Genomic DNA, 461,373 nt, shown 5'->3' on the forward strand with positions numbered 1-461,373 from the left:
CTCTTCTAAACTCCCGTCTTTACTGGCCTATAAAGGTAGTAGAGACTTACTCCAGGAGGCTTGCTGTTTTGCTTTCTCCCCGAAGCGGATGCGCATTTTAGGGAAATGAGCGCTCACGTCAACACTTATTTTAAAAAAAGTGTCATATTCGTTTTGAACGCTCAAAATACCAACTATTTCCAGTATTTCAGCTTATTCCTTAACCTGAACTTGCGCCACAGGTTAAGCGGCTTAGCTTTTATCTTACCTTTATAGTTACTATTAAAGTCATCGACAGCATCTAAAATACGTTCGCAATTACGTCCATCTCTATAAGCTTCATGATAATGGGCAAAGTCATTAACCTCTTTCATTAATGATGCCGGTTGCATTAATGCAGTTTCAATTGCGTTTTCTACTTCGCTTACTTCTGTGACATTAAGTAAATGTTGTCCAGGGTTAGTATTGCGATACGTAACAACAGGTTTGTTCATCATCATAAACTCTAAAATTATAGAGCTGCTGTCACACAACATGACATCTGATTGCTGAAAGTCTTCAAGACGCACATTATCGACAAAGGTAACGTTACTATTTTCATCTGCTATTGCACGATATCTATTTAATAGTGCTTGATCGTTGAGTTTAGGATGAAATGTTAAACGCCAATTCCATTTTTTTACTTTCACTAACCTACTTATTGTGTCGACAAGTACAGGAGCAGAGGTAATGCCTTTTGAAAATGTGGTGGCGTAGAGAATAGTGGGAACATCGTTTTCATTCTTATATGAAGAAAAGTAGTCATCCACTTTCGCCCAACCTGTTTGGTACACTTTAAAAAACTGATGCTTTGCCTCAAGCTGCTTAAAATACTCTGTGCTACTTGGCCCCTGAGTACAGTACATATCAAACCACCCGCGAATAGAGAAATGATCGTCTGTAGCGCTACTCTTCTCCCCTCGCTTGCCAATCGGATAACCGTGAAATACTGATACCTTTATTCCTGGCAAAAAGTGATAGATGATATTTCCACACGCAAATATGGCTAAGGGGTTATATTCAATAACATCATTAATAGTATGAAGGCGAATTTCATCAGGCTTCAATAGATCGGGACATTCTCCTTCCAAAAACCACGCTACTTCGTCACCTCTAGCCCTAATGGCCTCTTGTAGTGGTCTATAAATAGGATACGCATAGGAAAGAGCAGTGAAAAATACATAGCGCTTGGGCATTACAACGTCTCGATAAATTCTATTAGCAAACTACATTATCATTTTTCTCTTTGTGATTTACTACCCTCCTTTTCGCGTGTTGCAACTCATTATAGTTACCTGTTGCTAAGAGCATTACAGATAGGCTCTGTAACCACCCTACTAGTACCAAGTCATCTGTATTGCTGTTAGAGTTTGCGTAATTCACTTTCTGCGCAATTTATATGAGTGTGTAATGCATAAAACGATTGATAGTTTTAAAGGTGTTTCTCCTACGTTAGGAAAGAATGTCTATGTTGATGGCTCGGCAAGAATCGTCGGTGATGTAGTTTTAGAAGATGATGCGAGTATTTGGCCGCTGGTTGCAGCTCGTGGCGACGTGAACAAAATTCGTATTGGTGCCCGTTCTAATATTCAAGATGGCAGTGTTTTACACGTTACCCGTAAATCTGAGAAAAACCCCAACGGCTTCCCACTTATTATTGGTGAGGACGTTACCGTTGGGCATAAGTGTATGCTGCACGGCTGCCAGTTGGGTAATCGAATTCTCGTTGGCATGGGCGCTATTGTAATGGATGGTGTTGTTGTTGAAGACGATGTGTTTATTGGTGCAGGTACATTAGTACCGCCGAACAAAAGGTTAGAAAGCGGATTTCTTTACGTGGGAAACCCCATGCAAAAGAAAAGACCACTCAACGACGCTGAAATGGCATTCCTGAAACAGTCTGCCGTTAACTATGTTGTATTGAAAGATGAGTACCTTGAAGAAGCGAACTAGTGTCGCTTCTCACCTTGCTCAACGATAGCCCTGACACGTTTTACAATATCTGAAGTATCGGGGCGCTTTTGTGTCCATATGTAGAAAGCTTCAGCCGCTTGCTCAACCAGCATCCCTAACCCATCGATTTGTGTCTTAACACCAAGTTCGGCCGCATCTCTCATAAAGCGCGTGGGTGAGTTTTTATAAACCATGTCGTACACCACTTCACAGTTTTGTAAAACACCATCATTTAAACGGCACGGCAATTCATTGCTTAAACTGGCGGCAGTTGAATTAATAATAATATGAGGCGCAACATCTGCGATATCTTCAAGCGCAGCCACCTGCACTTTAGCGTTTGAAGCGGCACCTGCCACTTCCTCTGCTTTCGCTTTGGTTCTATTGGTGATGGTTAAAGAGGCGGCCCCTGCTTTTAATAACGGGGAGATTACGCCACGGGCTGCGCCGCCGGCACCAATAAGCAACACGCGCTTACCCTTAATTTCCACACCGCTGTTAAGCAAGTCGTTTACCAGCCCTACACCATCAGTGTTGAATCCCCATATTTCACCGCTGTCACCATTCATTAGCGTATTAACAGCTTGTGCATCTTTGGCTGCTTGGTCATCTACCTTTGCCAAGTTGAATGCATCAAGCTTAAAAGGCATGGTGACGTTACAACCTACCGCGCCTTCCTGAGCTAAAAACGCGTTGGCGGCATCTACAAAACCGTCTACTGGCGCAAGTATCTTTTCATAAGAAATCTTTTCTCCCACTTGTTCAGCAAACATTTGATGGATAGTTGGTGATAAACTCTGTGCAATAGGATTTCCGAATACAGCGAATTTTTTCATGGGAATACGAGACTTATTTAATATAAAGAAGAAAAGCGATAATCGTGCTTCGCAGAGTACACCATATGAACGTATAGGTGGAGAGGAGAAAGTACGGGAATTAGCAAATACGTTTTACGACATAATGGAAACCGATCCACTCGCCAATGAACTGCTAGCTATTCACCCCCAGCCATTAGACAGAATTCGCCACGTGTTCTTTCTATATTTAAGTTTATGGCTTGGTGGTCCTGATGATTATCAGCAGCAGTATGGCCACCCGCGTCTGCGTGCACGCCACCTACCTTATACCGTAACACCAGAGTTAAAAGCGCAGTGGATGTATTGCATGCGAAAAGCCATGTTTAAAACGGTTGAAGATATCGCCTTAGCTCAACAGTTGATAGACGCACTTGATCAACTCGCCAATCACATGGTGAATACAAAATAAAAAAGCGCGTTGAAAGGATTAACCTTTTAACGCGCAACTCCCCTGTTACTGTCTACGCTCTTTATGGCGCATAAAGTAGTGCAATTGTGAAAGCCTAATAGTTAATAAGGCGTGAAACTAAGAATTAGAATGTGTAACCCACCGATAAGGTATACACCCAAGGATCTATTTCAATATCACTTACCTTTCCAGCAGCATCACCCACTTTGAAGGTTGCTTCGGTATCTATATCAATGAATCGAACCGATGCATTGACATGCCATTTGGTATCAATTTGGTAATCCATTCCCACCTGTGCCGATAAGCCAAATGAATTATCAAGCGATAGGTCGCTTAAGCCAGCTGTTTCATTCGCACCTGTAAACTCTTCATCAAAGATAAAGGTATAGTTGATACCTGCACCAATGTACGGCTGAAACGCAGAGCTGGCATCATTAAAATAGTAGTTCGCAGTAAGCGTTGGAGGTAGGTGCGTTACCTCACCAAGCTGGTTGCCTGTACCTAACGGGTCAGCAACAGAAAAATTAACGTCGTGCTTAAAGGGTGTTGCGGCAAGCAGCTCGATATTAATGTTGTCAGTAATAAAGTACGCTACATTTAAACCTAGTTGAGTATCGTTATCGATATTAAGGGCCACGCCAAGATCAGTTCCACCCGCGACGATGTTAGAAGTCGATTCGTCAGGAGCAACTGTAGTAACACCTCCACGAACAATCCAGTCGCCCTGTTGATGAGCGCTAGCTAAAGGTGAAAGTGCAGCAAGTGTAAGGCAAAGTGCAGATAAAGTGTGTTTGCGCATGATGTGTCTCTTTTGTTTTTAACTAAGATGGCGTTACTTTACGCCTGTGGTTAAGAGAAACATTGATCCAGCGCAAGCTTGATAACTCACTGAAACACTGATGATATTCAACCTTGATGTAGATCAAAAAAACGCCGCATTAACGTTAATACGGCGTTTTTTAGTCATTAAAGATTCGTGCTGTTATAGGCAGTAAACTTTAGAATCTTAACGCTGCCTAGTTGAAAAATCATCACCAATCGGTGGGTTTTAACCAATCTGTAAGCTTAGCTTCGGCGCTCCCTGGGGTAGGTGTATAACAATACTCCCAGCGGGCAAGTGGCGGCATTGACATTAAAATGGACTCCGTACGACCGCCAGTTTGCAACCCAAATAAAGTGCCGCGATCAAATACTAGATTAAATTCAACGTAGCGGCCTCGCCGATAAAGTTGAAAATCACGCTCTCTTTCGCCAAAATCGGTTTGCTTACGACGCTCTACAATAGGAACGTAAGCATCGATAAAGCCATTGCCAACGGCCTGCATAAACGCAAATGACTGTTCAAAGCCCCATTCATTAAGGTCGTCAAAAAACAAGCCACCCACGCCGCGAGTTTCATGGCGATGCTTTAAATAAAAGTAGTCGTCGCACCACTTTTTGTACTTAGGGTAGACATCATCGCCAAATGGTTTGCACAACTTCTTCGCAGTGTCATGCCAATGCAAAACGTCATTTTTAAACGGATAAAAAGGCGTCAAGTCGAAGCCGCCGCCAAACCACCAAATAGGTGCTTCGCCCTCTTTTTCTGCAATAAAAAAGCGAACATTAGCATGAGATGTTGGGATATACGGGTTATGTGGATGAATAACGAGTGATACCCCCATGGCCTGAAAGTTTCTTCCTGCTAATTCAGGTCGATTAGCCGTTGCTGATGCAGGCATTTGACTGCCAAACACATGGGAAAAGTTAACGCCGCCTTGTTCAATCACCGCACCATTTTTTAATACTCGAGAACGGCCACCGCCACCTTCTTCACGCTGCCAGCTATCTTCAACAAACTGACCTTTTCCGTCGGCGAGCTCGAGGGTTTGGCAGATTGTGTCCTGCAGCCCTAGTAGATAGCTTTTTACTTGCTCTATTACTTCAGCGGCATTTTTACCGTCCAGTAATTCTGCTGATGTCATGCTCTTATTACCTCTGCTGTGTCACCATCGCGAATGATACTGGGTTTAGTTGCACCGCCTACTGCACCATCAACGTAGAAAACGGAATCAGCGAATACGGCTTTTGCCTCTTCAGTAGTGGTAGCCGGCGGTTGGCCGGTTAAGTTAGCGCTGGTAGAAACTAATGGTTTTCCTAGTTTATTACACAAGTCCACTACCACAGGGTGATTAGTAACGCGCACCGCTATTTTACTGTGCTTTCCCGTTAACCACGCAGGTGCCGACGCCGATTTGGGCAACAACCAGGTGTTAGGCCCTGGCCAACTTGAAAAAATATCGGTGCGTCTGTCAGGGCGAATGGCGTTGTCGTTAACATAAGGCAGTAGCTGGCTGTAATTCGCAGCGATTAAGATCACGCCTTTTTCCACAGGCCGCTGTTTTATCTCTAACAGCGCATTTACTGCGACTTCATTATCTGGGTCGCATCCAATGCCCATTACCGCTTCGGTTGGATAAACGATTAAACTTCCCGCTTGAAATGCGGCAACAACAGGGTCTACTTCAGTTGAATTAGCCTCAACGGGGGTAAACGTATCTACGTTCCCATTTTGGGTATCAGACATGGTTTTAATCTCTACGTATAGTTCTTCGTTTAGTTGTTCGTATAATTACTTTTTAAAGCCACAACTAGGCTGAGGACACTGTAGCTGCCCCTTTTTATCTATCAATACTCCCCAACCGCAGTCTGGGCAGCTTTCATTTACTGGCGTGAAATTTAGCACATATCGACATTGTGGATAATGGTTGCACGCAAAAAACTGTTTGCCGTATTTGTTAGTACGCGAGATCAGATGCCCTTTCTTACATTTTGGGCAATCCACTAAAGTATCTTCTTTTTCTTTAATGGGCTCTATGTGATGACATGATGGAAAATTAGTACAGCCGATAAACATGCCAAACCGACCCTTCTTTATGGCTAAGTCGGATGCGCACTCAGGGCAGGCTACACCTTCCAAGGTTTTAAGTATAGTGGTTTGCTTATCGTGAAGTGGCTTACTGAAACTACATTCAGGATAGCCTGTACACCCGATAAAAGGGCCCGATTTACTGTTCTTAATATGAAGAGGTTTACCGCACTCAGGGCAATCTCCGAAATTATCATCAAGAGCATGCTCGTGAGCAGAAAAAAGTGAATGGTCTATTTTAGACATGTATTGGACGTTAAGGCCTTAAACGCGCCGTAATTTCACAGCGCATTTTTAAGTAAAGATTTAAATGCCAGTGGCTACAACTGCATTAATGCAGAACACCATCTGGCTCTTCGAACAAAAGATCTTCCATTTGTGCGTAGGCTTTCTCTTTGCCAGGTACGTTGAATAGTACCATTAGCACAACCCACTTCAGGTCTTCCAAGCAAAATTCACTAGAATCAATTTCCATAACGCGATCTATCACCATTTCACGTGTAGACGCATCTAATACATTGACCTGTTCTAAGAACATCAGGAAGCCGCGACACTCTACATCTAGACGCATTTGTTCTTCGTGGGTGTAAATACGGCTTAAGCTAGTGCTAATACCTTTACAAAAATACGGTTTGATGTCCGTCTCTTGAAGTGCCGCTAACTTTTCTAACCATGCGAGGGCTTTATAAATCTCATCGTGATGAAATCCTGCGCGCACAAGCTCTTCCGTTAACTCGTCTTGGTCAACACGAATTTCCGTTTCACTGTGAATGAAGTTTTCAAACAGATACATGAGGATATCGAACATATTATTTTCCCCTCAATTTAACGTAACCGCCAGGGACAGCGGCTACCAAACCACGCAACTCATATTCTAATAATGACGCCATTGCTTGCGATACAGATAAGGCATTGCGCTGGGCTATGACATCAATAGCGGTGATGTCATAATCCACACTAGCTAATAATTTATCGGTTGCCAAGCTATTCGCTGTACTTTTTTCGTTTTGCTCGTCAACATTCAAGCCCAACTGTGCAGACTGAACCCCAACTTCATTTAGAATATCGTTTGTATTAGTTACTAACTTTGCGCCCTGTTGGATTAACCAGTGGCAACCTTCAGAGTACGCATGAAGGATATTGCCTGGCACAGCGAATACTTCTCGCCCCATATCTGCGGCCAAATTCGCAGTTATCAAGGTGCCACTCTTAATTTTTGCCTCTACTACTAGTGTTCCTAGCGATAACGCTGCGATAATTCGGTTTCGCCTGGGAAAATGCCAAGGCTTGGGGCCTTGTCCCGGAAAGAATTCTGTAACGGTAACTCCTCCATCGTTATTGATTGATTCATAAAGCTTACTGTTTTTGGCGGGATATACCTTTTCAGGCCCCGTTCCCATTACTGCAATAGTTCCCGTAGTGCCAGACAATGCACCCTGGTGTGCGGCGCTATCAATGCCCATTGCGAGGCCGCTCGTCACTACGATACCGTTATTGGATAACTCCAAAGCGATATCGCTTGCGATACGCTTGCCCTGGTGGCTGGCCCTTCTGGCTCCAACTATAGCAATTTGCTGTTTTTGAAATAGCGCTTTATCTCCGGTGGCAAACAATACTAATGGCGGGCTGTCTAGTTGCCTAAGTAATTCAGGGTAGTAAGATGATGACAGCGGCACGATATGTCTATTATCACTCGCTTGCAGCCAATTTGTGGCTGCATCAACGAGAGATGGCGATATGTTCTTAGTCAGTTGTTTGATATCGTCAGGCAGTGATAGCCCATTTCTGGCCAATTCGACAGAAGAAAGTTGATACTGTTCAAGAGCCTTTAACCAGAGTTTAGGCGATACAGACTGAGCGGAAGCCAGCGTAATCCATGCTAATGCTTCGCTGTCTAACTGAGAAGATTGTAGGGACATTATCGCTCCTAATGCGAGCGACAATGAACCATGCAGCGCTTAAGGCTTTGCGACAATGAAGCCGCGCTTTATCCCTTTGTTCGCTCGCGTTATTAATCCGTAACTTGCCGCATTGAATGTTTTAAACACAACCACTTCACCCACTTTGAGCGCTGGTTGCGATACCGTTTCGATAAACCACTCGCCACTAGTACTAGCGCCGGGCTCATCGACATAGCGCGGGCTTTCTTCTTCAATAATGGCAGGACCTTGAGAATAGAGCCCCAGCACGGTACCTGGCGCAACGTCTATACTTCCTAAATCAAGGATGACAACGTCGTACTTGCCAAGTAAATCATGATCGTGCAGATCTCCGACAACAGCACCTCTTTGTAAAGTCGCGGGCACAAGCTCAAAATCTTCAGGATGAGAGAAACCGCCAGCCATAAGTTTATCGCCGCGCTTTGCTTCTTGATTCGCATCATCGATGAAAAGCAACATCGTATTACTTGCTTCATCTTTTTCCACTAACGACGCCGTTGAGACATGTGTGACCTGAATGCCAAGAATTTCTCCATCAAGATTGGTAATAGTAGCGTGCTTTCTTACCACTCTATACTGATCGTCAGTACTGAACTGTTGCTGGCTTAGAACAAAGTCGTCAGAGGCAAATCTTACGTTTCCATCCTGATTACCCAACAATCTCGGTAGCGAGGCGTAACTCTCTTCGTTCAGCAACATATGTTGTCTTATGAAAGGCGAGACAGATGTCCACGGCAACACATCGACAGGTTTTGTCTTTACTCGCTTATCGGTAGAAGGAGTCAGCTTGTAGGAGGGCTTGTCGCGCTTTACGCTCAATACAGGCTGTCCATCGACATACCCAACAACAATGACATCGCCGGGATAAATAAGGTGTGGATTATCAATTTGTGTATTTGTGCGCCATAATTCTGGCCACAGCCAAGGCTCATTGAGAAAAACGTTAGCGATTGCCCATAGCGTGTCTCCACGCTTAACCGTGTAAGTATCTGGTGCGCTCTCTTTTAGTTGCAGCGCGAAGGCAGGCAAGGAAAGCAGTATACCTAAGATAAACAATGCTGCACGACGTGCGTAAATTAATCGCTTTTTCAAATTAACCACCTGCAAATTATTCACTGTCACTTGTTGTTGTTTTTTCAGACAATAGCACTATATCGGCATAACTAGGTATTCTAATAGGGTTCCGGTAAAAAACTGCACGAAACAACCCGATATACGTTAGAATAGTAACTTAATAAGCACTGTAAAGTGTGCTGGCAATTAGATCGTATATGAATTTATACAGCGAAAAGGTGAAGTAAGCGAGAAATGGCAATTTTAGACGTATTAAGTTTTCCTGATGAACGTCTTCGCACGGTAGCTAAGCCGGTTGAAGAAGTTAACGATGAAATTAAACAATTGGTATCGGACATGTTCGAAACCATGAAAGACGAGAACGGTATTGGCCTTGCTGCAACGCAAGTTAACCGCCACGTTCAAGTTGTTGTAATGGACGTATCGGAAGATCAAAACGAGCCACGCGTATTTATTAACCCTGAAATTATTCGCAAAGAAGGCTCAACAATTAGCGAAGAAGGCTGTTTGTCTGTACCAGGCAACTACGCCAAAGTTGAGCGCGCCGAAGCAATTACAGTAAAAGCGCTAGATCAAAACGGCGAAAGCTTTGAGTTGGATGCAGAAGGTTTGTTAGCGATTTGTATTCAGCACGAGCTGGATCATCTAAAAGGTAAATTGTTTATTGATTACCTTTCACCGCTTAAGCGCCAACGCATTCGTAAAAAGCTTGAAAAAGAAGCGCGTCTTGCGGCAAAAGCCTAAGGAATAACGTGACAACTCCATTGAAAGTGATTTTTGCCGGTACTCCGGATTTTGCAGCTAAACATCTATCAGCGTTGATAGAGAGTGAGCACGAGGTCATTGCTGTTTACACACAGCCTGATAGACCCGCCGGACGAGGTAAAAAGCTCACCGCCAGTCCGGTTAAAGTATTAGCAGAAGAAAACGCCATTCCCGTATACCAGCCACAATCGCTAAAGGCGAAAGAAGCCCAGGAAGAATTAGCGTCGCTTAATGCCGATTTAATGGTGGTGGTTGCTTATGGGCTGATACTGCCTACCGCAGTATTAAATGCACCTAAGCTAGGGTGCATTAACGTGCACGGTTCTATACTGCCCAAATGGCGAGGCGCCGCACCAATCCAGCGTTCAATCTGGGCGGGTGACGCAGAGACTGGCGTAACCATAATGCAAATGGACGAAGGTTTAGATACGGGTGACATGCTGCACATAGCAACATTACCTATTACATCTGAAGATACCAGCGCCACCTTATATGAAAAGCTTGCAGAGCTAGGACCACAAGCGTTGGTTGAGGTCGTTAGTGAATTTGATCGTTACACGCCCACCAAACAAGACGACACTCAAGCGACCTACGCGAAAAAGCTATCAAAAGAAGAAGCCCTTATTAATTGGGCAGACGATGCGAAGCAAATTGAACGAAATATCCGCGCCTTCAACCCTTGGCCTGTAGCGTGGATGCAGGTTGAAGAGCAGAATGTAAAGGTATGGTCTGCCAGCGTAGTTCCGTTAAATAAAAATGCTAAGCCCGGTACGGTAATCAGTGCCAATAAAGAAGGCATTACTATCGCTACAGGACGCGATGCGCTTTGCATTACATCACTTCAAATTTCTGGCAAAAAGGCGCTTCCAGCGTCAGACGTTATCAATGCTCGCCAAACGTGGTTTGAAGTGGGTCGTTGTCTGACACAAGCGGACTAAACGTGAAACCATTACCCCTTCCCAAACAAAAGAACCTGCGAGCAGATTGCGCGTGGGTCATCTACCAAATTTTAGAACAAGGCAAGTCATCTCGAGAATGCCTAGAACGCGTTCAGCGCAGACACAACGCTAGAGATAACGCATGGCTTCAAGAGATGTCGTTAGGGGTTATGCGTCGCCTGCCCCTTTTACAACACTGGCTACGCTCTCTGTTGGATAGACCTCTAAAAGGCAACAAGAAGGTCATAGAACATCTTATTCTTCTTGGTTTGTACCAGCTTAATTTTTCCCGCGTTAGCAACCACGCAGCCGTTGGCGAAACCGTCGCCGCAGCGTCTTATTTAAATGCCGCAGGGTTAAAAGGGTTAGTTAATGCGGTACTGCGTAACTTTCAGCGAGAGAACCTTGCGGACAAACGTGTAGACGATGCCATCATAAACAGCGGTTTACCGAAGTGGTTGTTCAAGGCAATAGAAGATGCTTATGGCGCCGATGCAGAGCAAGTACGTAGTGAAACTAACGCTATGGCGCCCATTTGGCTTCGTGTGAATAAGCTGCAAACATCCTTAGCAGCATTTACTCAAGCGTTAAATAAAGCAGGGGTTGAATATACCCTTAGCGAAAACCATGCTGATGCCGTAATTCTGACTAAGCGAGAAGACATTACTGCCCTGCCTGGTTTTGAAAAAGGTCACTTTGCGGTACAAGATGGGGCAGCGCAATTAGCTGCGCACTACCTACAGCCTCAAGCGAATGAACGCATTCTAGACTGTTGCGCCGCGCCGGGCGGAAAAACAGGACACATTGTTGAGTCTGCACCTGATACACAGTACGTATTAGCGCTTGATGCTGATGCTACACGCCTAAAACGGGTAGAAGAAAACATGACTCGCCTTAAGCACTCTGTCGATATTAAGCAGGGTGATGCTGCTAATCCTGATACCTGGTGGGACGGAAAGCCCTTCGACAGAATATTACTGGATGCCCCCTGCTCTGCTACCGGCGTGATTCGACGTCACCCAGATATTCGCTGGCTTCGAAAAGCCAACGACATTGATAATTTAGCAAAGCTTCAACGCAGTATATTAGACACGCTTTGGGGCGTATTAAAGCCCGGAGGCACGCTACTCTATGCAACCTGTTCTATTTTACCGAAAGAGAACATGGCGCAAATACAGCAGTTTTTAGCCGACACGCCAGATGCCACATTATCGCCCATACTAAAAACCGAAACCGTCGAAAAACCTGGACGTCAGATAACACCAGGGGAGCAACAAATGGATGGTTTCTATTATGCGAGGCTGGTAAAGTCAGCAGAATGAGTTCAATAGTTGTGCAACGTCACACAGTTAAGACTTGCACGAATATGAAGGCAAAATAATAACGATGAAGATCATCATTTTAGGGGCCGGCCAAGTAGGCGGAACACTTGCTGAAAACTTAGTGGGTGAGAATAACGAAATAACGGTTATTGACTCTGACCCCACTATATTGCGCGCACTTCAAGACCGCCTTGATTTACAAGTAGTAACGGGCGTGGGGTCACACCCTGACGTGTTGCGTAAGGCCGGTGCGGAAGATGCCGATATGCTGATTGCCGTAACCAATAGTGATGAAAGCAATATGTTGGCCTGTCAGGTGGCCTACAGCCTATTTAAAACACCCACTAAAATCGCTCGCGTGCGCTCTGAACAATACATCATTTACCAAGAGCAGCTATATAAGCAGCAAGACATTCCCGTTGACCACATTATCGCTCCTGAGCAGTTGGTAACTAAGGCCATCAAACGTCTTATCGACTACCCGGGCGCACTGCAAGTTGTAGAGTTTGCCGAAGGTAAAGCCAGTCTTGTGGCGGTTAAAGCCTATTATGGCGGTTTATTAGTAGGGCACGCGTTATCTGCGCTTAAAGACCACATGCCTAACGTTGAAACTCGGGTTGCTGCCATTTACCGACGCGGCCGCCCTATTCGACCATTAGGTACAACGGTTATTGAGGCCGATGATGAAGTATTCTTTATTGCCGCTACCAAGCACATTCGTGCAGTAATGAGTGAGCTTCAAAAACTCGAATCAAGCTACAAACGAATTATGATAGCCGGTGGTGGCTTGATTGGTGCAGGCCTAGCGAAAAAGTTAGAGCACAATCATAACGTTAAGCTTATTGAATACAGTCCAGAAAGGGCCAAATATTTATCTGCGAACTTAGATAAAACCATTGTATTCAGCGGCGACGCGTCTGATCCTGAATTGCTAAGTGAAGAAAACATTGAGCAAGTCGACGCTTTCATAGCCGTTACCAACGACGATGAAGCAAATATCATGTCAGCCATGCTGGCAAAGCGCATGGGTGCGCAGAAAGCCATGGTGCTTATTCAGCGAAGTGCTTATGTGGACTTGGTGCAAGGCGGTGAGATAGACATCGCATTTTCACCTCAACAAGCCACTATCTCGGCGCTACTGACTCACGTACGCCGCGGTGACATTGTAAACGTGTATTCGTTGCGAAGAGGTGCTGCCGAGGCTATTGAAGCGATAGCGCACGGCGATGAAAATACATCGAAAGTGGTTGGCAAACAGATTGGCGATATTAAATTACCTCCAGGCACAACAATAGGCGCAATTGTTCGTGACGAACAGGTGATTATTGCCCACAGCGATACCAAGATTGAAGCAAACGACCATGTCATTTTGTTCTTGGTTGATAAGAAGTACATCAACGATGTGGAAAAGCTGTTCCAGCCCAGCGCATTTTTCTTTGGTTAACAAAATGACTATGCGCTACCAAATCATAGAGTTATAATTTAATCTTTCAAACGCTAAATAGCAGCGCAAATTCGTGTGCTAAAAAATAGACAATATTTGGATTTTCGCCTACCAATTCGCCGCTTTTTGGTACATACTAAATCTATCTAATACGTTAAAGGAATGACGGACATGCCTAGATATCGCTCTTCACAACCTTCCTTACGAACACAAATAATCGATTCCCGAAATATACTTTTGGCTGCGTTTTGTGTTGTGTTCTCAACACATGCTTTCTCTCAATCCTCTGAAGAGGACGAACTTGCGAAACTGCAGGCTCAGCTGAACGCTGAAGTTATGTCTAAACCTTTCCTTGCGGAAAAGCCGGAAGAAGTCGATGCATATATAAAGAGCATGCTAGAAAAAGGGGAGAAGCCCCAAGAATATCAAGGAACTAACTGGCGCCCTGGTTATACTTGCCGCGATTTACTTCGCTACAATTGGCGCGAGTACCGCAACTGTCGATATTACTACCGTTATTACGGACGTTACTACTAATTTTAACAAGTACACTCTTTTTATAAGGAATTACCATGAACATATGGACTAACAATCTAAAAGCTGTTGTTCTCACTATTACCCTATTAGCCCTTAGTGGATGCGCCGCGGTGCATACCTCAATTGCGAAGAAGGATTTGGACGTACAAACCAAACTGAGCACGTCTGTTTTTGTTGATCCTGTACCACCAGAAAAACGCAAAATTTACCTAGAAGTGCGTTCTGCAGTGATGGAATTTGATAGAAACGCTTTTAGAACTGCGCTAAACAACCAAATATCGAGCAGTGGCAATGGCTATACCTTTGTAGACTCTCCTGATGACGCACAGTACACCATGAGCGTTTTCGTACGTAACCTTGAAAAAGCATCCCCTTCAGCCGCTGAAAACTACCTTTCATCAGGGTTTCAAGGCGTGACGATAGGTTCAGCGGCGGCTTACGCTGGAGGCGGCGGATATCGTGAAGCCGCAGCTGGCGGTATTATTGGCGGATTGGTATCTACTGCTGCAAATGCAATGGTTAAAGATGTAACCTATCTCTTAGTAGCAGATATCCAAATTAAAGAACGAGCCAAAAAAGGGGTAATCGTTCGTAAGGATTCGAAAATTAATACAAAGATTTCAGATGATGGAGCGTCAACACAAACTTCATCTGAAGTATCAAATCAGAAAGAATATCGCACGCGTGTAGTAACTACAGCAAATAAAGCTAACCTTGAATTAGAAGAAGCGCAGCCTTTGATGTTTGATAAAACAGCTTACGCAATGGCATCGTTTTTCTAACACTGTGTATACTAGTAGCCACGTTCCGTGGCTACTAAACTTCATAACTTTCAGATAATTCACACTCGCTCGCTATCACATTCACCGCGATTTAGCTTCGCCAAAAAGTGGGCGAGAACAGCACCAGTAATGAAAACACTTCAAGACGACCAAACACCATAGCGATAACAAGTATCCATTTGCCCGCATCTGTAACATCAGCATAGTTTGCAGCTACGCTTCCCAAGCCAGGGCCTAAGTTATTCAGCATGGCCGCAGTAGCGGTAAAGGCACTTAGGTTGTCTAACCCTGTAGCGATAAGGCCTATCATAATAATGACAAACACTACGGCGTAAGCCGAAAAGAAGCCCCATACGGCTTCTACCACTCTGTCGGGCATGGCACGGTCGCCAAACTTTACGCTGTATACCGCTTTCGGATGGATAAGCCTATCAACTTCACGTTTGCCCTGTAAAAATAATAAGCACACGCGCACTACTTTTAAGCCACCACCCGTGGAACTCGCGCACCCTCCAATAAAGCTTGAGAAAATAAGCATAATTGGAAGAAATGTAGGCCATACAGAAAAATCGGTGGTAGCAAACCCTGCTGTGGTGCTAATGGAAACAGCTTGAATCATTGCTTGATCCAGTGCCTGCTCTGCAGAGCTATAGTAGCCTGATAATGTAAGTACTAAGAAACAAATCCCGATGAGTGAGGCTTGAATGATAAAGAACGCCTTGAACTCGGGATCGTTAAAATAGCCTTTAACCGAACGAGAGCTCACCGCCGCATAGTGTAATGAGAAGTTTAACGCTGCAATAAGCAAAAACACGGTACACACCACGTTTACCATAGGACTATTAAAATAGCCTAAGCTGGCGTCGTGGTTTGAAAAGCCGCCAATAGCAACCGTTGAAAAAGAATGGCAAATAGCATCAAAAACATTCATTCCCGCAAGCCAGTATGCACCGGCACATGCAATGGTTATGGATAGGTAGATGTACCACAAATGCTTTGCCGTATCGGCAATACGCGGAGTCATTTTATTGTCTTTAACTGGGCCAGGCGTTTCTGCACGATAAAGCTGCATGCCCCCTACTCCAAGGATAGGTAAAATGGCAACCGCGAGTACGATGATACCCATGCCGCCCAACCACTGAAGCTGTTGACGATAAAACTGTACAGAATGAGGAAGAAAATCTATCCCCTCGATAACCGTAGCCCCAGTTGTAGTTAGGCCAGAAAATGACTCAAAGAAAGCGTCGGTCACCGTCATGCTTGGTTGCTCTAACAAGATAAGTGGAATTGCCCCCACGCTTGCTAGTACTGACCAAAACAGCGCAACAATCAGAAACCCTTCTCGTGCTCTTAAGTCATTTTTCTGCTGACGGTTGGGGTACCACAATGCCATACCGCCGATAACACAAAATATAAATGCAAGGATAAAAGGCAGGCCACTGCCATCTTGATAAATCAACGACACGATAGCAGGAGGGATCATGGTTACGCTAAAAAGCGCAATTAATAACCCAAGTATTCGTATGATGGCACGGTAGTGCATTGTTTGTTATGCCTTTATTTTTATAGTGCGCATAAGGACTACTGAGCCCTAGTTACAATGTGCTTTTTGATATGGTTTCAAAAAGCGAATCTATCTACGTGAAACAAGGTAGATGAAACCCTATACGTTACACATAGGGTTTTGATTATAGGACTATAATCAACAAGGGGAAACCTTTGTCTCCCCACTACATTAGGCTAATTACACATAAAGGCACCTGATCTTTTCACTAGGAAAAAACCAACCACTTTTATTTTTTAGTTTTCTATTTCATAGCAAGCACGGTTTTAACCATCTTAGTAATACTCGCATTGGCTTCACTAATGCTTTGCGCCAACATGTAAGCAGGCGTAGTTACCAGCTTTGCGTCATTATCAACAACCACCTCATCAACCGGGCACTCTACATGGGTTGCCCCTAAAGCATTTAATCCACCAGCCGTGGCTTCGTCATTGCCAATAGTCAGTTTAGTTTTGTTGCCATACACTTTTGCGGCTAGCGCAGGTGCAATACACGCATACGCTGCGGGCTTTTTAGCTTGTGCAAAGGCTTTGCACACTGTCAGCACCTCTTCGTTAAAGGTACAATTTTCACCGTCTACAGCAAACGTGCATAGGTTCTTCGCAGCGCCAAAGCCACCAGGTAAAATAAGTGTGTCAAAAGCAGTTACGTCGCACTCAGTCACGGGTTTTATATCACCTCGGGCAATACGGGCCGATTCTACTAACACATTTCGGGTTTCAACTTCTGATACCTCACCGGTTAAGTGATTGACTACATGCAGTTGGTTTACATCTGGAGCAAAACACTGGTAAGACGCACCTTCTTGCTCAATGGCTAAAAGTGTCAATACCGCTTCGTGTAACTCAGCCCCGTCAAACACACCACTACCACTTAAAATAACGGCTACTTGTTTCATGTTGTCCTCCTAGACGCTATGCCATCTACTTATTCAAAATTTGGCTATTAAACACACAACTGTTCAAAAAAAGTTCTTAATAATACGTGTATACATTGTTAATGGTTATGCTACATTACTTGACCAACTTGGTTAAACCAAAAATAAACGTACACCAAGTTATCCACATAAAATGGAATGGTAAGTAGCAGGTACGCTGTTTTCACACCTAAGTCTCATTCCCTTATTTTTCTTGATTTGAAAGGTGACCTTTAACTTGACAAAGATCATCCGGATCACTGTGCCCAAAATTTTAGATCACAAAGTTATCCACAGGCGAAATGCGATCCGCTATCGACCTTAATGTTCCTTCACGATATGGCGATCTGCCCTAGCCTGTGGCATCCTTGCGCTCATATTCTCTATTGGAAAATCGCCATCTATGCCTGATTCTAAAAAGCCTCCATTTATTCTTGTCGATGGATCGTCATATCTTTTTCGTGCCTTTCACGGTTTACCACCATTAACCAACTCAAAAGGCCAAGACACCGGTGCTATTTATGGTGTTGTGAACATGCTTAAAAGCTTGATCAAACAATACAACCCCACACATATGGCGGTGATTTTTGATGCTAAAGGCAAGACCTTTCGCGATGACATCTATAAAGAGTACAAAGCGAACCGTCCTCCGATGCCGGATGAGCTAAGAAGCCAAATCGAACCGTTGCACGCCATCATTAAGGCAATGGGTTTACCTGTTATTGTTGAATCGGGTGTAGAAGCTGATGACGTGATTGGCACGTTAGCCAAACACGCCACAGAAAAAGGTATTGATACCCTTATCAGCACCGGCGATAAAGACATGGCGCAGCTGGTAAATGAACATGTCACCTTAATCAACACCATGACAAACCAACTGATGGATGTCGAAGGTGTAAATACGAAGTTTGGTATTCCACCAGAGCTTGTGATCGACTTCCTTGCGCTTAAGGGCGATAAAGTCGATAACATTCCAGGTGTACCTGGTGTAGGTGATAAAAGTGCTCAAGCCTTGTTAAACGGTATTGGCGGTATCGACGACATATATAAGAACCTGGATAAAATTGCAGATCTGTCGTTTAGAGGCAGTAAGTCGATGGCGGCTAAAATGCAGGAATACGAAGAGCAAGCTCGGCTTTCTTATACCCTAGCTACTATCAGTATCGATCTTGACCTTGACTACGACGTTGAGACGTTAATGCCGTGTCAGGCCGATAACGAACAACTTCGCGATCTGTTTGCCGAATACGAGTTCAAACGCTGGCACGCGGAAGTAAGCGCGCTTGTAGCCGGCGGAGATACCTCTAGTGCCAACGCAAACGCCAACGAGGAAAAGAGCGATAGCGCAGAAGAGAGCGAACAAAGTGAATCGGTAGAGATAGATAAGTCGAAGTATGAGACCGTACTTGATGAGGCGCGTTTTAACACTTGGGTAGCGAAGCTAGAAAAAGCCGAACTAATCGCTTTTGATACCGAGACAACCAGCCTTAACTACATGGATGCGGAGTTAGTTGGTGTTTCATTTTGTATAGAGGAAGGTGAAGCAGCTTATGTGCCTGTTGCTCACGACTACCCCGATGCACCCGCTCAGCTATCACGAGAATTTGTATTAGACGCATTAAAGTCTATTTTAGAATCGGACACCGTGATCAAAGTAGGTCAACACATAAAATACGACAAAAATGTGTTAGCGAACTATGACATTACCTTAAACGGCATCGGCTTTGACACCATGCTTGAAAGCTATGTACTAAACAGTACTGCGCAGCGCCATGATATGGACTCACTTGCCCTAGCCTACCTTGGTCATAAAACTATTCACTTTGAGGAGATTGCAGGTAAAGGTGCAAAACAGTTAACGTTTAATCAAATAAGTCTTGAAGAAGCTGGCCCGTACGCTGCGGAAGATGCTGATATCACGCTTCGCTTACACAACGCCATTTGGACTAAGTTAAAAGATATTCCTGAGCTTAAAAACCTACTAATAGATGTTGAAGTCCCCCTAGCCTGTGTACTTTCTCGTATGGAACAGGAAGGTGTATTGATAGACAGCCAAAGGCTGCGTCAGCAAAGCCAGGATCTTGCCACCCGGATTGCCGAGCTTGAAAGTGAAGTACATGAGGAAGCTGGCGAGCCATTCAACTTAGGTTCTACTAAGCAGCTTCAACATGTCTTGTTCGAAAAAATGTCGCTACCGATCATCAAGAAAACGCCTAAAGGGGCGCCGTCTACTTCTGAGGACGTACTGCAAGAACTTGCGCTTGAGTACTTGTTGCCGAAGAAGATCATGGAATACCGTGGCCTAACCAAGCTAAAGAATACCTACACGGATAAACTTCCTAAGATGATCAATCATCGTACGGGTCGAGTGCATACTTCTTATCACCAAGCAGTAACGGCAACAGGACGACTCTCTTCCACCGATCCTAACTTACAGAACATCCCTATCCGAAATGAGGAAGGTCGCCGCGTACGTCAGGCATTTGTACCAAGAGAAGGAAATAAGTTCGTCGCAGCCGACTACTCACAAATTGAGCTGCGCATTATGGCGCACCTTTCTGGCGATAAAGGTCTGTTAGATGCCTTTGCGCATGGTAAAGATATTCATAAAGCAACCGCAGCGGAAGTTTTTGGTGTGCCACTTGATGAAGTAACCACTGAACAGCGTCGCAGTGCAAAAGCGATTAACTTTGGTCTTATCTACGGCATGAGTGCATTTGGATTGTCAAAGCAACTTAATATTCCGCGTAACGAAGCACAAAAATATATGGACCTTTACTTTGAACGCTACCCAGGCGTACTTGAGTACATGGATTCAACGCGTGAGAGCGCGAAAGAAAAAGGTTATGTTGAAACCGTATTTGGTCGCAGACTTTATTTGCCTGACATTAAAGCCAGCAATGGTGCACGTAGAAAAGGCGCAGAGCGCGCAGCGATAAATGCGCCGATGCAAGGCACGGCGGCAGACATTATTAAGATGGCGATGATTAAAGTTGACGATTGGATAAGAAAAAATGCGTCTGATGATGTGACCATGATGATGCAAGTACACGATGAATTGGTTTTTGAGATAAAAGAAGACAAAGTGGAAACCTATGTCTCTACTATTACTGCTCTTATGGAAAGCGCAGCTACGCTAAATGTTCCGCTGGTTGTTGAGGCAGGTGTGGGCGAAAACTGGGATGAAGCGCACTAGTTTGGTAATTAGATTACAGTTTTTACATTAAAAGGCGCGTTATATTCATTAAATTTGGTAATTTAATTACATAACACCCTTGCCTTTTCTGTGCTTTGTTGTAATATTACACATGTAGGGTACAGAGGTGAGAAAGCTGTTTTCAAACCTTTGCTTTAACCCCGACAGTTTTGTCGGGGTTTTTTTATATATGCAGAAAATAAATAAGCCATAAATATCATAAACTTAGAAAATAAAGCGAATTTTATTTTAATTTTTCTGAACTTCTCTATTTATCACGACTCTATATCTACGGTTTTTATGTGTTTTCTCTCAGTTTACGCCTCGCTCTATGCGGGGCGTTCTTTTTTCTAACACCCCATCATACCTATTCATTGGGCACGTCAGATCAGCAAAAACGGTAAGGGTAAATTGCGCTACTGTACTTCGCTATCAGACTCTTCTGTTTCGTCTTGTTTATCTAAGCCAAACCACGTATCCAAGATACGCTCTAACTCAGGCAAACCATGCTTATTTAATGACGAAAAGGTTTGTACCGTTACATCGCCCATAAATGCCATCGCCGCTTCACGGGCCATTAACAACTGCGCCTTGCGCTTACCGCTTTTCAATTTGTCGGCCTTGGTCAAAAGAGCCAGTACCGGTATATTCGACGCTACTGCCCAGTGAATAAGATCTTGGTCTAAATCTTTAAAAGGATGACGAATATCCATTAATACCACTAAGCCTTTAAGTGATTTACGCTTTTGCAGATACTCACCAAGTGACGCTTGCCACTTCTTTTTCATAGCGACAGGTACTTTTGCAAAACCATATCCAGGCAAATCAACCAAGCGTAAGTCTTCTTCTAATTCAAAGACATTAATCAATTGGGTGCGTCCGGGCGTTTTACTTGTTCTAGCTAAGTTTTTCTGGCGAGTTAACGTGTTAAGTGCACTCGATTTACCTGCATTTGAGCGACCAGCAAAGGCAACTTCAATTCCGGTATCATTTTTTAAATGACGAATGTCTGGTGCACTCGTAAAGAATTTTGCTTTGGTGTAATACGACATCTAGACTTACCTCCACATGCGTCTCAACCTTCGGTTTACAGTTTTTTAATGAATAAACCAACTAAAAACCATAGTTTTATCATGGAATAGGTTTTTCTGACGCGTTAAATGTGTAAAATACGCATGATATCACGTATATCACGCGAGCCGTTGGATCCATTTAAGAGATTTATTATGAAAAAACTGTGTTTGTTGGTATGTATGTCTTTAGGTTTAAGCGCAACTGCTATAGCAGAAGGCGACGCCGAGGCAGGTAAAGCGAAATCTGCAGTATGTGCAGCCTGTCATGGCCCTGATGGTAATAGCATGATTGACATGAACCCAAAGATTGCTGGCCAGCATGAGAAGTACATCGTTAAGCAATTAACCGAATTTAAACTTGCCTCTCAAACAGGTGGCGAGGAAGGTCGTAACAATGCTGTGATGAACGGCATGGCTGCCCCACTTTCTGAGCAAGACATGAAAGACTTAGCCGCGTATTTCTCAAGCCAAGAGCCGAAAGCGGGTGAAACACCAGAGCAATACGTTGAAGCTGGCCGTGCATTGTACCAAGGTGGAGACGAGTCTCGAGGCGTAACAGCATGTATTGCTTGTCACGGGCCTAAGGGTAACGGTATGGGCTTAGCAGGTTTCCCTGACATCAGCGGTCAACATGCAACTTACACTGCCGCTCAATTGAAAGCATTCCGTTCAGGGCAGCGTCACAATGATATGAACGGCATGATGCGTGATATTGCGATGAAATTAACCGACGAAGATATTGAGATTTTATCTAACTATATCGCGGGCTTACACTAAGCATTACCGTTTCTGCACGTTGTTGTTAAAAATTTGTTACCGGAAAAGTTGTATTTTGAAATTATTCGTGTAATCTAACGGCGTAGTTTGTAGGTGCCTTTGAAAAGCTACAAGCTAAATAACAAGAATAATAATAAAAATGCAGCATGGAAGACGGGATAAAGAGCCACGAGGGCCAAAAACAACAATACAGCTCTGCTAACAATAAAAATAAGGGGAGCACGGCTAGGGAAGCAAAATACACATAGAGGTGTATAACGGGAGAGGTGTCATCTGACACTCATACAATGTAAGGTGATGGTGAGAACCATCACCTTTTTCTTTTTTAGCCTCTTTATTATTGTTCACTTTCCTATGTTTTGTCCTTTATGCCAAAGTGTTAACGCATCATCTCATTATCATTCAGATAAAAAGCGCGATTACCTTCAATGTAATCATTGCAAACTGGTTTATATATCTCCTGAATTTTTGCCATCAAAAGAAGTAGAAAAACAAGAATATGATCTTCATGAAAACAGTTTCGAAGACAAGGGTTATCGAAAGTTTTTAAGAAAGGTTTTAACACCACTTACACCTTTTATAGAAAGTGCGAAAGACAGTGAGCTTGCCGGTTTGGATTTTGGCTGTGGTCCAGCGCCAGTTTTAGCCAGTATGCTAGAAGAAGAAGGCGTTAGGATGAATATTTACGATCCCTTCTATGCAAACAACTTATCGGTACTTGAGCAAACCTATGACGTAGTGACATGTACAGAGGCTATCGAACACTTTCACGTCCCTCATGAGGAGTGGGCGCTATTTAACAAACTCGTAGTTTCTGGTGGCGTTCTTGCCATCATGACCAAGCGCGTACTTGATAAAGCCAGGTTCGCAAATTGGCACTATAAAAACGATATCACCCACGTCAGTTTTTTCAGCGAAGCAACCTTTCATTACTTGGCACAAAGAGATGGCTATGAGGTCAGTTTCCCTGCCAACGATGTCGTTCTTATGAAAAAGCGCTAAAACAGATTTCCGTAAAACTTTATTTTTCGTCTATTGATTTTGCTCCGCATAACCAAAGATCAATACGTAGACACTAATTCGCGCTATAATAGCGTTGTTTTTTCACTCTCTTTGTTATTTGGAAATTATGGCACGTTCAAAGAAATCACGTAAAGTCGGCCTAATAGGCGTTCGTAAAGATCCTGACTTTAAACCAAGCGAAAACCGTAAATCAGACTCACCTCGCCCTAAAAAGCATAAAGGTAAGCCCGCCGGTAGTCGCCACAATGTTGAACAGAAAAAAGTCACGGGCAAAAAGAGTGCTGAAAATAAAGATCCGCGCCACGGCAGTAAAAAGCCTATTCAACTTGTGAAAGCAGTGACGCCTACACCAGCTCAAAAGAAGAAGTACGCGACACCAGCGCAAGAATTAGCTGCACTCGAGGCAGACCAACGCTTATCTGATTTACTCGATAAGCTTGACGATGACAAGCCGCTTACCCGTGAGCAACAAACTTATGTAGATGAAAAGATGGCTCGACATCGCATTCTTTGTGACCTGCTGGGAATAGTAGAAGAAGATGATGAAGACGACGATATGGATCCGTTTAATGATTTAGACGCTATCAATATCGACGACTTTAAGCATTAATAAAAACGGGAAAGAGTCATGCTTTGGGCAGTACTTTCAGGCATCGCGCTACTCATCATTGTTGGTCTTGGTTTTTACGCAGGCAAACTGCTGTTTATGTTAAAGCAGCAAAAGGAACGACAAGAAGCAGCGAGGCAATCACGCATTGCGACTATTACCGACAGTATTATAGTGATAGCAAAAGCTATGGAGCAGCAGCAATGTGATTTATCAGAAGGTGTTATTCGCATCGTCAACTTGTTGAATGCGCTTCCGCTGAACACGCCTCCTGATTTTAAAGCGCAGTACCCCCACGTTCATGCGCTTTTTACCGAGGTAAGTGGTTTCGCTATTCTAGAAGCAAGGCAACAGCTACCAAAAAGTGAGCGAAGAAAGCAAGATATAGCCCGTGAGCAAATTGAATCGGAATACGAATCTAAGGTATTGGACGAATTACCACCGCTGAAAGCGTATTGCCAGACACTCGTAGCCACTAAATAACGAGTAAGCGCAACGCTGATTTGAAAGATAAAAACTGACGCAATCAGTATCGAAAATGGCCGAGTACAGTATGTAGTCGGCCATTTTTTTAGCACAGTTATGACTGTGTCACTTTATCGCGAGTTCGCAGGTACGCTCGTAGCAATGACACCCTACTTCGTGGTCATTGACCATACCTACAGCTTGCATAAAAGCGTAGCAAATCGTTTCACCTACAAAATTAAATCCGTGCTTTTTAAGTGCTTTTGACATTGCTTTTGACACATCGTTTGATGTGGGTGCTTGCCTGAATTCATCCCACGCATTAATGACCGTACGTCCATCTGTAAATTGCCAAATGAACTCACTGAATGGCCGCGAGGCTTCGATATCTAAAAAACCTTTGGCATTTTTGATAATCGACTCTATTTTCAGTTTGTTTCTGATTATGCCACTATCCTGCATAAGCCTGTCGACATCAGTGGGGCCCATCTTCGAAATTTTTTCAGGGTCGAACTGGTAGAATGCCTGTTCAAAATTCTGCTGTTTTTTCAAAATCGTCAGCCAAGATAAGCCGGCTTGCTGACCGTCAAGGCACAATTTAGCAAACAATGCGCGACTATCTAGCTCGGGTACACCCCATTCGTTATCATGATAAGCCAAATAAATAGGGTCGCTGCTCACCCAACCACAGCGATGCAAAGGCGTATTTTTTTCTATTTTTGTTTGATTGGGCATGGCTTAAGATTAAATCCTTGTTGTGAAGTGGCATATTGGCCTTATTCGTGACGTTTTTTCACCTTTTACACCTACATACTATGCCTTACAAATTGTATACTATCCCACCTTTATTTTAAGTCAGATAACTAATAAGCAGCGGATGTATGCAGAAATACGATATTAAGACCTTTCAAGGGTTGATCCTTGCGCTTCAAGATTATTGGGCGCGCCAGGGCTGCGTTATTATTCAGCCTCTGGATATGGAAGTGGGTGCAGGTACTTTTCACCCTATGACGTTCCTACGTTCTTTAGGTCCAGAGCCAATGAGTAGCGCCTATGTTCAACCGTGCCGTAGACCAACTGATGGTCGTTACGGTGAGAACCCAAACCGCTTACAACATTACTATCAGTTCCAAGTAATGCTGAAGCCTTCACCTGATAATATTCAGGAATTGTATTTGGGCTCTTTGAAAGAGTTAGGTTTCGATCCGCTGGTTCATGACATTCGCTTCGTAGAAGACAACTGGGAATCACCAACGCTTGGAGCGTGGGGTCTAGGTTGGGAAGTGTGGCTAAACGGTATGGAAGTAACACAGTTTACCTACTTCCAGCAGGTAGGTGGTCTAGAGTGTAAGCCTGTAACCGGCGAAATTACTTACGGCTTAGAGCGACTCGCCATGTACGTTCAAGGCGTAGATAGTATATACGACCTGGTTTGGACTGACGGGCCTATGGGTAAAGTCACCTATGGCGATGTGTTCCATCAAAACGAAGTGGAACAATCGACGTATAACTTCGAACACGCCAACGTTGAAGCCTTGTTTAGAACCTTTGACGAATGTGAAGCAGAAAGCCAAAAGCTTATCGAAAATAACCTTCCGCTTCCTGCTTATGAGCAGGTGATGAAGGCATCTCACGCTTTTAATTTACTTGATGCACGTCACGCTATTTCAGTGACCGAACGCCAGCGCTATATTCTTCGCGTTCGAACGCTAGCCAAAGCATGTGCAGAAAGCTACTACCAAGCACGTGAAGCACTAGGCTTCCCACTATGTAACAAGGAGGCATAAGCGTGCGTACAGAAAATTGTTTAGTTGAATTAGGTACTGAAGAACTCCCACCAAAAGCGCTTAAGTCTTTGGGTGAAGCCTTCGCCACGCAGTTCGAAGCTGCGCTTACGCAAGCTGACTTAAGCTTTGACTCAGTTAGCTGGTTTGCAGCCCCTCGCCGCTTAGCCGTTTATGTTTCAGGCCTAGCTGAAGGCCAGGCTGACAAAGTGGTAGAGAAACGCGGCCCAGCGGTATCAGCCGCATTTGACGCTGACGGTAACCCCACTAAAGCTGCGCAAGGTTGGGCTCGCGGTAACGGCATTGACGTTGCTAACGCAGAGCGCCTTGTAACTGACAAAGGTGAATGGTTGCTGCATAAAGCCCACGTCCCAGGTCAATCAGTTGCAGAGCTACTAGAAGGCCTGATTAACCAAGCGGTAAGTAAACTACCTATTCCAAAGCCAATGCGTTGGGGTAATTACAATACTCAGTTTATACGCCCTGTTCACACCCTTTGCGTACTTTACGGAAGCGAAGTGGTTAATGTTTCAGTATTGGGCCTAACAAGCGGCCGCGTTGTTCAAGGTCACCGGTTCCACGGCGAAGGTCGCTTTGAACTTGATCATGCTGACAATTACGCCTCTGCCTTAGAGCAACAATATGTGCTGGCAGATTTTGAGGCGCGTAAAGATAAAGTGCGTCAACAACTTGAAGACGCAGCGCAAAACTTGTCGCTTAAGCCAGATTATAACGAAGACTTACTTGAAGAAATAGCGTCACTTGTAGAATGGCCGGTTGTACTTCAAGCAGGGTTTGATAAGGCTTTCTTAGCAGTACCGAAAGAAGCCCTTATTTACACCATGAAAGACGACCAAAAATATGTGCCGCTACTAGATAGCAACGGAGCACTTTCAAACACCTTCTTGTTCGTAACGAATATCGAAAGTCGCGATGCGTCTCAAGTTATTTCTGGTAACGAAAAGGTTATCCGCCCTCGCCTGGCAGACGCCGAGTTCTTCTTTAACAGCGATAAAAAGACAACATTAGAAAGCCGCCTTGAAAGCTTAGAAACCGTGTTGTTCCAAAAACAGCTTGGTACGCTAAAAGAAAAGTCTGAGCGTATATCTGCTCTATCGGCGTTTATCGCTTCGCAAATAGATGCAAATGAAACACAAGCAGCACGTGCAGGTCTTCTAGCTAAAGCAGACTTAATGTCGAACATGGTTATGGAGTTCCCGGACGTTCAGGGCGTTATGGGTAAATACTATGCGCTAAATGACGGTGAAGATGCACCTGTTGCTGAAGCACTGTATGAACAATACATGCCGCGTTTTGCTGGCGATGCACTTCCTAGTTCAGGCGTTAGTGCTTCGGTCGCGCTTGCTGACAAACTAGATACCCTAGTGGGTATTTTTGGTATTGGCCAGTTACCTAAGGGTGATAAAGACCCGTTTGCACTTCGTCGTGCAGCTATCGGTGTTTTACGTATTGTTACTGAGCTGTCATTGCCGTTAGACCTTGAAACACTAGTGAGCAAAGCTATCAATGTATATGGTGATAAGTTAACAAATGCTGAAACGCAATCTCAGGTTGTTGATTTTGTATTAGGTCGATTCACTGCACTTCTACAAGATCAAGCGATTGCCATTGACGTTATTCAAGCCGTTGCCGCTCGTCGTCCAACTAAACCAGCCGACTATTTAGCGCGAGTTCATGCGGTAGATAAGTTCAGAGCATTGGAAGAAGCCGAAGCGCTAGCCGCCGCTAACAAGCGTGTTGCAAACATCCTTGCTAAGCAGAACGTTGAAGTAACAGACACAGTGAATATTGATGAGTCACTTTTAGCCGAAGTAGCTGAAAAAGCGCTTTACGTTGAGCTGAAAGCCGCACAGAAAGAAGTTGATATTGCTGTTCCTTCACAGGACTACACGCGTATTCTTACCGCGCTTGCAACTTTACGTAATGTAATCGATAACTTCTTCGATAACGTAATGGTTATGGCTGATGAAGAAGCGGTTAAAAATAACCGACTTGCTTTGCTGTCGCTTTTAAGGCAACTTTTTCTTACTACCGCGGATATATCTATTCTCGCGAAGTCGTAGGCTAGTAAAGTTAATTCGGTTTTAGGCCGTTAGAAACAAAAAAGCCCAGCTTTAACGTTGGGCTTTTTCATAAATGGAGACGCTGTGAAAAAGTTACTAACTATTACTTCTATGTGCATAGCAATTTCAGCATGCTCTAGCAGTGGAAGCTTTAAGGTTCCTGAAATAGCACCGGACGTGCCTCGCATTCAATTCGAAAACATGTTCCTTAGAGGCGTATTTAACTGGTGGGAAGCTGACCCCAGTTACAGGTTCAAACGTTCAAATTCAGGCTGGACAGTTGATGTTGAACTCATTGCCGACGGACAACCCTATGACTTTAGGTTATCTGACGCAAAATGGACGCCTTCACAAAGCTGTGGCGGCAAATATAAAGGTCAGCCTGTAATGTTAGGCTCCACTGTTTATTTAGTCTGTGAGCAGGGCTCAGAGAACTTGCAATTCACCCCCTCCTCAACAGGCACCTATCGCTTTACTGCAACAGCAGCAAGTGCAGGGGAAGTCGCCCTGGTTGTTTCTAAAATTTAGACTTGAATGCCGTGTAGTAGTAGCGGCATTCACTAATCCTTTTTTCATTGTAAAGACTCTTGCCTCATATTCAATGCCAATAAAAAGTTCTCTGTTTTATACGAGTAATTCACATGAGCTCAGGCACAAAAAAAGCGACCATTGGGCCGCTTTTTTCAAATAGCTAAAAGCTCTACACGTCTAAGTTTTCCACTTTAAGCGCGTTGGCTTCGATGAATTCTCTGCGTGGCTCAACTTGGTCTCCCATCAATGTGGTGAACAGCTGATCACAACCAATAGCGTCTTCAATGGTTACTTGAAGCATACGACGGCTCTCTGGGTCCATGGTGGTTTCCCAGAGTTGCTCAGGGTTCATCTCACCTAGCCCTTTATAGCGCTGAATGTATTGACCACGTTTAGCTTCATTCATTAACCACTCTAGGGCTTCTTTGAATGACTCAACTGGCTGTTTACGCTCTCCACGCTGAATGTAGGCGTCTTTGCCCATCATGTCGTTAATGGCAAGGTTAAGCTCTTTAAGACGCTGGTATTCAGACGACTCAATGAATTCGTGATCGATAATGTACTCATAATCGATACCGTGCATACGCATAATAATCGTGATGTAGTACTCGCTTAACTCTGCATCATTACGAATTTCATAGCGGTATGTAGCACCATCATTTTCGCGCTCTGTAAGCTGCTCTACGAAGTGTTTCGCTACGTGCTCTAGGGCAGCTTCATCTTTAAGGTCTTCAAGGTTTAGCGTAGGCGTGTAAAGCATTCTGTAGAGGATAGATGCAGGCATAAGACGTTTCATACGTGCAATCATCTTCTCTACCGATTGGTACTGCTTAACAAGGTTTTCTAGGCCTACACCACTAATACCTGGGTCTTCATCGCTGGTGTGCAAAGACGCACCGTCAATTGCAATTGATGTTAGGTAGTTAGTTAGCGCATCGTCATCTTTAAGATACTGCTCTTGTTTACCCTTCTTCACTTTGTATAGCGGTGGCTGTGCAATATATACATATCCACGCTCAATGATTTCAGGCATTTGACGATAGAAAAATGTGAGTAGAAGCGTACGAATGTGAGAACCATCTACGTCAGCATCGGTCATGATAATAATGCTGTGATAGCGTAATTTTTCAGGATCATACTCGTCACGACCGATACCACAACCTAGTGCCGTGATAAGCGTCGCAACTTCCTGAGAAGAAAGCATCTTATCAAAACGCGCTTTCTCAACATTTAGGATTTTACCTTTAAGCGGCAGAATAGCTTGGTTTTTACGGTTACGACCCTGCTTAGCTGAACCGCCCGCAGAGTCACCCTCCACTATGTATAATTCACTAAGTGCAGGATCTTTTTCCTGACAGTCAGCTAGCTTACCTGGCAGACCAGCCAAGTCGAGCGCACCTTTACGGCGTGTCATTTCACGGGCCTTTCGTGCAGCTTCACGAGCACGAGCAGCATCAATAATCTTACCCGCAATGATTTTACTCTCTGCAGGGTTTTCTAATAAGAAATCCGCTAGCTTTTCATTCATTGCCGATTCAACAGCTGGACGAACTTCAGAAGATACAAGCTTATCTTTAGTCTGTGAGCTGAATTTTGGATCTGGTACTTTAACGGAAATAACCGCGGTTAGACCTTCACGCGCGTCGTCACCACTGGCATTCGTTTTAGCCTTTTTATTCAGGCCTTCCTTTTCCATGTAGTTATTCAATGTACGCGTCAACGCTCCTCGGAAGCCGGCCAAGTGAGTACCACCATCGCGCTGAGGAATGTTGTTGGTGAAACAGAACACGTTCTCTTGGAAACTATCGTTCCACTGCATCGCTACTTCTACTGCAATACCGTCTTCTTGCTCACTGCTGAAATGAAACACTTTCTGGTGAACAGGTGTTTTCTTTTCATTTAGGTACTCAACGAACGCTTTGATACCACCTTCGTACATGAAGTGGTCTTCTTTTCCATCTCGTTCGTCTTTCAAGCGAATCGACACACCAGAGTTCAAAAATGATAGTTCACGAAGACGTTTAGCAAGAATATCGTAGTGGTAAAGCGTATCTGTAAAGGTGTCTGAACTTGGCCAGAAACGGATCATAGTTCCCGTTTTATCTGTATCGCCTGTTACCGCTAGCGGCGCCTGTGGAACACCATGATGATATTCTTGTTCATGCGCTTTACCACCGCGACGAATACGAAGCTTCAGTCGGCTTGAAAGTGCGTTTACTACTGATACACCTACACCGTGCAACCCGCCCGATACTTTATAAGAGTTATCGTCGAACTTACCGCCGGCGTGAAGAACTGTCATGATAACTTCAGCTGCAGATACGCCCTCTTCTGGGTGCAATTCAGTTGGTATACCACGTCCATCGTCAGACACAGATACTGAGCCATCGCTGTGAATGAGCACAGTAATCTCAGAACAATGTCCAGCCAGTGCTTCATCGATAGAGTTATCGACCACCTCGAAAACCATGTGGTGTAACCCGGTACCATCATCAGTATCACCGATATACATACCAGGACGCTTTCTTACGGCATCTAATCCTTTAAGTACTTTAATACTGGACGAGTCGTAGTTGTTCTCTGCTGACATACTAGCTTTTACTCCTCTTTCACGCTTCCATGTTCCACGTGAAACATTTTCTTTTCGTTGTATTTTTGTATAAAAGCGAGTTGCGTGGATTCTATTGCAGTAACGAAAACCTGCGTATCCATTTTGAGCAACCCATCAATAAACTGTTCTCTTTTATCGGCATCTAGTTCGGCGCCAACATCATCAAGTAAAAATATACTTTTGCGCTGAGTCGCCGTGTTAAATAGCTTAGTCTGTGACATTTGAAGCGCTGCCACAGCCATTCTAAGCTGCCCTCTCGATAAAAGCTCCTGGGCATTTACGCCATTCACTTTAAGCCGTAAATCGGCTTTATGGGGCCCAGAAGAGGTATGTCCTATTTTACCATCATACTCACGTTTTTTAACTAGGCTTTCTGATAAACCGACATCTTTTTCCCATCCTTTATAATAACTTAATTCCACATCGAAGTTAGGAAGAAATTCTTGCGCGTATTGTTTAAAAATAGGTGTAAGATTATCTACATAGCTTTGACGGGTGGCCGTTAAAGACTCACCCAATTCAGCAAACTGAGATTCCCAATATTGATTTTGTGGCGCGCTTAAATTTGCCTGTTGTTTCAGCAGCGCATTTCTGTGTTTAAGAAACTTTCCATATTGATTTGTAAGTACTTGAAACTGATGTTCCACGTGAAACAATCCCCAATCACAAAATCTACGACGCTCTGATGGCGAACCAATTATAAGGTCAGTACTTTGCGGCGTGAAAAGTTGAAGTGGTACAAGACTAACTAAATCTGATAACTTATTTGAATGCTCACCATTAATACTACAGGTAAACGTCTCGTTACGACTTCGTTGAAAACCTAGCTTTAGTTCGTCCCCTTCTTCAGTTTTGCATGACGCAAAAACACTGAAGCTGGCTTTCTCATTTTGAATAACCGAACCGTGTTTATTCGTTCTAAAGGACCGTCCAAAACCAAGGTAGTAAAGTGCTTCAATTAACGAGGATTTGCCACTCCCGTTCACGCCTTTAATGATGGTTAAAGCTGGTGAAGGAGAAAGTGATACGGAAGTAAGATTACGAAACTGTGTAATCTGGACGCGGTCCAGTTTCATGAGGTCACACTGATGAAAAAAAGAAGCGGGGAGTATCAGCACTCATCGCTTCTTTAATTGATAATTGGAATAACAAAATAACGTGGGTTATGCGAAACGCAGCAAGCACTTAATGTAGTAAAAACTACAGCCGCATCGGCATAATTACGTACAAGGCGGCGTCATCGGTATCATCTTCGATAAGCGCACTAGCGTTTGAGTCTGACAGGCTCACTTTAACACCATCAGACCCTAACGCATTTAATACGTCAATCAGATAGGCAACGTTAAAGCCAATTTCTAAATCGTCACCTTGATATTGAACATCAACGATTTCTTCTGCTTCTTCTTGCTCTGGGTTGTTAGCCGTTATTTTAAGCTCGCCAGAAGACAAGTTTAATCGTACGCCTCTAAACTTTTTGTTAGATAGAATGGCCGCACGTGAAAACGCTTCTTTTAGTACCGCTTTACTCGCAATAATTTCCTTGTCGCCATTTTGAGGTAAAACACGGCGATAATCAGGAAATCTGCCATCTACTAACTTCGAGGTGAAAATGAAATCGTTTGAAAATATACGAAGGTGGTTTGCGCCAATTTGCACCTTAAGAGACTTATCGTCTTCACTAATAAGACGAGATATTTCTAACACGCCTTTACGAGGAATAATCACCTGACGATTTGGCAAAACGGTCTCATAATTTAAGCGACAAAGTGCAAGGCGGTGACCGTCTGTTGCAACGGTACGAATGATATTCTCTTCCGTTTCAAGGGACATACCATTTAAGTAATAACGCACGTCTTGCTGAGCCATCGAGAAGCTAGTTGCATCGATAAGACGTTTTAAATCACTGCACGATAATTCAAATTCTACTTCGCCTTCCCAGTCTTCTAAATTGGGGTAGTCGTTGGCAGATAAAGTAGAAAGCGTATAACGACCTCGACCGGCACGAATGAGTGCTTTGCTGCCGTCTAACGAGAAATGAATATCTGTTCCTTCAGAAATACCGCGAATAATATCAAACAGTTTTTTAGCAGGAACTGTAATCTCACCTTCGGTGAATTCACCCTCTAATTTCACGCTAGAAATTAGTTCTACCTCTAAATCTGTACCAGTAAGCCAAAGTGCGTCCTCACTTACTTTAATGAGGACATTGGAAAGAATTGGCAGTGTGTGTCTACGCTCTACAGCACCAGATACCAACTGTAGGGGTTGTAAAAATTGTTCGCGGCTTATAGTAAATTTCATCGCAGTGCTATCTCGCCTCTAAGGTCGTGGTGTTAGGAAGATAAAGTCCTAATGAGGTTCTTATAGTCCTCTTTTATATCATGACTTTCTTCTCTTAGCTGCTCTATTTTTCTACATGCGTGTAAAACCGTAGTATGGTCTCGTCCACCAAATGCGTTTCCTAATTCAGGTAAACTGTGGTTGGTAAGTTCTTTGGCCAGCGCCATCGCTACTTGGCGAGGGCGCGCCACACTACGGCTACGTCGTTTAGACAAAATATCAGCTACTTTTATCTTATAATAATCTGCGACGGTTTTCTGAATATTATCAACGGTTACTAATTTTTCTTGAAGCGCAAGAAGGTCTCTAAGCGCTTCGCGAACGAAATCAATAGTGATAGGGCGACCGGTAAAGTTTGCGTTAGCAATAACACGGTTAAGTGCACCCTCGAGCTCACGTACGTTTGAACGCAAGCGCTTGGCAATAAAGAACGCCACTTCATTTGGTAAGTGAATCCGGTTTTCTGCCGCTTTGCGCATCAAAATAGCCACTCGGGTTTCAAGCTCGGGCGGCTCAATAGCGATGGTTAAACCCCAACCGAAGCGCGACTTTAATCGATCCTCTACTCCATCAATCTCTTTAGGATATCTATCAGAAGTAAGGATGATTTGTTGGTTACCTTCGAGGAGCGCATTGAATGTATGGAAAAACTCTTCTTGTGAGCGCTCTTTATTGGCAAAGAATTGAATATCATCGATAAGTAACGCATCAACACTGCGATAGAAGCGCTTAAAGTCCTCTATGGCATTATTTTGTAATGCTTTAACCATATCCTGTACAAAGCGCTCAGAATGCATGTATACAATTTTGGCGTCGCCGTTATTTGCTACGATGCCATTACCCACAGCATGTAATAAGTGAGTTTTACCTAAGCCCGTTCCGCCATAAATAAATAATGGGTTGTAAGAACCGCCTGGATTATTTGCAACTTGAGTCGCTGCTGCACGTGCTAGCTGGTTAGATTTACCTTCAACGAAGTTATCGAACTGATAAGTTGGATTGATATTGCTTTTATGCTTCATCGCTTCAGGGATCGGGATCACTTTAGGCGGTGTAGACGATCGTGGTGCTTGATCTGCGTATCCATTATATCCATTACGGTCGTGGTTTTGCGCACCGCGATCATTTAGATCCGTACTCTGAGTGTATGACGGTGCTTTTGAAAATGCATTGTTTTGTTCTTGATCACCCGCTTGGCTTGCCGTTGATGGCATACCGCTATTCGACATTGGTGAATAAGAGGATGTGTGCTGGCCACTGCTGCCACTGTGGACAGAATGATCACTAGTATTATAGTTCTGATACCCTTGACCGCTCGCAGGCGCACTACGTTTGCTTGGTTGATTATTATTAGGCGAACTTGAAGCAGGCGAAGATCCACTGGTACTTACAGGCTGACCACGGCTTACGCTGTGGCGATTCATCACTTCTAAACGCAATTGTGGTGCGTCACTTCCGGCAAATTCTTTTAATAGTGTAGTAATATTATTCAGGTACTTGTCTCTCACCCAATCAAGTACAAAACGATTGGGAGCATAAAGTGCAACCACGCCTTCTTGTTCTTCACAAACAAGCGGTCGTATCCACATACTAAACTGCTGCGTTGGTAATTCTTGACGCAATCTTTCAAGGCATTGGTTCCACAAGGACATGGTACGTAGTTAGCTCCCGTAACTCGCTAGAAAAACCAACTCCTGAAAAGCCAAGCATAAAGAAAGCAGGCACTAAAAAGCGCCATTAGAAGAAAATAGCGTTGGAAGTGTTGGGTAGCAGCGAGAAATTAAGTTATCGTTTTAATCGCTGTGGATTATCTTACGTTATCAACACAATGTAAATGGCGATCCCGATCGATCTTTTCGATCAAAACAACAAGCAACTGATTATTATGATTTTTTCTTTTAGATCAAATCAAACTATAACGAGAAAAATTCATTCTAAATTTGTGCTAAAAAACCGTTAGATCACCTTGCTTTTTATATCCATCTCTGTGTTTTTCACAACGCACTGTGGATAACCTAACCAAATTTAACGCGTTATTCACAGACTATTTGTACGAAAACTGCGTTATCGATTAAGCTATCGATTAGAAAATGCAAAAATTGTTCACTTATTCATCCGAAAAGCGAGAATATGCATTGACAGCACGCCCCGAGATCTCTAGAATTCAGCGTCCTTTTTCGATGGGCTTTTCTGGTGAAAACACCGCATTGTTCTGGCAACAGTATAATGTGTTACCAAAAACGCCTATGTTTAACTAAATATAAGTGAGACTTTGGTCATGAAAAGAACATTTCAACCGAGCAATCTAAAGCGCAAGCGTTCTCACGGTTTTCGTGCTCGTATGGCGACTAAAAATGGTCGTAAAGTACTAGCAGCTCGCCGTGCAAAAGGCCGCGCTCGTCTTTCAGCTTAATTGAAAGACGCCAAAGTGGGCGAGAATAATTTTTCTAGGGAGTTACGTTTGTTAACTCCCACCCACTTTACTTATGTGTTTGATAACGCAACCCCAGCTGTATCTCCCTCTTTTACTGTTCTAGCCAGAAAAAATACACTTTCAACTCCTCGTTTAGGCATTACGCTTGCGAAAAAACGTATCCGTAAAGCGCACGATAGAAATCGTTTGAAGCGATTAGTCAGAGAAAGTTTTAGGCATAAACAGCACAACTTACCCAATGTCGATATCATCGTTATTGGCAAGTCTGGCGCTGACAACCTTAGCAACCAAGAAGTTTTCGCTACATTGGACAAGCTATGGAAAAAATTAAACAAGCGTTGCGGCAACTCTTAATTGTAGTGCCTTTGGCCTTGATAAAATTTTATCAGTGGTTCATTTCCCCTATGTTAGGGCAACGATGTCGTTTCCATCCTTCTTGTTCTTGGTATGCTATAGACGCATTAAAAACGCACGGATTAGTAAAAGGCGGTTGGTTATCTATTAAACGCATATTAAAATGCCACCCTTTGCATGCCGGCGGATATGATCCAGTGCCGGAAAAACAACAAGATAAACACTCAAAATAAAGAGACCTCTATGGAATCGCAACGTAGTTTTCTGATAATCGGCCTTGCGCTAGTTAGCTTTTTGCTTTGGCAATCATGGCAAAAAGATTATGGGCCACAGCCAGTTGTGCCTGTTGAGCAACAAAAAACGCAAGAGACAACACAAGGCGTACCGTCATTTAATGAAAATGGCAGCGAAGATGTACCAAGTAGTGATAGCGTTCCTGCTGCACAACCTATCGCAGCGGCGCAAAGCTCAAACCGCATTATTGAAGTAAAAACCGATACGCTTGATTTACGCATCGATTTGCTTGGCGGCGATGTAGTATCAGCAGACTTACTTAAGTTTCCGGTAGAGCAAGGTTCGGATATTCCTTACAGCCTACTTCGCTCTGGCAACGGTCTTTATGTAGCGCAAAGTGGCCTAATCGGTGCTCAAGGGCCTGATGCCAGCAGCAGTGGCCGCCCGGTGTATAATGCACAAAGTGACTATTATGAGATGACTGGCGACACCCTTGTTATTCCTCTTACATGGAAAAACAACCAAGGCTTGTCAGTTACCAAAACCTTCACTTTCACTAAAGGTCAGTACGACGTAAACGTGAGCTATAGCGTTGAAAATGGTACCGGCAATGCGGCAACGATTCAGCCGTATGCACAGCTTAAACAAGTGATGGAGTTTGAAGACGACAGCAACATGTTTATGCCAACATACCGTGGTGCTGCTTATTCAACGGAAGACGACCGTTATCAAAAGTACTCGTTTGACGAGATTGAAGATGACAACCTTCGCGAAACCACAAAAGCGGGTTGGGTTGGCATGCTTGAACATTACTTTGTGTCAGCATGGGTACCTTCACAAGAGCAAACTAATACGCTTTATTCTCGTAATTTGAAAAATCAGTACGCAGTAATCGGTGTATTATCACCTTCTGAAAGCGTTGCCCCTGGTGAAACTAAAACTATTGCGTCTACCCTTTACATGGGCCCGAAAGACCAAGATAAGCTTGCCAAGATTGCTCGCGGTTTAGATCTGACTGTTGATTACGGCATTCTATTTTGGATTTCACAACCGCTGTTTGCCCTGCTTACGTTCCTGCATAGCTTGGTTAATAACTGGGGTGTGGCAATTATCCTTATCACTATTGTAGTGAAAGGCGCAATGTACTGGCTAACCAAGAAGCAATACGAGTCAATGGCACGTATGCGCAACTTAGCACCTAAGATGCAGCAGCTTAAAGACCGCTTTGGCGATGACAGACAGAAGATGTCACAAGCCATGATGGAGCTTTACCGCAAAGAAAAAGTAAATCCAATGGGCGGTTGCTTACCCCTTCTTCTGCAAATGCCAATCTTCCTTGCGCTTTATTGGGTACTGATGGAAAGTGTTGAACTACGCCATGCAGACTTCGTGCTTTGGATCACTGACCTTTCTACAAAAGACCCGTACTTTGTATTGCCAATTCTAACTGGCGCAAGTATGTACCTATTGCAAAAACTTCAGCCAACCACCATTACAGATCCAATGCAGCAGAAAATCATGCAATGGATGCCGGTAGCGATGAGCGTATTCTTCCTGTGGTTCCCTGCAGGTCTGGTACTATACTGGCTAGTTAGTAACGTGATTACCTTGGTTCAAGCCAAAATGATTTATGCTTCAATGGAGAAGCGGGGCATCAGCAGTAAATAACACGCTGATCAATGAATTATACAGCCCGCCTTTGCGGGCTGTTTTGTCTTAAGAGGAATAACCTGTGCCATCATTTGATATTGTTTCTGAAATCAACATGGAAGAAGTACGCAACGCCACTGAAAACGCAAGCCGTGAGCTATCTACGCGTTTCGACTTTCGCGGTATTGACGCGAGCTTTGAGTACAAAGAAAAAACCGTGGTCATGAAGGCCGAAGCTGAATTCCAACTTCAGCAAATGGAAAGCATGTTTAGAACGGCGATGTCTAAACGCAACGTCGACACCTCATCTATGGATGTTAAACCCTACGATGCCCACGGTAGAACTTACCGTCAGACCATTACCTTTAAAGAAGGTATTGAACAGCCGATGGCGAAGAAGATTGTGAAGCTGGTGAAAGACGCCAAAATCAAGGTGCAAACGGCTATTCAAGGCGAAGAGCTTCGCGTAACCGGTAAAAAGCGTGATGATTTGCAGCAAGTGATTTCGCTGGTTAAAGAGTCGAACTTAGGCCAACCTTTCCAATTTAAGAACTTCCGCGACTAATTATGGAATCACTCACCCTTTCTACCGACACTATTACCGCACAAGCGACAGCGCCCGGTCGTGGCGGAGTAGGTATTGTACGTGTTTCAGGTCCTAAGGCTAAAGCCATCGCAGAGGCGTTAGTACCAAGCGCACTAACACCACGTCTTGCGACCTATACGCCGTTTGTTGATGCTAACAACAGCGTAATAGACCAGGGCATAGCACTGTTTTTTAAAGGGCCTAACTCATTTACCGGTGAAGATGTACTTGAACTGCAAGGCCATGGCGGTCAAGTTGTCATGGACATGCTGATTGATGCCGTGCTTGCAACGGGCCATGCCCGGCTTGCCAATCCAGGTGAATTCAGTGAACAAGCCTTTTTAAATGATAAATTAGACCTTGCACAAGCAGAGGCGATTGCCGACTTGATTGATGCAAGCTCTAAACAGGCAGCCAAAAGTGCGTTGCGTTCGCTACAGGGTGAGTTTTCTACACAAATTCAAACGCTATCAGACCAAATCGTGCACCTTCGTATGTACGTAGAGGCGGCCATCGATTTTCCTGAAGAAGAAATTGATTTCTTATCTGATGGAAAAGTATCAGGTGACTTAAGCGCAATTATGCAAAGCTTAACCAAAGTGCGCGAACAGGCTAAACAAGGCACCTTGTTACGCGAAGGTATGCAGGTAGTGATTGCGGGGCGCCCTAACGCCGGTAAATCGAGCTTATTAAATGCCCTGGCAGGACGTGATAGCGCCATTGTTACTGATATCGCTGGTACCACACGAGACGTACTTAAAGAGCATATTCACATTGATGGTATGCCGGTGCACATTATCGACACAGCAGGACTTCGAGAAAGCCCAGATAAAGTGGAACAAATTGGTATTGAGCGGGCGTGGCAAGCCATTAATGAAGCTGACCACGTATTATTCGTTGTAGACTCTACCGCAACGGCTGTTATCGACCCTTATGAAATATGGCCAGAATTTATGGCCCGATTGCCACAAGGCATCCCCGTTACCGTAGTTCGCAACAAGGCCGACCTTAGTACCTTAGATATTGGACAAAGCACAGTTGCCACCGAGCAAGGTGATATCTCAGTTATCAATCTATCAGCCAAAGAAGGTAGCGGCGTCGACACGCTAAAAGCACATCTGGCCAAAACCATGGGCTTTGACACTACAACGGAAGGTCAATTTATTGCGCGAAGACGACACATAGACGCACTCGACCAAGCCTACAGTTATGTAAGCACTGGCGAACAACAACTGCATGACGCTATGGCGGGCGAGTTACTCGCTGAAGAATTGCGCTTGGCTCACCAGGCACTATGTGAGATAACCGGTGAATTCACGTCAGACGATCTACTTGGTAAGATTTTTTCATCGTTCTGTATTGGTAAGTAGCGCAACCAATAAAGTTACAAGTAAGATGGTGAATAACGTAACGGATAAGCCGCACTTACGTTAAGACGACAATCGTAAATAGAGAAGCAACCTAATAATGAGCAAGCATTTTGAAATCATCGTTGGCACCATGTTAGGTGCCGCAGAATATGTGGCTGATGCCATTGCAGAAAAACTTGATGCGAGCGGGCACACCCACACTATTCACGCAGAACCAAATTTAGATGAGATTAAAACAGAATCAACGTGGATAGTGTGTACATCAACACACGGTGCTGGCGAATTACCAGACAACATCCAGCCGTTCGCAAAACAGCTAGAGGGCGCGGATTTAAGCGCAGTAAATGCCTACGTTATTGGGCTAGGTGACACCAGTTACGACACCTTTTGTTTCGGCGCAAAAGAAATGGAAAAACACATTAAAAATGCAGGTGGCACGTTAATTACCGACGCGCTATACATAGATGTGCTAGAACACCCTATCCCTGAAGATGCCGCCGTGGAATGGTTTGACGAAAAGCTGGCCAATGCTTAACAAGCGTTTTTACGTGGAACCAATGCGATGAACAGCAACCTTACCCAAGCTGAACTGGCGGCGTTGCAATCTCCCCTCTCTAACGATTGCCGGGTACTGTATTTACTTGGCCTTCGAACAGGTGCAAATGCGGCAACGACATCGTCCGCCCCTATTGATTATAAGCAATTATTAAATTTGCTAAACGGCGACAGCAAAGACGAACCTTATCAACGCGGTCGTCAAATCAATAGCTTGGTTAAGCAGCTTGAACAAGTGGGTTTGGTTGCCCTGCCCCTTGAACTTGATCTTGAGCACACAATCAACGGGAAAACCCTACTTCTTCCGCTTCTAAGCGAGCCGCAGTCAGACTTCGACCAACTGCATGCCCGTCACAGTGCCATGACCCCTAATTGGACGCCCAATAAAGCGTTGTTTGAAGAAATGGCCTCGCTACTTGGTATTATCGATAAAACATTTGATGACAACGAGGTGGGTGAATTCATTGCCTATTGGTTAGGAAGACCTAGTTCAGTGTTTAGCGAATTCCAATGGACACAAAAGTTTGCCAACAATATCAAGCGCAAGCGTCTCGCTTCAGGCTACGCCCCAACAAAGGTGGTGGGAACGCAACAAGTGAAAGTTGCAGCCGGCATAGAAGCAGATGATAATGCTAGAAAGCTGGTGGAAAAGTATGCCGCAACTAAGAAGAGTTAATTCGTTATGGATCGTATAACCGACAAAATTGCTAATTTAGCGAGAGCGCTCAACAAAGACGTCGATCCCAATCGTGAATACATCGACTATAAAACGCTTCGTAAGCAGTACGAGGCGAAAGCGAACGAAGAAGTATCACAACTACAGCAGCGAAGTAAAAAAGCGCGTGTAGAGGCTATTCATGGCCGTTCTGATCTGAATCCCAAATGGACCTTCGCCAACTTAGTTGAAGACAGTGACGATGTGATTGAAGCCGTATCGATAGCTCAGTCTTTTATTGCTGCCCATGACGACCCTGCATGGCGTCAAAGCGGCTCGCATATGATGCTGTTTTACGGCGATTACGGACGTGGTAAATCACATATCGCCGGCGCCATAGCCCATCAACTTATAGAGCAGTACGAAATTTCAGTGCTTTATCGTCAACTGTCAACACTGCTTGAAATGCGCAATTTCTCGTTTGATTTTGGGGCTTCAGACAACGCGGGACAGCGCTTTAGGGAGATCAATCAGGAACTGCTAGACGTTGATCTGCTTATTCTTGATGAGGTGTGTGTAAACGAAAGCGTGTTAAAGAAAAATGCGCAGAGCTGGTTTGGTAATCTGCTAAGACAGCGCTTAGTAAACAAGAAAAACTGTATTTTGATCACCAATCACAATTTAGCCGAACTTGAAAATGCCCTTGGCCCTTACTGTTTTGAGTCGATTAAAGAATACGATACCTATAAGGTTAGGTTTCAAGGCCCAAGCCGCCGTGAAGGCTTAACCATTGAACAAGAAGACATGCAAGGCTCTGTTTCACAGCCACGCTATCAACCCAACCAGGTGCGCTAAGAGCACCTGGTTTCCTATCTCTCTCAAAACCTTGCCCTTACTCTGCTAGGTCTTTTCCTTCATTAAACCTTATTGCATGTTCCTGTTGTGCCAGGTAATAGCGAATCACTTGGCCTATTGATCACGCTTTTACCAAAACAATACGGTTTTAATTCATAGATACACTCAACGATCTCCTTCAGTTAAACAAATAACCATTCTTTCAGACCCACTTCTTCCTTATAAAAGTGACTGTATTTTGGTCAGCTCCTATGTTTTTCTCCTGAGAAATGGGCTGTTTTGAAAAAATAATCTTGTCGTTCATAAAAGCCTGCACATTTTTTGGAGATGTTGATAAATGCGATCGGGCGATCTAATCACAGCTTTTGGAAAAGATCTCCTCCACAATGAGATCACGCTATAACGCACGTAACTACACGATCTTTTGATCGCGATACATAAATAGCAAACATTTTATCCCCAGTTGGATCACATCTTGATCACCCCTGTGGATAGGATCCTACAAACCACTGTGCATAAGCTTTGATCGAAAAAAGAATAACTTTTCAAACGATTCGGGGTGTGGATAAAAAGGCCATTTATACACAAGTTTGAGGTAGGGTTATGGATCGGGGTTTCCCAATGTTATTGATCGCGTAACTTGATGATCTTTATGTGCTTTGATCGGTTACCCACAGATTTTGATGATCCTAATAAAAGTAAAAATAAACAGATCTAAAATAGATCTTAAGATCTTATAATTCGATCACACCTTTACAAAAACAGCTTTTGAGGAAAATTTAATCATTTTCTTTATCTAATAAGTCAGATAAAATACGCGCCCTTTTTTCAGCAGTCTCTGCATGAGAAAAAATTAGTTTTTAATCGGCTTATCGTAAGTTAATAGTGAGGTTTAACCATGTTTTATGCTGAAGCATTTGATGTCATCGTTGTAGGTGGTGGACATGCAGGTACAGAAGCAGCACTTTCAGCTGCTCGCATGGGTGCAAATACGCTTTTGCTTACTCACAATATTGAAACGATAGGCCAAATGTCGTGTAACCCGGCTATTGGCGGGATAGGTAAAGGTCATCTTGTAAAAGAGATCGATGCGTTAGGTGGTGCAATGGCACTGGCTATCGACAAAGGCGGTATTCAGTTTAGAACCTTGAACTCTTCTAAAGGCCCAGCGGTGCGTGCAACACGTGCGCAAGCTGACCGTACGCTTTACAAAAACGCCATTCGCGACATTGTTGAAAATCAAGAAAACCTAACCTTGTTTCAACAAAGCGTTGACGATCTGATTGTTGAAAACGATCAGGTATGCGGCGTTGTTACGCAAATGGGCTTGAAGTTTAAAGCCAAGTCAGTGGTACTGACGGTGGGGACTTTCCTTGGCGGCACCATACACATTGGGCTTGAAAACTATCGCGGCGGTCGTGCCGGCGATCCACCGTCTATCGCACTTGCAGATAGATTACGTGCCCTTCCGTTTCGTGTTGACCGTTTAAAAACTGGGACACCAGCAAGACTTGATGCTCGCTCGTTAGATTTTTCTGTAATGCAGCCTCAACCTGGTGATAATCCTACGCCGGTATTCTCGTTCATGGGTGACAGAACCATGCACCCTACACAGATCCCGTGCTATATCACCCACACTAACGAAAAAACCCACGACATCATTCGCGGGGGCTTAGATCGCTCGCCCATGTTTACGGGTGTTATCGAAGGTATTGGACCACGCTATTGCCCAAGTATCGAAGATAAGATCACCCGTTTTGCAGACAAGACATCGCATCAAATTTTTGTTGAGCCAGAAGGCTTAAACAGCATTGAAGTTTATCCGAATGGTATCTCGACCAGTTTACCATTTGACGTACAGATGAACCTTGTCCGTTCAATCAAAGGTTTTGAAAATGCACACATTGTTCGCCCGGGTTATGCCATTGAATACGATTTCTTTGACCCACGTGATCTGAAACAGACGCTGGAAACTAAATTTATTCGAGGTTTGTTCTTTGCCGGCCAGATTAACGGTACCACTGGCTATGAAGAAGCGGGTGCGCAAGGGTTGGTAGCAGGTGCGAACGCAGCGCTACAGGTTCAAGAAAAAGACCCCATGATTTTACGCCGCGATCAAGCATACATGGGCGTACTTATCGACGACTTAGCTACCATGGGTACGAAAGAGCCGTACCGCATGTTCACCAGCCGTGCTGAATACAGACTACTGCTTCGTGAAGACAATGCCGATAGCCGTCTAACCGCAATGGGTCGAGAGATTGGTCTTGTTGATGATGCGCGCTGGGCGAAATTTAACGATAAGATGGAAGCGGTAGAAAGTGAGCTACAGCGTTTACGCGGTCAGTGGATCCACCCTGATCACGCGGCAACGCCGGAACTCAATACTATGCTGAAAAATCCGGTGAGTCGTGAACATTCTCTTGAAGAGCTGATCCGTCGACCTGAAATGACGTACGGTCAGTTAATGGAAATTGAAAGTGTTGGCCCAGGTCTTGAAGATCCTATTGCAGCAGAGCAAGTTGAAATTCAAATTAAGTACGCTGGCTACATTGCCCGTCAAATGGATGAAATAGCGAAAACGCAGCGACACGAAAATACATTGTTGCCGGTTGATATGGATTTCAGCAAGATTTCTGGCCTGTCGAACGAGGTTGTAGCTAAGTTAACCGAAGCCAGACCGGAAACTATCGGTAAAGCATCGCGTATTTCTGGGATTACCCCTGCGGCTATTTCTTTGCTGCTGGTTTACCTTAAAAAACACGGCATGTTGCGTAAGCAAGAGAAAATTAGTGCGTAAAACACGCGCTCAACTCAACACATTATTCGCAGCGCTTAGTTTTTCCTGTTTATTCGCGTATTATGATAATCGCAGTTGCCTAAACTATGCGTAAACTAGAAAAACTCGGCGCTTTTCACACCGTCCCATTACACCAATTTACGTTCGTTGTGCAGCTTTGATTAGTTCAGGTGCATTCTTCAACCGCATTTGTATCGAACATGAAGAGCTGTGTTAACAAACGGCTGTAAATATGTGGTAAATCACGACTCGCCACTTTGGTATATGTTAAGGACTGTGTAAAGCAAAAGACTTCAACGCGAACAGACAGATTTTTCGATGACTATACAGCAAGAATTACACACCATTTTGGTGTCTGGACTCGATGCCCTTTCACTAGATTTAAGTGATAAGCAACAGCAGCAGTTAGTTGACTATGTGCTGCTTATAGACAAATGGAATAAGGCGTACAACCTGACTTCTGTGCGCGATCCTAAGCAAATGATGGTGAAACACATTCTAGATTCGCTGGCGATTGTGCCCTTTCTTGATGGTGACAATATTATCGATGTCGGTACGGGCCCTGGCCTTCCGGGTATGCCGTTAGCTATCGCGTTTCCAGATAAATCTTTTACACTGCTTGACTCATTGGGCAAGCGTGTACGATTTATGACGCAATGTGTGCACACGCTTGGATTAACTAACGTTACTCCTGTGCAAAGCCGCGTTGAAGAACACAATAGCGATACGCCGTACGATATTGTGCTAAGCCGAGCCTTCGCTTCACTAAAAGATATGTTGCACTGGTGTCAGCATCTGGTAGATTCAGAAGGTCAGTTTTTGGCGCTCAAAGGTCAGTTTCCTCAAGATGAGATAGACGAAGTGAGTGATCACTTTCATGTGAGCAAAACGGAGAACCTCACTGTGCCAAATTTGGTAGGCGAACGACATCTGGTTTGGCTAAAAAAGAAATAGCCGAAAAATAGAAATAGACGAGAACAGGATCTAACGTGGCTAAGGTAATCGCGATCGCGAATCAAAAAGGTGGTGTTGGAAAGACAACCACCGCAGTTAACGTGGCAGCGTCAATGGCAGCAACCAAACGCAAGGTGTTGCTGATTGATCTCGATCCACAAGGTAATGCGACCATGGGAAGCGGCGTTGATAAATACGACGTTGAGTCTACAGCATTTGAATTGTTGATTGAAGATAAACCCATCAATGACGTAATCGTTAAAGCGACAAGCGGCAAGTACGATCTCATCGCAGCGAACGGTGACGTGACCGCAGCAGAAATTAAGCTGATGGAAATGTTTGCCCGTGAAGTAAGGCTTCGCAACGCGCTGAAGCCCGTTATGGATTACTACGATTTTGTCTTTATCGACTGCCCGCCTTCACTCAACCAGCTAACCGTGAACGCCTTAGCGGCTGCCGACTCGGTAATGGTCCCTATGCAGTGCGAATATTACGCGCTAGAAGGCCTCACTGCCCTTATGGATACCATTCAAAAATTGGCATCCGTAGTGAATCCAGAATTGAAGATTGAAGGCGTATTGCGTACTATGTACGACCCGCGTAACCGCCTTGCCAACGACGTTTCAGAACAGTTGAAGCGTCATTTTGGTGAACAAGTTTATCGCACGGTTATTCCGCGCAACGTTCGTCTTGCTGAAGCGCCAAGCTTCGGTACGCCAGCGATGTACTATGATAAGTCATCGACAGGTGCTAAAGCCTACTTGGCACTGGCGGGTGAAATACTGCGTCGTAGGGACAAAACAACGCCTGCACAGGCAAAAGCAAGTTAAACGACAATAAGCTGAACACTATCAGCACATGCCATAGAGGACACTATGTCAGCACGTAAAAGAGGCCTTGGCCGCGGTTTAGATGCGCTACTCGCAACCAGCCAATCATCTGCTCAAAAAGAACAAGATGCCGCCGAGGTAAATTCAACCAACGGTGAGTTAAGCAAGCTCCCTATTGAATACTTAGTGCCGGGCAAGTATCAGCCTCGTAAAGACATGTCACCTGAGGCATTAGAAGAATTGGCATCGTCCATTCGCGCTCAAGGTATCATTCAGCCTATCGTAGTCAGAAAAGTCGACGAACACCGCTATGAAATCATCGCCGGTGAGCGTCGTTGGCGAGCTTCACAACTGGCACAGCTAGACGAAGTGCCTTGTTTGGTTAAGAATGTGCCTGACGAAGCCGCGGTTGCCATTGCCCTTATTGAAAATATTCAGCGTGAAGATTTAAACGCAATGGAAGAGGCGCAAGCCCTTGACCGTTTAATGAACGAATTCGCGCTTACCCATCAAGAAGTGGCCGAAGCGGTGGGCAAATCACGCACAACGGTGACAAATTTACTTCGTCTTAATAATTTGAATGACGATGTGAAATTGTTAGTCGAACATGGCGATATTGAAATGGGTCACGCTAGAGCGCTTTTAGCACTAGAAGGTGAAACCCAGTCGGAAACCGCGCAAGTAGTATCGGGTAAAGGTCTTACCGTGCGCGATACTGAAAAGCTTGTTAAAAAGCTTTTGGAGCCAGCTAAACCTAAGCCTGAGAAGAAAGTTGATCCCGATGTGCAAAACCTTATGACACGACTTTCAGAAAATTTAGGCACGCCGGTGAGTATTGACCACAATGCCAAAGGCAAAGGCAAGCTGACGATTAGCTTTAGCGACCTTGAACAATTAGATGGAATTATCTCAAAAATTCAATAGGTTATAGCAATAAGAATTAAGATGGTTCCTTTGCCAACCCGCAATTGATACGCTGTCCGGTGCGAACGCCGGACACTCTCCTTTCCGGTTATAGCAATAGAAAATTTTCAGAATAACTTTCAAAATGCGTTGTACTGTTGAAAATTGTCGGTAAAACAGTATACTTCTGACGCTTTTTGTAAGACGTGAACAAGCTGCGAGTAAAAGTGACGAACAAGTTAGCAAAACGCGGGGTTGACCTCGCCAAAAAAGGGCTACTTTTTCAGGCAATCACAGCCTTATTCGTTACCGCTTTCGCAGGCGCCGCAGGGGGAAGTCATTCCGCTATATCGGCAGCGGCAGGCGCTTTAATTAGCATATTGCCCACAATCGTTTTTAGCGCTTTCGCATTTCGGTATGCCGGTGCTAGTAAAAACGAGATTGTTGCACGGAGTTTTAGCCAAGGCTCAAAATTGAAGCTGGCACTGACAATCATTTTATTTGTAATTGCTTTTAAAGGCTTAAACGCCGCGCCATTAGAAATTTTCATGGCATTTGTGATTACAACCGCTAGCCACGGGCTAGCCATGTTTCATTACGGCACGAAACAATAAAGCCAACGCAGGGCGTTGCGAGAACGAAAAAACGTAATCGATCGATTGAAGCATAAGAACCAGTCACCAAATTTTTACACTTTACAACTTGGGTTAAACAATGGCATCTGAATATACTACCTCAGAATACATCAAGCACCACTTGACCAATGCCACCATGTGCTCAACTGACAACGGAATCGCGTTTAACAAAGCGTGTTCTGATGCTGGTTTTTGGGCATGGCATGTTGATACATTGGCATGGTCTATTGGTCTTGGTTTACTTTTCCTAATTATCTTTAGAAGCGTCGCTTCAAAAGCGACGACGGGCGTACCGGGCAAAATGCAGGCGTTTGTAGAGCTTGTCGTTGAGTTTGTTGATGACAACGTGAAAAGCACTTTCCACGGTAAGAGCGCACTTATTGCGCCATTAGCACTGACTATCTTCGTATGGGTATTGCTAATGAACCTTATGGATCTTGTGCCAGTTGATCTTATTCCGTGGGTGTCTGGGCTTATCGGCCAAGCTGCTTTTGGCATGGATCCACACGACGTTTACAACAAGGCAGTTCCAACCACTGACCTTAACTTGACGTTCGCACTGGCGTCAGGCGTATTCATCCTTATTCTTTTCTATTCAATCAAGATGAAAGGCATCGGTGGTTTTGCGAAAGAACTTACTATGCAGCCTTTCGGTCACCCTATCTTTATTCCGGTGAACTTTATTCTTGAAACCGTTACTTTGCTTGCGCGTCCGCTTTCACTAGCGCTGCGTTTGTTCGGTAACTTGTATGCCAGTGAGCTAATCTTCATTTTGATTGCTACAATTGGTTACTTCCAGCTACCACTGCACTTTATGTGGGCTGTGTTCCATATTCTTGTACTTCCGCTTCAGGCGTTTATTTTCATGATGCTAACCATCGTGTACTTAAGCCTGGCGTGTGAAGAACACTAAGCATTAACGGGTGTCGGTTACCTGGAAATTCGGCATCGTTTTTACAGAGTTTGACTTTTAAACATTAACTTTAAATTTAACTTAAATCGGAGACGTAAATGTTATACATCGCTGTTGCACTACTGATTGGTCTTGGCGCCCTTGGTACCGCTATTGGTTTCGGTCTACTAGGTGGTAAATTCCTTGAATCTGCTGCTCGTCAACCAGAACTAGCACCTCAACTACAAGTTAAGATGTTCATCGTAGCGGGTCTTATCGACGCCATTGCGATGATCGGTGTTGGTATCGCTCTATACCTATTGTTCGCTGTTGGTGCCTAATATTACTAAACACTTTTTTAGCGAACTTTAAGAGGAGGGGCGATTGTGAATTTTAACGCCACTTTTATCGGTCAATTAATCGCCTTCGCTGTGTTCGTGGTGTTCTGCATGAAATATGTATGGCCTCCACTAATGGCAGCGATTGAAGAACGTCAGAAGAAAATCGCCGATGGGCTTGAAGCTTCTGAACGTGCAGAGAAAGACCTAGAGCTTGCTCAAGCGAAAGCTACTGAGCAATTGAAAGATGCGAAAGCGCAAGCAGCTGAAATTATCGAGCAGGCCAAAAAGCGCGCCAACCAACTGGTTGACGAAGAAACGCAAAAAGGCCATGCGGAACGCGAAAAGATTATCGCTTCTGGTTATGCCGAGATTGAAGCTGAACGCAATCGTGCCAAAGAAGATTTGCGCAAGCAGGTTTCTGCACTTGCAGTAGCTGGCGCACAGCAAATCTTACAACGTGAAATCGATGCAAACGCACAAAACGACATTGTTGAAAAACTTGTCGCTGAGCTTTAATAGGGAGATGAGCCATGTCTGAATTGACAACCGTTGCTCGTCCTTATGCTAAAGCTGCTTTCGATTTTGCTGTCGAGAAAGACGCCGTTGCAAAATGGCAAGAAATGCTAGCCTTCGCAGGCGCTGTAGCAGCGAACGATGACATGCACCAGCTTTTGTCTGGTGCGGTTGCCGCTGATACGCTTGCCGACATTTTCAACAATGTTTGTGGTGAGCAACTCGACGAACACGGTCAAAACCTGGTTAAGGTTTTGGCTGAGAATAAACGTTTAGCCGCGTTGCCTGAAATTTCTACTTTGTTTGATGCATTTAAAGCAGATTACGACAAAGAAATAGAAGTGGACGTAACCTCAGCAACTACGCTGACCGATGCACAACAAAATGAGTTGATCGCATCTTTGGAAAAACGTTTGGCACGTAAAGTGAAGCTTAATTGTAACGTGGACCCTGCCCTGATCGCTGGAATGGTAATTAATGCCGGCGATACAGTTATTGATGGTTCCGTAAAGTCGAAATTGAACCGTCTAGCAGACGCGTTGCAAGCATAACGGGGATAAGAGCATGCAACTTAATTCCACTGAAATTGCTGAACTGATCAAGAAAAGAATTGAACAGTTCAATGTAAGCAGTGAAGCACGTAATGAAGGTACTATCGTCGCAGTAACTGACGGTATTATCCGCATTCATGGCCTTGCCGATGTAATGCAAGGTGAAATGATCGAGCTTCCTGGAAGCCGTTACGCAATTGCACTAAACCTTGAGCGAGACTCTGTAGGTGCAGTTGTTATGGGTCCTTATGCGGACCTTAAAGAAGGCGATAAAGTACAATCTACTGGTCGTATTCTTGAAGTACCAGTAGGTAACGCACTACTAGGTCGTGTTGTAAACACACTAGGTGAGCCTATCGATGGCAAAGGCGCAATCGACGCAGCTGGTTTCGAACCAGTTGAAAAAATTGCACCTGGCGTAATCGAGCGTCAATCGGTAGACCAGCCAGTACAAACTGGTTATAAGTCAGTTGATGCCATGATCCCAGTAGGTCGTGGTCAGCGTGAGCTTATCATCGGTGACCGTCAATGTGGTAAAACAGCAATGGCTGTTGACGCTATCATCAACCAAAAAGGTACAGGCATTAAGTGTGTGTACGTAGCAGTTGGTCAGAAAGCATCTACTATCGCTAACGTAGTACGTAAACTAGAAGAGCACGGTGCACTTGACCACACTATCGTGGTTGCAGCATCTGCATCTGAGTCTGCAGCGCTTCAATACCTAGCGCCTTACTCTGGTTGTACTATGGGTGAATTCTTCCGTGACCGCGGTGAAGACGCGCTAATCGTATATGATGATTTGTCTAAGCAAGCTGTTGCTTACCGTCAAATCTCACTACTACTTAAGCGTCCACCAGGCCGTGAAGCTTACCCAGGTGACGTATTCTACCTTCACTCACGTCTACTAGAACGTGCTGCACGTGTAAACGAGCAATACGTTGAGCGTTACACAAACGGTGAAGTGAAAGGTAAGACGGGTTCATTGACTGCGCTTCCAATTATCGAAACGCAAGCTGGTGACGTATCTGCATTCGTACCAACTAACGTAATCTCAATTACCGACGGTCAGATCTTCCTAGAAACTGACTTGTTTAACGCAGGTATCCGTCCGGCGGTTAACGCTGGTATCTCGGTATCTCGTGTTGGTGGTGCTGCACAGACTAAAATCATCAAGAAGTTGGGTGGCGGTATCCGTCTAGCCCTAGCTCAGTATCGTGAACTTGCGGCGTTCTCGCAGTTTGCTTCTGACCTTGATGATGCGACTCGTGAGCAACTTGAGCACGGTGAGCGCGTAACTGAGCTAATGAAGCAGAAACAGTACGCTCCACTATCAATTGCAAACATGGGTGTATCTCTGTTCGCGGTAGAAAAAGGTTTCCTTAAGGGTATCGAGCTTAACAAAATCCTAGATTTTGAAGCCGCTCTTCACTCTTACATGAACAGCGAACACGCTGACCTTATGAAGACTATCAACGAATCAGGTAACTACAACGACGAGATTGCCTCTAAGTTGAACGACGCTTTAACAAACTTTAAAGCGACACAAACTTGGTAATCAATGGTGCTGGTGTTTAACCACCAGCGCAATTCGTTGAGTAATCGGAGAGATAGTCATGGCCAGCGGTAAAGAAATAAAAGGTAAGATTGGGAGTATCAAAAATACTCAGAAGATTACCAGTGCGATGGAAATGGTTGCTGCGTCTAAAATGAAAAAGGCGCAGGAACGCATGGCTTCTGGCCGTCCATATGCACAAAATATGCTTAAAGTGATTGGTCACATTGCAAACGGTAACCTTGAATATCGCCATCCTTATTTGGAAGAGCGTGAAATCAAGCGCGTCGGTTACATTGTGATTTCCACTGACCGAGGCTTATGTGGTGGCTTGAACACCAATGAATTTAAGCTCGTCACTCAAGACGTCAAAAAATGGCGTGAACAGGGTGTAGAAGTGGATTTCGCTGCATTAGGTTCTAAAGCGTGCAGTTTCTTCAACCGCTTTGGTGGCAAGTTGCTTGCTGCTGAATCAGGTTTAGGTGACAAGCCGTCTGTGAGCGATGTAGTGGGTGTTGTGCGCGTTATGCTTAAAGCGTACGACGAAGGACAAATTGACCGAGTATTCTTGGTATTCAATGACTTCGTTAACACCATGACACAGAAACCTGTGATCAATCAGTTATTGCCTTTGCCAAAGTCAGAAGACGAAGAATATCAACATCGTTGGGACTACATCTACGAGCCAGATCCAAAAGAAATTTTGGAAGCACTAATGGTTCGTTACATTGAGTCTCAGGTGTATCAGGGTGTTGTAGAAAACGCGGCGTCAGAACAAGCTGCGCGAATGGTTGCCATGAAGGCAGCAACCGACAACGCCGGTAACCTCATTGATGAGTTACAACTGGTATATAACAAAGCGCGTCAGGCTGCAATCACACAAGAAATCAGTGAGATTGTTAGCGGTGCCGCAGCGGTGTAGGCAAAGGTTTAAAAGAGATAACGAGGACAAATTATGAGTCAAGGTAAGGTCGTCCAAATCATTGGCGCCGTTGTGGATATTGAGTTTCCACAAGATGCGGTACCAAGAGTTTATGACGCACTACAAGTTACCGAAGGTGACTTGTCAGGTTTAACCCTGGAAGTGCAACAGCAATTAGGTGGTGGTGTTGTTCGTGGCATCGCACTAGGTACTACTGATGGACTTAAACGTGGTCTTGCAGTAGAAAATACCGGTAACCCAATCATGGTTCCAGTTGGTACTAAGACACTTGGTCGTATCATGGACGTGTTGGGTAACCCAATCGACGAAGCGGGCCCTATTGGTGAAGAAGAGCGTATGTCTATTCACCGTGAAGCGCCTAGCTACGAAGAACAGTCTAGCTCGGTAGAACTACTAGAAACTGGTATCAAAGTAATCGACTTGGTTTGCCCATTTGCTAAAGGTGGTAAAGTTGGTCTATTCGGTGGTGCGGGTGTAGGTAAAACCGTAAACATGATGGAACTTATCCGTAACATCGCAATCGAGCACAGCGGTTTCTCAGTATTCGCTGGTGTTGGTGAGCGTACGCGTGAGGGTAATGACTTCTATCACGAAATGAACGATTCAAACGTACTTGATAAAGTATCGCTTGTATACGGTCAGATGAACGAGCCACCGGGTAACCGTCTACGTGTTGCACTTACCGGTCTAACAATGGCTGAGAAGTTCCGTGACGAAGGCCGTGACGTTCTATTCTTCGTAGATAACATCTATCGTTATACCCTAGCAGGTACTGAAGTATCAGCACTTCTAGGTCGTATGCCATCTGCGGTAGGTTACCAGCCTACTCTTGCAGAAGAGATGGGTGTTCTTCAGGAACGTATTACGTCAACGAAGACAGGTTCAATCACTTCAATCCAAGCGGTATACGTACCTGCGGATGACTTGACTGACCCATCTCCAGCGACAACCTTTGCTCACTTGGATGCAACGGTAGTACTTTCTCGTGATATCGCGTCTCTAGGTATCTACCCTGCGGTAGACCCACTAGATTCAACGTCTCGTCAGCTAGACCCTCTAGTAATTGGTCAAGAGCACTATGACGTAGCACGTGGCGTACAGACTGTTCTACAGCGCTATAAAGAGCTGAAAGACATCATCGCGATCCTAGGTATGGACGAACTATCTGAAGAAGACAAGCAAGTGGTATCACGTGCTCGTAAGATTCAGCGTTTCCTATCTCAGCCGTTCTTCGTAGCAGAAGTATTTACTGGTGCACCTGGTAAATATGTATCGCTAAAAGACACAATCAGTGGCTTTAAAGGCATTCTAGACGGTGAGTATGATCACCTTCCAGAGCAAGCCTTCTACATGGTTGGTTCTATCGAAGAAGCGCTAGAGAAAGCCAAGAAAGCATAATGACGCGGCTAGCAATAGCTAGCCTAGCATCATGCTAACGTACCTAATCAGGAGGTTCACATGGCAATGACAGTACATTTGGACGTAGTAAGCGCCGAGAAAGCGATTTTCTCAGGTCGCGTTGAAACGATTCAGGTGACAGGTAGCGAAGGTGAGCTGGGTATTCACCCAGGGCACGCGCCACTTATCTCTGCTATTAAACCTGGTATGGTGCGTTTGGTTAAACAGCACGGTGAAGAAGAAGTAATTTACGTTGCTGGTGGTGTACTAGAAGTACAGCCCGGCAACGTTACCGTACTGGCTGATACCGCGGTTCGAGCTGAAGATCTTGACGAGCAGGCAGCAGAAGAAGCCAAACGACGTGCAGAAGAGCACATCGCCAACCCAGGCGCTGACTTTAATTATGCAGAAGCAGCTCACGAGCTTGCAGAAGCTATTGCTCAACTTCGTCTTATTCAGAAGTTACGCAAGTAAAAAGCACAGCTTTGAAAAAACCCGCCATTTGGCGGGTTTTTTGTTTCCGAACGAAAAGTAGTCGTTCACGTTCTATCGCGTTTATTTTTATTGCTATCCCACTACACAAAGCTTATCGTTAGACCCGTTTTTAAGCCATTTAATTTAAAACGCAATAGGTGCTAGATACAGCACTTCCTTTTCCTGCAACGAATTAATAGAAATGAAGTTTAACCCGTATTCCAACATGCACAAAGGTGCCTCTATTGGACTTTTTCCTCTGTTAACAACATTGATTCTACTTTCAATACATTACTATACAGGGGCGTTAGATTGGCCTGAAGCGGAAAATGTCAGGGCACAGCGCGACTTCAATTCCGCAATTGGTATGTCGCTTATTACAGGATACTTTTGGTTTGCGCTTCGTTTAATGCATCAAAACGTGGCCAGCACGCTTATTTCTTTACTCGTAAAAACGAATCAGCTTAGCCAGTTTTCGGCGCACAGACGTGAACTTGCCATTGAATTTAGACATCATATTTTTAATGCAATTATCATTTCAATCATGATCACTATTGTGTATTGCATCTTCGAGGGATTGATCGCAATAAAACAAGAAATACATGTTTTATTCTTAACCGCCACAGCAGTCCCCTTTTGGTTTTTAGCGGTGTTATTTTTATTTCAGATATCGTCTAACATTAAATATCTCAGCGCTAAAGTTTTACCCCAAGCTGGTAGCAATATAGACCGACTTAATTCCATAATGGCTATCTTAAAACTTGGAACAACGAATAGCATATTGGCCTCGGGCTCACTCGCTATCTTTCCCCTCTTTTGGTTGAAAAAAGATATTCCTTCTATCGATATTTGGGTAGTGACCTTTTTCACCGGTATCGTTTGTGTTTATTTATTTTGGCCAGTGATAAAACTCAAAAGTATGCTCGATAAAGAGCAGAAAGCGGCTGTTTTAAATCTTGAGGAAAATATAGAAGACGGAATTAAGCGATGTGCAAAGCACAAAGAGTTCTCTGCTGCTGCGTCTATTGAGGAACTAGAGAGCGAAAAAGAACGCGTTTTAAAAATGGGGGCACGGGCTTTTGCTCCAAGAGACAAAGCTAGAGTGGCTGCGTGTATTGCGTTAATACCAATTTCTTGGGTATTGCTATTCATTGTTGAATGGTTAATCCAACTTCCTCGCTATCATTAACCTATTAAACGCCGTTATTCTTTACCGCTCCCAACTCGATATTATTAATTGTCGTACTCACCTTGCGTTGCTATGGTAAACCCTCTTAGGTCATTGAGATTTCATTGTGCGAATATACGGCGATACACGTTCTGGAAATTGTTACAAGCTTCAGTTGCTCCTTTCCTTATTGGGTAAGACTTGTGAATGGGTAGATGTTGACATAATGAAAGGGGAAACTCGTGCTCCCTCTTTTCTTGAAAAATCTCCAAACGGAAAAATTCCGCTGCTTGAATTAGATGATGGTAGGGTGTTATCAGAATCGAATGCCATCATGCACTACCTTGCGGCTAACACCCCTTTGGTACCCTCTTCGCCCTATAGTTTTGCACAGCTTTTACAATGGCAGTTTTTTGAGCAATACAGCCACGAGCCTTATATCGCTGTGGCTCGTTATATCAATATTTATTTGGGGCTTCCCGACGACAGGAAAGCGGAGTACGAATCTAAACAAGCTGGTGGGTATCGCGCACTGGCTGTAATGGAGCAACAACTTAAAACTACGCCGTTTTTACTTGGTGATGCTTTAACTCTTGCGGACATTTCACTGTTTGCCTATACCCACGTTGCCTACGAGGGCGGGTTTGACCTTTCAGCCTATCCTGCCATTCGAAATTGGATAAGTTTAGTTAAAGATCAGAAGGGCTTTATTCCCATGAACGTGTAATACGTTTTATGTTGAGTTTAACGCTATAACTGTCTTCTGTGTGAAGTAGGGCCTTGCCACTTGTCTTGCAAGGCTTTCTGGGCTTTGTGAAGCCCTGATACATCAACCTGTTCTATGCACTGTATTGCATAAGCGGTTGCTTCGAGTGTAGAGAGTGCACTGCTTATAGTTGTGTGGCGAATAGTGTAGTTAGAAGGCGGTGCAGAAGCGAAGTGAAACACTTGTAATTTTGCTAGCCATGGATTCTGTTTTACTAAGCCAAATGCTTGTTTCCAACTTCCATCTATAAGAACTAACGTTCTGACTTCAGTACGAGTGATGGTGTTTACATTTTCTATCGGTACACTATGTTCACTTGGGTAAATAAGCACTGAATGTCGAGGGGAGCACTGTTCTGATAGAGATTGCATTGCATCAACATTGTTAGCAAGAATGATGCGCGTCGATGGAATACACAAAGAAACTAAACGCGCCGTGTTTTTAGCATGAAGCCCTTCCTTCTCGTGTTGAATTATCACAATCTCTAATGACGTATGTACTGTGCTAATGTGAAAGCAAATACACGTTTTTTGAGGATATCCACAATGTTCACAATAAAGGCGCATAACCTATTTTTTATTCTCTAGTTAAACGTTAATAATGCTTATTAACTTAGTAATTTAATACATAGGATAATATACAACATGCCAAATAAAGCAGTACAATCTCGTGTAGAGAAAACGCTTTCCTTAGTGCCCGAGGGACAGGTAATAAGTTACGCTTTGCTTGCTGACCTGTGCGGATTACCCGGCAGAGCAAGAATGATGGGAAAGTGTTTAAGAGAGATTAGTGCTGACTGCCACTGGCATCGTGTCCTACGTTCCGATGGTAAAATTGCTTTTCCTGTTGGCTCTGACAAAGCGGATGAGCAGCGAGAGCGATTAACCGTAGAAGGTGTGGTCGTTAAACACTACCGAGTGAATATGACGAAGTTTGGTTGGAAGCCAGATTTACACACTATACTTGCAGAGTTAAAGTACTGAGCTCTCATTTACATAAATAAGAGTAGTTAGCAAATATACGGCGTTTATTATAGTGCAGTGCATTTAAGATGATAAAAAAGATTAGTATTGATCAGTTAGTGCCAGGCATGTTTGTTCATCAAATACTAGAGCAAAAAGGTTCTTTGACGGTTACGAGCCAGGGACGCGTTACGTCTGGTGATATAGTTAAAACGCTCAAAAAGCGAGGTGTGAAAACACTCGCTATTGATACAGATAAAGCGTTTAACGTGGCACAACCCAGCTCATCAGTCACTGTTGAAAAGCACCAAAACTCACCTTCTAATCACCCAGTCAAATCAAAAAAAGATTCACTCGAAAACGAGTTAGCAAGAGCGGCGAAGCTTCACGAGCAGGGAAAAGCAATTCAAGAGCTTTTACTTGCCAGTGTACAAAAAGAGATGCCTTTTGACGCAAGTATCCCCAAAGCATTCTCTAACAAGTTAGTAGAGTCGGTAGATAGAAACCCCGATGCATTACTTTGTTTAACGAAAATCAGAGAAAAAGACGACTACTTACTTGAGCATTCGCTTAATGTCGCAATTCTACTTGCTAATTTTGGCAACTATTTGGGCATGTCAGAAGAAGAGGTGCAAGACCTCTCCTATGCTGGCTTTTTACATGACTTGGGCAAAATTAAGATTCCAGATGAAATTCTTCATAAACCAGGACGCCTTACAGATAGCGAAATGGAGATCATGAAAGGTCATGTAAAGCACGGGGTGGACTATTTAAAAAATACGGATATTGCGCCCCCTCTGATACAAGCGATCAGTGAGCACCATGAGCGATTAGACGGGCTAGGCTATCCTGCAGGGACCAAAGGTAAGAATATTAGCCAAGCGGGAAGAATGCTTGCCATTGCAGATATGTATGACGCACTCACAGCCGACCGAGTGTATAAGGCAGGTATGTCTAGCCAAAAAGCATTTTCTATTTTGATGAGTGATGCGCCAACGCGTCTTGACCAGTCGCTTGTTCAACAGTTTATAAAGTGTTTAGGCGTTTATCCGGTAGGAAGTCTAGTGCTATTGTCAAACGATAAGCTGGCCATGGTGCTTGAACAGAGAAACAATCCACTTACGCCACTCGTAAAAGTTTTTTATTCAGTTCGCAGCAACCACCATCTCACGCCGAAAGACATTGACCTGTCATTGGATAAAACAATCAGTATCAACAAAGCCGTTATAGCGTCTGACTATAAGATTGACGTGAATGCATTTTTTGAACGTTCAGTTTCAATAGGCTAAGGCGTTACTTTTTAGCAACACAGTGTAGTATTTACACTGTGTAACAACGTTATTTTCTCCTTTTTCCGACGTTCATTTAGCTGGCGTTCAGGTTTGTTCTTATACAATCCTCAATAAATAAAGTGCTGCAGAGCCCTTAGCTGCTGCTCTTTATAAAAACTCAAATAGAATGGGAGCTCGTAATAACTAGCTATTCGTTGTTGCTCCCATATTGAATATTTGTCAGTGGAACGCTAATTGCTACCACTGTAGTTGTTTAATGCGAAATTAACACTGAGCTCATTGAGGATAGCAAAGGATGATTGCAACTCTTCAATGCTGAGCTTTTAACTGGATTAAGAGGAAGTTATGAAAAAGACTCTTGCTGTAAGTTTGATTGCTGCGTCACTAACGGTAGCAGGTTGTGCAACAGATCCTAACAATACGCAAAAAGGTGCCGCTATAGGTGCAGTAGTAGGCGCATTGCTGGGAAAAGCCACAGGTGACAACGACAAAAGTCGATATGCGTGGGGCGCTGCGGTAGGAGCAATCGCAGGTGGTGCGATAGGCAATTACATGGACAAACAGGAAGAAGAGCTTCGAAATGAGCTTTCTGATACTGGCGTTCAGGTTGTGCGTGAGGGCGATAATCTACGATTAATCATGCCTGGTGACATTACCTTTGCTACTGACAGTTCTAGTATTAGCCCAAATTTCAATCCGGTCCTTCAAGATGTTGCTAAAGTCGTAAACAACTACGAAAAAACGGTATTAATGATCAAAGGTCATACAGATGACACCGGTTCAGAGCAGTACAATCAGTCTTTGTCTGAACGCCGTGCAGGAGCGGTTAAAAATTTACTGATTAACTATTCTGTTAATCCAACGCGTATCACTACAGTAGGTATGGGAGAATATGCACCTAAAGTACCTAACAACAGTGCGGCAAATCGCTCAATGAACCGTCGTGTAGAAATGGAAATTCAGCCACTTACACAGTCTAATACCTAAAGGTAATTAAGACCTATAATATATACAAAGGCCCCGTCGTTTCGGGGCCTTTTTTATTGCATGGTCTTAATTTGCTGTGCAACGCTATCTGCAATTGCGTTGGGAATAGGTATAGTTAAGTGATATTGAGTGACTTTCCATGTCCCTTTTTCTTTGATTAACACACCTGTGCCTCGTGTTTCGCCCAAGCTTTCGTTATCAAGGAGTTCATCAAACCACGCTACGTCGTGACTAGAAGAAAAATAAACATGGCGGTCTCGCGGCTGGTATGTCCATCCTCTGCCTTTGTCAAAATGAGGTTTAGCGTATGCTTGAAACGCCTCTTTGGTCCATACTTCCGATGCGTCAGTGCCAATGAAAATCGCGCTGTCGTGATACAAGCTAAAATACTTATCAAAGTTCGCAATAGATGCGTTGTGATGCAAGGCATTAAGCGTCTGATTAACTGAATTACGGTCGTCGTTAGCGAAGGCTGTCGTTGCGACGGCCAGCACTATTAAACCTAAAAGTAGATATTTCATTGTGACCCCGTTTTTCTTTTAGTATTACTAATTATGCTGTTGATCGCATCATTAGTATATCGGAAGCAAATGATTGTCACCATTCACTGTAATGTTATAGCATTAGTTTACTCATTTTACTGTCGATGTTGTAACTGGCTAAAAAGGCTTAGCATTTTAAATCGACGTTGTGTTGGCAATTAATATTTCCTTTAAAGTAGTAGCTTAAATGTCTTCCAGTATTCAACGAAACCGTATTCGAAGCATCGACATGATGCGTGGGTTAGTCATGCTCATTATGCTTATCGACCACGTGCGAGAACGCTTTTTTCTCCACTTGCAGGTATCTGATCCGATGGATATTGACACGACATCACCTGCTTTGTTCTACACTCGCTTAGCCGCTCATTATTGTGCACCAACTTTCGTATTTCTAACGGGTTTATCAGCGTGGCTCTATGCCAATCCAATGGATTCAACGAAAAAACCTAAACCGAGACGAAACATTAGAGAGTTCTTAATAAAGCGCGGACTGTTTATTTTGTTCTTGGAAGTTACTTTTATTACGTTTAGCTGGGGTGCGAGTTTCCATATCCTTTACCTCCAAGTGATGTGGGCCATTGGTATTAGTATGATTGCTCTTGCATTGTTGAGTTACCTTCCACGATACCTACTGTTATTTTTAGGTCTCGTGATTGTATTCGGACATAATGCACTTACATCAATTAGTTATGTTCCACATGAAACAGGTTATACGCTATGGACGATGCTGCATGATAGAGGATACATATATCAGTCAGCCGCCCTCAATATTAAAGTGAGTTATCCTGTACTTCCTTGGATAGGGGTAATACTGCTGGGCTATACCTGTGGCCCGCTTTATAGCCAAGGTATTGATAAAGCACTGCGCGGTCGGTGGCTATTTGGTTTATTTGCCGTTTCGCTAGGCCTATTTTTACTGCTTCGCGGTTTTAATATTTACGGTGAAACGTTGCCTTGGGAATCACAGCAAGGTGCAGTCGAAACATTGATGTCGCTACTCAATTTGACAAAGTACCCCCCTTCTTTGGCATTCTTACTCTTCACCTTAGCCGGAATGTTTTTACTCCTTTTCGCTTTCGAGCGAGTTGAGGATAAACGGCTTTCGTTTTTAGATACATTCGGGTCTGTACCGATGTTCTTTTACATCCTTCATTTGTATGTGTTACTTGCAATGTACGGTTCTGCACTCGCGATTTGGGGCGCAAACAAAGGAAAATACGTGGGCGTGGATCATATTTATCAAATATGGTTAATTGCTGTAGGTCTTGGTTTGTTGCTCTATATCCCTGTTAAATGGTTTAGCGCTTATAAATCTAAACACCGCTCGCCTTGGCTTAAGTATTTATGAACCTCATTTAGTCAGCGCATTATGAGTTCTTCAGTAAATGGCGTCACATGAGAGTGTAGTAGGAATCGCCCGGCATTTATGTGCGTGTGGGCGTCCTATTGTTTGTTTGAGTACTAACCTTCGTGCTTTATTGTGGATTCCCGAACAACCAAGGAAGGCTCGAAATAGTGTTGAACATCATTAGCCTGACCATAAACTTTATTTAAAATGTACTTCGCTGACATTTCGGCCATTTGCGCAATCGGGTTAATGACTGTGGTAAGACGAGGAAAGACATGGTGTGCAAATACTACGTCATCGAAGCCGACAATGGATAAGTCGTGGGGAAGGCTCATGCCTAAATCTCTTGCGCAACTTATAGCACCCGATGCCATCCAGTCGTTGGCACACACCAACGCTGTAAAAGGGACATCGCGAGCCATGAGCTCTAGTAAACCTATTTTTCCATCTTCTTCAGAATAGTCGCCGTTAAATACTAGCTCAGGGTTCAAGGGTAACCCTGCTTCAGCCAAGGCGCGTTTATGTCCCTCTAAGCGAAAGTTAGCGTCGCATTTGTCATTAGGGCCAGAGATATATGCAATGTCTTTATGACCTAGCTCAAGTAAATGGCGGGTGGCTAGATACCCACCTTTCTCGTTATCCAGGCTAATACATGCATCAGGGAGTGCTTCTACCTGTCTATTAATCAACGCTACGGGAAGTTTTGATTGATTAAGTTCCAACAAATAATCGTCCGATAGTGCTTCGGCATGCATAATAAGTGCATCACAGTTCCGACTAATAAGAAATTCCACGGCATCTTTTTCTGTTTCAAGGCAGTTTCTTCCTACCGAAATAATGACGTGTTTATCGGCTGAGCGCAGGGTCGACTCTACTGCCTGCATCAGGTCGCCAAAGAATGGGGCGTTTAGTTCAGGTACAAGTACCCCGATACTGTCAGTGCGGTTATTTGCCAGAGAGCGTGCAACAGAGTTTGGGCGGTAATTCAATTCTTTAACCGCTTTCTCTACGCGCTCTTTCAACACTTTATTTACCGAAGCCTTACCATTTAAAACCCGGGATACCGTGGATAAAGAAACACCTGCACGTTCGGCAACTTGATAAATGGTGGGCACGTGATAAGACCTCGTTTTTCTAAAACAATCACTCTAACTATGGGTATTATGCCGATATCGGCGATTGTTCGCTACGTCGAGTAAGCAAAGCTTGCGTAACTTCTCTTTGTTTATCGTCATTTAGCGGATATAGGCAGATTAACGCCGCCCCCGCAAAGCCGAATAGTGAAGGTATCCAACTCATCAACGACTTCATCCCGGGAAGGGTTTGATTAATTGTATTAATATCAAGCCCATTGTAGCCATAGCTTCCTAAAACCAGTAATACAAGCGCTCCTGCGAAGCCTCCCCCGGTTTTTTGAACAAAAGAGCCTGCAGAGTAAACAAGACCTGTGGCTCTTCGGCCCGTTTGATACTCGCTGTAGTCTGCTGAGTCTCCGAGCATAGAAAAAAACAAGGTAGGCAATATAGCTGCAAAGAACTCTGCACTGCACCCTAAGATGAATATACCGTTTACGTTGCCCTGAGGCACAAAGTAAATACACGAGGTCAGTACGCTACTTGCCAAAAGAGCGATGATAAAAAGCGTCTTGCGGCCAAACATCGCGGCTAATTTCGACGTCGCCAATGCACCAAAAATCGATACTATCAATAGACCAGTGAAAAAATAACCAGTGAGTAGCTCATTGCCCATGTAGTATTTAAAATAATAGGCAATAACACCGTATTTGATGCCGTTAAACATCATGGTTAAAAATCCTATTCCCAATAAAATGAGCCAAGGTTTGTTGGAAAGCAGGTCGATTATATCCTGCTGAGAACGTGTGTTTTTAAACTCCGGACGGCGAATGAGTCGTTTAATAGCGAAAGCGGTAAGTGCCATAGCAGCAATAAAAAACGCGCCTGTAATTATATCTCGATAATAGAAAAAGGCAGTGATCGCTGACAAAGGAAGTAAAATTAACGGTAGTTGCTTCGCTAAGTCGATAAGTTCAGATGCTAATGCGCGAGGAGTGCACGATATTTGGCCAGCAGTTTCAATTTGAGATAATTCAGATTGGGAAGCAGAGGGTTGAGTAACCTGTTGTAATGTAACACGCTCTTTTGTAGTAAAGACCGTAACGCACATTAATATGACAAGTAATGTGGCGAACAACCACATGGTATATTGATACCCTACAGCGTTGTTCCCTTGGCCGAACAAGTCTACCAGCATGGGCAAGCATCCCATGACAAGAAGTCCACCAAAGAACGCCCCAGCGAAGCGAAAACCAGATAAACTTGTGCGCTCTCTATCGTCACTGGTCATCACCCCCATTAACGCTGAATACGGCACATTGTTGACCGTGTACGCTAACGTTAGCCCGATATAAGTTAAATAGGCATAAACAAGTTTGCCAGTATACGAGAGGTCTGGTGTTGTAAAACAAAGGATCATGAAGAGGCCAAGAAATGGCGTAGAGCCTAATATCCAGGGGCGAAATTTTCCCATTTTGGTTTGAGTTCTGTCAGCAATCATTCCCATAATGATGTCGGTTATACCGTCAGAAAGACGAACGACAAGAAATAGCATCGCAGCTGCAGCGGCCGTAATACCAAACGTATCGGTATAAAACACCGCCAAATATGCTAGTGCGCCCCGCCATACCAAATTGGCCGCAGCGTCGCCCATGCCATAACCCACTTTTTCCTTTAATGTCAGCTTATGGTTCATTGCTATGTCCACTGTTGTTATTTTCGACTTGCTATAAAAGTTTTATAAGCTTTGGCGCTAAGTTTAAGCGTTCGTTTCTGTGTTTCAAAATCCACAAAAACGAGTCCAAATCGCTTTTCATATCCTTCTGCCCACTCAAAATTATCTAAGAGGCTCCAAGCGAAGTAACCACTCACTTCAACACCTTCAAGCACCGCGTTGTGTACCATGTTTAAATGGGCATTGTAGTAATCAACCCGTTCTACATCATTAACATTGCCATCTTGGAGTTCGTCAGCCATTGCAGCACCATTTTCAGTAATAAAGATGGGTGGTAGCGTGTATCGTTCGTTTAATGAAGTAAGCAAATCATAAAGCGCTTTTGGATAGATTTCCCAACCAATATCGGTCAATGGACCTTGATGAGGATGCTCGAAATACAGTGCGTCTTTCTCTTTGGGCGCACTGTAATGTAATCGCGTGTAGAAATTTACACCTAAAAAATCGAGGGGCTGACAGATAGTCTCCATATCGCCATCTTCAATAGGTGGCCTATCCGCTTCGTCTATATCAAATAATACTTCGGGATAGCTCCCCTCCATTACCGGCTGCATATACCATTGATTGATATACTCGTCTGCTTTACGGGTGGCAAACACATCTTCCGCTTTTTGTGTGACGGAATAACATGGCGTAAAATTCAATACTATGCCTGCTTCACTGTTGGGAACATTTTTTCTTAGTACCTGCATGCCTAAGCCGTGTGCTAACAAAATATGGTGAGCAGCAGTTCTTCCATATTTCCTGCCTGTTCTGCCGGGGGCATGTACACCTATTTCATAGCCTAAATAAGCACTGCAAAAAGGTTCATTGAACGTCGCATAGGAAAAAACGGATTCGCCGAGCGCTTTCGTTATCTTGTCGACATAATCTTTAAATGCAAAAGCGGTTTGTCTATAGAGCCACCCGCCCTTATCTTCTAAGTGCTGCGGGAGATCCCAGTGATAAAGAGTTACGAATGGCTTAATCCCTTTTTCGTTTAAGGCATCAATTAGTGTCTTATAGAAGGTTATACCCTTATGGTTGAGCTCACCCTCTTTAGTGATAACGCGCGGCCAAGAAATAGAAAAGCGGTAAGCGTCTACATCTAAGTCTAATAGTATATCGAAGTCTTCTTTCCACCGAGCGATGTGATCGCAGGCGATATTGCCGTTTGAGTTGTCAGCGATGGCTGAAGGCCGTTCGCAAAATCTATCCCAGATACATTCTAGTCGGCTATCCACATCCCCTTCTATCTGAAAACTTGACGTAGCAGTTCCATAAAGAAAGGATTTTTTTAGCAAGGGACTGTCTGCGGGAAGTGAAATGCTGTTCATAAGTAGATAACCTTTTTCCTTGCTGAACAAAATTTAAACATATGCCAGCGGTACAATGAGTCTGAAATAATACAGCGTTTTTATAGCACAAATAAGAAACAATGAGAAAGCGCTTTCTAAAAAATGTGTCATTTTTACGTTAACAGGATATTAGGTTTATGGTCCTTCCTAAAATTAATATTAGATTTTTTGTTCTATTTTTAAGTCTGTATTGTATTGATATATATAATTATATTGGTTTTTTTAGAAGAGTGTTGTTGTCATCTAAAGTTTTTAATGTGAAATAATTGTAAAAAATATATTGATCTGTAACTTTTGTTGAATTAACCTTCGGAAAGCGCTTTCTTAGTGCGGGGTTGTTATTCTTTTTATGAGAAAGCCCTTTCTGCTAAAGCGCAGGTTTAACACAAAATACATAACAGAGAAGAGAGAGCGACCGTGACACACAAAACACCGCACAAAAGTAAAATCGCAACAAGCTTGTCGTTAATACTGGGAACCGCATTAAGCAGTGGCGTTTTGTCACCGGTCGCGGCGCAAGAAGAAAATGAAATTGAAGTAATTCAGGTATCTGGCATACGAAGTAGTGTTCAAGAGTCTATGGGAATAAAGCGTGACTCTGCTGGTGTTGTGGATGCTATTTCGGCAGAAGATATTGGTAAATTTCCTGATACTAACTTAGCTGAGTCATTACAGCGTATAACCGGTATTTCTATTAGTCGTAATAACGGCGAGGGTAGCCAAGTTACTGCGCGTGGCTTTGGACCTGACTTCAATATGGTTACCCTAAATGGCAGAACCATGCCGGGTTCAGCGCTACCAGGGGGAGGCGGTACACCAAATTCGCGCGCCTTTGACTTCTCTGATCTCGCTTCTGAAAGTGTAAGAGCTGTTGAAGTGTATAAAACTGGCAGGGCGAGTATTGCAACCGGTGGTATAGGTGCAACTGTTAATATCCGAACCGCACGACCATTTGATGCAGCTAACAATGGAATTACCGCAAGCGTGGGTGCGAAAGCTCTGCACGACACAACTAATCGTGTAGGTGATGACGTTACCCCTGAAGTGTCTGGTTTTATAAATTACCTTAATGACGACAACACATTTGGTGTGACATTTACAGGTTCGTTCCAACAGCGCGACAGTGCTGCGCAAGGAGCATTTGTAAACCAGTGGAGAGTTAACCCCTTTAATGGAACCATCCCTCAATCTCCTGATCCCGCCAATCCAGACAGTGGAGCCCCTGTTGTTTTAAATAACAAGCCAGAAATGGGACAACTGTTCGCAATACCTTCGGACCTTCGTTATTACATGGCTGACCGAGAGCGTGAAAGAACCAACGCTCAGCTAACGTTACAGTTTGCACCAACTGAAAAAATGACGGCTACGCTGGATTACACCTATTCAAAACAGGACTTATACGAGGCACGAGCCGAGCAATCTATTTGGATGGATGATAGATACTTTACCGAACTAACCTTCGATGATGAAACGGTAAAAACGCCAATATTAATAACTCAAGAACGCCGAGACTTACTTCCTCGTGATTTAGGTCTAGCGCTTCAAGAGCTAAATCAAGTTAACGAAAATAAGTCAGTCGGCCTAAATCTTGAGTATTTCGTTAATGACGAGCTAACCCTAGTCTTTGACCTTCATAATTCGTCAGCCGAAGGACGACCTGATGCCCCTTACGGAACATGGACAAACCTAGGTTTAGGTGCAAACGTGGTGAAAGGGCAAGGCGTTGATTTTAGAGGTGATTTTCCGATTATGTTTGTCGACTTCGACGATGCAGCGCGCGACAACTTAAATGGAAGTGGCGCATTAGATCAAGATGATGTGGGTACATCAATCTTAGACATGAACTTCTCGTCGCAGGACACCGAGATTACACAAGCTCGTCTTGATGGTACTTACGTCATGGATACTGGAAGCATAAACTTCGGTATAGAGTCACGATCAATGGAGAGCACATCGCTTCAGTCGTTAACGCGTCACACTATGGGTAACTGGGGAATAGAAAACCCAGGTGAGCTTCCTGCTGGCTCTTTAACTCCGCTCGATTTAGTAAACGAATTTGATGACTTCAATACCGATGGAATGTTTTCTCAGGGCTTCACGGGGAGCGTAGCAGAAATCGGTGCATTTGCAGCTCAAGAGTATGGCTTTGACTTGGTCGCTAATAATCCGTTTGCAACAAACAGAACCATTGAAGAAGATATTACCGCTGTTTATTTTGAACTAGATTTGTCGGGCGAGTTAAATGGGATGGAATATAACCTTTTAACCGGTGTCCGCTATGAAAATACAGATGTTACGTCAATTGCAAACATTAGCTTGCCAAGCGGTATTGCATGGGAGGGTAATAATGATTTTAACGTACGTTTCGGTAGTGCAATGGAAGACGTTGAAGTGGAAGCTAGCTATGACCATGTGCTTCCTGCGTTAGACTTCGATATTGAAGTGGTTGAAAATGTCATTGCCCGTTTCTCTTACAGTAAAACCATCGCACGACCCACTTACAACAATTTAAGTGCCGCCGCTTCAGTGTCACCACAAAGTGGACCTACCTTACTTACCGACAGTATTACAGCAACGGCGAGCTCCGGTAATCCATCTTTGATTCCGCTTGAGTCTGATAACTTAGATTTATCTATTGAGTACTATTTTGATGAGACAAGCTATGTGTCTGTGGGCTTTTATGACAAGCGAGTGAAGAATTTCATTGGTAATGAGCAGGTTGAAGAGAACGTGTTTGGATTAAGAGATGTGACAAATGGTCCTCGCGCGCAAGCAGCGCGAGCAGAGCTAGAAGCGCGTGGAATTCCGGTAAACGATACATCTTTGTTTAATATGGTTGCTGCTATGGAAAATGGTATTGAATATGACTCATTAACCGATGAACAATTTGAGCAACAATTCGATATTTTACCTAACAGCGATGATCCATTGATAACCTTTATAAATTCGAAACCGGTTAATAACAAAGCTGCCAATATTTACGGCTTTGAACTGGCTGCACAACATTTCTTCGGCGATAGTGGTTTTGGTGTGTTAGCAAACTATACGTCTGTTAAAGGTGATATAGGCTTTGATAACGAAGCTGCCCCGTCCATTACTCAATTCGCGCTAGTAGGTCTAAGTGATACTGCAAACCTTGTATTTATGTACGAGAAAGATGCACTACAAGCACGCATCGCTTATAACTGGCGTGATAAGTTTTTGGACACGACTTCCCAATACATCAACGAACCGGGTTATACCGAAGCGTATTCACAGATAGATTTAAGTATCTCATACGATGTCACTGAAGATTTAACAGTGGCCTTTGAAGGTATCAACATCACCGAAGAGAATATTCGCCGACATGGACGCACCAGCGCAATGCTTTGGAACTTAGATGAGTTTGGCGCTAGATACGCGCTAAGTGCTAGATATACATTTTAAACATTGGGGTGTGTTTGCCCGCTACAGCGCTTAGGGTTGCGCTATAGCGGGCTTTTTTGTCATAGTGCTGTTTGAATAGTAAACAGAACATTGATTGAATATGTTTGCAGACGTGTATCGGGAATATCGTGGTTCTTAACGTATGAGTGATAACAAAAGTCATGGCTGTATACGTCGGGTCGTCATTGTTGGTGGTGGTACCGCAGGGTGGCTTACTGCTGGAGTGCTTGCCGCAAAACTGAGCTTGAATCATACCGTTACCTTGATAGAGTCGCCCAACATTCCTTCTATTGGTGTAGGCGAAGGCTCCTGGCCCTCACTGCGTGATACCCTTCTTGATATTGGCATTAGTGAAACAGAATTCATAACACTATGTCAGGGGGCTTTCAAACAAGGCTCTAGCTTCGTGAACTGGCGCAAAAACGGGCACTGTTATCATCATCCATTTACCATACCAACAGGCTACAATGAGCTAGATACTTATACATGTTGGAAAGCTATAACACCGAACACGCCATACGAAGATGCGTTTTCGTTACAAGCAGCAATGTGCGCTGAAGGCATGGCGCCTAAACAAATAGCTACACCAGACTACGCCCATGTGCTCAATTACGGTTATCACTTTGACGCCACAAAGCTCGCCGATTTGTTAAAACAACATTGCGTAGACAAGCTAAACGTTGATCACGTAATAGGTCATATTGCGTCAGTTAATGCATCTTCAAGCGGCGATATTGAGAAGGTGGTAACAGAGAGCGGGCAAGAAATAGCTGGTGATCTGTTTATTGATTGTTCAGGAAGCAGTGGGTTGCTTATTGATAAACATTTCAGTGTTCCGTGGATACCGGTTAAGCATACTATGCTTAATGATCGCGCCGTAGCGCTTCAAGTGCCCTATTCAAATGACGACACTGAAATTAAAAGTACCACAGTGGCAACTGCACAAACCTGCGGGTGGACGTGGGATATTGCGTTGCAGCACCGCCGCGGTGTTGGTCTTGTTTATTCGTCTCAATTTGCCAATAAAGCGCACGCAAATCAGGTGCTTATTGACTATGTCAGTAAACGTTACCCTCGTATCCAAGATGAACAGCTTTCGTTTCGTATGCTATCTTTCGAGCCTGGCTACAGAGCACAGTTTTGGGTTAAAAACTGTTTAAGCTTAGGTATGTCTTCGGGCTTTGTTGAACCGCTAGAAGCGTCAGCCATCGCTATGGTTGAGCTTGGCTTGCGTATGCTCTGTGAAGCCTTTCCGCAAAATAAAACACATATGGAAATAGTCAGTAAGCGCTACAACTCGCGCTTTGAGTATCGCTGGCAGCGAGTTATCGACTTTCTAAAATTACATTATGTTTTAAGCGATAGAGAAGAGGCGTATTGGTTAGCGCAAAGAGACAGACCGTCTATACCCGACTCCCTAGCTGAGTTGCTTGAACTGTGGAAGTACCAAAGCCCTTCGCGCTTAGATCTTATCGAGAACGAAGAGGTATTCCCCTCTGCTAGCTATCAGTATGTGCTGTATGGAATGGGTTTTTCTTCTTCTGCCTCGCCATTACGGTTAAGTGAAAATCATAAGCGTAAAGCCCTGCACATTTACGAAACGTTACAGCAGAAAAAAAGCGCTTATTTGCAGGGATTGCCGTCTAATAGAGTTTTGCTTAATGATATTGCAAAGCGCTACGCCAAAGAAAAACAACATGTTCTCTCGCATGCTCAAGGCCTAAAAGATGAACACGCTTTAGCCTTGAGTGATACTGACATAAATAACTATAACGCTTTAGATAAAAAGGACACCTCTTATGACCGTATCGGGTTTAGATAGCAATAGTAGTCAAACGCCCGTTAAGAACGTTGTCATTGCTGGTGGCGGTACTGCGGGATGGATGGCGGCCACAGCGCTGTCACGACTTTTGGGTCAGTCGATTAACGTTACGCTAGTCGAGTCGAAAGATATTGGTATTGTAGGTGTGGGCGAGGCCACTATTCCACCGATAAGAACATTTCACAAGCTACTGGGCATCGACGAAAAAGCATTTATGTGCGCTACACAAGCCACGTTCAAACTGGGTATTGAGTTTGAAAATTGGCGTGAACAAGGACACAGCTATATTCATTCTTTTGGTATTACCGGAAGAGAATGCTGGGCTGGTGAGTTTCATCATTTTTGGCTACGGGCTAAAGAGTACGGTTTTGGTGGTGAATTTGGTGATTATTGCCCTGAACTTATTGCCGCTAAGCAGAACAAGTTCGCCACATCAGAAGCTATGCCGCTTAACTTTGCTTATCACTTTGATGCCGTTGCCTACGGTCGATTTTTGAAGTCTTTAGCGTGCGATGCCGGGGTAACACATAAGGAAGGAGACATAGAAGAGGTCTTAGTATGCCCGCAATCAGGCAATATTCAGTCACTTCGATTGGCAAGCGATGAAGTCATAGATGGCGACTTTTTCATAGACTGCACGGGCTTTAAAGGGCTGCTTATTGAACAAGCGCTTCACACCGGCTACGACGATTGGCAACACTATCTATTTTGCGATAGTGCGGTAGCCATGCAAACTGAGCTTACTGCCCCACCCGTGCCATACACCAAAAGCGTGGCCCATAAAGCGGGTTGGCGCTGGCAGATACCACTTCAAGAGCGAATGGGCAATGGATTGGTATTTTGTAGCCGCTTTATGAGCGATGAAGACGCCATCAATACACTTAAATCGCAGGTGACAGGCATACCAATTAACAAACCTAGAGTCATTCACTTTACGCCCGGAAAACGCAGGCGAGGCTGGAATAAAAACTGCGTAGCGCTAGGGCTATCCAGCGGCTTTATCGAGCCATTAGAATCAACCAGCATCCATCTAATCATGACTGGCCTCGTACGCTTGATGCGCCTGTTCCCTTTTGAAGGCATCACCCAAAGCGCAATCGACGAATACAATAATAAGTTTGATAGCGAAATGTTGGCCATACTCGATTTCATTGTTATGCATTACAAGGTGACACAGCGTGAGGACAGCCCTTTTTGGCAGCAATGCCAACGCATGGAGATTCCGCCGTCACTTAAGCATAAATTAGCTTTATTTGCCGAATCTGGACGTGTGTTTTTAGATGACGGAGATATTTTCCGTGTCGATTCCTGGGCACAAGTATTGATGGGCCAAGGCATGACTCCAAGGCAGTATCATCGCGTTGCCGATGAAATGAGTGAACAGTCACTTAAGCAGTTTATGGCAGGTTTAAAGCAACAGGTGGATAACCACGTAGCTAAACTCCCCTCGCACGAGGCATTTTTAGCACAGTATTTAGGGTGAAGTTGAGTGAACAGTACTTACTGGAAACGAACCCAGTCTTTGCGGCTGATAGCACGTTCAAAGTAACGCTAGTTGTTCGAAAAATAGGAACTATGAAGCGCCCCGTATAAGCAACAAACCCTGCTAGAAAGCTGGGTTTGGTGTTATTTATGGAGTGAAGTTGAACCTGAACCTACTTTTAATTATTCAATATTCTGGATCTGTTTATCGTTTTAAATTTAAAAATTTCATCTATATCAGTGGCTTAAGCATGTTTTTGGTGCGTCTTAAAACCCTCTTACTCACCAGTGTACTCACCATAAAGAAATCGAAAAAAATTTATGAAAAAAATTAAAAAAATGCTCAATTTCTAACTGGGAAAGTTGGGATATGGGAAACATAACTAACTATCTACGTCAGTACAAACACAAAATGGTGAGTGCAAAGAGACATTCACAGACAACAAGCAATCATCACGAGTGACCCAGAATTGCAACTTACTGCCTGCTTTTACCAGGTAACATTTATCGGTAGCCCGAACGTGTTTAAGAGTGGTACGTTTAATAGGTTTTGCCGACCTTGCTATATCAGCAAATTCTACTTTTTTAGCCCTGTTTATAAAGTCCATAGATTTCATAGAAGCCCCTTTCGCTATGAGGTTGGTAAGTTTTAGGCGCTTGCCGCCTAAAGGCGCGCCATACCTCATGGCCAACATGGACTACGTAGAGAAAAGCCAGTCAAGCTAGAAATCGCCCGAAGGGTTGCGAAGCAAGGGGGCCCCGCTTGCGGGGTTCCGATTTATGGCTTTACAGGATTTGAACGAAGTGGTTTAGGGCTTAATGTGTAATTTTGTCATTTTAACTTAAAAAATTGCTTCTTAAATGTTGAGTGTTATTCTGGTGGAAGTAAACATATTTGTTTGGAGCAAACAGTGATCAAGTGTCACCTCGCAAGACTAATGGGCGAGCACAAAATGCGAATAGCAGACGTTGCCAGAGAGACAGGGTTGAGTAGAAATACCATTACTCTGCTTTACCGTGAAACAGCACAAAAAGTAGATCTTGAAGCAATAGATAAACTCTGCATTTTGTTCAATTGTGAGATAAGCGAACTATTTGAGCAAACAACACATGATGATCAAACAGGACACTAGCAGTAAATGACCCTGATAAAACTAAAGGACCTCGAAGCACATTTATGGCATGCGGCACATATCATTACCGGGCCCATCGATGCTTCTGATTACAAAACATATATTTTCCCTATTTTATTTTTCAAACGTATATGTGATGTGTACGACGAAGAATTTCAGGAAGCGATGGAACAAGTAGGTGATGAAGAGCTTGCTAAAGGTGAAATGTTTCACCGAGTTCAGATCCCTGAAAACTGTCATTGGCGCCATGTTTTCAATCGAACCAAAGATGTAGGGCAATCACTCAAAGAAGCCTTCAGAGGTATAGAGTTAGCAAACCCTAAACTGCACGGTATATTTGGTGATGCAAGCTGGACCAATAAAGAACGGCTATCCGATGAACTTCTGGTGAACTTGTTAAATCACTTCAACAAGGTAAACCTTGGTGTTGCTTCAGTGCGTGATGACGATATGGGGCGCGCATACGAGTACCTAATCAAACGTTTCGCTGATAAAGCCAATAAAAAAGCCGGTGAATTCTATACGCCTCGAACCATTGTTCGCTTAATGGTTAACATTCTAGACCCGCAAGCGGGTGAAAGCGTTTACGATCCTGCGTGCGGTACAGGTGGTATGTTGCTAGAAACCATCCACCATGTTCAAGAAAACGGCGGTGATCCACGCTTACTTAAAATCAAAGGCCAAGAAAAGAACCTAACCACCGAAGCCATTGCTCGTATGAACCTCTTTCTTCATGGCCAGGAAGATTTCGACATAATACGCGGAGATACACTTCGAGAACCCAAGTTCATACAAAATGACCGCCTTGAAACGTTTGATTGCGTTATTGCAAACCCGCCGTTCAGCTTAAAAGAATGGGGTTATGATCTTTGGGCTAACGATCCTTATGGCCGAAAGCAGTATGGTTTAGCACCTAAAACAAACGGTGACTTTGCTTGGGTTCAACATATGTTCGCCTCACTGAACGAGCAAGGGCGTATGGCAGTGGTATTGCCCCATGGCGTTTTATTTAGGGGCGGTGCGGAAGGCAAGATCCGTACACAGCTTTTAAAAGAAAACCGCATCGAAGCAATCATAGGTGTAGCGTCAAACCTATTTTATGGCACAGGTATTCCTGCCTGCATTTTAGTGCTGCGCAAATCGCGTCCGGCCAGTCATCAAGATCACGTACTCATCATCAATGCGGAAGAAATTTTCACCAAGGGGCGTGCGCAGAATACCCTTTCAAATGACCAAGCGGACGAGATCTATAAGATCTATCAACATCAGGAGTCCGAAGGCCCCGCTGCAAATGAAATTGAAGGTGTTGCGCGTTGGGTTGCGTTAACTGAGATTGAAGAAAACGACTTCAACCTCAATATTGCTCGATATGTTCAAAAGCCCCTCGAGGAAGAGACCATAACCGTTGAAGAGGCATTAGCTGATTTTCGTAGCAATCTGACTGCGCTGGAAAAAGCAGAAGACGAATTTGAAGCCCTACTGATAAAAGAAGGGTTTGAACTGTGAGTACAATGAACAAGAAAAAGTTAGAGGATTTACTCTGGGGCGCCGCCGAGTTTTTGCGTGGCCAAATCGACGCCTCAGACTACAAGCAGTACATATTTCCGCTGCTGTTCTATAAGCGCCTGTCGGATGTGTATTTGGAAGAATACACCGAAGCCTTGGAGTTCCATGAAGGCGATGCCGAATACGCTGCAATGCCCATGTTCCACCGTTTTGATATTCCCAAGGAAGCCCGCTGGGAAAAAGTGCGCCACACTAGCAAAAACATTGGTGAAGCCATTCAAAACGCACTGCGCTTAATTGAGGCCAACAACCCGCGCTTACATGGGGTGTTTGGTGATGCTCAGTGGACCAACAAAGAGCGCCTGCCGGATCATCTGCTATCTGATCTGATTGAGCACTTCAGTAAAATTCCGCTAGGGATTAAGTCGGTTGCTCAGGATGATCTGGGTGAGGCTTACGAATACCTGATTAAAAAGTTTGCTGATGACTCCGGCCACACTGCTGCTGAGTTTTATACCAACCGTACCGTCGTGCATCTAATGACGCGCATCATGGGCTTAAAACCCGGTGAAACGGCTTACGACCCCACCTGTGGAACCGGCGGTATGTTGCTTAACGCAGTAATGGACTTGCGTTCGCAGGGAGAGCCTTCAGCGGATCAACAGCAATGGCGAACTGTGCATCTCTATGGCCAAGAATTGAACCTGCTTACTTCTGCGATAGCGCGGATGAATATGTTCCTGCATGACATTGAAGAGTTCGATGTGCTGCGCGGCGATACCTTGGCTGAACCCAAGTTTATTGAAAACGACCAGCTCAAGCAGTTCGATGTAATATTCGCCAACCCGCCTTACTCCATCAAAAAGTGGAACCGCGATAAGTTCGCCGCCGACCCTTATGGCCGCAACCTATACGGCGTACCACCGCAAGGTTGTGCCGATTATGCGTTTTACACTCATATCATCAAAAGTCTGAAACCCGACACGGGCCGCGCCGCTATGCTCTGGCCACACGGCGTTTTGTTTCGCGATTCCGAGCAAAGCATCCGCAAACAAGTGATTGAGTCGGACATTATCGAAGCGGTGATTGGCCTTGGGCCAAACCTGTTTTACAACTCGCCGATGGAATCCTGCGTGGTGGTGCTCAACTGCAATAAGCCTGTTGAGCGCAAAAACAAGGTACTATTTATCAATGGCGTGGAACACGTTACCCGCGAACGCGCCCATAGTCGCCTGTCTGATGAGAATTTAACCGTGCTTTGCCAGGCGTACTTTGCTCCTGAAAAGCAGAGCGACATTACCGCCTTGGTGGACATCGACACCCTTAAAGAGAACCTCTACAACCTGTCGATTCCGCTTTATGTGCAAGCACCAAACAACGGCGAAGTGCACGATATTGAGCATGCTATCGAGGCATGGAAGGTTAGCCGGGTGCAATTGAAAAAGCAGACCAATAAGTTATTTAAAAGCTTAAAAGAGCTTGGGTTTAAAGTTAGCGGTGAGGAAGTGCAGCAATGAGTGATAAACAAACCGTTAAATTTGGTGATATTTGCCACGAAGTAAAGCTCACCTCCAAAGACCCCATTGCTGATGGTTATGAGCGCTACATTGGCTTGGAACACTTGGATTCTGGCTCACTCAAGATTAAACGCTGGGGAATAATTTCCGAAGACAACCCAAGCTTTACCCGAGTGTTTAAAAAAGGGCACATTCTCTTTGGTAAGCGCCGCCCTTACCTAAGAAAGGCTGCAATTGCTGAGTTCGACGGAATCTGCTCCGGTGATATCCTCGTCTTGGATGTCAAAAACAATTCCATTCCGAAAGACGTCTTTTATTACTTAGCTAGTTCTGAGGTTGTTTGGAACGAGGCAATAAGGTCTTCTTCGGGTTCTCTTTCACCAAGAACCAAGTTCAAATCATTGAAGCAAATTGAATTTAATCTTCCAGAGAATGGCAAATTAGTTTCTTGTAGAGATTTTATTCAGCAAGTAAAACATGTGATATCTAAATCCAGACTTTTATCTTCTTCCGGAAAGGATGCGGCCAATTCAAGTATTCGGTGCTTATTGAGATATGGGTATATAGAAGATACGAACTTAGCAAATTTCGATAAATTAGGTGCAATTCCATCTCATTGGGAATTGAAGCCGCTAGACAGCTTATCAAAAAAACATGAGCCAGCAATTAGGACTGGGCCATTCGGTTCAGCTTTAAAAGCTGATCATTGGTGTCAGGAAGGTAGACCAGTGATTACAATTGGCTGTTTAGGGGAATATGGGTACGATCACTCTGAAGAATTGTATATAGAAGAAGATTATGCACTTCAACTCCAACAATACTCAGTAAAAAAAGGAGATATTGTATTTTCTAGAGTCGCGGACATAGGGCGGTCAATATTAATTGGTGATGACATGTGTTCAGCCATAATATCTTCAAATTTAATGAAGATTTCACTGGACGAATCAAAAGCCGACCCAAGATTTTACTTTTACTCAATTAAATATTCACCGATAGTTTTGCACCAAATAAAGCGCTTTACTAATTCCGGTGGTAGGTTGCTGGTAACATCTAGGGATTTAAGAAAGATAAAATTTCCTACGCCATCACTGAACGAACAAGTTTCAATAGCTGACGCTATAGAAAAATTATTGGAAGTCACTGAAAGAATAGGTAGCTCTGTTGAACGGCAAGAATTAGTGATTTCAGGTTATGTAAATAGTATTTTTTCTTAATAGGGCTTTTATGTTTAATGAACAAACCGTCACAGAAAATGGAATTATCGACCGCTTAAAGGGTTTGAGCGGGGTAAAGTGGACTTACTGCCACGGTGAGAGCCTGCCCAAACAAGCGCAGGATATCTTCGTTGATGAATGGCTCAAAGACGCTTTGTGTTCGTTGAACCCCGATATCGCCAAACAGCCGGACTACGCCGATGAAGTAATTTACAAGCTTCGCGGCGTGGTGCTAGAAGCCCGCCATACCGGCTTAGTAAAAGCCAATGAGAACTTTCATGAATGGTTAATGGCCGAGAAAACTTTGCCTTTTGGTGAGAATGGCGACCACATCACCATCAATCTGATCGATTTCGATAACCTCGATAACAACCACTTTGTTGTGTCGCAACAGGTGCACTATATCGCGGCGACCGAAGTCTATTTTGATATTGTGCTCTATGTAAACGGTATACCCTTGGTAGTGGGCGAAGTGAAAACTGCTACCCGCCCGAGTGTGACCTGGCAAGACGGTGCTGCCGATTTTATGGGCGGGAAAAAGCACTATTGGAAAAACGTTGAACCCTTCTTTGTGCCTAACCTGCTGTGTTTTGCCAGTGAAGGCAAAACCTTTGCCTATGGCGCCATCAATGCACGGGTAAAAGATTGGGGCCCTTGGCACAATACCGACCTGCGCGAAGACATTTTGCCCGGCTTGGCATCGGTGTTAGATAGCTGCGAGGGCTTGTTAAACCCACAAACCTTATTGCAGTTACTGGAATCTTTCGCGCTGTTTTCAACCGTTAAAACCGGTAAAAACACGCCACCCAAGCGCATTAAAATTCTACCGCGTTACCCGCAGTTTGAAGCGGCCAAGCAAATAGTAGAGCGTGTGCGCAAAGGCTACCCGAAAAAAGGCCTCATCTGGCATTTCCAAGGCTCGGGTAAATCGTTGTTGATGCTCTACGCCGCCAAGATGCTGCGCAGTGATAATGCCCTGAAAAACCCCACCGTATTGATTGTGGTAGATCGCCGCGACTTGGATAGCCAAATCAACGAAACCTTTGGTGGCGCGGACGTTAAAAACCTCATCAAGGTACAAAGCTGCAAAAAGCTCGGCCAACATATCGAGCAAGACAGCCGTGGCATATTAATTACCACCATCTTTAAGTTTAAAGATGTCGAGATTATTGAGGGCAACCCCAACGGCCTTAACAACCGCGACAACATTATCGTGTTGGTGGACGAAGCCCACCGCACCCAAGAGGGCGGCTTGGGCGAGAAAATGCGCTGGGCCCTGCCACAAGCGCACTTTTATGGTTTAACCGGTACACCGATTTCCGGTATCGACCGCAACACCTTCAAGTTATTTGGCGCCGAAGAAGACCCCGGCCGCTACATGAATCGCTACAGCTACAAGCAGTCGATCCGCGATGGCGCCACGAACCCGGTGAAGTTTGAGCCACGCTTGGCCGAGCTGCGAGTAGATCGCGATGCCATCAACCAAGAGTTTGAGCAACTCGCCAAAGACAATAATCTCGACGACGAAGAAAAGGCAGCGCTTTCAAAACGCGCGGGCAAGTTGGCGGTGATGCTAAAAGCGCCCAAACGCATGGCCGCAGTCAGTGCTGATATTGCCGAACATTTTACCAGCCATGTTAAGCCGAAAAAAATGAAAGGCATGGTGGTGGTTTATGACCGTGATGCATGTGTACAGATGTATTACTTGCTGGGCGATAAGCTAGGCTTTGATGCTGTTGAAGTGGTGATGAACGTTGACCAAGCTCCTATCATTGACGACAAAGGTAAGAAAAACAAAGACTGGGCTAAGTGGGAAAGCGATAAGGACATTCCAGTTAAGGAAGAGGACTTCAAACGTTGGCAAACAATCGATGCAGAAGAACAAACTCAGAAAGATCTTATCGAAGGCTACAAGGACTCACAGAACCCGTTACAGCTTATTATTGTTACCGCGAAATTGCTTACAGGTTTTGATGCGCCGATTTGTTATTGCATGTATTTAGATAAGCCGTTAAGAGACCATACGCTCCTTCAAGCCATGTGTCGCACCAACCGCTTATATGAGACTGACGATACACGCAAAAATATGGGCTTGATCATTGATTACCTCGGCGTGTTTGAAAATCTGCGTACCGCGCTTGCTTATAATCCAGATGAGATCGAAGGTGTTGTTGAAGGCATTGAAGCTTTCAAGGCGTTGTTACCGACACAACTGGATAAGTGCTTGTCTTTCTTCCCCGGTGTAGATAGAACCCTTGAAGGGTTTGAAGGTGTGATGGCGGCACAAGAGTGCTTGCCGACCAATGAAAAGCGAGACGAGTTTGCCGCAAGCTTTGGTGTACTTACAAAGCTATGGTCAGCCATTAATCCAGACCCATTTTTAAATCCATATCGACAAGACTACAAATGGCTTGCGCAAATCTATGAGTCGGTCCGCCCTGTCGGTCAAACTGGCGCGTTAGTTTGGGCTGCTCTGGGTCCTGAAACCATCAAGATGATTCACGAGAATACAGACATAAACCGTATTAGGGATGATATTGATGAGCTCATTATGGATGAACATGCGATTTTCACTCTAACGGAAAAAGAGCAAGAGCAAAGAGCTAAGCGTCTTGAAATCGATCTTATGGGCCGACTGCGTGGCAGCGGCGAGCCGAAGTTTGTGGAGCTAGGCGAGCGTTTAGAAAAGCTGCGACAAGATTACGAAGCTGGGGTAATCAAGGCTATTGACTGGTTGAAAGCGCTGTTAGACGCCGCAAAGGACACTGTGCAAGCTGAACGCGAAACTGGTGAGAAAGTAGTTACCGAAGAGGATAATGTTCAGGCCCTTACCAAACTGTTCATGGAAACTCGTCCAAATAGCACTCCTCAAGTTATCCAGGATGTGGTGGAGCAAATCGACAAGATTGTTAAAGCTAAGCGCTTTGACGGTTGGCAAAACTCCAACAGTGGCCCACGAGAAATACAAAAAGCATTGTTGGTAACTCTGGCCCAGTTTGGTCTTGGTAAAGATCGAGAGTTATTTGACAAGGCTTATGGATATATAGAAGAGCATTATTGATGAAATTAGTTGGTGAAGCTCTTAGCAAGCTGGCTTTAGAAAAGCATCCGATAGCTGATAGAAATCTGTATGGAAGAAGTGCGTTCAATCGCTTTTATTATGCTGCGTTTCTGATAACAAGGGAAATGCTGGCGTTCTTAGACCCGAAATGGAAATCTACGCCTCATAAAGAAATTCCCAACCGCCTTAGAGATACCATCAGACAGCGACTTAAGAAGTCGGTAGAGCATTTTCACAGGCAGGGCATCATTACATTGGCGGAAAAAAGTCGCTTGATTAACCGATTAAACGAAGCTACTGAAGAGTTAGCAGAAATGCTGGAAAGAGCTTATGACGCGAGGGTTATAGCTGATTATAAGCCTGAAAAGTTAATATGTATCGATAGTAACAAGGTTATAAGTCTTCAGGCTCATAAGTTAGACAGTGCGAGATCATGGCCAGATAGAGCAGCTGCATATTGTAAAACGATTATAAGTGTATGGAAGGAGGCAGGACTTGCTTAGTATTGATGATATTAGCGAATATCCAGAAAAGCTTTCAAAGTATTTTGTCGTAGACATACAAGTCAGAGCTAATGACGACTCCATTGTCCTATATATCCCCAAAGACAAACTAAGCGATGACTCAAAAGTAGGTCACGTGACGCGTCGTCAAATCAAGCAGTTATGTAACCGATTATCAAATAAATACAATGTTGACGTCCAAACAGTCTATTTAAAATCAAGAAAGAGTGAAGAGCTTGAAGCTGGAATAGTTCAACTGATCAACTCCCGGTTTGAAAATTCTGTAGAGCAGCTTTACTTGTCTTATGGGACTGAAAATCTAATTAGTATTTGGCTACAGCCAACTAAGCGTGGAGAGCTTAAAAAACAAGAGATAACAGAGGTGGTTGATCAAATGCTCGTCTTGTCAGGTTTGCGGCTTAATGCGATTCATTGGATTAACAGTGAACCCATGCTCCCTTCAAATATCTTGTTACTTAAGACTATTAAAGAGCGTCAGCCGATTAAAGCAGATGATTTAGCCGAAACATTTAATCACGAATACCCTGATACAACGGCAAGTTGGGTTAGTAAAAGCCTAGACAAATTAATCAAAAAGGGGGTTGTTGTTCGAGAGCACCCTGATGGCACATATGTGCTCACTATGATGGGCCTAAATGTAGTCCCATCGATTAAATCTAGAAATGGAACAGATATTATAAGAGTACTTGAATTAGGACGAAAAAAATGGTGATATTTGTAGACGGAGCGGCGGAGAATTGTCGCGAGGGTGTGCATCATGCCCGTTTGCGAAGGCTAGACACAGAAACACCGATGGACAAACGTCCATCCGTGCTTCGCCCGGCTGGACGTTTGTCCATCGTTGTAAATTTTTTGAAAAGTATAGTGTCATGAATGCCGCGCCGCTCCTAGTTTCTTTTAACTCCTTAAGCAAATTTCTAGATGCTCTGCCAGAAAAGCATGGTGATAATTATCGCGAGCAAATAGAAAGCTTAGTTGATATGTCACTTCCCCCCGTAACCTCAGAAACGTGTTTGGCTGTGCTATTTGGTTACTCTCTTGATTTCGTTTACGCCTTATCTAAAAAGCAGCATAAGTTTTATAGAAGCTTTAAAATTCAACAAGGTAAGAAAGTTCGAGTGATCCACTCGCCTAGAGTTGCGCTAAAAGTGGTGCAAAAGTGGTTAGGAACACACCTAAGTAATGCAGTTTCATTTGAATCTCATGTGTGCGGGTTCGTGAAAGGTAAATCGTTCGCGGATGCTGCTAAAATTCATCAAGGTGCTAAATGGGTCTACTCTGTGGATATTGAAGACTTTTTTCCTTCTATTTCAATCCTTCAAGCATCTAACGCTTTGGAAAGCTTGGGATACTCAAAAGATGCCGCAAAACTACTAGCGGATATTAGCTCACTTAACTTTAAATTAGCGCAGGGATCGCCTGCTAGCCCCGTTCTATCGAATATTGTTATGAAGGACATTGATATGCGATTGAAAGAACTAGCAAACCAATATGATTTGCAAGTTTCTCGCTACGCAGATGATATCGTTTTCTCAGGAAAGGGCGTATTTCAGGAGGAGCTTCCAGCTGAACTAGAAGCTATCTTCGAAGCAACAACATTTTCACTAAACAAGAATAAAACCTACTTTGCAGATTCTGAAAAGGGTCAGCGACTGAAAATACATGGTTTGTTAGTTAAAGAAGATAAAATCACTCTAACTAAAGGTTATAGAAATAAGATCCGAGCATTTCGGCACATGATCGAGCAAGGCAAAGTTTCTGAAGACGACCTACCAAGGTTAGAGGGACATCTGAGATTCGCTGAGTTTATCGAGAGTAAGAATGAACGCTCATAATGAGACAGTTTTTATTTGAAAAAGCAGCACACACCAATTCTTAAGAAAAACAGCCCAATATAATGGGCTGCGCGTGTAGGAACTACACGACTATCCTCGAAGACTACAAACGATAAACCCTAACGTCTGATGGATTACACGCCTCCAGGGTCGCACCCTGATGCACCATAGCCCTGTCTCATGCACCCAGGTGTGGGCCGTTACTATCGATAACGAATCGCGGTGTGTGCTGCCAATTACAAAGATAAACCGTTTCCCAAAATAATGTTCGGAAAAACCCAGGTTAGATTGCCGGGGTTTTATTTGAAGGCGGATTGGCGACGAGTCGTCCCTACTCGAAAGAAGTAGGGACGACTCGCAGAGTCGCCCGTCGAGGCCACTGCTCATGATGCCTCGACACCCAATCCGCCTTGAAAAATTACAGGGCCAGAAGAGGGATGGAGATTTGAGCGTGCCAAAAAGGTGTTGCAATCTCTGATCACTGTGATAATTTTATTTATGAACTAGCTCGAAATGAGCATCAAGAAAAAGGGCGTATCTACTGCCCGCAACACGTTCCTGAGGAGCTGCATTCGCAGCATTATGGGTCACATGACCACCCCACTATAAACAACACAAATATAAACCACAGTAGTTCGCGCTGTATTTCAACAGAAATCACACGGCTCAGCTTTGTTGCTTTAGACCAGTTAGCCTTTATGTCTTATGACAATATGCTCGGTTACGTACCGTTCATATAGCTTTAAAACTTACCTATTTTGGCATTTCGCCCCCTGGTCTTCGGTTTGGTGTTTTTCTCAATACTTTCAAAAATTAGTTTTTAAATTTATGAGGAACATGAAATGAGCCAATTAGGATATCGTCTTCACCAAATGGTAAACGACACACACCGCGAAAGTAGCTTTAGCACTAGAGCTACCCGAAGCAAAGTTTTAAACCTTGCTGCAAAGCAGCTACTCAAACATGGTTATAGATTAAAAGACCCGACCGGCCTTAAAACCAAGCATATCAATCATCTTGTTACACGTTGGCAAGATGAAGGTTTAGCAGCAAAAACAATAAAAAACAGAATGGCCGCATTGCGTTGGATTGCCGAAAAAATAGGTAAACCTAATATCTGTTCACGTAGCAATGATGATTACGGTATTCCAAGAGTTCGCAACAACCCCATTGGCAAGTCAAAAACGTTAGACATGGATAAGAATGCCAAGATCAAGAGTGACTTAATCAAACTTTCACTGCGTTTGCAGCAAGAATTTGGGCTTAGAAAAGAGGAGTGTATGAAATTCAGCTTATCCTACGCTTTGATAAACGCTAACACTCTACAAATTAAAGGCTCATGGGCCAAAGGTGGCAAATACCGCAAAATTCCGATTTTAAAAGAATCTCAACAACAGCTTATTCGTGATATTGCCGCTGTTACTAAAGGCGCACTTATCGAACCTGACAAAAACTATAAGTCACAAATGGAACAGTACGACCGCGAAACAATTCGAGTTGGATTAAATAAAAATCACGGACTGCGTCATCATTACGCAAGGGAGCGATATCTAGAGCTTACAGGTTGGAAATGCCCTGCCGATGGTGGCCCGCATAGAAGAGAGCTCTCGCCAACCGATTATGAGCACGATACCAAAGTCCGTGAACAAATTAGCCAAGAATTAGGCCACGAACGATTGAAGATTACCTATGCGTACTTGGGCAGTTAAAATTAGGCATGCCTAATTTTATCCGCTTACTGACCAATCCAATATCTTTTCAGCCAACTCGTCTTCAATGCAGTACAAGAAGGCAGTTGGCACCTTTAGAACACCGCTCAACGCGACTACAGTTTTGAAATCTGGAGTGTGAACGCCACGTTCATATTGGTTCATACGAGCAGACGCAACAAATTTATCCATCCCCGCCATTATTCCTAACTGCTTTTGGGACAGACCGAGTCTTGTTCTTGCTTGCTTTAGCCGTGTTGGAAACGGCGAACCATCATTAGTTTTCAATTGGTGTAAGACATCTGCTCTTGAAAACTAAGATTTTCTTAGCTTTAATTGAATCTAGATACTAAGGAATGCTTAGCTATAGATTAGGCATGCCTAATTTTTTAGAGGATATGACTATGCTTGAAACTTTCGTGTGTGTGTCGGTAGTGGTTATCTACTTTTTGATTAGTATATTTACCGCTGATGATCAATCATCTACGGAAAATGAACAACTCGATAAGCTTGATGATGGTATGGGTAATGTTTTCGCTGATGGCGAACATATGACTCGTCAAGAGGCTGAGGATGCTCAGGCACGAGGCGAGTTATACGACACTTATTACTAGAGCTAATACATAGGCCAATTTGGGGGCAGATTTTATGAACGAAGAAAAATTGATTAATAACTCTGAGCTACGGCCATTTTTACCCGCGTTTGCTGAGATTAAACATCGACTGTGTGGTATTGAAGTTGAATGTGAGCCACTAGGCTTTTCTTTTGATAAGGATGTTCAGACTGAAGAGGAGATATTATTCACTTTAATATCCCAAAAGGCGTTTGCGTTCGATGTCACCAACGAAAAAGGAGCTGTCTGGGATGTAAGACTGGAGCCCTTTTCAAAGTTTAAAGCGCGCAGCACCAAAATAACATTCCCGTTTACCGGCTATAATCCTAATAAGCGACAGCAAATCAGTAATTGGGTTATCGAGTTGTGTAACTGGGAAGGTAACGTATTTACCGGTATTACCAGGCATTAAAATTAATAGGAACTGCTATGACAACATATGAATGGTTTCAAATGTGGGTGTTAATGGTGCTGGCTATTCGCGCTACTCGCCACTACGATAAATTAAAACACGATCTATTTAAAGCAATTAAAGAAGGGAAAATATAGTGATGGCCCCGTTGCTTACAGGATGCGCCATGGTTCTGGCGTTGGTGATACTTTTGGCTTTGCTATTTCATTTTAATCGCGACAACATCAATAAATTCGACTGATAACCCACTCTTTTGAGCGAAGGAGTTAGGCATGCCTAATTCTTGGCGCCCAAAAACAGCTGTTTTCTTATACTTTACGTGAAAATCAAACCCCTGAAGTGGGTAAATTTCAGCGTATTTTCCAAGCTTAGAAAAAACCCTCCTAAAGTCACCCTAGTTTTTCGCGCTCACTCTGAAGGACTTTATGGCAGCCTGTTCTAAACAATTTCACACGCTCATATAGCGTTTCGAATTATAAGGAACAGCACCAATGCTAAAAGCAAAACCTGACGGGATTTACGCCCTTAACAAAGATGGTGAAGAGAGAAAGATTTCCGGTCCGATAGAAGTGAAGGCTATTGTCTCTTCGCACGATAAGCGAGATGATTTTGGCCGACTTTTAGAGTGGAAAAACTACTTTGGCTTACCGATTCGTGAAGTACTACCAATGGGAGAAGTTGATGACAACTTCGCAAAGAAATTTAAAAAGAGGCTGCTTAGGTCAGGTTTTCAACTGTCGCCAGGAAAATACTCGTGGGAATCTCTTTTAGCCTACCTAATCGAAACCCCATGTAATAAGCATGCATACAGCGCGAGACAAAGTGGCTGGGTGGACGGTCAATTCGTGACACCAGACTGGAGTATTGGCCGATATGAGACACCGGCAGTTTATGTTGGTGATTTTGCTGGTGACAGCTTAGTTGAATCCGGCTCATTGTTGGACTGGCAACAAAATATTGGAAAGTATTGCCGAGGTAATCCAATCATGATTCTTGCAGTATGTACTGCACTTGCGGCCCCTATTATTGGATGGACTGATTTGGAAAGCTTTGGAATACAAATCGTCGGCAGCTCAAAATCAGGCAAGTCTACAGTGATGAAAGTGGCTGCTAGTATCTATTCAGATCAAACCTACTGGGAGACTTGGAGCTCCACATCTAACGGTATTGAATCTATCGCTCGTGCGCGAAATAACATGTTGCTTTGCCTTGATGAATTTAAGCAATGTCCCGCACAGGATATAGGCCAGTTAATTTATCACTTGTGCAATGGCGTATCAAAACTAAGAAGCCAGCAAGATGGTGCACTGGATAAGCGTTACCGTTGGCGAACAATATTTCTCAGTACCGGCGAGCTTACCCTTGAAGAGCTTTTGTTTGGCATTAATCAAAGTGTTAGTGCAGGGCAATCAGTCCGGTTGATAGAGGTTCCAGTATTTAGCAAATATGATGCTTTTGAAAATACTCATGGATTTACTTCAGCTAAAGAGTTTGCTGAGTATTTATCATCCTGCGTAGGTAAGTACCATGGCACTTTCATTAAATCGTGGGTGGAAGCTCTCTCAAAACTTGATTGCCCCAATAATGAGGTTATTAAAGAGTACAAAGATATTCGGGAGCAGTGGCCGTGGCCAAAAAACATTGAGAGTCAAGCTAATAACGTTTTAGATAAGTTTGCTCTGCTGGCGGCCGCGGGGGAAATTGCCATTAATTTAGGGTTGTTGCCATGGCACTTGGGTGAAGCTAAAGATGCATTAGAACAAGTAGCAACAATTTGGCTAGATGACCGGAATAGCACCGAAAACTCAGAAAGTAAGAAAATTATTAAGAAGCTTATCAAGCTAATCAATAAGTGGCGGCATAGCCTGAGTCCTCGGGGAGAATCACATAACGGGAGCATAGGATTCTTCGAATCAGAGCCGGACCTGGCTTGGTACATCCCTCAGCAGTTATTCAAATCGGAAGTTATTGAATCTGTTGCTCATGAATACAGTCAAACAGTCCATTACATGCTTCAAAAAGGTTGGGCCATTTCCAATGAAGGCACGCGCCGTACATTTAAAATAGGAGGAGAGCGATTTATTAAGCTTTTTCCTGAGAGAATCTGTCGCGAATGCGGTGAAAGTGTGGATCTATCCCACTTTTATCCAAATGATAACTCTTTGAATAGTAATACTAATCCCACTTTCCCAGCTTCCCAGAGCGAGAATTACTAATGCTTACTGATCAACTATTTGACGAAATAAAATGCGTTATTGAAAGCCAACTTTGCAAAGTAGCGCTCAACAGCAAAGAGTTTCTTACATTTGACGAGTGTGTCCAGTACACAGCACTGAGCCCGAATTTCTTGCGTCAACAAGTTAGAGAAGGGTTGCCCTACTACAAGCTTGGAGGCCGGCGAACCTTTTTCAAGAGAACAGAAGTTGATACTTGGATACTAAAGAATCGCGTGGAATTGGGAGACGAACATGAATAACGAGCTATTTGAAAAACGAGCGGGAATTTTAAAGCTTTATGGCGAAGAAGAGCGGCTGATAAGCGAGACTGAACGCTGCCGCAGAACCGGCATTAGCCGCACTACTTGGTGGCGCATGCAAAAGGCGGGAGAAACCCCGCCAGCTTCTAGTGTTGGCAAGGGGAAAGCTCGCTGGTTGCTGTCTGATATTTTGCTTTGGATGTGTCGAAATGAGTAGACACTTTAGTAACTTAAACTCATGATATGTCTGATATTTATTTTTATACTTTTGGTGAATAAATGATAATAAAGAAAGTTTGTTTAGGGCTTTTAGGCTTGTTTATGGTTTCTTTTGCGGTCGTTATGACAATCTTATTTCTTAATGATTATAGCTTAATTTTGCTCTCCGAAGATGTGGCTGAGTTTTTCAAAACCTTTCAAGTGTTGTTTACTTCAATAGCTGTTTTGTTTGCACTCATTTATTGGGTTCTTGCGTTTATAAATGATGGTTTTACTGAGTATAGACTTCACGATATAGCTGGAGTCATTGGTAGCGCTATGTTTATGGCTGCGTTTTTAGGCATGATTTGGAGTGTAGATTTGTCATACCTTTTTATCTTAGGGGGTGTGTTTTGCTTATACTGTGTACTGATACCACTAGTTACAAGCTTTTCAGGGAAGTTTTCAAATGAAAAGTGGGAACCAGCACTAATTTGGGCTGTTATATTTTCAGTGTCAATATATGGGATGAGTACATTTTCAAATATTATAATTAATGAAATATTTGGAGTGGATGCTGTTTATTTTAGCCAGACAAAACCAATTGCAATGCTCCTTGCAGCTACACCGATAACTGCATTAATCTCTTTTTCGTGCCTCATTTTTACAATTTTACCTTTTTTTACTAAAAGCAAAAAGTTTGACTTTTACACAGCAAATGGCTTTTTTGCCAGTTATGCAATATTAGTTCTTAGCTTGGCCTATGGAGGAAATATTGCTGGTGTTCTTGAAAAAACAGCTGTTATGGTGGATTTTAATAGTAATCATCCATGTAAAGTAGATGATGATATCGAAGGCGTTATATTTTTAGATCCAGCATTAAAAAATGTATTGGTCTACAACCCTAGTGCGGAGAAAAAGTATATAGTTCAGCCTTGTAATGCTAACTACAATCCCCTCTCTGAAAACACTGACCGTGAGGTTGAGGAAGGATAATGCTTCCTCAAGTTTTACGGGTAAAATGTGAGTTAGGCTAGCCTCTTCACTACTGAAGAAGAGGCTGTAAAGCGACGGATACTGCTTCGTGAACCTCCCGTCTTTTATAAAAATAGTCCCCTTGATCATAAATCTCAGCCATATTGTCTATCTTATGATTTAAACAGCGCTCTAGAACATCCCTGTCGAAGCCTAGCTGGCCAGCGATGGTTCTAAAAGTTCTCCTGAAATCATGAATAGTAAAATGCTCTAATTGCCCCATACGATTTGGAGGCGGAGCTTTTTTGCTGCTGTCTATTCCAAAAAGGCTGTTCACTGCACGATTTACAGTGTCGTTTCCCATATGAGGTACTTTGCTTTTGCGTCTTGCTGGGAATACATACTCAGAACTATGAGATCTGACTTTCAACTCTTCAAGCCAGCTTATAGCCTGTGGAGGAAGTGGTATACTGATATCGCTTTCCGTTTTTGTGCGCGCTTTTGGTAAGTGCCACACTGCATTACCTAAATCGAACTCCTTCCAAGGCGCTTGAATTAACTCTGACTTTCTAACGCCTAAGGTAATAAGTAGACAGCAAACTAAGTAATTATCTCGCGTGAAAGAATCCAAATTTTCCCTGAATACCGAAAAGGCGTGTTCAATTTCTTCAATGCTCAAAAACCTTTTTCTTGGCTTTTCATCCCCCCCCGCATCCTTACAGGAAAAAGCTGAAGCCGGGTTATTTGATGTAATACCAAGTTGGATAGCATGTTTAAAAAGTTGATTAAGTAAGCCCAGCACATCATTTGATACTGTTGGTCGACCACTGTTTGTGATGGTGTCTAAGATATTTCGAACATGAATTGCAGTCACTTGTTCAACCTTTAAGTGGCCAATATGGGACGAAACGTTTTTTCCATACTTGCTTTTTGGTATATCTGGGTGCTTATTACGCTTTAATATCTTGTGTTGATACATATCCTTAAATAATAGATCAAATGTCATTCCGTCATAATTTTCAATTGAAGCAATAGAAAGAGGGTCGATGCCATCTCGAATTAATGCCCGAATTTTCTCTGCTTCACCACGAGCTTCAGCCAGTGTAAGTTGTCCGAATTTACCCAGCGACTTTTCCCTTCTCTTTTCGTTGAAGGTATATCTCAGGGACCAGTATGGTTCTCCACGCTTCGGCACGACGAAGGACAATCCATTGCCATCAGACGTTTTTTTAGGTTCACCTTTAGCAAGTATGTTGACTTGTTTAACTGTTAAATTTGGCATTTTTTTCACCCCTTGTACTCACCAGTAGTTTGAGACTAGCAGTGAAAAATACTCACCACAATACTCACCAATTGGACGAAACAGAATGAAAAAATACGGAACGATAAAAAACAAAACCCCGCTATAAAGCGAGGTTTTTCATGTGGTTATGAATATATTTGAGCGCTAGTGAGCTTTACTCAATATTCTGGATCTGCTCGCGCATTTGCTCAATTAATACCTTAAGTTCAACGGCCGATTGTGTGATGTCGGTGCTAATAGATTTTGAACCTAACGTGTTCGATTCGCGGTTAAACTCCTGCATCATAAAATCTAGACGGCGGCCCACTGCTCCGCCCTTTTTAAGGATATTGCGGGTTTCCTTAACGTGAGCTTTAAGGCGATCTAACTCTTCTGCCACATCTACTTTTTGCGCCAGCATGATCATTTCTTGTTCAAAACGGCCTGCATCAAGTTCTACCTTTGCCTCTTCAAAGCGGGTTTGCACTTTCTCTCGCTGCCACACCATGATTTCAGGCATACGTGCAGCCACTTTTTCAGCTTCCACTTCAATAGCGTCAAGGCGCTGTGTAATCATTCCTTTAAGTGCTTCCCCTTCGGTAGCGCGAGCATTGATAAAGTCGTTTAACGCTTGGTCGAAGGCCGCCATGACGTCAGCATGGATGGTATCCATATCGGCTTCTTCCGCTGCAATTACGCCAGGCCAGCGCAAAACGTCTAGTGGGTTAACCCCCGTGGATTGGCCATGCGATTGCACCCAGTCGGCGGCATGAAGTACTTGTTTAGCTAATTCTTCGTTTAAGCTTAGCTTAGTTACAGCAGCATCGTTAGCGGTAAAACGTAGCGCACATTCAACCTTACCTCGGGCTAGCTTCTTACGGAATCGCTCACGTAGAACTGGTTCTAATGAGCGAAACTGTTCCGGTAAGCGAAAGTAGGTCTCTAAAAAGCGTTGGTTAACCGAGCGTATTTCCCATACGGCTGAGCCCCACTCTTTTTTAGTTTCTACGCGCGCAAACGCTGTCATGCTGTAAATCATAAATATCCTTTAAATTTAACTGAAAGCCTGCAAAAACAACCCGAACGTCGTGTTGTATACGTGAATATCTAAGGCAGGTTTTTTGTAATTTGTATATTAGCGCACATTTACGCAATTCAATAAATAAACATGTAAAGTTCGTTTTTAACGACTGTGGGTATTGCGTTATACTTAGGCGCAATTTCGTAGCTATATTGACTTTATAGGTTTGAATCGCGAGTTGGGCTTTATATATATGTATCGCCTAATGAACCTGTAAAACGCTACCCTTTTTTAAGCACTTACGTTGTGGAGAACACTATGCGTCCAAGCGGCAGAACCGCCAGTCAAATTCGCCCTGTTACTATTACTCGTCAATACACTTGTCACGCAGAAGGCTCTGTTCTTGTAGAGTTTGGTAACACTAAGGTGTTGTGTAATGCGACGGTAGAAGAAGGTGTGCCACGCTTTATGAAGGGCCAAGGAAAGGGCTGGATTACGGCTGAGTACAGCATGCTTCCTCGTGCTACACACACGAGAAGTGGCCGCGAAGCGGCGCGCGGTAAACAAGGCGGCCGTACGCTAGAAATTCAGCGTCTAATTGCACGTTCATTGCGCGCAGCGGTCGATTTAAAGCTACTAGGTGAAAACACCATTACGTTAGACTGCGATGTAATACAGGCTGATGGCGGAACGCGCACAGCGTCAATCACCGGTGCGTGTGTTGCCCTTGTTGATGCACTTACTTACATGCGTGCAAAAGGCATTATCAAAACTAACCCGCTTAAACACATGATCGCTGCCCTTTCAGTGGGCATTTATGAAGGTACGCCAATTGCTGATCTTGAGTACACTGAAGATTCTGAGGCCGAGACAGACATGAACATCGTAATGACCGAAACCGGCAAGTTGATTGAAGTTCAGGGTACTGCAGAAGGCGAACCGTTCTCGTTCGAAGAGCTTGACGAGATGCTGAAAATTGGTAAGCACGGTTTACGTGAATTATTCGACGTTCAAAAAGCGGCGCTTGCGTAATCGAGTTATCAAAGCGAATTTAGCGCCTACGGATAAGTTAGTAATAAAGAGGTCATCATGAAAGCGTTTCAGCGTGATTTTATCGAGTTTGCCATTGAGCGTGGCGTACTGAAATTTGGCGAGTTTACTTTAAAGTCAGGCCGCGTTAGCCCGTATTTTTTCAATGCAGGTTTGTTTAATCGCGGTGGCGATTTAGCTAAGTTGGGGCGTTTTTACGCTGATGCGCTAATGGATGCAGGCGTAGAGTTCGACGTTCTATTCGGTCCAGCTTACAAAGGCATTCCGATTGCAACCACTACCGCCGTCGCGTTGGCCGATAGCCACAACCTTGATGTGCCTTATTGCTTTAATCGCAAAGAAGCTAAAACCCACGGTGAGGGCGGTAATCTGGTTGGCAGCCCACTAGAAGGCAAAGTTATGCTGGTGGATGACGTTATTACTGCTGGCACGGCTATTCGCGAATCGATGACGTTAATTGAGCAGCAGCAGGCAAGTTTGTCTGGCGTATTGATCGCGTTGGACAGACAAGAACGCGGTAATGGCGAACTGTCAGCCATTCAAGAAGTCGAACGCGATTTTGGCACTCAGGTTATCTCTATTGTGTCGCTTGCCGATGTGGTGGCTTATCTTACCGAGAAAGGTGGATTTGAAAGCGAGATCAGCGCCATTAACACTTACCGTGAAAACTATGGCATCTGATTTTGAGAGCGCATTTAGCGCAGCAAGCCAGCATTTAGATGCGTTAGGGCTGCGTTGCCCAGAGCCAGTAATGATGGTGCGTTTGAATATTAGAAAGCTGGCCGATGGGGAAACGCTATCGATCACGGCTGATGACCCTTCAACGGCCAGAGATATTCCTAGCTTTTGCCGCTTTATGGACCATACGCTGATTGCGTCTCAAACCGAGACCATGCCTTATCAGTACGTTATTAGAAAAGGGCGCGATTAAGCGCCTTTTTTATCATTCAAGCCCAGACTTGTGAGATCATCAGTTTACTTTTTCTATTCCACTTTTCTGTATTTCGCTTCAAGCGCACAATAAAGACCAAACATAATAAAACCAGCGCCCACAGCGGCAATAAGGTAAGGACCAAAGGGTTGCTTCATGAGGGTTTCAAGCGCTTTTTGTAATCCACCTGCCTGTGATGGGTTGCTTAACAGGGCGGCGAGAATAAAAAAGCTTCCTACCAGAGAATATACGACCCCTCTTGCGGTATATCCAAGACGGCCAGTGACTTTTACACTTTTACTCACACGATGACTGAGAGAGGGAAGCGAAAATTTCTTTAAAAAGTCTGCGGTATAAGCGTGTTTGAACTGCACCATCGCAAATATGATGATGCAAAACCCAATAACGGCCACAAGCAGCAACCCCCACTCATATTGCATTAGAAACTCGCTCACTTTTTTCCCGCTCTCTTGTGAGGACGAACTACTTTTCACCTCTAGTAAGGTTTTAGCTCCTGCGTAAGCGGCAACAAAATAAAAAGCGCCCGAGATAAAAAAGAACAGCTTATTGATTACATGAACAAGCATACTGTCATCGTGAGCTTTGTCGGTAATGAAAATTTGCAGCCAGCGCCAGAAGGCGTAACAGGCTAAGCCAAGCACCAAAACTGAGAGAAAAATTTGCCCTAAAGGCTGTTGTTTCAGTGTAAGAAAGACATGGGATTGGGAGGCTTTTTCACGACTTAATACCGTGAATACTGAAGTTAAAATAAAAGCACCAAGCATAACGTACATGACAGTTTTGGCGCTATACCCTGCTCTGACAGTGAATTTTTTCCATTTAAACGAAGGATCCATGGTGTCCTCTCATAGCTTGATTGCAAAATAAAAACGCGTAGATTAGTTAATTTGCTATCAAGTTATGTTCCGTTTCGAGCATGCCGAACGCTTTTTAGTTCCAAACTAGCGGTCAGAACTGTCAACAACTGCTCTTAAAAGCAATTTTTGAAGCGTGCGTTTGCTGTGAGCACAGGTACAGTGAATATCTGTCATGTGGAGCACTTCACCATTAAGCATTTTTTGAAGTACAGAGGCTCTAACGTTTAATGAGACAAAGCCGTCTTCGTTTGAAATTTGTTTCGACGCCATAGCTATCTCCTTTATTTAAAGTATTTAATGCACGGCCACAGAAGCAAGTCGTTTACTTGCTTGGGGTACGTAGGCTTGCTCAAGGGTGTGCTGAATGGTTGATATCAGCCTGCATACAGAAGGATTAGTGGCATGTAGAGGCAATATGGCAATGAGTTGTTGCTGGCATTCTTGCAAAATAGCACGAGATTCTCGTTTTCTCTGCTCTTGTGCAAGTAAGGAAGATAAGTACATTCCCATGGTAGAAAATGCGAGCACATCTTCTTGCACTATACTGACCTTTTGCAAAGATGTTGGCTGAAGCGTATTCAAGATAATCTTGGCGGCTTCAAAAGTTTGATAACCTAACTCTCTGGCGTGATCCAATTTACCTTGTTGATGGGCCTGCTGAGTCTGCGCTTGCATAGCATAGCGATGCTGCCTCGCATTTGAAGGGTTTAGCTGTAGCCACTTCTTATAAACTGGACATAATCGCTGAACATTCATAAAAGCACCTCCTGTTTTTTATTACATTAGTGCAAATAAGAATCATTATCAAATGTAAAGTTAAAAAAATCTATTGTTTAGTTTGATAATTACGCTTCAGTGATCAGACTATATCGCTTATCTCAAACTTTACATGCCCTGAAACAGATTAGCATGTACGTTTACTGGCTTATTAAATTTGAAAGCCACCACAAGAGAACGACCGCTACTGTGACAGCAAAAACCGCTTTCATTTTATAGCGCTTAATTAACTGCTCTGCCTTGTCTCCTGCATAATAGACGACAGCTGCAAGCCCAAAATAACGAATTGAACGTGCAATAATAGTGGCTAAAAGAAAAAGCGGCAGCGAGTATTGGGTTGCACCAGCGGCAAGCATTGCAACCTGAAAAGGAATGGGGGCAATACCTAAGGTCATGACAAACCAAAAACCTTGGTTTTGCATCTGTTGTTTAACGCTGTCGAACTGATCCTGACTGAAAAAGGTATCAATAACCCACTGACCAACGAGGTCGAAAAGATAATAACCAAGGGCATAGCCGAAGATTGCGCCAATCACGCAGCCCAAGGTGGCCATTAATGCAATTTGCCAAAGCGATTCCCGTCTTGCTTGCATCAGTGGCACCATTACGGCTTCTAGTGGTATGGGAACAATGGTTGATTCTAAAAATGACGCAAGAGTGATGCCCTTTAACATATGCTTAGAATCGACAAGCTTTTTGGTTTTGTGCTTAACTTTTTTACCTAGTTCCATGTAATCCCTACCACTTTATTTTCTTTACTGCTTGTAAACGACGCCGTCCTTCATCACAAAGGACACGCTTTCCATAAGCGATATGTCGTCTAGCGGATTGCCTTGAACCGCAACAATATCAGCTAATTTTCCTTCTTCTAACGTGCCAAGAATATCGCTAATACCTAGTAAATTCGCGCTATTAACGGTAGCACTTAATAGAGCGTCAGCCGGCTTCATACCCGCTTCAACCATTAATGAAAATTCCTGTGCGTTGTCACCGTGGGCTGATACGCCACTGTCTGTACCAAAAGCAATTTTTACGCCTGCTTTATGCGCTTGTTCAAAGGTATTTTGAATAAGCGGGCCGATAGCGGCAGCTTTCGGGCGTACTAACTCTGGAAAGAAGCCATCAATTTTGGCTTTGTCTGCTACAAACTTTCCTGCCAATATTGTTGGCACATAGTAGGTGCCATGCTTCTTCATTAATTTGCGGATTTCGTCATCCATAAAAGTGCCGTGCTCTATAGAATCCACTCCGGCTTCAATAGCGCGCTTCATGCCTTCTTTCCCATGCGCATGCACAGCTACTGTCATACCGTAGTCTTTTGCTGTTTCAACAATTGCTTCTAATTCATCGGTCATGAACTGTGGGTTTTGACCGCTTTTAGCAACGCTTAAGACGCCGCCAGTTGCAGTGATTTTGATTAAGTCCGCACCGTCTTGATAGCGTGTCCTTACTGCTTCACGCGCTTCAGTTTCGCCGTTAACTACCCCTTGCTTAGGTCCTACATCAGGGCGAAGTAAATGAGATAAGCCGTTGCTTGGGTCGGCGTGTCCACCAGTAGTGGCAATAGACTTAGCAACGGTGTAAATGCGCGGGCCTGTTGCATAGCCTTTACTTATTGCGTTTCTTAGCGCAACGGTTTCGTTGTAGCCATCCCCTAAATTGCGAACCGTGGTGAAGCCTGAGTCTAGTGTAATGTTCGCGTAGTTCGCCGCTCGTAATGCATAGTCGGCTTCGTTAAGTGAAAAGCGCTCCAGATACGTCTGTGGTCCACCATGCTGAGACGACAAGTGAACATGCATGTCCATAAGGCCTGGCATAACGGTTGAATTCTTCAGATCAAAGACTGTGTCGCCCTCTTGCGCTTCTGCAAACCCTTTTTTGACGGCCTTGATCTTGTTGTTTTCAACAACAATAGTCACATTTTCCTGAAGGGATTTTGATGTGCCAGTAAATGCTTTTCCTGCATGTATCAGGGTGTCGGCTAATGTGGAGAGCGGCGTTGAGAGTATAGCGCTGGCAATAGCCAACGTAATTAGAGGTTTTTTCATGATATAGGTCTTCTTGTTGATTGTTTTATAGACTATATCGAATGTAATGTAGTCAGAGGTATAACGCAAAACAAAGCGCTGTTAATGGTGCTTTATTAAAGATGAATCACGTTTTGATAAGTTCGAAGAAGCAGAAGCAACTAAGCAGATTAATTACTCACTTCACCTAAAACGAAGGTTACACCGTTTGATTGAATACTAAAATGTGTGCCGGATTCGTTCGGTATCTCGTCAGCCTGTTCAAGCAATTGATAATAGACATTTTGATGCAATCTTGCCCACAAGTTTCTGCGAACGCATAGGTAGGGAATGGGCGTTGCCTCTGGGTCTTGTATGGCTTTTGGCGGAACCCGAAGTTCGAGTTGATCAGAATGTTGTAATCGCACGGTGTCGCCTGTTTGTGTGGAAAACACAAAGGTAGGTTCACTCTCTGATTCGTTCTCTTCCTTTTGCCATTGGGTAACAAGAAATGGTGTGTCTTCAACGGTAATGCCTACTTTCTCAACAGGCGTAACTAAGAAGTACTTATTGCCCTCCCGTTTTAGCACTGAGGCAAAAAGCTGAACTAAGCTTGCGCGTCCAATAGGGCTGCCCTCGTAAAACCATCTGCCGTCAAGTGCTATAGTAAGGTTAATGTCACCACAGAAATCAGGGTTCCATTGTTCAACAGGAGGCAAAGCACGCGTTTTTGACGAAGTGCCCTTGAGCTGCTGCTGAAATCTAGTTAGATCCACGTTCTTCGACCAACGCTTTTAATTCGCGTAGCTTCGCCTTAATACGACGCATATTATCCGGGCCTGTACGAAGTAGCTGCTTTTGTGGCTCGTTTAAACTCTCAAGGCGTTCATCGGCATATTTGTATGCTACCGAGTCAGTGTAAACCTCAACAGGAACGGGAACTTCAGGGGTATCAAGAAGTTGATCAATGGCTTCCAACAGTACGCCGTTGAAGTCTTGGTCTGGGTTCCCGATTTCAGCATACTTCGTCTGAATGTCGTCTTTATAAATGCCGTAGATGTTCAGAAGTGCTTCGTTGTCAAAAGACTCCAGCATATCAACATATGGGGTATAACGCTTATAACTTGCAGCATCTATCCACTGCTTACCTGCCTGAGAATAAACGCGGAAGTTCTGTTCAGGTGGCGTTAACAGCTGGTGGTTAGGTGCCATCTCATCATTCGCTAAGTTAGCCACCGACACCACAAAGCGTTGAATTAGGCCTTCGTTAACTAGCATGCGGTTAACAGTGTCTTCACTCGCTGAGGAACTCTCTATAAGTGACGCTTTCACTGCGGGATCGCTGGTATCAAGAGGCTCAGGCTCTAATGTCTCTGGAAGTGGCTCAACCTCGTCTTTTTCTTCAAGCTCCACCGTAGGTGCTGGCTGTGTGGGCTCGAATACTTCAGGCTCCTGTGGGGCCGTAACTTCAGGCTCAGTTACCTCGGGCTCGGGAGTCGCTACAGGCTCAGGCTCGTCCTTACTGGGCCAAAACACTACAGCCAGAATGACAACAAGAAGGATGCCTACAACGATAAAATGTGGGGCTAACGATTTCTTTTCCGACGATTCGCTCATAATGACTCCGCTACAAAACTATCCTTTTGGTAATACTACCAGAGATAACACCCAAATTTAGAAAATCAATCAAGAGAAATGTTCCCTTTGATTGTAAATTCCTTATTTTGGACATTTTTTAACGTAAAAAAGTCACTTTCTGATTTGTTTTTATTCAATTTTAGTGTGAATCCCTTGTTTTTTGTTAACGTTCACATTCGATGTCATGTAAATTCAAAAATAATTTTAAAACAAATGTTTAACAAATTGGGTTTGTGTACTAATGTGTTGATTAGTCATTGAAAAGCAAATGCTAGTTCGTTGTTATTCATAATAATTAATGAATATTTCGAGCCTCACGACCCCGTTTCAACTAGAATGTGCCCTTATAGGATAATTAGCGTGAGTAAGTTTAGACAGTATCACCCCAAATTACACCGAGCAGTAAAACGCTACAGTGTTATGCAGCATCTAATCATGCTGGGAGTAATGCTTTATCTCCTTCTAAATATCAATAACTTGTCAACCAAGCATCAGGTCATTGCTGTGGCGACTGTCATTGTTATGAGTATACAAAATGGCTTTATACTGTCTAAAGCGAAAATCGCTTTAGCTGTTGAAGGCCCTAGGTTGCTGGTATTTCCATTACTATGGATCGCTTCTGGAATGGGAACAGCGGCAATTCTATACAGCGCCTGCTCTCTTGCATCCTTGCTGGTGTTGGCAAATGCGGTACGGTTTAAAAACCACCGACCTCCGCTAGATCTATCTAATGAACCTGAGCACCTTGCCTAACGTATATATTCTGCTTTTTCGCCCTAAATTACGTCATTTAATAAAAAATATAGGGCGTGCAAGGTGCATACTTGATTCATGAGGTAAAAAATGCAGAAGTTTTATTTTCGGGATATTGAAGATAAGCCTACAACGATAGATTACTTAGAAGTTCAGTCTTATGAGATGAATGTATATTTAGTTTATCTCACGATCGGTAATCGCAGTGGTATGCTTTACGATAATGAAGACAAGCCTATGCGTTTTTTTAGTGCTGGCCACATTCGTGAAGCTTTTTCGCATTGCAACGTTCAACAGGCAGTAATGAAGCACGATACGCCTTACGATGAAATGATTGGAAACCCACCAAAAAGCAAAGAGCAAATGGCGTTACCTTTTAGTATGGATTTGCCTTACTAAGGGTGGTTAGTTACTACTGGCTTTTTTTGAAGTGGGCTTACCATGCCCTATAGCGTTGCCACTGCAGAGTATAGTAAATGTCGATAAAAATAGCCGCGTTATAAGCATACTACTATTCGTTTAAACACGATCGAATGCAGGTTAGCGTGTAAGCCATTTGCCTGCCGCCTTTCGCATATCTACTCTAGCTTTCAACCGTTTAGCCAACAGAAACAGGCCTCCTAGCTTTCTGTGTATGAACAAGGCATCTACCGGCGGTGTGTGCCAAAAATTGTGCTCCATAGTTAGCGCCATCCCCTTATCGTGAAGCCTTGAAATAAGGTCGCTTTGCCCAAAGTCATAAACGCCTTCGCTGCGAATGGCTTCACACGCCTCCATACCAATGTTTACGACGGCGTCGATTTGCGATTGAGAGTGGCTTTCATCTACTAGCCCAATGCTAAACGCGGCTTGTTGCATCATCGTTTTGTTATTGGTTGCCGCGCTGTTTAATAATGCTTGGTACTGCGCTGAAATAGTGTTGGGCACTTCCCGTGTAGCGCCAAAATCTAACAACACAATTTCTTTTGTTTCAGGTTTAAATTGATAGTTAGCTAAGTTAGGGTCGCTCTGCAGCAGTTTAAAATGAAAAATCTCATTAAAAAATAAAGTCATTAACGCAGTCATTACGGCGTCTCTAACTTCCTGCGACTGGTCTAATAGCGCATCTAAACTTTGTGCTTCTATGAAGTCCATCGCTAGCACTGTACTTGTGGTAAGGGGCGCATAGGTTTGCGGAATGACAAACACCCTCTTTCCTGCAATTTGGATATCAGTACTTTCAACCAACGTGCGATAGCGATTGAGCATGTTAGCCTCGCGCACGTAATCGGCTTCTTGATGAAGCTGTGCTTTAGCCTCTTGTAAAAGCGGGTTGATATCTAGTGACTTTGGCACCAAGCCAGTAAGTTTGATAAGTGTAGCGACATTGTCTACGTCACTATCTATGCTTTTTTTTACGCCGGGATACTGCACTTTTACTGCTAACATTTGGCCGTCCATCGTAATGATTTTATGCACCTGACCAATAGAAGCGGCGGCAATTGGGGCGAAGGAAAAATAGAGCAAATCGTCTTGCCATTTTTCGCCCCAAGATTGGCTAAGCGTGGTTATTAGCTGGTCTTTTGGCATAGGATCAGCATCGTCCCGCAAACGCCCTAAAATGACGGCAAGCTCTTCAGGGAGAAAATCTCCCGCATCCATTGAAATAAGCTGTCCGAGTTTCATGGCTGCGCCACGCATACTGGCAAGTTGATCTGCAATATTGGTAATGTTCTTTGGTGTTAAAAGCAAAGAGGACAAGACGGGCTTTTCACCTTTTAGCAGTTGCCCCGCACCTTGCGTCACTACATTTCCTGCAATTTTTCCCGCCAAGGAGCCTAAGCTCCCTATACGTGATAAGCGCGACGACGGCACCGCTTTGCTAGAACGCTGTGGTGATTCAACTGATTTGTTGGGCTTCTCTGCCATAGACTCACTCTACTTTATTGAAGATGGAGGGAAATGTTTTGTTAGCAAACGCTTAAACAATAACCTAAAAAGTTATGTGGTGGCTTGTTAATTATACTTTCAGGCAGGGCATCTGGATCGGCTATACATGCAAAGTAACTTGTTTTTCATCAGGAAGGTTTAACTAAAGAATGCGCATTAAATCAGACCCTTATTTAATCAGAACTGATTTAAGAGGGGTGTTGATACTGCAATTTACGAACACTGAAAAGAAATGGTTAAATCCCAGTGATCTCGGCGCTTTCTTTACCGATTTTTAAATAAGTATGTTGTTAAGCCATCTATGCAACTTAACTGGGTAAAATAATAGGCTCAATCTATAACAGTTGTGAAATAAATTGAATCACTAACCCAGCTACGCTTCCATAAGCAAATCCTGCCCAGCCACTTGCCGCTCTGTAAAGCCAAAGCGCAGCACCAAAGAATCCACACCAAAGCATGGCAGAATAGGTGGAAACAAGGCCGCCGCCCATCCCCGTATCTGGCAAAAACAGCATAACAACAAAGGTTAGCGCCATAGCGCCACTTAACAGCACCCACATGATATTTTTCTTGTCAGCGAACGCATTGTTTTGCTTGATGTCCGATACATCGGCGTTTTGCGATTGGTCTGCATTCTCCGCTTGTTCAGCGCGCTGAGCTGCGTTTCTCGCACGTATTTTTCGTTCGCTACGCTCGCTTCTTGACAGGGGTTTCTTGACCTGTGAAGGCAACGGTGATGCAGTGCTATGAGTCATGATGTACCTCATTAACTAGGTTTAGTAACTGTTTATCCATAGTTAAGGTAGAGCATGCATGCCAAGATGACTATACGACTTCGGTCTCACACGCCGCAACAAAGACATGTTTTAAGTGTTCGGTTACTATATTTGGATACAGCATTCTAGAAAGGGGGCAGTAGTTGAGGTGGTTATCTGTTATTTTCAGGGCCACGTGAAGCACGTAAACAAAAAAGCCCACCCGCATTCACTGTCTTTTCACAAGGAATGCGGGTGGGCTTTCGTAAACGTATACTGCTAGGTATTAGTGATGGTCGGTATTTTGGCTTTTAAAGCTTACTTCCAGCAAATTTACGCTATCAGCAAAGGTCAGAGTTTTAATATCGCCCTTACCTTCCACGTTCAATGTATTCACTTGTTTTGGCCACAAGTCGCGCAATGCATCATGGCGAATTTTAATGCCTTCAAGTACGGGCGGTTCAGCTGTTTCTTGATAAACCCAAAAGTGCTTACCTTCAACTTCAAAACCCACATCAGCAAGCTTTAATGATTCGCCTTCCGCATTTAAAATTGCAAAGTGATGGGCGACGTAATCAGCGAATTGTTGCTGCGTTTCTACGTCGTCCATAATATCTGCGTGCTTATCGAACAACGCTTTAACCGCGTGCTCAGCATCGTGCAAATTAAAGCGGTGCATCACTTCAATATTTTCAGTTCTAGGATTGAACAGTACTGTGGTAATTGCAGCTTTTATTTGATGCGCTTGGGCGGTAGTGCTGTACGACATTACGCTACCTAATAGCGCAGCCGTAATTGCGAATGCAAGCAGAGCATAAGCGCTCTGCCGCAAGCGAGCCAAAGACAACTTATTCGTCATCTTTGTCCTCGTCGTCGGTTTTCAGCTCGGTCTTTGAATCGTGCATAAGGTCGCGGTACTCGTAAGTATTACGCGGCTTATTCTTATACGCTTCAATACGCGAAGGAATGATACGACGTGGGTAGTGGTTATTTTCCACGTCTACGTCTGCAGTTTCCCAATGCGGGTCAACCGTTACGCTAACCAGCTCTTTGTCTTTGTCGGTAACAATAAGCTTGCTTACTGCCTTAGGTGTACGACGCCAGATTTCCGCAGGAATACGCATTTCTTCTTTCGTGCCGTCTTCAAACGTTAGTTCAAGAATGATTGGCATCACCAACCCACCCTTGTTTCTGAAATCTAGCACGTAGTAGTTTTTGTCTTCTTTTACCGCACGCTCAAACGCTTTGCGCTCCCAAGGCTCAAGATCTTTCAAGAACTTCTTGTACTTGTTACGCTCTTTGTTAGTAACGGTGTATCGATCGTTTTCGTCGTAGAAGTCACTGATATCTTCAAAGCGATCTACCCAAAGCTTTTTACCTTCTTCTTTATTGCGAAGGTCGGTAAGTGACTTCGGTTTTTCCATTTCTGCTTCGCGCTCGCGAGCAAAATCGATATCTGGATCTTCAGTGTCTAAACGCAGCTTGTATACGCTGTCTAGGCTAATATCCACATGGTCTGTGGTGTAAAACCAACCACGCCAGAACCAGTCTAGATCAACGCCTGACGCTTCTTCCATAGTACGGAAGAAATCTGATGGTGTAGGACGTTTAAACATCCAACGCTGCGCGTACTCTTTAAACGCGAAATCAAACAGCTCACGGCCAAGAATAGTTTCGCGAAGAATATTTAGCGCTACCGCAGGCTTGGTGTAAGCATTTGGACCAAGGCGAAGTACTGAGTCAGACTGGGTCATAATTGGCACCTGTGTCTGAGACTTCATGTAGCCTGTGATATCACGTGGCTCTACGCCCCATGGAATGGTTGGGTCCCACTCGCGACCAGCAACGCCGTCTAAGAAGCTGTTAAGACCCTCATCCATCCACGTCCACTGGCGCTCGTCTGAGTTTACCGTCATTGGGAAATAGATATGACCGACTTCGTGAATAACCACGCCAATAAGGAAGCGCTTCTCAGCAAGCGAGTACGTGCGAGAACCATCGTCACGAAGCTCTGTACGTGGGCCGTTAAAGGTGATCATGGGGTATTCCATGCCGCCAACCGGGCCATTTACTGATTGGGCTACCGGATATGGGTAATCAAAGCTAAAACGGCTGTAAACATCCATGGTGTGGATGATTGATTCTGTAGAATACTTCTGCCAAAGCTCACCACCTTCTTTCGGGTAGAAAGACATGGCCATTACCAATGGCTGAGTATCACCGCCTTGCTGATAACCACGCGCATCCCACGCAAATTTACGTGAAGATGCCCAAGCAAAATCACGAACGTTTTCTGCCTTAAAGGTCCAGGTTTTAAGCTCAGTTGTACCCTCTTTCTCATTTTCAATCGCTTCTTCTGGTGAAACGATGAATACGATGCGGTCAGCTTTTTCTGCCTTTTTTAAACGATCGCGCTGTGTTTTCGTTAACACTTCTTTCGGGTTTTGAAGTACACCCGTTGACGATACGATGTGGTCAGCCGGAACCGTAATATCTACTTCGTAGTTACCGAATTCTAGCGTGAACTCGCCACGGCCAATAAATTCTTTATTGGTCCATGCTTCGTAATCGGTGTAGGCAGCTAGGCGTGGGAACCACTGTGCTAGCAAGAAGATGTCGTTACCACCTTCGCGCTCGTCATCTGGGAAGTGCTCATAACCCGCACGTGCTGAAACAGCGTCTTCTTCTACAATGTTAAACGCAAAATCGATATCGAACGTTACTTTGCTGCCTGGCTTTAGCGGTTGAGCCAAGTCAACACGCATTAACGTGCCAACCACAGTATGACGTAAGTCATTGCCCGCTTTGTCTTCAACACGAGAAATGGTGTACCCCAGTTCGTTGTCGTCAACAAACTGCTGACGGCGCAATGCTCCCATGCTTAGCTTAGCTGGCGTATCGCCGCTAGCAGCTTGCGTACCTGGCCCACGGTTGCCGATACCGCCGAACGTGGTAGTAAGCGCAGACATTGAATCGTCGCGGAATTTGTTTTGGTCAAGCTGGATCCACAAGTACTTAAGCGTATCTGGCGCGTTGTTGTGGTAGGTAATTGTTTCGCTTGCTTCAATGCGGCGTTTGTCTTCAAGTAGCTTTACGTCAATATCGTAATCTACTTGCTGTTGCCAGTATTGATGACCCGGCTCACCGGCGGCGTTGCGGTAAACGTTTGGAGTAGGAAGAACTTCGTCTAGCTGACGGAATTTATCTTCGAAATCGCCTTTAGTTTGTTTAATAGCGGCGGCACTTGGAAGAGAAATCAGCATAGACAACACTGGCGCTAGCCAGAAAAAGTGTCGTTTTGCGGTGCTCATGCAGTTTCCTTGCAACTTGTAAGTTAGAATTGTTATAAGATAACACCGCCTAGTATATAAGTATGACAGTCACAATCCAATTTTTTGACCGTAAACTAACCATGTTTTAACGCAAAAAAACTGTAACAGATCGTTTTGTTTCGTGCTTCAACTGTCGTATTCTTAAACTCTTGTTTTCTTTTTTCTTCTCCCTATGAACCGTTTTAGTTGGAAACGTGCCGTTATAAAAGTTGGTAGTGCGCTTATAGCCCCTGAAGGCAATGAATGTAGTGGACGTTATTTACTGTCTCTCGCTCGATTTATTACTGCTAGTCGCGACGCTGGTAAAGAAATTATTCTCGTTTCCTCTGGCAGTGTTGCCGCGGGCCGCAGCAAAGTAAAGGTTCGCCACAACGCGTCTATTGCCGAGAAGCAGGCCATGGCTGCAATTGGCCAAAATTTAATGATGGCTAATTGGCAGCGCTTTTTTGACTTTCCCTGTGCACAAGTATTGCTGACGGCGGATGATCTGCGCGATAGAACCCGCTACGTAAATATTAAAAACACCTTGCGCGAAATTTTGAATCACAACGCCTTACCTATTGTGAATGAAAACGACACGGTAGCCGTTAACGAACTCAAAGTCGGCGATAACGATAACTTGGGTGCCTACACCGCCCTGGTCGCCCAAGCAGACACCCTTATTATCTGCTCAGATATCGATGGCTTATTCACCTCAGACCCAAGAAAAGATGCCACAGCCACGCTTATTCCACAGGTAGATAAGATAGACAGCACCATTTATGGCCTCGCTGGTGGCGCTGGGACAGCGGTAGGGACAGGCGGCATGCGCACAAAAATTGAAGCGGCAGACAAGTGCACCAGTAGCGGTATTCAAACCCTTATTGTTAACGGACGAAAAGGCGAAACTTTTGATGCTTTGCTTGAAGGGAGCGTGCCGGGGACTTTATTCAATGCTAGCAGTACGCCAGCCAGCGCGCGCAGATTGTGGCTTACTCATACGCTTAAAACCGCCGGGAAAATTGAAATTGATAGCGGTGCAAAGGACGCCTTGGTGCGAAAAGGCGCATCATTACTACCATCGGGTATTGTTGATGTTACCGGTCTGTTTGAACAAGGCGATGCAGTTGAAGTGGTTTGCCAAGGGGAAATTATCGCTAAAGGGCTTTGCTTGTATAACGCAAAAGACTTAATGCTTATAAAAGGGAAAAAGTCGAAAGAAATAGCCAGTGTGTTAGGTTATGAGACAACGGATGTTGCTGTTCACCGTGACGATATGGTGCTTTATTCATAGTGCTACTTTAGAGAATCGTTGAAGTTGAATACTGCGCATTAAATATAAATTGGCGTTAGTCGTTCGTTGATTTTCGTTATTTGCTACAGCAACAAAGCGCCACATTTATTAGCCAAGGAATGATCATGACTGATATTACCCCGACACTTGCCGATTACCCCTATAAAGTCACAATCGCCACACGTTGGCAAGACAATGATGCGTATGGTCATATCAACAATGTTGTGTACTATGGTTTCTTTGATACCGCGGTAAACCGCTTTTTAATTGAAGAAGGTGGATTAGATATACACAACGGGCAAACCGTGGCGTATGTGGTAAGCAGTCAGTGTCAGTATATTGCTCCGGCAGCCTACCCTGAAGACATATTCGTGGGTTTGCGCGTTATCAAAATAGGCCGAAGTTCGGTGACCTATGGGCTGTCAGTTTATGCCGGAGAGAACAAGCGACGCGTGGCCCATGGCCAATTTGTGCATGTGTTTGTAGATAGAAAAACCGACAAGGCAATTCCTATTCCTGTTAATGTGAAAACAGCGTTAGAGTCGATTGTGGAAGTGATATAGAGCATGGCAAAAATGGCGAAACACAACGCATCACTAGAAACCAGCAACGGCAAACAAAAGCAGGTTGTCTTTTTAGACGCCGAAACCATGGATTTGCCCAGTCTTGATACCTCTTCACTAGATAACTTACAAACTAATTTTGACGTCGAGATTACGCTTCATCAACAAACCCAAGCCGAAGACGTTGCCGAGCGCATTCAAGCTGCCGATGCTGTGCTGGTGAACAAAGTTGTGCTAAAAGCCAAAGATCTACGGCAGGCAAAACAGCTTCGCTATATTGGGCTAACGGCGACCGGTATGAACAATATCGACCGTGATTACTGCGAACAGGCCGGTATCACCGTTCAAAATGTAGAGGGCTACGGCACTAACAGCGTTGCTCAACATACGTTGACCTTGGCGTTGAATTTGGCCACCAATTTTGTGACGTATCAGCGCGATATGCGCAATCAAGCATGGTCTAGTTCTTCTCATTTCTGCTTACTCAATCATCCCGTGGTGGAATTGACGGGTAAGCATGCGGTAATTGTTGGGCATGGCGAGCTTGGCAAGCGTGTAGAGGCATTGTTTAAGGCTATGGGTATGCAGGTGAGTATCGCTGCTCGCCCAGGTAAACAAGACGACCCTCGTCCCAGTCTTGCATCGCTTTTACCTGATGCTGACGTAATAAGCCTACATTGCCCACTTACGGAAGCCACTAATAAACTTATTAATGCCCGTATGCTATCGCTGATGAAGCCAACTGCATTCCTAATTAACACCGCTCGTGGCGGATTAATTGATGAAGAGGCGCTTTACCACGCGCTTGAAAACAACAAAATTGGTGGCGCGGGATTAGATGTACTAAGCGTCGAGCCCCCGCCTGTTGATCATATATTGCTTAAAGAGGCGTTACCTAACTTGCTGGTAACGCCGCATAATGCGTGGATTGGTAATGGCGCTAGGCAAAAACTGCTCGATAGCGCTATCGACCATTTATCTGCCCACTTATCTTCTTGTTTATCAGCTCCCCAGGGCTAGAGCACCGCTATGAATAACGCAACCTTATTTGCTCTGTGCTGCCTGATTTGGGGCTCAACCTGGATAGCCATCACTTACCAAATAGGGCATACCTCTGAAACCTTTGCCATTGCGCTGCGTTATTTATTGGCGTCGGCTTGTTTAGGAATTTACTGTGTTATTAGGCGTTTGCCGCTCAAGCTACCGGTACATGTTCATGTGAAAATGGCCGCAGTCGGTCTCTTTTTATACAGCTTAAATTACACGCTGCTGTATATGGCGCAAGCGCACATAATTAGCGCGCTGTTAGCCCTTATGAGTTCTTGTATTATCTACATTAATGTTGTGCTTCGGCGATGGTGGCTGAAAGAGCCTATAAGAAAAGAAGTGGTTGTAGGTGCTACATTTGGCTTGCTGGGCATTGTGTGTTTGTTTGTGCCGGAGTTTTCCAAAGTCTCCATGGATGCGGCGCTTGCTACCGGCCTCGCCATTGCGTTCGTCAGCTTTTTCTGCGCCTCAACAGGTAACGTTATCTCCGAGCGTATCTTGACCTCGGGTACGCCTGTTATCCAAATGAACTTCTATGCAATGAGTTACGCCATGGTGCTGCTTTTCATCACTTCAATGGTTATGCCCGGTGAATTAAGAATACCCAGCCACATTGAGTTTTATCTATCACTCGTTTATTTGGCAATTTTTGGGTCTGTGTTTGCGTTCGGCGCATACATGAAACTGTTAAAGCAAATGGGCGCTGACAAAGCCGCGTATGTGGTCCTGGTATACCCCATGGTGGCACTGGTTATTTCCACTTTTTTCGAAGGCTACACCTGGAGTGTGTTATCTGTGGTTGGGGTGGTAATAGTGCTGGTAGGCAACGCCATTGCAATGGGGAAAGTGCCCCGCTTTGTGCGCCGCCCATCGGTGTCGGGCTAGGCCCCGATAAAACGATTCATTTGAGTGCGTTGATTTTCTTATTCAGTTCATAAGCAGGTTCGGTAACAATGGTTTCGAGGGTTTCGATTCGGGCCATCAAAGCTTCAATCTGCGCATCTTTTTCCTCTAAACGCAGCTGCTGTTTATCGGTAACACTTTTTATAAAAGGGTTGCTGCACTCGCCGTTCATCCAGTCGTTTAATCGCCATTGAAATTTTGCGTCGAGATAGCTTGCCAAAAGTACAAGCGACGTAATGCTGCCTATTAACAAAATTAAACTTAACGTAGACATAGTGTTTTCCTAATCCAAATTTCAAGGTTAAAAGCTTTAAAGGGGCATGACCTAAAAGCGCGTTATCGCACTTACTGTTTTAACTAGTCATGCGCTGCTTAAAAAAATTACAGCATTGACCAAAAAAAGTTTGTAATAAAAACTCGCGGGGGCAGACTGATAGAAGTAACACAATAAAATAACAACAGTTTTTGTGATTAGGGATGTGACGTTGGGGCAGGGTTTTGAAGATGTTTTTGCGCAATACGGGGCAATACTGAGCCGTGTAGCCAACAGCTATGAAGCAAACGAAGCGATGCAGCAAGAATTATTGCAAGAAATAGCTATTGCTGTTTGGCAGGGGCTGTCTCGCTTTAAGGGCGATAGCAGCGTGAAAACCTATATTTTGAAGATAGCTCATAACCGCGCAGTTACTCACGTAGCAAATCAAGTGAAGCGTCTCGATACCCATCAATATGATCACAATGATCTAGGCTCTGACGGGTTCGCGAGTAATACCCACTCACCAGAGGAAATGTCTAGTCAACACCAGTCATTAGAACGCTTACTACGTGCGGTAAGGACGCTTCCATTGCAGTCAAGACAAGTGCTAACGCTTTCCCTTGAAGGCTTAAGTTACGATGAAATTGCAGACGTATGTGGTCTGACGAAAAACCATGTTGGTGTGATATTAAAACGCGCCAAGCAAAGTATCATGCAGGAGCTACCGCATGCATAATTCAGATAAAGAGAATCAAACGATCCCGCCGGTATCAATAGACGATGAGCAAAATGATGGCCTTTCTGCGCTATGGCAAGCTCAGCCAGTTACGACTATCAACCTATCGGAAGTAAAAGCCAGCCTAAACAGTGAACGAACCAAGCAGCGTTGGTATATGGTATTGGATTTATTAATGATTGCTCCCGGTGTTTATGTCTTCTTAAAATATTGGGACAACATGTCAAATATCGCGCAAATTCTAATTTTGTTTATCTTAATCTCGTCTCTTCCTTTCCTTGCTTACCAACTTTGGCTCAGAAGCGAAGCTGCATTTTATAAAAATACACAAACTGCAGATCATCTCGCAAAACTCACTACGCAAATTAAGAATAAGGTCAGAATCGCTTATATGACCAAACACTCAACGTGGGTAGGCATGATTTTTGGAATAGGTCTGGCGTTGGAGCGGCATTTTTTTGGTGACCTTGCATCAGAAAAATTAGCGAGAATGGTTGTTGTAATATCTTTAATGAGCATTGTGATGCTAGTGTGGTATGTGTGGGCGAGCAAAAGACAAAAGCGTTTTGAGCGTCAACTCGAAACGCTTGAGAAGATGGCGCAGCATTAGTAGGTAAGAACGGTGAAAAATGCGATGTGCTACTTGGGGGCGCGCTCCCGAACCTTACACTTTTAGTGCTAGCGCAGGACCAAGCCTGGTAGTTTGTTTTGTGTGAAAATAGGACCTTCACACAATGATTTTCTATCTCCAAGGTCAGTAGACTAATACGAAGAATTAGCGCACATTGGGGCTATTCTTAGGTCAAGAAACCATTGCCAGCAGCTCACGCTCAAGTCTTTAAACCACACCGGCCCGATCAATTGGGTGAGGGACATTATTCAGAAGTAGTAGCACTTGCAGTTGGTCTAGGTGTTAGCGTGGTTGCGACTGGACCGGTAAGCGGTATTGTCATCTCGTTTGCAGCAACGACCATCACTGAATGGGCAGTTGAAGAAGCCATCGAAATTGTTGGCGAAGCATATGGCATTGTGATGTGTGAATACGAAAATAATGTGCCGGATTGGCGCGATGTTATCTGTTCTAGACTAGTCATGGAGCAAGAGTTCTGCTCGGAGCGATAGTTGTTTATCTTTGGCTTTAATCGTTGCTTTCTACGCATGAATGATGCGTAGAAAGCTTTCAAGTTAGGATTCTGCTCCTTTTGAGGGCGATGTCGATAGAGAGAGTAACAATGAAGAAAGTCGTTCTTAGGCGCACATTGATAAACTGGAAGCTCGTAATGTTGCTGTTGACTTCCATTGCAGGTGTTGTTTTTTATGCGTTATCTAACCAAATACCTGAAGATTTGAAATTTAAAGCCTGGGCCGTTATCTGGGCAACGCCATTGATTTGGCTTTATATTATTTCTGAAGTTTATAGCGTATTGAAATGTCCTCGAGACGTCTCCGTTGATACGGAAAAAGATATTCTCTTTCTGGGCGATGATGTCACACTTTCTCAGTCTGATATTGGCTTTGGTTTGGTAAAGCGTGCGCTAGGTAATTATTCGTTATACATCGAAGCTACATCCGGCGAAAAGTATAACTTAAAGCCCTACTATGTAGCCGAGAACAAGTCCGAAGGGCTTGTCACTACTTTTAAGCCTTTTGGAAAAATTAGGGTAGTCACTTCGTAGATCGTATGGCGCTCCTGTAGAAGAATAAAAACATCTAAGCCGAGTATTTTCATGAACCGATTTTTTATCTTTGCCTTTGTCATCTTTGCAGCAACGGCTGGTATTTTTTATATTGCAGGTGAACAATCCTCATATGTTGAACTGGAAGACGCCCTTGCAAAGGGAGAGCTTGCAGAAATTAAGCGTGTATTTTCAAAATATGAGGCGCTTAGTCGTTGCGACGAGTGCCGCGTGCGCCTTGGTTATCATCCAGCTCTTGCTCTGCGCTTTCACCACCATCGTTAGAGTCACTGTCGTCTTCATCATTATCTTTACGGGTTCTGTTATCGCCCAAGAAAAACTCATAATAAAGGTCTAACGCGAACTCAGATTGGTCTTCCAGCGTGGTTTGAATGGCTTCTAAATATAAACTAGGTAGAAGCTGATATTTTACCGCCAAGTCAGGCGGTAGTTGTCTGCGTCGTAGCGTGCTATTGGCGTCGTTGTTACTTAGTCCAACATCCACATTGTACTCTACAGATAACCTCTCATTAATCTGCCCTCTTACCGACAGTAAATCTTCGTTAGTGCTTAAACTAAAATCATCTATTCCCAATGCGCTTCCCACTTGTCCTGTCAGGGTTTTGGTGTTGGATAAACCAAAACCTACCAGTAGCGCAGCATAGTTTGGATCTTGTGTGCCCGAGTTCGGTCCTGAACCAGTTAGTAGGTATGACAATACACCCTGCTGATCCATTGCAGGCTCAGAGAACAGGTTAATACTTGGCGAGTCAGCCGCGCCATCAATACGGATGCCCGCAATAACGTCGTCATCGGTTTTAGCTGGGTCGCGGATGGCTTCAACCAGCAACAAAGGTTGGTCAATAGGGCCGTTAAATTGCACTTCACCGGTTTGAATGATTAACTGTTGTCCGTAAGCATTGTAACGGCCATTTAAAATTTGAAGGTCGCCATAACCCACAAGTGCAGGTTGTGTGTTCACGCGAATGCCACCATATAAACTTGCGGTAAGACCAAACGCCTCAAGTTTTACTTCTTCGGTTTTGTTTTTGTCGATATTCACTAATACTGAAGCGTGGACAATATCTAGGGGTTCCTCTCTTTCTGGTTCTCCACGCAGGTGTACATCTTTTGACGGTGAAACAGCGCTTTCAGGTAGCGACTCTATTTCAATTCTCGCCCACGGGATATTCACCTCGCCATTCACGTCTACTTTTTCTTTTGTCGCGGCGATATCGATATTGGGTGAAACCTTAAGCCGGATATTTGGCTGACGTATTTCGAAACCGTTCCCTTTTAAATTGAATGTCGCACTGGGGTCGGATGACCAGTCTAACTCGCCTTTTAACGCCCCTTTTCCTCCACCCAGCAAGAAGGTGCCGTCTAGCGCAGCCGTTTGACCATTAAGTGACACTTTTTGATCCCAATCAGCCAGTGTCACAGGCGTATCTTGAATATCAATAGCGCCATTTGAAACCGTCAACTCACCGTTAAGTGTAGGGTCGTCAATGTAGCCACTTAACGTTACGTTCCCGTTTAACTTTCCTGTAAGTGTTCTGATAGCGGGGGAAAGGGGTTTGAATGGTGCAACATTCAGCCCTTGCATCTCTAACTTTCCGTCAAGTGGTACACGCGTTTCAAAAGGACGGGTATCCAATGTTAAGGTTGCATCTCCCATATCTTCACTAGAAATTAGCGAAGTCGACGTTAACTGCCCCTGCTTTATCTTTCCTTTGGTTTCTATGGAATTGATGGTAAGCGTTAGCGGCCGCGTTTCGCCTAGTTGCCATGGGGCTGAGCTCATAGACGCAGTGAACGAGGCATCGATGGGGTCATTAGCCGAGTAGCTGCCTTTTGTTTTTATAGAAAGCGTTGCCTGGGAAGGGCTTGAAACAACAGTGGGCGCTAACTCATTCGCCCATAAACCAATGGGCAGCGATGTTGCGCTTATATCCCAGCTCGCCTTGTTTTCTTGATAGTTTACATTTGAAATACACAGCTCACCTTCTTTTCGAGAGGTCCAACAGTGCTGACCTATTTTAGCTGTTACAGGCGTGGTTCCTATGTCTACGCTAAACGGGCTTGATAGTGTCCATTGCATATTAGCTAGCTTCAATGCGGTATCGCTAATTTCTCCTACCCAATGATTATTCGTCCAAGCGCCTTTTAGCGATAGCCCAATATTGTTGTTAGGCACAGCTAGGTCGATATCTGCGGTATGATCGCGATAAGTTCCTGCAACTTTAACCTCCCCGTTTAACGGCCCTTGCTGCGCGGCAGAGGCATTTAAACTCGGTGATACTGCGATGTTAGATAGGGTAAGTGTGCCGTTAGCACTTGGATTTTGCCAAGGTCCGGTGGCTGTGATATTGCCGCTCACTGCACCTGTCACTTCTGGGTAAAGGCTTGAAACGGCATTAATGTTTATCGCAATATTTGCATTTAAATGCCGTTTATTCAGTACTTGAGCTATGGCGCGTACGGCGTTTCTTTCCTGCTCGTGCTCTTGAATAATATTAATGTTAGTAACAAATAAATCACTGGGGCCGGCATAAACCGCATTTCCCTTTACTTGAAGCGGTTTGCCCTGAAGTACACCCGAGACAGTCATATCCCTTAAGCTCATATGTAATCCACCGCGCTCAGAGTATTGCAAGATACTGTCAATTTCCCCATTAATTTTTTCAGGCGCATAAGTGCTGAACTGTCGCCCTGACACGTTCTTAAGCGTTGTTTTACCTTCCCACGCGATACTTTCATTTAAATAAAGGGTGCCCGTGTTGGTTAAGCTCCCTTCCAATGCGTTAATATTGGCTTGATTCACAAAAATGTTGTTCTTTTTCAGAACCACATCTAACGATACCGGTACATTACCAATATCAGGCAATGTTGCGGCTCCAGCTCCTTTAAGCTCGTAATCACCCATGGTGCCGGAAAGCGTTAGCTGTCCTTCTTTGAGCGTAGTGTTTTCCATTGTTGGTATAGCTTGTTCTTGCCAGCTCGCTGTGAATTCTATGGGAAGGTTACTGTCTAAAATGTTGGCCTTTAGATTAGCGTTCGCGGTGACTGCGCCTTTGGCAATCACTGACAGCGTTAAATCGTCCAACGCCCCTTCGGCCGCTATATCCAGTTCTTGTGTAGCGTCGCCAAGCTTCGTTTTAGCGGCAATAGCCACATTTAATGGGAAGTTTCCGTCAAGTGTTGCGCTCGCTTTTCCTTTCACCTCACCTTGTTCATGTACAACGGTCATTTCTTCAATAGCGACATCGCTGCCCTTAAAGTGAGCCTCTAACAGCGAGATGAGTGAAATGTGCTGTTTGCTCTCCCCTTGAATTATGTGCAGATCTTCGACTAAAAAAGTACCAAGAGACAAAGGAATAGGCGTAGCTATATTTGGTAGTACGGGGACGTCGTAGCTTAGCGAGTATGATGTAGGCAATGCGCTATCAGCACTTGTCGCTTGTTCTTCGGATGCTTGCTTTTCCTTTGGTACGGGATTTAGAGCAGGCTGCTCAATCTTAGTTTCCGGTGCATTGGTCATGGCTACCGTCAAAGAGCTAGCAGCTTTTTCTTGGTGTTGCAGAGCAATGCGAACACCTTTCGCGGCTATGCTGTCGAGTATAAGCGCGCTATCTCCTTCAAAATCGGTCAGCTCTAGTTCATCAATTTCTACTGTTGTCGTAAGTAGAGCAAGTTTGATATTCGTTAGCGCTAAATACCCAACATCAATAGGCAGCGGTAATTCAATCTGGCTATCTGTAGGTGTGTCATCGGAAGATTCGGGCGCGCTTGAAAGTTGTGTTAGCGTGGCGTTTTCAAGCGTTACTTCGTTCACGCATACTCTGGGTTCAAACAAACAACGCCAAGTAATGTCAATGTAAGCGTATTGTGCATTGACTTTCCATTGCGGATTTTCCCACTCCGCGTTGTGCACTTCTAAGGTGTCAGCAAACCCGCCGTCGATGCTATCAATAGAGAGGTTTTCAACAAACGTGTTGGCCAATAGCTTAACGGTAGGGCCGCCTAAGGGACTTATCAAAACAGCGTATAAGGCGACCAGAACAAAAATCGGTGAGAGTAGAATAGCCGAAAGCGTGCGTTTTCTCATAGCTCAGGCCCCAACAATATATGTAACTGCCACGTATTCTCATCTGGTGCGAAGCCTCTTGCTACATAAAGTCGCACGGGACCAATTGGCGAAAGCCAATGAACGCCAGGCCCAACGCTATATGTCAGCGTTGTGCTGGTATCGTTAGTTGCCGTGCCTGCATCAACAAACGCAGCCACTCGCCAGTTATCTGCCACTTGGTAGGCATACTCTATACTTGATGTTGCAAGGTACTTTCCTCCAATAGAGTCAACGATGAGTTCTCCTGTTTCTGGATCAATCACTTCAGCTGTCGGGGATATTTCTCGATAGTCGAAACCGCGAACACTTTTGTCGCCACCAGCATAGAAGCGCAGTGATGTGGGAACTTCGTCGAAACTATTGGTTTTAATAACTCCCGCTTCACCACGTATGGTTATTCTGTGCGCCTCGTTAAAAGTTCGGATAAGCGTAGCTTCAACAACGGCTTTGGCAAAATCGATATCAGAACCAAAACCTTCTTTACCTATTTGGGTGAGCACTTGAAGGTAAGTACCATTATTGATGTTGAGATCACTGTCTTTATAGCGATAGGTGAGCGAGTACCCAGGTAACACTAAAGACGTGGTATTCGAGCTCAACTCTCCCTGATCATAAGTTTCACGCAGATAGGTAACCGAGCCATCGTGTTGCCATGGTGAATTGTCATGTTGCCAATAACGGTGTGCAGACAAAGAGAGAGTTTCACTTTCAAAGGAGGTGTTGCTGTATTCTATAAATTGGTAACCCGCTTCTATACTGGCGTAATCCCGCGTTATGTTTCTCATCGGTATGCGGTAGTCTGCGGTTACCGATTGCTCAGGCGCTGAAATAAAAATATCAGATGAAACAGAGTGTCCTTTACTGTTAACCCAGGGGCGTTCCCATCCTAAGCGAACCCGTGGACCCGTGTCAGTAGCTGCGCCAACAGAAACATTAAATGCGTCGGTGGGTCTGTGAAGTAACGATACCTCAACCGGCACCAGCAAACCATCAGCCTCACTTACAACCGGGCGAGCAATAACGCGGGTAAAATACCCAGATTGATTGAGGCTTCTGTTGAAGTCGGCAAGTGTTGCTGAAGAGTACGCATCACCTGTTTTAAAAGGCTTTAGTCGCTCAATGATGGCTTTCGCTTTGTCATCGCCAATAAATTTTAGCTCTCCAAATTGGTACTGAGGCCCGCTTTGTGCAATCAAAAGCACGTTCGCTTGTTTTTCATCACGCACTAAGTCGAGGCGAGTCGCTTGCCAAAAGTAATCAAAGTATCCATTGGAGAGTGCATAATTGAACATGGATGACTTGAACGACTCGTAAATGGTTTGGTTTAGCACGTCGCCTTCTTTGAGCTTTAACGAATTAAAACGCTCCCTGAAAGCTCTGTCTTCACGTCCGGCCCCTATAATTTCGCGAGTAACCTTATTGATGGTAAGTGGTTTATTCAACGCGATATTTACGGTGATCTTGTCACCTTCTTCAATACTCACCCTGGTTTCGCTGTTGTAATAACCATAGGGTTGCACAGCCGTCGCCACTGTTTCACCTACTTCATCTTGCCAGTAGGGATCAGTGAGCAGCGCTTTTTCTACATCGAGACTATTCAAATGCAGGCGAATATTATTACGCAGTTTGTCGTCTTCTACGCCTTGAATGTTATAGGAAATAGGCGCTTGGGCGTGCGAAAATGCAAAAAAAGCACACGCTAGCGTGCACACTACGCCGTCGACCAAAACACGGGGGGCTTTGGTGATTATGAACATAAATTGTCGGAAAAGATGGTCTTGCAAACTGGCAAGCCCGCTCCAAATCGAAGGCATGAAAAGGCTAAATCCTTAAGGTAACGCTGGGCTTAGAAGCTTACCACTTGGGGGTAAAGTCCATAATATGTCTGTGGTTAATGATATCACATTTGCAATTTGTATCTGCAAACTACGACGAGAGATCAAATAATTGCGCTGACGTCGGTAAATAAAGCGCACTCAATGTATTTTCCTAATTAGAATATTCTTTTGCAGAGCGCATATGACACATCCACACTAGCATTGCTTTGTTTTTGTACATTTGAGGAATGAGTAAGTATACTCTGCGTAACTTAACTTCGAGTTTTTTGCCTAAGTTAAGTTCCAGTAACAATAAAAAACAACAAAGGAATGTTATGTTTGCTAAAAAGGCTTTCTTGCCTATCTCACTGCTTACTTTGCTGCTGGTGGCTTGCTCTTTCTCCACACTTGGCTCAGATCAAGCTGAAGCAAAACCTGATTACGAAAAGTTCAGTTCTTTGCCAACCTATTGGACACCGTCGCTGTCACCAGATGGCTCAAAAATCGCTTTTGTTCAAAACGTTCAACAAGACGAAGCGTTCGCCATTCTCGCCACTTACGACTTAAAAAAGGGTGAAAAGCATTACCTACTGCGATCGGACAATGAACGCGTAAAAATCAACTGGTACAATTGGGTAAACAATGAGCGGCTAGTGGTTAGCGCTCGTTACGAAACCCGCCGTGGCACCACGAAAGTTCACGACACACGGTTGCTAAGTATTAAGTTTGACGGTGAAGACGGTGCATTCAACTTGGTTGAATGGGAGAAAATAAAGCGTCGAGCAGGTAATCCGAACCATATTCCTCAATTTCACGATGACGTTATCGACTGGCTGCCTGACGATCCAGAACATATTCTAATTGCCTTAGACGCTGAAGTGTTGGGGCTTCCGTCGGTTTACAAAATCAATGTTAATGATGGTGGCGTAAGTCGCATTATTCGCGGGAAAAAACGCATTAGAGATTGGATGACGGACCAGCAAAATAACGTTCGTATAGGTATTTCGCTTGATTACGATACAGGGGAGCGAGAAGTCTTTTTAAAGGAAAGGGATGGCTGGCGCACCTTATTTGCTTACAACGCTATGTCTGATAAGGGTGAATACCCGGTTGGCTTTGCAAAAGACCCTAGTATACTATATTTCAAGGGCTACAAAGGCGACTACCGCGCGCTGTATACCTTAAATCTAACTACTAATGAGCGAACTGAGGTGTACGCTGATGAGGGGTATGATGTAGATGGTAGCCTTATCTATTCACCGGTTACGCGCGATGCAATAGGCGTCCGTCATGACGAACGGTACTATTGGGATGAACGCTATGTCGCTCTTCAAAATGGTATCGATGCAGGACTTCCTGATTACGAGAATACTTTGGTGAGCTTTAGCGACGATGAGCAAACTTATATTATTTATTCTGAGTCCGACACCTTACCAGGGACTTATTTTCTGGGTGACCGAAAAGAAGGGACATTAGTGATGCTATTTGAGCAATATGCTCAAATAGATCCGACAAAATTATCTGAACATACGCTAATCGAATACGAAGCCAGAGACGGTATCAAGATCGAAGCGTATTTGACTTTACCAAAAGGTGAAGGCCCATTTCCAACCATTATTCATCCCCACGGTGGCCCTGGAGCAAGAGATTTCGGTGGTTTTGACTATTGGACCGCATATTTTACGTCAAAGGGCTACGCGGTACTAAGGCCTAACTTTAGAGGTTCCAGAGGGTATGGATACAGCTTTGCGCAAAGCCAAATGAAAGGTTGGGGCTTGGCTATGCAAGATGATATCACTGACGCGGCTAACTGGATGGTAGAGCAGGGGCATGCTGAGCAAGACAACATGTGTATTGTAGGCGCAAGTTATGGTGGTTACGCCGCCCTGATGGCAACTGTCAAAACCCCGGATCTGTTTAGGTGTGCGGTGAGCTTTGCTGGCGTAAGCTCACTTAAACATGTCATTATTCATTCTCGACGTTTCCTGAACAACGAATTTGTGAAAAACCAAATTGGAGATGATTATGATGACCTTGAAGCGCGTTCGCCTTACTACAATGCGAAAGGGATAAAAACGCCAATTTTGCTGGTTCACGGAGAGGAAGATAGAGTTGTCCCTCCACTTCATAGTCGCTACATGGCTGACGAGTTAGATGATTACGACAAGGTTTACAAGTATGTAGAGCTTGAAAGTGGCGATCACAATTTGTCTATTCAGCGAAATCGTCATATTTTCTTCAAGGAAATGGATGCATTTTTAGACCAACACCTTAGGCCTGGTAGTAAAGGGAGTGCTGCAACGGCAAATATTTCAGCTTCCGAGTAACCCCCGTTAAACGCGCCAGTATTTACGACAAGATTTTTCCTGGCTGGCGGCTTTTCAACCACGTTTCAGGTATACTACATAAGGCGTGTTAATTTCGCGCCTTTTTAATTCCCCCACTTTATTTCATATTCGAGATTTTATGCCCCAGACTTCTAATGGCGTATCTGAGGATACTGCAGTTGTGCAAAAGCCAGCGCTTGGCCTTGTTGAATTTGTTGCGCTAATGGCCACGATGACATCGCTTGTTGCGCTGAGCATCGACGCGATGTTGCCCGCGTTGATTCAAATTGGCGAGTCGCTACAGGTCGCTGAAGCGCATCAGACCCACTTAATTGTTACTGTATTCTTTCTAGGTATGGCTTTCGGGCAAATGTTCTTTGGGCCTTTTTCAGATAGCCGTGGCCGTCGTTTAACTATATTAGTAGGCTTGTGTATTTTCGCCTTAGGCACGTTTGTTTGCATGATAGCGAACAACTTGGAAACCATGCTGGTGGGACGGGTTATTCAGGCGTTCGGCGTATCAGGTCCTCGCATAGCCTCAATGGCAATTATTCGCGACCTATACGTAGGCGATGCCATGGCAAAAGTCATGTCGTTTATCATGATGGTGTTTATTCTTGTACCTATGTTGGCGCCTATTATTGGCCAAACGGTGATGGAGTTGACGTCATGGTTTCATATTTTCACTCTGTTTCTCATCGTGGCTACTATGGCTGGAATCTGGTTTTTCTCTCGCCAGGGAGAAACCTTGCCACGAGCGAAGCGCAGAAAATTCTCGCGAGCGCATTTTTTTAAATCATCAAAGTTTATTCTGACCCATCCGGAAGTGATGGGTTATACCTTTGCGATGGGCTGTATTTTCGGAGCGTTTTTGGCGTATTTAAGCGCGTCACAAACTATATTTACTGTGTTTTACAATGTTGGTGAATGGTTCCCATATATCTTCGCTACCCTCGCCTTTTCTATCGGCCTTGCTTCTTACTTTAACGGTAAAATGGTGATGCGCTTCGGCATGCGCAAACTTTGTCGATTTGCGCTTAAAGGCGTAAATGGATTTGCGGTGGTGTATTTGGCACTGTTATTTGTCTACGATGGTTTACCGCCTTTAATCCCTACTGTGGCCGTTATGTTTGTTGGCTTTTTCTTCGTGGGCATACTGTTTGGTAACTTAAACGCTATGGCAATGCAACCGCTGGGCGACATGGCAGGTTTAGGTGCCGCAATTATTGGCTGCTTTTCAAGCTTGTTCTCGGTGCCCGTTGCTCTCATTGTAGATAGTTTTTTAAATGGGAACTTGATGCCAATAGGTTGGGGGTTTCTTATCTTTTTTGCGCTGGCTTACGTGTCAGTTCGCTTCGCTGAACGCGTTCGTGAAAGTGTGATATAGATAATGTTATATAGGTTTGCAAAAGCAATTTTGGTGTGGCTATGGACTCGGGTAAGAGCAACGCTCTGTTATTCATAGTCATAAAAAAGCCCGACCAAAATGGTCGGGCAAGAGGGCTTAGTTAAGCACCTAACGACAGAAACTGTCCTATCCTATGATGGCTTTCATGTCAGTCATGTAGCCACGCAGGGTCTTACCTACCGATTCCACACCGTGTGAGCGGATAGCTTCGTTAATTTCAACAAGGCGTTTGTTCTCTACTTGATTAGAAGCAGAAGCCAAACCCTTACCGATAACGCTGGTATCAATAGTAGGCATAAATTTCTCACGCAAAATTGGAATTGCTGCATTGGCAAATAAGTAGTTTCCGTATTCTGCTGTGTCTGAAATAACCACGTTCATTTCATACAAACGCTTACGAGCGATTGTGTTAGAAATAAGCGGTGTTTCATGTAGTGATTCATAGTAAGCAGACTCAGGTAGAATACCGGCTTCAACCATTACGTCGAACGCAACTTCAACACCACACTTGATCATGGCAACCAGTAAGATGCCGTGGTCAAAGAATTCTTGTTCACTGATTTCACCTTCATAAGCCGGTGCGTTTTCAAACGCGGTTTCACCGGTTTCTTCACGCCACTTAAGCAGGTTCGCATCGCCATTCGCCCAGTCTTCCATCATGGTGCGAGAGAACTCTCCGCTAATGATGTCGTCTTGGTGCTTTTCAAATAGCGGACGCAGTAAATCAGTTAACTGCTCAGAAAGCTCAAACGCTTTCACTTTCGCTGGGTTAGACAGGCGGTCCATCATATTAGTAACTCCGCCAATCTTAAGTGCTTCAGTAATCGCTTCTAGACCGTACTGAATAAGCGCACCTGCGTAGCCTGGGTCGATGCCATCATCAACCATCTTTTCAAACGCAAGTACTGCTGCAACTTGCTGCATACCACATAAAATGGTTTGCTCGCCCATAAGGTCAGATTTAACTTCAGCCACAAATGATGACTCAAGTACACCTGCGCGGTCACCGCCCGTTGCACTTGCAAGTGCTTTAGCCTGATCCCAACCTTTATCTTCAGGGTCGTTTTCTGGGTGCACGGCAATAAGTGTTGGTACACCAAAACCACGCTTATATTCTTCTCTTACTTCAGAGCCTGGGCTTTTCGGCGCACACATAATTACCGTGATATCGCTACGAATTTGCTGGCCTTCTTCAACAATGTTGAAACCGTGAGAGTACCCTAATGTTGCACCTTCTTTCATAAGCGGCATAACGGCTTCTACTACGCTAGCGTGTTGCTTATCAGGTGTTAGGTTATAAACTACATCCGCTTCTGGGATAAGTTGTTGGTATGTACCAACGGTAAATCCGTTACTGGTTGCGCGTTTGTAAGAGTCGCGTTGCTCATCAATGGCCGCTTGACGCAGCGCATAAGAAACATCTAACCCTGAGTCACGCATATTCAAGCCTTGGTTAAGGCCCTGCGCGCCGCAGCCTACAATGACAATTTTCTTGCCTTTTAAGAACTGACAACCGTCAGCGAATTCATCGCGTGCCATGAAACGGCAGCGGCCCAGCTGATCTAACTGCTGGCGAAGTGACAGGGTGTTGAAATAATTAGCCATAAAAATTTCCGAACAACATTCATTTTTGTCAATATCAAACACCGACCTTGGCGTTGACAGACCTCGTCTATGACGACTTGGTATTGAGACTAAAAGATTTCTTTTGTTTTGGAAAATGATATATTTGCAAGATAATATTGCAAAAAGTGAAACGCATATGGATTTTCGTAGTCTTCAACTTTTTAACCACTTGGCTACCAGCCTACACTTCGGCGTCACCGCCGAGGCCATGTATGTGTCGCCATCTACGTTAAGCCGCGTTATTCAGCGTCTTGAGGATGAGCTAGGCTGTACGCTATTCAAACGTGATAACCGCAAAGTGGCGCTAACCCACAGCGGACACAAGTTGCTGTCGTTTTCCAAGCAAGCGCTGAAAGACTGGCAGCAGTTAAAGGTCGACTTAAAAGAAGATAATGACGCATTGCAGGGGGAGCTCAGCGTATTTTGTTCGGTTACCGCTAGCCAAAGCCATTTACCCGCTATGCTTAGACAGTTCAGACAACAACATCCAGGCGTTGATATACGCTTGATTACCGGCGACCCTGCTCTTGCGATAGAAAAAGTTAAAGGCAAGCAGTGCGACTTGTCTATTGCTATTTATACTCCCGATATGCCGACAGATTTGCATTTCACAGCGCTTGATAACGTGCCTTTGGTACTTATTGCGCCAAGAGAATGGCGACTCACTCAACTAAGTCAGTTAGACTGGACCAAACACCAAGTGATCATGCCTGAAACTGGCCCAACCCGTCGTACTGCCTATCACTGGTTTGCTGAACATGGTATTCGCCCAAATGTGTATGCCTATGTAGGGGGAAACGAAGCCATTGTGAGTATGGTGGCACTTGAATGTGGGGTTGGCTTTGTACCCAAAGTGGTGCTTGATCATTCCAGTATGGCCAGTGTGGTAACTCAAATACCCGTTGATGATATCGAGCCTTACGCCCTCGGTTTGTGCTGCCTGCAAGACAAGCAAAACGATCCGCTTATCAACGCCTTTATGCAGCTTAATTCGCAAACCCGTGCGTAAGCTTAAGGGATGATCGGTACTCAACTCGCACTCAACTGCTTTATAAGATTATCAAGGGCGCGATAGCCTAATGCTTCAGCAATGTGCGCCCGAGATACAGCGTTTTCTTCTTCAAGATCGGCAATGGTTCTTGCTACTTTCAACGTGCGATGAAACACTCGCATAGACAAATTAAGCTGTTTAGCAGCGCCTTGCAGAAACTGTAAATCAACTTCATTAAGCAAGCATATATCGGCAAGCTCGCCAGCGTGCAGTGCACCATTTGGTTTGCCTTGTCGAAGCCCTTGTCTGTGACGCGCGGCAATCACTCGCTCTCGCGTGTCGTGTAACGAGTCGTCAGGTTTATTGGCACGCTCTGGCAAGTCATAGTCCGGTAGCCGAGGTACCTCAACTTGTATATCTATTCTATCAAGCAGTGGGCCCGATAAACGGTTCAAGTAATTCAGCTGCTGCTGTGGTGTCAGTCGATTATCATCAATATCACCCGTCGGGCTTGGGTTCATTGCTGCCACCAATTGAAAATTTGCGGGATAGGTTGCGCTTCCTGAAGCACGCGACAAATGCACGTCGCCGGTTTCAAGAGGCTCGCGCAATACATCCAGTGCTTTTCGTCCAAATTCAGGGAGTTCATCTAAAAACAAAATACCGTTATGAGCTAGCGATATTTCACCTGGTACAGGGTTGGAGCCGCCACCAGTAAGTGCGACGGCAGAACTTGTGTGGTGGGGTGAGCGCAGGTGACGGGTTAGAAATCGTTCTGCGCGTAGTTTCTCACCTTTTACCGAGTGAATGGCGGCAACTTCCAGCGCTTCTTTCTCACTCATATCAGGTAATAACGAGAGCATGCGGCTGGCGAGTAAGCTCTTACCTGTACCAGGAGGGCCCACCATCAGCACATTATGTCGATTGGAGGAATCCTTGCAAAAAGCCGAGTAAGATTCATTTGATTTGTTGTGTTTAAGCGATGATTATAGCGTCATGACATTAGGAAAGGACGTCCACTTTGAAAAATTATTTAACGATACAAAATGCACTAATACTCCTCATAATCGTTAGTCCACCATCGATACTTTTTTACATTTACTCCTCGAGGTTTTCGGGAGGCATTAGTGAGAATCATCAAGCCTTTGGAGAGTTTGGAAGCTTTGTCGGAGGCACTATGGGCGCGGCCTTTACGTTCGTAACTTTACTGTTACTCATTATTGGTCAACAAAAACAGAGCCGTGACGCCGCTGAACAAGCTAGACTGAATCGTCAGAACCTTGAACTAATGCAGACACAAATCGACTCAGAGGGGGAGAGGCTAGAGGCTGAGATTGAGGCTAGAGAGCGCGATCATATTCAAGCTTTGACTACCAGATCGCTTGATAATCTTCTGGTCTTAGAAGCAAAGATGCTCTTGAAGTGCGATAGCTTTGAGATGTCTGTAGCCGACACAAGACTTACATCTCATCTCAATCTCCGATTACTTTCCTATAAAATGGAAGGAAGAGTGAAGCAAAGTGGCAGTGCTGAGTGGGTGTTGAAGAACGCATGGTATCTGGCGTTTCAACAATACTTTTTGTTTGCAAGTTCAAAAGTCATGAAGAAGTTTGAAGTATACACGTTGGACTATCATATCGAGTTTTCCATAGCCACCCTACTTCATGCACGCCGCCTGTATCTTATTAACCAGACAGAGTTTATCCACTTCATCGACCGCTTGAATGATGTAGTAGATTCGATTGGTCGAACCCACTTTTCGACCCACTATGGAGTGTGGCTCACACATATATCTGAGGTGCGCGTCCAAGGAATCGGAACCACGTTCGACGACTGGCAGGGTGAAGATTATTGAGGGGTTCGCGACGGTATACCTAGGGTGAACTAAAGGCGCGAACTGAAAAACGGTTCGTATAGGGTTGACTATCCATGAACTTAAAGATAGGATTCGAGGCTCTAGACCCTGTATGAACCATTCAAGGAGAATCAATGACCGCTCACCGATATGGCTATGCGAGAGTTTCAACCCTCGACCAATCCACCAGCATTCAACGAGAGGCTCTCGAAGCGGCTGGTTGTGACCGTGTGTATGAAGAGCAAGTCTCAGGAACAAAGCGAGAAGGCCGTGAGGAGCTCTCACGAGTTCTTGAGGTGCTTCGCAAAGGCGACACACTGGTCGTAACGCGAATTGACCGTCTCGCTCGTTCAATGAAAGACCTCCAGGACATCGTCCACGACTTGAAGCAACGTGGGATTCATCTCGAAGCGACGGAGCAACCCATCGATACTAGCAGCGCCGCTGGAAAGGCGTTTCTCGACATGCTCGGCGTCTTCGCAGAGTTTGAGACGAACCTCCGCAAAGAGCGCCAACTCGAAGGCATCGCGAAGGCTAAAGCTAAAGGCGTCTACAAGGGAGGAGCTCCCCTTTCAGACGAAAAGAAAGCGCTTGTGCGTCGACTTTACGAAGAGGGAGTGAAACCAGCCGACATCGTCCGTCAAAGTGGTGTCGGAAAGACCTCCGTTTTTAAAATCATCAAAGAGTTGAGAACTCAATAATTGACCCCACTTCAGCCAATCCAAAGGCATGAGAAGCAGTAAAAAAGGACAAGACATGCAAACTGAAATTACACTTAAAGTTAACAACGACACACTCCAGGCTCTTCGTGGTCTAGCCGACATGGTTGAGGACGGTACTTCCCCTGGTGAGTTCTTCGCGGCGCTATACGGTGAGGAAGCTGACGCCGTCCATCAATTGGTCTCGAGTGCGACACAATCGCTGTCTCGATAAGTTCGTTCTGAGTGTCTTTTTATTTAAGTGAATCTATAAGACACCCTTGAGGCCTCGCTCGATTCGTCTTGAGGTCTCGTAGTTCGTGCCCTAGAGGGTCGTTTAGATCCTCTCTTTTTATTTTTTTATTTCGTTAAGCCCACTAATGCCAAGACTGAAGAAAATCCTCCTCTCGAATATCCTCCCTTTAGAAGAGCTCAATCCTCGCGACCCTAGAGCAGCCCCCTCGAAAGCGAAAGGAGACGCTCTGGTGAAGCTCAACGAGGAGTTACGAGAGACGCTTATCTACGAGGCCAAACAAGACGCTTCAGAGCCAGCTCAAGGGCTAGCTATGGGAAACAATATCCCCCCTCTCGTTGTGTGCAAACCGCCTGTTGACTTACCTGAGCACTATCGAAGCGACATTACTTCAGAAACCTACGTTCTCGTCGACGGATATCAGCGCTACGAGGCCATACGAGACGCTTTCGGCCTTGGTATCAGGGTTAGCATTAAAATCGTTGAGACGCCTTCGCTGGTGGCTCTCATGCGCGAGGCTATGGAGCTGAACTCTAGACCTCAAATGCCACTGACGAAGGGGGAGAAGCTATCTCATGTTTTCAGGCTTTTATTGCTAGACGGTATTGAGGACGGAACAGCCTGGAGGAAGCAGTTCGAAGGGATAGCATCACGATCGACTCTCTCTGAATACAAGAAGCTCGCAACGTTTGCCCGAGACGCGGCGAACCTTCACGACTTGCCTTTTGATGAAGCTCGCGAGGCGCTAAGAGAAGCCGTGAGAGAAGGGATTGGAGAGTACGTGACGCCTAGATTCGACTCGAAAGGATTCCCCACAAAGAGCACAATTTCAGCGTGGAGAGAAGTGGTAGAAACGGGAGAGGTCTCGAAGTGGTGGGCTATAAAGCAAGCGGAGAGAGAGAAGTCTGAAGCCAAGAAGCGAGAGGCCGCTCGGAGCCTTTCAGCAATGCTCGCAGAATTCGCCCCAGGGGAACGTTTAGAGGTGCTTCGACGCTTGGAGGCTGAGGCGAAAGAAGAGCAACGAGACGCTCCACGCGACGCAGAGCTGAGTGCGCTCACTCGAGACCTGAAGGGCTCCTCAAGCATTTCTCAAGTCCCCCCTTTGGCTGACCTGGAGGACGAGGACTTTTAGCCCCCCTCCCCGTTGTGCTTCCCCTTGTGCAATGAGTTCTCGCCCAGCTTCTTGCTCCTCGAGCTCCCTCCAGCGTCTAACGACGGCATAACGACGAGCCGTGTCGTATTTCGTGACGAGAGTCATCGTCAGGTCGCGGTCGAGACGGTACTGTTTGCGCTCCTCGCCCTTTGCGTCTTGATAGTTGTCTAAAAAATCAACCGGCTGAACTTTCAGCTCGTTGAACATCTTCTCGCAATCGGCGAGGACGTTTTTGTGTAGCTTTCCCGTCAGCTCCGCGATCTCTCGGCTGGTCATTGAGTATTTAAGATTCATTCGTGTGTTCTCCTTCTAGAATTTGACGCTCTGTCGCTAGGGCTCGATTGAAAGCGAGGTCGGTTTGAGATACCCCCTCCCTGTTGTACTTCCCCCCACGGTGTATTGAGTTCTCTCCGGCATCGAGCGACGAGACGTGTCGTATTTCGTGACGAGAGTCATCGTCAGGTCACGGTCGAGTCGATACTGCTTACGCTCTTCGCCCTTTGCGTCCTTATAGGTGTCTAAAAAATCCCCCGGCTCAATTTTGAGCGCGGCGAACATGGTCTCGACGTCTCGGACGACGTTTCCGTGACGCTTCCCCGTTAGCTCGAATTCAAGACCGGAGCTCTGAAACGCGTTCTGAGGAGACTTCTCGCTTTATCCTTGCGTATGCTTGCCTTGACGCCCTAAACGCCCTCTCCGTGGCTCTCTGTGAGAAATTAAGGTACTTTCCAGGCTTTACACTGAGGGTGATTCTGAGCGCGTCGTTTCATTTGTGGGAGGGGAATAAAAGGCACCCCCCTATAACTATTACTATCGACAAACCCTTTAATGATGGTGGTTAGAGGTGAAGTCGAATATAAAAAGATGTGGTGTCTACCTATCGTCTCCCCAGTTCTGTCTCAAGCCTTTCAACCGTTGCTCATATCCTTTCATCTCGACTTTGAAGTAGTCTCCGCGTTTGTCGTTAGACCAATACCACCAGCCCTTGTCGAAGTCCCTGGTAAAAGACTCTCCTCCGTCCTGGTAAGCGATGTCTATCGAGTCGCTCCCAATCGTGAGGCTTAGACCTGAGTCTCGAATTCTCCTCGCGAGCTCCTCTCGTCCGCTTGGTGTCTTCGACTCTTCAACTAGAACCCTAAAATCGATAGGAGTCTCCGATTCAGTCTCGTTCAGTTGCTCCCTGAGCTTGTTTTCTTCTTCCTGGAGAGCTGTGTACTTCTGGAGAAATACCCCCGTAGCGCCTTTCTGAGCGAATAATTCGGACAGTGTCTCTTGTTGCCTCTGATTCTCCTCAAGCCTCGCTTCGAGAACTTCGACATCAACTTTCAGGGCACGTCGGTTGAGAAGCTCCACGTCGTTATTGTGAAGCCAATACAACACGAGAGCTTCAATTTGAATGTACTGCATGTACGGTAGGTCGCAACCATGACCGTCCGCTCGAGCTCGACACGCTAAGTATTGACCCCCACGAGAGCCTGTTCCTTTGTCGAAAAACCGCATTCTCGCCCCACACTTCCCACACGTCGCTAGACCGCTGAAGAGGTTTCCGGTCTTTCCCTTGCGAGTCGCATTGCTGCCAGCTCCAGCCTTAGCTTTGTGTCGAACACTCCAATAGGTGTCCTCATCGATGATCGCTGGATAGTAATTCTTTATCAGGTCTCCAATGGGCTTTCTAATTCCACCGATTTTAGTGTGGGGCTGATAATGTCCAATTACGTTCTGTGTCTCCACAAGGCGTCTGAGCGACGTTCTCGCCCACTTTCTCCCTGTGGGTGAAGGAATGCCACGTTCGTTTAATTGTCTGATGGTAGCAGTGCTCCCAAAGCCCTTCGACATGATACGAAAAGCCTCTCGCACTGCCTCCGCTCTGTCCTCCATGACAACCATCTCGCCGCCCTCCACTTTTATCCATGAGGGAACCATAGGCGAAAGGATGTGACCCTCTCGAGCTTCCTCCTTCTTCCTAGCCCATACAGCGGAGAGTCGTTTGCTCTTCATGGCGCTCTCTTCGTGGGCTCTCGACATAACGACGAGACTGCTCATTAATTTAACCATATCGAAGCTGTTCTCGATGTATGTTTGGTTGTCCGAGAGAGTGACAATCGTGAGACCCTTGTCCTCCACCAGCTCCATTAGCAGTCGAATCGCTTTATTCACAGGGAGTCGAGACAGCCTGTCCAGGCTCTCAATAATGAGGGTCGTTCCTCTAGGTATTCGCCCGTCGTCAACGTCACGAATGAGATTGGAGAGAGCGCCTGTCTCCACGTTTGCTCCTTTGAAAGCAGAGACGCCCGAGTCGACGACGGTAGTGTCTAGTTCCAGACCATTTAGCTTACAGTAGTTTTCAGCCGCTTCGAGTTGCCTCCTGTAGCTGTCCCCTTTCGCTTGTTCCTTGCTAGAATACCGAACGTAACTGATCGCCTTTGGCATGTCCTGTTTGCTCCTCTCGTTTGTCGCTGAGGGGGAGAATATAACTGAAAGTATCCAACTGTCCAACTGTCAGTAAGTTATGTGAGCCACTTGCTGCAATAATCAAAGCGCGTTTGGCCTGTTCTTGACCGATAATGTCATCCCACCCTGAAGGCGGTTTGTTTAGTGTATGCGAAGTAAACGGCTGGCCTTTTGCGAGTTTTTTGTTGCCAGTTAGGTGTTCATAAACAGACAGTAAATCGAAAGCGGGATAACGCGTCGCATGAGAAACCAATGCAGCCTCTACGTCATTATCACCTGGATACACCAACGCAATGTCTTCGTTTGCGGCTGTCATCACCACAGGAATAAGCCCGTTTACTGGCTTAATTTCACCGTTTAATGCAAGCTCGCCCACAAATGCAATGTTCATCAGGCTTATGTCTGATATGTAGCCCGATGCTGCCAAAATGCCTATTGCAATGGGAAGGTCGAACCTACCGCCAAACTTTGGAATATCAGCAGGCGCTAAATTGACCGTTATTCGTTTTGCAGGAAACTCGAAACCACTGTTAATAAGGGCGCTGCGTACTCGCTCTCGCGCTTCTTTGACGCTGGTTTCTGCCATACCGACCAGTTGAAAAGCAGGTAAACCATTAGCTAAGTGAATTTCTACGCTTACCTCTGGGGCTGACACGCCCTGCCCTGCAAAGGTTTTAACCACTGCCATTCCCATATTCGAAACAACCCCTTTCCTTGCTTATTCACTATTCGTGGTTTTGAAACGCAAATGCCTCGGCGCGACCAAAAATTGCTAGCCACCGCATTAGGCGGAAACTCTAGCGAGAATAGAGTGGGGATGTAACTGTACTAACGATGGGATTTACTTAACATGTACGCCAAGCTTGGTCACTGATAACTTCGCTTAGCGCACATAGACTAGCGCTAGTGATGGTCCGTGTAGAACACGGGCAGCTGCCAATGCCAGCGCATTGCGCCAAGCCTAAACAGTACTGTAGTGACAAGGGCTGCAATACCACACCACTGTGTAGCGAGTTCCATTTGCATGCCTATTCCATAAACCACGCCCCCTGCAATACAGGTCATTGCATAGAGCTCGCCGTTTAGTACCAACGGTACCTCTCGGCAAATAACGTCCCGCAGCAGACCACCAAACACGCCTGTAATGGTGCCCATGGCAATCGCCACGGCCATTCCTGTGTCGTTGGCTAAAGCTTTTTCTATGCCAACGACGTTAAATAGCGCCAGCCCAAAAGCGTCGGCGATTAATAAGTAGTGAAAGGGAAAGCGCGGGCTTACTCGCAGCCAAATTATAGGGATAAAAGCGGCAATGAGCGTAGTGTATAAATAATCGGTATCGGCAATCCAGAAGACCGGGACATCTAACATGACATCACGTAGTGTTCCACCACCAATGGCGGTAGCACTAGCGAGCACGACCACGCCAAAACCATCCATACGCTTTTGATAGGCCATAAGGGTGCCGGAAATTGCGCATACCGCAACCCCTGCAAGGTTTAACCAATGAAACCAATCAAACATCTTCTTGTACCCTTTTATTACCCTTAAAACTCGCCATTTCTACCGCAAAATACTTGATCAAGCCTTATGTTTCATGCTATTTCTTTGCCTGATATCGAACTAGGGCTTTCGTGAACATAGTTCTCGATATTACGTTGTGAGGTAAAGCCATAACCTCTAACGAACAACATCTCATTATTACAATACCAATGGATATAAGTATTGTAAGTCAAATATATCATATAAAACAAAGCGCTACTGAAGTGTTAGTGGTGAGGCTTTGTTGCTCCTCGCTTTGAACTACCTTTGATGATGTGATACATCATCACTATGACATGCAATTTTGAGTAAAACAGCGCGTATTGGAAGTTGAGCCAAAGCACTACTGGTTTACCACTGTTTTTAAGTTTCACAAAAAAGGTCTAGCGCTTAAACCTAGTACCTTAAATTAACGGGAAGGATTTATGCCCAAGTTACGTTCAGCAACTACCACCCAAGGTAGAAATATGGCGGGAGCTCGCGCGTTATGGCGAGCAACTGGAATGAAAGACTCTGATTTCGGCAAGCCTATTATTGCTATTGCGAACTCTTTTACGCAGTTCGTACCTGGGCATGTTCACCTAAAAGATCTCGGCCAGTTGGTGGCGCGCAGCGTTGAAGAAGCGGGTGGTGTAGCGAAAGAGTTCAACACTATCGCGGTGGATGATGGTATCGCTATGGGGCATAGCGGCATGCTGTACAGCCTACCTTCTCGAGAGATCATTGCTGACGCAGTGGAATATATGGTAAACGCACACTGTGCCGATGCCATCGTTTGTATTTCTAACTGCGACAAGATCACGCCGGGGATGTTAATGGCGTCTATGCGCTTAAACGTGCCGGTAATTTTTGTGTCTGGCGGCCCAATGGAAGCGGGTAAAACTAAGCTTTCAGACCAGCTTATTAAACTAGACTTGGTTGACGCCATGGTAGCGGCTGCTGACGACAAAGTCAGCGATGCTGATACTGACGAAATTGAGCGTTCAGCCTGCCCTACCTGTGGCTCATGCTCAGGTATGTTCACCGCGAACTCCATGAACTGCTTAACCGAAGCGTTGGGTTTATCCTTGCCGGGTAACGGCTCCATGCTGGCTACTCACGCCGACCGTGAGGGGTTGTTTAAGCAAGCCGGTAAGCAAATTGTTGAGCTGTGTAAGCGTTACTACGGCGATGATGATGAAAGCGTTCTACCACGCAATATTGCCAATTTTAAGGCTTTCGAAAACGCCATGAGCTTGGATATTGCTATGGGTGGGTCGACCAATACCATTTTGCATTTGTTAGCGGCGGCAATGGAAGGCGAAGTGCCTTTTACCATGGCAGATATCGACCGATTGTCTCGCAAAGTTCCTCATCTATGCAAAGTGGCACCTTCAACACCCAAATACCACATGGAAGACGTACACCGAGCGGGTGGCGTTTTGGGTATTTTGAGCGAGCTAAATAAGGCTGGCTTGTTGAACACCGATGTAAATCATGTTTTAGGAAAACCGCTTACCGACGTTATCAGCGAGTGGGACATCACTAACCCAGAGAACAAAGACGCAATAACCTTCTATCGCGCGGGCCCTGCGGGTATTCGCACTACTAAAGCCTTTAGCCAAGATTGTCGCTGGGATGAAGCCGATGACGACCGCGAAAACGGTTGTATTCGCTCGATCGAGAATGCGTTCAGTCAAGAAGGCGGTCTTGCCGTGCTTTATGGTAACTTGGCAGAAGATGGCTGCATTGTTAAAACCGCTGGTGTGGATGAGTCTATTTTAAAATTCAACGGTACAGCTCGTATTTACGAAAGCCAAGACGATGCAGTAGCAGGTATCTTGGGCGATGAAGTAAAAGCTGGTGATGTAGTCTTTATCCGCTACGAAGGCCCTCGTGGCGGCCCTGGCATGCAAGAAATGCTGTATCCAACGTCTTACTTGAAATCTAAAGGGTTAGGCAAGCACTGCGCCTTGGTAACAGACGGGCGTTTTAGTGGCGGCACTAGCGGCTTGTCTATTGGCCACTGCTCACCAGAAGCCGCTAGCGGCGGCGGCATTGGCCTAGTAGAAGACGGGGATAAAATTGAAATAGATATCCCCAGTAGAAGTATCAATATTGCTATTAGCGATGAAGAACTAGCAGAACGTCGCGCGAAAATGGAAGCCAGTGACAAGCCTTGGAAACCGAAAGATCGCGTACGTGAAGTTTCCACGTCACTTAAAACCTTTGCGGCGTTAGCAACCAGTGCCGACAAAGGTGCAGTACGTGATGTGACTAAGCTGGAAAATTTGTAATGACAGCTGAACATGTAAGCGATCACGAGTACTTAAAAAAGATCTTGCTTGCCCCGGTTTACGATGTTGCGGTGGCGAGTGAGTTGTCTTATATGTCGTTGCTTTCGGCAGAACTTGGTAATGAAATTTTTCTTAAACGGGAAGATCAGCAGCCGGTTAAAAGCTTCAAGTTGCGCGGTGCTTATAACCGCATTTGCTCGCTTAGCGACGAGCAATTACGAGCTGGCGTGATTGGCGCATCGGCGGGTAATCACGCGCAAGGCTTAGCGTACAGTGCAAAAATGAAGGGTATTCAGGCGACCATCGTTATGCCTGAAACCACGCCTGATATCAAAGTAGACGCAGTACGCCGCTTTGGCGGTGATAACGTGAATGTGGTATTGCATGGCACCAGCTTTGATCAGGCAAGTAACCACGCCAAAGCATTGTGTGAAGCCCATGGCTATACCTTCGTTCCTCCGTTTGACGACCCCGATGTGATTGCTGGGCAAGGTACGGTTGCAAGAGAGCTACTAGAGCAAAACCCACACCTTGATATTTTATTTATTGCTGTGGGCGGCGGTGGCCTGGCCGCGGGGATTGCGGTTTACCTAAAGCAGTTAAAGCCAAGCATAAAAATTGTTGCGGTAGAGTCGGAAGAGTCGGCCTGTTTCATTAAAGCAAAGGCGCAAGGCGCGCCTACTGAGCTTGAAAGCGTCGGCATTTTTGCTGATGGCGTTGCCGTTAAAGTGATGGGGCAGGAAACTTTCCGTCTGTGTAATCGTTTAATTGATGAAACCATGACCGTTACTAACGATGAAATTTGCGGGGCGATTAAAGATATCTTTGATGATACCCGTGTCATTGCTGAGCCAGCGGGCGCATTGTCGGTGGCGGCAATTCGCAAATACGCTAAGCAGCACGACCTCAAAGGTAAGAAGTTAGGCGGTATTCTGTGTGGCGCAAACATCAATTTTCACACCTTGCGGTACGTGTCTGAACGCTGTGAATTAGGCGAACAGAAAGAAGCGGTTTTTGCGGTTAAAATTCCTGAAACTAAAGGTGCATTTAAACAGTTTTGTGAGTGCGTTGGGGCAAAAGCGATCACCGAGTTTAATTATCGCTATGCCAGTGAGAGTGAAGCACATATTTTCGTGGGCGTTAAACTTAAAGGTGGTCAACAAGAGTTCGCTGCACTGCAAAGCGACCTTGAAAGCAAAGGGTATGACTGCGTTAACTTAACCGATAACGAGTTAGCGAAGCTTCACGTGCGCCATATGGTGGGGGGACGCCCGCCTACCATCTTAAACGAGCAAGTGTTTAGTTTCGAATTCCCAGAGCGCCCGGGTGCGCTATTGAACTTCTTAAATACGTTAGGTGAACAGTGGAACATTACGCTGTTTCACTATCGTAACCACGGCGCAGCAGAAGGTTTGGTATTGGCAGGGTTTGATATCGCACCAGAAAGTCGAGACGACTTTAATCAGCATGTTGCCGAGTTAGGTTATAAGGTTGAAGAAGTAACAGACAACCCAGCGTATCGCTTTTTCTTGTCGCAACCAGCGTAGCACGTTATGGGAAAAGCTAATCAAGCGTTGAAAACTATACAATTAAAAGCTTGCCATGGTTTATTGACCCGTTTTCGCTTTGTACTGCTTCACGTTAAGCTTAGGTTTACCGAGGAGCGTTACAAAGCGGCACTATTTAGCATGCATTGGCCTAGCGTTCATTAAGCGTTGTTGTAAGTACTTCAAAAGAAGCCAAGCGAGTAAATGGGCACGTAACAAAAAACCCATGCAGAATCATGGGTTTTTCAAATACTAGAGAAAATTCGCTGCCCGCGACAATACACCTAACTGGCAGTATTAAGAGCAACATTCTCCAAATGCTGAATCATCTCAGGCCATATCAGGGCCATTACGTCAGCGCGCAACGCTTCGCATTCTTCTGAGTATTTTAAGCTACCATCTTTTTCAGAATCTAACCAATGGTTGTCTTTCAATGCACTGATAAAGCTAGACAGTACGTTTTTGTCGTAAAATTCTGGGGAACTAAGCCCGTAAAGGGCCGATAAGCGCTCTGCGACTTGTTTGCTCTCTCGCTCTAATGCGCTGCGGCTTATCACTTTCTCTTTGTCTAAAATGGTCAGTACTACCGCATAACGCTGTAATGTTTCTTGCATACAGCGGCTTAACAGCCATGCAGAATGGAACTGCTTACAGTGCGCATCTGGTGGTAGAAGTTCACCGTCTTTTTGGCGTAATAGACCTTTGTCTAGCATCGCATTGATTAATGCATCAGTATGTGCCAGCGCTTCGTCTTGAGTTAGGTGTAAGAACAGCTCTTTTTGCAGCAAGGGATAAAGTGCTGCAATAAGCTGAAAAATATTGTTCTTGGTGGTGCCTTTTTTAGCGAAAATAGAGGCCATGATAAGACCAGGAATGGCAAACAAGTGCAAAATGTTGTTGCGATAATAGGTCAGGTAAACCGCTGATTTAGGCTGAGGACTGATCAAGCGGCCATAATCATCCTCTTTTACCTCAAAGCGACCGAGTTTCAGTGTATCGCGTAGCAAGTCTTCTGCCGACACGTCTGGAATGGTGGCATCATCACTAAATGGCACCGCCTTAAATAACTCCATGAAATCGCCCATGGCTTGATTAAGTTCGGTTTCGCTCATGGTCTGTCTTTTAGACGACAATAGGCACAACGAGGCCAAAGCCATACCGTTAAGCGCTGCCGCACGGTTAATACGCGTCATAACATTGTTAGCCAATTCATTAACGGCAGGCGTTAACCAAGCGGGTTTTTTCTCTGGCTCGGCGTCGCGACAATCTCGCCAATTTGGCACGTGACTTTCAAGGAATTGATTAAGTGCAATGGGTTCTCCAAAGTTTACGTAACCGTGACCATAATTCTTGAGTTTGCGAATAGCTGAAAACACTTGGAGGTTAGATTCTTTTTTCTTCTTAGAGCCCTTGAGTTCGTTCAAATAGCTCTTCACTTCCATTACGTTCTCATAGCCGATGTAAACAGGCACAATGCTAACGGGGCGATTAACGCCTTTAAGCATAGCCTGAATAGTCATAGCCAACATACCGGTTTTAGGCGGTATTAAACGGCCAGTACGGCTACGGCCACCTTCAGGGTAGTATTTTACCGAATAACCCTTGTTAAACAGCAGTTCCAAGTATTCCCTGAAAACAGCGGTGTATAGCTTATTACCCGCAAAACTTCGGCGCAGGAAGAACGCACCTCCACGGCGGAATACTTTGCCTACAGGCCAAAAGTTAAGATTGATACCCGCTGCAATATGCGGCGTCACCATACCTTCGTGATAAATCACGTAGGTCAATAACAAGTAGTCCATGTGACTGCGATGGCACGGTACATAAATGATTTCATGACCATTGGCAGCCAGCTCGCGTATGCGGTCGGCGTGGCCTACACTAATGCCGTTATAGATTTTGTTCCAAATACGCGTCAGCAGTCTGTCGCCAAAGCGGATAAGACCCTCACGATAATCTGCAGCGATTTCTGTGATATAACTCTGCGCCGTTTCCTTTGCTTTTTCATGAGAAACTTTTTTGCTCCTCGACTCTTCAGCTATGGCTCGACGCACTGCATCTGAGCCCAGAACGCTATTATTAAGTTCTTGACGCTCTAGCAATGTTGGGCCCGTCATACTCTGACGCTTACGCTGAAAGTGAGTACTTGCTACTCGTACAAGCTTATGCGCAATGCTTTGATCGCTACCATGCTGATTTGACATCGCGCGTGCTGATACCGCTTTAGAATAATTGATAAAGTTATCACGCCCTAAAAAAAGCACGATAAAAAGTTTACGCAGCCAACTTGGAGCGGCTTTATCAGCAATTAAATCGCTTAACCCTGGGTTACCACGCCCTGGAGCTCGGCCCCACGTCACGTAAACCGGAACCACCTGTAGATCGAGGTTTTCATGATCTCTATGCAAGTGAAAAAGGTCAGTGAAGACCTCTTCAATTCCCGTATCTTTGGCTGATGAGCGAAAAAGAGGCTGGGTTTTACGTAAAAACAGCGTCGAAGAGTATTCTCGCCCTGCCAGTGTGAGCGTATCTGTTGGACTTGGTAAACCTAGTGCCTCAGTCGACATTCTCAATGCAAGCTGATCTGTCACAGAGTTTGCGGGAAGTAAATAAACAATAGGTTTGTTTTTATCTATCCCTAATTCGGTTTCAACGTTAACTGGAATACTGTGTGCTTTGACCAGTAACTTAACAGGATAATGAAATACCGACAGAAGGGCTTTTCGCATCCACGACATGAATTATGTAATCCTATGAATAAAAAACGGGGGAAGTGTAACACAATCGCATCACAATCTCGCGACAAGCCAATATCGTCGCTTTTCATGCTGTACTGACTCCATGCTGAGCTGGAAGTTCAAGAATATCAGTGTCTCTTCTTCAGGTTAGTGTTGGTTAGACGAGAGCTTGTCTAAACGATTGGTAATGCGACATTAGCATTATTCATATTGCGATAAGCGAAGTCAGTTACTACTTTTATAAAAGTTAACAGTTGTGGGCAAGTAGCAGTGGATGATAAAAATCGCCTAAAGATAATTGACGAGTTTATACTCAACAATGAGGTACCATTAGATCTCAACGACCTTATGGTCTTGTTAGCAGGCGCATACAAAATGCCTATTGCCCTAATTGGCATTGTGGGGGAATTTGATGAAGTATTTAAAGCGCGATTTGGAACATCACTTAATAAAGTAAGCAGAGAGCATGGGTTCTGTGGTCATGTTGTGCAAGAGCGTAAACAATTCGTCATTAACAATGCCCGTGAAGACGCCAGATTTCTAAATAATCCACTGGTGACAGGTGAACCACACATCTGCTTTTATGCAGGAACACCAATTGAAATTAATGGTCAGGTTATCGGTGCTGTATGTTTAATCGATACTGTCCCCCGAGAAATCGATGAACAATTTCTAGAAGTCCTGAATAGAATTGGCGCGCTTGTCAGCCAACACATTTCTCTCTCAAAGGAGCATGAAGTACTAAAGCGTGAGCATGGCTTAATTGAAAAATCTCCTATTGTGCTGGCGACATGGCGAAATACAACGTCGCTAAAATTGGTTCATATCTCTAAAAACAGCGAGCGTGTTCTGGGTATAGCAGCGCATGATTTACTTAGCGGCACTGTAGAATTTAGCGACGTATTAACAGAAGACGCTGAGAGCGATTTTACATTTGCCATGCAGGCGCACATGGAAGGCGTAGAAACCCATACCTGTAGGCTTCAAATAGCAACGCCCACGCGGACCATTTGGGTAAGTATGATCTCTACTGCCAGTTTCCGAGAAGACGGTATGCTCTACTCGGTTCAAGCGTTTTTATTTGACACTAGCGACCAGAAATATGTGGAGGACAAACTTAATAAAACAAACCAGCGCATGCGGCTCTTATTGGAGGCCTCTGAATTGGGTACGTGGGATTGGAACTTGGCCGCTGATGTAAACCAAGTCAATAAACGTTGGTGTGACATCGTCGGTCTTGAATATGAGTACTATGACACCAGCTCTCGCTTTTTCAGACAGTTAATTCACCCTGCGGACTATGTAAAAGTAGAAAAGCAATTAAATGAGCACATTACTGGTAAGAGCAAAGTTTTTAATACGACTTTTCGCATGAAACATACTAACGGCTCATGGGTGTGGGTTGAAAGTTATGGAAAAACCGTCGAATCTGACAGTATGGGTAAGGCTATTCGACTTGCCGGCATTCATCGCGACATTACGCAAAGAATGGAAAGCGAACTTCATGAGAGAAAGAAAACCCAGCTTCTACAGTTTATTAACAAAACCCGCGCTTCCTACCTCCAAAATAATGATCTAACCATGGCCTGCCAAACCGTATTGTCCGAGCTTATTGATATTTCAGATAGTCAGTTTGCGTTTGTAGGGCAAATGAAAGCTGAAGGTAATGCATCGAGGCTGTTTATTCACGCGATTTCGGAAATAGTGTGGGACACCAGCAGCTTCACGCAATATAACGAGTACAAAAAGCGAAACTTGTATTTCGATAGCTTTGATAACCTTTTCGGTACCACAATTTTAACCGGTGAAGTTACGATAAGTAATACTTCAGGGAGTCATCCAAACTCAAAAGGAGTGCCGAAAGGCCATCCTCGCATTAGTCGATTTTTAGGGCTGCCGATTAAGGTCAAAGATAGAGTGGTGGGCATGATTGGTTTAGCCAATAAATTTGAGCCCTACACCATTGAGGATGCAAAGTTTTTACAGCCTCTATTAGATGCACTAGCGGGGCTTTTCTATGCAGTAGAACTAGAGGATGCACGCGCAATAGCTGAAGAGAAGTTGCGAAAGCTGGCCATGACTGATTCGCTGACGGGGCTGTTTAATCGGCGAGCATTTGTTGATAAATGTCATCAGCTTTCTACACAAAGTAATAGAGTAAGCGTAGCAGTAATCGATATAGACCACTTTAAGGAAGTTAATGACACTTATGGACATGATGCAGGAGACCAAGCATTAATTTCAGTAGCCCACCTCATAGAAGAATATTATGTGGAGCCAGATATTGTTTCTCGTCTTGGGGGCGAAGAGTTTGCGATAGTGGCAATTTCCGACAACAAAAAAGACGAAGAAAGACGCTTTAACAAACTTCGAGAGGCTGTTGAAAAAACAGAAGTAAAATACAAAACAGACACGATATCCGTAACGATAAGCATCGGAGCAGTCTTTGCTGAGGACAGTTTGAACGTTGACTTTAGTGGATTGCTTTCCAAGGCCGATAAACTGCTATATACGGCGAAAAAGAATGGTCGAAATCAAGTTATTCTAGAGTGACGAGCGCTTAAGGTTGCTATCCCAGCACCAAGTTTTGCCGCTGATTCATATGCTTCTTTTGTGTGCTCTGGGAACTGTAGCGACGCACCACGGTGCCCAATTGAAAAATCTGTTCTATAAAAAGGGCCTTCACTACATTGTTGTAGTGCACTTTTCAGCTCTCCATCATCTATGTCTTCTGCGAGAAAAGAGGGGCGCGCGCCTATCTGTAAATTCGCGGCCTGTCCTGCGGGTACCTGAACAATTACAGGCACTTCAACTGTTTCAACTACGGTTACTGTGTTTTCGACAACCACCTGCTTCTCTACCTCGACCACTTCTACCGAGTCGTCATCACACGCTGGTAACAATAGAGCGCCGACAAATATTGGGAATATTTTTTTAGTTAATATCATAAATTTTGCATTGTAATTAATGAATTAAGGTTTACCTGTAGGGTAATTAACATCAGCCCAAAATTACGCTAAGCGTTGTGCATGTCGGTTTCGTGATAATGGTGTTACGAATTTGCTACATTCCTAATCAAAAATAAAGCGTGTCAAAACCACCCAACGCTTCTCTCTCAAGGTTTACTACTTGTTATTTGTTTTTAGGTGTATATACTTACAGGAACTGTATGAACAGACAGGTCTTTTATGCGCCCACTCACAGCTCGACAAACTGAAGTTTTAGAACTTATCAAAACAACCATGCAAGAAACGGGAATGCCGCCTACTCGCGCAGAAATTGCGCGTCAGCTTGGTTTTCGCTCTGCCAATGCTGCAGAAGAACATTTGAAAGCATTGGCGCGTAAAGGCGTAATTGAAATTTTGCCGGGTACCTCACGGGGTATTAAACTGAATATCCCCCTTGATAACGACATTCCAGAAGAAGAAGGTCTGCCGTTAATTGGACGTGTAGCAGCGGGTGAGCCAATTTTGGCACAGGAGCACGTAGAGTCGCACTATAAGGTTGACCCTGCTCTGTTCCAACCTCAAGCTGACTTCTTGCTGCGTGTTAACGGCATGAGTATGAAAGATATTGGTATTTTAGATGGTGATCTTCTTGCTGTGCATCGGACCACAGATGTGCACAATGGCCAAGTCGTTGTGGCGCGCGTGGACGAAGACGTTACGGTAAAGCGTTTAGAGAAACGCGGTCGCGAAGTATTACTTCATGCCGAAAACGAAGAATTTGCACCTATAAGGGTTGACCTTGCCAACGAGCCTTTTGCTATTGAAGGTATAGCAGTCGGTGTTATAAGAAACGCAGACTGGATGTAAGGTTTTAGCTACTTCAACGAAAAGCGGCACACTAGCCGCTTTTTTTATGCCTTTTGTTCCTATATTTCTGTCGGTTTTATTAAGTTAGGGTCGCTTATTGAGTTTTCTAACCTTGAAACACAGAATAAACACTACGTGACATATCAAGGTTATTCTGGCTGTGAATGAACGACTGTATACGCATTTATTATTTTAAGGTTTGTTTGAAAATAATTATTGCTAGCGTGTTAGTCGTTGATTTTACATTCAAATGAGTGCGCGTAATTCCTAGCGTGTTGTTCAAAATGTGCGTTTGATTTTACCCATTCCCAACATGTGTCTCACTCCACATCTATTCAAAACGTAACGTATGGCTGCCATATGAAATGATTAAAAATTGAACGCTTCGTTAAATTTTTAACAGAAAAGACTAGACGGCACGGCATTATTGCGCAATTCTTATACAAAGATTAACAAAATAATAACAATGACCCTAAATTTGTTTTACAAGTTGAAGTGGTGGGTCAATCGTTCGCAAACCATTTGGTAGGACATCGCGCAAACTTATCAGCGTTTTGGCCTAGCCATTACGGAGGTGCTGAGTGAAACAATTAACGACCGTCTTCGCAAAATGGTGTTTGAGTATACCATTTTTGCTAATTTCTCCTTTGCTTTTCGCGCAAGAAGCCAGTGAAGAAGCTTCTTCACTTAACTTAAGACGCGGTGCTACTGACATCAGTGGGCAGGTTTACGATCTTCATATGCTGATGTTCTTTATATGCGTTGGCATCGCCGTTGTAGTATTTGGGGTTATGTTCGCCTCAATGTATTTGCACAGAAAGTCTCGCGGCGCGAAGCCAGCCAATTTTCACGAGAACGTGAAAGTAGAAATTGCTTGGACCGTTATTCCTTTTCTTATCCTTATCTTTATGGCTGTGCCAGCAGCGAACACCCTTATCGCGATGGAAGATACGTCTGAGCCTGACATGACTGTGTTAGTCACGGGCTCTCAGTGGAAATGGCACTATAAGTATATGGATAGCGACGTAGAGTTTTATTCTTTGCTCGCCACTCAACGCGAGCAAATTGAGAACAAATTCCAAAAAACAGACAACTACTTACTGGAAGTTGACCGCCCATTAGTCATTCCTACAGGTAAAAAAGTACGTTTTCTTATTACCTCTGACGACGTTATCCACTCTTGGTGGGTTCCTGACTTTGCCGTGAAAAAAGATGCGAACCCCGGTTTTATTAACGAGTCTTGGGCCAAGGTGAATGAACCTGGTATTTATCGCGGGCAGTGCGCAGAGCTTTGTGGCAAAGACCATGGCTATATGCCAGTTGTGGTGATTGCCAAAGAGCCCGCTGAGTTTGACAAGTGGATGGGCGAACAAGAAGAAATTGTTCGTAAAGCAAAAGAAGAAGAGCAGCGTCTGCTTTCTATGAATATGTCTATGGATGAACTCATGAAAGTTGGCGAGCGTGTTTACAACACAACGTGTGCAGCGTGCCATATGCCTAATGGCGAAGGTCTACCTGGCGTATTCCCAGCCCTAAAAGGTAGCAAAATGGCATTGGAAGACCAGCAAGGCCACATTGATATTGTACTTCACGGTAAGGCGGGTACGGCAATGCAGGCGTTTAGCAAAATGCTTAGTCTTAAAGAAATTGCTGCGGTTGTCACTTACGAGCGCAACGCCTGGGGCAACAACACTGGCGATATGGTTCAAGCGAAAGATGTCAACGCAGTGGCAAACGGAAATTAGGAGCAGACAATGAGCAAAGCAACTGAAGTTATATCGACAGATACCTCTGCGCCTCACCGTGCTCAAGTACATGGCGGTCACGTGCATGATGATCATGAACACCACGACCATATTCCTAAAGGCATAACGCGCTGGTTGTTTACCACTAACCATAAAGACATAGGCACACTGTATCTGTGGTTTGCTTTCATAATGTTTTTGGTTGGCGGTGCAATGGCCATGGTGATCCGGGCGGAACTATTCCAACCTGGCTTACAGATAGTAGATCCAAACTTCTTTAACCAAATGACCACAGTACACGGGCTTATCATGGTATTTGGCGCAGTAATGCCCGCCTTTACTGGGCTTGCGAACTGGCTAATTCCAATGATGATTGGCGCGCCCGACATGGCGTTGCCGCGCATGAACAACTGGAGCTTCTGGATTTTACCCGGCGCTTTTTTGATTCTGCTTAGCTCGCTCTTTATGGAAGGTGGCGGCCCAGCTTTCGGTTGGACTTTCTACGCGCCACTTTCAACAACCTATAGCGGCGATTCGACTGCATTATTCGTATTCTCCGTTCACATAATGGGTATTTCATCCATCATGGGGGCAATCAACGTAATTGTGACCATCTTTAACATGCGTGCGCCAGGCATGACCTGGATGAAAATGCCACTGTTTGTTTGGACGTGGCTTATCACAGCATTTTTACTTATTGCTGTTATGCCGGTGCTCGCGGGTGCGGTCACCATGGTGTTAACCGACAAGTTCTTTGGTACAAGCTTTTTTGATGCTGCTGGTGGCGGCGATCCTGTTATGTTCCAGCATATTTTCTGGTTCTTCGGTCACCCTGAAGTATACATTATGATCTTGCCCGCTTTTGGCATTATCTCGCAAATTGTACCTACCTTTTCTAGAAAACAACTTTTTGGTTACGCGTCTATGGTTTACGCTACGGCGTCGATTGCGCTGCTCTCTTTTGTCGTGTGGGCTCACCACATGTTCACTACGGGCATGCCGGTGTACATGGAAATGTTTTTCATGTTTGCCACCATGCTTATCTCGGTGCCGACTGGGGTAAAAGTGTTTAACTGGGTAGCGACCATGTGGCGCGGTTCACTAAGCTTTGAAATGCCAATGATGTTCGCTATTGCCTTCATTGTACTGTTCACTATTGGTGGGTTGTCGGGGCTAATGTTGGCGATCACCCCTGTAGACTTCCAATATCACGATACGTATTTCGTTGTAGCGCATTTCCACTATGTTCTGGTAACAGGCGCAGTCTTTTCTATTATGGCGGCCGTGTATTACTGGCTGCCTAAATGGACAGGAAAAATGTACGACACAACCCTAGCGAAATGGCATTTCTGGTGCTCCTTAGTGTCGGTTAATGTTTTGTTTTTCCCCATGCACTTTGTTGGTTTGGCTGGTATGCCGCGCCGTATTCCTGACTACGCGTTGCAGTTCGCTGATTTCAATAAGTGGATAAGCCTAGGTGGGTTTGCATTCGGTTTATCTCAGCTCATCTTTCTTGCCTTGCTTATTAAAGCGTGCAAAAAGCAAGGTGAGCCGGTATCAGCACAAGTTTGGGATGGCGCAGAAGGATTGGAATGGGAAATTCCATCACCCGCCCCTTATCACACGTTTGAAACGCCACCTGTCGTTAAATAACGGTAAGTGGAGTTGTGGATAGATCAGTCCTGTCAATCGGCAGAAACCGGTGGGAATGACATTCACACGTTGCAGGTGGTGAGGGATATAAGCGGCTAAACAAGTGTTTACCAACCTTCATCTTTGGATTTACCCGGAGGTCACGTGATGTCACAGCAAAGCGCAAACAACAAGATGGTTATTAAACTTGTTGCTATTGTCATTGGCATGTTTGGCTTCGGCTTTGCCCTTGTTCCCTTGTACGACGTATTTTGCGACGTTACAGGGATTAACGGAAAAACCGAAGGCACGGCAGCGGTTTACCAATCCGTTGAGATTGATGAGTCGCGCGAAGTGACGGTTGAGTTTATTACTCGCACAAATACCGGTATGCCCTGGGAGTTTCGGGCTGAAACGAAGCGCGTGAAAGTACACCCAGGCGAACTCAATACGGTCTCTTTTTATGTGCGAAACCCTGCATCAAGCAATATCGTCGCACAGGCCATTCCCTCTGTATCTCCCGGAACGGCAGCACTCTACCTGAACAAGACTGAATGCTTTTGCTTTAATCAGCAGCCATTGGATGCCGGTAGTGAAGCCTACATGCCCATGCAGTTTTACGTCGACCCTCAGCTACCTGAAGAAATTACGTTTTTTACCTTGCAGTACACACTCTATGACGTCACAGCGCGAGCTAGTGACCTAACGACAACACCGAATCCCTTTATGGCCTCAACACCATCAGCTGGCGAATAGGCCGAAGGGGTAAGGAGAAGAAAATGCAACCCGAAGTACAGAATCACGAATACCAAAAATATTATGTACCCGCACAAAGTCCATGGCCTATTGTTGGGGCTGTAGCACTTTTTCTTATCGCCGTTGGTGCAGGCAATTTTGTAGTGCAAGCAACCAAAGGTGAATCCGGCTACGGAGGTCATATCCTTTTAGCAGGTATAGCGGTGTTGCTGGTGATGCTTGTAGGCTGGTTTAAAAACCAGATAGATGAGTCTATGGCCGGGCTTTATAGCGATCAGCTGGGACGTTCATATCGCCAAGGTATGAGCTGGTTTATCTTTTCAGAGGTAATGTTTTTCGCCGCGTTTTTCGGTGCGCTGTACTACGCAAGATTTATTTCCGTTCCATGGCTTGGCGGTGCATCGAACAACGCTATGACCAATGAAGTCTTGTGGCCGACCTTTGAAGCTATGTGGCCGCTGGTGTCAACGCCAGGGGGGATTACCACACAAGAAATGAGTGCCGCGGGTTTGCCCACAATCAATACGGTTATCTTGCTTATTTCATCTATTACGCTGCATTTCGCCCATGTGGGATTAGAGCAAAATAAGCGCAAGCAATTAACCCTTATGCTGGGTATCACTATTTTACTTGGGTGTGGATTCCTATTTTTACAGGTAGAAGAGTACATCCACGCTTATCGCGACCTTGGACTAACGCTCCAGTCGGGTATTTACGGCAACACCTTCTTTATGCTGACGGGGTTTCACGGCATGCATGTGACCCTTGGCACCATCATTTTGATTGTGCTGTTTTTCAGAGTATTGAAAGGACATTTCACGCCTGAAAACCATTTCGCGTTTCAGGCGGGAAGCTGGTATTGGCACTTTGTGGATGTAGTGTGGGTCATGCTCTACATTTTTGTTTACGTGCTTTAAGGGTAGCCCCAAACTCAATAAGGCCTTGGGTTTGGGGTAATTAAGCCAGTACCAATAGCGATAAGAATAATAATAACAATGACGGCAGAAGTGAGCACACGTCGACCAATGTACTTACTCATAGGACCCTTAGACGTGTCGTTTTTCATCATTATTCGCATTGCCATGAACAGATTAACAATCATGTACAGCACTAAAACCACAAGGACTATTTTTATCAACATACTCACCTCTGTTTTTATTCTAATTTTGCATGGTGCGGAATAATCATGTTTTCTCGCACTCGCCACGTTATTCCTTGGTTACTCACAGGTTTTAGTGTGGCGATTATGTGCGGTTTAGGGTACTGGCAACTTGATCGCATGGTCCAAAAGCAACAACGCTTAGCTAGCATAGCGCAAAAGCAAAACAATGGAACCTTGAGTTTAGAAGCGGCGCTGTCTCATGATGATCCTCGGGATATTAACGTGTCGTTCAGTGGTTCGTTAGATGCTAATCACGTATTGCTCTTGGACAACCAGATTTACAAGCAACGTGTGGGTTTTGACGTGATTGCGCCTGTATATACAAATTCGGGTTGGCTCTTAGTTAACTTCGGCTGGGTACCGGCGCCAGACTTGACGCGCACCTTGCCCGATATACGTTTTGTCGGCGAAATGCGCGAGTTTACCGGTGTTATTAGCGTCCCGGGTCACAACCCCTTAGTGAAAGAAACCAACATGGCTTTGTCGCAAAGCCCCGCGCTTGTACAACACATAGAATTCCCTGCACTAAGCAGCGCCTTAGAGCGCAAGCTTTTACCCTTTATTCTTCACCTTACCACGCCTGACCCTGCGTTTATTCGCGAACATCAGGCCGTTGTGATGTCTCCCGAAAAGCACCTTGGTTACGCAGTTCAATGGTTTGGTCTAGCCATTGCCGCTGCGGCCATTGGCGGCTTTGCTATTAGTAAGAAAGGACGTAGTTATGAGTAATGCTGCTTCGAAAAAAACATTAATTATTATGGTAGCCGTGTTTGTTTTGCCTGTTGTATTGGCAAAGCTTGCACTAGACAACAACTGGTTTACCAAAGGCGCGACTAATAAAGGTCAATTGCTCACGCCGACCATTGACATGAGTGCACTTTTAGAAAGCGCGGAACCAAAATGGCGTTTATTGTATGTGATGCCAAGTGAATGTGACGCAGTATGCGAGAACGCGCTTTTTAGCATTAACCAAGTATGGCTTGCGCTTGGTAAAGAAACAGCCCGTGCCCAAGCCGTAGTTGTTACGACAGCTTCAAGCGACCAAACTGCGATAGCCGCACTAGAAGACTACCCTTTTGTCGAAACCTTACCCGTTACTTCACCAACCGCGCTTGCCTCTAGCAGTGTTTATATTGTTGATACTCAAAATAACGCCATGCTCTTTTACGACATTAAAGACGATAGAAAAGACGCCGTGATGGAAAGTCGCAACATGCTGGCAGATATGAGAAAGCTCTTAAAGCTATCGCGTATAGGATAACGACCATGAAAAAATTAACCCTATTCAGTATTTTTCTGGCGGCGGTCGTTATTATTCTCGGTGCCTATACGCGTTTGACCGACGCTGGGCTAGGATGCCCCGACTGGCCCGGATGCTACGGTAACTTAACTGTGCCTTTAAGTGAGGAAAAGGTAGCACAAGCTAACGCTGCCTTTCCTGAACGTCCAGTTGAAGCATTTAAAGCGTGGAATGAAATGATTCACCGCTATTTCGCGGGAACGCTGGGTTTATGCGTGCTGGCTATTGCCATCGTTGCAGTTAGACAGCGCGAGAAAGGTACACCGCTTAAGTTACCGTTATTACTGTTAGGGCTCATTATTTTCCAGGCAGCTCTTGGTATGTGGACCGTTACACTCAATCTGCTTCCCGTTGTTGTTATGGGGCATTTGCTGGGCGGCTTCTCCGTGATCTCCTGCCTGTTTATTCTCTACCTACGTTTGCGCTACACCGCAGGCGATGCACCGAAAACTAAACAAGCGCCTATGGCGTCAGTTATTCGTGATCAGGGCATTACCGGTTTACCTCAAGCTAAGGTATTTCAGCGAAACCTAAGATTTTTCGCTTTTATTGGGCTTGGTGTGCTTGTTACACAGATTGCACTTGGCGGGTGGACTTCCGCTAATTATGCTGCGCTGGCCTGTACGGAAATGCCGGTTTGTGAAAGTGGTTGGCAAGAACGAATCGATGTTGCAGGCGCATTCAGTGTGCCTGACGCAGACAACTATGAATTTGGTGCTCACGATTACGGCGAACGAGTTACCATGCACATAGTACATAGGTTCGGCGCGGTCATCACGTTTTTGTACTTACTAGCACTAGGTATAAGTGTGTTGGTAAGCCGCCACACCACAAGTAAACAGAAATATGTGGGTGCGTTTATGTTGGTAGCATTGTGCACGCAAGTGGCATTAGGGCTTAGCAACATTATCTTTATGCTGCCACTTACAGTCGCTGTAATGCATAACGCGGTAGCCGCTGTGTTACTTCTTTCCCTACTCAATCTCATTTTTACTGTATTTCTAGCACTAGAAAACGACAACGCTATCGGTATAGAAAAACGAAATACAGTTTCATTCTCAGGTTCTAAACCACTGCAGGGGGCAGGTGCATTCAGCATCCACGAAGCGCCTTTGCACGACCATTTTAACGCGTCAACGTCTTCTCATATTCTCCCTAAAGCTCCAGGAGGTTTCCATGGCTAAATCGGTCTCTTTACATGCGCGTACTTCACGTCAGCACAATGTAGTCACGTGGCGAGATTACTATGAAATGACTAAGCCTAATGTCGTCATGTTGTTGCTGTTAACTGCGTTAGTAGGAATGTGTTTAGCTACGCCTACGTGGGTAAACGCAACCGTTCTTATTTGTGGCTTATTGGGTATTGGTATGTTGTCTGCGTCTGCCGCCGTTATTAATCACGTTGTCGACCATAAAATAGATAGTGTGATGGCACGCACATTTAATCGACCCGTTGCAAAAGGCAAGGTCAGCGTGAACAACGCGCTGTGGTTTGCTGGCATATTAGGGCTTGTTGGGTTTGTAGTACTTGCCCTTTTTGTGAATATGCTTACTGCATGGTTAACACTAGCTAGCTTGGTGGGATATGCGTTTATCTACACCATGTATCTAAAACGTGCGACACCGCAAAATATCGTGATTGGTGGTTTAGCAGGGGCTGCACCGCCGCTTTTGGGGTGGACAGCGGTAACTGGGGACATTCATGCTCATGCTCTGTTGTTAGTGCTGATTATCTTTACGTGGACGCCACCCCATTTTTGGGCGCTTGCTATTCATAGGGAAAAAGATTACGCCAAAGCGAAAGTGCCTATGCTGCCAGTAACCCATGGCGTGACATTTACCAAAACGTCAGTGTTGCTGTATACGGTGTTGCTGGGACTGGTGTGTTTGCTTCCCTATCTTACTGGCATGAGCGATCTTATTTATCTGATTGGTTCAAGCGTGCTTAATATCGGGTTTTTATATTATGCATTGAAGTTAAAATTTGATGCAGAGCCTCAAACTGCAATGAAAACTTTTAGGTTTTCAATTATTCATCTCATGGTATTGTTTGTTGTATTACTCTTAGATCACTATATACCACTGAGTTTATGAATCAACGAACTGTCGTCGGCCTTGTTGCATTTTTAGCATTATGCGCGGGCATTGTAGGGGCGTTGTATATTGCGCCCCCTAGTGTTGAAAGCCAGCCTGAATACTTTCAGTCTTACCCTGAACCGAGAGCCATATCACCGTTTTCGCTGACATCTCACAAGGGTGAAGTGTTCGATAATTCGTCGCTTGAAGGGCAGTGGAGCCTGATATTTGTGGGCTACACGTTTTGCCCCGATATCTGCCCGACGACTATGGCTGAACTGAACGGTATATATCCTGAACTAACAGCATTAAATAGTGTCCAACCTATTCGAGTTGTGTTTGTGTCCGTTGACCCAAATCGCGATTCAACGGAAAGACTTTCAGAGTATGTGAGCTATTTTAATGAGGAGTTTATTGCCGTTACCGGAGAGCACAAGGCACTTTTCCCGTTTGTGCGTAATTTAGGGATGATGTATGCCATTGCAGAAAGTACCGATAACCCCAACTATTTAGTTGATCACAGTGCATCTGTCGTACTTGTCGACCCTGAAGCTAGGGTGATAGGAAGATTCAAACCAAAAAGAGAGCCAGGAAAGCTATCGATAAGTGATTCCCAGCAAATATTGGCAGATATGCCAGTAATAATCTCGAAGCAGTAATATGGAAATTAAAATAAGGCAAGGTGTGGCATCTGATGCTGCGCAAGCTGCACCGTTAATATTAAATGCGGCGCAATCATTGTTAACGTCTATTTTTGGACACAATAAAAATAAAACGGCCGAAGGCTACCTTTATCATGCTTGGGGTTTGGGCGACGGTCAATATGGAGCCAACAACCATTGGGTGGCTAGTTCCGGTAATGAAGTACTTGGCGTCGTAACCTCTTGGCACAGCAAACTAGGTGCAGCGTTTGATAGAGCAACCCTGGACAGTATTACCTCGTACTTTACCCTCGACGAAGCGATAACGGTGCTCATGCGTAATCAGACGGTGGCTATAAATCTTACACCACCCACCAGTATTGAGCTTATGGTTGGACATCTTTCAGTTAAAGAAAGCGCCCGACGTGCTGGAGCAGGCTCAAAGTTGATCAATGCCATGCAGTCGCGAGCGGAAAAGCTCAAGAAACGTAAACTTGTGCTTGATGTTGAAGTGTCGAACGTGCCGGCTATTCGTTTCTATCAACATCATGACTTTGTGGAAGAGTCAATCAATAAAGACTTTATTCGCTTTGTGCGGCCAGTTTAGGTAAACGTTTTCTTATATAAGAGCAACTCCAGTAATTTGTGCGCTTACTTTGCCTAAGAACTGTCTTTTCAGCGTGTTTTAATCGGGGTAATTTCCGTCTTCATCCGCCACAAAAAAGGGCGTTGAGTACCAATAATAACGCCCTACTTGGGTTTTGGATGGGGCGGTACAATTTACCCGTGAGCGCCCTACCGGAAGGGTTTCATTAAGGGTAAAGGTAAGCACATTTTCTTTGGTGCCAGTCTCGATGGAGTCGCCGCCGAAAAAACAGTTCACTTGTGAAAGACGAACATCGTCACTGTCTATCGTTAAACTAATTGGCGATGACAGGTTTCGCGCTGTCATACGAGGGTCTTTATGTGAACTTTGCGTCACTGGCATGGCAAGGCTATTTAGCTTGGTTTTTAACGTCGCCAAATTGGCGTAAGGGCCTGCCGCAGGGAAACGCGGAAGCGCTTGCATGTCGCTAGTTGGGCCCACAGCCCCGGAATGCTGGCCAAATCCAATGTAACCTTCAGCTTTTAGCTTATTAGTGAGCGCGGTATTGTATTCCCCAAACGGATACGCTAAATATTTAAGGCTGATTCCCAGCTTTTCTTCAATCTTCTTTTCAGCACTTTCTACGTTCTGCCAAACTTTCTCCAGCCATGCGCGCTCGCCCTTGGTTTGCTCATCGTTTAGCATGTGCAGATGGTCTAGCGTGTGATTGGCAAAAACGACGCCATTGTTATGCATAGCGATGACTTGCTCCCATGTTAGCTGCTTAGGACCTACGCCAATTTCATCAGGGTTGATAAACACCGTATACGGGAAACCTAGATCAGCCAGTATTGGGTGAGCATTGTCTAAAATGTTTGCGTAGCCATCGTCAAACGTTATCGCAACCGCATTTTCTGGTAAGGTTGTGTTGTATTTTATTGCTTCCACAATGTCCTGAAGCGAGACAACAGTGTGGTGTGCGTCCAAGTATTCCATATGCGATTTAAAGACTTCAGGCGAAATACTGGTACTGGCTGGTGTTGAAGACGACACATGGTGATAAAGCAATATGGCGGCGTTAGGCGTGGAGCTCACACTAGAGTCGATGTTACTACCACTTTGTTCCTTTTTAGTGGAAGTCGCATCAGCAACAGGGTTTGCATCTAAGCTTGAAGCAATGCTAGGCGAGACCAATAAAACATTGAACATTCCCGCAAGCATTGAAGATAAGACCTTCAAACGCGTGCGACTCGTCGTTCTATTTTGAATTACATTGTTGGTTTTCATATCATCATCCACTGAGTGCCTAATCAAATTCAATAGCATGGTAAACTCCAAATAACGCGACTTGGCTAATCTTATATTTGGTCGCGCAGGTACGCTTTTACTTATGCAGTTGCCTAGGTTGATAGTATATAGCGAAATAACCCCCTACTGAGATCATTTATGTCCCCTGCCCAACTAACTCAGCGCTCCTTTTTAGACGACCATTCCCGTCTGTTGGCGTTAGCGCTTCCCATGATCTTAGCGAATATTACTACGCCTTTATTAGGTTTGGTGGATACCGCGGTTTTGGGACACATGTCGTTACCAGCCATGCTTGCAGGGGCTTCGGTGGGCGCTCTTATCTTAACGCAAATATACTGGGTGTGCGGGTTTCTTCGCATGTCATCAACAGGCTTGAGTGCACAAGCTAAAGGCTCACCGAACAATACCTTAGCGTCAGCAAAAGTGCTGTGGCAGACGGTGGCAGTTGCCTTGGTCTTGGGAGGTTCGGTACTTGCTCTCCAATGTCCTATCTTGTCTATAGGCTTAGCGTTAACTCAGCCAAACAGTGAAGTTGCCCTGCATCTTCAACACTATTTTTCGACGCGGGTATGGGGCGCACCAGCTGCCATGCTTAACCTGGCATTGGTTGGATGGTTAGTAGGGCAGCAAAAAACGCGCAGCGTCATGGCTATTCAAATTGTGGGAAATTTATTGAATGCGGGACTCGATGTAGTGTTTGTTTTCGGGCTTGGTTTGTCTGTGGCTGGCGTGGCACTGGCCAGTGTTATCGCTGAATATACTATGGCTATAATGGCGCTAGTGGTGGCGTTTAAGCGCGTTGGCGGTGTCGCGGTGAGTACATCATGGTTTAACCGAGCAGCTCGGAAGGTACTGATGAAGCTTAACGGTGACATGCTATTACGTAACTTAGCACTACAGGGCTGCTTAGCCTTTCTCACCATTCAAGGTGCCCGTTACGGCGAAACGTCGGCGGCCGTCAATGCTATACTCATGCAGTTCTTTGTGCTGATTGCTCTGGGCCTAGATGGTATTGCTTACGGTGTTGAAGCGTTGGTCGGCGAAGCGAAAGGCGCATCTGACAGCAATGAAATTAAACGACGTACGTACCAAGGGCTAGTATGGTCAAGTATTTTTGCCCTAATTTATAGCTTGATATTTTTCACTGGCGGTGAAGCCATTATTGCGCTGCTCACCGAACATGATGACATTGTAAAAGCAGCGTTATCCTACCTTGGTTTAATGGTATTACTACCTCTATTAGCGCACTGGTGTTTTTTATACGACGGCGTATTTGTGGGCCTCACTCGAGCAAGCGCCATGAGAAACACCATGATAATAAGTGCGTCAAGTGTGTATTTCCCCGTTTGGTACCTTACGCAAGACCAAGGTAACGTCAGCCTGTGGTATGCCCTACTCGCTTTTTTACTCGCTCGAGGCGTGACATTGGCTTGGTGCTTTCATCGATTAAATAAACGCGGTGAACTAGCCGAATCGCAAAGCTAGTGCTTTTAGAGCATATCGTTGACCTTATTTAGGGGAGGACGTGCTGAGCACGCTGTTTCTCTCAGTCTTCCTGATGCATTATTCCGCTTTATTTTTGCTTAGTTTTTTTTGCACAATGATAATAGTGTGGAGCTCGGGGTACTGATCAAATTCAACGTGGCGAATAAATCCGCCTGCTTCCATCAATATTTCCAAATATCGATGTAGCCCCAGCGAGGCGTAGTAGACTTCTGGGCCCATCACTTCGTTTGTGTGTTGACCGCTCTCACCTGTACCTCCGCAACTAAAAAGCAACACGCCGTCATCGTCTAAGTGATTCACTAGCTTTTTAAGCAACGGCGCTTGCTGAGTTAGGGGAATATGCCAAAAGCTATCCCAAGCGCTAATAAACGAGTACTGTCTAGGTAATGTGAATGTACACACGTCGGCGCAATAGAAGGTGTGGGCGGGTAATTGGGTTGTCGCAATGGCGAGCATTTCTTTAGATACATCAATGCCTTCGTAAGTTAGCCCTGCGCTTTCGATAATAGGAACAAAACGGTTTGTGCATCCGCAGCCTATGTCTAGTGCGTAACCTCGTTTATTTGGTCCATCTTTAAGCGCTTCGATAGGCAATGCATCGGGCTCTTGTGATAGGGTGTCCTGTAAAAATGACAGTGCTTTTTGATAGGCGGTTATGCCATTTTTCTGATTAAATTCAGGGCGAGTCCAACGGTGTGTAATGGTGTCGTAAGCCTTACCCGTTTCTTCAGGCGTCATAATCCCTCTGTTAGCTGAGCTTATACTGGTTCAAGATTACTTCATCTAGCAACAATGTATAGTGCAAAGAAGAGAACAGGTGAAACCCGTTTAGGATATTGAGCGGCCAGACAGTAACGCCTTTATTTTTTCGCTTGGTTAGGGCTTATAGGTAGACTTAAATTGGTATTAATTAAAGCGCTAAGGGCCAAATAGACAGCTAGAAGCGAATAGCCTGCAAAAAGAGCGTAGGCACTTGAGCAGGCCAAATATCAGCTATTTTCTAACAATGTGCGTGGCACAGAGTTTGTTACCGGCGGGGTCTCGCAGATAAGCAAGATACAATTGGCGTTCGCCATTGCCTCGAATACCCGGTGGGTCCTCGCACGGCACGCCCCCATTTTCGCTTCCTACTTTATGCCACTCATCTACCAGTTCTGTTGTGCGGGCAGCAAGGCCTAGTGTGGTGCCATTACCATGTGTGGCAGCCTCACCATTTATTGGTTTTGTTAGCGCTAAAATGCCTTTGGGCGTGTAGTAAAATACGCGTCCGTATTCATCAAAAACGCCTGGCTCGTATCCTAATACTCCTAAAATCGCATCGTAAAATTTCTTTGATGCTTCTAAGTCGTTCGCGCCTAACATTACGTGGCTAAACATAGTCGTGTCCTCTGAAAATAGTAGGGCCAATTCCCTTTTATCCAAGTTAGGTTATCGGTGTTTTGCTATTTACCCGTTGCTAATACTTTAGGGAGCTAAAGCAAAATCCACCGCTGCTGAAGCATGGATAGCGGTAGTATCGTATAACCTAATTTTGGTGTGCTGTTGCTGCACTAATAACGCAATTTCTGTGCAGCCTAAGATAATGCCTTCAGCGCCTTCGACCGCCAGCGCGTTAATTATTTCAATATACGCGTTACGAGATTCAACACAAATCACACCCTTGCATAATTGTTCATAAATAATGTTATGGACTGTGTCTCGTTGTTGGGCATTCGGCGTGACAACCTCAATACCGAAAACCTCCTCAATACGTGATGTATAAAAGGTTTGCTCCATGGTGAAACGGGTGCCTAGTAGTCCAACTTTCTTAACTGAATTTTGCTGTAGCAAACGACCCGTGGCATCGGCAATGTGAATAAGGGGGATAGTAATATTTTGTTCTATCTTAGCCGCTACTTTGTGCATGGTATTGGTACAAATTAATATGGCTTTTGCACCCGCCGTTTCTAAGTGCTTCGCCTCACGGATCAGTATGTCGGCAGTTTTATCCCACTCGCCTTTGTGTTGAAGCTGCTCTATATGGGCAAAGTCAACGCTGCTTATCATTAGCGGCGCGCTGTGAAGGCCGCCAAGCCGTGCATTAACGTCACGGTTTATTGCTTGGTAATAACTTACCGTTGATTCCCAACTCATGCCGCCGAGCAAGCCTAGCTTTTTTATAGCACTTTCCACAGTTCACCTTTTTTACGTACTTAGTATAACCTCCAATCTACCTACAAAATGTATTCAAAACTAGCCGCAGGGTCAATGAGATAGAAGACACAAGAAACCCAAATGTAACGGCGTTATATTTGGTTGAGTGTAAATAAAAAGTTCGGAATATTTAATCTTTGAAGGAGAAAAGTTGCTGAGATAAAGGGGGAAACTGGATTGCTACAATTTAGGCGGTGGCTTTTTATTTTTTATAAACGAGAAGCGCTGAACGAAAATGCCGAAGTAACCCAACATGGCAATAGCAAAGCCGATAAATAAAATGAGGAGGCTTAGATAATGAAGCGTGACATGGAGTTCGCTTAAGGTAAACAATAGCAAGACGCCAGCAACGAAAATGGATAAGCCTATTTTGAATCGTCGCCAGCTTTTGTGAATATCTTGCTTTAGCATAAAGAAGTATCGATTTACGTACTTAAGAGAGTACAGTATTGCTCTTAATAGTAAGAGTGCTCTCCTGCTTGGTGTTCAGTTGCATCGCGCACGCCTTTAAGCTCGCCAGCGAATTGCTCCACCATCTGTTTCTCTATACCTTCTTTAAGCGTGACATCTACCATCGAGCAACCATTACAACCGCCGCCGAACTGCAGAATAGCGTAACCGTCGTCAGTCAGCTCTGTCAGTACAACATTGCCACCGTGGCTCGCTAGTTGAGGGTTAATTTCCGACTCTATCATGTAGTTGATCCGTTCAATCAATGGTGCGTCGTCAGACACTTTACGCGCTTTAGCGTTAGGGGCTTTAAGGGTTAATTGCGAGCCCATTTGATCGGTAACGTAATCAATTTCCGCTTCCTCTAAATAAGGCGCGCTCTCTTCATCAATGACCGCATCAAAACCAGTAAATGGTAAACGGGTGTCCGTTTCTTCAACCGCGTCAGGTGGGCAATAGGACACGCCACACTCAGCCGACGAAGTGCCTGGATTTACGACGAATACACGAATATTCGTGCCAGACTCTTGTTTACTCAACAGTTTTACGAAGTGAGCCTGGGCTTCTTCTGATATAGTTATCATCAGCAAGTCCTACATATTTTGAAATTTGGATTATTGTATCAAATTTACCTGAGTAAAACAGTCAGGTATTAATTAAATAAATTATTCCAGTGAATCGAATTTGTTGAGAAATGCGCACGGCGCCATCAAACTCAACTATAACAACAAGACGGGAAACGCTATGTTTGCGAAATTGCATTACTCCGCCAAAAAGAATCCATTCTCACTCGTTTCATTAATAACCCTTGGTACTATCGCCTTCGGGGCAACAGCAAGTCATCAAGCATTAGCACAACCCACCTCCGCTTCAACTGTTACTATTGCGCCTGATGTAGGCGGGCAGCCGGTAACCGCATACTTACCTGACACGGTATCCTATAACTCAGCTATTCCCACGCCTGAATCAGTGCTTGGCGCCAACATTGGTGAGTGGCATGTACGTCACGACCAAGTAGTCAATTACATGAAGCTACTTGCCGAGAAGTCCGACCGTATCACCATTGAAGAAACCGGCCGTACTCACGAAAATCGCCCGCTTCTGTTAATGACAATCACTGCGCCTTCAAATAGAAATAATATTGAGGCTTGGAGGCAGCAACACATTGATGCTATGGAAACCGGTAAGAAAGTAGGAAGCGATGCCCCCCTCGTCTTTTACATGGGCTACAGCATTCACGGTAACGAACCTTCCGGTACCAACGCTTCCCTTGCATTGGCTTACTATTTAGCCGCCGCTGAAGGTGAAGAAATTAATGCCTTGTTGAACAGTAATATTGTGCTGTTTGACCCGTCTTTCAACCCCGACGGGCTATCCCGTTTCGCTCAGTGGGCAAATTTGCACAAAGGAAAGCAGCTGGTTTCAGACAGTCGGCATCGCGAACACGACGAGGGGTGGCCGTCTGGCCGTACAAACCATTACTGGTTCGATTTAAATAGAGACTGGCTGTTGCTAGCGCACCCAGAGTCACAGGCGCGTATTAAGCAGTTTCACAAATGGCGACCTCACATACTGACCGATTTTCATGAAATGGGAACAGACAGTACTTATTTTTTCCAGCCTGGCGTGCGCTCGCGGAAAAATCCATTAACGCCAGATGAGAACGTCACATTAACCGAAGCGCTTGCGAAATATCATGCTGCTGCGTTTGATGAGCAAGGGGAATTGTACTTTACCCAAGAGGCGTTTGACGACTTCTACGCAGGGAAAGGGTCTACCTACCCAGACTTACACGGCAGTGTGGGTATTCTTTTTGAGCAAGCCAGTTCACGGGGGCACCTTCAAGACTCTATTAATGGCAAGCTTGCTTTTAAAGATACTATAGCAAACCAAATTACCACGTCTCTCAGTACCTTTAGAGGCGCATTGGCAAATAAGGCCGCTATCCTTGACTACCAATCGGGATTTGTGAAGAGCACGCAATCTTTAGCTAAAGATGATGCACAAGCTGGGTTCGTAGTGAGTGCATCGAATGATACAGCGCGTTTCAATGCCTTTGTTGCATTGCTTGAACAGCACCATATTGAATACGACGTGTTAATGAAAGATTTCGAGGCAAGCAAAATTCGCTATGGCGCTGGTAAGGCGATTTATATTCCTTCGAATCAACCTCAATACCGTTTAGTAAAGTCAATTTTCTCTACGCAAACATCATTTGAAAACAACACATTTTACGATGTATCAACGTGGAATTTGGCTTTGGCTTTTAACTTAGATTACGCACCTTTAGATAAAGGCGACGCGCGGAACCTAAAACTTAGTGGTAACACCTCACTTGCACAAACAACGCTTAATGACATTCACCCAGAGGCTTACGCGTATGCGTTTTCATGGCAACATTATTATGCACCCGCCATGCTGCAAACACTATTGGAAGCCGGTGTAAAGGTAAGAAGTAGTGAAGAAGCGTTTTCAGCTACTAAATACGATGGCAAAAACGTTGAGCTTCAGCCTGGAAGCATTGTTGTTCCGAAAGGCTTGGGTCAGCCTGAAAACTTGGCGACCATTTTACGCGATGCTCAACAGCAACTTCAGGTACCTGTGTTTAGCTTGCGTAGTGGATTAACGCCAACGGGGCACGACCTAGGTAGTCGAAGCATGGCCCCCGTTACCCTGCCGCAAGTGTTGATTGTGGGAGGCGAAGGTACTAGCGAGTACGAAGTCGGGGAAATGTGGCATTACTTCGATACAAAGGTAGGGTTGCCTGCCAGTATTGTTGAACAGCAACATCTAATAAGGGCGATTAATGATCCGACTATCGATTACACACACCTTCTGTTTCCTAGTGGTCGCTATAGTTTTACGGAAAGCGACAGAGCAAAAATTGAAGACTGGGTGAAAGCCGGTGGCGTGATCGTGGGCCAGAAATCCGCACTGCGTTACTTTGCTAAGCATAAATGGATAGATGTTGAAATAACGAGTAAAGAAAGCATTGATAACGCGTTCGATGAAAGCAATCTTAGCTACAAAGATGGCGCATCGTTATACGCCAGAAAGCTGGTAGCAGGCGCTGTGTTTGAAGCCAATATCGACAAGACTCATCCATTATTCTACGGCTATGACGACGACTCCCTGCCCATGTTTAAAACCTACAATATGATCGTGGAGGCGAGCAGCTCACCTTTTATTACGCCAGCACGCTATACCGATGAGCCGCTTATGGCAGGTTTTAGCGACAAAGCAATGGTAGCGCTAATTGCTGAATCAACTGCTGTGACCACGCGAAAAATGGGCCGTGGCGTTGTTATTGGCTTTACCGACAACACGCAGTTCAGAGGGTATTGGTACGGCACGAACAAGATGCTTGCCAATGCGATCTACCAGTCGCACCTTATTCGCTAAATAAGCGTGAAGGGCGCGGCGAATGTCGTGCCCTTCAGTATCATCCCTTCTAAGCCCTAGGTTTTCTGATACAGGCTACTATTCGGCGGCGGAGTAAACGTCGCTACCCACACTTGAATGCGTAATTTTGGATAGCGCTCTTTTAGCCTTTTACTCAATGTATTTACGGTCACACCGGTGGTGAGCACGTCATCGACAACGGCAACGGTGAAGTTGTTGCCATCTTTATTACTTTGCGCTGCTGTTATTTCGTCATCAATACATCGCGTCGATAGTTTAAATACACGGTTTGCGTTTTCGGCTCTCGCCATTTTGGATAAGTGATGCTGGACACTAAAGCCTTGTCGCTTGGCCCACGACTGGTTAATGGGTATACCTAGCTCGTTGCTTATGCTTTCGCACAGAAGCGTAGCTTGGTTGTAGTGCCGCGTTGCAAGTCGCCATGCACTAATTGGAATTGGAAGCAGTACGTTGGGCACGGATAATGTGCACTGTCGCCTTTTATGGACAAACCAGTTACTTAATACTTTTCCTGCGGTGAGGGAGTGCGTAAACTTTAGCTGGTGAACCAACGATGACATTGGCCACGTGTGAAGTCCCAAAACGCTTAGTGTGTCGTAATGGCTATGCTTGACGTGGCCTGCCACAGGGCCGTATTGGAGTAGATTGCTTCCGTGTAATGTATCATCGAAAAAAAATATGTCATCTTCACACCAGTGACATACTGGCGTAGGACTTGCCTGATAACATAGCAAGCATGAAAGGTTCATAGTGTTGATTCCATCAACTTCCTTGAATTGTCGAGTGTCGACCTGTTTTCATTATTCCGTGTTGCTTTAAAAACACGTGACTGCCTAAGGAGGTGTAAATGGAAAGTTTGCATACAAATGGCGAGCTTGTCACCCGTACTCAAGGTACAGGCGTAGATGTGGTATTTCTTCATGGATGGGGTATGAACAGCGGAGCGTTCACTTCCTTTATGCCATACCTTAGCGATAATTTTCGTGTTACCACCATTGATCTTCCTGGATTTGGAGAAAATGCGACATTTGTCCCGTCACCGTACAATACGGAAACATTGGCACAATCTATTGTCAGTCAATTGCCTGATAAGTGCGTGTTGGTAGGGTGGTCACTAGGCGGACTAGTCGCGCAAAAAATAGCGCTGCTCGCACCAGAGAAACTTATGGGACTGGTAACTATAGCTTCAACACCTCGCTTTATAGCCGGGCCTTGTTGGCCAGGAATTGCTGCCGATTTACTTTCAATGTTTGAAACTCAGCTTGAAAAGAATTATCAAAAAACACTGGAGCGTTTTTTGGCAATTCAAGCTATGGGCAGCGAAACAGCAAAGCAGGACATCAAGGCGATTAGAGAGCAAGTGACTCAGTTTCCTGACCCTGCAGAGGAAGCGCTCAAGAAAGGTTTACGTATATTATCTTCCGAAGACATGCGTCAAGAGGTGGGGCATATTACTACGCCAACATTGCGATTATACGGTAGGTTAGACAGTTTAGTTCCCACCAGCGGAATAGATAGGATTTGTGAGCTGCACCCGCAAGCTGATACTGTTGTTCTGCCCCATGCCTCGCACGCGCCGTTTATCTCACACCCTCAGCAAACCGCTGACATTTTATTTCGTTTTGCCGCTAGCGTTTATCAGCAAAAAGCGTCTTAATTCGGCGCTTATTATTAACCTTAACAATAGGGACGTCGCTGGTTTGAAGCTTTTTGTCTGTAAAAGTTAAATAAAAACCTCCTGCTTACAAGAAGTTAACGGCAGGGGGCAATACATGTCTTTTCATTTATGCAAAAGTGATTAATAATTAAGCATGAGAGATTAGGGGTGGTGTATGACAAGTATTGATGGTTTAGGTGCAGGCTCTGCATTTGCAGCAGCTCAATATGGTTTACAAACTGCAAGTGATGGTGTTGCGCAGGCAGCATCAAACATCGCCCAGCGAACGGCTGAAGATGCGATGGCGCCCGCTCAACCAATTGAGGCCAATGCATACACTGCTAATACTTCGTCTGATTTATCTTCTGCCACCACGCGTCTAACCGACGATTTAATCGCACTTAATGTGAACGAGCGCAACGCCCAAGCCTCAGCCAAAGTGTTAGGCGTTGCTGACGAGATGCTCGGCACTATTATTGACGTACTGGCGTAGGTGGAACAGTTACGGTGAACATTGTTACACCAATCCTCAACGCCATAGCTTATCCCACGGCGAATATAAATACTGAATCTGCACGCAGAGATAACGCGCAGCGGGAAACTATTCCTCAAGCCTCAGATTCTCAGCAAGGGGCTTCTCAGAAAGGTTTAGGTTCTGACGCTGAAAAGGCGAAAAGTCCTGGACAGCCGCCTTCACCGGTTACCTATGAACGCCCTCAGGTGCAAACTGATCCTCAAGCCGGTTTCCAAGATGTATCTGGGCAAGATAAAGACAATGCGCAGGATGAAAGTGCAGGGAAAGAGGACGCGCAAGATAGGCAACAAGAGCAACAACAAAGACAAGATGCTGCTGAAATTGAACAATTAAAAGCCCGAGATCAGGAAGTGAGGGTTCACGAACAGGCGCATGCATCAACGGGTGGTCAATACGCCGGTGCGCCGCAATATGAATACACCACAGGGCCTGATAATAAACGCTATGTCACTGATGGCGAGGTGTCCATTGATGTTTCAGAAGAAAGAACGCCTGAAGCGACGCTGAAAAAGATGGAGCAGGTGCGCGCAGCCGCTCTTGCACCAGCTGAACCTTCATCGCAAGACTTAAAAGTGGCCGCTGAGGCAACGCAAAAAGCCACGGAGGCCCGAAGCGAGGTTGTTAAAAGTCAAACCGAAACTGTTTCGACAGAGTCTACCTCAACTCAAGGCAGTGTTAATGATACTGCCGACCCACAAGAAGGTGGCACTGTTGCGGGCACGGGTGTAAACCCACAATCTGTAACAAGAGTAGACATAGCCACAAATTCAGTAGCGGATATGGTATTAGATACGCAGCCTTCATTTGAAGACGCGCCTTCAGCGCAAGGCCTCAAGGCGAGCGAATCTGAATTTATGCAGGCACGAATGGGCCGCATTCAAAATACTTATTTGCAAGCTTACACACCATCTAGAGAAGGCTTATCGCTTCAAGCTTAATATTTAAAGCAGCCTTAATTTTGATATCCAAGCTGATTTAATTTGAACCTGTCATAGCTGTTAGACTTCGCTTTTATTCAGACCACAGCGTTTGCTCATCATCATGCTCTTTTACTCGCGTACAAGGGGCACATCGACGCTATTTTTCATCGATTTAGCCCACCTAGAGAATGGGCTAAATTGCGAGAGAAAACTCATACTTACCTAGAGGCTTTTGAAAGCCACTAGACACTAGTAATTTAAAATTGCTTTTGTAAACGGGTATTTAGGTAAACCGCCCGTTATGCCTGAAAGTACAGAGTTCATGGTGTGCACATCATTATCGAAGCCACCGTGAGAAGTGGCTGCGGTGACATCCCCCTCTTTGCCCTCACTGTATTTAAACGTCACATTGGAAAGCGGCTGATTAAACAATTCCATGCCTAATAAGGGCGTTTCTGGCTTAGATTCAAATGCGTTTGATACCAAATAAAGCAGCGATTTTTGATAAATGCGCGCCACATGATCATCTTTTTCCAATGCTTCAGACAAGTTATAAATTGTGGTCAACTCAATCTTTTTCGCCTCTATTAGCTTTAAGAGTTCTTCGTTAAATAAAGCGTAGCTAATGGCTGGTGCCAACAAGTGTAGGCTCTTAACTTTTATTTTTTCATCAATTTTAGACAGCCTGGATAGACTATGCGCATGAAATATAGAGCCTGCCGAATGGCCCACGACGTGCAGTTCAATATTTGAATTGTCATTCAAATACGCGGCTAATCGCGTTAAAAAGTACGTACCATCGGACGTGGTACGGGTAAAAGGTGTACAGGCATCTGATTTCATTTCACGCCACAATGCGCCGCCTACTTTACGTGTCGCCCATTCCAGAATACGGTCAGTATAGTCGGTGAAGGCCCCAACTTTGGCGCTAATTTCCTCACTTTTGAAGCCCAAAATGTCCTTCAGCTCTTCTAGCATGCCTGTGTCATACATGAAATGAATGGGGTAAACGTCGTTCTTCAAAAACGTGTCTTTCATGGCGGCAATGCGTTTAGCCGAAGCTTTTATACTATTTAAGCCTCCGTGTGCATACAGCATTACATGACGATGGTTACTTTCTGAAAGCTTCTCAATAATGGTATCTACGTGGTTTTTGTTGCTCCAATATTTACTTCTCGTATCAAACCGCCCATCATCAAAATGAACAAAGTGGTCTTGAATACTCACACGTGGCGTGGAGCGAGAAAATAACCCCTGTGCAATAGAGCGGGTTGCCTGATGGTAAGTTCCTGTACCTGAAATAGGAAGCGCAAGCTGAACAACCCATGCATCCATAACGTTTAGCGCCCAGTCATCGTAGCGCCAAAGTGCCAGCCCTGACTTTTTCCAATCCACGCCCCAAGAATTTTGGATCCAAAAGCCTTCGTCGTTGTAGCCAACAATAGCAAATGCATGACCGCCCATAGGCTCAGGCCTTAGGTCTATTTCATCGCCTTCACGGTCTTTCCAGCCTTCGTGAATTCTCGCAGACACAAAAATAACGCCCACTTCATTAAGCGCAGCGTGAAAATCGCTGATTTCCCGTTCAATGCGATAATAAGCCCCCAATCGGTGATTGCTGGCATTATTTGCAATGGCTAGGGTCATTTCAAATTCATTGCTGCGCTTTATATCTTCAGTTAGTGAGTAGTTACATACTCCGCTGTTATACCAGCCCTTAATTGCACCGCGGCAACTTGAGCCTTCATAAGCTTCACCTAACCACTCATCATGACGTTTGGCCATAGCATAAAGCATCCACGGACTGACGGTATGTTTTCGGCCCTGCTGACGGTAAATGAAATTAATGGTAGCGGCCAGTGCGAAGCCCGTACAGGCACCATCTTTCCCTTGATCTAGGATAACCAAGTTGCCCGGTGGATCGATAAAAGGCTTAAGTGGAGTGAGATTGGGTTGGTAATAACGATCCCGAAGGTCGGGATAGTCGGCGCTGACATTCAGCATATTCTTTGAAACCGGTAAGTTCATAACATCACCCTCTGATTAGGGCAGATGAACTTTGCTGTACAAGCAGGTAAAACGCTCGTACATCAAAGGTCGATAGCCCTTTGCTCATTATGGTTGTCCGAAAGTGCTGCCTAGAAAAAGGCTGTGGTCAAATGAGCAACATTACCTTCGTTAAACGTTAAGGCACTTAGAAGATGTCAACGGCCTCAGTAAACGCCAACAACATACGAACTTCGGTTTCGGTGTGACCCACACCTTTTCATTGTTTCGGTATTTTATATAGTAGTGCGCTTGATTGAAGCGTATTTGTGCACACGAATTTCTATGCGCCTGTTCTAATGTAGCAAAAACCACAGGCTAATGGGAAGCGTCATACAAAAAGGACCTGTCAGTGACAGGCCCTTTATAAGTAACGGTAAGTTATGGTGAATCGCTACCATTTACTTTTTCGCTTTAGCGAATGCGTCGGCAAAGGCGTTACCCATAGCGCTATTTTGAGGTTGGCTATTGCGATTGCCGCCCCCCTGATTCGAACGCGGGGTTGCTTTTGCGTTAGCACGCCCAGCCCCTTTATTTTGTGGTTTACCTGCAGCTGGCTTTCCGCCTGCATTATTGCTTTGACTCGGTGTGTCCTCTAAGCGCATGGTGAAGGAAATACGCTTGCGCGGTACGTCTACTTCAAGCACCTTTACTTTCACAATATCGCCCGCTTTAACCACCTCGCGAGGGTCTGAGATAAACTTGTTCGTTAGTGCAGAAATATGCACCAACCCATCTTGATGTACGCCCACATCAACAAACGCGCCAAAATTCGCCACGTTGCTCACTACGCCCTCTAGGATCATACCCGGCTTAAGGTCGTTAATGGTTTCAACGCCTTCTTTAAACGCAGCAGTTTTAAACTCTGGGCGAGGGTCGCGGCCTGGTTTATCTAGCTCTTTTAGAATGTCTTTAACGGTGGGAAGACCGAACGCGTCGCTGGTAAATGTATCTGGCGATAAGCTTTTTAATAGCTCGGTATTGCCTATGATGTCGTTAACCGCAACAGCGGTAGTATCAACAATCTTATCAACCACAGGGTAGGCTTCAGGATGAACCGCAGAGGCATCAAGAGGGTTTGTACCGTTAACAATGCGAAGGAAGCCTGCCGCTTGTTCAAACGCTTTAGGCCCTAACCGTTCTACTTTCAGTAGTGCTTTACGGTCTGGGAAAGCACCATTAGTGTCTCTGAAATTAACAATGTTATGCGCTAGGGTTTTATTTAAGCCTGATACGTAGCTCAATAACGCGGGCGATGCCGTGTTTAAGTCAACCCCTACAGCGTTTACACAGTCTTCAATAACACGGTCTAGCGACTTGCCCAACTGGCTTTGGCTTACATCGTGCTGATATTGGCCAACACCAATGGCTTTAGGCTCAATTTTAACCAGCTCTGCCAGTGGGTCTTGCAGGCGTCGAGCGATAGACACTGCACCGCGAATTGACACATCGAGGTCAGGTAACTCCTTTGAAGCAAGCTCAGAGGCTGAATACACCGATGCGCCCGCTTCACTGACCATAATTTTCTGCGCAGTAAGCTCACTATTGTTCTTGAGCATTTCGCCAACCAATTTGTCAGTTTCGCGCGAACCTGTACCGTTGCCAATGCTGATCAAATCTACCTTGTATTGCTTACACAACGTGGTGAGCGTACGAATAGATTTATCCCATTGATTTTGTGGCGCATGCGGGAATATGGTGTTGGTTGCGACCACTTTACCTGTGCTGTCTACTACCGCTACCTTAACGCCGGTTCTCAAACCAGGATCTAGGCCCATCGTCGTTTTCGCACCTGCAGGCGCAGCCATTAAGAGGTCGTTTAAGTTTTTAGCAAACACCTCAATGGCTTCATCTTCTGCGCGCTCACGAAGTGCGCTGAATAGCTCAGTTTCCATGTGTAAACCAATTTTGATTTTCCACGTCCACTGTACAACCTGAGCCAGGAAGTCATCTGCGCCACGGCCTCGGTGCATAATATCGTAGTGGCTGGCAATAATATGTTCGCAATGCGACGGGCCGTTGTCTTCTGACTGCGGATCGGCATCTAGTTGAATGTGAAGCATGCCTTCGTTGCGACCTCTGAACATTGCCAACGCGCGGTGAGACGGCACGTTCTTGTACTTCTCACTGTGTTCAAAATAGTCTTTATATTTGGCGGCTTCTTGTTCTTTGCCTGGCACTAAGGTGCTTTTTACGTAGGCGTTTTCCGTTAGGTACTTGCGTACTTTTGCTAATAGCGCAGCGTCTTCGGCGAAGCGCTCCATTAAAATATAACGGGCCCCTTCTAACGCTGCTTTGGTATCAGCAATGCCACTATCGGCATTCACATATTCGCTTGCTGCACTTTCAGCATCGGTGTCAGGGTGAGTAAACAAGGTATCAGCTAAAGGTTCTAGGCCGGCTTCAATAGCAATCTGGCCTTTTGTGCGTCGACGAGGCTTGTAGGGTAAGTACAAGTCTTCAAGTGTCGTTTTACTGTCAGCGCTGGTGATACTGCTTTTAAGCTCGTCAGTTAGTTTGCCTTGTTCCTCAATAGATTTAAGAATAACATCGCGGCGTTCTTCAAGCTCTCGCAAGTAGGTTAAACGCTGTTCTAAGGTACGCAGCTGCGTGTCATCAAGGCCTTGTGTCACTTCCTTTCTGTAGCGCGCGATAAAAGGCACGGTAGACCCCTCATCAAGAAGTTTCACTGCGGCAGTTACTTGCGAAGGTTGAACGCTAAGTTCATCTGCAATTTTATTGATAATCATAAGTCGCTCTAAGATACTAATAATTCGCGTCAGGCAATGGCGAATAAACGGTGTGTGAAAGGTTTATATACACAGCGCCGGTAATGAAAACAGAAGCGGTGAGTATATCACCGCGGTGTAAGGGAAGTCGTCTGATCATTGTGTTACAAATGGTCGATTAAACGAGACATATTCGTGCTCACAGTTTGTCTGTAGCGTCGTACCAAATACGATTTATCCACCACTCTTTTGTGCCCGCTTCGGTTCTTACAACAAACTCGTCGTCTTCTTCTTTGCCAAGCAGTGCTCGGGCCATAGGAGAGTCGATAGAAATATAATCCTTTTTGCCGAAAATTTCGTCGTAACCCACAAGTCTAAGTTCCATGACTTTGCCCGCGTCATTTTCAATTTCAACCCAGGCACCAAAGAAGACTTTCCCCTCTTGTTGTGAATCGTAGTCCACAACCTTTAGGTTTTCCAAGCACTTGCGAAGATAACGCACGCGGCGATCAATTTCGCGTAGCTTCTTTTTGTTGTATTGATAGTCGGCATTCTCGCTTCTGTCGCCAAGGCTTGCTGCCCAAGTGACCTTACGAGTAATTTCAGGCCGTTCTTCGCGCCACAAGAAATCCAGTTCTTGTTTCAGCTTTAAATAGCCCTTTCGAGTGATAAGCGGTGTTTTCACAATGTCCTATAAATAATCCAACCAATTCCCTTACTTTATGTGGGTAATAAGGCAAAACGCAATCTTTCTGTATGTCAAAAAGTGACAAAAGAGACAGATTGAATAATTATTGAACATAAACCTTTCGTTCAGTGTCGTAGTATAAATAACAGTCAAACTATTAGGGAAAATGAATGCGTAATAGGATACCAATGTTGAACCGCAAACGGTCGGAGAGCCATCCGTTCCAAACCAGCGGTACTATCATCGGTTTTATGCTGTTTTTGAGCGGCGCGCTGTTATTGTTGTATGCTTTGCTTGATACCGTTGTACGCTTAAATAGCATGCAAACCGTGATATATATCTTTTTAGGTTGTGCCATGTACAAGGTGGGACAGTCGCTATTAAACCATTTTGCAGCGTTCAAGGTGCGTACGGAAAGACGGCGCGTACCTCAGCGTTAAAACCTTTCGTTTTAAGCATTAAATTTTAAGGCGAAAAAGTTCCAAAAAGACCGTATTCGGGTCGTGAAATTTTGTCACTTTAGACTATGCTTAACAATGTAATTCGAGGCACCAAGCATATTGAATAACCCACTTTACTATTTGGGTACGCGCGTGGTGAAAATCCACTAGCTCGTAGGGAAAAGGTAAGCAAGGATCACGCTGACTCACTAAAACAAAAAAGCCGACGCTATGCGTCGGCTTTCTCTTTTTCTTAAAGCACTAACTTATTCCGCTGGCGCTTCTGCTTCAGGCTTAACGACTTCGAGTAACTCAACGTCAAAGATAAGTGTCGAGTTTGGTGTGATTGCGCCCGTAGAGCGCGCACCATAAGCAAGCTCAGATGGAATGTGGAAGCGGTATTTTGCACCTTCCTTCATCAACTGAACGCCTTCAGTCCAACCAGAAATAACGCGATTAAGTGGAAACTCTGCTGGCTCGCCACGCTTGTAAGATGAGTCGAACTCTGTTCCATCTAGTAAGGTGCCACGGTAGTGAACTTTTACAATGTCTGTCGCTTCTGGGCTTGCGCCCTCGCCTTCTTCAAGCACTTCGTACTGAAGACCAGACTCTGTCGTTACTACGCCTTCTTTCTTCCCGTTTTCTTCTAGGTAAGCAAGACCTGCTTCAATATTTTTCTCAGCAGCTTGTTCAGCCATTTCTTGCTGTTTAGCGCGCAATACTTCTTCGCCTTCTTGAGCGATTTGCTGAATTTGCTCTGGCGTGAACTTAAGGGTGTCGTTTAGGCCGTCTTTAAAACCTTGTTGTAGCGCATCTTGGTCTAGGGTTAAACCTAGCTGCGCTTGCTGCTCTGCACGGTTGCTAACAAATAAACCCATGCTTGCGCCCATGGCATAAGCTTGCTTTTGTGTATCTGTCATTTCTTCTGCTGAAACTGCAGTTGTTTTTGCACTGTCAGCGCTTGTAGAAGCGGCCTCATCAGATGTATTTGGCTGGCAAGCGAAAAGGCCTAGCGCAGCGATAGTCGATAAGGCAACGAGCGACTTCTGCATAAAAACGTCTCCATTAATTATTATCATCATGCGTCTATGTCTATACTGCTGCATCTAAGGCAGTGTGCACGATAGTTAAAGATGCGTGATCCGTGCTATGTTAAACCTAGCGTTTACAAAGCGAAACCCATTCGATTATGTTTAGGCCTCAAATGTTCCATAGAATAGTGTTACTCATCGTACTTATAGGTAATTCCATGGGATGCTCCGTCCCTGATACTACGCCAATACAGCAGTGGCGTCATGTAGAAGAAGGTGCATATGCGGCAGATATTTCTACTGACGGCACACTAGCGGTGGTGTCTGGCGTGAATAACGGGGTGAACGTGTGGAGGTTAGGCCAAAATGAGCCGCTTTACCACTGGAGCCACCAAGGAGAAGGGGATAACCTTGTTATGTCAGTGCACATTAGTGCCGACAAACGCTACGTTGTTACCGCTGACCGAGAGGCTTTTGCGCTATGGAGTATGGAAACTGGCGAGCCTGAAGGTTTTTGGCGCATTGACGAGTCATCAATTAGAGATGTAGTGGTTACCGATAACGGCAACGGCATATTGGTGGCACGCTCAAATGGCACAGTAATGTACTTTGAACCTCGTACCTCTCGTCGATTGGAATTTTTAGGGCATCAGGAAAAGGTTAACTCCATTGATATTTCTCCTAACGGTAAGTTCGCATTGACGGGCGGCAACGACTACATTGCGTATTTATGGAGCACTGACACTGGGCAAATAATTCATACTTTCACCCATCCCACGCGAGTAACAAAAGTAGCGCTTGATGATGAAGGCCGCTTTGCTTTTACTGCCGACAGCCAGAGCAAGTCGCAAGTGTGGAATGTGCAAACTGGGCAGCCTGTGGCATCCCTCAAATATGCAGCGCGCCAGAAAATCTTCACAGACGTTGAGTTTTCCAAAGACGGCCAGTTTTTACTAACGGGTTCCCCGGCTCGAAAAGTTTACCTATGGGATTTGAAAACCGGCGAACAAGTGCAATCCATACAGGTTGCTTCACGAGAGTCAATTTCACCGCCGACCGCAGTTGTGTATGGCGTCGCCTTCCTCCCCAATGATAATATATTGTCTATAAGCAGTAGTGGCCTTGCCGAAGAATGGCAACGAAAGAGATAGAGAACTTACATGACAGACAAAAGCGCTGAGCATTTACAACAGCAAATAGATAGCGCCAATAGCTATATTGAAGAGCTTCAAACCAAGGTAGCGTTTCAAGAACACACCATTGAGGCGCTAAACGACGCGCTTTCTTCACAGCAAAAGCAGCTTGACGATTTAGCTTTTAAAGTACGCCACGTAATTGACCGCGTGAAGTCTATCGAGCCGTCTAACATTGCTAAGCAGTCAGAAGAAACCCCGCCTCCGCATTACTAGAACAATTGTAGCGCAGTAGCAATTGCAATGCGGTATTTATATTTGGAACACGTCCATTGGCGATGACACTTATTGCGGGGCGCTCACCGTGAGAAGAGGCCTGTGAAGACATCAAGGGCGCTTCGTTGATGTACAGTAGTGTTTAACCAAACATCATGCTAGTTCATCTTGTTATGAGATAGGCGAAGTCTTCATTTAGCCAGAATGTACATTTGAATTACACTTGTCCCCTGATACAAAGGCTTCAGTAAAGAGAAGCCTTTTTTACTATTTAAGAGAGTGAGTTATGAGCGATTTTGATATGGATGCGTTTAATAGCATCGATTTTGACTCTGTTGAGCAGTCAGTAGCAGAGAAACAGGCTGAAAAAGACAAGCAAGAGAGTCAAGAGATTGAAGGTATGCGCGATGGCGCCAATGATTGTGGCGATAGCTGTACTATTTAAGCGCGCTCAGCGGCGAGGGCTCTTAACTAGCAGAGCCTTCAGATGCTTCCAACTTGTCCAGCTCAAGTCTATCTAACTCTATGCTTTCCTCCACATTGCCGTTAAAAGCCTCAATAAACGCATTTTTTAAAATAGCGGTAAATGCCTCCCACGTATGGGTGTCTGGACTTGATAAGTCGCCTTCAATAGGAATACGTGTGGCTATCTGGTCTTCGCTTTGGTTTTCAAACAGTTCGGTGACAAACGCGGAAATCGCTTCAACGCTGCCTTCAACGAAACCGTCGCCGTCACGCTCAATATCGCCCTTCCAAGAAAATACTTCCACATTATGCAAAATGGGTTTGATATAGCCTTTTACTTGGCCTTCGTTAGACGCGACCTCGGCAGCAAGCGTGAGGGTGCCAGCTTCCAGATCAAACGGTGCATAGGTATCGAGTAGGTTTTTAAAGTTCACTAGCCCAACGTTGTCAGCTTGAATATCTACGTCAAATGTGGGGGCTGTTGTTGCGGGGTTGAGTTTGGCGTTTAGTGAAATAGTACCTCGCTGCGCCGTTTGTCCTCTAGCTTTAGCCGTCGCTACGCGAGAGTCCGACAAATTATCGCTATTCACCAAGTTATTCACTTCAAGCTGAATATCATGAAGCGCAATGTCGATAACCGGAGAAGTATCGGGGTTGTGGAAAGCGACTTTCCCTTGGTTGATAGTTAGCTTGTCGATGCGCAAAGGGAATAGTTGGTCAGCGATAGACAGCCAATTCTCATTCTTACCTGACTGGCTTTTCTCTTCCGTATTCCCGTCAACAAAATTAATCTCTGGGGAGTTAACGACTACGTTACCTACCGCAGCGCCCTTGAATAGTTGTGACCATGAAAGCGTAAACTCCACATAGTCTGCTTTGAATAGTGGCCTATCTACTTGTCCGTTCGCTTTATAGAGCAATACATATTCTAAGCTGTATGCACCACGCCATAGCATTAAATCTACGTCGCCCACGCGGCCATCGTACTCGTTTGACTGACTCAACGTTGTGTTGATGTATGACGCTGCGGCGTAAGGCAGATATAGTCTTATGGCGATAAGCGTAAACAACAAGGCTACAAGGACATAGCAGACACGTTTTTTAGCATGTTTCATATTTCACTCCTTTACGTAGGAAATACAAAAATTATGCCTGAGTAACCTTTTTCATTAGGTCACGAGGATATCCAGTGTCGGCGTGGTATGAAGAGAAGTTTGCAAAAAGCCTGAGCACAACGTTGTAAGGTATTACACAGGCTGGACGGTAAGATTTACTGAAACGTGGGTAGGAATGCTAGTGCGGTTTAAAGATACCAATCACATTTTCGTTTGAGCGCGTGGCGGCACTGACTTTTTCGTCAGTTTGTGTTTCGTTGTATCCGCACGCAACGCACTCCAACTTTTCTACGTTATTTTCAAAATATAACGAAATTGTATCTAGCTCTTGGCATTTTGGGCACGTAGCCCCTGCAACAAAGCGGCGTTTTACACGTTTTGACATACATACACCTTAGGAGAATTTCGCAATTATTATACCTTGAAATGGTAAGTGTTGATCAGCTTTTACCTTAAGTTTTTGATATTATACGCGCCCTAGTTTGTTCCATCACAGGTTACTCATGATAAAGCTTTCAAATGTATCGCTACTTCGCGGTCGCAAAATGCTGCTAGAAGAGGCGTCGGCGCAAGTTTTTCCAGGCCACAAAGTAGCGCTGATTGGCAGTAACGGCTGCGGAAAGTCCACGCTTTTTGCACTGCTGAGAAGTGAGTTAAGTGTCGATGCTGGTGACTGCAGCGTACCAAGTGATTGGCGAATTGTCAGCGTGGCACAGGAAACGCCAGCAATCGACCGGACTGCGATAGACTATGTGGTGGACGGTGACAAACATTTACGTAATCTACAGGCGCAATTAGAAGCCGCTGAAGAAAGTGGTGATGGCGTTAAAATAGGCCAAATTCACGGGCAGCTCGAGCAAGCTGGAGCATACGACGTGGAAGCGCGCGCAGCGACCATTCTGTCGGGTCTTGGGTTTACCAATGTGCAGTTAAGCGCGCCAGTTAGCGATTTTTCAGGTGGCTGGCGTATGCGCCTAAACCTAGCTCAAGCGCTGCTTTGTCCTTCAGACTTACTGCTGCTTGATGAGCCCACTAACCACTTAGACTTAGACGCCGTTATTTGGCTAGAGAAATGGCTTCAGCGCTATGCGGGAACGCTGTTGCTGATTTCTCACGATAAAGCCTTTATCGACAACACGGTTGCGCAAATTATCAGTGTTGAGCAACAGAAGCTTATCACCTACACCGGTAACTACTCGTCTTACGAAACTCAGCGTGCTGAACGTATTCGCTTGCAAAACATTGAATATGAAAAGCAGCAGCAAAAAGTAGCGCACCTCAATTCGTTTATTACCCGGTTTAAAGCCAAAGCGAGTAAAGCTAAGCAAGCGCAAAGTCGTATTAAGCAGTTGGAGAGAATGGAAACCTTGTTGCCAGCTCATATGGCAAGCCCATTTAGCTTTTCCTTTGCGCCGCCGTCGGCACTGCCCAACCCGCTTGTGCAAATGGAAAAGATACAGCTGGGTTACGACGATCATATTGTGCTGCAACAGGTGAAACTCAATTTAGTACCTGGCAGCAGAATAGGTCTTCTAGGAAGAAACGGGCAGGGTAAATCTACGCTAATCAAATTATTGGCGGGTGTGCACGCGCCAAAGCAAGGTTTTTTTAATACGGCTAAAGGTCTTAAGATTGGTTACTTTGCTCAACATCAGTTAGAAACATTAGATGCTAACGCTACCCCGCTTCTTCATTTGCAGCGCATTGACGAAAAAGCCACCGAACAGCAGCTTCGCGACTATCTGGGCGGTTTTGGATTTAATGGCGACGAAGCGTTGGCGCCCGTGGCACCCATGTCGGGCGGTGAAAAGGCGCGCTTAGTATTGGCATTAATTGTTTATCAGAAGCCTAACTTATTGCTGCTGGATGAGCCTACCAACCACTTAGATTTAGAAATGCGCCATGCGCTGAATATAGCGCTTCAAGGTTTTGAAGGCGCCATGGTACTGGTATCCCACGACCGCTTCTTACTTTCCTCAGTATGTGAAGACTTTTATTTGGTAGACAGCGGTGAAGTTGAGCCATTTAAAGGCGACTTAGACGATTATCGCGACTGGATTTTAAAACAGCAGGCTGCGGAAAAAGCCAAGGCCAACAGCGACGCCAAAAACGAAGAGCATCAAGAGGTTGGCGGGCAAAGCAAGCCGGAACGCAAATTAGATCGTAAAGAAGAAAAGCGCCGTGAAGCGGAGTTTAGGCAAAGGGTTGCGCCGCTTAAAAAAGCCATTGAAAAACACGAAAAAGCCATGGAAAAATGTGGTGCTGCTTTGGCTGAGGTGGAAGCTTCACTTGCCGATACTTCGCTTTACAGCGAAGACAAAAAAGCGGAGCTTATGGGCTTACTCGACAAGCAAACCCAGCTGAAGCAACAGCTTGAAGAAGAAGAGATGGCATGGCTAGATGCCCAAGAGCAAATTGAGCTAAAACGAGAAGAGTATGACAATGCCAACGCCTAATATCGAAAATAGCGCGTTTTGGGAATATAGCGTTTCTCGCTATACCAAAGGCGATATGGCCGCCCTTGCACTTCTGCTGCAAGACAACCACAAGGTGAATGTAAACGTTCTCTTGCTGATTTGCTGGTGTTTAGAGAATAATGTCGTCATTAATCTGCCACAGCTTAAGGCAGTGATAGTGGCTTCAAAAGCAACCGAAGAAAAGTTAACGCAGCATCGTGCTCAGCGGAGGGCTGCTAGCCCCGAAAAAGGCGGCGATCAATCAGGTTATAACGCACTCAAAGCGCAAGAGTTAGCGCTTGAAAGACAACAGCAGCAGGATATTGTTGCGTCTTTTAATGAGCAGGCGGTTACACACTTGGGTCAGCAAACACCGTCAACGAACATATTTAACGCGTCTATCGCTGCGTTTATCAATGCATACGGGCTGCGAGACAACAACGAGGCACGCCAGCTAGTGAGCTTTGTTGTTAAACAATTATCGTAAAAACACAATAAGAAAATACAATGAGTAAATCAGCGCTATCGCACGGAAAGATAATAAAAAGTAGCTTTAAGGTGCCGGGATGGGCGAAGAACCGTCATGTGCAAACCATATGGCCGCGTTTTATTCAAAAGCGTTTACCACTGTCTTACGACATGGAGCGTCTTACATTACCGGACGACGACTTCGTAGATGTGGCGTGGGGACCAAAACCGCGGGAAACATCAGGCATTGTTGTGATGTTTCATGGGTTGGAGGGTAGCATTAAGTCACATTATGCAAACGATATGATGGCCCAGTTGTCAGTGAATGGTTGGCAGGTGGTAATGATGCACTATCGCGGCTGTAGCGGCGTACCGAATTTAAAAGCGCGGGCTTACCACAGTGGTGAAACAGAAGACCCCAGCTTTTTCTTGGAATGGCTTCACGATAAATTTCCACGAATTCCTAAAGTGGCCATCGGCTTTTCCCTTGGCGGCAACATGCTATTGAAACTGTTGGGTGAAAACCCTGCGCAAAAGTGGCTTAAGGCAGCGATTGCCATTTCTTCACCACTTAAACTTTCTGAATGTGCAAAATCAATTAATCAGGGGTTTTCGCGGGTATATCAAAAGTATTTACTTACTAGCATGAAAGATACCTTGCGAAAGAAGATGGAATACATTGATTACCGCAAGCTTATTCAGCTTACAAAAAGTGATGTGGAAGGCATTTCTAGCTTTACCCAATTTGATGAAAAGATCACGGCTCCGCTTCACGGTTTTGCAGACGCGCAAGACTACTATGAAAAGTGCAGCGCATATCACTTTCTAAGCGCCATCCACTGCCCTACACTGGTATTGCACAGCATAGATGATCCCTTTATGAACCACTTAATTGTGCCCAAAGAAGAAGAGCTAGCGCGCAACGTAACCGTAGAGTTAAGTGAACGAGGCGGTCACGTTGGTTTCATGCAAGGTTCTATATTAAATCCAAAAGTATGGCTGCACGAACGGGTGAAGCGTTTTGTAAGTGACGTCTTACCGGTAGATACAACCTGTGGTTATGTCAGTCGTTAACAGCGCGATGATATTGGCGTCGTTTAAATTTTATGAAACGTTTTTTTCAGGAGTGTGAATGATAATTCCTATTGACGCGCTAGAAGCCGATACGCTTTATAGCTTGGCCGAATCTTTTGTATTGCGCGAAGGCACCGACTATGGCGCGGAGGAAGTTGAGTTAGAAGTAAAAGTTAAGCAGGTGCTAGACAGGTTAAAGTCAGGCGAAGCAGTACTGGTCTACTCAGAGCTTCATGAAAGTGTAGATATAAAAAGAAAAGAAGATGTTGAGCCTAGCGACGCAGCTGAATAGATAGCGAAGCGGAAGAATGACCGCCTCCTTGAAAAACAGGCATAAAAAAGCCGGGTCGAGCAACCCGGCTACCTACCTGAGGAGAGGAAGGCTTAAAACGCGTAACGCGCAGTTACCTGCATAATGTCCAAATCATCAATGATTCTGTAGTTTGCGCCTACAGCCCACTGAGGCGTGATGTAGTAGTTAGCGCCTACTCTGAACGTCGCTTCGCCGTTGTCTACATCGTAGTAACCCACTTCACCTGCCAACTCAACTTGTTCTGTAATCATTGAGCGAAGCCCTGCATTAATGCTGTAACCTGTTTCGTCATCTACGTCGCCGTCAATGCGTTCTATGTTGGCACCAAAATACGCGTCTGTCGTAGCGTTAACAGGTAAACGGTATCCCGCACCGAGAGTCAGCATATCAAAGTCGAAGTTACCTTCTTCAAAGAAGCTATACTCGCCGTTTAAGTACCAGTTGCTGTTCAATAGGTATTTACCGTTAACTGTTAAACCATCTGGCTCGAAAGACTCATTGTCATCAAAGTCCATTTTGGTGTAACCACCTTCTACGTAACGCCAGTCCGGCTTGTCGGCCATCGCGGTAAGAGGAAACGTTGCCGCAGTGAGTGCTGCTGCAATAAGTGTGATTGATTTACGCATGTGATAACTCCTTAGTATGTGTAGTAACCCGCCTTGTACAACGAAAGCGTTATTGTTTTTCAAAAACGTTCTAGTTTTTTCACAATGCTTCTAGATAGTTTGCAAAACGCGCTGCAAGTCAGTGCTTTACGACGCACTGTAAAAGGTTACGTAGTTGATGAACACAAAGCTGCATTTGCCTTCATGCCATCTTTATTATTTCTGTTAAGAAATAGTGTCCGATAAATTTATCAACATAATGAATAGCAAAGCGTTTGCCAACTTCTAGAAATGTGAATAAGAATGTGAAGCTTAAGCTATCTATCTAACTAATTTATAAAGATAAAATCATTACAGGAAAAGCAAGCGGGTGATGTTCAGGTAAGTAAATTTGCATGGTGGACCTAAAAATCAGACATGTTGGCACGTGTACCTGTCTCTAAAAAACAACAGTTAACCTTTTGTCTAACTCATCGGACAAATTTACAACAGAGTAATTATGAATTAATTTTGATGAGATAGAGTTTAAAGCACTGAAAATAAAGTTAATTTTTAAAAAGGATAGTCGTTTTTTTAGTGTTGGAACAGCTTTTGCTGAAGTCACTATGAGTTATCCAACGTTCACTTAAGCCACTAGGCAAGGAATTCGGTTTTCACGATACCGGTGAATAAAGAAAGGAATAGAGCGCCTTTCTCGCATGGTTTCAATCAGTACTTTTTTTAAATGTACATCTTCAAGTAACAGAATCTCTGTTTACCGCAATATGTAGCTAAGGAATAAAAACGATTGATAGCCATCCGGATAACCATTGTTTTCATAAGGAGAGGACAAATGGCTGAGCCAGTTTCAATTTTCAGTAAAGTTTTACAAATGGATGCACACCAGCGCAGCAAGCTGTCGAGCATTCTTTTAGCGATGACAAGTGTTATCGCATTATTTTCGTTTCAACAAGCCGGAGCGGTAGAGGTTAACAACAGCAATCAGCCTCAAAAGACATCACCTGTTCTGCAGTCAATTATTGACGCTGCACGCAAATCAGCGAAACAAAGTTATGAGCAAGATGATCACGGATTAAACAGCAAGCTTAAAGAAATTGACTACACCACATATCGTTCAATTCGCTTTAAGCCCGAGCAGAGTTTATGGCATGGCGAAAATGACTACGAACTGCAATTTTTTCATCCGGGTTTTTTATACGAATACCCTGTCACTATTCACACCATTGGAGAAAGCAATAAGCCTCAGCGCTTAGCGTTTAACAGTGACATGTTTAACTACGATGGGTCCGCATCGAGTTTGGCAGGGTTGACGGACGACAAGTCAGGGTTTGCTGGATTTCGCGTTCATTACCCTATTAAGAACGACGAGTACAAAGACGAATTTGCTGTATTTTTGGGTGCCTCGTATTTTCGTCTTGTAGGTAAGAATCAAGTTTATGGCATCTCTGCACGTGGTCTTGCTATTGATACGGCTTTAGCGGAAGGCGAAGAGTTCCCCCATTTCACGGAGTTCTGGGTTATTGAACCAAGCGAAGGTAAGCCCATCACCATTTATGCACGTCTCGAAAGCCCATCTGTTGCGGGCGCTTACAAATTTGTTATACAGCCTGATATTGATACCAGCGTTAAGGTAGAGAGCTGGTTATTTGCCAGAGACGACGTGAGCAAGCTAGGCATTGCCCCATTTACCAGCATGTTCTTGTATGGCGAGAACACAGAAAAGCGCCATGACGACTATCGCCCAGAGGTGCATGATAGTGATGGTGTACTCATGGTAACTCACGCTGGAGAAGAGATTTGGCGTCCACTGACTAATCCTACTCGCCTTCAAGTAACGTCACTTAGCGACGCAAACCCTAAAGGATTCGGCATGCTTCAGCGCGACGGCGAATGGGATAATTACCTCGACGCAGAGGCCAATTACCATATACGCCCAGGGCTATGGGTGACGCCAGAAGCAGGTTTTGAGAAAGGCCGGTTGGAAGTGGTAGAAATTCCGACTAAATCTGAAATTCACGACAATATCGTGGCATTTTGGACGCCTGAAAAACCATTCAATTCGGGCGAGTCACTGTATTTCGCTTACGAGCTTAAAACCGTAGAACAAAACCCTTTTGTCAGTGAGCTGGCATCAGTTGTACGTACCCGCCAAGGCAAGGCTGTCTTGCCGGGTGACGAGTTTAAAAATGACAGTCTGAATACGACACGACAGTTCAGCGTGGACTTCAGTGCACCATCTGCCACTAAGTTTGATAACGAGTCGATGAAGCTTGTAGTGCAAGGCACTAACGGTTCGATTTCTCAGAAACGCCTTTATCCTGTTGCTGACGGACAAGAGTGGCGTGCCACCTTCTTTGTTAAGCCGAAAGAAAAGCAAACGGTAGATATGCGCGCTTATATTGAAAAAGACGGTAAACGTGTGAGTGAGGTGTGGAATTATGTCTATCAATCAAAATAATCGCACGAGTACATCGGTATCGAACGAGGCAAAAGCCGTGCCTCAGGTTAAAAGTGATAGCACTGCATGTGCTTCACACTTCATCTTAAAAGGAGAGCATATGCGTTTGTTTATCATGGCAATGCTAGTGATTCCAAGCACGGCACTGGCCGGTTGGACTTTGTACGAGATCTTTTTACCTAACGGTCTTACGAACTTAGAAATTGCGCAGTTAGGTTTAGGGTTAACGCTATTTGCTTGGCTGTGCATGGCGTTTTGGACAGGCATTATCGGTTTCTTTCTGCAGCTTTTTAATATCGATCCGTTGAGCTTGCGTAGAAATCAAACGCCTCCTGATACTTCGGTGCCATTAACGCAAAAGCACGCTGTAGTTATGCCGGTTTATAACGAAGATACCCGCCGTATTATGGTGGGGTTTGAAGCCTGTATTCGCGAATTGATGGAAAGTGACAACAGTTCTAAATTCGATTTTTTCATGCTTAGCGATACACGCGATATGGAAAAAGCGGATGCAGAGCTACGTGCCTTTTCCCGTTTGAAGAAGCGTTTAGGCGCGTTCTCTAGCCAAGTGTTTTACCGTCGTCGCGAACAAAACCTGCATAGGAAAGTGGGTAACCTCAAAGAATTTTGCGAACGCTGGGGGGCAAACTATGAGTCGATGATTGTATTAGATGCTGACAGTGTGATGAGCGGTGAGCGCATGCAAGACTTGGCCTGTCGTATTGAACAAAACCCTGATACGGCATTAGTACAGACTATTCCAATGCCGGTGCGTCAAAACACTTTCTTTGGTCGTTTTGTGCAGTTTGCCGCTCACCTGTATAGCCCAATGCTCGCAACGGGGTTATCGTTTTGGCAAACAGACAGTGCGAACTATTGGGGGCACAATGCCATTATCCGTATTGCCCCATTTATGCAGCATTGCGGGCTACCTACTCTAGAAGGACGCGCACCTTTTGGTGGTGAAATTCTAAGTCACGACTTTGTTGAGGCTGCGCTACTGCGCCGTGCTGGCTGGCAGGCGTACTTACTTACCGACACTACGGGTAGCTATGAAGAAGTGCCAAGTAACATTGTTGACTACGCTATTCGCGATCGTCGTTGGGTGCAGGGCAACATACAGCATTTAGGGCTATTGAACGTGAAAGGTCTTAAAATGGCAAACCGCCTGCACTTCTTATTTGGTGCGTTCGCGTACATCTCTTCACTCATTCTGTTTTGCATGTTGGCGCTAGGTACAGCAGATGCGTTAATTCGCGCCACATCAGTGCCGGAGTTCTTCGTTTCCGAATACCAGCTGTTCCCTAGTTGGCAGGTAGCGCGTCAAGACATGATGATGGTAACCATGTGGGGCACGGCGGCTTTACTATTTTTACCTAAAATTTTAGGTATTACCTTGGCGTTAATAAAACGCCGAGACGAGTTTGGTGGCGCGTGGTCTTTGCTTAAAGGGTCGGTAATTGAGCTGGCTATGGCCGTGCTTATTGCGCCGTTAATGATGTTCTATCACAGTTATTTTGTAATTAGTGTTTTTGTCGGTCACTCGGTTAAATGGGAAGCGCAAGAGCGTGAAGGGCGCAAGGTGCCGTGGAAAGTTGCCATTAAGCACACGCAAATTATGAGTTGTTTAGCGGTAGCGTGGGGCGTCACCACCTTCTACTTCACTCCGTCGCTATTTATGTGGTTGTTACCTGTATTGGTAGGCATGGTGTTAGCGGCGCCGGTTATCCGCTTAACAAGCAGCGATAAACTGGGCATAGCCATGCGTAAGTGGGGCGTGTTTGTCATTGACCAGGAAGTAAACGAATGCAAAGCGCTCAAGCGTTTACGCGTTGCGATGGGGTATTTCGCTATCTCACAACACAAGGCAGAAGTGCCTGCGCTTCCTGATAACGCGTGGCAGAGCATGCCGGAGCAAGTGTTAAGTCAAAAGCCATTGCCTATGCGTCACAGGCTTCCTAACAGCGCATAATGGACTCACAGTAGATATCAAAACAAAAAAACCGCACATATGTGCGGTTTTTTATTGCGTTTATCGACGTGCCACCTAGTTTTTATCGATAGGCGGTAGTAATAACACTGTTTTATTGCGTAAACGTAACTGAAAACGTCACGGGTACTGTTGTTGTTATGCTGTTAAGCCCTGCAATTTTTTGAAGTGCAGCCACGCCTTCAGCAAGCCCAAAAGACTCTGCTTTAATCAACGTTGGTGACGTGGTTGATACGGTAAGTGTATCGTCGTCTACTTTACTTGCTTTAACAGAAAATGACGTAGGAACAGCTTTACCGTGCAACATCAAAATACCGTCTACCTTACCGTTGACAACTTGGCCCGATTTCAGGTTCATCATCGACTCAGGCAAGTTGGCTTCAAATGTCGCTTGTGCAAACTTGGTCACGTTGAACAGCATCTCTTGCATTCGCTTGTTGCGAATATCAATAGCTGTATTCACTGACGATAAGTCCACCGCCACGTTAAGTTTGCCACCGTCAGACAGCGTACCATCAAAGCTATCAAACTTATGTACTTCGGTGACTTGTGCATTCTTCGTCGATAAGAAGTGTAGTGCACTTGTTTTGCCGTCTATTGACCAATCGGCTGCGGCAGGAAATGCTAGCCCACATGCGAGCAATGCTGCAGACAACGTGCGAATACGTGTAGTCATCATAGGTTACTCCTTTTACTTTTTGGTTCCATCTGGCTTGATTTAACCACTACCAGAGTAATGTGGCCCAGCAACATTACTACGCTATTATACGTAGGTTAACACGCTGCGCTAAGTAAATTATTACGCGCTAGTGCTGATGTGGGTTTACGAAGTCATCATACTGAACTACATCTTGCCATGGCACCCTTTGATCGCCCATTACCACAAAATCTGGGTTCTCTAGCGAATGACGCTGATTGTAGGTGAGGGGTTCGAAGTTAGCCGCGGCAATGCTCCCGCCAGCTTCAGAGACAATACATTGCGATGCGCCAGTGTCCCATTCGCCGGTAATACCGATGCGCATAAACACATCAGCTTTGCCTTCGGCAATAAAGCAGGCTTTTAGTGAACAACTTCCCAGTGGAAGGGTTTGGTATACGCGCTTAGCGCACATTCTGCTGAGTACTTTTTCTCTCGACTGACGCCGGCTTATTGCAATCATCACCACGCTATTTTTAGGGTCGTCTAGCTTGCGTACGTTGATTGGATGGTCGCCATCAGGTGATGACTTAAACGCACCTTTGCCTTTCTGGGCGTAATATAACGACTGTCCAGGAGGCCAAAAGATAACGCCTATCGTTGGCTCATTGTTCTCTATTAACGCAATGTTTACTGCAAAATCCCCGCTTCTGGCGATGAACTCTTGGGTGCCGTCGATGGGATCGATTAACCAGTATCGAGGCCAATGCTTTCGCTCTTCTAAACTTGCGTGTTTATTTTCCTCTGAGAGGATTGGGATATCAGGCGTCGCGGCTTGTAAGCGCTTGTTAATGATATCGTTTGCCAAGTAATCTGCGCTGGTAACGGGAGACTCATCGTCTTTTTGATAAGCGTCAAACTCCCCTTTATCGTACACTTCTAATACGGCTTCACCGGCTTCAATGGCAATTTCTTTCGCAAGTTCTAGTAGGTCGGCATGGGCGTCGTCGGGCATTGTTTATTGTTCCTTAAACCACTTTTGAGCTAAAAACAGCGCGGCTATACAGCGTGCTTCTACAAAGTCTTCTCGTGCAAGTAAAGCATCTGCTTCATCTAAAGGCCAGTGGATCACCTCGAGAGGCTCTGGTTCATCGCCTTCAAGCTGCTTTGGATACAAGTCGCGGGCCAAAACAATGGTCATATTGGCATTAAAAAAGGTGGGTGCCATGCTGACCTTATGAAGCTCCACAAGATCGTTGGCCGCGAAGCCAGCCTCTTCTTGTAGTTCGCGATTCGCAGCTTCAATGGCAGTTTCGCCAGGGTCTATTAAACCTTTTGGAAAACCTAGTTGATACGAATGTGTACCGGCTGCATATTCGCGAATTAATACCATGGTGTTTTCATCAAGCATGGGCACTATCATCACTGCACCCCTGTTTCCACCGGCCATCCGTTCGAATTCACGGGTGGCGCCGTTTGAAAACTCAAGGTCTAAGCGTTCTACCCTAAAGAGTTTGCTTTGCGCAACAATTTCACGAGAATGAATGTGTGGTAACGGTTTGTTCGGATCAATTTTTGGCATGTCTATCGCTACAACTTTGTTATCATACTTGTATACAATTTCTTAGCTTACTTCATTATAAGGAAAATCGCTTGCCCTTTCTGCCCTGGAATGAAATAGAGACTGTACTGTTAGATATGGATGGCACTTTGCTGGACCTTCATTATGACAACCAGTTCTGGCTACATCATTTGCCTAAACGTTTAGCACAAATAAGAGGAATTTCAGAGGCGCAGAGTCAACGTGAAATGACTGCGCGATATGAGTCAGTATTCGGGCAAATTCAATGGTATTGCTTAGATTACTGGGCTGAATCTCTTGAAATGGATTTAGAAAATGAGTTTATGCCGCTGAAGCGAGAGCTGGCGCATTTGCTTGCCCTTCGTGACGATACCATACCCTTCCTTGATGCGCTTCATAACTCAGGCAGGCAGGTGGTATTAGTGACCAATGCGCACCCAAATAGTTTGGCGCTTAAGATAGAACATACCCAACTCGATGCACATATCGACAACCTTATATCGACCCATGAGTTTGGCGTTACTAAAGAGTCTCAGCTTTTGTGGGAAAAATTGCAGGCACGAGTCAAGTTCGATGCCCATCGTACCTTATTTGTCGATGACTCATTGCCAATTTTACATGCGGCAAAAACCTACGGTATTAAACATTTACTCGCTGTCGATAATCCCGATAGTACCTTGCCAAATCGCAATATTAGTGAGTTTCCTGCGGTACGCGATTACCGTTTAATGCTAGAAGACATTAAGCAGAACCCTGTTGGTACTGTTTAAAAGGACGTTTTTGAAGGACAAATGCAGATGGTATCTGACACAATTTTTGTAGGCTCGCTGAATCCGGTAAAAATAAATGCTGCACTCAATACACTTTCCGACACACTAGAGCATGATTTCGACGCTCAGGGCATGGCCGTGCCGAGCGGTGTGCCAGACCAGCCAATGAATGAAGATGAAACGCGGTTGGGCGCTATTAATCGCGTGAAGGCCATGCTGGCTCATCATCAAGGTGGACTCACAGATGCGTGGTATGTAGCAATTGAAGGTGGCGTAGATGTATTTGAAGATGGCCCCGCAACCTTCGCCTATGTGGCCATATATCACGAGGGTCATTGGTCGGTAACACGAAGCGCAAGTTTGCCTCTACCAGTGAGCGTATATCAAGCGCTGCAGCGCGGTGAGGAGCTTGGGCCGGTTATGGACAGACTCTTTGATACAGTAAATATAAAGCAAAAGGGGGGCGCTATTGGGTTACTTACTTTAAATCACGCTTCGCGACAAAGTGTTTATGAAGTGGCGCTGACGTTGGCCATGGCGAAGTTCCATTTCCCTGATCTATACACTGACTAGGTTGATCACCCTGTGATAATCCAAAAGGCGCGTTAATCTGGTCTTCACACTGATATTCAAACGTGTATTCTCGCTCAGCAAATTTATAAAGCGACCTCAATGGTCGCCCTGAAATCTTTACTGCGATAGGTAATCTTTTCTGGATCTATTCAAAAGTTTTCCATCACTCCTGCTGCGATTCATATCTATGCTATTGAAAATAAGCAGAAAAATTTTTTCTGACACCTTGGCGTTGTAGTTGCAATTCCTTCTAACCAAACGGAATAAGGAGAGTGACAATGAGTGAGACAATCAATACCTACAACCCTGCTACAGGTGAAAAGATCGATCATTATCATTTGATGTCAGCCGGGGACGCTGAACAAGCGGTTACCCGTTCACAAGAAGCTTATTTGAACTGGCGTCGTACGTCATTTGAAACCCGCGCAGATTTATTTAATAACCTTGCGAATTTAATGGAAGAGCGAATTGACGATCTCGCCAGCTTGATGACTCGTGAAATGGGAAAGGTTACCGCGCAAGGCAAACAAGAAGTACAGTTATGCGCTGAAATATGCCGCTATACGGCCGAGCACGGCGCTTCAATTTTAGAGGACGAGCATCGTATTTTCGAAGGTGGCCGAGCGATTATCACCTATCAGCCAATTGGCGTTATCCTTGGTATACAGCCTTGGAACTTTCCCCTATATCAAGTTATTCGTTATAGTGCTTCTAATATAATGGCGGGTAACACCACTGTACTGAAACACGCTAAAAATGTTTTTGGTATGGCGCAAGCTATCCAGCAAATGTATGAAGACGCTGGTTTTCCCAAGAACGTATACCAATCGCTGCTAATTGACGGCGGCACGGCAAGCGACTTAATTAAGCACAAGTATGTGCGCGGCGTCACCTTTACAGGAAGCGACGAAGTAGGTAAGCAAGTTGCGAAGGAAGCTGCAAGTTTATCGAAGAAAACCGTGATGGAGCTTGGCAGTAATGACGCTTTCTTGGTGTTAGAAGATGCGGATATCGACCATGCCGTAGAAATGTGTATCCAAGGTCGTGTCATCAATAACGGTGAAACCTGCGTGGCGGCAAAACGCTTCGTTATTGTAGACAGTGTTTATGACGAATTTAGAGACAAGTTCGTGGCGCAGTGTAAGAAGCTTAAAGTGGGTGATCCTACGAACGAAAATACGGATTTAGGCCCAATGGCCAGAGAAGATTTGCGAGATGAACTTCATGAGCAAGTCAAAAAGTCGCTGGAAAACGGTGCTACGCTATCACTTGGTGGAGAAATTCCAGACTCTGATGGCTATTTTTACCCAATTACGGTGCTGGAAGATGTATCGCCAGGTATGCCCGCTTATGATGACGAGCTATTTGGACCGGTTGCGTCGCTCATTCGCGTGCGCGACGACAAACAAGCTATGGAAGTAGCAAATGATTCACGTTATGGCTTGGGAGGCGGTATCTTCAGTACGGATACCGACAAAGCAATAGCATTGGCGAAAGACGAATTTGATACCGGTATGGTTAATATCAATGGGTACTCTTTGGCACAACCAAACTTACCTTTTGGTGGCGTGAAAGACAGCGGTTATGGCCGTGAGCACGGCGGATACGGTATGCGTGAATTCGTCAATATCAAAACTATCATGGTCGCTGAGAAGTCGGCAGAGTAGTGCGCCTCTGGTAGAAGCAATGAGAAGAAAGGCGGGCTTAGGTTCGCCTTTTTTGTTTTACCGTACTTTTTACCGTATTCCCAATTCATTAAGATAGGTTACAGCAAAGCCCATATGATTAACGTGCCATTTGATTAAAAACAGTCAGGCGAAAAAACAGTACGCAGTCGACTACGCTGAATAGTTTTGTCCGGGCAAACGGTCTTTTAATCACCTATCTGTGTATTAATTACCAAGGAATAATATAAGGCGATGGTTATGACGGTTATAAATAAACAGTTAAGCAATGCAAGGTCAGGCATTGGGTTTACAAGGCAGAACAAACAGCGCAGTATAATACAAACTGCGTTTTTTTGCGCTATGACAACCACTGCTATTCTATCGTTCTCGGCTTTAGCGCAGCCATTGTCTCAACCACCACTTACAGCAAAAAATGCTGACCAAAGCTCCAGTTCCATGGCTTGTCATAACGTTTCAGTGCAAATATTGGGGTCCGGTGGGCCCGAACTGGATGATGGAAGAACATCGAGTGCCTATGTGGTATGGGTCGATGACAAGGCTCGCGTGTTGGTAGACGCAGGAAGCGGCAGCAGCGTTCAGTTTGGCGCTGCGGGGGCGACGTTTGAATCGCTAGACGCTATCTTGCTTTCCCACTTACACACCGATCATTCCACTGATTTACCAAGCTTTGTGAAAGGTGGGTACTTCACTGAGCGTAAGAAGAATCTTCAGATTATGGGGCCCGATGGTAACGACACTATGCCGTCTACACGTGCTTATGTGTCATCGTTAATCGGCAAAGATGGCGCGTTTAAATATTTATCTTCTTACACTGTAGAAGGTCAGGACGAATATGCTGTATCCGTAAAGAACATCAGCACTGCTACTTTTGACAAACCTTTTGAATACCGTATAAGCGACCAAGTAGAGGTAGAAGCGATGGCGGTACACCATGGGCCTATTCCAACACTGGCTTGGAAAGTAAAAGCCAATGGATGCGAAACAGTTTTCTCTGGTGATACTAATGACAAACTGGGCTATATTGCTCGTTTTGCGAAAAACGCAGACCTTTTAGTGCTACACAACGCCATTGGTGATGACGCGGGACAGGTTGCTAAGAACTTGCATATGACACCCGCTCAGATTATCGACATTGCCGCCCAGTCCAGCGCTAAGCGAATAGTGTTGTCTCATATTATGAAACGTAGCGAACCGGGTCTAGATGCACTTACTGAGGCGATTACTGTCGTAGCTGAGGGACGAGTATATGCCGCTGAAGACTTAATGAACATTACCCTTTCTGAACAGGAGTAAGGTGAGCGTAAACCGTTTGCTATACACGGTTTACGCTTTTATAGCGTTTCTCTGACTATTATTGAGGGGCAAAAGGCAATGGAATAGGCGTGCCGTTTACGCTGGCTTTGCCATCTTTAAGCTCTAGCTTTGTTTCGTAACCTTTCTCTGTTTCTTTTATCAAGCCTTGCTGAGCAAATGTACTTAACATCATAGGCGTTTGTTGTTCTACAGCGGCTTGAAGCTCTTCTGGTGTCATGTTTTGCGCTTGAGGCGTCGCCATTAACTGACTCATCATATAGCCTGATGCCATGTTTTGTGCAAAGGCTTTGTCGGCGGTTATCTGTGCATCAGCCAACAAATGTGTAACCCAATAGGCGACGTCTTCCATCGTACTTGGAAGCGCGTTTATACCTACTAATTTCGTGTTTGCATGAGCATTGAACGAGCCTTCAGGTAAGGTTGCTTTCAGCTTTGTTATGTTAAGTTCAGGTTCTGCTTTTAGCTGGCTAAGCAGGTTCGCCTCAATAAATTCCATCATTTTGGCGGGCACTTCTTCAGCGGGTGTCAACAGTGAAGTGTTGCTAAAGTCTTGATAAGCATTGATAAATTTTATATCCAAGTTGTTTATAGCAACGCCTAGTACCATGTTTGTCGCTTCGAATTCGGGGCCAACAAGGTTATCAATTGCATACTCAACATAGATATTGGCGGTGTTGGTACCTTCGTTGACGTCAGTATCTGTTATAAGAGCAATGTTCTCCATCTGCACGGTTTCACCGACACTAACACCAGTAATTTTCATACTTTCTACAAGTGCCTTAACTTCCGATTCAAATACGTCGCCTTTGACGGCCGCTAGCAAATTTCCTTCATAGCTCAAATCCATGGACAAATTTTTCATTTCCATGGAAAATTCATCTGCACTTATGCTTAGCGATTCGCCCGAAGACGTATACAAAGTGTGGTCACCATCAGGCTCAGCTTCACCCGTATAACCAGAGAAAAGCAGCGTGAACCCCTCTTCTTCGGACGTTGCACTAAGCGCTGGAATAACATCTGCGTAATTTAGTCCACCGAACAAACCAACCACGCCTTCGTTGCGATAAATTGGCTGTTGCCCGTCCCACTGAACGTATTCTCTTAACTCATCTCCATCAATAGACACCGTATAGTGAACGCGGCCTAACCCTAAGCCATCGCCAAAGTACACCGGTCCGTGATGAGCTACTAGCGTAGCGGTTACGCCAGGGTTTTCTTCCATTGGTATGTCAGCGGGGTCAAAATTCTGTGCATTGATTAGCGCTTGAAAATCGACAGCAAGTTTGATTTCCGCCGTGGTAGAAAACCAGCCTTTGTCATACGAAAGTACCTCGGCCGAATAAACGGCTTGCTGGTTAATTTCGCTTACCGCTGCATTAACATTTTCGTGAACGCTAGTACCAATAAAATAAGGAGTAACGCCAAGTGCAACCAGAGTCACGCCCGCGCCAGTTAGAAGAGGTTTGTTCATTAATACAATCCCTTGTTAAAAAGTGTTTCCAGTTCCTTTGGCCACAAAGGTCGCGTACGTTTGTGGCCCAGAAATTCCGTGCATAGTTTGCGCTATGCGTTAGAGCTTAATAGCAATGTAACCGTTGCTATCCGGTGTTCCAAATAGACGTGCAGCCTGATGAACCTCTTGAGGTAAGCTGTCGTCAGGCTTAAATTTACCACTTACACGAATATTTTTCATCGTAGTAGGGATAACCGCATCCATCGACAAGCTTAGTAAGTTAGGCTCACTTACCAGTATGCCTATATCATCGCCATCACAACGCAGCTTCGCGGAATAAGTACCAAAATCGATAGGACCTTGGGTGCCCGCTACTGTCGCATTTAACCAGTCTCCGGTGCCGTTTAGCGATTGACACGCAGGCCCATATTTTAATTCACTGAGCGACACTTTGAAACGCCCTCCAGCATTTACTGGCAGCGGAAGGCGAACTTGTGCTAGCACTCGGTCTACCGGTAAGTACAGCGTGAAGTTTTCGGTATTTACGCTGTTTTGGCTGAAAAGCTCCGTGGCAATAGGCCCTTCAAATGCAATGTCGTTTTTATCGCGAATATTGCCTGCTTTAAGGTCTAATTTAATTTTACCTATCAACATATGTAAAGGACTTAGCTCCCACTTTACGTTGTTAATGGGCAGACCATTAACCATCACGGTTTGCGCCTTACCTGATAAAAACGTACCGCTAACACCACTAACGGCCACATTGCTAGGTAACGCCACGCGGCCAATGACATGAACAGCAGGCATGTAAGCAATGGCAAACAATAAGAAGGCAATAATGCCGCCTATAATCCAACTAACTTTCAACTTCATGCTTTACCTAATTGTAATCGACGAATTTTAATGTAGCCTGGTGCATCGGCCTCGGCAATATCCGCTTGAAGAATAATCACGCCCATATTTTCCATGGTTTTGAGCCAGTCTAAAACACTATTAAACGGTGCCTGATCTACCCACACTTGAAGCTCGTCGCCCTGTGGCTGCATACGAGAAATAGCAATATCGTGCTGAGCCGTGGTGCGGTTTACCACTTGTGGTAACGAACCAGAAAATACACGCTTTCCACCGCTGATGCGGCGTAATTGCTGCGCTCTTGCTGCACTGTCTTTTACCCAAACCAACAACGATTGCTGGTTGTCGAGAAGCTGTCTTTGTTTATCTAAAGCAGCATTAAGTGGCGACCATACCGCAAAATAAAATAGCGCTATGATTAACAGTACAGCTGAAACCAGTACTAACTTTTGTTCGCGCTCTGTCAGCGCTTTGTACTTTTCTATAAGTGCACTCATGAGGTACTCCTTACTGATACTGTACCCACAACACCGTTGTCACGATTATTTATGGCCCCTTGTTCGACCACGAAGCCTACGTTTTCTGCTGTACGTTTAAACTGCTCTAGCGCTTCAAAGTTTTTACCTTGCGCCTGAATGCGAATCTCTGTGCGGCTAGCATCGAAACGCAATGTTTGCGGCTTTACATCAGTGGCTGAAAAAGCTGGAGCGAGTTGGTCTAGCATAATCAGCATAGAGGCACTGCCACCGCCTTGTTCTAGCTTGGCAAGCTCGCTTTGTAGCTTTAATCGCACGTTGCGATAGGTACCGATATTGGGGAAACCGGTTTTAACAGCGGTATTTATTTCTGCGCTTAACGCCTGATTTTGGGCTTTAAGCTGGTAAAGAGAAACCCCTTTGTCGATAAGGCTGGAGCATAGCGCTAACACTGCTAAAACCGCAGCAATACGCCACTGATTCAAAACGCCGCTGCGCTTGCGCTTTACCTTGTAATCGCCTTGGCACAGGTTAAAGCTGCTTTGCATCGCCTCTTTTACCAATACTTGCATAGGTAGCTCTATAGGTGCCTGCGCTTCCTCAATATTTGGCAAAGTGCTTAAATCGATACCCGCATAATTGGTAATAGTGATCGGATTTTCTTGTTGCGCAGTGAAATGGACGAGGGTTGGCAGTAACCACGACAATTCGCCCTGCACGCCTTTGAAAGCATCTTGTCGAACGAGTAGCTGTTCACCTAATGTAAGCACCGACCAACCGTTTTCGGTTACGGGTACTGCCAGTACATCAGGAATAATGGTGTCGCAGAATAACCCAGCTTCGCGTAACCATGATTGCCATAGTTCCATTCTTTCATGGCTAACTACTGCAACGGCCTGTTCATCGCCTCGCTTAGGGCCAATAGCAAAAAACTGTTGGCTAATGTCGGTGGCAAGCTCGTCTTCTAACATAAACGGAATTGCCGAAATGATTTTGCGGCCAGCTTTAGGCGGCAGCTCAACCCATTTGAGTAAAATTTCGCTACTAGGTGCTAACGCTATAACACTGCGTTGGCCCGCTCGTTCGGTAAGCGAAGATAAGGTTTCTGCATTCGGCAGCTCGCCCGATGCAATAATTTCATCTTCGGTTCGCGAATAAACGAGCCAGCTAATTGGATCTGTGTGGTTGGCGCCTAAGCGCACCAAGAGTTGTTCCATCAATAGGTTCCCCCAAACTCGCGGTTCACAACACTGACACCGTTATCGGCATCAACGTGAAACACGGTGGAAAGCTTAAAGGTTGCTTTGTTGTATTGTGTTTTTGTATGCAACATAAAATATTCAGTTTTAACCGAAAACCAATCTTGTCGAGAGCTTGTTAAATTAAGCCCTTGAATAGAGGGTAAGCTTAAAAATGCGTTGATCTCGTCCCAGCCTTTTGGCGGTCGAGCGCTAATCAAACTTGCGGCCTGCTGAATGTCTAAACCCGTTAGGCCTGCAAGTAATGGTGCGTCTTCTTTTTCTAATGTGTTGACATTAATTTTCAACTCATTGAAATTCGGGATCACACAAACTAAAGGTAGTAATGCGTCTAGCCACTGTGGTGATACACCGTTAATAATACGCAATTCACTTTTTGATGCTAGTGGTCCATTAGCCGCAAGGTAAGGAAACTCTCTGGACTCGTATTCACTGTCTTCTGCGCCGTAAGGCCGCATTCTGTCATCTTCGTCTATCCAGTCGGCTAAACTGTCTCGTAATGTATCTGCGGTGTAGTTGTCTAGCCCGTCAACGCTAAGTGATAGCAACATCGTGTGAAAAGCATCCATGGCTTCAGTAGTGTTACTCGCCCCATTGTTGCCACCGCTGTTACTGCCTGAGTCTCCTGCACTGCCAGTCGTAATCGCGTTTAAATTAAAACACGATTGCAAATCTTCTAAGTTAGCGGTCAAGCCACCGTTTTCTAAAGGATAGCTGAACTCTTGTGCCCAAGGCTGATCAATAGAGATAACTTCCGGGCTTTCCTCTATCAAAGACTGGATGGATTTACGTGCAAAGGCCTCTGCTCCCATGGCGTACCAATAGGCTTGATTATTGTCTTTAAGGTTCATGGTGCGTTGCACCTGCAGCTGTAAGCGTGTGCCCATTTCGGTAGCCAGCACGGTAACCAGAGCTACTATCATTAGTACAATCATTAACGCCACGCCCTGCTGCTTAGCGGGTGATGTAATGCTCTTGCGCTGCATATTTTGAATTATCATGACGATTCACCCGTAGTTAAGGTGAATTCTCTGCGAATTTTTCCGAAGTCTTTACTGACAAACTCAATGGCCACCGCGCGAGGAAGTACTTCGCCCTTGTAACTCTCATTCCAAGATAGGTCTTCGTTTTCATCCAACGAACTACTATTAGCGGTGGCTAGAAATTCAATTTTTAAGCTTTCTATATCCTCTAGCAGTACACGTACTTTGGGCTCGTAGCCAATGACATTATCCACATAGTTGCTGTATAGGCGCTCTAGCTTGTTCTCACGTAATCGATAAGCAACAAATTGTAATGTACTTCTTGGCAGCATCAGCTGAGGGTTGTGCCATCCTCCGCGCACAAAGCCAATGCCGTCATCATCGCTGTCATCGGTTTCACCACCTGACATAACCACGTTTTGCTTTTCACCGTTAACTCTTGCTGCACGAGGCACTGCTTGTTGAAGGTCTCGCTCAATGGTGATCATGGCACGCTGCAATAATTGCAATTTGGCAAAACGCTCTTCAGAAATATCATTGCTGTCGATAACTGTGGTAAGTAAGCCTGTTGATGCCAGCCCGATAAGAGTGAATATAGCCATAGCAATCAGTATTTCTAAGAGCGTAAATCCGCGCTGCATACTAATTGCCCGCCGTTGGTTTAGCCACAAAAGTGGTAACTGATGTGACAGAATTGCTGTAGTTTTCGTCTTCACCCACCGAAATGGTAACTGCTCGCAAGTCATTGTCGTTGGTTTTAGTGACCGTTTGCTGCCAGTACCACGTGCGATCGGCCATCTCCATGGTGCCCTTTAAATTGTTCTTAGGCGGCCACGTGGTATCTAATTGAAGCTGGTTTAAGCGATTGCTGGCCACCCAATTGGCAAAGGTGACAGATTCTATTTGACCAACACTTGATAAGTGATCACCTGCGGCTTTAAGTACCGCTATTCCGGTTAGTGCAAAAATGAGCAGGGCTACCATGACCTCCAGTAGTGTTAAGCCTTTCTGTTGGCGTGGTGTGGTAGATGTGATGCTTCTTTTGGATACAACAAAAGCAGACCAACTCATAGTGGTCGCTCCAGAGGCCCTTCAAGCACTAACGGCGGAATGTCTTGGTTTTGAAGGCTAAAGTAAACGGGGTCGTCGCCGTCATCTCCTTCGTAATTAAACGACAAGGTAAAAGGCGTAATGTCTCCGCTTGACATAATGAGCACTTGAGGCGGCGGCAGCTTTTTGTCTTCTTCGTTGCCTATTTCAACCCCTTCATCCGAAACACTTAAATTCTCGTCGAATAGCTGCCTATCAAAGAGTCTATCTTCAGCATCCCATGGTAAGTCTTCTAAGTTTAAGGTGAAGGTAAAAGGCTCTGGTAACGTGTAAGGCTCATAGGTTTTTTCGCCTTCAACACGCTGCCACTTATCTTCGTCGTCTAAGTAGACAAAATAGTATTCATTTCTATCAGCTTCAAACCGAATGCCGAGCTGTTGTTGGTTTAACACCGCAAAGTCGCTGGCCATATCAACAATTACCTGCAGGCGTTGAGCTTGGGTTTTTAGCAGGTCAGATTTACTCGCACCGAATGCGTTAAACATAACGTAACCCGCCGCCAATCCCATCAGCAGCAGTACCAGCATGACTTCTAATAGGGTAAAGCCCGCTTTATTGAACGATGTACTGCCGCGATTGTGCATAAAAGTTAGTTCAGGTATTCGTTAATGTTCCAGTTACCAATGTCATCATCAGTACCGGGTTCGCCGTCTGGACCATTAGAGAAAATATCCACCACGCCTAGTTCTCCCGGGCTAATTAGCGCATAAGGGTTGCCCCACGGGTCTTCAGGCAAGCGCTTGATAAAGCCACCTTCTGGATAGTTACGTGGAATAGGATCAATAGTTGGGGCAGTAACGAGCGCATCTAGCCCTTGCTCTGTGGTTGGGAAACGATTATTGCGTAGCTTGTACATTTCCAGAGCACTTTCCATTTGCTGGATATCTACCGCCGCCTTTTTAAGCTGCGCTTCTTCTTGGTTGCCCAAAATTTGCGGTGCCACCATAGAGGCCATAATACCGATGATTAGAAGTACGACCATGACTTCAATCAAACTGAAACCAGAACTGCGATTAAGTGTTTTCATTAAATATTCACCATGTTGTTCAATGCTAAAATTGGTTGCAATATTGCCATAACGATAAACAGAACAATGCCCGCCATCGATACAATAAGTAAGGGTTCAAATACCTTAAGTGAGACACCAATAAGCGCTTCAAATTCCCTATCTTGATTATCTGCGGCGCGAGCTAGCATTTGTTGTAGCTCTCCCGACTTTTCACCTGACGCAATCATATGCATCATCATTGGTGGAAACATTTTTGTGTTATCCAGCGCTGCCCGCAAGCTGCTGCCTTCTTTAACGTTAATGGCTGCATCCGCCACTTGGTTTTTAATATGCTGATTTTCTAGCACATCACCAGAGATGCGCATAGCTTCAAGTAGTGGAACCGCACTGGCGCTCAAAATACTTAAGGTTCGCGCAAAACGCGCAGTATTAAGGCCACGAGACACTCGGCCAATGAGAGGCAGAGTTAAGAGCGCTCTATGATAGCGCAGCTTCATGTGCTTCTGCTGCAGCACACGCTGGATAACCACAATGAGCACGCCAATGGCAATAAGCATAAACAAGCCATAATTTTGCAGCCACGTACTTACAGATATAAGGAATTGTGTTATGCCCGGCAGGTCTTGCCCCATGTGGTCGAATTGCCCAACGATTTTCGGCACCACCACGGTCAATAACAACAGTACAATACCCATTGCAAAAAACAGCATTAACGATGGGTATATCATCGCTTGTGTAATTTGGCTGCGCGTTTGCTGTCTGCGTTCTGTGTAGTCGGCTAGCCGATTAAGCACGGTATCAAGGTGACCTGATTTCTCCCCTGCTGCAACCATTGCGCGGTATAGCTCATCAAATACACTAGGAAATTGTCCCAACGCATCAGCAAGCCCATGGCCTTCTACGACTTTACTGCGTACCGCCATCATCATGTTTTTCTGACGGGGTTTTTCACATTGCTCGGCTACGGCAAGTAACGCCTCTTCTACAGGAAGGGCTGATTCGACGAGTGTAGCCAGCTGGCGTGTAAGTAGCGCCAAATCTGATGCCGAAATACGTGGTTTAAACAAAGCAAGAGAAAAGCCTTTGCTTTCGTTTTGCGCGCGCTCTGCGACTTGCTCCACTTCTAGAGGAATTAAGCCCTTCTCACGCAGCTGCTGGCGAACCTGACGGGCATTATCGCCTTCAAGTACTCCATTTGTATTTTTACCGCGGGCATTAACCGCTTTATAAGCGAATGCCGCCATTTAGTCTTCCCTCGTTACTCGAAGCACTTCTTCAAGAGAGGTTTTACCCGCTAAAACCTTGCTGCAGCCGTCTTCACGGATACTTGGAGTAGATTTTCTGATATAGCGTTCTATAGTCTGTTCGCCCACGCCTTCGTGCATCATTTCACGCACTTTTTCATCAACCAACAATAGTTCGTGAATACCGGTACGGCCTCGGTAGCCAGTTTGATTACACGCGGCGCAGCCATGAGGTTTGTAGATGGTGGTGTCGCTTGTGGCGTTCTTCCCTAGTATTTCCAGCTCAGAGGCGTCAGGCGTATGTGGCTTTTTGCAATCTGAGCACAGAGTACGAACGAGTCGCTGTGACAGCACAGCCAATAAGCTGGATGATAGCAAGAAGGGCTCAATACCCATGTCTTCTAAACGGGTTATTGCGCCCGCTGCCGTATTGGTATGCAGCGTAGAAAGTACCAAGTGACCAGTTAAACTGGCTTGAACGGCAATTTGCGCGGTTTCTATATCACGAATTTCACCGACCATGACCACATCGGGGTCTTGACGCAAAATAGCGCGAAGACCTCTGGCAAAAGTCATATCCACACGGGGGTTAACCTGTGTTTGACCGATGCCCGGAAGATCAAATTCAATGGGGTCTTCAACGGTAAGAATATTTCTGTCTCGTGAGTTTATCTCGGTCAAGCCTGCATACAACGTGGTACTTTTGCCCGAGCCCGTTGGGCCGGTAACCAATATAATGCCGTGAGGCTTTCGAATAAGAGATGAAAAGTGGTTACGGTTTTGCAGCGTCATGCCTAAATCTTCTAGATTTAAGCGCGCATTGTTTTTATCCAGTAGACGTAGTACCACACGCTCGCCGTGGCTTGAAGGCATAGTAGAAACACGAACATCTACTGCTCGCCCAGCTATACGCAATGTAATGCGGCCATCCTGAGGCACGCGTTTTTCGGCGATGTCTAATTTCGCCATAACTTTAATACGCGATACCAGCATGGAAGAAAGCTTGCGATTCGGGCGCAAAATTTCGCGTAATACACCATCTACGCGAAAGCGAACCACAAGCTGGTTTTCAAAGGTTTCAATATGAATATCTGATGCGCCTTCTTTAATCGCTTCGCCCAGCATAGCGTTGATAAGCTTAATAATGGGCGCATCGTCTTCACTGTCTAACAGGTCTTCAGTGTCCGGCAAATCTTCGGCAAGGGCGAACAAGTCGCTTTCATTGCCAAGGTCTTCCATTAGCTGTTTAGCCGCTGAGCTATCTCGCTGGAACGCACTGGTAAGCAGACTTTCAAATTCGTTCGCGGGAATCGTTTTCGGTAAAAACGGTTCGCCATAAAAGCGCCGAACTTCGGCGAATACATCGAATGGCGTATTTTCTGTAAAATACAGTACAGCTGGCGTCTCGTTGGTTTCAAGCAACACTTGGTTGCGCTTTGCAAAACTAAACGAAAGCTGCCTTGGACCGGCCTCCTCTTCAGGCAAACCGGCGTCTTCACCCATGGCTTCCAAGGCTTCTTCCTGTGCTTCCAGTGCTTGGGTAATTTGTTCGTCCTGCCCCGCCATGTTAGTCGTTACCTTCTTCTAGCTTTTGCTTTTCTTTTTCAGAAAGGTACTCTTCAAACGAAGGAGGTAAGGCTAATGCATCGTTCCATTCAGGCATGCTTGGCGTTTCAGCTGATGGCATGAGAGACACACCTTCTTGCTGACGCTTAAGCTGAAGTGCGCGAATATAGTTATATTTCCGGTGGCTGATTGCGTTCATAGTGGCGCCGTCACGGACAATCGTCGGCTTCAAAAATACCATCAGGTTACGCTTGCGCTTGCTGGTCGATGTCGATTTGAACAAATGACCGAGTATAGGAATGTCGCCCAGTAACGGTACTTTAGATTCACTTTCTTGTACGTCTTCATCAATAAGGCCGCCAAGAACGATCGTGCCGCCATCATCCACAATGACTGTAGTTTTAATTTCACGCTTGTTAATCGAAATATCTACTGATGTGGCACCACTTACGCTAGACACTTCTTGTTCGATAAGAAGCTGTACCGCATCGCCTTCGTTGATCTGAGGCGTAACTTTAAGCTTGATACCCACTTCTTGGCGATCAACCGTTTGGAAAGGGTTGGAGTTATTCGCGCCGGTAGTTGTACCTGTAATAATCGGTACCTCTTGACCTACAATGAAAAACGCTTCTTCGTTATCCATGGTAGTTAGATGAGGCGTGGCAAGAATGTTTGAGTTGGTATCTGTGCTTACCGCTTGTACCACAGCGCCCCAACCATTTTCGATAACGCCAGCAATGAGGCCATTAGCGCCGCCTAAAAGGTTCGCTAGTGCGGTGTAATCGCCTTCATCGGTGGTGTTAACTGTGACCACTTCGCCATCATCTGTTACATAGGCTTCGGTATCGGTATCGTCTTCTGCTTGTTTAAGGGCTACCGCCAATGATCCAACAGGTACAACACCGTTATTGAACTGTGTACCGCCGCCGGCTTCAGAGGCCCACTGTACACCCAAAGTAGTGCCGTCGCCTTCAAATACTTCAACGATAATGGCTTCAACTTGTACTTGCGCACGGCGAATATCAAGCTGACGTACCACTTCTTCTAATGAGCGCATCATGTCTGGCTCTGCGGTAATAACGATGGCGTTAGAATCTTCATGTGCATCAATGCTGATTTCACGGTTTGAACCCGCTCGTCGCGATGTAGTGCCACCACCTTGTTCTTCCGCTTGAATGCTGGCAGAAACGCCTTGCAGAACTTTAACGAGGTCTTCAGCCTTCGCATAGTTAAGAAACAACACGCGAGTATTACCGTTTGATTCAAGCTCTTGGTCCATACGCTGAATAAGATTAATAAGGCGTTGTCGCGCTTTGATGTCGCCGCTCACTATGACAGAGTTAGTTCTGTCGTCAGCCACTACGCGGGGCTCAGATTTAGCCCCTGTATTTGCTTTGCCTTGAGATTTATTAATGCTATCGATGATTCGCACCATTTCAGACGCTGAAGCATAGCGAAGTTTAACAATTTCAACTTCTTCATCACCAGCGCGATCCACGCGCTCGATAATTTCGACCAGACGGTTAACTACCGCTGCTCGGCCGGTTAGCATCATTACGTTTGAGGGATCGTGGCTAACCACGTTGCCACCGCCGGCTTGGTCGTTTAACTGGCGCAGAATAGGCGCTAGTTCGCGCACTGGCACGTTGTAAACAGGCACAACGCGAGTGATCATCTCATCGCCGTCGCGATTAGCGCCCTCTACAACTGGAATGTTGGATGTTTTCGCATCTTTCGAGCGAACCACTTTTAAAATACCACTAGGCATTTCTACAACAGCAAAGTCATATACTTGCAGTACATTTAGGAAAAACTGGTAATACTGGTCTTCATTGAGCATGTCGTAACTGCGTACGCTTATTTTTCCGCGCACGTTGGGGTCGACAATAATGGTGCGCTCAAGGTTTTTACCAACAATATTAATAAACTCGTTGATGTCGGTATCTTTGAAATTAGGCATGTACTCAGCGGCCGTCACCGAGAAACACAGAAGTGCTGTACACATGGCTGTGCTCAAGCGAGATAATAGTTTTTGGCTAGTGCGCCTTTTCATTCTAACGTCCTTCATTTCCTAACTTGTCGATGACCGATTTGCTTTAGTTGTTCTTCTGCTTACCTAGCGACGAAATAGCGCTGTATCCGCTGCTGTCACGATTCAGGTAAATCTAGGTAAAGCGTGGTTAAGCTGCCATCTCGAATAATCGTTAATTCTATTGTTTGTGCATTGCGTAGCTCAGAAAGTGCCTCTTGCGATTGCTGCAAGTCGGTAAGATCTAACCCGTTAATCTGTGTGATGACGTCACCAGCCTGAAGCCCTGCCGATCTAAATAATTCAGGTTCTTTGCCAGGACTTACTTGATAACCAATAAGCTGGCCTTCGTCGGTTTTTGGCGAAATTGAAATAAAGTCTGTGAAGTTGGCGGGACGTTCCCGCAGCGCTGCGGTTGCTTCTAGCGCTTCTTCACTGAGCTCTACTGCATCCTCTTCCTGTGGTTCAGGTTGGTTTCTTGCTTGCATTTCACGGCGACGATTGGCTTCATCGTAATCAATACCGTCAAGCATTAGGGTTTCGTTTCTTACCCCGTTTTTAATAATAACGCGATCGTTGTACACTTTTTGCAACGTAGCATTGGTGCCTTCAATCTTCTCACCTAAACCATATACCGCTTGGCTGCCGCGATTTTCAATAATAGCGGTGCCTGCTTCCTGCTCTGAACTGGCTACAACGCCGGTCAGGGTTAAATTTAATCGTGTCTCCGGCGCGTCAGTAACCTCAGCTACCGGTTCAGAGGGTTTAGCCGCTGCATTACCAAACAAATTCAGCTGTTGTATTTTGGCGATGTTGACCCCATTTTGGCCTGACGACGAAGAAATAAGCGGAGCTCGGCTTGCTGTGGGTGTCGCAGATAGTTGAGGTTCGGGTATAATTCGCCACATAAATTTGGCAGCAAATGCAATTAAATACAGGCTGAGCACAACCACTACGATGGTATGTAGCTGTTTTTGATGCTGGTTCAGATAAACAACCAGAGATTGTGGGTTGGGTTTATTGAATGTCATGCTGCCACTGATGGTACTGCTTTATTATAATATAGTGAATGTTTGGTTAACCGCGCTTTAGCAAACCCATAATAGCCTAGTAAAGGAGAGGGTCACAACACTAAAGCCACACCATTACGAAAATATTACATGAGCCAATTGAATAGCAACAATACAACACAAAATGTCAGGCTGGACAAGTGGCTATGGGCTGCAAGGTTTTTTAAGACTCGCGCAATAGCTAGAGACATGGTGCAGTCGGGAAAAGTTCATTACAACGGGCAACGCGCCAAACCTGGCAAACATGTAGAACTTGGTGCCATGATTAACGTTCCCTCAGGATGGGATAATCGTGAAATTAAAGTGCTAGGCTTAAGTGACAAGCGTTTGAGCGCCCCTTTGGCGCAGGCGCTTTTCGAAGAGACGGTTGAAAGTGTAACAAAACGTGAAGAGAACCAAATAGCGCGCAAGATGAACGCATTTCACAGCCCTAAACCAGATCACAGACCTGATAAAAAGCAGCGACGACAAATTATTAAATTTAAGCAGCAATGATGAGCTGCTCAACAGGATTAGTTATGAGCGATTTTGATAAATTACACCGCTTCTTATTTACCCAAGCTAACGTTCGTGGCGAATTAGTTCGTCTTGACGAGAGTTTAAAACAAATTGTGCACAGCTATGAATACCCTGTGCAAATTCAATCATTGCTAAGTGAAATGGCGGCAGCGACGTCATTATTAACGGCAACGCTTAAATTTAAAGGTGAAATTTCACTTCAAATTCAAAGCAAAGGCCCAGTGAGTTACGCGGTGTTAAATGCCACTCATGAACAAACGCTTCGCGGAGTAGCGCGCTGGGATGAAACATTAGAAACGTTACCTGAAACGTTTTCGGAGTTATTATCTCAGGCAGTATTGGTAATTACCATCACACCAGATGAAGGCGAACGTTATCAGGGCGTTGTAGCATTAGATAAACCTTCTCTTGCTGAGTGTATTGAGGGCTACTTTGCTCAGTCAGAGCAGCTAGCCACTAGCGTGCACCTAATGACAGATATGAGCGACCCTAAAAACGCCAAAGCATCGGGTGTGTTACTTCAGGTATTACCTACTGATGCCAGCGCTACCGATGTGTCGCAAGCTAATGAATTTGCACATATCTCTAAGCTTACTCAAACCTTAACCAAAGAAGAGATGTTTTCTTTGCCAGTTGAAGACATTCTATATCGTCTTTACCACCAAGAAGACGTGGAAGTGTATCCCGCTAAGGACGTAACGTTTGCTTGTTCATGTTCAAAGGAGCGCAGCGCAGAAGCCCTTCGTCACGTCGAGAAGTCTGAACTTCACGCAATTATTGCGGAAGAAGGCGCAATTAAAATGAACTGTCAGTACTGCCATACCGAGTATCGTTTCGATAGTATCGACGTAGAAGCCATTCACAGTGGCAACTTCGACGTACCGTCCTCTAATCAGTAAGTGGATGTTTACTATTGTATTAAAGCACCTTCTCCAAGGTGCTTTTTCGTTTCAGAATTTCTCACAGCATATATCAATTCATTTGCTAAACACTTCACTTGTGGTTAAAAATCGCTCAGTTGTAAGTGTTTAACTTTTCTCTACAGTCTCACTTTCCTTTTTTTTATGTTCCAGTGAAAGCTTTCAGTCGCCGGTTCAAGAAAAATTGTCATTTTTTATTTTGAAATTCATCGATCAATATAGGTTTTCTACGCTCTATTTTTGCATTTATATCCAAGGAAAAGGCTTTCCTTGTAATTAATTTACAATATTTATGAAATTAACACATGATAAATAGTGAGTATGTGTTTTATAAATGCGCGCTAGGGCTTGTTTACATTACACTCGAAGAGGTGATACTTTTTTGAAAGTGCTTTTGAAAAATTACATATAGGGTAACAGCCATGACCGCAGCAGCCTCAATTCAAACGGATTTGAAAGTAACGCCACTCACCGACCTGCCAAATGCAGAACTTATCGAGCGCGCCGTATTACGCGGCGAAGGTATATTAGACAAGAACGGCGCGCTTGTCGTTGAGACTGGAAAACGAACAGGTCGCTCTCCAAATGATAGATTTATCGTTAAAGAGCCTTCAACAGAAAATGACATCGATTGGGGCAAGGTGAACAAGCCTTTTGATTCCGATAAGTTCGATGCACTGTGGGAACGTGTTGAAGCTTACTTGTCTACCCAAGAACACTTTCTTTCACACCTTCAAGTGGGCTCAGACCCTGAACATGCTTTGTCGCTTGAAGTAAGAACGCAAACTGCGTGGCAGCACGTTTTTGCCCGTAACCTATTTATTATTCCTGAACAATGGAATGTTAAAGGCGACCAGCCTTGGCAAATCTTAAACGTACCCGGTTTCACTTGTGACACAGAACGTGACGGCACAAACAGCGATGGCACAGTTATCATTAACTTCGCTAAAAAGCGTGTGTTGATTGCAGGTATGCGTTACGCGGGTGAAATGAAAAAAGCCATGTTCTCAGTGCAAAACTTCCTGCTTCCAGCAAAAGACGTGCTACCTATGCACTGTTCAGCCAATGTGGGCGAAGAAGGTGATGTGACGCTGTTCTTTGGTCTTTCTGGTACGGGTAAAACCACGTTATCAGCCGATCCTAAGCGCTTCTTGATTGGTGACGACGAGCACGGCTGGGCACCAGGTAGCGTGTTTAATATAGAAGGTGGTTGCTACGCTAAATGTATCGATCTTTCTCAAAAGAACGAGCCAGTCATTTGGAATGCAATAAAGTTTGGTACGATCTTAGAAAACGTAGTGCTAGATGAAACGCGCACGCCAGACTATACCGATACATCGTTAACCCAAAACTCGCGTGCGGCTTACCCGCTTTCACACATTGAAAAGCGCGTTGCTGAAAATCGAGGCGGCGAACCTCGCTCGGTCGTATTTTTGACCTGTGACGTAAGTGGCGTGTTGCCCCCTGTTTCAGTGTTAAGTGAAGAAGCTGCGGCGTATCACTTCCTAAGTGGTTACACAGCGAAAGTCGGCTCTACTGAAATTGGTTCTACTAGCGATATTGAATCTACTTTCTCAACCTGTTTCGGTGCACCTTTCTTTCCTCGTCCAGCAGGTGTGTACGCAGAGCTTCTAATTAAGCGCGTTAAAGCGTTCGGTGCTAAGGTTTACTTGGTTAACACCGGTTGGACAGGCGGCCCTTACGGCACCGGTAGTCGCTTTGATATCCCTACTACGCGCGCCATTATCGATGCGATTGTGTCAGGTAGTTTGGCTGATATTGAAACCCAGCACATTGATGCGCTAAATCTTGATGTTCCGGTTGCCGTTGAAGGCGTAGACAGTAATTTGCTTGTGCCTCAAAACACGTGGGCCGACAAAGAAAAGTACAACGAATACGCCGCTAACTTAGTAAACGACTTTAAACAGAACTTTGAAAAATACGACGTTAGCGACGCTATCATTAAAGCCGGACCGGGTAACTAATACCCCGTTCGTCCCTTCCCAACGTTCATCACTTTAAACGTGATTGATGTTTTGCCCGCACCGTGTTGCGGGCTTTTTTATCCCTTAAGAATAATATCCGTCTGCTATTAACATTTTTCACACAATGAATACGTATGTTTATTTAAGTCAATACTGCCTGCCGTTATCATTTACTTAACATAATTAGGTTTTCAGTGTGTACCGGGGCTGTATAAAGCTGAAACAATAAGAAAGGTTCTAGCATGACGAATAGGCAAAAGCGTTTTACTCTACCAGCCACTTTATTATCCGCTTTGGCACTGACCTCAGGCACTGCATTTGCCGATATTGAAAAGTTCGCACTACAAGGCAACGTGCTTCACATTGATACCGACACCAACGACTTCACGGTGACAGCGATTGGAAACAATAGCTTTCAGGTTACTTTCCTAACTGATGACAGCGGTAAACCTTATGTTAACTTGCCGTCTATGGCATTACCTGACGGCGTTGCTTTCAACAAGCTCGACTTAGGTGTGTCAGAAACGCCAAACTCCATCACGCTTACTCACAAGGATATTTCAGCAAGCATTGATAAGCAAAGTCATCTAATAAGCTATGCGCTAAATGGCGAAGTTGTTGCTAAAGAGCGCGGTGGACTCTCTATAACCGACGAAAGTGTGAGCCTGTCGTTTACGCTAGATCAGAACGAAAAACTCTACGGCGGTGGTCAGCGCGTTTTAGGTATGGATCGTCGTAGTCATAGCATGCCGCTATACAACAAAGCACACTATGGATATACCACATCGTCAAACCAGATGTATTTTGGGCTGTCGGCTGTGATGTCCTCGAAGCACTACAGCGTGCTTTTCGATAATACCGCGTCGGGTAATCTTGATATGGGCAGCAGTGCAGCCGACGAGTTGCTGTTTTCTGCCAAAGGCGGGCGTGCTAGCTACATCATGGTGTTGGGTGAAAACCTAGACGATACGGTAACGAATACCGTAGCAGTAACGGGAAAACAGCCGCTTCCACCGCGTTGGTTGTTAGGTAATTTTGCGTCACGATTTGGCTATAAATCGCAAAATGAGGTGATGGATGTTGTCGATGCCTTTAATACGCAAGATATTCCCGTTGATGCCGTAGTGCTCGATTTATATTGGTTTGGCAAAGACATTAAAGGACATATGGGGAACTTAAGTTGGGACACCACCGCCTTCCCAGAGCCGGAGAAAATGATTACCACGCTGCGTGAGCAAGACGTTAAAACTGTGCTTATTACCGAACCGTTTATTCTTACGACCTCAAAGCAATGGGAAAGCGCCGTTGCCAATAATGCGCTTGCTCAAAACGATAATGGTGCGCCGTATACTTTCGATTTCTATTTTGGCAATACTGGTCTTGTCGATGTGTTCAGTGAAGCGGGCCAAGATTGGTTTTGGCAATATTATGAAAAACTTGCTGCACAGGGCGTTGCGGGTTGGTGGGGCGACTTGGGCGAGCCTGAAGTACACCCTGATGATATTCAGCACATTTGGCAGTCTACAAAAGTAAACGGAGCAGAAGTGCACAATGCCTATGGTCATCAGTGGGCGAAAACCGTGTATAACAACTTAACTGAATTGCAACCCGACACGCGGCCATTCGTGCTGATGCGCTCAGGCTTCTTGGGAAGCCAGCGTTACGGCATGGTACCTTGGACAGGGGACGTAAGCCGAAGCTGGGGCGGGCTTAAACCTCAGGTAGAACTCGCACTTCAGATGAGCGTTTTCGGGTTAGCCTATACGCACTCTGATTTGGGAGGCTTTGCAGGTGGCGAAACCTTTGATGCTGAGCTTTATACAAGATGGCTTCAGTTCGGTACTTTTTCACCGGTATTTAGGCCTCACGCTCAAGATAATATTGCGCCAGAACCTGTTTTTCACGCCGACCCCGTAAAGTCGATTGCGCGGAAGTTTATCCAGCTTCGCTACGATATGCTGCCCTATAACTATTCATTGGCTTTCGAAAACGCACTTTACGGTACGCCATTAATGCGACCGTTAGCGATGGCGTATGGTGAAAGCGATTGGTTTGAAAATGCAGACAGCTATCTGTGGGGCGACGGGCTGTTAGTTTCGCCTGTAACTAGCGCAAACCAAACGGTGTGGCCAACTGCGCTGCCTAAAGGTGTATGGTTTGACTTCTTTTCTGATACTCGATATCAAGGCGGTCAAACGGTAGATTACCTGTTAACCCAAGAAAATTTCCCTGTATGGGTTAAAGCAGGCAGCTTTATGCCTATGTCAAAAGAACTTGATCGCACTGAGCAGTTCAATGCTCGCGAGCTAGAAATACATTACTGGCATGACAGCTCTGTAGCTTCGTCTTCTTACACCTATTATGAAGATGACGGTAAGAATCCAGCGTCTGTCAAAAAAGGCTTGTACACCAAATTACTGCTTAGCGCGTCTGTTGACGATAAGGCCGCGTTAACTCTGACTCTTGATAGCGAAGGCAGCTATATTGGTATGCCGAAGCGGCGCAACATTAACTACGTGGTGCATGGTTTCAAAGAAAAGCCAAAGAGCGTTGCAATTGATGGCCATGTCGTACCTGTACAGTGGAACGAAAAAGGGAAAACGCTTTCACTTGCAATTTCTTGCGATTATCAGCAATCTGTAAAGGTAGTGATTATGTGATAATTAAGGGCTCTGTTCTTATTGCACAGTAAAGGTCAGCGCCCTCAAAAGGTTCACTTTGTGGTCAAGGAGCATAACTACGCTGTGCCCTCACGCCTAAATCGGATGTCTTTCTATTGATATCAGCCTTGGAGCTTAAATGAGCCGTCTTCCTGCCACCATCGTTATTTTTGCTGGTTTTTTCCTTATTGGTAAGTTATTCCTCTTGTGGGGAATATTGCTGCCAGATGTTGCTGCAGACCTGCAAATGTCTGAAGTAGTGAGCGGCGCACTATTCTCGCTCTTCTCGGTAGGCATGATGTTAGGCGCTGTGATTGGTGGTAAATACGCCAGTCGCTTCGAGTATATGCCACTGCTCGCTACATTGTTCAGTATGAACACTGGTCTCCTGCTTTTGGTTTCCCTACTATCATCTTGGCAATGGTTTTTAGTGTTAGCTGTGTTAATTGGAGTAGTGAGCTCAACAATTTTTACGATTGGGCATACGCTGATTGCGCGAATGTACGTAGAAAAGCGTTTTACTATGATGGGCTTAATGGACTTTATGTTCAGCTTAGGCACATTTGCTGCTTCATTTTTTGTAACGCTGTTATATCTTGTTGAGCACAACTGGCGATTGCCCATTCAAGTGGTAGCTGGCGTTATGATAGTGCTTTCGTGCTATACATTTATTGCGGCACGGTCACAGGCGAAAGTGCTTAAGGGCCAACCCAAAGCGTCTAAAAAGACGTTGGCATTTGGCGTTATCATAAAGCAGCCCGTTTTCATATTTCTAACGTTGCTTACCTTTGGCTATGGTGCTGTGGAGTTTGGTAACGCGAACTGGTTCGTGAGCTATGCGCAAAACGGGTTAGGCTTTAGTGGCGAGCAATCGAGAAATCTATTAGCGTGTTTTACCGCCGGTATGGTCATTAGTCGTCTGACCTTCCCCTTTTTACTGCGGTTTGTATCCGTTCACCGCATGATTGTCATTATGGCGACAGCATCGCTAACGGGCGTTTTCGCACTGAAACTAATGCCGTCTTTTTATGGCATTGGTGCGGGTAATTTGCTGCTTGGTTTAGGTTTGGGTGGCCTTTTCCCACTTGCATTGTCATCAGCGATGAATATCGACAGTGACAACGGCCCGGTACTTTCCGGGATTTCAATTATAGGTAATTCTACGGGGGTACAAGTGGCTTCTTTTTCTACCGGGCTTTGGGCCAATTTTGTCCCTCTTACCACAGCGTTTTGGGTGATCCCACTAGGTGGATGTGTACTGTGGCTGGCTTCGTATGGTTACAGCAGAAAAATTAAGTACCACCGAAGTTAAGGCTGTAAAATTATGAGCTGAGTTTTTCAGTAATTCCCTTGCGGTTTAGATACTTCAGATCTTTTAGGTGGGAACGGAATACGCACACGCGCCTAATTCAAATAACTAGAGTTGGCTGCGTTTAATCTTTTTGGTGTAGGTGGGGCAGATAAGGTAAATAAAACTCTGCGACTAAGCCTTGTTGAGGGTGATTTCTCAATGCCACTTCTCCGTCATGAGCTTCTATAATACGCCTTATTATGGCAAGGCCTAGGCCTGAGCCTGAAGAATTACGGGCTTTATCACCTTGCGCAAACGGCATAAATACACTGTCGAGTTCATCTTCAGGTATGCCGGGGCCAAAATCACGTACTTTGCAATATACGCGCTTTTCATGGCGATTGTAAAAGCTGCTAATCGCAATATCGTCCGAACCGTATTTGAAGGCGTTTTCGATGAGGTTATCGATCACTCGCTTCATTGCAATTCGCCGTAGTGACAAGGGAGGAATGGCATTGAGCTTAAGTTCGATATGGTGCTTATCATCTAAGTGTCTGGCTTGTACAAGCTCTGCAATAATTGCATTCAAATCAGTTTCTTGAGTAACTTCTTCGGTGTCGTAGCGGGCATAGTCAATGAACTGGTCGATAATGGCATTCATATCTTCTATATCGTTTACAATACCGTCTTTTATCCAGTCTTGATCTTCTGGCAGCATTTCCGAGGCAAGGCGAATACGGGTAAGCGGCGTGCGCAAGTCGTGGGAGATGCCTGCTGTCATGATATTTCGATCATTTTCAAGCTGCTTTATACCTTGATTCATGCGGTTAAACGCGCGAGTAACCTGAATCATTTCGGTGCTGCCTTGTTCGCGAAGCGGCGCTGGGTGTTCGCCCTTGCCAACGGCTATTGCGGCCTTTTGTAAGGCTGACAATGGGCGTGTCATACGTCTTACAAACAACCAACCACCCGCCACACTCAATATACCAATTACCATTAAGTACATAGTAAGGGGCGAAATATTCGCTTCGTTTAGCCCTGAAATCGGAATAGAAATCCATGTATCTGGGTAGCGATTAAGGGATATCCAAACAATATAAGGCGCATTTTCGTCACTGGCTTGCGTGGTAGTGCTAATGCGCACGTCAGCAAGCTGCCTGAGCTGCTCGCTAACCTGGGAGGAAATATAGCTGTAGTATACGGCGTTTTCTAATCCATTTTGTTTCGCAACGCTTTCGTCAAAGATTTGCACCTGAGTTTTCTGAAAATAGCGGTCGCGGGTTTCTTGGTTAGTGACCAACAAGTCGTTGGCTAATACAGACTTAACTTGCGTCGCCAACAAACTGTTAATTTGTTGGTAGCTGGGCTGAATAAAGTAGTAGGTAACAGAAATGTACGACACAATTTGGTTAATAAGCAGCAACACGCCAATAAGCATGACGGTTTGACCAAACGCACTTTTAGGAATTAAACGCATAAAACGCCATTGCTTTGTATCATGGATCAGTTGCTGCTATGGCAGAATGTAAACGCATAATATGGTGCCATTATTATATATGCTTCCGTAGCAAATTGGCCGTATCGGTGATACCCATAAAGATCACCGATGCTAAGCTTGTTCGCCATCGGGCACGAATACATAGCCCAACCCCCATACGGTTTGAATATAGCGAGGGTTGGCAGGGTCTTCTTCAAGCATTCTTCTTAAGCGCGAAACCTGAACGTCAATACTGCGCTCTAGGGCGCTGTAGTCACGGCCTCGCGCCAAGTTCATGAGTTTATCTCGTGACAAAGGTTCACGTGGATGGGTAACCAGAGATTTCAATACCGCAAACTCACCGCTAGTCAGGGTTAGTGGCGTATCACCAGCCGTCATTTCACGGGTGGCGAGATTCAGTTTGTAATTGCCAAATTCAACAATTTGCACGTCTTTAGATGGCGCGCCTGGTGCCTCACTGCTGCGTCTGCGCAATACAGCTTTAGCGCGTGCAAGAAGCTCTCGTGGGTTAAACGGCTTAGGCAAATAATCGTCTGCACCCATTTCAAGGCCAATAATACGGTCAACTTCATCGCCCTTCGCAGTAAGCATAATAATGGGCATGTCATTTTCTTGCTGGCGTAAACGGCGGCAAATAGACAAGCCGTCTTCACCTGGTAGCATAAGATCTAAAACCATGAGATGAAAGTTCTCGCGCTCAAGCAGTCTATCCATTTGGTCTGCGTTAGCCGCACTACGAACTTGATAGCCTTGCTCGAGCAAATAGCGCTCTAACAGGCTGCGCAGACGCATGTCATCGTCAACAACGAGAATTTTAGAGGTTTCCTGACCCATACTCATACCTTTCGTTTACTTTTGTTTCACTATAACTACAAGATGTTAAATACAAAAGCGAGAAAAGCGTAAAAGGCAGGGGATGTTTGTTACAAATAGTGTCTAGGCGTGTTGAACTTGGATGTAAAGAAAGCGCCAGCAAGATCCAGCAAAGGCCCAGCAGGCTCTAGTGTGGAGGAAGTCATTAAGATTTTTCCCCACTGAACTTTTAGTGAACTACGTATTGGTTAGAAGCTTTATAACGTTGGCGCTGTAATAATACTCTGGCAGTTCAAGGTGTAATCCTTAAGGGGCGCTAGTCAAAGATGACGACATTTAGCGCTTTAGTGGGCGCCGACCCGTTAAGGGTTTCTAAATATAACTGTGTTATCGCATCAGTCCCGCAGTGCGACTGCTCATAAAACTGATCGCTCACTTTCTCTGCGAAGCGTTTCCATGCACTGGCGTATTTTGCTAAGAATGCCTCGTGCCCCCATTCATGTTGGCGCAGTTTAACGCGAGCTGGTGCGAAAAATATCTCTGCATTGAGAAGTTTTGGGTTGGGCTTCTCTTGGGCTTTCCAATCTGTCGCTCCTATTAGTGTGACGTCGCCTAAGCTGTCGCCAAGCTGCTTGATAAGGTTATTAATCAGTGTCCCGTTGGCGGCGAAATCGAGCAGCCAGTAGCGCGCATCGCTACTTAGTGCTGAAAGTTCGTCATAGCTATATACTTCATCGTAACAGTCAGACGCTTTTACCATATCCACATTGTGTTTCGAAGTTAATCCAGCCACCTTATAGCTTGCGCCTCGTGACGCTTTTTGGTCTTTAAGCAGTTGCGCCGTACCCAACGCGGTTTTACTAGAAGCGCTCGATAATAGTAAGGTTTCGTCGCTTGCTTTCTCTGCCACATAATCATCAAGCACAAACGAGGTCATGTACAGGGGTCTGAAATTAAGCTGCCATGCTTCGCGGTCTTTGTTGTAGCCTGGGTCAGCAGCACAGCGCAGGTATTGGTCGTAAACTGGGCTAATGCTTTTACGTTTTTCGTGTAAGTCTGAAAATCCGTGTGGTGCAACTTTTCCAGCTTTTATCACCCAATGGCTAGCCATCGGCAGGTAGCCGAACACCTTTTCACCTACTTTGATATCGCTATGACAAGACGCCTTAACACTAGCAAAGCCCCAAACAGGCACAATACCGAAGCCAGCTTCGAAGGTAGGGAAAAAGCCCCAATAGCCCATTTTAAAGCCCAGCGCAGCATACGTGATGTTGTTGGCAGAAAAGCCAAAGCTGTCCGTTTCAAGCAATACTTCGTCTTGCTGTAAGTCGCTGGTGTTCATATCGTGGGTAACAACTTTAGTGTTGGCAAGGTTTTGCTGGTCTACCCAAATTTGTTGGCTTTTAATTGTGGTCATAACAGGGGCCTGCTGTGTCAAAAACTAAATCAAGAAACTATCAGAATAGAACCTAGATTGACGCAGGGCATTCACCATTGCGACTTACTGTTTTAAATATATGCCTATAGAAGCGATGTATAATAGGCTTACTCGTCGCTGCTTAGCCAATCCATCTGGTGACCGGCTCTGCGCTTCTTATTCAAAATGTCTTCAAGGAGAGGGGTTAAAATGAGTTCCATGGCTAAACCCATTTTACCGCCGGGCACAACCAAGGTATTGATGCGAGACATGAACGCGCCATCAATCATTTGAAGCAAATAAGGATAATCGACAGTTTTCATTTCCCGTCTAAAACGCACCACTACGAAGCTTTCATCTTGGGTTGGAATTTCCCGCGCGCTGAACGGGTTCGAGGTATCAACGGTTGGTACCCGCTGAAAGTTAACGTGGGTGCGAGAAAACTGTGGCGTGATATAGTGGAAATAGTCGTCTAGACCACGCACAATACTGCTCATTACCGCTTCTCGAGAATGACCGCGATCAGTGGTGTCGCGCACAATTTTTTGGATCCACTCTAAGTTTACAATTGGCACCATGCCAACCAATAAGTCTACGTGCTTCGCGACATCATTTTCTTCAGTTTTGACGCCACCATGTAAACCCTCATAAAACAGTAAGTCAGTGTTTTGAGGTAAATCTTGCCATGGTGTAAAGGTGCCCGGCATCTGGTTAAACGGAACGGCTTCATCAAAGGTGTGAAGGTATTGCCTAAACTGTCCAGTGCCTGAGCTACCGTATTCTTTAAACAGCGTTTCCAGTAACTCAAAGTCGTTGGCTTTAGGACCAAAATAGCTGATATGTCTGCCTTGCTCCTGAGCTTTACGAATTTCTACTTCCATTTCTGGTCGGGTAAAACGATGGAAACTATCACCGCCAACTACTGCAGCATTAACATTCAAGTTCCTAAAAATATGGCGAATAGCATTGGTCGTGGTAGTAGTACCCGCGCCGGAAGAACCTGTTATAGCAATAATAGGGTGTTTGACAGACATAGGAATTCTTTTTGGAAATGACGGGTACTAGTTATAAGCTGATGCGCGATAAGAATCAAGGGGGCGACTACGCGCATATCATCTTATTTCGGCTGTGAATTTGCGCGTGGGCCTGCGTGTAATTACCTTTTACGTCCATTGTGATGGTGCTGTAATAAGCGCATAATTAGCTTTGCTTCTTCTTCATCTAAATCAAGCAATGCACGAACGCGTTCTATATGGTGGATATCATGCTCGCTTAGTTTTCCGTCGTCTAATACACTTTGGACGGTATCTTTAAACCGGTCGCGTTTGAGCTGCATCTGAGTAGTATAGCTTGATGATAAAATGCCCGCCGGCAAGGCATAAAAGCATATACCCATAATCGTTATAAGCCCACCAAATATCTTGCCTAGTGCTGTAACGGGTACGGCGTCACCATAGCCTACCGTTGTAAGTGTGACTAGTGCCCACCAGAGAGACGCGGGAATGCTGCTGAAAACGTTGGGTTGTGCCGTGTGTTCAATATAGTAAATACATGTGGCGGCGATAACCGTGAACAATAAAAGTACGCTGATAGCAGCAGTAAGGCTATGCGACTCGTTGCGCAAAACGGTGACAAGCGTTTGCATTGAACGTGAATAGCGACCAATCTTTAAAATTCGTAGTACCCTGAATACCCTTAATATGCGTAAATCAAACGCCACGAAAACGCTTAAGTAAAATGGCAGGATTGCCAGTAAGTCGACCATCGCCATGGGGCTCTTTAGATAGGCCCAGCGTTTTTGCCACGGTGTTGTTGCTTCGAGGGCTGGACGGTTGGGTGCTGATGCGCTGCTATACACCCGAAGAATGTATTCGATAGTGAATATAAGTACAGAAACCACCTCAATAACATGCAGTTCCTGGTGCAAAATGGCAGGAAGACCTGGCACGGTTTCTAGCATCATGGCTCCAATATTCACAATAATGAGCACGATGAGCAATACATCAAATAACTTGCTCAACTTTTTGTACTCATGAGCTTCGCTTGCGGGAGCAAGAATGTGGTAGCACGCGTTTCTAAATGACATAGCCAAAATTTTAATAGAAGGGTTAGTCTTGTTATAACAATAAAGGTGCTAAATTGATAATGCTTCCGGTGAGGCGAGTATTTGTACGCTGTATTTCTGACGCGATAGAGCGCAAAACATGTTAATTTAAAATTCAAATAAGTAAACTAAGAGCGTATTTAATTGAAAAATACTAATTCCCTAGTATCAGCATTTACCTCAGCATTGCTTGTCGCTACGTTTGCTTCCTCAGCATGTGCGAAGCCGGACAGCGTGATGTTTACCAAAAAAACTCCCGTTATAGATGGCATAGCAAACGATGCGGCATGGAAAGAGGGCGATTGGCACGAAATGACGTCGCTGATGTGGGGCACCAGGCCTGAGTCCACCGATTTTTCTGGTCGATATAAACTTCGATGGAACAAGGATGCGCTGTATCTGTTGGCTGAAATACAAGACGACCACCTTTCGGATACCTATGCTAATCCGCTTGAACGTTATTGGGATGATGACTGTTTAGAAATTTTCATTGATGCGGATGCCTCTGGTGGCGATCACCTTAATAACTACAATGCGTTTGCCTATCACTTGGCGCTAGATAATCAGGTTGTTGATATAGGTCCGAATGAAGCGGGAGAGGCGGTACCACAACTCTACAATGATCACGTAGAAAACAAATGGCAGCGAGATATATCGGCGCCTCATAAGATTCATTGGGAAGCGGTGGTTCACGTGTTTGACGACAATTATCAGCATGGAAAAGATAATTTGCCAGTGACCTTACAAGAAGGCATGACGTTGGGTTTTATGCTTGCCTATTGCGATGCCGATGGCGGCGACAGAGAGCACTTTTTAGGTTCTCATGAGATTACACCAGTGAATGGTGATAAAAATTTAGGGTATAAGAATGCGTCGGTATTTGGAAAAATTGTGTTGGCAAAGTGACGGCAGTTAAGTATTAGTGACGATGCGCTAGGATCTGGATTTCGGTAAGCCGAATATTGCAAAAAATATAGCATCAAAAAACGCGGCGTCATGCCGCGTTTTTAATACTTCGCACAATTATGTTTTGGTTACTTTGCTTCAGCTTCTCGAGCAATAGCACGATGCGCAATATCAGTACGGTAGTACACATCTTTAAACTGAATGGTTTTTAGCAGCTCGTACGCTTTTTGCTGAGCTTCGGTAACATTGTTACCCAAAGCAGTAGCACAAAGCACGCGGCCTCCTGCGGTTACCACTTCGCCATCTTGAAGGGCGGTACCTGCGTGGAAAACTTTTCCATCTAACTTCGCAGCGTTTTTGAAACCGGTTATTACGTCGCCCTTGCCGTAGCTGCCCGGATAGCCGCCTGCTGCAAGCACAACACCTACCGATGCGCGCTCATCAAACTCAATCGTTTTGCCTGCAAGTTCGCCTTTGCACGCTGCTTGGCAAAGCGGTACTAAGTCAGATTTTAAGCGAAGCATGATTGGCTGGGTTTCTGGGTCGCCAAAGCGGCAGTTGTACTCAATTACCTTTGGTGTACCGTCGGCCATAATCATTAGGCCCGCATATAAAAAGCCAACGTAGTCGTTACCTTCAACAGCCATGCCATTAACCGTTGGCATGATCACTTCCTGCATAATACGGTCGTGAATGTTTGGCGTTACAACCGGAGCAGGAGAATAAGCACCCATACCACCTGTGTTTGGCCCTTTATCGCCGTCAGCTGCACGCTTGTGGTCTTGGCTGGTGGCAAAAGGTAGTACGTTTTTACCGTCTACCATCACAATAAACGACGCTTCTTCACCGTCTAAGAACTCTTCAATAACCACGCGGCTGCCCGCTTCACCAAAAGCGTTACCTGCTAGCATGTCGCGAATAGCCTCTTCAGCCTCTTCAAGGGTCATCGCAACAATAACACCTTTGCCGGCAGCAAGACCGTCAGCCTTTACTACAATCGGCGCGCCTTTCTCACGCACATAGGCAATGGCGGGCTCAATGTCTGTGAAGTTTTGATACTCAGCCGTCGGAATATTGTGTCGAGCCAAAAAGTCTTTGGTAAAAGCTTTAGAGCCTTCAAGCTGCGCGGCAGCTTGAGTAGGACCAAAAATCATTAAACCTGCGTTAGTGAACGCATCTACCACACCTGCAACTAGCGGCGCTTCTGGGCCTACAATAGTAAGGGCAACATCGTTACCTTGAGCAAAAGAAACCAAGCCAGCAATGTCGTTGACATCAATAGCCACGTTCTCAAGCTTAGGCTCTGTAGCAGTTCCAGCATTACCCGGCGCTACAAATACTGTTGAAACATCAGAAGACTGCGCTGCTTTAAACGCTAGCGCGTGTTCGCGGCCACCGCCGCCAATTACAAGTACGTTCATTAACTGTTCCGTTTTGAGTGTTTAATATTATGATTTTGGTTTGGTGAATTTTAGCGTCATGCGATTGCTCTCGCCAATCGCCATGTACTTTTCACGGTCTTGGTCGTCTAGCGCCAAGCGAGGAGGTAGCGTCCACACACCTTTCGGGTGATCTGCGCTATCCATTGGGTTTGCGTTTACATCGCTACTTGCTTCAAGGACAAAACCTGCTTTTTCTGCGGCAGCTACAACGTAAGAACGCTTCATGTAGCCACTTTTCTTCATCGCTTCATCATCTGCACTTTCAGGTAGCTCATGTTCCACTACGCCCAGTACGCCGCCTGGCTTAAGTGCTTTAAAGAAAGCGCCAAACGCATTGTCGATGCCTTCGTCACCATGACGCATATACCAGTTGTGTACGTTGCGAAAAGTTAGCACCATATCAGCACTGCCCGCTTCGCTAATATCTAACGCTTTGATTGGGTCGAATGCAGTAAGTTCTGCACCATCATACTTCATGCCCGGCTTCATTTTCTCTTTAAAGCCTTCTACCGACTTTTTGTAGTAGCCACTGGTTTCATCGTCAACATAGAAGTGAGCTGCAACGTATTTTCCGTTTTCTTTTACAATAGAATAAAGGATGTCGGCATACCAGCCGCCGCCTGGCGAGATTTCTACCACAGTCATGTCTGGCTGTAGGCCAAAAAAGCGTAATGTTTGTTGAGGGTTGCGATACTCGTCGCGAACTTTGGCTTTATCAGAGCGGATATCGCTCATCGCGGCGTCAGAAATAGCATCGGCACTGGCATAGGTTGCTGTTACACCTAGCGTTGCGGCTAACACAAGTTGGGCTAACTTTTTCATTTTTATTTCCTTTTTCTGTCGAGGGTAGGTAATTATCTATGCGGACTGGTAAAACATAACATTTATCAGTAACACTATTACTACAAATTACCACAAGTCAGATCAAGCCTATCAGCTAACCCTTATTCGCACTTACGCCTTAGCATAATAATTCGTAATTTTATCGCTTCGTCATAGCGTGGGTATCGCTATGCAAAAGAAGGTAAATACGTGCTCGAGAAAAGGGGTGAAGAAAAAAGGCAAACACGCAGCAAAGTAACAAAATGCCACTTTACTGCGTACTTAACTTAGGTGTTATTATTCCTCACTAAGCCTGCACTAAAAGTTGTTGTGTATCTAATTAATAGTGACAGAAGTTATTAGTGACGGAAGTGACGCATGCCCGTGAACACCATGGCAATGCCGTGTTCGTCAGCAGCGTCAATCACTTCTTGGTCGCGCATTGAGCCGCCTGGCTGAATTACTGCTTTAATACCAGCTTCAGCCGCTGCGTCAATGCCGTCGCGGAATGGGAAGAAAGCGTCAGACGCCATGACAGAGCCTGCCACTTCAAGGTTCTCATCAGCTGCTTTGATACCTGCAATTTTTGCAGAGTAAACACGGCTCATTTGGCCTGCGCCCACACCTACTGTCATGCCGTCTTTGCAGTAAACAATCGCGTTAGACTTCACGTATTTTGCTACCTTCCAGCAGAACATAAGGTCGCGCAACTCTTCTTCGCTTGGCTTACGTTTAGTCACAACTTCTAGGTCTTCCATTTCAACCATGCCGAAATCGCGCTCTTGCACTAATAAACCGCCGTTGACACGTTTAAAGTCGTAACCTTCAGTTAGCTGGCCAGCCCAATCGCCACAAGCTAGAAGACGTACATTCTTCTTCGCACTAACGACTTCTTTCGCTTCATCACTTACTGTCGGCGCAATAATCACTTCCACAAATTGACGGTCGACAATCGCTTGCGCTGTTTTCGCATCAAGTTCGCGGTTAAACGCAATAATGCCGCCAAACGCAGACGTTGGGTCAGTTTTAAACGCGCGATCGTATGCGCTTAAAATATCGTCGCCAATTGCAACGCCGCATGGGTTAGCGTGCTTAACGATTACACATGCTGGTTCATCAAGTTCTTTTACGCATTCGAGCGCTGCATCGGTATCAGCAATGTTGTTGAATGACAGCTCTTTACCTTGAAGCTGAGTAGCGGTAGCCACAGACGCTTCTTGAATGTTGTTTTCTACATAGAAGGCCGCTTCTTGATGGCTATTTTCGCCATAGCGAAGGTCTTGCTTCTTAGTAAGCTGCATATTGTAGGTGCGTGGAAATTCGCTGTGCTGGTGGTCACAATCTGCTTCACAACCTGTGCTGTCTAAACGGGCACCAAAGTAGTTTGCAATCATGCCATCGTATTCAGCTGTGTGCTCAAACGCTTTTATAGCTAGATCGAAGCGCGTGTTATACGTCAATGAACCGTTGTTGTCGTTCATTTCTGCAAGTACGCGAGAGTAGTCAGACGCGTTCACAACAATAGTTACATCTTTATGGTTTTTCGCAGCAGCGCGTACCATAGTTGGGCCACCGATATCAATATTTTCAATCGCATCTTCTAGCGTGCAATCTTCGTTTGCCACGGTTGCAGCGAACGGATAAAGGTTAACCACCACAAGATCGATAGGCGCAATGCTATGCTCTTCCATTACCGCTTCATCGGTACCGCGACGACCAAGGATACCGCCATGAATTTTAGGGTGAAGAGTTTTAACACGACCTGCCATAATTTCTGGGTGACCTGTGTGATCAGAGACTTCTTTCACAGGTAAGCCAGCGTCAGACAGTAGTTTAGCAGTACCGCCCGTCGACAGAAGTTCTACGCCAGCGTTATGCAGCGCTGTCGCGAAATCGAGGATACCGGTTTTATCAGAGACACTTAGGAGAGCACGTTTAATTGGTTTTGGTGTTTGCATAAATGTTAAGTTTCTAATGTTGTAGTGTTGAAACAAAAAGAGCACCGATTGGTGCTCTTTGGTGGGCAAAGCCCTTGGAATCTTAGTTCATGCCGTATTGCTTAAGCTTCTTGCGAAGTGTGCCACGGTTGATGCCCATCATGATGGCAGCGCGGGTTTGATTGCCGCGTGTGTAAGTCATGACTTCTTCTAGCAGCGGTGCTTCTACTTCAGCCAGTACCATTTCGTACAGGTTATCGATGTTTGCGTTATCCAATTGCTTAAGGTACTTGTTAACCGCTTGCTTTACAGAGTCACGCAGTGGCTTTTGAGCTTGCGTTTGTGAAGGCGTCGTTACTGTAGTAGTAAAAGGTGAAGTCACGTTTTGATCGAACATAATACTGTGTTGCTCTTAAGTTAGTCATCACTATGCTGCGGGAGAAATCTGTCGGGTTTCTCGAGTCTGCAGCGCTTGAAAATATGCATTTAGTGCATCGAGTTGCTCATTCGCATCATCGATAGCGTTAAACGTTTTACGAAACTGACGATCCGTATCGTGCTCCGCGAGATACCAGCCCACGTGCTTACGGGCAATTCTCACACCGGCTATGTCGCCATAAAAGTCCTGCACATTGGCTACATGCTCGCGCAAGAGTTCATATAACTCTGACAGTGGTGGTGAAGGTAGGTTCTCGCCCGTTTCAAGATAATGTTGGATCTGTTTAAAAATCCAAGGCTTACCTTGCGCGCCGCGACCTATCATTACGCCATCTGCACCGGTGTAATTCAGCACCTCTTGTGCTTTCTCTGGAGAAGTAATATCACCATTTGCAATAACAGGAATTGAAATTGCCGCCTTAATTTGGCGTATGGTGCTGTATTCAGCTTCTCCTTTATACATACAAGCTCGCGTTCTGCCATGAACAGCAAGCGACTGTATGCCGTTTTGCTCTGCAATGCGGGCAATCTCTACCCCATTGCGATTTTCTGGGTTCCAGCCGGTGCGAATTTTCAGTGTTACGGGTACATCAACAGCATTAACTACTGCTTTAATAATCGCTTCCACTGTGTCTGGGTATTGAAGCAGCGCAGAACCTGCTAGCTTCTTATTAACCTTTTTAGCAGGACAACCCATGTTGATGTCGATGATTTGCGCACCATTCTCAACGTTAAATTGCGCTGCCTGAGCCATAAGCTCAGGGTCGGCCCCAGCTATCTGTACAGAGCGAATGCCTTCTTCACCCTCATGATTCATACGCGCTTGGGATTTAGCTGTGTTCCAAACCTTCGGATTACTCGAAAGCATTTCTGAAACAACAAGCCCTGCTCCTAAGCGCTTACAAAGTTGGCGAAACGGTCTATCTGTTACGCCAGCCATGGGGGCCAACATCAAATTGTTTTCTAACTCGTAAGGTCCAATTCGCATTGTAAAATGTATAGCTCGCCATCTAAAACTGCACAGAAAATATACACCCGGCTAAAACGGGGCGCTAAGTGTACGTGTTTTCGCAAGGCTTGAAAAGGCTAAAAATCACACAAAATTTCACTTCGTGGTCTTGACAGTGAAAAAAATCTGTCACATTAGTAAGCTAACGATGATTTTTAGACTAAGTATTGTACGAAAGTCTTACAGCCCCCGATTTGAAAGGGCTGTAATGTGAAAAAAATTAACAATTGGTTAGGCTGTAGCGTTCTTAGTCGTATAAATTTTCGTCGCAATTTTGAGGCGGTTTACCGAAAACACACTATGCTAGCTAGGCGTAAATTTCACCGATTAGTGGGTTTATCGCTTAAACTTAGCGTTTTTTACCCGACACTCTCGCCCATTCGCCATCTATAGCGCTGGCTTCAAGCGTGATATCGCGTGTATAGGCTTCTTCAATTCGCGTAACTTGTTCAGCTAATATGCCAGAAAGGACTAATAGACCGTCTTTTTTGCAATAGTTAGTAATAACGCTTTGAAGTTCGAGTAATGGGCCTGACAAGATATTTGCCATCACCACATCAGCTTCAAGCTCAGGTTGATCTTCAGGAAGGTACACATCCAAGCGGTCCTCAACGCCATTGCGGCGTGCATTTTCTTTTGTCGCTTGAAGGGCCTGTGGATCAATATCAATACCAATTACGCGTTCGGCACCCAATTTCAACGCTGCTAGCGCCAAAATGCCAGAGCCGCAGCCAAAATCAACAACGGTTTTATCCGTCATATCTATGCCGTCTAGCCAGCGCAAACAAAGTGCAGTCGTCGGGTGAGTTCCAGTGCCAAAGGCAAGGCCTGGATCAAGCATCACGTTAACGGCGTTAGGGTCAGGGACATCACGCCAACTTGGGCATATCCACAACCGCTCGCCAAACTGCATAGGATGGAAGTTGTCCATCCATTCACGCTCCCAATCTTTATCCTCAAGTGGCTCTAGCTTGTATTTAAAGTCTGGGCCAAGTACTTTAGCCTTACCTAGGCGCTGAAGAATTCCTTTCATATCGGCATCGGCCTCAAATAAGCCCACTACTTGTGTATCGGGCCACAATAATACTTCACCCGGTTTGGGTTCGTACATTGGGGTGTCTTTCGCGTCGACATAGGTAACCGCCTGCGAGCCATTTGCAGTTAGCATGTCGCCTATTGAATCTGCGTGTTCAGAAGAGGTATTAATTCGAAGTTGTAGCCAAGCCATAGTTATTGTTCATTCAAACCTTTATACACCATTGTACCTTTGCTTGGCAGTAAACAAAATGCAGACGAGCGAAAAGCGTTAAGTAAATCCAAACGATAAATCCATAAAATCATGGGCAGATCCATCGCAGCTACTCAATTGCTTAAGATAGGCCAGAGAAAAAACTAATCTTTTGTCGAGTGGTGAAATTCTAATATAAGTTTATATTTTGTGATGGGAAGGGTTAATTTATAGACATGGTTCATGTGTTGTATGCGCGTACTTTTATCTGTTGTTTGCTTATTGTGCTTTACCATATCGCTTAGCGCAAAAGAGCTAGATGTGGTCGTGGGCTGGAATAAACCGCCCTATGTTATCTCTCAAGATCACACGGGTTTCGAAGTTGAGTTGGTGCGAGCAATCCTTGCTGAAATGGGATATGGACTTTCGCCTATTTATGTTCCCTTTGGTCGTACGGCACGACTGCTTAAAGATGACACCGTTGATATTGGCCTTACTCTTAACCGTGCGCACTCGATTGACCGAAGCATTCTCTCCGATCCATATATTGTCTATCAGAACGTTGTGGTAACTCGCGCTGATAGAGGGCTATTTATAGAGAGTATTGACGACCTGAAAGGCAAAAGTGTTATTGCTTTTCAAACTGCTCAGTCGGTTTTAGGTGAGGAGTTCGGTCAAGCACTGGCGTCGCAAACTACCTACATTGAAGCGGCACGACAGGACCGTCAAGTGGACATGCTAATGCGTGGTAGTGTGGATGCTGCCATTCTAGATAGAAATATTTTCAATTACTTCAAGTCTTCAAATAGTGCTTATGCTGAAGATAAAGTCGTCTTCCATGAGCTATTTTCCATTTTACCATACAGTGCTGCTATTCCCGATCCCGAACTTAGAGCCAAGTTTAACGCCACGCTTCGGCTCTTTATTGAAGATGGCCGATATCAATTGTTGCTAGATAAATATGCTCTCGAAAATCTCCTCTACAAGCTTCCCGCAGCGGATATTTCCAAGTAGTCCTGAAGTTTAATGTCTAGACAATGAACCATTTCTGATTCAACGTATAAGAAACTAACGTTATAGGTGTTTATTACCTTCTATTGCAGTTCCGAACTGCATAATAAAAGGGAGTAACAGACACCAGACTTATGCAGTAAGGAAAGGTTTATGTTGAAACAGGGTTTTTTACTGGCTGTTGTCGTACTATGCACGGCATGCGCGTCTAAAGCAGCTCATACTGATAATATCGAGCAATGGATGGATAAGCCTGCCTACATTCAAGCGCGAGCTATTGCTAATGGTGACACTACATCTGCTGAGCTTGTCAGAGGTTATCTTGCGCGAATTAAACAGCTAGATGAAAGGGTGAATAGTGTCTTAGCTTTAAACCCCAATGCGCTGGCCGAAGCGAAAGCCATCGATAAAAAAGTAGCAGGCGGCGCAGTGCTTGGCCCATTGGCGGGCATTCCTGTATTGTTAAAAGACAATATTGAAAGTGCAGAGATGCCTACAACCGCAGGCTCTATGGCGCTTATTACTAACGAAACCGGTCGAGACGCACCTATCGTAGAAAAACTGAAAGCGGCTGGTGCAATCATATTAGGCAAAACCAATTTGTCTGAATGGGCAAACTTTCGCTCTGAATCTTCTATCAGCGGTTGGAGTGCAGTAGGGGGCTTAACCCGTAATCCCCATATGCTATCAAGAAGTGCCTGTGGCTCATCTTCTGGTTCGGGCGCAGCGATGTCACTTAGATTAGCATCACTCGCCGTTGGCACTGAAACTAATGGCTCTATTATTTGTCCGGCATCCATCAATGGTGTCGTAGGCTTTAAGCCAACCGTTGGCTTACTTTCTAGGACACACATAGTGCCTATTTCTTTCAGTCAGGACACCGCGGGGCCAATGACCTCTAATGTTCAGGACGCATGGTTAATGACGGCAATTATGGCAGGCTCAGATGCTAGCGATAACACAACCCAAAATGCGGATTCTCATCGGCCAACTATGCCTACATCTTCGATGCTTGCTACAGATTTAAAAGGTAAGCGAATTGGTGTGGTCCGGTACCGCCAAGGCGATAATCCCCATGTACTGGCCGTATATGAAAAAGCGTTGAACCAGCTAAAAGCCTCTGGTGCAACGTTGGTGGACATTAGTGATTTTTCTCAGCCAGATTCATTTTGGGCCGACTCTTACAATGTGTTGCTAAGCGAATTTCGTTACAGCATCAACGAATATTTGTTGGGGTCACCGGCAGAGATCCCTGCAAGAAGCTTATCTGAGCTCATTGTATTCAATAAGAAAACAGAGCGAGAGCTTGCGTTATTTAACCAAGATATTTTTGAAAAGTCGTTAGCTTCGGTGTCTATTGATAGTGAAGAGTATCAAAGCGCACTTCATCTTATACAAGATACAGCGGGCAGAAATGGTATTGACGCATTGTTAGCAAAGCACAACGTCGATGTATTGGTCACACCTTCTAACAGCCCTTCGTTTTTAATCGACGGTGTGTATGGCGATCACTCCCCTGTTGGTTTTATCGGTATCGGGTATTTGGCCGCGATTGCAGGATATCCGCATCTAACAGTGCCCGCTGGACAAGTGAAAGACCTTCCGGTGGGAATTAGCTTCATTGGCGGTAAATGGCAAGACGAAGATGTGCTGAAAATAGGTAAAGTCTTTGAAGCTAAACATGGTTTTTTCATTAAGCCAGGTCTTTTACCGACCCGTTTTGACAACCCAGTGTTAAAAGGCATCGAAGAAGGTCTTGAAAATAGTCGTTAGTGGCAAATAGAGACACAACTATATTTTGCTCCAACCAAAACAAAAAAAGCCCTTGGTTAAACTCAAGGGCTTTAAACGTTATTCATTTCTCACAATGCGTGTTCCAGAACTTACATTTCTTGGTATCAGAACAAACGATGATGCATACCCACTAGGTTAGCCAGGCTTTTTAACCCACGCGCTGCACCAGCCATCAGCGTTAACCAGCTTATTAGGGAAAATGTTACAAGGGCGATATTGTTCGCCATCGGCTCCTTGCACGTACATGCAGTTTGCACACTTTGCACCTTCAACCGTTGAAGCCGGTGTGTAGTTTAATGCTTTTGCAGTTGGGTCGTCAGCGCTCAATTGTTCTTGAGCTTGTGCACGTAACGCTACACCACCTAATGTAAGACCGATAACTGTAGTGCCCGACAGTTTTAAAAAATCACGGCGATTTACAGATTTCATAACATTCTCCTTAAGAGATAGAAACGATAATGATTCTTTTTTATTCAGTACCTTAAACGCAAAAACCTGCCCAAAAGAGGCAGGTTTTGTGTAATGTTTAAATACTATCTCTTTTTGAAAAAAGATCGAACGAAATGTCGCATTTACGCTTGATCCAGATTAAATAAATTTCAGAAGTGATAACACTTAGCAATACGTTTAAGACCGATTTACTCATCTTAAGTTCACTTTTTAGTTAGGTCTTCATCAGGTTTAGCATAAGCAAATCGTGCAATGCGTGTCGTGCTATGATAGCTATCTAAACCGGAAATACAGGCAGTGTTCGCTTTTTCTATATCGGCGTATCCGTCTTCATCAATAATGCTTTCTGGCATATGAAGCTCTTGGATTTCTCCAATAACCATTTCGGTTTCGTTAAGCAATTTTAAATGTTGCGCCACCTTTAAGCCCATCTTAATTTCACTTTCTTTGACAAAAGGTGCACTAAAAGAACTAGTAAACTGCGGTGTTAAGCCCACTGCTTCAAATTCACTTTCATCGGGGGCATAGCGAGCTGATGTTTGGTGTGCCTTGTCGACCCAGTTAGTTGACACGTGATTTAGTGTATAAAAGCCCTGTTGTTTTATATTGCTTAACGTGTCTCGTGTAACGGTATGTGGGCGCATGATCATGCCTATAAGCGGCGGGTTCGCGCCCACATGAACAACCGAACTCACAACGGCTAAATTATTAGTATTACCGTTTGTAGTACCCACCACTGTCGCCGATTTAAACCCAGACAAACTGTTGATTAGGTTGGCGCGGTATCGCTGAGCAAGCTCATCAATATCGCTGCATGTAAACTGCTTAGTCATTTTCACGTTCTGCCTCTATCTGGATGTCGTCACCATTCTGATAAGCGGCAAGTTCTATGGGCTGGCAACACACTTGGCAGTCGAGTACCTGTACTTGACCAATATCGTTAATTTCATCTATTTCTACATCATTGGGAGCCATACAATAGGGACACGAAAAGTCCATGGAACGGGTTAAGCTCATATTTAATCGCCTTGTTAATCACTAAACGGTTTTATTACGTAATGCTTAGAAGAGTGGATTTTCTTTATAAGAGCATAGTGGTTTGTGTGAAAGTAGCGCGCCGACAGTAGCGGTGTCGTCCAGTTACCGTTGAATATGAAATTTAAACCGTTGGCTTCAATAGCGGCCGGTAAGGCAAATAAATTAAGGTGACGATGTGGCAAATAAAGTAGGAAAATGTCCGTGTTGTAACAGAGAGACGCGTCTTACTTATCACCACCTTATTCCCAAAAAAATGCATCGGCGCTCCTATTTCAAAAAGCACTTCAGCAAAGCCGAACTGCAGGGCGGTATTTATATTTGCAGACAATGTCACAGCGGAATACATCGATTTTATGACGAGATGACATTGGCCAAGCACTACTTCAATTTACAGCGTTTACTAGATGACGAGCAGCTTTCAACGTTCTTTCAGTGGGTGTCTAAACAGAGAGTACGTGTTTAATAAATGGCTTGGTCTAATAACGGCCAGTAGACTTTAAATACATTCGATATAGATTTAATTTGATTAATTTGTCTGTATAAATATACACTATTGGTGTTTTCATAGCCAAAGATACCCCATGCAAAAAGATTTACCGCCACGTTATTACCTCACACATTTTCACGAGTTCCTTAAGTTTTTCGAAGGTGCTAACAGCATGCTTTTAAGTGATGAGGCAGCCGATTTTGTTGAGCGCTTTAACGCATTAGACGATGACAAAAAATGTATTGTAGTGCGCGCTGCAAATCGCAAGTATGCGGTGATTGACAGAACACAGTTTAACTACGGCGAAATAAACGAACCGCAAGCACAAATAGATTGGCTCATAGATAGCGGGTGGTTTGGCGACCTTTGTCACGCCGGGCTTAATGACATCGCTGGCGTTCTAACCAAAGACGCTTTGTTGGCGCTTCTTGCTGAATACGGCAGTACGCAGGGATTAGCGTCTCTCACTAAGCCCAAACTCGTGACGTTACTTAATGAACATATAGGTGCTAGAGGTTGGCCAGAGAGCTTTTCGCTAAACAACTATTTAGTGTGTTTATTTGATAATGCGCTTCGCTATTTGCTGTTTATCTATTTCGGTAATACCAAAAGCCGTCTGAATCAGTTTTCTATGCGCGATCTCGGTGTAATGAGAACCCGCTCCGATTCGGTAACCGATATTGCGCGCTTTGAAAGTAAAAGCGATGCGCAAGCAGCTTGGTTTTATGCTAACCACTATAGCCAGCTAGCCTTTTATAACAATGATATGTTACTTGCCTTAGCGGAAGGTGATTTCCCTGCTACAGAAGGTGTGTCAGCCAGTTTCTATCGCGACCAGTTGCTTTACGCGCTAGGGCTTAAAGTGCTGGCTTTCGATAGGGCTAAAGGGTTAGACATTTTAAAACTAGCGCAAAGCGATAAAGCGAAAGAAAAGTGGCTAAGAGAGAGCTATAAAGACGGACAAGAAGATGACGTCAAACAAGCTCTTGAGGGCATTATTGATAATCCTCAATCTGATACGCTATTGGCGTTCGCCGAAGATTTTTATGCCCGTAAGTACCATAAAAAGCGTACCAGTACCGTTACTGATATGCTACGAAATGCTAGCCGGTCGTTAGATATTGATGTAAGCCAAAATCAACAGGTAGAACGGGGTGTATTGGCCCATTATGCAAGGCAAGGTGTAGAGGGCTGGCGTACAGAAAATCGGTTATGGTGCAGCTTGTTCGGCCTCACTTTTTGGAAGCAACTCTACGAAGAAGATATGCTGGTTACGGAGTTTGATCGCAGGCCATTATCGCTTAAGCAAAATAACTTCTACGCTAAGTTTGAGCACAGTATTGAGGCATTGTTACAAGCACTTGATAGCAAAGAGAAACTGCGTTTTCACATCCATAAAATGGCCACAATGCACTATGGTAAAGTGAACAGCCTGTTTATGTGGTCTAGCCATTTGCTTACGCCTATAGAGGCCCTGATTGAGAATGGTTCACTAGACAGTATCTATACTTTACTTCGCATGATGTGTAGAGACTTTGAAAGCCTTCGAGATGGCTTCCCCGATATTATGGTGTTTGATGGTGCGCTTCGCTTTGAAGAAATTAAAGCGCCTGGCGATCAGCTTCGCCGTAACCAATTAGTTTCAATTCAGCGTTTGCAGCAAGCCGGCTTTGATGTTGCGGTAACAACAGTAAAGTGGATACGCGACCCTGCACAGCCTTATGTTGTGGTAGATATAGAGACCACAGGGGGCAACAATAACTATAACCGCATTACCGAGATAGGTATGGTGAAACTTGTTGGCGGTAAAGAGGTAGATAGGTTTCAAACCTTAATGAACCCGCAGCGTAGAATTCCTAGCAATATAACCCGCCTTACCGGTATTTCGGACGAGATGGTAGCAGACGCGCCGCTGTTTGCCGAAGTCGCTGAGCAGGTGGCACGCTTTACCGAAGATGCCGTATTTGTTGCGCATAACGTGAACTTTGATTATGGATTCATTAAACAAGAGTTTGCGCGGTTAGAGCAGCACTTTAGGCGACCAAAAATGTGCACAGTTCGCGAAATGCGCCGCACTTATCCCGGGTTGCCGTCGTACTCTTTGGCTAATTTAACTAAACATTTTCACATAGAAATGGAACGGCATCACCGAGCGCTAAGCGACGCCAAGGCTGCTGCCGAACTGTTAAAACTAGCATTTGAGAAAGACGATGAATTAAAGGGCCTGTCGGCGAATGAATAACGTTGTTATTGTAAATTTTAGCATGCGGATACTGAACAAAATGTGCGTAAGCTCTGTATTGAGTTGAGTTACAACGAGCATATTGAGATGTAAGACATGGCATTAACCGAAGAACAAGAATCACGAATTATTGAAATGGCGTGGGAAGACCGCACGCCATTTGAAGCCATTGAGCGTTTATACGGGCTTCCGGAAAAAGACGTAATAAAGCTCATGCGTAAAAATCTCAAACAAAAAACCTTTAAAAACTGGCGAGAACGGGTGTCGGGCAGAAAGACCAAACATGCGAGTTTGCGCCCTGAAGGTGTAGATAGGGGTTATTGTCCATCGCAATACAAATACAAGAGCGCCAACAAGTAGTGTTGAATAAGTATCTGTTTGACGTTACCGCTCTGACAACGTGAATTAGCCTATATTACTTCTTTGGCGGGGTAATGGTGGTTATGGGTAAAAGAAACGCGGTTAACTGCTGGCGTAATGGCGTTGGAAAGATAACCGTATTTTCTGATTGCAAAATACTTTTAGCGTGATGAACTTGGCGTAACAGGTTGTGGTAGGTGTCATTGTTTTGCTGTATTGCCTCTACCTTACTCATCATTAATTCAATAAACTCGGCGGGGGTTAAGTCTTCGTGTTGCCTTATCTCAAAAGCTAGTGCCTTAAGCACATAGGCTTCCCACTCTTTTCTGTAACTCTCCTGTAATCGTTCGGGATAAAGCGCTAGGTCTGCTATATCTTGCGCTAGGTCTACAATATCGAGGGGATCATCAAAAAGAACGCGAAATGCGAGAAGCACATCGTCAGAGAGGCGAGAAATGGGAAGTTTTTCTTTGAACTGAGCGTAGCGGCTTGGCACAAGAACACCTTCAAATTACGAATATTAAAGTTAAACAATAAGAGCTTACGCACTTAATTATACTAAAGTCTAATGAACTCTACCTTAAGTTTAAAGTTCAAGAGATTAAAAATACGTAATCTGCGGTAACTGAACTCACAAAGGCGACAAGCCGTAACTTATTATGCACTGTTAAAGTGTGTACGCGTTCTTGCTGTTTGGCCCATCGTTTGATGGGCCTTTTTTATGTGGTGTAGGCGCTTTGTTTCATTCAACTATCGAAGGAGAGTTTTACTCCTGCCAGTAATCGACTGACACTATCTACCACATCAGCTCTTATAAACCATTCAACATCATGTTTCTCGGATAGCACGCCACTAAATTCCAGAGAGCCGCCGTGACCTGTTCCTAGAAAGTCTTCAATTAATTCAGCGCGCTCACCAAAACTACTGTCTATATAGGAATAGTAAGCAAAATATTCGATAGGATATGATGTGTTAAAAGCGCTTGCAGCGAATTCGCCGCTGGTGCCCACTACAACTTTCGCAGCACTTTCATCAATACGCTGCACTAATTCAATGAACGCGGTATCTTGTTCATTAATACGTAATCGATATTCTGCCCGGGCAAACGTACCGTTCAGCATTCTTTCAAAACTGGCTTCGTAGCTATGTCGTTGTCCCATCTTGGCCGAATATTCAATTTCGAAATACGCATCCTCCTCGCCAATATTAAAGGCTTCAGATGCTTCAGCATTTGCAAGTTGACCAACGACTATTTCAATGGCGGTGTCGTTTTGCAATTGATTCACGTGACGTACCCCCGTTATCCAACCATCTTTCGACAAGCCGGTGGAAGAAACACGCCCTTTATAAGTTGGAATAACGCCTAACTCAGTTTTCCCCGAATCGGTTTCATGCCTTAAGTACAGTCGCCGTGCGTAAAGATAATCAGTGTTGTCGCTGCCGAATGTATTGTGGCTTGATGAAAAGTCATCGCCAGTCACCACAAAGCTGTTTACTGACCACGCAGAAGTGATGGCAAGAGAGGGATAGTAACGCAGTCGATATTGTTCGCGGCTTGGGCGGTTGGAACGATTATCGTAACGAACCTGAATATCTAGCTTCTGTGAGAAGGTGGGCGCTATTTGTTCTGCCAGCGCGTTAGTTCCTGCAATGGCTATCAGCGGTAAAATAAACAAAAAAGGATTTCGCACCTGTTTAACCCTAAACAACATGATTAAGTAGTTTATACATTAATTAGCGCAACATATAACGGCTTAAGAAAAAAATACAAAAAAAAGCCGGCAGGGATGCCGGCAATAAGTGGAGTGGGACTCCAATGAGGGTAAACACACAAAAGCATTAAAACTCAGGGAGATGTCTTAAAACTTGTATGCAGTATAGAACCAGTTTCTAAATAGGAAAATCGTTAAAAATTGATTGTAGTAATCGGAAAATTAGAATGTGCTGAATAGCAAATAGCAAATAGCAAATAGCAAATAGCAAATAGCAAATAGCAAATAGCAAATAGCAAATAGCAAATAGCAAATAGCAAATAGCGAAGGAAGAAAATTGGGCTACACAAAAATACAGCGTGTAGCCCAAAGGGGGATTAAGCTAAACCTAGCTTCTTCTCTAAATAGTGAATGTTGGTTCCACCTGCGAAGAAGTTTTCATCGGCCATAATGGCGCGTTGAAGTGGGATATTCGTTTTAATACCCTCAACCACAATCTCTTCAAGAGCATGGCGCATACGAGCAATCGCTTCGTCGCGGCTTTCACCATAGGTGATAAGCTTACCAATCATTGAATCATAGTAAGGGGGCACGTGGTAACCTGCGTAAATATGCGACTCCCAACGAATACCTAAACCACCTGGCGCATGGAACATGTCGATAGGGCCAGGGCTAGGAATAAAGGTTTGTGGATCTTCTGCGTTAATTCGACATTCAATAGCGTGGCCACGAATTTGAATTTGTGACTGGTCAATAGACAATGGTTGACCGGCTGCAATGCGAAGTTGCTCTTTAATAAGGTCAACGCCTGTGATCATTTCAGATACTGGGTGCTCTACCTGAATACGGGTATTCATTTCAATGAAATAGAATTCACCGTTTTCATATAGGAACTCGAATGTACCTGCGCCACGGTAGCCAATTTCAATACAGGCTCTGCGGCAGCGATCGCCAATCTTTGTACGCATTTGCTCAGAAATTCCCGGTGCAGGCGCTTCTTCAACCACTTTTTGGTGGCGACGCTGCATTGAACAGTCGCGCTCACCTAAGTGAATAGCGTTACCTTGGCCATCGGCTAATACCTGAATTTCAACGTGACGTGGGTTTTCAAGGAATTTTTCCATGTAAACCGTTGAGTTACCGAATGCTGCGCCAGCTTCCGCTTGCGTGGTTTCAATGGCTTTAATCAACTCAGCTTCGCTGCGCACTACGCGCATACCACGGCCACCGCCGCCGCCTGCAGCTTTAACGATGATTGGGTAACCAATGCGCTTTGCAATGGCTTTGTTGCGCTCTACGTCGTCAGTGAGCGGGCCGTCAGAGCCAGGTACACACGGTACGCCTGCTTTTTTCATGGCGTTGATAGCAGAAACTTTGTCACCCATAAGGTTGATAGTTTCAGCTTTAGGGCCAATGAAAATAAAGCCGCTCTTCTCTACCGCTTCAGCAAAGTCTGCGTTTTCCGCTAGGAAACCGTAACCTGGGTGAATAGCGATTGAATTTGTGACCTCGGCCGCAGCGATGATGCGAGGAATGTTCAGGTAGCTTTCGGTTGCCGATGCTTTACCAATACAAATTGATTCGTCAGCCAGCAACACGTGCTTCAAGTTTTTATCCGCAGTAGAATGCACAGCTACGGTTTTGATGCCTAGTTCTTTACAGGCTCTCAAAATACGCAGGGCAATCTCACCACGGTTAGCAATAAGTACTTTATCTAGCATAGTTAAGCACTCGCTTATTCGATGATGAACATTGGCTGATCGAATTCTACAGGGTCTTGGTTCTCAACCAAGATTGCCTTAACCACACCTGCTTTATCTGCTTCAATTTGGTTCATCATCTTCATCGCTTCAACGATACAAAGCGTGTCGCCAACTTTCACTTGCTGACCCACTTCTGCAAATGCTTTTGCCGTTGGTGAAGATGCACGGTAGAACGTACCTACCATTGGAGACTTAACAACGTGACCGTCTGGCTGAGCTGGCTCTACTGATGCTTCAGAAGCAGTGGTAGCTGCCGCCGCTGGAGCAGGTGCCATTTGCGGTGCAGATGGTGCTGCAAAGCTGTAGTTCATTGGGGCTTGAACACCTGTTGGGCCACGGTGAATGCGCACAGACTCTTCGCCTTCAGTGATCTCTAGCTCGGCAATGCCAGATTCTTCCACTAGTTCGATGAGTTTTTTAATCTTTCTAATATCCATGTTCTGTCTCTGCTCTATTTTGGCGATTTCGGTAAATTGATTGCTGCAGTTAACGCGAGCGAATAGCCCATGGCACCAAGGCCAACAATGACGCCAGCTGCAACATCAGAAAAATAAGAATGGTGACGAAACGATTCACGGGCGTGAACGTTCGACAAATGCACTTCAATAAACGGGATATTGACACTTAATAGTGCATCGCGAAGGGCGACACTGGTGTGCGTGAAGGCAGCAGGATTAATGATAATGGCATCAACAGTTCCCATCGCAGCGTGCACGCGGTCGATCAGCTCAAACTCAGCGTTTGACTGAAAATGCGTTAAGGTCACGTTGCTTGACGCGGCCTGCGCCTGCAAATCATCTACGATGTCTTGCAAGGTTTGTGTGCCGTATTTGTCCGGTTCTCTTTGGCCTAACATATTCAAATTAGGGCCGTTCAATAACAAAATATTCATCTAGTTTGCTGCTATCTTCGGGAAAATGTCACGGTTATTGCCATTTCAACAAACTTTTGTGACAGTTGCACGAAAAAAAGCCAATTTATTTGCTCGTTTATTATGTTAGTTGCTGATTATAGTGATAGATAAAGTTTTCGCAGCAAAATACTGGTCTAATCAGGTGTTTTCGGCGCAAAGTTTATTGGAGAGTTGGCTTGTTTGCTGCCTGTGAAACCGCAGCATGCTGCGCTCTCAGAAGGCGTTAGTTAAGGTTAAGCTGGCGGTTTTACCGAAAGTACCGGTGATGTTCCGCTATAAATTCTAAGGCAAGGCTTTAGTTGATGAGCTTTTTAAAGAAAACGGCACACTTACGTATTTACCATGGAATTTGGCGACATATATGCCAAAGTGAAGGTGGGGTAAGGAAGAAAACCCCGTATTGCCGGTATAACCGATAAGCTGCCCGCGTTCCACGGCTTGCCCTCTTGTCACTGTAACGCCTTTATATTTTAGGTGGTAGTATTCACCGGTGGTACCGTCGCTATGAAGAATAACCACATAGTTAGCGTGTTTAGCAAACTCCGGCGTTGGCCCGCCTTTCGTGCCGTCATTTTTCGTGTCGATCACTACGCCTTTTCGCGCGGCTAAAATAGGCGTACCGACAGGCGCGGCAAAATCGAGAGCATACCTTGACGCACCAAAATGACTGAAGTTGCCGTCAAAGCCTTGAACAATGCGGTATTCGCCAGCTGGCTGGAGCGGTGACAGATACGTATAGGTGTTATCGTGTATCGCATCTACGCGCCCTACCGTCCATTTAACGCGCATAGACGTCCAGAATGCATCGGCATTTTCTACCACGCCAAGGGGCACTTGGTCATTGGTATCTAAAAACGCGTTAACGTGGGATTTTGATTTAAGCTCACCCTTGCCAGTGGGGATATCCTGCAAAACAGTGGAATACAGGGTTAGCGCTACGGGCAATGCTACTTTTCTTTGTACTGAGACTAAATATAGAGAAGAAGACGAAGGCGTAAGCGCAAAACAAAAGCGTTTGTTATCAAAACAGCCTGTGGCTTTTGCTGTTACCGAAAGGAAAAAAGTGAGCGAAATAGACAAGAAGGCCAGCATTGAATCCAACCTTCTTTTCTGAACCCCGCTCCTACTCGAAATAAAGAAAGCAGTGCCTCGCACCGCTTGCCATATTAGAAGAGGAAAGGCCTTGGATCGAAACACCCTAGTCCAAGCGACCACTTTGACCGTCATTAGTGTTAGACCCATCGTTAAGCCATTCGTTAACGTGACTGGCAAAGGCGTCTGCTTTCATAAATCCGGTGACACGGGCTTTGGTTAGCTCGTCGCCGTTTTTGTCAAAGAACAAAATCGTCGGCAGGCCTAGCACGGTGAAGGTGTCAAAAATCTCCTGGCGCTCTGGCGTATTATCGGTAAGATCCATTTGCATCCATATCGTATTGCTAAGCGCAGATACGACTTTTTTGTCTGGGAAGGTGTACTTCTCAAACTCTTTACACGCTACACACCAGTCAGCGTACAAATCTACCATTACGGTTTTACCTTGTGCATTAGCACCCGATATCTTATCGCGTAAATCTGCTAAGTTTCGGGCAACAACAAAGTCTGGGTGCCCCTCTTGAGTGCTGTCAGCATGTTCGCCCCAAAGACCAGTGTTTAGCCCTGCTTGATAAGTAAGACCGGCACTACCCATAATGCCTATTGCAACCAAAACAGCACGTACAAGCTTCATCAGTGAGTTTTTACTTGCGCGGTTAAGTACCCAGTAATACCCGAATAAGCCAAAGCCAAGCAAAGCCCATAGGAAAGCAGTGGCAGGGCTATTATATAAACGCTCTATAAACACAATGGCCACGGCAAGCATCATAAAGCCGAATGTCACTTTAACCACATTCATCCAATTACCTGCTTTAGGAAGCAGTTTTCCACCTGTCATGCCGAATAAAATAAGCGGTACACCCATACCTATGCTTAACAAGTAAAGCGAAACAAAGCCCAGTGTCATATCGCCAGTTTGAGCAATGAATAGCAATATGCCGGTTAGCGGCGCAGTAGTGCAGGGCGATGCGATAAGACCCGACAAAACACCCATCACAAACACGCCTGCGAAACTGCCGGGTGTCTGGTTGTTGCTCATGTGAGTGAGCTTTTCTTGATACTTTGCTGGCAGCTGAATTTCAAAACCACCAAAAAGTGCAACGGCTAGCGCCACAAATAGCACAATGAATACGCCCAGCACCACGGGGTGTTGTAGCGCAGCCTGAAACTGCGCCCCTGCCACAGCGACAACCAACCCAAGCAACGAGTATGTAATCGCCATACCTTGTACATAAACGAAGGTTAGCCAGAATGAATGCGATGCGGTTTTAGGTTTGCCCTGACCGATAACAATGCCCGACACAATGGGATACATAGGAAATACACAAGGCGTGAAGGCTAAGCCTACACCTAGTGCAAAAAATAGAGCCAAAGTGAGAGCAAGGTTATCTTTATCGATTAGCCTTTGCGCTAAATCGAACTGCTCGCTTTGTGAAGAGATCGCTGCGTTATTTGATTCTGAGGCCGTATCTGTATCAACAACTGTACGGCTTCCTACTTCATTTAAATACACGACTTTCACCGTGGGTGGGTAGCAAAGCCCTGCGTCTGCACAGCCTTGATAGCGAATTTTTACGACACCGTCACCGCCCGCCGATTCAATAGGCAACGTAATAGATACGCTGTTGTAAAATACTTCAGACTCACCAAAAAACTCATCTTCGATCATTACGCCGGTTGGGTACACAGGCTCGCCGACTTCAGATTCTTTAGTAACAAACTTGAATTGTTTTAGGTACAAATAATAGCCATCGGCAATATCAAAGCTTAAGGTAAGTACATCGTTTTTTTGATTGAAATCGAACGCAAACGCTTGGTCTACATCTAAAAACTGAGGCTCATCTGCAAAAGGGTCGTCAAAGGCATTGGGCACCTGTGCAATTGCGAACGCGCTTAATAGTGACATTAAACAAAACGCTGAAAGAACATAAGCAGTAAAGCGATGGAACAGCGAAGCTGATGTAGTGCCGAATGAAAAAGAAGGTAAAGTCATAAAGTTACGGTTCATTATATCTATTTTGCGTTGTCGTTATTTTTATTAGGAATTACGTTTTAACTAGCGCTGTAGCGTGGTTTGTAACCACTGACCGTAAGCGCTGCTAGCCTCAGCATTAAGTTCTAGCCATTCAGGGACATCGTACGGATGCAACTCGCTTACTCTATCAAAGGCCTGTAATACATTTTGTGTATTCGTTTTAATGAGTAGCTGGCATTCCGTGTCGGTCTCTATTTTACCCTGCCATTCATATACAGACTCTATACTTTTGATGACATTCACGCAGGCGGCAAGCTTTTCTTCAACAAGCGAGGTGGCAATCAACTCCGCTGTCTTTTCATCGGGCGTGGTACACAATACAAGCTTTATTGTCATAAACGTTTCCTACTTTTTCGCGCCTGTTACTTTGCTAATGAGTCGATGGGTAATAGACCCGAAACACTACTTTATTCTTTCATAGCTAACGTATATCTCGGTTGTTATCGGTCGCTTTACGTGGCTATTTAAGCGAAAGGATGGGCACATTTTCTTGTTATTACGTACAAAGACCTTATAACAGGTTATGAATACATGAAAGAGGAAGCATTTTGCGGGTTTTATTTGTTCTGTTTGCCCTATTACCTATTTTAGAAATTGCGTTGCTAATAAATGTAGGCAACGTAATTGGTGGCTGGAATACCGTTGGCTTGGTTATTCTTTCTGCCTTTATTGGTGCTTATTTTGTTAAGCGTGAAGGCGTAAGTACGCTGCAAACGGCACAAGAAAAAATGCAGCGAAATGAAGTGCCGGGTAAAGAGTTGGTTGAAGGCCTAATGCTAGTAGTTGCGGGTATCTTACTTGTGACGCCAGGCTTTATTACCGATATCTTCGGTTTCCTTTTAGCAATGCCGGGCTCACGTCACTTCTTTGTCGCTCAGGTCAGTAAGCACATGAAAATGCGTGTTGTTATGTCCGGTGCGGGAGCTGGTGGTGCGGGGCCAAGTGCAGGTGGATTCAATACAAACGGGCAACAAAGCCCATTTGGCAGCGATCCCTTCGGCAATAGCGATTCGCCATTTAATACATCAGCGAAGAACAAAGACGATGTGATTGAAGGTGAATACACGGACAATACACAAAACGACGAAGACAAGCGTTTGAAGTAACTGCTATTTCAAAATTAGAAGTCAGTATTTTTGCTTCATGAGAAACCGTTAGTCATGCGTAAAAGTTGGTAGACCAAGACATACGAGTAGTAGCTTATGGACGCGAAATGTTTACAGACAGCTCGCACTCAAAACTGACGATGCTTATTTTATGCCTATCTCATTGCAGCGCTCGTTCGATGTGTATATTTGTTTAAAGGTTTTATTGGATTCACCATAATTGATTGCGATATGGCGTTTCCGGTATTGTTCAGACTAACTCACTCCCAATGAAAACGTTGTTTTGTCGTGGAACGAAATTGATTTACCGACTATCAAGACCTTTTATAAATTAAGGCATAGCATGCAATAAATAGGAAAAGTAAACAGAGTCCAATTACATTGTTAAAGCCATAAGTCACGTAATAGAGAGCTGCGCCACCGTTTGTCACTATAATCAATGCCAACAATATTTCTTTCTTTTTCATATACTACCTCGCTTTGATACAGCGGGCCTGGCAGCCCGCTTGAATAGAAAACTTTAGTGCATTTCGAACATGGCGTAGACTCCGCCGACTGTGCCGATCATTCCACCAATCATTCCTCCAACAAGCGCGCCTGCTGGCCCTCCGAACGAACCAATTCCCGCGCCAATGCCAAAGCCAGTTCCAAAACCACCTACACCGGCTATGGCGACACCACCTACATCAACGCCGCCATCAACGTTTTTAATCTCGTTATTCGAAAGTGTTTTCATGTTTGTTCCCCATTAACGCAAATAGTAGTAAGCAACACCAGCCGCCGCACCGACAAGCACACCGGCACCACCGCCAATAGCTCCCCATCGGGCACCATTAGCTGCAGCCATGAGAGCGCCTCCCCATCCAAGAGACGCTCCTGCACTACCTCCTGCTAGACCACCACCAATGCCCCAGCCTAAGGCATCTCCACCGTTTACTGCTGTGACTTGTGAATAATTTAGTTCTTTCATAATTTTCCTTATTACTATTAATAATTTAATCGTCAGCCGCATCCGCCAATGAAAAGGCCGACGGTTAGGAAATTACGATAAAAATTGAAAAAGTCAAAAGTGACTCGTGGAATTGCAAGTCTTATTAAATCAATGTCTTATGTTGTTTTGTTATTTTGTAGTAAGGTTTTTTAAGGAAAAAATATGAAATTGTAACGATGTATTTTCAATGCAAGGTTGAAATAACCTTATGCACGGTAATACCAATAGTAAGCTTTAATAAATGAAAGCTAGCTACTCCCTCAGGTTGTACAAATGGGTTATCAGCTAGAAAAGTTTGCCAAAGAAATTGAGGGCGTCAAAGAGCACTTGGTTTGGAGCGCTGCTGCATTGGCAATACGCCTTAGCTAGTAATTACACGGTGCAAGCGACTCATGTTTACGGTCACTGCATATCATTCGCAATCATTCATTCTGCAGCGGCCTTTTAAGTTTGATTTTCTACGCTAGATTTTAACCAACTGAAATAAATACAAGCTGTAATTTTTTCGAAACGCCTTAGAGGTTTATTCACTCATCCCTCTTGAGTCTACGTAATTGGAAACTCGTTATTTTCTGATTGGTAACGGACCGCCACGTATTCAAAAACTACGATTTTTAGAAAAAAACCAATTTTTTTACATTTTTTTGTTTAAAAACCCTTGAAGTTATCTGGGTACTACCCCATCTATCCGTGCAGAAACGATTTTAACTGCTCAGCAATGAGCAACCCAGGCACACAACATTCAGACAATCTGAATGTTGGTAATCACATAAACTTGAATAGTGGAATTTTCAGGAGACTTGAAAATGGCAATTCGTCCTTTACACGACCGCGTAATCCTTAAGCGCGCAGAGCAAGAAAGCAAATCTGCAGGCGGTATCGTTCTGACTGGTTCTGCAGCAGAAAAATCTACACGCGGCGAAGTAATCGCAGTAGGTAACGGTCGCATTCTTGAGAACGGCGAAGTTAAAGCGCTAGACGTTAAAGTTGGCGACACCGTTATTTTCAACGACGGTTACGGCGTTAAAACAGAAAAGCTGGATGGTGAAGAAGTACTAATCCTAAGTGAAAGCGACATTCTAGCGATTGTTGAGTAATTACAACTAACGTTAAAACGAATTTTAGAGGAATTTAATCATGGCAGCTAAAGAAGTACGTTTTGGTGATGACGCTCGCAGCAAAATGCTAAAAGGCGTAAACACACTAGCTAACGCAGTTAAAGTAACACTAGGTCCAAAAGGCCGTAACGTTGTTCTAGACAAGTCTTTCGGTGCACCTACTATCACCAAAGATGGTGTGTCTGTAGCGAAAGAAATCGAGCTTGAAGATAAGTTTGAGAACATGGGCGCGCAGATGGTAAAAGAAGTTGCGTCTAAAGCGAACGACGAAGCGGGTGACGGTACTACTACTGCTACTGTACTTGCTCAAGCTATTGTTACTGAAGGTCTTAAGAGCGTTGCAGCGGGCATGAACCCAATGGATCTTAAGCGTGGTATCGACAAAGCTGTTGCGGCAGCAGTTGAAGAGCTTAAAGCTCTGTCTACTGACTGTGCAGACAGCAAGTCTATCGCTCAAGTAGGTACTATCTCTGCAAACTCTGATTCAGAAGTTGGCGATATCATTGCTCAAGCAATGGAAAAAGTAGGTAAAGAAGGTGTTATCACTGTAGAAGAAGGTCAGGCACTTCAAAACGAACTAGACGTTGTTGAAGGTATGCAGTTCGACCGCGGTTACCTATCTCCATACTTCATCAACAACCAAGAAAACGGTACTGTTGAACTAGACAACCCGTTCATCCTATTGGTTGACAAGAAGATTTCTAACATCCGCGAACTACTTCCTACCCTTGAAGGCGTAGCGAAAGCTGGTAAGCCGCTTATGATCATCGCTGAAGATGTTGAAGGCGAAGCGCTTGCTACACTAGTAGTTAACAACATGCGCGGTATTGTTAAAGTTGCAGCGGTTAAAGCACCAGGTTTCGGTGACCGTCGTAAAGCAATGCTTCAAGACATCGCTATCCTAACTGGTGGTACAGTAATCTCTGAAGAAATTGGTCTAGACCTTGAAAAAGTTCAGCTTGAAGACCTAGGTACTGCTAAGCGCGTAGTTATCAACAAAGACAACACAACTGTTGTTGACGGTAACGGCGACCAAGAAGCGATTGAAGGCCGTTGTGCTCAAATCAAAGGTCAAATTGAAGAGTCTTCTTCAGACTACGACAAAGAGAAGCTTCAAGAGCGTCTTGCTAAGCTTTCAGGCGGTGTTGCAGTAATTAAAGTTGGTGCAGCCACTGAAGTTGAAATGAAAGAGAAGAAAGACCGCGTAGAAGATGCACTGCACGCAACGCGCGCAGCGGTAGAAGAAGGTGTGGTACCTGGTGGTGGTGTAGCACTAGTTCGCGCAGCAGCTAAGCTTGCTGACCTAACTGGCGACAACGAAGACCAAACAGTAGGTATTAAGCTTGCACTACGTGCAATGGAAGCGCCTCTACGTCAAATCTCTATCAACTCAGGTGCTGAAGCATCAGTAGTTGTTAATGAAGTGAAGAACGGCGAAGGTAACTACGGTTACAACGCAGGTAACGACACTTACGGCGACATGCTAGAGATGGGTATTCTTGACCCAACTAAAGTAACGCGCTCTGCACTTCAGTTCGCTTCATCAATTGCTTCACTAATGATCACGACTGAAGCAATGGTAGCTGAACTACCTAAAGACGAAGCAGCGCCTGCAATGCCTGATATGGGCGGCATGGGCGGTATGGGCGGCATGATGTAATCAGCCTCCTATGATTTCATAGAAACTCATAATGTTTCAAAAACCCCGTAAAGCATTGTTTTACGGGGTTTTTTTCTTTGTATGTAGCTGTTCAGCTTGTTTCACAATAGTTCACGAAGTTTCAATTTTTTTGGGGTATAAAGTGGGGTATCGCCATTTGCGTAATGTTATTTTTTAGTATTAAATGAGATGAATACCCCACATTTGATACCCCTAAAAGGACTGCATTATGAGTTTAACCTCCCTCGAAGTGAAAACTATTTCGTGTCCTGCTGATAAAAAAACAAATCAAGAAGTTTGATGGTAATAGTTTGTTTTTATTGATAAAAAGCAATGGATCTAAATTATGGAGAATGCGCTTTAAGTTATCAGGAACATATAAAGAACTGGCTTTAGGTCAATACCCCACGATACCCCTAGTTGAAGCAAGAAAACTGGCAGAGGAAGCAAGGGTTTCTCTGATTCAGGGGATTAATCCAATCGAAGAAAGAAGAGAAAGAAAACGAAGCCACTCCGCAATTGATAGGCAGTTTCAAAACGTAGCGTTGAAATGGTGGGAACAACAAAAAGACTCTTGGTCTGCCGACTATCAAGCTCGTGTAAAACGCTTTATAACCAAAGACTGTAAGTCATTAAGTAAGTTCCCCATCGAACAAATAGATGCTGGACACATTACCGAGGTTATGTTGTCTATAGAGGCGTCAGGAACTCCAAAAAAACCTTGACACTGACAATCATTAATCGGATCTTTGGGTATGCTTTGGCTCATAGGTTGACCAGATATAATCCTGCTCAAGGTCTACCGCTCAAAGACATTATCAAACCACTGCCAAAAGTACGCTCACATTCAGCCATTATTAAAGCGAGTGAACTTGGAAAACCCATTTATGATATTGATACAACTCCCACTGGAAGCTTCTGCACAGTAGAAGCGTTAAAGCTTATCCTAAGAGTCTTTCTCAGGCCCAATGAAATACGTAACCTGAAATGGGAGTATGTTGATTTTGAGGAAAAACTGATACGTATTCCAGCTACAGAAATGAAAAAGGATCGTGATCATCTAGTACCACTTTCGAAGCAAGTTATTAAACAATTAAAATATATACAGAATTACACCAGTTACTCTATATATGTTTTTTCTAGCCAACGAGATAGTCATAAACCTATGAGTAAGAACGTGATGACCAATCGTCTACGTGATTTGGGATATGCCGCTGATGTAATGTCTGCTCACGGGTTTAGAAGTACTGCTTCAACGATACTACACGAACAAGGCTGGAATCATGACGCGATAGAAGCACAGCTCGCTCACTTGACGGGAACGAGTACATCAAGGGCATACAACAGGTTTATTTATTTGCCTGAGCGTAAAAAGATGATGCAACAATGGAGCAATTATTTAGAACAACTTTCCAGTAAAAAAATTTAGAAAGCTTGTTTTTAAGTGTTTATTTTTCAAATTCTTATGGTTTTTTAGATGAATTTATTTTGTTTCAAATCCCACTGTTTTGCTAACTCTTTACAAAATTAAAAAAAGTCGTATAAATTAATGTTGAGTTAATAGGTACTGAGTATAATTGATAGGCCTTAGACGTCGCGCATTTATATATTTACTAACCCCGAATTCGATCACGATTTACTTCTCTACTGATGGTGCTGTGGCTCACGTTCAGACGCTTTCCGATCTTCCGATAACTGAAACCCTCGCGTAAGTAGGCCTCGATCTGGTATCGTTGTCCCTCGATCAACTGCTTGTAACTCATGGTAACTACTCTTGTTTTTTTGGCGATTACAGAGTACCACCAACGGGCAGTTGATCTCTCCTCACCGTTTAACCATGAGTGGTGCACTTATTATCTGAATTCGGGAGTTTTCTCTTTGCACATAAGAATGAGCGAACAGCAATCACTTCAAAGAGAAAATGAATACTGGCCGAAATTATTTCAGGATAAAAATGGAAACGGTTTCAATGCTGTCTGATTAAGTCGACAGCAGCAGATGAACATTAAAACAAGATAAAATCGTTTTATGAGCTTGCGTAACTGATTTTAATTAAGCCTATATTGACAGTTTCACTCTTAAAAATTATTGTAAATAGTTTTTATACGAATTTACTTATCATTAACTAACCTTGGTTTTATGAAATGAGAAAAATTTTAATACTTATGATATCAATCATCAGTTTTTCGACTAGCGCCGAAGGCTTTCGCTGTGGGGTAAGACTTGTTGAGCTTAAAGACTCTTTAGGAGTAGTAAAAGAAAAATGTGGTTCTCCCAAATACGATGTTGACATGGGAAGTGTTGTAGTAGATGGGCAGTATGTAAATTTAAAGCGTTTGACTTATGACCTGGGAAAAGGAAAATTCTTGAGAATCCTCGACTTTCATAATGGAATTCTAGAAAAAATATCTGACGGCCCAAGGAGCGAATAAATAATCTATTTTCTACTTATTTATCTTTACAAAAACAATTTTCAATACTAGTTGTTATGAGGGTGCATATTAACAGGGAGAACTTATATGCTAAATTTAGATGCCCTTTCTACACATTCTTTAAGTGTTAACCCCTCTAACAAAATAAAATTTAGACTACCTTTTTTTAGTATAGTAGCTCTGTTCTCGATGAGCCCTTTGGCTAATGAAAGTAACACTAATTATATACTTACACCTTCTGGCGTATCTAGCACGGAAAACCCAGTTAACTCAATAGACGGCGTAATTAGCGAGCCTGATGTAAATAGTTTTGAGGTAACGAAATTTGGGGTCATAGATAAGTTAGAAAAAAGTGAGCCTATTCTGAGTGCTTTTGAAAGTGCAAAAAATAGTAAAAAAGATGAAGACGCAGAAATATCATCCTATAGCAACACTCTTATAGAAGATTTTAATGGAGATGGGTGTAATGATACTGCTACCGTCTTTTCAAATAAGATCACAATATTTCATCCATGCACTAATAGAAGTAAAGACTATAAATTTTCAAAAGATATAGCGGTAAATGGCGTTTACGATACAGACGGTGAACCAGGTGTCGAAATTGGAGTCGTCAATGCACCCTATTTCGATATTATCGATGACGAAGATCAGAGACACAGTAGTTATTTAATAGGAACTGACTGGGCAATCAATGGCCACTATGATGCAGATGGTGTCCCAGGTGTAGAAATAGGGATAGTTAATGCTCCGCATTTTAAGATAGTAAACGACACTGATAGACAAGTTCACTCATATGTTATGGGAACCGATTGGGCAATCAACGGCCATTATGACGCAGATGGTGAGCCAGGGGTAGAGATTGGAGTCGTTCACCAACAACATTTAGTATTTATTAGAGATCGTGAGAGAACTAAAACCTCATTTTATATGGGACCCAGAAGTTGGTTTATCAATGGAAATTACGACACTGACGGAGATCCTGGTGTAGAACTTGGTATAGTGCGACATGAACATTTTAATATCTATGATTTAAGAGATTACTCAGACAGAGGTTATAGGATTAGGGGGGCTTGGCACATCGATGGGCCTCAAGACCTCGATTCAGAACCAGGAAAAGAGATCGTGATAAATAACTACGGTTACAGTCAATACGTTTATATTTACGATAAAACTTTCCAGATTCGCTACAAAAAATACTAGGTATCATCTGAGTGAGTTAGTCACTTTCCTCTTCTAAAATTATAGTTTGTTTTATATTCAGGAGATAAACTTGCTCACCCTTTAAGCTCTGCATTTATCTTATGAATTTGATAAAACCTGGTTGTTCCTCTCAGTGCGAAGAACAATCATAAAAGATCTTTAACAGAAAAAACGTTGGACTGATTCAAAAGAAAATCTGTCTAGTAAAGACTGGTCGATTCATTCTGTGCTAATAGCACGTTTGTCTAAATTATCCATTAACGAAAAGATGTTACGTCGTCGCCAAAAGCCGCCGTAATTGAAACGTGCCCCACCAGCAGCATACTGTGATTGGTGCTGTGTTACATAGTGTCTGAAGTCGTTGAATACCCTTTGCTGATATTCGAAAAGTGGGTGTTGCGATTGCTCACACACTGCCATACCTATAGATTTACCCGCGCATATACCGTGAATAACTGATTTGGTTATTCCAGCAGATGATATTGAGTCATAACTAGAAGCAGCATCACCTACAGCCAACCAATTCGGACCGACCACATTAGACAAAATGTCAGACTTACATGGCCTAATGCATAGGTTGTCGGGAAGTGAGACTTCTGTGTCAAATTGAGTGATGCATTGTTTATGAAACCATTCACTATTTCTCAAATGCTTAAACCAGTTTTTAGGTGAAGACATCTGCTTACTTTTGATTTCCTGTGTATCTGTGCAGAAACTTATAAGTGCTTTATTTTGGGGCAGCTGCGTTCCGTACCACCAGCCATTTTCAGCACTGCTAACAATCGTATGTGCCGCTTTTGCTTTTGCACCGTTCAATGCAAAAAAAGCACATAACGACATCACCTTATCAAGTGTGTTCTGTGCAATGTTAAGCTTATTAACAATGGTTCGGTTGTAGCCCGTGGCGTCTACAACAAAATCGCAGTGCATGTTAACGAGGGATTTTTCACGGTTGATTAATAGCCGATAACCGCTACGCTCTTTATTCATGTTACAGACGCGTGAATTCGATAAAACGTGAACTCCATGAGTAATGCAAGCGTGTAATAGCTGTTGATTAAAGGTGTTTCTATTTAAATGAAAGCCTCTTCCAACAGGGGTGAATAAAAAGTCATTGTAGCCGGGAGCATCATTTTGCCATACGGAAATACTGCCTGGGCATGGTAAGTGATTGCGTTCATCAAGTATGTGTTCAACATTAATTTCACGAAGATATTGGTTAAGTATAGGGGGAACGGTTTCTCCTATAGCTGGGCCTGATTTTACCGGCGCGTTGCATAGCGTAATTTTAAGATTAAGCTCAAGATCGATACTTATTGTCCGTAATGATAAGGCAGTGGCGCACCCGGCAGGGCCGCCACCAACGATAACAACGCTATGACATTTAGGTTTACTTTTCACTTTGGATTAAAAATGCTTAGCATTTTTATGGGCCACAATTAGTTGGTGGCTCATAACCTTCTTCAACCGCTGTCGGCCAAGGCTCTACAGTATCACCGTGTTTGGCGAACTGACTTTCAACCTCAATGAATTTATCACTTCCATAATTCGTATTATGCTCTGAGTCATGTACTTGAAGGCCCTGAATAACAAATCCAACCTTGTGCCAATTTTCTACAAATTCAAAATAGCACTGAAATCTACCCTGCTGCTGTGGATAAGGTGTTTGCGTACCGTCGCCCCTTACACTAAACAAGGTATTTCCAATACTCCATGTATTGGTATTAGAGTCATACTTACACGCTTCTTTCGGGTAAACGGAAACAGGCCGTTGCGCTGGCCACGACCAATACAGCGTATTGTTTTCGGGGGGATTTGGATCTGGAGTGTGGGTAGCGCAACTATTGTAATCGGTATGCCATGGTTGCGACATGAATTTACATAAATCTCCAGGTTCTACTTTAGATGTGCGCAAAGGCACATAACCTACCCCAAGAAAGTGCCCGTCGTTTGCCGTTATGGAGCTATAGTCCAGTGGCTGCATATTAATGCGAAAAGGCCCCGTTTCGCCTTGCCAGTCCTGAACGTATAAATTGACGTCACGCACTATGAACGTCAAATCTATTCCAGGAGAGTATCTTCCTCCAAGACAATTTTCCAATACCATTCTGTCCATATACTCACCCTTGCCAAGAGGTGGGTAGGCTTCGACTGACTTACCTTCATACCATTGGTTCATTAGAAAGTACTGCGTCTCGGTGACAGATAAAAAACTCTTCATAGCATCACCTAGGGCTAAAGGCATTTTTCCTGGTACACCGTCTTCATTACTTGGCGCATCTTTTGTTCCTGGCGGAGAGGGTTTACGGATCAACTGCTGGAAAGAAGGCAATTTTTCCTTAGGGTTGTCCGTAGGTTTGATTTGTGCAACAAAGTCGTGCCCGTTTACCCCTTTATTGGGAAGCGCAGTATTCCATCTTTGCAGAAAAGCACCATGAAACACGGGTAAGACATCGCCATTAAAAGAAGCGTTATAAGTGTCTTGATACCCGTTAGAAAAGAGTTCTGGTAACAATCCTAAATGTTGAACCCATGTGTCGTACACGTCATCCCAAGTAGATACAACATTGCGAGTTTGCGGAGCATAACCGGGATCTGTGCAGACTACCCAGCCATGAACAGCTTGCTCTGTACTGCCGTCCTCAAAAATTATGGTAGCACATACAGGGCCATCAGACGTGTCATCAAACCAAAAGTCATTATCAATGGCATCGTCTAATTTAGGGGGGACCCCGTTTTGCATCATTGCGCTGGCTTTTCCGTACCCTCCAGTAACAATCAACCTACCCGTGTCTTTTTCAATTAACATTTCACCCAGGCTTGTTATGGTGCCTAAAGGGTTAAACATTTTGAAATGGTTGTCTGGAAAACTAATGGGGTAGTCAGGCTGGTCGTAAATGACTCCGTTCTGTGCCACATAACTCGCGGCAGTTGACTGATTAAAGTGCTGTACGTCATCGGCACTGCTTGAAACGACAGACATTGCTCTAGGACCTGCATCCATAACCAAGGTATTAAGCCTGTTCTCTGACGCCAAATCACTGCCAAATTCTGGCGTATTATTACGAACAGGCGGGGTATTGCCATTTTCGTAAGCTACGATACCCTCTTCATCACCGCCTTCGGAAGTAATGGAGTAGTTATTGTTCTTTTTATTGGCTAGATGTACTTGCCATACGATGTCTTTAATCCTTTTTCCTCCAACGATATCTCCCGGTTTTACTTCACTACCAAGGTCTTTAGCCGGATACACTTCCTGTGGTTGATCGTAGGCAAATAGCCTAAATCGCGCAGCCTGACGCTTAACCTTTCCATCGGCGTCACGAAAATCACTGTCATCAATGGGCGTATTGTCCGTATTAGGTTTTACGGGAAGGCCACCAAACAATCCCGATTCTTTATCTATTAATTCGCCTGCTGCAGTTTCAGGTGCTAAATAGTATTCGCTGCTATTACCTACACGGGCAAAGTTAATGGATGGGTGAACTCGAAAGTAACTCATTGCTTTTCTCCTGTGTTTTTAAGGTATGCCTGAATAGCGTCTATTTCTTGAGACCAGAAATAGATATTTTGAAAGGCGTGGCTGATGTTTAAATTTGTAGCCGGAAGAGGGTCCAGGCTCATTTTAGGAGGAAATTCCTGTTCGGTATTGTGACACCGAAAGCAATTATTCATTACAGATGCGTGTTGCGTAAAGGTTTCAATGGTGCTGTTTGATAAACTCAACGAGCCGGTTAGTAAGTCGTTATTCGAAAGTGAGAGGCCTGGCGATAGGTTATTTTCTTTATTAAACCAGATAGCGCCAATTTCGTCATAATTCACCCATAAATCGCTGGAGCCCAAACTGCCTTGCACACTTTCATTTAAACTCTGAATATTATCTGTATTGCCTTGGTTCACATTGGGCGCATTTCCAAACGGGTAGCGGCGGCAAACCTGAGTAATCGGAGTGAATGTTTGGGTAGCTTCGTCAAGTACTAAACCGTCTTTCGCCGGATTAATATTGCAGTCCTTCAATGCTGTATTGGCAGTATAGAACGTATAGTTTTTACTTGATACGGGCTCATCCATTTTGGTGTTAGGTGGAACGTCTGGGGCGTTTTCGTTGTGTTCGAACGTCGCCCAAATCATTTCTGGGTGCCCCTTTACTATTCCTCCTATATGAAAGCCTACTAGTGCAACTCTTGCTGAATAGGTTTCGGATAGGCTTACCTGAATACCATTGGGAGTATTCACCAATTTATTGAGTTCAGCATTCATTACAAAGATGTTTGTTGGATTTTCTCCTTCGGCCAGAACACGCCATGATGCTTTAAGTTCTAATGCTCCAGCGTTACCGTATATGGGAAAATCTGTATTGGGCGCATCTCTCCCCATGGCTTGAACATTAAGTGGCTTAGTGTAGTCGTCAGACGGCGAATACTTGCCATCGGCGTTAATGCCTTTAATGAAATCAGCGAACGTTGGATTGACGTACTGAGAGTAGTATACGGCTTTGCCGTTGTGATCGATGAGGAGCCCGTCGGTGCCAGCTTGCAGAAATTCATCAAATGACAGAGGGTTTCCGTGTTTGGTGCGTCTTGGCATCATCCCTCGTCCCTCTAAGCCAATTAATGATTGAGGTGATTCAAAAGATAAAAACCTTGGCTGACCATTCCATTCCTGTGTTAACCATAAAAACATTTGCCAGGACCATTGATGAAATACGCAATTACTTATGCTTCTGAATGCTGCATCGTTGGGCCGTGGAGTTTGACTGTGTGGAAACCATGAGGACTGAGCTTCACAGTTTTGTGTTTGACTATTTGCCTGACCTATAAAAGCAATAAATATTGCTAAAATGACAACCGGTAGGAGTATTCGAATGTTTCGTTTACGACTATTTGGTATGTATCGCATTTCCTTTCCCCGATTCATTTCTGAATTAAGTAATATTTGACAGAAACTTATATCGAACGAAGGGAAAACGCCCACGACCAACCTCGGCTAAGCGCTTGGACAACTTCCCTGACGTCCTCGACCTTAAGTATTGGACATTATTTCTTTTACGCAAATATTTTCTATATTCAGGCGTTGGTATTGGCAAATGAACTTTGCACAATCACCAAAATTTCACGGTTTTAGTAGAGCGTAGGAGTACCTCTCGCTTTCGTTATTCATGCGCTTTAATTGAAGACAAAGGCGCTGCTCGTCGCGTTGCGCCTTTGTCAGTATTGTGAAACGTCTTGAGGTTTAGTTTAACGGAGGAATGTCATCGGCATTCTGGTTAATTTTACCTACGCCCGAATAGTTGATAACTCGCTGCTTAACCACTTCGGCATCATCTAGTACGTAGTCGTACGGCACTTCGTAGCTGGATGTTGGCGTGGCGTCAGGTCCTGCAACAACGTCACCATCAGCAGGCGTTGTCCAGGTTACGCCTTCGCCAAACAGGTTGCCTGACGTGTTCCAGTATCCAATAACGTCTGAGTAGAAAGAAACAATTGGATTTTGCGTGTTCTCAAACACATTGTTTTCTACCTGTAGCTCTGCACCAATTCTTGAATTGATTGCCGTAGAGGATATCTGATTGTAGTAGTTGTTATACAAGTGTCCGTGACCGTAGCGGAATAACGGCAAACGTGACTCGATATTTTCAAACCGATTGTGGTGGAAGGTAATTAAACGCTCGGTATTGTCACTGTCTACATCATTCTCAGTGTGGCCGTGTAACGAGGCTTTCCAGTGATCATGAAGATAGTTGTAAGAGATAGTGATGTTTTTCGCACCGCGTTTACTATCTACTAATCCGTCGTAAAAATCCTTGTCCACAGACAATGTACTGTAAAGCTCATTGTGATCAATCCAAATGTTGCTGGTGGTAGAGCCGTCGTTATCACCTTCAATAGAGATAGCGTCTTTTCCATCAGTAAGCACGTGGTGGATTTTCAGGTTTTGAATGACCACGTTATTTGCACGTCTAATTAAGATGCCAATGCCGTCGAGTTCGCCCCTGTCTGCAACCCCGATAATTGACACATCGTTCATGTCTTTTATTTCAATCGGTGAGCCCGTACCGCCATTGTTTGCGTCGGTAATGGTGCCATCTACATAAACTGTTACTGGGGTGTTGCTGTTCGCTGCGCTGTTTAGTACCGCCTGCAGATCAGCACCGTTATCTACGGTTACTACCGTACCGCCAGCACCGCCGGTTAATGCATAGTTGTATTGCGCAAAACCGTATGCATCAAGCGTTGGAGCAGGTGCTACATTCGGTAAGTTAGGCTCGCTTGGCACCCAGCCTTCGCCGTTATTAAAGTGAGAGAATATCGCCGTTCTGCTGGTAAGTTCGGTCACTTCGCTGTCGGTAAGAATGTGAGTAAACTGACGGCTTGAAAGATCAAGCGGGTTACCCTGCATATTCATGCTGCCGTACTCACGCCACCCTGCTGCTGCGGTTGCAGGGCTAGGGTTTGGTGCAGGTTGGTCGCGTACTCCTTCGCCCGCCCAGCCGATTGTGGCAATGTGAGTGTCGAAACGGTTGTTAATAAGCGTAATATTGTCGAAGTAGCTCGCGCTGCCGCCACTTCTTGCAATATATGTAGAGTCGTCGAGTACACCGTTACCAATAGGACCTGGGCCATTGGTGAAGCTGCTGTTTAAGAAGATAAACCCTTTATAAGAAATATCAGGTACGCGAGCTTGTAGAATGTAGCCGCCCGCCGTGTCTTCGTCAGGGTTGCCATTTTTAGAGTCGCCAATGGTGCGAATTTCGCTGTTTTCAAATAATGCGGTATTTACGTAACCCCAAATGAAATCAACATTGCCAGCAATCAATGAGTTGTAGAACCAACTGAAGCCTTTTAATAGCAGCGTGTCTTGTTCACTCACAAAGTTCATATCAACGGCAGTTAGACGGCCTGAATCACTGTTAAAGTAAATCGTTTCAGCTTGGTTAGAGTAGTCGTTGCTTCTGATGTGTGAGTTTTTCAAAGTGAAGTTCGTTAGCGTCAGGTTATCTACGCCTTCCACTAAAAATACGCTTCTTCCGCCAGATGGCGTGCCTGGGGCAGGTGCTTCGCTCTTGCCGCTACCGCTGTTAAAGCTTTCAAAGTTATCGTAGTACACCACGGTATTGTCTCGGCTCTCGCCTTGCAGCGTGACATTGTTATTACCGCGAAGGAACAGCATTTCTTGATATTCGCCGTCACGAATCGTAATGCGAGATGGCGTATCGCTACTTACGTTTTGCATCACGTAGTTAAGCGCACCTTGCACCGTGCGGAAATCCGCTTCGCCGTCATCATCTACGGTAACATTCGAGCCAGAAGGTGCGGCGGCTCTTGTCGTAAAGTGCCAGTTCGCACTTTTGCCAATACCACTAAAGCTTTCACCGTTTAACGTGGCGCCGGTTACCGCGCCATCACTAATGGCTACGTAATATGACTGACCATATTGAAGGGCGTTTGTATGAGGCTTAATCACCAATGTGTTGCCTACAACTGATGCTGGGCGGTAAGCCACTTTGCGCTGTCTGTCTTGGCCTTCAAAGCCAATAAAGTCTTCATCAGCTGCAATATTGATAACGTCTACCAGGGTGTCGTCTGCCGCATTGTAAATGCGCACTTCACCGCTACTTCCTAAGGTGGGTTCGCTGTCGAAGGTTAACGAGAGTAGGGTATCGATATACGCATTGTTATTGCCCGAATACGGTGTGGTATCTGGGAATAAGTCGCCATAGGTGGCGGTAGGCATGGTAAAGCCTTCGCCAACATTAACGGCAATGTGTTTACTTAACGTAGGGTCAGAGCCAGAGGTAAAAGTTACCATTGCGCTGCCGGCAGCGCGAGGGGTAATGGTAACTTGTGGGCCTTGCTGCTCTACGCTGACCACACTCGCATCACTGCTGGTTACGGTAAATGTGTCTTCAGTTAAACCGTCGTTTTGTACTGCGGTAACGTAAACGAACAACGGATCGCTACTGGTGGTGGTCTCCCACTCTGTTTCTTTGAAATCCAGAGTAAGTTGAACAGGTTTCACAGCGGGATCACCCACTTTTAAGTCGTCCAGCTCGAACGAACGGTTATTAGTGAAAAGGCCAATAAGTCCCGCAGCGCTATAGGTTGTATCTTCTGCTGTACCCATGTTCTCGCCGTCTAAATAAACGGTGAGTTTCTCGTTTTCCATTTCAAAACGTACGCGATACCACGTGCCGTCTGTACCGTCTTTTTCGCCCAGTACAATAGGTGACTTAGCCTGGACAGGGCGAGAAATACTACCTTCGGTACTTACCGCTACTTCCACTTGTGTACTGCTTGACGAGTTTTGTACATTCAAACCTCCGCCGTACCAGTTTCCAGCGCTATCATAACGACCTAGAAGGAAGATCTGTTTGTTTCGCGTGGTGCTGTTTTGTCTTGGACGAATGCGCGCTTCAACAAAGTAATTTCCATTTTCTGGCAGGTTGCTAAGTGCCGACTCTTTAACCAAGAAAATTTCGCCACCTTCACCGCCAGCGGTGTAGCGCATCACTTTGTTGCCGTCATCTTCTACAACATCAAACGTGCCTTGTGGGCCGTTTGAGCCTGCGTCGTCTGAAATAAGCGTGAAGTTATCTAAAGAGCCCGATGCAAAGTCGTCACAGAAGTAAAGCTGTGGTTCATTTTCACAGCTAAACTTGCTGTCATCTGGCGCTTCACCCACATACGATATAACAAAGTTATCGATAACCACTTTGCCGCCACTTTCAGTACGAAGCTGTAGGAACGAGGTGGGTGTACCAATAAATCCATCGATAGTTAGGCGTTGTCCTGGCACAAGGTTATTAACCAGTTCGCTGTAGAATTTAGAGTCGCCACCATGTATCGATTTGCTGCTACTGCTAGTGTTGTTATCTACATATATCTGGAAGTTATTGTCGCCTTCACTGTCTTCAACGGCAATGATATCCATACTAATGGTATATTCACGGCTTAAATCTAATATACCTGTGGTTACAGTGTCATCAGCGGTTGTGTCTGTATCAGGGGTACTGTTGCCCATGGTAAAGCGAGCACTGTTGATGGCTAGTTGGCCTTCGGAGATCACTAAACCTGAACCGCCGCCCGTTACGCTATAAAACGGCGTGGCACCGCCATCAGTTGATTTGTATTCAGGGCTGAAGAAGGTGTCAGCGTCTGTTTCAAACGTTTCCTCTAATAGGGTGTTTTCATCAATATATTCAATGCGAATATTGTCGATGACCACAATAGAGCCACTTTCCGTTCTAAATTGAAGGTACGAGTTAGGCGTTGCTATCTGGCCTTCTACCGTCATGGTGGTTCCCGGTACTAAATCGAGCACAGGCTCATTAAAGAAACGGGAATCTGAACCTAGGTGTGAGTTAGCACTGCCAGATGTATTGTTATCCACATAAATCTGAAATTTGTTGTCGCCTTCGGAATCTTCAGCAGAAATTACATCAAAGGTAACCTTGTAAGGACGGCTCAAATCCAGCGCACCGGTTGATGATATATCGTCAGATGAGCTTTGGGTATCAGACTCAGTATTACCTAGAGTAAAGCGTCCGCCGTCAAGCTGAATACCAGTGTCAATTTGCGTTACCGAACCACCGGTAATAGTAAACATGGCAACTTGCTCACCGGCTGCATTTTCAACAGCGGCAAAGTTTGTCGAGAAAATATCCTCGCTTTCGCCTGCAAAGGTATAGGAAAGTGGCAATGGTACACTTGGAATGACTTCGGGCTCTTCAGGCTCGGTAGGCTCAGGCTCAACCGGAGGCACTGGGTCAACTGCGTCAGCTACCGTCTCAATTTTTAAGTTATCGATAGTGATAGTGGCACTCGAATCTGTGCGCAATTGGAAGAAACTATTAGTTACCGAGCTATCGAGAATTTTCGCGTCAGGTGCATTAGGATCGCCGCCACCAATATCGTCACCCGGCTCATAGGTATAGGTGAAGCGCGTGCCGGGTACCATTGTGCCGTCCGCTAACCCTATGCTCACGAACTTAGAAGCAGCACCATGTACTGAGTTATCTTGCCCTGTGGTGTTGTTATCTACATAAAGGCTGAACGTACCGCCGCCATTATGAGAAATAACGTCGAAGCCAATGGTAAAACCTTCGCTAAGATTATAAATACCCATGCCTACCGTATCTGATGCCGACGTATTGGCACCTGGGTTGGCCGCAGCGTTACCAATGCTGAATCGATGGCCTTCAAGGGTAAGCTGACCTGTGGTAGCGTCGACTAGCGGACTGCCACCCGTAACATAATAAAGCGCACCAGCGTCTGGCTCTTCACTTAAACGCTTGTACGACGATGAGAAAAACGTATCGGTGTCGGTGTCGAAGTTTTCTTCAAGCGCCGCCTGGATAGAATTCGCCGCTTCTTCTAACTTTGCCAGTTCAACATCAGCTTGTTCCTGGGTAAATGCAAACAGGTAGTTCTGTGGATCTTCGTTGGCAAGGCAATTTTCAACATGCAGCACTAACGGCATAGACTGAGCGTGATCTGGAGATACCACACACAAACTGTATACCTCGTTAACCGTGTTGAAAGCACGGGAAATAAGATACTCAGTTTGCTCACCGTAGCTAAGGGCAATAACTTTTCGTCCAAAAGAGAATTCATAGTTACCCGTTGTGCTTTCCTCACCGTGCACTCTTACAAAAGTACCTGACAAATTCGTTTCATCGTCAGGCGTAAAGGTGTAAGTGGCTTGCGATACACTTCTGCCTTCCAATGTCGGTGCGTAAATGTCACCGGTGAAGCGGGTCACATCAAAGGTGTTAGGGAAGAGCGTACCTAATTCGGCTTCAAGATAATTCACGAAATGGCTGATAGCTTGGGCTTTATCAACAAGCGTAGCACTGGCTCCGCCAGCAGAACTAAGCCAAACCTCTACATCGGCTGCAAAAGCAGCATCAGATTGATTAAAGAAGTCTTCAATGGTCTGCCCTTCGTCGAGCGTTGCTACCGCTACGTCGCCAGCACTGGCGCTTAGCGTTATACCGTTACTTGGGTCGCCATCGGTATCAAGAGATTGTAAAAGTCGAAGGGTGTTTACGACCGACTGGTTAAAAGGGTTGTCGGTTGCGAACAGATCAAGAGGAGAGATAACACTCGATGCCGGTGTTTCTGGAAACGCCAGCTGACCTATGCTGAAAGCGAGCTGTTCGCCTCTGAAGTAAGAGTATTCACCCTGCGCATTGGTGGTGCCGTTTTCCACAGAAGCAGAAGAATAATTGATTCCCTCTACGGGGCTATCAACAAATACGCCAGTCAATGCTGGATCGGGGGGGAGGGTTACGTTGGTAGAGCTTTTCTCGCCGCAGGCAGTAACGAGAATAACACCACCCATCAGGGCAGCAATTTTCGTGAGTTTCATGGTACTCAATCTCCATATTTTACTGGGCGTACTACCGCACTACATGTCCGCTCCAGCTTTATTATGTGGAAAGGCCGGGTTTCCCCGGCGCAGACAATTAGTAGAATTTAATGTTTACACCCAGCTGATAGCTGCGGCCGTACTCTTCTTTCTGGTACAGAATATTGCCGCCGCTTAATGCGTTACCTTGGAAGTAGCGAAGGTCAGACTCCTCGGTAAGGTTAATGGCGTCAAAGTACAGTTGAGCATACTCAGTAATGTCGTACTGAAGCTTAAAGTCTAAGCTTTTAACCGAATCTTGATATTGGTCGCCCCAAATCTTGCAGCCTTTCGGGTCGTTAAGATCTGCAGTAATTGGGCAAGAGCCAATTTGTTCAAGAACTTCAGAACGCACGTTACCAATTAAGCGAGCTGAGAACGTTTCGCTCTCCCAACCAAATACAAGGTTGAAGGTGGTATCAGCTTGATCAGGCAGTGCTACCTTGCCTTGACGAATACTGCTATCCAGCGAAGCCTCACTATCTAGGATGGTGGCATTACTTTGAATGAATAGACCATTTTCAAAGTACTGGTTGTAGCTAAGCTCTAACCCGATAACCGAGGCTTTGTTGCCGTTAACGGTAATGTTTATCTCGTTGAGATATAAGTCTTGCGGAATAACAAACTCAGTCACTTGGTTTACCGGAAGCGTAAGCGGCAGGTCGTTAAGCGCCATGCCAATTCCGTTTACATCCACAATAAAGTTGTCGATGTCTTTGTAGAACACTGCCGCTTCCATAAAGAGATTTTCGCTTGGATACCAGCCAATAGACGCATCGTAGTTAATAGATGTCATTGCAACGAGGTTAGGATTACCCACATCTAGTGCATTATCAGAACCCAACACGTACTGGCTTAGCTGTTGAAGCGATGCGCCACCTTGACTGTCATCACAATCGTCCGAACCTGGAGGACAAAGCTCGATATCGCTGTCAAACACAGCAAATGCACGGGCTTGTTTAAACGACGGGCGGGTAAAGCTTGTCCATGCTGCGGCACGTACAAGGAAGTGTTCGCTCGGCTCCCATTTAATGTGTGCACTAGGGAAAAACTCACTGTATTTAATAGACGCTTCTGGTAGCGGGATAGCAATATCCAATGCACCAGCGCCTGCGCCATTAAACTCAAAGTCATCGTTTTCTAACGACAGAAAGCCGGTGGACGAGAACTCGGTTTGGGTCCAACGAACGCCAGTTGTAAGTGTGGCATCTGCGCCCAATGGCAACTCTGCCATGGCGTATACAGCCTGCGTATCTTCGGTGATACTGTAGTCGCCCTTAGTACTTTCAATCGATACTTCGCCATTTGTGGCAGGCTCAACCGTTTGACGAGTGGCATCAACAATTTGATCGACAACTGCGCGACTTTCAAACGGCAACTGGAATGCGCTGTTTGAAGGTATTCGGGTGTCATAGTCGGCAAGGGTAGAGTTTACTGCGGCAATACATGCGTCGTCGCTACAGTCACCAGCAGAAGGGTCGAAACTCCAGCGGTCCTTGTCACGCACGTGATCGCGCTCACTCACCTGTACACCAAATTTAATGGTGTTTAACCAGTCATTAAAAATGTCGGTTCGCAAGTTAAGGTTTACTGTCTTAATTTCATCAATTCGTGTTCCGCCCTCTAAAAACAGGTTATCGAATTGATAATTTGAAAGGTCAGAACCATCGCCACTACCCGACGTTCCAAAAATACTGTTTTCCGGGTCGTAGGTTAGACCTGCGATTTCGGCAGCTTCTTGTGGGCTTAAAATGCGGGCGTTAATGTTGTCGCGACCGCCTTGACCATAAACAATCAGGTCTCGTTCACGAAACTGAACGCGGCGGTCACCGGTGGAGTCTTCTTCTGAGCGAGATTGAGCATATTCGTAGTCAAAGACGAAACGTTCAGCAATACGGTTTTCGCCCCCTAAGCTGAACGTTATGGTTTTGTTCTTACTTTCTTGCAGGAAGTGCTGGTGGAATACGTCTATATCGCTAAGAATAAACTCTTTCGTAGCGCCGTTTACATAAACGATTTCGTCGTTTCCGACAGAGCCAGCATCTTGAAAATCGTAAAATTCACGCTGTGCGCGATCGTCATCTTCAAACTGTGTGAACGTGCCTTTGGCGTAGTAATAGGCGTCGGCAGAGGGCTTATACTCTAAATTTATCGCAGCGGCCTGGCGGGTTCTTCCAGCAATCTCACGACGAACTTCTAACTGAGAAGGCGCAAGAATTTCGTCACCCTGTGCAATTTCTTCTTCTGTTTTACCCAAGTCGGCGGTGTAAAACTTCATTTCGTTGGTGCTGTGGTGGCGCGTTTCGTCTATCTGGGTTTTGCGGTCTTCGTGAGATATGGCAAAGCCAATACCAAAAGTGTTATCAAAGAAAAACTGAGTGCCGTCTAAGCTAAATTTCGGAGAGTGCTTTTCGCGCGCTTCTGAATATGCGTCTTGAACACGCATTTTTAAGGTGTTTTTGCCACGATCAAACGCCGAAATTGCTTTTACGTTAACTGTGCCGCCAATGGAATTCAGGTTTTGGTCTGGGGTGAGGGTTTTCAGAACCTCAATCGTTCCGAGCAGGTCAGCAGGAAGTGCGTCTAATCCCACTTTCCGTTCTTCGCCTGCACCAGACATTTGTGCGCCGTTCATATTTATGGATACGAAGCCGGGCCCTAAGCCTCGCACGGTGACAAACTTACCTTCGCCCTCTGAGCGCTGAAGCGTTACGCCTGGCAATCTTCGAAGCGACTCCGCCACGTTTTGGTCAACAAAGTTGCCTAAGTCATCCGTAGAAATAACCGAGCTAAAGCCGCTTTTCATACGCTCTAAGTCACGCGCTTTGAGGTCTGCTTGTTTAACACCCTTTACTTCAACTACTTCAATTTCGCTTGGGGTCTCATTTGTTTCTGTTCGCTCGGTGTTTTCCTGTTCTGGTGCAGTACTTTGCGCCATGGCGGAAAACGCCGTGGACACGGCTAGAGCGAGGGCTGTCCATTGAAACACTCTCATGTTTTGAACTCCTAAATTCCAAAATCGACATAGCTGTTATACTTGTATTTTGCTATGCCACCGGTGGCATTATTGATCTTGTTAAATAGGAATGCATTAGTATTTAACGTTTATTTCACAAATTATTAATATATGAATATTTAATGTTCACAGTCTGGGAATTCCTGCGAGTACCCGCCATGAGTTTTCTTCATGAAAAGTAAGGGAGGGCGTAGTGTTAGCGGTAAAGTAGCTACTGTAAGCTGACCAGTCAACCACATCTAATTCACTATCAATTATTCCATTTTTGCTTATATACTGATTATCTTGGATTTGCTTAAGTATGCGCGAATCTACAGGGTCTAGCGCTTTACCTGTTCGGGTAAGATTAGCACCCACGTCTTGGTCTTCGATCAAGCGTGTCCATGTTTCCTGCGCAGTAAGTTGGGCATCGCCTAGCTTATCTATTTCACTTTGATAAAAGGGCTTATATGAGAGGGAGCGAGCACGTACAGCTTTTTCTTTTTCTGAGCCAGCTTTGGCACTTTTAACATCTATACCTTTACTATTGTCTGAAGACATATCGCTATAGCCCTTCATTACGTTCTCAGCAACATATAGTCGAGTGAGTGATTCTTTGTCGTCCCATAATTGGAAAAACCATATTTTGTTTGTTGCGGGCCCAGGCGCGTAAACATTCCCCACCAGATTCGCAATGCCGTTTTCGCCGCCATAGGCTGAGTTTTTTTGCCAGTTAGCAATGACATTATTTCGAATATCAACGAATTCTTGCTGTTGGGGGTAAGGCGGGTTCAGTCGCCATCCATTAATGCGCGGGTTTCTACTGGTATGATTGACTAAAATATTACGCAAAAAGCTGGCTTTGCTGCCGCCCCAAATGCCACCATAACCGTGGCTGCCTTTATGGTGGCCAGCGTTGTTTAAACTCTCTGAAAGAATACTGTTTTGTAGTGTAAAGCGTTGGTTATTGTAGAAAGAACCTACTTCGTCTTTTGACCAACTTAGCGAGCAGTGGTCTATGATGACATCGGCAGTATTTCTGACGGTCACTGCATCGCCTTCTTCACTGTCTTTCCCCGGCCTAAAACGCATGTGCCGAATAATGACCTGATTAGCTTCAACGCTTGTTGATGCGCCAGAAATTAAAATACCGTGGGGGGATGTTTGTCCTGCAATAGTAACGTTACCATGTTTTATTTCTAAGTCTTTTTCTAAAACGATAACGCCAGACACATTAAAGACAATCAGTCTTGGATAGTCTTGTGCAATTGCCCATCGCAATGTTCCCTTTTGTGGACTTTTAGCATTGTCCGACAAAGAGGTAACAACTAACACTTTTCCTCTGTTTCCACCTTGCGTGTATTTTCCGAACCCCAGCGCGCCTTCAAACGCTAACGTCTGTGCGTGACAGTTAGACAAAGCAAGAAACCAGACAAAAGCGACGATAAGTTGAATTGGATTATGTTTCATTACTGCATGTCCTGCTCGTAAGGTTGAGCATTGATAGTTGGTAGGCGGGCTATGTCTTTCAGTTTTTTACTCCATGCTTGGAGTGCCCTAACGTCGTGGACCATACCCTCTAGTTCTATTGCTAAAATTGATACGAGCTCTCCATCTCGCATGAAGATCGGCACGGCAACCAGCGTCACGTTGCGCTGTGAGAAGTGGCTGACAGCATAGCCTCTGGTACAGGTTGTTGCCCGTAATTTCGCAGCTTGTTGTTCATCAAAATTAGTGGGGTGATTGCTGTCGTTCATGTTTTGATATTTAGGATGGTATGCCAGCATGACGTGACCCGCTGCAGATTCAAATAAGGGCAGTTTTGTTCCTGGTCTTATTGTTGTTATTTGCTTTTCTTTGGCGTCTAAAACATCAATAACAAACGCGCAATAGTCGCCTAATGTGCAGATGATTGCGCTAGCATGGTTGTCAGCAATAAGTTTTGAAAGCTCGGGCGCAGCTATTCTTTGAACGTATCGGCTGCGTGAGTTTGTTGCGCTAATTTCGTAAATACGCGTGCCATAAAAGTATTTTGTGCCACGCTTTTCTACTACACGTGCACTGGTTAACGTTCTAAGCAATCTAAAAACGGACGTGCGGGGGAGGTTGAGCGTTGACTCGATTTCAGAGGCACTTAAACCTGAGCGAGACTCGGCGATGGCTTGACATAACTGCAGCGCCTGCATAACACTTGGAATTACATACCTTTCCATCTTTTCGCGGTCCCGAAATCAAGATAATACTGCCAGATATTAACACGAATTAAACAAAATGCTACCGGTGGCATTTCAGAGTTTTGATGATTTTTAAATCAATCACATTGAGAAAAGAACGAAGAAAGTAGCGCATCTCATCGCATCAATAGAAGATTAACGCTTTATCACGTGTAGCAATCAAGGAGCATAGATTTATAGTTTGGCATAAATTTGTAATCAGGCCTTACCGAGCGCTTTTGGCCCCCTGTACAAGCGAATAATGGTAAAGCTATTAACTGCCAGCAACGTAGCTTCAAGCAAGGTGCCGCCAATAGAGCCCACAATAATATTGTTGGTTAGCCAACATATGGCGCCACATAAAAACGCTAAACGCATGCGAATTCCCGATAAACAGAACAGGGCGTAGGTGCCAATACAGGTGCCTAAAATAGGAAATAAGTCGTACCAAACTTCGGCCAAATACAGCCCAGCTGCTAGCGATATCAATATAAACAGGTAGGCAACACTGCGGGAGCGGGTTTTAATTGATATGCCCGTTCTTACTACGGAAAGTAAAGCACTTAAGCATGCGGTAACGGCTCCGAGTAAGGCAAAATGCAGGGCGTGATTTAAATTCATCGCCACCATCATTACTCGCAGGTGCTGATCATCACGCTGATAAAAGCACAAAATGCCAAGCGCAAAACTTAGCATTCCTATCGCTTGGGCCAAATTGAATTCAGGTAGCATCAACATCTTATTCGCGCTAGTCGGTTATTTATAGTTCGTAAAATAAACATCTATCTCTAACTGGATTACTTTAGTTTTGCTTCACGTTTGAGAAGCAAATAAGACAAATTTCTGAATCCTATGGCCATTAACAGGATTGGGAGAAGCATAACAATACTCCCTCCTCCTGTTTTACTCGCTTTTGTGTCACCGTTATTTGTACTACCTCCGCCCTGAACATCGGAAATAGAAATCCGTAAAGCACTAGAGTTCGAAGCGAGTCCATCGGAAACAGTAAAATTTATGTCTGCTTGGTTTTGAGTAAGTGAAGCTGGAATATCGAGATAATAAACTGGCTGTGCAATGCTAATATTCTCGTCGATAGATAACTCATCGCTTTGAACCTTCAAGTAGAGCTTATCTTTATTAACATCATTGACAGTGTAGTTAATAGTTAATCTACTGCCCTTTGAGGCTGTGAGAGTGGTATTTGATAAACTGATAGTCGGCGCAACGTTCACGGGCAGTACTTTAACGCTCAGCTGTTTTCTAACTGTCTTTTCATGGTCACTGGCGATAAACCCAAAGCTTATAAATTGGGCAGTGTCCACTTTTGGCACCGTGAAACTGAAGCCATTGTTCTGTGTTTCGGTTGCTACATCTGGACCCATAAATTGGCGATAATTAACGCTAGAAGAACTGCTACCATTCAATAGTTCCCATGATACAAAAAGCCTGTCTCCAGCATTCGCTTGAGGGCTTGATATCGCTAAATCTAAGGATAGGTTTTTTGATGTCTTTTCTTCAGGCAGCAGGTATTGGTCTGCAGGTTTTCCGATGCTGTTAAAGTTAAATGCTCCTTGTTGATAGTCGGGATTTTCAAGAGGCAGAGAGGCATTCGAAGATACTAAGTACTCAGATAAAATACCGTCTAATGCTATTAGTTTATCTGGTCTCTCTTTCGCTAAATTACGCATTTCTTCTGCATCACTTGAAACATGATAGAGGGCGTACCTATGCGCTTCCTCTGCACCGTAATAAAATGTCTTTATCAGCTTCCAACCGTCATATAAGACCGTCGCCGAAGGGGGCAACCAATCGGGAACGCGGGGCATTGTGGGATAATAAGTGAAAATAGGTCTAGGCGATAAGGTGTCACCACGCAATAGTGGGCGAATATCTTCACCATCTACAATATGTCCTTTCGGCATTTCTGCGTTTAATCCACTCAACAAAGTAGGATAAAAGTCAGCAGATTGTATCGGTTCATCGGATAAGGTGTTTGACTGAGTCAGGCCTGGCCATATTATGAATGTAGGTACGCGACTGCCACCATCGTATTGCGTAGCCTTGCCGCTGCGAAGAGGAAAGTTACTTGTTGGGTGAATCTCGCCCAGTACATCATACATATTTCCTCCGTTATCCGAAGTAAATACGATAATAGTATCATCTTCTATTCCAGCCTCTTCTAACGCGTCATATAAAATAGCGATAGCATCGTCGAAGTGTTTTACCATTCCAGCGTAAGTGGCACTTCGTTGGCTGTTGAAAGGAGAGCGCTTGTCAATGAAATGGTTTACAACATCTTGCTTGGCGTTGAAGGGAGCATGGACCGAAAATGGCCAGAAATTTACATAAAAAGCACCTTGACTGTGATTGTTTAAAATCCACTTTTTTGCCTCTTTAGCTAAACGGATATCTATATGTTCTTCTTCTATTTCGGGTATTAAATTTGGAGCGAAAGACCAAGGTGCAAGATAACCTCCGTAAGGGCCAGAACCACTGAAGTGCGGAATGTCGATATCGAAGCCGTGTTCGAGAGGGCTATATGGTGAAGAGCCCAAATGCCATTTTCCAAAATGAGCCGTGTGATAACCCTTATTCTTTAAAATTTTGGCCAGCGTGGGAAGTGAAGTGTCGAGACGAGTGGCTGTTAGGGGAGCGGTTGATAATTGATTTCTGGGGGCGCTGCTACGTTCAGATGAAGTAAGCCTAACGGTGGGTGCCTCAATATTCGGATTTAAAATACCATGTCGTGCTGGTGTCTGGCCTGTGAGAATAGAAGCTCGAGTCGGGGAACATAATGGACTATTACTAAATGCTTGAGTAAATGTCATTCCTTTTTGCGCTAGAGCATCTATATTCGGTGTTTCGTAGAACTTATTATGTTGATAGATTGACGTGTCGTTCCATCCCAAGTCGTCAGCGAGGATAAAAATCACATTTTTTGGCTGGTCAGCCATCGCCGTAAATGTGAGATGAAAAAAACAAAGAAATACGACAAGCTGGCGCATACCACTCCGTTGATATAATAATGTTGAAACACCCAAGATGAGCAGCATTATACGGTATACTGCAATGATTCATACTTCAATATTGGTAGGCACATGGCGACGGCATCCGCACTTCACATTTTGGTCAAAACAGAGAAAGAAGCGCTTTCTATTTTAGAGCAGCTTAAGAAAGGTAAGGACTTTGCAACGTTGGCGAAGCGTCATTCTAAATGCCCCTCGGGCAAGCGAGGTGGTGATTTGGGAGAATTTCGCCGCGGCCAAATGGTAAAAGCTTTCGACGATGTGGTCTTTAAGAGAGACGTGCTCAAAGTACACGGGCCGGTGAAAACCCGTTTTGGCTACCATCTTATTAAAACGCTCTACCGAAGTAATTAATATCGCAGCCACTAAAGCCGAAGTAGCAACAACGAAGCAAGCCTGGCGCTTCCAACAAGCGTTTAAAGTCTGCCTCGGCTCGTGAATCTGTCAATTACCCGGCTCCCATTTTTCACCGCATACTGAATTTTGGGTAAAGACGGCGTAAGGGCTGTTGGTGTCGTGAAGTGAACTGCGCAGCGCTGCGCCGTGATCTACCGAGATAAAAGGTGTGTCAGAGGCTTTGCTTTGTTCATCCAGCATAAAGTAGTCGCTGGTATAACTGGTCAACATCATGCGCTTATCATGTCCTATATCGCTTAAACGCACGCGAGTTATGGCTTTAAATTTGGCGTCGGGGTTAGAAAGGCCTACGATTTTCTTAAAAAAGTAGCCTTTGTCAGACTGCAACTGGGAAAAACCATTTAACGTGTTTATTAAGGCTTTTAAACCTATTGCTTCGCGCTGCAGCATAAAGTCGTGATGAATGGCGTTACCGTCCTTTCTAATACTGGCTTGCGAGGGCGTTTTTCCGGCGGTATAGGCCTGCTCTGCTTCCAATGACGAAAGATGTGATTGCCCTTCCTCTGCATAGTGAACCAGTGCGCTTGTGTTCATGTTTACGTAGTAGTCGCTGATCCCTGCTGGTACCACTTCAAATAGCATAACATCTGGGGTTACGGCACCTCGCGCTTCGGGCGTTTGAGGGCCTTTGGGTACGCACTTTTCAGAAATGAAATAATAATATTGGCCTGCTTCGATAGCGAAAGCTGTATTAGAAATCACTGTACAGGTGGCCAGAAGTAGTAGCCTGGAAGTGAGCTGCTTAATTGCCGTTAAAGCACTGCCTATTTGCATATCAAAGAAGCCTTATTGTTTGATGCATTTATATAATACCAACGCATGCGGACTGGTATAAGGCGTCATTGTAAGGGGTAGTGGGTAAAAGCGCGAGTTAAGCTTTAGAACGCGCTACGCCTTGGGTGTAAGCATCTCGTATTAGTATGCGGCCACACGCATTGTACAAGCGCTTAGTATTTACGTTCCTTGTGTGTTCTTCTCCAGTGTTTCTATTTCTTTCCATAGCTTTTCTGATTGTGCGGTGAGCGATGAATACGTTTTTATGTCACCATTTCTCTGCGCGTGCATGGCTTTTTCAAGAAGGGCGTCATATTGCTTTCGCATCTTTTGGGTTGGATTGCTTTTAAAAAGTCCAAACATAGTGAAAATCCTAAAAAGAGAGATAGCGAGAAAACGTTTGAACAGGAACTTTCGATCACGCATTTTCGTGAACAAACTTTCATAAACATTCATGGGAAAATTCGTAGGTGTATTAGCAGGCCATTTGCTAAGAAATGCATGACCTGCTCTGTAGTCAGATTAGAACTGATAAGTTACGTAGGCACTAACACTGCTGCCTGGCTCTGAGTAGCGCTGGTATCCATTGCCACTCACGCCGCCAAAGAAACCTCCTGTACCGTTTCTAACGCTATTAAGCACTTCCCAGCGGTAATATTCTTTGTCAGTAAGGTTGTAAATTGCTGTGGTGAAACGCAGGTTTTCAGTGATGTCGTAGAAGGCCAGCAAATCAAATACCGCATAGCCAGAGGGATAGTAAGAGGGGCCTTCTCCATTATTTAATTCGGTAAAGCTTTTTTGAGTGCTTTCCTCTACGCCTTTACTCAATATTGCGACGAGCTCTACGCCCCAATCACCAATATCTGATACGTAGCCTAGCCCAATGGTTGCGTTATCTGGCGATACGGTTTCTAAGTCGTCGCCCGCATTGTTAAAAGCAGAAGCGGTGTCGTAGGTACCGTCTAGCGCTGTGTAAGCAAAGCGGCCCGCGATGTTATCTGTAAAATTGTAATCAGCGGTAACTTCGAACCCATCAACGGTCAGTTCGCCCGTATTTTGTGGCTGCGTGAATACATCATCAGTGCTAACTACCGTTTCACAACCTGAACGACCGCATTGAAGTGAAGTTACTTCAGTGCCATAAGGAGTTGAATACGTTTCGTCTTGGATCATATTAGTGTATTCAGTTCTAAACACCGACACGCTGACATTCCCGTTCTCGAAATCACCAATGTAGGTGAGTTCAAAGTTAGTCGATTCTTGAGCATCGAGTTCACTGTTGGCAATACGGTCTAGGTCAATAAACGTGTTACCGGTTACGATGTCGGTGACCTCATCACCTGAGTTTGTGCCAAAATATAAACTTTGGAGCGTGGGCGCTTGGTAACCCTGAGCAATACGAGCGTTAATAGAATGACCTTTCACGAATTCGTAGGTAGCACCAATTTCTCCCACCACCGCACTAAATTCGCTGTCTGTGATGCTTAATCCTGTCGGATCTGAAAACGTGCTATCTATAGTGGGCGTATATTCTGTTGAATCGTATCGAAGCCCAAGGTTTACGCTGAATTGTTCACTAAGTTCAACCGTGTCAGCCAGGTAGGCTGTAATTAACGTTTTTTCGGTTTCTGGAACAAAGCTTTGGTCGCGAATAGGGTAGCCGTCTAATATAGCCGAGTCCGCGGTTTGTCCAGCGAACCTGCGGTCGAACATTACCGCTTTTGCATCCACTTGTTGATAACTTAAGCCATAAATAATCTCATGGTTAAATTTTCCGGTGATTGATTTGGCTAAATCAACATTGAAGCTTAATGAGTCTTGGCTGAAGTTACGGTCTTCGCTGCGCAGTATAGCGTCGCCATCTGCACTACCGTAAAGGAAACTGGTTACGCCCGAAGAAAATAACTCTTGATAGTTCAATGTCACGTCTATGCTATCAGCAAACGCCAGTCCTAGGTTTTCGTTGTTAAAGAAAAGCCCAATTCGCTCGCGGTTATTTTCATCCGCTGAGGTAAAGCCAAAATAAGAATCATGTTGACGAGAAAGAGGGGTGCCGTTCGTTTCCCTATCAGTCTTTTCGTAAACAAAGCCTAGTTGCTGGTGCTCGGAAAAGTTATAAGCAAGTTTAAGTAAAACGGCATCAACTTGATTATCCATGGGGTCAGCCTGACCACGTGCTGAGCCAGCGATATTCTCGCCATGGCTGTGGGACTTTGTTTCGCTACTGTCGCGCATTGTGTATTGCAATAGCGAGTCGAAGTTACCCGTTCTGTTGGCGACGGTGCCGTGTACTAGCCATTCGTCAGAACGCGCATCAAAACCGCTTTTCAATTTAACGCCTGTAGCATCACCTGTGGCAGGTAAAAAGTCGCTCGCTTCATTGGTTACGTAGGTGACTGAGCCAGCAAGTGAGCCTGGTCCTTGCGCGACAGCGCTTGGGCCTTTAGTGATGTTGACGGCTTTTACGTGTTCTAATTCAATTTCGCCGCGGCTCGAACCATACATACCATAAGCGGCGAATGAGCTTGGATTTAGCGTTTCGCCTTGGCCGACGCCATCTACGGTTACTGCTACGGCGTCTCCTTCCAAGCCGCGAATGTTGAAGCCATCGTTACCGAAACGGTTACCCGTATCATTAGTTTGGACCCCTGGGATATAGCGAGCGGTATCTTCAATATTGGTAATTGAGCGCTTTGACAGAGTTTGTGCATCCAGCACGGTTTCGACAGTCGTTGTCAGGGTTTCTTCACTTTTTGCCTTTGTTACGGCCAATTCTGATTGTTGAGCGAGGGCAGGAAGTGTTAGCGCACAGCCAAGCGAAATAGCTACCGTTGAGCGTTTAAATTTCATCGTTTTTTTCCAATTTTTAATAAAAGTGCAAATAATTAGTATTTCGTATCAACGCTAAGCCTCCTGTTTGCGTCGGTTGATATCATTTTTATTTTTCTTTAATCGCGCCTGTCAAAGCGATTTCTTGACACTTCGTGCGTCAAAAATCGATCGTAATACTATTGATAACAATTATCATTTGCAATAGTATGATTTCACTTTTACACAACTAGAAAATAAAAAACCATGAAAAAACACACGCTCATCAGTTTACCCTTGCTTATTGCAAGCTGCTTCAGTGGCGCTGCTCTAGCCCACGTGGCTTACCTAAAACCGCTTCAGTTTGAACCGGTTAGAGGCGGTAAAGTCACGCTGGATGCATCTTTTGCAGAACAATTTTTCGTACCAGAAGCGGCAATTACGAATGCATCGTTTGAAGTGGTAACCCCTAGCGGCAAGCTAGTGAGTGTGGAGAAGGTTGTGGATCTTTCTACCCGTAATGTTCTTGAGCACACTTTAGAGGAAGAGGGGACTTATCAGTTTTCAACGGGTAAACGCTTGGGCGCAATTTTTCGCGTGTATGAAAAGGACGGTGAGCGAGGCTCTATGCGAGGTAACGAAAAGCCTCTACCTGAAGGTGCGGTGTTAAAAGAGCACTTTCAGTCGGTAACGTTTGCAACGACATACGTAACGAAGAAAGGGCCAAGTCAACAGGCGTTAGCGCCAAGAAACGACGGCTTAGAGATCGTGGCAGTTAATCACCCTAACAGTTTGTTTGCCAACGAGAGTTTTTATTTCAAAGTTCTGTTTAACGGTAAGCCTGTAACCGATCATGAAGTCTCGGTGTACCAAGGAAAAGATCAGTTCGCCGAAGAATCTGATGTAGAAAAATTAACGACAAATGCCAAAGGGCAAGCGTCATTTACTCCTTCAGCACAAGATGTCTATTTGATGCAAGTAAGACTGCGTACCGACGCGCCTGAGGGTGCAGACGTGCCCACTTATAGCTACACCACCACACTATCATTCGAAGCCTATTAATCATTGAGGGTACAAGGAGATAATTATGTTTAAAACAGTAAGTTTAGCCGTTGTATCTGCGCTTTGTATTAGCGCTTCGGCAGTAGCTGCACCACATAGCGCCAGCGGCATTATATTGACCTATGACTTAAACAAAGACGAGTCACTCCCGTTAGAAGAGTTCGTTGATGCAAGACGCGCTCGCTTCAATGCTTCTGATTCCAATAAAGACGGTGTGCTTGATGAAAGCGAATACGTTTATGAGTGGGAAGGCAAAGTAGAGAAACGGTTAGCTGAAGACAGAAAAGCATCGGTAAAACAAACTCACATACGTTTCCATGCTGTTGACAGCAACGATGACGAGTTTATTACTATTGATGAAGTAAACGCGGTGGGAGAGCGAAGTTTCTCACGTATGGACAGTGATAATGATGGTGTAGTTGCACTGGACGACCCTGAACCAGCGCCCCGTCGTTCGGCGTCACAGAAAAAAGACGACAAACCTGAACTAGTACAGCGCCCTATGTTGCGTATGCCGACCAGCCACAATATTGAAGGCTTTGTTACCTTGTACGACCAAAACGGTGACGGAAAGGTAGCAAAAGCTGAGTTTCACGCCGTTCGCAAAGCGCAATTCCAGCGTACAGACGAAAACAGTGATGACAAGCTTACAGAGCAAGAATATGTACTTGAGTTTGAAGACAGACTGGATGCACAGATTGAGAAAACCCATGAAGGGCAAATTAAACAAACTTACGTTCGCTTTGAAGTTCTAGATTCAGACGAGAATGGCAAAATGACATTCTCAGAGTACATGGTGTCTGGGTTTAATGCCTTTCATCGCTACGACACGAATGGTGATGGCTACTTAACGTTAGCTGATCCAGCGCCTGCGCCACGTCAGCAGGAGCAAAGTGACACCACCACTGCACAAGTCAGCGAATAATGGTGGCTCGGATCCTTATAGGGTTAACGGTATGCATCGCTAGCCATTTTGTGAACGCGAACTCTTACGTCTTTCCAGCTCCAGCAGGCGGTGCTAACCCTGTCGTAACGTTACATGATGAACAGTCACTTAGTGGTCTTCAGCGTAAAAATATTGAAGTACTCATTAAAGATACATATCACACCCTAGATAGTGCCAATAAAACAAGTGCTCTAAGCCTGATAAATGAAAGCTATGAAGGCAAGCTGCCTGCATGGCTTTACAATGCAATTCAGCGTTGTGAGAAGTGGTTTAAAAAGACTGAGGGCAACATAAGTTGTCGTAATGGTGCGTTGTACAATTATTGGGGTGAGTACGTGCGCGGCACGCATGATTTATCTCGACGTGAAGTTCGTCGGCTTGCCCGTGCAGCACGTATTGCTGAAGTGAAGTTTACAGATAATTTTGGCATTAAATTTTCACCGCCTCTTCAGTGGGATTTATCTGAATATGCTGCTTCTCTTGCCATTGAACGGGTTGTGGATTATTTGACCTCGCTCAATTTCACTTCATTTCACATTAGTGCACAAGGACTAGAGACTCACGTGTCTAATGAAGGTATCAGTTGGCACGGTGATATTGCCCAAGAGCCTGCGGTACAGAAAAACGGCACTATTGCGTATATACAACCATGGCAACGTCCAGTGATATCTAACGGAAAGATAGCGTCTGTCGAAAAAGGTGTACTGAGTCAAAGTGATGGTTGGCCAAGTGCTAAATTTCAAGCAGTTTCGGTGGCACCCAATGCGTTTGATGCAATGTTGATCGCACACTTTGCTGTATCTAAACCTGCGCAGCATGCTTTGGATTTAGTAAATACAAATGCTTTAACCGCGTTAAAGTTAATCGACGAGAATGGCAGAGTATTTACCAGTGACTCTTATACATCTCATACGTCACAGTTGTCCAAAGATGACCCCTACCTTATGAGTGTTGATATTGTTCTACCTTTATTTAATATTGCTGATTATCGTGGGCCTTATGTCAGTGTCTGGATAAGTGATGAGAAAAACCACCTCATCAAAAGTTTAGCACTTCGAGGTACGAGCGAGCGATGGTTAAGCGAGCTTCGAACTTGGTGGCGTAGAGTGGGTCGACAAAATGAAGGCTTAGTGGATGGCTTTGCGGGCGCTACGAAGAAAAATGCCCCTTTACATATTGAATGGGACGGGCTTGACGATTTTGGTAAAAACAGCAACGCACAGTCACTAATACTTCATATTGAAGTGGCTAGAGAGCACGGCGGTCGAAGCTATGAAAAAATTCCATTTACCTTTGATAGCCTGACTTCACCAATAACCGTAACGGGCGCGGATGAAATCGCGTCTATTACACTTTCACTGATGAATTAGGCGTCAATCTTAAAATTGCAGTAACGTAACGAGCACTACCAAAGGCAGCTATCGCAAGTCGCTATCTTAAGTTTAAAATGTCCGTACTCTTTGTTGTGTCACCTTGATGTAGAACCACTATACCTGCGGTAACACGCCGCGATTACGAACATTTTAAGTCTCGCCGAGAGAGTAATTATCTATGCGGACTGGTATTAAACGTGATACTGGCGTTTACGGTTAGCCTGCCTTCTTTCAACCTAACAAAATCCGTAATATCGGTAGGTAAACAGCCGCTGTGCAGCAAGTTGACTGGATATAACTCGGCGCAATTAATACACAATATCTCTTCAGCATCACCATCACTTTCCACCTTTACTCGTGTGCAAAAAATATACAATTTTAGATGTATTCATATAATAAATGTAATTTCATATCTATCATTTATCGTATGTATGCCATCTCTATATAAATATTAGTTATGACTCGTAAGTAAATGATACTAGTGCTGTATGCCCATATAGCGTAGCTTTGCCGCTGTTTCGCTTTAAAAATAAGCAAATTGAAGGAAGCTTTTCGCAGCAAAATAAATATAGAAATTGCCTGTTCTATTTTTAATTTCGCTAGAGAATGCTAGGCATAAGTGAATAAAATGGCTTAGTACTGTTTAAAGGGTGTCATTCTCGGACAGCCGGAATGTGAGGAGAAGCGTGTGAAAATCATAATATTAAATGAATCAAAAGCGCCAGATCCGCTAAATAATGTGGAGAAGCGATGTGCAGCTACGCCCAGTAGTGCACAGCGTCTGGTGAAAAAAGGGGCGACCTTACTGCTAGAAGCGGGTGCGGGCGTATATTCAGGATATTCAGATAAAGAATACGAAGATGTAGGCGTTACTGTCATCGATGATGTGAATGATGCATTATCAACTGCAGATATGCTGGTGGCGGTGAACAAGCCCACCGATGCACAGTTGGCGTTGATGAAAAAAGGGGCCATTGTGGTAGGCCATCTCGACCCTTTCTTTCAGCAACCGCTTATTGAATCTATTGCAGAAAAAGGGCTAACCGCTATTTCTGTCGAGATGATCCCCCGTTCTTCTCGTGCACAAAAAATGGACGCACTGAGCTCACAAGCCAGCCTTGCTGGCTACGTGATGGTGATGCAGGCGGCCAATACACTACCATCAATATTACCTATGATGATGACACCGTCAGGAACAATAAAACCAGCGAAGGTATTTATTATAGGAGCTGGCGTAGCGGGTCTTCAGGCTATAGCAACGGCGAAACGCTTAGGGGCGAACGTGCTTGCATATGACACCCGCCCTGTGGTGGCAGAACAAGTAGAGTCATTGGGTGGCAAGTTCCTTAAAATCGACATTGGGGAAACAGGGCAAACGAAGGACGGTTACGCGAAAGAACTAACCGACGAACAAAAAGCGAAGCAGCAAGAAGCTCAGCGCGACGCGATTGCCGACTCTGATATCGTTATTACCACCGCTCAGCTATTTGGTCGAAAACCGCCTGTGCTGATATCAAAAGACACGTTAGCACTCATGAAGCCGGGAAGTGTAGTGGTTGATATGGCTGCAACATCGGGTGGGAATGTTGAAGGCTCGGTTGCTGGCGAGACAATCGAAGTTAACGGTGTAAAGGTGATCGGTAACGGTAACTGGAGTCAGTTTGTTGCTAGAGCCGCCACCGACATGTACGCCAATAACATCTACAACCTTGTCGATGAATTCTTCAACGATGAAACCAAAACCTTTGGACTGAATTTAGAAGACGACATTCTGGCCGGCTGTGTTATTACTCACGATGGTACCATTACCAACGACATGCTTAACAACGCATACAAAGGAGCCTAATCATGGAAATCATTTACCTACTTTTCATCGTACTACTGGCTGCTTTTTTGGGTTTCGAGTTAATTCGAAAAGTACCGTCTACCTTACATACGCCGTTAATGTCTGGCTCTAATGCGATATCGGGTATCACTCTAGTGGGCGCTTTGGTTGCCTCGGGGAGCGATAACAACTTGCTAACGACCATACTTGGTACCGCTGCGGTGGCGCTGGCCAGTATCAACGTGGTGGGCGGTTATCTTGTTACCGATCGCATGCTTGGCATGTTCAAGAAAAAAGATAAATAAGGAGTACGCAAGTGAATGATATCGTAACCGTAATAAACCTTGCGTACGTAGTTGCTGCGGCGCTATTTATACTTGGCCTTAAATTACTCAGTCACCCAGATACCGCTAAAAAAGGTAACTTCATTTCTGCCATTGGTATGTTGGTTGCTATCGTCGTCACCCTGCTTGATCAGCAAATTATTAGTTATCATTATATTCTGTTGGGTTTTGTTATTGGCGGTGCCTTTGGCGCTTGGAAAGCCAGGACCGTTGAAATGACAGCAATGCCTGAAATGGTGTCGCTATTTAATGGTTTTGGTGGTGCAGCGTCATTGCTTTTGGGTTGGGCAACATTAGCAGGTATGAGCCTAATTACGCTTAAAACCGAGAGTGCGTTTACTTTTATTTCCCTGTTTTTCACTATTTTAGTGGGAGGCATTACGTTCTCTGGCTCGGTGGTCGCATGGGGTAAACTGTCGGGCAAAATGAGCTCTAAAGCCGTTATTTTTACAGGGCTTCGCGAGCTAAGCATCTTGCACTTAATTGGCATGGTAGTGATTGGTTATTTCTTTACTACTGACCCAAGTAACCCACTTTGGATTTACTGCGCCATTGCGTTGTCACTAAGCTTCGGCTTGTGGGCCACTATTTCCATTGGTGGTGCAGATATGCCGGTAGTTATCGCACTTTTAAACAGCTACTCAGGTGTAGCTGCTTCGGCGGCGGGTCTAGCAACGGGTAACACAATATTGATTGTTACCGGCTTATTAGTGGGTGCTTCAGGTTTAATTCTTACCAATATTATGTGTAAAGCCATGAACCGTTCACTGATGAACGTGTTGTTATCTGGCTTTTCTACGCCAGTGGAAGCTGGCGAAAAAATAGAAGGTGAGATTAAAGTGCTGTCAGCGCAAGATGCATTTTATGTATTAGAAGCAGCGCAAGCAGTACTGGTAGTGCCTGGCTATGGTATGGCGGTTGCTCAGGCGCAGCACGCGGTACGTGAGCTTCAGTCGCTTTTAGAAGAAAATGGCTGTACGGTAGATTACGCCATTCACGCTGTAGCAGGGCGTATGCCGGGTCACATGAACGTGCTGTTGGCAGAGGCTGACGTGCCTTATGATCAACTCTACGAGATGGATGATGTTAATCCGCGTATGGAAAATTATGACGTGGTTATTGTTATCGGTGCGAACGATGTGGTAAACCCAGCAGCCAAAGAGATGAAAGGTAGCCCCATTTACGGTATGCCAGTTATCGAAGCGCATCGTGCGAAAACGGTCTTTGTACTTAAGCGCTCTGCGAATGCCGGATTTGCTGGTGTCGACAATCCGCTATTTTTCAAAGACAACACGCGTATGGTACTGGGGGACGCAAAAGACACCATCAACAGTATTATTCGAGAGTTCGGGGACGATTAATACTCATATACCTATCTTCTGAAGGCCTGCTTAAACACAGGCCTTTTTTCGTTGGGTATTAAACTTAATTCCAATGTGCTCGACACGAGTTGTCGTTGAAGCTATACAGTTTTAGTATGTGAATGCTAATTATTCATATGGTCGCATAGAGATGTACGAGTAAATGTTTACAACCCCTTTTTATATTGAGCCATTTAGAAACTGTATTTTGGTTAGGCTTCGCGGCAAGTGGGATATGTCCACGAATATTCAGTATCTTGCTAAGCTCTCCGAGTGCATGAAAACCCGAAAAGCCAGACCGTTTCACCTATTCGTAGACATGCGCAGTTGGCAAATCCCTAATTCCCACAACTTCAATCAAATAAAGGCGCCTATTGAGCTAGATAGACGAAGCCAGCTAAGCGAAACATGGTTGGAAGATGAAGCAACTGATGCTGATCACATTGCCAAGAAGGTTTTTACCTCGCCAACAACTAAACTGGGATTTGAACTTGAACGTACTCAAAACATCTCAGAGTTTATAACGCACTGTGAAGAAAAAGCAGATAAGGTGGTTGTAGATTATATTCGAACATGGATAGGTTAAAAAAACTGTCGTTCGATAAACAAAATTAGTCGCGACAATAGATATTTTATATCGCAACAGCTATCGCGTTCAGTCTCGCGTTGTCTATAATACGCTGCTTATTTTCGCACTTTCTATGCTAGGTATTGGCCTAGCCCACTTACACATAGGTGAATAAATTGTCAGATTGGAGCATCGATGAAGCGGAGCGCGTCTACGGCGTGTCTCAATGGGGAGGTGGCTATTTTCAAATTGGTGAAAACGGCAACGTTCATATTACCCCTGTTCCTGAAGATCCTAGCATTCGAATCGATTTCAATTCGGTAATTGAAGATATCCGCAAAGAAGGTGTGCAGTTTCCTGTCGTTGTGCGCTTTCATGATATTTTGCGCTCGCAGGTTGCAGGCTTGAACAAGGCATTTAGAAGCTCCATCGAAGAAGCAGAATACCAAGGTCAGTACCAAGGTGTTTATCCGGTGAAAGTAAATCAAATGCGCGAAGTAGTGGAAGAAATTGTCGATGCGGGCAAGCCTTTTAACTACGGTTTAGAAGCGGGTTCAAAAGCCGAGCTTCTTACTGTTCTTGCCATGAATACCAACGAAGAATCGCTGACTATTTTGAATGGTTATAAAGACGATGAAGTTATGCGTCTTGCGCTGTTGGGCAGAAAGCTGGGTCGCCGAGTTGTCGTAGTGGTAGAAAAATACACCGAGCTTCTCCTTCTGGTAAAAATAGCCAAAGAGCTGGAAATCGACCCTATAATCGGTGTGCGCTCGAAAATGACTGTGAAAGGTCGTGGTAAATGGGAAAGCTCTGGCGGTGAACGTGCGAAATTCGGTTTGACCATTACCGAAATCATTAACGCAGCCCGCTATCTTGAAGAGCAAGGTATGGCGCATTGCTTGAAGCTACTTCATTTCCACATTGGTAGTCAGTTAACCGACATTCGCGCAGTCAAAGAAGCGGTAACCGAAGGTGCACGTATTTATGCTGACCTGCACAAAATGGGCTTTGAGCTTGATTATGTTGATGTAGGCGGTGGTCTTGGCATCGACTACGACGGCAGTAATTCAACGAATGAGTCATCGCGTAACTACAGCATGCAAGAGTACGTAGCAGACGTTGTCTATGGTATGAAGGAAATGTGTGACCTTGAAGGCGTCCCACATCCGCATCTGGTTAGTGAAAGCGGACGTGCAATCACTGCACATCACAGCTGCGTTATTACCGAAATCGTGGGCGAAATTAAGTCGAACGCATCACAAATGGATACATCTGCGCAAGCGGGTGAACACTTTTTCTTAAAGAATATGCGTGAACTTGCAGATACGTTCGATGAACAGACGAATATGCACGAAATATACAACGATGCATCTCAGTACAAAGAGCAGGCGTTAGACGCATTTAAACTACGCGTGTTGTCACTTGAAGAGCTGGGCAAAATCGAAACGCTGTATTGGCAAATTATGGGCCGCTTACAGCAGTGGTATCGAAATGAAGAATATGTGCCAGAAGAGCTACAAGAACTAGATTATAGTTTGTCTTCTCAGTATCTTTGTAACTTCTCTGTATTCCAATCGGCCGCTGATACTTGGGCAATCGACCAGCTGTTGCCGGTAGTGCCTCTTATTCGTATGAATGAAGAACCAACGGTGAATTGCTCGTTAGTGGATATTACCTGTGACAGCGACGGTAAAATCGATCAATTCACTATTGGTCGTGAAATTACAGACGTATTGCCGATGCATCCACTGAAGAAAGACGAGCCTTACTACATTGGATTGTTCTTAACGGGGGCTTATCAAGACGTTATGGGCGACATGCACAACCTGTTTGGTCGTTTAAATGAAGTGCATATTTATAGCTATGATGACGATCCTGAAGACTTTTACATCGAAGAAGTGGTCAAAGGCTCATCGGTAGAAGATGTACTTAACGTTATGCAATACAACCCACGTGCAATGGCATCAGATGTTAAGCGCATGATAGACAAGCAAGTGTGGGACGGTAAATTAAACCCTCGTGAAGGGGTTCGATGGACCGATTTTTATGAAAATTGTTTGGCAGGGTATACGTACTTAAAACAGTAATGTTTTTCATTTACCGAAATTAACGTACAGCCGATGCTGATATTACTTATCTGCGTCGGCTTGTTTTAAGTAACGCTTCCAAAGTTCGGCCGTTGTTGAATTAATCATATTCGACTCTGCATTCATTAGCATGACATAGCCAACTTTTCGTTCAGGCAAAAATGCCACGTCGGCACGATATCCTTTTACCCATCCCCCGTGATAATTAAGCTGCTCGCCATTTAAATCATAAATACGCCAACCTAAACCATAGTGAGCATCGTTGATCAAGCCACGCCAACTTCTGCGATAGGTCTCACGCTTTGTTTTCACTCGCTCTGTAGTGACATAGCCCACAATTTCATCGGATATGACGGTAGGAAATTCACCAAGTAATGCCTGCAAGTAAATCGTCATATCTGAAATACTTGCGTTGACTCCCGCAGCTGGTGAGAACCGGTAATAGTTGCTTTCTACCTTTCCCTCGCGCCACTTATTTCTGGCAATCGCAATATGAGGCTTAGCCCAAGACTCCGATGCGAGCAAACCGCTCTTTCCAACGCTGGCTGTTTTCATGCCTAAAGGTGAAAATAGATTTGCCTGAAGTTGTCGCGAATACGAGGTATTGTTGTTGCTAAAGTAGTACTCCAACGCGCCAAAGAGCGCATTTTGATACGTGTAGCATTCGCCTGGCACACACAGAGGGTCCAGCTCGCCAAGGGATTTAAGTACGCGCTCTAAAGAATAGTCTGCCTCAATAAGGTTGTCGTAAGCGTTGGGCATAAAGCCACTGGACTGGCCCACGATATGTTGCAGTTGCAGCGCATTCATTCCTTTGCCTTTAAAAGGAATGTCGGGTAGTAAGGTCGTTATCGGTGTTTCCCAGCTAAGCTGGTTTTTTTCTACAAGTTTAGCTGACAGTAACGCAGTGAAGGTTTTTGACACCGAAGCCAGCCTGAATACAGTGTTCTTTGTAACTTTTTCTCCGCCACGTTTACGAGTGTTCCCATATACGTAAACTCTTGGCGCTTTGCCCTGTTCATAAAACACAAACGCATAACCAGGTACGTTGTATTTTGTCGCTTCTTTTTGAACGTAATTTGCGTAGTCATCAAGCCAATCCGCAGAAGCTTTTTGTGTAATAACCACTAGCATTGCTATCAGCCAAATTTTAGACAGGCGCAGCTTGGTGTTGCGCAAAGAGTTCAGCATACAGTCAGCTCGTTAAGCCCGTGGTTCAACAATACGTCCATCAGGCGTTCATTATTATTATCGCATTATTATGCGTTTAGCTGTTCCAATGATCAAATGTCGCAAATTATGCTCACTACTTCTTCAATTGTGCTCTCTATTTTAACGAGACTGGGTTATTCTCAAATATACAATGCTATGGCCGGCGGGTCTTTATAGACATGTTTATCGTTATTCAGTTCTGATTTTGTCGCACTAAATGGGTTAATGCACGATACACTGGGTATAAACAAAACGGCAGATGGGAAGTGCATTCTTATGCCAGACAGACTTTTAGTATCAGACACAGAGTTTTCAAAAGACTCGACGCTCACTGTGTCGGGCTTTTCGAAGGCAAGGCTTAGCAGAGATCCGCGTTTTGACGGACGATTTTTCGTGGCGGTAAAAACAACCGGTATTTTTTGCAGGCCAATCTGTCCAGCGCGAATCCCTAAAGAAGAGAATGTGACTTACTTCCAACACGCCACACAGGCTATGGCACAAGGCTATCGCCCCTGTTTTCGCTGCAGGCCAGACAGTGCTCCCCGCTCTGCAGCGTGGCAAGGCGTGGGGGCGACAATAAATCGAGCGTTGTCGCTGTTATCTGTTATACCCATAGAGCGCGTAGCTGATATTGCCACTCGTTTGGGCATTAGCGAACGCTACTTAAATAAGTTGGTGATTAATGCTGTGGGAATATCACCCAAACAGTTTCAAAATATGCAACGCGCCTTGTTTGCCAAGCAGCTTATTCAGCAAACCCATTTGTCTATGACAGATGTCGCAATTACAGCTGGCTATCAATCTCTACGGCAGCTACAGAGAACTATAGAGCAATATTGCGCAACCTCTCCTACGCAGCTTAGAAAAAAAGAAAAGGTTCAACAAAAGGCAATCTCTTTATTTCTTTCCTATCGACCCCCGTATAGCTGGCCCTATGTGCGAGATTTCCTAGCAACCCGCGCGATTGAAGGAATGGAGCGAGTAACTGAAGAAAGCTATGAGCGCTACTTTTCATATAAAGGAAGTTCAGGTTTTTTCAAAGCTACGCACGACGGTGCGCGCAATGGTTTTACGCTTCTCATTGAAATGCCTGATTTATGCAGTCTCCATTCAACCATTGAAAATATAAAACAGGTACTGGATCTTCACGCAGACCCGCTATTAATTGAACAAAGCTTAGTGCAGTCTGGACTGCTGCCAGAGCAGATAACACCTGGTCTGCGTCTTCCTAGCGCATGGGGCGTATTTGAAAGCGGCTGTCGGGCTATTGTAGGCCAGCAAGTTAGTGTAGAAGCGGCCATTAGTCAGGTGACGCTGCTGGTACATCAGTTGGGCGAGAAGGTGTTTGAAGCGTTTTCTTCGAACAGTTTTGAATTCACATCGGGTGAGTGCTATCGATTTCCTAATCCTGAAGATGTCGCCGACAGCAACCTCGATTTTTTACGCATGCCGCAGGCCAGAAAAGAGGCAGTTCGTAGTTTCGCACAACTCTTTGTGGGCGATAGAATACCAACACATAACGATATTCTTGCTATTAAAGGCGTGGGCCCGTGGACCCTCGATTATTTGAAAATGCGCGGAGAGAGAAACCCTGACGTTTACCTTGGCGGTGACTTGATCGTTCGTAAAATGGCAAAACTATACCCTGTTGAACCGGAAAAAGCAGCGCCGTGGCGCAGTTACTTGACCCTCCAATTGTGGCAACTGAGCAACCAGCAGAGTGAAGCGTAACTATGATATATACAGGTTTTGTAAAAAGCACACAGGGGCTTGTTAAAGTAGAGGCCACCGAGACCGGAATAACCTCCATTGCGTTTGTAAGCGCGGCTGGGTCGGAAAAAATACCTTACGCGAAACAGACCGAAGTAGAGAAAGTCTTTGCACACCAAAGCGAGATAGAAAGAAGTTACAAAGATCATGTCATTCTGAATGGTGATGATATTCAAGAGTGTAACAATGCAATCACTGATGAAGCGTGTAGACAGCTTATGGCATATTTCGATGGAAAACTTTGTGAGTTTGATCTGCCGCTTGCTCTTAAGGGGACAGCATTTCAACATCAAGTGTGGGGAGCTTTGCAACAAGTGAAATATGGTGAGACGGCGAGTTATTTAGATATTGCAAACGCCATTGGTAACTCAAATGCCGTGCGCGCCGTGGGCATGGCAAATGGACGTAATCCTATTGCTATTGTGGTGCCTTGCCATCGTATAATTGGCAGCAATAAAACCCTAACGGGCTACGCGGGTGGTTTATCCCGAAAGCAGTATTTACTCAATTTAGAAGGGGCTCAAGGAGTACTTTGGTAACAAGAGAATGGTAATAAAAGACATTATCTCACTGCTGGTGTTAGCAGGTATTTGGGGGGGATCATTTATTTTTATGCGTGTTGCGGCCCCAGAGTTTGGCATATACGTACTCGTTGCCATTCGTACGGTACTGGCTACGGCAGTATTGTTACCTTTGTTGTTAATAAGCGGGTCGGTAAAAGACATAAAGCGCCACTGGCTGGCTATTGCTTTGGTGGGCATGGCTAATACAGCTGTTCCTTTCGTACTGTTTAATTACAGCAGCCTTCATTTAGAGGCTGGGGTCAATGCCATTTTAAATGCCACCGCGCCTATGTTTGGCGCTATCGTCGCGTGGCTGTGGTTGGGCGATAAGCTAACAAAGCCTGCGGTTGCTGGGCTGTTTATCGGTTTCGTGGGCGTGACTGTTATTAGTCAGCAAAAGCTCGGCGAGGGCGAAATTAGTTTTCTCCCTATTTTGACTGCGTTATTGGCCACCACCGGTTATGGAATTGCGGCGTGCATGATGAAAAAATGGCTACAAGGGGTTAAACCTTTAGCTGTTGCTACAGGTAGTCAGGCCATGGCCAGCGTAATGTTAGCACCGTTTGCACTTGCGACCTTGCCAGAAACAATGCCAAGCGTGAATGCATGGATAAATGCGGTGGCATTGGCCGTAGGTGGCACGGGAATAGCGTACATCTTGTATTTTAAACTAATTGCAGACATCGGCCCAGCAAGAGCTATTACCGTTGCTTACTTAGTACCACTATTTGGCATAATTTGGGGCGTACTTTTCTTGCAAGAGCATTTATCAATTCAAACCATAGTGGGTGGTTTGATGATTTTGTTTGGTGTGGCACTAACCACTGGCGTTCTCAAACGAAAACGCCTTAAGGTTAAACCTGCCTAAGAAGTGGCGGGTTTACGCTAGTCTATTAGCTGCATTCTTACTAAATTGCTGCCGTCGCGCTTGGCTTGATAAAGTGCATCTTCCGCGTGCGCCGTTACCTCGTGCATAGCACGCGGCGACGCCGTGTACGATATACCAATAGAGGCAGTAACAAGCAGTTCTGGTAATTCGTGTAGCGGCTGTAAGGTAGCGATGCCGTGGCGAAGGTTTTGTGCCATATCAAATGCTACATGTGGGCCGGTATGCGGCAATAAAATGATAAGTTCTGCGCTGCTCCATCGTCCCAGTACATCTTGCTCACGCAAGTGCTCAGCTAAGTAGGCCACAACTTTATCTAATAAGTCATCGCCGGTATTTCTGCCGTGTGCGTCTATAATATCAGAAAACTCATCAATGCTAATCAGCATTACGCTTAGTGACTTATGTTCAGCCAGAAGCGTTTTATAGATAAGCTGCAAATTTTCTTTTTCAGGTAGACGGTTGGTATGGCGAACAACTAAATCTGGCTGCATATCTTTTCTAAAGTAGTACAACAGGTTGTAAATAAGTAAGAAAAGTGAGAATACAACAACCAGCAGCGTTACTACGCTAAAAATAAACGCTTGAGAAATTTCTGCTTGGCGGTCTTCGAGTGGGCTTAAAAGAAACACGGTCCAACCAAATTGATTCAGCTTAACTTCGGCAATAAGGAAATCTTTTTGATCAATAGTGACCAGCTTATTATTCAACGCTTGTTCGCTTTGAATTGTTATCGGGAGACTGGCGTACCAAGGCAGTTCAGATAAGTTAGTAAAGTCAGAATAAGAGGCGATAAGGCTTGGGTCTGAAGACAACATGATGTCGCCTTTGCCGTCTACAAATAAAAAGTCATAGCCGTATTCTTGCTTATAGGTATCAAACACTTCAATAAAGCTACGCAGGCTTTTTCCTACGCCAAAAAAACCTAAAAAGCGGCCGTCTTCATCGTGAATTTTAATATCGATATAAAAGTGAGTGTCTTCCCATTTACCAATATCGGCAACGGCATCAACGGGATAATCGCGATATTTGAAGTACCAACTGACTTCACCTTCAATGAGGTTAATAATGCTGCCATCAGAATTATATTGTTTTCTGTCAGCTTCACTAGCAATGAAAAAAGATAACCCGAATTCATTTTCAAGGCGATCCAATGTCTTGAAAACTGCCTCTTGGTCAATGGCCTCCCCATTCATTAAGTCTACTAATTCAGTAGAGTGGCCTAGGGCTTCAGAAATATGTAGTGGCTTTAGAAGTTGCTCGACAATAAGTGATATAGCGGGCGACAATGATTGTTGCTGCGCACGACTTTGTTCGGCAACGATTTTTGAAATACTGAAGTGTACCAGCGTGACAATAGCGATAACCACTACTGCAAATAACACCAAAATACTTCGATGTAGTGTACGAAATGTGTTCACAGACTGCGCATGCTCCCTTGCCTTACTGAACCTAATTTAGATTACGATTATACCTTTTGCAATAATGAACTACTAGGCAGTTTCTCTTAAGTTAGACTAAATGACGAAGAGCAAAGCATAATAAAAAGTCGTCCGGTCAGAGCTCGAAATGAATCTGTCGCTGACATATTGTCGGGCCTTGGTTAAACTATATCTCGTTTTTTCATTCTCTTTGCGAAATAAAGGAATTATATGGCTTTCTCAGTGGTTGTATTAGCAGCGGGTAAAGGTACGCGTATGAAGTCGTCGTTGCCAAAGGTATTGCACAAAGTAGGTGGTGTGCCGATGGTACAGCGCATTATCAATACTGTTAAATCACTGGGTGCGGATAATATTCATTTGGTTTACGGTCATGGCGGTGACCAGCTAAAGGCGATGGTCGTTGAAGATAACGTAAATTGGTGTCTCCAGGCCGAACAGTTAGGTACAGGTCACGCCGTACAGCAAGCGGCTCCTCATATTGAAGAAAATGAAGACGTACTCGTCCTTGTAGGCGACGCTCCCCTTATTCGGGAAGAGACGCTCAGTGCGTTAAAGGCGGTTAAAGAAAACTGTGACTTAGCATTACTTACTGTAAACCTAAACGACCCAACAGGCATGGGCCGTATTATTCGTGAGAATAACAATATTACCGCAATAGTTGAGCATAAAGACGCCACCGATGTTCAGCGTGAAATCAAAGAAATTAATACCGGCATGATGATGATGTCTGGCGCTGATCTTAAGCGCTGGTTGGGCAAATTAAGCAACGATAACGCACAAGGTGAGTACTACCTAACTGATGTTATTGCGATGGCTGCGGCCGAAGGCAAACGAATACAGTCTGCGCAGCCACAGTCGGCAGTAGAAGTAGAAGGTGTGAACAATCGCTTGCAGTTAGCGAACCTTGAACGTGCGCTTCAGCGTCGCCATGCCGAGGAGCTTATGGCCAACGGCGTGACCTTGCTAGATCCCGCTCGTTTTGATTTACGCGGCCAGCTTGAAACCGGTAGCGACGTAATTATCGACGTTAATGTGATTGTTGAAGGTAAGGTGACACTTGGTAGCAATGTCACCATTGGCGCGAACTGTATCTTGCGCAACTGTACTATTGCTGACGGTGCGGTAATTGAAGCGAACTCTATTGTCGAAGAGGCCAGTGTAGGTGAATCGTGCACAGTTGGGCCTTACGCGAGACTGCGTCCAGGCGCAGTAATGCAAAAAAATGCCAGAGTGGGCAACTTCGTAGAAATGAAAAAGGCGATTTTGGGGGAGGGTGCCAAGGCGAATCACTTAACTTATCTAGGCGATGCAGAGGTTGGTGCTAAGGCAAACATTGGAGCAGGCACCATTACCTGTAACTATGACGGTGTGAATAAGTCAAAAACCGTCATTGGCGAAAATGCATTTATTGGCTCAAACTCATCGCTTGTCGCACCGGTAAATATTGGCAAAGGCGCGACGGTGGGCGCTGGTTCGGTGATCACGTCAACAGTAGATGAAAACGCGCTAGCCGTTGCCCGCGGTAAACAGCGCAACATCCCCAATTGGCCGCGCCCGACTAAAAAATAGAGAGGTTTTCTCATCATAGGTCGCTTACGAATTAGGGCTGGCAAACACGAGTGGTCATTTGCTAGCTCTTTATCTTTCTTCGCCTCATGAAAATATTACCCAGCCAAATTAAAGAATCAAAATAGACGGCTAAAATTAGCCTATAAAACTAACGCCTGTCGTTATGGTGTAAATGCAACTAATCCTGACACTCCGTCTATTTCACATTTTTCTAATAATGAACTCTCTACGCTTTCCACAATTCATCATTACTGATAGTGTGTATTTACTTACATATGAATTCTGGTTTAACAAGGATATGCAATGATATCTACACTTTTGGTTGGCTTTGGATTCTCAGCCACAACTTTTCATTTACCGTTTCTAAAATATCTACCGCAGTTCTCTGTCGATGTGGTTATCTCTTCAAAACCCGACACGGTTAAAACAGTCTTGCCTAATGTAGACGTGTATAGCTCATTAGAAGAAGCGCTTAAAATTCACGATGTAGATTTAGTGGTTATTACCACGCCGAACCATCTCCATGCGCCACAGGCGAAACTGGCACTAGAGCACAGTTGTCATGTATTAGTAGAAAAGCCATTTACATTGGATAGTGAAGAAGCCGAGGCGCTAGTAGACCTTGCAAAAGCTCAAAATAAACAGCTTTGTGTTTATCATAACAGGCGCTTTGATGGCGATTTTCTTACTATTAGGCAATTAATTAACGAAGGAAGGCTTGGCGATATTAAACGTTTAGAAAGCCGCTTCGATAGATTTCGCCCAGTACCACGGGACAGGTGGCGTGAAAATGCAGGACCTGGCAGCGGTATCTTCTGGGATTTAGGCCCCCATTTAATCGACCAATCGCTACAGCTTTTCGGCGAGCCGGAATACGTGTCGGCAGACATACAAACCTTGCGCGAAAACGGACAATCAGATGATATTTTCGATGTTACGCTTCATTATAGTGACAAGGTTGTGAATTTAGGCAGCTCGCCCTTCCAAGCCAGTGCGACACAGCGTTTCGACCTGCAAGGCACTAAAGGCAGTTTTAGAAAGTTCTATCTAGATCCTCAAGAAGATCAACTGCGTGCAGAGGTATCCTTTGATGATGAACACTGGGCGATTACAAAAGATAACGAGCATGGCGTGCTAGCTGTGGCAAATGAAAGCGGCCAGCTAATTGATGAGACAATTACAACATTGAAAGGTGAGTATCTTACATTTTTCAATCGCCTTGCTCACGCTATTGAAGACGGTAAATTCTCGCCAGCAGACGCGAGTACCGTCGTACCTGTTATCAAAGTGATTGAGCTGGCGATAAAAGCGAGTGCTGAAAAGACATCGTTGGCGTTTAATTAAACAATTACCTTGATCAACGTTTCAATTTAACTTACGATTTCTTTCATTTTAAAACTTATGGTCTTTCATTTTGAAAGTTATGGGTGTGTTTGTGAACGCCTTTTCTACGCATTTCGTGTTTTGTTCACAATTTGGGCAATGTTAATGAAAGGGCGTACTTAGTCACCTAGGAGAGCATGAGGTTATATTGAAAAGTAGTAAATCAGTTGAACAGCGACGCCAGCAAATAGTGGCGTGGGTAAAAGAACACGGCCAATCACAAGTTGAAGATTTGGCTGTGCGTTTTGCTACGTCTGAAGTCACTATTCGAAAAGATCTTGCCGCCCTTTCGCAGCAAGGTTTGCTTATCCGCCAGTTTGGTGGCGCAGTGCCTGTTCCACCATCAACGGACGCAAATGCTGGATCATCCCAATTTATTACCCGCGACGCTTTCACGAATTTGACTGTTAGCCCGGCGGTCAATGCCATAGGTCAATGCGCAGCAAGTTTGGTTAAATCAGGCAGCAAGATAGTTATCGATTGCGGGTCTACAACCGCATCCATTTTGCCCCATTTATCACATATCGATGATTTAGTGGTAATGACGAATACGCTATCGACCGCTAACTACCTTACCCAAAGCGACAAAGAGCCAACGGTGTTAATGGCAGGTGGTACATGGGATACGCAGTCTCAGTCGTTTCAGGGGGCCATGGCTGAACGGTTAGTTAGTGCCTATAGTTTTGACATTGGGTTTATTGGTGCCGCCGGCATAGACGTAAACAGAGGCACTACCACCTTTAACGAGCTTATTGGGGTAACCCGCGCCATGGCCGCGGCGGCCAGTAAGGTGGTTATAGTAGCCAGCTCAAAGAAGTTAACGCATAAAATGCCTAACCTAGAGCTGAGCTGGAAAAACATTTCTGTTTTGATCACTGATGAAGAAATTAGTGAACAAGACAAACTTAATATTGAAAATCAGGGCGTGACAGTACTTATTGCGACGCCGAGTGGAGAATAATTATGTGTGGAATTGTTGGCGCTGTTGCTGAACGTAACGTGGTAGAAATTCTTCTAGAAGGTTTAAAAAGGCTCGAATATCGCGGCTATGATTCAGCCGGCGTTGCGCTATTGCAAAACGACGGCACGCTTACGCGTATTCGCAGAACCGGTAAAGTTCAAGCGCTGGCTGATGCGGTAGCAGAAGGAGAAGCTCTCGGTACAACAGGTATTGCCCACACCCGTTGGGCAACGCACGGTGGGGTGACTGAAGCGAATGCACACCCTCACTTCTCAACTGACCGTGTTGCTGTAGTGCACAACGGTATTATTGAAAACTATGTAAGTTTAAAAGCGAAGCTAAAAGGACAAGGCTACACCTTTACCAGCGACACTGACACGGAAACCATTGCACACACCGTACACGAAGAGCTGAAGGCAGGTAAGACATTACTGGATGCGGTGCAAAGTGCGGTGAAGACCTTTCACGGTGCGTATGGCACTGTCATCATGGACAAAGAAGATCCCAGTCGCGTGGTAGTTGCGCGCTCAGGCAGCCCTCTTGTTATTGGTTTGGGGCTTGGCGAAAACTTTATCGCGTCAGACCAAATGGCACTGTTACCAGTAACTCGCCGCTTTATCTTTTTAGAAGAAGGCGATGTGGCAGAGATTACCCGTCGTGAAGTTAAAATTTTCGATAAAGACGGAAACGCCATTGAGCGCGAAGTGATTGAGTCGAATATCGAACACGATGCAGGTGACAAAGCGGGTTACCGCCATTACATGCTTAAAGAAATTCACGAGCAGCCAACGGTTGTACGTAATGCGCTTAAAGATCGTATTGATGAAAATGGTCTTACCGCTGATGTATTTGGCCAAGGGGCTGACGACATATTCAAAAAAGTACAGCATGTGCAAATTATTGCTTGCGGTACTAGCTACCACGCAGGTATGACGGCGCGCTACTGGCTAGAGCAGTATGCAAATGTGTCGTGTAATGTAGAAATTGCATCAGAATTCCGTTATCGCAAATCGGTGGTTCATCCAAATAGCTTGTTGATTACCATCTCTCAATCGGGCGAGACGGCCGACACGCTGGCCGCACTGCGCTTGGCAAAAGAACTGGGCTATATGTCTAGTTTGACTATCTGTAACGTTCAGGGCTCGTCATTGGTGCGAGAATCTGACCTGGCGTTTATGACCCGTGCTGGCGCGGAAATTGGGGTAGCGTCTACCAAAGCTTTCACTACTCAGCTCACTGCGTTCTTAATGCTCACCCTGGCGCTGGGTAAAGAAAACGGCATGACAGACGCTGACAGCAAGGCGATTGTCTCTGCGCTTCACAGCCTGCCAGCGAAACTTGAAGAGACCTTAGCGATAACTGGCGGTATTGAAGATTTAGCGGAAGAATTTGCCGATAAAAACCACAGCTTGTTCCTAGGTCGTGGCGATCAATACCCCATCGCTATGGAAGGCGCGCTAAAACTTAAAGAGATTTCTTACATTCACGCCGAAGCGTATGCGTCTGGTGAATTGAAACACGGCCCACTTGCGCTTATTGATGACGAAATGCCCGTTATTGTGGTTGCACCGAATAACGAACTCCTTGAGAAATTAAAATCGAACGTTGAGGAAGTACGTGCCCGTGGCGGCATCATGTATGTATTTGCCGATAAAGATGCTGCGTTTTCAGGGGATGAAACCATGCGTGTTATCGATGTGCCGCATTGCGACGAACCAATTGCCCCTATTATTTATACCCTGCCGCTACAGCTATTGAGCTACTACGTAGCGTTAATAAAAGGTACGGACGTTGACCAGCCACGTAACTTGGCGAAGTCGGTGACGGTGGAATAAGACTCACTTCATCGATAAACCCTCCTGTTAGAGCATATTATATTTGGTACTAGGCATATTATATTTGGTGCTAGACATATTATATTTGGCAACAAATAAAAATTCAGCATTAAATTAGGTAATAAAAGTAGATTAGTTTATGCTCTATGTCATAGATGGCATAGGGCGTAGGCGATGAAGAAACTGCAATGGCTGACAAAAGAAGAAATCGATAAGCGCTTCGCAAGCGGCAGAGGAATGGGCCGTAAAAGCGAATATCAGCCATGGATTTACATTCAAGAAATATCCAGTGATGGCACGAGTTATCGTGCCTTATCTCACCGCACCGGCAGAGTAGTTCACTTGCTTTCCAAGCTAGAATACCTTGCTTTTTCACTCTACGACTGGAATGAGTCAATTTATGACATTCGAGAGCAGTATCCGTTTGCTCTAGAAACCACTCTGGAAGTAGCCGATAAAGCGGGCATAAAACATCCGCAAAAAGGCAATAAATATCACGTATTCACCACTGATTTGTTATTAGACTTTGATGGGTTAGAGAGCAATCAAATCGCGATTCAGGTCAAATACAATGATGAGCTGATGGATAAAAATGTTATTGCTAAGCTCGAAATAGAAAGGCGAAGTTGTCTGGCCAAAGGAATGCAGTGGAAGTTAATTACTGAACTCGACATACCTCATGTTCAACAAGCCAATATTGACTGGATACTAGGAGGAAAGGACCTTCACATTGGCGAATCTATTCAAATGCAAGTTTATGATCTTTGGGAAGAGATAAAGCGCTTCCCTGACATTAAGCTCGCTAAAGCTTGCTCAGATTATGATAAGCGTCATGGGCTTCCGTCAGGGGAAGCATTAAAGCTAGCTCGAAACGCCTTCAGCTACCGATTGCTGGCGTTTGATATCCATAAGCCCTATCAATACCTTATCTGCTCTGACATCCATAGCGTGACCTTCGGGTTCGATAGCGGAGATTTATATGCTGTTGGTTAATAGCGTAGTTGAAGATAACGGTCAATTTTATAGGGTGTTAGCCATCACACCGAATCACGCTATTTGGATTGATATATATAAACGACTTGCTGATCCTATCGAATTTGACATAAGCGCAATAGCCGAAGCTATTCAAAACAAATACGCACGAGTCGTCAATGATCCGTTCATTGATGAAACACTAAAACACCCCACCGAAGCTCAAAAAAACCGGCTAGAAGCGAACTGGTTAGTTATGCAAAAAGTTGCTGATAATCCTTATCGGCTCTTCAAGCATGGATGGCTTCGACTCTACGAGGAAGTTATCGATCAGAATCATCCTGAGTTTTCTAAAAAACACTTTTACAAGCTCCTGCGTCAATTTTTACAGCGTGGCCAGAACAAAAATGCCCTAAGACCTGATTTCCACAAGCAGGGTGCGCCAAAGCAACCGAGAAACATTGCTAATAAAAAAGTAGGCAGACCGCGTATCACGACTGTTGGCACAGGCATCCCAATTACGGATGAGATTAAACAATTGTTTAGGGAGGCCATTGATAAGTATTATTTGAATTCCATGAGAATGCCGTGGACAAAAGTTCATGACCTAATGCTACTTAAATTTAGGAAGCAATATCCCACTATTGCACGTCAAGATTCACCAACTGTTACGCAGCTAAAACACTTGTTTAATATGGAATACAAGGCCATTAAAACCGCACAAGCACGTAACACAGCAATAGCGTTCGAAAAGGACGTAAGACAACTTACCAGTACTGCAACGGCTCAAGTGTTAGGACCCGGAGACAGGTTTGAGTTTGACGCCACCATTATTGATCTTTATTTGGTCAGTGAAAAAGACCCATCAAAAATTATTGGTCGACCCACGCTTCTTATTGTAATCGATGTTTTTTCTCGTTTAACGGCAGGTTTCTACCTAACTTTTGAACCACCATCCTATGTTTTAGCCATGATGTCATTGGCAAACTGTTTAGAAAATAAAGTAGACGTTTGTAGGCGTTTAGGCATTTCAATCGAGTTTGAAGATTGGCCAGCGCTAGGTCTTCCAACGGCAGTATTAGCGGATAAAGGAGAGCTTCTTACCCACCAAGCAGATTCTTTAGTCAACGTGTTTAACACCCGTATAGAAAACGCAAAAGCTCGCCGCGGTGACGCTAAAGGCATTGTTGAACAGAGATTTAGAACCTTACAGGCTGAATTTAAGCCTTATGCCCCCGGCGTTGTGACAACAGAAACAGTTAAAAAAAGAGGGGGTAAGGATTATCGCTTAGATGCAAAACTATCTCTGCGACAAATGGAAGAGATAATTGCCTTACTTATATATAAGCATAATTTAAAAGGAATGAAAAAATATGATGCTGATGAAGGAATTCCCGAAGACCTGCCCTACACCCCAAAGGACTTGTGGAAATGGGGAATAATGAATAGGTCTGGTGCCTTAAAATCATATGACGTGGAAAAGTTTAAGGTACTAACTTTACCGAGAAATACCGCGACGGTTTCAAATGAAGGCATAAAGTATCAGTCTCTGACTTATAGTTGTTCAGAAGCATTCGAAAAAGGATGGTTTATTCGAGACAAGCACCGAACCAGACCACAGAAAGTCGAAATAGGATTTGACCCAAGGAGCACGAATAAAATTTATGTGTTCCCTCTGGGACAGACGTCTCAGTATTGGATCGCGCAGTTGACCGACCGAAGCCGTGCGTATAAAGATATGACGTTTTATGAAGCCAAGCTTTCTATGCAAGTAAGTAAACTAGCGAATAGTGAGGCTGCCAATGCCAATAAAGACAAACAGCTCTCTGCTGACGAAGAAATTCAAAAGCGCATGGAGTCAGCAGAAAAGCGTGCCAAAACTGGCAGTAAATCTGCGTCGAATAGTGCTCGTATTAAATCTATAAAAACTAATAAAAAGGAAGCTATAGCTCAAGAGCGCAAGGAACGTGCTGTCGGCAGCAACCCTGATAATGACCCTAAAACACCACCAAATAATGTTCAACCGATGAAAAGACAGGAAGATTTCTCTCACCCTGATATTCCAGATGATATTTATGGAGACGAAGATTGAAAACGCCTTATGTAGCGGTTACAGCAAATTATATTGATCCGGGGCTAGAAGAGTATCGTGGCAATCCGCTTATTGAAGCCTTGCCTAGGATTTACGAGGACGATCTTGTATTAGCAAAGACATTGGCATCCCGCCCAACACATAGTGAGGGTGACTTAAAGCTACATCCTAAATTGCGAATGCACGCGTTAGGGCGATTACTTGATGGTGACTTTTTTCATCCATTGCCAAACCACCTAAACCTCGAAAAAAAGTTGTCCCTGATGATTCGTAGCGGCTACGTTAAACGAAACCCTGCAAAACATTACGACAAACAATTGATGCAAGAAAACTATTTAAAATCTCAAGGAAAAGAAGAGAGAATTCAAGTATTCCCGACCACAGATCGATCAGTTCAGAGTACGACGTTAATTGGGTGCTCTGGCAGTGGCAAAACTACGGCGGTAAGGAAAGTTTTATCAACATACCCTCAATTAATTGAGCACCCTGACTACAATATGCATCAACAACTTGTCTACGTGGTTGTTGAATGTCCCTATAACGGCGATTTAGCGAGTCTATGTAAGAATTTCTTTCACTCGATTGACGAGGTGCTCAATACTAAGTATCACCGACGCTATGGTTATGAGATTCGAGTAGGCGAAAAAACTTTATTGCAAGCAATGAAACAGATAGTGATAGACCATTCGCTGGGTTTACTTGTGATAGACGAAATTCAGCACCTGCAAGATACCAAAGACAAACGTGATGAACTGTTAAAGTTTTTTACTGAATTGACTAATACCATCGGTGTTCCAGTACTTATCGTCGGAACCCCAAAAGCCTCGGGTATTTCGAAGGATTTGCGTGGCGCTAGGAGGGAAATTGGTTTTGGTAGTATGAACTGGGGAATATCCAAAACTGAAAGCGATATGAAGCAATGGCGGAGTTTTGCTATGCGACTATGGCGTTTTCAATGGGTTAAGAAGCGAACCCAAACGCCGGATAGCGATCTGCTTGAACACTTATTCGTACTGTCGCAGGGCATTATTGACATCACACTTAAGCTGTTTGTGATTGCACAGATAAGAGCAATTGTTACAAAAGCTGAAGAAATCACTATTCCATTGCTTGATACCGTTTATGCGGAAGAAATGAAAAGCGTACACCCTATGCTAGACGCTTTACGCTCTGGTAACGAGAAGGAAATCCTGAAGTATTCTGACCTTTTGATACCTACGGTTGATATTGAGGATGTTGTGAAAAACATGCCGCAATATGTTGAGGAACTTGATATCTCAGAGCAGAGGGAGCCTGAAGAAAATGGGCTGAAATCATTATTAGAGTTTTTCAAACTCGACTACAAGGAGCATGTCAGTGAAATTGCGCTTTTAAAAGATGAGTACCCGGACATCGACAATGTCAGCCTTGTAAGAAAGTTAATTGCTGAAGTTGATGCAAGCAAAGTAAGTTTAAAATCGGTTCAGAAAAAAGAGCAAAAACCAAAAACCAACGTCGTCCCATACGGGAAATGGTCGAAGCTTGATCATGACGATCTACGATATATTCGTTCCCAGTCCAATACTGAGTCCGAGATGCACTCGAATCTGGTCAAGGCTGGCTTAATAGCTGCTGTGGATTAGCTTTATTTGCATGAGGTTGATTTTGGTTGTGAGAGCTACCTGTATTTGAAACATCTGGCTGGCTTTGTCATTTATACTATGACAGGACTTTTCTTTCTCATGAATCAACACTATCTTTTATGTTGAAGTTATTTGGTAAGGCAAGAGAATTGGCGTATGAGCTTCTGGCAACTCTCGAAATTAGTCGGCTTTTAGCTTCTTATTCAAAGGAGGTTTCATGGATAAACTTGATGTTCTTCGACTTGCTGAAAGGGTCGCCCAAGAATCGGCATCGGGTTCTATTGCGGCTGAACTTTTGAGTAATGGAAATGATTTGTATGAGCCTAGTCAGACAAGTAAGAAACTCAGGCGAATTACACCCAATGGTGAAATCTCCGAAGGCTATCTTAAGGAAAATCGATTCGTCGTAGAAAAGATCTTTACCGTTTAACGCGATAGTTGATTTTTTGCGCAAATGGCTAACACTCTCCTCAGAGGTACTAGTGTGATCAGGAAGGGAAATTATCGGTCTAATTACCGAGCGACTTTGTCGCATGAAACTTAGCAGTTACTGTTATTATCCGCCATGAATCTATGAAAACTTGCTTTAAAGTATGACTTAATGCCACTTTTTGCTTAATGAAGATAGACTCAGACTATGCGGGGCAATTAATGTACACAATAAGTAAACTTGCGAAAGAAGCAAATGTAGGTGTAGAAACCATTCGTTTCTATGAAAGGAAGGCCTTATTGGAACAACCGATAAAACCATTGCAAGGATACAGGCAATATACACAGCAGGCACTTACCAGAGTGTTATTTATAAAGCGTGCTCAGTATTTAGGTTTTACATTGGCTGAAATATCATCACTATTAGTCTTGAGTACCAGCAGCTGTGACGACGTCCAGTCCCTCGCTGAGCATAAACTGGATATTATTGAAGATAAGTTAAAAGACTTAAGTCGTCTTAAAGGCAGCCTTGAATCCCTCGTATCAGACTGTAAAAACAACCCGAAAAACAAAATCTGCCCCATCATTCAGTCACTCCAGCCGTAAAATAACACTAACACTTGACTCCGTACCTAGATACGGAGTGTATGCTTCAGATTGTTTAAAAAATTACGTCATAATATGGTAAAAAGTAGTCAACTATCTATCTTAGGCGGTCTTGTTGCCGCCATCGGTGCTAGTGCATGTTGTGCTGGGCCGCTGGTGCTTCTTTTAATGGGTATTAGCGGAACGTGGATCAGCCATCTAACGCTTTTAGACCCTTATCGCCCTATTTTTATTTTTGCCGTAATAGTTTTATTTGGATTGGCAGGGTGGCAAATCCATCGGCCCGTAAACGACTGTGCAAAAAGTGAGTCATGTTCAATCTCTAAAGTAAGAGCGCGAAGAAAAGTAATTTTCTGGTCTACCGCGCTGTTGGCGTTTCTTTTTGTCACCAGTAATTACTGGATTATATGGCTAGTATAGCTACTATCACCTTAATTTTATCGGAGAAAAAATGAAGAAAATTTTTATCACATCACTGTTGTTAATAAGCAGCACTGCAACATTCGCGAAAGATGTAACACTTACTTTAGAAGTGCCTTCAATGGATTGTGCTACATGCCCGATAACAGTAAAAAAAGCGCTTGAGCGTGTTGAAGGTGTAATGAAAGTGGATGTTACATTCGAAAATAAACTTGCTGTTGTAAAATTTGACGATGAAGTAACTAACCCGGATGTACTAACGAAAGCGACAGAGAATGCTGGTTTCCCTTCACGAATAAAATCGTAACTTATTTTCGAATTGTTCTCTTTAACTTACATGTGGAGCACTGCGCTTTGGCGAAAATAGAGCTTTTATCGGCAATTACATGTCCTCAATGCAATCATAGCCAGCAAGAGGAAATGCCAACCACTGCATGTCAATTTTTCTATGAATGCACTCACTGCAAAACAGTGTTGAAACCTCTTAGCGGAGACTGCTGCGTTTACTGCTCATATGGAACAGTTAAATGCCCCCCAATTCAAGAGGGTAGCGGTTGTTGCGGTTAGCAGATTAGCTGGGACTCATTATCCGTATTAGAAGAACACGCCTCTGCAATGCTATCTAACTGATGCAATACCCCGCACTCCTTAACCTTCTTATTATGATCACAAGCAGAACGAATGGAGACCAGTGTTCCTTGTAGTGCTTTTAATTCAGCTATCCGATGTTCGATATCGTCAACATGCTTATCTATTGTAGTATTAACGTTTTCGCAGCTATTCTCTGGGTTTGCTCGGGTTTCCAGTACTAATTTAATTTCCTCGATTGTCATATCTAATGCGCGACATTGCTTTATAAACAATAACTGCTTCAGTGCATCTTCAGAGTAGCTTCGATAATTCGATGCCGTTCGCTCAGGTGCAGCCAATAGTGATTTACGCTCATAAAAACGAATTGTCTGAATACTTAACCCTGTCTTAGCTGCCAGAAGCCCAATTTTCATTTTAACTTGCCTAAAGCTTGACTCTATACCAAGTATAGAGTTTACACTCGCATTATAGGTGAGTAAAGCGAGTGTTTTTATGAGTGGTTGTGGGTGCGAAATTGAGATAAAAGACCAAGAACAAAAGGCAGTTCTCTACTGGCTATTGGGCATCAATGCTGTGATGTTTATCATTGAAATGAGTGTAGGGTTACTCGCTGACTCAACAGCACTTATTGCAGACTCCCTTGATATGTTGGCTGACGCAGTCGTTTACGGTGTTGGTATATATGCAGTAGGGAAAACAATTGTTCACAAAGCCAATGCTGCAAAGGTAAGTGGATATTTTCAATTGGCATTAGGCCTATTAATTTTGTTTGACATAGCTCGTCGCGCAACCTTTGGAAGTGGGCCTGAATCTATGCTTATGATGGGCATGGGCGGTGTTGCACTTATCGCTAACGTTATATGTTTGGCGATAATCAGAAAACAAAAAAATGGCGAGGTGCATATGCGAGCAAGTTGGATATTCTCGGCAAACGACGTCATTGCAAACATAGGAGTGATATTGGCGGGTGTGATGGTTTATCTATTCGATACTCGTTGGCCTGATTTGGTCATAGGTTTTATTGTGTCTATCGTTGTGTTACGAGGCGCAGTCTTAATTCTAAAAGACGCCAGACAGGAATTCCGTGAAAACAGCTCGACGAATGGAGAGATCGTATGAATTTCACTCAAGCAGCAAAACCTTACATACTTCAAAAACTGAGCGCCGCGCATCAATCCCTTTCGAACAATGACAATAAAGCAGGATTTAAGGCCTTAGAGGATGCTCATGTCATCGGTCAGCACTCAACATACCACCACACACGAGTGCATTATGAAATGCTTAAATTTGGAATAGAACGCCGCGACCTTAAAGAGATATTTGGACAAATTTTTAGAATGCTAGGTGCGCTGACTAAAACTCCAATTGGCTTATTGCCTGAGGGCAATACTGGTGGGGCAAACGTGAGTCCATTCAAGTCAATGTCTATTTCACCCGAAAACAAAGCCATATTGGAAAAAATTAGAAATGCACAGTCATAACCATTCACACTCGCAAGAGAATTCAACCGACGCGTCTAAACGTATTGGATGGGCGTTTTTCTTAAATGTGGTGTTCACTGTTATTGAATTCATTGGTGGATGGCTTACCAACAGCACCGCTATTATGGCTGACGCAGTGCACGATTTGGGTGATAGTCTTTCCATTGGTACAGCGTGGGGATTAAACAAGCTTAGCGATAAAGATTCTAATCAAACATTCTCATACGGCTACAAAAGATTTTCCTTACTCGGTGCATTGATTAACGGTATTGTGCTGACGGTAGGCTCCATTTGGATATTGCTTGAAGCGATACCTCGTTTGGCTGAGCCTGAAATGCCCCAAGTTGAAGGGATGGTTTTATTGTCTATCTTTGGGATGGCAGTAAACGGCTTTGCGGCTTATAAACTGAGTGAGGGAGACTCATTAAATGAGCGAGTCCTCAACTGGCATTTGCTGGAAGATGTGCTTGGTTGGGTAGCAGTATTTATCGTGTCCATCGTCTTAATGTTTAAGCCTTGGCCTATTTTAGATCCAATCTTATCCATTGGCTTTACTTTGTTCATCCTTTTCAATGTGTTCCGCAATCTCAAAGAAACCCTAATGCTGTTTTTGCAAGCAACGCCCGATGAAGAACAGCTTTCAAAGATTCGAAGCGATTTACTGGCAAACGATAAGGTAAGTGATCTTCATCATTTTCATATTTGGTCTCTAGACGGTGAGCGTAACGTAATGACGGTCCATCTTGTTCTTGATGAAGATGTCAGTCTTGAGCACCTCCAATCACTCAAAGAAAACATACACAGTTCGTTAGAAAAGTATAAATTTGAACATACGACAGTTGAGCTGGAGTTTGCTAATGAACAATGTCGTGACGAAGTGAATTAGGCTTGGTAACCTTTCATACATGAAAAATCTAAAACGCATAAGTTACATCGTGATCTCGCTGATACTCTTTCAGTCGTTTTCTGCTGTGGCGAATTCGTTAGATTTTCATGCAATAGACATTCAGCACTTGCAACACGAGCATAAGCATTCTGAGCACGAGCAAGTGCAGTCTGAGCTGTCTGCCAATGAAACCAGTGATAAAGTAAGTACAGAGCACCACAATCCTGCTGATTGTCACCATTGCGGCCACTGCCATGGCACACATGCACAATGGGTCAGTCAGAGTCATATCAACAGTCTGAAAACAGTGGTTTCAGTCCACAATTTCAACTATTTAGATGCGGTAATTGACGCACCTATTAACCGCTTACTTCGCCCCCCCAAAATTACTTCCTAGTACGTTTTTTCGATAGCACCGCGCTGATAACACTCGCGATGCTAAATATTGATAAATTATTAGGATATTCCAATGAAAATGTTTCCTATTTTCGGGCATGCATCTGCCATTGTGTGCAGTTGCATACTGGGCTTATTACTCAGTCCACCGACCGCTCATGCGGCGAAAACCAACAGATTTGTAGACAAAAGTGTCCAAGCGCCCATACGAGAAACGCTGACTCTTGAGGACGCTATTAGACTAACACTTGCCAATAATCCAAGTCTGTATGAGTTTAAATTTAAACAACGTGTTATAGACGGAGAGTCAAAAACGGCGGCGCTTAAACCCGCATTGAATGCAGGGGTTGAATTAGAGAACTTTTTGGGAACTGGCGAGGTATCAGGTCTCAAAGAGCTTGAAGTTACCTTGACATTATCATCAGTGTTACAGCTCAATGATAAGCCAGCAGCAAGGTTGAATGTACTCTCTGAACGAAGAATACAGCAAGATGTTGAAAAGCGAATACTCACCTTAGATATCCTCGGTGAGCTTAATCGTCGTTACATCAAAGTACTCGTATTGCAGGCGAACTTAGACGTCATAAAAGATGCAGAGGCACTTGCACTTTATACATTGAATGCCGTAACGAAACGCGTTGAAGCAGGCGCGTCCCCCTTGTTAGAACAAAAACGTGCCCAAGCTGCGCTGGCCCAAGCAAAGCTCGATGTTAATCTAGCTCAACAGGACCTAACGTTTGCCTTGCGCAGTTTATCCATCATGTGGGGGGAGCAGGTACCGAGCTTTAAGCGTGTGGAAGGCGATCTTTTTGCTTTTAATAAGATTGAGTCGTTTGATGCGCTGGCAGTCGCAATCCAAAATAGCCCTCACATTGACCTATACGCTAAACAAAGCCGTGTGCAAGCGGCGCAGCTTCGTTTAGTGCAAGCGAATAACCGCGCTGATATTGAGTGGTCAGCGGGGCTTCGCAGAATGCAAGGTATTGATGAAACAGCACTGGTTGCCGGAGTAAGCGTTCCATTGTTTCAAAAAGAACGAAACCTTGGTGAATATGAAGCAAACAGGGCACGTCTTGACGCAATAGAGCAGCAAAGACAAAGCAACGTTCGAAGCCTATTACATTCAGTTAATCAAGCGTTAGGCGAACATACACGAGCATTGCTAGAGATTGACACACTTCAGCGCAAGGTGATTCCTCCGTTAAAGGGCGCGTTAGATTTAGTCGAGAACGCCTATTTGGAGGGCCGTTTCAGCTACTTGGAATGGGTAACTACTCGACAAGAATTTCTGACAACCCGGCTGACATTAATAGAGGCAGCGTCTCAAGTTCACTTAAGCAAAACAGAAATTGAAACACTCACAGGTCTCGCGCTGACGAATGAGCACAATGATGACTCATTTCACCCAAGTCACAAAAGCAATTGGCAGCAGTCATCTAACATTTCGATAAGAAGTCATGATTATGAATAAATTCACAATACAAAAAGTACTTATTTCTATCTTCACCCTTAGCCTTTATAGCCTAACCGCAATCGCAGGAGGTAAACACAGTGATGTAAGTTCCAGCGATCAAGACAATCACGCAGGTGAAGTCGTAAGAATGAGCAATGAAACAGCAATTCAGAATGGTATTTCTGCAACTCCCGTGCTCGCACGCGATATTGCGTTAACGAGTACGCTTTATGGGCGAATTAGTGCAGACCCCGCTTCATTAAGTCATATAAGAGCACGGTTTGACGGTGTTATTAAAGATGTAAAAGTCAACATTGGCGATTCCGTTAAGAAAGGTGATATTTTAGCGGTTGTTGAGTCCAATGAGAGTTTAAAAAGTTATTCCATCACGTCACCTTTTGATGGCAATGTGATTGCGCGACATGCGAATAATGGTGAGTTATCAAACGGGCAAGTACTTTTTTCGTTAGCTAACTATAAAAACGTATGGGCACAGCTGACCGTTTTTTCACAAATGCTTAGCAGCATCAAGGTTGGACAGTCAGTTGAACTAAGCCACGCAGGTTTCAACCAAACCTCCAAGATTGCATATATTACGCCTTCAGCTGATGGCAATCCACACTCTCTTGCCAATGTAGCTGTCGATAATAGTACTGGATATTGGCCACTCGGTACGCTGGTCAAAGCACAAGTTACGACGTCAACTAAGTCAGTAAGTCATTCGGTTCCTCTATCTTCTGTGCAAGAGTATGAAGCCAAACAAGTTGTTTTTGTGGTTGAGGGTGATGAGTATGCGCCCAGAGCGGTAGAGCTTGGTGTCTCAGATGGTCACTATATCGAGGTTATCAGTGGCCTTGAAGCAGGCGAACGCGTCGTGGCTTCCAATAGCTACATAATTAAAGCAGATTTGGAAAAATCGGAGGCAGGCCATGATCATTAATGCCTCACTACAACTGATATTTCCCTGTCAAATGGCGTGTAGTTCTAAGGGAGGTTTAAGATGCTAGTTTCCATTATTCGTACAGCAATCGAAAAGCGCGGTATTTTTCTGATGCTTTCCTTTTTGGTGATTGGATTAGGCCTATTCAGTTATCAAAAGCTGCCTATTGATGCCGTACCCGATATCACCAACGTTCAGGTACAAATCAACACACAAGCAGAAGGTTATTCACCGCTTGAAACTGAACAACGTATCACCTTTTTGGTAGAAAACGCTTTGGCAGGATTACCAAACTTGGACTACACACGTTCACTATCGCGCTATGGCTTATCACAAGTGACGGCCGTTTTTGAAGAAGGCACGGATCTCTATTTTGCCAGAAACCTCATAAACGAACGGCTAGGCATTATCAAAAGCCAATTGCCCGATGGTATTGAGCCTAAGATGGGGCCGATTGCCACAGGTTTGGGTGAAATTTACATGTACACGCTTAGCGCGAAGCCCGGCACAGTAACTGTCGATGGCAGAAAATTTGATGCAATGGCGCTTCGAGAGTTACACGATTGGGTGGTGAAACCTCAACTGGCCTTGGTGAAAGGGGTAACAGAGGTTAATGCTATTGGGGGGTTTACCAAACAGTATCATGTGAAGCCTAATCCTCAACTTATGCTTAATTACGGCGTTAGTACTGACGATTTATTGCGGGCATTAAATCGAAATAACGCTAATCAGGGCGCTGGGTACATTGAACGCAACGGCCAGCAAATACTAGTACGTTCACAAGCGAGACTTTCGAGCGTTGAGGACATCGGTAACGTGGTGGTAACGCTTACAAACCGATCTCCCGTCACGGTAAGTGACATTGCAGAGGTCGCCATCGGTAAGGAGCTTAGAACGGGCGCTGCAACACGAGAAGGTCAAGAGACGGTGTTGGGCACAGCTATGATGCTAATAGGCGAAAATAGCCGAGCTGTTGCGCTAGACGTGGCTGATAAAGTGGATGAAATCCAAGCAAGCCTGCCAGAGGGCGTAATTATCCAAAGTGTATACGATCGCACTACGCTCGTGGATAAAGCCATCAATACAGTACAAAAAAACCTTGTTGAAGGCGCACTACTCGTTATTGTTGTCTTATTTTTATTGCTGGGCAATATACGGGCAGCAATTATCACCGCCGCTGTCATCCCACTTGCCATGCTTGCCACAATAATAGGCATGGTACAAACGGGCGTTAGCGCGAACCTAATGAGCTTAGGTGCGTTAGACTTTGGACTGATTGTTGACGGAGCGGTTATTATCGTCGAGAACTGTATTAGGCGATTAAGTGAATCGCAGCGGCGAACGGGTGCAATACTGCCTCTTAAAGAACGGCTGGAAGTCGTATTTGAGGCAACGAATGAGGTGATACGCCCAAGTCTATTTGGCGTGATGATAATCACGATTGTGTACATTCCTATCTTTAGCTTAACAGGTGTCGAAGGGAAGATGTTTCACCCAATGGCGGCTACCGTAATATTGGCATTGCTAGCGGCAATGGTATTTTCAATCACCATTGTGCCCGCAGCTGTTGCTATGTTTATGTCAGGCAAAGTCAGTGAAAAAGCGAGTCCAATAATCACTGGGGCTAAATCAGTTTACCGCCCTGTACTGGAGTGGGCATTAAAATTACGATGGTTGGTAGTAGGTGCAGCAACATTACTCGTAGTTATCAGTGTTTGGTTTGGGATGCGCCTAGGTTCTGAATTTGTGCCGCAACTAGATGAGGGTGACATAGCCCTTCATGCAATGAGAGTGCCCGGCACAGGAATTGAACAAGCTGTCGATATGCAAAAACGGCTTGAACAGGTCATTATGCAATACCCACAGGTAAACACCGTATTTGCTAAAACGGGTACTGCTGAGGTGGCTACTGATGCTATGCCACCCAACGTCACTGACACTTTTGTAATGCTAAAACCAATTGATGAATGGCCAAACCCTGCATTATCGAAAACGGAATTTGTCGAGCAATTGGAGAGGGATCTTCAAAATGTACCCGGCAATAACTATGAGTTTACGCAACCTATACAGATGCGCTTTAACGAATTAATTAGTGGCGTTAGGGCAGATTTAGGGATCAAGATATATGGTGATGATCTGGATAAGCTGCGGGATTCAGCTGGTGATGTTTTATCCGTATTACAAGATATTCCGGGCGCTGCTGATGCACGAGTAGAACAAGTAGATGAGATCCCCATCTTCACGGTGAACCCGAAGCCTTATGCGCTGGCGCGTTACAACTTAGACGTAACTGACTTGCAAACGTGGTTAAGTGCATCAGTTGGCGGCAAAGAAGCTGGTTTGGTATTTGAAGGCGACAGACGCTTTGAGATTGTTGTTCGTTATCCTGAAGAGATTCGCAATGATTTAGAAGCGCTGGGAAATATACCCATCATGACCAATGATGGTGAGTATGTGCCAATCGCCGAGGTGGCTGAGCTTGAATATACCAATATACCCAGTCAAATAAGTCGAGAAAACGCAAAACGCCGTATCGTCGTCACAGCAAATGTGAGAGATCGTGATTTAGGCTCTTTTGTCAATGATGCTAAAGAGCAAATCGCAGCCAATGTGGCACTGCCGAGTGGTTATTGGATAAGTTATGGTGGAACGTTTGAGCAATTGGAAAGTGCAAGTCAACGACTGAGCTTGGTTGTGCCCGCAACGCTTTTCCTGATCCTTGCATTACTTGTGATTGCATTTGGCTCAGTCAAAGACGCCTTGATAATTTTCACAGGCGTCCCTTTGGCATTAACTGGCGGCATCTTTGCTCTTTGGATCAGAGATATGCCTCTTTCAATATCGGCAGGGATTGGTTTTATCGCGCTCTCTGGTATTGCTGTATTGAATGGTCTGGTAATGCTGTCTTTTATCAGGCAGAGGATGGAAGAGACTGGCGAGTTGGTAAACTCGATTATTGATGGTGCAATGACTCGCTTGCGGCCAGTGCTGATGACAGCGTTAGTGGCGAGTCTTGGTTTCGTGCCCATGGCGCTTAACGTAGGTACTGGCGCAGAGGTGCAGCGACCTCTGGCAACGGTGGTCATTGGTGGGATCATATCCTCTACCTTGTTAACTCTGGTTGTACTACCTGTACTCTATAGACTCGTTCACAGCAAAACTGCGATCTAATGTTAAGGGCTTTCTGATTAATGACGAAAGCCCTTATTTCGAATTATCCAGAACGGCGAAACTAGAATATTGTCGTGTCGTTCATTTTTTGACGTTGCAGGAAAGTATGGAACCAACAAGAAAAAGTGATTTGAAAAAGGCGAGAACGCTTCAAATATTAAATGTCATCTATGATGCAATTGAAGTAATAGTCGCTTTAATAGCAGGAATAATTGCCAATAGTTCAGCGCTCATAGGATGGGCATTGGACAGCACAATAGAGGTGATAAGTGCTGCCACCCTTGGCTGGCGTCTACACGGTGAGCTTAAAGGAATTGATGAAGATCAGGTAAATAGACGGAAGAAAATTACTCTCTACGTGATTGCAGTATCATTTACTTTGGTCTGTATATTTATATCTTATGATTCAATTACAAAACTTCTTAGTCAGCAAACTTCAAGCTGGAGCACTATGGGGTTAATCATTTTAGTTACTTCTTTGCTTATCAACCCTATTCTTATTTATTTCAAAAGAAAATATGGTCGTAAGCTGGACAGCCCAGCGTTACTTGCCGATGCCAAAGATACCTTTATCTGTTTATACCAGACTATCGTTGTTCTTGCTGGTTTGCTATTGGTAAATTGGTTAGGTTGGTGGTGGGCAGATCCTGTGGCGGCGTTGCTCATTGTACCTTATGCAGCAAAAGAAGGTTGGGAGGCCTACACTAAAGCAAGAGAAATCAACGTTGATAAGAAGTAACTGGCGAATACAATACTTTCTCTCAAAACTGACTTAATTCATAGTATAGAAACTATAATCGTTTTTTAGTTACTTAGATTTTTATCAGGTAATGCTGTTAACTGAGCAGATAAAACGAAGCGCCTAGTCTTCGGAAGACTACACAGAGTGTACGAAGCCATTTAGCCAATGTTTAGGATATAAAAATCAACAGGAATCCATAAAGCTTTTAACTGAATCAGGGTTAGATTTACATCGTGCGAAAGGAGGGGAAACATGAGTGAGTTTTTAACGCAATGGCAAGAGGCCGCCCACACTACTTTGGGCCTATTTTGGATGGCTTTTTGGGCCTTCGCGCTTGGTTACCTAATAAGCTCAATGATCCAAGTTTTTGTCACCAAAGAGAGAATGCAAAAGTCCATGGGAAAAACCGGACCCAAAAGCGTCGCATTGGGCACTTTCTTTGGTTTTATTTCCAGTTCCTGTTCCTTCGCGGCTTTATCAACAACGCGTGCTCTATTTGCAAAAGGTGCAGGCTTAATCCCTTCGCTTGCTTTCATGTTGGCGTCCACCAATTTGGTGGTGGAATTAGGCATAATCATTTCTATCTTTCTTGGGTGGCAGTTTGTTGTAGGAGAATATGTCGGTGGTATTCTACTTATCCTAGCCGTTTGGCTGTTGGTCAAACTGACGTGTAAAAAAGAGTTTGAGGAAAAGTCGCGAGAGCATGCAAAAAAAGCAGAAGGTGGCGATAACCAAGCGAATAGCAAGGAAAAAAGCTGGAAAGATAAAATAGTGAGTAAAGCGGGATGGCACCAAGTTGCTAGCCGCTACACGATGGAATGGAAGATGGTATGGAAAGATGTAACCATTGGATTCACTGTCGCCGGTATCATTGCGGTATTTGTTCCCACTGAATTTTTTCAATCACTTTTCATCGGAGCCGGGCAAGAATCGAATTCCTTTTTGCAAATTCTTGCGCAAACCATCGTTGGCCCCGTCGCGGCCTTTTTTACTTTTATCGGCTCCATGGGCAACATTCCGCTAGCGGCCGTGTTATTCGGGCAGGGGGTAAGTTTCGCTGGAGTAATGGCGTTTATCTTTAGTGATCTGGTGGTATTTCCAGTGTTGCGGATTCAGGCGCAGTACTATGGCTGGAAAATGGCCATTTATATACTGATTGTATTTCTATGTGCGCTTGTGGGCGTATCGCTCGTCATGCACTATGGACTCGATCTCTTGGGACACTTGCCTGATGCTTCAGGATTTCAGTCAATGACAGATCGTGAGTTTTTTAACATAGACTACACGTTTTTCTTGAACTTGCTCTTTCTCGCGCTAACCACTGCATTCATCGTTTGGCAGTACTATAAAAAAGAAAAATCGATGTCAATTAATCGAAGCCTTGGCGACTGGATACTGCTGTCGCTTTCAATTGTCGCGTATGGATGGCTTGCAATTGGTGTGGCTGTGCTTCCATTTTTCTAATCTACAAGCGCAGTTTTCTTAAATTGGGCGACTTGCATCGAGCCTACTTCTAGCCTCGTCTATACAGTCATATCTGAATTGCTGATAACCGTTGTGCTCAGTTAGTTTTTTTTGAGAGGGAATGCTCTGTATCATTTACACAAACACAAGTTTAGATTATCATGATAAGGTATTTTTAAGAGAACTGTATGTTTAAACCACTTTCAAAAGTCTTAGTTGTTGTTGCCATGCTTACTGCCTTTGTTGGGCAAGCATTTGCTTATACATCTATGTCTTGTGAAATGTCGGCAGATTCTCATCAATCTCATATGACTATGGAACACTCTTCAATGAAGTCTCATGAAGGTATGGAACATGGTGATATGAAGGCTAGTGCTTCAAGTTCAAAAGACTGCTGCGACGTAGACTGTATTTGTCCTGCAAATGCATGTACATCAGTCACATTTTTGAATTCAAACAATGGTTCACCTGATATTTTGGGCTTTACTGAAGCTATAGTGAACCAAGGCGCTGAACACCCAAAGTCAATGTCTACTTCCCTTTTCCGTCCACCAATATTTGCCTAACACAGGGTTAGTGCGTCCAAAATTTACGCACAGAATAACTTTTCTTGTTAATTAATTAAGCGCTATTGCGCCTATATTTTATCCAGCATTGTCTGGGGGCAAAATGATCAAATTATTTTTTAAGTTAGCGGTAGCTATACTGCTAATACCAGCGTTTACTCACGCTACCGAGCATAATCATGAAAGTCATGTCGAAGCAAAGCTAATCGAGTTATTAGTCTACAAAACTCCGACTTGTGGATGTTGCAAAAAGTGGATAACCCATATTGAAGATGAAGGGGTGATTGCGCACTCCAAAGATTACCGCAACATCTCCAATATAAAAACTAAGTACGGTATCAAACCTAATTATCGCTCTTGTCATACAGCCGTTACTAGAAATGGCTTTGCGTTTGAAGGGCATGTGCCTGCCAAATTCATAAAACAATTTTTAGCTGAAAAACACAACAACGCCATTGGTTTGTCAGTCCCAGCGATGCCTGTTGGCTCTCCGGGGATGGAAGTAGGTGAACGTTTTATGCCTTATAACGTGTTGATTCTATTTAAAGATGGTACTAGCGAAGTGTATGCAGAGGTGAAAACCTATGAGGAGCAATTCTAATGAAATTTGGAATTCCAAGTCTGTTAAAGATTACTGTTAGTTTAATGATCGGGTTTTCTGCATTTTATGCCCAAGCAGAAAAGATCATTTCACTTGATCAGGCGATAGCATTAGCACAGCAAAATGACCCTTGGCTGCACGGCAGCAAGTTGAAACAGCAAGCTGTTGAGTATAACAGTATAGCTTCTGGAACATTGCCTGACCCTATTATGTCTGTGGGCATGATGAATTTACCAACAGATACATGGAACTTAGATCAGGAAGGTATGACTCAATTTAAAGTTGGAGTTTCTCAAATGTTTCCTAGAGGAGATAGTTTGGAACTCAAACGACAACAGCTAAAAATCGAATCAACTAAATACCCGCTGTTACGCGAAAATCGTAAGGCGAAATTGAAAAGTGAAGTTTCCCAACTTTGGTTAGACGCTTTTCTAGCGCAACAAACCATTAAGTTAATCGAGAACGATTGGGAACTATTTGAGCAGATGGCGGAGATAGCAAAAGCCAGTTACTCAAATGTGATTGGAAAAACAAGACAACAAGATGTCATTCGAGCACAACTAGAAATCGTTCAATTGGAAGATAGGTTGACAGTCCAGAGGCAAAAATTAGAAACCTCAATTGCTCGTCTAAACGAATGGCTTCATCTTTATGATGACAGTAACTATGAAAAAGCGTTTGATTTTGACGCGCAACCAATGGCATTCAATGTCTCAGAAACTCTACCTGAAATTCGATTGCAAACCCCCGCATTTTTAAAGAAGGCTCATTATTCGCGAAATGCTCTGGCATTAGAATTAGAAAATCACCCTGCGATTCGCTCAATTGATGTTCAGAAAAAAGTGACTGAAACAGCTGTTGATATAGCCAAACAACAATATAAGCCCCAGTGGGGAGTAAACGCCAGCTATGCCTATCGTGATGATATGCCATCAGGAGATAATAGAGCAGACTTGTTTTCTGTTGGTGTGACGTTTGATTTACCGTTATTCACTGAAAATAGACAAGATAAACAAGTTGCCGCATCAATCGCGGAAACAGAAGCTGTCAGAACAGAGAAATTGCTGTTAACAAAACAAATGATTAGCGAAATTGAAAAAGAGCTAAGGCAGCTGAAAAGACTATCAGAAAGGCAGTCAATATATAAAGAACAATTGCTTACGCAAACCCACGACCACGCAGAAGCTTCGTTGACTGCTTATACCAACGATGATGGTGATTTTTCTGAAGTTGTTCGAGCTAGAATCGCAATGCTTAATGCCAGAATTTCCGCACTAAAAATAGATGTTGATGCATTGAAAACAGTAACTCGTATCAATTATTTCTTCGCACAGTCACATTCAAAATCAGCACCCGCACACACTGGTAAATTCGGAGAGAAATAATGTCATCTAATACAAAAATAATTATCGCGATCATCATTGGTGCAGCAATAGGTGCTGGGACATTGGGTTTATTCCTAAATCCTAACTCTGAAGGACCGAAAACAAATTCTGAAGAGAAAAAGCCGCTTTATTGGGTTGCCCCGATGGATTCTAACTACCGCCGGGACAAGCCCGGTAAATCTCCTATGGGGATGGACTTAATTCCTGTGTATGAAGATGAATCATCAACTGATGACTTCGGCCCCGGTGCTGTTAGGGTCGCTCCTCATGTGGTGAATAATCTTGGTGTTCGTACCGCACCTGTTGAGCTAGAAAATATGCACACTGAAATCTCTACGGTGGGTTATGTACAATATGACGAAGATAAACTAATTCATATCCACCCACGTGTTGATGGCTGGATCGAAAAACTATACGTTAAGGCTGAGGGTGACCCTGTAGAAAAAGGTCAACCCCTTTACAGCTTATATTCTCCCCAGTTAGTTAATGCTCAAGAAGAATTGTTAATCGCCTTAAAGCGCAATAACGGCTCGTTAGTTACGGCAGCTAAAGATCGTCTTAAAGCCTTACAACTTTCAGCAGGCTTGATTAAAGAACTAGAGCAAACAAAAAAAGTTCAACAAACAATTACCTTTTATTCGCCTCAAGCAGGTGTTGTAGATGGGTTAAAAATACGAGAAGGTTTCTATGTGAAACCGGGAGATACTTTGCTTAGTATCGGCAAACTTGACCAAGTATGGGTAGAGGCTGAAGTGTTTGAACGAGATGCAGCGCTTATCAAAGAAGGGTTGCCAGTATCGATGACTCTAGACTACTTGCCCGGAGAAGATTGGACAGGTGTGGTTGACTATGTTTACCCAGCATTAAACAGTAAAACTCGCACACTTAGAGTTCGCTTGAAATTTAGTAATCCTGATTTTCAATTAAAGCCCAATATGTTCGCACAAGTTTCGATCCATGCGAATCAAGCCGACAGTGCGATTATTGTTCCTAAAGAAGCGGTCATACGCACAGGCAAGCAAGACAGAGTCGTCCTCGCCTTAGGTGACGGACAGTTTAAATCAATTGAGGTAACTATTGGTCGAGTTGATAAAGATAGTATCGAGATTCTGAGCGGTTTAAATGAAGATGATGTTGTTGTTACGTCTGCTCAATTCCTAATTGATTCGGAATCAAGTAAGTCATCAGACTTTAAGCGTATGACACATGATGAGGTGCCGAACTCTATCTGGATGCAAGGTGAAGTAAACAGCGTCATGACAGGACATCGTATGGTCAATATTACACATGGCCCGGCTGAAGCTTGGGATTGGCCGGAAATGACAATGGACTTTAATGTGGCTGAGAATGTTGATGTTGACTCTTTAAAGTCAGGTCAATCTTTACACTTCGAGGTGTCTAAAACCGAAGATAGTGGATATGAAGTAACTGGTATTCATATCATGAGTCAGCCAGAAGTATCCTCTGCAACAGTCTCAGGTTTAATTAATGAAATAACCTTAGGCAATCGCACTTTCAATATTAGTCGAGGCCCAATAGAGAAGTGGGATAGACCTGCTGCGACGATGGATTTTATCGTCGCGGAAAATATAGAAATAGCTGACTTTAATGTTGGTGACAACGTCACTTTCACGTTTGAAGTGAGAGATGAATTGGTTATCACTGAAATTTCCCTTGAAGCAAATGAAAAAAACAGCGACGAACATGAGACAAATCATGAACAGAAAGCTGTTGTCGATCATTCGAACCATTAAATAGGGAGATTAGTAATGATTGAATCAATAATTAGATGGTCAGTGGGTAACCGTTTCTTTGTGTTATTAACCACGCTTATCATCGCATTTGGTGGAATATTTGCGTTAAAAAATACACCTGTCGATGCGCTTCCTGACTTGTCAGATGTTCAAGTAATTATCAAAACGAGTTATCCGGGACAAGCACCTCAGGTAGTACAAGATCAAGTAACTTTTCCTTTAACTACTGCGATGCTTTCAGTACCGGGAGCACAAACGGTTCGAGGTTATTCGTTCTTTGGCGACTCATATGTCTACATCATATTTGACGACGACACAGACCTTTATTGGGCAAGGAGTCGTGTGTTGGAGTATTTGAGTCAAGTTGCTTCGAGTTTACCAGATGCAGCAAAACCACAGCTAGGGCCTGATGCAACAGGTGTGGGCTGGGTTTATATATATGCGCTCACTGATAAATCTGGTAATCATGATCTTAGTCAGTTGCGAAGTATCCAAGACTGGTTTTTAAAATACGAGCTTCAAACGGTTCCGGGAGTCTCTGAGGTCGCTGCAATTGGTGGCATGGTTAAACAATACCAAGTTCAAGTTGATCCAGATAAGTTGCGCGCCTACGGCATACCATTGACTCACGTTCAAATGGCGCTGAAAAGAGGTAACCAAGAAACAGGTGCGTCTGTTGTTGAAATGGCCGAAGCTGAGTACATGGTAACTGCCACAGGCTATATTCAATCCGTTGGTGACATCGAAAAAATACCGTTAGGCGTTAATGAGCAGGGCACGCCATTACGTATTGGCGATATAGCTGATGTTGGATTGGGTCCACAGATGCGCCGAGGGATAGCGGAGTTAAATGGTGAAGGCGAAGTTGTTGGTGGCGTTGTGGTAATGCGCTTTGGAGAAAACGCACAGCAAACAATTGATGGTGTAAAAGAAAAACTTGAATCATTAAAAGCCTCTTTGCCTGAAGGTGTTGAAGTTGTTCCTGTTTATGACAGATCTAAGTTAATTGAACGAGCGGTTAGCAATCTATCAGACAAATTGATTGAAGAGCTAATTGTGGTTGCACTAATTTGTGCGGCATTTTTGTTTCATCTACGTTCTTCCATTGTCGCAGTTATTACCTTGCCTTTAGGAATTTTGGTGTCTTTTATCATCATGTACATGCAAGGTATCAATGCCAATATTATGTCATTAGGTGGGATTGCAATAGCGATAGGAGCCATGACGGACGGTGCAATTGTAATGATTGAAAATATGCACAAGCACATGGAAGCTCTTAATAAAAAGGGCGTGCCATTGACGGATGAAAACCGTTGGCAAATTGTTGCTAAAGCTGCAAGTGAAGTTGGTCCAGCATTGTTTTTCAGTCTACTTATTATCACAGTGTCATTCTTACCAGTCTTTATTCTAGAAGCTCAAGAAGGAAGAATGTTTGCCCCTCTTGCATACACTAAAACCTATGCGATGGCTGCATCCGCTGGATTGGCAATAACTCTGGTTCCCGTTCTTATGGGATATTTTATTCGTGGAAAGATTATATCGGAAAAGAAAAACCCATTGAACCGCGTACTGACCGCTCTGTATATGCCTGTGTTAAGACAGGTTATGAAATTTCCAAAATCAACCATTGTAATTGCGTTATTGGTTACCGCCGTGGGTTTTTGGCCTGTTAATAAGATTGGCAGTGAATTCATCCCGCCTTTAGATGAAGGTGACCTGATGTATATGCCAACAACTTACCCCGGTATATCCATTGGTAAAGCTCGCGAATTATTACAACAAACGGACAAGTTACTTCGCACAGTGCCTGAAGTCGAGACCGTTTTTGGCAAAGTCGGTCGGGCTGAAACTGCTACTGACCCTGCCCCTTTAACGATGATTGAAACTTTCATTCAATTGAAACCACAAGAGCAGTGGCGAGACGGAGTAACCACTGAAAGTTTAAAAGCTGAATTTGATGAATTGGTTAAATTACCCGGCTTAACAAATGCTTGGGTGATGCCAATAAAAACCCGGATAGATATGCTAGCGACGGGTATCAAAACTCCTGTTGGAATAAAGGTAGCAGGACCTGACCTTGATAAGATTCAAGAAATAGGTCAGCAAATTGAACAATTGTTACCAGCGGTAGAGGGAACAGCATCGGTTTATTCCGAGCGTGTAGCTGGCGGCCGTTATATCAAGATAGATATTTCTCGTGAAAAGGCGAGTCGATTCGGGTTAAATATTGCTGATGTTCAGCAGGTGGTATCGACGGCTATTGGAGGCATGAATGTCACTCAAACTGTGGAGGGACAAGAGCGTTACCCTGTCAATTTAAGATATCCACAAGACTATAGAGATTCGCCTGAGCAACTCGCTAGATTGCCTGTTATTACTCCGAATGATCAGCGTATCGCATTGGGAGATGTAGCAGATATCCGTGTTGAGAATGGCGCTCCGGGAATAAAAAGTGAAGACGCTCGCATTAATGGCTGGTCATTTATTGATATCGAAGGCGTGGATGTCGGGACATATGTAGAGAATGCTAAAGAGTACCTTGAGCAAAATCTAGAAATTCCAACAGGTTACTCAATCTCTTGGGCTGGGCAGTATGAATATATGGAAAGAGCAAAAGAAAAATTGACATTTGTTTTGCCCTTAACGCTAGCCATTATTTTGATCTTGCTCTATTTGAATTTCCGCTCGTTTAGCGAAGTAGCCATTATTGTCGTGACATTACCTATGGCAATGATTGGTGGCTTATGGCTAATGTATTTGGAAGGATTTAACTTTTCCGTCGCTGTAGGTGTTGGTTTTATTGCGCTAGCAGGTGTTGCCGTAGAGATTGGAGTCATCATGCTGGTTTACTTGAATCAAGCTCTTACAGATCTCAAGGAAAAAGCGACCGAGCGAGCAGAACAGATTTCTGACGCAGATTATCAAGATGCCTTGTTACATGGCGCTGGTTTGCGTGTACGCCCTGTCATGATGACCGTGGCAACAATCATCATCGGTCTATTACCTATTTTATATGGAACAGGCACTGGTTCGGAGGTCATGAGTCGCATCGCAGCACCTATGGTCGGTGGGATGACGAGTGCAGTGTTACTAACTCTCATTGTACTGCCTGCTATTTATTCAATTGTTAAAAAGAGAGAAATAAATTTCTTTAATCAAGAGTTATCAAAAAGCTAAATTTAGTCGTTAAACCATAAATTTTAAAAGAGGTAAATATGAAAGCATTAATCAAAATCTTAGCGGTAATCAGCGTTGTTATTAGTAGCGCTGTGTTCGCACACGTAAATCTTGAAAAAAGTTCGCCTTCGGATAATGCAATGTTAATGACATCCCCAGAGGAACTTACACTTAAGTTCAGTAAAGAAGTGCGTTTAGTCAAAGTATCGTTAAAAAATAAGCAGGGAAAAAAAGTAAAGTTTGGCTTTCAACCTTCAAAAGAAGCGAGCAGTGAATTCTCATGGAAGCTACCTCAGTTGGCTCCAGCCAATTACATCGTAGATGTCACTTTCTTAGGTAAAGATGGTCACAAGATGAAGGACAACTTTGGCTTCATGGTTCATTAATTAAGTAGAGTAATTACTATGGAAATTTATATCTGGAATACGGTCATAGTGCTGACGAAAACTGCGTTCTACGTTGGCTTTGCCTGTATTGCTGGATATACATTTTTTGGCAATGTGTACGGCGGTAATACTTTGGAAAATGGAGAAAGAAGATCATTTAGTCAGATAACCCTTATTGCCGCCTTAATAGCTTTTCTAGCAAATGCAATTTGGTTCTTTGCTAACACTGGCGCAATGGTTGAAGAAGGAATAGTAGGAGCGCTAGACCTAGATATGATTAGTATCATGTGGGATTCGTCAATAGGCGATACCACACTATGGCGCTTGATTGGCCTGATTGGGGTTGCGATAGTAGTAATTTCTTCTCAATTTTGTGTTTGGAAGCTTACTAAATTTGTCTTAAACGCCGTGCTTGTCATATGTCTATTTTTTCTTTCTTATTCATTTACTTTGGCTGGACACGTTTCCGTCATGGGGGTCTTTGAAAAAGGTCTATTAATGGTGCATGTCATTGTAATGGCGTGGTGGTTTGGTGCCCTTTACCCTCTTAAAAAAGCCTGCAATAAGTTGGAATTCGAAAAGCTTTATCAATTGATGGAAAGGTTTGGAAAACAAGCTAGTGTCATGGTAAGTCTGCTCTTAATCGCTGGCTTATTATTGGCAATTCAGTTGGTGGGTGGATTAGATGCTCTGCTATTTACTAATTATGGACAAACCATATTAGTTAAATTGTTGTTAGTGATTTGCGTAATGAAGATAGCCGCTACACATAAATTGAAATTAGTCCCGCAGCTCAAAAATAATGATGACAGAAAAACATTATCCAAATCAATCTCAATTGAAATGTTTGTAGCTATTGCCATTTTATCTGTAACAGCAGTGCTTACTAGTATTGTCGGCCCTGTAAATTAAACCTGAAAAGAGAATGAAAATGAAAAAAAGAAATATACTACTCGTTTTATTAATGACGGTTAGCTTTGTAGTTCACGCTCATGGTGACAAACAAAAAGATAAAGGAATGCTTAAAGGGCTGGATACCCCAGCTGCAAAAGTTGTATTAGCTTTTCATGAAGCGTTAGAAACAAGTAACAAAGAGCTTGCGCGTGCTCAATTAGCTGATGATGTCACCATTTATGAGGGCGGTCGTGTTGAAAGAAGCGCAGACGAATACGCTCATCATCATATGTTGTCTGACATGAAGTACTTGGCGGCTATGAAGAGCGAAACATTAGAGCACCAAGTGACAGTTCTTGGTAATACTGCGATATCGGCCTCGCGTAGTCATACTACAGGCTCTTACAAGGGTAAAGAGCGCGATTACGAAGGTATGGAAACAATGGTGCTGGAAAAACAAAATGGTGAATGGAAAATCAAGCACATTCATTGGTCTCATTAAATTATTGGTAAAAAAGACTGAGAATAAAATTGACTTCACCACAGTGTTATCTGTGCGAAGCTTTGAGAAAAAATGGAACCCAGTATTATCAGGAGTGCGCTAAAGCTTGTCGCAACTTAATTGATATATGTCGGAAAACCGTGAAATCGTGCTGTTGTTCGTAAGAGTTTAATTGCTTTTTTTGTTTGGAATTTCTTGCGAAAAAAGTTTGTAATAAAACGTAGCAGACCATGTCAGCATCATAAAGCCTAGAAGTGATTGCATCGCTGTGATGAATTTAATATGGCCTTCGGGGTTGAACTCACTCAACCCTAGGGTCGTCATAGTCACTAATGAATGGTAAAAGTAATCTCTGAAAATTGGTTTAAACGCTTTAGTAAATTCACCAAGCTCAAGGAGTTGGTGAGCAGCCCAATATATGCCTGTAAAGTAAAATGACTCAACAATATGTACTGCAAATATTATAAGTAATGCAAGCATCGCCTGCCATACCGAAAGACAGCAGTCACATTTTACATAATACCGTTGAAGTCCGTACAGTACATAGTAATGTGTCAAACAGGCCGCTAAGACGCCAACTAGTGCGATTAAAACTGCTAAAACCATTGATCCCCTCTGCTTAACTCAAACTGTCAAACCCTCATAGGTTCATAATGTTGGTTCGCTATTTGCTATAATTCAAGAATTTGGTTTTAAATGGCTTAAGTACGGCCAGATTTATGTAAAGTTTACAAATCTTAATAAGGATTGCTAATGAAATATTCCAAGTTTGCAGCGATTATTATCACCTCTACTATTGCAATGTTCATTATGATGTATCTTAACACCTATACTGTTTCGCATATTTGGTTCAGCGAAACACGCTCGTATATGGCGCTCTATATGGGGGCGGGGATGGCCATAATTATGTTGGCGTTTATGCTGGGAATGTACACCAATAAGAAAATAAATACAGCGATTTTTATTGGGGCGGCATCTGTATTCTTGGTGTGCGTCTATTTGGTTCGCTCTCAGACAACGGTAGCAGATTCTTCTTACATGAAAGCGATGATACCGCATCACTCAATTGCAATATTGACTAGTGAACGTTCAGGCATTGAAGACGTTCGCGTCAGGGAGTTAGCCGATAACATTATCAAGGCCCAGCGCAAGGAAATTAAAGAAATGGAATGGTTAATTAAAGACATTGAAGCCAATGGTAAGGCGATCACACAGGCTGAAGCATCCCAAAGACCAGTTCCATCGTTTGAGGGTAAAGTCGGAAAAGGAGGGGAAGATGAGTAAAACAGTTAAACTATATAGAATGGTGACTGATGAGCATATTTGTCCCTATGGTTTGAGATCCAAAGACTTGTTAAAGAGGCAAGGATATGAAGTAGAAGATCATGAACTCACCTCTAGACAAGAAGCTGACGAATTTAAAGCCAAGCATGATGTACAAACGACCCCACAAGCTTTTATCGACGGCCAACGAGTTGGCGGGTACGATGATTTGAGAGAGTATTTCAATAAAGGTGAAGCAGGGCAAACGGGTACGACGTACACGCCTGTTATCGTCATATTTTCAGTAGCAGCACTTCTGGCTATAGCCGTACAATACTTCGTTGCTGGTTCTTATATTTCTATCAGAACCTTGATGCTATTTATTGCATTTTCGATGACCTTTTTAGCGGTGCAAAAATTAAAAGATTTATACAGCTTTACAAATTCTTTTATCACTTATGATTTGTTAGCGATGAAATGGATAAGATATGGCTATATTTACCCATTTATAGAAGCATATGCAGGGATCGGGATGGTTGCCCAACTGCCGGCGCTGGCAGTAGCTCCTTTCTCATTATTCATTGGAACAGTGGGTGCAATATCTGTCTTCAAAGCGGTGTATATTGATAAACGGGAATTAAAATGTGCTTGTGTCGGTGGTGACAGCAGCGTTCCCCTTGGTTTTGTATCGCTATCTGAAAATTTATTTATGATAGCGGGCGCACTGATTATGTTGTTTTGATAATGTGTTTTAAGACTCGTTAGAGGTCACTAGACAGTTGCATAGCCGCCAACAGTCGAAATATTTAGAGCGTCTCGCTACCTTTTTTAGTGGCCGTAATTGGTACGAACACCACAGGCGGCTTGACGCTGCGCGGTGACGCAACAATACACAGTATTAAGATTCCTCTATTACGTCGTTTGGTGTCAACTATAAAGGTTATACTCAGGTCATATCTGACCTACCAATTTAAAGGTATGGATCCGATTTAATCGGTCAGTCCGTTCAGAGGGATTGCCCATCACGAAAGTGTCTAATAATCAGAAAGGAGCCAGTGGAAGGCGCTGGAAACGCCTCTCACTGGTATTGCGACAGTACAATATCCTCAGCTTTACTATAGCTATTGCTCATGATTTAAGCAAAAAATTCAGTAAGTGACCCCTTAAGGGCTGATTCACCATAAAAAACCGCAACCGCGCCAGATCGCTCTTCGCATTGCCGTTAGCGTAAAAACGCTGATATGCGGGGCGAATACCGACCTCCACCATGCGTCTGTAACACATCATGTAGTACACAACTACCTAGCTTCGATGTCGGTCTCTCGCTACATGCTTTCTGTAAACTAGCATCATTTATATTCTATTGATGGTTTTAATTGTATCGTTTGCCCATTTCGTAACTAGCTGTTTATTCATATTAAAAGGCGAAGAGCTTAGGCTAGGTGGGTGACGTGCAAAAGCAGATTTTATTTTATTCTTCTTTAGGAATTCTCTCGGCCAATTAAGCGAGTTATCTACCAAAGATAAAAGAATTGGATCGACCCTACTTCTAGCTTCATCTAAGCAACCATATTTGAATACCAGAGTTGATAGATGCTTAGTGTCTTTGCTGCAATTGTCAGCGGCAATGTAATCACTCAAATCAATTTCTATCAATGTAAAAGATTCCAGAGTTGAAGTGTCTCGTAAATGAGCTATTGCAGATAGTCGTGGTGCTTTGTTTGGTTTCTTAAGGTGTACCCTTGAGTGTCCTACCTTGCTTAGTTGCTTTGTTTCGAATCCTGCTAGTGCAAAATGTGGCTTTTGTGCAATTATATTGACCATTTCCCTAAATTTGTCAAAAACTGATACGTCAGCCATGTCGCTGGTGTTGCTTGACGTACTCACTGGCACAGCTAATCCTAAAATGTCTGGCAGATCCGTACTAGCAATGTCGCTCCCAGAAACTTCTCGCTCAGTATCATTCACAACTAGCCGTATCTTTCCGCTTTTAGTAAGCGTGTTGGCAGATCGCGATGGTTCCAGAGAAAATTCTGAACTGCTCTTAGACTCAACAATTCTCGCGGGCAGAAAAGTGCTCGCACTTTGTTCGTCGTCAATTTCATATAGTTCAGGTGTGGAGCCTTCTTCACGCTTAGCATCATCTGACTTTTTGACTGTGGTAGTCAACCAGTCACGACTAACAAACCGAATGGTCTCTGGCAGTGAGTGAGGAACTTTGCTCAAGCTTGTTATTTCGCTGACGATTTGAATCGGATTTTGCTTGAAAATACCACCGTACTTAAGTACTTTTGCGCTTAAAACACAACCATGGAGTGTTGGAGCGTCGAAACCAAACGTCCACCATGTAGTGTAAGTATCACGGTTTGAAGCTGTTTTCCCCTTAATCGATTTTCGATATTTCAGAAAATTTTCGTTTATCGATAAGAAAGCCTTGCGCCCTGCTTTATCTGCCAGCGTATAAGCGAATTTATTGGCATTAAAAATTCGCTCAAACTGACCTTTCGTTAGTTGGGCTGTCGGATTGACCTGAACGATAAGGTTTTCCGAGTCTGGTGTGAAAGTATAGAAGTCGATTGCTAACGATGTTGGTTCGAGAGCATAGTGAAATATCTTACTATTCTGGAGAAATAGTATTCTTGCGAGTTCTAACTGAGGTATGGCCACATAACCCTTATTTGTTTCAACTATTAAATAGCGCTCGAATCTTTTGATTCCGTCTACTGGTGGAAGTTGAAGATCCACGCCACTCTTGTTACCAACAATTTTTCGCCACGCGAACGTTGTTATTTGTGTTGGAATTTGAGCATTTTCTGTTCTGTTATATTGCTGCCCGACAGCAAGATCTGGGATAAGAGAAGCTAAAACAGATTTTATTTCTGAATTCTTGAATCTGACCTGTATATACCAGTCAGCTTTATTTGGAGGCCTGAAAAGCTTACCGAGGTAAAGTAACTCATCGTTATCTTCTATACCTTTTATTTTGTATTTTTTATAATCCAATCGATACACCAGCCGCATGTTGTTGTTACGACCGATGATATTGATCTTTGTGTATTTATTCTAGCGGCTCGGTATAGCTTCCATGGATTAACGCGTATATTTTTGGCGGTAAAAAAGCGAGCGCTTTGGATCAATCTTCTGCATTGATAGTCTTCATAAGGCTCACTGTAAGCCTTTAAAAATTTGTTGGTTAAGGGAAGTTGGCGAAGGTTTTTTTCTATAGTCGCCGAATTGGGCAAGCACGAAAGAAACCATCTTCTCGACCGCCGTGGTGAGTAAATGTCATTTTCTTCGTATAGTGCACGAAATAATAGCTTACACATCGCGAAGTCACGTTTCTGCCAAGAAACTCTGATCAGATCAACCTTTCGCTGAACTCTGTGCTGATGATTAACCTGCAACAACCAGCGTTTGTCAGCCCTGTAGAGTGCAGTATAAAGCTTCTCACTATCACAGTTTGAATACCGGGCGGCTTTCGGTCCGTACTGCCGTAAAAGATTTAGCCATGCATGTTTCCAATTTTCCAACGTTTCTTCTGAATGCTGAAATGAGCTTTTGCTATAGTTTTTTGGGTGTTGTATTGAAGGGGTCGGTGAATTCGTAAGAGCGTCCCACCAATTACCGATATTTCCGTTGAAAAAGGGTAGTGCTGCAATCATATGCATCACATACATATGTTGTTTTCTGTGTTTTCTGAAAAGTGATGCGACATTGCCGTCAAAATAAGACTTTGTAAAACCCAGCTTCTTTAGCCATCTCCATGTCCAGTAGCCTTTGATAAAATGTGAGATGTCGTTTTGCCTTAAGTAATGGCCTCGGTTGAAATTTCTTTCTAGGGCAAGCTGACAATAAAAATTAGTTAGTTGAGGAAAACTGAACTGATGATGATTGTGCATCAAATGCATGGTTGTCTTGGCGATTAAGTGTTCCTGCCAGACAGCCTTTTTGATATGAATTTCGGTTTCGGAACCGAAGGCTAGGTCGTCCAATAAAGGCCGGAACGTATGTCGACTCAGACCATGAATAGCATCGCTTGTTAAAACGAAGTGCACGCCATGTAGGGGACAGCAATTCGTAAATAGTCCAAACCAGCGCCTGTCCCAAAAAGGTTCACCGAAAAGCTCCAATTGTTCCTTAACGCATACTGGACAGTGTCGAAAGAAATGATTCTGTTTCAGTGCGCATGTAGCTATACCTAAACTCGTTGTGTATGTGTTGTTTTTACAAGCAAGCATTTGAGTAAACATCTTTTCTTTAATTCTGGCCTCGCTGAAAGCGGTATAAAGAGGAAATAATGTGTGCTTACTTATGATGTCTGTTGCTGAAAACATCGTAGAAGGTCTAACATTCTCAACGGCACGAGCTATGCCGTTAGGCATTTCTGGTGATGCGATAACAGTCTTCTTTCTGAAAACGTCCTCCAGCAGTAACTTGTCTGGCAGTAAGCCACACCGAACTTTATAACGAGCTAGTACGCTGTAGAACAGCTCGTTTGGGTAAGGCTCTGGAAATAGCGGTAAAGTTACCATAAGTCCCCAATTTCGGGACAATTATGTTTGTCATCATAATAGGGACAAAACACTTTGTCACTTTTTTGGGGACAAATGATAAAATCAACAAACCATCAGAGTTACCAGAAGCTGATTGCTTGGCTTAAAAAGTCCCGTCTCGATCGAGGACTAACCGTTAGGCAGCTTGGTGAGTTGTTGAACGAACCTTTTCAGTTTGTGAGTAAAGTGGAGAAGGGACAGAGAAATTTGTCAGTACATGAGTATGTGCAGTATTGTGAGGCATTGGGTATTGACGCGTGTATAGGATTAAAAGTTTTTAGTCGGTAAAAATGATCGATGAATAATTTTGAGACTTATACGGTAGTGACGGGTATATTTGCACTTAAGTGTTTGAAGAAGTTTGTTAAACTTCTGACGAATTTTATCGCTTTTTATGGTCTAAATACAAAGTAATCGAAGTATGTCTTACGGTGTCGTAGGGTCTTAAAAAGTAATTAGCAGGAAAGGAAAGTGTTAAAAGTTAACGGAAAAATGCTTACTTGGGCGAGAGAAGATTGTGGTCTTTCTTTGGAAGATGCAGCGCTTAAGCTCGGATATAAAGATAGTAAGCAAAGTTCAGCTGCTGAAAAATTACTTCACGTCGAGAAAACTGGAGAAATATCTAAATCCGCATTTACTAAAGCACAAACAACTTACCGTAAGCCTGTATTAACTTATTACCTCAATGAGCCTCCGATTCCTACTAGTGTTGGAGAAGACTTTAGAACGCCTGAAAGTGCTAGTGACCCTAGGCAAAACAACATAGTGAAAGCAATACTCTCTAATGTTGTAGCTAGGCAAAGCATGATCAAAGAGCTTTTGGTGACTGAAGATGAAGTTCAGCATTTGAAGTTTATTGGCTCTTTGAACATGAGCATGGAACCAGAAACTGCCGCTACAAAAATAAGAAAGTTATTTGACATTACTCTCACCGAGTACAGAAAAGGCACTGATTATGGACGCTCCTTTAATTATTTAAGAAAGAAAATTGAAGCAAAGGGAATTTTTGTACTGATAAAGGGAAACTTAGGCAACTATCACAGTGATGTTGAGGTCGGTACGTTTCGCGGTTTCGCTATCAGTGATGAAATAGCTCCATTTATTGTTATTAATCATCAGGAAGCAAAAAGTTCCAGAGCATACACTCTACTTCATGAGCTAACTCACGTCTTATTGGGCAAGACAGGCATCAGTGCTGATGTAGGCGAAGATAAAGTTGAAAGGTTTTGTGATAGGGTCGCGAGCCTCGTTTTATTGAGTGATCATGAGTTAAAATATTTTTCTCCGGCAACCGAACTGTTTTCTCAACTATCCAAAGACATAAGTGACTTTGCCTTAGCTAAGAAAGTTAGCAGTACTCAAGTTGCATATCGCCTTTTTCAACTTCACAAAATTACGAGTAGTGCATACAGGAAGCTATGTAAATTCTATTACGAGCAATGGCTTAGTAGTAAAAAGGCCGAACGCAACAAAGATGGCGGCGGTCCAAACCAAAATGTAATTAAGAAAAGCTACTTAGGTGGGATAGTCGATTTTGTTCATAGAATGTTTGAGTCCGGTGCTATTAGCTCCACTCAAGCAGGCATTGTGTTGGATACGCACCCAACTCGTTTGGGCAATTTTTTCAATAACGCTACCCCCCATTGATAAGGAAGTCATTTGCTATATTTAATGGACGCCAATACTTTCATTGAGGCAAAAGAGCTTTATTACCCTTTCGATATTGTTCCTGAGTATTGGGATTGGTTGGTTTATCAAGGTAGTCTTCAAAACTTAAAAGTACCCGTCGAAATATACACTGAAATAAATGGGGCAAATCAAGATAAAAAATATCATGATGAGCTAGCGAAATGGGCTCGGACAGTAGACGTAAAGAGTAATCTGGTGCTCGATGAAGAATTAGATTACGGTTTGGTTAATACTGTAATTACACAAGGGTATGTCGCTTCACCTACGGAGGCAGATTTGCTGAAAATGGGTAGAGATCCATTCTTAATTGCATACGCACTAACAGACCCTCAAAACATTACTGTTGTGACAACCGAAGCAAGCAAGCCAACAAAAAAAGGAGCTAACCGTCATGTACCGGATGTTTGTAAACATTTCGGAGTGCAATGCTGTAACACCTTTAGCTTGGTTCGCTCACTTGGTTTTTCTACCAATTGGAAAAAATCTGTGTGATAACAGTAGTCGCCAAAAAAGAGTTTTTTATTCGTGCTACAGGCTTGTTACCAAATATAATATACTATGAACTACTTAAATTAATATACGCCTACACCTCCCTAACCGTCTTCCATCACCAAAACGCCCGTTGTAAAACGGGTAGTGAGTTCATACTTATAAACTATCATTAAGTTTCAACATTGCGGGGCAATATGGCTATTCCATTTTCACTGCTAGATTTGGCGCCAATATCCGAAGGGTTTGCTGTGAAAGACGCGCTACATAACTCAAAGCTGATGGCTATGGAAGCTGAACGCAGTGGCTATGAACGTGTGTGGTTAGCCGAGCACCACGGCATGCGAGGTGTAGCCAGCTCCGCCACCTCGGTAGTGTTAACGCACATCGCTAATGCCACCTCTAACATAAAAGTTGGCGCGGGTGGTATTATGCTGCCTAATCATGCACCTTTAGTCATTGCTGAACAATTTGGCACCTTGGCTGAATTGTTTCCCAATCGCATAGAGCTTGGGCTAGGTCGTGCACCAGGCACTGATATGGCAACTGCACGCGCGCTTCGCCGTAACCTACAAAACGACGTAGATAATTACCCAGAAGACATTCAGGAACTTCAGCATTATTTAGGTACCCCAAAAGATGGGCAGCCAATCATTGCAGTGCCTGGAGCGAATACACATGTGCCCCTGTGGTTGCTTGGCTCTAGCTTATACAGTGCCCAAGTGGCGGCCAAGATGGGGCTGCCATATTCGTTCGCTTCGCATTTTGCGCCCGACGCCCTATTCGATGCACTTCATGTTTACCGCCATATGTTTAAACCGTCGTCTCAATTATCAGCACCAAAAGCGATGGCGGGTGTAATGGTGGTGATTGCTGAAACCGATGAAGAGGCAGAATTGTTATACACGTCGGTGAAACAGCAATTTATGAACATGCGACGCGGCCTTAACAAGCCTTTCGCTAAGCCTATGCGTAACTTTGATGAATATTGTACGGCGACTGACGAAGCAATGTTATCGAATGTATTGAGGTATGCGTTGGTAGGGTCGAAGGAAACGGTGCAAAACAAGCTAGCTCAGCTTGTTGAAGCGACGGAGATTGATGAAATTATCGTGTCTATGCCTATTTACGATATAGAAGCGCGCTTGTTTAGCGTTAAAGCGTTTGCAGATATCGCTTCTTAGTTTTTAGGAGCTCATTCCTAGTGTCGAATATTAGGTTATAACTTCCTCTATGAATGACCTTCGAATAGCTTTATGATACGTCTATATGTACGTATTTTCAGTTAGTTGTGTTAGAGCTACCGTCATGACAAAGGTTTGGTTTTCCTTTTTTTTCGCTTTATCTTCTATGGTGTGGGGCACAACTGCTGCCTTGGCGAAAGAAAGGCTAGACCTTATTGTTCTTGAAACATTGCCTGTTCCAATTGTTGCAGAGTCTCGGACTGAGTTCGAAAAGGAACTTGTTCGAATTATGCCCGACTATGAGATCAACGTAACATCGTATAATGCCGAGGGCTCTGAAGTTCGCGCTAAGGAAATTCTTGCCGAACTGGCTCTTAAGCCAGCCCCCGACCTGATTGTATCTATTGCTACTCTCGCTACTCGAGCGCTGAACGCGTCTGAGGAGTTTATTGATACGCCAAAGCTATTTATGGCGGTCTCTGCACCCGTCGAGGAAGGCATAGTCTCAGCTATTGGAGCGGTCAGTGAACGCAACATGACCGGCGAGTCGCATGTACTGGATGCGAAAGTAAAGCTAGACATGTTAGATGGTGTGCTTAGAGCATCAAACCCAATGTCACCCTTCACCATAGGGTTAGTACATTCAACTTACCCCTCATCGAGTAATTTGGTAAACCAACTGCTTGCGTTAAACAACGATTATAAAAATATAAACTTAGTCGCGGTCAGCACGCCATATATAGAAGGTGATGATGGGCTGGTTGAAATGACCGACAACATTATCGGCAGCTTACAGCAAAAAGCAAATGAACTAGATGGTTACTGGCTCTCCTCAGGTCCGCTAGCAGAAGCGAAGGGGTTAGTGGAGAAGGTAAAAAACGCTAGTGGGCTTCTTCCTTTATTTGCTGAGAGCATTGCTACCGTGAAAGAGGGGGCGCTTATAGGTGTGGTATCTGAACCGGCGAGCATTGGAAAGTCAGCAGCAAGAAAAGCCAAGCTGATACTAGAGAAAAAATCGGCGAGGGGCATTCCCGTTAATAAAATGGATAAATACACGGTTGCGGTGAATGTATCTACGGCAATTAAACTGCAGTTGCCGATTCCTTCAAATTATTTGAGACTGTCAAAAAAACATGTGTATCAATAAGGCATAATTAGAAGTAAGTATGCGAATTAAATCGAAATTGCTGGCTATATACATTCCAATACTACTCATTGGAATGACGCTTACTGGGTATTGGGCTTATTTGACTGCGTACGATTCGGTGCGCGAAAGAGAATATCAACTACTTACTCAAACGCTTACATTAAATGTCTTAGAAATTATTGACGAAAGGCACAAGTTGCTTATTGAGTCAGGTCTTGAGAATGTGCCAGTATTTCGCAAAGCTTATCAAGAAGAAGTGTTTGAAGAGCTGAAGTCGCTGCAACAGGCAACCGAACGCCACTTTGCTATTAGTGAAAGAAGTACGAATACTGTCATATTTAGCACGGCTGAGAATGCGTTCGAATTAAATGTAACAAATGCCAATAAAACGATTATCGCTAATCGACGCGTAGCGTTTGGCGAGTCGAATGTAAATGACACGGATGTGTTGTTTGCTTGTTCTGAATTTACTCCTTGGAATTGGAAAGTAACGGCACTGCAGCCGGCTGAACCGTTGCAATCGTCGTTATTTACAATAGCGTGGCTTACTTCTCTTGTAACACTGTTCGCCGTTATTATCGTCAGCTTGCTCATGGGAAAAGTCACCCAAGTATTTGTTGTCTCTCCCATTGAAAAAATTAAAACGGCAGCAAGTCGCATAGCCATCGAACATAAAAAGGTGAGTATTGACCTTCAACAAACTGATGAATTAGGAAGTTTAGCTCGCGATGTTGAGGTAATGTCAGGAGAAATAGAGCAATTCGTGGCGCAGGCCCAGCAAGCAAATCGTGCTAAAACTGATTTCCTTGCGGTAATGAGCCATGAGATCCGTACTCCGCTAAACGGTATTCAAGGGCTGGCAACGCTGCTTTTAGATACACCGCTTTCAGACAAACAGCATCGGTATGCCAGCGATTTGAAATCTTCGGCGTCTATACTTGCGACTGTTATTAACGATGTATTAGACCTATCAAAAATTGAATCGGGAATGACAGAGGTCGACGTAACAGAGTTCGATCTTGACGCTATGCTTGCCGACCTTATTACGTTATTGGGTACTAATGCTAGCGCCAACAGCACCCGTCTGATTTACAAAAGCAAAAACATGAAATCGGTGGCGGTAACCAGTGATATCACGAAGCTTCGTCAAATTATTATCAACTTGGTAAGCAATGCCATCAAATTTACACACAAAGGCACAGTGAGTATTTCGGCTAAACTAAAACAGCCTTCAACAGAAGCGATAGGTGATAACCGTTTAGTCATTGCAGTTAAAGATACCGGTATAGGTATTGAGCCAGAAAGGATTGAGCATATTTTTGATAAGTTTACTCAATCTGATTCATCAATTACGCGTAAATACGGCGGCACAGGGTTGGGGCTTTCTATTGCCAAGCAACTTGCACAACTACTGGGTGGTGATATTAAGGTGGTAAGTAAAGTCGGCGAAGGTTCATGTTTCACCGTTACTGCCGACGTACAGAGTCGCTGCATGGTGGAGTGGTCGGCCAATTCAGATCCCGCGCGACAAGCAGAGCGCGCTAGCTTACCAGAAGGTATTAAGGTGCTGCTGGCTGAAGATAATGCCATCAACGCTATAGTAGCGCAGGCATTGTTAGAGCAGCTTAAATGCGATGTTGAACACGTTGATAATGGATTGAAAGCCGCTGCACGAGTTGAAGAGGGCGGTATTGATGTGGTCTTCATGGACGTGCACATGCCAGTCATGGATGGCATAGAAGCGACCAAACGCATCAGGAAACTCGAAGGGGAATTAAGCAATATTCCTGTCATAGGTCTTACCGCAGAAGCGTTTAAGGAACGCCATATTTCTTTTAAGCAAGCGGGGATGGATGACATAGTCACTAAGCCAGTTACCGTTGAAGCTCTGCAAGAAAGCCTGTTAAAACTGGCGCGTGATCAAAAAATCTCCAATAATAGTTAAAGCTACTCAGCGTAGATATGTTGAGTTTATTACATCAGTGATGATGGCCATTACTAAATTAGGTCGGAATGCTTTGATGGTAAGGAATTGCTAGAGGTGATTTGTGCAAATCAATAGAACCAGCGAGTTACTTCGGCTACGAATTGCGCTGATTATTGGTGCTGTGCTTCTGCTTTCCTTTATGGCTGCCGACCTCATGCTATTGCCAAGCAGCATGTACGAGCTGTATATATTCGACCGCCTGCTTCTTCAACTCCCCATAATACTCGTTGTTGTTGTACTCTCTTTTTGGCGCAGATTCATTCAGCATCGAGCCTACATTTTCGCTAGTTTGCTTATCGCCCTTTCCTATAGCAACTACTGGTTAATATGGGTTTGCTGGGAAGAACACAACTTCATTTTCCCTTATGAAGGCACCATTTTATATGCTTTCTTCTGTGTGTTTGCGCTGGGTATCCCCTTTAAACTAGCGCTTGTCGCTAATGTCATCAATATTGTGGGTTTCTTGGTATTAATGTGGGGAGCGCCGGTGTATGGAGACAGGATGCCAATTTCAATGGCATTTGTGGCTGGATCTTTGTTTATCTGTGTCTATGCCCGCTATCGCTTAGATCGCAGCGTACGCATGCTTAAAGAAACTAACGATAAGCTACTTAAGCTTAGCAAATTCGATCCATTATCTGATTTGTTAAATCGGCGTTCTTTGCGAGAGCAGAGTGAAAAGCTGTTGTCATTGAGTAGGCGCCATAACGTTCCAATGGCTGTATTGATGCTCGACTTAGATGACTTTAAAAAATATAACGACAGTTTTGGTCATCAGCAGGGTGATGAAGCAATAAAAATACAAGCGCGTATTATGAAGCAGGTATTTAAGCGAGATACAGATATATTAGGCCGATATGGCGGCGAAGAATTCATCGTTGTTTTGAGTGAGATCAGTAAAACACAGGTTGAAAATCAAGCTCAAGCACTGCTGGATAAATGGAATGACGCGCAGCTAAAACATGCCGAGGGGGCAAAGCACCCATTGATGAGTTGCTCAGTTGGTATAGCCTACGCTCGTTCGGTTAATGACATGACTATTGATTGGCTCATTGATGAAGCTGATAAAGTACTTTATGAAGCCAAAGAAAAAGGTAAAGCGCAGTACGTGTTAACAGAAGCACAGTGCTAATACTCTCACTGTGCTTTTAGTCTAACCCGTTACAGCTTTACTATCATCTTTCCGGTGTTTTTACCATCGAACAGCATATTTAAGCCCTTTTCGGCGTTATCTAACCCTTCAATTGTGTGGGCACGGTACTTTATCTTTCCTTGCTGTACGTATGGTGTGAGCTTCTGTAAAAGCTGTGGAATTTCGCCCCAATGATCAGGCATTGCAAAGCCACGAATATTGATACGCTTTTTGATTAACGGGATCCAATTTGGGCCTGGAGCAGGGTTTTCCGACTGATAATCAGCAATCATACCGCATACAACTATGCGTCCATGAGTATTCATTCTGTTGAATATATGCTGCTGAATAGGGCCACCTGTATTTTCAAAGAATACATCAATTTTATCCGGTGTTAATTCGATTAGCTTTTCCTGTAAGTTGTCAGTTTTGTAGTTAATTGCACCGTCGAATCCAAGTTCATTTACAATCCAGTCGGCTTTATCGTCACTACCAACTACGCCAATTACACGAAGTCCATCTGCTTTTGCTAACTGGCCCACAATCGAGCCTACCGAGCCTGCTGCGCCTGTGACTACAAGCGTTTCACCTTTTTGGGGTTCACCAAAGTTGAAAAGGCCTGTCGTAGCAGTCAAACCGGGCAGTGCAAAAACGCAAAGCGCCATTTCTTCAGTAACACCTTTTTGTAGCTTATTAAACCCCGAGCCGTCACTAAGTACGTATTCGCTCCATCCAGTCATGCCCATGACTTTATCGCCCACAGAAAAATCTGGGTTTTTAGACTCAACCACTTCGCCCACGCCGCTTGAACGCATAACATCGCCAAGCTCCACAGGAGGGATATAGCTCTCTCTGTCGTCGCTCATCCACCCTAACATTGCAGGGTCTAAAGACATGTGAGTTTGCTTAATTAAAATTTGGCCGTCTTTCGGCGTTGGTATTTCAAGCTCTTTCGTTTCGAAAAGGTGCGGACCGATTTTCCTATCGTTGGGTCGCTTTACCAGCGTAATGGCTTTATATAATGATGGCATTGTATCCTCCTGTGCACGTATAAGGGGCCTTGCCGTGTGCCCAATATTGAAACGCATATTGAATAGTTAAGATCACAGCCAGACCGTAAAGATAGGGTGGGGCTTTTTAACATAAACACAACTAAATAATCCCCGTGCCTATAAATTTGAGTGAAAGGGGGTGAACAATAGGTCTTATTGATAGTTAGTTAAAGTTGCATTTACAGTTTGGTGATCTTTGGTTAACTAAATTTTATCAAAGTTGCTTATAAAATCGTCGAAGTTGAAGCTATAATTGTAAAAAATGCGATAAAAGTGCGTAAATGGCGTTTACTTGCATTGAACAAAAGTATTCAGATCCGTAGAATGCCCGATGCAATTTTTCCCCTTTTACAATGAGTATTTTATGAAGCAACAGTTTTCTTTACGTGCCTCAGTTTGCTTAGCGCTTGCTACCTTAGCCTCTTCTTCAGCGCTGGCGGCTGGATTCCAAGTTAATGAACATAGTGCAAACGGTTTAGGCCGTGCTATGGCTGGTCAAGCGGCTAAGCCTGAAAATGCCTCTATTTTAGCAACTAACCCAGCAGCGATTGGTGTATTTAAAGAAGCTGAGTTCAGTGCATCAGTAAGCTTTATCGATCCGAACGTAGATATTGATGGTGAAGTTAGCTTTGCATTAGGCGAAGCCCCAGTTGGCCAGCCTATGCCAGCGGCAGAAGACAATATTGCAGATACTGCTTTTGTTCCAGGATTCTTTTATGTAAGCCCAATTAATGAAAAGCTATCTGCAGGCGTGGGTGTATTTACAACCTATGGTCTTCGTTCAGATTACTCAGATGATTTCGGTGCGCTACATTTCGCTGACACGGCTGAAGTAAAAACGGTAACCTTAAACCCTGCTGTATCTTACAAAGTGAATAAGCAGCTTATGGTAGGTTTTGGTTTAAACATCACTTATGCTGAAGCTGAAATTGGTTCTGGCGTGTCAAACGCGCTTGCAGGTACGGTTGCTGCCCTAGCGCCAAGAGCAGAAGCTTTAGGTATTACTTTACCGACCCTTACTCCTGGCAATTCACTGTTCAGCATGGAAGGTGACGACATAGGCTATGGTTGGAATGCAGGTATTTTCTGGCAGCCAACGGATATGACTAATGTTGCGCTTTCATATCGCGCCGAGACTAAACTAGAACTAGAAGGCGCGGTATCTTCAGAGACGCCAGTGTTTCCTATCAACTTAAACCAGCCTGGTAGCCTAGACCTGAACCTTGCTGCTATTACAGAGCTAGCGATTGATCAGAAAATTGACAACCAGTGGTCTGTACAAGCAAGTGTTACTTTTACCGATTGGAGCACGTTTGAAAAGCTTGAAGCTAATCTTGAAGACGGAATCGACTTCCTTATTAAAGAAGAGAATTTCGACGACTCATGGCGTGCAGCGCTTGGTGTAACTTACATCCTAAACGACGAAATTACCCTTCGTGCCGGTTATGCATATGACGACGGTGTAGTATCGGTAGAAAACCGTTCGTTAAGTATCCCAGACACTGATCGCCATTGGTTCTCTGGTGGTATGACTTACACAATGAGCGAAGATACATCAATTGACGTAGCTTACGTATTCATTGATGGTCGTGAAGCAAATATCGACAAAGACAGAACGATTCTAAGCAATGTTCTGCCGGGTACTGACTTTACTACTAACTTCACGGGGACACAGTCAGCTACTGCGCACATTCTAAGTGTTCAAATGAACACTCGCTTCTAATTACAAAGAAGCCAAGGCAAATAAGAAAGGCAGCGTATTTACGCTGCCTTTTTGGTTTCTAATGTCGCATTTTTTATATGCGATGGAATTCTTGTGCACTAATTAACGACTAAATTTGCGTAAATAAATTTTGCAGGCATGTAATAGCAGCGCTGATTTTTGCAGGCATCAAATCGCGTTTTGGTGTGACCGCATAAACCGTATAATCTGGTAAATGCCAGTCAGTAAAGAGCTGCTTCATTTCACCAGACTTCAATAGATGCCTTACTTCTGGTTCGGGAAGGACGGCATAGCCAACGCTATCTTGGGTAAGTTTAATCAACGTCTGCATTGAGTTTACATCAATGCGTTGTGTATCTAATTCATACTCGCCTTCGCTTTGGTGCTTCATGACGTATTCTTCAATATGTCTATGAGCAATGTATTCATGCCCGCTAAGCGCTTCAGGTGAAGTGAGCGTTTCGTTTGCAAGTGGGTGGTGTGCAGAGACACATAAAATGCGCTTCCACGTTGCGAGTTCTAAGCTGCTGAAATTTGTATCGGAAACTGGTGCGAAGCAAAGCACCAAATCAGCGCTAGAAGCAATAATGTCTTTAGGCTCGTCGGTAACCGTTAACGATACCGTGATTTTAGGAAATTCTTCACAGAGCTTTTTTAATGGCTCACTTAACAGCCCACCGCCAAAGCCCTCTGGCGCGATGATATTTATTTTGCCTGTGGGATCGTCTTGCAAACTTTCAATTTTTTGCTGGGCAAGTTCTGCTGTTTGCAGCATTTGTTTACTGGTTTCGTAATAAATACGCCCTGCTTCGGTTAGGCTCAAGCTCCGGGTATTTCGGTTAAAAAGACTAAGACCGATATCGTTTTCTAGTTTTCTTAACTGTTGGCTGATAGCAGAGACAGTCATGTGCAGCTCTCTGGCTGCTACACTCATGCTACTGCTGTCTGTCACCGCAACAAAGACCTGAAGAGAGCGAAGTAATTTAGTATTCATGGCGCTTAGTTAATCCTTATTATTGGCCGCAGCATTCTTACCATTAATTTTTAGCAAATTAACGCCGGGAAAGGTCGAGTTCTACCGCATTTTAAGGTTAATGAACGCTTTTGAAGCAAGTCTTTACGCAATGCTTACATTGGAGAGTTATGCCTCTCTAACTGGATCAACTGAATGTCAGCGAGCAGACAGTTGACCTGTAATTCTAGCGAATGGTTCTGACCATATTTATGGTGCTTGTTGCAAGTTTCACTTCAACGAGAAAGACAATAAGCGCACTGATTAGAAACATCATTGCCAGTATGAATAGCACGATGACCGGTGTTTTTAAATCAACAACCCACAACGACCCGGAAAACAACGCCATAATGACGGTACACACCATTAGTCCAGCGGCGACACATAGTCCAATTGCCCAGTTAATAACTTTCACTCTGCGCCATAGCACCTTAATTTCTCTTTTAGAGCGATCGACAATATGTGGGTCTGATAGAGTATGAATTTGTCTTTCTGCTACCCTAACTCTGTCTGATATTCGGCCCAGTCGAGACGACATAACGTTGAGGAAGCCAGCAATACCGGTAAGTAAAAATACGGGGGCAACAGCGAATTCGATAAGTTGTGAAAGACTAGGGATAAGTGTGTTCAATGGTTCCTCCAGCGAACAGTTTTGGGTTTTCTTACATCATGCAAAAGGTGATTAGCCCATTGCTGCATTATCTTCACGCACTGTCATTCTATATGCGTTCTATTCACGTAATGTGGAAACAGTGTATAGAACTAAGATTTGTGTTGTGACAGTAAAGTCTGTGGACAGCAAAGTCTACGCCAACGCTTAAACCAGAGATATGGCGTAATTAACAAAATGCCGCAAGAGTTTAGCGGTTTTTAACCCATTCTTACCTAAATTAACGGTACACTAACAGCAGTAGCTAAAAAATACTTTGTCATCATAAGGATAGATAATGCGCTTTGCCCCAAGCTTTCCTCTGTCGTTGCTAACCGTGTCTCTGCTATCGCAAGCAGCTATAGCTCAGGAAAAAAATGAAATAGAAAGAATTGAAACCACGTCTTCTCGTATACAAGGCAGTATGACTGCTTCTGGATACGCGGTTTCGTCTATTTCAGAAGAAACGCTTTCGCTGCTTTCATTTCAACATATCCAAGAGTCGCTGAGTTACATTGCGGGCGCCGGCGTGCAGCGGGGTAACGGGCAAGAGTATTTACCTGCCCTTCGTTCGCCAGTGTTAACCGGCGCTGGAGCGTGCGGCGGAATTTTAGCAGCAGAAGACGGTATTGCGTTGCGCGCAGCAGGTTTTTGCAATATTAACGAGCTGTTTGAAGCACATGGTGAAATTGCACAGCGTATTGACGTGATAAAAGGCCCGGCGTCAGCGCTTTATGGCTCTAATGCGATACATGGTGTGATTAATGTGATTACCCCTGACACAACCCAAGGCGACGGAGAGCTTAGCGTTGATTATGGGTCTTATGGGTTTCATCGCGTAAAGCTTAAAGAAGGGAAAGACTTTGGTCGCAGTGGCGTGGGTATTGCTGCCAGTGTTACCAGAGATACAGGATATCGAGACGAAGAGGGCGTTGACCAAGAGAAAGTTTCGCTTCGCCACAGGCTAGAGTGGGACAGCACGGTTATTACGAGCGGCCTTACCTATACCCATCTGGACCAAGAAACTGCCGGCTACATCGAAGGGTTTGAAAGCTATAAAAATACACAAATAGCCAAAAGCAACCCAAACCCCGAAGCGTTTCGAAAAGCAGAAAGTTTTAGGTTATGGAGCAAGTTCGATACGAGCTTTAGCGGTGGTCATGCACTGTCAATTACACCTTACGTACGCAACCAGGACATGCGTTTCCGTATGCATTTTTTACCCGGCAAACCCCTTGAAACGAATGCCCAAAAAGGCGTTGGTATGCTGTCTCAGTTCAATTACGTCATCAATGACAGCCTAAGTGCAGATATAGGATTAGACGTAGAATACACAGAAGGTGAATTAACCCAGTCACAAGACAGCGCCACACAAGGGTCTGCCTTTTTGGTTGAAACCATTCCTGTAGGAAAGCACTATGATTATGATGTAGATGCCACGCTATTTGCGCCTTTCTTTACCTTCAATTGGAAAACAGAGCGTTGGGCTATTTCTGTCGGCGGGCGCTTTGAGTCTATGCAATACGATTACACAAACAATATGAATGTAGGCCGTGTACGCGAAGATGGCACAAAGTGCGGTTTTGGTGGCTGCAGATATTCCAGACCAGCGGGCAGCGAAAGCGATTTTGATAACTTTAGTCCGAAGCTTTCACTTCGTTATCAAATTAATCCCCAAACCCAGTTGTTTGGCGGCATCGCAAGAGGCTATCGCGCACCTCAGGCAACAGAGCTGTATCGTTTGCAGCGTGCACAGACCGTTACTGATCTTGACTCGGTAACGGCCGACAATATTGAAGTGGGCGTTACAGGTACGCTATTTGATGGCAGCTATACGCTTAGCCTTTACAGCCTACAAAAAGATAATGTGATTTACCGAGATAGCGACTTTTTCAACGTAAGCAACGGCGAAACGTGGCATAGAGGCGTAGAGTTTACCTTTGATCAACCGCTAAGCGATGTACTGCGCTTAGATTTTGCTGGTACATACGCAAGGCATACCTACGAGCACAATCAACTCTCAGGTGAACAAGACATTAAAGGTAATGATATTGATACCGCGCCAAAGCTTCAGTTTAACGCTCGCTTGAGCTTTGATGTGTCGACATTAATACAAACTCAATTAGAGTGGCAGTATGTTGGACGCTATTTTACCGACGCCGAAAATCTCAACGAATACGAGGGGCATGACTTAGTGCATGCTCGTGTTCGTTACAATGTGAGCGACGATATTACTCTGTATGCGCGGATTAATAATCTATTTGATACGAAGTACGCCGAACGCGCTGATTTTACCAGCTTCACTGGGCCGCGTTACTTTCCTGGTCGCCCTCGAAACTTCATGATAACGGCGTCGTTTACGTTATAGGCTTAAATAAGGTTAGCAGATGATATTTAATCTTGAAAATGCAGGCTATTGCCGTGATTTGCTTGTACCCCACGGGCTTCCGGCGTAGTCTGTAGGCATCAGCATGGGTCTCAGTCACGCCATGTATAGCGCTTTTAAAGGTCAGGCGACATACGTGGAATGATTGTTAATAGGTATACCCATGCAAAAAATAGTAATTGTTGGTGGCGGTGCTGGTGGTCTTGAATTAGCCAGTCGCTTAAGCCGCACCCTCGGGAGAAAGAAACAAGCCGAAATTACCCTTGTCGACCGCAGTCGAACCCATATCTGGAAGCCGCTGTTACACGAAGTAGCCGCCGGCGTAATTGATAAGCACTCAGACGGTGTGGACTACGCCATCCATGCAGCCGCTCATCACTACCGCTTTCAATTAGGTGAAATGTGCTCGCTTAACGCGCAAGCGCAATACATAACCTTGTCGCCTTTAATCGACGAAGAAGGCACACAGGTTTTGCCTGAACGCGAGATTCAATACGATCAGCTCGTGCTGGCTGTTGGCAGCGTGAGCAACGACTTTGGTACACCTGGCGTTGCTGAGCATTGCTACTTTCTAGACTCATTAAAGCAAGCTGAACGTTTTCACAAAGCGCTTCTTAATCAGCTAATCCGCATTAATCAGCAAGAAGATAAAGACGCCAGAATTGACGTCGCCATTGTCGGGGCAGGAGCAACGGGTACTGAGCTAGCCGCTCAACTTCACCATGTGGCGAATTTGTCCAAGGCTTACGGAATGCCAGACATGTCAGCTTCTCGTCTTAAAATTACGATTGTAGAAGCGGGAGAGCGTATATTGCCGGCGCTACCTGAACGCATAGCAAATTCAGCAAGAAGAGCATTGCATAACTTGGGCGTAGATATTAAAGAGCAAACCATGGTGGCAGAAGCCGACGCGAAAGGTTTGATCACAAAAGACGGTGGTCGGATTGACGCCGATTTAATGGTGTGGGCTGCAGGGGTGAAAGCGCCTGACTTCATTATAAAACTTGCGCTTTTTGAAACGAACAGAGCCAATCAAATTCTTGTAGATAAGCAGCTTCGCAGCACCACGCACAAAAATATCTGGGTATTAGGCGATTGCTGTGGTTTCCAGCAGGAAAATGGGAAGTGGGTGCCGCCTCGAGCGCAGTCGGCCCACCAAATGGCGGATATTGTTGCGCATAATATAACGTCGTTATTTACCCAAAAAGGCGCGAAAGATTTTACTTACAAGGACTATGGATCCTTGGTTCACTTAAGTAAATACAGCACGGTTGGAAGCTTGATGGGCTCACTATCTAACGGCAGTATGTTTATTGAAGGGCGTCTAGCTAAGTTGGTGTACGTTTCTTTGTATAATATGCATCAGTTTGCGGTACACGGAAAAATCAAAGGTGCACTTAAACTTCTTGTGAAGAAGTTAAGTCAGGCCATCAGCCCTAAGCTGAAACTTCACTAATTAAATATGAAAAAGAAAGCCCCACGTTTGGGGCTTTCTAAAATCACAAATTTAGCTCGCTAAAACACAATCTAGCTAACTATTGTTTAACGCCTTCAACGTGAAGCTCTAATTCTACCGTTTGCGACGCTGGGCCTAAATCATAGTCGATGCCATAGTCTTTAAGTGCAATTGTCGTAGTGCCCATAAAGCCTGCGCGGTAGCCGCCCCACGGATCTTTGCCTTCTCCAATTTTCTTAGCTTCAATAGTAATAGGTTTTGTCACACCATGAAGTGTGAAGTCACCCATTACATCCATCATGCCATTGCCTTTATCGACAATTTTTGTGCTGACAAACTTCGCCTCTGGAAAGTCGTCAACGTTTAAGAAATCGTCGCTCTTAAGGTGCTTGTCACGCTCAGCGTGGTTTGAGTCGATACTGTCGGTATCGATAGTCACCATAATTTTTGCTGCATTAGGTGCTGCGTCGTCGTAACTAAAAGTACCTTTAAAATCATTGAAGCGACCAGTAAGCCACGAGTAGCCCAAATGTTGTATTTTAAAGTTGATAGACGCGTGGGCGCCTTTGCTATCAATCACATAATCTGCCGCGTTAGCGGTGCTTAAAGACAGCGCAGCGGCCAGGGCAAGTGTTAACTTCTTCATCATTTCTCCTCTTTCTTCAATATCATCGAAGCCGTAACATCTGCTTCAGTGTGTCATCGTTATTAATAAAGTGGTGTTTCAGTGCAGCCAGCGCGTGAAAGATCGCCAATATAATCACTGACCAAGCAATATAAAAATGGACCTCTCCTGCAATGTCTTCTTGATTTTCAAAGAACTCGCCCATTGCAGGTACAGAAAACCAGTTAAATACGTCAATGCTTCTTCCATCGGCCGTAGAAATCAAATAGCCGCTCGCGAATAGCGCGATAATCAGGGTGTACAGCAGCCCATGACCTAGGCGACTTAACCTTTTTTCCAACGGGGCGCCATGTGACGGCGGCCTTGAAGTAACAACGCGCGTGACTAAGCGAATAACAGTGATGGCAAGCAAAATTAATCCAACACTCTTGTGCCAATGCGGTGCCGTCTTATACCAGTCGCTGTAATATGTGAGGTCGACCATCCACAGCCCTGAAGCAAACATGCCGACAATGGCAATGGCAGATATCCAATGCAAAATAACTATAGGTCTGGACCATCTGAGTTTCATATCACTTCCGTTATTATTTACGTGCAATCAGGTTGTTTAGACCTTCAGTTAATCGCGTTATCTCAACGTTAAATGACCGCTGAAAAAACACCTTATGGATCAATTGGATCTAGTGTATTTCTAATTACGTTGGCTAAACATCACATTTAATGGGAGTGTTCGTTCTTGTTTTTAGAACGAATGTACAGCCAACAACCCACCAAACCTGAATCGCGACACGTTCCGTTTTCGAAGATGTGTCGTTTAATGGTCGATAAAATGCGCTAAACACCTCTATTAAACGCGCTAGATACTCTTATAGTTTAAATAGGCAGTAACAAAAGTGGCTGCTTTGCTTCAATGTTGTTTAGTTCAGTAGAGGTTGTACGCTTTGCGCGTTTCACACGTTTTGTTGGCCGTTATTCTGCCAGCGTTATTTTCATCACTGGTATCCGTCTCCGTATTGGGAGAGGGAAGAAGTGTGCAAAATATTGCAGAGCAGTCGAACAGTGCAAATACGCTTTCAATCCTCATTAGCGAATGGGAAAGCTCCGCTTTTGAAGTATCTGACGACGACATTGACGATGGCATTTCGTCTGTCAACATCACCAGCGGCTTGGAAAAATATCGGTTTTCGGCTGGTAAAACGATTGATGCAAAAGCCTTTACTAGGCAGCGCGCTAACATCATTCGAGGGCCACCTTCTTTCACTTAATCTTTAAAAAACTGAATTTTTTATTTTTGATTAGGAGAAAGGTATGCACGCCTTAAATCTATATAAAACCGAAGCTATCGATACATTGGCATGGCCAGTTGTAGAAAACACCATTACTGTAAACTCATCTGCTATGGCGGTCTTCACTGACTTTAAGCAGCACTTACCACACGTAATTGATGTGCGAACTCCGGCAACGAAAGTCGAGTCGATTATGCGTCAATCTCATGTTCGTATGATGCTGGTGGTAAACAGTGAGAATCGTTTTATTGGTATTGTGACCAGTCACGATGTGGGTGAGCAGCAGATCATTCAGCGTGTAAGCGAGCTTAAAATTAAGCGAGAAGAGCTGACCGTTCATGACTTCATGCGTCCTAAAACCTCGCTCATGTCGTTCGATTTCAGTGAACTAATGCGTTCATCAGTTGGCGACGTTATAGAAACACTGAAAGATTACGGGCAGCACCATTGTCTTGTCATGGACAGAGACAGTCATGAAATTCGTGGCGTAATCAGCGTCAGTGACATTGCCAGAGAATTGCGTTTGCCACTTGATATACAAGGCCGCCCTACGTTCGCTGAGCTCATCAATATTCTTGCGGCTTAGTCTTTCATTTCGTCAGTTATATACCATACTTTTACTGTGCGTTGTCATTAAGGAACGCACAGTAAAAGGCATATAATCCCTAAAGCTATCTGGGTATGTGCTTACCAGAATATCAATAAAAATAATTAGGTGGTTGTATGAGGTACGCTCACGGTGAGTTTATTGTTACGCGATGTGGTGATGCGGTAGTAACACAAGCTTACGGGCCTTGGAATAAAGAGTGTGTAAAAAGCTTTGCTGACGAATACCGCACTAACGCAGAAGCATTGTTTGGGAAAGTTTGGTGTAACATTGTTTGCGTCACTGGAGAGTCTCTTTTGATCCCTGATGCAGAAACACAACTACGTGAGCGTACGGCGGCAATGCACCCTTTGGGCTTAACTCACATAGCGGTTGTATTAGGTGATTCTACGGCTAAAGCAACAACCAAAGCTCAGCTCAAACGCGCATACAAACGGCTTAATATCGAATTCACGTTTTTTGAAGATATTGAAAATGCAGTCGAGTGGTTGGGAGAGCACGGTTTTAGTATTGACCCAGAAAGCATTTCAACGCATTTAACAAAAGTCGCATTGAAGGCACGTTCTTAATTCGACATGCATTACGCACTTGGTATGTATTTCGCAAGTTAGCTCATAGTGAGTAAAAACATCTCATCAAAATTGTTCGATGAAAAGAGGCGAAATTATGAATAGATCACCATTTCCTACCAGTGTCGTAACAAAAGCGTTTACTTGGGCATATCAAGAACTTGGTTTAAATATCAAACAAGCTTCTGAAATTTTGGGAATTTCTCCATCTTCACTGGCGCAGACTACCTTACTTGGGTTCGAAAGTGGTACAACCGAATACCGAAAGCAGCTAGCGTTTATTCGTATGTATCATTTACTCATCTCATTGTCAGATGGGGACAGTGAACAAATGAAAACGTGGTTTATCAGTTATAATGTTTCGCTTGAAGCAAGCCCTTTTGAAATGTGTAAGAAATACGATGGTGTTGAACGCGTTTCTGATCAATTGCGCAGATTGAAACAGTCTGAAGCTCCCAGCCACGAAGCGCTCGCAGTTATCGAACTTTCTCACATAAATAACGACTCAAAATTAAGAGCTGTGCTGCACTAATCGTCGCGATTCGCCTTGCTGTCAATGTTGACAATAAAGTCTGCGCACGCTTGGACTTGGGTAACTGGGAGCATATGGCCAGCATCGGGGATTACATCCGATATCGCCGTATCTATTGCTGAAGCTACAGCGCTAATGTGCTCATTGGGTTTTAAAATGGTGTCCTTCTCTCCATATAGGATGCCCACGGGGCACTGAATTTTGTTGTAGTCATTTTGCTGTCTATGTAGGCTACCTTGCGCAGAGACGGTATCACGACTGCCCTCATAAAAACTGCGAGAATGAAGTGCGAGTAATCCACCTCCTTCGGTAGAAAAGGATGTGGGCACAGGTTCAGGGTGAAAAATTTGGGCAACTTGCTTTTTACCTAGCTTTGCTCTTAATGGACTGGCGATGGTTTTAGCTACACTAGTACGCATAAATTCATTGGGTATGTACAGTATCGAAAGTGGTCCAGCGCCGCCCTTTAATGGAGTAGTGAGGGGGCATAGTAATGACACTGATGTTATTTTTTCAGGCGCGTCTAGTGCTATTCTTAATGCAATACCGCCGCCCATAGAGTGACCTGCAATTGTTGCTTTCTTGATACCCTCTTTTTCCATCCATTCTAATAACATCTTACTTTGCTGCTCAAAGCTTGCTGATGTGCGTTTGTATCGGCTAGAAAACCCACTTCCTGGACGATCTACAGAATAAACGGTATAGCGCGATGCCAACGTTTTAGCTAAATTGTGAAAATTGTTACTATTGCCCAATAAACCATGAATCAGCACAAGCGCCGGACCTTTTCCCTGCTTTTGCCAGTGAATAATTCCACCTTCAACAGGCGTAAGTTTTCCTGATGGTGTAAATGAACTTTCTATATTGCTGTCCATTTTGGCGGTAAACCAAATGAGCACTATAAAGATACAAAGAATAATGAGCGATGCGATGACCATGGAATATGTCCAAAATAAGAATAAAAAACAACCTATCGGTTATTGAAAAGATGGTCAAGTAACCAGTAGTAATAGTGGCTTATAAGGCTGGGCCACCCACGCTGCAACATTAACGTAGCTATATCATGAAGTATAAGGATTTGAGATGGAATTGATGATAACCCCTTCTATCGCGATAGACGAAAGCGAAGCTGACTTGCAAGCCATTCGAGCACAAGGCAGTGGCGGGCAAAACGTTAATAAGGTTAGCAGCGCTATACACCTGCGATTTGACATTAATCAGTCGTCATTGCCTGATAAGCTGAAAGCGAGGCTGTTGAGTTTAAATGATAGTCGCGTCACAAATGACGGCGTATTTGTGTTAAAAGCACAAAATTTTCGAACTCAAGAACAAAACAGAGAAGATGCGTTGGCGCGACTGGTAGCGTGGATAAAAGCAGCAACTATTGAACAAAAACCGCGCATAAAAACCAAAGTGAGCCGCGCGGCAAAAGCACGCCGAGTAGATGTAAAAAAACAACAAGGCGCTAAAAAATCAATGCGTAAGAAAGTGGAATTCTAAACAAAACTAATCTAAAGTATGAAGCCTTATAGATGTGATTGTCGCAAGATAACGGAAAATACTTATAATTATTAATGTGTCTTGTTTTTATGCTGAATATTGGAACTTAGGGAACCACACTCAATGACGCGCTCGAACGTTATCCCTATGGTGCTATTTGCAGCCATAGTGGTTTCGCTTGGTATTAACACACCGCAAGCTGCAAGCGAGATCATTGCTCGTTTGTTCAACAAGTCTATTTCTAATACAGAGTTACAGCCTTCGCAGGCTGATGTTGACCGTTTTCAGTCTATTTTGACTGACAAATCTGAAAGAGAAGTTCGCGATATTTTGGCGCAACGTGCGCTTGGTAATAAAATTACCGAGTCAGTACTTTCTGACTTTGCTGATAAAAATGCGATTGAGCCCAATGAAAGCGAAGTCCAGTCTGCGTATTCCGTTATTAAGTTGTGGACCGTTGATTTAGACAACGATGGCGCCTATCAAGAAGAAGAGCTAGAGCGTTATCGTTTGGCAATGGCGGAAGGCATGGCAAAGAGCTGGAAAGTATCGAAAGCCCTTTACGAAGCGTATGGTGGAGATGTGGTTTTTCAACAGGATAACCCGTTAACACCGGTAGGTGCTTATCAAAAGCTGTTTGAACAGTATCGCGAAAAGGGTGAATTCGTTATTTATGACCCAGCCTTTAAAGCGGCGTTTTGGAGTTCAGTTAAAATGAAATATGCCAAAACCTACGATAAAGATAAAATAGATTTTTCGCTTCCCTGGTGGGAAAAGAGCATGACTGCTTCAGAAAAATAGTTCGAAAAAAGCCCTGTTTTTAAAGGGCTTTTTTAATTCTTTTAAATAAATCAATCTCAGCGAGGAATAAAAGCTTTTCTTCAATCCTTATCTCAGTGCCCTTTATGAAAAACGGAGATAAACGAGGGGGTTGGTGAAGCGACAGCTGTGGCGCAGCCTAAAGAAATCGTGTCCCTTTTGACTATTATACAAATAAAAAGGGCCACTGCGTTATGCTTTGGCCCTTTGAGTAGTAAATAACAATGTAGTGATATCAGATTGCTATACTACCGAGTCTTAACTAATACATTGGAAACGGCGATTAATTGAAATAACCGTCGACTTCTTTTTCAGCTTCGTCACGGCTTTTGCCATAAGCTTGTTGAATCTTACCGACTAATTCTTCACGTCGACCATCAATTACATCTAGGTCGTCATCGGTAAGTTTACCCCACTTTTGCTGTACCTTACCTTTCATTTCTTTCCAATTACCTTCAATACGATCACTGTTCATAACTTGCTCTCCTTATCCAAACAATTGGTTGAAAACACTGGCGGAAAAACTGGCCAGTTATTTTCTTAGCAGCAAGTGCTGTTCCATTATGTAAGAGTATGAAAGTATTGAATTTGTTATTAATAAAAATTTTGCCGCATAGTTGTTTTTCATGCAGAATTTACAAGTTCTTGCAAAGCCTACATGGAGCGTAGCCATCAATTAGGCCAATGTTTTAGCATACGCCTCACTATCCTGCCTTTTTTCTATTTTATGTTGATCTTCACTGCGGCCTTTCTTCCAGTAGCTACTAATATAAATATTCGCGTGTGCTACGGCTTTTTCGGCTTTAAGCCATGTCCTAATCGCTCGCATATCAGAAAATTCGCACGCTACCCAAACAGTGGGATTCCCTTCGAGCCAGGCTAATTGGGCAAGACGAGAAGGTAAAGTTCGCGTATGTTCCCATATCACCGTAACTCCTTCGGGCTTGTTGAGCGCAACCGCATCTTTTTCGTCTTCGATTTTGATAACGGCATAGCCCTTAGTTTGCTCAGGAAGCTCAGCGAGGTGATTTTTAATGCTAGGAAGCGCTGTCATGTCGCCAGCCAACAAAACCCAATCGTATTGCTCGCTTAGTCCCTTACTAGAACCAGGCCCTGCTAGCGTGATGATGTCACCGGGTTTTGTGCTTGTTGCCCACGCCGACGCAGGGCCAGTTTTACCATCATCGGCATGGATCACTATATCGAGCACCAATTCAGGCTTGTCTGCGTCAAACTGCGCGACCGTATAGGTGCGCATTGCCACTTGGCTTGTGTCTTTAGGGCGTTTCAGCGGGTTTCCTTCTAGGTCGAACATAAGTTTAACGTACGCCACTGCTGTGACAGAGGGAAAGGTAAGAAGGTCTTCTCCACTGAGGTGTACACGCTGCATGTTTGGGGTAATACGGACTGATTGGGTGACAATAGCTCTGCGGGGTTGCGGTTTAGACATTAGCTTACTCCTGTAATCTTGAGTGGCTATTTTATTTAGTAATAATTCTCATTTCTATTTCTAAAGGTGAAATGGTAAGGATTATTTAGTTCTATTTTTTAGATTAAATAATGGTCTTAAGAGAAATTAATGCAAATAAAATAGATAGGTGTATGTTGAATTAGCACTATGAGGGAAAGCGCAGAATTGGCGATGGAAGATAAAAAATTAAAATAAAAGAAAAGGGGCTAAAAGCCCCTTAAAAAACCACAACATAACTTGGAAAACACATTTACACACCACAAAGACGCACACTCAACGACTTTATGTATAAGTTAAGATAGCCGAATTCTAAAAAGGTTCCGCTTAAATACAAATAAATTGTAAAAATTAAATGCCGCTTGAGTCTGCTTATAAAAAATACGGCGGGCCACATATAAGCCTGACACTAAGTCGTCAGCCAACGTGTTTTATTCTTCGCAATACTATGTAAACGACATATGTGGTTACTGCAATTAGCGCTGACGCTACAGCGAACGGTAGCGCGATGTCCAGTTGGTAAATGAAAGCAGCCAGTGGCGGGCCTACTACGTAGCCCATGGCAGTCGTTGCTGTAATTAACCCAGTGATAGTGGCTTGTTGAGAGGGGGCACAACAGGTCGTGGCCACAGCTGCCAATGACGGGTAGGCCATTCCCATACCTACACCCATTAATGTCATGGCCGCGTAAAGCATAAATAATGAATGTTGAAGAAAGAGCAGTAAGTAAGCTAAGACCAATAGCGGAAGCGCGATTTTGATCATCGCTTCTTTGCTTATTCGCCCTTTTTGCACCCATCCAAATTGGGCAGTGAGTGAAGCGGCAGCGCTTACCATCATTGCAAAACCCACTTGCCGAGCAGCGTCAACAGGTGAATAGTGGTAAAAATCGATAAAAAAGAAACCCAATGATTGCTGCATCATCGCCATTGCGCAAAATACACCAATACATGCAGCGACGAAAACATAAGGGACTTTGCTTGGTGTCTGGTCGTTGTCGCTTGTTGGCTGATCGTTTTTTTGCTGCGACAAAGGCGGCAGAACAGGTAGCTTAAAATATACCAATGTAAGCGCCAGCAAGGTTAGCAACACGATGCTGTACAACGGTGCCAATAAGCCAAAACCGACTAAAAGCCCAGCGTAGGCGGGCCCCACAATTTGCCCTACGTTGCTTGCAGAGGTGACTTTGCTGATTGCACTTACTCTACTTTGGGGCGTACTGATGGCGACGGCGTAACCTACCGCAGAAGGTGGAGTTGCAGACATAATGGTTGATTGCAGACTTCGGCTTATCAACAATGCCAAAAACAAATTGGTACCGCTTATAATGCCAGAAAAACCTGCCATCCATGCACTAGCGAAGGCAAACGTGCCCAAGCTATAACCCGACAGACCAACCATTAAAATACGTTTAAAGCCCGCACGCTTAGCGACCTTGCTCCACACATTCGTACCGAACGCAAAAATAAGTGCAGAGCTAGACATAATAGTGGCAATGTGGAATTCAGAAAGGTTCGCCTGTCGCCCCATAGAAGGGAGTGTGGTAAGCATAACGCTTTGGCCAACAGACGTAGCGAGCAATGCACAAAAAAGAACTCTAAAAACAATGGTAGATGCAGACGGCGAAAGCACGCAGGTAGCCCTTTTGGTAGGCGATAAAGAAACAACGTAATTTTATCACAAATGAAGATAAAAAAATGCCCGCCAAAGGCGGGCCAAAATCAGAGGTATGTAAAGGCCGGGATGGGCCTTTGAGGGGAGAGGGTAGTCGTCGGATGACAACTCACTAATAACATCGACGACATTACCAGTGTCCTCACTATGGTCTCGCTGAAGCAACACACACGTACATTCAACGAATCCAAATTGGGTCAACAATCCCTTGCTGCACGAGACATCACTGTCGGTGCTTGCGATGTAGGTACTCAGAGCTTGTTTGCAATCCTTATGAAACAAGTGCCTTGCATCCTGCGAGTTTAATTAGGTTGTCTTTTACCTAACCTCATCATCGACCAGCAATTTAACGAATCTTCTACAGGCATCCATTAGTTACAATACTGACACATCCGTTTTTCCTTGGTGACACACTCCATGCACTTCCCATGTCGTCACCTTCAGTATTTGTCATCTACGCAATTTGGCCTCTCCGTCGCTAAAGCTGTCCTAGCTACAAACTGCGTTCTGTATTTATCCGTTAGTCTAATGTATGCGTGATCTGTGCCAAACCTTAAATTCAATTTAGAATAATTTTAACTTGCTGATTTTTATGTATTATTTTTATTTTTGGACAGCGGGTAGCTCGTATTTGAAAAACTAAGGTTGAGTAGGTATGTAGTTTTTTCTCGGTGGTGTGTAGCGTTTTACAAACACTTTTCTTTTCTCTGTGTTACTCGTCGCATTGCTCTTGATCTTTTCTAAAAATATATTAGATTATTTATATATTAGAATTATCTAATTTAAAGCTGTGTCCCATAAATGTACCCATTGTTTTTGCTAACGCAGGTAGGCGTTGTGAAATGTTCTGCAGAGCAAAGGTCATGGTTTGTGAAAGTGGAGCGCCACTCAACACGCCAAGGAAACACAGTGGATGGAGTTAACCCAGTCGTATCACGATTAGAGGGAATCAATGTATTTCCTAGTAGGAGTTCATAGCTATGTTCACGGCAGTTATTGAAAAATTACTGTTCCTATCTACCCAGAAAGGTAAGTGGGTTTATGCCGCTTTACTGTTGGCTGTTGTCTTTTGCGCTTATCAAATGCGGCTAATTACGATAGACTCCGACCCAGAGAATATGCTTGAAGCCAATCACCCTGCTCGCGTTTTTCATAACGATGTGAAGCATACTTTTGCTATGCACGACGCGATCGTGGTGGGGGTTATATCATCACCGGCCAATGACACAGCCACTGATAATGCTGCTTTAAGTACCAATAAAGGCATCTACACATCAAAGAACCTGCAGGCAATAGACGGTGTTACCCAGCAAATATTAAACACTGAGGGTGTTTTTGCTAGAGACGTCATGTCGTTTTCAACAGTGGACAATATCACTCAAGGTGACAACGGTGAGCTCAAATTCTCTTGGATGATGTCACAAGCCCCCTCATCGCAAGAGGAAGCAGATTACATTGCTGATGCTATTGCACGCCTTCCAATGTTACAGGGGAGCCTGGCTTCCTCATCACACAATGCTGCGGCTATCTATGTGCCCATTAAAGATAAAAATGAGAGCTTTCGTATTGCGGAAGACATTCGTGCATATATTGGCGCGAATACAACAAACGAAACATTGCAGTGGCACATAACAGGACTCCCTGTTGCTGAAGATCAATTCGGCGTTGAAATGTTTATTCAAATGGCAATTTCAGCGCCAGCTGCGGGACTAATGATTTTTATCCTCCTCTTTGTCTTTTTCCGCAATTTTACGCTGATTACCGCCCCGATGGTGGTGGCAATGGCAACGGTAATTATCACAATGGGGGCGCTAATCGGCTTAGGTTTCACTGTGCACATCATGTCATCGATGATTGCCATATTTTTGATGCCTATCGCTGTTGTTGACTCGGTGCATATATTGTCTGAGTTTTCAGACCGCTATAAACCAGGTCAAAAGGCCGATGAAGTGATTACCACAGTGGTTGAACACCTATTTCAGCCGATGCTGTTTACGTCGCTGACCTCTGCGGCAGGGTTCTATTCACTTATGCTAACTCCCATTCCACCCGTACAGATTTTCGGTGCTTTCATTGGGTCAGGTATTCTGTTGGCTTTCGCTATTACGCTTACCTTTATTCCTGCTTATATATCAAGAATGTCGCCAGAGGCGCTCGCAAAATTGCAGTCTGCACTGCACGCCGATGCCAATACCTCATCAATGAAAACAACATACTTACAGCGATTTGTGTACGGTATTCGCACCCTGGCGCTAAATTATAAAGGGGCATTACTCGTTGCGTTTATGGTGATTTCAGCGGTATCAGTGTGGGGTATTTTTCAAGTACAAATTAACGATAATCCTGTGCGCTGGTTTAAAGAAAATCATGAAATTCGCGTAGCCGATAAGGCGCTTAATAAGGAGTTTGCGGGTACGTATAACGCGTACATTGTTATTGAAGATACCCGCAAGCTGAAAAGTGCAGGTGAAATACTGCTAAGTGCAGTGTTGCCCCCTTCATTAGATGAATGGCGTGAAACAACCCTCGATACACTAAACAATGAAAATGCCGGCAATAATTTTGAGACTCTCGCATTTGCCGTCGATGATGCATTATTCGGTGATCTTGATAGCGACGAATATGACGCTTTAAACCGATTGCTTTCAAGCATTGATGAAATTAAAGGCACAAGCAAAACGTTTCAACAGCCCGATAATGTAGCGCTGCTTTCAGACTTGCAAAATTACTTAAGCACTCAAACGCTGGTGGGTAAAACTCAGTCCCTCAGTGATGTGGTTAAAGTGGTTAACCGAGAGCTGCACTCGGGCAATGACGGCGACTACGTGTTACCTAATACTCAACCGGCGATAGCACAGACGCTCTTGCAATATCAGTCCTCTCATAGGCCTCAAGACTTGTGGCATTTCGTGACACCAGACTATCGTAAAACCTTGGTGTGGCTACAACTATCCAGTGGTGACAACCAAGATATGACAGAGGTAATTGAGTTAGTCGATAACTACTTCGCTCAACACCCACTGCCTGATGGCCTGACATATCAATGGGCAGGTAAGGCATACCTAAATGTGGTGTGGCAGGACAACATGGTTGCAGGCATGTTAGACAGCTTACTTAGCGCCTTCATTATTGTTTTTGTGATGATGGTATTGCTGCTGCGCTCACTGATATTCGGTGTATTAGCGATGCTGCCCCTTACCATAACTATCACCTTTATTTACGGTGCTATTGGCATTGTAGGTAAAGATTACGATATGCCTATTGCCGTGCTTTCAGCCCTGACATTGGGTTTGTCGGTAGACTTTGCCATTCACTTTCTGGCTAGAGCCAAAGAGATTTACAAGCAAACGGGTGACGTGAGTAAAACGTTTGATGCCATGTTTGAAGAGCCTGCTAGCGCTATTACTCGTAATGCGCTGGTCATCGCGCTTGGCTTTACGCCGCTGCTTTTAGCACCACTTGTGCCTTACATCACCGTGGGCATTTTTCTGGCAAGTATCATGTTTATTTCAGCACTCGTTACGCTGCTGGTGTTGCCAGCTGCTATGACGTTGCTTAAACGTTGGGTTTTCAAGGAGGCCTAAAATGCGTATTTCCATATTATCAGTGTTCATGTGGCGTCGACCAAAAATACGAAACCTTCGAAGCATGTTCACGGGCCTTGTTGCGCTATTACTTATATCGGGTAATGGATTCGCTCAAGCCTTGGCAACCCAAAGCGACGAAAGCAGCAGTAGTATAGATGTTGCTGAAATCGTTAATAAGGCTGAGCAGGCGGCGTATTACGCGGGCAATGACGGACGTTCAATGGCGAGAATGCTCATTGTAGATGAGCAAGGTCGAAAGCAAATGCGTCAGTTTACTATTCTGCGCAAAGATGTGTTGAATGAGGCAGGAGCCGACACCGGCGATCAACGTATGCTGGTTTTCTTTAGCCGTCCTACGGAAGTTGAAGGCACGGTATTTCGCGTTGAGAAGTATGCGTCGCTTAATTCTGATGACGACCGTTGGCTATATTTGCCGGCCTTAGATCTAGTAAAACGAATCGCGGCCGGCGATAAACGTACATCGTTTGTTGGTTCTCATTACTTCTATGAAGATGTTTCCGGCCGCGCAACGGCGCAGGACAGTTTTGAGCTGCTTGAACAAACCCACACTCATTATCGCTTAAAAGCGACGCCTAAGGACACAGCGCTCGTAGAGTTCAGCCACTATGTAGTAGAGATAGACAAAGACACTTACTTGCCCACCTTAATTAACTTTTATAAGGGTGACAATAACTACCGTCGTGTTGAAGCTGTGACCGTGGAGACTATACAGGGCAACCCTACTGTGGTGAGAAGTAAGGTGACGGACCTGGCATCAGGTGGCTATACCCTTATGGAATTCAGAGGGATTGAATACGACATAGGTCTTCCAGATAGCATATTTAGTGAGCGTAGCCTTCGTGTTCCACCGCAACGCTATATTAAATAACACTATTTTGAAAAAGGAATTTAGCACGGTGCGCTTGCCTAAATTACTAGCTCCATCCATGTGGATAACGCTGTCTAGCCAAGCCTATGGTTTTTCTGAGCGGGTTAAAAAGCAATGGAGGGCGCACGCTCTGCTCGCGTCTGTTATTTTTACTTTTGCGTTTACGACTGTAGTAAGTCTACCGTTAAACGCCCAGACGGTGGGTGTTGAAAGCCAAAATCAGAAAGACCCGCTGAAAAACGGTGAACAAGAGCAGAAAGCTAACGCAAACGACGAGTGGGACAGCGTGTGGCCTGGGGACGACAATGTCGAATCAGGTGACGATTGGAACGATGAGTGGGATGACGAATGGGGCACTGACAGCAAAAGTAAACTTCGTATTTCTGGTTTCGCCGAGCTCGCCGTAGGAAACCGTTTTTCCCGTGACACGGCTACCGCGTTTGGCAGTCAGAATTCACAAATGAACGAGAGTTTTCAAGCTGCTAACGCGCCATCTGTGTTAAATAACAGCACATTGCGCGACGCCAGAGTTCAACTTCGCGCAGACTATGCATTAGACAGTTCCTCCATTTCCAGTAAAGCAGACATTTGGTATGACGGCGTTACATCGTCGTGGGAATCACAACTTCGCGAACTGGCATGGCAAGGTAGCTTAAGCAGTATTCTTCCCAGCGCTTTAGTCGGCACAGGGGACTGGGCAAACGCATTCGATATCAAAGTCGGTAAGCAAGTGCTGACCTGGGGGACAGGGGATTATTTGTTTTTAAATGATCCCTTCCCTAAAGATTATCAGTCGTTCTTTGCAGGAAGAGAAGACGAATACCTTAAAGCGCCGAGTAATGCATTAAAGGTGTCGGGCTACACGGATATTGTCAATGTAGATTTAGTCGTCACACCTGAATTTGAGCCTGATATTGGTATTACAGGCGAAGTATTTTCTTTTTACAGCCCGCAATTGGATGAAAACATTGCCCCTTCGTTTTCTGTTGAACGTGAAAATCGCCCACGAGGAAGTGAGCTTGCCTTAAGGGTGTATAAATCTGTTAAGGGGGTAGAGATCGCAGGCTATGGTTACACTGGTTATACAAGGCAGCCCACCGCGACAGATTCTCTTGGAAGACCGCGCTACAGTAAAATGAATGCCTATGGCGCAAGTGTTGTCACGCCTCTGGGGCGGGGGATAGCAAATGCGGAATACGTTTTCTACAACAGCCTTGAAGACATAGATGGAACTGACGGGCAAATAGCGAATGATCAAAGTCGTTTCTTACTAGGCTATAGCCAAGAAATTGCCGCAAATCTTACCGGTGGTTTCCAGTGGTACACCGAGTATTTACACAATGCGGATGGCCTAGATAGAACAGTCTCGTCTTCTGAGCGAGTTCAAGCAAAATACCGCCATTGGGTGACGACCCGTTTAACGTGGTTAGCACTTCGTCAAACGCTGACGTTAAATACCTTTCTATTTTACTCACCCAGCGATAGCGACGGATACCTAAAAACCACAGTGGCGTATTCGCCTACCGATAAGTGGCAAGTGCGAGCGGGGGTGAATGTGTTTTCAGGTAAGGATAACTATACGTTTTGGGGGCAGTTTGAAGACGCAAGTAATGCGTTTATTGCCTATCGATTTTATTTTTAATCTCTTCCAATATTTAAGGATTACGCTATGTCTCAGGAAAAAGCTTTAACCGTCTTCGCAGGGCTCATGGTGCTGTTGTCTGTATTACTAACCCAATTTGTTCATGCAAACTTTATGTGGTTTACCGTGTTTATAGGTGCAAACTTGTTCCAACAGAGCTTCACTGGCTTTTGCCCTGCAACGCTATTCTTTAAACACGTGCTGGGGCTTAAAAGTGAACGGGAGCTAGCGTAATCAACTGATGTTTCACAAATGCGCTAGCAAAGCATTTTCTATTGAGTAATTGGCGCTAAGTAACATTTTGCAAAGATAAACGCTTATCGCAATTCACTACGTTGTGATATGTTATAACGTGATTGTTAAATAGTATGTTAGGTCATCTTTGTGAAATTTTCTGTCACGCTTTCTAGCGTTAAATTCGGTTTAATTGCGGCACTATTGGTTTTAGTTAGCGCGTTAAACCCAACCCAAGCCGCCGATTACGAGGAAATTGACTGGGTAGCCCTTATGCCCGAGGACGATTTAAGTGCATTACTTAATAGGCCCAAGTTTTTAAATGACATCGCCGATGGCTCTGCTGCTGACTCCATTGATGATTTTGCTTCAAAGCAGCTAGAAGATGAACAAGCGCAGCGTTATCAGCAAGCGTTAGTGTCGACGCGAGTGATAGAGGCGTTTGACGGGAAGGCTATCCGCATCCCTGGATTTATTGTGCCTTTAGAACAAAACGATGAGCAAAAAGCGACGGCTTTTTTCGTCGTTCCTTATTTTGGGGCTTGCTTACACATGCCGCCACCGCCGCCAAATCAAATCTTGTATGTTGAATACAAAGAAGGCATCGCAATCGAAAACTTGTACGACCCTTATTGGTTTGAAGGCACCGTAAAAATAGACAACCACGAAAGCGCATTAGGCACATCTGCCTATTCGTTAGTGCTAGACAGCTTCGCGCTTTACGAGGAGTAACTGATATGAAAAAGACAGTCGTTGCAGCTACCGTTTTATCAAGCCTTATAGCATTTCATAGTGCTGCGTGTGAACTACACGCAAGTATGGGAAACATGCAGTTTGGCTTTCAGCACCCCATGATGCAGCAGCATTTAGCGGCAGCTAAGGAGCCACTCATCTCGCTCAATATCGACAGAAAGCGAGAAGTGACTAAGCTTGAGGCGTCAGCCGTTCCGCTGCGATTTACCATTCCTTCAAACTACAAAGATGTTAGCGTAGATGTGATGGCAAGCGATGGCGTAACGCTACTTTCGCCGCAGCGTTTCTCTCTGCCTTCTACAAAGGGTGAACAAGCCATTAGCTTTCAGGCACAAGAAGAGGGCACGCACGAACTTGTTCTAAAAGTCTATGCGCTTAAAAAGAATGTGCCGGTAACTTACACCCGCAAAGTCAAAATTTTAGCGAGTTAAAAGCTAGGACAATGTATGAAGCGTGCCACATACGTTTTACTGCCTTCTCTTGTTGCTTTCACTGCATTGGGCGCGCTGGTGGGGCTGGGCCTGAGGGGGAAGTTGAGCGGTAACATTGATAGCGTAATTGAGCGCTTTTTCGAGAATAACACGGCGATTTATCAAGACAGCCACAGGTTAACTACCGCTCAACAGTTCCAACCCTTATCGTGGGACGCGCTGTTACCTGACGCCGAAAAGGCGCTGTTGGGCAAGACCCAATCGACTCAAGATCCTCAGCAGAATTTACCCTTTCATGAGCAGGTATTTCAGTCTATTCAACGCACGTTCGACGATGAATACCAGCAAGCGCTAACCTCAGTGAATACGGTTGATACATTTAACGGCAAGTACGTCGAACTCAGCGGGTTTATTGTGCCTGTAGAAGCCAATGCACAGCGTGAAATAACGGCGTTCTTCGTGGTGCCTTATTTCGGTGCGTGCATTCATTACCCACCACCGCCACCGAATCAAATTGTGTTCGTTTCGCTCAATAATGCCCACGAGCAAGGCGGTATTAGCGGCATAGATATCCAGCAGGCGTATACGTTCTCGGGTGAGTTTTCTACTGGGTTGTATGAAGACCCTCAGGGCACATCCGCTTACTTACTGGACGTGGTAGAAATAAAGCCCTATTCAGGGCTGGGAAATGGCATTAACGATAAACAACAAAGCGCTTTCCATATAGAAAGCGACATTCGTTGATTTTACTTTATCAATGGTCTACCAAGAACCGTACATGGGGTTTGGCAGAATAAAAATCTCTGTGCCCACTCGTGGCATGAGCAACTCAACGTTGGCAGATTCTTGGGTTACGCCGCCCACATCTTCAATGTTGTCACCAATTTGCATGATAATAGTGTGAGGGGCTGCCCACGTAGACGTCGCGTCTTTAGACGTATTTGAACATGCGATCTTGCCCTGGGTAAGCTGCATTCTGCGCAAGTCTTTGTCATTAACTATACCTTCTTGTCCGACTGCTTTTTTATCTTCAGCAGTGCGGCCAATCACGCAGGTATTGCTGGTGGTAAGCGGTAGACCCTGGGCCAAAAGGTTATTCCACGTGTGGATATCCAGTGTTTTATCACGATTCGTGATAAGCGCCACCTTGCCATTTCGTGTAACAACCTCATCGATGAAAGCGGCTACACCAGGCACCAGTGTGGCTTCTTCACGTTTTACCCATTCGGCCCAGCTTTGTGAAGAATATCCCAAGCCAGTACTTTCCCGTTCTTTTTGGTAGGCACTATTGTCTAGCACGGTTTCATCAACATCCATTACCACAACATCGCCATTGGCAAAACGCGTAGGTAGCGCTGAAATAGCTTGGCTATACACAAAACTTGAAAGAAGAGGGTACTCTTTGCTGCTGGTTTGGTATATCACGGCATTTGAGAGAGAGTGTGACTTTTTACCGGCAAGCGGGGTTGATGGCGTAGATGAGCACGCCGCAATAGCTGATACTGCAGCGCCTATGCACACTGCTCTGCTGATGTAAGAGAGCTTGTTAAGAGATAACAATGTTATTTTCCTTTTTCGTTTCTTCTGCCTACTGGTTTCAACGCCATAATTATATTTGCATTTATCGATGAACTGGGCCTGATAATTCAGCAATGGCGTCGTGTGCATGCAGACTTTCTTGATGTTCTACTTTTACACGAAAATAGGTAGCTTGGTAATACGTACTTAACGCGCCATGCAGTCGCCTTACCGAATCTTCTACAAACATTAGGTTTTCAGCATTACGCTTGGCAAACGCCTGTTCATCTTCACGCTTAACTGCTGTTTGAAGCGGTGTACCTAACGCGTTTTCTACCAAATCGATAATGCCAATGAAATCGGGGATCTCGTTGTCGGTTAGGTTCAAGGTTATGTCGGCAAACGATCGCTGAGCATGGGCCGTGGCGATGCTGGCTTGTTTAGAAGCGAGCCAAGCGCCCATTTCTTCTACGGTTAAATTTCTTCCTTCGAATTGCTGCACAAATACTTCTGATAACGCCTTGCGTGAAAGTGAGGCCGAACAAGGACAAGTACTAGAGTACGGTACTCTTAACTTAAGCTGTGCCTCATAACGTTCAGGTGATCGTCTTACGCAAAGTGAAGCAGGGTACGATTGATATCCTGACATCTTACTTTTGAGCGCCGGACGCGACACGGTGAGGTCAAAGTGTAAATTAAGCTGGGCGCTGTTGCTCAGCCCATCTTGAGACTCGATAAGCGCGTTCATTAACGACACAAGTGCCGACTTATGTAAGTCTTGGTTACTCAAATATCTCTGCAGTAGATTGTACAAACGAGACATGTGAATGCCTTTAGCATTGGGGTGATCTAAACTCACTGTTACATCGACTTTTGCTTGGCTGGCTAATCGCTCACCGCGCTTACCTAGCACGTGCAGAGGGATAGCAATGCCCTGCATGCCAACATTGTCAATAGTGGGAAGTTGCGCAGTAGATTGCTCGGTAGTGACATCGGGAAGCGCCGTGTCGGTATGATTAAAACTAGACAAAATAACCTCTGAATGAGACCTCAAAAACGGCTTATAACACTAGTTTTGCGAGCGTCGCTCGACAAGCACCGCCCGCTTTTGAGGTTATGATGAAACTAATAGGGTTGTGATTGGGTGGTCTCGCGCTCTTCGCAAATAGGCACCTGCACGGTCGACCTAAGCCTATAGTTAATCAGGTGCGCACCAACGATAATAAACGACGCGATTACCGTGATTATCACTTCACCATATTCACCAAGCACTTCGTGACCTAAGCCTATCCACTCAACGAGCAGCGGACTACTTAAAAGTGTTAGGCCAAAAACGCCAGCAAATACTACCCACTTATTTTTGTGATGTAGGTAGCCTAGTGAAAGTGCAAAGACCCCAACGGGCAACACGAAGAACAGTAATACTTGATGGAAGGTTTCATCATTGAGCATTGCCACACTTGCCAATGCAGGTATGAAAATTAATAAAATAGGTGTTAATAAACAGTGTAGTACGCAAAGCGATGAAAGGAGCATAGCGAGCCTGTCTGAAATAAACTGCACTTTTGGCATTGCGCTGCTTCCTTGAGATATTGAATTCATAGTATGTCCGAATATTGCTATGGCGCACGCATAATGGGTGAAGCTTACGCCTGAGAGAGTAAAAAATATAACTAGCTGCTTATCAGTAAGGTTGGCTGACTTGGCGTTATCTCTAGTGCGCCTTGTCCTTTGTTGGTTACCCAAATTGCATTAACGTGCTGCAGGCTTGGCCAATGGTTAAACCCTGTCATCTCAATACGCTTTAAGGGGCCTTGGCAACTAAGCAAGTATGCGACACGAAAATCAGAATGGGGGTTGTGATAGGCGTGGTCTTCGTGCTCACTTTCATGCTCGTCATGCTCGTCATGCTCGTCATGCTCGTCGGCGATCTCCCATGGGCTTTCAAGTGTGGTATCGAGTAATTCACACGTATTGCTTAGGGTAAATATGTCGTCAAAGCGCAGAAAAACCTTTTGCGTTTCTTCATAACGTTTTTTCTCGCTAGCCGTGGTTGGCGCGTATTCAAACCCTAGAACATCAGCAGCAGGCAGCTGCAGCACAAACTGCCACTCACTTCCCGCCTGTAGGATTTGTAGCTTACCTTCGCCGTGAGTATGAGGCGCAGCAAGAACAGCGCTTATACCCATTCCTGCCAAATTCAATCCGACAAAAGTACCTACCTTAAGAAAAGTTGAAGAGGCGCGTAGCGCTTTTTGTGAATTCTTCCACGTAATAGAAATAGTTTTCATTTTTACCTCTTGCTTAAGTGTTACATTATAACATACCATAAAAATAAATATGATACATTATCACATTACACAAATTCAGAGGTTAGAATAATGAAACTGTCTCGATTGGCGTTAGGTTTATCGCTTTCAGCGCCTGCGTTGCTATTAGCATCTCCGTCAGTGCTGGCACAAACACTTTCTGGCACGGTAACTAATGCAGCCGGAAAGCCGCTCGCCAATGCCACTGTTGAAATTGAGGCGCTAAAGCGTGTTACCAGCACTAACGAGCTGGGCGAGTTTACTTTCTCTAATGTAAAGGAGGGCGACTATACGCTACACATATTCGCCTCTGGCTTCGCTCACTTACATGAGCATACGCAAGTTCAATCTGACAACGCGGGTGGCGCTAACTTTGTCTTGGCGCGCAGTGCTATCGAAGTCATTGACGTACACGCCACGCCCATGCATTTATCGGTGATGGAATCGGCCACACCAGTGAGCGTGTTATCTGGCGAAACCTTACGTCGTCAACAAGCGGCCACGCTGGGCGATACGCTAGAAAAATTACCCGGCGTACAGTCTAATTTTCATGGCAATGTTGCGAGCACGCCAATTATTCGTGGACTTAGTGGGCCACGGGTACTGATTACTCAAAATGGCCTGGATGTGAGCGACGTTTCTCGTGTTGGCCCCGACCACGCAGTAGCAAGTGAAGCCTCAACCGCTAAACAAATTGAAGTGCTGCGAGGACCTGCCACCCTTTTCTTCGGAAGCGGTGCAATAGGCGGTGTGGTTAACGTGGTTGACCAACGTGTGCCCACCTCCACCGAAACCCGCGGTGACTTTGTATTGGAAACGCAAACCGTTAACGACCAGAAATTTGGAACGTTTAACGTGACTACCGGCATTGAAAACATAGCCTTCTATGCTGACGGTTTTTATCGCGATTCAAATGATTATGAAACACCTGTTGCCCCTGACATTGATGATCCAGATGGTGCCCATGTGGTTGAAAATAGTAATGAAGAATCGCACGGGTTTACGGTAGGTACCAGCTACTTATTCGACCAAGGCTATGTTGGCGTAGCGGTAGAGCGATTTGAGCGAGAATATGGCGTGCCTGGGCACAGCCATGGCGGAGATACTTCGGTATTCGCTGATCTTGAGCAAACTAAGTATCAGCTTTTAAGTGAATATAACTTTACCAATGACTTTTTGCAAAGTGTTCACTTTAGAGCGGGTTATACCGATTATGAACATGCTGAAGTTGAGGGTGGTTCAGTAGGTACCACTTTTAGCAATGAAACTGAAGAACTTCGCGTAGAGCTATTACATAAACCAATGGCTGGCTGGCGCGGTGGTATCAGCTTACATTACAAAGGGAGTGATGTATTTGCTCAAGGCGAAGAAGCCTTTACACCGCCTTCAGAAATGGAGATGTTTGCTATAGCACTAATGGAAGAGCGTCACTTTGGCGATTTTCTGGTTCAATTAGGGGCGCGAGCGGAAAGAGTAACATTAGACGCAGCAAGTGTGCTGTTGCCTGAGCTGGACGCTCACGACCATGACGATGAACACGAAGGTGATGAGCATGACCACGACGAGCACGACCATGAGCACGAAGGCAGCGAGCTGATACGACAGTTCGAGGTAGATCAAGAGTTTACGCCTATTTCACTGTCAGCAGGTGTGGTTTATACCATTAATGAAAGCTATAACGTGGGCGTTTCACTTTCCCGTTCAGAGCGCGCACCTTCAGCGTCTGAGCTTCTTTCCTTTGGCCCGCATATTGGCACCCGTACCTATGAAATTGGCGCCCTCTTTGATTTGTCAGAGGAAGGCGAGTTTGTGCTTTCTCAAACGGCAATCGATCTTGAGACAGCAAATAACATCGACCTAACGTTCAGAAAAACACAGGGCGACGTTGGCTTTGTATTTAATGCCTTCTATAACCAAGTAGATAACTACTACTTCCAAGAAGAAACTGGCTTATTCGCTGAAAGTGGTCATGACCACGACCATGGTGAAGAAGGGCACGGAGACGAAGAGCACGATCATGAAAACCACGGCGAAGAAGGGCATGACGAACACAGCGATGAATTACCTGTCTACCTATTTGGTTCAGCTGACGCTATTCTTCACGGCTTTGAGTTACAAGTTGCCTGGCAGACAACTGACAACCTAAAACTTGATTTCTTCGCCGACTACGTTAAAGCCCGCCTTAAAGACGGTGGTGCACTGCCGCGCACTTCGCCCATGCGAGTGGGCTCACACGTTGCCTACACGTTAGATAACATTCGCGCGGATTTAGACATCACGTATTTTGCAAAACAAGACGATATCTCGACGTTCGAGACTGAAACAGACGGTTACACCCTTGTTGATGCATCAATCACCTATGACATTCCATTGGGCGATATTGATTTATCGGTTTACCTGAGCGGTGAAAATCTTACCGACGAAGAAGCGCGCGTTCACACCTCATTTTTGAAAGATATTGCACCACGTCCAGGCCGAAACTTTGCCTTCGGTGTTCGCGGTTATTTTTAAGATCAGCTTATAAAAAAAATTATTGATAGGGATACGCACATGAAAAATAGATTAGTATTAAGCGCTATAGCTAGCGCACTTTTGCTTGCAGGCTGTGGTGACGCAGAAACCAATATTGTAGAGCTGGATCCTATTGAGGAGCCAGGAGATGATCACGACCACGACGGCCATGATCACGATGACGACCACGACTCAGATTATGAAATTGAAAGTGAAGGCCGATTAGTGGTTGCCGATGCTGCATCAAATACGCTCACCGTCTTTGATCTAGATGATAACTCAGAACTTGATACGTTTTCTGCAACTTTTGATGGAAGCAGTGTAAGTGCCTCTGCAGACTATCGTTTTGCAGTCATCAACAGCCGAGCAAACGGATTAACTGAGTTTCTTGATGGTGGGTTATGGCGTGAAGATCATGTTGAACATTTACATGATTACAAAGAAGCCCCAAGTTTGTCTGGTTTCACGCTAGAGGGTAGCCAACCGACTCACATAGTAACACATGACGGTCAGCTTGCTGTGTTTTACGACGGAAATGCCGATACCAGCATGCCAGCTGGCGTAAAAGTGGTAACTGATACACAAATTGCCAGTGAAATAACAGAAGTTCCTACTTTGGAATTTACTGTAAATATGCACGGTGTCGCGGAACCGCGTGGAGACATGCTAATTAGTACTGTACGTCGTGATGATGCAGAGTCTCGTTCTGCTAATCCAATCTTGCCAGACAGTGTTGCGGTATATCACTGGCATGATGGCGAGTACGAAGAAGAGCAACGCTTTGATGGCGAGTGTGCTGATTTACATGGCGCCGCTCAAAACGAAATCGCTGTGGCATTTGGCTGTAGCGACGGCGTATTAATTCTCAACGAAGATGATGAGGTATTTACCAGCGCGTTTATTGACAACATTGATGGGCTTGGCGATCTGCGCATTGGCACAATGTATGGACATGAACACGCTGAAGCCTTTATTGGTATTGCTTCACAGCACGGCGGTGGCAGCGCCATCTTGGCCAATGTGTCGCCTGTAACTAGCACAATGAGCGTGATTGACTGGCAGCCAGAGACTGACGCTCATGCAGTGTCATACGGTTTCTCAATGGGCGGCGAATTCTTTGCAATTCTAGATGACAAAGGTTTTGTAACGCTGCTAGAAGCGCACGAGGAAGATGGTGACACTCACTGGGAGTTTGCGCACAAAATTGATGTGGCCAGTGCCAGCGCGGCAAACCTAACGGATGACCAGTCATTTAGCATGGCGGCATCGCAACATGAAGAAGCCTTGTTTGTTGTTGACCCTGTTGCGCAATCTATCCTTGCTGTTGATTTGGAAGCCGAGACCACGGAAACCTTGCTTGAACTGGACTTTGAGCCTGCAGGTGCAGTTTGGCTAGGTATTGCTGAAGAACACGAGCACGACGATCACTAATACGCAGTAGTGATTAAGTAAACAAAAGAGCAGGCTATAAGCCTGCTCTTTTTGGTTTCAATGTACCTTGTGCTTAAAGCCATTAGTTTGTTGCTAGAGCTGCTTACAACAACAGCTTTATTTAGGCAGCGGAATAAACTCTTGGTCGTCACCCGGAATAGTTGGGAATAACCCGTTTGCCCAACGAGCCTCAGCGTCTTCTATTTTCTCTTGAGAGTACGCCAAAAAGTTCCAACGTAAAATGGGTTGTTTCTCCATTTTCTCTCCACCTAAAAGGAAGTAGCGACTGTTCTCCATGGTTTCAATTTCACTTTCATCGTCCAATAGCACAAATTCGCCTGCGCTAAAAACTGCATCGCCTAGTTTTACTTTTCCGGAAATAACGTAACAGGCCGTTTGAGATTTGCGACACGGACGCTCAATAACCGCTCCTGCTTCTGTTATCACATCTAAATAAAACATGGGTGAGTACGTCTTAACCGGTGACGTATAGCCGTACGCTTCCCCTGCAATTAGTCGCATCAGTACTTTTTCACGATGTATATACGGCAGTTTAGCTTTGTTAACGTGTATAAAGCTGGGCTCCATATCTGCCTTTTCTTCAGGTAATGCAACCCAGCACTGTAGACCGTTTAGCACATGGTCACTGCCTCGGGTTTCAATGGTCTCTCGCTCAGAGTGAACAATGCCTTTACCCGCTGTCATCCAGTTTACGTCGCCAGGCTGTATTTCCTGAATAGTGCCTAAGCTGTCTCTATGCAGCATACTGCCTTCCATTAAGTAACTAATGGTGGCCAACCCAATATGCGGGTGGGGCCTAACGTTAATGCCGCTGCCTGCTGGGAAATGTGCAGGTCCCATATGGTCAACAAAAACAAATGGGCCAATGCTCCTTGCGTCAACGTGAGGAATAATGCGACTTACTGAGAAACCGCCTAAATCTTTTTTGTGAGATGAAATTCGTTTTGCCATGATCTTTCTCAATTAACGTTGTTGGGAGAAGTTAACCGGTGACCACGCGGGCTCGGCTGTTTCTATTGGTGTTGCGAGTTCTGGGTACTGCTGTCTATCGGCAAAAACGACGTTGCCGTTTACGACAGTTAACTGTGCTTGTGTGTTTAGCAATGCTTTTTCACTTACTGTTAAGATATCGTGGTTAAGAATAGCAAAGTCAGCGTAAAAGCCAGGTCGTAATCTACCCTTAACGTTTTCTTCTCCAGATAGTGCAGCGCTTCCTTGAGTAAATAGCTTAAGGGCTGTTAGCCTGTCTACATGCTCTGTACCTAAATCAAAACCACCCACGGTTTTTCCACTCACTGCCCAGTAATAGGTTGCCCATGGATTAAAACTTGAAACGCGGGTACCGTCTGTGCCTAAGCCGACTGTGATACCAGCACTAAGCATTTGCTTTATAGGGGGCGTGCGCTTGGCTTGCTCGGCGCCATATCGCTCAACGAAATCTTCACCAGCAAAGGCCATACGACCTTGCACGGCAATCGAGCCACCTAACGCTTTAATGCGCGCTAGGTTTTTATCAGACACCGTCTCTGCGTGGTCGATTATCCAGCGCACGCTATCAACGGGCTGTGTTGAGTGAATATGTTCAAGTACATTTAAAATACGTGTTATAGATTGGTCGTAAGTGGCATGGAGTCTAAACGGCCACTGCTGTAAAAGGTGCAGACGAATAACCTCTTCCAGCGCATCTTCGGCTTCGCCTGGAAGTTCAGGGCGTGGCGCACGAAAGTTTTCATAGTCTGACGCTTTATAAGTGAGTAGCTCGCCACCGCCTTCAATTACATAGCCATTGTCTAAATGAATATGCTGGTTTTGATTTGCTTCATACTTACTCATCCATGTAGCAAAACTCACCATTTCTTTATTAGGCACTTGTGGGAACAAGTAATTAGAAACCCGTATCGGTAACTCACCGAGCTTGGCAAGGGTTTTACTGGCTGTATAGTCTTCAGGAAAGGTATGGCCACCGCCGCCTGCGTCTACTACGCTGGTTACGCCTAAGCTAAGTAGCTTGCGATAAAACTGTCGACTGGAATTTAACTGCTCATTTGCGCTTAGTTGAGGCAGCGCGGCAATGGTTTTATATAAAATCATTGGGTTGGGTTGAGCAAGCAAAACACCTGTGGGGTTGCCGTTAGCATCTCGCTCTATCACGCTTCCCTTTGGTGCTTGGGTGTCTTTGTCTATTCCCAGTGCTTCAAGGCCTTTTTTATTGAGCACACCACCTGAGTAAAGATGAAGCACAAATACCGGTGTGTTTGGCGCGATGTCGGTAAGCTCTTGTGGTGTCGGTAAGCGCTTCTCTTCAAATTGATAAGGGCTGAAACCTCCAATGACTCTTACCCATTGACCCTTGGGCGTGCGTTTGGCTTGTGCTTCTAGCATGGCTAAGCCTTCTTTCAAGCTTGTAATACCTTCCCAGCGAGTTTCTAAATTATAAAAACGTCCTCCACGCGTTACGTGCATATGCGAGTCATTAATACCTGGAATGAGCCGCTGTCCTTTTGCATCGATTACTTGAGTGGCACTATCTGCGTCTGCTAGCAGCTGTTGGGCATCTTGCGAAAAGGCGCTAAATTTACCGTTTTCTACGCTAAGAGCCGTATAGGTTTGGCCGCTCGCATTTGTGATTTTTGCATTTACCACGACCAGATCTGGGGCAGCCATTGCCTGGCTAGCGCCAAACAATAGAGCTACAATCGAAAAACGTGACAATAATAAATTCATGGGATAGCTCCTAGTTATTGCTGCTTTGGCTAGTGGTTTGTTTACCTGGCTGGGCTGCAAAATAAGTGGCTAGGGCGTCAATATCGTCATCGCTAAGCCCTGATGCATTGGGGCGCATGATGCTGGCCATACCGCCTTTCCTGATGCCGTCGCGATAAGCTTTAAGTGCATAAACTAGGTACGGTTTGTTCTGACCTGCCAAATTAGGGTTACTTTCAATGTTGGCAATGCCTGTTTCACCGTGACACCCCATACAGTATTGTGAAAGTGTTTGGCCTTTTTCGTATTGCGCGCTATCGGTATTAGCGCTAACGCTGAAAGAAAGTGTTGCGATATGAAGCGCAGTCAATAGTGCTACAAGTGGGTGCAAAGCTCTCATGTTAAACTCCTCGTGCAGTAACGATACAAGAGCGACAGGTCACGGTGACCTGTCGCATTAAAGGCTACTGGCCTTCTTTGGCGTTAAACATTTCGGTTGCGTAGATAAGGCCTAAACCGTATCCCCCAGCATGTTCTTTTGCGATGTTTGTCACGTCCACATAGCTTTCAGTGCGAGCCCAATCACGTTGAAGTTCTAGAAGGTACTGCAACCAAGTAATGGGTTGGGCACCTGCCTGAATCATACGCTGAACCGCCATGTCGTGAGCTTCTTTAGATACACCGCCAGACGCATCGGTTACAAAATACACGTCATAGCCTTCTTCAATGGCAGACAGCACTGGCCCTACACCACAAACTTCTGTCCAAAGCGCTGCAATAACAATTTTGTTCTTTTTAAATTTCTTAACCTTGTCAGTAACTCGCTTGTCTTCCCAGGTGTTCATCGTAGTGCGGTCGATAGGTGTTTGGTCGGGGAATACAGCTTTTAATTCCGGGAAAAGCGGGCCGCTGAATGACTTTTCAGCTACGGTTGTCAGAAGAGTAGGTACGTTAAATGCTTTTGCAGATTTTGCCAGACCTGTAACGTTGTTGCGCACGTCTTCGATTGAATGTGAGCGTGTTGCAAACGCCATTTGAGGCTGGTGATCAATAAGAATAACCGTGTGATTGTCGGGGGTCAGAAGGCTCTTGGCTGGCTCTCCCGCTTGCACAGAAGGAACAAGAAAGGTTAAGCCAGTAACAAGTGCTGCCATTGATTTTTTAATATTGAACATTGTGATTTCCTCTTGGATTAAGTTTGTTGTGAATACTTCGTAAACTTCGAGATAAATCTTATGTTCGTTTTTGTTTATTTAAAATGCGTAAAATTTCATCGAATTATTCTAATTTTTAGAATAGATGCATTAGTTTGAGAAGATCACGCAAAATCTAACAAGTCAGTACCGAAGAAGTTATCGATGGCACAGCGCCATTCACCACTTGCATCCCTTTGCAGAACGTAAACGGCGCGCTTACCCTCGCAGGGTAGGGCATTGGGTGTTGCTTTTGGCACAAGGTAAAGCTTGGCGACGACTAGCGCTACGTCACCGGCTTGTATAACCCGTTCGTCTCCGGTGGTAACAAAATGGTCGGGCATGAATTTCTTTTGAAATTTAAGCAGGGCGTCAACGCAATCGCGTTGCGTTGCATGGTCTTCAGTGGTCTGATTCTGCGTTGAGCTGGACATAGGGGTTGCGACCACTGTTGCATCGCTCGCATAACATTGGGATAAGGCGTCTTGATCGCCGCGGTTTACTGCGTCATGCAACTGTTGTAACACGTGAGATATTGAATTGTTCATGGCTGTCGTTCCGTTATTTTTACCGCAAGACGAGCCAATAAAAAACCCGCCTTTGCGGCGGGTTTAGTGAATTCTATGTACGCACTAGCTAACCCGCCCATTCCTTAGAATAGCGAGAATAATAATCAGCGCAGAGGCTGAAAAAGCAGTATGTGTGGTCGTGTTTTTAGGCATAGTGTTTAAAAACAGTGTGCTGCTAGTGAGTATTTAATGACCTGAGTATCCTGTGCACCAAAGAGAAAGTCAACGAGTTTTTTAGGTGAAAAAATTAGACCAAATGCGGATGGGTGAGTAAGCGTTGAGGATTAGGTTTAATGCTAGTCTAGGCTTCAAATATGGTTATGCGAATAATCGAGCCCTGTTTCAAACATTCATAGATGTCTTCATCAGTAAAGCCACTGTTATGGAGAATTTGCCTAGCAACAAGCTTGGCATCTTTTGTACTATTTCTGTCATTTAATATTTGAAGTGCTTTGTTTAAGTAGTTAACTGAAGGCATGATAAAAGCCTCATGTGCCACACTTTATCGCTGTTTATTAATTGAACGAATAAAGGTGGCGTTGTGATCACTTAAGCGTCGTAAAGGCATCACAAATTATGGTGGAGTTTAAATCTTGGATTTACTTTATAGTTGGTTAACGGCTAATGATGCGTTGTCGATGTCAACGTCAGTGGTGCTTATTGTTACATCATTCTTTACGTCTATGATGACAGCAACACTGGGTATTGGCGGCGGGGTGTTATTGCTTGCTGTAATGGCTGGTACTATGCCAGTTAGTGCGCTGATCCCCGTTCACGGGTTGGTGCAGCTTGGTTCCAACGGCAACCGCGCACTGATGACGGCAAAGCATATCGACTGGAATATGCTGAAGTATTTTTCTTTAGGCGCAATCGTTGGCGCTTTTTTGGCCTCGTTTATTGTGGTTCAGCTGCCGCTCGTTATCATTCAGTTTGCAGTTGCCGCATTTATTTTATTTCTGGTGTGGGGGAGTAAACCCAAAGTACAAGAAATGAGGCCCGTGGGTAGAACATTGGCAGGGTTGGTGACCACCTTGGTTTCAATGTTTGTAGGCGCTACAGGGCCTTTGGTTGCGGCATTTGTACACCGAAATAATTACAGCAAAATGCAGATAACCGGTACGTTTGCCAGCTGTATGACACTCCAACACGGTCTTAAAGCGTTTGTTTTTACCTTTGTAGGGTTTTCTTTTGCGCAGTGGGCGGGGCTTATCATTATTATGATTGCCAGTGGTACGCTCGGTACATTTTTCGGCTTGAAAGTATTAAAGCGTGTGCCGGCGGAGAAATTTATGCTGGCGTTTAAGATTGTAGTGACGCTGTTAGCCTTGCGCTTACTATGGCAAGCTTTAGTGAGTTTACTTTAATTAAAAAAAAACGAGAGCTTAAGAGGCTTGCTTCTCAAGCTCAATAAATTTTGTTTTTAATGTTTTATCGCTTTCGTGCCACTATTTAGAAGCGATAGCTTAACGACAAATGCCACTCGCGCCCAGCACCAGGTACTCGTTCTCCCACTTCCACATCAGTATTCATTACGCGGTTAATTCCCCCAGTATGTGGTGAGTACTGCTTATCAAACAGATTATGAATAGTCGCTGTTACCTGCAGGTTTGACTGCGCGTTATCAAAAAACGTTAAAAGCCCAGAAATATGAACCAATCCATACCCTGCTGTAGACGCTTCATTTTGCAGAGCTGAAACGTGGTTTTGGGCGCCGGCTAATTCAGACGTAAACTGCATTTGAAGCGGCGCATCAAATACCTGGGTATTCCATTGAACTGTTGTTGTTAAATGCTCTGGCGCAATACGGAATAAGGCATCGTCAATATCGTCGCGGTTGCCATGCTGGATAGTGGCTACTGCACGCAAACTCAAGGCATCGGTAAGCTGGCCTTGCACCGTGATGTCGGCACCCTTGATAACAGCATCGGTATTCGTCCACTGAAACGGCTCAGTACCAGCCATCATGGTAGATACCATGTTCGCTGCCATATTCATGCTGGGTGAACCTGTTATGTAATCTTCTATATCTTGATAGAAAAGTCGGGGCGAGATAGTCCAATTTCTATAGGTGTAATCTACACCCACATCTAATTTGCGCGCGGTTTCATTGTCTAATTCAAGGTTACCTATGTAGTTAAAACCGTCGGCCATGCCGCCCGAGATGCCAAGCGGTAGCCAGGTATAGCGCTCGAAATAGGTTGGAGCGCGATTTTTCTGAGAAATGCCAAGGACGATATCAAGCGAGTCGCTCGCATGGTATCGCGTAGTCGCGGCGACATCTAACATGCTGTAATTTTTGTCACGGTCGGCAGTGTTGAAGCTGTTTACAAGCGTTGCAATTGCTGGGTTAATCATCACCATGTTAGAACCCGCTTCTCCAGCATCCATACTAACACGGGTATATCGCGTACCTAGTGTAGATGAATATGCATCTTTGTTTATCGTCCATTGGGCATAAATACTCGCGGTATCTCTTTCTGCATTAGTAAAATTATTTACAAAGAACATACCGTTATTTGGGTTAGTAATAACAGAGTTATTCCGGGTGTGGTGTAGGTAAGCGCCCAATTCTAGCTCGCCGCTTTCTAAAGGCATAACGTACTTGGCATCTAATCCCTGAGCGATAGCGTCAGCGTTGTTTTCTCGCGCCATATTCTCAGACATTATCATGCGCTGGGAAAAGTTATCCATGGCGTGTTGGTTACTGTTGCCAAACCAATTTATAGCAAAGTACTCAGCTTCCCCAGCGTTATAGCGATAACCGACTCGGTACCAGGCTGCATCGATGAAACCGATATCCATAGCTAGGGCAGGTGTGCCGCTTTCATTGGTGTTTAGTTGTTGGTAGCTGGCGTCAAATTGGTGTTTTCCCCATTCATAGCCAAGCCTAAATTTGCCGCCATTTCTTTGGTAGTGACTATTAGGTATAACGGTGTTATCGCCGGATTCTCGCTCATCACGCTGCTGATGCATGAACGCGCCGCTAACGAAAGCTTGGTCAGTTTTGTAAAGTACATTGCCCTGATATTGTTGCCCGCTTCCTGGGGAAATTAAACTGGCGTTTACACTGCCAGTAATGCCGCTTCCTAAAGCAAAAAGGGATGCCGCATCGGCGTTAATATGAAGTTTGCCGCCTAGTGTTTGTACGCCAGCACTTACAGGTACAATACCGCGATATAAAGTAGCGGTAAGCCCTGGTTCTGGTAAAACGTGGGATAATGGCGAGTCCATTGAGTTAGGGCCAGCGCCAGTGATGTCGACGCCGTCAATGGATACACCCACTCTATCGCCAAACAAACCTCGATATTGAATGAGGCCTGTAACCGGGCCGTTTCGCGAGATAGAAACTCCGGGCAGTAGTGCTAACTGAGCGCCAAAGTCCGCGTCTATGTTGGTTGCGGCAGTTACCGCTTCTCGCTCTATTTCTGTCACATTATTAAGCGAATAACCAATCACTGTAATTACTTCTGTTGAAGCGCTATCAATGAACTCAGATGTGTTTGCACAAACGTGTGCAGATGTGCAGGCAGCTGTAACAGCGAATGCCAATAAAGAATACTTCATAACAATTCCATTAAATAAACGAACTATATGCACGGCTAAACCATGCGTGTTAAGTGTGCTTTTAGGTTTTGTTATGCGAGAGGTGGGGCGCGGCCTAGCGGCGCCGCAAAGGCAAAAGATGTGTAAGGCGCTGCTGCAAGGCGAGACGCTAAGGCGCGATAGCGCACAAGCGAAAGCACCGTTATTGAATCTGCCAGAACATTATCAATGTGCGGAAGGTCGGCCAACGTGCCGTTGGTACAATCTACGTGCTCAACAGGTGCTTTAAGTAGCTCAGGGCTTATAAATACAAACTTACCTTCAAGCGCTGTTGCACTCACAGATATATAGCGCATGGTTTTGCCAGTACAGATAAGCTCAATGTCATCGCCCACGAACCCACGGGCATGCTGCATTGTATGCGAAGCAAGGCCTAGTGCTAATGCATTTTGCAAAAGCATACAAAGGCAGAGTGTTAAGGCTATTAGGCGTTTAATCGACATTTTTTATCTTTTTAAATTGCGCACTTTTATCATAGCCTGCGAAGGATGGATATTTCCACATTTTAATTAAGTTCTTTAACATCGGCCTTTTTTAGTTTTCGGTAAAGCGTGCGGGTACTTACGCCTAATGCGTCCGCGAGGCTGTTTATATCGCCTTTAAAGGTGCTTGTTACCTGAGCAAGATAAGCATCTTCTACCTCGTCGAGAGTCATAATATCCTTGCCAAGATTAAATTCGCTTGTTGTTAGTGGGTATTGATCATTTCTACCCTCCATTGAAGCGTTATCCTCGCCGATGAACTCGTCTAACACGGGGAGGTCCGACTCGTAGATCACGGTCTCATCGGCAAGTAATACTGCTTGATCAACGATATTGCGCAACTCGCGAATATTGCCCGGAAAGGCGTAGCTGCTTAATTTTTCGAGGGCTTTTTTATGGAAACGCTTTTTCTCGTGGGACTGGGCTAAAAAATGCGCTGCAATCAGCGCAATATCTGACTTTCTCTCTCGTAAGGACGGAAGGTTGATAGGGAAGCCAGCTATTCGATAGTAAAGGTCACGCCTGAATTTCCCCTTTTCTACCATTTGCTTTAAATTTTTATGCGATGCACACACCAATCGGAAGTTGGCCTTCTTCGAAACTACGCTTCCCACAGGGCGGTAAGTTTGGGTTTCAAAAAGCCTTAGCAGCTTCACCTGCATGGCAAGGGGAATATCGCCTACTTCGTCAAAAAATAAGGTGCCACCCTCAGCCGCCTCTACTAGCCCTTTTTTATTAGTGGTCGCGCCGGTAAACGCGCCTTTTTCATAGCCAAATAACTCACTTTCAAGCAACGCATCAGACAATCCGGTACATTCAATCACAACGAACGGTTTTTCAGCCCGATGGCTACTTGAGTGCAGAGCCTGAGACACCAGTTCTTTCCCGGTTCCGGTTTCGCCAAACAGTAAAACGGATATATCTGAGTTCGCAGCGCGGTTAATTTTATTCAGCATTGTTTTAAATGCTTCTGACTCGCCAATCATTTTTCCAGCAGAGGGGCGGTTCGATGCAAAGGCAAGCTTATCTAGGATCTCCAGGAAACCTATTAAATCCCCGTGACCGTCGAAGATAGGCCGCATTAGAATGTCGCAGTAGCTTTGGCCCTCGCTGGTGGTATGGATATGCACCACGCTTGCTGCCCGGCCCGACTTTTTACTTTCCTGCATAGGGCACTGCTCGCCGCATTGGTCGCAGGGTTTATTGTTTCGATGAGATATCTGATAACAGGTGCTATAACCGAGCTTGATATCGATAGGGTAAGTATCTCTGTAAGGCGCATTGACTGCCTCAATAATGTAGTTTTGATTGATGAAAATAGCGGGCTTGTCTATTGCATCTATCATTGCTTGTACAATTGATATGTTCATTGTCAGCGTATTAGTTAATGCTACTTTTATCTTGCCAACTTAACATATTGGCATAGAGCTTGTTGATTGTTTCAGTTGAATCACAATGCCTGAGTGACAATACGTCCGTCAATAGGAGAGTTACACAATGAAAAAACGCATCTTTTTAATTGCGTTGGGGTTAGCCGTGAGCGCCGGGTGCCCTCTCGCTAATGCACAAAACAATGAGCCAACAGACAGCGACGTGCACGCAAAAGTGCAGCAGGCAAGAGTTCACGCTAAAGCCCTTGGTGGAGCGCTTAAATCTAGGCTAAAACAGGCAATTCAGTCTGGCGGTTTGGAAGCGGGTGTTGAAGAGTGTCAGTTGGCCGCCGAGCCTATCGCCGAGGGGCTTAGCCAACATGGGTGGGAAGTAGGGCGTACTGCGCTAAAAGTGAGAAACCCGAATAATGCGCCAGACGAGTGGGAGCGCGAGCAGCTAACGCTTTTCTCTTCTCTATTGGAAAAGACTAAGCTAGAGGGTAAGCCGCCGTCTACGCCTATGGATACCTATAAGTATGACAGTGACAGTGGCGAGTTCCGGTACATGATGGCTATTCAACAAGGTCAAGTTTGCATGGCGTGCCACGGCGCCCAAGTTGCACCTTCAGTAAAAGAAACCATATTAAAACATTATCCTAAGGATGAGGCCACTGGGTTCGAACTTGGTGAATTGCGCGGCGCGTTTACGCTGACCTATTCGCCGCAGTAACTTAAGTTAATGTTTTATCAGCTGAAGCGAAAGCTCTATTCTCAACCATTTTAAACCACACTACGACGTTCCCGTCTTCTTTTTATTTGTGTCAATTCTGTCACTTATAATGACAAAATTGGCGCAAGCTTGATGTTAGATCCTTGCGATGGATCAAAGTGCGCAACTTTTCGCCATGGAATAATTGTCCTGCACAGTACGAATAGACTGTCATTCATCAGTTGTTAGTTCAGATTAACGAGAAAAGTGATGTATGGCACAAACCATGCTCTAGCTGTGTTGAATATTCATGTGATAACCACTGAATAACCAATAAATTTATTTAAGGTCAAGCGCTTACCGCGCAAAAGAGACGAGGGAGATAACCCATGAGCGATACGTTAGTAGAACTATCGCGGTGGCAATTTGCATTAACTGCGATGTTCCACTTTATTTTTGTACCCTTAACACTAGGGCTAAGCTTTCTACTTGCCATCATGGAGTCGGTCTATGTGATGACAGGTAAAGAGATATACAAGCAAATGACCCAGTTTTGGGGAAAGCTGTTTGGTATTAACTTTGCCATTGGGGTCGCCACAGGCTTAACCATGGAATTCCAGTTCGGCATGAACTGGTCATACTATTCCCACTATGTCGGCGATATCTTTGGCGCGCCTTTGGCTATTGAAGGGCTTATGGCCTTCTTCTTGGAGTCTACCTTTGTGGGGTTGTTCTTCTTTGGCTGGGATAAAATGTCTAAGGTGAAGCACCTTATGGCTACTTGGTTAGTTGCCATTGGTTCTAACTTCTCAGCGCTTTGGATCCTAATCGCTAATGGCTGGATGCAGTACCCTGTAGGCGCTGAATTTAACTTTGAAGCTATGCGTATGGAAATGACCAGCTTCGCTGACGTTATTTTTAACCCTGTAGCACAGGTTAAGTTCGTTCATACGGTTTCAGCCGGTTACGTGACCGGCGCCATGTTTGTGTTGGCAATCTCTAGCTACTATCTACTAAACCACAAGCATATTGCGTTTGCCCGTCGTTCGTTTGCAATTGCAGCCAGCTTTGGCTTAGCTTCAACCTTGTCAGTTATTGTTTTAGGTGACGAAAGTGGCTATGAACTTGGTGACGTGCAAAAAGTGAAATTAGCTGCAGTTGAAGCTGAATACGAGACGCATCCCGCGCCTGCGCCGTTTACAGTATTCGGTATTCCGAATGACGAGAAACAGGAAACCGAATTCGCCCTTCAGATTCCGTGGGCAATGGGCATCATTGCTACTCGCTCGTTAACCGAAGAAGTGAAAGGTATTAAGGATCTTAAAGAAGAGAATCGCGAGCGTATTTTAAGCGGCATCAAAGCCTATGAAGTGCTTGATGATGTAAGAAATGGTACTGCAACAGCTGAGCAGCGCGCGGCCTTTGAAGCCAACAAAGACAGTCTTGGCTACGCCATGCTGCTTGAGCCCTACACAGACGATGTGTCAAACCCATCAGAAACCGCCATTCAACAAGCCGTTGACTACAGCATTCCTGCGGTGGCCCCACTATTTTGGAGTTTCCGAATCATGGTTGCCGCAGGTTTTATTATGCTTGCTCTGTTCTTATGCGCATTTTATTACAGCACAAAACATAAAATCACCAAGCCTCGCTGGCTACTAAGAGGCGCTCTCTATGGTTTGCCACTTCCTTGGGTGGCGTGTGAAGCAGGCTGGTTCGTTGCAGAATATGGTCGTCAGCCATGGTCAATTGCAGAAGTATTGCCGGTGCATACCTCAGTGTCTAATTTGGCGATTAGCGACGTGGTAACCACTATTGTTGCCTATACCGTCTTCTACACAATAATGTTTATCATCGGCTTTTATTTGATGAAGAAATTCGCGAAGAAAGGTCCTGTGCCTCCAGAAGATACAAAGACTGAAACTGAGCTTGATCTTATTGACCTTGATGAGCAAGGAGCAAAAGCATGATTGATTATGAACTGTTACGCGTCATTTGGTGGTGCTTAGTTGGCGTGCTGCTAATTGGGTTCGCCGTAACTGATGGCTTCGACTTAGGAGTGGGCGCTTTGCTTACCCTTATCGGGAAAAATGACAAAGAACGTCGTGTGATGATTAACACCGTTGGACCTCACTGGGACGGAAATCAGGTGTGGTTTATTACCGCTGGTGGCGCCATTTTTGCGGCGTGGCCAATGATTTATGCTACCGCGTTTTCCGGTTTTTACCTTGCTTTAGCGCTAACGTTAATTGCCTTATGGATGCGTCCTATTGGTTTTGATTACCGCAGTAAATTACCTAACCCACAGTGGCGCAAAGCCTGGGACTGGGCGCTATTTGCAGGTGGCATTATTCCGTCGCTCATCTTTGGCGTGGCGTTCGGTAACCTGCTATTAGGTGTGCCTTTCGAGCTAGATAGCACCCTTAAATCAACCTATACAGGTTCGTTCTTTGGTTTGCTAACGCCTTTTGCTTTGGTGAGCGGATTGCTGTCAGTAGCTATTTTACTTAACCACGGTGCGACCTGGTTACAAATGAAAACCGATGGTTTTATTGAAGTTAGAGCCCGCGCCGTGTCAGTAGTATTGAGCCTTGTAGGCGTAGCCTTGTTTGTTATTGCAGGTTTTTGGGTAGCATTTGGCTTAGATGGCTTTGTGATTACCTCTGCAATAGACACTATTGCTACATCGAACCCGCTTAAGAAAGAGGTAGCTATTGAAGCGGGCGCTTGGATGAGCAATTACAGCAAATATCCTTTCATGGTGGTAGCCCCTGTATTAGGTGTAGTAGCTGGTCTTGCCTGCGCGTTCTTCTCTAAGAAAGGCAATCCGGGTATGGCGTTCGTATCAAGTGCACTGTTTATCGCTGGCGTAATTTTAACCGCGGGATTTTCAATGTTCCCGTTCTTAATGCCTAGCATCACAATGCCAGAAGCTAGCCTTACCGTATGGGATGCAACATCTAGTCACATGACGCTAAACGTTATGTTCATCGTTGCCTGTATCTTTGTGCCCATTGTACTGAGCTACACCGCTTATAGTTTTTACGTGATGCGTGGTCGTATCAAAAATGATGACCTCGACCAATCTCACACTATCTATTAAGGAGATATTTATGTGGTATTTCGCTTGGATATTAGGTGTTTTACTGGCGTGCTCTTTCGGCATTATTAATGCGATGTGGTTAGAAGCAACGGAAAACATGGATAGACCCGAAGACCAAGAGTAGAAGTGGAGGTAGGCTGGCCGCAAGAACTCTCAGCCAGCCCATCACTTCTTCAAAGAGAAAGTGAAAAAGAAGCGCGGAGTTCACCCGTTTTCAAACACGCCGTAAACCCATCCATGGGGGCTCTTCAACAGCGTCCCTGCTGCTGAAGGTTTGAAAACGGGTGAGCACTGCGCTATCAGAATTATTGAAAGGTGAGGGAAGGCGTTCTTGTAGCCAGCCCACCACTTCAAAAAAGTTAAAGAAAAACGAAACAACATAAAAAGATAGAAACGAACAGTGACTAAAGAAAAGGTTCCCAACAGGCAAACACTTACTAAGTGGTGTAAGGAAATGGATAGCGCGCTATCGCTTGGCTTACGCCGTTCGCTTATATCACAGGTAGCAGTTAAGTGTTTGTCGCTTTTTTCTTTAATCATTGGCTTTTATTATTTTTCTAATATTGCCCAAGACTGGGTGGTGAATAAAACATCCACTACCCGTGGCGATATAGTAGGGCTTATTTGCAGCTTAGCATTGTGCTGGTTATTTCAAGGCGCGTTTAACGCCCTTTCTAGTATGGGTAAAGCAAAGGCACTTGATAAACTTGAAGTGCGTTTGAAACAAGTGTTTGTCGCTCGTCAGCATGCGCTTATCCGCCAGCACTCAGTATATTACTGGCAAACTCTTTGGCTGCAGCATATGCAGGCTTTTACCGATTGGGCGCTAGAATATCGGGTACAGCAAATGATAGCGGTGATAGTGCCATTGCTGGCTTTAGCCGTTATTTTCTACGTAAACCCTGTAATTGGTTTTGGTCTACTGCTTACACTACCTGTTGTGCCGCTTTTTATGATCATCGTAGGCAAAGGAGCGGCCGCGCTGCATCGCAAGCACTTTATTGCGCTTGAACGATTGGGTAGCTTGTTTACGGATCGCCTAGCTGCATTGCCTATGCTGGCTAGCTTTCAGGCTCACCAAAAACAAACTGATTTATTGAAGCAAGCCAGTGATAATTTAAATACGCGAACTATGAAAGTGGTGAGTGTGGCGTTTCTATCTAACAGCGTGCTGGATTTTTTCGCCACGCTTGCCGTGGCCTTAGTGGCGGTATTTATCGGTTTTTCATTGTTGGGTGAATTAGATATTGGGCCTGCAATAACACTACAGCAAGGTTTGTGGGTGCTGCTTACCGTACCCTTACTGTTAAGTGAAATGAAAAAATTGGGTCAGATCTATCATCAAAAAGCACAGGCAGAAGCCGCGCAAGACGAACTTGCTCCTTTGTTCTCTGTGTATATTCAAGCTCAAACTACAATGCTTTCAGATACAAAAGAGAATAGCCATTCTGAGCGTATAAACGCTCCTCGCGAATCTTTGCTTTCAGCTTCTCACTTTAACATTTTTGAGATGAACGCGTCGTTATTTACGTCGTTATCATCCTCTACAAACGAACTGCCTGCATTGCTTAGTGCAGATAGCCTTAATGTTTTTAAAGGCGATAGAATTTTACTCAGCGGTGCTTCGGGTTCTGGTAAAACGCTGTTGTTAGAAGCACTCGGTGGGCAGCGCCCTGCATCTCACAAATTTAACGAGCCGGTTGTGTGGATCACGCAGCACCCAGTGGTAACACCAGGTTCGGTAAGAGAAAACCTGTGCCTTGATGACAGCTATACGGATGAAGCGCTTAACGAGGTGCTTCACGCGGTAGAATTAGGGCAGTGGCTAGCCCTATTGCCCTATGGATTAGACACATTAATGACAGATTACCCATTACTTTCTGGGGGCGAAGCGCAGCGTCTATCTTTAGCGCGGGCTTTGTTGCGAGACGCAGGCATATGGTTATTGGATGAACCAACGGCGCATTTACCAGATCCCCAACATCACAGACTGGCTCAGCTTATCAACCGCCTAGGTGACAACAAAACCTTGATTTGGGCTTCGCACAAGGCACTGCCTGCCAATTGGTTCACACACTTCTGGGCTATCAAAGACGGTGAAGTGAAGACAGTATCAATTGCTAGCCAAAGCAAAGAGCAGGCGTCGACAAATGAATAGTACTAAACCCGCCTATTTAACGTTATTGCTCGCCCTAGCTCATGGTGTAGCAGGCATCAGTATCTTGGTTATTTCTTCTTGGTTTATTGCCGTCAGTGCAATTGCGCCTGTGGGCTTTAACTATGTCATTCCTGCTGTTGTTATCCGCGCACTTGCGCTACTTCGCATTGCATCAGGCTACGCCAGCATGTGGGTTGGCCACAACGATTTACTCGCTCGGATAGCCAATATTAGATTAGGCGTATTCAGCCAGCTTGAAAACAGCCAGATCAATGAAAAAGCCTTAACGACCGAAGCACTAGCTCATCATACTGAAGAGCTTGCTAGTCGTTGGATAGCGTGGATAGCGCCCCTGTCTAGCATTATGTTTATTTTCACAAGTCTTTGTTTTATAGCCACGTGGTTTGACTTTCCTGGGGCAGGATTACTTATTGCCCTATTTGTTGCGTGGTCGATAGCCGTTGTACTACAAGGGCTAGAGGCGCTTCGTATCGCTAAGCGCGCAACGTGCGCGAATGCCGAGTTTAGACAATCGTCAAACAACTTGTTAAATAGTAGTGCAATATGGCATTTAAACAGGGGGCTTGAAGGTCAGCGCGAAGACAATGCTACTTGGGAGCACAATAGCCATAGCGCTTCTAATGCCAGCACGCTAGATGGTAACAAGAGAAAAGCATCGAACATAGTCGGACAAAACGTCAGTGCTAAAGCAGTATGGAAAGAAAAGATCGCACAAAAAAATACCGCTAATCGCACCGCGTGGTGGTTTCAGGGTATAGCGTTTTTGCTGGTTGTGCTAATGATGTCTGGTGCTTTATCTATCGCGCAGACAATGGTTTTTGCTCCCATCGCTATCGTAGTGCCTATGGTATTGCTTGCGGCGCCCGATTGGGCGGGGAACGCTTTTTCAAGCATATCTAAATTTGCACAATACAAACAAAGCGTAAAAGCGCTTCAGCAAATGAAAACAACGCCCATTAAGATGCTTTATGAAAGAGAGATAAATACCTCGATAACATTAACGGATTTTTCGATAAAAGGCCGTCGCACAAATAAGGTGAACACAAGCCTGCCGGCAAAAGGTGTGGTTTGTGTCTCAGGTGCTTCCGGTTGTGGTAAATCATCTTTGCTTCAGGGGCTCGCGGGGCTACTTCCTGCCAACGGAAAACGAGAGATTGATGGTGTAAACATGCCTTCTGGCTTAGTAGTAAACTGGCGCTATGTTGAGCAAGAGCCCATTATATTATCTGGCACGCTTGCTTTGAATTTAGATCCTGCTGGAAAGGCAATACCACACAATAATATGACTATGTTGCTGCAAGAGCTTGGCTTAGATAAACGCATATTGTTGTCTACCTGGGTAGGCAAAGCGGGAAGGCCACTGTCCGGTGGTGAAAGAAAACGCGTAGCGCTAGCTCGGGCTATTTTAGCCAAGCCACGCGTTTTACTTGTGGATGAGCCGTTTGAAGGCTTAGACATTCACACTCAACAACGTGTATGTGAGGTGTTAAACCGCTATGCAAACGATAAGCTGGTGATAATTGCTTCACACGTCACCCCTACAGCCCTTGCGGTGCAAAAAAACGTTCAGTTAGACGAAGCGAGTATAGTTACCGTTAATGGCGAGCATCGCGCTACTTTGTAGCGAACTGTTCAAAGTCTTTTGTAATGTCTTCCAGGCTTCTTCCTTTGGTTTCAGGGAAGAGCTTGGCAACCAGTATCAAGCTCACTAAAGCAAAGCCGCCGTATATAGCAAAAGTGGCGGCAGCCCCTAAATTGGCTAGCTCCCATGGGAATACCATTTGAACCAAGAAGCTTGTGAGTGAATTCACCATACCCACCAGGGAAATAGCAAGTGCCCGAGTTTGGTTAGGAAATATCTCGGCCAGCATGGCCCACATAACAGGGCCCAACGACATAGCGAATGAGGCAACAAAGGCAATGATGCCAAAAAGCACTAACGGCGCATTCATAGTGATACTGCTAGTAAGTAGCGGTTGTTGATAGGTGTCGTATTCATTGCTTGTTAGAACGGCCTTAAGCGCACGTTTAAAGCTTACATCTGAATAATAGGTTTCTTTGATTAACGGAGTTAGCTTGGCAGCGACCGAAGGACTCTCTTGGGAAAGTTCTGTAATCTCAGTTTGCTGCACTTGATATGTTGCCTGCTTAAATCCATAAGCGCAAATAGCCATACTTATCACTACACCGACAAGACCTACCAACAACAAAGGCTTTCTGCCCCACTTGTCGATTGTAAGCATAGCGACTACTGTAAACGCTACGTTTACCACGCCAATCCACACTGCCTGCATAAATGCCGCATTGGTACCTACACCGCTTTGTTCAAAAATCGTGGGCGCGTAAAAAAAGATAACGTTAATGCCGGTAATTTGCTGCGCAATGGCGATAATAATGCCCACCATTAACGGAAATCGCATGGTTTTTGCTTTCAAAAAGCCAAGGCGCTCGCCTAGTGACCAGGATTTTTCTTTCAACGATAATGAAATGTCTTCAACCAGCGCTTTTGCCTGTGCTTGGTCGAATAAGCGGTTTATTACCTGCTCTGCCTCTTCCTGACGCCTCTTTAATACCAGCCACCTAGGGCTACGCGGAATAGTAAACAGTAAACCAAACCATAGTGCTGCGGGGATAACCTCAAGGCCTAGCATGTAGCGCCACAAGTGTGTGTCTATACCCCATTCAGTAACCCAACCTGCACCGCTATTGCTTAGCTGTAGCAGGTAATAGTTGGTGAAGTAGGATAGGGCGAAGCCAAATACAATATTTAGCTGGTTCACCGACACCATTTTGCCTCGGTTTTCAGGGGCGCTTATTTCCGAGATATACAGCGGGGCAATGATAAGCGAACAAAACGCAATGCCGCCGATAAAGCGAGAGAGCACTAATAGCTCGAAATTAGGGGCTAAGGCGGAGCCGACAGAAGAAAGCAGGTAGAGGAAAGCGACAAGGATGAGTGCTTTGCGCCTGCCAATAGCGTCACTAACGCCGCCGGCAAATAGCATGGCTATTAGCGCACCTAGTGTAGGTGAGCTAACAACGAAACCTTGCTGCCAGTCGCTTAGGTTAAATTCGGCATCGATAAAGCCGTTGGCTCCCGCAATTACACTAGCATCAAAGCCAAAAATAAAGCCTCCAAGAGAGACAATGAGTGTGTAATACAGCGACGGAGACAGGGCTTTATTCATTTTATAATTTGCCTAATGTGTCCCTATTTACCACTTCAGGAACAAATAGGTGCTCAATAGGTATGGGGCTTTTTATGTCATAAACATGTTGTAGCACCCAATAAGCCGCCATTTCTCCCATAGCGTGAATAGGGTTATTAATTGTAGTGAGTTTTGGGTAAAGGTAGCGGGAAAACAGAACGTTATCGAAGCCGATTATAGAAAGCTGCGAAGGAATATCAAACCCAGCTTCTCTTGCAGCCGTCATTGCGCCAGAGGCCATTTCGTCGTTCGCGCATACCAATGCTGTAAAGTCAGAGAGTGTTTTTTGAAGGTGCTGCATGCCTTCTTGGCCTGACGACTCGTGGAAATCGCCTTCAAAGACGCTCGTTTCATCAAAGGTTAGCCCAGCTTCTTGAAGCGCTCTCTTGTGACCTGCCAGACGATCGCTCGCATCCTTTTTAAATAGCGGTCCGCTAATGTACGCAATCTTTTTATGGCCTGCATCAATAGCAGCTTTCGTTGCCATGTAACCGCCTCTTTCGTTGTCCACAACAAAGCAGTTCTCGTCGAGAGTGTCTACTTTTCGGTTTATCACAACAACGGGGATCTTACTGTCTACTAGTGCTTTTAAGTAGTCATCGGAGACGGCTTCAGCGTGAAGAATCAGGGCATCGCAACGGCGGCTTTTTAAGAACTCTATGGCTTCGTGCTCACGCTTTTCATCCACATGGCCGGCGGTGATAATAACGTGCTTACCATTTTGTTTAAGCACATGTTCTACCGTACTCATCAAATCGCCGAAGTAAGAGCCGTGCAGTTCAGATACAAGCAAACCGACGCTGTTAGTGCGGTTTGACGCAAGAGATTGCGCAATAGCATTGGGCTGGTATCCCAACGATGCCATAGCATCCTCTACTTTTTTGCGGGTGCGCTCGCTTACCTTTGCGTTGCCATTCATAACGCGAGAAACGGTAGCTAACGAAACACCTGCGGCCTCTGATACTTGGTAAATTGTTGCCATACGGTTTGGTACTTGTCCTTATTTGATACCGCTAATGTACCCATTTATCCGGCTCTTAACCAGTTTTGAATAAGCCAAAGCGCTTTGTTTTGGCGTACGTTTTTGGGTTTCGTAGTCAACATAAACGATGCCGAAACGCTTTGAATAGCCTAGGGCCCACTCAAAGTTATCCATTAGGCTCCACGCAAAATATCCGCGTATATCTACGCCTTTTTCTATTGCTTCATTTACCGCATTTATATGTGTGTGGAAGTAGGCGGTACGCCCGTTGTCTAACACTTCACCATCTATGAGCTCATCATCCATTGCCGCTCCGTTTTCAGTGATATAAATAGGCGGTAAATCGTAGCGCTGATGTAAATCAACAAGCAGTTCGGTAAAGGCATCTGGGGTAATTTCCCAGCCCATAGCAGTTAAATCGTTTGTGTCTGGAGGCACTACTTCAAACCAGCCATTATCATTACTTTGATACACAGTGCGAGTGTAGTAATTAATGCCCAGGTAATCGATAGGTTGAGAAATAATAGCCATATCACCTTCTGCAATGTCGGGCTTAACGTCGGGAGCGAGCTTATCGATAATGTCTGGATATTTGCCTTCAATAATAGGTTTTAAATACCATTGATTGTGGTAATCATCGGCGAGTTTGGCGGCGTGTATGTCTTCCTGTAAGTCACTTTTTGTATGGCAATTACTAAAGTTAAGCACAAGACCGTTTTGGCTATTCGGGCAATGTGTATTGAGTACTTTTAATGCCAACCCGTGTGCCAGTAGCAGATGGTGTGCCGCCTTACGCCCGTTGCCCATACCTGTTTTACCAGGCGCATGTATACCGGTTTCGTAGCCTAAATAAGCCGAGCAAAATGGCTCATTTAGCGTGGCGTAAGAATAAACTTTCTCGCCCAATACCTTTGCCACGGCCTCTGCATATTTTTCGAATGCATAGGCTGTATTTCGGTTGAGCCAGCCACCATTATCTTCAAGATGTTGCGGTAAATCCCAGTGATAAAGCGTCACGAACACTTTCATCCCGCGTTTAATAAGCTCGTTAACCAAGTTTACGTAAAAGCGCATGCCCACTTCGTTTACGCTACCGTCCTGTTTCATCACTCGCGGCCACGAGATAGACAGTCTATAAGCATCAACACCAAGAGAATCAATTAGCTCTACATCTTGTTTCCACAAATCTATGTGGTTACAGGCAATGTCACCATTAGTGGCATCAGAAATGGCATTTTTCTTTTCGCAGAACGTGTCCCAAATACAATCTAATCTCCCCTTACGGTCTCCCTCTATTTGGAAGCTCGATGTAGCCACACCAAACAAAAAGTCTTTCGACAACATCATTGAGTTGGATGGAAGGTTAATTTCTTGCATCGTGGAAATGTCCTGACTATAACAATTTTTTCATATTAACCCTGCGCTAGACAGAGCAAATAACATCATATTTACATTGAATTCGATAACACTTCGTGTAATTATCTCCTCAATGTAAGCGCTTACAAATTTGTTTGCATTTATATGTAAGCGCTTTCAAATGTAAATTTATCATTAAATAGAAAAATAGCAACAGAGGTTATTCGTGGAGACACCAGTGCAGCCTAATATTTCAAGCGCCCAAGAGTCAGCGGCAAACGGCGGATACCGTTTTGCGCTTATCTCACTCACCACGTTGTTCTTCATGTGGGGTTTTATCACCTGTTTGAATGACATCCTTATTCCTTACTTAAAAGGTGCATTTAGCCTAAGCTTTACACAAGCAATGCTGATTCAGTTTTGTTTTTTTAGTGCCTATTTTATTGTGTCATTGCCTGCAGGCATGGTGGTGTCGCGCATTGGTTACCAGAAAGGTATTGTACTTGGGCTCGCTATAGCCTGCGTGGGGTGCTTGCTGTTCTTCCCCGCTGCTTCAAGTCAAATATACGGTATTTTTCTGTTAGCTCTTTTTGTATTAGCGTCTGGTATAACCGTACTTCAGGTGTCTGCCAACCCTTATGTAACTGCACTCGGCGACCCTAAAACTGCCTCGTCACGACTCACCATGACCCAAGCATTTAACGCTTTTGGTACAACCGTGGCTCCCTTCTTCGGCTCTTATCTTATTTACGGCGCAACGGGCGAGCACGGGGGCGGTACGCCAAGCGCGTCAGACGTGCAAGTGCCCTACTTAATTCTTGCTGCGTCACTGCTTCTTCTGGCTCTTGTTTTCATGTATTTAAAGCTGCCGAAACTAAACCACACCAGCGCAAGCACTGGAGTGTTTAAAGGAGGTGCATGGCACCACAAGCACCTTGTTTTAGGCGCCGTTGGCATTTTTATGTATGTCGGCGCGGAAGTGGCTATTGGCAGCATGCTGGTAAACTATTTAGCGAGTCCTGCCGTTGGCGGTTTAAGTGAGGCGGGGGCGGCCAAGCTACTTGCCTATTACTGGGGAGGCGCAATGGTAGGGCGCTTTATCGGTGCTGCGGTAATGCAGAAAATCTCGGGTGGCTACGTGCTGGCGTTTAACGCCTGTGTGGCTATAGCGCTTATATTGCTATCGCTATCAAGCACAGGAGATATAGCGCTATGGAGTATCTTGGGCGTAGGATTGTTTAACTCAATCATGTTCCCCACCATTTTTAGCCTTGCACTTCACCAGCTAGGAAAAGACACCCCGCAAGGTTCTGGCATTCTTTGTTTAGCCATAGTTGGTGGCGCCATTATTCCACTGCTTCAAGGTATGCTAGCAGACTCTATCGGCGTTACACTGTCATTCTTGCTACCCGCTTCTTGCTACCTTTACATTGCCTACTATGGTCTTGTAGGAAGTAGTGCATCTCACATTAATACCACTGAAAAGTAACGAGGGTTAACAATGCGAAAGAAAATAATCGCGAAAGTAGTTACCGGAGCATTGGTTGGCGTTTTAGTTAGTGCATGTTCAGCTGAAAAAAATGCGCTTTCAGTCGATGACGTTGAACTACAGCCAAACAAGGCGAGCGAGGTATGGCCTAGACTAGATATTGAAGTTAAAACAAACTCTGCTGTCGAAACCAAGGTAGAAGACATTCTGTCTACCATGACTATTGAGCAAAAAATTGCGCAAATGATCCAGCCTGAAATTCGTAATATCACGGTAGAAGATATGCGCAAATATGGATTTGGTTCTTATCTTAACGGCGGGGGGGCATTCCCTAATAACAACAAGCATGCCACACCAGAAGACTGGGTAGCGCTTGCCGAAAAGCTTTATCAGGCTTCCATTGACGACAGCTTGGACGGCTCGACAATTCCTACCATGTGGGGCACCGATGCGGTTCACGGTCATAACAATGTTATAGGCGCAACCTTGTTTCCTCACAATATTGGATTAGGTGCCGCGAATAACCCTGAACTGGTAGAGAAAATTGCGCACATTACAGCTAAAGAGGTCATGGCGACGGGGATCGATTGGGTATTTGCGCCTACCGTTGCTGTGGTACGTGACGATCGCTGGGGCAGAACCTACGAGAGCTATTCTGAAGACCCAACTATTGTTAGAGAGTATGCCGCTTCAGTCGTTAAAGGCCTTCAAGGCGCGGCTGACAAAGACTTTTTAAGTGACCAGCGTGTGATTAGTACGGTAAAGCACTTTGTTGGTGACGGCGGTACGGTTGGTGGTGATGACCAGGGCGATAATGTCGCCAGCGAACAAGCGTTATTTGATATTCACGCCCAAGGCTATGTGGGCGGATTAACGGCGGGCGCGCAGTCTGTTATGGCGTCGTTCAATAGCTGGAATGGCGAGAAGCTTCACGGTCATAAATACTTGCTAACTGACGTACTTAAAGAGCAAATGGGCTTTGAGGGGTTTGTAGTCGGTGATTGGAACGGTCATGGGCAAGTTAAAGGTTGCAACAACGAAGATTGTGCACAGGCCATCAACGCGGGTTTGGACATTTTCATGGTACCAAACGATTGGAAGGTGCTGTATGACAATACCCTAGCTCAAGTAAACGACGGCACCATCCCTATGTCGCGTATTGATGATGCGGTACGCCGAATTCTTCGAGTGAAAGTACGCGCTGGACTTTTCGAAAAGCCAAGCCCGGCAAATCGCCCGTTATCTGGCGACCGTTCGCTTATAGGTAAGGCAGAGCATAGAGAAGTGGCGGCGCAAGCGGTGCGCGAGTCTCTGGTGCTGCTGAAAAATAAAAATAAAACTCTCCCGATTTCTGCAAGCAAACGCATATTGGTAGCGGGCGATGGTGCGGATAACATCGGCAAGCAATCAGGTGGGTGGAGTATTACGTGGCAAGGCACAAATAATACCAACGATGACTTCCCTGGCGGCAGCTCTATTTATGACGGTATTAAAGCGCACGTAGAAAATGCTGGTGGTAACGTACAGCTATCGGTTGACGGTAGCTTTGAAACTAAACCTGATGTCGCCATAGTGGTGTTTGGTGAAGAGCCTTATGCCGAGGGTCATGGCGATAGAGAAACCTTAATTTATCAACACGGGAGCAAAACGGATCTAGCGTTGCTCGAAAACTTGAAATCTCAGGGAATTTCCGTGGTGTCGGTATTTATCAGCGGCCGTCCGATGTGGGTTAACGCAGAGCTAAATGCATCTGATGCATTTGTTGCAGCTTGGCTTCCTGGCTCTGAAGGTGCAGCGGTGGCAGACGTTTTGTTTGGTGAGCAGGACTTTAAAGGCAAGTTGTCTTTCTCGTGGCCGTCAGAGCCTCAGCAGATCGTTAATAAAGGAGATGAAACCTATGAACCTTTGCTGCCTTATGGCTTCGGCTTAACTTACAGCGATGACAACGTTCTAAGCGATACGCTAAATACTGAAATTAGAGTCAGTACTGACAGCAACAAGCCGATGGAAATCCTAAAGGGCTCGGTTGAGGCACCTTGGGTATTATGGCTTTACTCTGGTGATGATTCTCTGGCAGTGAACGCAAGCACGCATACTGTTGGAGCAATTACTTATCGTACGGTTGATAAGGAAGTGCAGGAAGATGCGCGTAAAATCACTTTCGATGGTACTGAGTTCGCCGCTATGCGTTTTGCAAGCAAGAGCTTTTTCCGTGAAGATTTAAGTGCGCAACTACTTACGCATGGTGCTTTAAGCTTTAACGTTAGTCGTCACTCAGACATAAATGCACCTGTAACGGTAGGCATGAACTGTGAAGGCGAGGGAGACGCAGCAGGCAGCTGTTCAACGCAAATTGATATTAGCGAGCAGCTAAAGGCAATGCCAGCTGACACATGGACAAACATAAGTATTGACCTACAGTGCTTTGTTAATGAAGGTATCGATTTTACCGGCCTTGTTGTGCCGTTTGAGCTGGGAAGTTCAGGGAAGGCTAGCTTGAGTGTGGCAGATATTCAGTTTACGCCAAGTGCAGCAGAATCAGCGAGAATGAGTTGTCAGAACTGACGAAATATTAAGCGTTAATACTAACATATAATAAACGTCGCCAGTTTAAACAGTGGCGACGTTTGCTTTATAAGCTTTTAAATAGCAGCAATAACTGCGTTGTAGTATGCTTCTGGCTGTGTTTGTGCATCAACAGAAGTACGGATCGCATCTACAACATCAGCTTTGTTTTCTTCGTTTACTTCAAGAATTTCCAGCATAGCATTTACGTGCTCGCCTTCACCCATTGCAGTTTGCTCAAGTACCGCGTCAAAGTTGTCTTGAATAAACATGGCAGCTTTTGTGCGCTGACCTTCACAAGAGTCTTCTGAAGAGATTTTAGAAGAAATAGCAGTGGTACCAAGATCCCAAATGATATTAGAAATCGCTGCTGCAGTGCCATTGTCATCAAATATTGCAGCGCCAATACCACAGTGTTTCCATGGGTTAATTTTATCTGTTTCGCTTTGTGCGAAAGCGTTTGAAGATAATGCTGCAACTGCTAGCGCAATAGATGCAATTTTTTTCATTTTAAAACTCCGTTTTGGTTTTATTGTTTTATTAAAAGTAATATGACAGAGATACCGAATATTCGAACTCTTCGTCATAGCGTAACAATGCCCTAACATCGTATTGTTGATTATTCAAAAAGCGTTGTTCCCATGTTGCATAGGTTCGCTTTTGGTTGGGTGCATTGACATACCTCTGATGTCCCACGCTAAAGGACATAGCATGATGTGGCGAAATTTTAAAAACGCCACCAAACTCAGCCCCTACCGCTAGGTAGCCGCCGAGATTGTTCTTACTTGTCGCGGTTGAAGATAAACCTCCGTAAAGCGCGATATCGAATGCAGGTGAATAGCTTTTTCCAAGCAGCCCGTCTATGTACAATGCGCCATTATCGTTGTTAACAGATAGGTCACGGTATCCACCCGCAAATTTCCACGCCATTTTGTTGTCGCCAGGCAGACCCGTATTAGCCGCATTTAAGTTTGTAATGCGAAGCGCTGTTAGCTCCGCAAGGTTTCTCTTTGCGCCTTCAAAGATATTTAGCCTTATGTCAAACGTGGAGAGTTCTGAAAAGGGGATACGCGCAGGGTTTATCGTAAGCAAGTCATAATAGTTTGCGCGAAACCTGACGCCTACCCCGGTGCCAGGATAATTGTTGTAGATCATACTCACTTGTAAAAGCGTCGTATCCTGCGCTGTATCGGGTGGAGCAGGAGTCAATGGTTTAAACCTACTGTTGCCGGGAGGTAAATCGAACCGCACATCCACAAATGCTTTTCTTTGCTGCAGCATAACCGATACATCGTTTTCTGACTGCGATTGCGACAGATAGGAAAAGTAATCAAAGGCTGTATCAATCACCCTTTTCATTTGCTCTTCGTTTAAGGGTTTAAGTATTTGAGTCAGCGATTTAGGAGTCGTTTCCTCAGCGCTCAATGCCACTATCAGTTGCGCTTTTTCTTTTTCAGTCAATTGAGCGAATTTTGTGTAAAGCGCCTCTTGTCGGGAAGGGTGGTATTTAACTGTTGATATAAGGCTTGGGTGATTTTTTTTAATTGCTGCAACAATATCAAACGGCATTATCCACGCTTTATCATTGGGCATGTACGACGTGCTCGTAGCCAGGGAGAGAAGCTGCGCAATTTGATACGCGCAGTTTTGTTTAAAAAAATAATAGGTCATTGGGATCTGCTCGAGTTCCCAAAGGTGCGCCAATAAGAAAGAAATCTCTTTTGAGGTTAATGAAAGCGAATACTCCCACAAGTCTCTAAGTTCACTTTCATTATAAGTGAGTGTTTGATGATGGTATTTTTGATTAGCAAAATAACCGTTATAGCCACCAAAAATACCATTTAGGATATAGGCGATAGGATTTTCATTATCTGGATAACGAGCGCCGTAGTTGTAAGTATTGTCCAGCAATTCGCTTTGCGATGTGTTGTTAAATTTCAAAAATACATGGCCATACATGCTTGCGGGGTTTCCTAAATAACCCGATGCATAAACTAGGCTAACCCCTGTAGCATTAATGTTAGAAATAAATGCGTTGAACGCGTCGCACTGCACATCAGGTAGCGTTGCAACATTCTCTGACACAAACATAGCCCGTGCTGGAAAAGTACATTGTGAATCAGGTTTTTCTACAAACGAAGATATTGTGGCTTGAAGTTCTGCAAGCGGATCGATTGACCCGCGGGGCGAAAAGAAAAATGCTGGTGTATCTATAGCAGACGTATAATCACCAAGAAACGTTTTTTCATAATGTAACAATGACAACCACTGAGGTTGAAGTGCTGCGGCTTCTACCGAAGATTGAGCGCTTGCAATAGGAAAAGCGTGCGACAATAAAAGTATGGAAACGACAAGGAAACGACTAATTCCTTCCATGAATTGCTTAATATCCGTAATGTACTGCTTTAAACTGCCCTGCCATAGTTGCAGGGCTGAGCATGATACACAAAGTTTTTTAAAACTTACAACAAAAAAGCCGCAGTAATTGCTGCGGCTATCAAGAAATAATTAGCTGGGCCAATTAAAATGTATATCTAGCGCCTAGCGTATAGCGAGGGCCGTATTGACGAGCAAATAAGAATTGCTCTTCAAAGCGGCCGTAACCACGCTCGGTTTCGTCGTTGATGTTTACACCTTCTAAGAACACTGTTAGGTGCTCATTCACATCGTAGTTGATGCTGGCATCGACCTGACCAAACGTATCGAACTGAGTCGCTGGGTTATCCGCCGAGCCTTGTGCTTGGCCAATACCAACAACATAGTCAGAACGCCATGCATAAGTGACTTTTACAGACAGGCCTTCTTTCTCGTAAAACACTTGGAAGTTAGCTGAGTCACTGATACCTACCAGCGGGTTTTGCTGTTCAAGGTTGTATGGGTCATACTCTACGTCACCGTCAACCAGCGTTGCGTTGGCACCAAAGCCAAAGCCGGTTTCCCCAAATGTGTGTTGGACAGCAAGCTCGATACCTTCAACGGTTTTTGAGTCGTTTAAGTTACGAGGCTTCACTACGTTCCACTCAATAAGCGGGTCGTCTGAATTCGGCTCAACAACGCCGTCTGCATCAGCGTAGCCTGCTTCTCTGAAGTAGTCGTAAATGTTACTGTCGGTGGCCTGAATGCCTTCTGCCTGAAGTGCAGAAACAGCTTCTTGCCATCTTGGGCCTTGGTAAATATCGTTAAGGCCGTCAAAGGTTTCAAGCCTACCTTGGGTATCGATATAGTTCTTCACTGACTTTCTGAATAGGCCTACTGACGCATAGCTTGCTTCGTCATAGTACCATTCGAAAGATAAGTCTAAGTTAGTTGACTCATAAGGTTTAAGGTCGGTACTGCCTTCAGATACTACCCTCGAGCCAATTTTAGGGCTTCCGCTAAATGAACGTCCACCTTGCAAGAAGCCGATAGGTGCACGAGTAATCGATTTACCCCAAGAGAAGCGGGCGACAATATCATCCGTTACATCAACTTTCACGTCGAACATAGGAAGGAGAACATCGTACTTGCCAGTAAAGTCCTGCTCTTCAACACCGTCTTGGAAAACAGTGATCCACTCACCAGCTGCAACCCAGTTTACTTGAATAGGCACGCGAACTTCAGCAGTGCTAGGTACTTCCGTTTCTTCGTAACGAAGGCCAGCGTTAATTTGAACGTAGTAATCGCTAACGTCAAAGTCCCACTCAGTTTGCACATAGATTGAATCTGTTGTTTCTTCTACATTGCTTACTGAAGGATCGCCGCTGAAATATGGGTCAATAGAATACGCATTGCTTTCACCCACAACGTCGGCAGTGATGAATTGAAGCTGACGCGCAATGGCTTCATCAAAGTCAAAAGTGTAGTAATAGCCCGGGTTCATACTTGCACCACCACCATCAAAGGCGTCTAAGAAGCCGGAGGTGTCGTTGCGAACGAACATACTGTCTGGGAAGATCTCCGTGAAAGACGGGCTAAAGCCAGGCCCGCCTCGCAGTCCGCTCCATGCGGTAAAGCCTGATAAAGACTGTTCTGTGCGAGCCACACCAAAATCAATTTTAACTAGTGGGATGTCCCACGCCGAGTTATACCAAGTCCCGTCTAACTGCAGTTGTTCGATGTCAGAGCGGCCCGGAGAATAGATGAACTGGCTGAAGTTAGAGTCGATTTCACCAGGTAAAATTTCATTGCTGCCGTTGTTCCAGTTAACGAAAACCTGAGGGATTTCTCCTTCACGGTAGTCATAAACCTTAGATTCTAGTTGGTTCGAACCAAGAATGATTTGCCCTGCGCTGCCCAATCCTTTGTCATAACCGTTGTCGGTTTTATTGTAAGAGTCATGATAATCTAAGCGGAAATGCCAATCATCGTTTACCATCCAATCTAAGTTTACACCCAGTGATCGGGCGTCAACGCGGGTAGTATTGCGGCTTGCCGTAAATGAAGCGTCATCGCCACTGATGTCGGCATAAACAGCCGTGCCGTTCTTATCCAGTTCGTAGGCATTGATATTTGCACCAAAGTTATTCCAAATACCCCAACCCACAGTGTTTACACCTGTGGTAGCACGAGAGGCGGTGTAATCTATGGTTGCAGTAAATTCGTCAACTGGACGGAACTGGAAGGTTACTTGGCCGTTCTGACGCTCACGTTGCACATCGTTGATGCTGTAGTTCATGTCTTTCGGAAAGAACGCTGCATCGGTAATGTTAGTGCGGTTATCAACAATATTTCTTGGATCTATATTTTGTGGAAGTTCGCTGTTTTCTTGAAGTACCCAGCCCTGAATGCTTGCTGCTTGTTGTTGAAAGTCACGCTCCTGATGCGAAAAAGACACGCCAAATCCAAACATGTCGTCAGCGAAAGTATTGGTATAAACACCTGCAATTTCAGGGGTTACATCGTCACCCGCTTCATTCGACGTATCGTAAATACCCTTTACTGAAATCGTAGCGTTTTGTCCCGACTGGGCTAGCGGCTTCATGGTAATGATATTGACCGTGGCACCTAGGCCGCCACTAGGGTTTTCGGCGCGGGCGGTTTTTTGAAGCTCCAATGTGTTCACACCTTCAGACGAAAGGTTGGCAAGGTCAAACGAACGAGTAAAACCCGTCCCCGGCATTTGACGGCCATTTAGTGTTACCAAGTTGAATTCAGGGCCAAAACCACGAACGGTAATTTGGCTACCTTCACCGTTATTTCGGCTAATGGTTACGCCGGTAATACGTTGAAGTGCTTCAGCTAAGTTGGTATCAGGAAATTTACCCAATTCTTCAGCAGATATGGCATCTACCACGCCGCTTGAGCTGCGCTTTAAGTCCATCGAGCGGATCATACTGCCGCGAATACCGCTAACTTGAATAACTTCTACTTCGCCTTCTGCGGGCGTTACTGTTTCTGTTTCTTGAGCGTATGTGGGTAGCACAAGAGAAGAGCCCATCAACAAAGCCATTGATGTGGCAAGTTGGGTCTTTTTAAAAGATGTGTTTTTCATAATTGCCCTACTAATTCTTATCAATTTCTTGTGTTGCCCAAGCCCTACCTAGGCAACACATGCTTTGCTATTGCGCTGCAATTTCAACATTATCAACGCGGTACACTGCACCTTCACCCGAGCCCCAGGCAGGGAACATCATGATGACGTTGATTGCACTGATATCCAGACCTAGGTCGTAAAGAGTTTGTAGCGGGAAGGTATAGGTTTGCCATTCACCTTCAACAGGATCTACCCCTTCAAGGCTTGCTGAAATGGGGAGTTCTACCGCCGATGACACGTTAATAGATTCAATTTTGAATAACCAAGGCGCAGAAGCATCGTTAGGCATAGCGCTTACTTTCATTTCGAATCGCACTGTGCCATTTGTGAGTAGTGCTGACGCATCGTAAGAGTGACCGTCATCAGCAATGATGCCCATCACTGTTGGGGTCGCGCCAATACGGAATTCAGCTACTGTTCCGTGGTCCGCATCATCTGCCTCTTCTGTTGGCGTTGAACCACCGCAGCAATCCCAGATTCGCCATTGGTTTGCGGCAGTATCAGCAAACAGGGCAATACCGCCGGTTGGCGCTTCAGCACCACTATCAGGGTGGTAAATCTTCACGTTGTCTAAGCGATACACTGCGCCTTCACCTGATCCCCAAGCTGGGAACACCATAATTACATCGATGGCGCTTACATCTAGGCCGCGAGCCTGAAGGTCAGAAATAGTGAAAGTATAAGTCTGCCACTCACCTTCAACGGGTGATTGACCTTCAACGCTATCCGCTAACGGAAGTTCTACAGCCGTTGAAGCATCGTTAGATTCTACTTTAAACAACCATGACGCTTCGGCATTGTTAGGTGCACTCACTACACGCATGTCGAATTGTAGTAAGCCGCCTTCAGTAAGCGCTGTTGCATCAAATGGAGTATCACCACCTCCTGAAGCAGGACGGGTGATAAAGCCCATCACAGTAGGCTCAGCGCCAATGCGGAACTCCGCTGTCAAACCGTGTTCTTCTTCATCCATTTCTTCGCTTGGCGTAGAACCACCACAGCAGTCCCACATAGGCCAATCAGGGTTCTGGCCGTCTTCGAAGATGGTGAGTTCTGGATATAAAACCGCACCGTCCTGTGAAATTTCTACATTAGTAATTTGGTAAACGGCACCTTCACCTGCGCCCCAGTCAGGGAAAATCATGATGGTATCAATGGCGCTGGTGTCTAGCTCTGCTTCAGCAAACATACTGATGGGGAATTGATAGCTTTCCCATACGCCCACTTGCGGTGCAGCTGGTACTGTGTCTGATGGACCAACATAGCCGCTCATTAGTGTAAAAGAGGCGTCTGTGGTTGCTTCAGTACTTTCTACTTTCAAGTTCCAGTTTGCTTCAGCGTTATTGGGAGCAGAAACAAGTTTTAAATCAAATTTTAAGCTACCAATGCCTTCATGGGGAGATGCATCAAATGGAGAGGCTTCACCTTCTGGGTCAGTAAGAAACGCATCGCGGCTGATGAAACCAACTACTGTAGGCTCTGCGCCAAAGGTAAATTCATAAACTTGACCTAGCTCAGTATCTTCAACAAGTTGGGGTGTAGAGCCACCACAGCAATCCCACGCTGCCCAATTTGGGTTAGGCGTGCCATCAAAAATGGTTAAGTCTTGTGGAATACCAGTAGAAGGCGGCGATGGGACGGGGGCTGCACCTTCAACCAGTGCGTCTTCAAGAGAATCGTAGCCAGGGCGCACGGTTTCGCAGCCTTTGCCTGTGTCAGGATTAGAGGCACATTCATAAACGCGCACGTAATCAATTTCGAAGGTCTGGCCGTTCACAAATGCGTCTGCATCAATGCCCGTTTCGTTAACTGCTTCAGGCCAATTTCCACCCACAGCAAAGTTAAGGATCATGTAAAATTCTTGATCGTAAGGGGCATTATTCCATTGGGTTTCAAGTTCACCGGTAATTTGATCGAAGTACTCAGTATACCAACCGCGATGGGAAAGGCCTGTTGCATCACCATTTGCGTTATAGCGTACTTCGGAGCGACGCTGGGTGGCATATAAATAACCGTCCATGTACCAGCGAATTTCACCTTCCTGCCATTCAATGGCGTAGGTATGGAAATCATCAGCTGGGTTTGCGCCATCTGGAAGAGAATAAGCTTGACCTGAGCTATCGTTGTTTGGCCACTCTTGACCATAGTGAAGAGTACCGTAAATATGATTTTCAGGGTTACCTTCCGTGTCTGCTGCTTTCAGGTTTACCGCTTCCATAATGTCAATTTCACCAGAGCGAGGCCAGCCGCCATATACAGAATCAGTAGGCATCATCCAAAACGCTGGCCAACTACCTTGCCCTTCGGGTAGCTTCGCGCGTATTTCAAAACGGCCATATTTAAAATCGGCTTTGTATTGAGTGATTAATCGGGCTGAAGTGTAGGGTTTTGGCGCACCTTCTTCGGCAGGAAGCGCAACTATTTTTAGACTACCATCAGACACAAATGAATTGTCTTCGCTGTCTGTGTAGCACTGGGCTTCATTATTACCGCCACCGTCGCAATTTACTTCATGGGTCCATTTATCATCATCAATACTCGTTCCATCGAATTCGTCATTCCAAACCAGCTCCCAGTCGGTAACAGGAACCGTTGCGTCGACAACGTCGATATCGGTAGAAGTTGTTGCTCCACCTCCGCAGCCAAATAGAGTTGTGACTGAGATCGCGGCCGCTATCCGCGAGAGTTGAGATGCTTTTTTCGTCATTGTTTTCAGCCCTGATCAAAAGAAATTGGGTTTTTATGTTGTGGCAAATACCACATAAAAAGCTTGTGTAAGCGCTTACAATTTAGTTCAAATAAAAATGGCCGTTTGAAAGCGCTTACATTACATTAAGCGACTGACACATAAAGATCAATACTGTTCTCAAAAAATTAACATTTGGCGGTGTATTCTATTTATACTTTTTGCGGTTTATTTATTTTAAAATCAGTTTCTTAGTGTTTTTATTTGAAGTGAGTTAAAATCTAAGGATGCTTGCTTCACTCACTGTTTACAAATTTTTTCGGAAACTTGTTAATGAAGTGTGCTAGATATTTTATTCGCACCTGGATACACATCACGTTAAGCTTAGTATATGGTCTCATGTGAGTTGTTATTATGCATAACCACAATCACAACACTAACGCCACCAACCATCATAAACGCCTGCATCACGATGCACATGCCGATATGCTCGGCACAGATTCCACACGCATTGGATGGGCGTTCTGGCTGAACTTCATTTTTACTATTATTGAATTTATCGGTGGTTGGCTTACCAATAGTGTCGCCATAATGGCAGATGCTGTTCACGATTTAGGAGACTCTTTATCTATAGGCCTTGCGTGGTATTTAAGCAAGCTTGGGAATAAGGCGTCTACTGAAAAGTATACTTACGGCTTCAAACGATTAAGTCTTATGGGCGCTATGATAAACGGGGTTATCTTAGTGATTGGTTCAATTTGGGTGTTGTCTGAGGCTATCCCTCGTTTATCTAATCCCGAAATGCCGATTACAGAGGGTATGATTGGGCTGGCGATCCTCGGTATTATCGTAAATGGATTTGCAGCATACAAACTCCACGGCGGTCATTCAATGAATGAAAAGGTACTTAACTGGCACTTAATTGAAGATACGATGGGGTGGGTAGCGGTACTGGTAGTAGCCATTGTGCTTCATTTTGTCGAATGGCCGATACTCGACCCCATTTTATCTATTGGCTTTACGCTTTTTATTTTAGTGAATGTTGTACGGTATGTTGTGCAGACCATGTCTTTGTTTCTGCAGGGCGTACCTGACTTGGCTACAAGGAATGCTATTAGCAACACGCTTTTAAAAATTGAGCACGTTGAAGAAATTCACCATGTACATTTTTGGTCACTTGACGGTGAGCAGCACGTGCTTACTGCACACGTGGTAATAAACTGTGCAATAGACAATGACAAATTAAGATTACTAAAAAAGGAAGTTCACGAGCGTTTAGCACCTTTTGGGCTTGCTCATACCACGATAGAGTTTGAGTTACCGGGTGAGCCATGTCGTGATGAAAATGACCACTTACACGCTCACTCTCATGAACACCAACATGAAGAAATAAACTAAACGCTATTAGTAGGTTTAAGGGTTTATTCTCATTTGCAGGTGCTAAGAACCTTTAGTTGTTTTATTAAAAAAGAGGGGCGTTAACACGCCCCTTTCAACACACACGCTTTGCGGTTTATAACAAGATTAAAACTGTGCTTTAAACGCTACGCCGTAGTATCGATCTGCATCGCGCGGAATTTGGTAGCGGAAGTTGTCGCCGCTATAAGTGGTTGCATAGCTTTCATCCAACAAGTTCTTCGCAATTAACGATACGCGGAAGGCATCGTCTTTGAATGAGAAGCTAACGCTTGCGTTAAGCATGCTGTAGTCTGGTAACAATGAGTGAGGATTGAACTCCCCCGTGTTGCCTGGCAAGTCAGAGTACTGTTCATCGGTGTAGATGTAAGATGCGTTGTAGTAAACGTCAAAACCATGCTCTGTTTCCATGAAGTATTCCGCTGACAACGAATATTTCATATCAGGTGAGAATGGAACATCCAGGCCCGAACGGTCGGTACACTCGGCTTCTTCAGGACAATTAAATCTATCGATCTCAGCCTTGGTATACGCAGCGCCACCTATAAAAGTTAGGTTGTCAGTTGCATTCCACATAAAGTCTACTTCAACCCCTTGAGTCTTCACATCACCAGCATTAGTAAGTCGCGTAATACATGCACCGTCAGAACAATCAAAGTTGTTTGCTTGAAAGCCTTCGATGTCGGTGCTAAACAGCGCGATATTTAAAAGTAGATCGCGACTTGCGTACTTATAGCCAATTTCGTATGCGTCAGATTCTTCCGCGCCAATAGGACGTCCGTCGTTCTCTGGATTAAAGTTATAGTAAACATTGAAACCTGGGCCTTTATAGCCTTGTGAATAGGTTGCATAAACCATTTGATTTTGGTCGAGTTCGTATTGAACACCAAGGCGGCCAGACAAATTGGTTTCATCTACCACACCTTCTGCATCGGTGTTCTCGGTAGCAGGGCGCACACCCACACCGCGACGTCCATATTCATCGTTACTTATGCGACGGTGAGTGTAAGACACTTCATCATCGGTATAGCGAAGGCCGAAGATAAGGCGTAAGTCATCGCTTAAGTCGTAGGTACCATCTCCGTAAACAGCCCAGTTATTAAACTCAGTGCTCATGAATGCAGTGGCAGACACGATGTCGTTGGCATTGCATGTCACACCTAACGAACTAGCATAAGCGTCTAAGTCAGAAAGTGCGTCTGTCAGCGCGTCTCCAGACAGGTTATTCTGCGCGTAAAATGTCAGTGCTTGGTCAAGTTGAAGGCTATTGTTTTGGCAACTTGCATCACGAGTGAAATTACGCTCTGAATCCATGTTCCAGTAGAACATACCGGCTAAGAAGTTGAATGGGCCCGCTAGGTTTGACGCAACACGGAACTCTTGAGAAAACTGACTCCATTCTTGCTCACCAACGTCATGCAGCTGAAACGGCACACCAAATACCGGCTGATCGCTGTCGCCAGCAATAGACGTAAAATCACCTTCGCGGAATTCTGTATTTTCCCACGAGCGCTGGGCAGTGATCGACGTGAAGGTGTAGTCACCAATGGTTTTGTCCACTTGTACGGAGAAGGCCGAGTGGTCGTCGATAGTACGAGATTCGAAGTCATGATCAATTTGACGTTGTTCTAAATCGATACCGTCGGCAATGGTCTCACTGTTGGGCGCTGCCTTTGAGTCGGGATTTCGACCGCTAGATACGCCTTCTAAATCTGCACAACAGTCGTCATCCGCGCTGTAAATTTCGCTAATGAACTTTACTTTTAAATCATTGGTTGGTTCATAAACCACAACCGCACGGGCACCTTCTCGGTCATAACCGTTTACTTTTTCATTGTTGTATACGTTGTCGATATAGCCGTCGAATTTACCTTGGAAGACGGTTAAGCTGGCTGAAAGGTCGTCAGTTAAGCCACCGCTTACTGTGCCTTTTAAACGGTATTCGTTATCTTGATAAAACTCAGTAGAAAGACTGCCTGTAAGCTCCTGAGAAGGATCTTTTGTGGTGATGTTTACCACACCGGCAGAGGCGTTCTTGCCAAATAAAGTACCCTGTGGACCACGTAATACCTCAATTCGATCTACATCGTACAAATCGCCAAACGCTTGACCAGAACGCCCTAATACAACGCCATCTACCACCGTGGCTACGCTTGGCTCTGCTGCAATACTAAATGAAATTGTTCCAATACCACGAACGGTTAACGCTGAATTTCGAGTTGTTGTCCCTTTGCGAAAGCTCACAGAAGGCACAAGCGCTTGTAGGTTTTCAACATTGTTTGCAAAGGCTGATTCTATCTGTTCACCGCGCAACACCGATACAGCAACGGGCACATCGCTAATGCTTTGAACACGTTTTTGTGATGTAACGACAATTTGTTCAAATGATTTATCATCTTTTGAGGCGTCGACTTGCTCTGTATTAGCCTCTTGCGCAAATGCATTGGTGTGAAGTAGCAATCCAGATGTCATAGCAAGGGTTACCGCCTTGCTGACGAGTGATCTCTTTGTATTCATGTTGTTCTCCAGGGTGTGTTGCTTATCACGCCTTCACTTACGCCTTGCTACCTTATATTTGGATACAAAAGCATTTGAGCAAGTAATCGGCGTTTCATTTTTATTCTGGCTGCGTAGGGTACAGCGCTACGCGTACTATTCTTTCAGTAGCAAAATTCAATAGCGTTAAAAATACGGTTTTCGATATAAAAGATATCTTTTGTCTGATGTCTTATATAAGAGTGATTAAGTTAAACAATTGTTAATCTATTTGCAAACGTTATGTTAATTTTTTTGTGTTTTTTCTATACAATAATGATGAAGGAGAGCTAGGCGTGCTGAGAAGCAAGGCGCTTCAAGCCTTGCTCATACTTTACTCGCCACCATTTCAGACTTATACCAATTGCCACGAAACAGGTTGCCCACAAGCCGACCAGTGTAGGGACAAACGCGTTGTTTAGTCCATTAACAAAGCCTATAGGGGAGAACATCAGGTAAAGCGTTGCGATAAGGCCAACAAGCACGATGGCGCAGGGAATAGCATAGCGCCATGGCGTCATATTGACTTCAGCCTTTGCAGTGAAATGCCATGGAGTAGTCATTGGGTAGAGCCTGCCTATAGTCAACATAATAGCCAATTCAATAGCGAACAAAATGGCATAGATATGGATAAAGTTGATATCGACTTCCCATACAAACTTAAGCAGTCCATAGGCAATTACATGGAAGATAATCGCGACTTTTGCCGCCAGCGCAGGAACGCGTTTTGTAAATAAGCCAACAAGCACAATAGTGATAACGGGAATATTGTAAAAGCCGGTAAATATGCGAATGATTTGCCACAATCCTTCAGGGGCAAACATAAGCAGCGGCGCCGTGATAAAAGAGAGCACAGCAATAACAATACTGGTGATCTTCGCAACGCGAATAAGCTTTTCATCGCTCACTCTATCTTTTTTGAAGGGTTTGTATACGTCTAAGCAAAATAGGGTGGCAGCACTGTTAAGCAATGAATTAAAAGAGCTAAACACCGCACCAAGCAATACTGCTAAAAAGAAACCCGACAAATACTGTGGAAGTACATCTTTAACTAAATGAGGGTAGGCAAGATCGATAGTTTGAAGATTTTCGTCTTGATATAAGTGATAAGCAATCACGCCTGGTAACATCATCATAAAAGGCACAAGCACTTTAAAATAGCCAGAGAATAATACCCCTTTTTGGCCTTCAACCAGATTTTTCGCGCCTAAGGTTCGCTGAATTACGTATTGGTTAGTACCCCAGTAAAACAAATTGGCTAAAATCATACCCGTGAAAATAGTACCAAAAGGGACAGGGTCGTCGGGTCCACCTATGGCATTGAGCTTTTCAGTTTCCGTTGTAGCAATAGTAGATAGACCTTGGCTAAAGCTGCCGTCGCCTAAGGCCACCAAGCCAAGAACGGGAACCAATAAACCCACAATTAAAAGGCCAACTCCATTAATCGTGTCTGATACGGCTACCGCTTTTAAACCACCGAAAATGGCATAGAGAGCGCCAATCGTACCGACTATGACGATGGTAAGTACCAGTCCCACCTCATAGCTTACGTTGAAAAGCCCGGGTATATCAAAAAGCCTAAGCACGGCAATAGAGCCAGAGTAAAGCACCGATGGAATGGTAACCAACGAATACCCCACCATAAATAAAACTACCGTCATTCTGCGAACGCTATCATCGAAACGGTCTCGCAAAAACTCGGGTAGGGTGGAGAAAGCGCCCGCTAAGTAACGAGGCAAGAAAATAAGCGCCATAATAATGGTAGAGATACCAGCGGTAACTTCCCACGCCATGGCGCTTAAGTTATACCCAAAGGCAGAGCCATTTAATCCAATAAGCTGCTCTGCGGAAAGGTTGGTAAGGATCATGGACCCAGCAATAAAAGTGCCGGTCAACCCTCTTCCTGCAAGGAAGTAACCGTCTTGCGTGTTTACTTCCCCTTTTGTTTTCATGTAAGAAATAACGGCAACCAGTGCCATGAATGCCATGCATGACAATAGGGTAAGGGTGATATCCATGAACTGCTCCTATGCGCTACGCTGGCCAATGTGTGGTGTTCGTCATATCCATATCGGTATGTTGAACATCTGGGCCCATTACAATGCGACTGCCCTTTTGGATGAACACCGCCACATCGTTAAGCGCAAGTATTTCTTCTCTGTATTGCTCACCCTGCACGACTTCCTCGGTACCAAAACGTATCCATTCACCTTTTGGTAAGTAGTATTTAATTTTTCCGCCGGGCACCACGCAAGGCACAACAAGTAGGTCATCACCACACATAAATTGTTGTTCAAAACCATGAGAAAGCGGCTGTTCAGGGAAGGCTAACGCCATGGCGCGCTGAACCGGAAGTCCTGTTTGTGATGCTTTTTCTGCGGTTTCTTTTAGGTATGGAACAAGCTTATATCTTAGCTTAAGGGCCTTAAATACTGCATTGGAGGCGGCATCGCCGTAGGACCAGGGTTCACGAGGACCAATACCGTGCAATCGCATGTGGGCACTAAACACTGACGCTTGTGCCCATCTTACGTAAAGTTCTGCGTCTCGGGTGTCTTTATAAAAACCACCTATATCGGTAGCGAAAAACGGCCCGCCTGACATACCCCACGACAAACTGCCACGAATACTTGCAGCTAAACCATGCCAGTCGGCTTGCGGGTCGCCACCCCACTGTGAAGGATAACGCTGGCAGCCTGTCCAAGCTGAACGGCTAAATAAGAACGGGCCAGTTTTGCAGTAAGCCTCAGCAGCCTCATATACGCAGCGGTTGTAGAGCATACTGTAAACGTTGTGTAGACGATTGCCTGAATCACCGCTATAAGACAGCATATTGTCGTCTTCCAACTGTTCGCCAAAGTCGGCCTTTATCATATCTACACCAAGGTCAAATAAAGGTTTGTGCGACGTTTTCCAAAACTCGTAAGCTTCAGGGTTGGTAAAGTCTAAAATACCTGAATCTGGCAAAGGCGTAAGTACTTCGCCAAATGGACTTAAGTCCCACGCATAGCGGTACGCTTCACCAGTGCGTTTATCTTTTATTAGCCAGCCTTTTTCGGCCGCCTTCTTGTAAAGGGGGTTTTTCACTGAAATCATGGGGTATTCCCATACGCAAATCTTAAAGCCTAACGCTTTAAGTTCATCAATAACCGGCTGAGGATCGGCGTAGCGTTTAGGGTCCCATTCAAAAGCAAAACGGGTATCAGTGTCTTGCCAAGCGCGACCATCAAGAGTAATAACATCGCAAGGCATATTCTTTTCGCGCACTTCGCGGGCAACTGCTAGTAGCTCGTCGGCGTCTTTATAATACGCTTTAGACAGAATTACGCCGAAGCTCCATGTTGGAGGCGTTGGCGCAAAGCCTGTTAACTCACTGTAGGTTTGAAGGCATTTAGCTGGCGAGTCTTGATGGAACAAGAACATGTCGAGTACGTCATCTTCAACTAAGCACACGTAAGCTCGCTGTGACCAAAGTGCGTAGCCGACGCCATGGGTGACTGGTGCTGGAGTGTGCACAAATAAATTCCAGCCTTCAGGACTCCATGCGTAAGGTGTGTTTTTATAAGACTTTTCGGCGTTTACGCCTAAAGCGTCGTGGTTGTATGAGCGAATTAGCTGGCCGCGTTTATCAAGCTTGCCCCATTTCTCTCCAAGACCATAAACGGCTTCGTCGTAGCTAAGCTCTAAACTTACTAACCAACCTTTGTCGGTTTTAGCGAATGGCGGTAAGCGGTGCTGACGTACAAAGTGGCCGTCGGTGGCGCTTTGCTGAACTAAAACGTCATTTTTATACAGCTTGAAATGAAGAGGTGCGGAAAAAACTTCTAATCGATAATCGCCTGCTGCCAAGGTGCTGTGAGACAGATCACCGGAAAGTACTAGCGATAGCCTTTCCGGCGCTTGAGTAAGCATACCAAAATCATCTGCTGCATTTACGTCACTTTGAACGCGTAAACCAAACTGACTAATACTTAGGCTCAACTCACCATATTGGGTGGGGACAATAAGTGTCTTATCATCTGACAAAAAGGGCTGCTCAGTAATGTCAGCAGCTTTAATATCGTTCCATTCTGGCTCATTTACACAAAACGCGTTACTCATTTCTACATTACCCTTCATGTCTTATATAAGACATAAGTTAATGAAATGTAACTTGGGTGTCAATCTGCAATTAGAAAATTATGAAGATTTAGATCCGCGTTCATTATCAAGCCGTCTTAGATACTAATATTTTGGATTATGAGGGTTACGCCACTTAATGCAAGCATGGTTAAGGCCAACAGTCGGACGGCGGCAGCGGACACGCGAGCAGCGATAATTCGTCCTAATCGTGTGAAAATTAAAATGACGGGAATTGCAAAAATAGCAGACAGAAACACTTCTGTTGAAGGCAAAGTACCAAACGGTATTATGGCAAGGCGTATAAGTGAGGTAACACTAAATACGGCCAGCAGCGTTATCCTGATTTCATTAATTGGCCAGGTTTGGCGATAACATTGAAATACCACAGGTGGGCCAAAAGTAGAAAAAAGACCGCCTAGTAATCCACCTAGAGCGCCAGCAATAGAAAAACCGTATGCGCGACCAGATGGCTGTGTCCGCTTTCTTTTTATTAATAAAAGGCCACAGCAGCTGAGAATAGCCAAGCCGAGCAGTAAATTGAGCCAAGTTGCCATCCCAACAGACAGGTATTCCAACAATGCGTAGCCTACCGCCATAAATGGAATACCGCTAACCAGTATAATAGTGAAAGCACGTCTATTTATTTGCTCCGTGTTTTTCACTACTAAGCTGATGGAGTTGAAAAGACTTAGAAAACTCACCATAAAGGTGGTCGCCGTAAGCGGCAAGATGCCAAACAACGTAAAGCTTGATACCACCATAAGGCCAAAACCAAACCCGCTTAAGGTCTGTAGCAGTGTCGCAAGCCCTAATAGCGCAAACATGGGAAGCAGTGTTTCCAAAAGCATCACGTGTAATTCCTGCAATGTATGTGATTTATGTCAAAAGTGCGCTATAACTCTTGTGTATGATATAACAACAAAAATTAAGCGTTTAGGTTAGGGTTCATGTCTTCATCTCAATTCGATCACAAACTCAGCGGTCCAAGTCTTGCCTTTCAGCCACTGTATCAACAAGTCGCTGAATACATTAAGCAGCTTATTGTCGAGCGCCGTTGGCAACCAGGCGAGATGCTACCTAGTGAGTTTAAGCTTGCTGACGAATTCAATGTTAGCCAAGGAACCGTTCGCAAAGCGCTAACATTGCTGACAGATACCAAAATTGTAACCCGTCGTCAGGGGGTCGGTACATTTGTTTCTGAGCATACGGCACAAGATGCGCTGTTTCGTTTCTTTCCGCTACAAGCTGACGGAAAAGGTGCTGATTTACCCAAAGCTGAACTGTTAAGTAAAGAGCTGGTCGAGCCAATTGAAAGTGTCCAAACTGCACTATCAATTACCGCTAAAGACAAAGTAGTGAAGCTTAAGCGTAGGCGAATTCTCGATAACGAATTTTGTATGCTTGAAACTATTTATTTACCGTCTAAGCGATTTCCTGACATCGAGAAGCGAGAAGATATTCCGCATACTCTGTATCATTTTTATCAAACGGACTATAACCAAACTGTATTTAAGACCCGTGACAGCATTAAAGCGGTATTGGCCTCAAAAAGTGATGCAAAAAGCTTAGGTATCGAAAAAGGAATGCCGTTACTTATGGTTACGCGCGTCACTGAGTCTATTGACGGTAAACTCATTGAATATCGTGAAAGCAAATGTAGAACTGACCACTACCATTACCAAGTTGAACTTGATTAATCCTTTGCTATCAACGCCAAACTGTTCAACCACAACGTTTTAAACGTCCGTTCCTATCAAATTGTTTCTTACCGACTATCGAACACCTAGCATAACAAGGTAACGCTTTACCTTGTTATGCCACCGCTAGACATCTCTTTTTATTGCACTCCAAACTTTTCATTAAGTTTGTTAACACTTTGTTGACATCGGTATATCTGTGTAATAACTTATGTCTTATACAAGACTAAAGTTTAAAGCCAAAGTTATACAAGAGCATACTGCAAAAGTAAACCGCGGCTTTTTATCTTTGCAGTACGTTTAAGAGAAAGTCCGTACTAGCTTAAAGCAACGAATTCTAAGGTGAATGAAACAATGAATAAGATACCAGAGGTAGGTTTTGGTTTTTGGAAGGTCGATACTGCCATATGTGCGGAAACCACGTACCAAGCGATTAAGGCTGGCTATCGACACTTAGATTGTGCCGCTGATTACGGCAATGAAAAGGAAGTGGGTGAAGGCATTAAGCGAGCGATTGATGAAGGCTTATGCACTAGAGAAGAGCTTTGGGTTACTTCTAAACTATGGAATACCTTTCACGCCCCTGAGCACGTGGGTCTTGCTTTAGAAAAAACCTTGTCAGACTTACAGTTAGATTATGTAGACTTATACCTGATCCATTTCCCAATAGCGCAGAAATTTGTGCCTATCGAGACCCGTTACCCACCGGAATGGTTTTACGAACCTGATGCTGCCGAGCCTAAAATGGAACTCGCGCCTGTACCTTTACATAAGACGTGGGAGGCAATGGAGTCGCTTGCCGATAGCGGAAAAGCAAAACAAATTGGTGTGTGTAATTACAACACTGGTTTGCTTAACGACCTGATGAGCTATGCGCGTATTAAGCCAGCCATGCTGCAAATTGAATCTCACCCGTACCTTACGCAAGAGCGACTAATTCGTTTGGCAAAAGACTATGGACTGGAGGTGACGGCCTTCTCTCCGCTAGGTGCCTTATCTTATCTAGAGCTTGAAATGGCTGATCAGGCGGAATCAGTGCTTGAGCAAAGCGTAGTAAAAGCCGCGGCAGAAGCCCATGGTAAAACGCCCGCGCAGGTTGTCTTGCGTTGGGGAATTCAGCGCGGTAACGCCATCATTCCAAAAACGTCAAAAGTTGAGCGTATGAAAGAAAACCTCGCACTTTTTGACTTCTCACTCAGCGACAGTGAAATGCAGGCAATATCTGCATTGAACGTAAATCGCAGATTTAACGATCCAGGGCACTTCTGCGAAGCTGCCTTTAACCGTTTCCACCCTATTTACGACTAGGAGTTAGCTATGAAAAACGTCAATGACAGCTCTGCGGTAGCTTACGCAAGTGTACCTACTCAGCACAATTATAACGGCGGTGTGTTCCCTGAAATAGTCGTGAACAACGAGGGTTGTACAACGGTAAAAGAGACCGTTGCATTTGTAAAAGCAAATCAATCAGAGCTTGAAGCAAAACTTGCAAAGTCGGGAGCACTACTTTTCCGAGGGTTTCCAATTGATTCAGCAGAGACCTTTGACGTTTTCTCAGCAGGCTTCGGCTATCCTAACTTTACCTATCAGGAGTCGTTGTCTAATGCCGTGCGTATTAACTTTACTGAGCGCGTATTCACAGCAAATGAAGCGCCGAAAGACGTAGAGATTTTTCTACATCATGAAATGGCGCAGACGCCTATTTCACCTAGCAAGCTGTTTTTCTTTTGTAAGACTGCAGCGGATGAGGGGGGAGCAACGCCTTTGTGCCGCTCCGACAAATTGTTTGAAGCATTGAAGGAAGAAAATCCGGCGCTTGCTAAAGACTTTAAAGAGAAAGGCCTTAAATATACGACTACTATGCCAGCAGCCAATGATGCCAACTCTGGCCAAGGAAGAAGCTGGAAAAGCACGCTAAGCGTTGAGTCTTTAGAAGAGGCAGAAGCTAAATTAAAAGAGTTAGGATACACCTGGCAATGGTTGGAGGATGGTAGTCTAAGAGCCATTACGCCTGTCTTACCTGCGGTTATCGAACTTAGTGACGGCTCAGAAGTGTTCTATAACCAGCTAATAGCTGCGTATATGGGATGGAAAGGCGTAAGGGAAAACCCGTCGTCGGCAATTACTTTTGGCGATGGAAGTGCAATTCCTAAAGCCGGTTTAGAGCGCGTTGCAGAACTGTCTGAAACTTACACCTTTGACTTAGAGTGGCAAGATGGTGACGTGGCTATTGTTGACAATTACCGTGCAATGCATGGCCGCCGCCCTTATTCTGGCGAGCGAAAGCGCGTAGTGCTTGTCGCGCTTGTGGCCTCAGAGCGATAAAAGAAAATGAACGATATAGCAGTAAAATGTAAAAATATTTGGCCCGGGCTGGGAATTGCAACCATTACCGGTATGGCGGCGCTCTTTTTGAGTGAGCATTACAATGCCCCTGCTATGTTGTTCGCATTACTTTTGGGTATGGCCGTATCGTTTTTGTATCAGAACGATACGCCCTGTGCGTGTGGTATCGATTTCACGGCAAGTACTCTTCTTCGCGCTGGAGTTGTCCTGCTTGGTCTACGTATTGCGTTAGGTGACTTAGCAGTACTTGGGTGGCAGACCGCTCTTATGCTGGCCGCTGCCATATTCACAACAATTATTGTCGGAGTAGGTCTCGCCAAATTACTCGGGTTACAAAAGCGTTTTGGTGCATTAACGGGAGGCTCAGTAGCCATTTGTGGTGCGTCTGCGGCTCTCGCCATTTCCACCATTCTTCCTAAGGGAGAAAACCACGAAAGAGACACGTTGCTGACGGTTATTGGCGTAACCGCTATGTCGACCATAGCCATGGTGCTCTACCCAATTGTGGCGGCGCAGTTGGGCATGAATGATACGGAAGCTGGCATTTTCTTAGGCGGCACTATTCACGATGTGGCGCAAGTTGTGGGGGCAGGTTACTCGGTGTCTGACAGTGCAGGCGACATGGCGACACTGACTAAGCTGGTACGAGTAGCCATGCTAATGCCAGTGGTACTCATTATGATGATTGCCATTAAACACTTTTACAAAGCCAAAAGTCAGGCTGACGGGGCGCAAGTGCCTAAAATGCCGATGTTTCTAGTTGGCTTTATTGTACTTATGTTACTCAACAGCTTTGTAACCCTACCCGAAGTGGTTATTGAAACGGGGACCCAGATATCACGCTTCTTCTTAGTCGTTTCAATTACGGCAATCGGTATGAAGTCTAACCTTGGTAAGTTAGCCGAAGTCGGTATGCTGCCAATTGTGATGATTGTGGCAGAAACGCTGTGGATTGCACTGCTTATATTGGGCTATTTGTTCGCAATATAGTGGGATTTTTTTGCGCGATTTATCACAATTATTCTTAATGCACTCTTAATACACAAAGCACTCAATAACGAGGTGGTAGCAGTGAAAAAACTTGGTCTTCACGAACTGTATGCTAAGGACCCTGTAAAGGCCGACGAACAGGTTTTTCAGCGAACTAGCAACGCGCTGACTCGGCGTGGTTTTATCAAAGGTCTGAAGTCTCTGTCTTTGCTGCTTGGTGCTGAAGTCGTTTACGGTCAGTTCATGCCAGCAGGACTTATTCCCGCTGCATTTGCTCAGTCGAATACACCTTTTTCTATCGAGGGAAAAGACGGGCTAACAATACTTAACGACCGGCCAATTAACGCTGAAACGCCAGCGCACCTACTTGATGATGCGGTTACGCCTGCCTCTCGATTTTTCGTAAGAAATAACGGTATTCCCCCGCAAAAGCCAGACGCGAGTACGTGGACGCTTACTATTGAAGGGGAGTCGGCCGAGCAGTCAAAAACCTTCACGTTGGAAGAGCTCAAAACCCAATTCAAACATTACACCTACCAACTAACGCTGGAATGCGGCGGTAATGGACGTGCCGAGTTCTCGCCAGCAGCGACGGGGAACCAATGGACTACCGGAGCTGTGGGATGCCCTAAATGGACAGGTGTAAGGCTTAAAGATGTACTCACGTCAGTGGGCGTAAAAGATAGCGCTGTTTACATTGGCTATTATGGTGATGACCAGCATTTAAGCCGTACACCGGGCAAAGCGGCTATTTCTCGCGGGGTGCCGATAAACAAAGCGATGGAAGATGAGTCGTTGATTGCATGGGCAATGAATGAGGAGCCTCTCCCTTTAATGAATGGCTATCCGCTCCGATTGGTTTTTGGTGGTTGGCCGGCGTCTACGTCTGGCAAGTGGCTTAAGAAAATAGTGGTCAGAGACCGCGTGCATGACGGTGCAAAAATGCTGGGCAAAGCGTACCGACTCCCTTGTAAACCCGTTGCTCCAGGGGCGAGAGTAGCCGATGAAGATATGTGTATCATTGAAGCTATGCCTATTAAGTCACTCATTACTTTTCCACAGTCAGGCACTGATCATCCTTTGGCCAAGAAACTAAGCGTGCGCGGTCATGCATGGAATGGTGAGGGTAAAGTGGCTGAAGTGTACACCTCGATTGATTTCGGACAAACATGGCAAATAGCAGACCTTACGCAACCCGCAAATAGACATGCATGGCAGCAATTCACTACAAAAATAGCCTTTCCTCAACAAGGTTATTTCGAAATATGGGCCAAAGCCGTAGATGAAAATGGAAAAGCACAACCTATGGTATTGCCGGGCTGGAATCCAAAAGGCTACTTAAACAATGCCTGCCATCGCATTGCTGTGCGGGTTGTGTAAAACACATGGTACCGAGTAACGTGTTTGAGATATGGAGCGCTCGCATGCGCCATCTATTCGTTTTTGTTTCTATTATGGCAGGGTTAGTTAGCACACCACTGGTTGCGGCCATCAATGAAAGTAGCGATAAAAATAGCGGCTCAAGTATGCATTTAGCTGACGCTACGACTGTGTCTGTTAACCCCCAGTCAGGGCTTATTGTAGCGCCGGGCTACAATCTAGTGGTTGCGCACTGTAGCACATGCCATTCGCCCTCGCTTATCACACAGAACGCAATGAGCAGAGAGAGATGGCTTGGAACTATTCGGTGGATGCAAAACACGCAAAAGCTATGGCCATTAGGTAATGCAGAGCCCGCAATCCTAGATTATCTAGCGTTGTGGTATGGACCTAAAAAAAGCACACGTCGCGCCCCTCTTGAACCGCATCTAATACCGTAAAGATAAAGCTGAACTCACTCAGGTGTATTATTTCAACGGTTTTTCAAGTTTCCGCCGATAAATAACGCAGAACGCTACTTCAGACTAATAGTTAAATTGTCTGAAAATCTGTTAATCTAAACAAAACACTCTATAAAAAATACCGGTAACCACACATGTTTGTATCTCGCAGTAAATACGAAGAAAAAGAAGCGCAAGTACGTAAACTAGAAGCAAGAATGCAAGAAGCCTTAGACACAATTGACGTTTTAGAGGCAAAAAATAGTGAGCTTGCAAATGCCATTGAGGCTGCAAATGGCCAGTACACATCGTCGAACGATTCAGTTGTAATGAAGTGCATTGTTGACGGCATGCGTCAATTAGAAGGTATTCGTGAAACGGTGTTGACCACTTATCAGCGTATTGATGCTGAGAATCAGTCAGTGGCTAATATCCATGAGCTCTTTAGTGACTCTGCTACTACACTAAGCAAAATTGTTAACGACATGAGCGGACTAAACGTCCAAATGAGTAGCATGAGTGAGCGTATTTCTGGGCTATCAACAACAGCAGATAACATTAATAAATTTGTTACCACTATTACGAGTATTTCTGATCAAACTAACTTGCTAGCGTTAAACGCTGCTATCGAAGCAGCGCGAGCTGGCGATGCTGGCCGAGGTTTTAGCGTTGTTGCTGATGAAGTGCGTGCGTTGGCGACTGAAACCAATAAATCAGCCACAGAAGTATCAGAGCTGGTGAACGGTATAATTCAGTCTACTTCCAAAGCGGTTTCAGGTGTGAATGAGTTGCGGGGAAACAACGAACAGCTGGAAACTGGCATTAATCAGCTAAACGGTAGCTATGAAGCTATGGTGCAACATTGTGACAGTATGAAATCCACCATTAGTGAAGGTGCCATTGCTACGTTTATCCAAACGGTGAAGCTGGATCACGTGGTGTGGAAAGCCGAGGTTTATGCTGTTCTGTGCGGCTACAGCAACAAACCTGCGGCAGACTTTGGCGATCACAAAAACTGCCGTCTTGGGCAGTGGTATAGTGACAATGCTAATAAATCAATTGGCCAAACTACAGCATTTAGAGAGATTGAAGCGCCGCATGCAAAAGTACATAGTAGTGGAATAGCCGCCGTGCTAGCTAAACAGAATGGCAACAATGCTGAGGCAGATGCTAAGCTAATGGAAATGGAACAAGCCAGTGAGAGAGTACTAACACTACTTGATAGGCTAGTTAATTAGTGCCAGTAGTGCCTCACGGCTCTACCGACCCAATTGATAAGCATGGCGCCTGAATTTATAGTGGCGCTTTAAACCGGAGGGCTTTGAGTGAGTGACACATGGCATTCCACCGAGCAAGAGCGTATCCAAGCGCTGGAAGCCCGCGTTAATTCCTTAGAGCGACAGCTTAAACGTCAAAAAATAGCGCGCAAAAATGCAGAGTCCTTTCTTGAAACCTATTCTCAAGACGCCTACTTAGCGAATCAAGCGCTCAGAAAAGCATTAAGAGATTCCAAGCAGCGGGAAAGGGAGTTGTTATACCTCAACCGCGCCGCATCGCAGCTTTCCAGTAACCAGCCAGGCAAGAATTTTATTATTTCTGCGCTGGAATCGGCGGTCGAATTTAGCGGTGCCCTTTGTGGCAAAGCGTTTATTGTGCAAGGTGAAGAACTCACGGTGGGTGATGATAGCCAAGTGCTATCTCATGATAAAGGGTGGTATAGCTCTCCTGAGCTTGCCAAGCTTCTTAAAGACGAAACGCCTCTCGCGTTGCGTGAAAGCTATTCTCACTGGTGTGTTAATGCGGTGCAGCGACCAGACACAAAAGAAGAAGCACGCGTACTGCACTTTATGTGTGAAATGGCTGAGGGCGAATACGCGTGGCTTGTGTTGCTTACCCAAGATGATCACCTTGAAGAAGAAACGCTACACATTCTAGATACCAGCAAACATTATTTGAACATTACATTACGCTACCACAGTAAAAAAACTAAGCTTACAAGCCAGCAAATTGAGTTGAGTTCAGTTAAAAAGGATAGGGACTTCCTAGAGGAAAGGCTAGTTAGTGCAGATAAAATGGCGATGTTGGGACAGCTTGCTGCGGGTATAGCACACGAAATTAATAACCCTATCGGTTATGTTCGAAGCAATACCGTGGTTGCAAAAGAAATTTTTAACGACTATCAATATGCGTTAGCAGAAATAGGCACGCTCTGTCACGCGGCTGGTGGAGAGATAGGGGCTCAGTTCGAAGCACTGGAAAAACGCTTTTCATTACAAGAAAGTGCAGCCGAAATTTCAGAGATGTTCAATGAATCTCAGGAGGGCATTGAACGCATTATCGAAATTGTAAAAGCGTTGCGAAGTTTTTCGTATCCTAGCTCAGGAAAACATACACAAATTAGTGCCATTGACGCCATAAACACGGCGATTAAGCTAACGAATAACCTGCACAGGTACAAAAACAAAGTGAAGGTAGAAGTGCCTGATAAAGATGTTTATTTCCTTGGTAACGCGGGGCAAATTCAGCAGGTATTGGTGAACTTTGTGACTAATGCTATTTATGCAACCCCAGAGGGGAAGCCCATAACGCTTAAAGTGCAGCAAGATGATAAAAACGTCATGCTGATCGTTGAAGACGAGGGTATTGGTATGTCAAGGGAGACGCTGGGTAGAGTTTTCACTCCCTTTTTTACCACCAAACCTCCAGGAGAAGGAACAGGGCTAGGTATGTCAATTTCTTTGACCATTGTCGAAGAGCACAACGGAACTATCAATATCACTAGTAAAGAAGGGAAGGGAACACGCGTAGTCGTTATGTTACCCTTAGCCTAAAGTATAAATTGCTTTCCTAAATAGCTGATAGAATATAGAATTTCTCTAATTTTTTCTTCCTACTAGACAGAATGGTCTAATGTTCTAGTCTTAGGAAGTAAGCAACGTTTCCTGCAATTAGCGGATGATTGCTTGGCTATACGGAGAAAGCACAGAATGAGAAATAATCAGCCAGTTACCCAAAAAGAATATAAGTTTCCTGCACATCATCGACTGATTTCATCTACCGATAAACGGGGTGTTATCCAGCATTGTAATAGCGCATTTGTTGAGGCAAGTGGCTTTAGTCGCGAAGAACTCATTGGTAAAAATCATAATATCATCCGTCACCCAGACATGCCTGCGCCGGTATTCAAAGAAATGTGGCGCACTTTGGAATCTGGTCAAAGCTGGATTGGACTGGTTAAAAACAGAAGAAAGAATGGCGATCACTATTGGGTTTCGGCATTTGTGACCCCCGTTTACGAAGGTAAAACGATAGTAGGCTACGAATCTGTTCGAGTGCCAGCATTAAATGATGAAATAGCGCGTGCTTCAAGTGTTTATGCCAGAATGCAGGAAGGAAAATCTGCGGTTTCTTTAATGTCACGACTCGGCCAAAGTCTAATGCACATGATACCGGCGATTCTGACAAGTGCGCTTCTAATATTAGTACTTGCATTTACCCATGATTGGGCTGCGGCGGGCATCGCGCTGCTTGGCACCATCGTTTTGATGATTGCTCAAGAAGTCAAAACAAAGAAAGAGTGGGGCGCGCTGCTTTCGCTTAGCCCTGAAAGCTACGCGAACGAGACGGTGGCGCAAACTTACTTCCCTGATCCACCTCATATAAGCCAAGCTAAACTCGCGCTTGGCTGTGAACTTGCCAGAAATCGTACGGCGTTAACCCGAATAAAAGATGCATCAACCGGCCTTGACGCCATAGCCAACACAACGCATGAGCAAGCAGAGAGCACCAGTGCTGCGGTTGTCCAGCAAAATCAAGCTACTCAGCAAATAGCATCTGCGGTAACGCAAATGAGCCAAGCGATTCAGGAAGTCGCAGAACGGGTAGAAAGTAACGCAAAAAGTGCAAGGACTGCAGCATCTAATGTGGAAACGGGCAACCAGAAAGCAGAACAAGCCATGCAGGCGATCGTTGCGTTGCGTGAGGCGGTAGAATCAATTTCTACTACGGTGACAGAGTTGGCCCAGTCAACCAGCGATATTGGTGAGGCGGCCAATATCATTTCGACCATCGCTGAGCAAACTAACCTGTTAGCGCTAAATGCTGCGATTGAAGCAGCAAGGGCTGGCGAGCAAGGAAGAGGTTTTGCGGTTGTTGCCGATGAGGTACGTACTTTAGCATCAAAGACACGCGAATCTACAGACAAGATCCACAACATTATAAACGAATTGGCAGAGCGTTCCGACCGCGCTGTAAGGGTTTCGACGGAAGGGCTAGCATCAGCGGAGCACGGCAGCGCTATAGTTGAAGAAACCCGAGGTGCATTGTTTGAAATTAACAATGCCGTAAAAGGTATCGCTGATGCCACGGTAGAGATGTCTTCAGCGGTAGAAGAGCAAAGCACAGTGGCCGAGCATATCAACCAGCAATTAGTCGAGGTCGCTGACGGCGCGTCCGAAACGCAGCGTTCATCTGAAGCTTCGCTAGCAGCGAGTAACGATTTGCGTGCAACGGTTAATCGGGTTCACGAACTAATTCTACGTTTTAGCACGGATAAGCGAGTGGGAGAGTAACACTCTCCCCAATTCTCTCTAGCTCTCTTCATTTTAAGGCCTATTGCCTTGCAGATGTAGGGCTAAATAGAAGCCTATAAAACCCGACGTAGACATAGGTATTTATGAGTTCGCGTTTAGTCCTGCGTGAAGTCCTCGTTTGTAGGCTGCCACAGCGGGGAACAGTGAAACCAAATATGTGCACCCCAGTATCAGTAAAATGATAGTAACACTGCTTTGACCAAACAGTGGGCTGCTTAAAAACAACCCATAGGTACTGCTTAACCAAGGTTTTAGTGCGCTCATAAGCCCAGCTACTAAGCCTAAACTCAGTGCGGCACTCACAATCGTAAGCAGCATCGCTTCAATCTGTATGAGTAGTAGTAAGGTAAAGGGTCCTGCGCCTATAGTTCGTAAAACGGCGATTTCTTGATAACGCTCCCTCATCGTTGCCAGCAGCATAGTCGCAAGCCCAATTAGCGCGCAGATGACGATAAGACCGGAAAGACCAAGCAATAGCGATTCTACATTTCCCATAATTTGCCAAAGCTCTGCGAGTGCCATGCCCGGTAGAATAGCCATTAGCGGCTCTTTTTTACTTTGATTAATTTGATACTGCAGCTGCAATGCAGTTACCCGATGTTTAAGCCCCAGCATCACCACGGATACTGACTCAGGCGTAAACGCTTCGCTATTGTAAGCTGCATGTTCTTCGGTATGCTCGTCATGGTCATGCTCGTTCGCTTTGTCAGCAGATTTACGGCCTAACATTGAGGTGGGCGAATGCTTAGGCCCTGTGTGGGCCTCTTCAAGCCCCTGCAAGGTGACATACACAGCCTTATCCACCGGGGTGCCAGTTTTATCTAAAATTCCGGAAATTGTAAAAGGATGATCGTCATGGTTATTGAACGATACGCTACCCAAACCATGGGAAATAATAATCTTATCACCTACTTCATATCCCAATGATTCGGCTATATCAGCACCAACTACTGTAGATAGCGGTTGTGTAAATGTCGCTCCATCAGATAGCTGTAGTGACTGCATGTCACCGTATTTAAAGTGGTCGAAAAAGCTATTGGTAGTACCTACTACTCTAAAACCTCTGTGGGTATCACCCAAAGATAGCGGGATAAGCCACGAAACCTGCTTGTTTGATTGAAGCGCCGCAATACTTTTATATTCAATACCTTTGGTGGGAGTGCCTATATTAAACACTGACGACAGGAGTAAATTAAGCTGTCCACTTGGTGCGCCAACAATAAGGTCAACACCGGAAACGGTGCGCGTAAAACTGGTCTTAACTTGGCTGCGAATAATGTCCACGCATAAAAGTAAACTAATGCTGATGGTAATGCTTAACAGCGTGAGGATTGCCGTGGCTTTCCTGCGCTTTAAGCTTTCAATAGCAATGGTACTTAGCATTACGCACGCTCCTGTGCTTTTGGGACATTATCGCCTAGCGTTTTTATGTGGTTTGTACTTAGGCTTAATTCTTTGATGCTGCAGTGGCGGTCAAAATAACTCTCCATGGCTTTGTCGTGACTCACAAAAATCATGGTGCTTTCGCCTGCAACGTCTTTTAGCAGCGACATAAAACTATCTCTGGCATCGGTATCTAGGGCGGAGGTAGGTTCATCCACAATCAATAATTGAGGGTCGTTAATTAGTGCTCTGGCAATGGCAACGCGCTGCTGCTGACCAATACTTAATGCGTCAGCTTTCGCATGAAGCACGTGAGAAGGCAGCTGTAGCTTGTCCAGTAAATCACGGAGCTTTGCGTCTGCTGCTGTCTTGCCAACGTTTGTATTCGCAAAATACACCGCCGCATTAATGTTCTGTGCCACTGAAAGGTAGGGAATAAGATTAAACTGTTGAAAAACAACGCCGATATTGCGTGCTCTAAACTTGTCTCGCTGTCGGTTCGATAATGCGGAGAAAGGCTGCGCTAATAAGGCGATGTCGCCCTGAGTTGGCGTTAACGTTCCGCACAGCAAATTGAGTAATGTGCTCTTTCCGCTACCTGAAGGTCCTGAAAGAAAAACGTGTTCACCTTGCGAGACTTGCCACGCTTTTATATCGATAACGGGCGGGCTTTCTTTAGTGTACGAAAACTGTAAATTACTTACTTCAATTGCTGGGTTGCACTCTTCTATCAATGCCTTACGCTGGGAATGAGTGCTATTGTTTTTATTGATGGTATTCACGCTAAGCCCGACCTGTATTTACGTCTTATGTTCACATTAGCAAAAGCAGCACATCTGTTCACCCAGTTAAAAACCAGAGAAAACACAATGCCGCATTGAGGTAATGTTATCAAATAACATTATTGCGTATAGCTATGTTATCAGATCTCATCAGCCTAAAGCGGCAATTGCTCTTATTAATTGCTCATCATAACGACGCAAAGGAGAAGCGCGCCTACATTATCAGCCGTTGGCCTGTAGCTTTACTACTTCTGCGCTTTCATCTTCTAATACGCTTTCTGCTGTAGCGCCTTTAAAGATTTTGCCAATTTTTTCTTTGTTTTTCGCCAGCATAATTGTGAGTTCTTCCACCACGCTATCGTCTAGCTTTATGCCTTTCGCGTGAATATAGTCAGCAAGGTTATCTGCTGCATCAAGCATCTTATCGTACTGATCCGCTTCTTTTTTGTCGGTAGTTACCAATTTTTCTACCCCTTTGTGCGTAACAACATACTGTGTGGTAATGGCCATGGTAGGTCCCCTGTTTATTAAAGACACAAAAACTGTACAGTAAAATACTGTATAAATAAACAGTTAAAAGGCAATATTCTTGTTATTATTGATAACACTGCTGCGATTTATACTTTAGTATGGGTTGGTAGCTTACTGTGCACTTGAATTCAAATTCAATGGAAGCTGTAAATTAGTTATTCATTTCAGCGTCCCACATACCTGGAACCGAAGAAAAGTAGCGTTCATATTCACGCTCTCGAAAAAAGGAAATCTAAAGTTATGGTAGTGAGTGAAGCTGTTCAACAAGATATTCAAGCTATAGACGCAATCGAAGCCGTTCCTCATATAATGCAAATTTTGGCCAGTAGCTTAGATTTGCGTTTCATCTGTGTTGCTAGAGTCACCGAAGAAGCATGGACAATGTGTGCAGTATTAGATAATGCAGAATTTGGTCTAACGCCTGGCGATCATTTGGAAATTGAAACCACTTTTTGTAGAACCGTAAGAGCAAGCAAAAAACAGATAGTCATTAATCACGCATCTGCTGATAGTGAATATTGTGATAATCCGATTCCTATTATGTATGGCTTTGAGAGTTATTTTTCTTACCCTATTTATGATGCAAACAGTGAGTTTTTTGGAACGCTTTGCGGTCTAGACCCAGAACCTAGGGAGTTACGTAGCGAGCTTGTTCACGGGCAAATTAGCGCATTTGCTAAGCTTATATCTAGTCAAATCTTATTAAAAGACCAAATGGAGCGTTCACAGGCTCAGCTAACCGATGCAAGAAATATTGCCCGTCTTCAAGAGCAGTATATCGCTATTTTAGGGCACGATATTCGAACTCCATTATCTTCCATTCAAATTGGTATCAACTTTCTTGACGAAATAATAAAAGACAGTGAAATAGTGAGTACCGTTCAAGTACCCGTATTTAAAGCTGTATCGAGAATGAAAAATAGTGTGCAGAGGATGACGCGTTTAATTGAAGATGCTATGGACTTTACTCATAGCCGAATTGGTGAAGGTTTACCTGTGAAAATGGCAGAGGCTACTAGTTTAGCGCAACAGTTGAATTATACGGCTGAAGAATTAGCTACTGCTTACTCTAAATGCACAATCAGAACGCATATCGATATCACCGAGCAATTGGTCTGTGACGAAAAACGGGTGTGTCAGCTTCTATCTAATTTACTGAAAAACGCACTGGTTCACGGCGACCAAGCGTACCCGATATATGTGAAAGTAATTACCAACCGAAACGATTTCATTCTAAGTGTGCGAAATAGCGGTACGCCGATATCTGACGAGTCTAAGGCGCGCCTTTTTCAGCCTTTCTGGCGTGAACAAAGCGGTGTAAAAAACGATGGGTTAGGCTTGGGGTTATTTATCGCATCAGAAATTGCAAAGGCACACCAAGGTTCCCTGAGCGTATCTTCTGATTTTAACGGCACAGAATTCACCCTCTGCTTTCCTTTGACTCGCGTTTCATCCATTCCGTATGAAAGCGCTTCGCGATAGCCGCGAAACGCTTTTAATACAAAGCTCTTTTAATACGAGTTCTTTCAATAAAGATAAGCGCAAAATACTTGCCAAAGTTGATTAATGCTTGTGCGATGATATTTGTGTGCGTATAATGCGCGCCCTTACAGCCATCCCAATTCGTTCCTTGTCTCCATACAGTCGGCTGTACTGTCGAGGCTACAACCGTAAGGAGCTATAATGCGTCATTACGAAATCGTATTTATGGTTCACCCTGATCAGAGTGAACAAGTACCTGGTATGATCGAGCGTTATACCACAATCCTAAAGCAAGACGGTGGTCAGATTCATCGTTTAGAAGATTGGGGCCGTCGTCAACTGGCTTACCCAATTGAAAAGCTGCACAAAGCCCACTACGTACTAATCAATGCTGAAGCGTCTGCAGAAGCTGTTGATGAATTGGAAAATGCTTTCCGTTTCAACGACGTGATCCTACGTAACATGGTTATGCGCACTAAGACTGCTGTGACTGAGCCTTCTCCAATGATGAAAGAAGAGCCTCGTCGTGAGCGTCGTGACGATTCTGCTCCTCGCCAAGATCGCGCGGAAAAGAAAACTGAAACCACTGAAGACAACGCTTAAGGAGATCACCCATGGCTCGTTTTTTCAGACGTCGTAAGTTCTGCCGTTTCACTGCAGAAGGTGTGACTGAGATTGATTACAAAGATATCGCTACTCTTAAGAACTACATCACTGAGAGCGGTAAAATTGTCCCTAGCCGTATTACTGGTACAAGCGCAAAATATCAGCGTCAGCTGTCTTCTGCGATCAAGCGCGCACGTTTCCTTGCGTTGCTTCCGTACACTGATTCACACAAGTAATTTGGCGAATATAAGGGTTAGCTAAGATGAATATCATCCTACTAGATAAAATCGCCAACCTTGGCGGCCTGGGCGACCAAGTGACTGTTAAGTCTGGTTACGCTCGTAACTTCCTTTTCCCACAGGGTAAAGCGGTTCCTGCAACTAAAGACAACGTTGAAAAGTTCGAAGCACGTCGTGCTGAACTTGAAGCGAAAATTGCTGAGCAACTAGCTGCTGCTAACGCACGCGCTGAAAAAGTTGCTGAGCTTGCTGAGGTTACAATCGCAGCGCCTGCTGGCGACGAAGGTAAACTATTTGGTTCTGTTGGTACTCGTGACATCGCTGATGCAATCACTGCAGCTGGCGTTGAAGTACAAAAAGCAGAAGTTAAATTACCTACTGGTACTCTTCGTGAGACTGGTGAGTATGACATCGACTTACAACTTCACTCTGACGTTATCACTTCAATCAAAGTGATCATCATTGCTGAAGCGTAATCGCTGACGTATTTGAAAAAAGCCGCTCCTAGAGCGGCTTTTTTTTGCTCTAAATTTATGTCCGATATTTAAGGTCAATACCAGTCCGCATAGATAATTGCCCACTCAGAAGGCGCTGGCAAGTTTCCTAGCAAAGCGTGGGAATGCAGGAATGGCCGTTCCTTTTCAAATTCCCAGAATGAAGCTTGCCAGACCTTCCCGTAGGGCGAGTTTAAAATGTCTCTACCTTCACTCCACGTCGCGACACCTGATTAACGATGGTGTAACCAAATATGTCCAGTGCCGACAAATAGCGTAATTTGAAGGTCCACTCATCTGCGATAAATAACGTTTTTTAAACGGTATTTAAACAAAATGTTAATAGTCGCTGAAATTCTTAACGTCATGGCTTTAAACTTTTTCTGTCATTCCCGCGACCTATAGTAAACCAAACAATAAAAAGCATAAGTGCCATATTATGGACATCACTAAGCAAGCAATAAAAAACGCGACTGGGGTAGGTATAGGAATAACGCTACTGGTATTTCTAGGTTTATATAGCCTATTTAATTTACCTGTACAGCTGTTTCCTGACATTGAACGACCGAATATTAACATCCAGACCTCGTGGCGCGCTGCGTCGCCTCAAGAGATTGAGTCGGAGATCATTGAACCTCAAGAGGAAGTGCTGCAGGGGATCCCTGGCCTTGAGTCGATGAATGCATGGGCAAACCAAGGCAACGCGTGGATTAATCTAGAGTTTGGTTTAGATACGGACATGCAGAAAACGCTCATTGAAGTGATTAGCCGCATGAATCGCGTACCGCCACTACCTCGCGATGCCTTGTCTCCTAACATAATGCTTGCTGGAAGTGGGGGAGACGCCCCCGCTTTGACCTACTTTTTTCTTCAGCGCCTTCCGGGCAATCCAAACGAAATTAATACCTATGTAACCTTTTTTACCGATGTCATTAAACCTCAGCTTGAATCTATCCCGGGCGTTGCAAGGGCGCGTATGGAAAGCGGGGTTGGCGGCGTTGAGGAGTTTCAAATTGTTTTTGACCCGTTTAAAGCGGCGCAGTTAGGCATTGACCTAACGGCAGTTGCCAACGAGTTGGGGCGTGCGAATGATATTTCAGGCGGCTTTGTCGATGTGGGCAGAAGACGCTATACCCTGCGTTTTGAAGGTCGCTACGAGCCTACGCAAATGGGTGAAATGATCCTTGAATGGCGAGATGGCAGCCCTATCACTCTAAATGACATTGCCGAAATTAAAATCACCCGCGCTGACGGTGCAAACTACAGTGTGCAAAACGGCAATCCGGCTATATCTATTCGCGTAGACAGACAAAACAACGCCAATGTTTTAGCTACCTTAGAAGCCGTAAAAGCAAAAGTTGCCCAAATAAACGAACAGGACTTGGCCCCTGAACAGTTAGTGATGGCGCAAAGCTTTGATGCCTCAGTGTTTATCTATAGAGCGGTGCAGCTAGTTACCAGCAATTTATTTATAGGCGTGCTGCTTGCCATTGCCGTGCTTTGGCTCTTTATGCGCCAGCTGCGGGCTACGCTCATTGTGGCATTGGCCATTCCAATCTCTTTACTTAGCACTTTTGTGGTGCTTCAGATTACCGGTCGCTCGCTCAATATCATTTCATTAGCAGGACTCGCCTTTGCGGTAGGTATGGTTCTAGATGCCGCTATCGTCGTGCTGGAAAATATTGTAAGAACGCGCAAGAGCGCCGAAGTCGAAACCGAAGCCGAAAATAATAACCCAAATTCACAAACGCACATGGAGGATTGTGCCCATCGGGGAACGAAAGAAGTTTTTGGTGCTCTCATGGCGTCAACAGCTACCACTGTTGCCATTTTTATTCCCGTCATGTTTTTGGAAGATGTTGAAGGGCAATTGTTTGCTGATCTCGCGCTTACCATCGCCATTGCAGTGTGCATGTCGCTAGTGGTTGCGGTAACGGTATTGCCCGTCGTTGCCGCTAAATACCTTAATGGCAACATGCCAGCTGATAGCTTACAGCGGGTATGGGCTAAGATAACCCGCGCTATTATGTCGCTATCAAGTACGCCGCTTCGCCGCCTTGTATTAGTCATAACACTCATGGGCGTGCCTATTACAGGTAGTGTTTTGCTTATGCCTTCCATGGATTATTTGCCGCCAGTAAAACGCGATGCCGTTGACGCCTTCTTAAGTTTGCCTGCGGGTGCCAGTGAAAACTTTATTAGCGAAGAAGTAATGCCAATTATCAAAGAGCGACTGCAGCCTTATATGGACGGAGAAAAGCAGCCAGCGCTCAAAAACTACTACATTATCACGTGGCCAAATGGTGGAAATTTGGGTGTGCGCGCTAAGGATCAGTCTAAGGTCAAAGAGTTAGAAGCCATTGTTCGCGATGAAATTTTAAAGGATTTGCCGGATACACAAACCTTTTCACAACAAGGCAATTTGTTCGGTGGCTTTGGAAACGGTCGGTCAATCGACATTCACCTTCAAGGTACCGATCAGGCCATGCTCGGCATTGCTGCGCAAGCTGGTTTAGACAAGTTGAGAGAAGTTTTCCCTAACGCTAATGCGCGTTCGAATCCTCCTCTAGAGCAAGCCGAACCAGAGCTTCGCTTTTACCCGAATGACAGCCGGATGATGGAAGTCGGGTTAAATCGGGGCAGTATGGGGAACTTAGTGCGCGCCATGGGTGATGGTATGTATGTGGGGGAGTACTTCGATGGCACCAAACGCATGAATATTATCTTCCGCTCAGCACCTTGGTTTACACCCGAAGACTTAAACAGCACGCCAGTCATGACGCCATCAGGCGAGGTGGTGCAATTAGGCGAACTGGTAGGTATTGAAAGAGCTGTAGGACCAAGTCGTATTCAGCGCATTGATGGTCGAAGGACCCTTACGCTAAACGTAAATCCGCCAGAAGGCATGAGTTTAGAAGAGGCCATGAAAGTGATTACCTCTGAGGTTGAGCCCGCCATTATGGCCATGATGCCTACCGATGGCGCTATCAATTATGGTGGCAGCGCGGATAGCTTAAAAGGGGCTATTGCCTCGATGGCTGACAATTTTCTTTTTGCCATGGTGTTACTTCTGCTGTTAATGGCAGGGTTGTTTAAGTCATTAAAAGATAGCGTGCTTGTAGTGCTTTCCATTCCGCTAGCCACGGTGGGCGGGGTTATCGCTATTCGTATCATGAACATCTTTACCTTCCAGCCCATGGACCTGTTAACCATGATTGGCTTCATTATTTTGCTAGGGCTTGTAGTAAACAATGCCATTTTACTTGTGCACCAGACTCGCCTAGGCGAGCAAGACGGGCTGACTCGTGATGACGCGGTAGAACAAGCCATCAAACTACGTTTACGACCTATCTTTATGAGCACGCTGACCTCAATCTTTGGCATGTTGCCGCTGCTGTTACTACCTGGTGCAGGCAGCGTTATTTACCGAGGTCTTGCGGCTGTTATTGTGGGAGGAATGACGGTGAGTACCGTATTCACATTGCTATTACTGCCTACCTTACTGCGTATGACGGCTTCAACGTCATCCTTAAATATACTCAAACCTTTGGCCGAGCGCTTAGAGAGCACTGGCGCTTCGCCGACTACTTCATCCACCGTAAAACAAAACAAATACAACGATCATGTGTAAGGAAAAGACAACCATGAAAGCAATGACTTCTATTCTCGCCCTTAGTTTGTTTACCTTATTTGCAAGCAGTGTATCGTTGAGCGCACAAGCACAGGATAACAATCAACCACCGCCTGTGCTGGTTCAAATAGATGAAGCCAGAGAGCAAGCGATTTCACAACTAACCTGGGTTCCAGGAACGGTACTAAGCGTTATCGATGCAAACCTCGCTTCTGAGGTAGACGGTCGCATCACTTGGATGGCAGAGGTAGGTGATGTGGTAAAAGCGGGGGAGCCTTTAGTTAAAGTCGACGATACTCGCCTAAGTATCACCCGCAATCAAAATGCCTCAAATATTGCCAGATGGCAGTCGCAGGTTGAACTGTTTACCAAACGTCTCGCGAGGTACAAAAACCTTCAGGCCAGTCAAAACACGTCCAGAGGTGAGTTAGAGGAAGTGGAAGCAGACTTAGAGAATGCTAAGCAGGAGTTAGCGCAAGCCAAATTGGATTTAGAATTCACCGAATATCAGATAGCACAAAGCAGTATTCGTGCTCCCTTTACGGCTTTGGTGGTTGAAAGGCTGCAGTCGCCGGGCGAATACACTGGAGTAGGGCAAATCCTGCTCCGCGTGGTAAACCCCGATAGCGTTGAGGTTCAAGTGCGCGCACCCCTTAACGTATTACCCTATATTGCTAACGGCATGAGCGTAAGCGTTCACAATAACGTTAATCAAGTAGAAGAATCTATTCGAGCCATTGTACCGGTAGGCAATAGTACATCGCGCATGATGGAGCTACGAATTGCCATCAACCCCGGTGACTTTCCTATAGGCAGTGCAGTGCGTGTGGCCTTGCCTAGTAGTGATACTCATGATGGTGTCACCATACCCCGCGATGCATTGGTACTAAGAAAGTCGGGCACCTTTATCTATCAGCTCAATGAAAATGATGAAGCGGAGCAGGTTAAGGTGACAACCGGAGTGGGCATGGGCGATAGAATTGAAGTGTTTGGCGATGTGAACCCGAAGCGCTCGGTTGTGGTGAGAGGAGCTGAACGCCTGCGTGCAGGCCAGAAAGTACGTTACAACAATGAGCGTGAGTCTTTGACGGCGAAGAACTGAGAGAATTGTAACAAATGTAAAAGTGCTATCCATTTAGACTAAAGTTAATGAGAATGTTTCTTATTTGTAATTGTTGATTATCAAATGGAGACATCCTTGAAAAACTTAGTTTTAGCCAGTGCAGTATGCACGCTATCGAGTCCGGTAGTATTTGCACAATCCCTAGAAAACCAGAATGAAGAAACCAAGTCGATAGAACGAGTTGCTGTGGTAGGCGCAGCAACTAACTTGAGCATTACTGCCGAGGATATTGAGCAGTTTCAGGCAAACGATCTAGCTGACGTTTTTAGAGAGTCTCCGTCGGTCAGCGTTGGCGGTTCAGTAGGCGTGGCACAAAAGATATTTATTCGCGGACTAGAAGACGCCTACCTGAATGTAACCGTAGATGGCGCGCAGCAAACCTCAACCCTATTTCACCACATTGGTCGCGTTACTTTAGACCCCGATCTTTTAAAGCAAATCGATGTACAGGCTGGTGCAGGTGAAGCAACCAGTGGCCCAGGTGCCATTGGTGGTTCAATTCGCTTTAAAACCAAAGATGCGCAAGATTTATTGAGAGGCGACGAACAATTTGGTGGTCGAGTAAAAGCGAGTTATTTCTCAAACGAAGGGACCCGATATAGCGGCAGCCTTTATGGAAAGCTAAGTGATTCATGGGGATTGCTAGGTTATTATAGCACGGTTGACAGAGATAACTTTGAAGACGGCGACGGCAACGAAGTGCTGGGTACGGCCGCCGATCAAGATCTCATGTTCCTTAAAGCCAGTGGCTACATTGCGGACAATCAATACCTTTCAATAAGTGCAGAGCAGCGCGATGAAGAGGGTGAGTTTTCGGCAAGACCTAACTGGGTAGTACTAGAAGGTGCTCCACTTTATCCTAGTGAAGCAGAGCGTGATACCTACGTAGCGAACTACCGCTTTGACCACAGCGCATTGGTTTTCTTAGAAGCCACTGCATACCAAACTTCATCATCGTTCCGCGGCGGCCGTTTCGATTTCTTGTCTGATATCGATACCTATGGTTTTGATATTAGAAACACCACCGACATTTCAAACCACGTATTCACCTACGGTATCGACTACCGTAAAGATGAGGTAGAAAGTGGTCCTGGCGTAGGTCCTGTGCAGAACGCAGAAGAAGGTAGCGTGTTGGGTATTTACGCGCAAGCTCATAGCAATATCACACCAGAGTTGTTGCTGAGCTACGGTGTTCGTTACGACGACTTTGATTTTCAGCAACAAATCTTGATTGACGACTATTACGGCACACCCGTTACCGATGAGCCATCTGGACTAGACGACAATGAACTTAGCTTTAACGTGGGTCTCGAATATCAGCTTACCGAAGCTTGGACCCTTGGTCTAGGTTACGCGGAAGCAGCCCGTGGCAAGCAAATTGGCGATGGTTTCACGCTTGACGAATATTTATATGATGGTGAGGATGTTCCCGTTGTAGCCAGTGACGTGGTGCCTGAAACTGTCACCAATATTGAAGCGTCAATCGAATACAGCGCGAATAATCTTAATGCGCGCCTTAGCGCCTATGAATCTACCATTGATGATGTGCTATTTAGCGGTTATCAAGGCAACTCGGTATTTAACAATATCGGCGACCTAGAATCATCTGGCGTAGAGTTTAACCTTGCGTATCGCTGGGACTCTGTTGACGTGTACTTTGGGTTTTCAAGCGTAGACGTTGAATTGATGCCTCGTGAAGATCTGTACAGCGTACCTTATAACAGTATCGACATTAACGGATACGAGTTTGTTGGCTTAGGTAATAGCCGCGGTGATACCTGGGTACTTGGTGCAGATTACACGATTACTGCAGACATCAGCGTTGGCTTTAATATCACGATGGTTGACGACATCAACATAGATACCCTTCATCAGGCTCTGGAAAACGGTTGGACCGATTCGCTGTATTCACTTAACAAAGCAGACTATACCCTAGTGGATATTTATGGCGAGTGGGAAGTTACCAATGACCTGCGCGTAAATGTGGCGGTAACAAACTTGTTTGATGAAGCCTACATCGACCATTCAAGTGTGGGTGATTACAGCGAAGTATTCCCAAGCGTTGTTGGTCCTCAAGAAGCTGGGCGAGATATTCGCTTGTCAGTGACTTACGATTTCTAAGTAGCGCTTTTAGATGAACTATTCCACGTTTAAAAGGTGGGTCTTTTGGACCCACCTCTTCGCTGGCTTATTGGCTAGCATTGTCGTTTTTATTATGGCTTTTACTGGTGTATTGCTAACGTATGAGCGCCAGTTTAAAGAGCTTAGTGAAATGGCTTATGCACAAACGATTGATATTGAAAAGTCGGTTATCTCGACCGATCGGGTTGTATCAATACTTCGTGAAAAGCACCCTAACGAAACGCATATCTTTGTCCGATGGGTGAATAGAGAAGGAGCCGCAATTCCGGCATGGGCCGGCGAACACAGCTATTTAATTCATCCCTATACCGGAGACATATTAAGAGAAGGAGAAGGGTTTGTTGAAGAAGCATTTCATGTCATAACTGACCTCCATCGATACCTCTTGATGAAAGGAGACTACCAATTAATTGGCAAAACCATAACGGCTTATAGCAATCTTATTTTTATTTTTCTGCTGTTATCGGGGGTCATCATTTGGTTGCCTAAACACATATCGAAAAAGTCCTTAAAGCAGCAAATGTGGTTACGGCAAAAGTATACTAATAAACAACACCGTCGCCGACATTGGCATTTTGTTTTTGGTATGTGGTCAATGCCTTTTTTACTTGTAATTGGACTAACTGCCACGCTGTTTTATTTTGAATGGGCTAACAAAGCGCTATATGGGATGTATGGTGAGGAGATACCTGCTCGCGAAAAGAAGGCAATGCCTGAAACGTTAGAGGCCGATGTTGTCAGTTATCACACCTTATTTAAGAAAGCCCAGCAACATGCCAATGAAAATGGCTATCAGGATTGGTATTCCATGTGGATGGAAATTGGCAAGATAGAAGGTGTCGCACGATTTTATATCGATAAAAGCATCGGACATCGGCAAGAGTTAGCGTATTCACTGTATTTCGACACGGGAACCGGTGATATTGCAAGGGTCCTACATAAAGAAGATTGGCCCAAAGGTAGTCAGGCTTGGGGTACTTCTCGCTTTTTACATACAGGGGAGCACTATGGTTTTGTAGGGCAGACAGTTGCAGGAATGGTTAGCTTGCTTTGTTGTATATTAGTTTATACTGGAACCTTGCTAGGTCTTCGGCGACTTATTAATCTGCGAAAGCGGCACGAGAAGGCTTAGGCAATTGAGATGACTTAGGCAGGGTAATGGTAACTATCAGCCCTGTTTGTTTGGTTGCAGGAGCGTCCTTATACATAGCCGTATCTCTGGTTGGTAGGCCATCATTATGAACGCGGTTTACTGCCGATATTTCGCCGCCTACAGCTGCAATTTGGCGTTTCGCCAATGCAAGACCAAGGCCGAACCCGGAGCGTTTTGCGGCGTGTACGTAGTTTTTGACCGCGCGTGCTTTATCCACTCTAAAAAAGGGCTCGAAGATGGCGTCTAGCATTGACTCAGGAACGCCCGTACCTTCGTCAGTAACGGTAATAATGTAGTTTTTGTAGTCGCTGGCCAAGGTTAAGCTTACCTTGCTTTGCTCAGGGGTATGGCGCAAGGCATTGCGAATAATATTCTCTAACGCCTGACCCAAAGCAAGCTGGCTGCTCTTTTCAATACTCGCGCATTCCGGCGTGTCTACATACAAGGTTCTATCAGGGTATTCAAAGCGCGCATCTTCACAAATAACACTGATAAGTTCTACAAGGTCAAAGTCATCGCTGTTCAATTGAGGAGATTCTGTATTTAGCCACGCAAAGGTCAGAGTATCTTCAACAAGCTCTCTCATTGTACTCGCTTCATAACGCAAGCGTGAAAGTGCTTGTTCACGATTAATGTCTTGCTCTACAAAGTCTATCGCCATATCAATGCGGGCAAGCGGCGTGCGAAGCTCGTGAGAGAGATCAGCAAGCAAGCTTCTTTGATTATAAATGAGACTGCTGGTCCTTTGGGCCATTTTATCGAACGTTTGGGCAAGCCTAGTAAGTTCGTCATTTCGGTTGGGCATTGCAGCCATTGCACGGGCTTCTAAATTACCATTTGCGAACTCTTTCGTGGCCTTTTCTAGTTGCTTAAGAGGAGTCATAACGTGGCGATATAACATAAAACTCAACAGACTTAATATAACTAAGGGCAATGCAATTTGTAGTGTTAAGCGCGTGGCGAGCAATAACGAACCTGGGCGCATACGCTGTGGAAGTTGAATTAAAAAATGTGTGTTGTCATCGACGAAGGGGACTTCCATCACAGGGTTTTCAGAGAAGTACAAATGGATTTTCCATTCGGGGCTGCGGCCTATTTGAAATCGGTCAACAAACGCGTCTAACATGTGGGTGTCAGCGAATGTGGTCATTTGGGAGTTAACCACGGCAAGCCACGTGTCCTCCTTTGTCTTCACTTCTCTTAAAAAAGCAGCTAACGCTTGCTCTCCCTCTTGCAGATAGATTCTCTCCGCTTCTTCACCATAGGCATAAAGGGTGTCTTGATGAGCTTTATCGATAAAACTCATACTGGTCTCGGTGTGATTGGTGAGCCACGCAATGGCCCAAAATAGCAGAACGGTACCAACAGCGATAAATGCGCATAGTCGCCATAGCAGTTTATTTTTCACGAAAAGCGGTATCCTTGACCGTGCACGGTGGCAAGACGTTCGGGAGGCATGCCAGTTTCAACGAGCTTTTTGCGCACTCTAGATAGGTGCATATCTAGGCTTCGATCGTATCGAGAGAAAGGTTTGTTGAGCACGCTGTGATAAAGAAATGCTTTGCTCAAGGTTTCCCCTTTGTTATCTACCAGCATCCAAAGAAGCTTAAATTGTATTGGCGTAAATTCCAGTAATCTAGAGTGATATTTGGTAACTTGCTGAATACGATTTAAATAAAGCATATCAACAATGAGTTCTGACCTTTGCGTACCAGAGTCGTTTAATGTTTTGCTGCGTCGCAGCAGTGCTTCAATGCGAAGCATCATTTCGGTAAAATTGAAAGGCTTGGGCAAGTAATCATCTGCACCCTTACGATAGCCTTCAATCCTTTCTTGCTCGGCACCTGACGCCGTAATCATCATCACCGGAGTTTGCTTTATTTGCCTTAACTGGTTTAGCAGCGACAAGCCATTTAGGGAAGGAAGGCGTATGTCGAGTAAAACTAGGTCAAAATTTTCCTCTAGCACAGTTTGTAATCCAGCATTACCGTCTCTTTCGTGGCGAGTATCAAATCCTCGAGACCGCAACAGTTGCGTGATTTGTTCACTTAATGTCGCGTCATCTTCAATAATGAGTATTCGGGTTTTACGCATAATGGCTTCAGGGAAAAATTTTAAATATATTATTAATAATAGTTATCATTTGCAAATGATTGGTTTATGACGATAAACATGGCTGGTAACGCGCGCTTTTATATTGTTACAAATTTACGGTGGTGCGGATGGTTTCTCGCTTTACAATAGGCATTATTAGCTATCTCAGTGCTTGTCGAAGTGCACAGGAGAGTCAATTAAATATAGATGCAGCGGTAAATTTAAACGCCCTGCCTTACTAAATTTGAATCCCAAGGACGCGATGTTAAAAATGGTATTTAGTGTAAAGAAGTTAACGACGTTGTCGGCATTGCTGGTGGCAGTAGGAAGTATTGTAACCGGTTGCGCTAGTTCAAATCATATTACTCAAATAGAAAATAAAAATGCGGTAATCAAATACTCAGATGAGCCGGGTTATGAGGATAGATTCAGTAATATTTACGACGGTTTTAAAGCATACCCTGTCACGTGTAATGATGATTGCTACCCAGCATCTCCCGATATTGAGTGTGAAAGTGACATGCAAAATTGTCAGTTCGTTGGCAACAATCCGCCAGTGAATTTACAGACAGGCTTTACCGTCACTTGGTTAGGGCACGCGAGCTTTGTACTAAATACAGCAAGTGGTGAGCAAATACTCATCGACCCCGTGTTTGGCCAGTTTGATTGGCCCGTTAACTGGGCGTTTCGATTGGTGGAAGGATTCAACCGCAAAGAACCCGCTAAGATAGATGAAGACAAACTCGCACAAACCGATGCTGTGGTTTATTCCCATATACACTATGATCATTTTAATAAATCAGATATTGCCGAGCTAGGCCCGAAGCCTGAGTATTTAGTTCCGTTAGGTTTCGCTGAGCACTTTCCAAATAGAGGCTATACCATCAGTGAGATGACGTGGTATACCAGCAAAAACATAGGCAAAACCTCTATTCACTTCGTGCCTGCCCATCATTTTAGTAACCGAATATGGGTGCCTTATTTGTACGAGGACGACAATGCTACATTGTGGGGTGGTTGGTTATTTGAGAGTGAAGGCAAAACATTGTTCTTTGCGGGTGATACGGGATATTCACCCCACTTCGAAGACATTAAGGCCCGCTTTGGGGAAATAGATGTTTGCCTGTTACCCATAGCGTCTTATTTCAGCGAAACCTCACCTAAATGGTATCGCAAGGTACATACTACGCCAGAAGATGCCATTATTGCGGCCCAAGACTTAGGCTGTAAAGCCGTAGTGCCTTGGGGCTATGGAAATTCTAGCTGGATGATGGGAGACAAAACGTCACATTCTGCGCTATTTCGATTGATGAAAATGAAGCAGCAGCTAAACCTTTCAATGCCTTGGATTATTTTGAATGAAGGTGAGCAGGCGTCTTTTTAAGCGCGTCTTCACATCAATAGCCTATTTATCCGTAGTTTTATCTGCAATCTTCTGGCATTTTCCCCGCCATTCATCGTCAAGCGCCTCAAGTTTCGCTAGCTTTTGGGCCAGTGCTTTGTCTGCTTTGGTATGGGCGCATTGCATCAGGGTGTGAACGTTAACGGTATCGTCCTCACGGTGCAGTAGTGTTACTTCGTCGCCAACACTGATGGTTCCGGTTTTAATAACCCGGTAATACCAGCCAGTGATACCTCGTTCCCCGACAAACCTATCCAAATTGGGGATCTCGAAGCGTTGAGAGATTTTATTGCAAGGCGCACGTGGTGCACTTACTTGCAGTTCAACGTCGCCGAACTTCCAGATATCGCCGATATAAACGGTAGCGTCGTCCATGCCCTCTACACTGATGTTTTCGCCAATGCTGCCCAGCGAAAATTCGCCTTCAGGAAAATGCTTTTTTAATGTTAGATAATTGGTCGGGTTGAACTGATGTAGCACTTTTTCTGGCCCACCGTGAAGGCGTTTATTGGCCTGTTCGTCTTCATTAGTCCTGTCCATATGTACCGTTAACGCGTCGACGGGGCTTTTGACTATACTGCTTGGTGCCCCACGAGGGCCCAGTGGCCGAGGTTTTCCAGCAAACAAAGCGTTAACAGAAAATGAGGTAGACATGGCATCTCCAAAAAAATAGTTTTGTGCATTTAAACCTTTCTACTATAGGGTACGACTAACCTTATAACACTAACAAGTGCTAATGCTAATCAGCACCATAAATAACAAAGAGAAAAAAATGGAACACACACAACAACGTGTTGTACACGCCAATGTGGTGTTTGGTAACAAAAGCGAAAATGCGCTGATATCTAAAGCGAAAAGTGGCGACAAGCAGGCGTTTCGTACTCTTTACGATGAACATGTCGGGCGTGTCTACGCGCTTTGTTACCGGCTTACAGGTGAAAAGGGAATGGCAGAGGATGCTTCGCAAGAAGTTTTTATTCAGTTATGGAAAAAGCTCGGTAACTTTGATGGGCAAAGCCAATTCTCCACGTGGTTACATAGCGTAACGGCAAATATCACCATTTCCTATATGCGAAAGCAGAAAGGTTGGATGCAGCGCATGTTCAACTTGGAAAACAGCGGTATTAACGAGATGCCGGCTGAGGGTAACAGCACTGATGTGGATTTAGAGGCATTGATTATTCGCCTTCCTGAGCGAGCCAGAATGGTATTCGTGCTCCATGCGCTTGAAGGCTACCGACACGAAGACATTGCAAATATGTTGAATATGGCAGTGGGCTCGAGCAAAGCGCAATTTTTCCGTGCTAAGCAATTATTAAAAGATTTTATGGGAGTCGATGATGAGTAATTTTGACGACAAGCTTGCTCAGCATGTTTCTGAGCTACCAAAAGAGAAGCAGCCCGAGCGAGATCTGTGGCGAGGCATAGAGCTAGGTATAGCATCGGCTCAAGACAACCCTGCAAATGATGGCGCTTCATCTCCTACGGTTACATCGAAACATTGGATAGCGATAGCCGCAAGCGTTTGTTTAGTTACTGTATTGTGGTTTGCTGCTCCTTTTGCGTTTAAAGCTGATGAAAGCCGAAGTGATGGCTATGCCCTGATTGACGCAATGAGTATGCAACAGCAACAACAAGTAAATAGTCTTCTTGCTAGTTATGAAAGTACAACAGCGCTAACTGAAGATTGGCAAGAGCAATTAAAAGAATTAGACGATGCTGCTGATGTAATCAAAGCGGCGTTAAAGGACGACCCAGACAACTCAGCATTAATCAAAATGCTGCATCACGTATATCAACAGCAAATTGCCTTAATTGAGCGAGTGCACGCGCCAAAATGGCAGCAAATTTAATAAGGGTTTGAAAATGAACATGAATACGAAAAACGCATTTTTGCACACGTTTAAAACACCTGTTGCGGCTAAGGTGATACTGACTACTGCGCTGCTAAGTATTGCTGCAGCGGCATTTGCAGGGGAAAAAGTAGATAAGACCATTGATACATCGTCTTCGCCGAAAGTAGACATTGAACACATTAACGGAAAAGCGGATATCCGAGTTTGGGATAAGTCTCAGGTTCGTGTCACCGGTGAACTTGGCGATCAAACCGAGGAGTTTATCTTTGAAAGACGTGGAGATGTTGTAGTTATACACGTTGAAGTAGAGCGCCAATCAAAGAGCTGGTTCAATAAAGGGAAAGATGGCGACGACCTTGTTATCTACATACCTAAAGCAAGCGATCTTCATTACACCGCGGTCAATGCAGACCTTATTGCGGAAGGTGTTACAAAAGCAGTAGATGTCGAAGTCGTGAACGGCGACGTCACACTTAAAAACATTGGTGAGCGTGTTGAGGTCGAGTCGGTGAATGGTGATATCGTGCTTGAGAACGTAAGAGGTCGATTAGAGGCGGAAACAGTAAACGGCGAAATTGAAGCGACACACTCAGGAAACACGCCAGTAAGCTTTGCGTCAGTAAATGGTAAGCTCGACATCGCTTCCGATAGCCCAGACGTATCAGTAGAAACCGTAAACGGTCGAATTGATGTAGCCCTTCAAGCGGTTGATGTATTGCAGATTAATACAGTTAATGGGCGTACTTTCGCTAGTTTAGGCCTTAACAAGAACGGTAGTGTTAAGGCTAACTCTGTGGGGGGCTCGATGGAATTTGTCTTTCAAGATGGCGTATCGGCGCAATTTGATATTGAAACGCACGCAGGCGGCAATATTGTGAATAATATCAGCGATGAAAAGTCGCAAAAGCCGAAGTACGGCCCAGGTAGCTGGCTACGCTTTATCCATAACGGTGGTGCCGCAAATGTAGACATCTCTACGGTACACGGCCGAATCGAAATAGACCAAAAGTGAATAAGCTATAGGCAAGGCAATTGAAACTTTAGGTTGAAAAAAAGAGTTTAGTCCACATTTATTAATCAGATATGTGGTGAGTATTGAAAAGCTGCGAGTTACTGCAGCTTTTTTGTTTGGTCGCTAAAAATGTGTGATTGAGCGCTTAAAAGTAACAAAACTACATTTTAATCGCTCTTAGGTACACGGTAGGAATACTGCGCGCTACGCCTAAGAAAATCGCGCAGTTAATTGTTTTATGCATGGAGGTCAAATTGAGTATTGTTGGACACGTCAAAAGGTTTTGGCGGTTTCATAGCCTAATTATTGGTGCGTTTGGGATTTGCGCGTTTACCTTAGGTTGTGCTGTTCAAGAGCCTGCTTACTACGAGGGGACGTGGGTTGTAACTAAGGCCTATAATCCGGGTATTTCCGCCCACTCTGTTTCAGAATCAGAAAAGTTCTTAGGTCGCTCTGTAACCTATGCTTCAGACTCGGCTAAACTCGATCAGGCATTTTGTGAGTCACCGGTGTATTCAACGAAAAATATCAGTAATCAAGATTTTTATGCTGCTTTTAAAGCCTCTCCATCATCGCTCGGCTTTAGCGACGACAAGATTACTGAAGTGAGTTTGTCTTGCGCAAAAAGCACTGATGTCCTAGGTTCTACCCTAATCTTTCAGGAAAACCGTAATACCTATACCTTGGTGGATGGTACGTTTTTAAAGCTGGAGAAAACGCTTTAAACGATGTCGCCTTTTTGTGCTTTCACAACAAAAGTCCTACTTCCTTTGTTGAGAGATGAGCGTTAAAAGCGCATAATATCCAACTGACTTTTGTTCATTGGAATAGGTTTCACTTGTGGCGTCTGCGTCTAAAAACGATAAAAATGTTGAGAAATTGAAGGTTCCACCTCATAGCATTGAGGCTGAGCAATCTGTTTTAGGCAGCATGCTTATCGACCCCGAAAGCTGGGACAAGGTCGCGGAACTCGTCACCGATAATGATTTCTATAATCGCTCACACCAAATTATCTTTCGTGCTATCACTCGACTACTAAACAGTAGCCAGCCAATTGACCTAATTACGGTATCAGAAGAGCTGGAAAAGCATGATGAACTGGAAGATGCGGGTGGTTTTGCCTACTTAGGTGAACTTGCTAAAAATACCCCAAGTTCTGCGAACGTCGTGTCTTATGCGCAAATTATCAGCGAGCGTGCTATTACACGCGAACTTATCGGCGTTGCGCATGAAATCGCTGAAGTAGGGTACAATCCCGAAGGCCGTGACAGCGCAGATATTCTTGACCTTGCGGAAAGTAAGGTATTCGAAATCGCCGAGCGAAGGACCGGTGAAAACGAAGGCCCTCGCGATGTTGAGTCAATTCTAGGCAAGACCATCGATCGTCTAGAAGAATTGGTGAAAACCAATAAAGAGGTGACCGGTGTTACAACAGGCTTCACCGATTTAGACAAAATGACCAGTGGTATGCAGCCTTCTGATCTTATCATTGTTGCGGCTCGTCCATCGATGGGTAAAACCACCTTTGCCATGAACTTGATTGAAAACGCAATGATGGCCGAAGATAAGCCTGTACTGGTTTTCAGTCTTGAGATGCCTTCAGAGCAAATCATGATGCGTATGCTGGCATCATTAAGCCGCGTAGATCAAACCAAGATTCGTACTGCGCAGCTAGACGATGAAGACTGGGCGCGCATATCTAATACCATGGCCATGCTTAAAGACAAAGACAGCTTGTTTGTTGATGATTCCTCAGGTCTTACACCAATGGATGTGAGAAGCCGTGCTCGAAAGCTAGCGCGAGAGCGCGGCGGAATAAGCCTTATCATGGTGGATTACCTCCAATTAATGCGAGTACCGTCATTGAGCGATAACCGTACGTTGGAAATTGCGGAAATTTCTCGCTCATTAAAGGCGTTGGCGAAAGAACTTGAAGTACCTGTTGTAGCACTTTCTCAGCTTAACCGTACGCTGGAACAACGTGCTGACAAACGCCCAGTTAACTCAGACCTTCGTGAATCTGGCTCAATTGAGCAGGACGCCGACCTTATCATGTTTATTTATCGTGATGAGGTTTATCACGAAAATAGCGAGTACAAAGGCATTGCGGAAATAATTATTGGTAAACAACGTAATGGCCCAATTGGTACCTGCCGACTCACCTTCCAAGGTCAGTTCTCCCGATTTGACAACTACGCAGGCCCTGCCATAGCAGACGAGTATTAGCTCCGCCTTTTAGCAGCTTCATGGTTTGTGCTAATCAACAAACTCTATAGATATTCCGATGCTTTTGTTGGGTTAACAAACCCCAGTTAAATTAGCACTGTAAATGAGTTTTTATTACTGAAGGATAGTCCTGCGAAGAATGACTTTTACTGCTGCTAAAGCTTGCTTTTTGAGGGGCAACAGACACAAAAAAGGCGCCTTTCGGCGCCTTTTTCAATTCATATAAAATGAATTACTTTTCTTCAGCTACTTTCACTGTGTCTTTAACTGTCACTGATATGCGACGGTTAATACGGTGAGCTTCAGCATTTTTAGCAGTATCTAGAAGCTGTGTTTCGCCGTAACCGATAGTCTCTAAACGAGAGCCTTCGATTCCGTACATGTCTACCATAACTTCTTTGAAGTTAGCAGCACGACGCTTAGAAAGGTCCATGTTGTAAGCTTCAGTACCTGGCGCAGAAGTGTGACCTTCGATTACCGCAGTTGTTGAAGGATACTGCTTCATGAATTCAGCGAATTCAGCAATTTCTGGATCTTTTGGCATTTTCACAACAGCACTTTCGTTGTCGAATAGAACGCGTAGCGTAATTTCTACTGTCTCTTCGTCAAACACTGTACAGCCTTTAGCGTCAACTTTCACGCCAGCAGGTGTGTCAGGGCACATGTCTTTGCTGTCTACAACACCATCGTTGTCAGAATCTTTAATTGCACAACCAGTTGCATCTACTTTAGTGCCGGCCGGTGTGTTAGGACACTGATCAACATTGTTTAGTACACCATCGTTGTCGTCATCGATGCTACAGCCGTTGGCGTCAACACGAACGCCGGCCGGTGTCATTGGACACTGGTCTTTGCTATCTACAACGCCATCATTGTCGCTGTCTTTAGGCATAGAAGGCGTGCTCTTACCGAATGGAATTGCAAGACCTACTTTAACGCTATAATCGTTGTAGTCTTCACCGAAGTCGTGATAAGCGGCGATTTCAGTAACCAGTTTAACATCTTCATGGATGTCCCAGTGTTTACCAATACCGATGTTACCAAGTGTAGTTGAATCGCCTATTGCTTGACGCTTAACACCACCGAATAAGAACCATGCATCATTTGGCATAAAATAAAGCGCATCAACACCGATCATCTCGCCGTTATCATCGCCACTACCAGCATAATCAAGTTCCAGCGCAGTAAATTCTAAACGAGCGGCCCAGCTTTGAGTGAAACGGAATCCGTACTCGAACGTCGCGCCTAAACCGTTGTCGTATACTTCGCCTTCAGTAAGTGAAAGAGGGCGTGAGTCGTCAGTGTTGTAATACATACCAGACAAACCAAACCAGTTTTTGTATTCTGGCTCTGAAGCGTCTTGTGCAAATGCATTAGTCGAGGAAATTACAGCAAGAGATAACGCTGCCATTTTAAAGTGTTGTTTCATAGTCACATCCTGTTTAACGTTGAGTGATTATCGATTTTTGATAATTTTGTGTTGTGCTTGATGTGTAAAGTAAGCACAAATTGTGCCATTTATAATATGGGTTAGGCTGTAATCCCTTGTAATGTGGCAATAATTGTTCGTCTTCCACCATGATCTCGGTGTTCGCCGAGCATAATTCCCTGCCACGTGCCAAGTGCAAGTTTGCCTTGTTGGACAGGTATAGTAAGTTGACACCCTAGTATACTCGATTTTAAGTGAGCAGGCATATCATCTTTACCTTCGTAAGTATGCCGGAAAAAGGAAAGCTCTTCTTTTACACTATGGTTAAAGAACGCCTCCATATCGTGCCGTACAGTCGGGTCGGCATTTTCATTGATGGTCAAACTTGCGCTAGTATGCTGAAGCCATAGATGCAAAAGACCAACTTCAATATGACGAATACCGGGAAGGGCAGATTCCACCTGCTGTGTTATCAGGTGAAATCCTCTTGGATAGCTGTCGAGTGTAATTTTTTCAGACTGCCAGAAATTATTTGTCAAAACAGATTTCCAAATGCGCTAATCCTTCGTCGCACATAAAAGGAAGAATAATTTTAGCACCATCAACCTGGTGACTAATTGTATGTTGCTTTCCTGATACAACGATTGGCGTTGCCATTCCAAACTCGTAGCCTCGCTCAGCCAGATCTCGCTTTGCATTTCCGCAAATCATGTTGGTTACTTCGCCAACCATGTCGCCTACTTCTGCATCGAGCTTCTCTGGGCGTTCGCCTACCATTCTTTCCATAATGGTAAGGGCTAAGGCTTCGTCAAAGGTGATTGACATAGAGCCGCGAACGTCGGGTCCAACCATACCAATTAATCCCGATACATCGCCTTTGGCAATATCACTTTGTTTGCGCTTGGGCTTCCCTGGGGTCAGTTTAGTTTGAGCCATGGTTTCAAGCACGTTCAAAAGACCAGCAATAAACGGGTTCACAAAATCAGCATTCATGTAGACTCTCCTGGGCAGCGTGATCTTCCGTTTGTTGACAATCGGCACATAATCCATGGGCCTCTATAGTTTGTTTCGATACTTTGAATCCGTGTTGCTTTGCTTGGCTATCAAGGGTCTCTTGAAGACCTTCAGATTGAATTTCAGCAACATCACCACAGCTGTCACAAATTAGAAACTGAACAGGGTGGTTACAACCAAAATGATAGCAGGCCACAAACGCATTCGTAGACTCTAGACGGTGAATAAACCCAAAATCGAGAAGAAAATCAAGGGCGCGATACACCGTTGCTGGTTTGGCACTAGACTCTGTTTCTTTTAGAGAGTCGAGTAGTTCATAAGCGCCCATAGGGCCGTGTTTTGAAACGAGAATTTCATACACCTTTTCTCTAAGCGGTGTAAATCTGGCACCGCGCTGCTCGCAATAAGCCCGTGCCTTATGAATAAGTGTGGTTTTGTTCATTGATGATAACCGTAAACTCGACTTTCATTGTTATATTAAAGCGTCACTTCTGGATCACGTTTTCTAGTGTGCACATGAGCGATCAACTCATCTTCCAAGGCAAAGCGCTCTTCTAATGTCTCTCCAAGCTCGGCTAGCGCTGAGTCAAATTCAGCCGCCTGCTTCGGTGTTACTGCTTGTGCAAACGTATCATTAAATGCGAGTGCTGCGTCAGTGGTTTTTGTCAGTCTGGGATAAAGTTTATCTTTTAGCACAAGACCCTCATTGTCGTTTTCAACCAACATGTCGAAAACTTCAAAGTGTCCCACTGACAAATAATCGAGTAACGCGTTGCAAAAGCTGTCTATATCATCTGGATTAGGTAAGCATTCGCTTCGCTTATTGATGCCTGCTAGATCACAAAATGAAACTAACAACGCCTGTCGGTCCAATAACCAGCGGTCAATAACCTGACTTTTCCCGCCCCATTTTGATTTAACGCTTTCTAACTGTTGCAACATTTTGATGTGTTACCCGTTTAGCGACAATAGGTTTCAGTATAACACTGTGCACAAGCGACACAAATTTTGCGCGAAAAAGTTCGCTTCTAAATGTATGGTAACGATCATTACGCCCATCAGTTAGTGTAGTATGAAGCACCAAAGAACAGGAGTATTGTGCAATGATGATAAAGTTGGATGAAGCGAAACTAACTGATCAGCAAGCCATGTGGGTGGTTTTTAGTCGTGGTAAAATAATAGTGCAAGAATCGTCTGAATCTATCCCCGTCGCTTACTTAAGTGATATTCCGTTTTTAGCATCATATATAGACGAAATTCATCAGCTTCCACCGCTAAATGAAACAGCGCACAGGGAATTGCCTGTTTTCGTTGTTGATTTGGGCGCTGAACACGTTAATGAACCGGGTTGGGAACGGGTTTCCCTTAGACAGCTTCTTTTCGCTGAATACGATATCGCCTTTTCCGTTATCGGACGTGCGTGGCAATATGTTCATTTCTTGCGGACTCATCAATATTGCGGGCAATGCGGGGCGAAAACTGAACGTGTCGATTGGGAAATGGCTATGCAATGTCACCGCTGTAGTCACCGCACTTACCCAAGGGTATCTCCTTGTATCATTGTGTCTATTCACGACAATGAAAAAATCCTGTTAGCGAAAGGAGTACGTCACAGGGAATCGAATATGTACTCAACCCTCGCGGGCTTTGTGGAGAGTGGGGAAAGCTTGGAGCAAGCCGTCCACAGAGAAGTTTTCGAAGAAGTTGGTGTTAAGGTTAAAAATTTGCGCTACTTCAGCAGCCAACCATGGCCATTCCCCCACTCCCTAATGGTTGGGTTCATTGCTGAGTATGACGAAGGGGAAATTCGTTGCCAGGCAAACGAGATAGATGACGCGCAATGGTTTGATACAAGCGCGCTGCCGACTATTCCACCGAGGGTGTCCATTGCAGGGCAGTTAATTACTGAAACGGTGTCTCTAATTGGCAACAAATAAAAAACCCTGCCGAGGCAGGGTTTCAATAAGTTTAGCACGGTCCCGTGTAGGGCTTCTTTTCTTTGACACATACAGTAATAGCAAACACTCACTTTAAGTGCAAGTGTCTTTTTAAAGTAATGTTCAAGTATTGTTTGTCTTCAATAATCGACACTACGTCGATTCACTGTGAAGCGTCGATTTTTTAATACAGGTTTTAGCACACCTTAGTTAAGAATACTGGTATACTTTCTCGCTCTTGTTTTTCCAGTAATTTAGGTGAGTTATATGTCGCAAAATTTCCCCAGTGTTGATAAGCCCGCGTTAAAGAACGATCGTTATTTACGTGCGTTACTTAAGCAGCCGGTTGATGTCACACCGGTATGGATGATGCGACAAGCTGGGCGTTATCTTCCAGAGTACAAAGCGACTCGCGCAGTAGCAGGCGATTTTATGTCGTTGTGCAAAAATGCTGAGCTTGCCTGTGAAGTAACGCTACAACCGTTACGCCGTTTCCCTCTAGACGCTGCCATTCTGTTTTCTGATATTTTGACCATTCCTGATGCCATGGGTCTTGGCTTGTACTTCGAAACTGGCGAAGGTCCGCGTTTTAAAAATCCTATTACATGTAAAGCAGACGTGGATAAGGTTGGCCTTCCTGATCCAGAAGGCGAATTGCAGTATGTAATGAATGCCGTTCGCACTATTCGCCGTGAATTAAAAGGAGAGGTGCCGCTAATTGGTTTTTCTGGAAGCCCTTGGACACTAGCGACTTACATGGTTGAAGGCGGTTCGAGTAAAGCCTTTACTAAAATTAAGAAAATGGCCTTTGCAGAGCCAGCTACGCTCCATGCGCTGCTAGCCAAATTAGCCGATTCAGTCACAGAGTACCTTAACGCGCAAATTGCCGCAGGTGCGCAATCTGTCATGGTATTTGATACTTGGGGCGGCGTGCTATCGCCTCGTGACTATAAAGAGTTTTCACTTCAGTACATGGAGCGCATCGTAAGCGGGCTAACCCGAGAAAACGAAGGCCGTAAAGTACCTGTAACCTTGTTCACGAAAAACGGTGGTATGTGGCTAGAGTCAATTGCGGCGACAGGTTGTGACGCAGTAGGTCTAGACTGGACTATCGACATTAAAGAAGCGCGGGCGCGTATTGGCGACAAAGTCGCGCTTCAAGGCAATATGGACCCGTCTATGTTGTATGCTCAACCGCAAAGAATTAAGCAGGAAGTGGCATCCATTCTAGAAGGCTACGGCGAAGGAAGCGGTCACGTATTTAATTTAGGTCACGGTATTCATTTAGACGTTCCACCTGAAAATGCCGGTGTATTCGTTAATGCGGTACACGAACTTAGTAAGCAATATCACAAGTAAGCGACTTCAATAAAGGAAGTGGAATGAAAACGTGGTTTGTGTTGTTGCTGATAGCGTTTGCATTGATAGCGGGGTATAAATTTTCTGGCTATCAACACCAGCTCAGCGAGTCCAATGCAGATAAAGAACGACTAACCAATGTGTTAGCGCGCTCTCGCGCCACGGAAACAAGTGAGCTGAAGGTTATTAAGCCTGCTGCCAAGCTTGTATCGAATGAAGCTAGCGCAACGCACTCAGATACTAGCAAAGCGAAAAGCGGCGTGATGAATGCAGCCCCTGTTGCTGAGAGTGCCCAAATTATGGCGCCAGAGGTTTTCTACACAAGGACTGAAGGCTCTCTCAATATGTTTTTCGCGTTGCCCCCTAACAGCGAGCGCTTTGTCTTGGACTCAGTAAAATGTGAGAACGGGTATTGTGAAATAACCGGTGAGTATAACGGTTCTGAAAGTGAGCTATCGCGAGTTATTGAAACGTTGGAGCAGGAGCCGTGGTGGGAGTTCGGGTCACCTATTATTACTACTCAAGTGGCACAACGAGGCCTCAAGCTTAACGTTTCGTTCGCCGCTTCCCACTCGCCAAATGCCCGTGTGGGTTATCGGAAAAACACTCGGGCTGATTTAAACAGTGAGATTGCTTCAGCGGGTTAACCCCAAAACCCATATATCGATTATTGAATTCGCGGTATGCCTTATTCAAGCTCTTACTGGCATTAGGCGTCTCTTGGTAGACCTTTTTCGATTACGCGAATAAGCCGGGCTTGCTGCCTGTTTTTTGCGTCAGCCGTTTGTTGCTTCTCTTGCTGCCGCTCAAGGGCCCAATCAATATGCCTGTCCACCAAGTCACTTACGCTCCCTCGTCTTTCTTTCAAAAGCAGAATGCTTTGTTCATCATACGGTGCGTTTCCTAGCGCAACGGCAATATTACGCTGCCACTTCTCGAAGCCAATTCGCCTGATGGGAGAGCCTTCAGTATTGCGTAAGAAGGCTTCTTCAGACCAGCTGAAAAGCGCATTAAGGCTTTGACCGTGCAGCACCTGTCTTGGATGAAAATCTTCTTCACTGGTGATATCAGCGAATCGATTCCAAGGGCAAACAAGTTGGCAATCGTCACAGCCATAAATGCGATTGCCCATCATGGGGCGTAAATCTTCGGGAATATCTTTGTCTGATTCAATGGTGAGATAGGAAATACAGCGACGGGCATCTACTTTATAAGGCGCAACAATTGCATTGGTCGGGCAGATGGTTAGACACGCTGTGCAGGTGCCGCATCCCTCTTCAATTGGTGAGTCAGTGGGTAATGGCAAGTTGATGAATAGCTCGCCTAAGAAGAACCAAGAGCCGGCTTCTTTATTGAGTGTCAGGCTATGCTTACCAGTCCAGCCAATCCCCGCTTTTTCGGCAATGGCGTGTTCCAGCACGGGGGCTGAGTCTACAAACGGGCGATATTGAGTATGCGCTAGGGATGCGGTGATTTTTTCTCCCAGTTGCTTCAGACGTTTGCGCAGCACTTTGTGGTAGTCACGACCTAATGCATAGCGGCTGATGTACCCTATTTCTGGCTTTTTTAAATGCTTGGCAAACGAGGCGTCTGGCGGTAAGTAGTTCATGCGAACGCTGATCACCCTTAATGTACCGGGCACGAGTTCATCGGGCCGGGCACGCTTCATCCCATGGCTTTCCATAAAGGCCATGTCACCGTGATACCCATTGTCTAACCATTCCTGAAGGTGCGCCTCGTGCTGACATAGATCAATATCGCTGATGCCAACCTGTTGAAAGCCTAGCGCTGTACCCCAAGCCTTGATATTGTTGGTTAATTCAACAAGGTCGATAGAACTAAATTCGGACATGTGCTCATGCTAGATACTCAATTAACGTCAAGTTTATCATACAAATTATTTCGGGCCGATCAGGTTAGGGAAAATGAGGGACAAGCCGCTGCGGATTCTGGTTGCGATATGTTTACCTTAATGCAACGAGCCGGCGATGTGGTATTTAAGCAATGTCTTGAGCTTATGCCAAACTCAGACGTTTACTTAGTGCTGGTGGGCCAAGGTAACAATGCGGGTGACGGCTACATTGCAGCAATAAACGCAAAACTTGCGGGTAAACAAGTGCATTTATGTGCGGTTGAGCCTGAACGTACGCTGGAAGGTGATGCTGGCAAAGCACAGCAGCGCTGGCTCGATTCAGGTGGCAGTATCAATGGGTTTGACGCTGCGCTCCTCGAGAAGTCTGACGTAGTGATTGATGCGCTTCTCGGTACAGGTATTAATAGCTATATTCGCAATGAGTTTGCAGACATCATTGATGCGGTGAATGCGTCATCAACGCCGGTAGTAAGCGTTGATGTGCCGTCAGGGCTTGATGCGAATACAGGACAGAGCCTGGGGCGCTGTGTCCAGGCAGATATTACCGTGACTTTTGTGGGTATAAAACCTGGGCTTGTTACCGGTGCAGGTAAACAGTCGTGCGGTAAGTTGGTGTATGCGGACTTGGGTATTGGCAAAGCGTTCCAAGCGCTAGCCAAAGCGAGCGCGACCATGCTAAATATCGACCATTTTAAAGGGATGGGTCCACGGGAAATCAATAGCCATAAAGGGACTTACGGGCGACTGTTGTGCATTGGCGGTAATCGCGGAACAGCAGGTGCAATTCGACTAGCCAGTGAGGCGGCGCTCAGAAGTGGTGCGGGCATGGTGCGCGTGTATACCCATGAGTCGTCAGTCGTTCAGGTCAGTGCAGGCAGACCTGAGCTTATGGTTACCGACTTCAACTTAGACGAGGCATTAGCTTGGGCAACCTGTGTAGTAATTGGGCCGGGTCTTGGGCAAGATGGATGGGCAGAAAGCGCATTTGAAACCACTATGAAACACTGCCAAAGCCAAAATAAGCCTGTGGTCATTGATGCAGACGCGCTAAATCTGTTGTGTCAGCAATCGACAGCATACACCTTGTCGGACAGTATTTTAACGCCGCATGCAGGAGAAGCGGCGCGTTTACTTGGTGTGTCTATTGAAGATGTAGAAAGCGACCGTTTTAACTATGCAAGGCAGTGCTCACAGCGGTACCACGCGGTCTGTGTCCTAAAAGGAGCGGGCACGCTTATCGACAATGAGAAGAAAACCTGGGTTTGCCGTCACGGAAATCCTGGTATGGCTACCGCAGGAAGCGGTGATGTATTGAGCGGAATATTAGGCGCGTTACTTGCGCAAGGCGTAGAAACAGATATCGCAGCAAAGTATGGTGTAGTACTTCATGCCAAGGCGGGTGATGATATTGCCCAACTATATGGTCAACGTGGTATGATAGCGAGCGATTTATTTGATGCAGTACGTGCGCTTATTAACCACTAGCTAGCGTGGTTTTGTCTTAAACGGGCAGGCATCTACTGGTATTATTCGGTTTTCTGTTACTGTGGAATATTGTTGATGTCTTACCCGCATACCTCTTTTTTTGCTAATGAAGTAGATGATACCGCGCAGCTTGCCAAAGACTTAGCGCAAGCCGTTTCAAGTCAACTCCCTACCGATGCGGTTATTTATCTTAACGGTGACCTTGGTGCAGGGAAAACGACATTTAGCCGTTATTTCATTCAATCTTTAGGTCATTCAGGTAGCGTTAAAAGTCCAACCTATACATTGGTTGAACCTTATGAGTTGGATGGCGTCAATATTTATCACTTCGACCTGTATCGCTTGGCTGATCCAGAAGAATTAGAATTTATGGGAATTCGCGATTACTTTGGTTCGGGCGCTATCGCGCTTATTGAATGGTCGGAAAAAGGGGGCGAATACTTGGCATCCCCAGACTTAGTGATTAGTATAAATATTACGCCACCGGGTAGGCAGTTCCATTTGGAGGCAAAAAGTGCCCACGGTGCTAAGTTGCTTCAGCAATGCAAGCGCGTGTAGCGCAAATGCGAAATGAAAGAAAAACTGAATAAATAGCGGCTTCGGAGTAGACGAAAGCAGCATAACAATAAAACAAAGGCTAATTATGGTGCGCAGTATAGTTTCGGTATTATTATTGTGTTTCGTGGTGCAGATTGCACACGGGGCACAAAATAACATCGACGGGGTGAGGATATGGCCGTCGCCGGACAATACCCGCGTTGTTTTCGATATGAAGTCAGCGCCAGAGTTCACTTACTTTACGCTTAAAAATCCGCTTCGACTTGTCATCGATTTTAATAACACTAGCGACGCTGCTAAGCTTTCGGGCATAGAAAACAGCGGTGACCTAATCAAGAAGCTGCGTTATTCCACTCCGAAAAACAAATCATCTGCCAGAATAGTTGTTGAACTTAATAGAAATACAAAACCCTCGCTGTTTGCTGTAACACCTGATGGAGCATACGGGCACAGGCTGGTTGTCGATTTACCGGATAGTGCGCCGAAGCCAACGCTATCTGCGTCTACATCAACTGGCTCGGTGGTTATTGATGACTCCACAAGCGCCCGCGACCGAGACATTATCGTTGCCATAGACGCTGGGCATGGTGGTCATGATCCTGGTTCAATTGGCCCGGCGGGAACCTATGAAAAGCACATCACGCTAAGTATCGCGAAAAAGCTGGAAGACATGATAAACCGGGAACGTGGTATGCGCGCCATTATGACCCGTGGCGACGACTACTATGTTTCTCCTAATCGTCGTCCCGAAATCGCACGCGAGAAAAAAGCCGACTTGCTCATATCCATTCATGCCGATGCATTTAGCCAACCAGAGCCGCGCGGTGGTTCAGTATGGGTGTTATCTATGCGAAGAGCCGACACCGAACTAGGTCGATGGCTAGAGAAATCTGAACGCCACTCTGAATTATTAGGTGGGGCTGCGGAAGTGATTAATGACAAATCAAGCGAGCGATATCTCACCGAAACCATACTGGGTTTATCGATGGATCACAGCATGGCAACAAGCCACGATTTAGGTAATAAAGTGGTTGAAGAATTAAAGCAGGTGACCAGTCTTCATAAAAGAAAACCGCAAGCCGCCAGTTTCGCTGTATTAACCGCGCCTGACATCCCGTCTATTTTGGTCGAAGTTGGATTCATTTCTAATCCGCAAGAAGAGAAAAATCTGAACTGGTCTAAATATCGCGAACGCCTCGCAAATGCCATGTTTAATGCGACCAAGCGTTACTTCAAGCAAGTTCCCCCTGATGGTACACTGTGGGCACAAGAAAAAGCGAATAACCGAACGCACAAAGTAAGAAGTGGCGAATCGCTTTCGTTGTTAGCACAGCGTTACAATGTAAAAGTAAGTAGCATTAAAGCGGCTAATGATCTTTCAAGCGATGTTGTACGCGTAGGCCAGGTGTTAAATATTCCGAGAACATAAACTAAGGGTTGGTTTCATCGGATTAAACTGCGGTGCGCTACATGTAAGATCGTATCGAATCCATATAGTTAATATCACAAGGTACACCTTTGCCTATACAGCTTTTATCTCCCCAACTTGCTAACCAAATTGCCGCTGGTGAAGTGGTAGAACGCCCAGCGTCTGTAGTGAAAGAATTACTAGAAAACAGCCTCGATGCCGGTGCCACTAAGATAGAAGTCGATATCGAAAAAGGGGGCCACAAGCGCATCAGAATAAAAGATAATGGTTCGGGCATTGTTAAAAGTGAATTGCAGTTAGCATTGAGTCGCCATGCGACCAGCAAAATCACCACCCTTGATGACTTAGAGCAAATATTATCCCTTGGCTTTCGAGGCGAAGCGCTGGCCAGTATCAGCTCGGTAAGTCGATTAACGCTGACGTCGCGCACAGAGTCTCAAGGTGAGGCGTGGCAGGCCTACTGCGAAGGCAGGGAAATGGCGGTAAATATCCAGCCAGCGGCCCATCCTGTTGGAACCACCATTGATGTGGCAGATCTGTTTTACAATACGCCAGCAAGACGTAAGTTTTTACGCACGGAAAAAACCGAATTTCAGCATATTGAAGAAGTCATAAAACGCATAGCACTGAGTTACCCTAAGGTCTCCTTTGTTCTAAAACACAATGATAAAGTAGCGAAGCGTTTTATCGCCGACAAAGCCGGCAGCTTAGCAACCCGAATTGGCGCCGTGGTTGGACAAAAGTTTATTCAAAACGCCGTGCATATCAGTACTGAGTATGAAGGTCTACACATTGACGCTTGGCTAGGTAATGAAGCTATGCTTCGCAGCAGCAATGATTGCCAGTTCAGTTTTGTTAACGGCAGAGGCATGCGAGACAAGCTTATTATGCATGCTATACGTCAAGCTTATGAGAGTGTCTGGGGAGTTATCGAGCAGCCAAGCTTTGTGGTGTACTTAACCGTAAACCCAAAAGATGTGGATGTGAATGTTCATCCGGCCAAGCATGAAGTTAGGTTTCAACAAGGTCGGTTAGTGCACGACTTTATCTGTAAAACGGTGAGTAATGCACTGCACGCCATGACTGATGAGCAGCCGATGACGGGAATAGATTCAAGCCGATCGTCGGGCTCAGACTTTATGCTTCCGAATGTAGAGCACGATTATATCAGGCCTCTACAGAATCAAACGCCGAGTAACGCACGTGGATTTAATGAAACTTCTCAGCACCCATCTGGCGCAGCATCTCAGAGTGAGCCGCCCTATGGTCAGTTCACAGGAGGTTTGAAAACTGCATCAGCGGGGAATTACACAGGAGGCCGGAGCACAGGCCCTGTGCAAAACCAAAGTAGGCTGCAAAGTCGAGGTCCAAGCGCGGCATACCAGACGAGCTATAACGCGTTGATGACGCCAAATAGCGACAGGGCCAATGGTTCAGACGCCGTGTCTGTCATTGAACGTGTGAATCTCTCATCTCAGTGTAGAATTTACCCAAAGTCAGAAAAAATTTACCTTCTTTGTGCAACTAAAGTTGCAAGTATCTGGTTAAGCGAACTATTTTTAAAAGCACAGCATGGGCAACCATTGTTAATGCCTGTTGCTGTTTCACTCGATAACGTTAATGAAAAACTGGTTACATTGCTCAACGACGCACATTTTGAGGTAAATAAAGTGGCTGGGAAATATCGACTGCAACAAGTGCCTGCTGGTACCAGGCACTTGCCTTGGCTCAAGTGGTTTGAACACTTTTTGTTAATTGAACTAAATGATGAAGTAAATTCATTCGATGATGTCGTAAAATCAGTATCGTTGCCGGAACAAGTTTTAGATGACGAGACGTCAAATGCTCTTTGGTACTGGTTGGATGAGCAAAGCGAAGCGAAACAATGGGAAATTATTGAGCAATTTGCTAAAGTGCGCCCCTTAAATTCAGTGCTAGATGTATGGGGAGAATAAGGTGTCCAGTGGCATAAATTCTGCATTACCTGTAATAGCACTTATGGGGCCCACTGCATCGGGTAAAACAGGCTTGGCGCTTGATATAGCGGCTGAGTTTGACAGTGAGATAATAAGTGTTGATTCGGCCCTTGTGTACAAAGGTATGGACATCGGCACAGCTAAACCTTCACAGGAAGAGCAAGCGAGTGTCGTGCATCATTTAATTGATATTATCGACCCTGCAGACAGTTATTCGGTGTCGCAATTTGTAAACGATACGAATGCGCTTATCGGCGACATTTTAGCGCGCGGCAAGTTGCCAATCTTGGCTGGGGGTACAATGATGTACTTTAATGCCTTGATAAATGGAATTTCGCCACTACCTAAGTCAGATGAAAAGATACGGGACGAAATAGCACAGCAGGCACAACGCTTGGGTTGGTCTAAATTACACGATGAATTACGTGGTGTAGACCCAATAAGTGGTGAGAGAATCCACCCCAATGACCCACAGCGTATTACTCGTGCACTGGAAGTGTATAGAAGTACTGGTTTGACGTTGACACATTGGCAACAACAAGAGGGTGAAAAGTGCCCTTATAACATTGCACAATTTGCCATAGCGCCCGCAGACAGGGCTGTGTTGCACGAACGTATTGCGACTCGGTTCGACATGATGCTAGAGCAAGGGTTCGAAAAAGAAGTATTGAAACTCTACGAGCGCGGTGATCTGCATGAAGGTTTACCTTCTATACGTTCAGTAGGATATAGACAAATGTGGCAGTACCTAGATGGCCAATTGAGTTATGCAGAAATGCGTGAAAGAGGCATTATTGCTACAAGACAGCTTGCTAAGCGCCAACTCACGTGGTTGAGGGGGTGGGAGCAAGTTACATGGCTAGACACATTTGCTAACGATAATTTGACTAAAATTACAGCGAAGGCCACACTTTAAACGTTTGAGTGTGGTATACATTAGACGGGCAGTGGTAGTGAAATCCCTATCACTAATAATAAAAACTAAGGATATCAAATGGCTAAAGGGCAATCATTACAAGACCCATTCTTAAACGCTCTGCGTAAGGAACGTATTCCAGTATCAATTTATTTGGTAAATGGTATTAAACTTCAGGGACAGGTTGAGTCGTTCGACCAGTTCGTTATTTTATTAAAGAACACAGTAAGCCAAATGGTGTACAAGCACGCTATTTCTACCGTTGTTCCAGCACGCGCTATTACAATGCCTAGTGCAGGAGATTCTGAAAATACTAAAGGTGAATAAATTAAAAGGTAACGCGCTTGTTTGACCGTTATGAAGCCGGTGAACAGGCTGTACTTGTTCATGTCAATTTTTCCGACGAGAACAGCAAAGAAGACTTAAGTGAACTTGAGTTACTTGTGTCTTCGGCAGGGGTGAACGCGGTAGAAGTCATCACGACCTCACGCAGTGCACCTCATGCTAAGTTTTTTGTTGGATCAGGTAAGGCAGAGGAAATAGCAGCAGCGGTAAAGGCGCACGATGCTAACGTTGTTATTTTTAACCACGCGCTTTCTCCTTCTCAGGAGCGTAACTTAGAAGCGATGTGTAAATGCCGGGTGTTAGATAGAACGGGGCTAATTCTCGATATTTTTGCGCAGCGCGCGCGAACACACGAGGGTAAACTGCAGGTCGAACTAGCCCAGTTGAGACATATTTCAACCCGTCTCATCAGAGGATGGACTCACCTTGAGCGTCAAAAAGGTGGTATTGGTCTTCGCGGTCCGGGTGAGACACAGCTAGAAACAGACCGTCGATTACTTCGTGGTCGTATTAAAGCCATCCTTCGTCGATTGGAAAAGGTGCAAAAGCAACGTGAGCAGGGGCGCCGCTCGCGCAAACGCGCTGAAATTCCAACGGTATCCTTAGTTGGCTATACGAACGCGGGAAAATCGACGCTGTTTAACACCATTACCGACTCACACGTTTACGCTGCTGATCAGTTGTTCGCAACGCTAGATCCTACGTTACGTAAGATTGAGTTAAAAGATGTTGGCCCTGCAATTTTGGCCGATACTGTTGGTTTTATTCGTCATCTTCCCCACGATTTAGTCGCCGCTTTTAAAGCTACGCTTCAAGAAACTCAAGAGGCCGATTTACTGCTTCATGTGGTCGACATTGCCGATGCAAAATTTCGTGAAACCATTGACGAGGTGAACGACGTTCTTGAAGAAATTGAAGCGGGTGACATTCAACAATTACTAATCTGTAATAAGATTGATAAACTAGACGACGTTCAGCCGCGTATAGAAAGAAATGACGACGGTGTGCCCACCAAAGTGTGGTTGTCTGCACAAACGGGTGAAGGGACGGAATTGTTAAGCCAAGCTTTGACCGAATGTTTAGGCAAAAGCATGGTGAATTACACATTAAAAATTCCGCCTGCAAAAAGTCGATTGCGCGGTGTGTTGTACGAACTAAACTGTATTGCGAGTGAAGAATACGATAGTCAGGGAGACTGGGTAGTTGACGTACGTATGCCCGCCGCTGACTGGAACAGACTTGAAAAGCGTCTGGAAAACGGAATATCAGAGTATGTTGTGCGACATTAGTCAGTGCTAGTCACTGCATTGAGCATGCGAAATTCAAAAATATAACAGTAATCTATGGAGTATCAGCATGGCTTGGAATGAGCCGGGTGGCAACAATAATGACCCGTGGAAGAATCGCGGTGGGAAAGAGCAAGGTCCCCCAGATTTGGACGATGTGTTTAAGAACTTATTTGGTAAGTTTGGAAAGTCAGGTGGCAACGGTGGTGGCTCAGGCAAAAGCCTAGGCGGTATCGGAGCTGGTATTCTTGTAGGTCTTCTCGTCGTAATTTGGTTTATTAGTGGTTTTTATACCATTCGTGAAGCAGAGCGAGGCGTTGTACTTCGTTTTGGTGAATATCACGAGCAGGTTGAACCAGGTCTTCGTTGGGCACCAACGTTTATCGACTCAGTAATTCCTGTTGATGTTCAGTCAATTCGAGATCAATCGTCATCAGGCTCTATGCTAACCGAAGATGAAAACGTAGTTAGTGTTCAAATGGAAATGCAGTTTCGCGTTGTAGATCCATACCGTTGGACATTTGCGGTTGAAAGCCCTGAGCAAAGCTTGAGCCAGTCTCTTGATAGTGCTATTCGTTACGTTGTAGGTCACTCAAAAATGGATGATGTACTTACTGATGGCCGTGAAGTAACGCGTCAACGCGTATGGGAAGAGTTACAAGCGATTATCGAACCATATAACATGGGTGTTTCTATCATTGATATGAACTTCCGTGATGCTCGTCCACCAGAGCAAGTTAAAGATGCATTCGATGATGCAATTGCTGCTCAGGAAGATGAACAGCGCTTCATTCGTGAAGCTGAAGCTTATGCGAGAGAGATTGAGCCGCGTGCACGTGGTCAAGTGAACCGTATGAATGAAGAAGCGCAAGCATATAAAGAGCGTGTAACGTTAGAAGCGCAAGGTGAAGTGGCACGTTTCGAAGAGCTGCTACCTCAGTACGAGCGCGCACCTCAAGTGACTCGTGAACGTATCTATCTTGAAACCATGGAAGAAGTGTTGGGTAATACCAGCAAGATTATGGTTGATAGTAAAGGCGGTAATAACATGATGTATCTTCCGTTAGATAAAATTTTGGAACGTCAGCAATCGACAACTAACAAAAGTTCGCGTAATACACTGGAAGGCCTACAGGCTCCAGTAACCGACGCTAACGGTCGCAGCCGCAACTCGTCACCAAGTACAGGCTTGCGTGGTGATAGCTACAGAGAGGGGAGATAAGCATCATGAAGAATATATTTATTGCAGCATTTGTTCTTCTTGTTTTGCTGGCATCAGGCGCTCTGTTTGCAGTTAAAGAAGGTGAGCGTGCTATTGTTATTCAGTTTGGTAAAGTTCAAAGAGACGACGCTACCGGTGACACAAAAGTGTTCGAGCCAGGTCTTCATTTTAAGCTTCCGTTTATTGATTCAGTACGTGTTCTTGATGCACGTATTCAGACACTTGATGGTTCACCAGATCGTTTTGTAACAAGCGAGAAGAAAGATCTTATTGTTGACTCGTACGTTAAGTGGCGTATTGAAGACTTTGCACGTTATTACCTTTCAACAGGTGGTAACAAGCTTCAGGCAGAAGCGCTACTAAAGCAGAAAGTAAATAACGGTCTGCGCTCCGAGTTTGGTACTCGTACTATTGCGCAAATTGTGTCTGGTGAGCGTTCAGCGCTTATGAACCAAGCAATGGAACAAGCTTCTACATCGTCTGACGAGCTAGGTATTGAAATTGTAGACGTACGCGTTAAGCAGATTAACTTACCCACTGAAGTGAGCAACTCGATCTTTCAGCGTATGCGAGCAGAGCGTGCCGCCGTAGCCCGTGAGCACCGTTCAGAAGGTCAAGAGCAAGCTGAAGTCATTAAGGCAAACATCGATGCGAAAGTAACGGTAATGCTTGCTGATGCTGAGCGTAATGCACGTCAACTTCGCGGTGAAGGTGATGCGATTGCGGCACAAATTTATGCTGACGCCTACTCAAAGAACGCTGATTTTTATAGCTTCCTGCGCAGTATGGACGCGTATAAGCAAAGCTTCAACAGCAAACAAGATATCATGGTTATTGCGCCAGACAGCGACTTCTTCAAGTATATGAACAAGTCAAACGGTAACTAAATAACCGTAATTTAAAGCTTTAAAAACCAGTCTTTTCAGACTGGTTTTTTTACGCCTTGTAGAAGGCTAACGGTATGAAATAACGGGTTATATTTAATCAGCGTAGCCGGGCAATTTAGGAAAATGTACGTTGACTTAACCCTTCATTTACCCTATTCACTGCCAAAATTTTACTAAATCGGGTAAAATACCGTCTGAATACTATTAGAACACGTCACTATTTATGTACAACGTTGATGCCTTCCCAGCATTAACCTTGGTGTGGTAGACGTCAATAAACGACAGAGGGAAAATTTTGACAACGGAAAATACAAATACAGTGTCTGCCGATGATAGGGGCGGACAAGGCGGGTTATTCTCGCGATTTCTCACCACGGTGGAATGGTTAGGAAACCTGCTCCCGCATCCAGTAACGCTGTTTGCTCTGCTTTCGCTTTTCATTGTGTTGCTAAGTGGAGTACTTGGCTATTTTGACATTGCCGTTGCTGACCCTCGCCCGGTAGGCGCAAAAGGCCGTGAAGAAGACGGCATGATTGAAGTCATATCGCTGATGAGCGCAGAAGGTTTGCAACGAATAGTGACTGGCTTGGTTACCAATTTTACAGGCTTTGCTCCACTTGGTACCGTACTTGTCGCGCTTCTTGGTGTATCGGTAGCAGAACATTCTGGCCTTTTATCGGCAGCTATGCGCGCGTTGGTGATGAATGCCTCTAAACGTGCCGTGACCTTTGCTATCGTCTTCGCAGGTATTATTTCAAACACGGCATCAGAGCTTGGCTACGTGGTACTTATTCCGCTGGCAGCGATGATTTTCCACTCATTAGGTCGTCACCCGTTAGCCGGTTTGGCCGCCGCGTTTGCAGGTGTATCGGCTGGCTATAGCGCTAACCTTCTGCTTGGAACGGTCGACCCACTGTTGTCGGGTATCACTGAAGCAGCTGCTCACATGATTGACCCCGACTATATGGTAGGCCCAGAAGTGAATTGGTACTTCATGTTCATCAGTACCTTCGTTGTCGCCACAATGGGGGCGTTGGTCACCGAAAAGGTCGTTGAGCCGAGACTCGGTAAATTTGATCCTGCTGATGCTTCCATAGATTTAGGTAAGCAATCAATGGACGCGCCGACGGATTTAGAAAAGAAAGGCCTGCGATGGGCAGGAATATCGTTTGTTATTGTTTGCGCGATATTAGCGCTAACGGTAGTGCCAGAAAACGGTATATTGCGTCACCCAGAAACAGGTGAAGTAGCGGGCTCTCCGTTTCTTAAAGGCATTGTTGCATTCATCTTTATCACCTTTGCTATTCCTGGTTTTGTTTACGGTAAAGTCACCAATTCGATGAAAAATGACAAAGACGTCATTGATGCCATGTCCAAAAGCATGGGGGCAATGGGTCTTTATATTACGCTAGTCTTCTTTGCAGCGCAGTTTGTTGCGTTTTTCAAATGGACAAACTTAGGCACAGTATTAGCGGTTAAAGGCGCCGCATTGTTGCAAGCGGCAGGGTTAGATGGCCCCGCGGTGTTTATTCTGTTCATTCTAATGTGTGGTGTTGTAAATCTGTCGTTAGGCAGTGCATCAGCGCAATGGGCTGTAACAGCGCCTATTTTCGTGCCAATGCTCATGCTTATCGGCTACGCGCCTGAAGTAATTCAAGCTG

The 461,373-nt window shown here is 44.7% G+C and carries 410 protein-coding genes and 3 pseudogenes (1 of these 413 only partly in view); 246 read left to right on the forward strand and 167 right to left on the reverse strand.

Going from position 1 to position 461,373, the window contains the following annotated elements; translation table 11 throughout:
* Positions 1 to 173: 173 nt before the first annotated feature.
* Positions 174 to 1,085: a UDP-N-acetylglucosamine 2-epimerase gene (locus V7R42_RS06410; RefSeq protein WP_334019776.1), complete on the reverse strand. Its 912-nt coding sequence runs from the start codon at positions 1,083 to 1,085 to the stop codon at positions 174 to 176.
* 343 nt (positions 1,086 to 1,428) lie between these two features.
* Between V7R42_RS06410 and V7R42_RS06415 the strand changes: the two genes are divergently transcribed.
* Positions 1,429 to 1,971, forward strand: coding sequence for a gamma carbonic anhydrase family protein (locus tag V7R42_RS06415; protein WP_334019389.1), 543 nt, complete (start codon positions 1,429 to 1,431; stop codon positions 1,969 to 1,971).
* Here the strand turns inward: V7R42_RS06415 and aroE are convergent.
* Positions 1,968 to 2,807: a shikimate dehydrogenase gene (gene aroE / locus V7R42_RS06420; RefSeq protein ID WP_334019390.1), complete on the reverse strand. Its 840-nt coding sequence runs from the start codon at positions 2,805 to 2,807 to the stop codon at positions 1,968 to 1,970. The two genes, V7R42_RS06415 and aroE, sit on opposite strands and share 4 nt — an antisense overlap.
* Between aroE and V7R42_RS06425 the strand changes: the two genes are divergently transcribed.
* A complete protein-coding gene (locus V7R42_RS06425; protein ID WP_014947737.1) occupies positions 2,806 to 3,237 on the forward strand; it encodes a group II truncated hemoglobin in 432 nt (143 codons plus the stop codon). The two genes, aroE and V7R42_RS06425, sit on opposite strands and share 2 nt — an antisense overlap.
* A gap of 124 nt (positions 3,238 to 3,361) precedes the next feature.
* Here the strand turns inward: V7R42_RS06425 and V7R42_RS06430 are convergent, their stop codons facing one another.
* The 7 genes from V7R42_RS06430 to V7R42_RS06460 form a co-directional block, all read right to left on the reverse strand.
* Positions 3,362 to 4,036, reverse strand: a complete 675-nt coding sequence (locus tag V7R42_RS06430) for an OmpW family outer membrane protein (protein ID WP_334019391.1) — start codon at positions 4,034 to 4,036, stop codon at positions 3,362 to 3,364.
* A 232-nt stretch (positions 4,037 to 4,268) separates the two neighbouring features.
* Positions 4,269 to 5,201 carry an oxygen-dependent coproporphyrinogen oxidase gene (hemF, locus tag V7R42_RS06435; RefSeq protein ID WP_334019393.1) on the reverse strand — a complete coding sequence of 311 codons (933 nt, stop codon included), beginning with the start codon at positions 5,199 to 5,201 and terminating at the stop codon, positions 4,269 to 4,271.
* Positions 5,198 to 5,803 carry a Sua5/YciO/YrdC/YwlC family protein gene (locus V7R42_RS06440; protein WP_334019394.1) on the reverse strand — a complete coding sequence of 202 codons (606 nt, stop codon included), beginning with the start codon at positions 5,801 to 5,803 and terminating at the stop codon, positions 5,198 to 5,200. Before V7R42_RS06440 ends, hemF begins: the two co-directional genes overlap by 4 nt.
* Before the next feature lie 45 nt (positions 5,804 to 5,848).
* Positions 5,849 to 6,391 (reverse strand): DNA topoisomerase family protein, encoded by a 543-nt coding sequence (locus V7R42_RS06445; protein WP_334019395.1) that lies wholly within the window; start codon positions 6,389 to 6,391, stop codon positions 5,849 to 5,851.
* An 85-nt stretch (positions 6,392 to 6,476) separates the two neighbouring features.
* Positions 6,477 to 6,953 (reverse strand): DUF494 family protein, encoded by a 477-nt coding sequence (locus V7R42_RS06450; protein WP_025257120.1) that lies wholly within the window; start codon positions 6,951 to 6,953, stop codon positions 6,477 to 6,479.
* Position 6,954: 1 nt separating this feature from the next.
* Positions 6,955 to 8,064: a DNA-processing protein DprA gene (gene dprA, locus V7R42_RS06455; protein ID WP_334019396.1), complete on the reverse strand. Its 1,110-nt coding sequence runs from the start codon at positions 8,062 to 8,064 to the stop codon at positions 6,955 to 6,957.
* A gap of 39 nt (positions 8,065 to 8,103) precedes the next feature.
* Positions 8,104 to 9,177, reverse strand: a complete 1,074-nt coding sequence (locus tag V7R42_RS06460; protein WP_334019397.1) for a LysM peptidoglycan-binding domain-containing protein — start codon at positions 9,175 to 9,177, stop codon at positions 8,104 to 8,106.
* Between the two features lie 216 nt (positions 9,178 to 9,393).
* Here V7R42_RS06460 and def point away from each other — a divergent pair, with 216 nt between their 5' ends.
* The 6 genes from def to V7R42_RS06490 all read left to right on the forward strand — a co-directional run bounded on the left by def (position 9,394) and on the right by V7R42_RS06490 (position 14,947).
* A complete protein-coding gene (gene def / locus V7R42_RS06465; protein WP_159118805.1) occupies positions 9,394 to 9,903 on the forward strand; it encodes a peptide deformylase in 510 nt (169 codons plus the stop codon).
* An 8-nt stretch (positions 9,904 to 9,911) separates the two neighbouring features.
* Positions 9,912 to 10,862, forward strand: a complete 951-nt coding sequence (gene fmt, locus V7R42_RS06470) for a methionyl-tRNA formyltransferase (protein ID WP_334019398.1) — start codon at positions 9,912 to 9,914, stop codon at positions 10,860 to 10,862.
* Positions 10,863 to 10,864: 2 nt separating this feature from the next.
* A complete protein-coding gene (gene rsmB, locus V7R42_RS06475; RefSeq protein WP_334019399.1) occupies positions 10,865 to 12,184 on the forward strand; it encodes a 16S rRNA (cytosine(967)-C(5))-methyltransferase RsmB in 1,320 nt (439 codons plus the stop codon).
* Between the two features lie 64 nt (positions 12,185 to 12,248).
* Complete coding sequence (trkA, locus tag V7R42_RS06480; RefSeq protein WP_334019400.1) at positions 12,249 to 13,628, forward strand: Trk system potassium transporter TrkA; 1,380 nt, start codon at positions 12,249 to 12,251, stop codon at positions 13,626 to 13,628.
* A 231-nt stretch (positions 13,629 to 13,859) separates the two neighbouring features.
* Positions 13,860 to 14,165 carry a hypothetical protein gene (locus tag V7R42_RS06485; protein WP_438823644.1) on the forward strand — a complete coding sequence of 102 codons (306 nt, stop codon included), beginning with the start codon at positions 13,860 to 13,862 and terminating at the stop codon, positions 14,163 to 14,165.
* Positions 14,166 to 14,200: 35 nt separating this feature from the next.
* On the forward strand, positions 14,201 to 14,947 hold the full coding sequence (locus V7R42_RS06490) for a complement resistance protein TraT (RefSeq protein WP_334019403.1): 747 nt from the start codon (positions 14,201 to 14,203) through the stop codon (positions 14,945 to 14,947).
* A gap of 91 nt (positions 14,948 to 15,038) precedes the next feature.
* On the opposite strand, the gene V7R42_RS06495 is transcribed toward V7R42_RS06490, so the two are convergent.
* Entirely contained in the window at positions 15,039 to 16,490 is a 1,452-nt protein-coding gene (locus V7R42_RS06495; RefSeq protein WP_334019404.1) for a TrkH family potassium uptake protein, read from the reverse strand.
* A 265-nt stretch (positions 16,491 to 16,755) separates the two neighbouring features.
* Positions 16,756 to 17,409, reverse strand: a complete 654-nt coding sequence (gene elbB, locus V7R42_RS06500) for an isoprenoid biosynthesis glyoxalase ElbB (RefSeq protein ID WP_334019405.1) — start codon at positions 17,407 to 17,409, stop codon at positions 16,756 to 16,758.
* Between the two features lie 421 nt (positions 17,410 to 17,830).
* Between elbB and polA the strand changes: the two genes are divergently transcribed.
* Positions 17,831 to 20,623 (forward strand): DNA polymerase I, encoded by a 2,793-nt coding sequence (gene polA / locus V7R42_RS06505; RefSeq protein ID WP_334019406.1) that lies wholly within the window; start codon positions 17,831 to 17,833, stop codon positions 20,621 to 20,623.
* Between the two features lie 416 nt (positions 20,624 to 21,039).
* Here polA and yihA read toward each other — a convergent pair whose 3' ends face one another.
* On the reverse strand, positions 21,040 to 21,675 hold the full coding sequence (gene yihA / locus V7R42_RS06510) for a ribosome biogenesis GTP-binding protein YihA/YsxC (protein ID WP_014947722.1): 636 nt from the start codon (positions 21,673 to 21,675) through the stop codon (positions 21,040 to 21,042).
* Between the two features lie 174 nt (positions 21,676 to 21,849).
* Here yihA and V7R42_RS06515 point away from each other — a divergent pair, with 174 nt between their 5' ends.
* From V7R42_RS06515 to V7R42_RS06530, 4 genes are all read left to right on the forward strand, one after another.
* Positions 21,850 to 22,473 (forward strand): c-type cytochrome, encoded by a 624-nt coding sequence (locus tag V7R42_RS06515; protein WP_334019407.1) that lies wholly within the window; start codon positions 21,850 to 21,852, stop codon positions 22,471 to 22,473.
* Between the two features lie 300 nt (positions 22,474 to 22,773).
* The gene (locus V7R42_RS06520) at positions 22,774 to 23,475 is read left to right on the forward strand and encodes a class I SAM-dependent methyltransferase (protein WP_334019408.1); all 702 of its coding nucleotides are present in this window, start codon (positions 22,774 to 22,776) and stop codon (positions 23,473 to 23,475) included.
* Between the two features lie 127 nt (positions 23,476 to 23,602).
* The gene (yihI, locus tag V7R42_RS06525) at positions 23,603 to 24,106 is read left to right on the forward strand and encodes a Der GTPase-activating protein YihI (protein ID WP_334019409.1); all 504 of its coding nucleotides are present in this window, start codon (positions 23,603 to 23,605) and stop codon (positions 24,104 to 24,106) included.
* Positions 24,107 to 24,124: 18 nt separating this feature from the next.
* Positions 24,125 to 24,586: a DUF2489 domain-containing protein gene (locus V7R42_RS06530; RefSeq protein WP_334019411.1), complete on the forward strand. Its 462-nt coding sequence runs from the start codon at positions 24,125 to 24,127 to the stop codon at positions 24,584 to 24,586.
* A gap of 108 nt (positions 24,587 to 24,694) precedes the next feature.
* On the opposite strand, the gene V7R42_RS06535 is transcribed toward V7R42_RS06530, so the two are convergent.
* Entirely contained in the window at positions 24,695 to 25,303 is a 609-nt protein-coding gene (locus tag V7R42_RS06535) for a DNA-3-methyladenine glycosylase I (protein WP_334019413.1), read from the reverse strand.
* 146 nt (positions 25,304 to 25,449) lie between these two features.
* Here V7R42_RS06535 and glyQ point away from each other — a divergent pair, with 146 nt between their 5' ends.
* The 3 genes from glyQ (at position 25,450) to V7R42_RS06550 (ending at position 28,964) form a co-directional block, all read left to right on the forward strand.
* Positions 25,450 to 26,355 (forward strand): glycine--tRNA ligase subunit alpha, encoded by a 906-nt coding sequence (gene glyQ, locus V7R42_RS06540; RefSeq protein ID WP_014996763.1) that lies wholly within the window; start codon positions 25,450 to 25,452, stop codon positions 26,353 to 26,355.
* A 2-nt stretch (positions 26,356 to 26,357) separates the two neighbouring features.
* Positions 26,358 to 28,436 (forward strand): glycine--tRNA ligase subunit beta, encoded by a 2,079-nt coding sequence (gene glyS, locus V7R42_RS06545; protein WP_334019415.1) that lies wholly within the window; start codon positions 26,358 to 26,360, stop codon positions 28,434 to 28,436.
* Between the two features lie 84 nt (positions 28,437 to 28,520).
* Entirely contained in the window at positions 28,521 to 28,964 is a 444-nt protein-coding gene (locus V7R42_RS06550; RefSeq protein ID WP_334019416.1) for a hypothetical protein, read from the forward strand.
* Between the two features lie 172 nt (positions 28,965 to 29,136).
* On the opposite strand, the gene gyrB is transcribed toward V7R42_RS06550, so the two are convergent.
* The 4 genes from gyrB to dnaA all read right to left on the reverse strand — a co-directional run bounded on the left by gyrB (position 29,137) and on the right by dnaA (position 35,570).
* Positions 29,137 to 31,557 (reverse strand): DNA topoisomerase (ATP-hydrolyzing) subunit B, encoded by a 2,421-nt coding sequence (gyrB, locus tag V7R42_RS06555; protein ID WP_334019418.1) that lies wholly within the window; start codon positions 31,555 to 31,557, stop codon positions 29,137 to 29,139.
* An 8-nt stretch (positions 31,558 to 31,565) separates the two neighbouring features.
* A complete protein-coding gene (gene recF, locus V7R42_RS06560; protein WP_334019420.1) occupies positions 31,566 to 32,654 on the reverse strand; it encodes a DNA replication/repair protein RecF in 1,089 nt (362 codons plus the stop codon).
* A 124-nt stretch (positions 32,655 to 32,778) separates the two neighbouring features.
* A complete protein-coding gene (gene dnaN / locus V7R42_RS06565; RefSeq protein WP_334019422.1) occupies positions 32,779 to 33,879 on the reverse strand; it encodes a DNA polymerase III subunit beta in 1,101 nt (366 codons plus the stop codon).
* A gap of 32 nt (positions 33,880 to 33,911) precedes the next feature.
* Positions 33,912 to 35,570: a chromosomal replication initiator protein DnaA gene (gene dnaA / locus V7R42_RS06570; protein WP_334019424.1), complete on the reverse strand. Its 1,659-nt coding sequence runs from the start codon at positions 35,568 to 35,570 to the stop codon at positions 33,912 to 33,914.
* 626 nt (positions 35,571 to 36,196) lie between these two features.
* Here dnaA and rpmH point away from each other — a divergent pair.
* The 24 genes from rpmH to V7R42_RS06690 all read left to right on the forward strand — a co-directional run bounded on the left by rpmH (position 36,197) and on the right by V7R42_RS06690 (position 57,292).
* Positions 36,197 to 36,331, forward strand: coding sequence for a 50S ribosomal protein L34 (gene rpmH, locus V7R42_RS06575; RefSeq protein WP_014290886.1), 135 nt, complete (start codon positions 36,197 to 36,199; stop codon positions 36,329 to 36,331).
* Positions 36,332 to 36,346: 15 nt separating this feature from the next.
* Entirely contained in the window at positions 36,347 to 36,706 is a 360-nt protein-coding gene (gene rnpA, locus V7R42_RS06580; protein WP_015000154.1) for a ribonuclease P protein component, read from the forward strand.
* On the forward strand, positions 36,691 to 36,939 hold the full coding sequence (yidD, locus tag V7R42_RS06585; protein WP_081765860.1) for a membrane protein insertion efficiency factor YidD: 249 nt from the start codon (positions 36,691 to 36,693) through the stop codon (positions 36,937 to 36,939). The genes rnpA and yidD overlap by 16 nt, the downstream gene beginning before the upstream one ends.
* A gap of 10 nt (positions 36,940 to 36,949) precedes the next feature.
* Positions 36,950 to 38,608 carry a membrane protein insertase YidC gene (gene yidC, locus V7R42_RS06590; RefSeq protein ID WP_334019425.1) on the forward strand — a complete coding sequence of 553 codons (1,659 nt, stop codon included), beginning with the start codon at positions 36,950 to 36,952 and terminating at the stop codon, positions 38,606 to 38,608.
* Positions 38,609 to 38,672: 64 nt separating this feature from the next.
* Positions 38,673 to 39,155: a YajQ family cyclic di-GMP-binding protein gene (locus tag V7R42_RS06595; RefSeq protein WP_334019426.1), complete on the forward strand. Its 483-nt coding sequence runs from the start codon at positions 38,673 to 38,675 to the stop codon at positions 39,153 to 39,155.
* A 2-nt stretch (positions 39,156 to 39,157) separates the two neighbouring features.
* On the forward strand, positions 39,158 to 40,546 hold the full coding sequence (mnmE, locus tag V7R42_RS06600) for a tRNA uridine-5-carboxymethylaminomethyl(34) synthesis GTPase MnmE (RefSeq protein WP_071816526.1): 1,389 nt from the start codon (positions 39,158 to 39,160) through the stop codon (positions 40,544 to 40,546).
* Positions 40,547 to 40,643: 97 nt separating this feature from the next.
* The gene (mioC, locus tag V7R42_RS06605) at positions 40,644 to 41,081 is read left to right on the forward strand and encodes an FMN-binding protein MioC (RefSeq protein WP_014977843.1); all 438 of its coding nucleotides are present in this window, start codon (positions 40,644 to 40,646) and stop codon (positions 41,079 to 41,081) included.
* 27 nt (positions 41,082 to 41,108) lie between these two features.
* Positions 41,109 to 41,777: a DnaT-like ssDNA-binding domain-containing protein gene (locus tag V7R42_RS06610; protein WP_039234413.1), complete on the forward strand. Its 669-nt coding sequence runs from the start codon at positions 41,109 to 41,111 to the stop codon at positions 41,775 to 41,777.
* Positions 41,778 to 41,783: 6 nt separating this feature from the next.
* Entirely contained in the window at positions 41,784 to 42,611 is an 828-nt protein-coding gene (locus tag V7R42_RS06615) for an ATP-binding protein (RefSeq protein WP_014951458.1), read from the forward strand.
* 898 nt (positions 42,612 to 43,509) lie between these two features.
* On the forward strand, positions 43,510 to 45,411 hold the full coding sequence (mnmG, locus tag V7R42_RS06620; RefSeq protein ID WP_334019427.1) for a tRNA uridine-5-carboxymethylaminomethyl(34) synthesis enzyme MnmG: 1,902 nt from the start codon (positions 43,510 to 43,512) through the stop codon (positions 45,409 to 45,411).
* A gap of 318 nt (positions 45,412 to 45,729) precedes the next feature.
* Entirely contained in the window at positions 45,730 to 46,365 is a 636-nt protein-coding gene (rsmG, locus tag V7R42_RS06625) for a 16S rRNA (guanine(527)-N(7))-methyltransferase RsmG (protein WP_334019428.1), read from the forward strand.
* 35 nt (positions 46,366 to 46,400) lie between these two features.
* Positions 46,401 to 47,195 (forward strand): ParA family protein, encoded by a 795-nt coding sequence (locus V7R42_RS06630; protein WP_156087305.1) that lies wholly within the window; start codon positions 46,401 to 46,403, stop codon positions 47,193 to 47,195.
* Between the two features lie 45 nt (positions 47,196 to 47,240).
* The gene (locus tag V7R42_RS06635) at positions 47,241 to 48,119 is read left to right on the forward strand and encodes a ParB/RepB/Spo0J family partition protein (protein WP_015000147.1); all 879 of its coding nucleotides are present in this window, start codon (positions 47,241 to 47,243) and stop codon (positions 48,117 to 48,119) included.
* A 206-nt stretch (positions 48,120 to 48,325) separates the two neighbouring features.
* A complete protein-coding gene (locus V7R42_RS06640; protein ID WP_334019429.1) occupies positions 48,326 to 48,712 on the forward strand; it encodes an ATP synthase subunit I in 387 nt (128 codons plus the stop codon).
* A 100-nt stretch (positions 48,713 to 48,812) separates the two neighbouring features.
* On the forward strand, positions 48,813 to 49,646 hold the full coding sequence (gene atpB, locus V7R42_RS06645; protein WP_120962294.1) for a F0F1 ATP synthase subunit A: 834 nt from the start codon (positions 48,813 to 48,815) through the stop codon (positions 49,644 to 49,646).
* 98 nt (positions 49,647 to 49,744) lie between these two features.
* Positions 49,745 to 49,966 carry a F0F1 ATP synthase subunit C gene (atpE, locus tag V7R42_RS06650; protein ID WP_012520222.1) on the forward strand — a complete coding sequence of 74 codons (222 nt, stop codon included), beginning with the start codon at positions 49,745 to 49,747 and terminating at the stop codon, positions 49,964 to 49,966.
* A gap of 45 nt (positions 49,967 to 50,011) precedes the next feature.
* Positions 50,012 to 50,482 carry a F0F1 ATP synthase subunit B gene (gene atpF / locus V7R42_RS06655; RefSeq protein WP_014951452.1) on the forward strand — a complete coding sequence of 157 codons (471 nt, stop codon included), beginning with the start codon at positions 50,012 to 50,014 and terminating at the stop codon, positions 50,480 to 50,482.
* 14 nt (positions 50,483 to 50,496) lie between these two features.
* Positions 50,497 to 51,030: a F0F1 ATP synthase subunit delta gene (gene atpH / locus V7R42_RS06660; protein WP_334019430.1), complete on the forward strand. Its 534-nt coding sequence runs from the start codon at positions 50,497 to 50,499 to the stop codon at positions 51,028 to 51,030.
* Positions 51,031 to 51,043: 13 nt separating this feature from the next.
* On the forward strand, positions 51,044 to 52,585 hold the full coding sequence (gene atpA / locus V7R42_RS06665; protein WP_334019431.1) for a F0F1 ATP synthase subunit alpha: 1,542 nt from the start codon (positions 51,044 to 51,046) through the stop codon (positions 52,583 to 52,585).
* 58 nt (positions 52,586 to 52,643) lie between these two features.
* Complete coding sequence (gene atpG, locus V7R42_RS06670; RefSeq protein ID WP_334019432.1) at positions 52,644 to 53,504, forward strand: F0F1 ATP synthase subunit gamma; 861 nt, start codon at positions 52,644 to 52,646, stop codon at positions 53,502 to 53,504.
* Between the two features lie 33 nt (positions 53,505 to 53,537).
* Complete coding sequence (atpD, locus tag V7R42_RS06675) at positions 53,538 to 54,923, forward strand: F0F1 ATP synthase subunit beta (protein WP_334019433.1); 1,386 nt, start codon at positions 53,538 to 53,540, stop codon at positions 54,921 to 54,923.
* Between the two features lie 60 nt (positions 54,924 to 54,983).
* Entirely contained in the window at positions 54,984 to 55,397 is a 414-nt protein-coding gene (locus V7R42_RS06680) for a F0F1 ATP synthase subunit epsilon (RefSeq protein ID WP_015000143.1), read from the forward strand.
* A 202-nt stretch (positions 55,398 to 55,599) separates the two neighbouring features.
* Positions 55,600 to 56,586 carry a hypothetical protein gene (locus V7R42_RS06685; RefSeq protein ID WP_334019434.1) on the forward strand — a complete coding sequence of 329 codons (987 nt, stop codon included), beginning with the start codon at positions 55,600 to 55,602 and terminating at the stop codon, positions 56,584 to 56,586.
* Positions 56,587 to 56,692: 106 nt separating this feature from the next.
* Positions 56,693 to 57,292, forward strand: coding sequence for a glutathione S-transferase family protein (locus V7R42_RS06690; RefSeq protein WP_334019435.1), 600 nt, complete (start codon positions 56,693 to 56,695; stop codon positions 57,290 to 57,292).
* Between the two features lie 23 nt (positions 57,293 to 57,315).
* On the opposite strand, the gene V7R42_RS06695 is transcribed toward V7R42_RS06690, so the two are convergent.
* Positions 57,316 to 57,897 carry a tRNA-uridine aminocarboxypropyltransferase gene (locus V7R42_RS06695; protein WP_334019436.1) on the reverse strand — a complete coding sequence of 194 codons (582 nt, stop codon included), beginning with the start codon at positions 57,895 to 57,897 and terminating at the stop codon, positions 57,316 to 57,318.
* 78 nt (positions 57,898 to 57,975) lie between these two features.
* Here V7R42_RS06695 and V7R42_RS06700 point away from each other — a divergent pair, with 78 nt between their 5' ends.
* The 3 genes from V7R42_RS06700 (at position 57,976) to V7R42_RS06710 (ending at position 60,572) form a co-directional block, all read left to right on the forward strand.
* Positions 57,976 to 58,314: an MGMT family protein gene (locus V7R42_RS06700; protein ID WP_334019437.1), complete on the forward strand. Its 339-nt coding sequence runs from the start codon at positions 57,976 to 57,978 to the stop codon at positions 58,312 to 58,314.
* Between the two features lie 68 nt (positions 58,315 to 58,382).
* Positions 58,383 to 59,582 (forward strand): HD-GYP domain-containing protein, encoded by a 1,200-nt coding sequence (locus tag V7R42_RS06705; RefSeq protein ID WP_334019438.1) that lies wholly within the window; start codon positions 58,383 to 58,385, stop codon positions 59,580 to 59,582.
* A gap of 348 nt (positions 59,583 to 59,930) precedes the next feature.
* Positions 59,931 to 60,572: an OmpA family protein gene (locus V7R42_RS06710; RefSeq protein ID WP_014951442.1), complete on the forward strand. Its 642-nt coding sequence runs from the start codon at positions 59,931 to 59,933 to the stop codon at positions 60,570 to 60,572.
* Positions 60,573 to 60,625: 53 nt separating this feature from the next.
* Here the strand turns inward: V7R42_RS06710 and V7R42_RS06715 are convergent, their stop codons facing one another.
* Entirely contained in the window at positions 60,626 to 61,093 is a 468-nt protein-coding gene (locus V7R42_RS06715) for a nuclear transport factor 2 family protein (protein ID WP_334019439.1), read from the reverse strand.
* 208 nt (positions 61,094 to 61,301) lie between these two features.
* Here V7R42_RS06715 and V7R42_RS06720 point away from each other — a divergent pair, with 208 nt between their 5' ends.
* Positions 61,302 to 62,462, forward strand: coding sequence for a DUF1624 domain-containing protein (locus V7R42_RS06720; protein WP_334019440.1), 1,161 nt, complete (start codon positions 61,302 to 61,304; stop codon positions 62,460 to 62,462).
* Between the two features lie 113 nt (positions 62,463 to 62,575).
* Here the strand turns inward: V7R42_RS06720 and V7R42_RS06725 are convergent, their stop codons facing one another.
* The 3 genes from V7R42_RS06725 to V7R42_RS06735 are packed head-to-tail and all read right to left on the reverse strand — an operon-like array spanning position 62,576 to position 66,586.
* Positions 62,576 to 63,577 carry a LacI family DNA-binding transcriptional regulator gene (locus V7R42_RS06725; protein ID WP_334019441.1) on the reverse strand — a complete coding sequence of 334 codons (1,002 nt, stop codon included), beginning with the start codon at positions 63,575 to 63,577 and terminating at the stop codon, positions 62,576 to 62,578.
* Between the two features lie 46 nt (positions 63,578 to 63,623).
* Positions 63,624 to 65,231 carry an MFS transporter gene (locus tag V7R42_RS06730; protein ID WP_334019442.1) on the reverse strand — a complete coding sequence of 536 codons (1,608 nt, stop codon included), beginning with the start codon at positions 65,229 to 65,231 and terminating at the stop codon, positions 63,624 to 63,626.
* 17 nt (positions 65,232 to 65,248) lie between these two features.
* Positions 65,249 to 66,586, reverse strand: a complete 1,338-nt coding sequence (locus V7R42_RS06735; RefSeq protein WP_334019443.1) for a GH1 family beta-glucosidase — start codon at positions 66,584 to 66,586, stop codon at positions 65,249 to 65,251.
* 438 nt (positions 66,587 to 67,024) lie between these two features.
* On the opposite strand from V7R42_RS06735, the gene V7R42_RS06740 reads away from it, so the two are divergent.
* The 12 genes from V7R42_RS06740 (at position 67,025) to V7R42_RS06795 (ending at position 85,836) form a co-directional block, all read left to right on the forward strand.
* Positions 67,025 to 70,033, forward strand: coding sequence for a TonB-dependent receptor (locus V7R42_RS06740; RefSeq protein WP_438823638.1), 3,009 nt, complete (start codon positions 67,025 to 67,027; stop codon positions 70,031 to 70,033).
* Positions 70,034 to 70,175: 142 nt separating this feature from the next.
* On the forward strand, positions 70,176 to 71,855 hold the full coding sequence (locus V7R42_RS06745) for a tryptophan halogenase family protein (protein WP_334019444.1): 1,680 nt from the start codon (positions 70,176 to 70,178) through the stop codon (positions 71,853 to 71,855).
* A complete protein-coding gene (locus V7R42_RS06750; protein WP_334019445.1) occupies positions 71,833 to 73,338 on the forward strand; it encodes a tryptophan halogenase family protein in 1,506 nt (501 codons plus the stop codon). The genes V7R42_RS06745 and V7R42_RS06750 overlap by 23 nt, the downstream gene beginning before the upstream one ends.
* 910 nt (positions 73,339 to 74,248) lie before the next feature.
* Positions 74,249 to 74,470, forward strand: a complete 222-nt coding sequence (locus V7R42_RS06755; protein ID WP_105167432.1) for a helix-turn-helix domain-containing protein — start codon at positions 74,249 to 74,251, stop codon at positions 74,468 to 74,470.
* A 6-nt stretch (positions 74,471 to 74,476) separates the two neighbouring features.
* Positions 74,477 to 75,976 (forward strand): type I restriction-modification system subunit M, encoded by a 1,500-nt coding sequence (locus tag V7R42_RS06760; protein WP_334019446.1) that lies wholly within the window; start codon positions 74,477 to 74,479, stop codon positions 75,974 to 75,976.
* 5 nt (positions 75,977 to 75,981) lie between these two features.
* The gene (locus V7R42_RS06765) at positions 75,982 to 77,493 is read left to right on the forward strand and encodes a type I restriction-modification system subunit M (RefSeq protein WP_334019447.1); all 1,512 of its coding nucleotides are present in this window, start codon (positions 75,982 to 75,984) and stop codon (positions 77,491 to 77,493) included.
* Entirely contained in the window at positions 77,490 to 78,707 is a 1,218-nt protein-coding gene (locus V7R42_RS06770) for a restriction endonuclease subunit S (protein ID WP_334019448.1), read from the forward strand. The genes V7R42_RS06765 and V7R42_RS06770 overlap by 4 nt, the downstream gene beginning before the upstream one ends.
* 10 nt (positions 78,708 to 78,717) lie before the next feature.
* The gene (locus V7R42_RS06775) at positions 78,718 to 81,768 is read left to right on the forward strand and encodes a type I restriction endonuclease subunit R (RefSeq protein WP_334019449.1); all 3,051 of its coding nucleotides are present in this window, start codon (positions 78,718 to 78,720) and stop codon (positions 81,766 to 81,768) included.
* Complete coding sequence (locus tag V7R42_RS06780) at positions 81,768 to 82,271, forward strand: hypothetical protein (RefSeq protein ID WP_334019450.1); 504 nt, start codon at positions 81,768 to 81,770, stop codon at positions 82,269 to 82,271. Before V7R42_RS06775 ends, V7R42_RS06780 begins: the two co-directional genes overlap by 1 nt.
* The gene (locus V7R42_RS06785) at positions 82,264 to 83,004 is read left to right on the forward strand and encodes a hypothetical protein (RefSeq protein WP_334019451.1); all 741 of its coding nucleotides are present in this window, start codon (positions 82,264 to 82,266) and stop codon (positions 83,002 to 83,004) included. Before V7R42_RS06780 ends, V7R42_RS06785 begins: the two co-directional genes overlap by 8 nt.
* 157 nt (positions 83,005 to 83,161) lie before the next feature.
* Entirely contained in the window at positions 83,162 to 84,127 is a 966-nt protein-coding gene (locus tag V7R42_RS06790; protein WP_334019452.1) for a reverse transcriptase family protein, read from the forward strand.
* A gap of 842 nt (positions 84,128 to 84,969) precedes the next feature.
* A complete protein-coding gene (locus V7R42_RS06795; RefSeq protein WP_334019453.1) occupies positions 84,970 to 85,836 on the forward strand; it encodes a phage integrase N-terminal domain-containing protein in 867 nt (288 codons plus the stop codon).
* Positions 85,837 to 85,854: 18 nt separating this feature from the next.
* Here the strand turns inward: V7R42_RS06795 and V7R42_RS06800 are convergent, their stop codons facing one another.
* Complete coding sequence (locus V7R42_RS06800) at positions 85,855 to 86,124, reverse strand: helix-turn-helix domain-containing protein (RefSeq protein ID WP_101566470.1); 270 nt, start codon at positions 86,122 to 86,124, stop codon at positions 85,855 to 85,857.
* Between the two features lie 116 nt (positions 86,125 to 86,240).
* Here V7R42_RS06800 and V7R42_RS06805 point away from each other — a divergent pair, with 116 nt between their 5' ends.
* The 5 genes from V7R42_RS06805 to V7R42_RS06825 all read left to right on the forward strand — a co-directional run bounded on the left by V7R42_RS06805 (position 86,241) and on the right by V7R42_RS06825 (position 90,532).
* The gene (locus V7R42_RS06805; RefSeq protein WP_334019454.1) at positions 86,241 to 86,450 is read left to right on the forward strand and encodes a hypothetical protein; all 210 of its coding nucleotides are present in this window, start codon (positions 86,241 to 86,243) and stop codon (positions 86,448 to 86,450) included.
* 34 nt (positions 86,451 to 86,484) lie between these two features.
* The gene (locus V7R42_RS06810) at positions 86,485 to 86,862 is read left to right on the forward strand and encodes a hypothetical protein (RefSeq protein WP_334019455.1); all 378 of its coding nucleotides are present in this window, start codon (positions 86,485 to 86,487) and stop codon (positions 86,860 to 86,862) included.
* 491 nt (positions 86,863 to 87,353) lie between these two features.
* Positions 87,354 to 89,078, forward strand: coding sequence for a DUF927 domain-containing protein (locus V7R42_RS06815; RefSeq protein ID WP_334019456.1), 1,725 nt, complete (start codon positions 87,354 to 87,356; stop codon positions 89,076 to 89,078).
* A gap of 252 nt (positions 89,079 to 89,330) precedes the next feature.
* Positions 89,331 to 89,555 (forward strand): helix-turn-helix transcriptional regulator, encoded by a 225-nt coding sequence (locus V7R42_RS06820; RefSeq protein WP_064384934.1) that lies wholly within the window; start codon positions 89,331 to 89,333, stop codon positions 89,553 to 89,555.
* A 62-nt stretch (positions 89,556 to 89,617) separates the two neighbouring features.
* Positions 89,618 to 90,532 carry a hypothetical protein gene (locus tag V7R42_RS06825; protein WP_334019457.1) on the forward strand — a complete coding sequence of 305 codons (915 nt, stop codon included), beginning with the start codon at positions 89,618 to 89,620 and terminating at the stop codon, positions 90,530 to 90,532.
* A 49-nt stretch (positions 90,533 to 90,581) separates the two neighbouring features.
* On the opposite strand, the gene V7R42_RS06830 is transcribed toward V7R42_RS06825, so the two are convergent.
* Positions 90,582 to 91,793 (reverse strand): tyrosine-type recombinase/integrase, encoded by a 1,212-nt coding sequence (locus V7R42_RS06830; protein WP_334019458.1) that lies wholly within the window; start codon positions 91,791 to 91,793, stop codon positions 90,582 to 90,584.
* Positions 91,794 to 91,968: 175 nt separating this feature from the next.
* Complete coding sequence (locus V7R42_RS06835; RefSeq protein WP_334019459.1) at positions 91,969 to 92,832, reverse strand: YicC/YloC family endoribonuclease; 864 nt, start codon at positions 92,830 to 92,832, stop codon at positions 91,969 to 91,971.
* Positions 92,833 to 93,132: 300 nt separating this feature from the next.
* Between V7R42_RS06835 and rph the strand changes: the two genes are divergently transcribed.
* From rph to tusA, 3 genes are read left to right on the forward strand one after another with little or no spacing between them, the layout of a single operon-like run.
* Entirely contained in the window at positions 93,133 to 93,846 is a 714-nt protein-coding gene (gene rph / locus V7R42_RS06840; protein ID WP_334019460.1) for a ribonuclease PH, read from the forward strand.
* Between the two features lie 57 nt (positions 93,847 to 93,903).
* Complete coding sequence (gene pyrE / locus V7R42_RS06845; RefSeq protein ID WP_334019461.1) at positions 93,904 to 94,545, forward strand: orotate phosphoribosyltransferase; 642 nt, start codon at positions 93,904 to 93,906, stop codon at positions 94,543 to 94,545.
* Complete coding sequence (gene tusA, locus V7R42_RS06850; protein WP_334019462.1) at positions 94,535 to 94,795, forward strand: sulfurtransferase TusA; 261 nt, start codon at positions 94,535 to 94,537, stop codon at positions 94,793 to 94,795. Before pyrE ends, tusA begins: the two co-directional genes overlap by 11 nt.
* A 53-nt stretch (positions 94,796 to 94,848) precedes the next feature.
* On the opposite strand, the gene V7R42_RS06855 is transcribed toward tusA, so the two are convergent.
* The 7 genes from V7R42_RS06855 to V7R42_RS06885 all read right to left on the reverse strand — a co-directional run bounded on the left by V7R42_RS06855 (position 94,849) and on the right by V7R42_RS06885 (position 100,073).
* Positions 94,849 to 95,652 (reverse strand): DUF1206 domain-containing protein, encoded by an 804-nt coding sequence (locus V7R42_RS06855; RefSeq protein WP_334019463.1) that lies wholly within the window; start codon positions 95,650 to 95,652, stop codon positions 94,849 to 94,851.
* A gap of 105 nt (positions 95,653 to 95,757) precedes the next feature.
* Positions 95,758 to 95,943 (reverse strand): hypothetical protein, encoded by a 186-nt coding sequence (locus V7R42_RS06860; RefSeq protein ID WP_334019464.1) that lies wholly within the window; start codon positions 95,941 to 95,943, stop codon positions 95,758 to 95,760.
* Between the two features lie 24 nt (positions 95,944 to 95,967).
* The gene (locus V7R42_RS06865) at positions 95,968 to 96,429 is read right to left on the reverse strand and encodes a hypothetical protein (RefSeq protein WP_334019465.1); all 462 of its coding nucleotides are present in this window, start codon (positions 96,427 to 96,429) and stop codon (positions 95,968 to 95,970) included.
* Positions 96,430 to 96,590: 161 nt separating this feature from the next.
* Positions 96,591 to 97,181 (reverse strand): YqaA family protein, encoded by a 591-nt coding sequence (locus V7R42_RS06870; RefSeq protein WP_334019466.1) that lies wholly within the window; start codon positions 97,179 to 97,181, stop codon positions 96,591 to 96,593.
* 24 nt (positions 97,182 to 97,205) lie between these two features.
* Positions 97,206 to 98,498, reverse strand: coding sequence for an amidohydrolase family protein (locus V7R42_RS06875; RefSeq protein ID WP_334019467.1), 1,293 nt, complete (start codon positions 98,496 to 98,498; stop codon positions 97,206 to 97,208).
* 149 nt (positions 98,499 to 98,647) lie between these two features.
* Positions 98,648 to 99,232, reverse strand: coding sequence for a DUF1285 domain-containing protein (locus V7R42_RS06880; RefSeq protein ID WP_334019468.1), 585 nt, complete (start codon positions 99,230 to 99,232; stop codon positions 98,648 to 98,650).
* The gene (locus V7R42_RS06885; RefSeq protein ID WP_334019469.1) at positions 99,219 to 100,073 is read right to left on the reverse strand and encodes a DUF3014 domain-containing protein; all 855 of its coding nucleotides are present in this window, start codon (positions 100,071 to 100,073) and stop codon (positions 99,219 to 99,221) included. The genes V7R42_RS06880 and V7R42_RS06885 overlap by 14 nt, the downstream gene beginning before the upstream one ends.
* Positions 100,074 to 100,454: 381 nt before the next feature.
* Here V7R42_RS06885 and V7R42_RS06890 point away from each other — a divergent pair, with 381 nt between their 5' ends.
* Entirely contained in the window at positions 100,455 to 100,847 is a 393-nt protein-coding gene (locus tag V7R42_RS06890; RefSeq protein ID WP_334019470.1) for a hypothetical protein, read from the forward strand.
* A gap of 90 nt (positions 100,848 to 100,937) precedes the next feature.
* Positions 100,938 to 101,246, forward strand: coding sequence for a DUF6482 family protein (locus V7R42_RS06895; protein ID WP_334019471.1), 309 nt, complete (start codon positions 100,938 to 100,940; stop codon positions 101,244 to 101,246).
* 141 nt (positions 101,247 to 101,387) lie between these two features.
* Here V7R42_RS06895 and V7R42_RS06900 read toward each other — a convergent pair whose 3' ends face one another.
* The 4 genes from V7R42_RS06900 to V7R42_RS06915 form a co-directional block, all read right to left on the reverse strand.
* Complete coding sequence (locus V7R42_RS06900) at positions 101,388 to 102,755, reverse strand: ABC1 kinase family protein (protein WP_334019472.1); 1,368 nt, start codon at positions 102,753 to 102,755, stop codon at positions 101,388 to 101,390.
* A 356-nt stretch (positions 102,756 to 103,111) separates the two neighbouring features.
* Positions 103,112 to 103,531: a hypothetical protein gene (locus V7R42_RS06905; RefSeq protein WP_334019473.1), complete on the reverse strand. Its 420-nt coding sequence runs from the start codon at positions 103,529 to 103,531 to the stop codon at positions 103,112 to 103,114.
* 286 nt (positions 103,532 to 103,817) lie between these two features.
* Positions 103,818 to 104,390, reverse strand: coding sequence for a DUF6702 family protein (locus V7R42_RS06910; RefSeq protein ID WP_334019474.1), 573 nt, complete (start codon positions 104,388 to 104,390; stop codon positions 103,818 to 103,820).
* The gene (locus V7R42_RS06915; protein WP_334019475.1) at positions 104,380 to 106,842 is read right to left on the reverse strand and encodes a M1 family metallopeptidase; all 2,463 of its coding nucleotides are present in this window, start codon (positions 106,840 to 106,842) and stop codon (positions 104,380 to 104,382) included. Before V7R42_RS06915 ends, V7R42_RS06910 begins: the two co-directional genes overlap by 11 nt.
* A 193-nt stretch (positions 106,843 to 107,035) precedes the next feature.
* On the opposite strand from V7R42_RS06915, the gene proB reads away from it, so the two are divergent.
* The 4 genes from proB (at position 107,036) to V7R42_RS06935 (ending at position 110,631) form a co-directional block, all read left to right on the forward strand.
* The gene (proB, locus tag V7R42_RS06920) at positions 107,036 to 108,136 is read left to right on the forward strand and encodes a glutamate 5-kinase (protein ID WP_334019476.1); all 1,101 of its coding nucleotides are present in this window, start codon (positions 107,036 to 107,038) and stop codon (positions 108,134 to 108,136) included.
* A 125-nt stretch (positions 108,137 to 108,261) separates the two neighbouring features.
* Complete coding sequence (locus V7R42_RS06925) at positions 108,262 to 108,699, forward strand: acyl-CoA thioesterase (protein WP_334019477.1); 438 nt, start codon at positions 108,262 to 108,264, stop codon at positions 108,697 to 108,699.
* A 3-nt stretch (positions 108,700 to 108,702) separates the two neighbouring features.
* On the forward strand, positions 108,703 to 109,719 hold the full coding sequence (locus V7R42_RS06930) for a D-2-hydroxyacid dehydrogenase (protein WP_334019478.1): 1,017 nt from the start codon (positions 108,703 to 108,705) through the stop codon (positions 109,717 to 109,719).
* Positions 109,720 to 109,728: 9 nt separating this feature from the next.
* The gene (locus V7R42_RS06935; RefSeq protein WP_334019479.1) at positions 109,729 to 110,631 is read left to right on the forward strand and encodes a DMT family transporter; all 903 of its coding nucleotides are present in this window, start codon (positions 109,729 to 109,731) and stop codon (positions 110,629 to 110,631) included.
* Positions 110,632 to 110,647: 16 nt separating this feature from the next.
* On the opposite strand, the gene V7R42_RS06940 is transcribed toward V7R42_RS06935, so the two are convergent.
* Positions 110,648 to 110,923 (reverse strand): hypothetical protein, encoded by a 276-nt coding sequence (locus V7R42_RS06940; RefSeq protein WP_334019480.1) that lies wholly within the window; start codon positions 110,921 to 110,923, stop codon positions 110,648 to 110,650.
* 211 nt (positions 110,924 to 111,134) lie between these two features.
* Between V7R42_RS06940 and V7R42_RS06945 the strand changes: the two genes are divergently transcribed.
* The 4 genes from V7R42_RS06945 (at position 111,135) to V7R42_RS06960 (ending at position 113,317) form a co-directional block, all read left to right on the forward strand.
* Complete coding sequence (locus tag V7R42_RS06945; RefSeq protein WP_334019778.1) at positions 111,135 to 111,641, forward strand: RNA polymerase sigma factor; 507 nt, start codon at positions 111,135 to 111,137, stop codon at positions 111,639 to 111,641.
* On the forward strand, positions 111,634 to 112,251 hold the full coding sequence (locus tag V7R42_RS06950) for a hypothetical protein (protein ID WP_334019481.1): 618 nt from the start codon (positions 111,634 to 111,636) through the stop codon (positions 112,249 to 112,251). The genes V7R42_RS06945 and V7R42_RS06950 overlap by 8 nt, the downstream gene beginning before the upstream one ends.
* A 203-nt stretch (positions 112,252 to 112,454) precedes the next feature.
* Positions 112,455 to 112,763: a hypothetical protein gene (locus V7R42_RS06955; protein ID WP_334019482.1), complete on the forward strand. Its 309-nt coding sequence runs from the start codon at positions 112,455 to 112,457 to the stop codon at positions 112,761 to 112,763.
* A 110-nt stretch (positions 112,764 to 112,873) separates the two neighbouring features.
* Positions 112,874 to 113,317: a hypothetical protein gene (locus V7R42_RS06960; protein WP_334019483.1), complete on the forward strand. Its 444-nt coding sequence runs from the start codon at positions 112,874 to 112,876 to the stop codon at positions 113,315 to 113,317.
* A gap of 208 nt (positions 113,318 to 113,525) precedes the next feature.
* Here V7R42_RS06960 and V7R42_RS06965 read toward each other — a convergent pair whose 3' ends face one another.
* Positions 113,526 to 117,425: a translocation/assembly module TamB domain-containing protein gene (locus V7R42_RS06965; RefSeq protein WP_334019484.1), complete on the reverse strand. Its 3,900-nt coding sequence runs from the start codon at positions 117,423 to 117,425 to the stop codon at positions 113,526 to 113,528.
* Positions 117,422 to 119,260, reverse strand: coding sequence for an autotransporter assembly complex protein TamA (locus V7R42_RS06970; protein ID WP_334019485.1), 1,839 nt, complete (start codon positions 119,258 to 119,260; stop codon positions 117,422 to 117,424). Before V7R42_RS06970 ends, V7R42_RS06965 begins: the two co-directional genes overlap by 4 nt.
* A gap of 338 nt (positions 119,261 to 119,598) precedes the next feature.
* Between V7R42_RS06970 and V7R42_RS06975 the strand changes: the two genes are divergently transcribed.
* Positions 119,599 to 121,590, forward strand: a complete 1,992-nt coding sequence (locus V7R42_RS06975) for an alpha/beta hydrolase family protein (RefSeq protein WP_334019486.1) — start codon at positions 119,599 to 119,601, stop codon at positions 121,588 to 121,590.
* Positions 121,591 to 121,729: 139 nt separating this feature from the next.
* A complete protein-coding gene (locus V7R42_RS06980; RefSeq protein ID WP_334019487.1) occupies positions 121,730 to 122,977 on the forward strand; it encodes a multidrug effflux MFS transporter in 1,248 nt (415 codons plus the stop codon).
* 147 nt (positions 122,978 to 123,124) lie between these two features.
* On the opposite strand, the gene ilvC is transcribed toward V7R42_RS06980, so the two are convergent.
* Positions 123,125 to 124,603 carry a ketol-acid reductoisomerase gene (gene ilvC, locus V7R42_RS06985; protein WP_334019488.1) on the reverse strand — a complete coding sequence of 493 codons (1,479 nt, stop codon included), beginning with the start codon at positions 124,601 to 124,603 and terminating at the stop codon, positions 123,125 to 123,127.
* A gap of 157 nt (positions 124,604 to 124,760) precedes the next feature.
* On the opposite strand from ilvC, the gene ilvY reads away from it, so the two are divergent.
* On the forward strand, positions 124,761 to 125,633 hold the full coding sequence (ilvY, locus tag V7R42_RS06990; protein WP_334019489.1) for an HTH-type transcriptional activator IlvY: 873 nt from the start codon (positions 124,761 to 124,763) through the stop codon (positions 125,631 to 125,633).
* A gap of 20 nt (positions 125,634 to 125,653) precedes the next feature.
* Here ilvY and V7R42_RS06995 read toward each other — a convergent pair.
* A pseudogene (locus V7R42_RS06995) lies at positions 125,654 to 126,559 on the reverse strand (YifB family Mg chelatase-like AAA ATPase); the annotation flags it as partial.
* 233 nt (positions 126,560 to 126,792) lie between these two features.
* Here V7R42_RS06995 and V7R42_RS07000 point away from each other — a divergent pair.
* From V7R42_RS07000 to V7R42_RS07015, 4 genes are all read left to right on the forward strand, one after another.
* A complete protein-coding gene (locus V7R42_RS07000; RefSeq protein ID WP_334019490.1) occupies positions 126,793 to 127,470 on the forward strand; it encodes a hypothetical protein in 678 nt (225 codons plus the stop codon).
* Positions 127,471 to 127,604: 134 nt separating this feature from the next.
* Positions 127,605 to 128,171, forward strand: coding sequence for a recombinase family protein (locus V7R42_RS07005; protein ID WP_334019491.1), 567 nt, complete (start codon positions 127,605 to 127,607; stop codon positions 128,169 to 128,171).
* 55 nt (positions 128,172 to 128,226) lie between these two features.
* Complete coding sequence (locus V7R42_RS07010; protein WP_334019492.1) at positions 128,227 to 128,403, forward strand: hypothetical protein; 177 nt, start codon at positions 128,227 to 128,229, stop codon at positions 128,401 to 128,403.
* A 145-nt stretch (positions 128,404 to 128,548) separates the two neighbouring features.
* Positions 128,549 to 129,553 (forward strand): hypothetical protein, encoded by a 1,005-nt coding sequence (locus V7R42_RS07015; RefSeq protein WP_334019493.1) that lies wholly within the window; start codon positions 128,549 to 128,551, stop codon positions 129,551 to 129,553.
* On the opposite strand, the gene V7R42_RS07020 is transcribed toward V7R42_RS07015, so the two are convergent.
* The 5 genes and pseudogenes from V7R42_RS07020 to V7R42_RS07035 all read right to left on the reverse strand — a co-directional run bounded on the left by V7R42_RS07020 (position 129,500) and on the right by V7R42_RS07035 (position 133,546).
* A complete protein-coding gene (locus V7R42_RS07020; RefSeq protein WP_334019494.1) occupies positions 129,500 to 129,868 on the reverse strand; it encodes a Rha family transcriptional regulator in 369 nt (122 codons plus the stop codon). The two genes, V7R42_RS07015 and V7R42_RS07020, sit on opposite strands and share 54 nt — an antisense overlap.
* A gap of 36 nt (positions 129,869 to 129,904) precedes the next feature.
* Positions 129,905 to 130,168, reverse strand: a pseudogene (locus V7R42_RS19940) (Rha family transcriptional regulator); the annotation flags it as partial.
* Between the two features lie 279 nt (positions 130,169 to 130,447).
* On the reverse strand, positions 130,448 to 132,004 hold the full coding sequence (locus V7R42_RS07025; protein WP_334019495.1) for a recombinase family protein: 1,557 nt from the start codon (positions 132,002 to 132,004) through the stop codon (positions 130,448 to 130,450).
* Positions 131,970 to 132,719: a magnesium chelatase domain-containing protein gene (locus V7R42_RS07030; protein WP_334019496.1), complete on the reverse strand. Its 750-nt coding sequence runs from the start codon at positions 132,717 to 132,719 to the stop codon at positions 131,970 to 131,972. The genes V7R42_RS07025 and V7R42_RS07030 overlap by 35 nt, the downstream gene beginning before the upstream one ends.
* Before the next feature lie 209 nt (positions 132,720 to 132,928).
* Positions 132,929 to 133,546 carry a trimeric intracellular cation channel family protein gene (locus V7R42_RS07035; protein ID WP_334019497.1) on the reverse strand — a complete coding sequence of 206 codons (618 nt, stop codon included), beginning with the start codon at positions 133,544 to 133,546 and terminating at the stop codon, positions 132,929 to 132,931.
* Positions 133,547 to 133,989: 443 nt separating this feature from the next.
* On the opposite strand from V7R42_RS07035, the gene ilvD reads away from it, so the two are divergent.
* Together ilvD and ilvA are read left to right on the forward strand one after the other, a co-directional pair.
* Positions 133,990 to 135,840, forward strand: a complete 1,851-nt coding sequence (gene ilvD, locus V7R42_RS07040) for a dihydroxy-acid dehydratase (RefSeq protein WP_334019498.1) — start codon at positions 133,990 to 133,992, stop codon at positions 135,838 to 135,840.
* A complete protein-coding gene (ilvA, locus tag V7R42_RS07045; RefSeq protein ID WP_334019499.1) occupies positions 135,840 to 137,387 on the forward strand; it encodes a threonine ammonia-lyase, biosynthetic in 1,548 nt (515 codons plus the stop codon). Before ilvD ends, ilvA begins: the two co-directional genes overlap by 1 nt.
* A 284-nt stretch (positions 137,388 to 137,671) precedes the next feature.
* On the opposite strand, the gene plsB is transcribed toward ilvA, so the two are convergent.
* Positions 137,672 to 140,125 carry a glycerol-3-phosphate 1-O-acyltransferase PlsB gene (gene plsB / locus V7R42_RS07050; protein WP_334019500.1) on the reverse strand — a complete coding sequence of 818 codons (2,454 nt, stop codon included), beginning with the start codon at positions 140,123 to 140,125 and terminating at the stop codon, positions 137,672 to 137,674.
* A gap of 270 nt (positions 140,126 to 140,395) precedes the next feature.
* Between plsB and V7R42_RS07055 the strand changes: the two genes are divergently transcribed.
* Entirely contained in the window at positions 140,396 to 142,678 is a 2,283-nt protein-coding gene (locus V7R42_RS07055; protein WP_334019501.1) for a sensor domain-containing diguanylate cyclase, read from the forward strand.
* Here the strand turns inward: V7R42_RS07055 and V7R42_RS07060 are convergent.
* Positions 142,660 to 143,073 (reverse strand): hypothetical protein, encoded by a 414-nt coding sequence (locus V7R42_RS07060; RefSeq protein ID WP_438823639.1) that lies wholly within the window; start codon positions 143,071 to 143,073, stop codon positions 142,660 to 142,662. The two genes, V7R42_RS07055 and V7R42_RS07060, sit on opposite strands and share 19 nt — an antisense overlap.
* Positions 143,074 to 143,313: 240 nt before the next feature.
* On the opposite strand from V7R42_RS07060, the gene lexA reads away from it, so the two are divergent.
* The 5 genes from lexA to V7R42_RS07085 all read left to right on the forward strand — a co-directional run bounded on the left by lexA (position 143,314) and on the right by V7R42_RS07085 (position 148,990).
* Entirely contained in the window at positions 143,314 to 143,940 is a 627-nt protein-coding gene (lexA, locus tag V7R42_RS07065) for a transcriptional repressor LexA (protein WP_334019502.1), read from the forward strand.
* A gap of 581 nt (positions 143,941 to 144,521) precedes the next feature.
* Positions 144,522 to 145,685 (forward strand): cytochrome c oxidase subunit II, encoded by a 1,164-nt coding sequence (gene coxB / locus V7R42_RS07070; RefSeq protein WP_334019503.1) that lies wholly within the window; start codon positions 144,522 to 144,524, stop codon positions 145,683 to 145,685.
* Positions 145,686 to 145,694: 9 nt separating this feature from the next.
* The gene (gene ctaD / locus V7R42_RS07075; protein ID WP_334019504.1) at positions 145,695 to 147,338 is read left to right on the forward strand and encodes a cytochrome c oxidase subunit I; all 1,644 of its coding nucleotides are present in this window, start codon (positions 145,695 to 145,697) and stop codon (positions 147,336 to 147,338) included.
* Positions 147,339 to 147,485: 147 nt separating this feature from the next.
* Positions 147,486 to 148,073 carry a cytochrome c oxidase assembly protein gene (locus tag V7R42_RS07080; RefSeq protein WP_334019780.1) on the forward strand — a complete coding sequence of 196 codons (588 nt, stop codon included), beginning with the start codon at positions 147,486 to 147,488 and terminating at the stop codon, positions 148,071 to 148,073.
* A 23-nt stretch (positions 148,074 to 148,096) separates the two neighbouring features.
* Positions 148,097 to 148,990: a cytochrome c oxidase subunit 3 gene (locus tag V7R42_RS07085; protein WP_334019505.1), complete on the forward strand. Its 894-nt coding sequence runs from the start codon at positions 148,097 to 148,099 to the stop codon at positions 148,988 to 148,990.
* A 14-nt stretch (positions 148,991 to 149,004) separates the two neighbouring features.
* Here V7R42_RS07085 and V7R42_RS07090 read toward each other — a convergent pair whose 3' ends face one another.
* The gene (locus tag V7R42_RS07090) at positions 149,005 to 149,214 is read right to left on the reverse strand and encodes a DUF2909 domain-containing protein (protein ID WP_334019506.1); all 210 of its coding nucleotides are present in this window, start codon (positions 149,212 to 149,214) and stop codon (positions 149,005 to 149,007) included.
* Between the two features lie 45 nt (positions 149,215 to 149,259).
* Here V7R42_RS07090 and V7R42_RS07095 point away from each other — a divergent pair, with 45 nt between their 5' ends.
* Genes V7R42_RS07095 through V7R42_RS07120 form a run of 6 tightly spaced genes read left to right on the forward strand, consistent with a single transcriptional unit; the run spans position 149,260 to position 153,859 of the window.
* Positions 149,260 to 149,964: an SURF1 family protein gene (locus V7R42_RS07095; protein WP_334019507.1), complete on the forward strand. Its 705-nt coding sequence runs from the start codon at positions 149,260 to 149,262 to the stop codon at positions 149,962 to 149,964.
* A complete protein-coding gene (locus V7R42_RS07100; protein ID WP_334019508.1) occupies positions 149,957 to 150,496 on the forward strand; it encodes a hypothetical protein in 540 nt (179 codons plus the stop codon). The genes V7R42_RS07095 and V7R42_RS07100 overlap by 8 nt, the downstream gene beginning before the upstream one ends.
* A 5-nt stretch (positions 150,497 to 150,501) precedes the next feature.
* Positions 150,502 to 151,719, forward strand: a complete 1,218-nt coding sequence (locus V7R42_RS07105) for a COX15/CtaA family protein (protein ID WP_334019509.1) — start codon at positions 150,502 to 150,504, stop codon at positions 151,717 to 151,719.
* On the forward strand, positions 151,712 to 152,629 hold the full coding sequence (gene cyoE, locus V7R42_RS07110; protein WP_334019510.1) for a heme o synthase: 918 nt from the start codon (positions 151,712 to 151,714) through the stop codon (positions 152,627 to 152,629). Before V7R42_RS07105 ends, cyoE begins: the two co-directional genes overlap by 8 nt.
* Entirely contained in the window at positions 152,626 to 153,270 is a 645-nt protein-coding gene (locus V7R42_RS07115; RefSeq protein WP_334019511.1) for an SCO family protein, read from the forward strand. Before cyoE ends, V7R42_RS07115 begins: the two co-directional genes overlap by 4 nt.
* 1 nt (position 153,271) lies before the next feature.
* Positions 153,272 to 153,859 (forward strand): GNAT family N-acetyltransferase, encoded by a 588-nt coding sequence (locus V7R42_RS07120; RefSeq protein ID WP_334019512.1) that lies wholly within the window; start codon positions 153,272 to 153,274, stop codon positions 153,857 to 153,859.
* Between the two features lie 78 nt (positions 153,860 to 153,937).
* Here V7R42_RS07120 and V7R42_RS07125 read toward each other — a convergent pair whose 3' ends face one another.
* A complete protein-coding gene (locus V7R42_RS07125; protein ID WP_334019513.1) occupies positions 153,938 to 155,164 on the reverse strand; it encodes a polysaccharide deacetylase family protein in 1,227 nt (408 codons plus the stop codon).
* Between the two features lie 120 nt (positions 155,165 to 155,284).
* Here V7R42_RS07125 and V7R42_RS07130 point away from each other — a divergent pair, with 120 nt between their 5' ends.
* Positions 155,285 to 156,631, forward strand: coding sequence for an MATE family efflux transporter (locus V7R42_RS07130; protein ID WP_334019514.1), 1,347 nt, complete (start codon positions 155,285 to 155,287; stop codon positions 156,629 to 156,631).
* 78 nt (positions 156,632 to 156,709) lie between these two features.
* Here V7R42_RS07130 and V7R42_RS07135 read toward each other — a convergent pair whose 3' ends face one another.
* The 4 genes from V7R42_RS07135 to nfuA form a co-directional block, all read right to left on the reverse strand.
* A complete protein-coding gene (locus V7R42_RS07135; RefSeq protein ID WP_334019515.1) occupies positions 156,710 to 157,390 on the reverse strand; it encodes a class I SAM-dependent methyltransferase in 681 nt (226 codons plus the stop codon).
* Between the two features lie 255 nt (positions 157,391 to 157,645).
* The gene (locus V7R42_RS07140) at positions 157,646 to 158,029 is read right to left on the reverse strand and encodes a VOC family protein (protein ID WP_334019516.1); all 384 of its coding nucleotides are present in this window, start codon (positions 158,027 to 158,029) and stop codon (positions 157,646 to 157,648) included.
* An 87-nt stretch (positions 158,030 to 158,116) separates the two neighbouring features.
* On the reverse strand, positions 158,117 to 158,812 hold the full coding sequence (locus V7R42_RS07145) for an aspartate/glutamate racemase family protein (protein WP_334019781.1): 696 nt from the start codon (positions 158,810 to 158,812) through the stop codon (positions 158,117 to 158,119).
* A gap of 488 nt (positions 158,813 to 159,300) precedes the next feature.
* On the reverse strand, positions 159,301 to 159,879 hold the full coding sequence (nfuA, locus tag V7R42_RS07150; protein ID WP_334019517.1) for a Fe-S biogenesis protein NfuA: 579 nt from the start codon (positions 159,877 to 159,879) through the stop codon (positions 159,301 to 159,303).
* A gap of 160 nt (positions 159,880 to 160,039) precedes the next feature.
* Between nfuA and V7R42_RS07155 the strand changes: the two genes are divergently transcribed.
* Positions 160,040 to 162,697 carry a M14 family zinc carboxypeptidase gene (locus tag V7R42_RS07155; protein WP_334019518.1) on the forward strand — a complete coding sequence of 886 codons (2,658 nt, stop codon included), beginning with the start codon at positions 160,040 to 160,042 and terminating at the stop codon, positions 162,695 to 162,697.
* Positions 162,698 to 162,753: 56 nt separating this feature from the next.
* Here the strand turns inward: V7R42_RS07155 and V7R42_RS07160 are convergent, their stop codons facing one another.
* Positions 162,754 to 163,467 (reverse strand): ComF family protein, encoded by a 714-nt coding sequence (locus V7R42_RS07160; protein WP_334019519.1) that lies wholly within the window; start codon positions 163,465 to 163,467, stop codon positions 162,754 to 162,756.
* 98 nt (positions 163,468 to 163,565) lie between these two features.
* Between V7R42_RS07160 and bioH the strand changes: the two genes are divergently transcribed.
* From bioH to V7R42_RS07175, 3 genes are all read left to right on the forward strand, one after another.
* On the forward strand, positions 163,566 to 164,375 hold the full coding sequence (gene bioH / locus V7R42_RS07165; protein ID WP_334019520.1) for a pimeloyl-ACP methyl ester esterase BioH: 810 nt from the start codon (positions 163,566 to 163,568) through the stop codon (positions 164,373 to 164,375).
* A gap of 175 nt (positions 164,376 to 164,550) precedes the next feature.
* On the forward strand, positions 164,551 to 164,868 hold the full coding sequence (locus V7R42_RS07170) for a hypothetical protein (protein WP_334019521.1): 318 nt from the start codon (positions 164,551 to 164,553) through the stop codon (positions 164,866 to 164,868).
* 14 nt (positions 164,869 to 164,882) lie between these two features.
* Positions 164,883 to 165,848 (forward strand): putative metalloprotease CJM1_0395 family protein, encoded by a 966-nt coding sequence (locus tag V7R42_RS07175; RefSeq protein ID WP_334019522.1) that lies wholly within the window; start codon positions 164,883 to 164,885, stop codon positions 165,846 to 165,848.
* Between the two features lie 231 nt (positions 165,849 to 166,079).
* On the opposite strand, the gene V7R42_RS07180 is transcribed toward V7R42_RS07175, so the two are convergent.
* The 3 genes from V7R42_RS07180 to greB form a co-directional block, all read right to left on the reverse strand.
* Positions 166,080 to 167,858, reverse strand: coding sequence for a C1 family peptidase (locus V7R42_RS07180; RefSeq protein ID WP_334019523.1), 1,779 nt, complete (start codon positions 167,856 to 167,858; stop codon positions 166,080 to 166,082).
* Positions 167,859 to 168,277: 419 nt separating this feature from the next.
* Positions 168,278 to 170,626 (reverse strand): Tex family protein, encoded by a 2,349-nt coding sequence (locus tag V7R42_RS07185; RefSeq protein WP_334019524.1) that lies wholly within the window; start codon positions 170,624 to 170,626, stop codon positions 168,278 to 168,280.
* A 178-nt stretch (positions 170,627 to 170,804) separates the two neighbouring features.
* Positions 170,805 to 171,290 (reverse strand): transcription elongation factor GreB, encoded by a 486-nt coding sequence (gene greB, locus V7R42_RS07190; protein WP_334019525.1) that lies wholly within the window; start codon positions 171,288 to 171,290, stop codon positions 170,805 to 170,807.
* 173 nt (positions 171,291 to 171,463) lie between these two features.
* Here greB and V7R42_RS07195 point away from each other — a divergent pair, with 173 nt between their 5' ends.
* Positions 171,464 to 171,733 (forward strand): hypothetical protein, encoded by a 270-nt coding sequence (locus V7R42_RS07195; RefSeq protein WP_334019526.1) that lies wholly within the window; start codon positions 171,464 to 171,466, stop codon positions 171,731 to 171,733.
* A gap of 266 nt (positions 171,734 to 171,999) precedes the next feature.
* On the opposite strand, the gene fkpA is transcribed toward V7R42_RS07195, so the two are convergent.
* Entirely contained in the window at positions 172,000 to 172,785 is a 786-nt protein-coding gene (gene fkpA, locus V7R42_RS07200; protein ID WP_334019527.1) for an FKBP-type peptidyl-prolyl cis-trans isomerase, read from the reverse strand.
* Between the two features lie 197 nt (positions 172,786 to 172,982).
* Between fkpA and V7R42_RS07205 the strand changes: the two genes are divergently transcribed.
* The 3 genes from V7R42_RS07205 (at position 172,983) to V7R42_RS07215 (ending at position 174,618) form a co-directional block, all read left to right on the forward strand.
* On the forward strand, positions 172,983 to 173,915 hold the full coding sequence (locus V7R42_RS07205) for a WD40 repeat domain-containing protein (protein ID WP_334019782.1): 933 nt from the start codon (positions 172,983 to 172,985) through the stop codon (positions 173,913 to 173,915).
* 9 nt (positions 173,916 to 173,924) lie between these two features.
* Positions 173,925 to 174,173: a SlyX family protein gene (locus V7R42_RS07210; RefSeq protein ID WP_334019528.1), complete on the forward strand. Its 249-nt coding sequence runs from the start codon at positions 173,925 to 173,927 to the stop codon at positions 174,171 to 174,173.
* Between the two features lie 286 nt (positions 174,174 to 174,459).
* Positions 174,460 to 174,618, forward strand: a complete 159-nt coding sequence (locus tag V7R42_RS07215; protein ID WP_334019529.1) for a hypothetical protein — start codon at positions 174,460 to 174,462, stop codon at positions 174,616 to 174,618.
* Positions 174,619 to 174,640: 22 nt separating this feature from the next.
* Here V7R42_RS07215 and V7R42_RS07220 read toward each other — a convergent pair whose 3' ends face one another.
* Complete coding sequence (locus V7R42_RS07220) at positions 174,641 to 175,753, reverse strand: DUF748 domain-containing protein (RefSeq protein ID WP_334019530.1); 1,113 nt, start codon at positions 175,751 to 175,753, stop codon at positions 174,641 to 174,643.
* Positions 175,754 to 175,931: 178 nt separating this feature from the next.
* Complete coding sequence (locus V7R42_RS07225; protein ID WP_334019531.1) at positions 175,932 to 176,138, reverse strand: YheV family putative zinc ribbon protein; 207 nt, start codon at positions 176,136 to 176,138, stop codon at positions 175,932 to 175,934.
* A gap of 118 nt (positions 176,139 to 176,256) precedes the next feature.
* On the opposite strand from V7R42_RS07225, the gene V7R42_RS07230 reads away from it, so the two are divergent.
* The 4 genes from V7R42_RS07230 to V7R42_RS07245 are packed head-to-tail and all read left to right on the forward strand — an operon-like array spanning position 176,257 to position 180,043.
* Complete coding sequence (locus V7R42_RS07230; RefSeq protein WP_334019532.1) at positions 176,257 to 178,209, forward strand: ATP-binding cassette domain-containing protein; 1,953 nt, start codon at positions 176,257 to 176,259, stop codon at positions 178,207 to 178,209.
* Positions 178,190 to 178,696 (forward strand): TIGR02444 family protein, encoded by a 507-nt coding sequence (locus V7R42_RS07235; RefSeq protein WP_334019533.1) that lies wholly within the window; start codon positions 178,190 to 178,192, stop codon positions 178,694 to 178,696. The genes V7R42_RS07230 and V7R42_RS07235 overlap by 20 nt, the downstream gene beginning before the upstream one ends.
* 20 nt (positions 178,697 to 178,716) lie before the next feature.
* Positions 178,717 to 179,751, forward strand: a complete 1,035-nt coding sequence (locus V7R42_RS07240) for a hydrolase (RefSeq protein WP_334019534.1) — start codon at positions 178,717 to 178,719, stop codon at positions 179,749 to 179,751.
* A gap of 58 nt (positions 179,752 to 179,809) precedes the next feature.
* Positions 179,810 to 180,043, forward strand: coding sequence for a YheU family protein (locus V7R42_RS07245; RefSeq protein ID WP_334019535.1), 234 nt, complete (start codon positions 179,810 to 179,812; stop codon positions 180,041 to 180,043).
* Between the two features lie 92 nt (positions 180,044 to 180,135).
* Here V7R42_RS07245 and V7R42_RS07250 read toward each other — a convergent pair whose 3' ends face one another.
* Positions 180,136 to 180,690 (reverse strand): outer membrane beta-barrel protein, encoded by a 555-nt coding sequence (locus tag V7R42_RS07250; protein ID WP_334019536.1) that lies wholly within the window; start codon positions 180,688 to 180,690, stop codon positions 180,136 to 180,138.
* 811 nt (positions 180,691 to 181,501) lie between these two features.
* Here V7R42_RS07250 and V7R42_RS07255 point away from each other — a divergent pair.
* On the forward strand, positions 181,502 to 183,127 hold the full coding sequence (locus tag V7R42_RS07255) for a glucan biosynthesis protein G (RefSeq protein WP_334019537.1): 1,626 nt from the start codon (positions 181,502 to 181,504) through the stop codon (positions 183,125 to 183,127).
* On the forward strand, positions 183,108 to 185,099 hold the full coding sequence (gene mdoH, locus V7R42_RS07260) for a glucans biosynthesis glucosyltransferase MdoH (RefSeq protein WP_334019538.1): 1,992 nt from the start codon (positions 183,108 to 183,110) through the stop codon (positions 185,097 to 185,099). The genes V7R42_RS07255 and mdoH overlap by 20 nt, the downstream gene beginning before the upstream one ends.
* Positions 185,100 to 185,211: 112 nt before the next feature.
* Here the strand turns inward: mdoH and V7R42_RS07265 are convergent, their stop codons facing one another.
* The 3 genes from V7R42_RS07265 to nudE all read right to left on the reverse strand — a co-directional run bounded on the left by V7R42_RS07265 (position 185,212) and on the right by nudE (position 187,336).
* Positions 185,212 to 185,796, reverse strand: a complete 585-nt coding sequence (locus V7R42_RS07265) for a YceI family protein (protein WP_334019539.1) — start codon at positions 185,794 to 185,796, stop codon at positions 185,212 to 185,214.
* Positions 185,797 to 185,923: 127 nt separating this feature from the next.
* Positions 185,924 to 186,769: a 3'(2'),5'-bisphosphate nucleotidase CysQ gene (gene cysQ, locus V7R42_RS07270; protein WP_334019540.1), complete on the reverse strand. Its 846-nt coding sequence runs from the start codon at positions 186,767 to 186,769 to the stop codon at positions 185,924 to 185,926.
* A gap of 3 nt (positions 186,770 to 186,772) precedes the next feature.
* Complete coding sequence (gene nudE, locus V7R42_RS07275; protein WP_334019541.1) at positions 186,773 to 187,336, reverse strand: ADP compounds hydrolase NudE; 564 nt, start codon at positions 187,334 to 187,336, stop codon at positions 186,773 to 186,775.
* A gap of 71 nt (positions 187,337 to 187,407) precedes the next feature.
* On the opposite strand from nudE, the gene yrfG reads away from it, so the two are divergent.
* From yrfG to V7R42_RS07295, 4 genes are all read left to right on the forward strand, one after another.
* Positions 187,408 to 188,106 carry a GMP/IMP nucleotidase gene (yrfG, locus tag V7R42_RS07280; RefSeq protein WP_334019542.1) on the forward strand — a complete coding sequence of 233 codons (699 nt, stop codon included), beginning with the start codon at positions 187,408 to 187,410 and terminating at the stop codon, positions 188,104 to 188,106.
* Positions 188,107 to 188,127: 21 nt separating this feature from the next.
* A complete protein-coding gene (yjjX, locus tag V7R42_RS07285; protein WP_438823640.1) occupies positions 188,128 to 188,679 on the forward strand; it encodes an inosine/xanthosine triphosphatase in 552 nt (183 codons plus the stop codon).
* Between the two features lie 278 nt (positions 188,680 to 188,957).
* A complete protein-coding gene (locus V7R42_RS07290) occupies positions 188,958 to 190,346 on the forward strand; it encodes an NAD-dependent succinate-semialdehyde dehydrogenase (RefSeq protein ID WP_334019544.1) in 1,389 nt (462 codons plus the stop codon).
* 258 nt (positions 190,347 to 190,604) lie between these two features.
* A complete protein-coding gene (locus V7R42_RS07295; RefSeq protein WP_334019545.1) occupies positions 190,605 to 191,660 on the forward strand; it encodes an MBL fold metallo-hydrolase in 1,056 nt (351 codons plus the stop codon).
* A gap of 58 nt (positions 191,661 to 191,718) precedes the next feature.
* Here the strand turns inward: V7R42_RS07295 and V7R42_RS07300 are convergent, their stop codons facing one another.
* The 13 genes from V7R42_RS07300 to gspC form a co-directional block, all read right to left on the reverse strand.
* A complete protein-coding gene (locus V7R42_RS07300) occupies positions 191,719 to 193,152 on the reverse strand; it encodes a YdgA family protein (protein WP_334019546.1) in 1,434 nt (477 codons plus the stop codon).
* Positions 193,153 to 193,251: 99 nt separating this feature from the next.
* Complete coding sequence (locus V7R42_RS07305; RefSeq protein WP_334019547.1) at positions 193,252 to 194,007, reverse strand: type II secretion system protein N; 756 nt, start codon at positions 194,005 to 194,007, stop codon at positions 193,252 to 193,254.
* The gene (locus V7R42_RS07310; RefSeq protein ID WP_334019548.1) at positions 194,004 to 194,483 is read right to left on the reverse strand and encodes a type II secretion system protein M; all 480 of its coding nucleotides are present in this window, start codon (positions 194,481 to 194,483) and stop codon (positions 194,004 to 194,006) included. The genes V7R42_RS07305 and V7R42_RS07310 overlap by 4 nt, the downstream gene beginning before the upstream one ends.
* Positions 194,480 to 195,679, reverse strand: coding sequence for a type II secretion system protein GspL (gspL, locus tag V7R42_RS07315; protein WP_334019549.1), 1,200 nt, complete (start codon positions 195,677 to 195,679; stop codon positions 194,480 to 194,482). The genes V7R42_RS07310 and gspL overlap by 4 nt, the downstream gene beginning before the upstream one ends.
* Positions 195,679 to 196,722, reverse strand: a complete 1,044-nt coding sequence (gspK, locus tag V7R42_RS07320; protein ID WP_334019550.1) for a type II secretion system minor pseudopilin GspK — start codon at positions 196,720 to 196,722, stop codon at positions 195,679 to 195,681. The genes gspL and gspK overlap by 1 nt, the downstream gene beginning before the upstream one ends.
* On the reverse strand, positions 196,719 to 197,345 hold the full coding sequence (gene gspJ, locus V7R42_RS07325; protein ID WP_334019551.1) for a type II secretion system minor pseudopilin GspJ: 627 nt from the start codon (positions 197,343 to 197,345) through the stop codon (positions 196,719 to 196,721). The genes gspK and gspJ overlap by 4 nt, the downstream gene beginning before the upstream one ends.
* A gap of 1 nt (position 197,346) precedes the next feature.
* Positions 197,347 to 197,775, reverse strand: a complete 429-nt coding sequence (gene gspI, locus V7R42_RS07330; protein ID WP_334019552.1) for a type II secretion system minor pseudopilin GspI — start codon at positions 197,773 to 197,775, stop codon at positions 197,347 to 197,349.
* Entirely contained in the window at positions 197,772 to 198,398 is a 627-nt protein-coding gene (gspH, locus tag V7R42_RS07335) for a type II secretion system minor pseudopilin GspH (protein WP_334019553.1), read from the reverse strand. Before gspH ends, gspI begins: the two co-directional genes overlap by 4 nt.
* Before the next feature lie 5 nt (positions 198,399 to 198,403).
* Positions 198,404 to 198,841, reverse strand: a complete 438-nt coding sequence (gene gspG / locus V7R42_RS07340; RefSeq protein WP_012520130.1) for a type II secretion system major pseudopilin GspG — start codon at positions 198,839 to 198,841, stop codon at positions 198,404 to 198,406.
* Positions 198,841 to 200,067, reverse strand: a complete 1,227-nt coding sequence (gene gspF, locus V7R42_RS07345) for a type II secretion system inner membrane protein GspF (protein ID WP_334019554.1) — start codon at positions 200,065 to 200,067, stop codon at positions 198,841 to 198,843. The genes gspG and gspF overlap by 1 nt, the downstream gene beginning before the upstream one ends.
* Complete coding sequence (gene gspE / locus V7R42_RS07350; RefSeq protein WP_334019555.1) at positions 200,068 to 201,633, reverse strand: type II secretion system ATPase GspE; 1,566 nt, start codon at positions 201,631 to 201,633, stop codon at positions 200,068 to 200,070.
* Position 201,634: 1 nt separating this feature from the next.
* Positions 201,635 to 203,686 (reverse strand): type II secretion system secretin GspD, encoded by a 2,052-nt coding sequence (gspD, locus tag V7R42_RS07355; protein WP_334019556.1) that lies wholly within the window; start codon positions 203,684 to 203,686, stop codon positions 201,635 to 201,637.
* A 95-nt stretch (positions 203,687 to 203,781) separates the two neighbouring features.
* Positions 203,782 to 204,693, reverse strand: a complete 912-nt coding sequence (gene gspC, locus V7R42_RS07360) for a type II secretion system protein GspC (RefSeq protein ID WP_334019557.1) — start codon at positions 204,691 to 204,693, stop codon at positions 203,782 to 203,784.
* A gap of 129 nt (positions 204,694 to 204,822) precedes the next feature.
* Between gspC and hslR the strand changes: the two genes are divergently transcribed.
* The 5 genes from hslR to V7R42_RS07385 all read left to right on the forward strand — a co-directional run bounded on the left by hslR (position 204,823) and on the right by V7R42_RS07385 (position 212,128).
* Positions 204,823 to 205,227 (forward strand): ribosome-associated heat shock protein Hsp15, encoded by a 405-nt coding sequence (gene hslR / locus V7R42_RS07365; protein WP_334019558.1) that lies wholly within the window; start codon positions 204,823 to 204,825, stop codon positions 205,225 to 205,227.
* A 23-nt stretch (positions 205,228 to 205,250) separates the two neighbouring features.
* A complete protein-coding gene (gene hslO / locus V7R42_RS07370; RefSeq protein ID WP_334019559.1) occupies positions 205,251 to 206,150 on the forward strand; it encodes an Hsp33 family molecular chaperone HslO in 900 nt (299 codons plus the stop codon).
* Between the two features lie 443 nt (positions 206,151 to 206,593).
* A complete protein-coding gene (locus V7R42_RS07375; RefSeq protein ID WP_334019560.1) occupies positions 206,594 to 208,156 on the forward strand; it encodes a phosphoenolpyruvate carboxykinase in 1,563 nt (520 codons plus the stop codon).
* Between the two features lie 242 nt (positions 208,157 to 208,398).
* Entirely contained in the window at positions 208,399 to 210,816 is a 2,418-nt protein-coding gene (locus V7R42_RS07380) for a TIM-barrel domain-containing protein (RefSeq protein ID WP_334019561.1), read from the forward strand.
* 139 nt (positions 210,817 to 210,955) lie between these two features.
* Complete coding sequence (locus tag V7R42_RS07385; RefSeq protein ID WP_334019562.1) at positions 210,956 to 212,128, forward strand: MFS transporter; 1,173 nt, start codon at positions 210,956 to 210,958, stop codon at positions 212,126 to 212,128.
* 121 nt (positions 212,129 to 212,249) lie between these two features.
* Here V7R42_RS07385 and envZ read toward each other — a convergent pair whose 3' ends face one another.
* The 5 genes from envZ to V7R42_RS07410 all read right to left on the reverse strand — a co-directional run bounded on the left by envZ (position 212,250) and on the right by V7R42_RS07410 (position 217,927).
* Complete coding sequence (gene envZ / locus V7R42_RS07390) at positions 212,250 to 213,584, reverse strand: two-component system sensor histidine kinase EnvZ (protein WP_334019563.1); 1,335 nt, start codon at positions 213,582 to 213,584, stop codon at positions 212,250 to 212,252.
* A gap of 132 nt (positions 213,585 to 213,716) precedes the next feature.
* A complete protein-coding gene (gene ompR, locus V7R42_RS07395; protein WP_334019564.1) occupies positions 213,717 to 214,439 on the reverse strand; it encodes an osmolarity response regulator transcription factor OmpR in 723 nt (240 codons plus the stop codon).
* A gap of 295 nt (positions 214,440 to 214,734) precedes the next feature.
* The gene (locus V7R42_RS07400; RefSeq protein ID WP_334019565.1) at positions 214,735 to 215,835 is read right to left on the reverse strand and encodes a DUF2855 family protein; all 1,101 of its coding nucleotides are present in this window, start codon (positions 215,833 to 215,835) and stop codon (positions 214,735 to 214,737) included.
* Positions 215,836 to 215,963: 128 nt separating this feature from the next.
* Positions 215,964 to 216,869 carry a phosphoribulokinase gene (locus V7R42_RS07405; protein ID WP_334019566.1) on the reverse strand — a complete coding sequence of 302 codons (906 nt, stop codon included), beginning with the start codon at positions 216,867 to 216,869 and terminating at the stop codon, positions 215,964 to 215,966.
* Between the two features lie 122 nt (positions 216,870 to 216,991).
* The gene (locus V7R42_RS07410; protein ID WP_334019567.1) at positions 216,992 to 217,927 is read right to left on the reverse strand and encodes an ion transporter; all 936 of its coding nucleotides are present in this window, start codon (positions 217,925 to 217,927) and stop codon (positions 216,992 to 216,994) included.
* Between the two features lie 156 nt (positions 217,928 to 218,083).
* Between V7R42_RS07410 and V7R42_RS07415 the strand changes: the two genes are divergently transcribed.
* Complete coding sequence (locus tag V7R42_RS07415; protein ID WP_438823641.1) at positions 218,084 to 218,845, forward strand: sugar-binding protein; 762 nt, start codon at positions 218,084 to 218,086, stop codon at positions 218,843 to 218,845.
* A gap of 128 nt (positions 218,846 to 218,973) precedes the next feature.
* On the opposite strand, the gene purD is transcribed toward V7R42_RS07415, so the two are convergent.
* The 6 genes from purD to prmA all read right to left on the reverse strand — a co-directional run bounded on the left by purD (position 218,974) and on the right by prmA (position 225,721).
* A complete protein-coding gene (purD, locus tag V7R42_RS07420) occupies positions 218,974 to 220,266 on the reverse strand; it encodes a phosphoribosylamine--glycine ligase (RefSeq protein ID WP_334019568.1) in 1,293 nt (430 codons plus the stop codon).
* Positions 220,267 to 220,293: 27 nt separating this feature from the next.
* Positions 220,294 to 221,109, reverse strand: coding sequence for a class I SAM-dependent methyltransferase (locus V7R42_RS07425; RefSeq protein WP_334019569.1), 816 nt, complete (start codon positions 221,107 to 221,109; stop codon positions 220,294 to 220,296).
* A 359-nt stretch (positions 221,110 to 221,468) separates the two neighbouring features.
* Positions 221,469 to 223,067 carry a bifunctional phosphoribosylaminoimidazolecarboxamide formyltransferase/IMP cyclohydrolase gene (gene purH / locus V7R42_RS07430; RefSeq protein WP_334019570.1) on the reverse strand — a complete coding sequence of 533 codons (1,599 nt, stop codon included), beginning with the start codon at positions 223,065 to 223,067 and terminating at the stop codon, positions 221,469 to 221,471.
* 82 nt (positions 223,068 to 223,149) lie between these two features.
* Complete coding sequence (fis, locus tag V7R42_RS07435) at positions 223,150 to 223,443, reverse strand: DNA-binding transcriptional regulator Fis (RefSeq protein ID WP_012520109.1); 294 nt, start codon at positions 223,441 to 223,443, stop codon at positions 223,150 to 223,152.
* A 30-nt stretch (positions 223,444 to 223,473) separates the two neighbouring features.
* Entirely contained in the window at positions 223,474 to 224,472 is a 999-nt protein-coding gene (gene dusB / locus V7R42_RS07440; protein WP_334019571.1) for a tRNA dihydrouridine synthase DusB, read from the reverse strand.
* A gap of 370 nt (positions 224,473 to 224,842) precedes the next feature.
* Positions 224,843 to 225,721 carry a 50S ribosomal protein L11 methyltransferase gene (gene prmA, locus V7R42_RS07445; protein WP_334019572.1) on the reverse strand — a complete coding sequence of 293 codons (879 nt, stop codon included), beginning with the start codon at positions 225,719 to 225,721 and terminating at the stop codon, positions 224,843 to 224,845.
* 252 nt (positions 225,722 to 225,973) lie between these two features.
* Between prmA and V7R42_RS07450 the strand changes: the two genes are divergently transcribed.
* Positions 225,974 to 226,735, forward strand: a complete 762-nt coding sequence (locus tag V7R42_RS07450; RefSeq protein ID WP_334019573.1) for a substrate-binding periplasmic protein — start codon at positions 225,974 to 225,976, stop codon at positions 226,733 to 226,735.
* Positions 226,736 to 226,885: 150 nt separating this feature from the next.
* Positions 226,886 to 228,505 carry an amidase gene (locus V7R42_RS07455; RefSeq protein WP_334019574.1) on the forward strand — a complete coding sequence of 540 codons (1,620 nt, stop codon included), beginning with the start codon at positions 226,886 to 226,888 and terminating at the stop codon, positions 228,503 to 228,505.
* 156 nt (positions 228,506 to 228,661) lie between these two features.
* On the opposite strand, the gene V7R42_RS07460 is transcribed toward V7R42_RS07455, so the two are convergent.
* The 3 genes from V7R42_RS07460 to V7R42_RS07470 form a co-directional block, all read right to left on the reverse strand.
* Positions 228,662 to 228,955 carry a high-potential iron-sulfur protein gene (locus V7R42_RS07460; protein ID WP_334019575.1) on the reverse strand — a complete coding sequence of 98 codons (294 nt, stop codon included), beginning with the start codon at positions 228,953 to 228,955 and terminating at the stop codon, positions 228,662 to 228,664.
* A gap of 224 nt (positions 228,956 to 229,179) precedes the next feature.
* On the reverse strand, positions 229,180 to 229,809 hold the full coding sequence (locus V7R42_RS07465; RefSeq protein WP_334019576.1) for a flavin reductase family protein: 630 nt from the start codon (positions 229,807 to 229,809) through the stop codon (positions 229,180 to 229,182).
* Positions 229,802 to 229,993 (reverse strand): CPXCG motif-containing cysteine-rich protein, encoded by a 192-nt coding sequence (locus V7R42_RS07470; RefSeq protein WP_334019577.1) that lies wholly within the window; start codon positions 229,991 to 229,993, stop codon positions 229,802 to 229,804. The genes V7R42_RS07465 and V7R42_RS07470 overlap by 8 nt, the downstream gene beginning before the upstream one ends.
* Before the next feature lie 196 nt (positions 229,994 to 230,189).
* On the opposite strand from V7R42_RS07470, the gene V7R42_RS07475 reads away from it, so the two are divergent.
* The 3 genes from V7R42_RS07475 (at position 230,190) to V7R42_RS07485 (ending at position 233,103) form a co-directional block, all read left to right on the forward strand.
* On the forward strand, positions 230,190 to 230,477 hold the full coding sequence (locus V7R42_RS07475) for a hypothetical protein (protein WP_334019578.1): 288 nt from the start codon (positions 230,190 to 230,192) through the stop codon (positions 230,475 to 230,477).
* Between the two features lie 118 nt (positions 230,478 to 230,595).
* The gene (locus tag V7R42_RS07480) at positions 230,596 to 232,743 is read left to right on the forward strand and encodes an exonuclease domain-containing protein (RefSeq protein WP_334019579.1); all 2,148 of its coding nucleotides are present in this window, start codon (positions 230,596 to 230,598) and stop codon (positions 232,741 to 232,743) included.
* Between the two features lie 96 nt (positions 232,744 to 232,839).
* Positions 232,840 to 233,103, forward strand: a complete 264-nt coding sequence (locus tag V7R42_RS07485) for a TIGR03643 family protein (RefSeq protein WP_015000000.1) — start codon at positions 232,840 to 232,842, stop codon at positions 233,101 to 233,103.
* A 55-nt stretch (positions 233,104 to 233,158) separates the two neighbouring features.
* On the opposite strand, the gene V7R42_RS07490 is transcribed toward V7R42_RS07485, so the two are convergent.
* From V7R42_RS07490 to cutA, 8 genes are all read right to left on the reverse strand, one after another.
* The gene (locus V7R42_RS07490) at positions 233,159 to 233,599 is read right to left on the reverse strand and encodes a hypothetical protein (protein WP_334019580.1); all 441 of its coding nucleotides are present in this window, start codon (positions 233,597 to 233,599) and stop codon (positions 233,159 to 233,161) included.
* A gap of 250 nt (positions 233,600 to 233,849) precedes the next feature.
* On the reverse strand, positions 233,850 to 234,794 hold the full coding sequence (locus V7R42_RS07495; protein WP_334019581.1) for a hypothetical protein: 945 nt from the start codon (positions 234,792 to 234,794) through the stop codon (positions 233,850 to 233,852).
* Positions 234,795 to 235,192: 398 nt separating this feature from the next.
* Positions 235,193 to 236,536 (reverse strand): acetyl-CoA carboxylase biotin carboxylase subunit, encoded by a 1,344-nt coding sequence (accC, locus tag V7R42_RS07500; protein ID WP_014951277.1) that lies wholly within the window; start codon positions 236,534 to 236,536, stop codon positions 235,193 to 235,195.
* Positions 236,537 to 236,550: 14 nt separating this feature from the next.
* Positions 236,551 to 237,015 (reverse strand): acetyl-CoA carboxylase biotin carboxyl carrier protein, encoded by a 465-nt coding sequence (gene accB / locus V7R42_RS07505; RefSeq protein ID WP_334019582.1) that lies wholly within the window; start codon positions 237,013 to 237,015, stop codon positions 236,551 to 236,553.
* 14 nt (positions 237,016 to 237,029) lie between these two features.
* Complete coding sequence (gene aroQ, locus V7R42_RS07510) at positions 237,030 to 237,470, reverse strand: type II 3-dehydroquinate dehydratase (protein WP_334019583.1); 441 nt, start codon at positions 237,468 to 237,470, stop codon at positions 237,030 to 237,032.
* A 303-nt stretch (positions 237,471 to 237,773) separates the two neighbouring features.
* Entirely contained in the window at positions 237,774 to 238,583 is an 810-nt protein-coding gene (locus tag V7R42_RS07515) for a M23 family metallopeptidase (protein WP_334019584.1), read from the reverse strand.
* A 106-nt stretch (positions 238,584 to 238,689) separates the two neighbouring features.
* Positions 238,690 to 240,576 (reverse strand): protein-disulfide reductase DsbD, encoded by a 1,887-nt coding sequence (locus V7R42_RS07520; protein ID WP_334019585.1) that lies wholly within the window; start codon positions 240,574 to 240,576, stop codon positions 238,690 to 238,692.
* A 63-nt stretch (positions 240,577 to 240,639) separates the two neighbouring features.
* A complete protein-coding gene (gene cutA, locus V7R42_RS07525) occupies positions 240,640 to 240,954 on the reverse strand; it encodes a divalent-cation tolerance protein CutA (protein WP_334019586.1) in 315 nt (104 codons plus the stop codon).
* 212 nt (positions 240,955 to 241,166) lie between these two features.
* Between cutA and V7R42_RS07530 the strand changes: the two genes are divergently transcribed.
* The gene (locus tag V7R42_RS07530) at positions 241,167 to 241,724 is read left to right on the forward strand and encodes an FxsA family protein (protein WP_334019587.1); all 558 of its coding nucleotides are present in this window, start codon (positions 241,167 to 241,169) and stop codon (positions 241,722 to 241,724) included.
* Positions 241,725 to 242,244: 520 nt separating this feature from the next.
* On the opposite strand, the gene V7R42_RS07535 is transcribed toward V7R42_RS07530, so the two are convergent.
* Positions 242,245 to 242,460, reverse strand: a complete 216-nt coding sequence (locus tag V7R42_RS07535) for a bacteriocin-like peptide (RefSeq protein WP_334019588.1) — start codon at positions 242,458 to 242,460, stop codon at positions 242,245 to 242,247.
* 12 nt (positions 242,461 to 242,472) lie between these two features.
* The gene (locus tag V7R42_RS07540) at positions 242,473 to 242,694 is read right to left on the reverse strand and encodes a hypothetical protein (RefSeq protein ID WP_334019589.1); all 222 of its coding nucleotides are present in this window, start codon (positions 242,692 to 242,694) and stop codon (positions 242,473 to 242,475) included.
* A gap of 827 nt (positions 242,695 to 243,521) precedes the next feature.
* Between V7R42_RS07540 and V7R42_RS07545 the strand changes: the two genes are divergently transcribed.
* The 4 genes from V7R42_RS07545 to V7R42_RS07560 all read left to right on the forward strand — a co-directional run bounded on the left by V7R42_RS07545 (position 243,522) and on the right by V7R42_RS07560 (position 246,922).
* Complete coding sequence (locus tag V7R42_RS07545) at positions 243,522 to 243,812, forward strand: co-chaperone GroES (protein WP_012520088.1); 291 nt, start codon at positions 243,522 to 243,524, stop codon at positions 243,810 to 243,812.
* 40 nt (positions 243,813 to 243,852) lie between these two features.
* A complete protein-coding gene (groL, locus tag V7R42_RS07550; protein ID WP_334019590.1) occupies positions 243,853 to 245,493 on the forward strand; it encodes a chaperonin GroEL in 1,641 nt (546 codons plus the stop codon).
* Between the two features lie 311 nt (positions 245,494 to 245,804).
* Positions 245,805 to 246,218, forward strand: coding sequence for a tyrosine-type recombinase/integrase (locus V7R42_RS07555; RefSeq protein WP_334019591.1), 414 nt, complete (start codon positions 245,805 to 245,807; stop codon positions 246,216 to 246,218).
* Positions 246,215 to 246,922 (forward strand): tyrosine-type recombinase/integrase, encoded by a 708-nt coding sequence (locus tag V7R42_RS07560; RefSeq protein ID WP_334019592.1) that lies wholly within the window; start codon positions 246,215 to 246,217, stop codon positions 246,920 to 246,922. Before V7R42_RS07555 ends, V7R42_RS07560 begins: the two co-directional genes overlap by 4 nt.
* A gap of 190 nt (positions 246,923 to 247,112) precedes the next feature.
* Here the strand turns inward: V7R42_RS07560 and V7R42_RS07565 are convergent.
* A pseudogene (locus V7R42_RS07565) lies at positions 247,113 to 247,256 on the reverse strand (helix-turn-helix domain-containing protein); the annotation flags it as partial.
* Positions 247,257 to 247,637: 381 nt separating this feature from the next.
* Here V7R42_RS07565 and V7R42_RS07570 point away from each other — a divergent pair.
* Both V7R42_RS07570 and V7R42_RS07575 read left to right on the forward strand, forming a co-directional pair.
* A complete protein-coding gene (locus V7R42_RS07570) occupies positions 247,638 to 247,925 on the forward strand; it encodes a DUF2845 domain-containing protein (protein WP_334019594.1) in 288 nt (95 codons plus the stop codon).
* An 87-nt stretch (positions 247,926 to 248,012) separates the two neighbouring features.
* Complete coding sequence (locus tag V7R42_RS07575) at positions 248,013 to 249,125, forward strand: hypothetical protein (RefSeq protein ID WP_334019595.1); 1,113 nt, start codon at positions 248,013 to 248,015, stop codon at positions 249,123 to 249,125.
* A 219-nt stretch (positions 249,126 to 249,344) separates the two neighbouring features.
* On the opposite strand, the gene V7R42_RS07580 is transcribed toward V7R42_RS07575, so the two are convergent.
* The 9 genes from V7R42_RS07580 to V7R42_RS07620 form a co-directional block, all read right to left on the reverse strand.
* Entirely contained in the window at positions 249,345 to 250,526 is a 1,182-nt protein-coding gene (locus tag V7R42_RS07580; RefSeq protein ID WP_334019596.1) for an NAD(P)/FAD-dependent oxidoreductase, read from the reverse strand.
* A gap of 25 nt (positions 250,527 to 250,551) precedes the next feature.
* The gene (locus V7R42_RS07585; protein ID WP_334019597.1) at positions 250,552 to 252,627 is read right to left on the reverse strand and encodes a LodA/GoxA family CTQ-dependent oxidase; all 2,076 of its coding nucleotides are present in this window, start codon (positions 252,625 to 252,627) and stop codon (positions 250,552 to 250,554) included.
* Positions 252,624 to 253,808, reverse strand: a complete 1,185-nt coding sequence (locus V7R42_RS07590; RefSeq protein WP_334019598.1) for a hypothetical protein — start codon at positions 253,806 to 253,808, stop codon at positions 252,624 to 252,626. The genes V7R42_RS07585 and V7R42_RS07590 overlap by 4 nt, the downstream gene beginning before the upstream one ends.
* A gap of 549 nt (positions 253,809 to 254,357) precedes the next feature.
* On the reverse strand, positions 254,358 to 260,495 hold the full coding sequence (locus V7R42_RS07595; protein WP_334019599.1) for a pectinesterase family protein: 6,138 nt from the start codon (positions 260,493 to 260,495) through the stop codon (positions 254,358 to 254,360).
* Positions 260,496 to 260,592: 97 nt separating this feature from the next.
* Positions 260,593 to 263,529, reverse strand: coding sequence for a TonB-dependent receptor (locus tag V7R42_RS07600; RefSeq protein WP_334019600.1), 2,937 nt, complete (start codon positions 263,527 to 263,529; stop codon positions 260,593 to 260,595).
* Between the two features lie 147 nt (positions 263,530 to 263,676).
* The gene (locus tag V7R42_RS07605; RefSeq protein WP_334019601.1) at positions 263,677 to 264,999 is read right to left on the reverse strand and encodes a pectate lyase family protein; all 1,323 of its coding nucleotides are present in this window, start codon (positions 264,997 to 264,999) and stop codon (positions 263,677 to 263,679) included.
* The gene (locus V7R42_RS07610; protein WP_334019602.1) at positions 264,999 to 265,742 is read right to left on the reverse strand and encodes an IclR family transcriptional regulator; all 744 of its coding nucleotides are present in this window, start codon (positions 265,740 to 265,742) and stop codon (positions 264,999 to 265,001) included. Before V7R42_RS07610 ends, V7R42_RS07605 begins: the two co-directional genes overlap by 1 nt.
* A gap of 219 nt (positions 265,743 to 265,961) precedes the next feature.
* On the reverse strand, positions 265,962 to 266,474 hold the full coding sequence (locus V7R42_RS07615) for a YgjV family protein (RefSeq protein ID WP_334019603.1): 513 nt from the start codon (positions 266,472 to 266,474) through the stop codon (positions 265,962 to 265,964).
* A gap of 65 nt (positions 266,475 to 266,539) precedes the next feature.
* Positions 266,540 to 268,747 (reverse strand): sulfatase, encoded by a 2,208-nt coding sequence (locus V7R42_RS07620; protein WP_334019604.1) that lies wholly within the window; start codon positions 268,745 to 268,747, stop codon positions 266,540 to 266,542.
* A 93-nt stretch (positions 268,748 to 268,840) separates the two neighbouring features.
* On the opposite strand from V7R42_RS07620, the gene ppiC reads away from it, so the two are divergent.
* On the forward strand, positions 268,841 to 269,122 hold the full coding sequence (ppiC, locus tag V7R42_RS07625) for a peptidylprolyl isomerase PpiC (RefSeq protein WP_334019605.1): 282 nt from the start codon (positions 268,841 to 268,843) through the stop codon (positions 269,120 to 269,122).
* Between the two features lie 90 nt (positions 269,123 to 269,212).
* Here ppiC and V7R42_RS07630 read toward each other — a convergent pair whose 3' ends face one another.
* From V7R42_RS07630 to V7R42_RS07640, 3 genes are all read right to left on the reverse strand, one after another.
* Positions 269,213 to 269,959, reverse strand: coding sequence for a hypothetical protein (locus V7R42_RS07630; protein WP_334019606.1), 747 nt, complete (start codon positions 269,957 to 269,959; stop codon positions 269,213 to 269,215).
* Between the two features lie 180 nt (positions 269,960 to 270,139).
* Positions 270,140 to 270,322 carry a DUF6435 family protein gene (locus V7R42_RS07635; protein ID WP_334019607.1) on the reverse strand — a complete coding sequence of 61 codons (183 nt, stop codon included), beginning with the start codon at positions 270,320 to 270,322 and terminating at the stop codon, positions 270,140 to 270,142.
* A 159-nt stretch (positions 270,323 to 270,481) separates the two neighbouring features.
* The gene (locus V7R42_RS07640) at positions 270,482 to 272,809 is read right to left on the reverse strand and encodes a TonB-dependent hemoglobin/transferrin/lactoferrin family receptor (protein ID WP_334019608.1); all 2,328 of its coding nucleotides are present in this window, start codon (positions 272,807 to 272,809) and stop codon (positions 270,482 to 270,484) included.
* Between the two features lie 225 nt (positions 272,810 to 273,034).
* On the opposite strand from V7R42_RS07640, the gene V7R42_RS07645 reads away from it, so the two are divergent.
* Genes V7R42_RS07645 through V7R42_RS07655 form a run of 3 tightly spaced genes read left to right on the forward strand, consistent with a single transcriptional unit; the run spans position 273,035 to position 276,145 of the window.
* Positions 273,035 to 273,829, forward strand: a complete 795-nt coding sequence (locus tag V7R42_RS07645) for a DUF4198 domain-containing protein (RefSeq protein WP_334019609.1) — start codon at positions 273,035 to 273,037, stop codon at positions 273,827 to 273,829.
* A 25-nt stretch (positions 273,830 to 273,854) separates the two neighbouring features.
* The gene (locus tag V7R42_RS07650) at positions 273,855 to 274,754 is read left to right on the forward strand and encodes a calcium-binding protein (RefSeq protein ID WP_334019610.1); all 900 of its coding nucleotides are present in this window, start codon (positions 273,855 to 273,857) and stop codon (positions 274,752 to 274,754) included.
* The gene (locus tag V7R42_RS07655; RefSeq protein WP_334019611.1) at positions 274,754 to 276,145 is read left to right on the forward strand and encodes a DUF2271 domain-containing protein; all 1,392 of its coding nucleotides are present in this window, start codon (positions 274,754 to 274,756) and stop codon (positions 276,143 to 276,145) included. The genes V7R42_RS07650 and V7R42_RS07655 overlap by 1 nt, the downstream gene beginning before the upstream one ends.
* 175 nt (positions 276,146 to 276,320) lie before the next feature.
* Here V7R42_RS07655 and V7R42_RS07660 read toward each other — a convergent pair whose 3' ends face one another.
* Positions 276,321 to 276,497 (reverse strand): hypothetical protein, encoded by a 177-nt coding sequence (locus V7R42_RS07660; protein WP_334019612.1) that lies wholly within the window; start codon positions 276,495 to 276,497, stop codon positions 276,321 to 276,323.
* A gap of 339 nt (positions 276,498 to 276,836) precedes the next feature.
* On the opposite strand from V7R42_RS07660, the gene V7R42_RS07665 reads away from it, so the two are divergent.
* The 5 genes from V7R42_RS07665 to speA all read left to right on the forward strand — a co-directional run bounded on the left by V7R42_RS07665 (position 276,837) and on the right by speA (position 282,333).
* Complete coding sequence (locus V7R42_RS07665; RefSeq protein ID WP_334019613.1) at positions 276,837 to 277,994, forward strand: NAD(P) transhydrogenase subunit alpha; 1,158 nt, start codon at positions 276,837 to 276,839, stop codon at positions 277,992 to 277,994.
* Between the two features lie 2 nt (positions 277,995 to 277,996).
* A complete protein-coding gene (locus V7R42_RS07670) occupies positions 277,997 to 278,278 on the forward strand; it encodes an NAD(P) transhydrogenase subunit alpha (RefSeq protein WP_334019614.1) in 282 nt (93 codons plus the stop codon).
* Between the two features lie 11 nt (positions 278,279 to 278,289).
* Positions 278,290 to 279,678 carry an NAD(P)(+) transhydrogenase (Re/Si-specific) subunit beta gene (locus V7R42_RS07675; RefSeq protein ID WP_334019615.1) on the forward strand — a complete coding sequence of 463 codons (1,389 nt, stop codon included), beginning with the start codon at positions 278,290 to 278,292 and terminating at the stop codon, positions 279,676 to 279,678.
* A 163-nt stretch (positions 279,679 to 279,841) separates the two neighbouring features.
* Positions 279,842 to 280,264 (forward strand): arginine decarboxylase, encoded by a 423-nt coding sequence (locus V7R42_RS07680; protein ID WP_334019616.1) that lies wholly within the window; start codon positions 279,842 to 279,844, stop codon positions 280,262 to 280,264.
* A 158-nt stretch (positions 280,265 to 280,422) separates the two neighbouring features.
* Positions 280,423 to 282,333, forward strand: coding sequence for a biosynthetic arginine decarboxylase (gene speA, locus V7R42_RS07685; protein ID WP_334019617.1), 1,911 nt, complete (start codon positions 280,423 to 280,425; stop codon positions 282,331 to 282,333).
* Between the two features lie 42 nt (positions 282,334 to 282,375).
* Here the strand turns inward: speA and V7R42_RS07690 are convergent, their stop codons facing one another.
* A complete protein-coding gene (locus V7R42_RS07690; RefSeq protein ID WP_334019618.1) occupies positions 282,376 to 283,524 on the reverse strand; it encodes a serine hydrolase domain-containing protein in 1,149 nt (382 codons plus the stop codon).
* Positions 283,525 to 283,821: 297 nt separating this feature from the next.
* Here V7R42_RS07690 and V7R42_RS07695 point away from each other — a divergent pair, with 297 nt between their 5' ends.
* The 3 genes from V7R42_RS07695 to V7R42_RS07705 are packed head-to-tail and all read left to right on the forward strand — an operon-like array spanning position 283,822 to position 286,746.
* Positions 283,822 to 285,276, forward strand: coding sequence for a DNA-3-methyladenine glycosylase 2 family protein (locus V7R42_RS07695; RefSeq protein WP_334019619.1), 1,455 nt, complete (start codon positions 283,822 to 283,824; stop codon positions 285,274 to 285,276).
* Between the two features lie 2 nt (positions 285,277 to 285,278).
* Positions 285,279 to 285,854 carry a methylated-DNA--[protein]-cysteine S-methyltransferase gene (locus tag V7R42_RS07700; RefSeq protein ID WP_334019620.1) on the forward strand — a complete coding sequence of 192 codons (576 nt, stop codon included), beginning with the start codon at positions 285,279 to 285,281 and terminating at the stop codon, positions 285,852 to 285,854.
* A 7-nt stretch (positions 285,855 to 285,861) separates the two neighbouring features.
* Complete coding sequence (locus V7R42_RS07705) at positions 285,862 to 286,746, forward strand: DMT family transporter (RefSeq protein WP_334019621.1); 885 nt, start codon at positions 285,862 to 285,864, stop codon at positions 286,744 to 286,746.
* Positions 286,747 to 286,763: 17 nt separating this feature from the next.
* Here the strand turns inward: V7R42_RS07705 and V7R42_RS07710 are convergent, their stop codons facing one another.
* Positions 286,764 to 288,185 carry a diguanylate cyclase domain-containing protein gene (locus V7R42_RS07710; RefSeq protein WP_334019622.1) on the reverse strand — a complete coding sequence of 474 codons (1,422 nt, stop codon included), beginning with the start codon at positions 288,183 to 288,185 and terminating at the stop codon, positions 286,764 to 286,766.
* 231 nt (positions 288,186 to 288,416) lie between these two features.
* On the opposite strand from V7R42_RS07710, the gene glmU reads away from it, so the two are divergent.
* From glmU to V7R42_RS07770, 12 genes are all read left to right on the forward strand, one after another.
* Complete coding sequence (gene glmU, locus V7R42_RS07715; RefSeq protein ID WP_334019623.1) at positions 288,417 to 289,775, forward strand: bifunctional UDP-N-acetylglucosamine diphosphorylase/glucosamine-1-phosphate N-acetyltransferase GlmU; 1,359 nt, start codon at positions 288,417 to 288,419, stop codon at positions 289,773 to 289,775.
* Positions 289,776 to 290,078: 303 nt separating this feature from the next.
* Complete coding sequence (locus V7R42_RS07720) at positions 290,079 to 291,119, forward strand: Gfo/Idh/MocA family oxidoreductase (RefSeq protein ID WP_334019624.1); 1,041 nt, start codon at positions 290,079 to 290,081, stop codon at positions 291,117 to 291,119.
* Between the two features lie 187 nt (positions 291,120 to 291,306).
* Positions 291,307 to 292,119, forward strand: coding sequence for a DeoR/GlpR family DNA-binding transcription regulator (locus tag V7R42_RS07725; RefSeq protein ID WP_334019625.1), 813 nt, complete (start codon positions 291,307 to 291,309; stop codon positions 292,117 to 292,119).
* A 2-nt stretch (positions 292,120 to 292,121) separates the two neighbouring features.
* Positions 292,122 to 293,954: a glutamine--fructose-6-phosphate transaminase (isomerizing) gene (glmS, locus tag V7R42_RS07730; RefSeq protein ID WP_334019626.1), complete on the forward strand. Its 1,833-nt coding sequence runs from the start codon at positions 292,122 to 292,124 to the stop codon at positions 293,952 to 293,954.
* A 174-nt stretch (positions 293,955 to 294,128) separates the two neighbouring features.
* Positions 294,129 to 294,947, forward strand: coding sequence for a TnsA endonuclease N-terminal domain-containing protein (locus tag V7R42_RS07735; protein ID WP_159120557.1), 819 nt, complete (start codon positions 294,129 to 294,131; stop codon positions 294,945 to 294,947).
* On the forward strand, positions 294,934 to 297,018 hold the full coding sequence (locus V7R42_RS07740; RefSeq protein ID WP_159120558.1) for a Mu transposase C-terminal domain-containing protein: 2,085 nt from the start codon (positions 294,934 to 294,936) through the stop codon (positions 297,016 to 297,018). Before V7R42_RS07735 ends, V7R42_RS07740 begins: the two co-directional genes overlap by 14 nt.
* Entirely contained in the window at positions 297,015 to 298,640 is a 1,626-nt protein-coding gene (locus V7R42_RS07745; RefSeq protein ID WP_159120559.1) for an ATP-binding protein, read from the forward strand. The genes V7R42_RS07740 and V7R42_RS07745 overlap by 4 nt, the downstream gene beginning before the upstream one ends.
* A gap of 217 nt (positions 298,641 to 298,857) precedes the next feature.
* Positions 298,858 to 299,070 carry a hypothetical protein gene (locus V7R42_RS07750; protein ID WP_118491370.1) on the forward strand — a complete coding sequence of 71 codons (213 nt, stop codon included), beginning with the start codon at positions 298,858 to 298,860 and terminating at the stop codon, positions 299,068 to 299,070.
* 221 nt (positions 299,071 to 299,291) lie between these two features.
* Positions 299,292 to 299,675, forward strand: a complete 384-nt coding sequence (locus V7R42_RS07755) for a MerR family transcriptional regulator (RefSeq protein ID WP_159120560.1) — start codon at positions 299,292 to 299,294, stop codon at positions 299,673 to 299,675.
* A 75-nt stretch (positions 299,676 to 299,750) separates the two neighbouring features.
* Positions 299,751 to 300,095: a mercuric transporter MerT family protein gene (locus tag V7R42_RS07760; RefSeq protein WP_334019627.1), complete on the forward strand. Its 345-nt coding sequence runs from the start codon at positions 299,751 to 299,753 to the stop codon at positions 300,093 to 300,095.
* Between the two features lie 31 nt (positions 300,096 to 300,126).
* Positions 300,127 to 300,402 (forward strand): mercury resistance system periplasmic binding protein MerP, encoded by a 276-nt coding sequence (merP, locus tag V7R42_RS07765; protein WP_118491373.1) that lies wholly within the window; start codon positions 300,127 to 300,129, stop codon positions 300,400 to 300,402.
* Positions 300,403 to 300,449: 47 nt separating this feature from the next.
* Entirely contained in the window at positions 300,450 to 300,662 is a 213-nt protein-coding gene (locus tag V7R42_RS07770; RefSeq protein ID WP_118491375.1) for a GDCCVxC domain-containing (seleno)protein, read from the forward strand.
* Here V7R42_RS07770 and cadR read toward each other — a convergent pair.
* Entirely contained in the window at positions 300,659 to 301,099 is a 441-nt protein-coding gene (cadR, locus tag V7R42_RS07775) for a Cd(II)/Pb(II)-responsive transcriptional regulator (RefSeq protein ID WP_118491378.1), read from the reverse strand. The two genes, V7R42_RS07770 and cadR, sit on opposite strands and share 4 nt — an antisense overlap.
* 79 nt (positions 301,100 to 301,178) lie before the next feature.
* Between cadR and V7R42_RS07780 the strand changes: the two genes are divergently transcribed.
* From V7R42_RS07780 to V7R42_RS07860, 17 genes are all read left to right on the forward strand, one after another.
* A complete protein-coding gene (locus tag V7R42_RS07780) occupies positions 301,179 to 301,805 on the forward strand; it encodes a cation transporter (protein WP_014951211.1) in 627 nt (208 codons plus the stop codon).
* Positions 301,802 to 302,167 (forward strand): DUF3703 domain-containing protein, encoded by a 366-nt coding sequence (locus V7R42_RS07785; protein ID WP_014951212.1) that lies wholly within the window; start codon positions 301,802 to 301,804, stop codon positions 302,165 to 302,167. The genes V7R42_RS07780 and V7R42_RS07785 overlap by 4 nt, the downstream gene beginning before the upstream one ends.
* On the forward strand, positions 302,154 to 303,053 hold the full coding sequence (locus tag V7R42_RS07790; protein WP_014951213.1) for a cation diffusion facilitator family transporter: 900 nt from the start codon (positions 302,154 to 302,156) through the stop codon (positions 303,051 to 303,053). The genes V7R42_RS07785 and V7R42_RS07790 overlap by 14 nt, the downstream gene beginning before the upstream one ends.
* Positions 303,054 to 303,072: 19 nt before the next feature.
* Positions 303,073 to 303,450: a hypothetical protein gene (locus V7R42_RS07795; protein ID WP_014951214.1), complete on the forward strand. Its 378-nt coding sequence runs from the start codon at positions 303,073 to 303,075 to the stop codon at positions 303,448 to 303,450.
* A 72-nt stretch (positions 303,451 to 303,522) separates the two neighbouring features.
* Positions 303,523 to 304,920, forward strand: coding sequence for a TolC family protein (locus tag V7R42_RS07800; protein ID WP_014951215.1), 1,398 nt, complete (start codon positions 303,523 to 303,525; stop codon positions 304,918 to 304,920).
* Entirely contained in the window at positions 304,913 to 305,842 is a 930-nt protein-coding gene (locus V7R42_RS07805) for an efflux RND transporter periplasmic adaptor subunit (RefSeq protein WP_014951216.1), read from the forward strand. Before V7R42_RS07800 ends, V7R42_RS07805 begins: the two co-directional genes overlap by 8 nt.
* Before the next feature lie 60 nt (positions 305,843 to 305,902).
* On the forward strand, positions 305,903 to 309,013 hold the full coding sequence (locus V7R42_RS07810; RefSeq protein ID WP_269348917.1) for an efflux RND transporter permease subunit: 3,111 nt from the start codon (positions 305,903 to 305,905) through the stop codon (positions 309,011 to 309,013).
* A 106-nt stretch (positions 309,014 to 309,119) separates the two neighbouring features.
* Positions 309,120 to 309,752: a cation diffusion facilitator family transporter gene (locus V7R42_RS07815; protein WP_334019628.1), complete on the forward strand. Its 633-nt coding sequence runs from the start codon at positions 309,120 to 309,122 to the stop codon at positions 309,750 to 309,752.
* 255 nt (positions 309,753 to 310,007) lie between these two features.
* Positions 310,008 to 311,219 (forward strand): permease, encoded by a 1,212-nt coding sequence (locus V7R42_RS07820; protein WP_189408560.1) that lies wholly within the window; start codon positions 310,008 to 310,010, stop codon positions 311,217 to 311,219.
* Between the two features lie 188 nt (positions 311,220 to 311,407).
* Entirely contained in the window at positions 311,408 to 311,785 is a 378-nt protein-coding gene (locus V7R42_RS07825; RefSeq protein WP_189408562.1) for a hypothetical protein, read from the forward strand.
* Positions 311,786 to 311,888: 103 nt separating this feature from the next.
* A complete protein-coding gene (locus V7R42_RS07830) occupies positions 311,889 to 312,386 on the forward strand; it encodes a DUF411 domain-containing protein (RefSeq protein ID WP_024017190.1) in 498 nt (165 codons plus the stop codon).
* Complete coding sequence (locus V7R42_RS07835; protein ID WP_009575234.1) at positions 312,386 to 313,771, forward strand: TolC family protein; 1,386 nt, start codon at positions 312,386 to 312,388, stop codon at positions 313,769 to 313,771. The genes V7R42_RS07830 and V7R42_RS07835 overlap by 1 nt, the downstream gene beginning before the upstream one ends.
* On the forward strand, positions 313,771 to 315,525 hold the full coding sequence (locus tag V7R42_RS07840; protein WP_334019629.1) for an efflux RND transporter periplasmic adaptor subunit: 1,755 nt from the start codon (positions 313,771 to 313,773) through the stop codon (positions 315,523 to 315,525). The genes V7R42_RS07835 and V7R42_RS07840 overlap by 1 nt, the downstream gene beginning before the upstream one ends.
* A gap of 15 nt (positions 315,526 to 315,540) precedes the next feature.
* The gene (locus V7R42_RS07845) at positions 315,541 to 318,702 is read left to right on the forward strand and encodes an efflux RND transporter permease subunit (protein ID WP_334019630.1); all 3,162 of its coding nucleotides are present in this window, start codon (positions 315,541 to 315,543) and stop codon (positions 318,700 to 318,702) included.
* A gap of 38 nt (positions 318,703 to 318,740) precedes the next feature.
* Positions 318,741 to 319,088 carry a copper resistance CopC family protein gene (locus tag V7R42_RS07850; RefSeq protein ID WP_009575238.1) on the forward strand — a complete coding sequence of 116 codons (348 nt, stop codon included), beginning with the start codon at positions 318,741 to 318,743 and terminating at the stop codon, positions 319,086 to 319,088.
* 18 nt (positions 319,089 to 319,106) lie between these two features.
* Entirely contained in the window at positions 319,107 to 320,000 is an 894-nt protein-coding gene (locus V7R42_RS07855; RefSeq protein WP_118491396.1) for a copper resistance D family protein, read from the forward strand.
* 13 nt (positions 320,001 to 320,013) lie between these two features.
* The gene (locus V7R42_RS07860; protein ID WP_040816290.1) at positions 320,014 to 320,484 is read left to right on the forward strand and encodes a YybH family protein; all 471 of its coding nucleotides are present in this window, start codon (positions 320,014 to 320,016) and stop codon (positions 320,482 to 320,484) included.
* Between the two features lie 168 nt (positions 320,485 to 320,652).
* Here the strand turns inward: V7R42_RS07860 and V7R42_RS07865 are convergent, their stop codons facing one another.
* Positions 320,653 to 321,090 (reverse strand): ion channel, encoded by a 438-nt coding sequence (locus V7R42_RS07865; RefSeq protein ID WP_147402509.1) that lies wholly within the window; start codon positions 321,088 to 321,090, stop codon positions 320,653 to 320,655.
* Positions 321,091 to 321,237: 147 nt separating this feature from the next.
* On the opposite strand from V7R42_RS07865, the gene V7R42_RS07870 reads away from it, so the two are divergent.
* Both V7R42_RS07870 and V7R42_RS07875 read left to right on the forward strand, forming a co-directional pair.
* The gene (locus V7R42_RS07870) at positions 321,238 to 321,768 is read left to right on the forward strand and encodes a DUF305 domain-containing protein (RefSeq protein WP_334019631.1); all 531 of its coding nucleotides are present in this window, start codon (positions 321,238 to 321,240) and stop codon (positions 321,766 to 321,768) included.
* A complete protein-coding gene (locus V7R42_RS07875) occupies positions 321,761 to 322,489 on the forward strand; it encodes a glutaredoxin (protein ID WP_334019632.1) in 729 nt (242 codons plus the stop codon). The genes V7R42_RS07870 and V7R42_RS07875 overlap by 8 nt, the downstream gene beginning before the upstream one ends.
* 611 nt (positions 322,490 to 323,100) lie before the next feature.
* On the opposite strand, the gene V7R42_RS07880 is transcribed toward V7R42_RS07875, so the two are convergent.
* Complete coding sequence (locus V7R42_RS07880; protein WP_334019633.1) at positions 323,101 to 324,750, reverse strand: Tn7-like element transposition protein TnsE; 1,650 nt, start codon at positions 324,748 to 324,750, stop codon at positions 323,101 to 323,103.
* The gene (locus tag V7R42_RS07885; protein WP_334019634.1) at positions 324,726 to 326,279 is read right to left on the reverse strand and encodes a TnsD family Tn7-like transposition protein; all 1,554 of its coding nucleotides are present in this window, start codon (positions 326,277 to 326,279) and stop codon (positions 324,726 to 324,728) included. Before V7R42_RS07885 ends, V7R42_RS07880 begins: the two co-directional genes overlap by 25 nt.
* Before the next feature lie 75 nt (positions 326,280 to 326,354).
* Between V7R42_RS07885 and V7R42_RS07890 the strand changes: the two genes are divergently transcribed.
* The 7 genes from V7R42_RS07890 (at position 326,355) to V7R42_RS07920 (ending at position 333,928) form a co-directional block, all read left to right on the forward strand.
* Positions 326,355 to 326,588: a helix-turn-helix domain-containing protein gene (locus tag V7R42_RS07890; RefSeq protein ID WP_162889826.1), complete on the forward strand. Its 234-nt coding sequence runs from the start codon at positions 326,355 to 326,357 to the stop codon at positions 326,586 to 326,588.
* Positions 326,589 to 326,771: 183 nt separating this feature from the next.
* Complete coding sequence (locus V7R42_RS07895) at positions 326,772 to 327,947, forward strand: ImmA/IrrE family metallo-endopeptidase (protein ID WP_334019635.1); 1,176 nt, start codon at positions 326,772 to 326,774, stop codon at positions 327,945 to 327,947.
* A gap of 12 nt (positions 327,948 to 327,959) precedes the next feature.
* The gene (locus V7R42_RS07900; RefSeq protein WP_205422072.1) at positions 327,960 to 328,481 is read left to right on the forward strand and encodes a DUF4411 family protein; all 522 of its coding nucleotides are present in this window, start codon (positions 327,960 to 327,962) and stop codon (positions 328,479 to 328,481) included.
* Positions 328,482 to 328,675: 194 nt separating this feature from the next.
* The gene (locus V7R42_RS07905) at positions 328,676 to 329,662 is read left to right on the forward strand and encodes an LLM class flavin-dependent oxidoreductase (protein ID WP_334019636.1); all 987 of its coding nucleotides are present in this window, start codon (positions 328,676 to 328,678) and stop codon (positions 329,660 to 329,662) included.
* A 124-nt stretch (positions 329,663 to 329,786) separates the two neighbouring features.
* Complete coding sequence (locus V7R42_RS07910; RefSeq protein ID WP_334019637.1) at positions 329,787 to 330,809, forward strand: ABC transporter substrate-binding protein; 1,023 nt, start codon at positions 329,787 to 329,789, stop codon at positions 330,807 to 330,809.
* Positions 330,810 to 330,828: 19 nt separating this feature from the next.
* A complete protein-coding gene (locus tag V7R42_RS07915) occupies positions 330,829 to 332,754 on the forward strand; it encodes an ATP-binding protein (protein ID WP_334019638.1) in 1,926 nt (641 codons plus the stop codon).
* Positions 332,755 to 332,857: 103 nt separating this feature from the next.
* Positions 332,858 to 333,928: a GGDEF domain-containing protein gene (locus V7R42_RS07920; protein ID WP_334019639.1), complete on the forward strand. Its 1,071-nt coding sequence runs from the start codon at positions 332,858 to 332,860 to the stop codon at positions 333,926 to 333,928.
* Positions 333,929 to 333,957: 29 nt separating this feature from the next.
* On the opposite strand, the gene V7R42_RS07925 is transcribed toward V7R42_RS07920, so the two are convergent.
* Positions 333,958 to 334,959 carry an NADP-dependent oxidoreductase gene (locus tag V7R42_RS07925; protein WP_334019640.1) on the reverse strand — a complete coding sequence of 334 codons (1,002 nt, stop codon included), beginning with the start codon at positions 334,957 to 334,959 and terminating at the stop codon, positions 333,958 to 333,960.
* A gap of 385 nt (positions 334,960 to 335,344) precedes the next feature.
* Between V7R42_RS07925 and V7R42_RS07930 the strand changes: the two genes are divergently transcribed.
* Positions 335,345 to 336,703 (forward strand): OmpP1/FadL family transporter, encoded by a 1,359-nt coding sequence (locus tag V7R42_RS07930; RefSeq protein WP_334019641.1) that lies wholly within the window; start codon positions 335,345 to 335,347, stop codon positions 336,701 to 336,703.
* Positions 336,704 to 336,812: 109 nt separating this feature from the next.
* On the opposite strand, the gene V7R42_RS07935 is transcribed toward V7R42_RS07930, so the two are convergent.
* Both V7R42_RS07935 and V7R42_RS07940 read right to left on the reverse strand, forming a co-directional pair.
* The gene (locus tag V7R42_RS07935) at positions 336,813 to 337,697 is read right to left on the reverse strand and encodes a LysR family transcriptional regulator (protein WP_334019642.1); all 885 of its coding nucleotides are present in this window, start codon (positions 337,695 to 337,697) and stop codon (positions 336,813 to 336,815) included.
* A 205-nt stretch (positions 337,698 to 337,902) separates the two neighbouring features.
* Positions 337,903 to 338,346, reverse strand: a complete 444-nt coding sequence (locus V7R42_RS07940; protein ID WP_334019643.1) for a DUF2721 domain-containing protein — start codon at positions 338,344 to 338,346, stop codon at positions 337,903 to 337,905.
* A gap of 316 nt (positions 338,347 to 338,662) precedes the next feature.
* On the opposite strand from V7R42_RS07940, the gene V7R42_RS07945 reads away from it, so the two are divergent.
* Together V7R42_RS07945 and V7R42_RS07950 are read left to right on the forward strand one after the other, a co-directional pair.
* Positions 338,663 to 340,732 carry a TonB-dependent receptor gene (locus V7R42_RS07945; RefSeq protein ID WP_334019644.1) on the forward strand — a complete coding sequence of 690 codons (2,070 nt, stop codon included), beginning with the start codon at positions 338,663 to 338,665 and terminating at the stop codon, positions 340,730 to 340,732.
* 181 nt (positions 340,733 to 340,913) lie between these two features.
* On the forward strand, positions 340,914 to 342,206 hold the full coding sequence (locus V7R42_RS07950) for an NAD(P)/FAD-dependent oxidoreductase (RefSeq protein WP_334019645.1): 1,293 nt from the start codon (positions 340,914 to 340,916) through the stop codon (positions 342,204 to 342,206).
* A gap of 79 nt (positions 342,207 to 342,285) precedes the next feature.
* On the opposite strand, the gene V7R42_RS07955 is transcribed toward V7R42_RS07950, so the two are convergent.
* Positions 342,286 to 342,852 (reverse strand): YceI family protein, encoded by a 567-nt coding sequence (locus V7R42_RS07955; protein ID WP_334019784.1) that lies wholly within the window; start codon positions 342,850 to 342,852, stop codon positions 342,286 to 342,288.
* A gap of 22 nt (positions 342,853 to 342,874) precedes the next feature.
* A complete protein-coding gene (locus V7R42_RS07960; protein WP_334019646.1) occupies positions 342,875 to 343,402 on the reverse strand; it encodes a cytochrome b in 528 nt (175 codons plus the stop codon).
* Between the two features lie 370 nt (positions 343,403 to 343,772).
* On the opposite strand from V7R42_RS07960, the gene V7R42_RS07965 reads away from it, so the two are divergent.
* The 4 genes from V7R42_RS07965 to V7R42_RS07980 all read left to right on the forward strand — a co-directional run bounded on the left by V7R42_RS07965 (position 343,773) and on the right by V7R42_RS07980 (position 345,825).
* Entirely contained in the window at positions 343,773 to 344,096 is a 324-nt protein-coding gene (locus tag V7R42_RS07965) for a hypothetical protein (protein ID WP_334019647.1), read from the forward strand.
* A gap of 43 nt (positions 344,097 to 344,139) precedes the next feature.
* On the forward strand, positions 344,140 to 344,703 hold the full coding sequence (locus V7R42_RS07970; RefSeq protein ID WP_334019648.1) for a CBS domain-containing protein: 564 nt from the start codon (positions 344,140 to 344,142) through the stop codon (positions 344,701 to 344,703).
* Positions 344,704 to 344,840: 137 nt separating this feature from the next.
* The gene (locus tag V7R42_RS07975) at positions 344,841 to 345,293 is read left to right on the forward strand and encodes a hypothetical protein (RefSeq protein ID WP_334019649.1); all 453 of its coding nucleotides are present in this window, start codon (positions 344,841 to 344,843) and stop codon (positions 345,291 to 345,293) included.
* Between the two features lie 97 nt (positions 345,294 to 345,390).
* Entirely contained in the window at positions 345,391 to 345,825 is a 435-nt protein-coding gene (locus tag V7R42_RS07980; RefSeq protein WP_334019650.1) for a hypothetical protein, read from the forward strand.
* On the opposite strand, the gene V7R42_RS07985 is transcribed toward V7R42_RS07980, so the two are convergent.
* Positions 345,822 to 346,763, reverse strand: a complete 942-nt coding sequence (locus V7R42_RS07985; protein ID WP_334019651.1) for an alpha/beta fold hydrolase — start codon at positions 346,761 to 346,763, stop codon at positions 345,822 to 345,824. The two genes, V7R42_RS07980 and V7R42_RS07985, sit on opposite strands and share 4 nt — an antisense overlap.
* A 145-nt stretch (positions 346,764 to 346,908) precedes the next feature.
* On the opposite strand from V7R42_RS07985, the gene arfB reads away from it, so the two are divergent.
* Both arfB and V7R42_RS07995 read left to right on the forward strand, forming a co-directional pair.
* On the forward strand, positions 346,909 to 347,325 hold the full coding sequence (arfB, locus tag V7R42_RS07990; RefSeq protein WP_334019652.1) for an alternative ribosome rescue aminoacyl-tRNA hydrolase ArfB: 417 nt from the start codon (positions 346,909 to 346,911) through the stop codon (positions 347,323 to 347,325).
* Between the two features lie 123 nt (positions 347,326 to 347,448).
* Positions 347,449 to 348,126 (forward strand): hypothetical protein, encoded by a 678-nt coding sequence (locus tag V7R42_RS07995; protein ID WP_334019653.1) that lies wholly within the window; start codon positions 347,449 to 347,451, stop codon positions 348,124 to 348,126.
* Positions 348,127 to 348,427: 301 nt separating this feature from the next.
* Here V7R42_RS07995 and V7R42_RS08000 read toward each other — a convergent pair whose 3' ends face one another.
* From V7R42_RS08000 to V7R42_RS08010, 3 genes are all read right to left on the reverse strand, one after another.
* Positions 348,428 to 348,619, reverse strand: a complete 192-nt coding sequence (locus V7R42_RS08000) for a CsbD family protein (protein ID WP_014951177.1) — start codon at positions 348,617 to 348,619, stop codon at positions 348,428 to 348,430.
* Positions 348,620 to 348,820: 201 nt separating this feature from the next.
* Positions 348,821 to 349,594 carry a siderophore-interacting protein gene (locus tag V7R42_RS08005; RefSeq protein ID WP_334019654.1) on the reverse strand — a complete coding sequence of 258 codons (774 nt, stop codon included), beginning with the start codon at positions 349,592 to 349,594 and terminating at the stop codon, positions 348,821 to 348,823.
* Between the two features lie 435 nt (positions 349,595 to 350,029).
* The gene (locus V7R42_RS08010; protein ID WP_438823645.1) at positions 350,030 to 351,193 is read right to left on the reverse strand and encodes an MFS transporter; all 1,164 of its coding nucleotides are present in this window, start codon (positions 351,191 to 351,193) and stop codon (positions 350,030 to 350,032) included.
* Positions 351,194 to 352,266: 1,073 nt separating this feature from the next.
* Between V7R42_RS08010 and V7R42_RS08015 the strand changes: the two genes are divergently transcribed.
* The 7 genes from V7R42_RS08015 to V7R42_RS08045 all read left to right on the forward strand — a co-directional run bounded on the left by V7R42_RS08015 (position 352,267) and on the right by V7R42_RS08045 (position 359,566).
* A complete protein-coding gene (locus V7R42_RS08015) occupies positions 352,267 to 354,870 on the forward strand; it encodes an efflux RND transporter permease subunit (protein WP_334019656.1) in 2,604 nt (867 codons plus the stop codon).
* Position 354,871: 1 nt separating this feature from the next.
* The gene (locus V7R42_RS08020) at positions 354,872 to 355,762 is read left to right on the forward strand and encodes an outer membrane lipoprotein-sorting protein (RefSeq protein WP_334019657.1); all 891 of its coding nucleotides are present in this window, start codon (positions 354,872 to 354,874) and stop codon (positions 355,760 to 355,762) included.
* A 28-nt stretch (positions 355,763 to 355,790) separates the two neighbouring features.
* Positions 355,791 to 357,404: a hypothetical protein gene (locus tag V7R42_RS08025; RefSeq protein ID WP_334019658.1), complete on the forward strand. Its 1,614-nt coding sequence runs from the start codon at positions 355,791 to 355,793 to the stop codon at positions 357,402 to 357,404.
* A 27-nt stretch (positions 357,405 to 357,431) separates the two neighbouring features.
* Complete coding sequence (locus tag V7R42_RS08030) at positions 357,432 to 357,638, forward strand: YgaP family membrane protein (protein WP_334019659.1); 207 nt, start codon at positions 357,432 to 357,434, stop codon at positions 357,636 to 357,638.
* A 150-nt stretch (positions 357,639 to 357,788) separates the two neighbouring features.
* Positions 357,789 to 358,370: a DUF3299 domain-containing protein gene (locus tag V7R42_RS08035; protein WP_334019660.1), complete on the forward strand. Its 582-nt coding sequence runs from the start codon at positions 357,789 to 357,791 to the stop codon at positions 358,368 to 358,370.
* Between the two features lie 5 nt (positions 358,371 to 358,375).
* The gene (locus V7R42_RS08040) at positions 358,376 to 358,822 is read left to right on the forward strand and encodes a hypothetical protein (RefSeq protein ID WP_334019661.1); all 447 of its coding nucleotides are present in this window, start codon (positions 358,376 to 358,378) and stop codon (positions 358,820 to 358,822) included.
* A 15-nt stretch (positions 358,823 to 358,837) separates the two neighbouring features.
* Positions 358,838 to 359,566: a DUF3299 domain-containing protein gene (locus tag V7R42_RS08045; RefSeq protein WP_334019662.1), complete on the forward strand. Its 729-nt coding sequence runs from the start codon at positions 358,838 to 358,840 to the stop codon at positions 359,564 to 359,566.
* An 18-nt stretch (positions 359,567 to 359,584) separates the two neighbouring features.
* Here V7R42_RS08045 and V7R42_RS08050 read toward each other — a convergent pair whose 3' ends face one another.
* The 4 genes from V7R42_RS08050 to V7R42_RS08065 form a co-directional block, all read right to left on the reverse strand.
* Positions 359,585 to 360,382, reverse strand: a complete 798-nt coding sequence (locus tag V7R42_RS08050) for a 5'-nucleotidase, lipoprotein e(P4) family (protein WP_334019663.1) — start codon at positions 360,380 to 360,382, stop codon at positions 359,585 to 359,587.
* A 61-nt stretch (positions 360,383 to 360,443) separates the two neighbouring features.
* Complete coding sequence (folE2, locus tag V7R42_RS08055) at positions 360,444 to 361,370, reverse strand: GTP cyclohydrolase FolE2 (protein ID WP_334019664.1); 927 nt, start codon at positions 361,368 to 361,370, stop codon at positions 360,444 to 360,446.
* A 95-nt stretch (positions 361,371 to 361,465) separates the two neighbouring features.
* Complete coding sequence (locus tag V7R42_RS08060; RefSeq protein WP_334019665.1) at positions 361,466 to 361,942, reverse strand: MerC domain-containing protein; 477 nt, start codon at positions 361,940 to 361,942, stop codon at positions 361,466 to 361,468.
* 71 nt (positions 361,943 to 362,013) lie between these two features.
* Positions 362,014 to 362,631 (reverse strand): ZrgA family zinc uptake protein, encoded by a 618-nt coding sequence (locus tag V7R42_RS08065; protein WP_334019666.1) that lies wholly within the window; start codon positions 362,629 to 362,631, stop codon positions 362,014 to 362,016.
* A gap of 90 nt (positions 362,632 to 362,721) precedes the next feature.
* Between V7R42_RS08065 and V7R42_RS08070 the strand changes: the two genes are divergently transcribed.
* Together V7R42_RS08070 and V7R42_RS08075 are read left to right on the forward strand one after the other, a co-directional pair.
* On the forward strand, positions 362,722 to 365,160 hold the full coding sequence (locus tag V7R42_RS08070) for a TonB-dependent receptor (RefSeq protein ID WP_334019667.1): 2,439 nt from the start codon (positions 362,722 to 362,724) through the stop codon (positions 365,158 to 365,160).
* 39 nt (positions 365,161 to 365,199) lie between these two features.
* Positions 365,200 to 366,591: a 5-methyltetrahydrofolate--homocysteine methyltransferase gene (locus tag V7R42_RS08075; RefSeq protein WP_334019668.1), complete on the forward strand. Its 1,392-nt coding sequence runs from the start codon at positions 365,200 to 365,202 to the stop codon at positions 366,589 to 366,591.
* A 117-nt stretch (positions 366,592 to 366,708) separates the two neighbouring features.
* On the opposite strand, the gene V7R42_RS08080 is transcribed toward V7R42_RS08075, so the two are convergent.
* The 6 genes from V7R42_RS08080 to V7R42_RS08105 all read right to left on the reverse strand — a co-directional run bounded on the left by V7R42_RS08080 (position 366,709) and on the right by V7R42_RS08105 (position 371,555).
* Positions 366,709 to 367,563 (reverse strand): pirin family protein, encoded by an 855-nt coding sequence (locus tag V7R42_RS08080; RefSeq protein WP_334019669.1) that lies wholly within the window; start codon positions 367,561 to 367,563, stop codon positions 366,709 to 366,711.
* A 12-nt stretch (positions 367,564 to 367,575) separates the two neighbouring features.
* Positions 367,576 to 369,336: an amidohydrolase gene (locus V7R42_RS08085; protein WP_334019670.1), complete on the reverse strand. Its 1,761-nt coding sequence runs from the start codon at positions 369,334 to 369,336 to the stop codon at positions 367,576 to 367,578.
* A 10-nt stretch (positions 369,337 to 369,346) separates the two neighbouring features.
* A complete protein-coding gene (locus V7R42_RS08090) occupies positions 369,347 to 369,715 on the reverse strand; it encodes a c-type cytochrome (protein WP_334019671.1) in 369 nt (122 codons plus the stop codon).
* Between the two features lie 64 nt (positions 369,716 to 369,779).
* Entirely contained in the window at positions 369,780 to 370,490 is a 711-nt protein-coding gene (locus V7R42_RS08095; RefSeq protein WP_334019672.1) for a hydrolase, read from the reverse strand.
* Between the two features lie 143 nt (positions 370,491 to 370,633).
* Positions 370,634 to 371,056 carry a YybH family protein gene (locus tag V7R42_RS08100; RefSeq protein WP_334019673.1) on the reverse strand — a complete coding sequence of 141 codons (423 nt, stop codon included), beginning with the start codon at positions 371,054 to 371,056 and terminating at the stop codon, positions 370,634 to 370,636.
* A 322-nt stretch (positions 371,057 to 371,378) separates the two neighbouring features.
* Entirely contained in the window at positions 371,379 to 371,555 is a 177-nt protein-coding gene (locus V7R42_RS08105; protein WP_334019674.1) for a hypothetical protein, read from the reverse strand.
* A gap of 115 nt (positions 371,556 to 371,670) precedes the next feature.
* On the opposite strand from V7R42_RS08105, the gene V7R42_RS08110 reads away from it, so the two are divergent.
* Positions 371,671 to 372,441, forward strand: a complete 771-nt coding sequence (locus tag V7R42_RS08110) for a sulfite exporter TauE/SafE family protein (RefSeq protein ID WP_334019675.1) — start codon at positions 371,671 to 371,673, stop codon at positions 372,439 to 372,441.
* Positions 372,442 to 372,526: 85 nt separating this feature from the next.
* Here the strand turns inward: V7R42_RS08110 and V7R42_RS08115 are convergent, their stop codons facing one another.
* From V7R42_RS08115 to V7R42_RS08125, 3 genes are all read right to left on the reverse strand, one after another.
* Positions 372,527 to 374,641: a TonB-dependent receptor plug domain-containing protein gene (locus V7R42_RS08115; protein WP_334019676.1), complete on the reverse strand. Its 2,115-nt coding sequence runs from the start codon at positions 374,639 to 374,641 to the stop codon at positions 372,527 to 372,529.
* Positions 374,642 to 374,712: 71 nt separating this feature from the next.
* Positions 374,713 to 375,123 (reverse strand): hypothetical protein, encoded by a 411-nt coding sequence (locus V7R42_RS08120; RefSeq protein WP_334019677.1) that lies wholly within the window; start codon positions 375,121 to 375,123, stop codon positions 374,713 to 374,715.
* Between the two features lie 62 nt (positions 375,124 to 375,185).
* Positions 375,186 to 376,508, reverse strand: coding sequence for a sigma-54 interaction domain-containing protein (locus V7R42_RS08125; protein WP_334019785.1), 1,323 nt, complete (start codon positions 376,506 to 376,508; stop codon positions 375,186 to 375,188).
* Between the two features lie 151 nt (positions 376,509 to 376,659).
* Between V7R42_RS08125 and V7R42_RS08130 the strand changes: the two genes are divergently transcribed.
* The 6 genes from V7R42_RS08130 (at position 376,660) to V7R42_RS08155 (ending at position 384,147) form a co-directional block, all read left to right on the forward strand.
* Positions 376,660 to 377,262 carry a Tll0287-like domain-containing protein gene (locus tag V7R42_RS08130; protein WP_334019678.1) on the forward strand — a complete coding sequence of 201 codons (603 nt, stop codon included), beginning with the start codon at positions 376,660 to 376,662 and terminating at the stop codon, positions 377,260 to 377,262.
* A gap of 368 nt (positions 377,263 to 377,630) precedes the next feature.
* Positions 377,631 to 379,211, forward strand: coding sequence for a cytochrome ubiquinol oxidase subunit I (locus V7R42_RS08135; protein WP_334019679.1), 1,581 nt, complete (start codon positions 377,631 to 377,633; stop codon positions 379,209 to 379,211).
* On the forward strand, positions 379,208 to 380,344 hold the full coding sequence (gene cydB / locus V7R42_RS08140; RefSeq protein WP_334019680.1) for a cytochrome d ubiquinol oxidase subunit II: 1,137 nt from the start codon (positions 379,208 to 379,210) through the stop codon (positions 380,342 to 380,344). Before V7R42_RS08135 ends, cydB begins: the two co-directional genes overlap by 4 nt.
* 10 nt (positions 380,345 to 380,354) lie before the next feature.
* Positions 380,355 to 380,468 (forward strand): cytochrome bd-I oxidase subunit CydX, encoded by a 114-nt coding sequence (gene cydX / locus V7R42_RS08145; protein ID WP_012519975.1) that lies wholly within the window; start codon positions 380,355 to 380,357, stop codon positions 380,466 to 380,468.
* Between the two features lie 330 nt (positions 380,469 to 380,798).
* Complete coding sequence (locus V7R42_RS08150; RefSeq protein WP_334019786.1) at positions 380,799 to 382,502, forward strand: ABC transporter transmembrane domain-containing protein; 1,704 nt, start codon at positions 380,799 to 380,801, stop codon at positions 382,500 to 382,502.
* Positions 382,495 to 384,147, forward strand: coding sequence for an ATP-binding cassette domain-containing protein (locus V7R42_RS08155; protein ID WP_334019681.1), 1,653 nt, complete (start codon positions 382,495 to 382,497; stop codon positions 384,145 to 384,147). The genes V7R42_RS08150 and V7R42_RS08155 overlap by 8 nt, the downstream gene beginning before the upstream one ends.
* Here the strand turns inward: V7R42_RS08155 and V7R42_RS08160 are convergent.
* The 3 genes from V7R42_RS08160 to V7R42_RS08170 are packed head-to-tail and all read right to left on the reverse strand — an operon-like array spanning position 384,137 to position 388,091.
* Complete coding sequence (locus V7R42_RS08160; RefSeq protein ID WP_334019682.1) at positions 384,137 to 385,711, reverse strand: sugar porter family MFS transporter; 1,575 nt, start codon at positions 385,709 to 385,711, stop codon at positions 384,137 to 384,139. The genes V7R42_RS08155 and V7R42_RS08160 overlap by 11 nt on opposite strands.
* 1 nt (position 385,712) lies before the next feature.
* On the reverse strand, positions 385,713 to 386,714 hold the full coding sequence (locus tag V7R42_RS08165; protein ID WP_334019683.1) for a LacI family DNA-binding transcriptional regulator: 1,002 nt from the start codon (positions 386,712 to 386,714) through the stop codon (positions 385,713 to 385,715).
* A gap of 18 nt (positions 386,715 to 386,732) precedes the next feature.
* On the reverse strand, positions 386,733 to 388,091 hold the full coding sequence (locus tag V7R42_RS08170; protein WP_334019684.1) for a GH1 family beta-glucosidase: 1,359 nt from the start codon (positions 388,089 to 388,091) through the stop codon (positions 386,733 to 386,735).
* Between the two features lie 205 nt (positions 388,092 to 388,296).
* On the opposite strand from V7R42_RS08170, the gene V7R42_RS08175 reads away from it, so the two are divergent.
* Together V7R42_RS08175 and V7R42_RS08180 are read left to right on the forward strand one after the other, a co-directional pair.
* Positions 388,297 to 389,559 carry a sugar MFS transporter gene (locus V7R42_RS08175; RefSeq protein ID WP_334019685.1) on the forward strand — a complete coding sequence of 421 codons (1,263 nt, stop codon included), beginning with the start codon at positions 388,297 to 388,299 and terminating at the stop codon, positions 389,557 to 389,559.
* A 12-nt stretch (positions 389,560 to 389,571) separates the two neighbouring features.
* The gene (locus V7R42_RS08180; RefSeq protein WP_334019686.1) at positions 389,572 to 392,124 is read left to right on the forward strand and encodes a glycoside hydrolase family 3 protein; all 2,553 of its coding nucleotides are present in this window, start codon (positions 389,572 to 389,574) and stop codon (positions 392,122 to 392,124) included.
* Positions 392,125 to 392,201: 77 nt separating this feature from the next.
* On the opposite strand, the gene V7R42_RS08185 is transcribed toward V7R42_RS08180, so the two are convergent.
* From V7R42_RS08185 to V7R42_RS08200, 4 genes are all read right to left on the reverse strand, one after another.
* On the reverse strand, positions 392,202 to 392,633 hold the full coding sequence (locus V7R42_RS08185; protein ID WP_334019687.1) for a DUF3015 family protein: 432 nt from the start codon (positions 392,631 to 392,633) through the stop codon (positions 392,202 to 392,204).
* A gap of 31 nt (positions 392,634 to 392,664) precedes the next feature.
* On the reverse strand, positions 392,665 to 394,500 hold the full coding sequence (locus V7R42_RS08190) for an Lnb N-terminal periplasmic domain-containing protein (protein WP_334019688.1): 1,836 nt from the start codon (positions 394,498 to 394,500) through the stop codon (positions 392,665 to 392,667).
* A gap of 145 nt (positions 394,501 to 394,645) precedes the next feature.
* Positions 394,646 to 397,594: a TonB-dependent receptor gene (locus tag V7R42_RS08195; protein WP_334019689.1), complete on the reverse strand. Its 2,949-nt coding sequence runs from the start codon at positions 397,592 to 397,594 to the stop codon at positions 394,646 to 394,648.
* 67 nt (positions 397,595 to 397,661) lie between these two features.
* Positions 397,662 to 400,343, reverse strand: a complete 2,682-nt coding sequence (locus V7R42_RS08200; RefSeq protein ID WP_334019690.1) for a family 16 glycosylhydrolase — start codon at positions 400,341 to 400,343, stop codon at positions 397,662 to 397,664.
* Positions 400,344 to 400,736: 393 nt separating this feature from the next.
* Between V7R42_RS08200 and V7R42_RS08205 the strand changes: the two genes are divergently transcribed.
* Positions 400,737 to 401,720, forward strand: coding sequence for a cation diffusion facilitator family transporter (locus tag V7R42_RS08205; protein WP_334019691.1), 984 nt, complete (start codon positions 400,737 to 400,739; stop codon positions 401,718 to 401,720).
* Positions 401,721 to 401,846: 126 nt separating this feature from the next.
* On the opposite strand, the gene V7R42_RS08210 is transcribed toward V7R42_RS08205, so the two are convergent.
* From V7R42_RS08210 to V7R42_RS08225, 4 genes are all read right to left on the reverse strand, one after another.
* The gene (locus V7R42_RS08210) at positions 401,847 to 404,255 is read right to left on the reverse strand and encodes a TonB-dependent receptor (protein ID WP_334019692.1); all 2,409 of its coding nucleotides are present in this window, start codon (positions 404,253 to 404,255) and stop codon (positions 401,847 to 401,849) included.
* A 308-nt stretch (positions 404,256 to 404,563) separates the two neighbouring features.
* Positions 404,564 to 406,291 (reverse strand): solute:sodium symporter family transporter, encoded by a 1,728-nt coding sequence (locus V7R42_RS08215; RefSeq protein WP_334019693.1) that lies wholly within the window; start codon positions 406,289 to 406,291, stop codon positions 404,564 to 404,566.
* Between the two features lie 16 nt (positions 406,292 to 406,307).
* A complete protein-coding gene (locus V7R42_RS08220; RefSeq protein ID WP_334019694.1) occupies positions 406,308 to 408,374 on the reverse strand; it encodes a glycoside hydrolase family 31 protein in 2,067 nt (688 codons plus the stop codon).
* A gap of 116 nt (positions 408,375 to 408,490) precedes the next feature.
* Positions 408,491 to 409,243, reverse strand: a complete 753-nt coding sequence (locus V7R42_RS08225; protein ID WP_334019787.1) for a TSUP family transporter — start codon at positions 409,241 to 409,243, stop codon at positions 408,491 to 408,493.
* 99 nt (positions 409,244 to 409,342) lie between these two features.
* Between V7R42_RS08225 and V7R42_RS08230 the strand changes: the two genes are divergently transcribed.
* From V7R42_RS08230 to V7R42_RS08270, 9 genes are all read left to right on the forward strand, one after another.
* Entirely contained in the window at positions 409,343 to 410,092 is a 750-nt protein-coding gene (locus V7R42_RS08230) for a GntR family transcriptional regulator (RefSeq protein WP_014951132.1), read from the forward strand.
* A 354-nt stretch (positions 410,093 to 410,446) separates the two neighbouring features.
* On the forward strand, positions 410,447 to 411,400 hold the full coding sequence (locus tag V7R42_RS08235; RefSeq protein ID WP_334019695.1) for an aldo/keto reductase: 954 nt from the start codon (positions 410,447 to 410,449) through the stop codon (positions 411,398 to 411,400).
* A 9-nt stretch (positions 411,401 to 411,409) separates the two neighbouring features.
* A complete protein-coding gene (locus tag V7R42_RS08240; protein ID WP_334019696.1) occupies positions 411,410 to 412,417 on the forward strand; it encodes a TauD/TfdA family dioxygenase in 1,008 nt (335 codons plus the stop codon).
* A 6-nt stretch (positions 412,418 to 412,423) separates the two neighbouring features.
* Positions 412,424 to 413,428, forward strand: coding sequence for a YeiH family protein (locus tag V7R42_RS08245; protein WP_334019697.1), 1,005 nt, complete (start codon positions 412,424 to 412,426; stop codon positions 413,426 to 413,428).
* Between the two features lie 21 nt (positions 413,429 to 413,449).
* Positions 413,450 to 414,808 carry a sulfite oxidase gene (locus tag V7R42_RS08250; RefSeq protein WP_334019788.1) on the forward strand — a complete coding sequence of 453 codons (1,359 nt, stop codon included), beginning with the start codon at positions 413,450 to 413,452 and terminating at the stop codon, positions 414,806 to 414,808.
* Positions 414,809 to 414,852: 44 nt separating this feature from the next.
* On the forward strand, positions 414,853 to 415,248 hold the full coding sequence (locus V7R42_RS08255; protein ID WP_334019698.1) for a hypothetical protein: 396 nt from the start codon (positions 414,853 to 414,855) through the stop codon (positions 415,246 to 415,248).
* Positions 415,249 to 415,403: 155 nt separating this feature from the next.
* Positions 415,404 to 416,486 (forward strand): methyl-accepting chemotaxis protein, encoded by a 1,083-nt coding sequence (locus V7R42_RS08260; RefSeq protein WP_334019699.1) that lies wholly within the window; start codon positions 415,404 to 415,406, stop codon positions 416,484 to 416,486.
* Between the two features lie 87 nt (positions 416,487 to 416,573).
* Positions 416,574 to 418,079, forward strand: a complete 1,506-nt coding sequence (locus V7R42_RS08265) for a sensor histidine kinase (RefSeq protein ID WP_334019700.1) — start codon at positions 416,574 to 416,576, stop codon at positions 418,077 to 418,079.
* Positions 418,080 to 418,235: 156 nt separating this feature from the next.
* Positions 418,236 to 419,819: a methyl-accepting chemotaxis protein gene (locus tag V7R42_RS08270; protein ID WP_334019701.1), complete on the forward strand. Its 1,584-nt coding sequence runs from the start codon at positions 418,236 to 418,238 to the stop codon at positions 419,817 to 419,819.
* A 102-nt stretch (positions 419,820 to 419,921) separates the two neighbouring features.
* Here the strand turns inward: V7R42_RS08270 and V7R42_RS08275 are convergent, their stop codons facing one another.
* From V7R42_RS08275 to V7R42_RS08285, 3 genes are all read right to left on the reverse strand, one after another.
* The gene (locus V7R42_RS08275) at positions 419,922 to 421,223 is read right to left on the reverse strand and encodes an ABC transporter permease (protein ID WP_334019702.1); all 1,302 of its coding nucleotides are present in this window, start codon (positions 421,221 to 421,223) and stop codon (positions 419,922 to 419,924) included.
* A complete protein-coding gene (locus V7R42_RS08280) occupies positions 421,223 to 422,005 on the reverse strand; it encodes an ABC transporter ATP-binding protein (protein ID WP_334019703.1) in 783 nt (260 codons plus the stop codon). Before V7R42_RS08280 ends, V7R42_RS08275 begins: the two co-directional genes overlap by 1 nt.
* A 222-nt stretch (positions 422,006 to 422,227) precedes the next feature.
* A complete protein-coding gene (locus tag V7R42_RS08285) occupies positions 422,228 to 422,515 on the reverse strand; it encodes a YebG family protein (RefSeq protein ID WP_334019704.1) in 288 nt (95 codons plus the stop codon).
* Positions 422,516 to 422,776: 261 nt separating this feature from the next.
* Between V7R42_RS08285 and V7R42_RS08290 the strand changes: the two genes are divergently transcribed.
* The 8 genes from V7R42_RS08290 (at position 422,777) to V7R42_RS08325 (ending at position 433,385) form a co-directional block, all read left to right on the forward strand.
* Complete coding sequence (locus V7R42_RS08290; protein WP_334019705.1) at positions 422,777 to 424,018, forward strand: GAF domain-containing sensor histidine kinase; 1,242 nt, start codon at positions 422,777 to 422,779, stop codon at positions 424,016 to 424,018.
* 201 nt (positions 424,019 to 424,219) lie between these two features.
* Positions 424,220 to 424,621 (forward strand): 30S ribosomal protein S6, encoded by a 402-nt coding sequence (rpsF, locus tag V7R42_RS08295; protein WP_014951120.1) that lies wholly within the window; start codon positions 424,220 to 424,222, stop codon positions 424,619 to 424,621.
* A gap of 11 nt (positions 424,622 to 424,632) precedes the next feature.
* Positions 424,633 to 424,860 carry a 30S ribosomal protein S18 gene (gene rpsR / locus V7R42_RS08300; protein WP_012519954.1) on the forward strand — a complete coding sequence of 76 codons (228 nt, stop codon included), beginning with the start codon at positions 424,633 to 424,635 and terminating at the stop codon, positions 424,858 to 424,860.
* A 26-nt stretch (positions 424,861 to 424,886) separates the two neighbouring features.
* Positions 424,887 to 425,339 (forward strand): 50S ribosomal protein L9, encoded by a 453-nt coding sequence (gene rplI, locus V7R42_RS08305; RefSeq protein WP_012519953.1) that lies wholly within the window; start codon positions 424,887 to 424,889, stop codon positions 425,337 to 425,339.
* 457 nt (positions 425,340 to 425,796) lie between these two features.
* Positions 425,797 to 428,988, forward strand: coding sequence for an efflux RND transporter permease subunit (locus V7R42_RS08310; protein WP_334019706.1), 3,192 nt, complete (start codon positions 425,797 to 425,799; stop codon positions 428,986 to 428,988).
* 13 nt (positions 428,989 to 429,001) lie between these two features.
* Positions 429,002 to 430,090 carry an efflux RND transporter periplasmic adaptor subunit gene (locus V7R42_RS08315; RefSeq protein ID WP_334019707.1) on the forward strand — a complete coding sequence of 363 codons (1,089 nt, stop codon included), beginning with the start codon at positions 429,002 to 429,004 and terminating at the stop codon, positions 430,088 to 430,090.
* A 96-nt stretch (positions 430,091 to 430,186) separates the two neighbouring features.
* Complete coding sequence (locus tag V7R42_RS08320) at positions 430,187 to 432,232, forward strand: TonB-dependent receptor (RefSeq protein ID WP_334019708.1); 2,046 nt, start codon at positions 430,187 to 430,189, stop codon at positions 432,230 to 432,232.
* 13 nt (positions 432,233 to 432,245) lie between these two features.
* The gene (locus tag V7R42_RS08325; protein WP_334019709.1) at positions 432,246 to 433,385 is read left to right on the forward strand and encodes a PepSY-associated TM helix domain-containing protein; all 1,140 of its coding nucleotides are present in this window, start codon (positions 432,246 to 432,248) and stop codon (positions 433,383 to 433,385) included.
* Here the strand turns inward: V7R42_RS08325 and V7R42_RS08330 are convergent.
* On the reverse strand, positions 433,354 to 434,814 hold the full coding sequence (locus V7R42_RS08330) for a sensor histidine kinase (RefSeq protein WP_334019710.1): 1,461 nt from the start codon (positions 434,812 to 434,814) through the stop codon (positions 433,354 to 433,356). The two genes, V7R42_RS08325 and V7R42_RS08330, sit on opposite strands and share 32 nt — an antisense overlap.
* Positions 434,811 to 435,500: a response regulator transcription factor gene (locus V7R42_RS08335; protein ID WP_334019711.1), complete on the reverse strand. Its 690-nt coding sequence runs from the start codon at positions 435,498 to 435,500 to the stop codon at positions 434,811 to 434,813. Before V7R42_RS08335 ends, V7R42_RS08330 begins: the two co-directional genes overlap by 4 nt.
* 271 nt (positions 435,501 to 435,771) lie before the next feature.
* On the opposite strand from V7R42_RS08335, the gene V7R42_RS08340 reads away from it, so the two are divergent.
* Positions 435,772 to 436,884, forward strand: coding sequence for an MBL fold metallo-hydrolase (locus V7R42_RS08340; protein WP_334019789.1), 1,113 nt, complete (start codon positions 435,772 to 435,774; stop codon positions 436,882 to 436,884).
* Positions 436,885 to 436,905: 21 nt separating this feature from the next.
* Here V7R42_RS08340 and V7R42_RS08345 read toward each other — a convergent pair whose 3' ends face one another.
* Positions 436,906 to 437,556 (reverse strand): MOSC domain-containing protein, encoded by a 651-nt coding sequence (locus V7R42_RS08345; protein WP_334019712.1) that lies wholly within the window; start codon positions 437,554 to 437,556, stop codon positions 436,906 to 436,908.
* 118 nt (positions 437,557 to 437,674) lie between these two features.
* Here V7R42_RS08345 and V7R42_RS08350 point away from each other — a divergent pair, with 118 nt between their 5' ends.
* From V7R42_RS08350 to dnaB, 5 genes are all read left to right on the forward strand, one after another.
* Positions 437,675 to 438,250: an RNA polymerase sigma factor gene (locus V7R42_RS08350; protein WP_334019713.1), complete on the forward strand. Its 576-nt coding sequence runs from the start codon at positions 437,675 to 437,677 to the stop codon at positions 438,248 to 438,250.
* Positions 438,243 to 438,755 (forward strand): hypothetical protein, encoded by a 513-nt coding sequence (locus tag V7R42_RS08355; protein WP_334019714.1) that lies wholly within the window; start codon positions 438,243 to 438,245, stop codon positions 438,753 to 438,755. The genes V7R42_RS08350 and V7R42_RS08355 overlap by 8 nt, the downstream gene beginning before the upstream one ends.
* A gap of 13 nt (positions 438,756 to 438,768) precedes the next feature.
* Positions 438,769 to 439,770, forward strand: a complete 1,002-nt coding sequence (locus V7R42_RS08360; protein WP_334019715.1) for a DUF4097 family beta strand repeat-containing protein — start codon at positions 438,769 to 438,771, stop codon at positions 439,768 to 439,770.
* 254 nt (positions 439,771 to 440,024) lie between these two features.
* Complete coding sequence (locus V7R42_RS08365) at positions 440,025 to 440,495, forward strand: hypothetical protein (RefSeq protein ID WP_334019716.1); 471 nt, start codon at positions 440,025 to 440,027, stop codon at positions 440,493 to 440,495.
* A 115-nt stretch (positions 440,496 to 440,610) separates the two neighbouring features.
* Positions 440,611 to 441,996: a replicative DNA helicase gene (dnaB, locus tag V7R42_RS08370; protein WP_014999870.1), complete on the forward strand. Its 1,386-nt coding sequence runs from the start codon at positions 440,611 to 440,613 to the stop codon at positions 441,994 to 441,996.
* Positions 441,997 to 442,228: 232 nt separating this feature from the next.
* Here dnaB and V7R42_RS08375 read toward each other — a convergent pair whose 3' ends face one another.
* The 5 genes from V7R42_RS08375 to rsd all read right to left on the reverse strand — a co-directional run bounded on the left by V7R42_RS08375 (position 442,229) and on the right by rsd (position 445,381).
* The gene (locus V7R42_RS08375; RefSeq protein ID WP_334019717.1) at positions 442,229 to 443,425 is read right to left on the reverse strand and encodes an OmpA family protein; all 1,197 of its coding nucleotides are present in this window, start codon (positions 443,423 to 443,425) and stop codon (positions 442,229 to 442,231) included.
* A 101-nt stretch (positions 443,426 to 443,526) separates the two neighbouring features.
* On the reverse strand, positions 443,527 to 443,964 hold the full coding sequence (locus tag V7R42_RS08380; protein WP_334019718.1) for a secondary thiamine-phosphate synthase enzyme YjbQ: 438 nt from the start codon (positions 443,962 to 443,964) through the stop codon (positions 443,527 to 443,529).
* Positions 443,954 to 444,418 (reverse strand): chemotaxis protein CheX, encoded by a 465-nt coding sequence (locus V7R42_RS08385; protein WP_334019719.1) that lies wholly within the window; start codon positions 444,416 to 444,418, stop codon positions 443,954 to 443,956. Before V7R42_RS08385 ends, V7R42_RS08380 begins: the two co-directional genes overlap by 11 nt.
* Complete coding sequence (locus tag V7R42_RS08390) at positions 444,408 to 444,881, reverse strand: transcriptional repressor (RefSeq protein WP_334019720.1); 474 nt, start codon at positions 444,879 to 444,881, stop codon at positions 444,408 to 444,410. Before V7R42_RS08390 ends, V7R42_RS08385 begins: the two co-directional genes overlap by 11 nt.
* A gap of 35 nt (positions 444,882 to 444,916) precedes the next feature.
* The gene (gene rsd, locus V7R42_RS08395; RefSeq protein ID WP_334019721.1) at positions 444,917 to 445,381 is read right to left on the reverse strand and encodes a sigma D regulator; all 465 of its coding nucleotides are present in this window, start codon (positions 445,379 to 445,381) and stop codon (positions 444,917 to 444,919) included.
* 161 nt (positions 445,382 to 445,542) lie between these two features.
* Here rsd and nudC point away from each other — a divergent pair, with 161 nt between their 5' ends.
* The 3 genes from nudC (at position 445,543) to V7R42_RS08410 (ending at position 448,382) form a co-directional block, all read left to right on the forward strand.
* Positions 445,543 to 446,376 (forward strand): NAD(+) diphosphatase, encoded by an 834-nt coding sequence (nudC, locus tag V7R42_RS08400; protein WP_334019722.1) that lies wholly within the window; start codon positions 445,543 to 445,545, stop codon positions 446,374 to 446,376.
* A 267-nt stretch (positions 446,377 to 446,643) separates the two neighbouring features.
* Positions 446,644 to 447,735 carry a uroporphyrinogen decarboxylase gene (gene hemE / locus V7R42_RS08405; protein WP_334019723.1) on the forward strand — a complete coding sequence of 364 codons (1,092 nt, stop codon included), beginning with the start codon at positions 446,644 to 446,646 and terminating at the stop codon, positions 447,733 to 447,735.
* Positions 447,736 to 447,758: 23 nt separating this feature from the next.
* Complete coding sequence (locus V7R42_RS08410) at positions 447,759 to 448,382, forward strand: hypothetical protein (RefSeq protein ID WP_334019724.1); 624 nt, start codon at positions 447,759 to 447,761, stop codon at positions 448,380 to 448,382.
* Between the two features lie 62 nt (positions 448,383 to 448,444).
* Here the strand turns inward: V7R42_RS08410 and queG are convergent, their stop codons facing one another.
* Complete coding sequence (gene queG / locus V7R42_RS08415) at positions 448,445 to 449,587, reverse strand: tRNA epoxyqueuosine(34) reductase QueG (protein ID WP_334019725.1); 1,143 nt, start codon at positions 449,585 to 449,587, stop codon at positions 448,445 to 448,447.
* Between the two features lie 6 nt (positions 449,588 to 449,593).
* Between queG and V7R42_RS08420 the strand changes: the two genes are divergently transcribed.
* The 10 genes from V7R42_RS08420 to V7R42_RS08465 all read left to right on the forward strand — a co-directional run.
* A complete protein-coding gene (locus tag V7R42_RS08420; RefSeq protein ID WP_334019726.1) occupies positions 449,594 to 451,093 on the forward strand; it encodes an NAD(P)H-hydrate dehydratase in 1,500 nt (499 codons plus the stop codon).
* 75 nt (positions 451,094 to 451,168) lie between these two features.
* On the forward strand, positions 451,169 to 451,651 hold the full coding sequence (gene tsaE / locus V7R42_RS08425) for a tRNA (adenosine(37)-N6)-threonylcarbamoyltransferase complex ATPase subunit type 1 TsaE (protein WP_334019727.1): 483 nt from the start codon (positions 451,169 to 451,171) through the stop codon (positions 451,649 to 451,651).
* 85 nt (positions 451,652 to 451,736) lie between these two features.
* The gene (locus V7R42_RS08430) at positions 451,737 to 453,080 is read left to right on the forward strand and encodes an N-acetylmuramoyl-L-alanine amidase (RefSeq protein WP_334019728.1); all 1,344 of its coding nucleotides are present in this window, start codon (positions 451,737 to 451,739) and stop codon (positions 453,078 to 453,080) included.
* Positions 453,081 to 453,169: 89 nt separating this feature from the next.
* Positions 453,170 to 455,035 (forward strand): DNA mismatch repair endonuclease MutL, encoded by a 1,866-nt coding sequence (mutL, locus tag V7R42_RS08435; RefSeq protein WP_334019729.1) that lies wholly within the window; start codon positions 453,170 to 453,172, stop codon positions 455,033 to 455,035.
* Positions 455,019 to 455,972, forward strand: coding sequence for a tRNA (adenosine(37)-N6)-dimethylallyltransferase MiaA (miaA, locus tag V7R42_RS08440; RefSeq protein WP_334019730.1), 954 nt, complete (start codon positions 455,019 to 455,021; stop codon positions 455,970 to 455,972). Before mutL ends, miaA begins: the two co-directional genes overlap by 17 nt.
* 78 nt (positions 455,973 to 456,050) lie before the next feature.
* Positions 456,051 to 456,299 (forward strand): RNA chaperone Hfq, encoded by a 249-nt coding sequence (gene hfq, locus V7R42_RS08445; protein WP_014951092.1) that lies wholly within the window; start codon positions 456,051 to 456,053, stop codon positions 456,297 to 456,299.
* Positions 456,300 to 456,316: 17 nt separating this feature from the next.
* The gene (gene hflX / locus V7R42_RS08450; protein WP_334019731.1) at positions 456,317 to 457,606 is read left to right on the forward strand and encodes a ribosome rescue GTPase HflX; all 1,290 of its coding nucleotides are present in this window, start codon (positions 456,317 to 456,319) and stop codon (positions 457,604 to 457,606) included.
* 67 nt (positions 457,607 to 457,673) lie between these two features.
* Entirely contained in the window at positions 457,674 to 458,825 is a 1,152-nt protein-coding gene (gene hflK / locus V7R42_RS08455) for an FtsH protease activity modulator HflK (RefSeq protein WP_334019732.1), read from the forward strand.
* Positions 458,826 to 458,830: 5 nt separating this feature from the next.
* Positions 458,831 to 459,712: a protease modulator HflC gene (gene hflC / locus V7R42_RS08460; RefSeq protein ID WP_334019733.1), complete on the forward strand. Its 882-nt coding sequence runs from the start codon at positions 458,831 to 458,833 to the stop codon at positions 459,710 to 459,712.
* A gap of 295 nt (positions 459,713 to 460,007) precedes the next feature.
* Positions 460,008 to 461,373 carry the 5' portion of an AbgT family transporter gene (locus V7R42_RS08465; protein WP_438823642.1) on the forward strand. Its footprint extends 236 nt past the window's final position, so 1,366 of the gene's 1,602 nt are visible here — the first part of the coding sequence; the start codon lies at positions 460,008 to 460,010; its stop codon lies off the right edge, out of view.

Source organism: Alteromonas sp. S015 (genome assembly GCF_036864485.1).
Taxonomy (GTDB): Bacteria; Pseudomonadota; Gammaproteobacteria; order Enterobacterales; family Alteromonadaceae; genus Alteromonas.

Bases quoted from the DNA above. Each gene is read 5' to 3' on its own strand.
- V7R42_RS07460 (WP_334019575.1), bottom strand. From the start codon at position 228,955: ATGAAATCTGTAAATCGCCGTGATTTTTTAAAACTGTCGGGCACTACA.
- V7R42_RS06680 (WP_015000143.1), top strand. From the start codon at position 54,984: ATGGCAATGACAGTACATTTGGACGTAGTAAGCGCCGAGAAAGCGATT.
- V7R42_RS06685 (WP_334019434.1), top strand. From the start codon at position 55,600: ATGAAGTTTAACCCGTATTCCAACATGCACAAAGGTGCCTCTATTGGA.
- V7R42_RS07840 (WP_334019629.1), top strand. From the start codon at position 313,771: ATGTCATCTAATACAAAAATAATTATCGCGATCATCATTGGTGCAGCA.
- V7R42_RS06615 (WP_014951458.1), top strand. From the start codon at position 41,784: ATGGATCGTATAACCGACAAAATTGCTAATTTAGCGAGAGCGCTCAAC.
- glmS (WP_334019626.1), top strand. From the start codon at position 292,122: ATGTGTGGAATTGTTGGCGCTGTTGCTGAACGTAACGTGGTAGAAATT.
- V7R42_RS06875 (WP_334019467.1), bottom strand. From the start codon at position 98,498: ATGAAAAAACCTCTAATTACGTTGGCTATTGCCAGCGCTATACTCTCA.
- V7R42_RS06710 (WP_014951442.1), top strand. From the start codon at position 59,931: ATGAAAAAGACTCTTGCTGTAAGTTTGATTGCTGCGTCACTAACGGTA.
- V7R42_RS07780 (WP_014951211.1), top strand. From the start codon at position 301,179: ATGAGTGGTTGTGGGTGCGAAATTGAGATAAAAGACCAAGAACAAAAG.
- dnaA (WP_334019424.1), bottom strand. From the start codon at position 35,570: ATGTCCTTGTGGAACCAATGCCTTGAAAGATTGCGTCAAGAATTACCA.
- V7R42_RS08345 (WP_334019712.1), bottom strand. From the start codon at position 437,556: ATGTCTACCTCATTTTCTGTTAACGCTTTGTTTGCTGGAAAACCTCGG.
- V7R42_RS07760 (WP_334019627.1), top strand. From the start codon at position 299,751: ATGGTAAAAAGTAGTCAACTATCTATCTTAGGCGGTCTTGTTGCCGCC.
- V7R42_RS08085 (WP_334019670.1), bottom strand. From the start codon at position 369,336: ATGAATTTATTATTGTCACGTTTTTCGATTGTAGCTCTATTGTTTGGC.
- V7R42_RS07945 (WP_334019644.1), top strand. From the start codon at position 338,663: ATGCGCTTTGCCCCAAGCTTTCCTCTGTCGTTGCTAACCGTGTCTCTG.
- V7R42_RS06795 (WP_334019453.1), top strand. From the start codon at position 84,970: ATGAGCCAATTAGGATATCGTCTTCACCAAATGGTAAACGACACACAC.
- V7R42_RS07865 (WP_147402509.1), bottom strand. From the start codon at position 321,090: ATGGTTTTAGCAGTTTTAATCGCACTAGTTGGCGTCTTAGCGGCCTGT.
- V7R42_RS08205 (WP_334019691.1), top strand. From the start codon at position 400,737: ATGCATAACCACAATCACAACACTAACGCCACCAACCATCATAAACGC.
- V7R42_RS06450 (WP_025257120.1), bottom strand. From the start codon at position 6,953: ATGTTCGATATCCTCATGTATCTGTTTGAAAACTTCATTCACAGTGAA.
- V7R42_RS07295 (WP_334019545.1), top strand. From the start codon at position 190,605: ATGACGGTTATAAATAAACAGTTAAGCAATGCAAGGTCAGGCATTGGG.
- trkA (WP_334019400.1), top strand. From the start codon at position 12,249: ATGAAGATCATCATTTTAGGGGCCGGCCAAGTAGGCGGAACACTTGCT.
- V7R42_RS07535 (WP_334019588.1), bottom strand. From the start codon at position 242,460: ATGAAAACACTTTCGAATAACGAGATTAAAAACGTTGATGGCGGCGTT.
- V7R42_RS08045 (WP_334019662.1), top strand. From the start codon at position 358,838: ATGAAGCGTGCCACATACGTTTTACTGCCTTCTCTTGTTGCTTTCACT.
- V7R42_RS07520 (WP_334019585.1), bottom strand. From the start codon at position 240,576: ATGACTTTACCTTCTTTTTCATTCGGCACTACATCAGCTTCGCTGTTC.
- V7R42_RS08235 (WP_334019695.1), top strand. From the start codon at position 410,447: ATGAATAAGATACCAGAGGTAGGTTTTGGTTTTTGGAAGGTCGATACT.
- prmA (WP_334019572.1), bottom strand. From the start codon at position 225,721: ATGGCTTGGCTACAACTTCGAATTAATACCTCTTCTGAACACGCAGAT.
- V7R42_RS06960 (WP_334019483.1), top strand. From the start codon at position 112,874: ATGAAGAAAGTCGTTCTTAGGCGCACATTGATAAACTGGAAGCTCGTA.
- V7R42_RS07910 (WP_334019637.1), top strand. From the start codon at position 329,787: ATGACAAAGGTTTGGTTTTCCTTTTTTTTCGCTTTATCTTCTATGGTG.
- ompR (WP_334019564.1), bottom strand. From the start codon at position 214,439: ATGGGTCAGGAAACCTCTAAAATTCTCGTTGTTGACGATGACATGCGT.
- V7R42_RS08335 (WP_334019711.1), bottom strand. From the start codon at position 435,500: ATGCGTAAAACCCGAATACTCATTATTGAAGATGACGCGACATTAAGT.
- ilvD (WP_334019498.1), top strand. From the start codon at position 133,990: ATGCCCAAGTTACGTTCAGCAACTACCACCCAAGGTAGAAATATGGCG.
- atpG (WP_334019432.1), top strand. From the start codon at position 52,644: ATGGCCAGCGGTAAAGAAATAAAAGGTAAGATTGGGAGTATCAAAAAT.
- V7R42_RS08270 (WP_334019701.1), top strand. From the start codon at position 418,236: ATGAGAAATAATCAGCCAGTTACCCAAAAAGAATATAAGTTTCCTGCA.
- V7R42_RS07620 (WP_334019604.1), bottom strand. From the start codon at position 268,747: ATGCGCCAGCTTGTCGTATTTCTTTGTTTTTTTCATCTCACATTTACG.
- V7R42_RS07105 (WP_334019509.1), top strand. From the start codon at position 150,502: ATGAAAAAATTAACCCTATTCAGTATTTTTCTGGCGGCGGTCGTTATT.
- V7R42_RS07605 (WP_334019601.1), bottom strand. From the start codon at position 264,999: ATGAAACATAATCCAATTCAACTTATCGTCGCTTTTGTCTGGTTTCTT.
- V7R42_RS07215 (WP_334019529.1), top strand. From the start codon at position 174,460: ATGAGCGATTTTGATATGGATGCGTTTAATAGCATCGATTTTGACTCT.
- V7R42_RS06965 (WP_334019484.1), bottom strand. From the start codon at position 117,425: ATGAGAAAACGCACGCTTTCGGCTATTCTACTCTCACCGATTTTTGTT.
- V7R42_RS07935 (WP_334019642.1), bottom strand. From the start codon at position 337,697: ATGAATACTAAATTACTTCGCTCTCTTCAGGTCTTTGTTGCGGTGACA.
- dnaN (WP_334019422.1), bottom strand. From the start codon at position 33,879: ATGAAATTTACTATAAGCCGCGAACAATTTTTACAACCCCTACAGTTG.
- V7R42_RS06430 (WP_334019391.1), bottom strand. From the start codon at position 4,036: ATGCGCAAACACACTTTATCTGCACTTTGCCTTACACTTGCTGCACTT.
- V7R42_RS07650 (WP_334019610.1), top strand. From the start codon at position 273,855: ATGTTTAAAACAGTAAGTTTAGCCGTTGTATCTGCGCTTTGTATTAGC.
- V7R42_RS07615 (WP_334019603.1), bottom strand. From the start codon at position 266,474: ATGCTACCTGAATTCAATTTGGCCCAAGCGATAGGAATGCTAAGTTTT.
- V7R42_RS08100 (WP_334019673.1), bottom strand. From the start codon at position 371,056: ATGAACAATTCAATATCTCACGTGTTACAACAGTTGCATGACGCAGTA.
- V7R42_RS06810 (WP_334019455.1), top strand. From the start codon at position 86,485: ATGAACGAAGAAAAATTGATTAATAACTCTGAGCTACGGCCATTTTTA.
- V7R42_RS06820 (WP_064384934.1), top strand. From the start codon at position 89,331: ATGAATAACGAGCTATTTGAAAAACGAGCGGGAATTTTAAAGCTTTAT.
- V7R42_RS06705 (WP_334019438.1), top strand. From the start codon at position 58,383: ATGATAAAAAAGATTAGTATTGATCAGTTAGTGCCAGGCATGTTTGTT.
- V7R42_RS08245 (WP_334019697.1), top strand. From the start codon at position 412,424: ATGAACGATATAGCAGTAAAATGTAAAAATATTTGGCCCGGGCTGGGA.
- V7R42_RS06745 (WP_334019444.1), top strand. From the start codon at position 70,176: ATGAGTGATAACAAAAGTCATGGCTGTATACGTCGGGTCGTCATTGTT.
- V7R42_RS07450 (WP_334019573.1), top strand. From the start codon at position 225,974: ATGCGCGTACTTTTATCTGTTGTTTGCTTATTGTGCTTTACCATATCG.
- V7R42_RS08130 (WP_334019678.1), top strand. From the start codon at position 376,660: ATGAAAAAACGCATCTTTTTAATTGCGTTGGGGTTAGCCGTGAGCGCC.
- V7R42_RS06530 (WP_334019411.1), top strand. From the start codon at position 24,125: ATGCTTTGGGCAGTACTTTCAGGCATCGCGCTACTCATCATTGTTGGT.
- yidC (WP_334019425.1), top strand. From the start codon at position 36,950: ATGGAATCGCAACGTAGTTTTCTGATAATCGGCCTTGCGCTAGTTAGC.
- V7R42_RS06425 (WP_014947737.1), top strand. From the start codon at position 2,806: ATGGGAATACGAGACTTATTTAATATAAAGAAGAAAAGCGATAATCGT.
- glmU (WP_334019623.1), top strand. From the start codon at position 288,417: ATGGCTTTCTCAGTGGTTGTATTAGCAGCGGGTAAAGGTACGCGTATG.
- V7R42_RS08015 (WP_334019656.1), top strand. From the start codon at position 352,267: ATGTTCACGGCAGTTATTGAAAAATTACTGTTCCTATCTACCCAGAAA.
- V7R42_RS07060 (WP_438823639.1), bottom strand. From the start codon at position 143,073: ATGATATTAACTAAAAAAATATTCCCAATATTTGTCGGCGCTCTATTG.
- V7R42_RS07570 (WP_334019594.1), top strand. From the start codon at position 247,638: ATGAGAAAAATTTTAATACTTATGATATCAATCATCAGTTTTTCGACT.
- mioC (WP_014977843.1), top strand. From the start codon at position 40,644: ATGAGCAAGCATTTTGAAATCATCGTTGGCACCATGTTAGGTGCCGCA.
- yihA (WP_014947722.1), bottom strand. From the start codon at position 21,675: ATGTCGTATTACACCAAAGCAAAATTCTTTACGAGTGCACCAGACATT.
- V7R42_RS08030 (WP_334019659.1), top strand. From the start codon at position 357,432: ATGTCTCAGGAAAAAGCTTTAACCGTCTTCGCAGGGCTCATGGTGCTG.
- V7R42_RS06905 (WP_334019473.1), bottom strand. From the start codon at position 103,531: ATGACTCATAGCACTGCATCACCGTTGCCTTCACAGGTCAAGAAACCC.
- V7R42_RS07950 (WP_334019645.1), top strand. From the start codon at position 340,914: ATGCAAAAAATAGTAATTGTTGGTGGCGGTGCTGGTGGTCTTGAATTA.
- V7R42_RS07610 (WP_334019602.1), bottom strand. From the start codon at position 265,742: ATGGAAAGGTATGTAATTCCAAGTGTTATGCAGGCGCTGCAGTTATGT.
- accB (WP_334019582.1), bottom strand. From the start codon at position 237,015: ATGGATATTAGAAAGATTAAAAAACTCATCGAACTAGTGGAAGAATCT.
- hflC (WP_334019733.1), top strand. From the start codon at position 458,831: ATGAAGAATATATTTATTGCAGCATTTGTTCTTCTTGTTTTGCTGGCA.
- V7R42_RS07025 (WP_334019495.1), bottom strand. From the start codon at position 132,004: ATGCCAAAGGCGATCAGTTACGTTCGGTATTCTAGCAAGGAACAAGCG.
- V7R42_RS07735 (WP_159120557.1), top strand. From the start codon at position 294,129: ATGAAGAAACTGCAATGGCTGACAAAAGAAGAAATCGATAAGCGCTTC.
- V7R42_RS07975 (WP_334019649.1), top strand. From the start codon at position 344,841: ATGAGGTACGCTCACGGTGAGTTTATTGTTACGCGATGTGGTGATGCG.
- V7R42_RS06935 (WP_334019479.1), top strand. From the start codon at position 109,729: ATGAATAACGCAACCTTATTTGCTCTGTGCTGCCTGATTTGGGGCTCA.
- V7R42_RS07400 (WP_334019565.1), bottom strand. From the start codon at position 215,835: ATGACCACAATTAAAAGCCAACAAATTTGGGTAGACCAGCAAAACCTT.
- V7R42_RS06700 (WP_334019437.1), top strand. From the start codon at position 57,976: ATGCCAAATAAAGCAGTACAATCTCGTGTAGAGAAAACGCTTTCCTTA.
- rplI (WP_012519953.1), top strand. From the start codon at position 424,887: ATGAATATCATCCTACTAGATAAAATCGCCAACCTTGGCGGCCTGGGC.
- V7R42_RS07575 (WP_334019595.1), top strand. From the start codon at position 248,013: ATGCTAAATTTAGATGCCCTTTCTACACATTCTTTAAGTGTTAACCCC.
- V7R42_RS06635 (WP_015000147.1), top strand. From the start codon at position 47,241: ATGTCAGCACGTAAAAGAGGCCTTGGCCGCGGTTTAGATGCGCTACTC.
- V7R42_RS07125 (WP_334019513.1), bottom strand. From the start codon at position 155,164: ATGCTATTGAATTTGATTAGGCACTCAGTGGATGATGATATGAAAACC.
- V7R42_RS07305 (WP_334019547.1), bottom strand. From the start codon at position 194,007: ATGAAGTTGAAAGTTAGTTGGATTATAGGCGGCATTATTGCCTTCTTA.
- V7R42_RS08350 (WP_334019713.1), top strand. From the start codon at position 437,675: ATGGAACACACACAACAACGTGTTGTACACGCCAATGTGGTGTTTGGT.
- def (WP_159118805.1), top strand. From the start codon at position 9,394: ATGGCAATTTTAGACGTATTAAGTTTTCCTGATGAACGTCTTCGCACG.
- V7R42_RS07290 (WP_334019544.1), top strand. From the start codon at position 188,958: ATGAGTGAGACAATCAATACCTACAACCCTGCTACAGGTGAAAAGATC.
- V7R42_RS06495 (WP_334019404.1), bottom strand. From the start codon at position 16,490: ATGCACTACCGTGCCATCATACGAATACTTGGGTTATTAATTGCGCTT.
- V7R42_RS07160 (WP_334019519.1), bottom strand. From the start codon at position 163,467: ATGAACCTTTCATGCTTGCTATGTTATCAGGCAAGTCCTACGCCAGTA.
- V7R42_RS06610 (WP_039234413.1), top strand. From the start codon at position 41,109: ATGAACAGCAACCTTACCCAAGCTGAACTGGCGGCGTTGCAATCTCCC.
- V7R42_RS06900 (WP_334019472.1), bottom strand. From the start codon at position 102,755: ATGGCAGAGAAGCCCAACAAATCAGTTGAATCACCACAGCGTTCTAGC.
- V7R42_RS08360 (WP_334019715.1), top strand. From the start codon at position 438,769: ATGAACATGAATACGAAAAACGCATTTTTGCACACGTTTAAAACACCT.
- V7R42_RS07030 (WP_334019496.1), bottom strand. From the start codon at position 132,719: ATGGGAATGGCAGTGGTTAAAACCTTTGCAGGGCAGGGCGTGTCAGCC.
- elbB (WP_334019405.1), bottom strand. From the start codon at position 17,409: ATGAAACAAGTAGCCGTTATTTTAAGTGGTAGTGGTGTGTTTGACGGG.
- V7R42_RS06930 (WP_334019478.1), top strand. From the start codon at position 108,703: ATGGCAAAAATGGCGAAACACAACGCATCACTAGAAACCAGCAACGGC.
- V7R42_RS06490 (WP_334019403.1), top strand. From the start codon at position 14,201: ATGAACATATGGACTAACAATCTAAAAGCTGTTGTTCTCACTATTACC.
- V7R42_RS06750 (WP_334019445.1), top strand. From the start codon at position 71,833: ATGACCGTATCGGGTTTAGATAGCAATAGTAGTCAAACGCCCGTTAAG.
- V7R42_RS07960 (WP_334019646.1), bottom strand. From the start codon at position 343,402: ATGAAACTCAGATGGTCCAGACCTATAGTTATTTTGCATTGGATATCT.
- gspE (WP_334019555.1), bottom strand. From the start codon at position 201,633: ATGGCGGGGCAGGACGAACAAATTACCCAAGCACTGGAAGCACAGGAA.
- V7R42_RS06770 (WP_334019448.1), top strand. From the start codon at position 77,490: ATGAGTGATAAACAAACCGTTAAATTTGGTGATATTTGCCACGAAGTA.
- gspJ (WP_334019551.1), bottom strand. From the start codon at position 197,345: ATGCAGCGCGGATTTACGCTCTTAGAAATACTGATTGCTATGGCTATA.
- glyQ (WP_014996763.1), top strand. From the start codon at position 25,450: ATGCAGAAATACGATATTAAGACCTTTCAAGGGTTGATCCTTGCGCTT.
- V7R42_RS08170 (WP_334019684.1), bottom strand. From the start codon at position 388,091: ATGCAAGAAATTAACCTTCCATCCAACTCAATGATGTTGTCGAAAGAC.
- V7R42_RS07630 (WP_334019606.1), bottom strand. From the start codon at position 269,959: ATGCAAATAGGCAGTGCTTTAACGGCAATTAAGCAGCTCACTTCCAGG.
- V7R42_RS08390 (WP_334019720.1), bottom strand. From the start codon at position 444,881: ATGAACAAAACCACACTTATTCATAAGGCACGGGCTTATTGCGAGCAG.
- rsd (WP_334019721.1), bottom strand. From the start codon at position 445,381: ATGTTGCAACAGTTAGAAAGCGTTAAATCAAAATGGGGCGGGAAAAGT.
- V7R42_RS06790 (WP_334019452.1), top strand. From the start codon at position 83,162: ATGAATGCCGCGCCGCTCCTAGTTTCTTTTAACTCCTTAAGCAAATTT.
- atpA (WP_334019431.1), top strand. From the start codon at position 51,044: ATGCAACTTAATTCCACTGAAATTGCTGAACTGATCAAGAAAAGAATT.
- V7R42_RS07245 (WP_334019535.1), top strand. From the start codon at position 179,810: ATGATAATTCCTATTGACGCGCTAGAAGCCGATACGCTTTATAGCTTG.
- V7R42_RS07820 (WP_189408560.1), top strand. From the start codon at position 310,008: ATGAGTGAGTTTTTAACGCAATGGCAAGAGGCCGCCCACACTACTTTG.
- hslR (WP_334019558.1), top strand. From the start codon at position 204,823: ATGAGCCAATTGAATAGCAACAATACAACACAAAATGTCAGGCTGGAC.
- V7R42_RS07265 (WP_334019539.1), bottom strand. From the start codon at position 185,796: ATGATGACTACACGTATTCGCACGTTGTCTGCAGCATTGCTCGCATGT.
- V7R42_RS08075 (WP_334019668.1), top strand. From the start codon at position 365,200: ATGAAAAATAGATTAGTATTAAGCGCTATAGCTAGCGCACTTTTGCTT.
- V7R42_RS07155 (WP_334019518.1), top strand. From the start codon at position 160,040: ATGTTTGCGAAATTGCATTACTCCGCCAAAAAGAATCCATTCTCACTC.
- V7R42_RS07815 (WP_334019628.1), top strand. From the start codon at position 309,120: ATGGAACCAACAAGAAAAAGTGATTTGAAAAAGGCGAGAACGCTTCAA.
- V7R42_RS08430 (WP_334019728.1), top strand. From the start codon at position 451,737: ATGGTGCGCAGTATAGTTTCGGTATTATTATTGTGTTTCGTGGTGCAG.
- V7R42_RS08095 (WP_334019672.1), bottom strand. From the start codon at position 370,490: ATGTTCAATATTAAAAAATCAATGGCAGCACTTGTTACTGGCTTAACC.
- V7R42_RS07995 (WP_334019653.1), top strand. From the start codon at position 347,449: ATGACGCGCTCGAACGTTATCCCTATGGTGCTATTTGCAGCCATAGTG.
- V7R42_RS06860 (WP_334019464.1), bottom strand. From the start codon at position 95,943: ATGGCGTCGAAACAAATTTCAAACGAAGACGGCTTTGTCTCATTAAAC.
- V7R42_RS06885 (WP_334019469.1), bottom strand. From the start codon at position 100,073: ATGAGCGAATCGTCGGAAAAGAAATCGTTAGCCCCACATTTTATCGTT.
- V7R42_RS07140 (WP_334019516.1), bottom strand. From the start codon at position 158,029: ATGTTTAGCCACGTAATGTTAGGCGCGAACGACTTAGAAGCATCAAAG.
- V7R42_RS08195 (WP_334019689.1), bottom strand. From the start codon at position 397,594: ATGAAAAACACATCTTTTAAAAAGACCCAACTTGCCACATCAATGGCT.
- V7R42_RS07540 (WP_334019589.1), bottom strand. From the start codon at position 242,694: ATGAAAGAACTAAATTATTCACAAGTCACAGCAGTAAACGGTGGAGAT.
- V7R42_RS07115 (WP_334019511.1), top strand. From the start codon at position 152,626: ATGAATCAACGAACTGTCGTCGGCCTTGTTGCATTTTTAGCATTATGC.
- V7R42_RS08285 (WP_334019704.1), bottom strand. From the start codon at position 422,515: ATGGCCATTACCACACAGTATGTTGTTACGCACAAAGGGGTAGAAAAA.
- V7R42_RS07635 (WP_334019607.1), bottom strand. From the start codon at position 270,322: ATGTTTGGACTTTTTAAAAGCAATCCAACCCAAAAGATGCGAAAGCAA.
- V7R42_RS08070 (WP_334019667.1), top strand. From the start codon at position 362,722: ATGAAACTGTCTCGATTGGCGTTAGGTTTATCGCTTTCAGCGCCTGCG.
- V7R42_RS06515 (WP_334019407.1), top strand. From the start codon at position 21,850: ATGAAAAAACTGTGTTTGTTGGTATGTATGTCTTTAGGTTTAAGCGCA.
- V7R42_RS07015 (WP_334019493.1), top strand. From the start codon at position 128,549: ATGCCAAGACTGAAGAAAATCCTCCTCTCGAATATCCTCCCTTTAGAA.
- V7R42_RS07700 (WP_334019620.1), top strand. From the start codon at position 285,279: ATGATATATACAGGTTTTGTAAAAAGCACACAGGGGCTTGTTAAAGTA.
- atpB (WP_120962294.1), top strand. From the start codon at position 48,813: ATGGCATCTGAATATACTACCTCAGAATACATCAAGCACCACTTGACC.
- gspD (WP_334019556.1), bottom strand. From the start codon at position 203,686: ATGAAAAGGCGCACTAGCCAAAAACTATTATCTCGCTTGAGCACAGCC.
- tusA (WP_334019462.1), top strand. From the start codon at position 94,535: ATGGCATCTGATTTTGAGAGCGCATTTAGCGCAGCAAGCCAGCATTTA.
- mnmG (WP_334019427.1), top strand. From the start codon at position 43,510: ATGTTTTATGCTGAAGCATTTGATGTCATCGTTGTAGGTGGTGGACAT.
- V7R42_RS07005 (WP_334019491.1), top strand. From the start codon at position 127,605: ATGACCGCTCACCGATATGGCTATGCGAGAGTTTCAACCCTCGACCAA.
- V7R42_RS07810 (WP_269348917.1), top strand. From the start codon at position 305,903: ATGCTAGTTTCCATTATTCGTACAGCAATCGAAAAGCGCGGTATTTTT.
- gspC (WP_334019557.1), bottom strand. From the start codon at position 204,693: ATGACATTCAATAAACCCAACCCACAATCTCTGGTTGTTTATCTGAAC.
- V7R42_RS08255 (WP_334019698.1), top strand. From the start codon at position 414,853: ATGCGCCATCTATTCGTTTTTGTTTCTATTATGGCAGGGTTAGTTAGC.
- V7R42_RS07870 (WP_334019631.1), top strand. From the start codon at position 321,238: ATGAAATATTCCAAGTTTGCAGCGATTATTATCACCTCTACTATTGCA.
- V7R42_RS07825 (WP_189408562.1), top strand. From the start codon at position 311,408: ATGTTTAAACCACTTTCAAAAGTCTTAGTTGTTGTTGCCATGCTTACT.
- V7R42_RS06765 (WP_334019447.1), top strand. From the start codon at position 75,982: ATGAACAAGAAAAAGTTAGAGGATTTACTCTGGGGCGCCGCCGAGTTT.
- V7R42_RS08210 (WP_334019692.1), bottom strand. From the start codon at position 404,255: ATGAATACAAAGAGATCACTCGTCAGCAAGGCGGTAACCCTTGCTATG.
- V7R42_RS08060 (WP_334019665.1), bottom strand. From the start codon at position 361,942: ATGAATTCAATATCTCAAGGAAGCAGCGCAATGCCAAAAGTGCAGTTT.
- V7R42_RS08020 (WP_334019657.1), top strand. From the start codon at position 354,872: ATGCGTATTTCCATATTATCAGTGTTCATGTGGCGTCGACCAAAAATA.
- V7R42_RS07645 (WP_334019609.1), top strand. From the start codon at position 273,035: ATGAAAAAACACACGCTCATCAGTTTACCCTTGCTTATTGCAAGCTGC.
- nfuA (WP_334019517.1), bottom strand. From the start codon at position 159,879: ATGATAACTATATCAGAAGAAGCCCAGGCTCACTTCGTAAAACTGTTG.
- V7R42_RS06925 (WP_334019477.1), top strand. From the start codon at position 108,262: ATGACTGATATTACCCCGACACTTGCCGATTACCCCTATAAAGTCACA.
- V7R42_RS06835 (WP_334019459.1), bottom strand. From the start codon at position 92,832: ATGATTTACAGCATGACAGCGTTTGCGCGCGTAGAAACTAAAAAAGAG.
- V7R42_RS07905 (WP_334019636.1), top strand. From the start codon at position 328,676: ATGGCTATTCCATTTTCACTGCTAGATTTGGCGCCAATATCCGAAGGG.
- V7R42_RS06895 (WP_334019471.1), top strand. From the start codon at position 100,938: ATGCAGAAGTTTTATTTTCGGGATATTGAAGATAAGCCTACAACGATA.
- V7R42_RS06855 (WP_334019463.1), bottom strand. From the start codon at position 95,652: ATGGATCCTTCGTTTAAATGGAAAAAATTCACTGTCAGAGCAGGGTAT.
- V7R42_RS07830 (WP_024017190.1), top strand. From the start codon at position 311,889: ATGATCAAATTATTTTTTAAGTTAGCGGTAGCTATACTGCTAATACCA.
- ilvA (WP_334019499.1), top strand. From the start codon at position 135,840: ATGACAGCTGAACATGTAAGCGATCACGAGTACTTAAAAAAGATCTTG.
- gyrB (WP_334019418.1), bottom strand. From the start codon at position 31,557: ATGTCAGCAGAGAACAACTACGACTCGTCCAGTATTAAAGTACTTAAA.
- V7R42_RS06730 (WP_334019442.1), bottom strand. From the start codon at position 65,231: ATGAACCATAAGCTGACATTAAAGGAAAAAGTGGGTTATGGCATGGGC.
- fkpA (WP_334019527.1), bottom strand. From the start codon at position 172,785: ATGCAGAAGTCGCTCGTTGCCTTATCGACTATCGCTGCGCTAGGCCTT.
- V7R42_RS07515 (WP_334019584.1), bottom strand. From the start codon at position 238,583: ATGCTGGCCTTCTTGTCTATTTCGCTCACTTTTTTCCTTTCGGTAACA.
- V7R42_RS07955 (WP_334019784.1), bottom strand. From the start codon at position 342,852: ATGAAGAAGTTAACACTTGCCCTGGCCGCTGCGCTGTCTTTAAGCACC.
- V7R42_RS07640 (WP_334019608.1), bottom strand. From the start codon at position 272,809: ATGAAATTTAAACGCTCAACGGTAGCTATTTCGCTTGGCTGTGCGCTA.
- V7R42_RS08125 (WP_334019785.1), bottom strand. From the start codon at position 376,508: ATGATAGATGCAATAGACAAGCCCGCTATTTTCATCAATCAAAACTAC.
- V7R42_RS07670 (WP_334019614.1), top strand. From the start codon at position 277,997: ATGGAAATCATTTACCTACTTTTCATCGTACTACTGGCTGCTTTTTTG.
- V7R42_RS07000 (WP_334019490.1), top strand. From the start codon at position 126,793: ATGGGCGCGGCCTTTACGTTCGTAACTTTACTGTTACTCATTATTGGT.
- V7R42_RS07790 (WP_014951213.1), top strand. From the start codon at position 302,154: ATGCACAGTCATAACCATTCACACTCGCAAGAGAATTCAACCGACGCG.
- V7R42_RS08325 (WP_334019709.1), top strand. From the start codon at position 432,246: ATGAACTATTCCACGTTTAAAAGGTGGGTCTTTTGGACCCACCTCTTC.
- rpsF (WP_014951120.1), top strand. From the start codon at position 424,220: ATGCGTCATTACGAAATCGTATTTATGGTTCACCCTGATCAGAGTGAA.
- atpE (WP_012520222.1), top strand. From the start codon at position 49,745: ATGTTATACATCGCTGTTGCACTACTGATTGGTCTTGGCGCCCTTGGT.
- V7R42_RS08000 (WP_014951177.1), bottom strand. From the start codon at position 348,619: ATGAACAGTGATCGTATTGAAGGTAATTGGAAAGAAATGAAAGGTAAG.
- ilvC (WP_334019488.1), bottom strand. From the start codon at position 124,603: ATGGCTAATTATTTCAACACCCTGTCACTTCGCCAGCAGTTAGATCAG.
- V7R42_RS08080 (WP_334019669.1), bottom strand. From the start codon at position 367,563: ATGGCAAAACGAATTTCATCTCACAAAAAAGATTTAGGCGGTTTCTCA.
- V7R42_RS07085 (WP_334019505.1), top strand. From the start codon at position 148,097: ATGCAACCCGAAGTACAGAATCACGAATACCAAAAATATTATGTACCC.
- hemF (WP_334019393.1), bottom strand. From the start codon at position 5,201: ATGACATCAGCAGAATTACTGGACGGTAAAAATGCCGCTGAAGTAATA.
- gspI (WP_334019552.1), bottom strand. From the start codon at position 197,775: ATGAGTTGGTCTGCTTTTGTTGTATCCAAAAGAAGCATCACATCTACC.
- V7R42_RS07485 (WP_015000000.1), top strand. From the start codon at position 232,840: ATGGCATTAACCGAAGAACAAGAATCACGAATTATTGAAATGGCGTGG.
- V7R42_RS08160 (WP_334019682.1), bottom strand. From the start codon at position 385,711: ATGAATAAAGCCCTGTCTCCGTCGCTGTATTACACACTCATTGTCTCT.
- V7R42_RS06870 (WP_334019466.1), bottom strand. From the start codon at position 97,181: ATGGAACTAGGTAAAAAAGTTAAGCACAAAACCAAAAAGCTTGTCGAT.
- V7R42_RS07300 (WP_334019546.1), bottom strand. From the start codon at position 193,152: ATGAACAAACCTCTTCTAACTGGCGCGGGCGTGACTCTGGTTGCACTT.
- V7R42_RS07180 (WP_334019523.1), bottom strand. From the start codon at position 167,858: ATGAACTTACCGGTTTCAAAGAATATGCTGAATGTCAGCGCCGACTAT.
- V7R42_RS07970 (WP_334019648.1), top strand. From the start codon at position 344,140: ATGCACGCCTTAAATCTATATAAAACCGAAGCTATCGATACATTGGCA.
- aroE (WP_334019390.1), bottom strand. From the start codon at position 2,807: ATGAAAAAATTCGCTGTATTCGGAAATCCTATTGCACAGAGTTTATCA.
- V7R42_RS08065 (WP_334019666.1), bottom strand. From the start codon at position 362,631: ATGAAAACTATTTCTATTACGTGGAAGAATTCACAAAAAGCGCTACGC.
- cydB (WP_334019680.1), top strand. From the start codon at position 379,208: ATGATTGATTATGAACTGTTACGCGTCATTTGGTGGTGCTTAGTTGGC.
- V7R42_RS08220 (WP_334019694.1), bottom strand. From the start codon at position 408,374: ATGAGTAACGCGTTTTGTGTAAATGAGCCAGAATGGAACGATATTAAA.
- V7R42_RS07590 (WP_334019598.1), bottom strand. From the start codon at position 253,808: ATGTTTTTATGGTTAACACAGGAATGGAATGGTCAGCCAAGGTTTTTA.
- V7R42_RS06445 (WP_334019395.1), bottom strand. From the start codon at position 6,391: ATGTCTAAAATAGACCATTCACTTTTTTCTGCTCACGAGCATGCTCTT.
- V7R42_RS07885 (WP_334019634.1), bottom strand. From the start codon at position 326,279: ATGGTAACTTTACCGCTATTTCCAGAGCCTTACCCAAACGAGCTGTTC.
- V7R42_RS07375 (WP_334019560.1), top strand. From the start codon at position 206,594: ATGACCGCAGCAGCCTCAATTCAAACGGATTTGAAAGTAACGCCACTC.
- V7R42_RS07185 (WP_334019524.1), bottom strand. From the start codon at position 170,626: ATGATTATCAATAAAATTGCAGATGAACTTAGCGTTCAACCTTCGCAA.
- V7R42_RS07875 (WP_334019632.1), top strand. From the start codon at position 321,761: ATGAGTAAAACAGTTAAACTATATAGAATGGTGACTGATGAGCATATT.
- V7R42_RS07915 (WP_334019638.1), top strand. From the start codon at position 330,829: ATGCGAATTAAATCGAAATTGCTGGCTATATACATTCCAATACTACTC.
- V7R42_RS07890 (WP_162889826.1), top strand. From the start codon at position 326,355: ATGATAAAATCAACAAACCATCAGAGTTACCAGAAGCTGATTGCTTGG.
- purH (WP_334019570.1), bottom strand. From the start codon at position 223,067: ATGCAAACACCAAAACCAATTAAACGTGCTCTCCTAAGTGTCTCTGAT.
- V7R42_RS07100 (WP_334019508.1), top strand. From the start codon at position 149,957: ATGAGTAATGCTGCTTCGAAAAAAACATTAATTATTATGGTAGCCGTG.
- envZ (WP_334019563.1), bottom strand. From the start codon at position 213,584: ATGCGTTTAATTCCTAAAAGTGCGTTTGGTCAAACCGTCATGCTTATT.
- V7R42_RS07785 (WP_014951212.1), top strand. From the start codon at position 301,802: ATGAATTTCACTCAAGCAGCAAAACCTTACATACTTCAAAAACTGAGC.
- nudC (WP_334019722.1), top strand. From the start codon at position 445,543: ATGATGATAAAGTTGGATGAAGCGAAACTAACTGATCAGCAAGCCATG.
- V7R42_RS07850 (WP_009575238.1), top strand. From the start codon at position 318,741: ATGAAAGCATTAATCAAAATCTTAGCGGTAATCAGCGTTGTTATTAGT.
- hflK (WP_334019732.1), top strand. From the start codon at position 457,674: ATGGCTTGGAATGAGCCGGGTGGCAACAATAATGACCCGTGGAAGAAT.
- cadR (WP_118491378.1), bottom strand. From the start codon at position 301,099: ATGAAAATTGGGCTTCTGGCAGCTAAGACAGGGTTAAGTATTCAGACA.
- V7R42_RS08090 (WP_334019671.1), bottom strand. From the start codon at position 369,715: ATGAGAGCTTTGCACCCACTTGTAGCACTATTGACTGCGCTTCATATC.
- V7R42_RS08260 (WP_334019699.1), top strand. From the start codon at position 415,404: ATGTTTGTATCTCGCAGTAAATACGAAGAAAAAGAAGCGCAAGTACGT.
- V7R42_RS08410 (WP_334019724.1), top strand. From the start codon at position 447,759: ATGAAAACGTGGTTTGTGTTGTTGCTGATAGCGTTTGCATTGATAGCG.
- V7R42_RS08315 (WP_334019707.1), top strand. From the start codon at position 429,002: ATGAAAGCAATGACTTCTATTCTCGCCCTTAGTTTGTTTACCTTATTT.
- rpsR (WP_012519954.1), top strand. From the start codon at position 424,633: ATGGCTCGTTTTTTCAGACGTCGTAAGTTCTGCCGTTTCACTGCAGAA.
- pyrE (WP_334019461.1), top strand. From the start codon at position 93,904: ATGAAAGCGTTTCAGCGTGATTTTATCGAGTTTGCCATTGAGCGTGGC.
- V7R42_RS06780 (WP_334019450.1), top strand. From the start codon at position 81,768: ATGAAATTAGTTGGTGAAGCTCTTAGCAAGCTGGCTTTAGAAAAGCAT.
- V7R42_RS07695 (WP_334019619.1), top strand. From the start codon at position 283,822: ATGCCAGACAGACTTTTAGTATCAGACACAGAGTTTTCAAAAGACTCG.
- V7R42_RS06830 (WP_334019458.1), bottom strand. From the start codon at position 91,793: ATGCCAAATTTAACAGTTAAACAAGTCAACATACTTGCTAAAGGTGAA.
- V7R42_RS07705 (WP_334019621.1), top strand. From the start codon at position 285,862: ATGGTAATAAAAGACATTATCTCACTGCTGGTGTTAGCAGGTATTTGG.
- V7R42_RS07205 (WP_334019782.1), top strand. From the start codon at position 172,983: ATGGGATGCTCCGTCCCTGATACTACGCCAATACAGCAGTGGCGTCAT.
- V7R42_RS08340 (WP_334019789.1), top strand. From the start codon at position 435,772: ATGGTATTTAGTGTAAAGAAGTTAACGACGTTGTCGGCATTGCTGGTG.
- V7R42_RS07095 (WP_334019507.1), top strand. From the start codon at position 149,260: ATGTTTTCTCGCACTCGCCACGTTATTCCTTGGTTACTCACAGGTTTT.
- V7R42_RS07455 (WP_334019574.1), top strand. From the start codon at position 226,886: ATGTTGAAACAGGGTTTTTTACTGGCTGTTGTCGTACTATGCACGGCA.
- V7R42_RS07195 (WP_334019526.1), top strand. From the start codon at position 171,464: ATGCGTAATAGGATACCAATGTTGAACCGCAAACGGTCGGAGAGCCAT.
- V7R42_RS06535 (WP_334019413.1), bottom strand. From the start codon at position 25,303: ATGCCCAATCAAACAAAAATAGAAAAAAATACGCCTTTGCATCGCTGT.
- V7R42_RS07170 (WP_334019521.1), top strand. From the start codon at position 164,551: ATGACAAGTATTGATGGTTTAGGTGCAGGCTCTGCATTTGCAGCAGCT.
- V7R42_RS07585 (WP_334019597.1), bottom strand. From the start codon at position 252,627: ATGAGTTACTTTCGAGTTCACCCATCCATTAACTTTGCCCGTGTAGGT.
- gspK (WP_334019550.1), bottom strand. From the start codon at position 196,722: ATGATAATTCAAAATATGCAGCGCAAGAGCATTACATCACCCGCTAAG.
- V7R42_RS06980 (WP_334019487.1), top strand. From the start codon at position 121,730: ATGCCCCAGACTTCTAATGGCGTATCTGAGGATACTGCAGTTGTGCAA.
- gspL (WP_334019549.1), bottom strand. From the start codon at position 195,679: ATGGAACAACTCTTGGTGCGCTTAGGCGCCAACCACACAGATCCAATT.
- atpD (WP_334019433.1), top strand. From the start codon at position 53,538: ATGAGTCAAGGTAAGGTCGTCCAAATCATTGGCGCCGTTGTGGATATT.
- V7R42_RS07855 (WP_118491396.1), top strand. From the start codon at position 319,107: ATGGAAATTTATATCTGGAATACGGTCATAGTGCTGACGAAAACTGCG.
- merP (WP_118491373.1), top strand. From the start codon at position 300,127: ATGAAGAAAATTTTTATCACATCACTGTTGTTAATAAGCAGCACTGCA.
- V7R42_RS06940 (WP_334019480.1), bottom strand. From the start codon at position 110,923: ATGTCTACGTTAAGTTTAATTTTGTTAATAGGCAGCATTACGTCGCTT.
- aroQ (WP_334019583.1), bottom strand. From the start codon at position 237,470: ATGAATATTTTGTTATTGAACGGCCCTAATTTGAATATGTTAGGCCAA.
- V7R42_RS07010 (WP_334019492.1), top strand. From the start codon at position 128,227: ATGCAAACTGAAATTACACTTAAAGTTAACAACGACACACTCCAGGCT.
- V7R42_RS08135 (WP_334019679.1), top strand. From the start codon at position 377,631: ATGAGCGATACGTTAGTAGAACTATCGCGGTGGCAATTTGCATTAACT.
- V7R42_RS08420 (WP_334019726.1), top strand. From the start codon at position 449,594: ATGCTAGATACTCAATTAACGTCAAGTTTATCATACAAATTATTTCGG.
- dprA (WP_334019396.1), bottom strand. From the start codon at position 8,064: ATGTCCCTACAATCTTCTCAGTTAGACAGCGAAGCATTAGCATGGATT.
- V7R42_RS07235 (WP_334019533.1), top strand. From the start codon at position 178,190: ATGACAATGCCAACGCCTAATATCGAAAATAGCGCGTTTTGGGAATAT.
- V7R42_RS08185 (WP_334019687.1), bottom strand. From the start codon at position 392,633: ATGAAAAAAATTGCATCTATTGCGCTAGCAGTTGCAGCATTATCTTCA.
- V7R42_RS07080 (WP_334019780.1), top strand. From the start codon at position 147,486: ATGTCACAGCAAAGCGCAAACAACAAGATGGTTATTAAACTTGTTGCT.
- gspF (WP_334019554.1), bottom strand. From the start codon at position 200,067: ATGGCGGCATTCGCTTATAAAGCGGTTAATGCCCGCGGTAAAAATACA.
- V7R42_RS07930 (WP_334019641.1), top strand. From the start codon at position 335,345: ATGAAGCAACAGTTTTCTTTACGTGCCTCAGTTTGCTTAGCGCTTGCT.
- cutA (WP_334019586.1), bottom strand. From the start codon at position 240,954: ATGACAATAAAGCTTGTATTGTGTACCACGCCCGATGAAAAGACAGCG.
- V7R42_RS08230 (WP_014951132.1), top strand. From the start codon at position 409,343: ATGTCTTCATCTCAATTCGATCACAAACTCAGCGGTCCAAGTCTTGCC.
- yihI (WP_334019409.1), top strand. From the start codon at position 23,603: ATGGCACGTTCAAAGAAATCACGTAAAGTCGGCCTAATAGGCGTTCGT.
- V7R42_RS07470 (WP_334019577.1), bottom strand. From the start codon at position 229,993: ATGAGCTTAACCCGTTCCATGGACTTTTCGTGTCCCTATTGTATGGCT.
- plsB (WP_334019500.1), bottom strand. From the start codon at position 140,125: ATGTCGTGGATGCGAAAAGCCCTTCTGTCGGTATTTCATTATCCTGTT.
- V7R42_RS08355 (WP_334019714.1), top strand. From the start codon at position 438,243: ATGAGTAATTTTGACGACAAGCTTGCTCAGCATGTTTCTGAGCTACCA.
- polA (WP_334019406.1), top strand. From the start codon at position 17,831: ATGCCTGATTCTAAAAAGCCTCCATTTATTCTTGTCGATGGATCGTCA.
- nudE (WP_334019541.1), bottom strand. From the start codon at position 187,336: ATGCCAAAAATTGATCCGAACAAACCGTTACCACACATTCATTCTCGT.
- V7R42_RS07225 (WP_334019531.1), bottom strand. From the start codon at position 176,138: ATGTCAAAACGTGTAAAACGCCGCTTTGTTGCAGGGGCTACGTGCCCA.
- V7R42_RS08040 (WP_334019661.1), top strand. From the start codon at position 358,376: ATGAAAAAGACAGTCGTTGCAGCTACCGTTTTATCAAGCCTTATAGCA.
- cyoE (WP_334019510.1), top strand. From the start codon at position 151,712: ATGGCTAAATCGGTCTCTTTACATGCGCGTACTTCACGTCAGCACAAT.
- rpmH (WP_014290886.1), top strand. From the start codon at position 36,197: ATGAAAAGAACATTTCAACCGAGCAATCTAAAGCGCAAGCGTTCTCAC.
- V7R42_RS08375 (WP_334019717.1), bottom strand. From the start codon at position 443,425: ATGAAACAACACTTTAAAATGGCAGCGTTATCTCTTGCTGTAATTTCC.
- V7R42_RS07380 (WP_334019561.1), top strand. From the start codon at position 208,399: ATGACGAATAGGCAAAAGCGTTTTACTCTACCAGCCACTTTATTATCC.
- cydX (WP_012519975.1), top strand. From the start codon at position 380,355: ATGTGGTATTTCGCTTGGATATTAGGTGTTTTACTGGCGTGCTCTTTC.
- V7R42_RS07250 (WP_334019536.1), bottom strand. From the start codon at position 180,690: ATGCGTAAATCAATCACACTTATTGCAGCAGCACTCACTGCGGCAACG.
- V7R42_RS06805 (WP_334019454.1), top strand. From the start codon at position 86,241: ATGCTTGAAACTTTCGTGTGTGTGTCGGTAGTGGTTATCTACTTTTTG.
- V7R42_RS08005 (WP_334019654.1), bottom strand. From the start codon at position 349,594: ATGTCTAAACCGCAACCCCGCAGAGCTATTGTCACCCAATCAGTCCGT.
- V7R42_RS06775 (WP_334019449.1), top strand. From the start codon at position 78,718: ATGTTTAATGAACAAACCGTCACAGAAAATGGAATTATCGACCGCTTA.
- V7R42_RS08290 (WP_334019705.1), top strand. From the start codon at position 422,777: ATGGTAGTGAGTGAAGCTGTTCAACAAGATATTCAAGCTATAGACGCA.
- V7R42_RS08225 (WP_334019787.1), bottom strand. From the start codon at position 409,243: ATGCTTTTGGAAACACTGCTTCCCATGTTTGCGCTATTAGGGCTTGCG.
- hslO (WP_334019559.1), top strand. From the start codon at position 205,251: ATGAGCGATTTTGATAAATTACACCGCTTCTTATTTACCCAAGCTAAC.
- V7R42_RS08215 (WP_334019693.1), bottom strand. From the start codon at position 406,291: ATGGATATCACCCTTACCCTATTGTCATGCATGGCATTCATGGCACTG.
- arfB (WP_334019652.1), top strand. From the start codon at position 346,909: ATGGAATTGATGATAACCCCTTCTATCGCGATAGACGAAAGCGAAGCT.
- V7R42_RS06950 (WP_334019481.1), top strand. From the start codon at position 111,634: ATGCATAATTCAGATAAAGAGAATCAAACGATCCCGCCGGTATCAATA.
- dusB (WP_334019571.1), bottom strand. From the start codon at position 224,472: ATGCGAATTGGACCTTACGAGTTAGAAAACAATTTGATGTTGGCCCCC.
- atpH (WP_334019430.1), top strand. From the start codon at position 50,497: ATGTCTGAATTGACAACCGTTGCTCGTCCTTATGCTAAAGCTGCTTTC.
- ilvY (WP_334019489.1), top strand. From the start codon at position 124,761: ATGGATTTTCGTAGTCTTCAACTTTTTAACCACTTGGCTACCAGCCTA.
- V7R42_RS07385 (WP_334019562.1), top strand. From the start codon at position 210,956: ATGAGCCGTCTTCCTGCCACCATCGTTATTTTTGCTGGTTTTTTCCTT.
- V7R42_RS07795 (WP_014951214.1), top strand. From the start codon at position 303,073: ATGAAAAATCTAAAACGCATAAGTTACATCGTGATCTCGCTGATACTC.
- V7R42_RS07740 (WP_159120558.1), top strand. From the start codon at position 294,934: ATGCTGTTGGTTAATAGCGTAGTTGAAGATAACGGTCAATTTTATAGG.
- V7R42_RS08180 (WP_334019686.1), top strand. From the start codon at position 389,572: ATGCGAAAGAAAATAATCGCGAAAGTAGTTACCGGAGCATTGGTTGGC.
- V7R42_RS07860 (WP_040816290.1), top strand. From the start codon at position 320,014: ATGAAAATGAAAAAAAGAAATATACTACTCGTTTTATTAATGACGGTT.
- V7R42_RS07120 (WP_334019512.1), top strand. From the start codon at position 153,272: ATGGAAATTAAAATAAGGCAAGGTGTGGCATCTGATGCTGCGCAAGCT.
- V7R42_RS06910 (WP_334019474.1), bottom strand. From the start codon at position 104,390: ATGACGAATAAGTTGTCTTTGGCTCGCTTGCGGCAGAGCGCTTATGCT.
- bioH (WP_334019520.1), top strand. From the start codon at position 163,566: ATGGAAAGTTTGCATACAAATGGCGAGCTTGTCACCCGTACTCAAGGT.
- V7R42_RS08165 (WP_334019683.1), bottom strand. From the start codon at position 386,714: ATGGCAACAATTTACCAAGTATCAGAGGCCGCAGGTGTTTCGTTAGCT.
- hfq (WP_014951092.1), top strand. From the start codon at position 456,051: ATGGCTAAAGGGCAATCATTACAAGACCCATTCTTAAACGCTCTGCGT.
- gspH (WP_334019553.1), bottom strand. From the start codon at position 198,398: ATGCACAATCGCGGCAGTACATCGTTCAATAAAGCGGGCTTTACCCTA.
- queG (WP_334019725.1), bottom strand. From the start codon at position 449,587: ATGTCCGAATTTAGTTCTATCGACCTTGTTGAATTAACCAACAATATC.
- V7R42_RS07750 (WP_118491370.1), top strand. From the start codon at position 298,858: ATGGATAAACTTGATGTTCTTCGACTTGCTGAAAGGGTCGCCCAAGAA.
- V7R42_RS06735 (WP_334019443.1), bottom strand. From the start codon at position 66,586: ATGAACAGCATTTCACTTCCCGCAGACAGTCCCTTGCTAAAAAAATCC.
- V7R42_RS08115 (WP_334019676.1), bottom strand. From the start codon at position 374,641: ATGAAGTATTCTTTATTGGCATTCGCTGTTACAGCTGCCTGCACATCT.
- V7R42_RS06915 (WP_334019475.1), bottom strand. From the start codon at position 106,842: ATGAGCACCGCAAAACGACACTTTTTCTGGCTAGCGCCAGTGTTGTCT.
- V7R42_RS07980 (WP_334019650.1), top strand. From the start codon at position 345,391: ATGAATAGATCACCATTTCCTACCAGTGTCGTAACAAAAGCGTTTACT.
- V7R42_RS07425 (WP_334019569.1), bottom strand. From the start codon at position 221,109: ATGAAAAAGTTAGCCCAACTTGTGTTAGCCGCAACGCTAGGTGTAACA.
- V7R42_RS07680 (WP_334019616.1), top strand. From the start codon at position 279,842: ATGTTTACAACCCCTTTTTATATTGAGCCATTTAGAAACTGTATTTTG.
- V7R42_RS06815 (WP_334019456.1), top strand. From the start codon at position 87,354: ATGCTAAAAGCAAAACCTGACGGGATTTACGCCCTTAACAAAGATGGT.
- V7R42_RS06970 (WP_334019485.1), bottom strand. From the start codon at position 119,260: ATGCCTTCGATTTGGAGCGGGCTTGCCAGTTTGCAAGACCATCTTTTC.
- ppiC (WP_334019605.1), top strand. From the start codon at position 268,841: ATGGCGACGGCATCCGCACTTCACATTTTGGTCAAAACAGAGAAAGAA.
- rsmG (WP_334019428.1), top strand. From the start codon at position 45,730: ATGACTATACAGCAAGAATTACACACCATTTTGGTGTCTGGACTCGAT.
- V7R42_RS07310 (WP_334019548.1), bottom strand. From the start codon at position 194,483: ATGAGTGCACTTATAGAAAAGTACAAAGCGCTGACAGAGCGCGAACAA.
- V7R42_RS07845 (WP_334019630.1), top strand. From the start codon at position 315,541: ATGATTGAATCAATAATTAGATGGTCAGTGGGTAACCGTTTCTTTGTG.
- V7R42_RS06715 (WP_334019439.1), bottom strand. From the start codon at position 61,093: ATGAAATATCTACTTTTAGGTTTAATAGTGCTGGCCGTCGCAACGACA.
- V7R42_RS07835 (WP_009575234.1), top strand. From the start codon at position 312,386: ATGAAATTTGGAATTCCAAGTCTGTTAAAGATTACTGTTAGTTTAATG.
- V7R42_RS06760 (WP_334019446.1), top strand. From the start codon at position 74,477: ATGACCCTGATAAAACTAAAGGACCTCGAAGCACATTTATGGCATGCG.
- V7R42_RS08310 (WP_334019706.1), top strand. From the start codon at position 425,797: ATGGACATCACTAAGCAAGCAATAAAAAACGCGACTGGGGTAGGTATA.
- V7R42_RS08200 (WP_334019690.1), bottom strand. From the start codon at position 400,343: ATGACGAAAAAAGCATCTCAACTCTCGCGGATAGCGGCCGCGATCTCA.
- V7R42_RS07090 (WP_334019506.1), bottom strand. From the start codon at position 149,214: ATGTTGATAAAAATAGTCCTTGTGGTTTTAGTGCTGTACATGATTGTT.
- V7R42_RS06975 (WP_334019486.1), top strand. From the start codon at position 119,599: ATGTTTGCTAAAAAGGCTTTCTTGCCTATCTCACTGCTTACTTTGCTG.
- ctaD (WP_334019504.1), top strand. From the start codon at position 145,695: ATGAGCAAAGCAACTGAAGTTATATCGACAGATACCTCTGCGCCTCAC.
- V7R42_RS07985 (WP_334019651.1), bottom strand. From the start codon at position 346,763: ATGGTCATCGCATCGCTCATTATTCTTTGTATCTTTATAGTGCTCATT.
- V7R42_RS08120 (WP_334019677.1), bottom strand. From the start codon at position 375,123: ATGTCGATTAAACGCCTAATAGCCTTAACACTCTGCCTTTGTATGCTT.
- hemE (WP_334019723.1), top strand. From the start codon at position 446,644: ATGTCGCAAAATTTCCCCAGTGTTGATAAGCCCGCGTTAAAGAACGAT.
- yjjX (WP_438823640.1), top strand. From the start codon at position 188,128: ATGCAGATGGTATCTGACACAATTTTTGTAGGCTCGCTGAATCCGGTA.
- V7R42_RS07465 (WP_334019576.1), bottom strand. From the start codon at position 229,809: ATGACTAAGCAGTTTACATGCAGCGATATTGATGAGCTTGCTCAGCGA.
- V7R42_RS07480 (WP_334019579.1), top strand. From the start codon at position 230,596: ATGCAAAAAGATTTACCGCCACGTTATTACCTCACACATTTTCACGAG.
- V7R42_RS07720 (WP_334019624.1), top strand. From the start codon at position 290,079: ATGATATCTACACTTTTGGTTGGCTTTGGATTCTCAGCCACAACTTTT.
- V7R42_RS07220 (WP_334019530.1), bottom strand. From the start codon at position 175,753: ATGAAACATGCTAAAAAACGTGTCTGCTATGTCCTTGTAGCCTTGTTG.
- V7R42_RS07240 (WP_334019534.1), top strand. From the start codon at position 178,717: ATGAGTAAATCAGCGCTATCGCACGGAAAGATAATAAAAAGTAGCTTT.
- V7R42_RS07405 (WP_334019566.1), bottom strand. From the start codon at position 216,869: ATGTCTGTCAAACACCCTATTATTGCTATAACAGGTTCTTCCGGCGCG.
- V7R42_RS07230 (WP_334019532.1), top strand. From the start codon at position 176,257: ATGATAAAGCTTTCAAATGTATCGCTACTTCGCGGTCGCAAAATGCTG.
- V7R42_RS06440 (WP_334019394.1), bottom strand. From the start codon at position 5,803: ATGTCTGATACCCAAAATGGGAACGTAGATACGTTTACCCCCGTTGAG.
- V7R42_RS07595 (WP_334019599.1), bottom strand. From the start codon at position 260,495: ATGAAACTCACGAAAATTGCTGCCCTGATGGGTGGTGTTATTCTCGTT.
- V7R42_RS07755 (WP_159120560.1), top strand. From the start codon at position 299,292: ATGTACACAATAAGTAAACTTGCGAAAGAAGCAAATGTAGGTGTAGAA.
- V7R42_RS07690 (WP_334019618.1), bottom strand. From the start codon at position 283,524: ATGCTGAACTCTTTGCGCAACACCAAGCTGCGCCTGTCTAAAATTTGG.
- accC (WP_014951277.1), bottom strand. From the start codon at position 236,536: ATGCTAGATAAAGTACTTATTGCTAACCGTGGTGAGATTGCCCTGCGT.
- V7R42_RS07805 (WP_014951216.1), top strand. From the start codon at position 304,913: ATGAATAAATTCACAATACAAAAAGTACTTATTTCTATCTTCACCCTT.
- V7R42_RS07020 (WP_334019494.1), bottom strand. From the start codon at position 129,868: ATGAATCTTAAATACTCAATGACCAGCCGAGAGATCGCGGAGCTGACG.
- V7R42_RS08150 (WP_334019786.1), top strand. From the start codon at position 380,799: ATGGATAGCGCGCTATCGCTTGGCTTACGCCGTTCGCTTATATCACAG.
- V7R42_RS08105 (WP_334019674.1), bottom strand. From the start codon at position 371,555: ATGCCTTCAGTTAACTACTTAAACAAAGCACTTCAAATATTAAATGAC.
- V7R42_RS07035 (WP_334019497.1), bottom strand. From the start codon at position 133,546: ATGTTTGATTGGTTTCATTGGTTAAACCTTGCAGGGGTTGCGGTATGC.
- V7R42_RS06865 (WP_334019465.1), bottom strand. From the start codon at position 96,429: ATGAATGTTCAGCGATTATGTCCAGTTTATAAGAAGTGGCTACAGCTA.
- V7R42_RS07210 (WP_334019528.1), top strand. From the start codon at position 173,925: ATGACAGACAAAAGCGCTGAGCATTTACAACAGCAAATAGATAGCGCC.
- proB (WP_334019476.1), top strand. From the start codon at position 107,036: ATGAACCGTTTTAGTTGGAAACGTGCCGTTATAAAAGTTGGTAGTGCG.
- tsaE (WP_334019727.1), top strand. From the start codon at position 451,169: ATGTCTTACCCGCATACCTCTTTTTTTGCTAATGAAGTAGATGATACC.
- V7R42_RS06695 (WP_334019436.1), bottom strand. From the start codon at position 57,897: ATGCGCCTTTATTGTGAACATTGTGGATATCCTCAAAAAACGTGTATT.
- recF (WP_334019420.1), bottom strand. From the start codon at position 32,654: ATGAAACTGGACCGCGTCCAGATTACACAGTTTCGTAATCTTACTTCC.
- purD (WP_334019568.1), bottom strand. From the start codon at position 220,266: ATGAACGTACTTGTAATTGGCGGCGGTGGCCGCGAACACGCGCTAGCG.
- V7R42_RS07925 (WP_334019640.1), bottom strand. From the start codon at position 334,959: ATGCCATCATTATATAAAGCCATTACGCTGGTAAAGCGACCCAACGAT.
- V7R42_RS08190 (WP_334019688.1), bottom strand. From the start codon at position 394,500: ATGGAAGGAATTAGTCGTTTCCTTGTCGTTTCCATACTTTTATTGTCG.
- V7R42_RS06415 (WP_334019389.1), top strand. From the start codon at position 1,429: ATGCATAAAACGATTGATAGTTTTAAAGGTGTTTCTCCTACGTTAGGA.
- V7R42_RS07800 (WP_014951215.1), top strand. From the start codon at position 303,523: ATGAAAATGTTTCCTATTTTCGGGCATGCATCTGCCATTGTGTGCAGT.
- V7R42_RS08155 (WP_334019681.1), top strand. From the start codon at position 382,495: ATGAATAGTACTAAACCCGCCTATTTAACGTTATTGCTCGCCCTAGCT.
- V7R42_RS07545 (WP_012520088.1), top strand. From the start codon at position 243,522: ATGGCAATTCGTCCTTTACACGACCGCGTAATCCTTAAGCGCGCAGAG.
- rph (WP_334019460.1), top strand. From the start codon at position 93,133: ATGCGTCCAAGCGGCAGAACCGCCAGTCAAATTCGCCCTGTTACTATT.
- gspG (WP_012520130.1), bottom strand. From the start codon at position 198,841: ATGAAAACACTTAATCGCAGTTCTGGTTTCAGTTTGATTGAAGTCATG.
- V7R42_RS06720 (WP_334019440.1), top strand. From the start codon at position 61,302: ATGTCTTCCAGTATTCAACGAAACCGTATTCGAAGCATCGACATGATG.
- V7R42_RS07130 (WP_334019514.1), top strand. From the start codon at position 155,285: ATGTCCCCTGCCCAACTAACTCAGCGCTCCTTTTTAGACGACCATTCC.
- V7R42_RS08385 (WP_334019719.1), bottom strand. From the start codon at position 444,418: ATGAATGCTGATTTTGTGAACCCGTTTATTGCTGGTCTTTTGAACGTG.
- V7R42_RS07600 (WP_334019600.1), bottom strand. From the start codon at position 263,529: ATGAGAGTGTTTCAATGGACAGCCCTCGCTCTAGCCGTGTCCACGGCG.
- V7R42_RS06825 (WP_334019457.1), top strand. From the start codon at position 89,618: ATGATAATAAAGAAAGTTTGTTTAGGGCTTTTAGGCTTGTTTATGGTT.
- cysQ (WP_334019540.1), bottom strand. From the start codon at position 186,769: ATGCCCGACGACGCCCATGCCGACCTACTAGAACTTGCGAAAGAAATT.
- mdoH (WP_334019538.1), top strand. From the start codon at position 183,108: ATGTCTATCAATCAAAATAATCGCACGAGTACATCGGTATCGAACGAG.
- miaA (WP_334019730.1), top strand. From the start codon at position 455,019: ATGTATGGGGAGAATAAGGTGTCCAGTGGCATAAATTCTGCATTACCT.
- fis (WP_012520109.1), bottom strand. From the start codon at position 223,443: ATGTTCGATCAAAACGTGACTTCACCTTTTACTACTACAGTAACGACG.
- mnmE (WP_071816526.1), top strand. From the start codon at position 39,158: ATGGAATCACTCACCCTTTCTACCGACACTATTACCGCACAAGCGACA.
- V7R42_RS07655 (WP_334019611.1), top strand. From the start codon at position 274,754: ATGGTGGCTCGGATCCTTATAGGGTTAACGGTATGCATCGCTAGCCAT.
- groL (WP_334019590.1), top strand. From the start codon at position 243,853: ATGGCAGCTAAAGAAGTACGTTTTGGTGATGACGCTCGCAGCAAAATG.
- V7R42_RS08275 (WP_334019702.1), bottom strand. From the start codon at position 421,223: ATGCTAAGTACCATTGCTATTGAAAGCTTAAAGCGCAGGAAAGCCACG.
- V7R42_RS07255 (WP_334019537.1), top strand. From the start codon at position 181,502: ATGGCTGAGCCAGTTTCAATTTTCAGTAAAGTTTTACAAATGGATGCA.
- V7R42_RS07135 (WP_334019515.1), bottom strand. From the start codon at position 157,390: ATGACGCCTGAAGAAACGGGTAAGGCTTACGACACCATTACACACCGT.
- lexA (WP_334019502.1), top strand. From the start codon at position 143,314: ATGCGCCCACTCACAGCTCGACAAACTGAAGTTTTAGAACTTATCAAA.
- V7R42_RS08240 (WP_334019696.1), top strand. From the start codon at position 411,410: ATGAAAAACGTCAATGACAGCTCTGCGGTAGCTTACGCAAGTGTACCT.